This is a genomic window from Anaerotignum propionicum DSM 1682 (assembly GCF_001561955.1).
GTDB classification, from domain to species: Bacteria; Bacillota; Clostridia; order Lachnospirales; family Anaerotignaceae; genus Chakrabartyella; species Chakrabartyella propionicum.
The window spans coordinates 230687-692059 of record NZ_CP014223.1 but is presented as its reverse complement, the minus strand read 5'-3'; the positions used below and the strand labels follow the sequence as shown (position 1 = coordinate 692059).

Annotated in this window: 427 protein-coding genes, 18 tRNA genes, 3 rRNA genes, 1 other RNA gene, 5 pseudogenes, 3 riboswitches and 5 other annotated features (1 of these 462 running past the window's edge); of the genes and pseudogenes, 96 read left to right on the top strand and 358 right to left on the bottom strand. The window is 39.9% G+C overall.

Translation table 11 applies throughout. The annotated features are described in order from the left end of the window. Window positions 1-197: 197 nt before the first annotated feature. Window positions 198-1496 (bottom strand): cytochrome c biogenesis protein/redoxin, encoded by a 1299-nt coding sequence (locus CPRO_RS03305; RefSeq protein WP_066047828.1) that lies wholly within the window; start codon window positions 1494-1496, stop codon window positions 198-200. 453 nt (window positions 1497-1949) lie between these two features. Next, window positions 1950-5063, bottom strand: a complete 3114-nt coding sequence (gene ileS, locus CPRO_RS03295) for an isoleucine--tRNA ligase (protein ID WP_066047823.1) — start codon at window positions 5061-5063, stop codon at window positions 1950-1952. Window positions 5064-5267: 204 nt separating this feature from the next. Continuing rightward, window positions 5268-5513: a binding site (T-box leader), on the bottom strand. 411 nt (window positions 5514-5924) lie between these two features. On the opposite strand from ileS, the gene CPRO_RS03290 reads away from it, so the two are divergent. After that, window positions 5925-7379, top strand: coding sequence for a nicotinate phosphoribosyltransferase (locus CPRO_RS03290; RefSeq protein ID WP_066047821.1), 1455 nt, complete (start codon window positions 5925-5927; stop codon window positions 7377-7379). Window positions 7380-7540: 161 nt separating this feature from the next. Here the strand turns inward: CPRO_RS03290 and CPRO_RS03285 are convergent, their stop codons facing one another. The 5 genes from CPRO_RS03285 to rpsT all read right to left on the bottom strand — a co-directional run bounded on the left by CPRO_RS03285 (window position 7541) and on the right by rpsT (window position 11940). Further along, window positions 7541-8098, bottom strand: a complete 558-nt coding sequence (locus tag CPRO_RS03285; protein ID WP_066047820.1) for a GNAT family N-acetyltransferase — start codon at window positions 8096-8098, stop codon at window positions 7541-7543. Between the two features lie 168 nt (window positions 8099-8266). Further along, complete coding sequence (locus CPRO_RS03280; RefSeq protein WP_066047818.1) at window positions 8267-9445, bottom strand: phosphopentomutase; 1179 nt, start codon at window positions 9443-9445, stop codon at window positions 8267-8269. A 20-nt stretch (window positions 9446-9465) separates the two neighbouring features. Further along, window positions 9466-10767, bottom strand: coding sequence for a thymidine phosphorylase (locus CPRO_RS03275; RefSeq protein ID WP_066047817.1), 1302 nt, complete (start codon window positions 10765-10767; stop codon window positions 9466-9468). Window positions 10768-11096: 329 nt separating this feature from the next. Then, window positions 11097-11510, bottom strand: a complete 414-nt coding sequence (locus CPRO_RS03270) for a C-GCAxxG-C-C family protein (protein ID WP_066047815.1) — start codon at window positions 11508-11510, stop codon at window positions 11097-11099. Between the two features lie 169 nt (window positions 11511-11679). Then, window positions 11680-11940 carry a 30S ribosomal protein S20 gene (rpsT, locus tag CPRO_RS03265; RefSeq protein WP_066047813.1) on the bottom strand — a complete coding sequence of 87 codons (261 nt, stop codon included), beginning with the start codon at window positions 11938-11940 and terminating at the stop codon, window positions 11680-11682. A gap of 243 nt (window positions 11941-12183) precedes the next feature. Between rpsT and gpr the strand changes: the two genes are divergently transcribed. From gpr to CPRO_RS03250, 3 genes are all read left to right on the top strand, one after another. Next, entirely contained in the window at window positions 12184-13197 is a 1014-nt protein-coding gene (gpr, locus tag CPRO_RS03260; protein WP_236782378.1) for a GPR endopeptidase, read from the top strand. 363 nt (window positions 13198-13560) lie between these two features. Further along, window positions 13561-14124, top strand: coding sequence for a PadR family transcriptional regulator (locus CPRO_RS03255; protein WP_066047812.1), 564 nt, complete (start codon window positions 13561-13563; stop codon window positions 14122-14124). Beyond that, window positions 14121-15701: an NAD(P)H-dependent oxidoreductase gene (locus CPRO_RS03250; protein WP_066047810.1), complete on the top strand. Its 1581-nt coding sequence runs from the start codon at window positions 14121-14123 to the stop codon at window positions 15699-15701. Before CPRO_RS03255 ends, CPRO_RS03250 begins: the two co-directional genes overlap by 4 nt. 120 nt (window positions 15702-15821) lie before the next feature. Here the strand turns inward: CPRO_RS03250 and CPRO_RS03245 are convergent, their stop codons facing one another. From CPRO_RS03245 to CPRO_RS03180, 14 genes are all read right to left on the bottom strand, one after another. Then, a complete protein-coding gene (locus tag CPRO_RS03245; RefSeq protein ID WP_066047808.1) occupies window positions 15822-16118 on the bottom strand; it encodes a phage holin in 297 nt (98 codons plus the stop codon). Window positions 16119-16417: 299 nt separating this feature from the next. Further along, entirely contained in the window at window positions 16418-18115 is a 1698-nt protein-coding gene (gene accD, locus CPRO_RS03240) for an acetyl-CoA carboxylase, carboxyltransferase subunit beta (RefSeq protein WP_072743443.1), read from the bottom strand. A gap of 5 nt (window positions 18116-18120) precedes the next feature. Continuing rightward, a complete protein-coding gene (locus CPRO_RS03235; protein ID WP_066047806.1) occupies window positions 18121-19443 on the bottom strand; it encodes an acetyl-CoA carboxylase biotin carboxylase subunit in 1323 nt (440 codons plus the stop codon). A 4-nt stretch (window positions 19444-19447) separates the two neighbouring features. Then, complete coding sequence (gene fabZ / locus CPRO_RS03230; RefSeq protein ID WP_066047804.1) at window positions 19448-19864, bottom strand: 3-hydroxyacyl-ACP dehydratase FabZ; 417 nt, start codon at window positions 19862-19864, stop codon at window positions 19448-19450. Window position 19865: 1 nt separating this feature from the next. Further along, the gene (accB, locus tag CPRO_RS03225) at window positions 19866-20321 is read right to left on the bottom strand and encodes an acetyl-CoA carboxylase biotin carboxyl carrier protein (RefSeq protein WP_157881623.1); all 456 of its coding nucleotides are present in this window, start codon (window positions 20319-20321) and stop codon (window positions 19866-19868) included. 2 nt (window positions 20322-20323) lie between these two features. Next, entirely contained in the window at window positions 20324-21556 is a 1233-nt protein-coding gene (gene fabF, locus CPRO_RS03220) for a beta-ketoacyl-ACP synthase II (protein ID WP_066047803.1), read from the bottom strand. Between the two features lie 9 nt (window positions 21557-21565). After that, a complete protein-coding gene (gene fabG, locus CPRO_RS03215; protein WP_066047801.1) occupies window positions 21566-22300 on the bottom strand; it encodes a 3-oxoacyl-[acyl-carrier-protein] reductase in 735 nt (244 codons plus the stop codon). Then, window positions 22282-23211, bottom strand: a complete 930-nt coding sequence (locus CPRO_RS03210; protein ID WP_066047799.1) for an ACP S-malonyltransferase — start codon at window positions 23209-23211, stop codon at window positions 22282-22284. Before CPRO_RS03210 ends, fabG begins: the two co-directional genes overlap by 19 nt. Further along, window positions 23199-24149 carry a nitronate monooxygenase gene (locus CPRO_RS03205; protein ID WP_066047797.1) on the bottom strand — a complete coding sequence of 317 codons (951 nt, stop codon included), beginning with the start codon at window positions 24147-24149 and terminating at the stop codon, window positions 23199-23201. The genes CPRO_RS03210 and CPRO_RS03205 overlap by 13 nt, the downstream gene beginning before the upstream one ends. Window positions 24150-24166: 17 nt before the next feature. Next, window positions 24167-24391, bottom strand: coding sequence for an acyl carrier protein (locus CPRO_RS03200; RefSeq protein ID WP_082754207.1), 225 nt, complete (start codon window positions 24389-24391; stop codon window positions 24167-24169). A gap of 63 nt (window positions 24392-24454) precedes the next feature. After that, window positions 24455-25408 carry a beta-ketoacyl-ACP synthase III gene (locus CPRO_RS03195; RefSeq protein ID WP_066047793.1) on the bottom strand — a complete coding sequence of 318 codons (954 nt, stop codon included), beginning with the start codon at window positions 25406-25408 and terminating at the stop codon, window positions 24455-24457. Window positions 25409-25596: 188 nt separating this feature from the next. Beyond that, window positions 25597-25905 (bottom strand): zf-HC2 domain-containing protein, encoded by a 309-nt coding sequence (locus CPRO_RS03190; RefSeq protein ID WP_066047791.1) that lies wholly within the window; start codon window positions 25903-25905, stop codon window positions 25597-25599. Continuing rightward, on the bottom strand, window positions 25889-26395 hold the full coding sequence (locus CPRO_RS03185; RefSeq protein ID WP_066047789.1) for an RNA polymerase sigma factor: 507 nt from the start codon (window positions 26393-26395) through the stop codon (window positions 25889-25891). Before CPRO_RS03185 ends, CPRO_RS03190 begins: the two co-directional genes overlap by 17 nt. 248 nt (window positions 26396-26643) lie before the next feature. Next, window positions 26644-27303 (bottom strand): B3/B4 domain-containing protein, encoded by a 660-nt coding sequence (locus CPRO_RS03180; RefSeq protein ID WP_066047788.1) that lies wholly within the window; start codon window positions 27301-27303, stop codon window positions 26644-26646. 155 nt (window positions 27304-27458) lie between these two features. On the opposite strand from CPRO_RS03180, the gene CPRO_RS03175 reads away from it, so the two are divergent. After that, window positions 27459-28376 (top strand): LysR family transcriptional regulator, encoded by a 918-nt coding sequence (locus CPRO_RS03175; RefSeq protein ID WP_066047787.1) that lies wholly within the window; start codon window positions 27459-27461, stop codon window positions 28374-28376. Window positions 28377-28713: 337 nt separating this feature from the next. Here CPRO_RS03175 and megL read toward each other — a convergent pair whose 3' ends face one another. Next, window positions 28714-29907, bottom strand: coding sequence for a methionine gamma-lyase (gene megL / locus CPRO_RS03170; protein WP_066047785.1), 1194 nt, complete (start codon window positions 29905-29907; stop codon window positions 28714-28716). A gap of 198 nt (window positions 29908-30105) precedes the next feature. Here megL and CPRO_RS03165 point away from each other — a divergent pair, with 198 nt between their 5' ends. After that, window positions 30106-30513, top strand: a complete 408-nt coding sequence (locus CPRO_RS03165) for a hypothetical protein (RefSeq protein WP_066047783.1) — start codon at window positions 30106-30108, stop codon at window positions 30511-30513. Window positions 30514-30817: 304 nt separating this feature from the next. Here the strand turns inward: CPRO_RS03165 and CPRO_RS03160 are convergent, their stop codons facing one another. The 9 genes from CPRO_RS03160 to CPRO_RS03115 form a co-directional block, all read right to left on the bottom strand. Next, window positions 30818-31768 carry a stalk domain-containing protein gene (locus tag CPRO_RS03160; protein ID WP_066047781.1) on the bottom strand — a complete coding sequence of 317 codons (951 nt, stop codon included), beginning with the start codon at window positions 31766-31768 and terminating at the stop codon, window positions 30818-30820. Window positions 31769-31859: 91 nt separating this feature from the next. After that, window positions 31860-31943, bottom strand: a riboswitch (cyclic di-GMP riboswitch). A gap of 299 nt (window positions 31944-32242) precedes the next feature. After that, window positions 32243-32884, bottom strand: coding sequence for a cyclase family protein (locus CPRO_RS03155; protein ID WP_066047779.1), 642 nt, complete (start codon window positions 32882-32884; stop codon window positions 32243-32245). Window positions 32885-32944: 60 nt separating this feature from the next. Further along, on the bottom strand, window positions 32945-33670 hold the full coding sequence (locus tag CPRO_RS03150) for an AAA family ATPase (RefSeq protein ID WP_066047778.1): 726 nt from the start codon (window positions 33668-33670) through the stop codon (window positions 32945-32947). A 108-nt stretch (window positions 33671-33778) separates the two neighbouring features. Further along, window positions 33779-34195: a DUF3788 family protein gene (locus CPRO_RS03145; RefSeq protein ID WP_066047776.1), complete on the bottom strand. Its 417-nt coding sequence runs from the start codon at window positions 34193-34195 to the stop codon at window positions 33779-33781. 495 nt (window positions 34196-34690) lie between these two features. Continuing rightward, window positions 34691-35761 (bottom strand): GNAT family N-acetyltransferase, encoded by a 1071-nt coding sequence (locus tag CPRO_RS03135; RefSeq protein ID WP_066047772.1) that lies wholly within the window; start codon window positions 35759-35761, stop codon window positions 34691-34693. Between the two features lie 228 nt (window positions 35762-35989). Then, the gene (locus CPRO_RS03130) at window positions 35990-36691 is read right to left on the bottom strand and encodes a response regulator (protein WP_066047771.1); all 702 of its coding nucleotides are present in this window, start codon (window positions 36689-36691) and stop codon (window positions 35990-35992) included. After that, complete coding sequence (locus tag CPRO_RS03125) at window positions 36684-38180, bottom strand: ATP-binding protein (RefSeq protein ID WP_257721897.1); 1497 nt, start codon at window positions 38178-38180, stop codon at window positions 36684-36686. The genes CPRO_RS03130 and CPRO_RS03125 overlap by 8 nt, the downstream gene beginning before the upstream one ends. Before the next feature lie 340 nt (window positions 38181-38520). Continuing rightward, window positions 38521-39165, bottom strand: coding sequence for a potassium channel family protein (locus CPRO_RS03120; protein ID WP_066047768.1), 645 nt, complete (start codon window positions 39163-39165; stop codon window positions 38521-38523). Between the two features lie 23 nt (window positions 39166-39188). Further along, window positions 39189-40529, bottom strand: a complete 1341-nt coding sequence (locus CPRO_RS03115) for a TrkH family potassium uptake protein (protein ID WP_072743445.1) — start codon at window positions 40527-40529, stop codon at window positions 39189-39191. 499 nt (window positions 40530-41028) lie between these two features. Here CPRO_RS03115 and CPRO_RS03110 point away from each other — a divergent pair. Next, a tRNA-Pro gene (locus tag CPRO_RS03110) sits at window positions 41029-41102 on the top strand. Window positions 41103-42110: 1008 nt separating this feature from the next. On the opposite strand, the gene CPRO_RS03100 is transcribed toward CPRO_RS03110, so the two are convergent. From CPRO_RS03100 to CPRO_RS03050, 11 genes are all read right to left on the bottom strand, one after another. Next, window positions 42111-42350: a PF20097 family protein gene (locus CPRO_RS03100; protein WP_066047764.1), complete on the bottom strand. Its 240-nt coding sequence runs from the start codon at window positions 42348-42350 to the stop codon at window positions 42111-42113. A 124-nt stretch (window positions 42351-42474) separates the two neighbouring features. Continuing rightward, on the bottom strand, window positions 42475-43296 hold the full coding sequence (locus tag CPRO_RS03095) for a hypothetical protein (protein WP_066047763.1): 822 nt from the start codon (window positions 43294-43296) through the stop codon (window positions 42475-42477). Window positions 43297-43428: 132 nt separating this feature from the next. After that, on the bottom strand, window positions 43429-43731 hold the full coding sequence (locus CPRO_RS03090; RefSeq protein WP_066047761.1) for a hypothetical protein: 303 nt from the start codon (window positions 43729-43731) through the stop codon (window positions 43429-43431). Window positions 43732-43895: 164 nt separating this feature from the next. Then, window positions 43896-44726, bottom strand: a complete 831-nt coding sequence (locus CPRO_RS03085; RefSeq protein WP_066047758.1) for a GIY-YIG nuclease family protein — start codon at window positions 44724-44726, stop codon at window positions 43896-43898. 65 nt (window positions 44727-44791) lie between these two features. After that, the gene (locus CPRO_RS03080) at window positions 44792-45334 is read right to left on the bottom strand and encodes a topoisomerase DNA-binding C4 zinc finger domain-containing protein (RefSeq protein WP_066047756.1); all 543 of its coding nucleotides are present in this window, start codon (window positions 45332-45334) and stop codon (window positions 44792-44794) included. Window positions 45335-45342: 8 nt separating this feature from the next. Continuing rightward, a complete protein-coding gene (locus tag CPRO_RS03075; protein ID WP_066047754.1) occupies window positions 45343-45792 on the bottom strand; it encodes a nuclease-related domain-containing protein in 450 nt (149 codons plus the stop codon). A 381-nt stretch (window positions 45793-46173) separates the two neighbouring features. Next, window positions 46174-46737, bottom strand: a complete 564-nt coding sequence (locus CPRO_RS16005; RefSeq protein ID WP_066047752.1) for a hypothetical protein — start codon at window positions 46735-46737, stop codon at window positions 46174-46176. Beyond that, window positions 46737-47177 carry a BppU family phage baseplate upper protein gene (locus CPRO_RS03065; RefSeq protein ID WP_066047750.1) on the bottom strand — a complete coding sequence of 147 codons (441 nt, stop codon included), beginning with the start codon at window positions 47175-47177 and terminating at the stop codon, window positions 46737-46739. Before CPRO_RS03065 ends, CPRO_RS16005 begins: the two co-directional genes overlap by 1 nt. Continuing rightward, window positions 47177-47884, bottom strand: a complete 708-nt coding sequence (locus CPRO_RS03060) for a distal tail protein Dit (protein ID WP_066047749.1) — start codon at window positions 47882-47884, stop codon at window positions 47177-47179. The genes CPRO_RS03065 and CPRO_RS03060 overlap by 1 nt, the downstream gene beginning before the upstream one ends. A gap of 2 nt (window positions 47885-47886) precedes the next feature. Further along, a complete protein-coding gene (locus CPRO_RS03055) occupies window positions 47887-48369 on the bottom strand; it encodes a hypothetical protein (protein WP_143149018.1) in 483 nt (160 codons plus the stop codon). A gap of 18 nt (window positions 48370-48387) precedes the next feature. Then, on the bottom strand, window positions 48388-49116 hold the full coding sequence (locus CPRO_RS03050; RefSeq protein ID WP_066047744.1) for a hypothetical protein: 729 nt from the start codon (window positions 49114-49116) through the stop codon (window positions 48388-48390). Window positions 49117-49153: 37 nt separating this feature from the next. Between CPRO_RS03050 and CPRO_RS16110 the strand changes: the two are divergent. Both CPRO_RS16110 and CPRO_RS15695 read left to right on the top strand, forming a co-directional pair. Next, a pseudogene (locus CPRO_RS16110) lies at window positions 49154-49411 on the top strand (helix-turn-helix domain-containing protein); the annotation flags it as partial. A gap of 9 nt (window positions 49412-49420) precedes the next feature. Further along, window positions 49421-50275 (top strand): annotated as a pseudogene (locus CPRO_RS15695) (ion transporter). A 164-nt stretch (window positions 50276-50439) separates the two neighbouring features. Here CPRO_RS15695 and CPRO_RS03040 read toward each other — a convergent pair. The 15 genes from CPRO_RS03040 to CPRO_RS02965 all read right to left on the bottom strand — a co-directional run bounded on the left by CPRO_RS03040 (window position 50440) and on the right by CPRO_RS02965 (window position 64953). Further along, window positions 50440-50886: a MarR family winged helix-turn-helix transcriptional regulator gene (locus CPRO_RS03040; protein WP_066047741.1), complete on the bottom strand. Its 447-nt coding sequence runs from the start codon at window positions 50884-50886 to the stop codon at window positions 50440-50442. Window positions 50887-50991: 105 nt separating this feature from the next. Further along, window positions 50992-51537, bottom strand: coding sequence for a glutathione peroxidase (locus CPRO_RS03035; RefSeq protein WP_066047739.1), 546 nt, complete (start codon window positions 51535-51537; stop codon window positions 50992-50994). A 302-nt stretch (window positions 51538-51839) separates the two neighbouring features. After that, window positions 51840-52682 (bottom strand): histidinol-phosphatase, encoded by an 843-nt coding sequence (locus tag CPRO_RS03030; RefSeq protein WP_066047737.1) that lies wholly within the window; start codon window positions 52680-52682, stop codon window positions 51840-51842. Next, window positions 52679-53329 carry a bifunctional phosphoribosyl-AMP cyclohydrolase/phosphoribosyl-ATP diphosphatase HisIE gene (gene hisIE / locus CPRO_RS03025; protein ID WP_066047733.1) on the bottom strand — a complete coding sequence of 217 codons (651 nt, stop codon included), beginning with the start codon at window positions 53327-53329 and terminating at the stop codon, window positions 52679-52681. The genes CPRO_RS03030 and hisIE overlap by 4 nt, the downstream gene beginning before the upstream one ends. 10 nt (window positions 53330-53339) lie before the next feature. Continuing rightward, complete coding sequence (gene hisF, locus CPRO_RS03020; RefSeq protein ID WP_066047731.1) at window positions 53340-54098, bottom strand: imidazole glycerol phosphate synthase subunit HisF; 759 nt, start codon at window positions 54096-54098, stop codon at window positions 53340-53342. Further along, window positions 54095-54820, bottom strand: a complete 726-nt coding sequence (hisA, locus tag CPRO_RS03015; RefSeq protein WP_066047729.1) for a 1-(5-phosphoribosyl)-5-[(5-phosphoribosylamino)methylideneamino]imidazole-4-carboxamide isomerase — start codon at window positions 54818-54820, stop codon at window positions 54095-54097. The genes hisF and hisA overlap by 4 nt, the downstream gene beginning before the upstream one ends. A 645-nt stretch (window positions 54821-55465) precedes the next feature. Beyond that, window positions 55466-56077, bottom strand: coding sequence for an imidazole glycerol phosphate synthase subunit HisH (gene hisH / locus CPRO_RS03005; protein WP_066047725.1), 612 nt, complete (start codon window positions 56075-56077; stop codon window positions 55466-55468). Beyond that, window positions 56078-56665: an imidazoleglycerol-phosphate dehydratase HisB gene (hisB, locus tag CPRO_RS03000; RefSeq protein WP_066047723.1), complete on the bottom strand. Its 588-nt coding sequence runs from the start codon at window positions 56663-56665 to the stop codon at window positions 56078-56080. It abuts the gene before it with no gap. A 10-nt stretch (window positions 56666-56675) separates the two neighbouring features. Continuing rightward, the gene (gene hisC, locus CPRO_RS02995; RefSeq protein ID WP_066047721.1) at window positions 56676-57740 is read right to left on the bottom strand and encodes a histidinol-phosphate transaminase; all 1065 of its coding nucleotides are present in this window, start codon (window positions 57738-57740) and stop codon (window positions 56676-56678) included. After that, complete coding sequence (gene hisD / locus CPRO_RS02990) at window positions 57737-59020, bottom strand: histidinol dehydrogenase (protein WP_066047719.1); 1284 nt, start codon at window positions 59018-59020, stop codon at window positions 57737-57739. The genes hisC and hisD overlap by 4 nt, the downstream gene beginning before the upstream one ends. A gap of 9 nt (window positions 59021-59029) precedes the next feature. After that, a complete protein-coding gene (hisG, locus tag CPRO_RS02985; RefSeq protein WP_066053640.1) occupies window positions 59030-59656 on the bottom strand; it encodes an ATP phosphoribosyltransferase in 627 nt (208 codons plus the stop codon). Then, entirely contained in the window at window positions 59649-60776 is a 1128-nt protein-coding gene (locus CPRO_RS02980; protein ID WP_066047717.1) for an ATP phosphoribosyltransferase regulatory subunit, read from the bottom strand. Before CPRO_RS02980 ends, hisG begins: the two co-directional genes overlap by 8 nt. Window positions 60777-61309: 533 nt before the next feature. Next, on the bottom strand, window positions 61310-62338 hold the full coding sequence (locus CPRO_RS02975; RefSeq protein WP_066047715.1) for an anti-sigma factor family protein: 1029 nt from the start codon (window positions 62336-62338) through the stop codon (window positions 61310-61312). After that, window positions 62335-62976 carry a sigma-70 family RNA polymerase sigma factor gene (locus CPRO_RS02970; protein WP_066047713.1) on the bottom strand — a complete coding sequence of 214 codons (642 nt, stop codon included), beginning with the start codon at window positions 62974-62976 and terminating at the stop codon, window positions 62335-62337. The genes CPRO_RS02975 and CPRO_RS02970 overlap by 4 nt, the downstream gene beginning before the upstream one ends. A gap of 384 nt (window positions 62977-63360) precedes the next feature. Next, window positions 63361-64953, bottom strand: coding sequence for a peptide chain release factor 3 (locus CPRO_RS02965; protein WP_066047711.1), 1593 nt, complete (start codon window positions 64951-64953; stop codon window positions 63361-63363). A 290-nt stretch (window positions 64954-65243) separates the two neighbouring features. Between CPRO_RS02965 and CPRO_RS02960 the strand changes: the two genes are divergently transcribed. Then, window positions 65244-65621 carry a RidA family protein gene (locus CPRO_RS02960; RefSeq protein WP_066047710.1) on the top strand — a complete coding sequence of 126 codons (378 nt, stop codon included), beginning with the start codon at window positions 65244-65246 and terminating at the stop codon, window positions 65619-65621. A gap of 294 nt (window positions 65622-65915) precedes the next feature. Here CPRO_RS02960 and ssrS read toward each other — a convergent pair. Together ssrS and CPRO_RS02950 are read right to left on the bottom strand one after the other, a co-directional pair. Beyond that, window positions 65916-66105, bottom strand: a non-coding RNA gene (gene ssrS, locus CPRO_RS02955) — 6S RNA. A gap of 48 nt (window positions 66106-66153) precedes the next feature. Beyond that, complete coding sequence (locus CPRO_RS02950) at window positions 66154-66612, bottom strand: signal peptidase II (RefSeq protein ID WP_066047707.1); 459 nt, start codon at window positions 66610-66612, stop codon at window positions 66154-66156. A gap of 149 nt (window positions 66613-66761) precedes the next feature. On the opposite strand from CPRO_RS02950, the gene fba reads away from it, so the two are divergent. The 3 genes from fba to CPRO_RS02935 all read left to right on the top strand — a co-directional run bounded on the left by fba (window position 66762) and on the right by CPRO_RS02935 (window position 70380). Then, complete coding sequence (gene fba, locus CPRO_RS02945) at window positions 66762-67709, top strand: class II fructose-1,6-bisphosphate aldolase (RefSeq protein ID WP_066047705.1); 948 nt, start codon at window positions 66762-66764, stop codon at window positions 67707-67709. Window positions 67710-67936: 227 nt separating this feature from the next. Further along, the gene (locus tag CPRO_RS02940; RefSeq protein WP_066047702.1) at window positions 67937-68824 is read left to right on the top strand and encodes an MBL fold metallo-hydrolase; all 888 of its coding nucleotides are present in this window, start codon (window positions 67937-67939) and stop codon (window positions 68822-68824) included. A 197-nt stretch (window positions 68825-69021) separates the two neighbouring features. Then, entirely contained in the window at window positions 69022-70380 is a 1359-nt protein-coding gene (locus tag CPRO_RS02935) for an MATE family efflux transporter (RefSeq protein WP_066047700.1), read from the top strand. Between the two features lie 129 nt (window positions 70381-70509). Here CPRO_RS02935 and CPRO_RS02930 read toward each other — a convergent pair whose 3' ends face one another. The 6 genes from CPRO_RS02930 to CPRO_RS02905 form a co-directional block, all read right to left on the bottom strand. Further along, complete coding sequence (locus tag CPRO_RS02930) at window positions 70510-71685, bottom strand: M20 metallopeptidase family protein (protein WP_066053637.1); 1176 nt, start codon at window positions 71683-71685, stop codon at window positions 70510-70512. A 155-nt stretch (window positions 71686-71840) separates the two neighbouring features. After that, window positions 71841-72713, bottom strand: a complete 873-nt coding sequence (locus tag CPRO_RS02925; RefSeq protein ID WP_066047697.1) for a MetQ/NlpA family ABC transporter substrate-binding protein — start codon at window positions 72711-72713, stop codon at window positions 71841-71843. A gap of 74 nt (window positions 72714-72787) precedes the next feature. Then, entirely contained in the window at window positions 72788-73465 is a 678-nt protein-coding gene (locus tag CPRO_RS02920; protein ID WP_066047695.1) for a methionine ABC transporter permease, read from the bottom strand. Then, window positions 73462-74493 carry a methionine ABC transporter ATP-binding protein gene (locus CPRO_RS02915; RefSeq protein ID WP_066047693.1) on the bottom strand — a complete coding sequence of 344 codons (1032 nt, stop codon included), beginning with the start codon at window positions 74491-74493 and terminating at the stop codon, window positions 73462-73464. Before CPRO_RS02915 ends, CPRO_RS02920 begins: the two co-directional genes overlap by 4 nt. A 62-nt stretch (window positions 74494-74555) precedes the next feature. Further along, window positions 74556-74806 (bottom strand) — a binding site (T-box leader). A 346-nt stretch (window positions 74807-75152) separates the two neighbouring features. Continuing rightward, window positions 75153-75449 (bottom strand): hypothetical protein, encoded by a 297-nt coding sequence (locus CPRO_RS02910; RefSeq protein ID WP_066047691.1) that lies wholly within the window; start codon window positions 75447-75449, stop codon window positions 75153-75155. Window positions 75450-75520: 71 nt separating this feature from the next. After that, window positions 75521-75967 carry a S1 RNA-binding domain-containing protein gene (locus CPRO_RS02905; RefSeq protein ID WP_066047689.1) on the bottom strand — a complete coding sequence of 149 codons (447 nt, stop codon included), beginning with the start codon at window positions 75965-75967 and terminating at the stop codon, window positions 75521-75523. A 102-nt stretch (window positions 75968-76069) separates the two neighbouring features. Between CPRO_RS02905 and rlmD the strand changes: the two genes are divergently transcribed. The 5 genes from rlmD (at window position 76070) to CPRO_RS02875 (ending at window position 83800) form a co-directional block, all read left to right on the top strand. Next, window positions 76070-77431 carry a 23S rRNA (uracil(1939)-C(5))-methyltransferase RlmD gene (rlmD, locus tag CPRO_RS02900; RefSeq protein WP_066047688.1) on the top strand — a complete coding sequence of 454 codons (1362 nt, stop codon included), beginning with the start codon at window positions 76070-76072 and terminating at the stop codon, window positions 77429-77431. A gap of 431 nt (window positions 77432-77862) precedes the next feature. Beyond that, window positions 77863-78234 carry a CPBP family intramembrane glutamic endopeptidase gene (locus CPRO_RS16180; RefSeq protein WP_066047684.1) on the top strand — a complete coding sequence of 124 codons (372 nt, stop codon included), beginning with the start codon at window positions 77863-77865 and terminating at the stop codon, window positions 78232-78234. Between the two features lie 654 nt (window positions 78235-78888). Next, window positions 78889-79593 (top strand): MBL fold metallo-hydrolase, encoded by a 705-nt coding sequence (locus CPRO_RS02885; RefSeq protein WP_066047682.1) that lies wholly within the window; start codon window positions 78889-78891, stop codon window positions 79591-79593. Window positions 79594-79885: 292 nt separating this feature from the next. After that, window positions 79886-80785, top strand: a complete 900-nt coding sequence (locus CPRO_RS02880) for a hypothetical protein (protein ID WP_066047680.1) — start codon at window positions 79886-79888, stop codon at window positions 80783-80785. Window positions 80786-82051: 1266 nt separating this feature from the next. Then, window positions 82052-83800, top strand: coding sequence for a methyl-accepting chemotaxis protein (locus CPRO_RS02875; RefSeq protein WP_066047678.1), 1749 nt, complete (start codon window positions 82052-82054; stop codon window positions 83798-83800). Window positions 83801-84066: 266 nt separating this feature from the next. Here CPRO_RS02875 and CPRO_RS02870 read toward each other — a convergent pair whose 3' ends face one another. The 6 genes from CPRO_RS02870 to yhbY form a co-directional block, all read right to left on the bottom strand. Beyond that, window positions 84067-85551 (bottom strand): glutamate synthase subunit beta, encoded by a 1485-nt coding sequence (locus CPRO_RS02870; RefSeq protein ID WP_066047675.1) that lies wholly within the window; start codon window positions 85549-85551, stop codon window positions 84067-84069. Between the two features lie 17 nt (window positions 85552-85568). Continuing rightward, window positions 85569-90122, bottom strand: a complete 4554-nt coding sequence (gltB, locus tag CPRO_RS02865; RefSeq protein ID WP_096348691.1) for a glutamate synthase large subunit — start codon at window positions 90120-90122, stop codon at window positions 85569-85571. A 608-nt stretch (window positions 90123-90730) separates the two neighbouring features. After that, on the bottom strand, window positions 90731-91066 hold the full coding sequence (rsfS, locus tag CPRO_RS02860; protein WP_066047673.1) for a ribosome silencing factor: 336 nt from the start codon (window positions 91064-91066) through the stop codon (window positions 90731-90733). Window positions 91067-91077: 11 nt separating this feature from the next. Then, the gene (nadD, locus tag CPRO_RS16000; protein WP_066047671.1) at window positions 91078-92310 is read right to left on the bottom strand and encodes a nicotinate-nucleotide adenylyltransferase; all 1233 of its coding nucleotides are present in this window, start codon (window positions 92308-92310) and stop codon (window positions 91078-91080) included. A 12-nt stretch (window positions 92311-92322) separates the two neighbouring features. Further along, window positions 92323-93453 (bottom strand): Mbeg1-like protein, encoded by a 1131-nt coding sequence (locus tag CPRO_RS02850; protein ID WP_066047670.1) that lies wholly within the window; start codon window positions 93451-93453, stop codon window positions 92323-92325. Between the two features lie 22 nt (window positions 93454-93475). Further along, window positions 93476-93775, bottom strand: coding sequence for a ribosome assembly RNA-binding protein YhbY (gene yhbY, locus CPRO_RS02845; protein WP_066047668.1), 300 nt, complete (start codon window positions 93773-93775; stop codon window positions 93476-93478). 426 nt (window positions 93776-94201) lie between these two features. Here yhbY and CPRO_RS02840 point away from each other — a divergent pair, with 426 nt between their 5' ends. Then, complete coding sequence (locus CPRO_RS02840; protein WP_066047664.1) at window positions 94202-94753, top strand: cupin domain-containing protein; 552 nt, start codon at window positions 94202-94204, stop codon at window positions 94751-94753. Between the two features lie 213 nt (window positions 94754-94966). Here CPRO_RS02840 and CPRO_RS02835 read toward each other — a convergent pair whose 3' ends face one another. The 8 genes from CPRO_RS02835 to CPRO_RS02800 form a co-directional block, all read right to left on the bottom strand. Further along, window positions 94967-95938, bottom strand: a complete 972-nt coding sequence (locus CPRO_RS02835) for a dipeptidase (protein WP_066047662.1) — start codon at window positions 95936-95938, stop codon at window positions 94967-94969. A gap of 39 nt (window positions 95939-95977) precedes the next feature. Further along, a complete protein-coding gene (locus CPRO_RS02830) occupies window positions 95978-97195 on the bottom strand; it encodes a DUF819 family protein (protein ID WP_066047660.1) in 1218 nt (405 codons plus the stop codon). Between the two features lie 907 nt (window positions 97196-98102). Continuing rightward, the gene (gene rpsI, locus CPRO_RS02825; protein ID WP_066047658.1) at window positions 98103-98495 is read right to left on the bottom strand and encodes a 30S ribosomal protein S9; all 393 of its coding nucleotides are present in this window, start codon (window positions 98493-98495) and stop codon (window positions 98103-98105) included. An 18-nt stretch (window positions 98496-98513) separates the two neighbouring features. Beyond that, complete coding sequence (gene rplM / locus CPRO_RS02820) at window positions 98514-98951, bottom strand: 50S ribosomal protein L13 (RefSeq protein ID WP_066047656.1); 438 nt, start codon at window positions 98949-98951, stop codon at window positions 98514-98516. Between the two features lie 178 nt (window positions 98952-99129). Further along, window positions 99130-99906, bottom strand: coding sequence for a tRNA pseudouridine(38-40) synthase TruA (gene truA, locus CPRO_RS02815; protein WP_066047654.1), 777 nt, complete (start codon window positions 99904-99906; stop codon window positions 99130-99132). A gap of 206 nt (window positions 99907-100112) precedes the next feature. Further along, on the bottom strand, window positions 100113-100937 hold the full coding sequence (locus CPRO_RS02810; protein WP_066047652.1) for an energy-coupling factor transporter transmembrane component T family protein: 825 nt from the start codon (window positions 100935-100937) through the stop codon (window positions 100113-100115). After that, complete coding sequence (locus CPRO_RS02805; protein WP_066047650.1) at window positions 100934-101791, bottom strand: energy-coupling factor transporter ATPase; 858 nt, start codon at window positions 101789-101791, stop codon at window positions 100934-100936. Before CPRO_RS02805 ends, CPRO_RS02810 begins: the two co-directional genes overlap by 4 nt. Next, window positions 101767-102633: an energy-coupling factor transporter ATPase gene (locus tag CPRO_RS02800; RefSeq protein WP_066047647.1), complete on the bottom strand. Its 867-nt coding sequence runs from the start codon at window positions 102631-102633 to the stop codon at window positions 101767-101769. The genes CPRO_RS02805 and CPRO_RS02800 overlap by 25 nt, the downstream gene beginning before the upstream one ends. Before the next feature lie 363 nt (window positions 102634-102996). Between CPRO_RS02800 and CPRO_RS02795 the strand changes: the two genes are divergently transcribed. Further along, window positions 102997-103176, top strand: coding sequence for a hypothetical protein (locus tag CPRO_RS02795; protein ID WP_066047645.1), 180 nt, complete (start codon window positions 102997-102999; stop codon window positions 103174-103176). Window positions 103177-103327: 151 nt separating this feature from the next. On the opposite strand, the gene CPRO_RS02790 is transcribed toward CPRO_RS02795, so the two are convergent. From CPRO_RS02790 to CPRO_RS02590, 42 genes and pseudogenes are all read right to left on the bottom strand, one after another. Then, window positions 103328-103708: a hypothetical protein gene (locus CPRO_RS02790; RefSeq protein ID WP_066047643.1), complete on the bottom strand. Its 381-nt coding sequence runs from the start codon at window positions 103706-103708 to the stop codon at window positions 103328-103330. 188 nt (window positions 103709-103896) lie between these two features. Continuing rightward, window positions 103897-104439, bottom strand: a complete 543-nt coding sequence (locus CPRO_RS02785; RefSeq protein ID WP_066047640.1) for a bL17 family ribosomal protein — start codon at window positions 104437-104439, stop codon at window positions 103897-103899. Between the two features lie 106 nt (window positions 104440-104545). Further along, on the bottom strand, window positions 104546-105505 hold the full coding sequence (locus tag CPRO_RS02780; protein ID WP_066047638.1) for a DNA-directed RNA polymerase subunit alpha: 960 nt from the start codon (window positions 105503-105505) through the stop codon (window positions 104546-104548). Between the two features lie 90 nt (window positions 105506-105595). Then, window positions 105596-106197 (bottom strand): annotated as a pseudogene (rpsD, locus tag CPRO_RS16105) (30S ribosomal protein S4). Window positions 106198-106217: 20 nt separating this feature from the next. Next, a complete protein-coding gene (gene rpsK, locus CPRO_RS02770; protein ID WP_066047634.1) occupies window positions 106218-106619 on the bottom strand; it encodes a 30S ribosomal protein S11 in 402 nt (133 codons plus the stop codon). A gap of 24 nt (window positions 106620-106643) precedes the next feature. Continuing rightward, on the bottom strand, window positions 106644-107012 hold the full coding sequence (gene rpsM, locus CPRO_RS02765) for a 30S ribosomal protein S13 (RefSeq protein ID WP_066047632.1): 369 nt from the start codon (window positions 107010-107012) through the stop codon (window positions 106644-106646). A 215-nt stretch (window positions 107013-107227) separates the two neighbouring features. Next, window positions 107228-107341, bottom strand: coding sequence for a 50S ribosomal protein L36 (gene rpmJ / locus CPRO_RS02760; RefSeq protein WP_004034721.1), 114 nt, complete (start codon window positions 107339-107341; stop codon window positions 107228-107230). 16 nt (window positions 107342-107357) lie between these two features. Then, window positions 107358-107576: a translation initiation factor IF-1 gene (infA, locus tag CPRO_RS02755; protein WP_066047631.1), complete on the bottom strand. Its 219-nt coding sequence runs from the start codon at window positions 107574-107576 to the stop codon at window positions 107358-107360. A 13-nt stretch (window positions 107577-107589) separates the two neighbouring features. Next, window positions 107590-107874, bottom strand: a complete 285-nt coding sequence (locus CPRO_RS02750; RefSeq protein WP_082754199.1) for a KOW domain-containing RNA-binding protein — start codon at window positions 107872-107874, stop codon at window positions 107590-107592. 19 nt (window positions 107875-107893) lie between these two features. Continuing rightward, window positions 107894-108643: a type I methionyl aminopeptidase gene (gene map, locus CPRO_RS02745; RefSeq protein WP_066047629.1), complete on the bottom strand. Its 750-nt coding sequence runs from the start codon at window positions 108641-108643 to the stop codon at window positions 107894-107896. 1 nt (window position 108644) lies between these two features. Further along, window positions 108645-109283: an adenylate kinase gene (locus tag CPRO_RS02740; RefSeq protein ID WP_236782376.1), complete on the bottom strand. Its 639-nt coding sequence runs from the start codon at window positions 109281-109283 to the stop codon at window positions 108645-108647. 86 nt (window positions 109284-109369) lie between these two features. Beyond that, window positions 109370-110635 (bottom strand): preprotein translocase subunit SecY, encoded by a 1266-nt coding sequence (gene secY, locus CPRO_RS02735; RefSeq protein WP_066047626.1) that lies wholly within the window; start codon window positions 110633-110635, stop codon window positions 109370-109372. Then, entirely contained in the window at window positions 110635-111075 is a 441-nt protein-coding gene (gene rplO, locus CPRO_RS02730) for a 50S ribosomal protein L15 (RefSeq protein ID WP_066047625.1), read from the bottom strand. Before rplO ends, secY begins: the two co-directional genes overlap by 1 nt. A gap of 17 nt (window positions 111076-111092) precedes the next feature. Then, on the bottom strand, window positions 111093-111272 hold the full coding sequence (gene rpmD, locus CPRO_RS02725) for a 50S ribosomal protein L30 (protein WP_066047623.1): 180 nt from the start codon (window positions 111270-111272) through the stop codon (window positions 111093-111095). A gap of 13 nt (window positions 111273-111285) precedes the next feature. Next, entirely contained in the window at window positions 111286-111789 is a 504-nt protein-coding gene (rpsE, locus tag CPRO_RS02720) for a 30S ribosomal protein S5 (RefSeq protein WP_066047622.1), read from the bottom strand. Window positions 111790-111807: 18 nt separating this feature from the next. Next, window positions 111808-112176 carry a 50S ribosomal protein L18 gene (rplR, locus tag CPRO_RS02715; protein WP_066047620.1) on the bottom strand — a complete coding sequence of 123 codons (369 nt, stop codon included), beginning with the start codon at window positions 112174-112176 and terminating at the stop codon, window positions 111808-111810. A 67-nt stretch (window positions 112177-112243) separates the two neighbouring features. Further along, the gene (gene rplF, locus CPRO_RS02710; RefSeq protein WP_066047618.1) at window positions 112244-112786 is read right to left on the bottom strand and encodes a 50S ribosomal protein L6; all 543 of its coding nucleotides are present in this window, start codon (window positions 112784-112786) and stop codon (window positions 112244-112246) included. Between the two features lie 31 nt (window positions 112787-112817). Further along, window positions 112818-113219 carry a 30S ribosomal protein S8 gene (gene rpsH, locus CPRO_RS02705; protein WP_066047617.1) on the bottom strand — a complete coding sequence of 134 codons (402 nt, stop codon included), beginning with the start codon at window positions 113217-113219 and terminating at the stop codon, window positions 112818-112820. Between the two features lie 19 nt (window positions 113220-113238). Next, window positions 113239-113424 (bottom strand): type Z 30S ribosomal protein S14, encoded by a 186-nt coding sequence (locus CPRO_RS02700; protein WP_066047615.1) that lies wholly within the window; start codon window positions 113422-113424, stop codon window positions 113239-113241. Window positions 113425-113438: 14 nt separating this feature from the next. Next, window positions 113439-113978, bottom strand: a complete 540-nt coding sequence (rplE, locus tag CPRO_RS02695) for a 50S ribosomal protein L5 (RefSeq protein WP_066047611.1) — start codon at window positions 113976-113978, stop codon at window positions 113439-113441. A 21-nt stretch (window positions 113979-113999) separates the two neighbouring features. Next, the gene (gene rplX / locus CPRO_RS02690) at window positions 114000-114311 is read right to left on the bottom strand and encodes a 50S ribosomal protein L24 (RefSeq protein ID WP_066047608.1); all 312 of its coding nucleotides are present in this window, start codon (window positions 114309-114311) and stop codon (window positions 114000-114002) included. Window positions 114312-114324: 13 nt separating this feature from the next. Continuing rightward, window positions 114325-114693, bottom strand: a complete 369-nt coding sequence (gene rplN, locus CPRO_RS02685; RefSeq protein WP_066047605.1) for a 50S ribosomal protein L14 — start codon at window positions 114691-114693, stop codon at window positions 114325-114327. A gap of 25 nt (window positions 114694-114718) precedes the next feature. Further along, window positions 114719-114976: a 30S ribosomal protein S17 gene (gene rpsQ / locus CPRO_RS02680; protein WP_066047601.1), complete on the bottom strand. Its 258-nt coding sequence runs from the start codon at window positions 114974-114976 to the stop codon at window positions 114719-114721. A gap of 31 nt (window positions 114977-115007) precedes the next feature. Beyond that, a complete protein-coding gene (gene rpmC / locus CPRO_RS02675) occupies window positions 115008-115217 on the bottom strand; it encodes a 50S ribosomal protein L29 (RefSeq protein ID WP_066047597.1) in 210 nt (69 codons plus the stop codon). Further along, window positions 115214-115651 (bottom strand): 50S ribosomal protein L16, encoded by a 438-nt coding sequence (gene rplP, locus CPRO_RS02670; protein ID WP_066047596.1) that lies wholly within the window; start codon window positions 115649-115651, stop codon window positions 115214-115216. The genes rpmC and rplP overlap by 4 nt, the downstream gene beginning before the upstream one ends. A gap of 2 nt (window positions 115652-115653) precedes the next feature. Continuing rightward, window positions 115654-116313: a 30S ribosomal protein S3 gene (gene rpsC, locus CPRO_RS02665; protein ID WP_066047594.1), complete on the bottom strand. Its 660-nt coding sequence runs from the start codon at window positions 116311-116313 to the stop codon at window positions 115654-115656. Between the two features lie 11 nt (window positions 116314-116324). Then, window positions 116325-116714 carry a 50S ribosomal protein L22 gene (rplV, locus tag CPRO_RS02660; protein WP_066047593.1) on the bottom strand — a complete coding sequence of 130 codons (390 nt, stop codon included), beginning with the start codon at window positions 116712-116714 and terminating at the stop codon, window positions 116325-116327. A gap of 28 nt (window positions 116715-116742) precedes the next feature. Then, window positions 116743-117027 (bottom strand): 30S ribosomal protein S19, encoded by a 285-nt coding sequence (gene rpsS, locus CPRO_RS02655; RefSeq protein WP_066047591.1) that lies wholly within the window; start codon window positions 117025-117027, stop codon window positions 116743-116745. A gap of 64 nt (window positions 117028-117091) precedes the next feature. Continuing rightward, entirely contained in the window at window positions 117092-117922 is an 831-nt protein-coding gene (gene rplB / locus CPRO_RS02650) for a 50S ribosomal protein L2 (RefSeq protein ID WP_066047589.1), read from the bottom strand. 79 nt (window positions 117923-118001) lie between these two features. After that, complete coding sequence (rplW, locus tag CPRO_RS02645) at window positions 118002-118301, bottom strand: 50S ribosomal protein L23 (protein ID WP_066047586.1); 300 nt, start codon at window positions 118299-118301, stop codon at window positions 118002-118004. Continuing rightward, window positions 118301-118921, bottom strand: a complete 621-nt coding sequence (gene rplD, locus CPRO_RS02640; RefSeq protein WP_066047585.1) for a 50S ribosomal protein L4 — start codon at window positions 118919-118921, stop codon at window positions 118301-118303. The genes rplW and rplD overlap by 1 nt, the downstream gene beginning before the upstream one ends. Before the next feature lie 27 nt (window positions 118922-118948). After that, window positions 118949-119578, bottom strand: coding sequence for a 50S ribosomal protein L3 (rplC, locus tag CPRO_RS02635; protein WP_066047583.1), 630 nt, complete (start codon window positions 119576-119578; stop codon window positions 118949-118951). 177 nt (window positions 119579-119755) lie between these two features. Then, the gene (gene rpsJ / locus CPRO_RS02630) at window positions 119756-120070 is read right to left on the bottom strand and encodes a 30S ribosomal protein S10 (RefSeq protein ID WP_066047582.1); all 315 of its coding nucleotides are present in this window, start codon (window positions 120068-120070) and stop codon (window positions 119756-119758) included. 515 nt (window positions 120071-120585) lie between these two features. Beyond that, on the bottom strand, window positions 120586-121977 hold the full coding sequence (locus tag CPRO_RS02625) for a hypothetical protein (RefSeq protein WP_066047580.1): 1392 nt from the start codon (window positions 121975-121977) through the stop codon (window positions 120586-120588). Between the two features lie 303 nt (window positions 121978-122280). Then, the gene (locus CPRO_RS02620; RefSeq protein WP_066047578.1) at window positions 122281-123639 is read right to left on the bottom strand and encodes a PFL family protein; all 1359 of its coding nucleotides are present in this window, start codon (window positions 123637-123639) and stop codon (window positions 122281-122283) included. A gap of 18 nt (window positions 123640-123657) precedes the next feature. Beyond that, window positions 123658-123930 (bottom strand): ACT domain-containing protein, encoded by a 273-nt coding sequence (locus CPRO_RS02615; RefSeq protein WP_066053628.1) that lies wholly within the window; start codon window positions 123928-123930, stop codon window positions 123658-123660. Window positions 123931-124062: 132 nt separating this feature from the next. Further along, a complete protein-coding gene (gene thpR, locus CPRO_RS02610) occupies window positions 124063-124617 on the bottom strand; it encodes an RNA 2',3'-cyclic phosphodiesterase (RefSeq protein WP_066047576.1) in 555 nt (184 codons plus the stop codon). Between the two features lie 93 nt (window positions 124618-124710). Then, window positions 124711-126693, bottom strand: a complete 1983-nt coding sequence (tkt, locus tag CPRO_RS02605; RefSeq protein ID WP_066047574.1) for a transketolase — start codon at window positions 126691-126693, stop codon at window positions 124711-124713. A 38-nt stretch (window positions 126694-126731) separates the two neighbouring features. Continuing rightward, complete coding sequence (fsa, locus tag CPRO_RS02600; RefSeq protein WP_066047572.1) at window positions 126732-127379, bottom strand: fructose-6-phosphate aldolase; 648 nt, start codon at window positions 127377-127379, stop codon at window positions 126732-126734. A 15-nt stretch (window positions 127380-127394) separates the two neighbouring features. Next, entirely contained in the window at window positions 127395-127547 is a 153-nt protein-coding gene (locus CPRO_RS15180; protein ID WP_157881619.1) for a hypothetical protein, read from the bottom strand. Window positions 127548-127714: 167 nt separating this feature from the next. Then, the gene (gene thrC / locus CPRO_RS02595; protein ID WP_066047571.1) at window positions 127715-129181 is read right to left on the bottom strand and encodes a threonine synthase; all 1467 of its coding nucleotides are present in this window, start codon (window positions 129179-129181) and stop codon (window positions 127715-127717) included. A gap of 105 nt (window positions 129182-129286) precedes the next feature. Then, complete coding sequence (locus CPRO_RS02590; protein WP_066047569.1) at window positions 129287-130624, bottom strand: RsmF rRNA methyltransferase first C-terminal domain-containing protein; 1338 nt, start codon at window positions 130622-130624, stop codon at window positions 129287-129289. Between the two features lie 193 nt (window positions 130625-130817). Here CPRO_RS02590 and CPRO_RS02585 point away from each other — a divergent pair, with 193 nt between their 5' ends. Continuing rightward, on the top strand, window positions 130818-131399 hold the full coding sequence (locus CPRO_RS02585; protein WP_066047568.1) for a flavin reductase family protein: 582 nt from the start codon (window positions 130818-130820) through the stop codon (window positions 131397-131399). A gap of 33 nt (window positions 131400-131432) precedes the next feature. After that, on the top strand, window positions 131433-131666 hold the full coding sequence (locus CPRO_RS02580) for a hypothetical protein (RefSeq protein ID WP_066047566.1): 234 nt from the start codon (window positions 131433-131435) through the stop codon (window positions 131664-131666). Between the two features lie 166 nt (window positions 131667-131832). Here the strand turns inward: CPRO_RS02580 and CPRO_RS02575 are convergent, their stop codons facing one another. The 3 genes from CPRO_RS02575 to CPRO_RS02565 form a co-directional block, all read right to left on the bottom strand. Then, window positions 131833-132522 (bottom strand): metallophosphoesterase, encoded by a 690-nt coding sequence (locus tag CPRO_RS02575; RefSeq protein WP_066047564.1) that lies wholly within the window; start codon window positions 132520-132522, stop codon window positions 131833-131835. 15 nt (window positions 132523-132537) lie between these two features. Next, the gene (locus CPRO_RS02570; protein WP_236782375.1) at window positions 132538-133347 is read right to left on the bottom strand and encodes a GTP pyrophosphokinase; all 810 of its coding nucleotides are present in this window, start codon (window positions 133345-133347) and stop codon (window positions 132538-132540) included. Between the two features lie 70 nt (window positions 133348-133417). Further along, window positions 133418-133954, bottom strand: coding sequence for a GNAT family N-acetyltransferase (locus tag CPRO_RS02565; protein ID WP_066047562.1), 537 nt, complete (start codon window positions 133952-133954; stop codon window positions 133418-133420). 358 nt (window positions 133955-134312) lie between these two features. On the opposite strand from CPRO_RS02565, the gene CPRO_RS02560 reads away from it, so the two are divergent. From CPRO_RS02560 to CPRO_RS02550, 3 genes are read left to right on the top strand one after another with little or no spacing between them, the layout of a single operon-like run. Continuing rightward, the gene (locus CPRO_RS02560; RefSeq protein WP_066047560.1) at window positions 134313-134597 is read left to right on the top strand and encodes a DUF2325 domain-containing protein; all 285 of its coding nucleotides are present in this window, start codon (window positions 134313-134315) and stop codon (window positions 134595-134597) included. A gap of 30 nt (window positions 134598-134627) precedes the next feature. Next, on the top strand, window positions 134628-135221 hold the full coding sequence (locus CPRO_RS02555; RefSeq protein ID WP_066047558.1) for a DUF3793 family protein: 594 nt from the start codon (window positions 134628-134630) through the stop codon (window positions 135219-135221). Window positions 135222-135223: 2 nt separating this feature from the next. Next, window positions 135224-135640 (top strand): flavodoxin domain-containing protein, encoded by a 417-nt coding sequence (locus CPRO_RS02550; protein ID WP_066047555.1) that lies wholly within the window; start codon window positions 135224-135226, stop codon window positions 135638-135640. Window positions 135641-136088: 448 nt separating this feature from the next. On the opposite strand, the gene CPRO_RS02545 is transcribed toward CPRO_RS02550, so the two are convergent. From CPRO_RS02545 to CPRO_RS02425, 26 genes are all read right to left on the bottom strand, one after another. Continuing rightward, the gene (locus tag CPRO_RS02545; protein WP_066047553.1) at window positions 136089-138236 is read right to left on the bottom strand and encodes a methyl-accepting chemotaxis protein; all 2148 of its coding nucleotides are present in this window, start codon (window positions 138234-138236) and stop codon (window positions 136089-136091) included. A gap of 372 nt (window positions 138237-138608) precedes the next feature. Further along, on the bottom strand, window positions 138609-139808 hold the full coding sequence (locus CPRO_RS02540; protein ID WP_066047551.1) for an IS110 family RNA-guided transposase: 1200 nt from the start codon (window positions 139806-139808) through the stop codon (window positions 138609-138611). 348 nt (window positions 139809-140156) lie between these two features. Further along, on the bottom strand, window positions 140157-140294 hold the full coding sequence (locus CPRO_RS14790; protein ID WP_082754197.1) for a FeoB-associated Cys-rich membrane protein: 138 nt from the start codon (window positions 140292-140294) through the stop codon (window positions 140157-140159). A gap of 17 nt (window positions 140295-140311) precedes the next feature. Further along, a complete protein-coding gene (gene feoB, locus CPRO_RS02535; RefSeq protein ID WP_066047549.1) occupies window positions 140312-142480 on the bottom strand; it encodes a ferrous iron transport protein B in 2169 nt (722 codons plus the stop codon). Window positions 142481-142558: 78 nt separating this feature from the next. Next, a complete protein-coding gene (locus tag CPRO_RS02530; RefSeq protein ID WP_066047547.1) occupies window positions 142559-142780 on the bottom strand; it encodes a FeoA family protein in 222 nt (73 codons plus the stop codon). An 11-nt stretch (window positions 142781-142791) separates the two neighbouring features. After that, window positions 142792-143001, bottom strand: coding sequence for a FeoA family protein (locus CPRO_RS02525; protein ID WP_066047546.1), 210 nt, complete (start codon window positions 142999-143001; stop codon window positions 142792-142794). Between the two features lie 565 nt (window positions 143002-143566). Continuing rightward, a tRNA-Gly gene (locus tag CPRO_RS02520) sits at window positions 143567-143638 on the bottom strand. A 6-nt stretch (window positions 143639-143644) separates the two neighbouring features. Continuing rightward, window positions 143645-143720: transfer RNA gene (locus CPRO_RS02515), tRNA-Phe, on the bottom strand. Window positions 143721-143743: 23 nt separating this feature from the next. Continuing rightward, a tRNA-Leu gene (locus tag CPRO_RS02510) sits at window positions 143744-143827 on the bottom strand. Between the two features lie 172 nt (window positions 143828-143999). Further along, a complete protein-coding gene (locus CPRO_RS02505; protein ID WP_066047544.1) occupies window positions 144000-144614 on the bottom strand; it encodes a hypothetical protein in 615 nt (204 codons plus the stop codon). Next, a complete protein-coding gene (locus CPRO_RS02500; protein WP_066047542.1) occupies window positions 144604-145329 on the bottom strand; it encodes a permease prefix domain 1-containing protein in 726 nt (241 codons plus the stop codon). The genes CPRO_RS02505 and CPRO_RS02500 overlap by 11 nt, the downstream gene beginning before the upstream one ends. Further along, window positions 145316-145654, bottom strand: a complete 339-nt coding sequence (locus tag CPRO_RS02495) for a PadR family transcriptional regulator (RefSeq protein ID WP_236782374.1) — start codon at window positions 145652-145654, stop codon at window positions 145316-145318. The genes CPRO_RS02500 and CPRO_RS02495 overlap by 14 nt, the downstream gene beginning before the upstream one ends. Before the next feature lie 302 nt (window positions 145655-145956). Then, window positions 145957-146037: transfer RNA gene (locus CPRO_RS02490), tRNA-Tyr, on the bottom strand. A 90-nt stretch (window positions 146038-146127) separates the two neighbouring features. Continuing rightward, window positions 146128-147661, bottom strand: a 16S ribosomal RNA gene (locus CPRO_RS02485). 253 nt (window positions 147662-147914) lie between these two features. Then, entirely contained in the window at window positions 147915-148649 is a 735-nt protein-coding gene (locus CPRO_RS02480; RefSeq protein ID WP_066047540.1) for an NAD-dependent protein deacylase, read from the bottom strand. 111 nt (window positions 148650-148760) lie between these two features. Beyond that, window positions 148761-150071 carry a hemolysin family protein gene (locus tag CPRO_RS02475; protein ID WP_066047539.1) on the bottom strand — a complete coding sequence of 437 codons (1311 nt, stop codon included), beginning with the start codon at window positions 150069-150071 and terminating at the stop codon, window positions 148761-148763. Window positions 150072-150369: 298 nt separating this feature from the next. Continuing rightward, window positions 150370-151539 (bottom strand): aminotransferase class I/II-fold pyridoxal phosphate-dependent enzyme, encoded by a 1170-nt coding sequence (locus CPRO_RS02470; RefSeq protein WP_066047536.1) that lies wholly within the window; start codon window positions 151537-151539, stop codon window positions 150370-150372. Between the two features lie 119 nt (window positions 151540-151658). After that, complete coding sequence (locus tag CPRO_RS02465) at window positions 151659-152666, bottom strand: AIR synthase family protein (RefSeq protein ID WP_066053620.1); 1008 nt, start codon at window positions 152664-152666, stop codon at window positions 151659-151661. Between the two features lie 74 nt (window positions 152667-152740). Beyond that, window positions 152741-154279: a VanW family protein gene (locus CPRO_RS02460; protein ID WP_066047533.1), complete on the bottom strand. Its 1539-nt coding sequence runs from the start codon at window positions 154277-154279 to the stop codon at window positions 152741-152743. Between the two features lie 567 nt (window positions 154280-154846). Then, the gene (locus CPRO_RS02455) at window positions 154847-157594 is read right to left on the bottom strand and encodes a VWA domain-containing protein (RefSeq protein WP_066047530.1); all 2748 of its coding nucleotides are present in this window, start codon (window positions 157592-157594) and stop codon (window positions 154847-154849) included. Beyond that, on the bottom strand, window positions 157584-159380 hold the full coding sequence (locus CPRO_RS02450; RefSeq protein ID WP_066047526.1) for a vWA domain-containing protein: 1797 nt from the start codon (window positions 159378-159380) through the stop codon (window positions 157584-157586). The genes CPRO_RS02455 and CPRO_RS02450 overlap by 11 nt, the downstream gene beginning before the upstream one ends. A 270-nt stretch (window positions 159381-159650) precedes the next feature. Beyond that, entirely contained in the window at window positions 159651-161129 is a 1479-nt protein-coding gene (locus CPRO_RS02445; protein ID WP_066047522.1) for a hypothetical protein, read from the bottom strand. 3 nt (window positions 161130-161132) lie between these two features. Next, complete coding sequence (locus CPRO_RS02440; protein ID WP_066047519.1) at window positions 161133-162038, bottom strand: ABC transporter permease; 906 nt, start codon at window positions 162036-162038, stop codon at window positions 161133-161135. Further along, window positions 162035-162961 carry an ABC transporter ATP-binding protein gene (locus tag CPRO_RS02435; RefSeq protein ID WP_066047516.1) on the bottom strand — a complete coding sequence of 309 codons (927 nt, stop codon included), beginning with the start codon at window positions 162959-162961 and terminating at the stop codon, window positions 162035-162037. Before CPRO_RS02435 ends, CPRO_RS02440 begins: the two co-directional genes overlap by 4 nt. Next, window positions 162948-165470: a hypothetical protein gene (locus CPRO_RS02430; RefSeq protein WP_143148993.1), complete on the bottom strand. Its 2523-nt coding sequence runs from the start codon at window positions 165468-165470 to the stop codon at window positions 162948-162950. Before CPRO_RS02430 ends, CPRO_RS02435 begins: the two co-directional genes overlap by 14 nt. 282 nt (window positions 165471-165752) lie before the next feature. Then, a complete protein-coding gene (locus CPRO_RS02425) occupies window positions 165753-167606 on the bottom strand; it encodes an ATP-dependent helicase (RefSeq protein WP_066047510.1) in 1854 nt (617 codons plus the stop codon). Window positions 167607-167776: 170 nt separating this feature from the next. Here CPRO_RS02425 and CPRO_RS02420 point away from each other — a divergent pair, with 170 nt between their 5' ends. Next, entirely contained in the window at window positions 167777-169000 is a 1224-nt protein-coding gene (locus CPRO_RS02420; protein WP_066047507.1) for a glycosyltransferase family 4 protein, read from the top strand. A gap of 241 nt (window positions 169001-169241) precedes the next feature. Then, window positions 169242-169315 (top strand) — tRNA-Arg (locus CPRO_RS02415). A 116-nt stretch (window positions 169316-169431) separates the two neighbouring features. Here CPRO_RS02415 and CPRO_RS02410 read toward each other — a convergent pair. The 6 genes from CPRO_RS02410 to CPRO_RS02385 all read right to left on the bottom strand — a co-directional run bounded on the left by CPRO_RS02410 (window position 169432) and on the right by CPRO_RS02385 (window position 178765). Further along, entirely contained in the window at window positions 169432-170811 is a 1380-nt protein-coding gene (locus CPRO_RS02410) for an alanine/glycine:cation symporter family protein (RefSeq protein ID WP_066047504.1), read from the bottom strand. 694 nt (window positions 170812-171505) lie between these two features. Next, window positions 171506-172885 carry an alanine/glycine:cation symporter family protein gene (locus CPRO_RS02405; protein ID WP_066047501.1) on the bottom strand — a complete coding sequence of 460 codons (1380 nt, stop codon included), beginning with the start codon at window positions 172883-172885 and terminating at the stop codon, window positions 171506-171508. 684 nt (window positions 172886-173569) lie between these two features. Then, window positions 173570-174949: an alanine/glycine:cation symporter family protein gene (locus CPRO_RS02400; RefSeq protein WP_066047498.1), complete on the bottom strand. Its 1380-nt coding sequence runs from the start codon at window positions 174947-174949 to the stop codon at window positions 173570-173572. A 1001-nt stretch (window positions 174950-175950) separates the two neighbouring features. Then, window positions 175951-176775 (bottom strand): Mrp/NBP35 family ATP-binding protein, encoded by an 825-nt coding sequence (locus tag CPRO_RS02395; protein WP_066047495.1) that lies wholly within the window; start codon window positions 176773-176775, stop codon window positions 175951-175953. Window positions 176776-176777: 2 nt separating this feature from the next. Beyond that, the gene (locus CPRO_RS02390) at window positions 176778-177152 is read right to left on the bottom strand and encodes a DUF134 domain-containing protein (protein ID WP_066047492.1); all 375 of its coding nucleotides are present in this window, start codon (window positions 177150-177152) and stop codon (window positions 176778-176780) included. Window positions 177153-177406: 254 nt separating this feature from the next. After that, window positions 177407-178765: an APC family permease gene (locus CPRO_RS02385; protein ID WP_066047489.1), complete on the bottom strand. Its 1359-nt coding sequence runs from the start codon at window positions 178763-178765 to the stop codon at window positions 177407-177409. Between the two features lie 297 nt (window positions 178766-179062). Between CPRO_RS02385 and CPRO_RS02380 the strand changes: the two genes are divergently transcribed. Continuing rightward, window positions 179063-179395 (top strand): hypothetical protein, encoded by a 333-nt coding sequence (locus tag CPRO_RS02380; RefSeq protein WP_066047486.1) that lies wholly within the window; start codon window positions 179063-179065, stop codon window positions 179393-179395. Window positions 179396-179518: 123 nt separating this feature from the next. On the opposite strand, the gene rnr is transcribed toward CPRO_RS02380, so the two are convergent. The 8 genes from rnr to CPRO_RS02340 form a co-directional block, all read right to left on the bottom strand. Further along, window positions 179519-181660, bottom strand: a complete 2142-nt coding sequence (rnr, locus tag CPRO_RS02375; RefSeq protein WP_066047483.1) for a ribonuclease R — start codon at window positions 181658-181660, stop codon at window positions 179519-179521. Window positions 181661-181730: 70 nt separating this feature from the next. Then, window positions 181731-181973 carry a preprotein translocase subunit SecG gene (secG, locus tag CPRO_RS02370; RefSeq protein WP_066047480.1) on the bottom strand — a complete coding sequence of 81 codons (243 nt, stop codon included), beginning with the start codon at window positions 181971-181973 and terminating at the stop codon, window positions 181731-181733. A gap of 302 nt (window positions 181974-182275) precedes the next feature. Further along, window positions 182276-183451: a LysM peptidoglycan-binding domain-containing protein gene (locus CPRO_RS02365; RefSeq protein ID WP_066047477.1), complete on the bottom strand. Its 1176-nt coding sequence runs from the start codon at window positions 183449-183451 to the stop codon at window positions 182276-182278. 424 nt (window positions 183452-183875) lie between these two features. Continuing rightward, a complete protein-coding gene (locus CPRO_RS02360; protein ID WP_422664670.1) occupies window positions 183876-184547 on the bottom strand; it encodes a GTP pyrophosphokinase in 672 nt (223 codons plus the stop codon). A 538-nt stretch (window positions 184548-185085) separates the two neighbouring features. Next, window positions 185086-186138, bottom strand: a complete 1053-nt coding sequence (locus CPRO_RS02355; RefSeq protein WP_066047471.1) for an electron transfer flavoprotein subunit alpha/FixB family protein — start codon at window positions 186136-186138, stop codon at window positions 185086-185088. A gap of 70 nt (window positions 186139-186208) precedes the next feature. Beyond that, entirely contained in the window at window positions 186209-187000 is a 792-nt protein-coding gene (locus CPRO_RS02350; RefSeq protein WP_066047468.1) for an electron transfer flavoprotein subunit beta/FixA family protein, read from the bottom strand. A gap of 65 nt (window positions 187001-187065) precedes the next feature. Beyond that, window positions 187066-188205, bottom strand: coding sequence for an acyl-CoA dehydrogenase family protein (locus tag CPRO_RS02345; RefSeq protein WP_066047465.1), 1140 nt, complete (start codon window positions 188203-188205; stop codon window positions 187066-187068). Between the two features lie 1104 nt (window positions 188206-189309). Then, window positions 189310-189762 (bottom strand): hypothetical protein, encoded by a 453-nt coding sequence (locus tag CPRO_RS02340; protein ID WP_066047463.1) that lies wholly within the window; start codon window positions 189760-189762, stop codon window positions 189310-189312. Window positions 189763-189929: 167 nt separating this feature from the next. Between CPRO_RS02340 and CPRO_RS02335 the strand changes: the two genes are divergently transcribed. From CPRO_RS02335 to CPRO_RS15985, 4 genes are all read left to right on the top strand, one after another. After that, the gene (locus CPRO_RS02335; protein WP_066047460.1) at window positions 189930-190454 is read left to right on the top strand and encodes a biotin transporter BioY; all 525 of its coding nucleotides are present in this window, start codon (window positions 189930-189932) and stop codon (window positions 190452-190454) included. Between the two features lie 186 nt (window positions 190455-190640). Further along, on the top strand, window positions 190641-190892 hold the full coding sequence (locus CPRO_RS02330; RefSeq protein ID WP_066047457.1) for a spore coat associated protein CotJA: 252 nt from the start codon (window positions 190641-190643) through the stop codon (window positions 190890-190892). 3 nt (window positions 190893-190895) lie between these two features. Next, window positions 190896-191180, top strand: coding sequence for a spore coat protein CotJB (locus tag CPRO_RS02325; RefSeq protein WP_066047453.1), 285 nt, complete (start codon window positions 190896-190898; stop codon window positions 191178-191180). Then, a complete protein-coding gene (locus CPRO_RS15985; RefSeq protein ID WP_066047450.1) occupies window positions 191181-191369 on the top strand; it encodes a manganese catalase family protein in 189 nt (62 codons plus the stop codon). Window positions 191370-191421: 52 nt separating this feature from the next. Here CPRO_RS15985 and CPRO_RS02315 read toward each other — a convergent pair whose 3' ends face one another. Next, the gene (locus tag CPRO_RS02315) at window positions 191422-192114 is read right to left on the bottom strand and encodes a cysteine hydrolase family protein (RefSeq protein WP_236782373.1); all 693 of its coding nucleotides are present in this window, start codon (window positions 192112-192114) and stop codon (window positions 191422-191424) included. Window positions 192115-192490: 376 nt separating this feature from the next. Here CPRO_RS02315 and CPRO_RS15170 point away from each other — a divergent pair, with 376 nt between their 5' ends. The 3 genes from CPRO_RS15170 (at window position 192491) to CPRO_RS15525 (ending at window position 193116) form a co-directional block, all read left to right on the top strand. After that, window positions 192491-192652: a DUF6774 domain-containing protein gene (locus tag CPRO_RS15170; RefSeq protein WP_157881617.1), complete on the top strand. Its 162-nt coding sequence runs from the start codon at window positions 192491-192493 to the stop codon at window positions 192650-192652. Window positions 192653-192785: 133 nt separating this feature from the next. Further along, window positions 192786-192926: a hypothetical protein gene (locus CPRO_RS15530; protein WP_200777671.1), complete on the top strand. Its 141-nt coding sequence runs from the start codon at window positions 192786-192788 to the stop codon at window positions 192924-192926. Between the two features lie 16 nt (window positions 192927-192942). Further along, a complete protein-coding gene (locus tag CPRO_RS15525) occupies window positions 192943-193116 on the top strand; it encodes a hypothetical protein (protein ID WP_200777670.1) in 174 nt (57 codons plus the stop codon). A 241-nt stretch (window positions 193117-193357) separates the two neighbouring features. On the opposite strand, the gene CPRO_RS02310 is transcribed toward CPRO_RS15525, so the two are convergent. Next, entirely contained in the window at window positions 193358-193552 is a 195-nt protein-coding gene (locus CPRO_RS02310; RefSeq protein ID WP_066047447.1) for a hypothetical protein, read from the bottom strand. Between the two features lie 327 nt (window positions 193553-193879). On the opposite strand from CPRO_RS02310, the gene CPRO_RS02305 reads away from it, so the two are divergent. The 3 genes from CPRO_RS02305 to CPRO_RS02295 all read left to right on the top strand — a co-directional run bounded on the left by CPRO_RS02305 (window position 193880) and on the right by CPRO_RS02295 (window position 196619). Further along, on the top strand, window positions 193880-194479 hold the full coding sequence (locus tag CPRO_RS02305) for a DUF4878 domain-containing protein (RefSeq protein ID WP_066047444.1): 600 nt from the start codon (window positions 193880-193882) through the stop codon (window positions 194477-194479). Window positions 194480-194623: 144 nt separating this feature from the next. Next, window positions 194624-196090, top strand: a complete 1467-nt coding sequence (locus tag CPRO_RS02300; RefSeq protein ID WP_066047441.1) for a recombinase family protein — start codon at window positions 194624-194626, stop codon at window positions 196088-196090. Next, entirely contained in the window at window positions 196080-196619 is a 540-nt protein-coding gene (locus tag CPRO_RS02295) for a manganese catalase family protein (protein ID WP_066047438.1), read from the top strand. The genes CPRO_RS02300 and CPRO_RS02295 overlap by 11 nt, the downstream gene beginning before the upstream one ends. 129 nt (window positions 196620-196748) lie before the next feature. Here CPRO_RS02295 and CPRO_RS02290 read toward each other — a convergent pair whose 3' ends face one another. From CPRO_RS02290 to CPRO_RS02280, 3 genes are all read right to left on the bottom strand, one after another. Further along, window positions 196749-197975: an aspartate kinase gene (locus CPRO_RS02290; RefSeq protein WP_066047435.1), complete on the bottom strand. Its 1227-nt coding sequence runs from the start codon at window positions 197973-197975 to the stop codon at window positions 196749-196751. 15 nt (window positions 197976-197990) lie between these two features. Further along, complete coding sequence (thrB, locus tag CPRO_RS02285; RefSeq protein WP_066047432.1) at window positions 197991-198893, bottom strand: homoserine kinase; 903 nt, start codon at window positions 198891-198893, stop codon at window positions 197991-197993. A gap of 272 nt (window positions 198894-199165) precedes the next feature. Further along, the gene (locus tag CPRO_RS02280) at window positions 199166-199609 is read right to left on the bottom strand and encodes an ACT domain-containing protein (RefSeq protein WP_066053614.1); all 444 of its coding nucleotides are present in this window, start codon (window positions 199607-199609) and stop codon (window positions 199166-199168) included. Between the two features lie 670 nt (window positions 199610-200279). Between CPRO_RS02280 and CPRO_RS02275 the strand changes: the two genes are divergently transcribed. The 5 genes from CPRO_RS02275 to CPRO_RS02255 all read left to right on the top strand — a co-directional run bounded on the left by CPRO_RS02275 (window position 200280) and on the right by CPRO_RS02255 (window position 205025). Further along, window positions 200280-201839, top strand: a complete 1560-nt coding sequence (locus CPRO_RS02275; protein WP_066047429.1) for a hypothetical protein — start codon at window positions 200280-200282, stop codon at window positions 201837-201839. A gap of 14 nt (window positions 201840-201853) precedes the next feature. Further along, window positions 201854-202948 carry a pyridoxal phosphate-dependent aminotransferase gene (locus tag CPRO_RS02270; RefSeq protein ID WP_066047427.1) on the top strand — a complete coding sequence of 365 codons (1095 nt, stop codon included), beginning with the start codon at window positions 201854-201856 and terminating at the stop codon, window positions 202946-202948. A gap of 71 nt (window positions 202949-203019) precedes the next feature. Next, entirely contained in the window at window positions 203020-203415 is a 396-nt protein-coding gene (locus tag CPRO_RS02265) for a hypothetical protein (RefSeq protein WP_066047422.1), read from the top strand. A 22-nt stretch (window positions 203416-203437) separates the two neighbouring features. Next, window positions 203438-204352 carry a tRNA modification radical SAM protein MnmL/YtqA gene (gene mnmL / locus CPRO_RS02260; protein ID WP_066047418.1) on the top strand — a complete coding sequence of 305 codons (915 nt, stop codon included), beginning with the start codon at window positions 203438-203440 and terminating at the stop codon, window positions 204350-204352. A gap of 70 nt (window positions 204353-204422) precedes the next feature. Next, a complete protein-coding gene (locus CPRO_RS02255) occupies window positions 204423-205025 on the top strand; it encodes a DUF4364 family protein (protein WP_066047414.1) in 603 nt (200 codons plus the stop codon). A gap of 291 nt (window positions 205026-205316) precedes the next feature. Here CPRO_RS02255 and trmB read toward each other — a convergent pair whose 3' ends face one another. From trmB to CPRO_RS02235, 3 genes are all read right to left on the bottom strand, one after another. Next, entirely contained in the window at window positions 205317-205952 is a 636-nt protein-coding gene (gene trmB, locus CPRO_RS02250; protein WP_066047411.1) for a tRNA (guanosine(46)-N7)-methyltransferase TrmB, read from the bottom strand. A 68-nt stretch (window positions 205953-206020) separates the two neighbouring features. Further along, on the bottom strand, window positions 206021-207619 hold the full coding sequence (locus CPRO_RS15165; protein WP_066047408.1) for a hypothetical protein: 1599 nt from the start codon (window positions 207617-207619) through the stop codon (window positions 206021-206023). 517 nt (window positions 207620-208136) lie between these two features. Next, window positions 208137-208631: a CYTH domain-containing protein gene (locus CPRO_RS02235; RefSeq protein WP_236782372.1), complete on the bottom strand. Its 495-nt coding sequence runs from the start codon at window positions 208629-208631 to the stop codon at window positions 208137-208139. 109 nt (window positions 208632-208740) lie between these two features. Here CPRO_RS02235 and CPRO_RS02230 point away from each other — a divergent pair, with 109 nt between their 5' ends. After that, on the top strand, window positions 208741-209292 hold the full coding sequence (locus tag CPRO_RS02230; RefSeq protein ID WP_066047402.1) for a DJ-1 family glyoxalase III: 552 nt from the start codon (window positions 208741-208743) through the stop codon (window positions 209290-209292). Here CPRO_RS02230 and CPRO_RS02225 read toward each other — a convergent pair. Next, the gene (locus CPRO_RS02225; protein ID WP_066047396.1) at window positions 209264-209683 is read right to left on the bottom strand and encodes a hypothetical protein; all 420 of its coding nucleotides are present in this window, start codon (window positions 209681-209683) and stop codon (window positions 209264-209266) included. The two genes, CPRO_RS02230 and CPRO_RS02225, sit on opposite strands and share 29 nt — an antisense overlap. A gap of 88 nt (window positions 209684-209771) precedes the next feature. Between CPRO_RS02225 and CPRO_RS02220 the strand changes: the two genes are divergently transcribed. Beyond that, window positions 209772-210293, top strand: coding sequence for a DUF6648 family protein (locus CPRO_RS02220; protein ID WP_082754195.1), 522 nt, complete (start codon window positions 209772-209774; stop codon window positions 210291-210293). A 143-nt stretch (window positions 210294-210436) separates the two neighbouring features. Here the strand turns inward: CPRO_RS02220 and CPRO_RS02215 are convergent, their stop codons facing one another. After that, on the bottom strand, window positions 210437-211300 hold the full coding sequence (locus CPRO_RS02215; RefSeq protein WP_082754194.1) for a MurR/RpiR family transcriptional regulator: 864 nt from the start codon (window positions 211298-211300) through the stop codon (window positions 210437-210439). A gap of 287 nt (window positions 211301-211587) precedes the next feature. Here CPRO_RS02215 and CPRO_RS02210 point away from each other — a divergent pair, with 287 nt between their 5' ends. From CPRO_RS02210 to spo0A, 3 genes are all read left to right on the top strand, one after another. Next, complete coding sequence (locus CPRO_RS02210; RefSeq protein WP_066047391.1) at window positions 211588-212094, top strand: COG2426 family protein; 507 nt, start codon at window positions 211588-211590, stop codon at window positions 212092-212094. Window positions 212095-212105: 11 nt separating this feature from the next. Beyond that, complete coding sequence (gene rsmA / locus CPRO_RS02205) at window positions 212106-212981, top strand: 16S rRNA (adenine(1518)-N(6)/adenine(1519)-N(6))-dimethyltransferase RsmA (protein WP_066047388.1); 876 nt, start codon at window positions 212106-212108, stop codon at window positions 212979-212981. Between the two features lie 608 nt (window positions 212982-213589). Beyond that, window positions 213590-214381 carry a sporulation transcription factor Spo0A gene (gene spo0A, locus CPRO_RS02200; RefSeq protein WP_066047385.1) on the top strand — a complete coding sequence of 264 codons (792 nt, stop codon included), beginning with the start codon at window positions 213590-213592 and terminating at the stop codon, window positions 214379-214381. Between the two features lie 385 nt (window positions 214382-214766). On the opposite strand, the gene lepA is transcribed toward spo0A, so the two are convergent. From lepA to CPRO_RS02155, 9 genes are all read right to left on the bottom strand, one after another. After that, the gene (gene lepA, locus CPRO_RS02195; protein WP_066047382.1) at window positions 214767-216578 is read right to left on the bottom strand and encodes a translation elongation factor 4; all 1812 of its coding nucleotides are present in this window, start codon (window positions 216576-216578) and stop codon (window positions 214767-214769) included. Between the two features lie 216 nt (window positions 216579-216794). Next, entirely contained in the window at window positions 216795-217013 is a 219-nt protein-coding gene (locus tag CPRO_RS02190) for a hypothetical protein (protein ID WP_066047379.1), read from the bottom strand. Window positions 217014-217529: 516 nt separating this feature from the next. Next, complete coding sequence (locus CPRO_RS02185; RefSeq protein ID WP_066047375.1) at window positions 217530-218981, bottom strand: TrkH family potassium uptake protein; 1452 nt, start codon at window positions 218979-218981, stop codon at window positions 217530-217532. Between the two features lie 14 nt (window positions 218982-218995). After that, entirely contained in the window at window positions 218996-220354 is a 1359-nt protein-coding gene (gene trkA / locus CPRO_RS02180; RefSeq protein ID WP_066047372.1) for a Trk system potassium transporter TrkA, read from the bottom strand. Window positions 220355-220603: 249 nt separating this feature from the next. Next, window positions 220604-221851 (bottom strand): histidine--tRNA ligase, encoded by a 1248-nt coding sequence (hisS, locus tag CPRO_RS02175; protein ID WP_330383855.1) that lies wholly within the window; start codon window positions 221849-221851, stop codon window positions 220604-220606. Next, complete coding sequence (gene hemZ / locus CPRO_RS02170) at window positions 221848-223296, bottom strand: coproporphyrinogen dehydrogenase HemZ (protein ID WP_066047366.1); 1449 nt, start codon at window positions 223294-223296, stop codon at window positions 221848-221850. Before hemZ ends, hisS begins: the two co-directional genes overlap by 4 nt. A 17-nt stretch (window positions 223297-223313) precedes the next feature. Next, the gene (gene dtd / locus CPRO_RS02165; RefSeq protein WP_066047363.1) at window positions 223314-223766 is read right to left on the bottom strand and encodes a D-aminoacyl-tRNA deacylase; all 453 of its coding nucleotides are present in this window, start codon (window positions 223764-223766) and stop codon (window positions 223314-223316) included. A gap of 15 nt (window positions 223767-223781) precedes the next feature. Beyond that, window positions 223782-226019 (bottom strand): RelA/SpoT family protein, encoded by a 2238-nt coding sequence (locus CPRO_RS02160; protein ID WP_418884299.1) that lies wholly within the window; start codon window positions 226017-226019, stop codon window positions 223782-223784. Between the two features lie 109 nt (window positions 226020-226128). Next, window positions 226129-227277 carry a glycoside hydrolase family 3 protein gene (locus tag CPRO_RS02155; protein ID WP_066047355.1) on the bottom strand — a complete coding sequence of 383 codons (1149 nt, stop codon included), beginning with the start codon at window positions 227275-227277 and terminating at the stop codon, window positions 226129-226131. Window positions 227278-227509: 232 nt separating this feature from the next. On the opposite strand from CPRO_RS02155, the gene recJ reads away from it, so the two are divergent. Further along, a complete protein-coding gene (gene recJ / locus CPRO_RS02150; protein WP_066047352.1) occupies window positions 227510-229285 on the top strand; it encodes a single-stranded-DNA-specific exonuclease RecJ in 1776 nt (591 codons plus the stop codon). Window positions 229286-229298: 13 nt separating this feature from the next. Continuing rightward, window positions 229299-229811 (top strand): adenine phosphoribosyltransferase, encoded by a 513-nt coding sequence (locus tag CPRO_RS02145; RefSeq protein ID WP_066047349.1) that lies wholly within the window; start codon window positions 229299-229301, stop codon window positions 229809-229811. A 170-nt stretch (window positions 229812-229981) separates the two neighbouring features. Here CPRO_RS02145 and CPRO_RS02140 read toward each other — a convergent pair whose 3' ends face one another. The 3 genes from CPRO_RS02140 to CPRO_RS02130 form a co-directional block, all read right to left on the bottom strand. Further along, window positions 229982-231415: a radical SAM/SPASM domain-containing protein gene (locus tag CPRO_RS02140; RefSeq protein WP_066047348.1), complete on the bottom strand. Its 1434-nt coding sequence runs from the start codon at window positions 231413-231415 to the stop codon at window positions 229982-229984. Window positions 231416-231482: 67 nt separating this feature from the next. After that, a complete protein-coding gene (locus CPRO_RS16175; protein ID WP_066053605.1) occupies window positions 231483-232037 on the bottom strand; it encodes a DUF308 domain-containing protein in 555 nt (184 codons plus the stop codon). Window positions 232038-232176: 139 nt separating this feature from the next. Then, the gene (locus CPRO_RS02130; protein ID WP_072743632.1) at window positions 232177-232758 is read right to left on the bottom strand and encodes a TetR-like C-terminal domain-containing protein; all 582 of its coding nucleotides are present in this window, start codon (window positions 232756-232758) and stop codon (window positions 232177-232179) included. A gap of 320 nt (window positions 232759-233078) precedes the next feature. Between CPRO_RS02130 and CPRO_RS02125 the strand changes: the two genes are divergently transcribed. The 5 genes from CPRO_RS02125 to ylqF all read left to right on the top strand — a co-directional run bounded on the left by CPRO_RS02125 (window position 233079) and on the right by ylqF (window position 236236). Next, window positions 233079-234026 carry an AEC family transporter gene (locus CPRO_RS02125; protein WP_066047342.1) on the top strand — a complete coding sequence of 316 codons (948 nt, stop codon included), beginning with the start codon at window positions 233079-233081 and terminating at the stop codon, window positions 234024-234026. A gap of 147 nt (window positions 234027-234173) precedes the next feature. Next, on the top strand, window positions 234174-234518 hold the full coding sequence (rplS, locus tag CPRO_RS02120) for a 50S ribosomal protein L19 (RefSeq protein ID WP_066047339.1): 345 nt from the start codon (window positions 234174-234176) through the stop codon (window positions 234516-234518). 155 nt (window positions 234519-234673) lie between these two features. Continuing rightward, a complete protein-coding gene (locus tag CPRO_RS15675; protein WP_066047337.1) occupies window positions 234674-234874 on the top strand; it encodes a hypothetical protein in 201 nt (66 codons plus the stop codon). Further along, window positions 234783-235271, top strand: a complete 489-nt coding sequence (gene lepB, locus CPRO_RS02110; RefSeq protein WP_236782412.1) for a signal peptidase I — start codon at window positions 234783-234785, stop codon at window positions 235269-235271. The genes CPRO_RS15675 and lepB overlap by 92 nt, the downstream gene beginning before the upstream one ends. A 17-nt stretch (window positions 235272-235288) precedes the next feature. Continuing rightward, window positions 235289-236236: a ribosome biogenesis GTPase YlqF gene (ylqF, locus tag CPRO_RS02105; RefSeq protein WP_082754189.1), complete on the top strand. Its 948-nt coding sequence runs from the start codon at window positions 235289-235291 to the stop codon at window positions 236234-236236. A gap of 61 nt (window positions 236237-236297) precedes the next feature. On the opposite strand, the gene CPRO_RS02100 is transcribed toward ylqF, so the two are convergent. The 6 genes from CPRO_RS02100 to CPRO_RS02075 form a co-directional block, all read right to left on the bottom strand. Then, complete coding sequence (locus tag CPRO_RS02100) at window positions 236298-236927, bottom strand: NUDIX hydrolase (RefSeq protein WP_082754188.1); 630 nt, start codon at window positions 236925-236927, stop codon at window positions 236298-236300. 4 nt (window positions 236928-236931) lie between these two features. Continuing rightward, window positions 236932-237993, bottom strand: coding sequence for a tyrosine-type recombinase/integrase (locus tag CPRO_RS02095; protein WP_066047330.1), 1062 nt, complete (start codon window positions 237991-237993; stop codon window positions 236932-236934). 3 nt (window positions 237994-237996) lie between these two features. Next, window positions 237997-238719 carry a tRNA lysidine(34) synthetase gene (locus CPRO_RS02090; protein ID WP_066047327.1) on the bottom strand — a complete coding sequence of 241 codons (723 nt, stop codon included), beginning with the start codon at window positions 238717-238719 and terminating at the stop codon, window positions 237997-237999. A 300-nt stretch (window positions 238720-239019) separates the two neighbouring features. Further along, window positions 239020-239895: a protein translocase subunit SecF gene (gene secF / locus CPRO_RS02085; protein ID WP_066047325.1), complete on the bottom strand. Its 876-nt coding sequence runs from the start codon at window positions 239893-239895 to the stop codon at window positions 239020-239022. Between the two features lie 13 nt (window positions 239896-239908). Beyond that, a complete protein-coding gene (secD, locus tag CPRO_RS02080) occupies window positions 239909-241147 on the bottom strand; it encodes a protein translocase subunit SecD (protein WP_066047322.1) in 1239 nt (412 codons plus the stop codon). A 194-nt stretch (window positions 241148-241341) separates the two neighbouring features. Further along, entirely contained in the window at window positions 241342-241776 is a 435-nt protein-coding gene (locus tag CPRO_RS02075; RefSeq protein WP_066047319.1) for a TIGR04086 family membrane protein, read from the bottom strand. A gap of 188 nt (window positions 241777-241964) precedes the next feature. Here CPRO_RS02075 and CPRO_RS02070 point away from each other — a divergent pair, with 188 nt between their 5' ends. After that, window positions 241965-242849, top strand: a complete 885-nt coding sequence (locus tag CPRO_RS02070; RefSeq protein WP_066047316.1) for a PHP domain-containing protein — start codon at window positions 241965-241967, stop codon at window positions 242847-242849. A 173-nt stretch (window positions 242850-243022) separates the two neighbouring features. Here CPRO_RS02070 and CPRO_RS02065 read toward each other — a convergent pair whose 3' ends face one another. From CPRO_RS02065 to CPRO_RS02055, 3 genes are all read right to left on the bottom strand, one after another. Further along, window positions 243023-244564 (bottom strand): stalk domain-containing protein, encoded by a 1542-nt coding sequence (locus CPRO_RS02065; RefSeq protein ID WP_066047315.1) that lies wholly within the window; start codon window positions 244562-244564, stop codon window positions 243023-243025. A gap of 282 nt (window positions 244565-244846) precedes the next feature. Next, the gene (locus tag CPRO_RS02060) at window positions 244847-246391 is read right to left on the bottom strand and encodes a sensor histidine kinase (RefSeq protein ID WP_066047312.1); all 1545 of its coding nucleotides are present in this window, start codon (window positions 246389-246391) and stop codon (window positions 244847-244849) included. Next, window positions 246375-247055 carry a response regulator transcription factor gene (locus CPRO_RS02055; RefSeq protein WP_066053600.1) on the bottom strand — a complete coding sequence of 227 codons (681 nt, stop codon included), beginning with the start codon at window positions 247053-247055 and terminating at the stop codon, window positions 246375-246377. The genes CPRO_RS02060 and CPRO_RS02055 overlap by 17 nt, the downstream gene beginning before the upstream one ends. A 691-nt stretch (window positions 247056-247746) precedes the next feature. Here CPRO_RS02055 and CPRO_RS02050 point away from each other — a divergent pair. After that, a complete protein-coding gene (locus CPRO_RS02050) occupies window positions 247747-248790 on the top strand; it encodes a TlpA disulfide reductase family protein (RefSeq protein ID WP_066047308.1) in 1044 nt (347 codons plus the stop codon). 90 nt (window positions 248791-248880) lie between these two features. After that, on the top strand, window positions 248881-250167 hold the full coding sequence (locus tag CPRO_RS02045; RefSeq protein ID WP_066047305.1) for a glycosyl hydrolase family 18 protein: 1287 nt from the start codon (window positions 248881-248883) through the stop codon (window positions 250165-250167). Between the two features lie 139 nt (window positions 250168-250306). Here the strand turns inward: CPRO_RS02045 and CPRO_RS02040 are convergent, their stop codons facing one another. From CPRO_RS02040 to CPRO_RS15950, 22 genes are all read right to left on the bottom strand, one after another. Continuing rightward, window positions 250307-251575: an HlyC/CorC family transporter gene (locus CPRO_RS02040; RefSeq protein ID WP_066047302.1), complete on the bottom strand. Its 1269-nt coding sequence runs from the start codon at window positions 251573-251575 to the stop codon at window positions 250307-250309. A 97-nt stretch (window positions 251576-251672) separates the two neighbouring features. Continuing rightward, window positions 251673-253580: an ABC-F family ATP-binding cassette domain-containing protein gene (locus tag CPRO_RS02035; protein WP_066047299.1), complete on the bottom strand. Its 1908-nt coding sequence runs from the start codon at window positions 253578-253580 to the stop codon at window positions 251673-251675. A 224-nt stretch (window positions 253581-253804) separates the two neighbouring features. Continuing rightward, window positions 253805-254710: a prolipoprotein diacylglyceryl transferase gene (gene lgt, locus CPRO_RS02030; protein WP_066053597.1), complete on the bottom strand. Its 906-nt coding sequence runs from the start codon at window positions 254708-254710 to the stop codon at window positions 253805-253807. Window positions 254711-255127: 417 nt separating this feature from the next. Next, window positions 255128-256375, bottom strand: a complete 1248-nt coding sequence (gene yfmH, locus CPRO_RS02025; protein ID WP_066047296.1) for an EF-P 5-aminopentanol modification-associated protein YfmH — start codon at window positions 256373-256375, stop codon at window positions 255128-255130. Further along, window positions 256362-257621, bottom strand: a complete 1260-nt coding sequence (yfmF, locus tag CPRO_RS02020; protein ID WP_066047293.1) for an EF-P 5-aminopentanol modification-associated protein YfmF — start codon at window positions 257619-257621, stop codon at window positions 256362-256364. Before yfmF ends, yfmH begins: the two co-directional genes overlap by 14 nt. A gap of 392 nt (window positions 257622-258013) precedes the next feature. Next, the gene (locus CPRO_RS02015; RefSeq protein ID WP_066047289.1) at window positions 258014-259711 is read right to left on the bottom strand and encodes a GGDEF domain-containing protein; all 1698 of its coding nucleotides are present in this window, start codon (window positions 259709-259711) and stop codon (window positions 258014-258016) included. Between the two features lie 151 nt (window positions 259712-259862). After that, window positions 259863-261140 carry a GTPase ObgE gene (gene obgE / locus CPRO_RS02010; RefSeq protein WP_066047285.1) on the bottom strand — a complete coding sequence of 426 codons (1278 nt, stop codon included), beginning with the start codon at window positions 261138-261140 and terminating at the stop codon, window positions 259863-259865. Window positions 261141-261222: 82 nt separating this feature from the next. Then, entirely contained in the window at window positions 261223-261387 is a 165-nt protein-coding gene (locus CPRO_RS15160; protein WP_157881615.1) for a hypothetical protein, read from the bottom strand. 18 nt (window positions 261388-261405) lie between these two features. Then, window positions 261406-261696, bottom strand: coding sequence for a 50S ribosomal protein L27 (rpmA, locus tag CPRO_RS02005; protein ID WP_066047280.1), 291 nt, complete (start codon window positions 261694-261696; stop codon window positions 261406-261408). A gap of 3 nt (window positions 261697-261699) precedes the next feature. Next, window positions 261700-262032: a ribosomal-processing cysteine protease Prp gene (locus CPRO_RS02000; RefSeq protein WP_066047277.1), complete on the bottom strand. Its 333-nt coding sequence runs from the start codon at window positions 262030-262032 to the stop codon at window positions 261700-261702. 2 nt (window positions 262033-262034) lie between these two features. After that, on the bottom strand, window positions 262035-262340 hold the full coding sequence (gene rplU, locus CPRO_RS01995; RefSeq protein ID WP_066047275.1) for a 50S ribosomal protein L21: 306 nt from the start codon (window positions 262338-262340) through the stop codon (window positions 262035-262037). Window positions 262341-262468: 128 nt separating this feature from the next. Next, entirely contained in the window at window positions 262469-265240 is a 2772-nt protein-coding gene (locus CPRO_RS01990; RefSeq protein WP_066047271.1) for a tetratricopeptide repeat protein, read from the bottom strand. Window positions 265241-265254: 14 nt separating this feature from the next. Beyond that, window positions 265255-265872 carry a RecX family transcriptional regulator gene (locus tag CPRO_RS01985; RefSeq protein ID WP_066047268.1) on the bottom strand — a complete coding sequence of 206 codons (618 nt, stop codon included), beginning with the start codon at window positions 265870-265872 and terminating at the stop codon, window positions 265255-265257. A gap of 273 nt (window positions 265873-266145) precedes the next feature. Beyond that, a complete protein-coding gene (gene recA / locus CPRO_RS01980; protein WP_066047265.1) occupies window positions 266146-267297 on the bottom strand; it encodes a recombinase RecA in 1152 nt (383 codons plus the stop codon). A 42-nt stretch (window positions 267298-267339) separates the two neighbouring features. Continuing rightward, the gene (locus CPRO_RS01975; RefSeq protein ID WP_066047262.1) at window positions 267340-268218 is read right to left on the bottom strand and encodes a DMT family transporter; all 879 of its coding nucleotides are present in this window, start codon (window positions 268216-268218) and stop codon (window positions 267340-267342) included. Beyond that, the gene (locus CPRO_RS01970) at window positions 268208-269449 is read right to left on the bottom strand and encodes a competence/damage-inducible protein A (protein WP_066047259.1); all 1242 of its coding nucleotides are present in this window, start codon (window positions 269447-269449) and stop codon (window positions 268208-268210) included. The genes CPRO_RS01975 and CPRO_RS01970 overlap by 11 nt, the downstream gene beginning before the upstream one ends. 118 nt (window positions 269450-269567) lie before the next feature. Beyond that, window positions 269568-269804, bottom strand: coding sequence for a hypothetical protein (locus CPRO_RS01965; RefSeq protein ID WP_143148991.1), 237 nt, complete (start codon window positions 269802-269804; stop codon window positions 269568-269570). 93 nt (window positions 269805-269897) lie between these two features. Further along, window positions 269898-270431 carry a CDP-diacylglycerol--glycerol-3-phosphate 3-phosphatidyltransferase gene (gene pgsA / locus CPRO_RS01960; RefSeq protein WP_066053594.1) on the bottom strand — a complete coding sequence of 178 codons (534 nt, stop codon included), beginning with the start codon at window positions 270429-270431 and terminating at the stop codon, window positions 269898-269900. Then, window positions 270415-271773: a 30S ribosomal protein S12 methylthiotransferase RimO gene (gene rimO / locus CPRO_RS01955; protein ID WP_066047253.1), complete on the bottom strand. Its 1359-nt coding sequence runs from the start codon at window positions 271771-271773 to the stop codon at window positions 270415-270417. Before rimO ends, pgsA begins: the two co-directional genes overlap by 17 nt. A gap of 16 nt (window positions 271774-271789) precedes the next feature. Then, complete coding sequence (locus CPRO_RS01950; protein ID WP_066047249.1) at window positions 271790-272647, bottom strand: bifunctional 5,10-methylenetetrahydrofolate dehydrogenase/5,10-methenyltetrahydrofolate cyclohydrolase; 858 nt, start codon at window positions 272645-272647, stop codon at window positions 271790-271792. A 12-nt stretch (window positions 272648-272659) separates the two neighbouring features. Beyond that, window positions 272660-274330: a formate--tetrahydrofolate ligase gene (locus tag CPRO_RS01945; protein WP_066047246.1), complete on the bottom strand. Its 1671-nt coding sequence runs from the start codon at window positions 274328-274330 to the stop codon at window positions 272660-272662. 76 nt (window positions 274331-274406) lie between these two features. Then, window positions 274407-274487, bottom strand: a riboswitch (ZMP/ZTP riboswitch). Between the two features lie 223 nt (window positions 274488-274710). Then, the gene (locus tag CPRO_RS15950) at window positions 274711-277548 is read right to left on the bottom strand and encodes a DNA translocase FtsK (RefSeq protein WP_082754185.1); all 2838 of its coding nucleotides are present in this window, start codon (window positions 277546-277548) and stop codon (window positions 274711-274713) included. Between the two features lie 195 nt (window positions 277549-277743). Between CPRO_RS15950 and CPRO_RS01935 the strand changes: the two genes are divergently transcribed. Next, window positions 277744-278322, top strand: coding sequence for a ferredoxin domain-containing protein (locus CPRO_RS01935; RefSeq protein ID WP_066047243.1), 579 nt, complete (start codon window positions 277744-277746; stop codon window positions 278320-278322). A gap of 145 nt (window positions 278323-278467) precedes the next feature. On the opposite strand, the gene CPRO_RS01930 is transcribed toward CPRO_RS01935, so the two are convergent. The 8 genes from CPRO_RS01930 to CPRO_RS01890 all read right to left on the bottom strand — a co-directional run bounded on the left by CPRO_RS01930 (window position 278468) and on the right by CPRO_RS01890 (window position 286373). Then, window positions 278468-279412 (bottom strand): EamA family transporter, encoded by a 945-nt coding sequence (locus tag CPRO_RS01930; protein WP_066047240.1) that lies wholly within the window; start codon window positions 279410-279412, stop codon window positions 278468-278470. 141 nt (window positions 279413-279553) lie between these two features. Continuing rightward, complete coding sequence (gene ilvA, locus CPRO_RS01925; protein WP_066047236.1) at window positions 279554-280747, bottom strand: threonine ammonia-lyase; 1194 nt, start codon at window positions 280745-280747, stop codon at window positions 279554-279556. A gap of 465 nt (window positions 280748-281212) precedes the next feature. Then, window positions 281213-282508: an ATP-dependent Clp protease ATP-binding subunit ClpX gene (gene clpX, locus CPRO_RS01915; protein ID WP_066047230.1), complete on the bottom strand. Its 1296-nt coding sequence runs from the start codon at window positions 282506-282508 to the stop codon at window positions 281213-281215. A 2-nt stretch (window positions 282509-282510) separates the two neighbouring features. Then, complete coding sequence (clpP, locus tag CPRO_RS01910) at window positions 282511-283110, bottom strand: ATP-dependent Clp endopeptidase proteolytic subunit ClpP (RefSeq protein WP_066047227.1); 600 nt, start codon at window positions 283108-283110, stop codon at window positions 282511-282513. A gap of 91 nt (window positions 283111-283201) precedes the next feature. Further along, window positions 283202-284503: a trigger factor gene (gene tig / locus CPRO_RS01905; RefSeq protein WP_066047224.1), complete on the bottom strand. Its 1302-nt coding sequence runs from the start codon at window positions 284501-284503 to the stop codon at window positions 283202-283204. 178 nt (window positions 284504-284681) lie between these two features. Then, on the bottom strand, window positions 284682-284963 hold the full coding sequence (locus tag CPRO_RS01900; RefSeq protein WP_066047220.1) for a DUF503 domain-containing protein: 282 nt from the start codon (window positions 284961-284963) through the stop codon (window positions 284682-284684). A gap of 274 nt (window positions 284964-285237) precedes the next feature. Continuing rightward, a complete protein-coding gene (locus tag CPRO_RS01895) occupies window positions 285238-286134 on the bottom strand; it encodes an SPL family radical SAM protein (protein ID WP_066047216.1) in 897 nt (298 codons plus the stop codon). Window positions 286135-286301: 167 nt separating this feature from the next. Then, window positions 286302-286373: transfer RNA gene (locus CPRO_RS01890), tRNA-Gly, on the bottom strand. Between the two features lie 322 nt (window positions 286374-286695). On the opposite strand from CPRO_RS01890, the gene CPRO_RS01885 reads away from it, so the two are divergent. From CPRO_RS01885 to CPRO_RS15520, 3 genes are all read left to right on the top strand, one after another. Then, window positions 286696-287379: a TIGR00266 family protein gene (locus CPRO_RS01885; protein WP_066047213.1), complete on the top strand. Its 684-nt coding sequence runs from the start codon at window positions 286696-286698 to the stop codon at window positions 287377-287379. A gap of 251 nt (window positions 287380-287630) precedes the next feature. Beyond that, on the top strand, window positions 287631-288158 hold the full coding sequence (locus CPRO_RS01880) for a hypothetical protein (RefSeq protein WP_066047210.1): 528 nt from the start codon (window positions 287631-287633) through the stop codon (window positions 288156-288158). A gap of 29 nt (window positions 288159-288187) precedes the next feature. Continuing rightward, window positions 288188-289081, top strand: a complete 894-nt coding sequence (locus CPRO_RS15520) for a CAP domain-containing protein (RefSeq protein WP_066047206.1) — start codon at window positions 288188-288190, stop codon at window positions 289079-289081. 264 nt (window positions 289082-289345) lie between these two features. Here the strand turns inward: CPRO_RS15520 and CPRO_RS01870 are convergent, their stop codons facing one another. Then, window positions 289346-289918 carry an HDIG domain-containing metalloprotein gene (locus CPRO_RS01870; protein WP_066047203.1) on the bottom strand — a complete coding sequence of 191 codons (573 nt, stop codon included), beginning with the start codon at window positions 289916-289918 and terminating at the stop codon, window positions 289346-289348. A gap of 234 nt (window positions 289919-290152) precedes the next feature. On the opposite strand from CPRO_RS01870, the gene CPRO_RS01865 reads away from it, so the two are divergent. Next, window positions 290153-290704, top strand: coding sequence for a helix-turn-helix domain-containing protein (locus CPRO_RS01865; RefSeq protein WP_066047201.1), 552 nt, complete (start codon window positions 290153-290155; stop codon window positions 290702-290704). A 160-nt stretch (window positions 290705-290864) separates the two neighbouring features. On the opposite strand, the gene CPRO_RS15150 is transcribed toward CPRO_RS01865, so the two are convergent. The 7 genes and pseudogenes from CPRO_RS15150 to glmS form a co-directional block, all read right to left on the bottom strand. After that, on the bottom strand, window positions 290865-291008 hold the full coding sequence (locus CPRO_RS15150; RefSeq protein WP_143148990.1) for a FeoB-associated Cys-rich membrane protein: 144 nt from the start codon (window positions 291006-291008) through the stop codon (window positions 290865-290867). A gap of 12 nt (window positions 291009-291020) precedes the next feature. Next, window positions 291021-293257, bottom strand: a pseudogene (gene feoB / locus CPRO_RS01860) (ferrous iron transport protein B). 220 nt (window positions 293258-293477) lie between these two features. Then, window positions 293478-294203: an ATP-binding cassette domain-containing protein gene (locus CPRO_RS01850; protein ID WP_066047192.1), complete on the bottom strand. Its 726-nt coding sequence runs from the start codon at window positions 294201-294203 to the stop codon at window positions 293478-293480. Beyond that, a complete protein-coding gene (locus tag CPRO_RS01845; protein ID WP_066047189.1) occupies window positions 294191-295684 on the bottom strand; it encodes a hypothetical protein in 1494 nt (497 codons plus the stop codon). The genes CPRO_RS01850 and CPRO_RS01845 overlap by 13 nt, the downstream gene beginning before the upstream one ends. A 15-nt stretch (window positions 295685-295699) precedes the next feature. Continuing rightward, window positions 295700-296551, bottom strand: coding sequence for a hypothetical protein (locus tag CPRO_RS01840; RefSeq protein ID WP_066047184.1), 852 nt, complete (start codon window positions 296549-296551; stop codon window positions 295700-295702). Beyond that, window positions 296548-296934 carry a GntR family transcriptional regulator gene (locus tag CPRO_RS01835; RefSeq protein WP_066047182.1) on the bottom strand — a complete coding sequence of 129 codons (387 nt, stop codon included), beginning with the start codon at window positions 296932-296934 and terminating at the stop codon, window positions 296548-296550. The genes CPRO_RS01840 and CPRO_RS01835 overlap by 4 nt, the downstream gene beginning before the upstream one ends. A 234-nt stretch (window positions 296935-297168) precedes the next feature. Further along, a complete protein-coding gene (glmS, locus tag CPRO_RS01830) occupies window positions 297169-298992 on the bottom strand; it encodes a glutamine--fructose-6-phosphate transaminase (isomerizing) (RefSeq protein WP_066047179.1) in 1824 nt (607 codons plus the stop codon). A gap of 587 nt (window positions 298993-299579) precedes the next feature. Between glmS and CPRO_RS01825 the strand changes: the two genes are divergently transcribed. Together CPRO_RS01825 and CPRO_RS01820 are read left to right on the top strand one after the other, a co-directional pair. Beyond that, the gene (locus CPRO_RS01825) at window positions 299580-300431 is read left to right on the top strand and encodes a hypothetical protein (protein ID WP_066047176.1); all 852 of its coding nucleotides are present in this window, start codon (window positions 299580-299582) and stop codon (window positions 300429-300431) included. Between the two features lie 42 nt (window positions 300432-300473). After that, window positions 300474-300950, top strand: a complete 477-nt coding sequence (locus CPRO_RS01820; protein WP_082754184.1) for a GNAT family N-acetyltransferase — start codon at window positions 300474-300476, stop codon at window positions 300948-300950. Window positions 300951-301064: 114 nt separating this feature from the next. Here CPRO_RS01820 and CPRO_RS01815 read toward each other — a convergent pair whose 3' ends face one another. The 8 genes from CPRO_RS01815 to CPRO_RS01780 all read right to left on the bottom strand — a co-directional run bounded on the left by CPRO_RS01815 (window position 301065) and on the right by CPRO_RS01780 (window position 308046). Continuing rightward, window positions 301065-302642, bottom strand: a complete 1578-nt coding sequence (locus CPRO_RS01815; RefSeq protein ID WP_066047169.1) for an NAD(P)/FAD-dependent oxidoreductase — start codon at window positions 302640-302642, stop codon at window positions 301065-301067. Continuing rightward, window positions 302626-303396, bottom strand: coding sequence for a tRNA pseudouridine(38-40) synthase TruA (truA, locus tag CPRO_RS01810; RefSeq protein WP_330383853.1), 771 nt, complete (start codon window positions 303394-303396; stop codon window positions 302626-302628). The genes CPRO_RS01815 and truA (CPRO_RS01810) overlap by 17 nt, the downstream gene beginning before the upstream one ends. After that, complete coding sequence (locus tag CPRO_RS01805) at window positions 303396-305039, bottom strand: putative manganese-dependent inorganic diphosphatase (protein ID WP_066047163.1); 1644 nt, start codon at window positions 305037-305039, stop codon at window positions 303396-303398. The genes truA (CPRO_RS01810) and CPRO_RS01805 overlap by 1 nt, the downstream gene beginning before the upstream one ends. A 332-nt stretch (window positions 305040-305371) precedes the next feature. Beyond that, a complete protein-coding gene (locus CPRO_RS01800; RefSeq protein WP_066047160.1) occupies window positions 305372-306022 on the bottom strand; it encodes an SdpI family protein in 651 nt (216 codons plus the stop codon). Next, a complete protein-coding gene (locus tag CPRO_RS01795; RefSeq protein WP_066047156.1) occupies window positions 306015-306290 on the bottom strand; it encodes an autorepressor SdpR family transcription factor in 276 nt (91 codons plus the stop codon). Before CPRO_RS01795 ends, CPRO_RS01800 begins: the two co-directional genes overlap by 8 nt. 316 nt (window positions 306291-306606) lie before the next feature. Further along, window positions 306607-307269: a CatA-like O-acetyltransferase gene (locus tag CPRO_RS01790; protein WP_066047153.1), complete on the bottom strand. Its 663-nt coding sequence runs from the start codon at window positions 307267-307269 to the stop codon at window positions 306607-306609. Further along, a complete protein-coding gene (locus CPRO_RS01785) occupies window positions 307266-307850 on the bottom strand; it encodes a helix-turn-helix domain-containing protein (RefSeq protein ID WP_066047147.1) in 585 nt (194 codons plus the stop codon). Before CPRO_RS01785 ends, CPRO_RS01790 begins: the two co-directional genes overlap by 4 nt. 125 nt (window positions 307851-307975) lie before the next feature. Then, a tRNA-Cys gene (locus tag CPRO_RS01780) sits at window positions 307976-308046 on the bottom strand. Window positions 308047-308636: 590 nt separating this feature from the next. Between CPRO_RS01780 and CPRO_RS01775 the strand changes: the two genes are divergently transcribed. Next, a complete protein-coding gene (locus tag CPRO_RS01775; RefSeq protein WP_066047145.1) occupies window positions 308637-309260 on the top strand; it encodes an acetate uptake transporter in 624 nt (207 codons plus the stop codon). 765 nt (window positions 309261-310025) lie between these two features. Here CPRO_RS01775 and CPRO_RS01765 read toward each other — a convergent pair. The 8 genes from CPRO_RS01765 to glgA form a co-directional block, all read right to left on the bottom strand. Further along, window positions 310026-310096: transfer RNA gene (locus CPRO_RS01765), tRNA-Cys, on the bottom strand. 6 nt (window positions 310097-310102) lie between these two features. Beyond that, window positions 310103-310174, bottom strand: a tRNA-Glu gene (locus CPRO_RS01760). Between the two features lie 7 nt (window positions 310175-310181). Beyond that, window positions 310182-310253 (bottom strand) — tRNA-Asn (locus CPRO_RS01755). An 84-nt stretch (window positions 310254-310337) separates the two neighbouring features. Further along, window positions 310338-310455, bottom strand: a 5S ribosomal RNA gene (gene rrf, locus CPRO_RS01750). 215 nt (window positions 310456-310670) lie between these two features. Beyond that, window positions 310671-313568, bottom strand: a 23S ribosomal RNA gene (locus tag CPRO_RS01745). 294 nt (window positions 313569-313862) lie between these two features. Further along, window positions 313863-314564, bottom strand: a complete 702-nt coding sequence (locus tag CPRO_RS01740; protein WP_066047138.1) for a CvpA family protein — start codon at window positions 314562-314564, stop codon at window positions 313863-313865. A gap of 33 nt (window positions 314565-314597) precedes the next feature. Further along, a complete protein-coding gene (locus tag CPRO_RS01735; RefSeq protein ID WP_066047135.1) occupies window positions 314598-315977 on the bottom strand; it encodes a DUF5711 family protein in 1380 nt (459 codons plus the stop codon). Window positions 315978-316210: 233 nt separating this feature from the next. Then, window positions 316211-317665, bottom strand: coding sequence for a glycogen synthase GlgA (glgA, locus tag CPRO_RS01725; protein WP_066047128.1), 1455 nt, complete (start codon window positions 317663-317665; stop codon window positions 316211-316213). A 163-nt stretch (window positions 317666-317828) separates the two neighbouring features. Here glgA and pepF point away from each other — a divergent pair, with 163 nt between their 5' ends. After that, window positions 317829-319625: an oligoendopeptidase F gene (gene pepF, locus CPRO_RS01720; RefSeq protein ID WP_066047125.1), complete on the top strand. Its 1797-nt coding sequence runs from the start codon at window positions 317829-317831 to the stop codon at window positions 319623-319625. 122 nt (window positions 319626-319747) lie between these two features. On the opposite strand, the gene CPRO_RS01715 is transcribed toward pepF, so the two are convergent. From CPRO_RS01715 to rph, 13 genes are all read right to left on the bottom strand, one after another. Continuing rightward, on the bottom strand, window positions 319748-320371 hold the full coding sequence (locus CPRO_RS01715) for an undecaprenyl diphosphate synthase family protein (RefSeq protein WP_066047123.1): 624 nt from the start codon (window positions 320369-320371) through the stop codon (window positions 319748-319750). Between the two features lie 173 nt (window positions 320372-320544). Then, entirely contained in the window at window positions 320545-320694 is a 150-nt protein-coding gene (locus CPRO_RS15975; protein WP_330383852.1) for a nuclear transport factor 2 family protein, read from the bottom strand. A 10-nt stretch (window positions 320695-320704) separates the two neighbouring features. Beyond that, window positions 320705-320917, bottom strand: a complete 213-nt coding sequence (locus tag CPRO_RS15970; protein ID WP_330383851.1) for a nuclear transport factor 2 family protein — start codon at window positions 320915-320917, stop codon at window positions 320705-320707. A 178-nt stretch (window positions 320918-321095) separates the two neighbouring features. After that, window positions 321096-321566, bottom strand: coding sequence for a pyridoxamine 5'-phosphate oxidase family protein (locus CPRO_RS01705; protein ID WP_066047121.1), 471 nt, complete (start codon window positions 321564-321566; stop codon window positions 321096-321098). Window positions 321567-321689: 123 nt separating this feature from the next. Beyond that, window positions 321690-321771, bottom strand: a tRNA-Leu gene (locus CPRO_RS01700). A gap of 90 nt (window positions 321772-321861) precedes the next feature. Continuing rightward, a tRNA-Arg gene (locus CPRO_RS01695) sits at window positions 321862-321935 on the bottom strand. A 10-nt stretch (window positions 321936-321945) separates the two neighbouring features. Then, a tRNA-Gly gene (locus CPRO_RS01690) sits at window positions 321946-322016 on the bottom strand. A gap of 6 nt (window positions 322017-322022) precedes the next feature. Beyond that, window positions 322023-322096 (bottom strand) — tRNA-Arg (locus tag CPRO_RS01685). Between the two features lie 11 nt (window positions 322097-322107). Then, window positions 322108-322178, bottom strand: a tRNA-Gly gene (locus CPRO_RS01680). Window positions 322179-322184: 6 nt separating this feature from the next. After that, window positions 322185-322258, bottom strand: a tRNA-Arg gene (locus CPRO_RS01675). 392 nt (window positions 322259-322650) lie between these two features. Further along, on the bottom strand, window positions 322651-323166 hold the full coding sequence (locus tag CPRO_RS01670; RefSeq protein ID WP_066047118.1) for a metallophosphoesterase: 516 nt from the start codon (window positions 323164-323166) through the stop codon (window positions 322651-322653). Beyond that, complete coding sequence (locus CPRO_RS01665) at window positions 323163-323762, bottom strand: XTP/dITP diphosphatase (RefSeq protein ID WP_066047115.1); 600 nt, start codon at window positions 323760-323762, stop codon at window positions 323163-323165. Before CPRO_RS01665 ends, CPRO_RS01670 begins: the two co-directional genes overlap by 4 nt. Before the next feature lie 18 nt (window positions 323763-323780). Continuing rightward, complete coding sequence (rph, locus tag CPRO_RS01660; protein ID WP_066047112.1) at window positions 323781-324512, bottom strand: ribonuclease PH; 732 nt, start codon at window positions 324510-324512, stop codon at window positions 323781-323783. A 291-nt stretch (window positions 324513-324803) separates the two neighbouring features. Between rph and CPRO_RS01655 the strand changes: the two genes are divergently transcribed. Next, window positions 324804-325256, top strand: coding sequence for a putative ABC transporter permease (locus CPRO_RS01655; RefSeq protein WP_082754182.1), 453 nt, complete (start codon window positions 324804-324806; stop codon window positions 325254-325256). A 152-nt stretch (window positions 325257-325408) separates the two neighbouring features. Here CPRO_RS01655 and CPRO_RS01650 read toward each other — a convergent pair whose 3' ends face one another. The 7 genes from CPRO_RS01650 to CPRO_RS01620 form a co-directional block, all read right to left on the bottom strand. Beyond that, window positions 325409-327493 (bottom strand): N-acetylmuramoyl-L-alanine amidase family protein, encoded by a 2085-nt coding sequence (locus tag CPRO_RS01650; RefSeq protein ID WP_066047109.1) that lies wholly within the window; start codon window positions 327491-327493, stop codon window positions 325409-325411. A gap of 451 nt (window positions 327494-327944) precedes the next feature. Beyond that, window positions 327945-328232, bottom strand: a complete 288-nt coding sequence (locus CPRO_RS01645; RefSeq protein WP_066047106.1) for a hypothetical protein — start codon at window positions 328230-328232, stop codon at window positions 327945-327947. Window positions 328233-328274: 42 nt separating this feature from the next. Next, window positions 328275-330671: a Lon protease family protein gene (locus CPRO_RS01640; protein WP_066047103.1), complete on the bottom strand. Its 2397-nt coding sequence runs from the start codon at window positions 330669-330671 to the stop codon at window positions 328275-328277. A 74-nt stretch (window positions 330672-330745) separates the two neighbouring features. Continuing rightward, on the bottom strand, window positions 330746-331225 hold the full coding sequence (gene rimI / locus CPRO_RS01635) for a ribosomal protein S18-alanine N-acetyltransferase (protein ID WP_066047101.1): 480 nt from the start codon (window positions 331223-331225) through the stop codon (window positions 330746-330748). After that, window positions 331218-331934 carry a tRNA (adenosine(37)-N6)-threonylcarbamoyltransferase complex dimerization subunit type 1 TsaB gene (gene tsaB / locus CPRO_RS01630; RefSeq protein WP_066047098.1) on the bottom strand — a complete coding sequence of 239 codons (717 nt, stop codon included), beginning with the start codon at window positions 331932-331934 and terminating at the stop codon, window positions 331218-331220. The genes rimI and tsaB overlap by 8 nt, the downstream gene beginning before the upstream one ends. Then, on the bottom strand, window positions 331931-332368 hold the full coding sequence (tsaE, locus tag CPRO_RS01625; RefSeq protein WP_066047095.1) for a tRNA (adenosine(37)-N6)-threonylcarbamoyltransferase complex ATPase subunit type 1 TsaE: 438 nt from the start codon (window positions 332366-332368) through the stop codon (window positions 331931-331933). The genes tsaB and tsaE overlap by 4 nt, the downstream gene beginning before the upstream one ends. A 16-nt stretch (window positions 332369-332384) precedes the next feature. Then, window positions 332385-334418 (bottom strand): hypothetical protein, encoded by a 2034-nt coding sequence (locus CPRO_RS01620; protein ID WP_066047091.1) that lies wholly within the window; start codon window positions 334416-334418, stop codon window positions 332385-332387. 748 nt (window positions 334419-335166) lie between these two features. Between CPRO_RS01620 and CPRO_RS01610 the strand changes: the two genes are divergently transcribed. From CPRO_RS01610 to CPRO_RS14775, 4 genes are all read left to right on the top strand, one after another. Beyond that, window positions 335167-336186, top strand: a complete 1020-nt coding sequence (locus CPRO_RS01610; RefSeq protein ID WP_066047083.1) for a M23 family metallopeptidase — start codon at window positions 335167-335169, stop codon at window positions 336184-336186. A 391-nt stretch (window positions 336187-336577) separates the two neighbouring features. After that, complete coding sequence (locus CPRO_RS01605; protein WP_066047080.1) at window positions 336578-337213, top strand: TetR/AcrR family transcriptional regulator; 636 nt, start codon at window positions 336578-336580, stop codon at window positions 337211-337213. After that, window positions 337210-337578: a hypothetical protein gene (locus CPRO_RS01600; RefSeq protein WP_066047076.1), complete on the top strand. Its 369-nt coding sequence runs from the start codon at window positions 337210-337212 to the stop codon at window positions 337576-337578. Before CPRO_RS01605 ends, CPRO_RS01600 begins: the two co-directional genes overlap by 4 nt. Window positions 337579-337600: 22 nt before the next feature. Beyond that, a complete protein-coding gene (locus tag CPRO_RS14775) occupies window positions 337601-337753 on the top strand; it encodes a hypothetical protein (protein WP_236782369.1) in 153 nt (50 codons plus the stop codon). A 213-nt stretch (window positions 337754-337966) separates the two neighbouring features. Here the strand turns inward: CPRO_RS14775 and CPRO_RS01595 are convergent, their stop codons facing one another. The 7 genes from CPRO_RS01595 to CPRO_RS01570 form a co-directional block, all read right to left on the bottom strand. Then, entirely contained in the window at window positions 337967-338911 is a 945-nt protein-coding gene (locus CPRO_RS01595) for a DMT family transporter (RefSeq protein WP_066047074.1), read from the bottom strand. Between the two features lie 14 nt (window positions 338912-338925). Then, entirely contained in the window at window positions 338926-342597 is a 3672-nt protein-coding gene (gene addA, locus CPRO_RS01590; protein ID WP_066047071.1) for a helicase-exonuclease AddAB subunit AddA, read from the bottom strand. A gap of 19 nt (window positions 342598-342616) precedes the next feature. Further along, window positions 342617-343198, bottom strand: coding sequence for a hypothetical protein (locus tag CPRO_RS01585; protein WP_066047069.1), 582 nt, complete (start codon window positions 343196-343198; stop codon window positions 342617-342619). A 324-nt stretch (window positions 343199-343522) separates the two neighbouring features. After that, complete coding sequence (locus CPRO_RS14770) at window positions 343523-343747, bottom strand: hypothetical protein (RefSeq protein ID WP_072743333.1); 225 nt, start codon at window positions 343745-343747, stop codon at window positions 343523-343525. Between the two features lie 135 nt (window positions 343748-343882). Further along, the gene (locus CPRO_RS01580) at window positions 343883-344155 is read right to left on the bottom strand and encodes a hypothetical protein (RefSeq protein WP_066047066.1); all 273 of its coding nucleotides are present in this window, start codon (window positions 344153-344155) and stop codon (window positions 343883-343885) included. A gap of 99 nt (window positions 344156-344254) precedes the next feature. Continuing rightward, window positions 344255-344719, bottom strand: coding sequence for a transcriptional regulator NrdR (gene nrdR / locus CPRO_RS01575; protein ID WP_066053584.1), 465 nt, complete (start codon window positions 344717-344719; stop codon window positions 344255-344257). A gap of 73 nt (window positions 344720-344792) precedes the next feature. Beyond that, window positions 344793-345059, bottom strand: coding sequence for a YlmC/YmxH family sporulation protein (locus tag CPRO_RS01570; RefSeq protein WP_066047063.1), 267 nt, complete (start codon window positions 345057-345059; stop codon window positions 344793-344795). A gap of 234 nt (window positions 345060-345293) precedes the next feature. Between CPRO_RS01570 and CPRO_RS01565 the strand changes: the two genes are divergently transcribed. Both CPRO_RS01565 and nrdG read left to right on the top strand, forming a co-directional pair. Next, window positions 345294-347645 (top strand): anaerobic ribonucleoside triphosphate reductase, encoded by a 2352-nt coding sequence (locus tag CPRO_RS01565; protein ID WP_066047060.1) that lies wholly within the window; start codon window positions 345294-345296, stop codon window positions 347643-347645. A 1-nt stretch (window position 347646) separates the two neighbouring features. After that, window positions 347647-348150 (top strand): anaerobic ribonucleoside-triphosphate reductase activating protein, encoded by a 504-nt coding sequence (gene nrdG / locus CPRO_RS01560; RefSeq protein ID WP_066047057.1) that lies wholly within the window; start codon window positions 347647-347649, stop codon window positions 348148-348150. A gap of 326 nt (window positions 348151-348476) precedes the next feature. Here the strand turns inward: nrdG and CPRO_RS01555 are convergent, their stop codons facing one another. Further along, on the bottom strand, window positions 348477-350426 hold the full coding sequence (locus CPRO_RS01555; RefSeq protein ID WP_066047054.1) for a sensor histidine kinase: 1950 nt from the start codon (window positions 350424-350426) through the stop codon (window positions 348477-348479). Then, window positions 350423-351121 carry a response regulator transcription factor gene (locus CPRO_RS01550; protein ID WP_066047051.1) on the bottom strand — a complete coding sequence of 233 codons (699 nt, stop codon included), beginning with the start codon at window positions 351119-351121 and terminating at the stop codon, window positions 350423-350425. The genes CPRO_RS01555 and CPRO_RS01550 overlap by 4 nt, the downstream gene beginning before the upstream one ends. Before the next feature lie 196 nt (window positions 351122-351317). Between CPRO_RS01550 and CPRO_RS01545 the strand changes: the two genes are divergently transcribed. After that, on the top strand, window positions 351318-352547 hold the full coding sequence (locus CPRO_RS01545; protein ID WP_066047047.1) for a glycosyltransferase family 2 protein: 1230 nt from the start codon (window positions 351318-351320) through the stop codon (window positions 352545-352547). 73 nt (window positions 352548-352620) lie between these two features. Here CPRO_RS01545 and CPRO_RS01540 read toward each other — a convergent pair whose 3' ends face one another. Both CPRO_RS01540 and perR read right to left on the bottom strand, forming a co-directional pair. Beyond that, complete coding sequence (locus CPRO_RS01540) at window positions 352621-353763, bottom strand: DUF2812 domain-containing protein (RefSeq protein WP_066047044.1); 1143 nt, start codon at window positions 353761-353763, stop codon at window positions 352621-352623. A 235-nt stretch (window positions 353764-353998) separates the two neighbouring features. Next, window positions 353999-354424 (bottom strand): transcriptional regulator PerR, encoded by a 426-nt coding sequence (perR, locus tag CPRO_RS01535; protein WP_066047040.1) that lies wholly within the window; start codon window positions 354422-354424, stop codon window positions 353999-354001. Between the two features lie 164 nt (window positions 354425-354588). Here perR and trmL point away from each other — a divergent pair, with 164 nt between their 5' ends. Next, the gene (gene trmL, locus CPRO_RS01530) at window positions 354589-355077 is read left to right on the top strand and encodes a tRNA (uridine(34)/cytosine(34)/5-carboxymethylaminomethyluridine(34)-2'-O)-methyltransferase TrmL (protein ID WP_066047037.1); all 489 of its coding nucleotides are present in this window, start codon (window positions 354589-354591) and stop codon (window positions 355075-355077) included. 130 nt (window positions 355078-355207) lie between these two features. On the opposite strand, the gene CPRO_RS01525 is transcribed toward trmL, so the two are convergent. From CPRO_RS01525 to CPRO_RS01510, 4 genes are all read right to left on the bottom strand, one after another. Then, window positions 355208-356242, bottom strand: a complete 1035-nt coding sequence (locus CPRO_RS01525; protein ID WP_066047034.1) for a PocR ligand-binding domain-containing protein — start codon at window positions 356240-356242, stop codon at window positions 355208-355210. 351 nt (window positions 356243-356593) lie between these two features. Continuing rightward, window positions 356594-356878 carry a hypothetical protein gene (locus CPRO_RS01520; RefSeq protein WP_066047031.1) on the bottom strand — a complete coding sequence of 95 codons (285 nt, stop codon included), beginning with the start codon at window positions 356876-356878 and terminating at the stop codon, window positions 356594-356596. Between the two features lie 285 nt (window positions 356879-357163). Further along, complete coding sequence (locus tag CPRO_RS01515; RefSeq protein WP_082754391.1) at window positions 357164-358285, bottom strand: aminotransferase class I/II-fold pyridoxal phosphate-dependent enzyme; 1122 nt, start codon at window positions 358283-358285, stop codon at window positions 357164-357166. Window positions 358286-358487: 202 nt separating this feature from the next. Further along, window positions 358488-361145: a calcium-translocating P-type ATPase, PMCA-type gene (locus tag CPRO_RS01510; protein WP_066047024.1), complete on the bottom strand. Its 2658-nt coding sequence runs from the start codon at window positions 361143-361145 to the stop codon at window positions 358488-358490. Between the two features lie 113 nt (window positions 361146-361258). Between CPRO_RS01510 and CPRO_RS01505 the strand changes: the two genes are divergently transcribed. Together CPRO_RS01505 and CPRO_RS01500 are read left to right on the top strand one after the other, a co-directional pair. Further along, a complete protein-coding gene (locus CPRO_RS01505) occupies window positions 361259-361843 on the top strand; it encodes a manganese efflux pump (RefSeq protein ID WP_066047021.1) in 585 nt (194 codons plus the stop codon). 106 nt (window positions 361844-361949) lie between these two features. Continuing rightward, entirely contained in the window at window positions 361950-362216 is a 267-nt protein-coding gene (locus tag CPRO_RS01500; RefSeq protein WP_066047019.1) for a TroA family protein, read from the top strand. Window positions 362217-362524: 308 nt separating this feature from the next. Here CPRO_RS01500 and CPRO_RS01495 read toward each other — a convergent pair whose 3' ends face one another. The 6 genes from CPRO_RS01495 to CPRO_RS01470 form a co-directional block, all read right to left on the bottom strand. Beyond that, window positions 362525-362755, bottom strand: a complete 231-nt coding sequence (locus CPRO_RS01495) for a helix-turn-helix transcriptional regulator (RefSeq protein ID WP_257721882.1) — start codon at window positions 362753-362755, stop codon at window positions 362525-362527. Next, window positions 362756-363097, bottom strand: a complete 342-nt coding sequence (locus tag CPRO_RS01490; RefSeq protein ID WP_066047017.1) for a DUF6442 family protein — start codon at window positions 363095-363097, stop codon at window positions 362756-362758. Between the two features lie 193 nt (window positions 363098-363290). Beyond that, window positions 363291-364055 carry a MerR family transcriptional regulator gene (locus CPRO_RS01485; RefSeq protein WP_066047015.1) on the bottom strand — a complete coding sequence of 255 codons (765 nt, stop codon included), beginning with the start codon at window positions 364053-364055 and terminating at the stop codon, window positions 363291-363293. A 311-nt stretch (window positions 364056-364366) separates the two neighbouring features. Beyond that, window positions 364367-366322 (bottom strand): TRAP transporter permease, encoded by a 1956-nt coding sequence (locus CPRO_RS01480; RefSeq protein WP_236782368.1) that lies wholly within the window; start codon window positions 366320-366322, stop codon window positions 364367-364369. Between the two features lie 97 nt (window positions 366323-366419). Next, a complete protein-coding gene (locus tag CPRO_RS01475; RefSeq protein WP_143148951.1) occupies window positions 366420-366899 on the bottom strand; it encodes a DUF1850 domain-containing protein in 480 nt (159 codons plus the stop codon). A gap of 45 nt (window positions 366900-366944) precedes the next feature. Next, on the bottom strand, window positions 366945-367946 hold the full coding sequence (locus tag CPRO_RS01470) for a TAXI family TRAP transporter solute-binding subunit (protein WP_066047010.1): 1002 nt from the start codon (window positions 367944-367946) through the stop codon (window positions 366945-366947). 423 nt (window positions 367947-368369) lie between these two features. Here CPRO_RS01470 and CPRO_RS01465 point away from each other — a divergent pair, with 423 nt between their 5' ends. Together CPRO_RS01465 and CPRO_RS01460 are read left to right on the top strand one after the other, a co-directional pair. Further along, window positions 368370-369083, top strand: a complete 714-nt coding sequence (locus tag CPRO_RS01465; protein WP_066047008.1) for a M48 family metallopeptidase — start codon at window positions 368370-368372, stop codon at window positions 369081-369083. Between the two features lie 80 nt (window positions 369084-369163). Beyond that, window positions 369164-369237: transfer RNA gene (locus tag CPRO_RS01460), tRNA-Met, on the top strand. Window positions 369238-369969: 732 nt separating this feature from the next. Here CPRO_RS01460 and fliJ read toward each other — a convergent pair. The 28 genes from fliJ to glgB form a co-directional block, all read right to left on the bottom strand. Beyond that, the gene (gene fliJ, locus CPRO_RS01455) at window positions 369970-370401 is read right to left on the bottom strand and encodes a flagellar export protein FliJ (RefSeq protein ID WP_066047006.1); all 432 of its coding nucleotides are present in this window, start codon (window positions 370399-370401) and stop codon (window positions 369970-369972) included. 32 nt (window positions 370402-370433) lie between these two features. Further along, window positions 370434-371741: a flagellar protein export ATPase FliI gene (gene fliI / locus CPRO_RS01450; RefSeq protein WP_200777646.1), complete on the bottom strand. Its 1308-nt coding sequence runs from the start codon at window positions 371739-371741 to the stop codon at window positions 370434-370436. After that, window positions 371728-372606 (bottom strand): FliH/SctL family protein, encoded by an 879-nt coding sequence (locus tag CPRO_RS01445; protein ID WP_066047002.1) that lies wholly within the window; start codon window positions 372604-372606, stop codon window positions 371728-371730. The genes fliI and CPRO_RS01445 overlap by 14 nt, the downstream gene beginning before the upstream one ends. Next, window positions 372590-373600 carry a flagellar motor switch protein FliG gene (gene fliG, locus CPRO_RS01440; protein WP_066047000.1) on the bottom strand — a complete coding sequence of 337 codons (1011 nt, stop codon included), beginning with the start codon at window positions 373598-373600 and terminating at the stop codon, window positions 372590-372592. Before fliG ends, CPRO_RS01445 begins: the two co-directional genes overlap by 17 nt. A 2-nt stretch (window positions 373601-373602) precedes the next feature. Beyond that, complete coding sequence (gene fliF, locus CPRO_RS01435; protein WP_082754179.1) at window positions 373603-375198, bottom strand: flagellar basal-body MS-ring/collar protein FliF; 1596 nt, start codon at window positions 375196-375198, stop codon at window positions 373603-373605. Between the two features lie 72 nt (window positions 375199-375270). Continuing rightward, complete coding sequence (fliE, locus tag CPRO_RS01430) at window positions 375271-375573, bottom strand: flagellar hook-basal body complex protein FliE (protein WP_066046998.1); 303 nt, start codon at window positions 375571-375573, stop codon at window positions 375271-375273. A gap of 17 nt (window positions 375574-375590) precedes the next feature. Beyond that, the gene (flgC, locus tag CPRO_RS01425; RefSeq protein WP_066046996.1) at window positions 375591-376034 is read right to left on the bottom strand and encodes a flagellar basal body rod protein FlgC; all 444 of its coding nucleotides are present in this window, start codon (window positions 376032-376034) and stop codon (window positions 375591-375593) included. Window positions 376035-376053: 19 nt separating this feature from the next. Next, entirely contained in the window at window positions 376054-376422 is a 369-nt protein-coding gene (gene flgB / locus CPRO_RS01420; RefSeq protein ID WP_072743337.1) for a flagellar basal body rod protein FlgB, read from the bottom strand. 796 nt (window positions 376423-377218) lie between these two features. Continuing rightward, a complete protein-coding gene (ppdK, locus tag CPRO_RS01415) occupies window positions 377219-379861 on the bottom strand; it encodes a pyruvate, phosphate dikinase (RefSeq protein ID WP_066046991.1) in 2643 nt (880 codons plus the stop codon). Window positions 379862-380529: 668 nt separating this feature from the next. Further along, a complete protein-coding gene (gene catA / locus CPRO_RS01410; RefSeq protein ID WP_066046989.1) occupies window positions 380530-381180 on the bottom strand; it encodes a type A chloramphenicol O-acetyltransferase in 651 nt (216 codons plus the stop codon). Between the two features lie 182 nt (window positions 381181-381362). After that, on the bottom strand, window positions 381363-382751 hold the full coding sequence (locus CPRO_RS01405) for a glycine--tRNA ligase (protein ID WP_066046987.1): 1389 nt from the start codon (window positions 382749-382751) through the stop codon (window positions 381363-381365). An 80-nt stretch (window positions 382752-382831) separates the two neighbouring features. Next, window positions 382832-383010 (bottom strand) — a binding site (T-box leader). A 58-nt stretch (window positions 383011-383068) separates the two neighbouring features. Continuing rightward, window positions 383069-383797: a DNA repair protein RecO gene (gene recO / locus CPRO_RS01400; RefSeq protein ID WP_066046985.1), complete on the bottom strand. Its 729-nt coding sequence runs from the start codon at window positions 383795-383797 to the stop codon at window positions 383069-383071. Window positions 383798-384080: 283 nt separating this feature from the next. Continuing rightward, window positions 384081-384230 (bottom strand): hypothetical protein, encoded by a 150-nt coding sequence (locus CPRO_RS15145; protein WP_157881614.1) that lies wholly within the window; start codon window positions 384228-384230, stop codon window positions 384081-384083. 101 nt (window positions 384231-384331) lie between these two features. Further along, window positions 384332-385234, bottom strand: a complete 903-nt coding sequence (gene era / locus CPRO_RS01395) for a GTPase Era (RefSeq protein ID WP_066046983.1) — start codon at window positions 385232-385234, stop codon at window positions 384332-384334. Continuing rightward, entirely contained in the window at window positions 385231-385686 is a 456-nt protein-coding gene (locus tag CPRO_RS01390; protein WP_066046981.1) for a hypothetical protein, read from the bottom strand. Before CPRO_RS01390 ends, era begins: the two co-directional genes overlap by 4 nt. A gap of 374 nt (window positions 385687-386060) precedes the next feature. Next, on the bottom strand, window positions 386061-386627 hold the full coding sequence (locus CPRO_RS01385) for a uracil-DNA glycosylase (RefSeq protein WP_066046979.1): 567 nt from the start codon (window positions 386625-386627) through the stop codon (window positions 386061-386063). Between the two features lie 13 nt (window positions 386628-386640). After that, complete coding sequence (cdd, locus tag CPRO_RS01380) at window positions 386641-387033, bottom strand: cytidine deaminase (protein ID WP_066046977.1); 393 nt, start codon at window positions 387031-387033, stop codon at window positions 386641-386643. A 12-nt stretch (window positions 387034-387045) separates the two neighbouring features. Beyond that, window positions 387046-387516, bottom strand: a complete 471-nt coding sequence (gene ybeY / locus CPRO_RS01375; protein ID WP_066046975.1) for an rRNA maturation RNase YbeY — start codon at window positions 387514-387516, stop codon at window positions 387046-387048. Then, window positions 387500-389620, bottom strand: coding sequence for an HD family phosphohydrolase (locus CPRO_RS01370; RefSeq protein WP_066046973.1), 2121 nt, complete (start codon window positions 389618-389620; stop codon window positions 387500-387502). Before CPRO_RS01370 ends, ybeY begins: the two co-directional genes overlap by 17 nt. Further along, complete coding sequence (locus CPRO_RS01365) at window positions 389589-390590, bottom strand: PhoH family protein (protein WP_066046971.1); 1002 nt, start codon at window positions 390588-390590, stop codon at window positions 389589-389591. Before CPRO_RS01365 ends, CPRO_RS01370 begins: the two co-directional genes overlap by 32 nt. Beyond that, window positions 390553-391794 (bottom strand): sporulation protein YqfD, encoded by a 1242-nt coding sequence (locus CPRO_RS01360; RefSeq protein WP_066046969.1) that lies wholly within the window; start codon window positions 391792-391794, stop codon window positions 390553-390555. The genes CPRO_RS01365 and CPRO_RS01360 overlap by 38 nt, the downstream gene beginning before the upstream one ends. 13 nt (window positions 391795-391807) lie before the next feature. Then, the gene (gene yqfC / locus CPRO_RS01355; RefSeq protein ID WP_066046967.1) at window positions 391808-392071 is read right to left on the bottom strand and encodes a sporulation protein YqfC; all 264 of its coding nucleotides are present in this window, start codon (window positions 392069-392071) and stop codon (window positions 391808-391810) included. Window positions 392072-392437: 366 nt separating this feature from the next. After that, window positions 392438-393232, bottom strand: a complete 795-nt coding sequence (locus CPRO_RS01350; RefSeq protein ID WP_066046965.1) for an ABC transporter ATP-binding protein — start codon at window positions 393230-393232, stop codon at window positions 392438-392440. After that, window positions 393225-394133, bottom strand: coding sequence for an ABC transporter permease (locus CPRO_RS01345; protein ID WP_066046963.1), 909 nt, complete (start codon window positions 394131-394133; stop codon window positions 393225-393227). Before CPRO_RS01345 ends, CPRO_RS01350 begins: the two co-directional genes overlap by 8 nt. 109 nt (window positions 394134-394242) lie before the next feature. Beyond that, window positions 394243-395238 carry an ABC transporter substrate-binding protein gene (locus CPRO_RS01340; RefSeq protein WP_066046961.1) on the bottom strand — a complete coding sequence of 332 codons (996 nt, stop codon included), beginning with the start codon at window positions 395236-395238 and terminating at the stop codon, window positions 394243-394245. Between the two features lie 211 nt (window positions 395239-395449). Next, the gene (locus tag CPRO_RS01335; protein ID WP_066046959.1) at window positions 395450-395902 is read right to left on the bottom strand and encodes a GatB/YqeY domain-containing protein; all 453 of its coding nucleotides are present in this window, start codon (window positions 395900-395902) and stop codon (window positions 395450-395452) included. Between the two features lie 27 nt (window positions 395903-395929). Continuing rightward, a complete protein-coding gene (gene rpsU / locus CPRO_RS01330) occupies window positions 395930-396106 on the bottom strand; it encodes a 30S ribosomal protein S21 (protein WP_022255363.1) in 177 nt (58 codons plus the stop codon). 207 nt (window positions 396107-396313) lie between these two features. Next, the gene (gene glgB, locus CPRO_RS01325; protein WP_066046957.1) at window positions 396314-398551 is read right to left on the bottom strand and encodes a 1,4-alpha-glucan branching protein GlgB; all 2238 of its coding nucleotides are present in this window, start codon (window positions 398549-398551) and stop codon (window positions 396314-396316) included. Window positions 398552-398774: 223 nt separating this feature from the next. On the opposite strand from glgB, the gene CPRO_RS01320 reads away from it, so the two are divergent. Beyond that, entirely contained in the window at window positions 398775-400400 is a 1626-nt protein-coding gene (locus tag CPRO_RS01320; protein WP_066046955.1) for an MBL fold metallo-hydrolase RNA specificity domain-containing protein, read from the top strand. Between the two features lie 76 nt (window positions 400401-400476). Here CPRO_RS01320 and CPRO_RS15140 read toward each other — a convergent pair whose 3' ends face one another. The 7 genes from CPRO_RS15140 to CPRO_RS01290 form a co-directional block, all read right to left on the bottom strand. Beyond that, window positions 400477-400629 carry a hypothetical protein gene (locus CPRO_RS15140; RefSeq protein ID WP_157881613.1) on the bottom strand — a complete coding sequence of 51 codons (153 nt, stop codon included), beginning with the start codon at window positions 400627-400629 and terminating at the stop codon, window positions 400477-400479. 303 nt (window positions 400630-400932) lie between these two features. Beyond that, window positions 400933-402273, bottom strand: a complete 1341-nt coding sequence (locus tag CPRO_RS01315) for a TldD/PmbA family protein (RefSeq protein ID WP_066046954.1) — start codon at window positions 402271-402273, stop codon at window positions 400933-400935. Between the two features lie 5 nt (window positions 402274-402278). Then, on the bottom strand, window positions 402279-403661 hold the full coding sequence (locus CPRO_RS01310) for a TldD/PmbA family protein (RefSeq protein WP_066046952.1): 1383 nt from the start codon (window positions 403659-403661) through the stop codon (window positions 402279-402281). Then, window positions 403655-404218: a Holliday junction resolvase RecU gene (locus CPRO_RS01305; protein ID WP_066046950.1), complete on the bottom strand. Its 564-nt coding sequence runs from the start codon at window positions 404216-404218 to the stop codon at window positions 403655-403657. The genes CPRO_RS01310 and CPRO_RS01305 overlap by 7 nt, the downstream gene beginning before the upstream one ends. 216 nt (window positions 404219-404434) lie before the next feature. Beyond that, on the bottom strand, window positions 404435-405223 hold the full coding sequence (locus CPRO_RS01300; protein WP_066046948.1) for a divergent polysaccharide deacetylase family protein: 789 nt from the start codon (window positions 405221-405223) through the stop codon (window positions 404435-404437). A 110-nt stretch (window positions 405224-405333) separates the two neighbouring features. Then, window positions 405334-406731 carry an MATE family efflux transporter gene (locus CPRO_RS01295; protein ID WP_066046946.1) on the bottom strand — a complete coding sequence of 466 codons (1398 nt, stop codon included), beginning with the start codon at window positions 406729-406731 and terminating at the stop codon, window positions 405334-405336. A gap of 189 nt (window positions 406732-406920) precedes the next feature. Further along, window positions 406921-407042: riboswitch (FMN riboswitch) on the bottom strand. A 134-nt stretch (window positions 407043-407176) separates the two neighbouring features. Next, complete coding sequence (locus CPRO_RS01290) at window positions 407177-407665, bottom strand: zinc ribbon domain-containing protein (protein ID WP_143148952.1); 489 nt, start codon at window positions 407663-407665, stop codon at window positions 407177-407179. A gap of 132 nt (window positions 407666-407797) precedes the next feature. Here CPRO_RS01290 and CPRO_RS01285 point away from each other — a divergent pair, with 132 nt between their 5' ends. The 7 genes from CPRO_RS01285 to CPRO_RS01255 all read left to right on the top strand — a co-directional run bounded on the left by CPRO_RS01285 (window position 407798) and on the right by CPRO_RS01255 (window position 415942). Further along, the gene (locus CPRO_RS01285) at window positions 407798-407980 is read left to right on the top strand and encodes a hypothetical protein (RefSeq protein ID WP_066046942.1); all 183 of its coding nucleotides are present in this window, start codon (window positions 407798-407800) and stop codon (window positions 407978-407980) included. A gap of 526 nt (window positions 407981-408506) precedes the next feature. Further along, window positions 408507-409082 carry a xanthine phosphoribosyltransferase gene (locus tag CPRO_RS01280; RefSeq protein ID WP_066046940.1) on the top strand — a complete coding sequence of 192 codons (576 nt, stop codon included), beginning with the start codon at window positions 408507-408509 and terminating at the stop codon, window positions 409080-409082. A gap of 134 nt (window positions 409083-409216) precedes the next feature. Continuing rightward, window positions 409217-410338 (top strand): BMP family ABC transporter substrate-binding protein, encoded by a 1122-nt coding sequence (locus CPRO_RS01275; protein WP_066046938.1) that lies wholly within the window; start codon window positions 409217-409219, stop codon window positions 410336-410338. Between the two features lie 41 nt (window positions 410339-410379). Beyond that, the gene (locus tag CPRO_RS01270; RefSeq protein WP_066046936.1) at window positions 410380-411900 is read left to right on the top strand and encodes an ABC transporter ATP-binding protein; all 1521 of its coding nucleotides are present in this window, start codon (window positions 410380-410382) and stop codon (window positions 411898-411900) included. Then, window positions 411897-412973 (top strand): ABC transporter permease, encoded by a 1077-nt coding sequence (locus tag CPRO_RS01265; RefSeq protein WP_066046934.1) that lies wholly within the window; start codon window positions 411897-411899, stop codon window positions 412971-412973. The genes CPRO_RS01270 and CPRO_RS01265 overlap by 4 nt, the downstream gene beginning before the upstream one ends. A 1-nt stretch (window position 412974) precedes the next feature. Further along, window positions 412975-413904, top strand: a complete 930-nt coding sequence (locus CPRO_RS01260) for an ABC transporter permease (protein WP_066046932.1) — start codon at window positions 412975-412977, stop codon at window positions 413902-413904. A gap of 391 nt (window positions 413905-414295) precedes the next feature. After that, complete coding sequence (locus CPRO_RS01255; protein WP_066046930.1) at window positions 414296-415942, top strand: SulP family inorganic anion transporter; 1647 nt, start codon at window positions 414296-414298, stop codon at window positions 415940-415942. A gap of 281 nt (window positions 415943-416223) precedes the next feature. Here the strand turns inward: CPRO_RS01255 and CPRO_RS01250 are convergent, their stop codons facing one another. From CPRO_RS01250 to CPRO_RS01220, 7 genes are all read right to left on the bottom strand, one after another. Then, window positions 416224-416751, bottom strand: coding sequence for a CDP-alcohol phosphatidyltransferase family protein (locus CPRO_RS01250; RefSeq protein WP_066046928.1), 528 nt, complete (start codon window positions 416749-416751; stop codon window positions 416224-416226). Window positions 416752-417246: 495 nt separating this feature from the next. Next, window positions 417247-418629 carry a TrpB-like pyridoxal phosphate-dependent enzyme gene (locus tag CPRO_RS01245; protein ID WP_066046926.1) on the bottom strand — a complete coding sequence of 461 codons (1383 nt, stop codon included), beginning with the start codon at window positions 418627-418629 and terminating at the stop codon, window positions 417247-417249. 93 nt (window positions 418630-418722) lie between these two features. Next, window positions 418723-418964: a binding site (T-box leader), on the bottom strand. A gap of 438 nt (window positions 418965-419402) precedes the next feature. Further along, window positions 419403-421481, bottom strand: a complete 2079-nt coding sequence (locus CPRO_RS01240; RefSeq protein ID WP_072743341.1) for a methyl-accepting chemotaxis protein — start codon at window positions 421479-421481, stop codon at window positions 419403-419405. Window positions 421482-422032: 551 nt separating this feature from the next. Continuing rightward, a complete protein-coding gene (locus tag CPRO_RS01235; protein ID WP_066046922.1) occupies window positions 422033-422386 on the bottom strand; it encodes a CD1247 N-terminal domain-containing protein in 354 nt (117 codons plus the stop codon). A 123-nt stretch (window positions 422387-422509) separates the two neighbouring features. Continuing rightward, window positions 422510-423073, bottom strand: coding sequence for an elongation factor P (gene efp / locus CPRO_RS01230; RefSeq protein WP_066046920.1), 564 nt, complete (start codon window positions 423071-423073; stop codon window positions 422510-422512). A 270-nt stretch (window positions 423074-423343) separates the two neighbouring features. Further along, window positions 423344-423895, bottom strand: a complete 552-nt coding sequence (locus tag CPRO_RS01225; protein WP_159430653.1) for a YqeG family HAD IIIA-type phosphatase — start codon at window positions 423893-423895, stop codon at window positions 423344-423346. After that, window positions 423852-424199 (bottom strand): NifB/NifX family molybdenum-iron cluster-binding protein, encoded by a 348-nt coding sequence (locus CPRO_RS01220; protein ID WP_066046917.1) that lies wholly within the window; start codon window positions 424197-424199, stop codon window positions 423852-423854. The genes CPRO_RS01225 and CPRO_RS01220 overlap by 44 nt, the downstream gene beginning before the upstream one ends. A 314-nt stretch (window positions 424200-424513) precedes the next feature. Between CPRO_RS01220 and CPRO_RS01215 the strand changes: the two genes are divergently transcribed. The 4 genes from CPRO_RS01215 (at window position 424514) to CPRO_RS15945 (ending at window position 429922) form a co-directional block, all read left to right on the top strand. Further along, window positions 424514-425629, top strand: a complete 1116-nt coding sequence (locus tag CPRO_RS01215; RefSeq protein WP_066046915.1) for an aminopeptidase — start codon at window positions 424514-424516, stop codon at window positions 425627-425629. Between the two features lie 75 nt (window positions 425630-425704). Then, window positions 425705-425962 (top strand) — a binding site (T-box leader). A 136-nt stretch (window positions 425963-426098) separates the two neighbouring features. Beyond that, the gene (metG, locus tag CPRO_RS01210; protein ID WP_066046913.1) at window positions 426099-428093 is read left to right on the top strand and encodes a methionine--tRNA ligase; all 1995 of its coding nucleotides are present in this window, start codon (window positions 426099-426101) and stop codon (window positions 428091-428093) included. Then, window positions 428093-428848 carry a TatD family hydrolase gene (locus CPRO_RS01205; RefSeq protein WP_066046911.1) on the top strand — a complete coding sequence of 252 codons (756 nt, stop codon included), beginning with the start codon at window positions 428093-428095 and terminating at the stop codon, window positions 428846-428848. Before metG ends, CPRO_RS01205 begins: the two co-directional genes overlap by 1 nt. Before the next feature lie 279 nt (window positions 428849-429127). Then, window positions 429128-429922, top strand: coding sequence for a G5 and 3D domain-containing protein (locus tag CPRO_RS15945; RefSeq protein ID WP_066046909.1), 795 nt, complete (start codon window positions 429128-429130; stop codon window positions 429920-429922). Between the two features lie 152 nt (window positions 429923-430074). On the opposite strand, the gene CPRO_RS01195 is transcribed toward CPRO_RS15945, so the two are convergent. The 23 genes from CPRO_RS01195 to CPRO_RS01085 form a co-directional block, all read right to left on the bottom strand. Beyond that, a complete protein-coding gene (locus CPRO_RS01195) occupies window positions 430075-430494 on the bottom strand; it encodes a hypothetical protein (RefSeq protein WP_066046907.1) in 420 nt (139 codons plus the stop codon). Between the two features lie 24 nt (window positions 430495-430518). After that, on the bottom strand, window positions 430519-430941 hold the full coding sequence (locus CPRO_RS01190; protein ID WP_066046905.1) for a hypothetical protein: 423 nt from the start codon (window positions 430939-430941) through the stop codon (window positions 430519-430521). A 142-nt stretch (window positions 430942-431083) separates the two neighbouring features. Continuing rightward, on the bottom strand, window positions 431084-432259 hold the full coding sequence (thiI, locus tag CPRO_RS01185) for a tRNA uracil 4-sulfurtransferase ThiI (RefSeq protein ID WP_066046903.1): 1176 nt from the start codon (window positions 432257-432259) through the stop codon (window positions 431084-431086). 14 nt (window positions 432260-432273) lie between these two features. Continuing rightward, entirely contained in the window at window positions 432274-433422 is a 1149-nt protein-coding gene (locus CPRO_RS01180; protein ID WP_066046901.1) for a cysteine desulfurase family protein, read from the bottom strand. Between the two features lie 11 nt (window positions 433423-433433). Further along, entirely contained in the window at window positions 433434-434159 is a 726-nt protein-coding gene (locus CPRO_RS01175; RefSeq protein ID WP_066046899.1) for a 16S rRNA (uracil(1498)-N(3))-methyltransferase, read from the bottom strand. 3 nt (window positions 434160-434162) lie between these two features. Continuing rightward, on the bottom strand, window positions 434163-435140 hold the full coding sequence (gene prmA, locus CPRO_RS01170) for a 50S ribosomal protein L11 methyltransferase (RefSeq protein WP_066046897.1): 978 nt from the start codon (window positions 435138-435140) through the stop codon (window positions 434163-434165). Window positions 435141-435295: 155 nt separating this feature from the next. Continuing rightward, window positions 435296-436030 carry a nucleotidyltransferase family protein gene (locus tag CPRO_RS01165; protein ID WP_066046895.1) on the bottom strand — a complete coding sequence of 245 codons (735 nt, stop codon included), beginning with the start codon at window positions 436028-436030 and terminating at the stop codon, window positions 435296-435298. Between the two features lie 16 nt (window positions 436031-436046). Next, complete coding sequence (locus CPRO_RS01160; protein ID WP_066046893.1) at window positions 436047-437033, bottom strand: RluA family pseudouridine synthase; 987 nt, start codon at window positions 437031-437033, stop codon at window positions 436047-436049. Window positions 437034-437044: 11 nt separating this feature from the next. After that, window positions 437045-438149, bottom strand: a protein-coding gene (prfB, locus tag CPRO_RS01155) for a peptide chain release factor 2 (RefSeq protein ID WP_096348645.1) whose coding sequence is annotated in 2 segments (ribosomal slippage) — window positions 437045-438073 and window positions 438075-438149 — 1104 coding nt in all. Because the reading frame shifts where the segments join, the coding sequence is not laid out codon by codon here. Between the two features lie 307 nt (window positions 438150-438456). Continuing rightward, window positions 438457-439077 (bottom strand): C39 family peptidase, encoded by a 621-nt coding sequence (locus tag CPRO_RS01150; RefSeq protein ID WP_066046890.1) that lies wholly within the window; start codon window positions 439075-439077, stop codon window positions 438457-438459. 24 nt (window positions 439078-439101) lie between these two features. After that, window positions 439102-441675 (bottom strand): preprotein translocase subunit SecA, encoded by a 2574-nt coding sequence (gene secA / locus CPRO_RS01145; protein WP_066046888.1) that lies wholly within the window; start codon window positions 441673-441675, stop codon window positions 439102-439104. 400 nt (window positions 441676-442075) lie between these two features. Next, window positions 442076-442720 carry a potassium channel family protein gene (locus CPRO_RS01140; RefSeq protein ID WP_066046886.1) on the bottom strand — a complete coding sequence of 215 codons (645 nt, stop codon included), beginning with the start codon at window positions 442718-442720 and terminating at the stop codon, window positions 442076-442078. 11 nt (window positions 442721-442731) lie between these two features. Beyond that, window positions 442732-444078, bottom strand: a complete 1347-nt coding sequence (locus CPRO_RS01135) for a TrkH family potassium uptake protein (protein WP_066046884.1) — start codon at window positions 444076-444078, stop codon at window positions 442732-442734. 24 nt (window positions 444079-444102) lie between these two features. Then, on the bottom strand, window positions 444103-444672 hold the full coding sequence (locus CPRO_RS01130; RefSeq protein WP_066046882.1) for an HD domain-containing protein: 570 nt from the start codon (window positions 444670-444672) through the stop codon (window positions 444103-444105). Continuing rightward, a complete protein-coding gene (locus CPRO_RS01125) occupies window positions 444672-445256 on the bottom strand; it encodes a thymidine kinase (protein WP_066046880.1) in 585 nt (194 codons plus the stop codon). The genes CPRO_RS01130 and CPRO_RS01125 overlap by 1 nt, the downstream gene beginning before the upstream one ends. Before the next feature lie 261 nt (window positions 445257-445517). Next, the gene (gene hpf, locus CPRO_RS01120) at window positions 445518-446063 is read right to left on the bottom strand and encodes a ribosome hibernation-promoting factor, HPF/YfiA family (RefSeq protein ID WP_066046879.1); all 546 of its coding nucleotides are present in this window, start codon (window positions 446061-446063) and stop codon (window positions 445518-445520) included. Window positions 446064-446889: 826 nt separating this feature from the next. Then, the gene (locus CPRO_RS01115) at window positions 446890-447411 is read right to left on the bottom strand and encodes an O-acetyl-ADP-ribose deacetylase (RefSeq protein ID WP_066046877.1); all 522 of its coding nucleotides are present in this window, start codon (window positions 447409-447411) and stop codon (window positions 446890-446892) included. Between the two features lie 125 nt (window positions 447412-447536). Further along, entirely contained in the window at window positions 447537-448229 is a 693-nt protein-coding gene (locus CPRO_RS01110) for a M23 family metallopeptidase (RefSeq protein ID WP_066046875.1), read from the bottom strand. 43 nt (window positions 448230-448272) lie between these two features. Next, window positions 448273-449193 carry a stage II sporulation protein D gene (gene spoIID / locus CPRO_RS01105; protein ID WP_066046873.1) on the bottom strand — a complete coding sequence of 307 codons (921 nt, stop codon included), beginning with the start codon at window positions 449191-449193 and terminating at the stop codon, window positions 448273-448275. A 243-nt stretch (window positions 449194-449436) separates the two neighbouring features. Further along, on the bottom strand, window positions 449437-450243 hold the full coding sequence (locus CPRO_RS01100; protein ID WP_066046870.1) for a hypothetical protein: 807 nt from the start codon (window positions 450241-450243) through the stop codon (window positions 449437-449439). Between the two features lie 24 nt (window positions 450244-450267). Continuing rightward, window positions 450268-451143 (bottom strand): radical SAM protein, encoded by an 876-nt coding sequence (locus CPRO_RS01095; RefSeq protein ID WP_330383850.1) that lies wholly within the window; start codon window positions 451141-451143, stop codon window positions 450268-450270. A gap of 488 nt (window positions 451144-451631) precedes the next feature. Then, window positions 451632-454385, bottom strand: a complete 2754-nt coding sequence (locus CPRO_RS01090) for an S-layer homology domain-containing protein (protein WP_066046865.1) — start codon at window positions 454383-454385, stop codon at window positions 451632-451634. A gap of 313 nt (window positions 454386-454698) precedes the next feature. Continuing rightward, window positions 454699-455091, bottom strand: a complete 393-nt coding sequence (locus tag CPRO_RS01085) for a YhcN/YlaJ family sporulation lipoprotein (protein ID WP_066046863.1) — start codon at window positions 455089-455091, stop codon at window positions 454699-454701. A 136-nt stretch (window positions 455092-455227) separates the two neighbouring features. Between CPRO_RS01085 and CPRO_RS15135 the strand changes: the two genes are divergently transcribed. Both CPRO_RS15135 and ychF read left to right on the top strand, forming a co-directional pair. Next, the gene (locus tag CPRO_RS15135) at window positions 455228-455395 is read left to right on the top strand and encodes a hypothetical protein (RefSeq protein ID WP_157881611.1); all 168 of its coding nucleotides are present in this window, start codon (window positions 455228-455230) and stop codon (window positions 455393-455395) included. Window positions 455396-455482: 87 nt separating this feature from the next. Further along, window positions 455483-456580, top strand: a complete 1098-nt coding sequence (gene ychF / locus CPRO_RS01080; protein WP_066046861.1) for a redox-regulated ATPase YchF — start codon at window positions 455483-455485, stop codon at window positions 456578-456580. A gap of 105 nt (window positions 456581-456685) precedes the next feature. Here ychF and CPRO_RS14765 read toward each other — a convergent pair whose 3' ends face one another. After that, window positions 456686-456946: a CPCC family cysteine-rich protein gene (locus tag CPRO_RS14765; RefSeq protein ID WP_072743351.1), complete on the bottom strand. Its 261-nt coding sequence runs from the start codon at window positions 456944-456946 to the stop codon at window positions 456686-456688. Between the two features lie 140 nt (window positions 456947-457086). After that, the gene (locus tag CPRO_RS01075) at window positions 457087-458256 is read right to left on the bottom strand and encodes an iron-containing alcohol dehydrogenase (RefSeq protein ID WP_066046859.1); all 1170 of its coding nucleotides are present in this window, start codon (window positions 458254-458256) and stop codon (window positions 457087-457089) included. 381 nt (window positions 458257-458637) lie between these two features. Here CPRO_RS01075 and CPRO_RS01070 point away from each other — a divergent pair. Both CPRO_RS01070 and CPRO_RS01065 read left to right on the top strand, forming a co-directional pair. Then, window positions 458638-458993, top strand: a pseudogene (locus tag CPRO_RS01070) (EamA family transporter); the annotation flags it as partial. 6 nt (window positions 458994-458999) lie between these two features. Next, window positions 459000-459608, top strand: coding sequence for a DMT family transporter (locus tag CPRO_RS01065; RefSeq protein ID WP_162264907.1), 609 nt, complete (start codon window positions 459000-459002; stop codon window positions 459606-459608). Between the two features lie 116 nt (window positions 459609-459724). On the opposite strand, the gene asnB is transcribed toward CPRO_RS01065, so the two are convergent. Further along, on the bottom strand, window positions 459725-461373 hold the 3' portion of the coding sequence (asnB, locus tag CPRO_RS01060; RefSeq protein ID WP_066046853.1) for an asparagine synthase (glutamine-hydrolyzing). It continues 181 nt past the right edge of the window; 1649 of the gene's 1830 nt are visible here — the last part of the coding sequence; the start codon falls outside the window, past its right edge; the stop codon is at window positions 459725-459727.

The following is a 461373-nucleotide window of genomic DNA, read 5'->3' as shown; positions in this document are numbered from 1 at the left end:
CACTTTATTTCTCTAGCTCCATATAAATGCACTGACTTTTACTGGTCTTTTTAACCCACGTATGAATGATGCTTTCTTACATACACTTATTTGCCATCTAACACTGTGCTAGCTTTTTCCTTTCTTCAAATCAAAAAAGGATATTCCAATCGTCCTAGACACACGGAATACCCTTTTCTATCAATTTATATCATTTTCTATTCTTTCTGACTGGATTCAGTACTGCTCTGTCCATTCTCCTTCGTTTCTACTATAATACGCTTCATAGTCGCCTTTTCCATGGCACTCTCCACATAACCATAAATTACGCCACTTTCATCAATCATAAAAGTAGTTGGAAATGCCCTGATTCCATATTGATCAAAAACCTCACTGCTTTCATCCATTACAACAGGGAAAGTATATCCGTTTTTATCTAAGAAAGAAATAATATCCTCCTTACTGCCTTCCCTTCCCACATTAGGCGCCGCCACACCAAGAATAATAACATCCTCCTGATTCAGGCCATACTCTTCATACAGTTCTTGAATATGGGGCATTTCTCCACGACATGGAGGGCACCAAGTTGCCCAAAAGTTTAGAAAAACTGTTTTTCCTTTATATTCAGAAAGTGTATGGATATTCCCAAATTGATCTTTCAATGTAAAATCAGGCGCAGTTATTATTTCCTGCTCCTGTTCGGCAGGTTGGGATGGCTTATCAGAGGTTTCACCCTGCTCCACAGGCTGAGAAGACCCATCCGGCGTTGCGCTCTGTTCATTCGTAGCGGCGTTTCCTGATAGATAGCTTGTAAATCCATTCATAAATCCCGTAAAGGTCATAACGCCCATTACAAGCATTAGCACGGCGCCAATTTTCACCGTATAACGAACCACAGACTGATGCTCTTTGAAAAAGCCCAGAACCTTTTGGGTAAATAGTCCCACTGCCAGAAATGGCAAAATAAATCCAATGGTAAACACCCCTATCAGAGCAAATCCTGTCCCAGAGGAACCCGAAGCCGCCATAAGCAAGACGCTGCCTAACACAGGGCCTACGCAAGGCGTCCATGCAAAACTAAAGGTAAAGCCCAAAAGCAAAGCTGACAAAGGCCCCATAGTCCATCGCTCAAGGCGTAAAGGTATTCGATGCTCTTTTTCAATCGTTCCGGAACGACCAAAAAGTCCCAATTGATACAGTCCAAAAAAGACCATGATGACACCGCTGATTTTTGCAAACATTAATCGTTTATCATTAAAAAAATTACCCAGCGAAGTAACCCCAAGGCCCAGTACAAAAAATGCAAAGCTGATGCCCAAAACAAAGAAAATTGTATTTATCATCACCTGCTTTCTGGGGTACTGAATGGTTCCGTCTGCAGAAACCGTCTTTGCTCCTCCGGATAAATAACTGACATACAGAGGAACCAAAGGCAAAACACAAGGGGAGAAAAAGCTAACCAACCCTTGAAAAAATACCGTAAGAATCGGTACACTCATATCCAGTGAAAAGCCCATATTGCAACTCCTTTCCTATTTATGTATACATAATTAACTATATCCGAAAAGAGAGATGCTGTAAAGTGATTTAATCACCCTCTATATTCTGGATTAATCAGGACGACTAGCTCAGCTGGTGGTCTGTCCTACCTTTATAAGGGGCTGGTACTGGCAACACCCGTGGACGTATTGAAAAAATATTTCTTATGCAATATTCGCCCCGCTACCGTTAAAACGGTTTTAAATTATTATATTTTGTATAAGCCCCTTTATTATTGGAAAAACAAAAGTCTTACAGCTAAAGCAAAAACCATTCTTACCACCTGCAGAGCAGGTGGTTTTATCAAGCTAAAGCGAACAATAAAAGAGGCATCCGTAAAAACGGATACCTCTTAAAATCTAAATATAAAAAGTATTCTGTTTATTGTAACATTTCTTTGTCATGCTACAAATATTAAGGGCACAATTTACTTATACTCTGGAAACACCTAAGGTTACAACCTCACCGTTGATATTCCATTCCTTAGACAGCTCCCCGCCTTCTTTTGCAACTACCTCTTCCGCCAAAACGTCAACGGAAACATCGTTATTTTTCAGAATTTCAGCAATTTTATCATTGCCGCTGTGGAATACACGAATACGATCAGTTACATTAAAGTTCGCTTCCTTACGCATGGTCTGAATTTTACTTACAACTTCACGAACAAAGCCTTCCTCAACCAATTCAGGTGTCATGTTTGTATCCAAAACTACTGTCAAATTATTGTCACCGCTGGAAACGAAGCCGCCTTTTTCGGAAGTATCCACCAAAACATCATCCATTTCCAGAATAACTTCTTCCCCTTCTACAGTAAGGGTCGCCTTTCCTTCTGCACGCAGGGTGGCCATAAACTCAGCCCCTTCAACTTCCTTCAAAGCAGTGCTGATTGCAGGTACCAGCTTGCCGTATTTTTTACCCAAAGTTCTTAGCTGAGGCTTGAAGGTATATGCAGTAAAGTCTTCCACATTATCTGTAAAAGTCAATCCTTTTACATTCAATTCTTCTGTGATGATGTTGCGGTAAAGCTCTGGCAATTCTTTTTCAGATTTTACATACATCATAGCCAAAGGCTGACGGTTCTTCATGTTCGCCGTATTTCTTGCCGCACGGCCTTCCACTACAACCTTCAATACAAAATCCATATTGCTTTCCAAATCAGTGTCTACCCAATCTGCATGATATTCTGGCCAATCGCAAAGGTGAACACTTTCAGGTGCTGTAGGATCTGCCTTTTTCACAAGGTTGCCATAGATCTCTTCGGTGATGAAAGGTGTAAATGGTGAAGCAAGCTTACACATGGTTTCAAGTACGGTATACAGGGTCATATATGCATTAATCTTATCCTGCTCCATACCTTCTGCCCAGAAGCGTTCGCGGCTTCTTCTTACATACCAATTGGAAAGGGCATCTACGAATTCAGCCATAGCTCTTGCAGGCTCTGTCAGTTTGTAACCCTCTAAGCTTTCATCCACAAACTTATTTAATGTTTGCAGCTTTGACAAAATCCATTTATCCATAGGAAGCAGTTTGTCATATTCCAACTGATAGTTGGTTGGGTTGAACTGGTCAATATTTGCATAAAGGATATAGAATGCATAGGTATTCCAAAGAGTACCCATGAATTTTCTCTGCATTTCGCTTACCGCTTCATCATAATAACGGCTGGGGAGCCAAGGTGCACTATTTGCATAGAAATACCAGCGAACAGCATCAGCGCCCTGCTTATTCAATGCTTCCCAAGGGTCAACAACATTGCCTTTATGCTTACTCATTTTCTGACCATTCTTATCCTGAACATGTCCAAGCACGATACAGTTTTTAAAGGAAGCACAATCAAACAACAGTGTACTTACTGCTAGCAAAGTATAGAACCAGCCACGGGTCTGGTCAACCGCCTCACTGATAAAGTCAGCAGGGAAATTTTCTTCAAAAACTTCTTTATTTTCAAATGGATAATGCCACTGTGCAAAGGGCATCGCACCACTATCGAACCAACAGTCGATTACTTCGGAAACTCGGGTCATCTGCTTACCACATTCAGGGCAAACAATATGCACTGCGTCAATAAAAGGCTTATGCAACTCTATATTTTCAGGGCAATCGGGGGACATTTCCTTCAATTCAGCAATACTGCCGATGGTGTGTCTATGTCCACATTCACATTCCCAGATGGGCAATGGTGTGCCCCAGTAACGTTCACGAGAAAGACCCCAATCGATTACGTTTTCCAAGAAATTACCAAAACGGCCTTCCTTGATATTATCTGGATACCAATTGATGGTACGGTTATTTGCTACCAATTGATCCTTTAAAGCTGTCATTTTGATAAACCATGTGCTTCTTGCATAGTAGATGAGAGGTGTATCACATCTCCAGCAGAAAGGATAATTATGCTCAAAAGGAATTGCGGCAAACAAAGAGCCGTCCTGCTCCATCTGTTCAATTACCTTTGCATCGGCATCCTTCACAAACAATCCTGCAAAGGGGCCTGTTTCCTCTGTCATAAGGCCTTGGCTGTCAACATACTGACGGAAAGGTACGCCATATTTCTGGCAAACACGAGCATCGTCCTCACCAAATGCACCTGCGGAGTGAACAATACCAGTACCATCTGTTAAGGTTACATAAGGATCGCAGGTTACGATAAACGCCTTGGGATCATTCTCCAAGAAGCTGAATAAAGGCTCATAACGCATATATTCCAATGCCTGACCTTTCATGGTCTCCAAAACTTCATAGTTACCTTCACCCAAAACGTCATTCAGAAGGGCTTCTGCCATGATTGCAATAAAGTCCTGATATTTTACTCTTGCATAGGTTTCCTTCGCATTTACCGTTAATGCAATGTTAGAAGGCAATGTCCAAGGGGTTGTTGTCCAAGCTAAGAAATACTCATTATCCTTACCTTCCACCTTGAATTTTGCGATAGCAGAGGTTTCTTTTACGTCTTTATAGCCCTGAGCAACCTCGTGGGAAGAAAGAGCAGTACCGCAACGAGGGCAATAAGGAACGACCTTATGACCTTTGTAAAGCAAACCTTTATCCCAAATTTTCTTTAACGCCCACCATTCAGACTCGATATATTCATTATGATAGGTTACATATGGATGGTCCATATCTGCCCAGAAGCCAACACGGTCACTCATTGAGCGCCATTCCTTCTCGTATGTCCAAACGCTTTCTTTACATTTTGCAATGAAAGGTTCTACGCCGTATTTTTCAATTTGTGGCTTGCCATCTAAGCCCAAAGCCTTTTCCACTTCCAACTCAACAGGCAGTCCATGGGTATCCCAACCTGCTTTTCTCAAAACCTTGTAGCCCTTCATGGTTTTATAACGAGGAATCAAATCCTTTACCGCTCTGGTGATGATATGGCCGATATGAGGCTTTCCGTTTGCCGTAGGGGGGCCATCATAAAAAGTAAAAACGGGAGCACCCTCTCTAGCTTTGATGCTCTTTCCAAAGATATCATTTTCCTTCCAAAATTTTTCTACTTGAACTTCTCTTTCCACGAAGTTCATATTGGTTGGCACTTTGTCATACATATGAATTCCTCCTTAACTTCATTTATAAATACACTATTTTTCAAATGAAAAGGGTGGTGATTGCATTCAGCATAAAAATACAAATACTCTTCCATTTTTGACTGGTTTCTAAAGGTCCATTCATTTTTTTAGAAAATTTGGAAAAAGTATTGCAAAACCTGTATTTTTGCCATTGCCTGAAACGAAAAAAGACCCTTTCATCCAACACAGGACGAAAGGGTTCGCGGTACCACCTGATTTGACAGCAATTTTGCCATCCACTCTAAGCATCACAATTTAATGACGCCGACCCTTAACGCGGGCAAACGACAGCGCCTACTGGGTAAAAAAACCGTTTGGACTGCCACTCCGGAGTGATTTTCTATATTTTCTATGACGAAGGGATCCCACCAAGCCCCGACTCTCTGTAATCATATTGAAAATATATACTGTCTCCTTCATTGTGTTTTTTCTTATACGTTAGCATTATACATTGTGCCTAAAAAGAAGTAAAGGGTTTTTTGCAGTTTTTTCTTTGTTTTTAGCAAGTATGTTGTGTACATCGGTACAGTATACAACTTTTTAGAAAAGCACATCTTCTCCGAATATGCGTCAAAGCTTGAGTCATAAAAAAATAATAATACTTTCCCTGAAAAATGATACACTGTATTTTATCATAAAAATAATTATGAAAAAACAAATGTATTTAAGCACATTGCATTAAATTAGTGTGTATAATTTGTTCATCATAGACAAATCATTAGAAATATTGTATAAAGAACCGATGTGTGGAAAAATTTGCTTTATTACTTTAAATTGTGTATAATACAAGTGTTTATTAATTGTTCCTGCAGATAGGAAAAAATAAAGGAGAAATCAGCTATGAAAGGACGAGATTTGGCTCTGTTAACTGACCTGTATGAATTGACTATGATGCAGGGATATTTTACAACTGGAGCCTACAACAAAAAAGTAGTGTTCGATCTTTATTACAGAAAAAACCCAAGCGGAAATGGATATGCCGTAACCGCAGGTTTACAGCAGGTTATCGAGTATATCAATGGGCTGCGATTTACAAAGGATGACATTGATTATTTAACAAGCCTTAACTTGTTTTCAGAGGACTTTATTGATTTTTTGAAAGACTTCCGTTTTTCAGGAGAGATTTATGCAATTCCCGAAGGAACGGTTGTGTTTCCCCATGAACCATTATTGCGTGTGAAAGCGCCTATTGTTGAAGCGCAACTTCTTGAAACTGCACTGTTAAATATTATAAACCACCAAAGTCTCATTGCTACAAAGGCCTCTCGTGTTGTTTGGGCTGCCCAAGGCGACCCAGTTATGGAGTTTGGCTTGCGCCGTGCCCAAGGGCCTGATGCCGGTGTTTTAGGCGCCAGAGCGGCTGTCATTGGTGGATGCTGCGGAACGAGCAACGTATTGACTGGAAAACTGTTTGATGTACCCGTAAAGGGCACTCATGCCCATAGCTGGGTTATGAGTTTTCCCAATGAAATCACTGCATTTCGTGCATATGCAAAGCTATTCCCAGATAACTGCCTGCTGTTGGTAGACACTTATAATACCTTAAAAAGCGGCGTTCCCAATGCCATTAAAGTATTTCAGGAAATGAAGGCAGCAGGAATGCTTAAGGGAAAATACGGCATTCGATTAGACAGCGGTGACTTGGCGTACCTTTCAAAATGTGCAAAGGTTATGCTGGAGGAAGCAGGCTTTGGAGATGCAATCATTAGTGCCTCCAGCGATTTGGACGAAAACCTGATTGCCAGTTTAAAATCCCAAGGTGCAAAAATCAACCTTTGGGGCGTAGGAACAAAGCTCATCACCAGTGACGACTGTCCTGCATTTGGAGGGGTGTACAAGCTGGCAGCCGAGGAAGATGAAAATGGTACATTTGTCCCTAAAATTAAGCTGTCCAATAATCCTGGTAAGGTAACCAATCCTGGAATTAAAAAAGTCTTCCGTTTTTACGATAAAAACACAGATAAAATCAAGGCTGATTTAATTGCATTGGAACATGAAACCGTAGATGAGAGTCAAGATATGGTTATTCGTGATAGTAATGCCAAATGGCGTAAAATGGAATTAGAAGCTGGTACTTTTTATGTAAAAGAACTTTTGGTACCAATTTTTATAGATGGTAAGCAAGTATATGAATCACCCCAAACCATGGACATTCAAGCATTCTGCAATAGTGAAAAGAAATCTCTTTGGGACGAGCATTTGCGCTTAAATAATCCCCACATTGTACCTGTTGATTTGTCGGAAAAATTATCACAATTAAAGAATCGCTTGATCGATGAAATGAGCACAAATTAATTTCATTAGGAAGCTCTTTATTTTTATGTATAGAATCGTTATAAAATTTAAACGTCCTGTAAATTGCAGGACGTTTCGTTTATGTATGCTGTTTCTATTTTAAACTGAGAAGAGAAACATTGCTTTTATTTTTTTATAAATACATCATTCAAAGAAAAATTTTATTTATTATTACCCAAGATTGAAAAAGGGGTGACTGGTGAAGGAATTGTATCATGTTCTCCTATATGTTTCTCCAGCCAAACAATGTCTACCCATTGACCCAGTTTATAACCACTCTGGGAAAAATGCCCCACCTTGCGAAAGCCCATTTTTTCGTGAAACGCATTGCTGGGAGGATTTGGATAAGCAATACAGGAAATCATAGTCAAAACACCTTGGGTTTTCAGAGTCGCCTCCAGTGCAGAATAAAGCATAGAGCCAATGCCGTAGCCACGAAAATCCTGTTTAATATAAATCGTTGTTTCTACTGACCAATCATATGCTGCACGTCCACGAAAAGGAGCAGCATAACAATACCCAGCGATTACGCCATCCACTAAAGCTACATAATAAGGGTATTTTTGCAGTATATTAACAATGCGAAAAGCAAATTCCTGCACCGACGGTACTTCATACTCAAAGGTAACTGTCGTATCAGTAACATAAGGGGCATATATAGCTAAAATCCTTTCTGCATCTGATGCAGAAGCCAGTCGAAGAGTGATTTTTTTATCCATTTTTGTCATCCTTCCGTTGTTTTTTTGATTGTACACCCATATGAACCAATTGTCACCAAATTTTTATCGTCATAATTAAAAAAGATTAATATTAGTTATTACAATTATAAATAAAGCATACAAAAAAATAAGGCGGTTCCTAAGACCCGCCCTTTTCATCCAATGCATTTACATCAAAATCTCATTTAAAAAGCTCTCTGCTTCAAATCTTGCATTAAGCCCTAAATAATCAGAAATTGTCTGACCTAAATCAGCAAAGGATTTACGTACGCCTAAATCCACACCCGCTTTAACCTTTTTCCCATAAACCAGCAAGGGCACATACTCTCTGGAATGGTCTGTGCTGGGGGTAGTGGGATCACATCCATGGTCAGCTGTTATAAAGAGAATATCCTCATCCTTCATTTGTGCAATAATTTCTGGCAGTTTGCTGTCAAAATACTCCAAAGCACCTGCATACCCTTCCACATCATTGCGGTGGCCATATATCATATCGGTATCCACCAAATTAGTAAAGAGAATTCCTTCAAATTCTTCTTTCGCATAGAAAATAGTCTTTTCAATACCCTCATTATTATTTGTGGTATGGTCAGCACGAGTAATGCCTCTGTGCTCAAAAATATCCTCTATTTTTCCAACAGCAGTTACATTTAAACCCTTTTCCTTGGCCAAGTCCAAAATTGTAGTCCCTGTAGGAGGCAAAGAAAAGTCTCTTCTGTTTTTGGTTCTCGTATAGTTGCCGTTCTCTCCCACAAAAGGACGGGCAATCACACGGGCAACGCCATACTCTCCTGTCAAGATTTCCCTTGCTTTTTGGCACATCTCATAAAGCTTTTCAATGGAAATTACTGCCTCATGAGCCGCAATTTGAAAAACACTGTCCGCAGAGGTATAAACAATAGGATAGCCCGTCTTTACATGCTCAGCACCTAAATCCTGAATAATTTGAGTACCGGATGCCGCTATGTTCCCCAGTGTTTTTGTTCCGATGGCCTGCTCAAAAGCATCCATTACCTCTTTAGGGAAACCAGTTTTTGTAAATGTAGGGAATGGCTTTGCTGTAATGATTCCCGCCATTTCCCAATGCCCTGTAGTGGTATCTTTCCCGATAGATTTTTCAGCCATTTTGCCAAATGCCCCTTGAGGTGCATCCGTTTTACCTAAAAGGTAAATGTCCTCTCCTTGAATATTGCCCAAACCCAGAGCACTCATATTTTTCAATTCTGTTTGTGGGCGTACTTTCTTAATATTAACCAATGTATTACTGCCAACATCACCAAAATCCTTGGCATCAGGTAATTCACCAATTCCCACACTATCTAACACAACAATAATCGCTCTCTTCATAAGCATCGTCCTTTCCATACTCAAATTGTTTTCAAAATCAATGGAGGCAAAGGTTGCCTTTGTATCCCAATTGTAATTGCCTGTTGTAAATATTTCGCTGCATTTTCACACTTTTCATCACTAGCTGCAAAAATCTCCGCCAAGGGGTCTCCCTCTTTTACCGTATCCCCTAAGCGCTTCTTCATAACAATCCCTGCACCAAAATCCAAAGGCTGCTCCTTATAGGCACGCCCTGCCCCTGTCTCTAAGGAAGCTCTTCCAATTAATGCAGTGTTCATATGATTTAAATAGCCCTCTTTTTGTGCAAAAACAGTCACTTTACATGGCGCTAAAGGTAATAATGAATAGTCATCAATGATAACAGGATTTCCGCCTTGCTGTACCAAAAGCTCACGAAACTTATCCAGTCCCATGCCATTTTTAATGTGGTGTTGTAATAAATATTTCCCTTGTTCTAAGCTATTTACTCGCCCTGCCATCAGAATCATATAAGCGCCCAAAGTAAGGGATACCTCTAACAAATCACCGCCAACATTTCCTTTTAAAACCTCAATTGCTTCTATTACTTCCAAGCTATTGCCAATATTCATCCCCAACGGCTGATCCATACCGCTAATGACAGCAGTAACCTTTCTCCCAACATGACGCCCCATCTCAACCATAATGGAGGCAAGGGTTTCTGCGGATTCCAATTCCTGCATAAAGGCACCACTGCCGCATTTCACGTCTAAAACAATGCCATCGGCCCCTGCCGCAATTTTTTTGGACATAATGCTCGCCGCAATCAAAGGAATGCTGTCTACCGTTCCCGTTACATCCCGCAAAGCATATAACTTTTTATCCGCCGGAGTCAAATCATCCGTTTGGCTCATTAAAACGATATTACTTTCTTCTGCAAAGGCGATGGCCTCTTCTTCATTCACGTTTACTCGAAACCCCGGAATAGATTCCAGCTTGTCTATGGTGCCTCCTGAGAAGCCAAGACCCCGTCCACTCATTTTTATCACAGGAACGCCAACTGAAGCCACCAAGGGTGCTAAAATCAGAGTCGTCGTATCGGCAACCCCTCCTGTGCTGTGTTTATCAGCCTTGAAACCTTCCACTTGGGAAAAATCAAACATACCGCCGGATTGGGCCATTTCCATGGTCAGGCAGGCAGTCTCTTCTGCATCCATTTTTTTAAGAAACGCAGCCATCAAAAAAGCTGCTATTTGATAATCAGGCAAACTGCCATCTGTCACACCCTTTACAAAATACGAAATTTCTTCATTCGATAATCGATTACCATCTCTTTTTTTTATAATTATATCCACAATATTCATGAAAAGCCCTCCTTAGATGCAGTTCTATTCTTACAAAATGAACACTGTTTTAGAATCTTTCGTATTAGATCAAAGAACAGATAACAAAATTTATCTTCTTTAACCCAATACACCATCATTATAACCGTAGAAGAATAAAATAAAAAATAGACTTGCTTCAAAATAACGAAAATCTCTAAAATTCTAGTAGAAAACCAAACAATTGACCAGAATTAACCATAGATTTATTATACCACAACTCCTGAAAAAAATCATTATGAAAGAAAAAACCCACTGCATATGCTTTTCACACACCAGTGGATCAGTTCTTACCTATGATTTTTTAGTTCTTATTTTTTCTCATTTAAAAGGTATGACTCAATTATTTCTGCTGCATCCTGCATACATCCCGGGCAGCTACGCAAAACAACCCCGGTGTCCATGCCTTTCAGCGTCCTGCATTCCAAGGTTTGATTTTTATCAACAAAAGCTTGGGTCATTGGCTTTAATGTGTTATAGCTGTTAATTTTACTCCGTGGGTTTTCCAAATTGACATCAGAAACCTTTAGCCCTACTAAATATGCCATAGCGGAAACAGCCCCGCAAGGACCCATAATCCCCATGCCTCGGCCAAAACACTCAACGGCACGGAAAGCTTCCTTTTCCTCCACTCCAAACAAATCACAATAGGCACACGCCACTGCCTGAGAACAATTGTAACCCTTGTGGTGGTTCTCCATTACTTTTTCAATTCTACTATCCATAAGACACCTCCAGATTCTTAAGTTTTGTGATGTTACAACGAATTCCATACCAAATGCAAGCAACTTCCTCAAAACTTTGTACATACTAAAAATGATTTATTAGAAATTAAGTTTCAATAAAAAAGGGATACCCAATCATACGTAGGGTATCCCTTCAGGACATAAAAAATTACAGGCTGTTAACCAATTTTGTTAAAGAAGATTTTTTTCTAGCAACTGCATTCTTGTGATAGATGCCCTTCATATATGCTCTGTCAATTACAGAGGTAGCGTTCTTCAAAGCTGCGGAAGCTATGTCTTTATCGCCTGCATTCACTGCAACGATTACTTTTTTCATAGCTGTTTTAACCTGAGATTTAATCATTTTATTTCTCAAAGTTTTTTTGCTGATTACTTTAATTCTTTTCTTAGCGGATTTAATATTTGCCACTGTGTTTTCCTCCTAGTTCAATCATTCATTTTCTGTGGTTTCCGATATTGGGGAATATCGCTTTTTATTACTACAATATTAACCACCTTTAAGGAGCTTTATCTCCTACGACACGGCTTGGGATATTTTTGTCTCAAATCCCTTGGTTAATTCAACACCATATATTCTACCCGATGAATGAAAATAAGTCAATGAATATATTTCAAATGGAGGGAAAAAATAAGGCAAAAAGCAGGAAGGACGGTGGGAAAATTGAAGGAAGTGGATGTAAAAAATACATTTCAAATCAGAACTGACTTAGCCATTGAGGCAAGAGAACTGATTCAGGAGTCCCAAGAAAAAAAAGAAGACGAACCCAACGGTGTTAAAGTGGAAACCCAAGAAGGGGATTGCTACACGTTAACAAGGGTAAGTATTATAAATGACGAAGGCAGTAAGGCAATGGGAAAACCAAAAGGAGAATATATCACCATTGAATCTCAAAAACTAAAAGAAAATGCAGTTGATTGCCATGAGGAAATTATCAAGCTTTTGGCTGAACAACTGCGTAAGCTGGCCAAAACCAAGGAAGATGATTGTATACTTGTAGCCGGGCTTGGCAACTGGAATATTACCCCTGATGCCTTAGGACCAAAGGTTATTTCCCGAATCTTGGTTACACGCCATTTGCAAGGCTCCCTCCCTGTGGAGATTGAGGGGACAGTGCGTCCTGTGGCCGCAATCAGCCCCGGTGTTATGGGCCTTACCGGCATTGAAACAGGAGAAATTATAAAAGGATTGGTGGAAAAAGTAAAGCCTACCCTATTAATTGCCATTGACGCCCTTGCCGCAAGACGTTCCAGTCGTATCAATGCAACCATACAAATGTCAGACACAGGTGTTGCACCCGGTGCTGGTGTGGGCAATAAACGAATGATGCTGAGTCAAGAAACTTTGGGCATTCCTGTTATCGCCATTGGCGTGCCCACAGTTGTGGACGCCGCTACACTGGTGAACGATACAATGGACCGAATCCTAGCCAGTATGATTGAACAAACAAAAAAAGGAACAGACTTTTACCGCATGCTGCAAGATTTAGAGGAAGAAGAAAAGTATACCATGATTACTGAAATTCTTGATCCTTATACAGAAAATATGTTTGTGACTCCAAAAGAAGTAGATGCAGTCATAGACAGGCTTTCTAATATTATTGCCAATGGCATTAATATTGCCCTTCACCCCGGCATCACTATGGAGGATATCAGTAAGTATAGCTAAAATAATAACTATCATTTAAAACACTGCTCCCACCTAAGAAACATTTCAGTTAGTTCGTCAGTTTTTGAAATTTGCCGCAGGCTTTTTATGCTGCGGCTCTTTTTTGTGCTTAATTTGAATTACAATTTTGCATTTCTTATCTACTTGCTAGAAATGCAAAAATTCTTCCCCACGCTAACCTCTTAAAAACATAACTTGAAAATTGCTTTTTTTCTGTAGGTCTTAACAATAACTGCATATTGCAATTGGCAAATCATAAAAATTTAGGGCAAAAGGCTATATTTATAAAATAAACTATATTGACAATAGTTCTATTTTGTTATATATTCAACTTGTTGAATATATAACAAAAGGAGTGTTATTGTGTCGCTAAAACATGGTCTGCTGGGACTTCTCAATTATTCCTCAATGACAGGATATGAACTGGATAAAGCTTTTAAAGCTTCTCTATCTTTTTTCTGGCAAGCAAAAACCAGTCAAATATATCGAGAGCTGGATGCTATGGAAACTAACGGTTGGCTTAGCAGCCAACGTTTCATTCAAAGCGAAAAACCAAATAAGCGAATATACACCATCACAGAAAGGGGAAAAAAGGAACTTTCAAACTGGTTATCTTTAGGGGAAGCCCATATTGACGATGCTATGCGGGTAAAAAGCGCATTTTTGATGCGTATATTCTTTGCCGGAGAAACCAGCCTCCAACAATCGCTGGATTTGCTACATAAATATCGAGAAAGTTGTTTACAGGCTATCCAAGGGCTTGGGGAAGCCCATAACGCAATCTCTGAATATGGCAAAATGGTTTGCGATGAAAGAAAATCAATTTACTGGGAAATTACAGTACTTTATGGAGAGTCCTATTACGAGGCAGGGCTAAACTGGGCAGACAAAGCCATTACAATATTGGAAAAGGAGGCACAGAAATGAAGGTTCTCGTATTAAATGGTTCACCAAAGATAGAGCAAAGCAATACAATGTGCCTCACTCATGCTTTTTTAGAAGGAGCCCAGTGGGCAGATGCAGAAATTATTGATGTGGCAAAAGCCCACATCAATAGTTGCCTTGGTTGTTTTGCCTGTTGGAATAAAACACCGGGAAAATGTGTTATTTCAGATGATATGGAACACATCCTTCCCAAAATCATTGCCGCTGATGTGATTATTTGGTCTTTTCCGTTATATTATTTTAGTGTTCCCGGTGGATTAAAAAATCTCATCGATCGACAGCTTCCTATGAATCTACCTTTCATGGCAGAGGATAGCAAAAGCGGAGGGCATCCCCAACGCTATGATCTGTCCCATCAAAGGCATCTTATTATTTCGACCTGCGGCTTTTGGACATCTGAACATAATTATGATTCTGTTCTTTCCATGTTTGACCATTTTCTTGGGAAAGATAACTATGCAAACATCCTTTGCGGGCAAGGAGAATTGTTTCATATCCCTGAGCTAAAAAATCGTACAGACGATTATTTGGAAATAGTACACCGTGCTGGAAGGGAATATGCCATAGGAGGGATTCAATCACAAACAAAAACAGCACTAGCAAAGCCATTATTTCCAAAAGATGTATTTGAAAAAATGGCAGATGCCTCCTGGGGAATTGCAAAAGGCAAAAATATTGAAACCCTTCCGGATGAAAGCCTTTCCTTTACAACTCAAATGGCCGCCTTGTACAAACCCGATGGGAAAGAACGGGTCTTGGAGTTTCATTATACCGACATTGATAAAACCTATCAAATATTGTTATCCAAGCATGGCTCCGAGGTCATCACCCATGGATTTAGACCATTTACCACAAAAATAGAAACACCTTTCTCCCTCTGGAGGGCCATCTCCCGTAATGAGATTTCAGGGCAAGATGCTCTATTTCAAAGACTTTATCAAGTCCATGGAGATTTTAATGTTATGCTTAAATGGGATGATTTGTTTGGTATTTCTGTCCCTAAAGAACAAACAGCACAGCCTTGCAAAACCAATATGCTGCTTCTTCTAGCACCATGGATTGTCATCTGGGCAGGTATGCCAATACATTCCACTATCGGGGGTAGCATAGCCGTTTTCATCGGAGCATTGATTCCAATATTCTGGCTAAAATACAAGCCTGTTATTTTTGAGCAAATCGGCATTCCTATGGCTATAGGAATCTCCTTGGCAGGTCTATTGGGCTTAAATATAAGATTTATCGTCTCTGCCAGCTACTTATTATTTGGATTGTTGTGGTTGATTGGCTCCATCACCAAAATCCCCCTTACAGCCTATTATAGTGCCACCGATTACGGGGAAGAAAGTGCTTTTTCCAATCCCCTCTTTATCCGAACAAACCGCATATTAACTGCCGCATGGGGTATAGTTTTTCTTCACTCAGCTGTCTGGGCTTATTTCTTAATGAATACTGCCCTCTCACCCTACATCGGTATCATCAATAATATCATTCCTGCACTGATGGGTATTTTTACGGCATGGTTCCAGAGGTGGTATCCAGCAAGGTACGCAAGAGGATAATCAAGAAAATTAACGAAAAAAGTTTTATATCATTCCAAACAAATGTGTATTGGATGCTTTTATGTCCTTCAACCTCCTAGCTCAAAGCTTAGGGGGTTTTATTTGTCAGAAGCCTGCCTCTTACACCTTATTATTTAAATCAGACTGGTTTGCAGTATCATCTCTAGGTTTAGAATAACTTAACGCCTGACTGCTGTCACAAATTCCTTTTGTTGTAGGGTCTGACACCACACCAATCACAGCCAAAATCACACTAAACAATAAAAAGGGATTGCCTAATACATTTTTTATTTCTTCTAAAACCAAAGCCCAGCTGGTAAAATCCTCCGGTTTTGCTCCTATGGCTGCCATGATTACCCCAAATAGACCAATCCAAAAATAGGGATTTTTGAAACGTACCTTCCAGTTTATTTTCATTTTTCACACCTCTCTTTTATAATTAGCTTGTAATCCATAAATCTGTATGTTTTAAAACCAATCCCTTTAAACAAAAACATATGAAACATTTTTACGCTGGGTACAGAAAAGATGCAGTCAAAAGGGCAAAGATACCCATTTGGGAGTATTTTGTTTTTGAGGACATCGACTTAATAATAATATATAATCATTTAAGCCGTAGTATTTCAAATAATTAATAGAGTGGGATATGATTTGAAAAAAGCAGTTTCGCTTCCATAAAAAAACCGCCTCTCCAAATAGAAAAGCGGTTCCATACTTTATTTATTTTCGTTCCAACTGCCCAGTTTGCGAAATCTTTCATATCTTTTTTCACTGATATTCGGAGAATCCTTATAAATCTCCTTAAAATCACCCATCAGTGTGCCTTTCAAGTCATGGCACATTTCTTCAAAACACACAAAATCTTCATATATAATACGCTCAGCAACGCCAAAGCGTTTCATATCTTCGGCAGTAATACAAAGACATTTTGCCGCCTCTGCCGAAGCTTCCGGGGAAGATGCCCCCCATAAAATGCTGGCACATCCTTCGGGAGAAATGACAGAGAATACTGCATTTTCCAACATATACAGCTTATTGGCAACAGATAGACCCAAAGCGCCGCCACTGCCACCTTCACCGATAACAATAGTAATCACAGGCGTTGTTAAAGCCATCATCTCCATCAAATTATCGGCAATGGCCTGCCCCTGACCTCGTTCTTCCGCTTCTTCACCACAAAAGGCCCCTGCGGTATCCACCAAACAAATAATGGGTCTTTGAAACTTCTCCGCCTGCTTCATTAAGCGCAACGCCTTGCGATAGCCTTCGGGCATAGGACTGCCAAAATTGCACTGAATGCGTTCTTCCAGGTTTCTGCCTCGCTCAATGCCAATAAAGGTTACAGGCATTTCACCCAGCATACCGATGCCTCCTACAATGGCTTGGTCATCGGCATACTTTCTATCTCCGTGAAGCTCTGTTCTATCGGTAAACATCTGTTCAATGTACGCCCTTGCCGTTGGACGATCTTGTGCTCTTGCTGTCAGCACTCTTTCGTAAGGTGACAACGTATTGAATTTATACTTTTCAGCCTCTTGACGATATAAAGCATCCTCCAAAGCAGTATGATGATCTTTCATTTCATGCTGACGAAGAAGGGTGGCAATGGTTTTTCTCATCTCAGTTCTTGGCACAATGGCATCCACAAATCCGTGTTCCAACAAAAATTCCGCCTTCTGAAAACCATCAGGTAATTTTTTCTTTGTGGTCTGCTCAATGACCCTGCGTCCCGCAAAACCAATGGTAGCATTGGGTTCGGAAAGGATGATGTCTCCCAGCATGGCAAAGCTGGCAGTCACTCCGCCTGTAGTAGGATCAGTTAAAACAGTAATATACAATCCACCCCGCTTGCTGTGATAGTCCACGGCTCCACTCACCTTAGCCATCTGCATTAAAGAGAGAATTCCTTCCTGCATTCGTGCACCACCGGAGCAAGTAAATCCAACCACAGGAAGTTTTTCTGCCGCAGCATATTCAAAAAGCCTTGCCAACTTTTCCCCTACAACAGAACCCATACTCCCCATCATAAATTGGGGCTCCATGACAAATAACGCACAAGGCTGACCTTTGAAGGAAGCACGGCCGCATAAAACCGCCTCATCCTCTCCTGAACCCATCTTACCGCTTTCCATCTTTACATCATAGCCGGGAAAATCCAACGGATCAATGGTTGTCAGCTCTGTCAATATTTCTTGGAAACTACCTTTGTCACAAAGGGCTTTTACTCTTATTCTTGCTCCAATGCGAAAATGATGACCGCATGAAGGGCAAACCATTTTATTTTTCGCCACATTCCGCTTTGTATCAAAGGACTTACAAACGGGACAGCGCATTTTCTCATCCACAATAGGGGTGATGCCCCCTTCTTCCAAATTGTTCTTCGATTTGCGGAATAATCCCACGATATCATGCAAATGAATCACTTCCCTTCCGCTAAGATTTCAGGCAAAATCAGCGTATCATACGCACCCTGCCAAAAGGTTTTGCTTCGTACCAGCCTTAGCTGATCCTCAATATTTGTTTCAACACCTTGAATGATCATTTCACACAAGGCCGCCTCCATTTTGCGGATGGCATCCTCTCTGGTGTTAGCGAAAACAATCAGCTTCCCCAGCATGGAATCATAAAAAGGCACAACCTCACATTCCTGAATTAAGGCAGTATCAAAGTGTACCCTTGCACCACCTGGAATATGAAGAAAATCAATTTTTCCGGTAGACCTTGCATTAATACGGCATTCGATGGAATGTCCTTTTAAATGCACATCCTCCTGCTTAAAATCCAAAGGAATCTGGCAGGCAATGCGAATCTGCCATTTTACAATATCAACACCGCTGATTTCCTCGGTAATGGGATGCTCTACCTGTAAACGGGTATTCATTTCGATGAAATAAAATTCTCCATTGGGCGCCAGCAAAAATTCCACCGTTCCTGCATTGGTGTAGTTTGCAGCCTTTGCCGCCTTGATTGCAGCTTCCATCATTTTGGAGCGAATCTCCTGTGTCATCACAGGGCTGGGGGTCTCCTCTAAAACCTTTTGCTTGTTCAGTTGTAGAGAGCAATCTCTTTCTCCCAAACACACCATATTTCCAAAGGTATCAGCAAGAATTTGCATTTCCACATGGCGCACATGAGTTAAATATTTTTCCAAAAAGACTTCTCCGTTGCCAAAGGCACTTTTTGCTTCTGCTGATGCGGTATGAAATGCATTTTCCAGCTCTTCTTTGGAATTAACCACTCGAATGCCTTTGCCGCCGCCGCCGGCTGTAGCCTTCACCAATAAAGGAAAGCCGATTTCCTCCGCCAAAGCTTTTGCTTCCGAAACATCCTTTAAAATTTCTGTTCCGGGAACAACAGGCACACCAATTTCCTTCATTAGCCTGCGGGAATTATCTTTGTCACCCATGCTCTCCATGACTTGGCTTTTGGGCCCGATAAAAACAATATCATTTGCTTCACAAAGGGCGGCAAACTCAGCGTTTTCCGAAAGAAATCCGTATCCGGGATGAATGGCGCCGGCATTGCAAGCCAAAGCAGCACTGATGATATTTTTTTGATTTAAGTAGCTCTCCGTGGCACTTTTTCCGCCAATACAGATTCTCTCATCTGCCAACGCCACAGGCAAAGAATTGCGGTCTGCCTCAGAATACACCGCTACTGTTTCAATTCCCATTTCCTTGCAGGCACGAATGATGCGCACTGCGATTTCTCCACGATTTGCCACGAGAATTTTTGTAAACATATACTCAAGTCTCCTTTATTAATGCAAACGAAAATTCTGCGCTCACACATAGTTTTCCGTTTACATAGCCTTTTCCTTCGGCCCAGTAAAACACACCTTTATTCTTGATCAGTTTACACTGCGTTTCAATCACATCGCCGGGACGCACACTGTTTTTAAAGCGTACCTTATCAAGGCCCGTAAAAAAAGGTGTTGCCCCTGCACTTTTCTCAGATAGAAGCACACAGGCAGACTGACCCAAAATTTCGCAAAGAATTACGCCGGGTACCACAGGTTTATCAGGAAAATGTCCCTGCAAAAACCACTCATCACCTGTAATGGCTTTTTTACCATAAGCAACACCCTCGGAAAGTTCTGCCTCGTCAATCAAAAGCATTGCATCTCTGTGAGGCAGAATTTTTTTAATTTCCTCTTGATTCATGTCAAGCCTCCTCACGAATGCAAACCAATACCTGACCGTATTCTACAATCTGCCCATTGTCCACAGGAACTGCAACAACCTCGCCGTCTTTTTCTGCTTCAATGGTATTAAACATTTTCATGGATTCCACAATACAAACAGGGTCACCCTTTTTCACCTTATCCCCAACCTTTACGTAAGGTGCGGAGCCTGCTTGAGGTGCTAAATAAACAGTACCTACCAAAGGAGATTTCTGTTCATAAGCCGATGTGGATTCCACTACCAGCTTCTTTTCTTCCATGGTGATCGTTGTTTCTTCCTGGAAAATTTCAATTTCCTTTGGCATTTCCTGCAAAACAACCTTGCCACCGGCAGATTCTAAAACCAGACGGACATCACCCTCTGTTAAATCCAGCTTTGTCAGCTGATTTTGTTTTAATATTTTAGCCAATTCTGATATCTTTTTGAGTTCCATCATCATCAATCCTCTATTTTTCTAAATGCCACGCAGGCGTTATGTCCACCAAAACCCAAGGAAGTGGAAAGTGCACCTTCCAAAGCCGCTTTCACTGCAACATTGGGTGTATAATTCAAATCACACTGTGAATCCTGCTCCTTTAAGTTAATGGTAGGAGGCACCATGCCGTTTTTCACTGCCAGAATAGCAGCAATGGCTTCCACCGCACCAGCGGCACCCAGCATATGCCCTGTCATAGACTTAGTAGAGCTGATATGAAGCTTACCTGCATCTTCGCCAAAAGCGTTGTGAATGGCATGGGTTTCTACAGTATCATTCATGGGTGTTCCAGTTCCATGAGCATTATAATAAATCTGTTCCGCCCCAAGGCCTTCCAGTCCTTTCGCCGCATCACGAATAGCCTTTGCACTTGCCTTTGCCTCAGGGGATGGTGCTGTCACATGGTGTGCATCACAGGTAGAACCATAGCCTACCACCTCAGCATAAATCTTTGCACCTCTTGCCTTGGCATGCTCATAATCCTCTAAAATCAAAGTTCCTGCACCCTCGCCCATAACAAATCCGCCTCTTCTGCTATCAAAGGGCAGAGAAGCTCCATCGGGATCTTCAGAAGGGCTTAACGCCATACAACTGCCAAAACCTGCAATCGCCAAAGGTACAATTGCCGCTTCACTACCTCCACAGATTGCCGCTATGGCATATCCATGTAAAATAGCACGATATCCCTCACCAATTGCAGTGGTCCCTGTGGCGCAAGCAGTGGTAACAGAAACACAAGCACCCTCCGCACCATAGCGAATGGCAATATTTCCTGCCGCAATGTTACTAATCATTTTAGGGATAAACAAAGGAGATACTTTTCTTGCCCCTTTTTCAGCCAAGGTTGTGCTACTCTCGCAAAAAGTCTCAAAACCGCCAATACCGGAACCGAAGTATACATCCAGTTCATCTTTTTCCACTTTCCCTTCCAAACCACTGTCTTCCATCGCCTGGGCAGTAGCCGCCAATGCATAAATTGAAAATCGGTCTAATTTTTTAGCCGCCAATTTTTCCATATATAAGGTAGGGTCAAAATCTTTTAATTCCCCCGCCAAGCGGTATTTACTGTCAGAAGTATCAAAACGAGTAATAAAAGAGATTCCGTTTTTTCCTTCCATCAAGCCTTGCCAAAAGCTTTCCACTGTATTTCCAATAGGGGTTACTGCCCCTAAACCTGTCACAACAACTCTTCTCATACAAACCTCCTACATTGCCATGCCGCCGTCGATGCGGATTACTTCGCCGGTAATATAATTTGATGCATCGCTAGCAAGGAATAGCGCCAATTTTGCCACATCCTCCGCCTGCCCAAAGCGTTTCATGGGAATCGCGTTTTTAATCTCATCATTTGAAGTAAATGTCTCTGTCATATCCGTTGCAATAAAACCCGGTGCAATGGCATTACAGCAAACCCCACGGGATGCCAATTCTTTTGCTACAGATTTTGTCAAACCAATCAAGCCCGCCTTGGAAGCAGAATAATTGGACTGACCTGCATTTCCCATTAAGCCGGATACTGAGCTGACATTAATAATTTTTCCGCTTTTTTGTTTCAGAAACAGTGGGTACACCTGCTTAATCATGTAAAAAGCACCCTTTAAATTAGTGTCTACCACACTGTCAAAATTCTCAACCTTCATCATCGGAATCAAACTGTCCTTTGTAATTCCTGCGTTATTCACCAAAATGTGAATTCCGCCAAAATCAGCCACAATTTCCTTCACCTTAGCTGAAACCTGCTCCGCATCGGCAACATTACATTGATAGCCTTTGGCCTTTACCCCAAGTGCCTCCAATTCCTTTTGTGTTTCTTCAGCCTTTTGGGTATTTCCTGCATATAAAAAAGCAATATCTGCTCCATTTGTCGCGTATAATTTGCAAATAGCGGCGCCAATTCCTCTGGAACCACCCGTCACCACTGCTACTTTTCCTTTGAGCATATCAAATCCTCCTCTTTCAGCTTTTGTATCTCCTCCATGGAAGAAACAGCATAGACCTTGCTATCAGGCAAGATACGAGAAATTAACTTCTTAAGGGTATCCCCTATGCCTACTTCAATAAAGGTATCAAAACCATCTGCCGCCATTTGCTCTATGCTTTCCTGCCAACGCAGAGCATGATCAATTTGGGGTGCCATCCAAGCTCTCACATCTTCCTCGTAAGGCTTTGCCATATAATTGGAATATACGGGAATTTGGGGCTTTTGAATCTGATATTCTGTTAGAACCTGGGCAAAATCCTTTGCCGCTTCTTTCATAAATGGAGAATGAAAACCACCGCCAACCTTAATGGGCAACCCTCTGCCGCCAGCTTCTCTCACTGCCTTAGAAAAGGCATCCATTTCCTCTTTTTGCCCTGCAACCACTAATTGCCCGGGGCCATTGTAGTTTACAGGATAAACCTGTTCAAAGCTTTTGCATATTTCCTCAACCTTGCTGTTTTCAAGCTTCATGATGGCAAGCATGGAACCGGGGTTTTTCACGGCTTCTCTTGCCATAACCTTTCCTCTGTAAGAGGCTAGTCGAAAACCATCTAAGGGAGTATAAGCTCCTGCAAAGGCCAGCGCTGGTATTTCCCCTAAGGAAAAGCCCGCCACACCATCAGGCATAATGCCTTCTTCTTTCAATGCCAATGCCGCTGCTAAATCTGTTAAATATAAGCAGGGCTGCGTATTTTCCGTATTTTTCAGTTCTTCCTCTGTTCCAAAAAAGCACTGGTTCAAGGTATTGGGGCGAATTTCTTCCGCCCCATCAAATAAGTTTCGAATACTTTCCTTTGCATCATAAAAGCTTTTGCCCATGCCCGCTTTCTGCGCGCCTTGACCAGAGAAAACAAATGCTATTTTACCCATTTTGTGCCTCCTTTTAACAAAAGCTCTGCCTCTATGGCAATTTCCTTTAAAATTTCTGCGGCAGGCTGTTCTTTTTTCACCAAACCTGAAATCTGCCCAGCTAAAAAGCAGCCATCCTTGGTGTCACCTTCCACAGCCGCCTTTCTCAAAGCGCCTACACCTAATTCCGCCACCATCTCCGGTGTGGTTTCAGGCGCATACTCTTTTTTCAAGAATTCTCTTGTAAAATTATTTTTCAAACTACGACATGTATTTCCGCCAAATCTTCTGCCAGTGGCTGTGGTAGAAATATCACTTGCCTTTAAAACCATTTCTTTATAGTTGGAATGAACGGAACACTCCTCTGCCAAAAGGAATCTGGTACCCATTTGTACCCCAACAGCTCCCAACATAAAGGCCGCCGCAATTCCTCTGCCATCACCAATACCACCTGCCGCCAATACAGGAATTTTCACAGCGTCGCAAACCTGAGGGATTAAAGGCATAGTACTCATATCGCCGATATGACCGCCGGATTCGCCGCCTTCGGCAATAACCGCCGTTGCCCCTGCTTTTTCCATCATCTTTGCCGCCGCTACAGATGCCGCAACAGGAATTACTTTAATTCCCGCCTCATTCCACATAGGAATGAATTTTGTAGGGATTCCGGCGCCCGTGGTTACCACAGGAACCTTTTCCTCCACAACAATTTTAGCGACCTCCTCCACATGGGGGCTCATCAGCATAATATTTACGCCAAAGGGTTTATCAGTTAAACCTCGTGCAATTTGAATTTGCTCACGAAGATAATCTCCCCCGGCATTCATTGCAGAGATAATGCCTAAGCCGCCGCCGTTTGAAACCGCCGCCGCAAGCTTGCCATCGGCAATCCATGCCATGCCGCCCTGAAAAATGGGGTATTCAATTCCCAACATAGAACAGATCGGTGAAAGGATCATTCTGTCCTCCTCCTCTCTTACTTCAATTTGTTTTCGATAAGTGTAACTAAGTCGCCTACTGCGTTTACTTTGTTTTCACCCAATTCGATTTCAGTGCCAAATTCTTCTTCCACGTTCATAAGCAATTCCATAACATCCAAAGAATCAATGCCCAAAGCTTCAAACTTTGTGTCCATTTTAATTTCGCTAACTTCACATTCCAATTTTTCTGCCAACATTGCTGCAACTTTTTCAAATACCATGATTATAATCTCCTTTTAAATACAATTATTTTTTAGTTTATATATGAAGCCTATAGGCGTTCATTACCATCTTAAAATACAAGTCGCACTTGCCAAACCGCCGCCAAAAGCAGGCAGCAAAAGCAAATCGCCTTTTTTCAGCATTCCCTGACGATTCAATTCATCCAATGCAATGGGAATGCTTGCTGAGGAGGTATTACCAAATCGTTCAATATTTACATAAAACTTTTCATTTGGCACCTTCAGCTTTACACTGGCAAAATCTATAATTCGTTTGTTGGCTTGATGGGGAACAATATATTTTATATCGTCCATGGTCAGCCCTTGCCGTTTCAAAAGGGTAGTGCAATCATTACATATTGCATTTACTGCAAATTTAAAAGTTTCCTGCCCTGCCATATGAATATAAGGCTTTTTCTGGGTTCCTTTATAAAAGGGGGATTTGCCGATAAACTGAGGAATATCCATTACATCAGAACCACCTTTTACATCAAAGACAGCATCCATATAAGAATCACCCTCGCCAAGCACCATGGCACCGGCACCATCCGCAAAAATAACACAGGTTCCTCTATCTTCCCAATCAACAATACGGCTCAAACGTTCCGCGCCAATCACCAAAACCTTCTTTGCACGGCCTCGCGCAAAAAAACCCGCCGCTGTTTCTAACATAAAAACAAAGGCTGAGCAAGCAGCACTAATGTCTAAAGCCATACAGGAAACACCCAAAAGATTTTGAATCATGCAGGAAACAGAAGGAGAAATTGACTCACCACTCACACTGGCTGCTAAGATCAAATCAATTTCCTCTTTCTTAACACCACTATTTTCCAGAGCTGCCAAGGCTGCCTTGTATCCCATGTCCGCCGCAGTTTCATCCTCGCTGATATGTCTTTGCTTTACGCCCACTCTCTGCATAATCCACTCATCGTTGGTATCCACAAATTTTGAAATATCTTCATTGGTTACAATCCTCGGGGGTACATACATCCCCGTTCCAAGCACATTAAAAGTCATTTTACAATCCTCCGAGCCGCATTCTTTTGTGTTATGCATACTTAGTACCTAAAAATTTGAAAAAGGTTACAAGAAAAATAAAAAAATTTTCGACTTATCTCTCCAAAAAAAGAAAAGACAGGCTATAAAGCCTATCTTTCCAACTTTTTATCATTTTATTATAATTTTCTAATTTTTGAAAATTTTATTCATTTTTTCCTAATTCGCATAAAAAGCATGATAAATGCACACAAAGAAGCACTTACATATGCTAATGCGGAAACTAACATCCATAACCTGCGGATTCGCATATGCTTTGCCAATTCCCCATAATCTCCAGAGGCATTCACATCAAACTTTAAAGAAGCAGGCTGAGTATTTCCATACTGTTTATAATAATTTCGACAGCTTTTACATTCTTTTAAATGAGTCTCTACAGCAGATTCACTGGCTTCGCTTGCCACGCCGTCGTGGTATAATGCCACAAGATCCTTAACAATATCACAGTTCAAACTCATGTTTTAACACCTCCACCAGCATTTTTTTTGCCCTAAAATAAATAACCTTTGCAGAATTTTCACTAATTTTTAAAACCAAGGCAATCTGAGAAAAAGATAATTCGGCATAAATACGTAGTAATATAACATCCCGATACTTTTTCGGAATACCCTCAATAATTGCCCGTACCGCCTTCTCTACATCTTTTCTTCTCATATGCTCTTCCGGATCAACACATCCATCACAATATGTGTTTACAACCAATTCCAGATTGGCCGAATCCAAATCCAATTTATTTTTTTTTAAATATTTAAAATACACATGTTTTCCAATGGAAGCCAACCAAGTAAAAAGTTCACACTCTCCACGGAATCTGTGAAAGGAAGTATACGCCTGTAAAAACGTTTCCTGGGTCATATCCTCTGCCAAATCTCCATCGGCACAAAGCCGATATAAAAAACAATATACCCTGTCGTAATACTCTGTATAAAGGGCTTCGAAGGATTTCAATCCATCACCTTCTTTCAATAAAATCTAGTGACATCATACCATAGATTTTTTAAAAAATCCACACGAAAGACTTTAGTAAGCATGGTCATCGGTTTTTATCATCCCAATTAAATATAAAAACTCATTGTCTTGCTTTGGAGTCTGCACTGAATAAAATGAAGTCGACCTTTCTTTTTAAATGAGCCCAAGCCTTTCGAGTGTTGCCTACTTATCAAAAGTCTTCCATTTTCTTTAAAGCACTGCAACCATTACTCAACAATTTCCCCTTTAAACTCATACCCTCCAGCAAACTCTTGGAGCAGTGTTTCTGCTTCTTTCAGAAGCTCTAAAAGCCCTTCACCTCCGTCAAAGACATAAAAAACCATAACAATCTCCTTGGTTTTTTCTGTAATCATCGCCCTAGTATTATCGCTGGTGGGGTTTCCAAATGGCCCTTTTTCATCAAACAATGCAGGCAAAAATTCAATATTCAATACATTCTTGCCAATCCCTTGATACGCTGTGCCCTCGGGGGCACGAGCCCATAAAATATCTCCCTGCACCTGCTCTAAATCATAAGTCCCCATGGAATAACCTGTTTTTATGGACAGATAATTATTAATATCTACCACATTATTAATATAATACAGTCCTCTTTCCTTAGAAATCCTACGGCACATTGCCTCGGCAGAGCAACGATAGCGATTTGCATCCTTACCCAAAGCCTTATAAGCTTTTCGTGTGGATTGAATTTTTTCTCTCTTATTTGCTTGAGAAAGTTCAATCTCAGCCAACTCTGCAATTTTATCATTTAATAATTCCAAGAAAAGGGCATCATCTTCTTTCACTGCAACCTTACACTGTAATACCCCCAAAACCGCTTCAGGACATCTCTCTTTTATACTGCTATCTATTGAAATATTTTTCATAATATGTTACTCCCTTCTAAAATTCTCATTCTTCCAGCTTACGACAAAAAAACATCTTGTCAAGGAAAATCATGTGTTTTTTAAAAATTTGCTCCTACACTTACTTTTTCATGAAATCTTATGTTATGATAAAAAGAAAAAGGAGCGCGTCCTCTATGACCCTAATGCAGTTGGAATATATCATGGAAATTTATCATTGCGGTTCTATGAATAAAGCAGCTCAAAACTTATTTGTTTCTCAATCTGCAATTTCCTCCGCCATTAAAGAATTGGAAGAGGAATTGGGTATTTCCATTTTTGTTCGCAGCAATAGGGGCATTTCTTTAACAGAGGAAGGTCAGGAATTTATTGCAAAGATCCATCCTCTTTTGCTACAAGCAAAAGAAGTATCTCTTTTCTATACCGGAAAAAATGGCCCAATCAATAACCATCTCTATATTTCAACCCAGCGCTACCCCTTCTGTGCCAAGGCCTTTGTGGAATTTTTGAAAAAACAAAATGATCCATTCTTTCGATATGGCTTTAAGGAATGTCCCATGGGTAAGGTTATAGAAGAAGTACATAATGGAAAAAGCGATTTAGGAATTATTTTCCTTTCAGATATTACAGAAGTTTTTCTAAGTAAGCTATTTGACTCTAAAAACTTAGTTTTCCACGAAATGAAACGTCTGCGACCTCATGTTTTTATGAATAAAGTACATCCCTTGGCACAAAAAGAAGAAATCTCTCTAGATGAGCTAAAAAATTATCCCTTTGTCATATTCTCAAAAAAGGAAGAAAGCTCTCTGAATTTTTCAGAAGAAGCAGTGCTCAGTCAAAATATAGAATATAGCCAAATTATTTACGTGAATGATCGGGCAACTGCCTATAATATTATTGCCCATACCACTGCAATTTCAACAGGAAGCGGCGTTTTACCCGAAGGGTATTATGATCCACGCATCTCAGCAATCCCCTTGGCTTCTCCTGTTTGTGATATGTGCATTGGGTGGATTTCCAGAAAAGGAGAACTTCTTTCCCAAAAAGCAAAGGAGTTCGTTGAAATTTTGGAAGAGCAAATAAAAAAATACTGATTCTTACTGATAAAATAAACAAGGCCGCCGTTAATTAACGGCGGCCTTAAACCTGAAAAAGCATATTTAGAACAAAAGGGTTCTTACTTTAATTCATATTTTCTCTTTCTCTCTCATAAATGGGATTTTTATACTTCCTTATAATATAATCTCTCTTTATACCCACCATGTGCTTTGGCAGTTTACATTGCTATCATCAAAAAATCTCAGACAATCAATTTATTTACAGTCAGCTAAATACTCGAAAACAAGCTTTTCAGCTTTTCATAGTGTGTTCTCTCACAGCAGATATATCATCATTTTTGTGCAAGTAAATAGAAAAGATCACTTCTTTTTATTAAATTTTTTCCAATCCCATTCTCAAATCTTCAATGATATCCTCAACATTCTCCAACCCTACAGATAAACGAATGAGTCCGGCAGAAATGCCTGCGGCTTTCAAATCTTCCTCTCCATAGGTTGAGTGGGTCATAGATGCGGGATGCTCGATTAAAGTTTCAGCATCTCCTAAGGAAACAGCAATGGTTGCCAGTGACAGACTGTTTACAAATTTCATGCCTGCTTCTTTGCCACCCTTCACCTCAAAAGAAATCATGCCACCAAAATCGTCCATTTGTTTCTTGGCAATTTCATGCCCGAGATGGTTTACTAGGCCGGGGAAGTAGACTTTTTCCACTTTTTCATGTCCGTCCAAAAACTCGGCGATTGCCTTCGCACTTGCACAATGTCTTTGCATACGAATTTCCAAGGTTTTTAAGCCTCTTAAAATTAAGAAGGACTCAAAAGGCCCAAGCACAGCTCCTGTCATATCTTTAAGACCAAACATTCTTACTTCCTGCATAAAGTCCGCCTTGCCAATTACAAATCCTGCAATCACATCTCCATGACCATTCAAATATTTTGTTGCAGAGTGAACAACAACATCCGCACCCAATTCTAAAGGTCTTTGCAGATAGGGTGATGCAAAGGTGTTATCACATACAACCTTGATAGCAGGATTAAATTCATGAGCGATTCTTGATATCTCAGAAATATCGGCAATTTTTAAATTAGGGTTCGCAGGTGTTTCCAAATAAACACAAACAGTATTTTCTTTTAAATTTGCCTTTACTTCTTCTAAATTGGAAGTGTCCACAAAGGTAACATCAACGCCATAGCGTGTCATTCCATGCTGTAATAACGCAAAAGTACAACCATAAAGGGTCTCGTCCGCCAAAATGTGTTTTCCGGCACCTGCAATACTCCAAAGGCAGGAAGAAATTGCACCCATACCGCTGGATGCAGCAACACAGGCTTCACCATTTTCTAAAGCCGCAACCTTGCTTTCCAAAACAGAGGTGGTAGGATTGCCTAAACGGGTATAAATATAGCCATTCTCTTGTCCTGCAAAACGATGTCCCCCTTGTTCGCAGTTTTCAAAAAAGAATGTAGATGTTTGATAAATGGGCATTGTCAGTGAACCATATTGTTTATCCCTAAGATTTCCTGCATGAATTGCTTTTGTGCCAAAACCGCTGCTCCCGTGTGCCATGTAAAACACTCCTTTTCCGAATATAATTTATAATGTACTTATTATTATATCATAGAGAAAATTTATCCAGTTATTAGCGGTTTTTTATACTCAGTTATCTAAAAAACTGATAACTGACTTTACTTGTCCCATCCCCTTGAAATTCACCTTAAAAACAGGTATCATACTCAGTGATGAATTGTAAAGGAGAGAACAAAAATGGAGCAAAAAGTATTGATTGTATCATGCGTTGAATATTACAGTTTTCTAAAGAATATTCCCGCTGATAAAGTGTTTCTTTCATTTCGACAAACCTCTATTCTTGACATGATTTTAGAGAGCCAAAAAAACTTCCCAGAAATGGATTTGGAGTTTTATGCCGGAATGATAGATGGAATTGTGGCAATGGAAAGCGACGCTGAGGAAAACGACTACGCCCACTACAAAGAGCGTACCGCCTTGGTTTCTGAGGTTGTGGCTTTGCTTGCAAAGAAGCATGGTTTTGACGCCTTGGAAGCATGCGGAAAGTATTATGAATCCCAAACAGCGAAACTGGTTTCCGAAGATAAAACAGGGTATTATCAAAAAATGGCGGCAGAAATCTACGCCATAATTGAAACGGAATAAAAATAATATGCCTTGGAATGCTGTAATTATGGCATTTCCAAGGCTCTTTTCTATCAATTCGTACTAAAATGTACTATTCATCTACATGATATATCTTCTGGAATCCTTCTACTAAGACCTCTTGCTATTTGGTCACAGGTGAGAATAAGTCCAAAGAGTAGTTTCACTACCGTTTATTAATCATAAATATTTAAAAATGTTACCTTCAGTTTTTCTATTTTTCTAGGCACAGTAAAACCTCCTATATTTTTGCAACATAGGAGGCTGTTTTTACTGCGCACACTTTTTAGTAGTACTATTATAATTATCCCTGAACAGATGCCACCTCATCGCTGGTACTCACACTGTCATTTGTAGATTCTTCTTGTACAGGTGTTTCTACATCATCACTGATAGCAATCTGTTCATTTTCACTATCCCATTCTGTATTAAAACCTAATGCTTCAGCTAAGAAACGGAGAGGGACATATGTCCTGCCACAATTTTTAGTGGGTGGAGCACTTATTTTAACAGTTTCACCGTTAACTGTAGCTGTTGTGCTGTTTGCAGTGATTTGAACTACCGTATCACCATTCTTTATTACTACAGTCTGTGTTTCTGCATCCCATGACACTTCCCCGCCCAACGCTTCTGATATGGCTCTGAGTGGTACTAATGTCACGCCATTTTTAATATATGCAGGTGTATCAAACTTAATTAGGTTATTATTTATAGTCACGCTGCCAGCTGATAATACTTCAGCATCAGCGTACATCTTAGAAATTAATTCTTTCGCATTGGAAAATTCAGCAAGCTCTTCATTAGTATACATTGTTTTCACAAGCATATAACGCTCATTTATTGTTTGTTTAATCTGAGCATTCATATCCTGAATCTGCTGATTCAGTGCAGTTATGTTTTCTAAAACAGATTTTGCACCTTCTGCATCTCCCGATGCAATCAAATTCTCATATTTTAATTTAAGGTCATCTAACTGTTGGTTTAAAGAAATTTTTTCTTGTTGTAGATCCTTCTTTTGCTCATTCAGTTCATTTCTAAAAGTTTTTTTATTTGCTTGGCTATTTACTTCTGTTTTCTGGCTTGAAGCTTTTGCGTCATCAGTTTCATTTATAGCACTTGAGATTTCTTTTTCCTTAGTTTCTTTTTGTGAGGCTGAAACATTGGACTTTCCTTCAGCAGGCTTAGCTGCAACTGGAGTAACTGACACCGACATGGCCACAGTAATTGCAAAAAATAATTTCAAATTTTTTTTCATTTTGTTACACTCCCCTTCTTTTAGATAGAATAAAATGTATTAAAAAACTGCGTGCCGAAATTGACACACAGTCTATTAACCCTGTGACCTCTTCGGTAACCCGGCTATCATAGCAGAATGCTTTAGACCCGTGGCTTTGCGTCCTTGGCTTTCGCCGAGTTTGCCATTATCTGAGATATTTATTAATTATAATAATTTCGACATATTATGTCAATATTTTCGGGAATAATGTTATGTTTTATTTTAAGTTTACACAAGCGTGCTAAAAACGTAGTATAAACCCTAAAACCCCTATTTACCTAAAAAGCATTTGATAAACAATTTCGCGCGCGCCTATAAGATAATAAAGTACATGAATTTAAACAGCGGCAAAGCAGCCTGCTGTTACAAATGGGGGTTCCCTAATTATTTTTTTTGCATTTTAATGTTCTTATATCCCGTGAATCGCCAAGCAATATGGTTCCTTCACCCTTATCACAAAATAGCAACCGCCCTAATGGGAGCCCCATCAGAGTTCTCAAACTTCAAAGGAAGCGCCGCCAGCAAAAAATCCTCTTCACCTATCAAATCTAGATTACAAAGATTTTCAATGATTACCATCGTTTCTTTCTCCAAAATAATATGATGCAATGTAAGGGCAGTATCGGATATGGGATCTAAACCGATATTATCCAAACCAATACCTTTTTTATTATGCTCTACCAGATATCTGGCAACTTCTTTTGAAATCACAGGATACTCACCAAAATAAGCATCTTGCCCCCAATATTTTTCCCAACCCGTTCGGAAAAGTATAAATTCGGCTCTCTCCACACGCTCTTTGTTTCGTTCAATATAGGAAATATCGATCATTCCTCCTTCTGGAACGTCGGTGGCATCAATGACACAGGCTTTCCCCACAAATCCTGATGCATCCTTTTTATCTAAAGAAATACCCTTGGGGAAAATATGATGGGGCGCATCCATATGGGTTCCTGTATGAGAAAACATCTTCAGTAGGGTTTCTTTGAAACCATCTTCTTCATATGTATTGGAAATAGAGAGGTTGGGACCCTCCGTACCAGGATAAACAGGGATTGTATTTGAAATGGTGTGTGTCAAATCAATAATCTTCATATAATTCCTCCTCGCTTTACATAATTGCATAGTTCATGTTTAAAATCCTCAGATAAAAAATCATCTGGATAGCAGGTGCTTTAATATTTTCTCGGGATTCTCTAAAAAACTTCTTGTAATCCGGTAATGTTCCGTTTGCTTGTAAGAAACAGACTTTATTCCTTTCTCCGAAAATTCTAAAATTTCCGCATTCGGAAACATCATAAGCATAGGTGAATGTGTGGCAATCAAAAATTGTGAATTATTTTTCACAAGAATATCAATTTCCCCCATTAAAGTAAGCAACCTCAATGGCGAGAGTGCCGCTTCCGGTTCATCTAAAATATATAAACCATTTCCACTAAATCTATTCTGAACCAATGCCAAAAAACTTTCACCATGGGATTGACAGTGTAAAGAAGTCCCTCCATAGCTATCAACAGCATTCACTTCATCCACATAACTAGCCACATTGTAAAAGCTCTCAGCCCGAAGAAAAAATCCATCCTTGGCATAAGCAGCTTTTAGTAGTGACAAATGTTTATACAGTTCCGAGTGTGAGCTATTTGTGGAAAACTGAAAGTTTTTGGTTCCACCCTCGGCGTTGAAACCGTATGCAACTGCAATTGCTTCAAGCAGCGTGGATTTGCCCGTACCATTTTCGCCAACAAAGAAAGTAACTGGACTCGTGAGTAATAGCCTTTTATTTGTCATTAAGTGTTGAACTGCAGGAATCTGGGACAGATATGATTCCTTGGAAACAGGCAAAGTTAATGTTACATCTCGAATATATCGGGGAGAGCTCATGCTAGTCCCTCCTTTCCTATTATAATGTACTTCAGCAAGCTTAAAATAAATGATAATTTATCTGTTTTATCCGTCAATAACTTATATTGATTTTTTCATGTCACTGATTTATTTACAGCTTTGTCTATAAGACATCAATGTATAGATATCGTCAAGATGTGCTTTGTCTGAAACTTTAATTGCAACACTTACTAACTTTCCTTTAATAGGTGCATTTTCTATTTCCCTTTTTATATCAACTGCGATAGGCAGATTCATTATGTCCAAGTGGGTTTTTCCGGCAAAGTGAAAACTCACTTTAAAAAAGCCTTGCCAAATTGACAGCCAAAAAACAGTTCTCTTTTTTGAAACAGCTTTTCCAAGCCACGATTTGCTATCATTATAATAGTGCCATTCCAGATCAATCTGATATTTTGAAAGATTACTTACGAACGCTTGATAAACTTCCATGCTGTTGCCCAACACAGAAGCTAAAATGATATCCGTAGGATACTGATTTCCATCGTTTAATAATGGCCTCTCCAACCTATTTCTCCCCTTCCATATATTTATCTCATGTTTATATGGCTTGCATATTTTATTATACCACAGTATTTTCCAAAAAAAAACAACCCTCCAACTTAGGTTAAACTCCAGTGAATGATATATGTAAAATAATTCTAACATAAGGAATACGAGGAGGAAGGAAAACCGGAAGCTCGGGTCGAGTCATATGACGGAATATCTAAAGACTGTATAATGCAGTCTTGTCCGGCGAACCAACATCAAGTGTGGAAAATATCCACGCTCTTCATGATGACCCAATTGAGAACGTTCATATTAATATCTTAGCTGAAAGTCCACAAGAAAACTTCTAGCACATCGTTCATATTGGATTTCCTATACCAGAAATTTTTTCTACCCTCTCCATTTTTTAGAGACATAAAAATGACGCCAACTTGTTTTTCATCAAATTGGCGCCATTTCATTTTTTCACTATCTATCGAATAGTTGTACTCCTTTTCAGAAGTTCTAAATGTTTTACTTATTTCCCAAAGCCAGTTTTTTTTCAACCCTGATGATTCCTGAAGAATAAGGAGAAACTACCCCAGCTTCACTAATAAATACCACCAGCTGATTTTCAGCTGTCAAATAGAAGCCAATATCTGCCTGGCTTTCCTCCAACATTTTATCTGCACCCTCGAAATATTTGGAAGGATTTTGTTTGATATCGTCTTTTATGATATTCTTCAAAAATGCCCTCTCAGGATTTGTATCTTTCAATGCCACAAAATTTGACAAGGATTTCTCTATTCCAGCTTTTAAATCATATGTAAAACCCTTTGCGTAGGAATTACCATGAGCACCGCCTGTATAGGTATATTGATTGCTATAAAAAGAGAATATATTGTCCTTAAAATAAGGTGTTTCAAAATCAATAATAAAATCATGGGTTTTAAAATCACTGCCTAAATCTCCAGCTTCTTTTGTTACCAACTCCTTGTTTTCAGATAAGTAGGATTCTAAGCTTCCCTTTGCCCATGAGGCTATTTTATCATTGATTGCTCTTGCCTCTACACCTAACGTCTCAGTATTAAGCTGAGGATATTTCACAGTACCCGTAATTAAGACTGTGCCATTTGCTGCCTTTAAATCCTTTTTATATGTAACAGCAGAATATGCATCTTCTTTCTTGTCAATGGTAATTGAAACAGTCTTACTCTTTCCATCCCAAGCTACATGTCCGTTAAAATATTCTGCAACTGCTCTTAAAGGAATCATAGTTGAGCCACCTATAATCTGTGCAGGAGTTTCCAACTGAACCTTGCCGCCCTCAAAAGATTTTTTGCCAATCACAAGCTTTGCCTCCTGTTTGTCCTTCGTCAGCAAAACTGATTTTTCTTTTTCATTCCAAACCACCTGAACACCCATAGCCTCCAAGGCTCCCCTTACCGGAATTAAGGTGTAACCGTCGGCAATCACAGGCTGTTGCCCTTGAAAAACCACCTCGTAATTATTTACAAAAACCTTAATGCCATCCGCCGCACGTGCAGGCACCGAAGATGCCAGCATTGTTACTGCACAAGCGATAGCCAAACCTTTTTTCTTCATCTTTTAATACCCCCTGCGTATAAATTACTTATACTTTTAAGTATACACGTCTTTTATTTTTATTCTATTAGGAATTTCTGTCAACTTTCTTACACTTTGTTTCAAATATGTTTAAAAATTATTTATAAATTTGAACTTTGAATTATATTATTCTTTAAAAAAAGCACCGAAATAGGATGTCGCCGGCCAACTTCTTTCGTCAGCTAACTTCAAACTATCGGTGCATTTTTATTCCTCAATACGCAGCATCCTGTATCCAACACCAACGTGGGTTTGAATATATTGTGGTTGTGCTGGGTTTTCTTCAATCTTCTTTCGTAAAGTTGCCATAAATACCCTTAGAGAAGCAATGTCATTGTCCCATGTACTACCCCAAATTTCTTTGGTAATATAGGTATGTGTCAGAACCTTTCCTACATTTTTACTTAGCAGGCATAATAACTTATATTCTATCGGGGTCAAGTGCAACTCTTCCCCTGCAAAATATCCACAGCCGGAAGCATAATCCACACGTAAATCACCATTCACAAACTCAACCTGCTCCCTACCCATACGCTGTGTATAGCTTATCCTTCTTAATGCCACCCTCAAACGAGCCAATAACTCCTCCACAGAAAAGGGTTTTGTCAAATAATCGTCTGCCCCTGCGTCCAACGCTTCAATTTTATCTTGATCCTCAGCCCTTGCGCTGATTACAATAATAGGCATATTTGACCATGAACGAATCTTTTTAATAATTTCCACGCCATCCATATCCGGCAGTCCCAAGTCTAATAAAACCACATCCGGATTTTGAGAAACGGCTGCAATTAAGGCTTCACCACCTGAAGCCGCAGTATGATACTTATAATCTTGGGTTTCCATCGTAGTTGAAATCAGATTGCGCACTGCGCTGTCGTCCTCAACAATTAAAATAAAAGGCTTATTCATGTGTAGGTACCTCCTCTGCCTGTAATGTGAAGGTAAAAACTGCTCCGTGGGGAATATTATCTGTTATGGTAATCGTTCCGCCATGGGCTAAAATGATACTTTTACAAAGAGGCAGTCCTAATCCCAAGCCCCTGCCTTTATCTGAAATCGTATATCCTGCGGTATAAAACAACTCAAAAAGCTTTTTCTTTAGAGTATGGGGAATCCCCTCTCCGTTATCCGCTACAGAAACCTGAATTTGATCACCGACACGCTTCATGCTGATTTTAATTTCCGAACCCACCTTTGTGTATTTAATTGCATTATTTACCAGATTTATCACCACCAGCATAATCAAGCGGGCATCTATTTTTGCTAGGAGCATTTCGTCACTTTCCTCAATGGTAATCACATGCTCCGTCCTTTTACGATCAATATGACGCATTGCCTCGGTAATTACCTCTTCCATAAGCTCCGACTGCAAATACAGCTTCATGGTTCCATTTTCAATTCGCGTAACCGAAAGTAGGTTTTCCACCAGATTTATCAGCCACATAGAATCATCATAAATATCCAGATATAAATTTTTCCTACGTTCTTCATCAATGGTATCTCCATTATTTAATAGCACCGCCGCATTTCCTGAAATACTGGTTAATGGCGTTCTAAGGTCATGGGAAATGCCTCTTAGAAGATTTGTCCGTAGCTTCTCGTTTTTCGCCTGAGCCGCCGCTTCTTCTCTTTGGCGGCTTATGAGCTCCTTTTCAAGAGCCAAGGCACACTCCCCTAAAATTGATAACAGTAAATTTGTTTCAAAAGTATCAAAAGGCTTTCCGTGAATGGCTATTCCATATACCCCAAAAACAGTTCCTTTGCTTCTTATAGCTAGATACCTGCAAAGGGCATCACCAAATTCAGCCGTACCCGCACCTGCCTGTTGGTTATGATAAAATGTCCAGAGGGCTGCATCCATCTCCTTTTGGGTGAGATATGCCAAACCATTAGATTCATTCGTCCCCTGAAATAAAATCCCTTTTGATAATTGATTACCGCCTTCTTTTCTGTAGAATATTACCGTTCGATCCAATAATTTTACCAGCTGCTTTGCCGTTTCCTCCAAAATGCCATCCATATCCTTGGCCTGCTGTAATAGCTGATTTGTTTCCAACAGGATTTTGGTTCTAAAGGCCATTGCCTCGGATTGTTCTGCCTGCAACTTAATTTTTACAGCCAGGCTGCCAGCAAAAATAGCAACAACAAACATTATGAGAATTGTTATGGTATCCCCCGTATCATAGGAAGTAAACGTAAAAACAGGCTCTGTAAAGAAAAAGTTGAAAGTTAAAACACTGATCATGGCAGAAATCATAGTATATACACGATTTGATGTTAAAACCGCTGTGCACAGAACCCCCAGAATATAAACCATGATAATATTAGAAGACTCAAAACCCATTGAATAGAATCCTCCTCCTAATAAGGAAGTTCCTATCAATACTAAAATTGTCAAAAAAATATTCAGCCATTTTATTTTACCGGTTTTTCTCAAGCACGGTTCCCCTTTCCGTTTGAAATGCTGGTGTATTTAAAAACGAAAATATTAGGGACGCATTTCTGCTTGACTCTTCATTATGTACAGAAAGTTCCCCAAAATCACCTTTGCTTAAGCATGCAACGTATTTCTATCAATATTGTAAGTTTCTAAGGAATACTATGCCATAAGCCCACACTTCATTCCCTTTACTGGCTGGCTTTTCCTAAACTAGATTCCTTTTATCTGAAACCAGCCCCAGCTCTAAACAATTCTTTCCTAGATTCTTTGAAAGCAGGAAGAATTTTATCTAAAAATCTTACTTTAATAAATCTCGTGCCGCAGTTTTTCCACCAAACACAATCAAGGTTTCATCCGAAGTGAAAACATGTTCTGGTTGAGGAAGGGGTATAATTTGGCCCTTTTTCTTAGTTGCTAAAATACTAATGTGGTATCTGGTGCGAACGGACTTTTCCAATATTGTTTTACCATACCAGCTTTCAGGAACTCTCATTTCATAGATTGCCGCCTCCGGTGTCAACTCAATATAATCAAACAAGTTTTTTGAACCATATTTTATAGCTAAGCGTTCCGCCATCTCCCGTTCTGCATAAACCACATGATCGGCACCATTGCGAAGCAGCAGTTTTCGGTGCACTTCACGACTGGCACGAGCTAAGATGAATTTCGCTCCCAAATCTTTAAATAAAACAGTGATTTCCAATGATATTTGAAAATCATCCCCAATGGCAATCACACAAAGGTCAAAATTGCTAACTCCTAAAGATTGGGCAAAAACCTCATTTGCGGCATCCCCAATTTGAATATTCGGTACAATATTAATGGCGTTATCCGCACGCTCTTCACTTTTTTCCACCGCCAAAACAGAATTCCCCTGCTCCACCAGTTTGTGAGCCATATGTCTGCCAAATCTTCCAAGTCCAACAATTAATATTGATTTCATTTTACAGCCTTCCTTTCAAACAATCAACCAATTTGAATTTTCTCCAGCGGAAGTGTAGATACCGCAGGATTTTTTCTGGATGAAAAAGCCAATAGCATCGTAAGCGAACCGGCTCTGCCAATAATCATTAAAACAATTAATAAAATCAAAGATGTATTTCCCAAAATGGGTGTAATCCCTGTAGTTAAACCTACAGTGGCAATTGCCGAGACACTCTCAAATAAAGCAGAAAGCAGTGGAATCCCTTCTATTCGAGAAATAACCATAGCAGCAAAGCAAACCAAAAATAGATAAATCATAAAAACACAAGATGCCAATCGGGTAATGCCCTCTTCCATTCTGCGTCCAAAAACCTCAATAGATTTTCTATGCCAGAAGGTGGTAAGCACACTTAGCGTAAGCACAGCAAAAGTTGTTGTTTTTATACCACCCGCTGTTGAGCCTGGGGAACCGCCAATGAACATAAGACATATTATTAAAAACTGACCTGTTTGTGTCATGGAACCTATATCAATGGTGTTAAATCCTGCCGTTCTTGCACTGACAGATTGAAAGAACGAAGCGATAATCCGTTCCGAAAAATTGAGCATTTGAAATTCAGCTCCACCTTTTTCACTGGTATATAACAATACCGCACCACCAATAACCAAAATACTGCTTAAAAAAATAACAAGCTTCGTATGCAGATGCATTCGAGAAAAATGCAATTTGCTTTCTAATAAATCTTGCCAGACAAAAAAGCCAAGTCCGCCCACAATAATAAGAAGCATTAATATTAAATTGACATATAAATTACCTACCTGCGCTGTAAAAGAAATAAACTCCGTTTTCTCCCCCATCAAGTCAAAACCAGCATTACAAAAGGCAGAAATACTATGAAATATGGAATACCAAATCCCCTTGCTTAAACCATAACGAGGAATGTAAAAATTTGAAAGAAACAGCACCCCACTTCCTTCTACCAAAAGAGTCCCATATATTACAAATTTTGTCATACGCACAATTCCCGCAAGCTGAGGTGCGGAAATTGAATTCTGCATTAACGAGCGAGAAATATAACCAATTTTTTTCTTCGTTAGTGAAATAGCAGCAATGCAAAAAGTCATAAACCCAATACCGCCAATTTGAATTAAACAAAGTATAATAAGCTGTCCAAAAAAGGACCAATGGGTATATGTATTTACCACAATCAATCCCGTTACACACGTTGCAGAAGTCGCCGTAAAAATAGCCGTCAGAAAATCCGTGTATTTTCCATCCTGACTGGCAAACGGCATAATCAGCAATAACGCTCCAATTAAAATAATAAAACAATATCCAAAAAGAATTACCTTCATTGGTGAGATATCCGCAAAATGCTTCATAAGTTTATCCTTTATTTCAAACGCCCCCTACTAATCCAATCTGCATAATTCCTTTTGTATTCCCCAAATAAATATCATGATAACGAATGCACTTACATTCTGCAAAACAAGATTTTAATGCATCTCACAACATCTCACAGCATACTCCATACTTAGTTAAAACGGAATTAAAATATTCTCCAGAGCATTAAGATTGTATAAAGATACCTTTATTCTCCCCGTTTTGCTTGAAAATAATATAAATCTTATATAATTTTATGAATCTACTCTTTTTACAAGGTTTGTTTTGTGAAAGAGGTGTTTCATAAGATAAAAGAATCCAAAAAAATCCCTTGCAAAAAATGCTTCAAAAGTCTTGTTTTTCGTTTTTGTATTTGGGCTAAATCTCTAAAAGTTTAACTATTATTAAATGAATAAAAACAATATTTATTTCTCAGGCACAAAATAAAAAAAGTGTTGACATTTGGTTTTTCCTGTTGTAATATATAGAAGTCGTCGGCGAGGCGTGGCTCAGCTTGGTAGAGCGCTACATTAGGGATGTAGAGGTCGCAAGTTCAAATCTTGTCGCCTCGATGACTTATAAAAGGTGTTGAAAACGTTGATTTTACAGGGTTTTTAACGCTTTTTTGTTTTTGTTTTGTAGAGGTGATTTTGCGGTAAATCACGTTAAAAAACACTAAAAAATGTTACCTATGCATGGTTTTATGCATGGCTTTTTTCATCAAAAAGCAAGTACGCTATAAAAAAATCCGACAAAATGTATTTTTGACGGATTTTTTTATTTACATTATTCGACATTATATGAATATTCTTTTAATTCTATGTCTAAACATACTGTGCACCCATCAACTGGTTACGTTTACATATGTCCACTTTCCTACTGGATCAAAACATATGTGTCCACCTTACCTCATACTACTATCAAAATCTAGGTCTTTTGCTTTAAGCAATGAAGCATTCCTCAAAAAATACAATTTTAATGCATACTGAAAAAAATTCTTTTTAATATATTTTTTCGTTTCACCACAATGAGATAACTAGCCTTACATCAAAAAAATACAATAGATACATATACCAAGAATAAATAATAATATTATATTTATAATTATTCTGTAATATTTTATTATTTGAATATATATTTTATAGTTTTTATGATTCACGTCTGATATCATAAGAAGTTTATGACAAAACATGTTATTAGACACAGCAAATAAAAACAAAATTAAAATTATAATGATTTCCTGTTGATCAATCATTTTTTATCCTCTTTTTATTAGATCTCAGGCCGTCTTATTTCAGACATTATATAAAAATAAAACTCATAACACGTCTTATATTAATCATATTTCTATCTGGATAGGATATTGCTCATTATGGTACAACTGCACACCCCTCAAACTGGTTATGCTGTGAGTGTTTTAGCTTTTAAACATAACAGAATTTTTAAATTATCCACTTTATGAGCTACTATGTAAACGTCCGATTATGATACTAATCTATCATTTTAGGAATTTTCGAGCTAACTTGTTACTCACAATCCCAAAGGATATCCCTGATATAAACATAATGAAAACTCATTTACTACAGGGTAAACTCATTTTGGTTGTCCACATTAATAATAATTTTTTTACAGTTAGGGCAATAAAATGCATCAACCGCAGATCCCGAAAGAAGAGAGCAGTTGGCTAAAACGATGCTGTTTGGACTCTTTGACCACCGACTTACTCCCGTTGAAGACTCTCCCTCAGGAGTCCATGATAAGAGATTACCGGATTGAATATGACCACGTTTCATAACATGATTACAATATGGACACTTCACCTCCACCCCTCCTCCAAATCAAATATAAATATTTTTTCTCATACCTTATATACTATCAGTACATTTTAAACATAACCTGAAGTTTCCTAAAGGTTATGCTCATATTGTTCAAATAAGATTTTATTCAAAAATCACCAGTTGAGATTTGTCTAGGCCATGAAAGTAATAAGTGCTTAGCAATTTTTAAATCTGTTTCCAGGGGGAAGTACAAATCACAGAAAAAATTATGATAATTTGCAGTCCAAACATACTTATCCCAAACAAATATATTTTCCTTATGTTTCATTAACATTTCCTCAAGTTTTTCTTTATGTTTTTCTAATAGCTTAATTTTAACTAATCCAAACTCGTAGTCGTTATTGCATTCTTTATAATATTTAAAAATAGTGTTTAAATACCCTATAAACCATTTACCATCGGTGTCAATTAGAATGTTCTGGTTTTCTGGCATCTTATTGTAGTTCTGTATATGTATTTGTATTTGCCCTACAGTTTTATCATCTAAAACAATTCTTGGATAACAGGCTACTTGGCTTTCTTGATAATGAGCATCTAACAAAGCTGGCCCAAAAACAATATCTTCATTAATATAAAATTCGCCAATGCTTATTCCACCTCGAACAAAAAGGCCTTCTAACGCTAAATTGAATTGATACTCTGCAACATTATCCAATATCTCATTTAATTCAGATTCCCCATCATTATCTATTGGATATGCAACAACCATATTGTCCGTAAATATTTTAATTTTTCCTTGACTATACTTGTCAGGAATAATACACTTTTTGTTTTTCTCAATAAGGTAATTTATTTCACCCAGCAAATTATTTCCTAATCCATTATTACAAGAATCTAGTATCATATCGGAAAACCCTAGTATATCTATTGCACAAACAATGGAATTGAGTAATTTAGGAAATTTTTCATCATATTTGTTTTTTTTCATATCTTTATTTCCTCTCAAGGGTTCTTTTTATCTATTAAATAATTAGTATTTGCTACAATCAATATAATTACTGCTTATAAAGTTGGGTTTGCTACGGGACATGTCCTTAATCTTACCCTATTTTTTATCAGATCAAAAGTTAAACCAAGGACAGTTTTCATATTCTTTCGGCAACGGATTATCAAATTCAATCCAACCGAGATTTTTTATAGGTTTCGACGGCTTGTCTGGGAAAACCCATTTATTTAAGTAATCGATGAAATCAGCCTCGTTGTAACAAACTACGTCTTCAACCCTATATTTTTTCGCATTAGGGCTTGTATGTAGCCATTCATTACAGAATTGGTTACAATACCTATCCAAGTTGTCAGCAACATCGTCAGGAACAGAGTAAACAACTCTATCTCCATCTGCACTTAATATAACATTTTTCATATTCAATTACCTCTCAAATTATAAAAATAGTCTTTAGTATCTCAACTTATTTTAATTAAGTACACTTTAAACATAATGAGAAACTAACTTTAATAAGAATTATGCTCATAAAAAAATCACTTGTGATATTCTACTATTCATCCAGTCTTCGCCCACTATAAAATTTATTTACCTCTTATCTCCTCTAACTCTTTAAAAAACTTCCATCCATTCTCAGATAATCCAGTTATCATATCAGCCGGTGCCGAAGGTGCTTTGAACGCCAAATTAACTTGAGTTATTAGCTTCCCATCTATTTCTTTAACTTTTTCATTTGCTATATAACTATTTATTATTGCATTCCCTCTTTTGTAATGATTCTTGTCTTTCCAATCTTTTGTTGATTCTAGCGGCCTTTTAATTTCGCTTCCTGCTGCCAATATAAACCTTCCATCTTTTACAAACAATTTAGCATTGTGTTTTGTCGGTGGATAATAGTATTTTATTAATTCGTTCCTATCCTGCTGTTCATCAATATCAATGCCCTCAGCACTTAACAAAAATTTAATTTGAGAAATGAAGGTCTCAATATTAGGAATATCGTAAACACTAATATTGGGCTTATTAAGTCTCAGATCTTTATTTGTTAATACATAGCTACTTTTCTTAAACTTCTGTATAAATTCGTACTCCAAATAATCAATTGAAAGTTTATCGAAGCTATTGTTGTCCGTGACAAACAATATACCATATGTCCAAAAATCTTTACGCCTAACATGCTCTTCAATCCTCTGTATTCCGTTCACAGATTGTCCAATATACACAACGCTCTCATCTTCACTATCATTAAATAGAAAGTAAATTGCATAGTTTAACGAACAAGGTAATTCATATACCTTTTTGTAACTTTCACGAGTAAAATAAAACGCCTTGATTTGGTTTGTGCGGTCCTGGTACATTTTTAAATTGGCTGCGTTCTTTTCATCTGGATACAGATATGTAATTGTTTTTTGCATAAATCCTCCTTGACATTAGGGTTATACCCCTATGTAAATTCGCCTTATTTTATTTTCATATTATCCTATGCAAGTTGCTTATGAACATCCTCAATTTCCACAGCTTCTTTCGCTACATCATTATTGTGACTTTCTTCAACCTGCTCAATTGCTCTGCACTTAGGAAATTTGGAACAACCCCAAAATTCTGCCCCTTTATTCGCACCTTTTTGCGCAATCCTCAAAACCATGGGTGCACCACATTTAGGGCAAATTTTACTATCATCTTCAGAAGGTAATCTTTTTTCTTCCCCGAATGCTTCTTTTTCAATCTCCTTCTTAACTTCAAAAGAAGCCTGCTTAGGACGTTCTATGTCATTTTTTATATCTTCTATATGCTTCTGTTTTAGTTCTTCATCTATTTTTGTGTGAGCTGATAGAACATTGTAAATTTCAGAAATATCGTTCTCCGTTAATACAGGAGTACGGCTTAGACTTTGAACAATTTTCCTTATATTATTTCGTTTTATAACATAAACGTCAGGTGTCTGCACCGTAACATTTTTTAATTCACAACGCTCACTAAAAACAATTATGCTTTTATATGTAGTGTCAAAACTAAATCCCAACGTGGCTTTTAATGCCAGAAATTATGTCCAGCATTTTGAAAAACGGGGTTATAAAATTTATTCTTAACTCTTTTATTCAAACTCTGTGTCCAATACTTTGCTTTATCATTTCCGAAAATCCAACCACTATAGTTTTTGCTCTCCAAGACAAAAATACCATATTCATTAATATACACAACGTCAATCTCCGTTGTTTGTCCTTCTTTTGCAGCTTTATTTAAATACACATTAGCCAGGAACTTTTCTTTTTCAGAAATGCCCTCTAAGCATCTGACAGTCAAATACTCCCCATAGTACCCTTTATCGAAAAACACCTTTGACCTGGGAATATCCACAATGGTTTTATAAACTGATTTATCATATTGGTTATCAAATGTTAAGAATTTATAAATAATAACAACGAATAGCAGTAAAAATGGGCTGAGTATAAAGAGTAAAAGCAAATAAATATATAACATGTTTTTCCCCCTAACAAGAATTATTTATTAATTATATATTATAAACCATTATATGTAATTTTGCAAAATATTCCCACAAATACAAAAAAATGCTACAATCGGCTTTCATATCACCAATTGTAGCATTTTTCGCATCACTATTCGTATTTTATTAAGACATATATTTAATGTAGCTCTCCGTGAGACTGTTTTCCTTAGTTCACCTTAAGCATATATTAAATCAGAAATTTCTGATAATTAATTCTTTGTATGTTGTATGTACTACCCAAATCACCCATAACCATTTTTAAATTATGAGACCGCTCAACTTCTTCAATTACAAAATCCTTTTAAAGCTCTCTGATAAATTCATCATCATTATATGATAAAACAAAATTCCCTTTAATACCTCTTAGTGTATCCCTCAAAAAATATGCATTTCTTCTCCAAAACCATCCTCTCCTGTATCATAATATTTTTCCGTATTATGATAGGGTGGATCACAATAAAAAGTAAGCCTGATATTCCCTGTAATCCCAGACCTGTCACCATACCACTAGGAACACTTAAGATATTTATTTTTATATAATCCAATGGAACAGGCGTATCAAACTCAATACCAAAACTTACCGTTCCTTGGGTGCCGCTGGCTACCGGTGCTGGAATTGTTGTAACAGCACTGCTTTTTACCCTCTGAACCATCTGATAATTCCAGTTAAAATCTGTTAATGCATTTAGCTTCCCCATTACCGTACCTGCCGTTGCCGTTCCGCCTATGTCCGCAGTATTTCCCAACCTCTGCACAACCCCATCCACAGAGTTGTTATTGATTGCATTCTGTAGCAATGTGGTTAAATCCTCGGAAACATAATTGCAAAGGTATTCCCAAGCATCCCACATGGTATCGATGGTAAGCTGCTGTGCAATCTCCCCGGGAACACCGATATTTTGCACCATAGTAGTCATTAAATCATAGGCTTCGTATAGGTTTGATATAGCACCACCAATGCGCCGTATTCGTTACTACTTTGTACAGCATTTTTGGAGAACAAACTTTTTACTACATGAATTTTAAACTCCATGGTTTGCAAAATTTGTACGTTTTGGTAGTAAATCATAATCTGCACTTCCACATATCCCACTTTTGCAAGGGTTTGATCTGTTAGAGGGAATTGACACCTGCCGTTAGCCGCCTCCGTAATCACACCGTTATTGTAAATCTCGCCACCGTCCTCGGGCTTCCTACAATAAATTCGCACCTCATGACCTGCAAGATCAATGGGCAACCCATTGTCCTTCAAATAAACATCTAAAAAACGGCTGTTAGAGTCGTTCTGCACAGCCGTAATAATGCTATCTCTCTTTACTTTCACATCAACAACAAACTTATCATAAACTTGGGCCATTATAACCACCTCCATTTCGGTTCCACTTCTATTTTTGTGACACTTCCTGTCCAACTGATACTATTTTCCCCTACCTGAAACCGAGGAAAATCCAAAGCAGAGTATTTGTTGTTTGCATTAGTGACGTCTTTATAAACTTCCATCATCTCACTATTAATGGTTACACTGCCACTTATACCATTCAATCCATAATTCGTGCCGTTTACGGTTAAAATAATGTTGCCATTCCCATAAACCGTGATAGTTGGTTCTGCATAAACATTTCCATTGTTGGTAATGGTCTTGGGTGTAGTCAGAATAAAATGATCCGCAAAAGCATTTACAGCATATTTAAAAGGGAAGGTATCAAATTGTATCAGGAACTTCGAGAAACTATTCAAAACTCCATTCATATCCATTTGATTTTTTACCAATACACGATAACTCTTATCCGGTTCATTGGAAAAAGTAATTTCTCCATACCCATCCAACCATGCATTAATCTTTTCCGCATACTGAGGTACATCTTTCCCCTTATTTTTAATGGCGCACTCTACTTCTTTTGTATAATTCAGATAGGTCCCTTCATCGTTATGTAATACACCGTTTCTTCCGGAAATCTTGATTTCTAAAACCGTTCGCTCCGGCTTCGTGATAGGAGGGACTTTTGTCACGATAATACCCATGTCAGTGCTTCTTATTCCTTTAAATGTGAAATAAGGCTGCATGATTATTTCCCCCCTCTTGCTGAACTGCGCTGTTTTCTCATGAACTCACCCACTCGCAAGAAGTCTGACACATCCCGATCACTCCCATTATTTACGTTTGCAATCTGTAATACTAAATCGCCCTCGTTGATTGTAGTGGCACTTGAGGTATTGGTAATCTGTTGCCTTGCAATATCCACCCCAGCCCTGAGGGTATCACGTATGGATTGCTCTACATCTGCAGCACGGCCTTTCCATGGTTTGATATATCCATCTACGGAATAATCACCAATCTCTTCAAATTCACGGGAAGGTGAATGGATATCCAACTCATCCCTAGCCGCTTCGATAGCAGCTCTCACAGTTCTTGTAATAGCCTTTACAACTTCTGATTCCCCCTGCTCAATGCCCTTTGCCATGCCTAACATACTTTGATAGCCTATTTCAATGGATTCATTCTCTAATACACTAATTTTTTCAATCAACATATCCGTGTAGGTTTGCATCTGCTCCTGAATCAAAGCCTAGTCAGCTTCCCATTTTGCAAGGACTGCTTTCATGCCATCGCTGCTTCCCCCATCGCTCTTTCCTTTTGGGGCTTTTTCTTCTCCTTGTCCTTGGCTTTGATAACCTCCGCCATCCACAATACCTTTGGTTACGTTTTCCGCAATATTCTTACCGGCATCATATGCCTCTGTTTCCAAACCATTTAGATCAGATATCAACTCATCTATATAGTTAGTTTTCAACTCATCTTTCTGATCTTTATAAAACTTATCTGCAATCTCCTGAGCCTTTAGTTGCTTTTTCTCCCAATCCTCAATCGTCTTTTGGAAGGAGGCCTCACTTTTCGCAAGAAGCTTTTGTGCAACGTCCGTCCCATCCTCAACCCCCATTCCAGCAATTTCATTGAGTAACCCATCGGAAATGCCCTTTCCTTTTAAATCGTCCAGAGCTTTTTCATACTTTTCTAATGCATCAATTTGCTTTTCAATATTCTCAAGTTGAACCTTGCCATCGTCATCACGGGAGAATAAATCTCCGTAATCCGCCAAACTGTCAGCCATTTTCTGTTGCTCTGCAACAATATCATTGTAAATGGATATTACCTCGTCAAACATTTCCTGAGTGGAACCCACCCAAGCTTCTTTATTTCCCTGTAAATACTTATCCCGCTCTTTTTTCGTATTGGTAATATAGGTTTTTAAGTCAATGAACCCATTTTCATATTTTTTAGATATTGCTTCGCTCATTGATTTGTAGGCGTCCTCTAGAACTGCGACATTAACTAGCTGGAAGCAAGGCAAGTACACACCAAAGCAAGATAAACTTCAAAAAATTTCCGACTATTTCGGTGTATCACTTGAATACTTGATGACAGGAGAAACTAAGACAGAAGAAACACCGTATTACATTAACGATGACGCACGAGAAATTGCAGAGGAATTAGCACAGAATCCTAACTTGCATATACTATTTGATACTGCACGCGGGGTATCGGCGGAAGATTTGCAATTTGTAATAGACATGGTAAAACGATTAAAATAAGACAGTGATATGAAATCTATAAAACATGAACTTAGTCATACAAAAAAAGGTTATTTCTGTGCTTGTAAAGGAATTGATTTTATGAAAAAATTAGACATGGCATCAAGTGAACCTGATAGAGATGTGATTAAATGGTGTATCTACGATGTAATAGAATCTAGCACACCTGGTAATAAAGTAAGTTGTCTCTACAATAAACTAATGTTCATTTTAATTTTAGTTAGTATAATTCCCCTTTTCTTTAAAGGTAGTAACAGTATCTTTCTTTTCATTGATAAAATTACAGTTGCAGCTTTTACTGTGGATTATATCTTAAGGTGGATTACATGTGGATTAAAATCACAAAAGTCTACGGTCACAGCCATTTTGCAGTATCCATTTACATTCTTCGCAATCATTGATTTGTTTTCAATCCTTCCATCATTTATTGGGATCAATGCTAGTTTTAAACTTTTAAAACTCTTACGACTAGGTAGAGCATTCAGAACTTTAAAACTTCTTAGATACTCTAAAAATTTTGAAACAATGATTGCTGTAATAAAAAAAGAGCGTAGACCGCTCCTAGCTGTTTGCATACTCGCAAGTACATATGTGTGTTAGTTTCTGCATTAGTTATGTTCTCTGTTGTGCCCAGATACATTCAATAATTTTTTTAATGCTTTCTATTGGGCAGTTATTACACTCACTACTGTTGGTTATGGTGATGTATATCCTAACAGTGATTTAGGCCGAGTAGTAAGCATGATTTCTTCTATTGTCGGAATTGTTATGATTATTTTGAGTAGTTTTGCAGTTAGAATGTATGTCACAATTATTTCTAATCAAAGCAAGAAATTAAACTATAGCCCCTTTTCAGGGGCATAAACATACAATCTATTATGATTCATTAGTTCTCCCTATATTACTAACAAAAGCAATCCTAGTACCTACTTTAGCAATAAAATAATAAAATTAACCAATCCCCTCTTTTTAAAAGGAAGTGGTTTTCTTTTGTAAATCACCATGCCTGACAAAGTAAATCTTACCACTTAAGGTAAATTAATCTCCAAACCAGAAAGCACCTGATGCAAGAGTTTTTGCAACTGTTGGAACTCCTCAGGCAAAAGTTTCACGCAAGCACCTAGCTTAATGGGTATTTCCGCTGCAGCCGCCTTCAGTTTCTGTCCCTTTTCCGTAATTGTAACAAATACATTTCTCTCATCTTCCTGTGATCGTTCACGGCTAATATAACCCTTTGTCTCCAGTTTTTTTAATACAGGGGTCAAAGTCCCGGAATCAAGATAGAGAATTTTCCCCAAGCCCTTGATTGTAATTTCACTTTTTTCCCACATAACCATCATCGTTATATACTGGGTATAAGTCAAATCCAAAGGATCAAGATAGGGTTTATATCGACGTATGATCTCCTTAGAGCAAGCGTATAGTGGAAAGCAAAGCTGATTTTCTAACTTTAACAAATCATACTCTTCATTCATAATTAGAACCTCCTAAATTGCATTTTAAACAATTTAGTTTATCATAATCAATCTTTACAAGCAACCCCTCATTAAGCAGTGGTTCTATCAAAAAATTCTAATTAATCATAAAATTTCTTTGATTCTTTCTTCCACTTTTTTCATAGAAGCTGTTGGCTCAAAACGTTCTACAATCTCTCCATTACGATTAATCAAGAATTTAGTAAAATTCCATTTGATGGAGCTGCTCTTTTTATATTCGGAATCCTGCTTTTTCAGCATACCTGATAATAATATTCCCAGGGGATGGAGCTTATCAAACCCTCCAAACTCAGTATTTTGGGTTAGCCACTGATACAAGGGAATTGCCTGATCCCCATTTACATCAACCTTTGAGAACTGTGGAAAGGTAATTCCAAAACGACCTGTACAAAAAGTATGAATTTCTTCATCAGAACCGGGGGCCTGATCTGCAAATTGATTGCAAGGAAAATCTAAGATTTCCAGTCCGTCTTTTTGATAAGCCTCATAAATTTTTTGTAAATCACTATACTGAGGAGTAAAACCACATCCTGTCGCGGTATTTACTACCAAAAGCACCCTGCCTTTATAATCACTAAGTGAAACCTCACTGCCATCTCTTGCTTGAACCTTAAAATCGTAAATACTCATCTTATTACCTCCAATTATATTAATTAAATACTTCTCGTTTTATATTTTTTACAATTTTATTGTACGCAATTAAATTTGTATTGTCAAGTCTTTTATAAATTATTTTTTCATTTGTTTATTAAGAAAAAATATCTTATTATACTCGAGAGAATAAATGTATATGAAAATTAATTCTCATAAAATAATTTTTTTTAGGATAAACAACTGTTATCAAACAACCACCTTAGAAAAAAATCCTCACAATATCGCAAAATTGTGAGGAAAAATGAATTATATAAATATATTAACTTTTGTTTTTTCAATCAAAGATTATCCTTTAGTACTGAATCTTTTAAACCCACTTCCTCAAAACCTTTCCTTGTCCAAATCAGCGTAGATTGAAATCCAATCTCCATGGCTAACTTTATCATATCTTTAAAACAAAAGCCTAAAGAATTGCAATCATGACTGTCACTGGAGAAAATAATTTTCCCACCTCGTTTTTTAATCTCTTTCAAAAAATTGATGGAGGGATAAGCTTGACTCCGCAATCCACGATAAATTGCACCTGTATTGATTTCAAAGGGCTTCCCATATGGAATCAAAGCCTCAATGGCACCAACTCCATATTCACGATATCGCTTATTCTCTGTATCAAAAAAAGTTTGTTTCTCATTAAATTTACTCAGCAAATCAAAGTGCCCAATAATATCTGCTCCTGTCTGTTTCAAAACCTCAGCTACCGTTTCAAAATAAACCTTTGCATATTCATAGGAATCACCGCTAAATAACTCCTGAATATCCTTTTCCATGATATCGGCCCTTTCATCAACAGGCAAATACTGTTCCCCTTTTTTGATATAATGAACAGAACCTATTGCATATTCAAAATCAGAAATAGGTTCTAAAGAATAAAAATCCTGTTCTACACCGCAGTAAACAGCAATTTTGGGGGCATAGGCTTCCTTTAGACGCTGAATTTCTCTTTGATATTCTTTGATGCCTTCTTTGCTCATGCAATATGCCTCGTCAAAATAGGTATAGCTATGTCCGCTGAATCCCAACGCTTTAAATCCTTTCTCAATGGCCGCAAGAACCATTTCCTCAGGCGTATTTTTTCCATCACAAAAGGTTGTATGGGTATGAAAATTCATTTTTGGAATCATTTTGTCATCTTCTCCTGCTTCACTTTATGGTCTATCACATGGCGAGAAGCCAGCTCATCCCGAACATTCTCCAAGGAAATTCCCGCTTCCACCATAAGCACCATCACATGATACGCCAAATCCGCAATTTCATAAACGGTTTCCTGATTGTCTTTATCTTTTGCCGCAATGATAACCTCTGTTGCCTCTTCTCCGATTTTTTTCAGTATTTTATCTATCCCCTTTTCAAATAGATACGTTGTATAGGAACCTTCTTTTTTTTCTGCCTTTCTTCCCTCAATCAACTCCATCAAGCTATCCATAGAAAAACTCTGATAGTTTTCCTGAATAAAAACTTGGTTATGGAAGCAAGAATCCTCACCTAAGTGACAAGCAGGACCATTTTTATCAACCACAACCATCAAGGCATCTTTGTCACAATCAGCAGTAATGGAAACAATTTTTTGAATATTCCCCGATGTTTCACCCTTACGCCACAGCTCCTGTCTTGATCTGGACCAAAAACAGGTTCTACCCTCTTCCAAACTGATTTGAAGGCTTTCTCTGTTCATATATGCCAAAGTCAATACCTTTTTGGTTTTTGCATCCACTACAAGCGCAGGAATCAGTCCTTTTTCATCAAATTTCAATTCCTCGATATTCAGCATATTGTTCTCCTTATCTTCTTACAATAATGTTGTTTTCTGCCAAAGCCTTTTTCAGATTTGGGATGGTAACCTCACCAAAATGAAAAATAGATGCTGCCAACCCTGCATCAACTTTAGGCAAAGCATGAAACAAATCCACAAAATCCTGGATACAACCAGCACCCCCAGATGCAATCACAGGTACAGAAACAAAATCGCAAACCGCCTCAAGCATTTCCAAATCAAAGCCTTTCTTCACGCCATCGGTATCAATGCTGTTTACCACAATTTCTCCTGCGCCCATTTTTTCGCAGCGCTTAATCCAGCTCAGCGCTTCCATGCCAGTATTTTCTCTGCCACCCTTTGCAAAAACCATAAATTTCTCGTCCACCCGCTTCATGTCAACAGATAGAACCACGCACTGATCTCCATATTTTTTTGCCGCCTCTAACACTAGGTTAGGATTTTTGATTGCTCCTGAATTTACACTTACTTTATCCGCACCACATTTTAAAACGCGGTCAAAATCTTCAATGGTATTGATGCCACCGCCAACAGTCAAGGGAATGAAAATCTGGGAGGCCACCTGACGCAAAATATCGGTAAACAACCCTCTGCCTTCCACAGAAGCAGTAATATCATAAAAAACCAACTCATCTGCACCGTTGTCACTATAAAACTTTCCCAAAGCAACCGGAGATGAGACATCGGCAAGCCCTTCAAAATTAACACCCTTTACTACACGCCCATCCCGCACATCCAAGCAAGGGATAATTCTTTTTGTGATCATAGGCGCTCCTCCTTTGTCATGTCAATGGCCTTTTTCAAATCAATATTTCCTGTATATAAGGCTTTCCCTAAAATCGCACCATAGAGACCCATTTTTTGTAATTGCTCTACATCTGCAAGGGTCGTTACTCCGCCTGAAGCAACAATATCCACCCTAAATTTTTCTGATAGATCCCGATACAATGCCAAATTAGTACCAGCAAGTAAACCATCCTTTGAAATATCCGTGCAAATAATAGTTTTCACGCCAATCTTTTCAAGCTTTTCACAAAAATCAAAGCAGCTTTCCTGAGAAAGCTCAGTCCAACCCTTCACGGCTACCATACCGTCCTTAATATCCACACCAACGGCTATTCTCTCACCATATTTTACTACCATATCCTTTAAAAAATCTGGATTCCCCACTGCCGCCGTACCCAAAATGACGCGAAAAACCCCTGCTTCCAGATATGTTTGGATGGTTCCCTCCGAACGGATGCCACCGCCAACCTCAACCAACAGTCCACTTTCTTTCACAATTTTTCGGATTACCTCCAAATTTGGAGTGCCTCCATCCTTAGCACCTTCCAAATCCACCAAATGCAAATAAGTCGCCCCGGCTTTTGCAAATCCTTTCGCAACAGCAACGGGCTGTTTACTATAGACTGTCTTTTGTGCATAATCGCCTTTTACTAGCCTGACGGCGCATCCTTCAATTATATCAATCGCTGGAAAAAGCTTCATAAGTTCCTCTCTTTCTATTCATAAAAAGACTAAGACCTTGGGGCTTTACCCCAATTCCCCACAAGGGACTTCCTCCCTTGACCCTTTGCAAACCGTGTATGCACGGTTTGATATATAAGTTTTTGCTCCGCTTTTTTCAATAAGCGGTTGGTTTAGGTGAAGGTCTACACTTACAATGCAAGACATAGACCCTGGGGCTTTGTCCTAATTCCCCACAAGGGACTTCCCCTCTTGACCCCATTGCAACTATGTTACACAGTTTGTTATAAAAGTCTTTGCTCCTCTTTTTTCAATAAGCGGTTGGGTTTAGGTAAAGGTCTTCACTTACAATGCAAGACATAGACCTTGGGGCTTTGCCCCAATTCCCCACAAGGGACTTCCTCCCTTGACCCTTACAAACCGTGTATACACGGTTTGATATAAAAATTTTTGCTCCTCTTTTTTCAAAAAGCTGATGGGTTTGGGTGAAACCCAAGTTCTTAACTTACAATGCAAAACATAGACCTTGGGGCTTTGCCCCAATTCCCCACAAGGGACTTCCTCCCTTGACCCTTACAAACCGTGTATACACGGTTTGATATAAAAATTTTTGCTCCGCTTTTTTCAAAAAGCGGATGGGTTTGGGTGAACCCAAGGTCTTAAACTCTACAATTCACAAAATGCCTTTAATATCTTTAGCCCTACCTCACCGCTTTTTTCCGGATGAAATTGGGTTCCGTATACATTCTCTTTTTCTACAGATGCAGTAAGCATTGCACCATATTCCGTCGTTGCCGTTACCGCAGAATCGCAATCCATAGCCGCAAAGGAATGTACAAAATAAACGCACTCACCCTCTTCTATGTAGCGGTATAAAACACTTCTTTTCTTTGAAAAGATTAGCCCATTCCAACCAATATGAGGAACCTTTAACCCCTCTCTAATCACAGGGGCAATAGGTTGCACACTGCCTTCAATCAAACCCAAACCCATATGCTCTCCATATTCATAGCTTTTTTCAAATAGCATTTGCATCCCTAGGCAAATACCGAGTAAAGGTTTTCCTTTTCCCGCTTCCTCTAGTATTACCATATCCAAGCCTGTTTCCCTAAGCTTTCCAATGGCATCCTCAAAGGCACCAACACCGGGAAGGATAATCTTTTCACTGTTTCGAATAACGTCCGCATCCCCTGTCACCTGAACCTCAGCACCGATAACCCCCAGAGAGCTTTTCAAGGAAAACAAATTCCCTACGCCGTAATCTATAATTGCTATCATCTACAGCACCCCTTTCGTAGAAGGAATTTCATCCTGATAAGCCTCTTGAATGGTAACCGCCATTCCCAAACAGCGAGCAATCGCCTTAAATGTGCCTTCTATAATATGGTGAGAGTTTTTCCCAGCCATCTGTTGAACATGCAGGGTTATGTTGCTTTTTCTGGTGAAGGCAATCAAGAATTCCTCCACCAGCTGTGTATCAAAGGTGCCCACCTTCTCTGTGGGAACTTGCAAGCCATATTCCAAATGTCCACGACCAGATATATCCACTGCCGCTAAAATCAATGCCTCATCCATAGGCAAAATAATGTGTCCGTATCTAGTAATTCCTGCGCCCTTACCCAATGCTTCTGCAAAAGCCATGCCCAAGCAAATGCCGATATCCTCCACTGAGTGATGATCGTCCACATAAGTATCCCCTATGCATTTTACCGTTAAATCAAACCGTCCGTGCTTTGCAAAAAGGGTAAGCATATGATCCAAAAATCCACAACCTGTAGAGATTTCACTTTTACCTGTGCCATATAATGAAAGAGAAAGGTTAATCTCCGTTTCCGCCGTCTTTCTTGAAATTACGCTGTTTCCCATGGAATTCCTCCTATCTCTCGTTTAAAATTTCTGCGGTTTTCTGTAAAAATATATCCATCTGCCCATCCGTCCCAATGGTAACTCTAACAAAATCCCGAATTTTTTCTTTCTCAAAATGCCGCACCAAAATACCCTTTTTCTTAATCTCTGCATAGAATTCTCCACCAGAGATTTTATCATGTCTAGCAAAAATAAAGTTTGCCTTTGAGTCTAAAACCAGAAAACCCAGATTTTTTAATGCCTTTACCGTGGTTTCTCTTGTCGCTATGATTTTTTTTGCATTTTCCTTATAATAAGTATTGCTGTCCACTGCCGCTTCCCCTGCCACTAAGGTTAGGCGATTAATATTATAGGGGTTTGTGGAAAACTTAATCTTTTCCAAATCTTCTATGATTTCCTTTGATGCTATGGCAAACCCAAGCCTAGCCCCTGCCATTGAACGGGATTTTGAGTAGGTCATGGATACCATCAAGTTAGGATACTTTCCTACAAGCCCAACAGCAGAAGTTCCACCAAAATCCACATAGGCTTCATCAATCAAAACCACATAATTTGGGTTGGATTTCAAAATCTCCTCTATTTCAAACAAACCGATTTCCATTCCCGTAGGTGCATTTGGATTGGCAATGACCACCATCTTGTTGATATTACAATAATCCTTATAATCGATAGAAAAATCCTCCCTAAGGGGAAGTTTCACATGGGTAACATGGTATAAATCAGCATAGACAGGATAAAAGCCATAGCTGATTTCAGGAAAAGCCACCCCTCTTTTCTCATCACAATAAGCCATAAAGGCAAAATTTAAAATATCATCGGAACCGTTGGAAAGAAATATGTTTTCCTTTTCTACACCATACAGCTTTGCAAGCTTTTCCTTCAAAGATTTCCCCGCTGGATCGGGGTATAAATTCAGTCGTTTCACTTCGTCGGCATTGATCCGCTCGATTACCTCTGGAGAAGGGGGGTAGGGTGATTCATTGGTATTGAGCTTAATATATTGCTGATCTCTCGGCTGTTCCCCAGGGGTATATGCCACTAAATTTGCAAATCTGGAACTTAAAAAACGGCTCATTTCTCCCCCTCCTTCTCAAAACGTATCATAGCAGACTTGCCATGGGCAGTTAAGCCCTCTCTTTGGGCGAAGGTATTGATTTTTTCTGCTTCTTTTAATAGGGCATCCTTTGTGTAATAAGTAAAGGAAGATTTCTTGATAAAATCATCCACTGATAACGGACTTGCAAATCTTGCACTTCCTGCCGTTGGTAAGGTATGGTTTGTGCCTGAAAAATAATCCCCCAGTGCTTCGGGAGCATTTCTACCCAAAAAGATAGAGCCTGCATGACGAATTTGTGCCAGATATTCAAAAGGGTTATCAACACATAATTCCAAATGCTCGGGGGCAATTTGATTGGCAATTTCAATGGCTTCCTCAATACTTTCCGACAGGATAATTTTCCCGTTATCATCAATGGATTTTCTTGCGATGTCTTTTCGTGGTAAAAGAGGAATCTGCTCTTCCAAACATACCGAAACCGCTTCTGCTAATTCCTTGCTATCTGTAATCAAAACAGCGCTTGCCATTGCATCATGCTCCGCCTGAGACAATAAATCCGCCGCCACCACTGCCCCTTCTGACTGTCCATCAGCAATTACTAAAATTTCGCTGGGTCCTGCAATCATATCAATGGAAACCCTTCCATAAACCTGTTTTTTCGCTTCCGCAACAAAAGCATTTCCCGGCCCTACAATTTTATCCACCTTAGGAATAGTCTCTGTACCATATGCCAAAGCGGCAATGGCCTGTGCCCCGCCGATTTTAAAAATGCGATCAACCCCTGCAATTTTTGCCGCCGCCAAAACCTCAGTATTAATTTTCCCGCCTTTTGCCGGTGTCACCATGATAATTTCCTTTACTCCTGCAATTTTAGCGGGAATACCGTTCATTAAAACCGTAGAAGGGTAGTTTGCTGTTCCTCCCGGGACATATAAACCGACCTTCTCCAAGGGCGTTATTTTCTGACCTAAAATAACTCCCTCCCTTGGCATATACATGGTATCGGAACGTTTTTGTTTTTCATGATACCCACGAATATGCTCTGCCGCTTCCTCCAGAATGGAGATAAACTCCTTATCTACTGCATCATATGCCTTTTGCATTTCCTCTGGACTCACTTCCATGTCCTCTAATGCAGCTCCATCAAAACGCAAGCTATATTCTCTTAGCGCTATATCCCCTTTTTGCCGCACAGTAGCTATAATTTCTGTAACCACTTCGGCTATTTCATTTTTTTCTTCCGTTCGAGAAAAAATATCTTTAATATGAATCTCATTATAAGTATACTGTTTTATCATGGTATCACCTCAGGATTTCTTAATAGCCTCATTCATCTTTTCACACATTTGGCGAATAGGTTCATTCAAAAATTTATAGCTCGCTTTATTAGCAATGAATCTTGCACTGATTGAAACAATATCCTCCCATGGCTCCAAATCATTTTCCAAAAGGGTTGTTCCAGTTTCCACAATATCCACAATCACATCGGACATTCCCAAAATCGGCGCAATTTCAATGGAACCGTGGAGCTCAATGATTTCTATTTCTAAGCTTTGCTTTCTATAATACTCCCTAGCAATATTGGGAAATTTCGTGGCTACCCGAAGGGTGCGGTCTGTATCTATTCTGCCACCCTTTTTTCCTGCCACCGCCATGCGGCATTTTCCCATGCCAAGGTCTAATAATTCGTAAACATCAGAGGACTGCTCCAACAAAATGTCTTTACCAACGACCCCCACATCGGCAACCCCTCGCTCCACATAGACCGCCACATCCGAGGGCTTTACCCAAAAATAACGAACACCATTTTCTTCGTTTTCAAAAATCAGCTTACGGTTGGTTTCTCGAATAGAAGGACAGCCATAGCCAATTTCTTCAAAAACGCCATAAGCCTTTTCTCCAAGCCTGCCCTTTGGCAAGGCAATATTAATCATTTTCTGCAATGATTTCAAGCCCCCTTTCCTTCATACTCCACAGCTGTCTATATTTAACCGTTTGATTATTCTTCCTTAGTACCATCACACTTTGCCCATTATCTGTCAACATTTCAACGGCCTTGAGCAATGCCCCTGTATCCGTATTTTCTTCATACAACAATAAAATATCTGTGTCATATTCCTTTTGTGGTGTGTCATATCGCTCCAATAAATCCAGATAGACGGCGAAGCCAATGGCATCACTATTTTTTCCTAATTTGTGAACCAAATTATCGTATCTCCCTCCGGAAAGAATCCCACTGGGCACTCCATTGATAAAGCCCTGAAAAATGATACCTGTATAATAATCCATGCCATTGACAACAGAAAAATCCAGCTTCATTTTTTCGCTACCCCCATTTGCCTTAAGAGCCAAAAAGACCCCTTCCAGTTCCTCTAAAGCCAGCTTCATTTTTTCATTTAAGCAAAGAGCCTTGGCTTTTTCCAAACAATCATCCATGGTGCCATATAGAGAAGTCATGGAAACCAGGGCTGATTTCATCTCTTCCTTCACATGGAATTCCTTGCAAAGGGTCTGAATGCTATGTATATTTTTCTCGCTGATTCCTTTGAGCAAGGCTTCATTTTGGCTATTGGTTAGACCAAGCTCTTCAATCATGCCCAATACAAAACCCATGTGGGAAATATCTATAATATAATCGTGGCTTACAATCTCCAAACTTTTTTGAGCCAATCGAATGACTTCAAGGGTTGCATAGCGATCCACCTCACCGATATACTCCAACCCCACCTGCATAATTTCTTTAAATTCTCCCGAACCTTTTCTCACACGATAAACATTCTCATTATAGTAAACCCGTTCAGAAACTTTATCATTACCTTTTGTATTTTTCACAATAGAAAGGGTTACATCGGGCTTAAGCGCCAAAAGCTTTCCATCTAAACCGCTGAATGTCAATATGTTTTCGCAGCTTAAAAAACTTCTGTTCTCCGCATAAAAATCGTATTCTTCAAACTTACTCATCTTAAACTGCTTATATCCAAATTGCTCAAATAAAGCACGCAAACGAAATATAACTTCCTCTTCTTTTTTCAAAAGCATTTTCGGCAATGTCATGTTGCACCTCCGCACGTCAATTTACTTTAATCTTATATCAGTTTACCACTTTAGTCAAGTAGAACACTAAAGTTTATCATCTTTGCTGAAACTCGTTTTTATCTTTCTATTTTTTTATGCAAATTGATATAATGGCTTGTATTTCACAATTCGCAAAAAAATTAGGGTTATACCCTAAAAATAGGCAAACTTTGATGATTCACTATAAATATACTTTTATATTTACCATACTTTAACTTTAACAAAAGTCATGTTTAATATTTTTATGAAGTCTTAATCAAGGCAAGATATTATGATAAACCCCCATCAGAAGAGAATTAAATTGAAGAAATGAAATCCAGATAATACAGCATAAGTGCCCCAAATTTGGAACTCATCATTTATGGTAGATATGTTGATTCGTAAGTGAAACTATACTTCATTGGTTGGTGCACAAAAAATGAAGAGTATTATGCAAGGATAAAAAAATCTAATGTCTGAATTTCTGCAACAAAAAAACGCTTCTTCCTACTTTTAGAAAAAAGCGCTTTTTATCACTTTGACTCAAGGGTGACTTCATAAAGAATGAATTCTGCATTTTGAGAAGGTTCTTCCATAGAACGGGTTTGTCCCAAAGCCTTTAGACCATCCATAAATTCCTTGGTTTTAGTTGATGGTATAAATATTTTTATGCTGTCTGCTAAGGTCTGCTCCCCTTCATACCCGCCAAGGGAGATTGCCAAGTCTCTAATTTTTTCCAACATGCCCTCTTTATTTTCCACAGTGAGGATTATCTGCTGTATTACTTGAGGGGCCTCATCATTTTGGGCAACTAACATTCCTCTTGCCTCAGTCCGAGCTAGCTGAGGGCTAACCTCGTCGGACATCTGATCCATAGAATTCTCTGCCTTCAGAGTACCAGACAGCTTGGGCTGTTCCAGCTGATTGTTTTCCCCACCACTTTGTTTCTCTTTGGTTGGAGGTTCTTGCACAGCCATCTTTTCTTCTACCTGTTGCACATTTTGCGTTTCAGGCACACTGCGCTCTACCTGTTTCGACATCTTCTTTTCAGGCACATTATTTTCTGCTTGCTTCGCCATTTTCATTTCAGGTGCGGTATCTTCTGCTTGCATTATTTTCAAATCAGCTTCTGGTACTCCTGCATCTTGTGCCACAGCAAAGTCCTGATTATCCCATTCACTTTCCACCGTCATTTTCTGAGTTATTTCCTTTTGCCCACGCATATTTAAAATGCCTTGGGTACCACCGAAAACAGCAACTAACAGTACTCCTGCTGCAATCAATCCGAATTGTTTCCATTTATATTCAGGCTTTTTCTGAGGGAATAGCGTTATAACTTTACCCTCTGCCACCAATTTTCCCATCAGTTCCTCATGATACCCTTCAGGCAGTTCCTCCTCAGGAAGGCTTTTTATGGAATCCATAATCTTTTCTAGCTGCTTTGCTTCTTCCTGACAGTTCCCACATTCTTTAAGATGTGCCGTTACAAATTCTGTGTCTTCCGTCGTTAATTCCTGTGCCAAATACTCCCACAACAATTCCCTGCATTTTTCACAGCTCATGGATTGCTTCCCTCCTTTCTATTCTTATGACGAGGTTTCCTGCCGTTTCGTTCCCAAATATTTAAGATTTCTTCTTTTAAATTATTTCTGGCTCGGGAAATTCTAGATTTTACCGTACCCAATGCCAACCCTGTAATTTCGGCAATTTCCTCATAGGAAAGTCCCTGCATATCCCTTAAAACAAATACTGTTTTATAATCTTCCGAAATTGTTTCCAACGCCATTACAATTTCGTTTTCCATTTCTTTGCGCATCAAGCTTTCTTCCGGGGTATCGCCTTTATCAGCAATCTCTTGCTTCCAACTTCCCTCATCATCCTCAAGCTCATTATCTAAAGAGAAACATTGCTTCCCTTTTCGTTTTCTCATTTCATCAATGCAGGTATTCACCGCAATACGATAGATCCAAGTGGAAAATGCCGAGCGTTCATCAAAATTTTCTATACTGCGATATGCCTTTATCCATACCTCCTGAGAGATATCTTTTGCATCCTCGCTATGGTTCATCATTTTTAGCGTAACATTGTAAACAATTTTTTCGTGCTGCTCCACCAGCCGTTCAAATGCAGTCATATCCCCCTGCTTTGCTCTGGAAATGAGCTGTTTCATCCCCTGTTCCGCGGAAGCTTCTATCGCCATTTTGGATCACCCCCATTCTTTTTTTCTATACAACCATCATAATATAGATTGCAAAGAGAATCAAAAGCATTTTTTTGAAATACTCAGGTTTTTTTTATTTTACTAAAAAATTATTTCCAGAGAAAAAATAAAATAAATTGTTTTGACGTATTTGGCTCTCCTTAGTTCCGATAAATTGAATTATTTTTCAAAATCCGATCTCTAAGGCATCTTATGGCCTCCCTTTTAGTCCCCAAAGGATACTCTAGGGGGTTGCTTGAGTGGATTTGCTCACAAGTGCTCTGGAAACTTTCTAGTGGCAAAGAAAACACAGTAGCTGCACTTTTAGGTTTAATAAGCTTACCCATGAAAAAGGCGAACTCCTTTTGAGTCCGCCGTAAAAACTTATCCTTCTTGGTATTCACTGTCATCCAGATGAAAGGCTTCCCAAAGCTCAATATCGGGATTTTTCTGCATAAAATTATTCAATGTGTACTGATTTGCGAAAAGCAAAATCGGTCGTTCAAAACGGTCATAAACCAATGTGCTTCTGGCCACCAAATAATCTCGAATATCTCCAACCGTCGCAGGGTTTACCCAGCGAGCAACACAGTAATCCAAGGATTCCATACGCACTTCAGAGTTGTATTCATTATTTAGACGGTATTCAAAAACTTCAAACTGCAATTGACCAACAGCCCCTAAAATAACATCATTAAAATCGTTATGATACACCTGAATTGCACCTTCTTGCGCCAGCTGCTGCACCCCTTTTTGGAATTGCTTTGCTTTCAGGGAATTTACAGGGTGAACACGCATAAACAATTCTGGAGGGAACGTTGGCAACGGCTCAAAAAACAGCTTTTCCTTGGTATCCGTTAAGGTATCACCGATTTGATAATTTCCGCTGTCATAAATACCAATTATATCACCCACAACGGCAGTTTCTACGGTTTCCCGTTCGTTGGCCATCAGCTGTGTAGACTGGCTCAGCTTCATCTGCTTTCCCGTTCTGGATAAGGTTACTGTCATTCCTCTGGTAAAGGTTCCTGAACAGATACGCAAAAATGCCAACCTATCCCGATGGGCAGGATTCATGTTGGCCTGAATTTTGAAAATAAAGCCGCTGAAAAATTCATCAGTAGGCTTTACTTCGCCTTTCGTTGTCTTTCTAACCCCGGGTGCAGGCGCCCATTGCAAGAAATGCTCCAAAAAGGGCGTAATACCAAAATCGGCTAATGCAGAACCAAAAAATACCGGTGAAAGCTTTCCTTCCATAATCGCCTGCAAATCAAAAGAATTGCCTGCTCCATCCAAAAGCTCCATTTCATCTCGCAATATATCTAAATTTGCTTGAGATATAATGCCATCCAGGGCACTTCCGAAAACCCCCTGTGGTCCAAGGTCAACCACGCCGTTTTGTTTACGATACAGAAAAACCTTATTTTCCAATCTATCATAAATTCCTTCAAAGGTAAGTCCATTCCCGATGGGCCAAGTCACAGCCGTTGAAGGTAAACCTAAAGCATCTTCCAAATCCGCCATGCACTCCAAAGGATCCTTCGATTGACGATCCAACTTATTAATAAACGTAAAAATAGGAATCTGGCGCATACTGCAAACCTTAAACAGTTTCACAGTCTGAGCCTCCACACCTTTCGCCGCATCAATTACCATGACTGCGCTGTCAACAGATGTTAAAATACGATAGGTATCCTCACCAAAATCATTATGGCCCGGTGTATCCATAATAGATACAACCTTTCCATTGTATTCAAACTGCATTACGGAAGAAGTAACGGAAATACCACGCTGTTTTTCAATCTCCATCCAATCGCTTTTTGCAAATTTTGCATTTCTTCTTGCCTTTACAGTACCTGCCTCACGAATTGCTCCGCCGTGAAGCAAAAGCTTTTCCGTTAATGTTGTTTTCCCGGCATCAGGGTGAGAAATAATCCCAAAAATCCGCCTTCTTTGGATTTCTTCCAAAATACTCATTTCTGTAAATTCCTTTCTATCCGTTGTTGATTCATATTCTTTCCAATAAAAATACACATTATTTTTATTTTACCCGAAGTTTTAAAAAAAGGAAACATAAAATTGTACAAATTCAAAAAATGTACAAACTATATGTATGTGATAAAAACACATTGACGAGAAAATGTCTTTGATATAAAATATGGTTATACGTAATAGCGCTTAAGGGAGACATCAATTTTACGGAATCCCGCGGGGCTTTACCAAAGCCCTTTGAACCCATAAAACAAAAAATTTGGAGGTATGAAATTATGATTAAAGTTACAAGCACAGACAAAGCACCCGCAGCAATCGGCCCTTATTCCCAGGCTATTTCTGCAAATGGTTTCCTTTTCACAAGTGGCCAGATTGCCATTGATCCCGCTGTTGGCGATGTAGTTGCAACTACAATTGAAGCACAGACAGAACAGGTTATGAAAAACCTCAGCGCAGTGCTGGAAGCAAACGGGTTAACCTTTGCAGATTCTATTAAAACAACTTGTTTCTTGGCAGATATGGGGGATTTCGCAGCCTTCAACGAAATTTATGGTAAATATTTTACAAGTAAACCAGCTCGTTCTTGTGTTGCAGTGAAAACCCTTCCCAAAAACGTTTTGTGCGAAGTTGAAGTAATTGCATTATTAAAGTAAAATCATCTTTAGCGATTTATTTTTAATGTAAGAAGTGTAAGCTATTTTGCTAATCTACTATATAAAGAGTATTTTAGAAACATAAATCCACCCCGTATTAGAGAGACCTCTCATACGGGGTTTTTATTGCAATAAATTCTACTGAAATGCCATCAATGAATCCACCCTCATCCATCCAATGTTTTTAAAAAAAATTATATCAACTGAAAAATTTCATTATTCTTGACACAAAAAAAGCTAAGTCACTTTTTAGGTAACTTAGCCAAAAATTGATTTTATGAATTATTCGGATAAAAATATCCCGAAGTGCCGTTCTTACCGCTTGACACCTAGCCTAAGCCAGGTGGGTAACCGCAGCCAAAGTCTCTGCCTTCCCCTGCCCAAAGGGAATTATCTTGGGGCCTGACATAACTTCTGCATATAGGAATCCCGAGTCAGTATTGTAGGTTCAAATATAGTAAGCTCTCGAACACTTCAGGATTTTGTATTTACATTATACAACGTAATCTGCCATTCATCAATAGGGAATCTTCTACATATTTGTTTTATCTTTTAAAGACATAATACCCACCAAAATTGCACCAAAGAACAGTGCTGCATCAGCAATATTAAAAATTGGTGGATTTTTACCCTTATCTATAAAAATAAAATCCGTTACACTTCCTTTTTTCCAACGCTCCAAAAAATTACCATAAGCTCCGCCCAGGGTAATTGCCAAAGGAATACCATACCGTTTTGCTTCCTCATTGCTACAGCATGCCCGCAAGAAGAAAAAGCTATAAACGGCGGTTAGACCGCCTGTAATCCAAAGAATTACATTTCTCTTTCCTTCAAGCTTATGATATGCCATTCCGGAATTCTTTATGTGCTGGAAATATAGTAGATTTTTGGCTATTTTTTTTCGCTTGCCAAGGGGCAGCATTGCATCTGCCCATTTTTTAGTTCCCAAATCCAAACCCAAAACACTCAAAAAAACTAAGATATTTTTCAAAACCCATCACCTTTCTTTTGAATTGTTGTGCTTTTTTTCCAAAAGGAGCTGTTGTCAATGAAATTTCCTTGCCACAACACAAGTACCGTATTATAATTTTATTACAGGTTACAATGATTTGCAAATAAAAAGAAAGAGGTGTAAATAAAATGGCGTTGGTTACAACAAAAAAAATGTTTGAAAAAGCTTTTCAGGGCGGCTATGCCATTGGCGCATTTAATATTAATAATATGGAGATTATTCAAGGGGTTGTGGAGGCCGCAAAGGCACAAAATTCAGCCGTTATTCTTCAGGTTTCCAAAAGTGCATTAAAATATGCTCATCCAAAATATTTAAAGGCTATGGTAGATGCAGCTGTTGAAGAAACGGGCTTAGATATCGCATTGCATCTGGATCACGGTTCCGATTTTGAAGTTTGCAAGAACTGTATCGAATATGGTTTCACCTCAGTCATGTTTGACGGTTCTCATTTAGAATATGAAGAAAACGTTGCACAGACAAAAGAAATCGTTGAATATGCCCATGCAAGAGGGGTTGTTGTTGAAGCGGAATTAGGCAAGCTTGCAGGTGTTGAGGATGACGTAAAAGTTGACTCTGCAAATGCTACCTATACAGACCCTGATCAGGCAGTTGATTTTGTAAAGCGTACCGGTGTAGACTCCCTTGCCATTGCAATTGGCACAAGCCATGGTGCTTATAAATTTAAAGGGGACGCTAAATTGGATTTTGACCGTTTGGAATCCATCACAAAGAAATTAGAAGCAGAAGGCATTCATAATTTCCCTATCGTTTTGCATGGTGCTTCCTCTGTTGACGAAACCAGTGTGGAAACCTGCAATAAATATGGTGGAAATATTTCCGGTGCAAAAGGTATTCCTGCGGAAATGCTGAGAAAAGCTTCTGCTATGGCAGTTTGCAAAATTAACATGGATACAGACATCCGTTTGGCAATGACTGCAGCAATCCGTAAATCTTTTGGCGAAAATCCTTCTGCATTTGACCCTCGCGGCTATTTGGGCGATGCAAGAGAATTAATTCAAAAACTGGTAGAAGAAAAAATTAAGAATGTCATTGGCTCTACAAATTCTATGAACTAAAATTTTAACATCATTAAAGAAGCTCAGTTCTTTCAGGTTTCATTCATTGATGCCGAGGAAAAGCAAAGGTCTTGAAGCTTTTTTCCTCCAATAGGCAAAGCCCATCAGCGGATTCCGTTTGAAAAACTCTTGTTGCTCAAGCTTTTGCGCACTATTTAATGACCTTATCTACAATTCAAGCTGTTCCGAAAATCGGAACAGCTTTTTATAAAAAGGAGGCAATTTTTATGTACGAATTAATGCAAGCTGGCGAAAATACATTTTACATTAACTGCCCCTCAAAAATCGGAGTATACCGTACCTCTTCGGAAGAGGTCTGGTTGATTGACAGCGGAAACGATAAAGATGCAGGGCGCAAAATCCAAAAAATCTTAGAACAGCAGGGCTGGAAGCTAAAGGGTATCATCAATACCCACTCCAATGCCGACCATATTGGTGGAAACACCCTATTGCAGGACCGGCTGAGTTGCCCCGTCTACTCTACCCCCATGGAAAACGCTGTTATTGAAAATCCTATTCTTGAACCATCTTTTCTCTATGGCGGCTATCCCTTTCAAAAGCTGCGAAATAAATTTTTGATGGCAACGCCATCAAAAGCACAAGATATTTCTCAAGCGCAGCTCCCCCAGGGAATGGAAATTTTCCCATTAGGTGGTCATTTTTGGCAGATGATTGGTGTAAAAACACCGGATAATGTATATTTTTTGGCCGATTCTATTTTCAGTGAAACTATTTTAGATAAATATCATATCAGCTTTAATTACGATGTAACTGCCTATTTTAAAACTCTTGATTTTTTGGAAACCCTTGACGGAGCCCTTTATATCCCTGCTCATGCAGAACCATTAGAGGATATTCGTCCTTTGGTTGAGGCAAACCGAAAAAAATCCAATGAAATCTTAGAAAAGTTACTTTCTATTTGTCAGACTCCAAAATATTTTGAAAGTATCCTTCACTCCATTTTTGAAGAATACAGCCTAACTATGGACTATGGACAATACGTATTAGTGGGAAGCACCATCCGTTCCTATCTATCCTATCTTTATGATTCAGGTAAAGTAGAGTCTTTTGTGGAAAACAATTATCTCTTATGGAAAACTGTTGTTCCCAAATGAAAAGCAGACTTAATTGATTGTATATGCCTCTCTTCCATCTAAAATTTTTGTTGACAATAAAATTATATGGGCGTATCATAGTTTAATGTTACACGAAGAAGCCAAAAAAAGCTAGGAAGGCGCTGTCTCGGCAGCGCTATACTTTCGCAAATTTTACAACAGATTTAAACTCACGATACGGAAAAGGGGGTAATTTCATGAGTTCCGTTACTACCGAAATAAAAGAAAATAAAATGGGTGCTATGCCCATTAACAGATTGCTTTTTTCAATGTCTGTTCCTATGATTATTTCTATGTTGGTTCAGGCCCTTTATAATATTGTAGATAGTGCGTTCGTTGCACAAATCAGCGAAAATGCATTGTCTTCAGTATCCTTAGCCTTCCCAATGCAAAATTTTATGATTGCTGTGGCAGCCGGCACAGGGGTTGGTACAAATGCTTTGCTTTCAAAAAGCTTAGGGGCAAAAAAGTTCGATACTGCTAACAAGACGGCCAGTGTCAGCATCTTTCTGGCTTTTTTAAATTGGCTCATTTTCGTTATCATCGCCCTTCTCTTTACAACACCATTTTTAAAAGGACAAACAAATGTTTTAGAGATTATCGAGGGTGGCGAAGTTTACCTACATATTGTTCTGGTTGGCTCCTTAGGCATATTTATCCAAGTTGCCATGGAGCGATTACTGCAATCTACAGGCCGAACATTTGAAGCTATGATTAGTCAGGGTGTGGGTGCCGTTGCAAATATCATCTTGGACCCAATTTTTATTTTTGGTTTATTTGGCTTACCGAAAATGGGAGTTGCCGGTGCGGCAATTGCCACTGTAATTGGACAGTTTATCTCCTGCGCAGTAGGTATCTATCTGAATCTAAGAAAAAATCATGAAATACACATTCATATAAAAAATGTTCTACCAAACAGATATATTCTGAAAAGCATTTATATTGTTGCAATTCCTTCCATTTTGATGATTTCCATTGGTTCCATCATGATTTTTTATATGAACCGCATTTTAGATAGCTATACCCCAACAGCAATTGCTGTTTTCGGTGTATACTTTAAATTGCAAAGCTTTATCTTTATGCCGGTATTTGGACTAAACAATGGGATGATACCGATTATTGCCTATAACTATGGAGCAAGGAATAAACAACGTATTCACCAAACAATAAAGCTCAGTGTAATTGCCGCAGTGGTTATTATGCTTGCAGGATTTGCGGCTTTCCAAGTCCTCCCTTATAAGCTTTTAGCACTGTTTAAGGCTTCCGATAATATGATTGCCATCGGCGTGCCTGCGTTAAGAATTATCTCCTTCAGCTTTTTGCTGGCAGGATATAACATTGTTACAAGCTCCGTATTTCAGGCATTGGGCAATGGCATGTACAGCCTCATCATTTCTGTCGTGCGCCAGTTGGTTGTGCTTTTACCCGCCGCTTTTTTGTTGTCCCGTACAGGGGAATTAAATCATGTTTGGCTTGCTTTCCCCATTGCGGAAATTGTAGCCCTTGCCCTTTGTACCGCATATCTTATCAGAATACTGAAAAAACTGGACTTCTAACCTTTGTTTTTTTTAGGACAAAAAGGAATTTTCCTAAAAATTAAAATTTTGTATTCGCTAAACTAAGAAACAAAAGCCCATTCCGCAAGTTATTTTGCAGAATGGGCTTTTCTATTAAAAGGCGTCTTTTTACTGTTCCAAAACCTGCAAAGCATAATCCACATACAAATTGCAAGAAATTAGTAACGCTTCCTCATCAATATCAAATAAACCATGGTGATGAGCCGCTTTCGTGTTGGGTTTCTCTTCATTGGCCGTGCCAATATATGCATACATTCCCTTTGTAACAGCCAAATAGTCGGCAAAATCATCGGCCCCCAAAGACTTCTGATAATCCGAAACAATGTCAGCTGGGTCAATCAGTTGTTGGGCAACCTCCGTCACCTCTCTCACAGCATCTTCATCATTTGCCAATGGAGCGGCGTAATCCAAAAAGATTACCTCTGCCTCTGCGCCATACATTGCCGCTGTCTGCTTTGCAATTTGCACCACTTTATCATTGGTGAACTTGCGCACCTCTGGTAAAAAGCTTCTGGTCGTCCCTTCAATTTCCCCGTGCTCCGCAACGATGTTATACTGGGTGCCTGCTCTGATTACACCAACACCCACCACTACAGTTTCCAAAGGGGCTGTGCTTCTGGCAACAATAGACTGCAAGTTTACAACAATCTGGGCTGCGATATACGCCGCATCTATACCCAAATGGGGCGTGGAAACATGAGCGCCTTTCCCCTTTACAGTTATTTTAAAATAATCACAGCTGGCGGATTGAGGACCTTTGGTCAGCGCAACCTTCCCTTTTCTCAATCTACTTGTTACATGGGCACTGAATACTCTTTCACAGCCTTCTAAAAGCCCTGCCCCCACAAACAACCTAGCCCCTTGACCGATTTCTTCTGCTTGTTGAAAAAACAAACGTACCTGACCTGAAAATTCATTCTCTTTTGATTTTAATATTTTCGCAGCCCCAAGCAAGGTTGCTGTGTGAGCATCATGTCCGCAAGCGTGACAAAAGCCTTTATTTCGAGAACGATAAGATACTGTTTTCAAGTCCTCCATGGCAAGGGCATCCATATCTGACCTTAAGGCAACAATTTTTCCATGAGATGCTTTTTTCCCATCAACCCAAGCATATACCCCCGTTTCTCCTATTTTGCTATGGGGAATACCCAAGGAATCCAGCTCCTCCTCAATTTTCTTACAGGTCTCATATTCCTTTAAGCTAACCTCTGGGTGGGCATGAAAATGCCTTCTCAAAGAAATAATATAGTCTTTTTCTTCTAAGATATAATTCTTTATCGCCATATTTTTACCGCCTTTTCTAAATGCAATGATTTTCCCATAATGCAAACAGATGGGGCATCGTAATGTAACCAATAAACCCATCTGTTTTTGATTGGATGGGGAATCCCCTCCCGAGAATCGCTGTTATCTTAATATTGTTTCGTTAAGTCTAATTCTTATTCCCAAGTGCAAATAAATGCACCTTTATACTGGTCATTTACCGTTGTTTTTACCTCTTCGGTATGGTAAGCGTCAACAATTTTATTGTAAACTTCATTATCTTTATCTGCTGTGCGGCTAACAATGACATTAATCAACTGTGGCACAGCTTCGTTTACCGCAGGATCAACATTCTCTGTAAAGATTGTATCTTTATTGGGGTCTAAGCCTGCTGTAAATGCATTTCCACCGTTGATGATTGCCGCTGCACAGTCGGGCAAGATATTTGCCAGTGTTGCAGATTCAGCTTCTAGGATTTCTATGTTTTTGTTGTACTTTGTAATATCCTGCTTTGTGGGAACATAGCCCTTTGCAGGATCACATTCAATTAAGCCTGCTGCTTCCAGCAATTTCAGTGCACGACCGCCGTTTGTCAAATCACTGGGGATGGCAATGGTATCACCGTCCTTTATTTCATCAATGGAGGAAACCTTATCCTTATTATTATAGATTGATAAAGGTGCAATAATGGTATCACCAATGGCTACAATATCATAACCTTTTTTCTCGATATCATTGGCTAGAAAAGCCTTATGCTGGAAGGCATCTAAGTCAATTTCCCCGTCGTTTAAGGCACGGTTTGGTGCCGCATAATCAGAAAATTTTACGAGCTCCACCTGAATATTGTCATCTTTCAGCAATTCATTAATGGTATCCCATTGGGCATTGTATTCTCCTACCACACCAACCTTTACCACTGTTACCTCGGCCTTATCGCCCTCTGCTTTTGCGGGTTCATCCTTACTTGGTGTAGTGCCACAGCCTACCAATCCTAAAACCAACGTTGTTGCCAATGCAGTCGCAAATAATTTTTTAAAATTGTTTTTCATCATACATCTCTCCTTTTCTATCTTTATCCTTCTTTTTTTATATGCTTAAAATGTTTCCATTCAAGAGCCTATGGTTAGTGGGTTGTTCTTCGAATAATAAAATTTCCAACACCTTGAAATACGGAAATAATAAATAAAATAATAGCTACTGTTATCCAAATCATATCTCGGTAGCCCATTTGGTGTCCATACCGAATGGCAAAATCTCCCAATCCACCGGCACCAATGCTCCCCGCAATGGCAGTGATACCAATTAAGCTGACAAAAGTAATCATGGTTACACGGGTGATGCCCGGGATGCTTTCTTTTAAGTAAACGCTGAAAATGATTTCCAAAGGACTAAAACCCATGGCTTCACTGGCCTCAATTATCCCATGATCCACATCCGCTAAAACAGTTTCGATCTGCCTTGCAAAAAACGGAACTGTTCCTCCAATGAGTGCAACATAGGAGCCCGCAAGACCGGAACCCGTTCCAACAATGGCACGACTTAAGGGGATTAACAGCACCATTAAAATGATAAAGGGAATAGAGCGAATGACATCAATTGCTTTATCTAAAAATTTGTATAAAACCGGCGCTTGCAACAAGCCACCTTTTTTTGTAACAATGAGCAACACTCCTAAAATCAAACCTAAGAGAAAGGCAATGCTTCCCGAAATAAAAAGCATTTGAAAGGTCTGTTTCATACATTTCAATAATTCCCCCTGCAAAGATTGCAAATTTGGTGCAATATCATATAAAAGACTCATCCTCGAATCACCTCCATTTGAACATTTCTGCTTTGAATATAGCCAATTGCCTGTTCCATATTCTCTGCCTCTCCGCTTAATATAACAACCAATTTTCCCAAAGGCTTATTCTTCAATATATCAACGTTCCCAAAAATAATATTAGCCTGCACATGGTATACCTCCGCCAAATGGGAAATAACCGACTCCCCTGCATTTCCCCCTGAATAGGTAAGGAGTATCAGCTTTTCGCCTTTCTTCAACTGAGTTAATGCATGCTTTTCATCCAACAGCTCATAGATTTTATTAATGTTACTAGCGGTATCCATAAAATCTCTAGTCAGTTTTTCCTTGGGATGGGAGAACACCTCCACCGTTTCTCCCTCCTCCACCACACGACCTAGCTCCATAATGGCAACTCTATCACAAATATCCTTTACCACTGCCATTTCATGGGTAATCAAGACGATAGTAATGCCCAGCTCTTGGTTCACCTTTTTTAACAGATTCAAAATAGATTTTGTGGTCTGGGGATCTAGGGCACTGGTTGCCTCGTCACAAAGGAGCACCTTTGGGTCATTGGCTAATGCCCTAGCGATGGCCACCCTTTGCTTCTGGCCTCCGGAAAGCTGAGAGGGATAAACATCCTTTTTATCCGTCAAACCCACTAATTCTAGTAAGGAGAGTATCTTTTGATGCTTTTCTTCCTTTGACAGCTTACTCTTGCGTAAAGGGAAAGCAATATTTTGATAAACGGTGCGGGAGCGCAGTAGATTAAAATGTTGAAATATCATTCCGATTTTTCGCCGTTCCTCTCTCAATCGCACCTCAGGCATACTCATTAAGTCAACACCGTCAATAATCACCTTTCCTCCTGTGGGCCGCTCCAAGAGGTTAATACAGCGAACCAATGTGGATTTTCCTGCCCCCGAAAAGCCAATAATTCCAAAAATTTCGCCCTTTTTAATATCCAAATTCACTTCCTTTACTGCCTGAATTTCATCCCTGCCTTGACGAAAGGTTTTGCTTACCTTTTCCAGTTGAATCATATCCTTCTCCCCCTTACAATTACGCCCCAAAATAAAAAGCTCCCACCCAAAATGATATAAATCATTAGGGCGAGAGCATAGCTTCGCGTTACCACCTAATTTTATTTGTTTTTCACAAAACAAACCTCAACGAGTACGTCCAAATAAATCGGATAATACCCCGGCACTATAACGGGTGCACCCGTCATGATCTAAAAAAATTCGACCATGCAGCTCCAAGACCATCTTCATCAGCCTATCTTTATCCTCTTCCACCAAACGAGGACTCTCTGTAAAAGCATCCGCTCACTACTCTTCTTTTCTATGCCTTTGTTTTCTTAATTGGATTTATCATAATACAACAACTTTTTCTTGTCAACTCTTTTTCCATTGAGCTTTTGGTTTGAAATTATGGGTCATAAAAATAACCTACAAAAAAATATTTTTTTGATGGAAAAATACTAGTTAGATTGTAACTTTTATCAAGAGAAAATGCAAGACAACTTACGAAAAATCGTCATCTATCAGTTACAAACCTTATTTGTTTTTATATTTATTATATAAACCAAGCTTTCCTAAAAAACTTAAGTGTTTCGTTTCATTTTTTTGTTATTTCCCGGGAAACCAACATAAAGCAAACATAAGAAAAGCCTCTTTGCATCTGCAAAAAGGCTAAACCATTACTTTTTAATATACCGTTCATTACAACGGGAAAGAAAATAAACACAAACAGCCAATAACACAAGAAACATAGCCAGAAACACCTTGTTTAAGGGAAACATGATATCAAGTAAAGCCTTTCCAACAAAAATTGTTCCTGCCACCATATGCCAAACGCCTGACTCTTTCAAGTAAGCAGGTAAATTTTCCGGCTCAATCAGCTCTAGTGTTCGTTTGGTATAGAAAATAGTCTGACCAAACAATGCAAATACACCTCGCGCGTAAAAGTATATTCCCACAACAAAAAACAAAGACATAATATCCCTCCCACTGCGCCGTCATTTATTGCATCTAAAACAGTTTCATGGTAAGATGTTTAAGCACTATTTTAAAAAGAGCGCTTATTTGCTCTTTTATTCAAGCTGGTGTGACGCTCGTTAGACTGCTTTGCCCATTCCTTCATTTTTTCTTCAAAATCGGAAGAAGGATTGGCTGCGGATTGAGGACGGAAATATTCCTCAGCAGGGCTTGCGGGCTTTTGTGTCTGATTTGGCTTACGGAAAGGCTTCTCATTTCTAGGTTGACGTTCTTCCTTTGGCAATGCATCCCGAATGGATAAAGCAATTTTATGGGATTCTTCATCAATGGATAATACCTTAACCTTAACAATATCCCCGATTTTAATATGGTCGTTGATATCTTGTACGAAGCTGTTGGCAACCTGAGAGATATGCACTAACCCTTGCACAGAGCCTAAAGAAACAATTGCGCCAAAAGGTTTAATGCGTACAATCTTTCCTTCAACGATACTGCCTACTTCTAATTTTTCAGACATTCCAATATACACTCCCGTTCAGAATTTTAAGATTACTGGAACAGTATACCATAGATTAAACTTGAATACAAACAAAATCTAACCACTTTCGGAGGAGAATTTATGAAGAAAAAAGACATCATTACCATCCAAATTGAGGATGTTTCCTTCCCCAATAAAGCCTTTGGTTTTGTGGATGGGGAGAAGGTTGTCGTAAAAAACGGCATCCCGGGACAAACCATTCAAGCCCAGGTTATCAAAAAAAGGAGCAGTGGCATAGAAGCAAGACAGGAAGAGGTTTTACAGCGCTCCCCTCTGGAAAGACAGGACGGCGTCTGTTCCCATTTTACCCTTTGCGGCGGATGCACCTACCAAACCTTGCAACATGAAGAAGAATTAAAATTGAAGGAGCGCCAAGTAAAACGCCTCTTAGCACAAGAAAACATTCAAATAGAAAGCTGGGAAGGCATTGTTCCTGCCCCATCGGAAAAAGGCTATCGCAATAAATGCGAATTCTCCTTTGGGGATGAAGAAAAAGGTGGGGATTTGGCCTTAGGTATGCGCAAGCGCATGAGTCATTATGAGGTAGTGTCCTTAAAAGATTGCAATATTATCGATGAAGATTATTTAAAAATCATTCAAGCCACTTTGTCTTTCTTTCAAGAAAAAAATGTTCCTTTTTATCATAAATTGCGTCATGAAGGCTCTCTGCGTCATTTAGTGGTCAGAAAAGGAACAGCCACAGGGGAGATTTTGGTCAACCTCGTTACAAGCAACGAAGTACCCTTCTCAACAGAGGAGTTTAAAGAAAAGCTTTTGATATTACCTCTGGATGGATCTCTATGTGGCATCCTGCATTCTGTGAACGACAGTGTTGCTGATGTTGTGCGGAGTGATGAAATGACCGTACTTTACGGCAGAGATTATTTTATAGAAAAACTATTTGATTTAGAATTTAAGGTTTCCGTTTATTCCTTTTTTCAAACCAACACAAAGGGCGCAGAAAAATTATATTCCATAGTTAAAGAATTTGCAGGGGATGTTTCCGATAAAATGGTGTTCGATTTATACTGTGGTACCGGTACCATCGGGCAGATTATGGCAGAAGCAGGCTCCAAAAAGGTGGTAGGGATTGAATTAATCGAGGAGGCAGTTGTCGCCGCCAATGAGAATGCAGCAAGAAACAACTTGTCAAACTGTGAATTTATCGCTGGTGATGTTTTACAGAAAGTGGATGAATTAACGGAGAAGCCTGATTTAATTATTGTGGACCCTCCCCGTGATGGTATCCATCCAAAGGCAATTGGTAAAATTATTGATTTTGACGCCCCTGAAATCGTTTATGTTTCCTGTAAGCCTACCTCTTTGGCCAGAGACTTGGTAGTTTTCCAGCAAGCAGGCTATAAAGTAAAACGGGTGAAGCTGATGGATATGTTCCCAAGAACAGTACATGTGGAGACGGTCGCACTGCTTGTAAAGAAGTAAAGGGACTGAATAAGATAAATAATTATTTAGAGAAATTGAGGTGAGTATCAAGATGAAAATCAAATGTTTGTCATTCATGGAATTAGCTTTCCTTAGTGTATGCTTGATTTTCATTTTTTTGGTTCGTACAAAGTATGTATTATCATTTCTATTCTCTTTAATGATATTAATTGTTTTTGAGAATCAAATAACAAATTACAAAGTCAAATTAAAGAAGGGGAAAAAAATTTTATATGCATTTGCTTTGGTTTTTTTTGTATATATAATTATTCAGTTTTTCTTTAATTCCGTAAATACAGATCATTATACGCTTAATCAATTAAGGCTGTTATTTCAGATGCCATTGACAATGACTATTTTTTTAGGTTATTTATTTCAGGCTAGGCTGAACGATTTTAACTGGGATATTACTCCTAAAAGTTTTTTTATAGTTGTATTGCTATTTTATTTTGATTGAGTCGGCAACAATTCTGGATTTGCAAACGGAGAGTAAAACAATTAGTTTTTATATCAAAAATTTCATACAGAAATTATTTTATCCAAGTATAATAGAGGAAGTACTTTTTAGGGGCTTATTCATAAATGGGTTGCTTGCATTTAATAAAAGAGAAGATAGCGCAAACATAATTCAATCTTTTATTTTTGGTATAGTTCATATTATTGGTTATAAAGAATTATCTATAGTCATCCTTCTATCTACTAGCATTCAAATTTTTATAGGATATATATTTGGAAAAATATATATCAAAACAAAATCACTAACACCATGTATTTTACTACATGCACTTATAGATGCAATTTAGAGAACAGGATGCCAAGGGGTACAGGCTGGGCGGCATCAGAATTACAGCAAAAAGGCACGTGGAAACAGTTTGCTTGTGGTAAAAAAATAATGAGGTGAATCATATGCCACGCACAAAAGTAGGATATTCCTCTTTAATGAGGTTGAGGTAATGGATTTTTGCAGGCACCTATGAGGTTTTTCCATTACAGAAAACGAGGACGGAAGTGGAAAAGCATTCATGGTGCACACCATTTCCAGAACAACACAGTTAGTCAGTGCCCGCAACGGATTAAAAATTCATCTCCTGCCATTGGTTTCTATATATTACTTATCTGGTATGAAAATTTAAGTATGTAAAAAATGCTGTATGATTTTTCCACGACGAATACATTTGAAAAAATAACTTATTAAAAAGACTTATCGAGGAGGGCTCAGAATGGAAAAAGTTATATGGGTTAGAAGTACTGAAAAAACGTTAGGTGCAAAAGAAGATGACGGTTTGGATACCGTGAATAGGTATTTGGAGGAAGGATGAAGCGTAAAGCATATTTCGGCATGTGCTGTAGGTGAAAGTTTTTCCAAAGGCCAAGCATACATCGTAATTGAAAAGAAATAAGAACTGAATTTCATCATTTCAAAATTTTTCACTACAAAGGAAATGGAGTGACACAATTTGGAGCACAGAATTTTAAGCTTTCCCATAACTGCATCATTTGCCAATACTGAGAATACCGTTTATCCCACCTTGCTTATGGATGGACATAATATAATACTGATTGATTGTGGATTTATAGGCTCACTGCCCATCCTTGAAAAGGAACTACAACAATATGGAATATCGACCAAGCTAATTACAGGGCTAGTTTTAACCCATCACGATCATGACCATATGGGCGCAGCCGCTGCATTGAAAAGGCTAAATCCCCATATCAAAATTTATGCATCCGCGGTGGAGGCCCCCTTTATCACTGCCCAAGAGAAACCTTTAAGGCTGTGTCAAGCGGAGGAATTTCAGAAAATACTTCCTCCCCAACAGCAGGAATTCGGAAAAGCATTTTGTGATATGCTTCGTCGGGTTGAGCCTGTTCAGGTAGACGTTCTACTTCAGGATGGTGACTATTTGGATTGTTGTGAGGGATGCAAGGTAATTGCCACTCCTGGGCATACACCAGGGCATATTTCATTATTTATGGAAAAGGATTCTATCATCATAACCGGTGATGCATTTGCACTGGAAAACCACCAACCTGTTATAGCTAACCCACAATTTACACTGGACATTGTTAAGGCAACAGCATCCATGGAGAAATTACTGGCTATGAATGTAAAGTCATATTACTGCTATCATGGCGGACACTTTACTCCCCAAGGGAAATAATCTTAAGACGGAAATATTATTCAAATAAATGTAATCTTCTCATCTAAAAAGCAGTATATGGTGTATTGTAAAATACAACATTTTATGATTAAATGACCTTAAAAATGCTCTAATCTCTTCATAATAACTCTCACCTACCAACTGTCTTGGCGCAACTACAGCGGTGAAAACCTTCAGAAATATGGAACAGGCGTATTTTTTCCAAATTTATTTCTCTTAGTACCGTTCCTATTTAAAAGGAATGATAATATTCTAGACCATCCTTCCACCGAAAAGAAAGAGGTTTAAACAAATGGAACGCAGCATAATCAATTTTCATACTTTCATAAGAAGATATTGTATAGACAGAAGTGATATGCTAAAAAGTATTCGGTTAGACACTCAACTAAAAACTCTGGGAATCTACGAAAAATCAATGTCTATGACAGAAGAACAGGTCGTTCACGCAATTTATCAGAGAATAAAAAGTTTAAGTCGCGAAGAAGCGATAAAGATCGAAAATGACCCTACTTTGCGAAAAAACGAATGCAGTATCAATATTGATATTTTAGAAATCACTTTGGAAAACATTGAGAAAATAGATCCCTTGCAATATAAAAATCTAAATTCCATAAAAAACGCATGCAGCCATATGATTCAGTCTTCGAAATTGAGAGGAAACACTCATTACCATGGTTGGAGCGAGAAAGAAAAAGAAAAGATTATTGATACAGAGAGAAGCCAATTGATAACCTTGATAAACGAAACTGACGAAGATGATCTAACAGATGTACCACCGCTATTTTTTCGTAGAGTTTTATCAGAGGATAAGGAGAAATCTTTATTATTTGCAATCAAAAAGAAATGGCATGAAAAAGTGGAGCAAAAAAGCAGTTTCTCAAATAAAGATTATCTACTTATACATGAAAACGAATTTAAAAAAGTGTTTAATCAAGAAAAAATTATTCAAACCCTGCTCCAGAGAGGAGAAAAAAGAATTTACCAACTCAATCCATGGGAACTTAAAGGGGTCTCTTATCAAATGGATACACATTTGATACTGACAAACCCCAAGACTGAACTTTATTGGTGTTCAGATAAACTGGATTGGGCAATCATAAAAGACCATGAAGATCATTACCATATTTGGGGCGATTGTTTTTTTAACACCACTGAACTATTTCATACAGATTTGAATAAGAATGAAAGATAAGGTTATCGTTTACCAGGAGGTTTATGAAAGGTTGGTTGTATTTATTGAATTTCGTTGAAAATAGCTTTCCGGGATTAGAGAAAGATCTCTATGAACAAGGATTATTTGACAATATTAAAAAAAGGAAGCACTGTTGGCTAAGAAAGGCCAGCCTTATTGTAGAGCATTAATCTATAGTAAGAAGAACTGCACATTCTGGCAGTCCATCCTAATTACCCATACAAAGGAATTGTACAAGAACTTATAAAGAAAAAAATCCTTACCATGTAGTTGCTCTTATTAAAAACAGAGGTACATTTCTACAAACATTTAATCTCATTAAAAGAGGTTTTATTCTTTGTAAATAAATAACAGACTAAGGTCTAAACTTTACAAGAATAAAACCTCTTTTTCATATCACTATATAAAAACACCTTATATTTAGAGACTATTACAACCCGTATAAATAATTTCATTTTTTCCTCTATATCTTCATCTATTCATCACTTCTCAAAATACCCCATGCATTCTATTGTTGTATACAACAACAATAATTTAAATTTAATAATAAATATTATTATTTAATAATTAACAATAAGTATTATTGACAATATACCCAAAAAATGCTAAACTTCTACAATATAAAATATTACTTAAATTTAATGGTTACACTATATCTTTCCTTTTTATAATTTGTTATTTTTATATAGAGTTTGTTTAAAGTAAGTTCGTCCCAAAATATATTTATTTCATATAAAAAGATGACTAGCTTTAATCTTTGTTTTATCACAACAATATAAAATACTTACTTAAAAGGAGGTATTCTAAGCCATAAGAAAATATGCCACTTTAAGATTTCACAGGATAGTTAGCGCCTTAAAACTTAAATTACATAGTTTCGTAATAAAATATAAATCCGTATTATTCCTTATCTCTTCTATTCTTTTATCAATTTATTGTTTTGAGCAGAAACATTATCTCTCATAAAAGGGTATTGAAACGTGAAATACAGTTTATTACGAATAAACATGGCGAACATCACATTTTACTTATAGTTATATGGTATTGCATCAATTATCCATTCTTATGGTTAATTAAAAAATATGAATTAGCTCTTCACACTTCTAGGAATTCTTGTAGAGTGATAGCCATTATCGAATTCTCATAAGTCAAGTTTTCAGCAAGAAAAAATGCAATATCCTAAACAATGCAGCTAACGATTTTTAATGAACACATAGCATAAACCTATTCAAAGAATTTTTCTCAAAAAACAAAGGAGCGTGCAACATGTTAAAAACTGCGAAACTTAAGACAAAGATAGTGCTTTTATTTGGCGCAATAATCCTAACAACAATTTTTATTCAGGGCATGGTATCATTTATACAACTTACTAAATCCCATAATGCCACCATTAACGCTTATAAGGAAAACTTTGACACATTAATCGAAGTGAGCGTTGATAATTTAATCAGTGTCTTAGATGTAAACCATCAACGCTATTTGGATGGGGAAATTACCCATGAAGAAGAAATGAAGGCCGCCGAAAAAATTGTTCGTGATACCCGGTACAATGACGGAGAAGGATACTTTTGGGCAGACTTGGAAAGTGGCGTTTGTGCCGTACATATGAATCCGGAATTTGAAGGTGCACAAAGGTTGCAAGCACAAGATAAGGCTGGAAACCTCTATATTCAAAATTTGATTGCTGCAGGAAAACAGCCAAATGGGGGATTTACAGAATATTACTTCACCAAGCCAAATGAGGAAGGTGTTTTCAAAAAACGAGGATATACAAAAAAATATGAACCTTATGGATGGTATATCAGCACAGGCAATTATTATGACGATATTGATAAAATCATTGAACAATATCAGAAAGACAAATACCTTTCCCTCCTTGGCATTGCAGCCTGTGGTGCCGCCGTTGGTGCCTTCGGTATCTTTTGGATGTTTGTCATTGCGGGAAGAATAACTGGGCATCTGAAGCGTGTCACAGACCGCCTTACCCTTCTTAGCCAAGGAGATTTACATTCTCCTGTAATTGAAGTACACACAGGGGATGAATTTGAAACCTTATCCCTTGCCACAAAGCAAACAGTGGATAACTTAAGCGGAATTATGTATGATATTCATGAAGTGATGAAAAGATTTTCTGCCGGAAACTTTGTTATCAACTCAACGTTAGAATATAGCGGTGATTTGTCGGGAATCAATGATTCCATTCAAAGTTTTTCAGCCAATATTTCTAAAACATTGTCACAAATTAATGCTACCTCTACGGAAGTTGCCCGAGGCTCCAGTCAAGTTTCAGAGGGCGCCCAAGTCCTAGCCCAAGGAGCCACGGAACAAGCCGCCTCCATTCAAGAGTTGGCTGAACTTGCCAATGAAATGACAGAAACGATTCACCGCACCGCAAATGATGCCGCACAAGCAAAGCAAATTGCCATAGACTCCAGTCATTCTTCTGTCCAAGGCCAGCAGCAAATGCAAGAAATGATTGCAGCAATGGAAAAAATTAGTGATGCTTCTAATGAAATCGGCAAAATCATCAAAAATATTGATGACATTGCATTTCAAACAAATATCCTTGCCTTAAATGCAGCCGTTGAAGCGGCACGGGCAGGAGAAGCAGGAAAAGGGTTTGCCGTGGTAGCCGACGAGGTTCGCAATCTTGCAGGGAAATCAGCCGAAAGTGCAAAACTCACCTCACAGTTGATTGAAAATTCTATCACAGCAATTGCAAATGGTTCAAAGATAGTCTCTGAAACAGCAGAGTCCTTAAATCATATTATTTTAAGCTCTGAAAAAACTGCTGACGTCATTCAAAGTATTGCAGACGCAGCCATCCAACAAAAACATTCTATGGATGAGGTAAGCAATAGCCTTGTCCAGGTTTCAAGTGTAATTCAAATAAACAGTGCAACCTCTGAGGAAAGTGCCGCTGCCAGCGAAGAGATATCAGGTCAGGCAGAGATTCTGAAGGATTTAATCAATCATTTTCAGTTTCAAAATCAAGATTCATCCTTTACAGAATAAATTTCCGTTTTCAGAGTCCTTTCATTACATAGGTCAGCGGAAATTTTGTATCCCACCTTTTGGGTTGCGAAAAATACTCTTAAAGTCCATAGTATTGCTGAGAAAATAACCACCTTGATATCAAGGTGGTTATTTGATTTCTGAACCTCCTCTATTTCAACATATCTATAAATTTGTGTTAGTAAAAAAAGCAAAGGGGTGTGCCTATCCCTTTGCTTGTTGCCTCATAAAATTTTTCTAAATTTGCTAAGCAAGATTCCTGCTCATTAAACCAAATTTGTATAGCCCATCAGGGTTTTATCCACTTCCCTTGCCACACTGCGTCCTTCTTTAATTGCCCAAACAACCAGTGACTGCCCTCTGTGCATATCTCCCGTAACAAAAACCTTTGGGACATTTGTATGAAAGCTGTTTTCAGATGTTTTGACATTCGTTCGCTCATTCAGCTCAATTTTAAATGCCTGTGCCACATAGCTTTCGGCACCAACAAAACCTGCCGCAATCAACACCAAATCTACATCAATTGTCTTTTCACTGCCCTTCACATGACCAAAGGACACTACTCCGTTTTTATCCACCTTTTTCTCCAGCTTTACAATTTTCGCTTTTACAACATTACCATCCTTATCTAAAACAAACTCTGTGACCGTTGTTTCGTAAAGTCGAGGGTCTCGCCCAAAAACAGCAATTGCCTCCTGTTGCCCATAATCGGTTTTTAAAACCTTTGGCCATTCCGGCCAGAGGTTATCGTTTGCTCTTTCCACAGGAGGCTTTGGCATCATTTCCAGTTGGACTACACTTTTTGCACCGTGACGGATAGACGTTCCCACGCAGTCGTTCCCTGTATCGCCACCGCCAATCACCAAAACATTTTTTCCTTTTGCAGAAATATACTTGCCGTCTTTTAAATCGCTGTCTAAAAGACTTTTGGTTGTTGCTTTCAAAAAATTCACTGCGAAATAAATGCCTTTTCCATCTCTGCCGGGCACCTTAATATCCCGAGGATTGGATGCACCGCAGGCAAGAATGACGGAATCATAGTCCTTAATCAGTCTTTCTGCCTTTATGGAGTTTCCAATGTCCGCATTGGTAACAAATTCAATGCCTTCTGCCTTCATAATATCTATTTTGCGGTCAATGACGTTTTTCTCAAGCTTCATATTAGGAATACCATACATCAATAAACCGCCGACTCTGTCATTACGTTCAAACACAACAACGCTATGCCCTCTTTTATTCAGCTGATCCGCCGCCGCAAGGCCTGATGGCCCACTGCCAACCACTGCAATTTTCTTACCTGTTCTTACCTTAGGCGGATTTGGTTGAACCAATCCATTGGCATATCCGTTTTCAATAATGCTCCATTCATTCTCTTTGATGGTAACAGGAGTATCATTCAGTCCACAAGTACAAGCCGCTTCGCAAGGAGCAGGACAAACCCTGCTTGTAAATTCAGGAAAGCTGTTAGTTTTTAAAAGTCTGCCTAACGCCCGATCTGGCTTTTCCAAATAGATTAAATCATTCCACTCGGGAATCAAATTATTTAATGGGCAGCCCGAGGTCATTCCTTTTATCATCATTCCACTCTGACAGAAGGGTACGCCACAGTCCATACATCTTGCCGCCTGTTGTTCTTGTTCTCTTTTTAATAAATGCTCGTGAAAATCCTGAAAGTGTTTAATTCTTTCCTTAGGGCTTATTTCGCCCCCGGATTTTCTTTCAAATTCCAAAAATCCTGTTGCTTTTCCCATGCATAATCCCCCCTGTCTTATTTATTTGAATAGAATGCATAGAATGCCTCAATCAATGCCTCATCACCGCTCAGCCCTTTTTCTTCCAAACGAAGGGTGGCCTTATGCATCTTATCGAAATCATGGGGCAGAACCTTTTTGAACTTAGGCAAATAATTAGCAAAATCATCAAGGATCTCTTTTCCCTTTTTGGAACCCGTCAGCTTGACATGGTTTGTAAGCATTTCCTTCAACACGGTAACATCTTGCTTATGCAAAATCTCCTCCAAGGATACCAGCTCCTTGTTTACTCTGGTATAGAAATCTCTGTTTTCATCCAAAACATAGGCAACGCCACCACTCATGCCTGCGGCAAAGTTTTTGCCTGTATTCCCAATAATAACGGCAATTCCCCCCGTCATATATTCACAGCCATGGTCACCAACGCCTTCAACAACGGCTCTGGCACCGGAATTACGAACACAGAAGCGTTCTCCTGCAACACCGTTAATATATGCCTCACCATCCGTTGCGCCATACAGTGCAACATTGCCGATAATAATATTTTCATCCTCTTTCAATTTGCTTTTTCTTGGTGGATACACGACTAATTTCCCTCCGGAAAGACCTTTTCCGAAATAGTCGTTACTGTCCCCTTCCAATTCTAAGGTTAACCCCTTTGGAATAAAAGCACCAAAGCTCTGTCCTCCTGCACCATTGCATTTAACATGTATTGTGTTATCTGCAAGACCCTCAGGATATCTCTTTGTCATTTCGGAGCCTAAAATGGTGCCAACGGTACGGTTCGTATTCTTTACGTCCACCTCAATAAAAGCAGGTGCTTTGCTTTCTATGGAGCCCTTCAGCTTTGGGTATAAAACCTTTAAATCCAAGGTATCTTGCAAATGGTAATCATAAACCTGCTTTGGATCAAAACCAAAGTGCTGCCCCGGTTCTGCAAAAGGATTGTTAATGATTCTTGCCAGCTCTACCTTCGTGGTCCTTGTTCTTGCACCATCACGAATTTTTAACAGGTCACTGCGTCCAACCATTTCTGCAATGGTTCTAAAGCCCAGCTTCGCCATATACTCCCTTAATTCTTGGGCAATGAAGTACATAAAATTCACTACATATTCAGGCTTGCCCTTAAATCTTTTCCTTAACTCGGGGTTTTGGGTGGCAACGCCAACAGGACAAGTATCCAAATTACAAACGCGCATCATCACACACCCCATGGTTACCAATGGTGCCGTTGCAAATCCAAATTCCTCAGCTCCCATCAATGCGGCAAGGGCGACATCACGACCACTCATAAGCTTTCCGTCTGTTTCCAACGTAACCTTATTTCTAAGGCCATTGCGGATTAAGGTTTGATGGGTTTCCGTCAAACCCAGCTCCCACGGAATCCCCGCATGCTGAATAGAAGTTCTTGGTGCCGCTCCCGTGCCGCCGTCATAGCCTGAAATCAGGATAACCTGAGCTCCAGCTTTTGCGACACCTGCGGCAATGGTGCCTACCCCTGCCTCAGCGCAAAGCTTTACGGTTATTCTTGCATCACGGTTGGCATTTTTCAAATCATAAATCAACTGTGCCAAGTCCTCAATGGAGTAAATATCATGGTGGGGCGGAGGAGAAATTAAACCAACACCAGGGGTTGAATGTCTTGTTTTAGCAATCCAAGGGTACACCTTTTCCGCAGGCAAATGACCACCTTCCCCTGGCTTTGCCCCCTGAGCCATTTTAATCTGAATTTCCTTTGCACTCACCAAATATCTGCTGGTTACACCAAAACGACCAGACGCAACTTGCTTAATTGCAGAGCATCGGCTGTCTCCATTGGGGTCAGGGGTCAAACGATCAATGCTTTCTCCCCCCTCCCCACTATTGCTTTTGCCGCCAATACGATTCATGGCAATGGCAAGGGTTTCATGGGCTTCCTGACTGATGGAGCCATAGCTCATTGCTCCCGTTTTGAAACGCTTTACAATAGATTCAACGCTCTCCACCTCTTCAATGGGGATAGGATTATCCAAAAACTTAAAACCAATTAAACCTCGTAATGTCACCTTTGCTTCATCATTCACCATGCGGGTATACTCTTTAAACAGGTAATAATCTCCCGTTCTGGTGGCTTCCTGCAAAAGGTGAATGGTTTGGGGATTATACAAATGCTTTGACTTATTGCTTCTGAACTTGTGGCTTCCAACACTATCTAATGTAAGATCCGTATCCAGACCCAAGGGGTCAAAGGCACTGTTGTGCCACTCGTGGAATTCCTTTTGGATGTCGTCCAAATCAACGCCCTCAATTCTGGTAACGGTATTGGTAAAATACTTATCCACAACCTTTGAATCAATGCCCACAGCCTCAAAAATTTGCGCTCCTTGATAGGATTGAATTGTGGAAATACCCATTTTAGATGCAATTTTTACAATACCATGAAGAATAGCACCATTATAATCATTTACCGCTGCATAATAATCCTTATCCAAAATATCATCATCAATTAAATTTGCAATGGTATCTTGTGCCAAATAAGGATTCACCGCACAAGCACCATAGCCCAGTAATGTGGCAAAATGATGAACCTCTCTTGGTTCTGCGGTTTCCAGAATTAAGGCAATACTGGTTTTCTTTTTGGTTTTCACCAAATATTTGCTGACTGCTGAAACTGCCAATAGGGATGGAATGGGTACATGATTTTCATCCACATCACGGTCGGAAAGAATAATTATATTCACCCCGTCTCTGTAAGCTCTATCAACCTCTACAAACAGCCGTTCAACGGCTCTTTCCAGCTGAGTATTTTTGTAATAGGTAATGGGAATTACCGTGGACTTAAAACCATCAATATCTAAATCCCTGATTTTCATTAAATCTGTATTAGTGAGGATTGGGTTATTCACACGAATAACCTTACAGTTTTCCGGCTTTTCTTCCAAAAGATTGCCTGCCCCACCAATATAAACTGTAGTACTTGTTACAATCTCCTCTCGAATGGCATCAATGGGAGGATTTGTAACCTGAGCAAACATCTGCTTAAAATAGTTAAACAGTGGTTTTTTTGTTTCCGAAAGCACAGCCAAGGGTGTATCTGTACCCATGGAAGCAATGGCTTCCTCACCCGTTTTTGCCATAGGAAGAATGGCTGTCATTACCTCTTCATAAGTATAGCCAAAGGTTTTTTGCAATCTTGCCAGTTCCTCCTTGGTATACTGAGGTGTTTTTTTGTTTGGAATTGAAATATCCTTTAAGTGCACAAGATTTTTATCAATCCATTCACCGTAGGGTTGTCGTGTTGCATATTGTTCTTTCAAATCATCATCATCTATAATGGTTCCCTTTGTTGTGTCCACAAGAAGCATTTTTCCGGGGCGCAAACGGTCTTTTTTAATGATTTTCTCCACAGGAATATCCAAAACACCTACCTCAGAGGATAAAATCAGCCTATCATCATCAGTAATGTAATAACGGGAAGGCCTTAAGCCATTTCTATCTAAAACTGCACCCAATACCTCTCCATCAGAGAATAAAATGGAGGCAGGGCCATCCCAAGGTTCCAGCATTGTGGCATAATATTGGTAAAAATCCTTTTTGGCCTGACTAATGTGCTTATTGTTGCTCCAAGGCTCAGGAATAGTAACCATAACCGCCAAAGGCAAATCCATACCACTCATAGCGAGAAACTCCAACGTATTATCCAGCATGGCACTGTCGGATCCTGATTGGTTAATAATCGGTAAAACCTTATGCATTTCTCCTTTGAAAACATCTGCCGCCATGGTTTCCTCACGGGCAAGCATTAAGTCAGAATTGCCACGGATTGTATTAATTTCTCCGTTATGTAAAATATAACGGTTGGGGTGAGCCCGATCCCAGCTTGGTGTCGTATTCGTGCTAAAACGAGAATGTACCATACCAATGGCAGATTCATAGTCTCTATCCTGTAAATCCAAAAAGAACAATCGCAGCTGATTTACCAAGAACATTCCTTTATATACAATGGTTCGGGTAGATAGAGAAACCACATAAGAATCGTCATTGCTTTGTTCAAAAACCCGCCTTGCCACATACACCTTGCGCTCAAAATCCAGACCTTTTTTTGTATCCCCTTTTCTTTTGATAAAGCACTGTAAAATATAAGGCTTACAGTCTAAGGCTTGCTTTCCTAAAATAGAAGCATTGGTAGGAACCTCTCTCCATCCCACAAACTCTAAATCTTCTTTTTCTACAATGATTTCAAACATTTTTTTCGCACGGTTTCTCTCCAGCTCTCCTTGGGGCAAAAAAAACATGCCCACTGCATAATCGCCTTCTTCACCAATACAGTATCCTAATTTTTTTGCCTCTTTTGAGAAGAATCTGTGAGAAATCTGCAATAAAATTCCTACGCCATCTCCAGTCTTGCCCTCTCCGTCCTTACCTGCTCTGTGTTCCAAGTTTTCTACAATTTTCAAAGCATCCTCTACAGTTTGGTGGCTTCTGATGCCTTTAATATTTACGATTGCACCAATCCCGCAGTTATCATGCTCAAAGCTTGGGTCATACAGACCCATTGCTTCGTTGGGTTGCTGAAACAAATTGTTCCCCATACTCCTCATCCTTTCCAAACTTCTTCTTCGTAGCTGTTCTCCACGTTTTTCCACTCAGTCTCTTGGAACGAAAAACGTTTATCACATATTCCCTTAATTTTTCGGAAAAAAAATTTCCCCATTTGTAATTTGGAGAAAAAAAAAAGTCCTTAAACACGCAGAACTACGCTGTTTAAGAACTCCTTTGATCTTGGGCACAATTATAATACATTTTTTTCATCATTGCAATGATGAAAAAAGGAGCAAAAAAGGATAATTAAAAAAAGTATAAAATTCTAAACATTTCTTACTACACCCTTTGCCCCTTGAAAAAATTTTATTGGATATAATTATTAAAAAAAAACACAGTCTTACATAAAATATATGAGTAATTACATGGGTCATGAAAAAAACGACTGATAGTTTTTTTTACATTCCATTGCAGACGTACAAATGTTTTTAATAAATGAGCAGAAAATACCTTATTTTCCTGCCATTTGCATGCCTTTATGCCAAAAAGATTCCCATTCCATTTTTTCACTTCGCCTTCATCTTATATCAATAAAACAAAAAAGCGTTACCCATTTATTAGATAACGCTTTTTTATGGTTTATTTCATTTCTCAACGATTATTTTACGTCCTTTGCATCGCTCCAAACATGATCCAAACCATAAAAATCTCTTTGTTCTTTATTAAACAAATGAATCAAGAGGTTGCCAAAATCCAGCAAAATCCATGTAGCACCGCTGTATCCTTCGGAGTGATGCAGTTTTACATCTTCCAGAGTCAGCTTACGCACGATTTCATCTGCCATTCCTCTTAAATGATTTACATTATTACCGCTTGCTATTACAAAGCAGTCCGCAATATTGGATAAACCTCTTAAATCCAAAACTCGAATATCCTGTCCTAATTTATCCTCCAATGCCTCTTGGGCAATCTTGGCAGCTTTCATTGCGTCCATGTTATTCCTCCTTAACAATCCTTATAATATTCTATTGCTTCTAACGAAAGAGGGTGTATTTCCCGTCCCTTGGTTTTTACATATTTTATTGTTTCTTCTAAAATATATTTCATAGCCATATTCAGGTCCAGATATGCCAGCCTTCTAGCTTCCTCTAATCCATCAAAAGATTCCCGATTTGGTTCAATATAGTCAGCAATATAGATAATCTTTTCCAGTAAAGACATGCTTGCTTTTCCTGTAGTATGAAAGCGAATTGCTCCCAAAATTTCTTCATCTGCAACCAAATACTCTCTTTTTGCTACCTCCGCCCCTAAAAAAGGATGAATCAAATCAGGTATCTTTTTCATATATTCATCCACAGGCACCTTATATTCCTTACAAAAACGTTCTCTCATTTCCGGAGGAAAATCCTTGGCACAATCGTGTAATAAGCCTGCAACCCGTGCCTTTTGCTTGTCCCTTTGGGTACCGTAAATTTCTGCCAGACGTTCCGCTTCATCGGCTACACCCATGGTATGGATATATCTCTTAATTGACAATGCAGACTGCAATTTTTCCTGCATTACCCCTAAATCCAGCATAAATTTCACCTCATCCTTTTCTTTGTCCTGATACAGGCAGAATTTATGGATATAATCCTCCACAGCCTGAGGCAATAAATATTTAATTGGTTCCCCTCTTTTTTCCCGATTTCTAATATCAGAGGAGGAAATTGCCAGTGCAGGCACTTCCATAAAATGGATTCGGCTGGTAAATTTCTCTTTGATTTCCCGAATATCCCCATATAAACGCTCTCTATCATACCCCGGTCTGGTCACCGCAACAAAATCGCATAACGATAAAAGTCGTTCCGGCTCCTTCCAGTTCATGATTTGGTGAATGGCATCTGCCCCTGTAATAAAATAAAGCCTTACATCAGGTCGACACATTTGCTTCAATGCTTCAATGGTATCAATAGTATATGTCATACCGGGTCGGTCAATTTCAATGCGAGACACTTCAAAATTTTGATTGCGCATGGTTGCTAATACAGTCATCAAATAACGATGCTCATTTGCTGTTATCTGACGCTTTGCCTTGTGTGCCGGTCTGCCGGTAGGAATAAAAATGACCTTGTCCACATTAAAACGATGGCGCACAGCCTCCGCCGTCACCAAATGTCCATTATGAATGGGATCAAAGGTACCACCCATAATGGCTATACTTTTGCATTCCCTAAAACTTGCTATTTCACTTCGCATAGAAACGCCTCTTTATCTTTTCTTCTCCAATAGTTTGACTTCAGCTAGCCTTTGCAACGCCAATCCATAATCTCCCGCTGTTTTTCTTGCAGCAACCCACAATAAATGCAGACCCTCAAAGATAATGTCTCTTGTTTCCTCATCCTCATCCTTTAAAGTTTGCAATGTTCGCAACGTATTTTTGGTTGATAAAACAACCTCTCCTTGTTCATCTGTATGGGTGGCAGACAGCAATTCGAACAATGCATCCACAAACTTTTCTCGTTTCTGGGGGGTTAAGCTTTTCAACCAGCATTTTAGAGTTCTATTCCAAAATTTGCTTTCCACAGAAACTGCCTCTAACCGAACGAAATCTGCCCCCATAACTTCCCAGGAATAAGGATCGTGCTGCATTACGCCCTTCTCTGCGCTTTTCACCACAGTATATTCTCCCTGATGATTCATCAGCATTCCAATAATAGAGGATTGGGGAACAAAGGTATGCAATTTTTCAAGAATATCACGATATCCTTGAAAACGAAGCATCCCTTCCTGAAAGCCGGGCCCATCATGGTTATATATACATACAATTCGTTCTTGTACTTCTTTAGGATTCACTGCCGAGGCAAAAACTGCTAAATTTCCACCTTTTGAATGCCCTCCAACACGAATCTCTCCCGAAAGCTGCTGAGCCACATACAAAAGATAAGCTGCCGCCGCTGTCTGCGCAGGAACGAGATCCAAAAAGCTCATATTAAAATCCTCTTTCCAGCCAATCAAAGATAAGTCCGTTCCTCTGTAGGAAACAAAAAAAGTACCATCCCCAACAAGAACCGTAATAGCAGAGAACTGCGCTTCCTTTTCTATATCAATATGGTCTGCATAAAAGCAAACCGCCATATTTTGAAAGCGTGGGCTTTTCCCCATGAGCTGTAGCAATACAACATCTTGAGGATCTCGAATATGAAGCTTTTCTTGAGGAAGCTCTTTGACTCTTTGCGCCAATTCACAAATAGATACAGGCTGGGCATCGTATTGCATTAAGACCTCTGTTAAAAAATGATAGGATAAGCATGTTATAATAAAGCCATCCACATCCTGAAACGGGAATTGCTTCAACGTTAAATCTCCGCGCCAAAGGAGATAATCTAATACGTTAGCCATGGCATCCTCTCCAAAGTAATTATTATTTTGATTTTGGCAATTCTATCACAGGCTTGGTCTTTGATTGACGAAATAACACAAATTTATTTCCAATCACCTGAACAACGTCTGCCCCTGTTCTGCTGCCAAGCAGTTCTGCCGCTTCCGCAGCCGATAACATATTATTATCCAGGACGCTGACTTTTATTAATTCTCTTGCTTCCAGCGCATTATGCACCGTATCTCTCAGTTCAGGTGTCACACCGTTCTTCCCTACCTGAAAAATAGCATCTATTCCGTTTGACATAGAACGTAAATATGCTCTTTGCTTACTTGTCAACATAAAATCCTCCAATTTTGAAAATACTTTTTACCGATTATAAATGTACTGATAATAAACTCCGAAACTACACTTCTTATGAGTCAAAATACTCCCACAAAACAAGCTTATAAAAGTTTATTAAACACCTATAATATACCTTAAACATCATAGCACACAACCCCTTATTTTGCAATCTCCCCCCAAAAAAGCATCTACTTATCATATTATTTACTTTTTTCAAAAAATCATTGTTCCATGAATGTATTGATGATAAAATGTAGTATAATAAATAAAATCACACAATACGGACTTGTGTTGTTTCATAAGCCATTTGTTTCGTAAGCCATTGTATTCGGTTTATTATACTATTTGCAATTTTGTTTAAAATAAAACACTATCAGCGCAATTGGTCTGGTTTTCATACCTTAAATATAGGAGGAACGCGACATGGATTTTCAAATCGGTTCACGGCTTAAAGAACTGCGGAATAAAAAAAAATTAAGCATTGCCGAGCTTTCTAAAATTTCAGAAGTAAGTACCGGCTTAATCAGCCAAATTGAGCGTGATTTGGTTGTGCCTTCAGTGGTCAGCCTCTGGCGCTTGGCCAGTGCATTGGATACAAATATAAATTATTTTTTTGAAGATAAAGAAAAAGAAGATGGCATCCTCATCCGTCGAGGAGATCATAAAATCATTGTAACCCACCACAATAACAGTTTTTATAAACTATTGTCTCCCACTCGTGCTGGGCATTTGTTGGATATGACAGAAGTTCGTTTGGAAAAAGGATGTACCTATGAAAAGGAGACCCTTTGCCATGAAGGAGAAGAATGTGGATATGTACTAAAAGGTACATTGACCGTCCACTTAAACGGTAACGAGTACGTGCTATATGAAGGTGACAGCATTTATTTTAGCAGTTCCTTACCCCATAAATATATTAATAACACGGATGAAGAATGTATTTCGATTTGGGCAATGACTCCTCCTTTTTTTTAAACAGATACACCACGCTGCGTATTGCAGCGTTTTTTATTTTCAATATACTTCTACAGCAAAAAAAACATGAAAATAGACATATCGCTTATGAACGACATGTCTTTTTCCATGTTCAAGTTCTAAATTTCCATCTCAAGTTCTTTTACGCCATAAAATCTCTTTTTTTATCAGAGTTATTTTACAACCTTTTTTCATCTGTATTATAATGCTTTCTTATCCTAAAACCTTTTGTATTAAGTTGAACCAGTTTCTATATGAAATCATCTCCAACTCTTTTTCTGTAAAACCCGCCGCCTTCATTTTTAAAAGCAAATCGGGAATCCTAGCGCAATCCTCTAAGCCTACAGTATAGGAAGTTTCCTGATCGCTATAGCTTTTCATTGACTCTGATGAAAGAAATTCAAAGAAATCAAAGCCAAAACCAAGGTGCTCCACACCAATTTTATCCGCTATGTAGGATGCATGCTTCACTAAATTATCTACATTTTGCTCGTTCAAATTTTGACTTACAAAAAGATTGAAGGAATTTAACCCAACCAAACCTTTTGTATCTCGTATTGCCAAAAGTTGTTCGTCAGACAGATTCCTTGCGGCAGGCGCCAGTGCCTTTGCATTGGAATGGGATGCCAAAATGGGGCCTTCCGCAATATGCACTACATCCCAAAAGGAACGCTCATTTAGATGAGAAACATCCATAATCATATGTTTTTCCTGTAACATGCGAACTGCTTTTTTCCCCAGTTCAGTAACTCCTCTGGAGGGATCACCTTGAACCCCTGTGGCCAATAGATTTTGCTCGTTCCATGTCAACATGGCATGACGCACACCAAAATCATAAAGCATATGGATTTGATCCAAGTCTTCCCCAATTCCGGAAAGACCTTCCATTCCCAGTAAGATGAAGAACTTTCCTGCCTTTTGCGCCGCTTCGATTTCAGCCATATTATGAACCAAAACCGCAACTTCACACTCTGCCATTTCATCCTTTGTTGCCTTTAATATCTGCTCCAGCCTTCTCGACGGTTCTTTGTCAAAAGGTGGATCAATCCAGATGACGAAGCAACCTCCTTCAACTCCGCCCTTACGCAGTCTTGTTAAATGGTGATTTTTTATAACCTGCGTTTCGCCTAGCAGGCGTTTGATGGTGACATCACTAAAGATGTCAGAATGTCCGTCAAATATCATATTACTCCTCTTTTCGTCTCTTCAAAAAATCTCTTATGCTTATGCGCCTAACAACTGACCAATAATTGTTCCAAAATATGTGCCAATTACATACCCCAATGTACCAACCAGCATGATAGGTCCTACTAATTTAACCCAACCTTTGGAAATTGCCATGGCTGCTGCCGTTGTGGGGCCGCCAATGTTTGCATTGGATGCAAGGATAATATCCTCCAAATTGAACTTAAACAACTTACCAAAGATAAAGCAGAACAGCATATTACCAACAACCATGATTAAGCAGAATACAAACAACATAGGAGCATTGATAAGAATCTGCTTAATGGATGCAGGAACACCGATTACAAATAAGAACAAATAAATTAAGTATGTACCGATTTCCTGAGCACCTGCTGTCTTCGCCACATGCTTAGAGCCAAAGGTAGCAACTGCCATTGCAACTGTTGTCATAATCAAATACTTATTACTCAATATTGCATTTAACACAATTAGTCCTTCATTACTTTTGGGGATAACATTGCCTAAAATCTTCGCAATAGAAAATGAAACCCAAACAATAATAGCACTGATTGCAAAATCAACGGCAATGTCTCTTAAAGAGATAGGTTTTCTTTCCCAGTAAGCAGCCGCCTGTGTCTTTGCAGCTTCATCAACACCAACACTTTCCACCTCATCTAAGTGGGGATGTTTAAAAGCCTTACGGAAGAGTCCAATACTTGGAATTGCAATTAGTACGAAGAAATAGCAAGCCATTAATAGGTTATCTGCCACTGTTGTTGCTGCAACTGTCTCGCCGGGAATTTCAAAGGAGCCAGCCAACGTAGCAAAGTTAACACCGCCACCAATGTAAGAGCCCGTCATCATCGCAGCAACACCTGCTGCATCAGGAACATAGTTCTTCAGTAAACCGAACGCCAAAACAGCTGAACAAGTAGTGCCAATCGAACCAATCAGGAAAATAATCAGCAGCTTTCCCGACTCCTTCCAAATCTTACGAATATCACACTGCAGCAGCAACAGCGGTATCGCAAGTGGAACCACATAGCCCCAAATAATATCATCAAACCAAGGTGCATTTGTGGGGATAATGTTCAGATTCGTTAATAGCAATGCCCCAATCAGTGCAATAATTGCACCGGAAAGTTTGGAGGCCCAAGCCCATGTCTGTTCTGCGTAAATGGAAAACGCAACCCAGCCACAAGTGATAGCCATAAGTGCCCACGTATTGTCAGCACTAATTAAAGTTGTACCCGTCATAATATCTCCTCCTTCAAAAAAATAAATGAGTAAAATTCCAATGCCCATATTTCGTTGCTGCAACACAGAAATCAAGGCCAGATTCATGATGAATCGTTCAATATTTTGAATTAATTCAACATATTGAATCTTTGTTCAAAATATACCACCCTTTTCAGTGCCTGTCAATAACAAAAATAGCAAAATATCACTACCTCCATTATATTTTTTTACATTGAAGTTCATGCTAATACAAAAAATTGCATTATTTATATTCGTTTTGTCTGCAAAAATTGTCGAAAATTTCTAAATAATTATTATTATTTATAACTTTAACAAAAAAATGACTTTTCTTCATTTTTCATTACAACTATTGAAAAAAACATTTGATTCTTTCTGTAAGACAATTCAATTATTAAGCATTCAATCTTAGTTTATCACTGAGGATATTATAAGATTTTAACTTGAATTTTAATAACCTATGAGTATTAACTTTCGGAAATAAAAAATAATAGTAAAAGTAAACGACATAGAAAACTTAAGCAAATATCAGAAATCCGAAAAAAATTTTTACATATAAGCGGTTGTTATGTGAAAACAGTAAAGGTAGGCTTAAAAATCATCGTGATTCTTTGTGTCATTTGCGTATCATATGTATGTCATTCATAATTTTTCACAAAGGATAATAATCTAGCTGATTCTTCTGTTACTATAAAGTGCTACCAGTAAACTTATTAAAAAAATTTATTAAAAACCTTATAGAAATTCTCAAACGTTACTCTTAAACAGTTTTCAAACTTATAAATTTCTTAGAAGTTCTTGCAAAAAACTGCAGATAAGGTTTGATAAGCTAAAAGAAAACAATAAAATAAACCCCGAAAACTTGGTGTTCTCGGGGTTTTGATGTTTCAAATAAATTTTGAAATAATTATCTCTTGCTAAACTGAGGCGCACGTCTCGCTGCCTTGAGACCATATTTCTTTCTTTCTTTCATTCTAGGGTCACGAGTTAAGAAGCCAGCTTTTTTCAAAGCGGGTCTGAAATCGCCATCTGCCTGAAGTAATGCTCTGGAGATACCATGTCTGATTGCACCTGCCTGACCTGTAAATCCACCACCATTTACATTAACCAAAACATCAAACTTTACTGTTGTTTCTGTCAATTCCAAAGGCTGACGAACAATCAGCTTCAATGTTTCAAGACCGAAATATTCGTTGATATCTCTTTTATTTATTGTTATTTTACCGTTGCCGGGTACCAAATATACTCTAGCTACGGAAGATTTTCTTCTGCCTGTACCGTAATATCTAGCTGCTGCCATTATGCTTTCCTCCTCCTATTAAAATTTAATTTCCAATTTTTCGGGTTTCTGTGCTGCATGGGGATGTTCTGCACCTGCATATACATGCAATTTTCCAAACATCTTTCTTCCCAGAGCATTTTTAGGAAGCATACCTTTTACAGCATGTTCAATAACTCTTTCAGGGTGTGTATCCAGCATCTTATCCAGTCTAGTTGTTTTCAAACCACCTGTGTAACCGGAGTGATGATGATATACCTTCTGCTCCAATTTTTTGCCTGTTACAGCAACCTTCTCAGCATTGATAACGACAACATAGTCACCCATATCAACATTTGGTGCATACTGTGGTTTATTTTTGCCTCTTAAAATGTTTGCGATCTCTGTAGAAATACGACCTAAAGTCATATCAGCAGCATCAATTACATACCACTTTTTTACTACATCAGATTCCTTCGCAATGTAAGTTGTTCTCATGGTTTCTACCTCCCTATTCATATTTTGTTTGATCCGTTGACTTTGCCGTTTTGCGGGAACAAAACGGTCAATCTCCATTATGTGGTTTCACATAACTTGTTGGATCCCACCTTGAGAAACATATATTTAAAGCCAAAAGGCTCTAAAGTCAAAATACAGCTTTTTAATTATAGTACATTCAACCTTCGCTGTCAACAGCTTTTCCATGCAAATCATAATAAATTTCCTGCAAAGTCAAACCTTGTGGCTCTGCCGTTATCCCAGCCTTTTCCCGGTTCCCACTTAGTATGATTTGTAAAATCTCATCAGGGGAGACTTTATCCTGCCCAACAGCGATTAAAGTTCCCGCCATAATTCGCACCATATTATACAAAAATCCGTCACCAGTCACATAAATTGAAATTACGTTACCTTCACTTTTTACATAACAATCAAAAATGCTTCTAACCGTAGATGAAACAGTACTTCCAGCTGCACAAAACGCAGCAAAATCGTAGGTACCAATAAAGTTGCTAGCCGCTTTATTCATTTTTTCCAAATCCAGGGGACTATATACAAATGTTGTATAGAGCCGTTCCTTAGGATTTCGCATGGGGCCATTCCAAATACGATATTCGTAGGTTTTTTTGATACAATCATACCTTGGATGAAAATCTGCAGGAACCTCTTCCGCCTTTACCACCACAATATCCGAAGGAAGCAGAGAGCGAACGGCAAGGGGAATTTTTTCAACAGGTATGTTTGTTTCTACATCTATTGTTGCCCTTTGACCCAACGCATGCACCCCTCTGTCCGTTCTGCTTGCGCCGATGCAGATTAAATTGGGGGAACGAAACAGAGCTCTTAGCGCCTTCTCCAATTCACCTTCAACAGTTTTTACTTCCGGTGACAATTGTTTTTGCCATCCGCTATAGTTGGTTCCATCGTAGGCAATGGTCAATAGTATACGCTTCACAAAATGCCTCCTGACATATAGAAAGGGAGATGCAAAACCTCCCCCTAACTATCGTATTATAAGGTTTTACATCTATTTTCGCAAATTCTTTCTAACCTTCCATTTAACCAGTAACCAAAAATTTTTACCTAATAAAGAAATTAAACACTGATTCACTCATTAAATTATTTAAAGTCGGAAGTGTTATTCTAAATACCGCAAAAAGACTAAATCAAAAATCCAAATGTATTTGTTGCATATCTTATGCCAAGAATCGCCACAAGATAAAGTATCCCCATGGCAAATGCACTGTAGTCTCTTTTTTGTATTTGCATACGGTTCATACGGGTTCTATTTTCGTCTCCATGATAACACCTTGCCTCCATGGCCATTGCCAACTCTTCTGCACGACGAAACGCGGATATAAACAGAGGAACTAGAATAGGAATCAAGCTTTTGGCTTTTTGCATCAAGTTTCCTGAATCAAAATCCGCACCTCTGGCCTGTTGAGCTTTCATAATTTTATCTGTCTCATCCAGCAAGGTTGGAATAAAGCGAAGCGCAATTGTCATCATCATTGCAATTTCATGGGCAGGCACCCCAATTTTTTTAAATGGACGAAGCATAAATTCAATGCCATCCGTCAATTGAATGGGGGTAGTGGTCAAAGTCAGCACAGATGACCCTACAATTAAAAGAACCAAACGAATGCACATTTTAGCAGCCAGCACAATTCCTTCCATGGTCAAACTTAAAAAGCCCCATTGCCAAAGTACATGTTCTCCCTTCGTCATGAAAAGATTAATAAAAGCTGTAAATAAAATAATAATAATGATACCTTTAATTCCCTTAAGCATAAACTTTATAGGTACCTTGGATACCTGAATCACCGTTGCTAAAACCAATATTACAAACAAATATCCTGCAAAACTATTAATCATAAACAGCGTTATAATATACAAAAAAGTCAAGGTAAGTTTTACTCTGGCATCTAGGCGATGGATAGGGGAATCCACTGGATAAAACTGCCCTATGGTAATATCCCGAATCATACCCTCACCTGCCTTACCAAATTCATCAACACTTTTTTTGCTTCCTCCACCGTAAAAATATCCAACGGTACATCAAAACCTTTATCTTTCAGTGCCTGAAAAACATAGCTTACCTGAGGTGCTGCCAGCCCCATGGCCTCCAGCTCCTGCACATGGCAAAAAACCTCTTTGGGAGTGCCTTCCATGGCAGCTTTTCCTTCGTGCATTACGATAATTCGATCAACCAATTTCGCAACATCCTCCATGCTATGGCTCACCAAAATAACTGTTATTCCTCGCTCTTCATGAAGATGCTTGATTGCTTGTAGTATTTCGTCCCGACCCTTGGGGTCTAAACCTGCTGTAGGCTCGTCCAATATTAATACCTCAGGATTCATGGCTAAAACACCAGCAATAGCTACACGACGTTTCTGCCCTCCAGATAGCTCAAAGGGAGATTTTTCGTATAGCTCAGGGGCAATACCCACAGTTTCCAATGCCGAAACCACATTGGAATGAATCTCTTCTTTAGATAATTGCATATTGGTAGGGCCAAAAGCAACATCCTTATAGACCGTCATTTCGAAAAGCTGATATTCTGGGTATTGAAATGCCAAACCAATACGCCTACGCACCTCTTTTAATTTTGCTTTATCCCTATGAATATTTTCCCCATCTAACAAAATTTCACCCTTGCTTGGAGTGATAATGCCATTCAAATGTTGTATTAAGGTTGATTTGCCCGAGCCTGTATGTCCGATAAGACCAACAAATTCTCCTTTTTTAATTTCCAGGGAAACATTATCCAACGCTTTTTTCTCAAAAGCAGTTTCAGGATTATAAATATATGTTAAGTGGTTAATTTTAATTGACATAGTGCACCTACCATTTCCTCGACTGTTAAAATATCTGCGGGTATGTCAACGCCTTCTTTGCGTAAAAGATGGGCAACCTCCGTTACTTGCGGTACATCCAAGCCATACTGCTGTAACCGCTCAACCTGAGAAAAAATCTCCTTGGGCTTCCCTTCCATCACTACCTCGCCATCATCAATCACATAAACACGATCCCCTCGGACTGCTTCGTCCATATAGTGGGTAATCAGAATAATGGTAATGCCTTCGTCTTTATTTAAGCGTTCAATGGTCTCCAATACCTCTTTGCGTCCCACAGGGTCCAGCATGGCTGTAGGTTCATCTAAAACAATGCAATCAGGCATCATAGCAAGCACACCTGCAATGGCAATACGCTGTTTCTGACCGCCGGATAGCTTTGATGGTGTATGCTTTGCGTACTTCTCCATATGAACCGTAGCCAAAGCTTCATCCACACGGCGGCGAATTTCTTCCGGGGCAATGCCCATATTCTCAGGGCCAAAGGCTATATCCTCTTCTACAACCGTTGCTACAAGTTGGTTGTCTGGATTTTGGAAAACCATACCTGCGGATTGACGAATATCCCATATCAATTCTCCATTTTTGGTATCCATACCTTTCACCCATAACGTACCTGCTGTGGGTTCCAGCAATGCATTAATGTGCTTTGCAAAGGTAGATTTTCCAGAGCCATTATGACCCAGAACAACAACAAATTCCCCTTTTTCTATCTCTAAATCAACTGCTTTCAAAGCAGAAACTTTTTCTTCCTCAGTGCCGTGGTCTGTTTCAAGTATTTTGGTATATTCATACGTCAAACCTTCGGCCTTCACCATTTTCATAATTTCACCTTTTCTATAAAGATTTTCATCCTCTTAAGTCTATGACAACTAATGTTCACAGCTATGAATAGGATACGTTTTTTCCACAAAAAAGTCAAGAAAAACAGGGCTTTGCTATACTAAAAGTACAGTTTGTTCCCTTAATAAAATCTTCAATTTTTCGTAAACACATCGTAATTCTGCCTTAAGTGTATCTACTGCTTTCTGTGTTATTCTTAGACCATAGAAATCAAGAGCTGTAATCTGTTGGTAACATAGGAGAAAGGTGACTGTAACAACATCGTAAACCCACTGTAACCTACGTAAGCCCCCTTTATGCTACAATAATAAAAACAAAGTTTCTTTTTGAAAGGAGAGACATTTATGAAAAAACAATTATTGAAACTTGCAGGTGCATCCATCTTAGCTTTTTCCCTATCCTTCGTGACATTTATGTCTCTGACAGTAGCAATTCAACACAATCAAGAAAAGAAAGAGGCGGCTACAATTCACGCAGAGCAGACCTATAATAATACTACTACTTTAACATCGATTCTTCACTAATGTAAATCCCTTTCTTATTATAAAAAGTCACGCACAAATCTTTGTGTGTGACTTTTTCAATGAGAATTCAATATTTCTCGTTTTTAAAGATACTACCTTCATAAACAAACCTTTTTTTAACCTTCTATAGGGCACTTAGAATGATTTCAAGTTATTCAGCCAGTTTTTTCACTGTTTCCGTAATCAAAGGAATTTCATATATTTTCTTAAAGCTCAATTCAGTTTCTCCATCTAAAAATCGAAAAGAACGTTCTTTACTGGTAATGCTTTGGGGCGTAATTTTCTTTCCTGACAACGCATAGGTGTCTTTTGCAGATTCTTTAAAAACGCCTTTATAATGAAAAATAGTCTGATTGTAATAATAAAAGTTCCCATCTTTATATACAGTAATATAACACTGGGGATCTGTTTGACAAGCATAAGTACCGATAAATTGGTTGGTCAATCCTATCCCTTTAGGTGGCTCTTGATGCCAAATAAAAATAAGGAAACCTATTACTGCAATTGTAATAAGATATTTTCTTTTCTTCATAATCAACCTCCATAAAGGTATGCCCAATATACAGTTAATCATGCTTCTCTCTGCCTAGCATGAAACTCCAATGGTTCTTTATTTAGCATAATAAACATTATATATCATATGTCATATTTTCACAAATAATAGACAGAGAACCATGCAAAAAGCGGCTCCCCAAATGGAGAACCGCTTTCATTTATCTATTAAACCAATTCAATGAATACTTCCATCGCGCCGTCGCCTTTTCTTGCGCCCAGCTTAACGATTCTTGTATAACCACCGTTACGGTCAACATACTTAGGAGCGATTTCATCAAACAATTTCGCTGCCATGTCAACTTCTTTACTCATTGTTCTAACTTTCTTGCCATCAGCAGGAACTTCAGTTACAGGGTAAAGATAAGCTAACAGTTGACGTCTTGCTGCAAGTCTGGAAGGCTTATCCTTCTTTACTGTTTTCTTTTCTTCATTGTAAACAGTTACTTTCTTGCCATTTACAACTTCTTTAACACGCTTGCCGCTTGCGTCTTTTTTTGCAACTTTCGCTGTTACTTCAACTTCATCAAAGTTGTCTTTTTCTTTCACAGCAATTGTGATGAGCTTTTCAGCAATTCTTCTTACTTCCTTCGCTCTTGTTTCTGTTGTTTTAATTTTGCCGTGGTACAGCAAATTTGTTACTTGGTTTCTTAACAAAGCCTTTCTCTGGGGTGTTGTTTTACCAAGTTTTCTATAACCGGATGCATGCATGGTTTGTATCCTCCTAGTTGATCCCCGTAAGATAGTGCCCGCCACCACTGCTCCTCGGGCTTATGTGGTGGCGTAATCCTACGGTAATAATAGTAACGGGCAGAACTTATTCGTCGCTGGGTCTTAATGCCAAGCCAAGCTCTGCCATTTTGTTTAAAACTTCTTCCAAGGACTTGCGTCCCAAATTTCTAACCTTCATCATTTCTTCTTCTGTCTTATTTGCAAGGTCTTCCACTGTGTTGATGCCCGCTCTCTTCAAGCAGTTGTAAGAACGAACAGAAAGATCCAGCTCTTCAATACTCATTTCAAGAACCTTTTCTTTCTTACCTTCTTCTTTCTCAACCATAATAGAAGCATCCTTTGCGTTATCAGAAAGATCAATAAACAGGTTCAGATGCTCATTTAAAATTTTTGCACCGTAGCTGACTGCATCATCGGGTGCAATAGTACCGTTGGTCCATACTTCCAATGACAATTTATCATAGTCGGTAATTTGGCCAACACGAGTATTTTCCACAAGGAAATTTACTCTGGTAACGGGGGTGAAAATACTGTCAACAGGGAGCATGCCAATTGGTTGGTCATCTTTTTTGTTTTTGTCCGCACCAATATAACCGCGTCCTTTGTTGATGGTAATCTCCATATAAAGCTTGCTGCCAGCGCCGCCGGAAAGTGTTGCAATGTGATGATCGGGATTCAAAACCTCAACATCACTGTCTGTTTTAATATCAGAACCTTTTACTTCCCCCTCACCCTCAACGTCAATATAGGCAATTTTGGGTTCGTTTCCTTCGCTGGTGTTTTTAATTGCAAGTCCCTTTAAGTTCAGGATGATTTCTGTTACATCTTCCTTTACCCCGGGAATTACGCTAAATTCATGAAGCACGCCATCAATTTTTACATTGCTGACAGCTGCCCCAGGAAGAGAAGATAATAATATTCTTCTCAGGGAATTTCCTAATGTTGTGCCATAGCCTCTTTCCAAAGGCTCTACCACGAACTTACCATAAGTTCCGTCCGGTGCCATCTCAGCAATCTCAATACGAGGTTTCTCAAATTCAAACACTCATTCAAACCTCCCTTTTTTATATTAAGGTGCTGCGGGACATTTTGCCCCACAGCTTTTTGATTGACTTTTTTGCACAACCGTTTCAGATTATTTGGAGTACAGCTCGACAATAAATGTTTCTTCAACAGGAATGTCAATCTGTGCTCTTGTAGGTTTTGCTACAACTGTGCCGCTTAACGCATCATGGTTAGCGGTCAGCCATTCAGGAACGATTTTGCCATCAGTAGAAGCCAAAACGTCTTTGTATCTCTGAATGGATTTATATTTTTCTTTTACTTCAATTGTGTCGCCAACCTTTACCTGATAGGAAGGGATATCAACAGGCTTACCGTTTACGGTTACATGTTTATGACGAACAATCTGTCTTGCTTCTTTTCTTGTTCTGCCGTAGCCAAGACGGAACATTACGTTATCCAGTCTCATTTCAAGAAGCATAAGCAGGTTTTCACCGGGAATACCTTCTTTTTTGCAATTTTTTCAGCCTGAGCATAGTAGCCTCTGAACTGTTTTTCTAAAACGCCGTAGATGAATTTAGCTTTCTGCTTTTCTCTCATCTGAAGGCCGTATTCGCTCATTTTTCTGTTTGCTTTTAAGTTTTGCTTTTTGGATTTTTTATCAATACCAAGGTAGATGGGATCCAAGTTCAAGGATCTACATCTCTTCAGTACGGGTACTCTATCTCTTGCCATTTATCTACACCTCCTGATGATTATACTCTTCTGCGCTTAGGTGGTCTACAGCCGTTGTGAGGAACGGGTGTTACGTCTCTAATCATTGTAACATCCAAACCTGCAGCCTGCAATGCACGGATTGCAGCTTCACGACCTGAACCGGGGCCCTTTACAAAAACTTCAATCGTCTTCAGACCGTAGTCAGAAGCAGCCTTTGCAGCTGTATCTGCAGCCATCTGTGCTGCATAAGGTGTGGATTTTTTGGATCCTCTAAAGCCCAGCTGACCAGCACTTGCCCAAGAAAGCGCATTGCCAATAGCATCAGTGATTGTAACGATTGTATTATTAAAAGTAGACTGAATGTGAGCCTGGCCACGTTCTACTTTTCTTTTATCACGGCGTCTGCGAGTTGTTGTCTTTTTCACAGTTTTCTTAGCCATTATTCAAACCTCCTTTGAAATCAATTATTTCTTCTTATTCGCAACGGTCTTTCTAGGACCTTTTCTTGTTCTTGCGTTTGTCTTTGTTTTCTGTCCTCTTACAGGCAAGCCTTTTCTGTGGCGGATGCCTCTGTAACAGCCGATTTCAATCAGACGTTTGATGTTCAGAGCGATTTCTCTTCTCAAGTCACCCTCAACCTTTTGGGATTTATCAATGACTTCACGAATTTTAGCCACTTCATCATCAGTTAAGTCTCTTACTCTAGTATTAAGATCTACACCAGCTTCGTTCAAAATACGAACTGCACTAGGGTGACCGATGCCATAAACATAAGTCAGACCAACTTCAACGCGCTTTTCTCTTGGTAAGTCTACACCAGCAATACGTGCCATGTATATCTTGCACCTCCTATAATTTTCACTCAGTTATTTCATCTTCAAAAATTTTCGCATAAATAATTTGTACCCATTGGGCATTACAAACAGAGCGAACAGCCGTCAGCCTGTACGCTGCCTCTGCTATTAACTGTATGCTCCTCCCGGTACATTGACGGATTTATCAAACGACTCTAAAAGGTATTCCCTTCGGATAAGTCATAAAATATATATCAGCCTTGTTTCTGTTTATGCTTTGGATTTTCACAAATGACCATTACACGACCTTTTCTTTTAATAATTCTGCATTTTTCACACATAGGTTTTACAGATGGTCTTACCTTCATTGTGATCGCTCCTTCCTTATTTCGCTCTCCAAATAATTCTGCCCTTAGACAGATCGTAGGGAGACATTTCAACTAATACTTTGTCGCCCGGCAAAATACGGATGAAGTTCATACGCAATTTCCCGGAAATGTGTGCCAGGATCTGATGGCCGTTTTCCAGCTCTACCTGAAACATGGCATTGGGTAATTTCTCCAGTATGGTTCCTTCTACTTCAATTACGTCATCTTTTGACAAGCCAAGAACCTCCTTAACAGTCTGCTGCTTTTACTTGATACATTTTTATAGCCTTACGAATATCCGCATCCAGAATGTAAGCATTCTGCATTATTTTTTCGGCCATAACTGCGTCCACAAAATTGGTAGGCTGTACATGAATCATTTTCTTGCGCTTGGGCTTCTCAAGCCTACGCGTTTTTCCGTTGGCCAAATATAAATACCTGCCTTCAACGGAAAGAACCATCATTGCCTCACCCTTATCGTGTCCGTCTTTAGAAAAAACGATTTGCCCAATTTGATATTCCAACGCAATCACCTCTATTCTTCCTTATCTATTAGGGTAACGTGAGAATTTCGGGGGTACCGTCAGTAATCAATATGGTATTTTCATAATGCGCTGCATATTTCCCATCTTTGGTAACAGTAGTCCAACCGTCTTTCAACAGGCGAACATTGTAGTCACCTACATTTACCATAGGTTCAATGGCAAGGGTCATACCCTTTTTCAACTGAGCTCCTTTGGATAATGTTCTGAAGTTGGGAATCTCCGGCGCCTCATGCAGTTCCTTGCCTATACCATGGCCAACATAAGCACGAACAACTGAAAATCCATTTTCTTCTACGTATTTCTGGATAGCCGAACCTATATCATTGAGATGATTGCCTTCTTTTGCAAATTTTATGCCTTCAAAGAAGCTTTGTTTGGTCACTTCAATTAATTTTTTTGCTTCAGCTGAAATTTCACCTACCGCATAAGTTCTGGCCATATCTCCATGATAGCCTTCTAAGATACATCCCATGTCAACGCTAAGGATATCACCTTCTTTTAAAATACGCTTTCCGGGTATCCCGTGCACAACCTCCTCATTTACTGAGGTGCAAAGTGTTGCGGGAAATCCGCCATAGCCTTTAAAGGAAGGAATACCGCCTTGACTGCGAATATAATTCTCTGCCAGCTGATCAAGATATGCCGTTGTTACACCAGGTGTAATAGCCTTCGCAATGAGTTCTTCTGTTTTTGCCAGAAGCTGCCCAGCTCTACGCATTTTCGCAATTTGATTTTCTGTTTTGATCGTGATTGCCATGTTATCTCTCCAGACCTTTTATGATTGCCTTGGTGATTTCGTCAATGGGCATGGTACCGTCCACTTCGATTAATATGTTTTCTTTTTCATAAAATGCAACCAAAGGCTCACTTTGTTCGTGGAATGTTTTAATTCTTGCAAGTCCTGCTTCTGTTGTATCGTCTTTACGCTGGGTCAGTGCTTCACCGCACACATCGCAAACACCGGCTACCTTTGCAGGCAAGAATAATTTATTAAAAGTTGCACCGCACTTGGGACAAGTTTCTCTTGCAGTTAATCTAGCGAGCATAATCTCGTCGGGCGCATTAATATAAACAACTTTATCCAGAGCTACCATTTCTTCAAGCTTTTCGGCTTGAATGACAGTACGAGGGAAACCATCCAAAATAAAACCGTTTTTGCAGTCATCCTTCTGAATTCTCTCTTTTACAATAGCAATGATTAATTCGTCAGAAACTAAGCCGCCAGACGCCATAATGCTTTTCGCCTGAATACCCAGCTCTGTACCCTTTGCAACTTCTTCTCTTAGCATGTCACCCGTTGAAATATGAGCGATACCATAATGCTTTACCAAACGTGCAGCCTGTGTACCTTTACCTGCAGCGGGTGCACCAATGAGAACCAATTTCATAACAATCATTACCTCTTTTCTTTAGATAGCCCTTCTCTTTTTGAACTCCCCATTCAACCCCGGGAAATGCCTAAGCATTTCCCAGCAGGTCGAGATTATTCACTCAAAAAACCTTTATAATGGCGCATGAGTAACTGGCTTTCCAAAGACTTTACAATATCCAGCGCAACACCAACCACGATGATTAATGTTGTACCGCCAAAGCCTACGTTAATCTTAAATATCCATTGAAGCACAACAGGTACCATAGCCAAAATTGAGTAGCAAATGGCGCCAACCAAAGTAATTCTGTTTACAACCTTTGTGATATATGTGCTTGTAGGTTGACCTGGTCTGATACCAGGGATAAATCCACCATTCTTCTTCATATTCATTGCGATTTCATTGGGGTTGATCACAATAGAAGTATAGAAATAGGTGAAGAATAAAATAAGCGCAATATACAGACACGCACCAATGGGATGTGTCATATTAAGAATTTCTGTAATCTTTGTAAATGTCGCACCTTTATTGGGAATAAAGTTGCCGATTTGCTGTGGGAACTGCAACAGGGAAATCGCAAAGATAATTGAAATAACACCTGCAGTATTTACCTTAATAGGCATTGTTGTGCTGCTTCCACCCATTTGCTTGTGTCCTGCCATTTTGGAAGAATACTGCACAGGCAGTCTTCTTTCACCTGTATTTACACATACAATAAATGCCAATACAACCAGCAAAATGATTAAAATCGCTGCAACTTTTGCAACACCGGCTACGCCGGAACCAGAAATTGTATAATACATACTTGCAATACCTTGAGGCAAGTTAGAAACGATATTGATAAAAATAATCATGGAAGAACCGTTTCCAATGCCCTTTGCAGTTATCTGCTCAGCCAGCCACATTACGAATGCAGAACCGGTAACCAAACAAATTACAGAAGCTGCATAAATCAGCGTGTTGTTGGTCAGGAACATATTCTGATAAGTATATGTGAGACCTGCACCCTGGATCAGCGCCAACACAACTGTCAGATATCTGCTGTAAGACTGTAACTTTTTACGCCCTTCCGGGCCTTCTTTTGAAAGCTGTTCAAACTTCGGAATAGCAATCGTCAGCAATTGCATAATGATCGATGCATTAATATATGGGCCGATACCCATTGCAAAAAGGGACCAACTTGAGTTTGCGCCACCGGCGATTACACTATACAGTGTACCAACACCAGTCGCTCCCCTCGCTGCGATTACACTTGCCGCGTCAATACCGGGTAAAGCGATTAATGTACCTAATCTAACGATTGCAAAAATCATCAGAGTGTACAATATTTTGTTTCGAATTTCTTTCGTTCTCCAGGAATTAACGAAAATCTTAAACATTAAATCACCTCTGCTTTTCCGCCGGCTGCTTCAATCTTTTCAAGCGCAGTTTTGCTAAACTGATTTACTTTGATTGTAAGTTTTCTTTCAAGCTCACCCTCTCCGAGAATCTTAACGCCGTCTCTGGGATTGCTAACTAAGCCAACAGCTTTTAAAGCATCGATATCTACTACTGCATCGTTTTCAAAAACGTTTAACATGCTAACGTTAATGGAAATGATTTCTTTACTATTTCTGCATGTGAAGCCTCTTTTGGGAAGTCTTCTGTATAAAGGCATCTGACCGCCTTCAAAACCGCACTTACCGCCGGCACCGGAACGCTGACCCTGGCCTTTATGGCCTCTGCCTGCTGTTTTACCGTTACCTGTTGCATGACCTCTGCCGCGTCTCCATGCACTTTCCTTGGAGCCTTCTGCAGGTCTCAAATCGCATAAGTTCATTTTTGCACCTCCTCAAATCAAATTTCTTCAACTTTTACAAGGTGGCTTATCTGATGGATCATTCCTCTGATAGCCGCATTGTCCTGCTGAATGACACTGCTGTTTGTCTTTTTCAGTCCCAAAGCCTGCACTGTTTTTTTATGTTTCGGAACTGCTCCGATTGTAGATTTCACTAATGTGATTTTAATTTCAGCCACTGTCAATTCCTCCTTAACCTAAGAGTTCTTCTACAGTAATGCCACGAAGCTTTGCAACTGCTTCAGGTGTTGTCGCTCTGGACAAACCTTCAATTGTTGCACTTACAACGTTGCGCTTATTGTTGGAACCCAAGGATTTTGTTCTGATGTTACGTACGCCTGCCAATTCCAGTACCGCACGAGCGGGACCACCAGCGATAACGCCAGTACCTTCAGCAGCTGGCATCAATAATACGCTAGCGCTGCCGAATACACCCTGCACATCATGATAGATGCTGTCAACATCGTTTCTTTCTACTTTGATGATGTTTTTGATTGCATCCTCTTTGCCTTTACGGATGGCATCGGGAATTTCAGCCGCTTTGCCCATGCCGCAACCAATGTGGCCATTGCCATCACCAACTACAACCAGAGCTGCGAATCTGAATGTACGACCACCCTTAACAACCTTTGTTACACGGTTGATAGTTACTACTTTATCTTTCAGATCTAAAGTGCTTGGATCGATTCTCTTCAACTTGCTTTCCTCCTTGCCTTAGAAATTTAATCCGGCTTCTCTTGCTGCATCCGCCAAAGCTTTCACTTTACCATGGTAAATGAAACCGCCTCTGTCGAAAACAACCTCTGTAATGCCTTTTTCAACTGCTCTTTTTGCCAGAACTTCACCAACAACAGCTGCTGCAGCAACAGTGGAAGTAAATTCAACTTTGCTTGCAATTTCAGATTCCATTGTGGAAGCTGCAACCAATGTGTGATGTGTAACATCATCGATGATCTGTGCATACATATGCTTATTGGATCTGAACACTGCCAATCTAGGTCTTTGTGCAGTTCCATTCACATGATTGCGGATTCTATAGTGTCTTTTCACACGAGCCGCCGCACGAGATGGCTTTCTAATCATAGTATTTCACTCCGTTTCTAAAAATTAGTCATTTTCCGATATAAATACTCAAGCCGTCAGGCGTTGATTATTTCTTACCGGTCTTACCAACTTTACGTCTAATCTTCTCGTCAGCGTATTTAATACCTTTGCCTTTGTAAGGTTCAGGGGGACGTTTTGTTCTGATTTCAGCTGCAAACTGTCCAACTTTTTCTTTATCAATACCCTTAACAGTAATTTTGTTTGTACCTTCAAGGATTGTTTCAATACCTGCGGGATCTTCCATCTCAACGGGATGAGAATAACCCAAAGTAAGTGTCAACTTCTTGCCGGACTTAGCTGCTCTGTAACCAACACCGTTGATTTCCAAAACCTTTGCATAGCCCTGTGTTACACCAACAACCATATTGAAAATCAATGTTCTTGTTAAACCGTGTAAAGCTTTGTGCTTTTTCAGATCACTAGGTCTTGTAACTACGATCTGACCTTCTTCCATTGCGATATGCATGTCAGCGGATAATTTTCTTTCCAGAGTACCCATGGGGCCCTTCACTGTAAGCAGATTACCTTCGCCGATTTTAACATCAACGCCTGCAGGCACTGCAACAGGGAGTTTACCGATTCTTGACATGGTCTGCACCTCCTATTTTCTTTAACAATTATTACCAGATAAAAGCAATAACTTCGCCGCCTACGCCAACTTTTCTTGCTTCTTTATCTGTCATCAAGCCACGGCTTGTGGAAATGATTGCAATACCCAATCCACCCAAAACCTTAGGCAATTCCTCTTTGTTTGCAAAAACTCTAAGACCTGGTTTGGAAATTCTCTTCAAACCTGTGATTACTTTTTCGTTTTTGTCTGCGCCATATTTCAAGCTAACACGAATTGTGGATTTTACACCATCCTCAATTACTTCATAGCCCTTTACATAACCTTCTGTTGTCAAAATGTCAGCAATTGCTTTCTTCATTTTGGAAGAAGGAACATCTACTGTATCGTGTTTTGCTGTGTTACCGTTTCTGATTCTTGTCAGCATATCTGCGATAGGGTCGCTCATTGACATTATGAATTCCTCCTTTCTTTTACCAGCTTGCTTTCTTTACGCCGGGAATCTGGCCCTTGTACGCCAATTCACGGAAGCAAATACGGCAAATTCCATATTTTCTAAGCACAGAGTGGGGTCTGCCACATACTCTGCAACGTGTGTAAGCTCTAGTGGAGAACTTAGGAGTTCTCTGCTGCTTCACGATCATAGATCTTTTAGCCATTTTTGTCCCTCCCTTTATTTTGCGAATGGCATACCAAATAATTTAAGCAACTCTCTTGCTTCTTCATCTGTCTTTGCTGTAGTAACAAAAACGATGTCCATACCTCTGATTTTGTCTACTTTATCATATTCGATTTCAGGGAAAATCAGCTGTTCTTTGACACCCATTGTATAGTTACCTCTGCCGTCAAAGCTATTTGCCTTCACACCACGGAAGTCACGTACACGAGGAAGGGCAATGTTGATCAATCTGTCAGCGAACTCATACATTCTGCCGCCTCTCAGTGTAGTCTTACAGCCAATATTCATACCTTCACGAAGCTTAAAAGCTGCGATGGATTTTTTCGCCTTTGTTACTACAGGCTTTTGTCCAGTAATGATAGTCATATCTTTTACTGCACCATCTAAAATTTTCGCATTTTCCTTTGCTTCGCCAACTCCCATGTTGATGATGATTTTTTCAAGCTTGGGCACTGCCATCTTGTTTGTATATGAAAATTTCTTAATCATTTCAGGTACTACTTCTGCTTCATAAAAATCTCTTAATCTGCTCATTGTTTACCTCCTTTCCAAGGATCAGTCGATAACTTCGCCTGTCTTTTTTGCAACTCTTACTTTTTTGCCGTCTTTAATCATAGCACCAAGACGTGTTGCCTTGCCATTATGAAGATACATTACGTTGGAAGCGTGAATATAACTTTCCTTCTTAACAATACCACCCTGCTGATTTTTTGCATTGGGCTTTGTATGTTTAGAAATCATGTTAACGCCTTCTACAAGAACTCTGTTATTCTTAATATCAACAGCAAGAATCTTGCCTTGTTTGCCTTTATCTTTACCTGTTGTTACAACGACTTTATCGCCGCTTTTCAATTTCAAGTTAGCCACCTAGCACACCTCCTTATAATACTTCAGGTGCCAGAGAAAGAATCTTCATAAACTGCTTCTCTCTCAGCTCTCTGGCAACGGGTCCAAAAATACGTGTACCCTTGGGGTTTTTGTCATCTTTGATAATAACCGCTGCATTGTCGTCAAATTTAATATAGCTTCCGTCTGCTCTGCCCACGGAGTGCACTGTTCTAACCACAACAGCCTTTACAACATCGCCTTTTTTCACAACGCCGCCGGGTGTTGCATCTTTAACAGCTGCAACAATGATGTCGCCAACGCCTGCATATCTTCTTGTAGAGCCGCCGAGTACTCTAATACAAAGGAGTTCTTTTGCTCCGGAATTATCTGCTACTTTTAATCTGGTTTCCTGTTGAACCATGTGATTGCCTCCTCTCCAAAAAGGATTATTTTGCTTTTTCGATAATACTTACAAGTCTCCATCTCTTGTCCTTAGACAAAGGTCTGGTTTCCATAACCTTTACGCGGTCACCAATGCCACATTCGTTGTTTTCGTCATGTGCCTTGAGTTTGTAAGTTCTATTTACGATTTTACCATACAAAGGGTGTTTTACTTTATCTTCCACAGCAACAACAATTGTCTTGTCCATTTTGTCGCTGACTACTTTACCAATTCTGGTTTTACGAAGATTTCTTTCTTCCACAAAGAGTTCCTCCTTTCAATAGACCGGATTATTATTCTGCGGCTCTAGCCTTTTGTGTAATCACTGTCTGAATTCTTGCAATACTTTTACGAACTTCCTTGATTCTTGCTGTATTATCCAACTGGTTCGTTGCGTTCTGGAATCTCAGGTTGAATAACTCTTTTTTAGCAGAAACAAGGTCTCTCTGTAATTCATCTGCAGTCTTACCTGTCAATTCATTTACAAAACCTTTTGTTTTCACTGCTGATCACCTGCCATTTCTGCCGCCTCTGCCTTGGAAACAATTTTACATTTGATAGGAAGCTTGTGAATAGCCAGTCTCAATGCTTCTCTTGCTGTTTCTTCTGCAACGCCGCCAATTTCAAACATTACTCTGCCGGGTTTTACTACCGCTACCCAGAATTCAGGCGCGCCTTTACCGGAACCCATACGAGTACCGATAGGCTTCGCGGACACGGGTTTATCGGGGAATACTTTAATCCAAACGTCACCGCCACGCTTGATATATCTTGTCATAGCGATACGTGCTGCTTCAATCTGGTTTGCTGTAATCCAGCTTGGCTCCATAGCCATAATACCGAATTCACCGTAAGTTACTTTGTTGCCTCTGTGGGCACGGCCCTTCATGGAACCTCTTTGCTGCTTACGATATTTCACTCTTTTAGGCATTAACATAATTACTTAGCGCCTCCTTCCTTTTTCGCTGCTTTTACAGGAAGTACTTCACCTTTGTAGATCCAAACCTTTACACCCAACTTGCCGTAGGTTGTATCAGCTTCTGCAAAACCGTAGTCAATGTCTGCACGCAGTGTCTGAAGAGGAATGGTACCTTCATGATAGCTTTCTGTACGAGCCATATCAGCGCCGCCCAAACGACCGCTAACAGATGTTTTAATACCCTTTGCACCGAATTTCATGGTTCTACCCATGGACTGTTTCATCGCACGACGGAATGTCACACGGTTTTCCAACTGCAGTGCAATATTTTCAGCTACCAGCTGTGCATCCAACTCAGGTTTTTTGATTTCGTCAATATTTACAGCAACCTTCTGTGTTGTCATCTTCTGAATGTCAGCTTTCAATTCTTCAATTGCCTGACCATTCTTACCAATAACGATACCGGGTTTTGCTGTGCTTACTGTAACCTTTACTCTGCCAGCAGTTCTTTCGATGGCAATTCTGGAAACGCCGGAAGTGTATAATTTAGATTTGATGAACTTTCTTATTTTAACGTCTTCTACAAGGTAGTCAGCGAATTCTTTCTCTGCATACCATTTAGTATCCCAATCTTTGATGATACCGACTCTTAATCCATGAGGATTTACTTTCTGTCCCATTTCGTACCTCCTTATCTCTCATTGAGAATGATGGAAATATGGCAGGATCTTTTCAGGATCCGATATGCTCTGCCTTGTGCTCTAGGGCGGATTCTCTTCATTGTGGGGCCCTGATCAGCACTTACCTCTTCCACATACAATTTGTTTACGTCCATACCCAAGTTGTTTTCTGCATTAGCCATTGCGGATTTCAAAACCTTCGCAATGATTTCGGAAGCATATCTTGGGGAATAATTTAACAATGCCGCTGCAGTAATAACATCCTTGTTTTTGATCTGATCCAAAACGATCTTCGCTTTTGTGGCAGGGATGCCAACATACTTTGCAGAAGCATGGGGTCTTTTTTCTTGTGTTGCAATGTTTCTTTCCTTCTTAATTTGGCTTCTATGACCTTTTGCCATGAACGAAACCTCCTTTCGTTATCAGATATTAGCGAACTCTTGATTTCTTTTCTGCGTCTTTGCCATGACCTCTGTAGCTTCTTGTCAGTGCAAATTCACCAAGTTTGTGACCTACCATATCTTCAGTAATATATACAGGCACGTGTTTCTTGCCGTCGTAAACTGCGATTGTATGACCGATCATATCGGGGAAAATTGTAGAACGACGAGACCATGTTTTGATTACGTTCTTTTCGCCCGCTGCATTCATAGCATCAATCTTCTTTAAAAGATGATCATCAGCGAAGGGTCCCTTTTTGAGTGATCTGCTCATGTTTTAATCCTCCTTGTTTCGTGTTTTTGTGCTTTAGGCGGCCGCCTTTACACAATCCGATCTATTAGCCGTTTCTGCGGCGAACAATATACTTGTTGGAAGCTTTGTGCTTGTTTCTTGTTTTGTAACCCATAGCAGGCTTGCCCCAAGGTGTCATAGGAGATGGACGACCGATAGGTGCTCTACCTTCACCACCACCGTGAGGGTGATCGTTAGGGTTCATTACGGAACCTCTTACAGTAGGTCTGATACCCATGTGACGTTTTCTACCAGCTTTACCAATGTGAATCAGTTCGTGATCCAAGTTACCAACCTGACCAACAGTTGCTCTACATTCGATAGGCAGCAATCTCATTTCGCCGGAGGGAAGTTTTACTGTTGCATACTTACCTTCCTTCGCCATCAACTGTGCAACGTTACCAGCGGAACGAACCAGCTGACCGCCTTTGCCGGGCTTCATCTCAATGTTATGGATGCTTGCACCAACGGGGATTTTGCTCATAGGCATTGCATTGCCGATTTTTACTTCTGCGTCAGGGCCGTTCATCAGCTTGTCGCCAACGTTTAAGCCTACGGGAGCCAAAATATAAGATTTCTGACCATCAGCGTAAACAATGAGTGCGATGTTTGCTGTTCTGTTAGGATCATATTCGATTGCCTGAACTGTTGCAGGAACACCGTCCTTATTACGTTTAAAGTCTACCAATCTGTATTTAATTTTGGAGCCACCGCCGTGATGACGTACTGTCAATTTACCCTGATTATTTCTACCTGAATTTTTCTTAAGGTGTACCACCAAAGATTTTTCAGGAGTTGATTTTGTAATTTCATCAAAAGCGGACACTGTCATGTGTCTTCTAGATGGTGTATATGGTTTATATCTCTTAATTGCCATCTTCTGCACTCCTTTCGAGTTTCTTTCTATCTTCTACACGTTTCCGTGTGTTTTGCATTTTGCGTCTCATCTTAGGAAATTACATTCCCTGGAAGATTTCGATGTCTTTGCTGTCAGCTGTCAACTTAACAACTGCTTTTTTAAACTTAGGTGTAGAACCGAAGTGCACACCTCTTCTTTTGGGCTTGCCGTCGTAGTTCATTGTGTTAACGGCTGCAACCTTTGCGCCTGCGAACATTTTTTCAACTGCATCCTTTACCTGAGCCTTTGTTGCTGCAGGGTGTACAATGAAAGTATATTTCTTTTCATCTAAAACAGACATACTGCTTTCAGTGATAACGGGCTTCAAGATTACGTCATAATATTTCAAATCAGCCATTATGCGTACACCTCCTCGATTTTCGCTACCGCATCTTTTGTTACAACCAATGTGTTGTACTTCAAAAGATCATATACGTTAATTGTATTAACGGAAGCTGTTTTTACTTCAGGAATGTTTCTTGCGGAAAGCATTACATTGCTGTTTGTACCGTCCATAACGATCAAAGCCTTGCCGCATTTGATGTTTTCAAGTACCTTAGCCATTTCCTTTGTCTTTACTTCTGCCAAAGTCAATTCATCCATAACGATAATTTTGCCTTCTGCTGCTTTTACGGAAAGAGCGGACTGAAGTGCCAATCTCTTTACCTTCTTGTTCAGCTTGAAGGAATAATCTCTGGGCTTAGGAGCGAATACAACACCACCGCCAACCCACTGAGGGGAACGGATGGAGCCCTGTCTTGCGCGGCCTGTGCCTTTCTGTCTCCAAGGTTTTCTACCACCACCGCGAACTTCCGCGCGTGTCTTTGTGCTCTGTGTGCCCTGTCTCTGGTTAGCCAGATACTGAACAACTGCCAGATGCATTACATGTTCATTTGCTTCTATACCGAAAATAGCGTCGTTCAGTTCGACTGTGCCAACCTGATCGCCCTTCATGTTTAATACTGCAACATTTGCCATGTTAGTTTCCTCCTTTCGTAAAGTTTATCAAGCCTTTACGCTGTCTCTGATAACCAGAATAGAACCTTTTGCACCGGGAACTGCGCCCTTGATCAAAATTAAGTTCTTTTCTGCATCAGCACGAACGATTTCAAGGTTCTGAATTGTTACATTTTCACTGCCCATGTGACCTGGCATTCTCTTGTTCTTCTTAACACGGCTAGGTGTTGCGGAAGAACCCATGGAACCAGTAACTCTGTGAGATTTGGAACCATGAGCCATAGGCCCTCTGCTTGCATTATATCTCTTAATTGTACTCTGGAACCCTTTACCTTTGGAAACGCCGCTTGCGTCAACTTTGTCGCCTGCTGCGAATACATCAGCTTTGATTTCAGCGCCGATTTCATATGTGGCTGCATCTTCAACCTGGAATTCCTTTACATACTTTTTAGCTGTCACACCAGCTTTTTCAAAGTGACCCTGAACAGGCTTTGTTACGTGTTTTGCTTTTGCATCTACAAAACCAACCTGAATTGCTTCATAGCCGTCGTTTTCAGTTGTTTTCTTCTGAACAACAACGCAAGGGCCTGCCTCAAGAACTGTTACCGGTACTAATGTGCCGTTTTCAGCGAAAACCTGTGTCATACCGATTTTCTTAGCCATAATAGCCTTCTTCATTTCCTGCACCTCCTAATTTTCTACAGCGGATTGCCCCTTTCAGGGAAATCATACTAGATTCATATAAGAGCTGTTGCCGATACAATATTTCGCATTTACTTCTTATATAAACCAGTTTTGGATGTTTTCTTTCCGGAAATACGTTCGGTTCGTTGCAATCCGTTCATACTTCAGATCTTATTTCATTACTTTTAATGTGATATCTACACCAGCGGGCAAATCCAGACGGCTTAAAGCATCTGCTGTTTTTGCTGTAGGGCTGAGAATATCAATCAATCTCTTGTGGGTTCTCATCTCGAACTGCTCTCTGGAGTCTTTGTACTTGTGTACCGCTCTGATAATGGTCACAACTTCCTTCTTTGTGGGAAGAGGGATCGGGCCACTGATCTGTGCTCCTGTTTTCTTCGCTGTTTCGATGATCTGCGCCGCAGACTGGTCGATCAACTTATGATCGTAAGCTTTGAGACTGATTCTGATTTTTGGGTTTGCCATAAAAAAAGTCCCCTCCTTTTCGTACTTTTGATTTCAGCACGACAAGTGGTGACTGCACACTTATCCGGGTGTGTCCTGCAACGTAAGACACGATTAGCTACCCCCAAAAGAGGGCAGTAAATCCCTAATATTCAGTACAGTGACCTTGTCGCCCGGTTTCTTGAACTGGACATCGCTCCACAGAAAAACCCGTAAACCTTTATTTTATAGGCTTTTGGCAACCTTCTGCTTCAACACTCTATGTCACAACAGAAATTAGTATACACGAAAAAGCTTTGAATTGCAAGCCTTTCTTATCATTTTTTTCAAAAAGTTCTTTTAATTTTAATAAAATTTTCTTTTCATATCCCTAGCATTTTTAAACAATATGCACAATAAATTAATAGCACTTCATTTATAACTTTCATAGCCATCTTTTTTGCAATCACACAAACACTAACACTATTTCATTTTTATTGCCGTTTTTTTAAAAAAACTTCCATTTTCTGTTTTTAAATTTTCACTTCAAATCCTAATCAGACGTCAATACAAAAATCCGACAACTGCTTCTCTGTGATTTTTAACATTTCCTCTAGTTCATCTACATACGTGAAATACCATCCTTGTTCAATAATAGCCTTCTCATTTTCAAAGCATCTGTTCATTCGCTGATTTTCCATTGGAATATATCCATCCAGCGCACAAGGAAAATTTCCTGCTCTTCTCCTAAATGCTTTTAGTCTTTTACGCCAGACTACTATTTTTTCCTCTAGTTTTTTGATTTCTACAGGCACCTGTACCTCTTCATCGAAATCCTTTTTGTATTTTCCTAAAAATCGACTACGGCTTCTGTTGAAGATTTTCTGCATTTCATCATGGGTGGACTTCAACTCTGCATTCAGCAAGCCTAACTCATCTAAAAGCCCTTCCCTTTCCTGTTCAAGGTTTTCTTCGTCACAAAATTCCCACTTAACGGCTGCACTATGCTCTATATTAATTTTAATATGCGGATATAACGCATGAACCTTCTCTGACTTTTCAGCTTCTGTTTTATCCATTTCATACCCTAAGTTACCTTCAGCTCTACGTTCTCTTTTCAGCTTTTGCGAATGACGCTCTCCATCCTCCTCCATTGCTGAAAATGTTTCCATCAGTATTTTCTGCAAATTCTCCATTTCATCTTGTATGATATACAGCAGAGCATTTTCTTTGATGTTCTCCATTCCATTCTGTATTGCATATATTTTGGAATTTATATGTATTGTCTCTTTACTATTTCTCTCATCTACCAATACCATGGGTTTTGTATTAATCTGTTTTATGTTATTCCAATTCTCCAGCTTTTCATATTCTTGCCGCAATCTTTTAAAAAAGCTGTTTGCTTTTTCAACTATTTCACATACACCAATTTGTATACTATTGATCTCACTGCCTTGTGCTTTGGCGTTATTACTGCGTTCTATGCATACCAGCAAATCCGTTAAAAAAGATGTAACTCTGTCTGAAATGGAAATAGCCTCTTCCACCAACTCACACCAAACAATTAAACATTTTTCAGTGGTATCAACCTCATTTATCAGGACACAAGAACCTGAGTGAACCATATTGAAGCACATTCCATCCTCCAGTTGCCTTTCCAACTCAGGAATTCTTTTTTTCTCTTCCTCAATATATAATTCTACTTTTTCATAAGCTTTTTTTGCCTCATATGCTTCCCACTTTTCTTTTTCCAACTTTTCTTCAAAATTTCCCCTAAATAGAAAGAAATGTTTTAATACACTTCGTTCCATCCGATCCACAACATCTTGCTTTAGCACATACTCACTTTTTAACGCTATCTTCCGTGCCCCGTAAATACTCCTCCGACCCCTCCAAAGATCCAATTCTGCCCGAATGCACAAACCTTCCACCACTTTTTTGTCTAACATACTTCTCCCCCATTCTATCCTGATCTTACTTGTTTTATTTTCTGCATACACAAGGTTCTTTCCTCCCCCTTGCAATAAATTGTAAGAAATTGTTAAACTTCTTTCATCCTTTCAACAAGCATATAATGATTATTGGAACAAATAAAAAAGTAGTCCCATTGATTCCAAAACCACTCGTAAATTTGTCTCACAAAAATACGAATTACGTTCATAAATATCAATAGAACTACTCTTATTCTTTAGGAAATCAACCATAGTTATAGGAAAATGCCTGATTCACCCAGATTAAGTGATTTTACTATATTAATTTTTAAAACTATGAATTGGCGCAGGTATACGTCCCCCACGGGCAATAAAGTTTTCACAGCTATAGCGGTTCACAGGCATAACGGGCGCATGTCCCAATAAACCACCGAACTCTACGTGCCCGCCTTCTTTTCTGCCGATTACGGGAATCAGTCTCACCGCTGTGGTTTTGTTATTCACCATACCGATGGCCGCTTCATCGGCAATGATACCGGAAATGGTTGATGCAGGGGTATCTCCCGGAATGGCAATCATGTCTAAACCAACGGAACAAACACAAGTCATAGCCTCAAGCTTCTCCAAGGTAAGTGCGCCCTTTTCCGCCGCTTCAATCATACCATGATCTTCACTGACAGGAATAAATGCACCGCTTAAACCACCAACATAGGAAGATGCCATTACGCCGCCTTTTTTCACGTTATCATTCAGCAAAGCCAAGGCTGCTGTTGTTCCCGGTGCACCGGGTTCTGCAAGACCCATCTCTTGAAAAATTTCAGCAATACTATCACCTACAGCAGGGGTAGGTGCCAAGGAAAGGTCGATAATTCCAAAAGGAACATTTAATCTCTCAGAGGCTTCTTTTGCAATCATCTGTCCAACTCGTGTGATTTTAAATGCAGTGCGTTTCACTGTTTCACAAAGAGTTTCAAAATCTGCACCACGCACCTCTTCTAACGCCTTTTTCACAACGCCGGGGCCGCTAACACCAACATTAATGGCACAATCTGCCTCGCCAACGCCATGAAATGCACCTGCCATAAAGGGATTATCCTCAACTGCGTTACAGAATACAACCAGCTTCGCACAGCCAATGCATTCCGCATCTTTGGTCAATTCAGCTGTTTTTAGTATAATTTCTCCCATCTCCTTCACGGCATCCATATTGATACCATTTCTGGAGGTTCCAATGTTAATGGAGGAACAAACTCTGTCGGTAACTGCCATTGCCTCAGGAATAGATGCAATCAGCGTTCTATCGCTTTTGGTATAGCCTTTATGTACCAAAGCGGAAAAACCGCCAATAAAATTTACGCCTACTTCTTTAGCCGCCCGATCTAAGGTCTGGGCAATACTCACATAGGAGTCTGTTTGGCAACCTGCAGCCGCAATTGCAATAGGTGTGATAGAGATTCTTTTATTTACAACAGGAACGCCGTATTTCTTTGCCAACTCATCCCCGACCTTTACCAAATCTTTAGCATAGGTAGTGATTTTGTTATAAATCTTCTCATTGAACTTCTCAACGTCTGCATCGGCGCAGTCCAATAAGCTAATTCCCATTGTAATGGTACGAACATCAAGGTTCATATCGTTAATCATACGGTTGGTTTCTAAAATTTCATTTCTTGTTATCATCGTTCAGCCCTCCCCTGATTATATGCGATGCATAGCATCAAAGATTTTTGTGTGCTGAATTTTGACTTTCAGACCCATCTCGTTACCAAGGGTATTAAGCTTCTCTGAAATTTCGTCGTAACCGAGCTTCATGCTTGTAATATCTACAACCATAACCATATTAAAGTATCCCCCAACAATGGTTTGGGAAATATCTAAAATATTAATGTTGCTTTCCGCCAAAACCGTGCATACCTTAGCGGTAATCCCTACACAATCCTGTCCCAAAACGGTAATCACTGCCTTTTCCATTTCCTGCATTTTCTTTTTCCTCCTTAATAATCCGAAAAACAAAAAGCACCTTTGACCTGCCCTATCTTTCGTTTCGCAATAAAATTTTTTATATTTTATCCCATAAACGCAATCTTATTGGCAAAATTACCCTTATGCACGATAACCCTTTAATTCCTGCCGAAAAATCGGCTTATATATTAAGCGCGGCCCTCGCCGCACACTTTCCATCAAAGTGATTTTTTCCACTGAAAAGCTTTTTCCCTCCATAACAACAGCTTTTTGCACATCGGCAAAGCCTCTTTGGGGCTCAACTTCACGCCCTAAAGTGATGTGGGGACTAAGCCCTTTTTTCTCCCTTGAAAAGCCTTGGCGCTCCAAGCTTTTTTCAAGACCGAAAAATAATCTTTGCAAAGCATCGCTTTTATCAAGTCCCACCCAAAGAATCCCTCTGTCTCCTCTACCGAAGAAACCAATTTGCCCTAATTTCAGATCAAAAACGCGGTTTCTTTGCGCCGCTTCAAACATAGCTTCCTTCACATACTCCACATCAGATGGGTCAATCTCCCCTAAAAAATGCAAAGTAACATGAAAATTATCTTTGGGGGTATAATTCCCACGACGACAATATTTCTGGGTTTCCGTCTGAATCTCAGAAAGATATTCCCCAACCTCAGGGGATAATTCAATGGCAATAAATGTACGCATATGTCCCCTCCTTCCTATGAAAAAAGCCCTTTGGGGATGAGGAACCATAATGGTTCCCCTCTCCCCCCGAGAGCTTCTCGCTTCATCGCAATATTATGCTTTTACCAACGCAAGGGCTTTTTCTACAACGTTTTCAACGGTAAAGCCAAAATCCTTAAATAATAAGCCTGCTGGCGCAGATGCACCAAAGCCATCCATACAAATGGTAGCGCCATCGAGACCTATATACTTATGCCAGCCAAAATCAGCTGCTGCTTCCACAGCAAGTCTCGCTCTAACTGCCTTAGGCATAATGCTTTCTTTATATTCCACGCTCTGCGCTTCAAACAATTCCCAGCTTGGCATACTGATGACTCTTGCTTTTACACCCTTTTCAGCCAAAACATCATAAGCCTTATAAATTAGCTCAACCTCAGAACCACTTGCCATCAATAAAACATCAGGTGTTCCTGTGCAGTCCTTCAAAATATAAGCACCCTTTAATGCATCCTTGCCTGTACCGTCTAAAGCGGGCAGGTTTTGTCTGGATAGAATCAAAGCCGTAGGTGTACTTGTTTTTGTCAATGCCGTATACCAGCCTGCCGCTGTTTCTCTTGTATCGCAAGGACGAAAAGCAATATAATTTGGCATACTGCGCAGCATCGCCAAATGCTCAATAGGCTGATGGGTAGGGCCATCTTCACCAACACCAATACTGTCATGGGTCATAATGCTGATTACAGGCAATCCCATTAAGGATTCCATACGAAGGCCAGCCTTCATATAATCTGCAAATACAAAGAATCCTGCTATATAAGGACGTAATCCCCCATGTACTGCCATACCGTTTACCATAGCTGTCATAGCAAACTCACGTATGCCAAAGTGCACATTGGAGCCTGCGGGATTTTCTTTACTATAGTATTCTCTGTCCTTCATAACGGATTTATTGGAAGGAGCCAAATCGGCGGAACCACCAAATAAGTTAGGCACAGCCTTTGCAACCTTCTGCAATACCTTCTCGGATGCCGCACGGGTGGCAATATCTCCTTCGTTCTTCCAGAAATCTTCATCATTTAATAAATCAACAGACAATTCGTTGCTATGCCAAGCCGCATATTCCTTTGCCAACTGGGGATTTTTTTCAGCATAAGCCTTGAACATTTCGTTCCAAGCAGCTTCTGCTTTTGCTCCATTTGCAATAATATCAGCCATATGTGCCTTAACTTCCTCGGGAACGAAGAATTCGTCGGCATATGTCCAGCTTAAGTTCCCTTTTGCAAGTCCAATTTCATCTGCACCAAGGGGTTCACCATGGGCAGAAGCCTTGCCCTGCTTATTGGGTGCACCGTAACCAATCTGGGTGTTTACTTTCACTAAAGCAGGCTTATTTGAAGCTTTTGCCTCTGCAATGGTTTTATCAAGCACATCTACATCGTTGCCATCTTCCACCTCGAAAACATCCCAGCCGTAAGCAATAAAGCGTGCTTTTACATCTTCTGTAAAGGCAACATCTGTACTGCCTTCAATTGTAATTTTGTTGCAATCATATAGTAAAACCAATTTGGAAAGACCCATTGTTCCAGCTAAAGATGCCGCTTCAGAAGCAACGCCTTCCTGCAAACAACCGTCACCGCAAAGGGCAAAGGTATAATGGTCTACCACTTTAAATTCAGGTGTGTTAAATTTCGCTGCCAAATGGCTTTCAGCCAAAGCCATACCTACTGCATTTGCAATGCCTTGTCCCAAGGGTCCGGTGGTTGTTTCTACACCAAGGGTATGCTTATACTCAGGATGACCGGGTGTCAAAGAATTTCTTTGACGGAAATTTTTCAAATCTTCAATGGTCAAGCCATAGCCGAACAAATGCAATAAAGAATATAACAATGCAGAACCGTGTCCGGCTGAAAGAACGAAACGGTCTCTATCATTCCATGCAGGATTCTTGGGGTTGATCTTCATTTCCTTTGCCCACAAGGTATATGCCATAGGTGCTGCACCCAAAGGCAAACCGGGGTGTCCGCTGTTTGCTTGCTGAATTGCTTCTGCGGAAAGAAAACGCAGGGTGTTAATCGTTAATTGATCCATAGGGTTCATGTTTTTACCTCCAAAAACAATAATAACGTTGTGTCTGATTATTTTTTAGGTACGGTTTCCCAATCCTTCAAGAAACGTTCAATACCAAGGTCTGTCAAAGGATGCTTTGCCATCTGAATTAATACGTTGTAAGGGATGGTTGCAATATGGCAGCCAACTCTTGCCGCATCAATCACGTGTAAAGGATTACGGATGCTTGCCGCAATAATTTCTGTCTGAATACCGTGTACATCAAAAATCTCAACGATTTCTTCGATTAAAGTCATACCTACCGCACCAATATCGTCAACTCTGCCTAAGAAGGGGCTAACATAAGTTGCACCAGCTCTCGCAGCCATTAATGCCTGTGTAGCGGAAAAAATTAAAGTTACGTTTGTCTTGATGCCCTCAGCAGTCAAAATCTTTACAGCCTTTAAGCCTTCCAATGTCATAGGGATTTTAATTACAATATTTTTATGGATTTTAACCAGTTCTCTGGCCTCTGTTACCATGCCTTCATGCTCAAGGCTGATGACCTCCGCGCTGATTGGGCCGTCAACGATTGTTGTTATTTCCTTTACTACCTCAACGAAGTCCCTGCCTTCTTTTGCAATTAAGGAAGGGTTTGTTGTAACGCCGCAAATAACGCCTAAATCATTTGCCTCTTTGATGTGCTCCACATTCGCAGTGTCGATGAACATTTTCATGGTATAATCTCCTTTTTATTCTTTTTTAGATTCCCTGTTTTGATTCCTGCAATTGTTGCCTGATTGAATGGTAGTACAGAAAATCAAATGAATTTCCCGAAGCTCGTCCAAGTGGGAAATAATCAATTCTGATGTACACATACAATGAATCAGTGTTCCAAAATACATTGTAATCCATCCAAACGACAAAATCAACGGCTTTCCGCTTTGCATTCCCACTTTCTAAAAGGCAAGCAAAGGCACTGCCTTATGTGGGACATTTCTTGTACTTTGTGCATAATAGAAAATGGGGGATTTCCAAAAGAATTACATAATCTACCTATAAAAACCATCCTCTATGCTAAATATCCTTTTACAAAATCCTTAATTTTATCCCTGTCACAAACATTTTTGTGTAAAATTACTCTATGTTCAATGCCCCGAATGGGCTCTGGGATAGCTACACCGCTGATTTTTTCTAAAACATCCATTAAAGCAAATGCATCTTCCTGCTCATATTTTTTATCTAACGCCATCATAACATCTTTTGTGAACTTGTACGGACTTGCCGTTGAGACAATCACCATAGGTCTGCTGTCTTTACTCTCATCTTTATATTTCTGATATGCGGCATAGGCAACTGCTGTATGGGTATCCATCACATAGCCTGTTTTTTCAAAGAAGCTTTTAATAGCTCCATATGTTTCCTCTTCCGTTGCATATTCACCGCTAATTTTCTTTTCTGTAATGGTAACGGAATATTTTCCATCCTTACTTAGCTTCAGCATATCTTCCTTTGTGGCGTCCTGCCCAGCCATATGGCTCAGCAAACGTTCCAAATTACTGGAAATCAAAATATCCATGGAAGGAGAAACTGTCACACGGAATTCTCTGTTTCTGTCATAAGTACCGGTACGGAAGAAGTCATACAATACCTTATTATCATTGGAGGCACAAACAAAATGACCAACAGGTAGACCCATTTTCATAGCGTACCAGCCTGCCAAAATATCTCCAAAATTTCCTGTTGGCACAGTAAAGTTTAATTCTTCACCCATTTTTAAAGCCCCTTGTTTCACTGCTTCCAAATAAGCATGGAAATAATAAACAATCTGAGGAACCAAACGTCCAATATTAATAGAATTTGCAGAAGAGAATAAAAATCCCTTTTTCTCCAGCTCTTCTCCCAAAGCCTTATCCGTAAAAATACTCTTCACTGCACTTTGGGCATCGTCAAAATTGCCCAAAATCCCAACAACGCATGTGTTTTCTCCCTCTTGTGTTGTCATTTGCAGCTTTTGCACTGGGCTGACCCCATCCTCAGGGAAGAATACAATGATTTTTGTGCCTTCTACGCCTGCAAAGCCTTCCAGCGCCGCTTTGCCTGTATCTCCTGAAGTGGCTGTTAAAATGACAATCTCCTTATCTATCCCTTCTCTCCTTGCCGCTGTTTTCATAAAGTAAGGCAAAATAGACAAGGCCATATCCTTAAAAGCTAAAGTTTTGCCATGAAATAGCTCCAAAAAGAAAGCGTCTCCCTTTTGAACCACTGGAGCAATCTTTGTTGTATCAAATTTATCATCATAAGCCCCATCAATACAGGCCTTTAATTCCTCTTCGGTAAAATCTAAAAATAGGCTCAGAACTTCGTACGCCAGCTCTTGATAACTTAACTTGCTCAATTCCTCTAATGATTTTTCCATGGTAGGAATTACTTCAGGTATATAAAGTCCCCCATCGGGACAAATTCCTCTTAAAATTGCATGTGAAGCCGTTGCTCGTATAGAAGCATCCCGAGTTCCCATATATGTTAAATTTCCCATAACATTCCCTTCTTCCTTAAGCTTTAATTTACGATAGTTCTATTTTACAAACTTTTCGAAATTTGTCAACCGTAATTATACATATGTCCTCTAATTGCGGACATATCATTCCCATTTCCAACCTACGGCATATTTATTTTTCAGCCTTCCCCCTTGACGTTTTGCCCAGCCCAAAGGAAAGCCATCCACGCAAACTAGGGTCCACCCTTCTTTCCCATCTGCCTCCACAGTTTCCCCTTTTAAATAACGAATGACTCTGTCATCTCCCAAGGGGAAATCCTCCACACTGGTTACTTCTTCCTTGAAAAGTCCCATAGCAAAGGCTTGAGAGGGCTCAAACCGCCCTTTTTTCAGTGTTCCTAATTGCCAACCTGTGCGTAAAGCTCGAAGTCCTTTCATCGTAGGCATTCCTTTTGGTAAAAGATATAGGCTGTCTCCAAAGATTTTAAAGGTTCCGCTAAGCTTTGTTTTTAGCACTTCTTTTTCAAATTCTAAATAAGGTAAAATGTCTTTTTCTTTTTCACAGGCTTCCTCTGAAAATAAAGAATCATGACTGTTTCCTGCCTTTTGCATTAATGCAAGAAAATGACCTTCTCCCTTTATTTTATGGGGGTATAATCTGGCACACGGGGAAAGCTCTCCAATTCCTGCTGAGAAACCATATTTCTTTTCAATGGGAACAAGAGAGAACTCCTGATGTCTTTCTAAAAAATCAGCAATGCTTTTTTCGTTTTCCTCGACAGCGAATGTACAGGTAGAATAAAGCATCATTCCACCGGGACGTAACATCTCTGCGCAAGCTTCCAAAATTTTAGCCTGCTCCTTTTGACAAAAAGCAAGCATTTCCTCATTCCAGCTTTTCACCATATCTGGTTCCTTACGAAACATACCCTCACCTGAGCAAGGAGCATCAATAAGAATTTTATCGAAAAAATTGGGCAATCTCTCTTTTAGACGCTCAGGTGGCTCACTCATTACAACAGCATTGCGAATACCAAATAGTTCAATATTCTTTAATAATGCCTTTGCTCGACCTGCACTGATGTCATTGGCAACCAAAAGCCCTTCCCCTTGAAGCCCGGCACCCAATTGTGTGGACTTACCACCCGGTGCAGCGCAAACATCCAAAACCCGTTCACCGGGCTGAATAGGCAAAATCGCACCTGGGCTCATGGCACTTGGCTCCTGTAAATAATAAAGCCCTGCATGATAATAAGGGTGCTTTGCAGGACGTTCGTCCCCCGCATAATAAAATCCTTCGTTACACCATGGAACCGAGGTAAGGGAAAAAACATTTTGATCAAGAAAAACCTCTGGCATGAGCTTTAAGGGATTTACCCGCAACCCAAAATATCTTGATTCCTCAAAAGATTCCAAGTATCTTGGATATTCCTCCCCCAAAAGCTTTTGCATTTTTTCCGTATATTGAATGGGCAGTTCCATAAGATTCCTCCGTTATTTTATATTCTTTTTAACATCATACTGAAAATCAGCATAGAATACAAGAAATAGGAAAAAAAACATATGAAATCTGAACTCTTTTTTTCTTTACAAAGCGCTGTATCTCGTATAAGATAAATAGCGTCACTTTATATTTTATGAGCACATTTTTCATTTTAAACAAGGAGGTTGTTACATGGGAAAAGCGGTATGGAAGCCCGGCACCGTGCTTTATCCGGTACCCGTTGTTATGGTATCCTGTGGTACAGAGGAAAAAGGAAATATTATTACCGTTGCATGGACGGGAACCATAAACAGCGACCCGGCAATGACCTATGTTTCCATACGTCCTTCACGCCACTCCTTTGAGCTGATTCAAAACAGTGGGGAGTTTGTTATTAATCTGGTCAACAAAGACTTGGCATATGCCTGTGATTTTTGTGGTGTGAAAAGTGGGCGGGATATGGATAAATTTAAGGAACTGAACCTGACTGCAAAAAAAGGGGAAAAAGTAGATGCTCCTATCATTTATGAAAGCCCCGTAAACATTGAGTGCAAAGTAAAGGAAATCATTCCTTTGGGCACCCATCACATGTTTTTAGCAGAGGTAGTTTCCGTTAGCGTCAGTGATGAATATTTAGATGAAACAGGGAAATTTCATTTTAATGATACTGAGCCTGTCTGTTATTCCCACGGCGCATATTTTACCCTAGGCAAGCAGCTGGGTACTTTTGGTTATTCTGTAAAAAAACCTAAAAAGGCTAAAAAAAAGAAATAAGAAGGAAAATGTATTAAAGGGAGGATCTTTGCAATGTTACAAATCACAGAAGTCAATATCTATTCTATCGATAAAGGCGAGGACAGTTGGGCAATCGAAGGGGAAATCTTATTTGAAGATGATTTGACCTCAGCCTTTGAAGCAACCTATCTTGTAGACGAAGATGAATTGGAAAGTTTTTCCTTAGAATTGGACTTAGAAGAGGATTATAACACACGAACATTGAAAAAGCGGATTGTGGAAGCTGCAAATGACTTTGAAGATTAAAAAATAACGGCGATTGAACATCAATCGCCGTTAGGGTTTGCCCGCAAATATAACAAGGGTTTCATCCTTAAACCACCAACCCCCTTATAATGGGGGTTTTAGAATGTTTCTAATGCCCAAGGTTTTCTTAGCTGTTGTGATTGAAACAAATCACCTTCTGCAGAACTTAAATTAACCTTTTCGGACAAAAATCAAGGTAATCGGCGGAAACCAAATGATAAACAATTCCGTCCCTCTCACCCTTTATGCCGCTTTCGTGGCTGGGTTTCCCATGTAAATGTCCATACACCACCTGTCTTATAGGGTATTCCCGAATGATTTCTAAAAAAGCAGAATTTTCTTGCCTATCATTCGTCGGAGGAAAATGCATCATCAGAAGAATTTCCTCCGCCCCCTTTCTCATGGCGCTGTCTAGAGAAAGCCTCAATCTAATCTGTTCCCGTTCATAAAGCTTTTGATCCTGCGCCGTGAAGCGGCTGTCATTTGGGCATAGCCATCCCCTTGAACCACAGATATATAGACTCTCATAAAGGTCGCAGTCATTTTTCAAAAAACGCATCCCTTCAAAAGTTCTTTCTAGCCTAGAGGCAGATTTCCACCAGTAATCATGATTTCCCTCTATAAAGATCTTTCTTCCGGGCAAACCTTGAATCACCTGTAAATCAGCCGCAGCATCTTCTTCTTTCATAGCCCAGGAAATATCCCCGGGGATTAAAACTGTGTCTTCCTTACCAACTTCTTGCTGCCAATTTTCAATAATTCTCTCACTATGACCTTCCCAATTGGCACCAAAAATACTCATTGGTTTATTCACAGAAAACCCAAAGTGGAGATCTGCAATTGCAAATAGCCCCATGCTGCTGCTCCTTTTTTACACCCGATAAACCTCTGCCAATACATTCAACTTTTCATTAAATGCCTTCAGTTCATCTATATCTTCGTTGTTCCAAATATCCACAAATTCTTTATTGATTTCATCCATTTCATCTAAGTCTGCCCCAAAATGCAAACTTTGAATATTGTCTAAAATATTTGTAACCAAATTCCCCTTAATTTCATTGAGTCGTTGGGCATTGGTGATTTCCTCGCGAATGGTAGACATCTCTCGATCCAAATGAAATGCGGCCTCTGCACAAATTCTTAGCCGATGCTGCAAATTTTCTGGAATATTGCCGCTATATTTATACCTAAGGGAATGCTCCGCTGTTGCCCAAAAGTTCATGGCATTGGTACGAATTTGGATTTCAGCCAAAACCTCCTTGGGCCCTAAAGCAGTACTCAATGGATATCGAATAATCATATGATAACTGCGGTATCCACTGGGCTTTGTATTCGTTATGTAATCTCGCTCTTCCAACACAGTCATATCTTTTCTGGACTGAACCATGGTTACAACCTTTTCAATATCCTCAACAAATTGACAAAGAATACGGATACCTACAATATCCTCAATTTTTTCCTCGATTTTTTCCGGGGGTATTTGTTTTTTACCCGCCTTTTCTAAAATACTTGCCGGCTTCTTCAATCGCCCCGTTACCGAGTCAATGGGTGAATATATTCCTAGATGCCTACACTCCTTGTCTAAACAGCGAAATTTTAAAAGCAGTTCATCCACCGCTTGTTCATACGGATATAAAAGCTCTTTCCAGTTGACTATTTCCACAAAAACACCTCTTCTCATCGCACTGACTCCTATTTTACTTCAAAAACCTGCTTTTGTGTTACGAAATTACATACGAAAACCTTTGATTTTATTTTAAATTACGACAAAACTCATCCTTTGTCATTGAATACCATCTTTTATCCTTCATGTCTCCATCATAACGCAATTCTGACTGACGTTGTACTCCTTCAAACTGAAAACCACACTTTTCAATCACTCTCTGGGAACGCAAATTGTCCGTATAATGGGAAACTGAAATCAAATCATAGCCCTTCTCATGAAACGCATAGGAAAGAATAGCACCAACTGCTTCGGTCATGTACCCTCTTCCCCAAAAATTCTTACCAATGGCATAGCCAAGCATTCTTGACCCTTCATTTTCCCTGGTGACGTCAGGTACCAAACCTATGGTACCAAACAACTTGCCACTTTCCTTTTCAACGAGACCAAATATATCTTCCTTTTCTAAAAAAACGACATCCAATATTTCTTTGGTTTCCTCTATGGTTTCATGAGGTTTCCAGCCTGCATTCTCCCCTACTTCCGGCTCTTTGCTATATTCAAAAATATCCGCTGCATCCCTTTTGGTTATACTGCGTAATATCAATCGTTCTGTTTCTATCATTGTTCTTTCTCCTTCTATTCGTTCATAATCAAAGGTTATGAATTATTATTTATGTCAGTTTTCTTATGGTTGCATCGTATCTAAGCTGTAGACAGAAGCTAAGCCTTTAAAAAGCAAACACTTAATCTTTGTTGCCCAAGGCCTTTAATTGATTCTCTAGAACCAAAAATATCTAATTTGTTTTTAACATCAACATCTCTCCTTTTGATTATTATAGCATAATCTAAAACATTAATCCATATTGTTCCATGGTTTATAAATTAAAATAGTAAAAAAAGCCTTGACATTTCTTTCTTCTAATGGTAGCATTAGCACATAGTTAGTAAAGACTAACTAAAAACGATTTAGGAGGTATTCCATGAGCGTTGTCATCGTAGGCGGCCACGATCGTATGGTTCGTCAATATATGGATATTTGTAAAAAATATAATTGCAAAAGCAAAGTTTTCACCCAAATGCCCGGAAACTTCCGCAGCCAGATCGGAAAGGCTGATTTAATTGTGCTTTTTACCAGCACAGTTTCTCATATTATGGTTGCAGGCGCAGTACAAGAGGCAGAACGTAATCAAATTACTATTGCTCGTTCCCACAGCTCCTCTTCTTCTGCTTTAAACAAAATTTTAAGCTCATACTGTCAGGCTTAAGTTAGCCATTACTAATAAAGGAGGTTACTTATGTCTGATTTCGAAATGCAGATGCTTTATCATGGCGCCCCAACTCTGTTTGGGATTAAGCAGGCAAATTTATTTTCATTACCCTTATCCTGCCTTCAATCCCTGAAAGATGAAGTTGCGTCTTATCAAAAACAACTTGAAAAAAGAGGGGTTTCTTTGCAGTATCTTTATTGTTGCAAGAAGCGGGTTTTCTTCTTGGTCTACAGAAAGGAAAGTTTACTGGAATATTTCAGCAATCCTGCCGTAAAAGCTTTTTTGGTTGAGACAGGTTATCCTTTTCATGTAAACCAAGAATCCTCTTTGTTGAATACTTTGGCTTTTCTGCGCCGACGTATTCAACAACGCAATGAATTTCCACATGAAATCGGGTTTTTCTTAGGCTATCCGCCTGAGGATGTCTTTGCCTTCATTGAGGAAAAGGGACAAAATTATAAGCTCTGTGGTTATTGGAAGGTCTACGGTGACGAAAAGTCCGCTGTAGCAACCTTTCGTCAGTATACATATTGCAGAAAAAAATTATTACATCAGGCTTCCAAGGGAATTCCAATTCTCTCTTTATTAGAAGCAAAACAAACATTACAGGAGGTTTTTTAAACATGAAGAAAGCTGTTATTTATTGGAGCGGAACAGGTAATACTGAAGTTATGGCAAAAGAAATCGCTCAGGGCATGGGTGCTGATACAGAAATTTTTACTGTAGATGCTTTCCATGGTAATATCAGTGACTATGATAAGATTGCATTTGGTTGCCCCTCTATGGGTGATGAAGTTTTAGAAGAAGCTGAATTTGAACCATTCTTCTCTTCCATCGAAAGCAAACTGTCTGGCAAAAAAGTTGCTTTATTCGGTTCCTATGGTTGGGGTGATGGTCAGTGGATGCGTGATTGGTGTGCAAGATGCGAAAAGGCAAACGTGAACCTTTTTAATGAAGAAGGTTTAATCCTTTGCGGTTTCCCCGATGCAGACGGTAAAACAAGCTGCACAAAACTAGGTCAGGACTTTGCAGCTTATTAAAAAAGACAAAGTGAATCATTTTCGAACCTTTTCCCTTGAGGCACCTGTGACAACAGGTGCCCCTTCCTTTGGCATTTTACTATGTCTAAACGTTTCATATAGAGAATCTAATAGAACAACTTTAGTTCGTTTCACCAAAACATTGATATAAGCGGCTGAACATTTTATAATTCATTCTCTAAATCGCTGTTTTGTCGACATGATAACGTTAATTCACGTGTTAAATTGCTACCGGAAATAAGTAAGTTCTTTTCTTGTCTATAAGCATGTAAACACCTGATAACACTTGAAATATCCCCAATTCCCCTCCCCTTATTTATTTTTAACTTTTTCATCATTCACGATTCTCTCTACACATCAAAATCTATATTAATTTCAATAGTATCCAATAGTCTTGCTCCTTCATAGAAAAAAAGTGGCTGGGGAACAGCCCAAACCACCTTTCTTGTTAGTATTTATCTCCAAAAGCTTCACTATCAAACACTTCTGCTTCTTCAGAATTTTCATAATCATTTATCGTATTATTCTTTTGGTCCTTAATCTTGAAATTTGAAATTAAATCCTTTAAAATTTCCGCTTGACCTGAAAGCTCCTCACTGGTAGCAGCACTCTCCTCAGCCATTGCTGAGGTGGTATGCACCACATCGGTAATCTGCCCCAAACCCACGTTGACTTGGGTTATTGCCTCTGCTTGCTCTTGGGCATTTTGGGATATATGGTTGATGGAAGTGATGATTTCTCTTGCTTCAACCACCACATTTGACAGTGCATCCGCAGTATCATTTGCTACCCTAAAACCATCATCCACAGAAAGCAGGGTACTTTCAATTAATTTTGTAGTATCCTTTGCCGCCTCTGCACTTTTCGCCGCCAGATTGCGCACCTCATCTGCAACAACTGCAAAGCCTTTTCCCGCAGATCCTGCCCTTGCCGCCTCAATCGCTGCATTTAAAGCAAGTATATTGGTCTGAAATGCTATTTCTTCAATGGCTTTGATGATCTTTCCGATCTCACTGGATTTATTATAAATACTATTCATAGCGTCCAGCATTTGGCTCATTTTTTGATTACTATTTTCCATTGCCATCCCGACTTCTATTGCCTTTTGACTTGCCTCCGCCGCCTTTGCGGCACTGCCATCAATTTGCCTTGCAATATCCATAATGGTTCTAGTAAGGTCTTCTACAGAGCTAGCCTGCTGGGTTGCTCCTTGACTTAGCGCTTGCGCCGCACTGGCAACCTGCTCGGAGCCGGAAGAAACCTGCTCCGCCACAAAGGACATTTCTCCAAAGGTTTGACTTAGGGCAGTCTGAATATGATCGAACGAGCGCTGAATCGCAGTAAAATCTCCCATATATTCTCTTTGGATTTCTTCTGTTAAATTTCCTGCTGCAATTTCCTCTAAAAGATACGAAATTTCATGGATATAACCTGATAATACTTCAGATGTTTCTTTAAAAATATTTGCCAGAATACCTAATTCATCCCTTGATGTAACCATTAAACTATGATCCACCCTTAAGTCTCCGGCACCCATTTTTTCCGCCATAGCCATTACGTCGTTTACCGGTGCCAATGCTCTTTTCAGTGTGTAATAGCTGAAAAGGGAAAGAACAATCAATCCCAACAACCCAATTGCCGCCATAGTATAGGTAATCTGATTCACCACAGCCAAAGCCTCAGATTTACTCACAACATAAGCACTGGACCATAATGAGTCTGTTCCCGCTAAGGATACGGGTATATGTACAATCCAAGCGGCTTCATCATTAAAAGAATCGTTTTTATCCTCAACTAAAATGGATGCACCTCTTGCAGCAGCATCTAAAATTTTTTGATCATTCTCAGTATGCACTTGAAAACTCTGACCAATCACGTTTTTGTCTAAGTTGTCTGCAATCAAAGTTCCCTTTCCTGTCATTACATACGTATGGGCAGTTTTGAATTCTCCATTATCATACTCCAAAGAATTCACACTATCTGTCAAAATATCGCAATTGGCAACACCAATAAATTTACCTGTACTATCTGTTATGGGAGAGCTTAGTGTTACCATCCAAACGGTCTGCCCGTTTGTCAATTGATAAGAGTAAGGCTCTGTGATATGTGTGGACATTTTATCCCTGGCCGGTGCGTAATAGTCAGCCGACCCATAAATGTCATAGTCATCATTTATATCCAACGCGGTACCCGAACCATCCCTGTATAAATAATAAGAACGACCCTTAGGTGTATCAGGGAAGAATTTATTTGGTTCAAAGGCAAAGTATGCAGAAAAAATTTTCTGATCTTTCAGTACATTTTTCAAAGAATCCATTAACATTTTTTCAGAAGTTTCTTTCTCTAAGCTTTGATACCTTGATACCTCCGAAGACAGACTAGTTGAAAAAACATACATTTTTTGTAGGTAAGACCGAGCAACTGCTGCATTTGCATCAGCAATATAAGTGATTTCTTTTTTAACTTGATTCGTTACCACCTTTCTTGTCATTCCGGCCAAAGAAAAACATATTGCCCCAATAATTACAAAAATAATACCTGTGTTCATGAACGAAATTCTAAAAGATAACATGTTTTTGCGGCTTAATTTACTCATACACTCACCTCATTTGCATTTCAATAACATCCTAAATTCCATATCTTTCTATTATGTCTCTATTATATCGGTCTTTTCTGCTAAGTCAAATACTATTCCGTAATCTGTTGTTCAACCAGAAAGATTCGTAACATTGTCACAGAATTTCCATCGATTCTCACGTATTTCCTTACACCTTTCTTAGTGTTTAAAATTAGTATGACGTAATAAAAAAAATAGTGGCACACCCTGGGCTTTCTGCAAAAACCTGCTAAGAAAAGTCAATAGTTAATTTGACTTCTAGCAGGTTTCCTTTTTTATAAACCATCTTTTTTCACACATGACTAAAAAGACTGGATTCATTCAGCCAGTCTTCTAATACTAGATTTGATTTTATTGATATACTTCTTTTACTCGTGCATAGTATATCCGCAGAAATTTATTGAGACCTGCAATTTTTGCCAATTTCTTAGCTTTGCCTTCAGATTCTTTTTTCAAAATATACCAATAAACAGAGCTGTCTGCTGGTGCACTGTGTGTCTTTAAGACCCTCATCACTTCATATCCGATTTTTCTTAGCGTCGAGGAACCTCGCTTGCTTATTTTACGATTCGTTCCTATAAATTGCCCTGATTGGTATGGTGGAGCATCTATTCCTGCAAATGCAATCAAAGCCCTGCTGCTATGAAATCTACGAATATCACCAATTTCTGCTATTAATTTTGGTGCTAATACATCTCCAACTCCCCCCATTGACCTTACTACAGAATATTCTGGCAACTGCTTGGCGAGTTCTTTCATCCGTGTTAAAATAGTCTTCAAGGTAGTATTGACTTGCCTCAATACACCAACTGCCTGCTGAATCATAATCTGAGTTGATTCCATTTCAGCAGGCAATGTAGGGATACCATCTTGTGCCAGGGAATAAATCTTGACGGCTTTATTATGGTTCTGATGGTATCCTTTTTCTTTTGCCCACGCTAAATAATTATTAATGAAATCTATCTCTGACAGTTTTGTTATATTATCGAAATGCCAATACATCTCTACAAAATCTGATAATTTGTCTTTACCAGTTGAATCTTGCCATCCCTTCAACAATTTTTTTATACCAGGCATTGTATAGTCCAACAAATGTGTCAAGGACTGTACACTCTCTATTCTCATTCTCATATAATGTGAATACTGTCTGCCCAATATTTTAAGTTCTTGATAAATACCTTCGGACATTTCGTATTTTTTGAGGCGAAACCAGTAATCAATTCCGTAATTTGCTATTGCAATGGAGTCCTGCTTATCTGTTTTTATTGCCCTAAGTCCTTGACTTCTGTACTGTTTCATTTCAAATGGGTTTATTACAGCTACAAAAATCCCTCGTTCTTGCAGAAAATCAAACACCGGAAGATGATAGATTCCTGTTGCCTCAATTACAACTTTAACGTCTTCATTAAATCTTAAAAGCATAGATGACAATTCAGATAATCCTTGCTCTGTATGTTCTATTTCAAACGGTGAACAAATCAACTCTCCATATGGTTTTAAAATACAAACCGTACTCTTTCCTTTTGAAATATCAATTCCAACACTAATCATTGACTCCATCCCTCCAAATCAAAAAATATTTGTAGTTGTTACCATCCACACTTATTACAATTCATTTTAGTTCGTTACACGAAAGCTCATTTATGAGTTTCAACCTGCTTAATCGAATGCTTATAATAAGGGGTGGTTGACGGTTTTTGTGACGGATGTATAAATCCAAAATAGGCCACGCCAGACCAACTACTCCCTTTATTATAAAGAAATAAGTGCAAATGTTTTAGCACTAATGATGTGTTTAACACTTACACTTTTATGGTACTAAAATAGGCCCTCTATGAAATAAAAGCATTTCATAGAAGACCTATATCAGCTACACTTTATGAAGCTCCATCGAAGCTTTTAGGAATGGTCACAGTGATTGCAGGAAGAACAATCTGTACCACAACTGCATCCACCCTTCTTCTTCCTCAAACTTCTTATAATTGCAACTACGACTCCAAGCAAAATCAGCCCTACAATAATTGTTCCCGGTGTCATAATCCATACCTCCTTTTTTAGCCTGCAACGCTAACAGAAACCTTACTATCTTTTGCTTTTGTATTTGAGCGAATCATTAAATACAGGAAACCAATGATAACCAAAATCCCCATTACTGTTCCGAAGCCGAATGCCAAATCCCCGGTAATCACTGAACCAATTTGATATACGCAGAAAGAAACAGCATAAGCAAAGATCGTCTGATATCCAATTGCAAACCATGTCCATTTTGCACTATTCATTTCTCTGCTGATTGCACCAATTGCTGCAAAGCAAGGGGCACACAGTAAATTGAACACCAAGAAGCTGTATGCAGCAACCTGAGTAAAGCTTGATGCCAATGTACCCCAAATTTCAGCACCATCCTCTGCAACCTCGGCAAATCCATAGAGAACACCAAAGGTGCTTACTACGTTTTCCTTTGCAACCAATCCAAGAAGAGCTGCCACTGCTGCCTTCCAATTTCCCCAGCCCAAAGGTGAGAAAATCCAAGCAACTGTATTACCAATGGATGCAAGGAATCCATTGCTTAAATCATCTACCATGCCAAAAGAGCCATTCACATAACCAAAGTTGGAAAGGAACCATACGCAGATAGCAGAAAGTAAAATGATAGTACCAGCCTTCTTAATGAAGGACCAGCCTCTTTCCCACATACTGCGTAATACATTGGAAACGGTAGGCATATGGTATGCAGGAAGCTCCATAACAAAGGGAACGGGATCTCCTGCAAACATCTTTGTCTTTTTAAGTATAATACCTGAAATAATAATTGCGGCAATTCCCACAAAATATGCACTCGGTGCAACCCATGGCGCCCCGTTAAATAATGCACCTGCAATTAAAGCGATAACAGGCAATTTAGCACCACAGGGGATGAATGTTGTTGTAATAATGGTCATTTTACGGTCTCTATCGCTTTCAATGGTTCTGGATGCCATAATACCAGGAACACCACAGCCGGAGCCGATGAGCATAGGAATAAATGACTTTCCTGATAAACCAAAGCGCCGGAAAATTCTATCCATAATAAATGCGATACGAGCCATATAACCGCAAGCTTCCAAAAATGCCAAGAAAATAAACAAAATAAGCATTTGAGGAACAAATCCCAATACAGCACCAACGCCGCCAATAATACCATCTAAAATCAAGCCTTGTAACCACTCGGCACAGTTAATGCTTGCCAAAAAGTCACCAACTATAACAGGAACACCGGGAATCCATAAGCCAAACAATTCCCAACCCTCGCCAAACACACCGTCATTGGCCCAGTCTGTTGCATAAGTACCTACTGTTGTTACAGAAACATAATAAACCAAAAACATGACTAAAGCAAAAATGGGCAGTGCCAGCCAACGATTTGTAACAACCCTATCGATACGATCAGATAATGACAAATTACCTTTGTTGTGCTTCTTATAACAGCCTTTTATAATTTCACCGATATAAATATATCTCTCATTTGTAATGATGCTTTCGCTATCGTCATCAAATTCAGTTTCAATCTTAGAAATAATATCTTCAAAAGCAGAGGCGGAAACTTTCCCCTCTAAAATCTTCTTGTCTCTTTCAAACAACTTAATCGCATGAAAACGTTTTTGCTTCTCTTCAACTCCCTGGGATAACCGAGCAGAAATGGTAGATAAGGCCTCTTCTACCTGAACCGAGAAACTATGGTATTTAGGAGAACCTCCTTGGGTTGCCGCCTGAACTGCTGCCTGAGCCGCTTCCTTGATTCCTGTTCCTTTTAAGGCGGAGATTTCCATAACTGTACATCCAAGCTTTTCAGCCAACTGTTTAATATGTATGGTATCGCCATTTTTCTTAACCACATCCATCATATTTACGGCAATCACCATAGGGAAACCCAATTCTAACAATTGCGTTGTTAAATATAAATTTCTTTCAATGTTGGTACCGTCTACAATATTTAAAATTGCATCGGGTTTTTCTTGCATTAAATAATTTCTTGCCACAACCTCTTCTAATGTATATGGCGATAAGGAATAAATACCAGGTAAATCCGTAATGGTTACATCCTTGTGCCCCTTCAGCTTACCTTCCTTCTTCTCCACGGTAACACCCGGCCAGTTTCCCACAAACTGATTGGAACCGGTCAAAGCATTGAATAATGTTGTCTTACCACTGTTTGGATTTCCGGCAAGCGCAATTTTTATTGACATAATTATCCTCCTTTTCGTTAGTTTAAACTAACCATTCTGCAAAAAAAATTAGTTTTTACTAACTATTTTATAAATATTTTACTCAATCACAACCATCTGGGCATCTGCTTTTCTTAAAGAAAGCTCATACCCTCTAACCGTAACCTCAACTGGATCACCCAATGGAGCAACCTTTCTTACAAAAATTTCTACACCCTTGGTAATACCCATATCCATAATTCTGCGCTTCACCGGGCCTTCTCCTGTAACTTTAATTACAGAAATCCGTTCACCTATTTTTGCATCCTTTAAAGTTCTCATCATATCCCACCTTATACCATAATTCTATTCGCCATCGACTTACTGATTGCAACTCTGGATTCTTTCACATTTACAATAACATTTCCATCAAATTCGGAAATCACAGTGACTTCACTTCCTGTTACAAATCCAAGGGAAGATAAAAAGCGCTGTGTCTCATCCTTTCCACCAATACGCTTAATAATTTGTGGACTTCCTGCACTTGCTAATGTTAGTGGCATATTCACTCCCCCTTCCGACACATAGTAGCCACAACTAACTTATTTAAAGTTTATCACGCCTAACTCATTCCGTCAAGATTTATATCCATTTTTATAGATAATATCCTTGATTCTATGTCCGTTGTTTTAAAAATTTCAACAGCAAACCTTAAAGGCTATTGGTTATAAATAAAATAAAAAACCTTGTATATACCATTAATACAAGGTTTGACTTGAAATATTTAACAAAACTAATGTTTTCTAAGGCGCTCATTATTATAAAGTACACAATAATCAAGAGTTCCTCCAATTACATTCTGATTAAAATATAGATACAATCAGAAGCACCAGTTCAGCTGGTTTTCCTCAACTTATAGGCAGCTGTTACTTGCAGTGTCTAAAATGGAATTAAAAACCCTATTCATGTAACAATTACGACGATACAAAGTCCTCTTGCTATAAGTAAAAGCAAACGTCTTTCAGCAAATATAAAAACCAAAAATCATTTCCCTCCCAAGCAAAGCAGGTGATTTTCTCCAGATAAAGTATACAAATAAAAAAAGTGTCTATAAAGACACTTTTTTCAAGCGCGAGACGAGATTCGAACTCGCGACCCTCGCCTTGGCAAGGCGATGCTCTACCACTGAGCCACTCGCGCAAAATATGGTGCCCAGAGCCGGAATCGAACCAGCGACACGAGGATTTTCAGTCCTCTGCTCTACCGACTGAGCTATCTGGGCACATATTGATTTTTAAGCGGTTATGCCCGAGACCGGGGTCGAACCGGTACGGGTGTTACCCCGCAGGATTTTAAGTCCTGTGCGTCTGCCAATTCCGCCACTCGGGCAAGTTTCTTGCTCGTTTAAACCGCTCATTTAATATATCAAAGACAAGCTAATTTGTCAATACTTTTTTTCAGGATTTTTTTCTGTAGTATTAATATTTGTACAGCTTCCTTTGCTATGCTTATTCGTTCTTAGCGACATCTCTTTCGTCCTACTTCTTAGGATAATTCCTCTCTATTCTCTCTTTCCTTCTGTGTCATTTAAAACACCATCATTATAGTACGTGCCATCCAGAGACTTGCCATCCCTGTAAACCACTTGTCCCTTGCTGTTTTTACCTTCCAAATAAGAGATATATACATAATAATCTTCTCCTTTTTGTTCCCCCCAAATTCCCGTAAAATAACCATCCTCATCCACTTGCATGGTAATTTCCTTAATGGATGGATGATTACTATCTCCGTACTCAATCCTGCAAGAAATCTCCTTCACTTCTTTAATAGAAGTAAGCCCTATGATTCTATCCTCTCTAACAATATACGTGCTTACTTCTTTATCACAAGGAATTAAACCACTTACGCCTCCGCTTTTCAGCTTCCATAGGACACCAAATTCCGGCTCCACTGGAACTGCTGAAAGATTACCATCCCATTTCCCTACAATCAATTTGCTCCCCTTGGAAAGCTCATATTGAGCTAATATCTTTTCAGAGGGCCCATAGTGAAGCCCCTTCTCACAAGCATAGAAAACCCGCTCAGCTGTTAGATAATACCCTTCCAGCCGCAAAAATGATATATACAGCAACGGAATAATGATAATAAAAAGAAAGATTTGCCTTTTACGATTCATTCGCCATCATCCGCCTCTCTGTTAAATCAATGGAAATTTCCTTATTATTATTATTATAGATCAAAGGAATGATAATTTTTGTTGCATCTAAAGGCACATCTTCTCTAAATTCCTGCCCACGACCGTAGTAGCTTCCGCTTTTCCATCCATTCCCACCTCTGGGTAATTGAGTTTCACCAACATATATCTGTGGATTGATTGATAAACTCCACTTTATGCTATCAGAAAACGGATTCGTCCAAGTAGCATAGCGAATTTCCATTGTATTATCCTCATAATATAAAATTTTATCAATGATATATGTGGTATCATATACTTTTTCTTTGTAGCCTACATCAATGGTATATACCAACGGACTATCTTCTTTATCCTTATAAGTTTCAAAGACTGAAATGAAAGAGGTGGTAATAAGAGAAAACACAGGAAAAAAATTTATAAGTATTAGTATAATGAGTAGATTCCGTAAGCTTAGCCAAATCCAGCCAATCACAGGTGAGTGAACTTTGTTCAATTCCTCCCCAAGGGTATCCGCATCCCCCATACAAGTTAAGACTGCCCTTTTCCCTTGCTCCTCGTCCATTCCATCTGATATAAAATCCTCATACCGATCTTCCATATGGTTGCTTAACTCAACGTATATAGGGTTATGATCATATCTAAATTTCACGTGGGATAAAACTTCCTTCAGGTATTTTTCCCAATCAGGTACATGCATACCCCGCACCCCCTAATACCTTCTGAACGGAGCCTGTAAAGGTGCTCCACTGTTCTTTTTCCTTTGCAAGCTGCTCTTTCCCTTTTGTTGTTATTTGATAATACTTTCGCTCCTTACCCGTCTCTGACTTTGCTTTATAAGATTTTAGGAATCCTTGGGTTTCCATGCGATGTAAAACTGGGTACAACGTTCCCTCTTTAAATTGAAAAACAGAGTTGCTTCTTTGTTCTATTTCTTTAATGATTTCATAGCCATAGTAATCCTTTTCCTGTAACAAGGAAAGCAACATTAAAATAGAGCTGCCACCAATCAATCCTTTATCCACTTAGATAACTCCCTTCATATATGCATAGAACAACTAGGTATAGTTTACCTAGATATTCTATGTATGTCAAGAATATATTTTTACTCCCCCAAATAAAGACTTTCGGAAGACTTTGTGTCTAAAGGAGCAAAGTTAACACTCCATTACAGTGTTTTTAACGGACAGAATTTTGACCTAATTCAGCTAATTAAAGGAAGCATTTAATTTACTTGATTTTCTATTTATCTTATTTATTTCTAAAGTACTTTCAAGCTTAAGGCTTTTCACATAAAAAAAACAAACCCTAAGGTTTGTTTAAAATATGGGCGGAGAAGGATTCGAACCTTCGAAGCTATCGCAACAGATTTACAGTCTGCCCCCTTTGGCCGCTCGGGAATCCACCCAATTAAAATGTGCGCTTACAAAGAAAATGATTACATATCCTGTAAGCTCTCAAAATAGAATAGCGCTGATTAACAACCAATACTCCATAGAAAGGAGGTGATCCAGCCGCACCTTCCGATACGGCTACCTTGTTACGACTTCACCCCAGTCGCTGGCTTCACCTTCGGCGGCTCCTTCCTTACGGTCAGGTCACCGACTTCGGGTGCTTCCAACTCCCATGGTGTGACGGGCGGTGTGTACAAGGCCCGGGAACGTATTCACCGCGACATTCTGATTCGCGATTACTAGCGATTCCAGCTTCATGTAGTCGAGTTGCAGACTACAATCCGAACTGGGACTGGGTTTTTGTGATTTGCTCGACGTCGCCGTTTTGCGTCACTTTGTTACCAGCCATTGTAGCACGTGTGTAGCCCAAGACATAAGGGGCATGATGATTTGACGTCATCCCCACCTTCCTCCGTGTTATCCACGGCAGTCTCCCTAGAGTGCCCAACTGAATGATGGCTACTAAGAATAGGGGTTGCGCTCGTTGCGGGACTTAACCCAACATCTCACGACACGAGCTGACGACAACCATGCACCACCTGTCACCTCTGCTCCGAAGAGAAGGTGTATCTCTACACCGGTCAGAGGGATGTCAAGCCTTGGTAAGGTTCTTCGCGTTGCTTCGAATTAAACCACATGCTCCACCGCTTGTGCGGGCCCCCGTCAATTCCTTTGAGTTTCAATCTTGCGATCGTACTCCCCAGGTGGAGTGCTTATTGCGTTAGCTGCGGCACCGAGGGTTCCCCCCCGACACCTAGCACTCATCGTTTACGGCGTGGACTACCAGGGTATCTAATCCTGTTCGCTCCCCACGCTTTCGAGCCTCAGCGTCAGTTTCAGTCCAGTAAGTCGCCTTCGCCACTGGTGTTCTTCCTAATATCTACGCATTTCACCGCTACACTAGGAATTCCACTTACCTCTCCTGTACTCTAGCTTGATAGTTTTAAATGCAATCCCGAGGTTAAGCCTCGGGCTTTCACATCTAACTTACCATGCCGCCTACTCTCCCTTTACACCCAGTAATTCCGGATAACGCTTGCCCCCTACGTATTACCGCGGCTGCTGGCACGTAGTTAGCCGGGGCTTCTTATTCAGGTACCGTCATTTTTTTCGTCCCTGTTGATAGAAGTTTACGAGCCGAAACCCTTCTTCCTTCACGCGGCGTTGCTGCATCAGGCTTTCGCCCATTGTGCAATATTCCCCACTGCTGCCTCCCGTAGGAGTTTGGGCCGTGTCTCAGTCCCAATGTGGCCGATCACCCTCTCAGGTCGGCTACTGATCGTTGCCTTGGTGGGCTGTTATCTCACCAACTAGCTAATCAGATGCGGGCCCATCCTGTACCGAATAAATCCTTTTCTTGCAAGAGGATGCCCTCTCGCAATGACATGCGGTATTAGTCACCGTTTCCAGTGATTATTCCACAGTACAGGGCAGGTTGCCCACACGTTACTCACCCGTCCGCCGCTAAAATATGTAATCTTCCTGCCGAAGCTCTCCGATTGCATATTTCCGCTCGACTTGCATGTGTTAAGCACGCCGCCAGCGTTCATCCTGAGCCAGGATCAAACTCTTATATTAAAGTTTTGTCCTGCCAGTCTTAATGTCTGGCTTACTTTCCGATTTTTTCGAAATCGGCAAACTCTTTGTCTTTTTCTTTTCCGCAAAGCAGAAAAGTTGAATTGACTATGGGTTGTGTTTTTTCAAACGCTATTCTATTTTCAAAGTTCACAGCACTTTCACAGCGCAGAATTTATTATATCTAAAGCTCGGCTAAAAGTCAAGCATTAATTTTCAATTTTTTCTATTTTTTTTAATTTGTTTTAAAAAACCTTTAGAATTCAACGATTTCTCGAAATACCTCTCCAATACTTTTCGTAATAATAAGGGATGCTTTGTCATCGTAGGGCGTCTCACTCTTATTGATTAGAACCATTTTCTTTCCATCATAATAGCGAATCAGTCCTGCCGCAGGATACACATTTAAACTTGTACCACCAATAATTAAAACATCTGCATTGGCAATAAAGGAGACAGATTTTTCAATTGTTTCTTCATTTAGGCTTTCCTCGTAAAGCACCACATCAGGACGCACCACACCACCACAAAGATTGCATCTAGTAACACCTTCTTCTTTTGTTACATATTCCAGAGGAAATTCTTGCCCACACTTTACACAATAATTACGATAAAGAGTTCCATGAAGCTCGAAAACTTTTTTGCTCCCAGCCTTTTGGTGCAAATCATCAATATTTTGTGTAATCACAGCCCTTAGTTTTCCATCTGCTTCAAGTTTTGCTAAGGCCTTATGGCAATCATTTGGTTTTGCATCGGGGTATAGAAGAGTCTTTTTGTAATATCGAAAAAAGACCTCTGGGTTGCGCTCAAAGAAAGAGTGGCTCAAAATAGTTTCCGGTCTATATCCATACTCGCTCATGGCAGAAAAAATGCCGTTTTCACTACGAAAATCAGGCAAACCACTTTCTGTGGAAACACCTGCACCGCCAAAAAAAACAATGTTGTCACTTTCCTGAATCCATTTTTTTAGTAAAGCTATATTATCCTCCAAAAAAGCCCCTCCTTTATCATTTCCGCAAAATGAGAGAGCCCAATAACGGGCTCCCCTGTTTTCATATAGCTTATCATATTTTTTCCAGTTTTACAACCAACCTGCATCACTTTAATCTTCCTTTTCTGATGTTACAGGCAATATCCTTACAACTGTTTCACCAATTCGATGATTCAGAACTTCCTTAACATGAATCTCCATACCACAGGTAACAATGGTAAACTGGCTTCCATCCTCGGGAATCTTCCCTAGCTCGCTAAAAATAAACCCACCATAGGTTTCATATTCATCTATTGGCAAGGGAATGTTTAGCGCATCACTCACATCCTCCAAGGAAGCACTGCCCATAATACGCCACTCTTCTTCACCAATACTTTTAATTTCTTCCTCCTCTGCATCATTCAGCATATCTCCGATTAAAAGCTGAACCAAATCACGCAGCGTGATGACGCCGCTCAAACCACCATATTCATCTAAAACCATAGCAAAATGCCTTCTGTTTTTTCTCATATTCCGAAGCAACACATCCGCCTTCATGGTTTCCGGCACAAAATACGGCTTTTCCACAGCCTCCTCCATCACCAACTCACGACTTCTCTCCTTCATGCGGAAATAGGACTTGGTGTCAAGGACACCTAAAATATCATCACTGTCCTCACCACAAATGGGGAAATAGGTAAATCTGTTTTCCAGAATTATCTTATCCCATGTTTCCATATCATCCTCAATTTCAAGCATCACCACGTCGACGCGGTGGGTGCACGCCTGCTCCACAGGAATATCATCAAAAGCAAACACATTTCGTATAAATGTACTTTCCTCTAAATCAATCGTACCTTTTTCACTGCCTTGATCCAACATCATAAATATTTCTTCTTCAGAAATGACTTCTTCTTCATCCTCAGGGTCAATCCCAATTAATCTTAACATCCCATTGGTTGAGGCCGACAGGAGCCACACTAAAGGTGCAAATAGCTTAGAAACCAGCTTCAGCATGCCACTCATTCCCAAAGCCAACTTTTCCGCATTTTTCATAGCTACTCGCTTAGGTACCAACTCGCCGAAAACCAAGTTAAAATAGGCCAAAATGAGAGTAATTATAAACACGCAAAGAGAGCGTAAGAAACTTAAGGAAGTGTCTACACCGCTGTTTTTCAGAAATTGCGCCAGCTCACCTGCAAAGTTTTCGGCTGCAAACGCACTACCTAATAAACCTGCAAGGGTAATTGCTACCTGTATCGTTGCCAAAAAACGGGCAGGTTGATCTGTTAAATAAATCAGTCTTTCCGCTCTTTTATCCCCATTCAATGCCATTCGCTTCATTTTAGCATCATTCATTGAAATAACTGCTATTTCAGCGCTGGCAAAAACTGCATTCATTGCAATCAAAACAATTTGTAATATTAACGGACCTATAAACATAAATTCTTCCTCCTGACTTTCCCTTGCAAAAAAACAAAAAAAGGCATACCTTGCCTTAAAAACATTTTGTTTTAGACAAAGTACACCCTTATTATTTCCAACATTTCAATGGAATATAAATTCTTTAAATAAGTATTGACATGATAATCCCCATCTGCGCTCAAACCCATTTCGCTCCTTTTAATTATATACAAATATCATCTCATATTTTTCCAGAATCGTCAACTATCTCATTCTAAATTGAATTATAAAAAAGCAGTGTATGGCGCCTTTCTCCCAAACACTGCCTAAGCTCATTTTATTTTTTAACTAAAAAGCCCTCTATTTTTTGAATGCAAATCTTTAGCTCCTCCATACTGTATGCGTATGAAATACGTATAAACCCTTCGCCGCAATCTCCGAAAGCATTCCCTGGAACAACCGCAACCCCACCCTCAAAAAGCAGCTTTTCACAAAATTCCTCAGAACCAAGCCCTGTTTTTTGAATGGAAGGAAATACATAAAATGCACCCTTCGGTTCAAAGCAGGTCAGTCCAAGTCTATTAAATTCACCAATTAAGTACTTTCTTCTCTCGTCATATGCTTCCCGCATCATTCGGATATCCTCGTCACAAAGGGCATCGTCCCGCAAAGCTTCAATTGCCGCCTGTTGGCTCATTACCGGTGCACTCATTACCACATAAGCGTGAATTTTATTCATTTGTTTGATTAAGTCCTTAGGCCCTGCCGCATATCCCAAACGCCAGCCTGTCATTGCAAAGGACTTGGAAAAACCATTTAAAACTATGGTTCTTTCATACATTCCCTCAATGGATGCAACAGAAACATGGTCTTTTCCGCCATAGGTCAACTCAGCATAAATTTCATCCGAAATAACCAGCAAATCATGCTTAACGATTATGGGGGCGATTTTCTCTAAATCCTCTTTTTCCATGATTGCTCCTGTGGGATTGTTGGGATAAGGCAGAATGATAGCTTTGGTTTTTGGTGTAATCGCTCTTTCCAATTCTGTGGGCATCAATTTAAAATCATTTTCAACCTTCGTTGTCACAACAACAGGCACACCATGCTGTAAAAGAATGGATGGCTTATAAGAAACATAACAAGGCTCAATTACCAGCACCTCGTCCCCCGGCTCTAATATTGTGCGCAGGGCAACATCAATGGCCTCCGATGCACCAATGGTACACATAATTTGGTCTAAAGGATTATACACCGTATGAAAACGACGCTCCAGATAGTGGGCAATTCGCTCCCGTAAAGCAGGCATACCCAAATTCGCCGTATAGCGGGTTCTACCTTCCTCAAGCAAATCAATGGCTGCCTGTCTTACACGTTCAGGTGTTTTAAAATCAGGTTCACCAACCCCCAAAGAAACAACGCCCGACATGGTCGCCACAACATCAAAAAATTTTCTGATTCCCGAGGGGGGCAAATCTGCAACGTTTTTTGCCACAAAATCTCTCATATTCTTCCGCCTTTCTCTTATGTCCCTTTTTCCCACGCTTATCTGATATAATATCCTATCACCAGAAAAAACTAGAAGCAACTCTAAATATGCTATAAAACATTAGTTTAATTGGTATTTTAGTAATTTAAGCTATCAAACTTTACTTGATATAATGCATCACTTTTTGGTTCTTCCAGCAACTCTCTGCACTGATTTGAAATCAAAATGCGATCCTTTTCTGTTATTTTCCCTATGATTGCCCCAGAAATCCCATTCTTAGCCAACTTGTCCACCAGTTCAGCACCATGTTCTGTAGTAATAATCATGGTTCCGCTGGAAATTAGTCTTAGGGGGTCAATCTGCCCTTCTTTACAAATTAATTTCGTTTCTTCTTTAACAGGGATTTTGTCCTGCCAAATTTCTACCCCTGTTTGCGAGCACTCTGCCACCTCCCAAACAGCACCTAAAATGCCGCCCTCCGTGGCATCATGCATCGCCGTTGCCCCATGCTGTGCCGCAATGAAAGACTCCCTTCCCACAGAAAGATACTCCTTCATATTCTGCGCCGAAAAAACCAATTCCATGGGTAAGCGCTGGCACAACACTTTTTCATATTCCTTAGCAATGATAGCCGTTCCTTCCAACCCAGCCCACTTGGTCATAACCACATCCTGACCAACCTTCGCACCACCTGTTTGGATGATTCTTCTTTCCCTGCTGCGCCCGATTACCGCCGCTGAAACAATAGGCTTACACACCGCATTGGTAACCTCGGTATGTCCTCCTAATATCTCAATCCCTAATTCCTGAGCACCCTTTAAGGCCCCCTCCATTATTTCCTCTAAATCCGTCTCATTACTGCCCTCAGGCAATAGAACCGTAAGCAAAATTCCAACAGGTTCCCCTCCGGCAGAAAAAATATCATTACAGTTTATTTGAACCGCCAAATATCCAATATCCTTTGCTGCTCCGGTAATGGGGTCTGTAGACAATACACACAGCTCTCCTTGCAAGTCAATTACGGAACAATCTTCACCGGTTTTTGGCCGAAGCACAACATCTTCACGCTTCACATTATTCTTTCTAATAGGATCCATTACAATATCCTCTAATATTTCCGGAGGAATCTTTCCAATTTTAAACATTCTTTTCAGTCCCTTCGTAGAGAAAGTACCCCTGAACACTGTTGTATCAGAGGTACTTATTTTGCTATGCATTATTATTGTATTCCAAAAGAATTATCCCCTGGGTAACCGGTTTGGAAATCAGTTTGAACATCAGTCTGATTATTGGTTTGGCTGTCATTCCCCTGAGAAATTGGCTTGGTTACAGGCTGACTTGCCGTCACTGCCTTTTTTGTACCTATTGTTACTTCATCGGCTGCGGCACGATAAGATGAGCTGCTAAAACGTTCTCTGCTTACCTGTTTTCCGTTTTGAAAAACTTTTTTGAACACAGAAACCTTAGCGCCTGTTCTGCCTTTGCTTGTAACCTCCCTTTCACCCTCCGGCTTTTCAGGGTCTTCCTTCACAATTTCCTGTGGCTTTTCAATAGTAGCCTCATAAACCGTTTCAAATTCAACTTTTCTACCCGCTTCATGAATCTCATGTCCGTAAAGGTTTATTTGCAAAACACCATTTGAAGCATATGCCTCCAAATAAATAGGGTATCCTGTATCATTCTTAATCTTTAAATCTTTATAGTTTCCTGCTATAGCGGCATCTCTACCCAAAGGAACATATCCCACAGTCATTGAATGAGGCGATCTTTCCACAATGTCCAATTCTGCATAAATGGCAGCATTGTAAAGTGTAGACGTTATCTGGCAAACGCCACCACCCATTCCGGCCTCTACCTTTCCGTTTACATATACCCCTGCGTCACGATATCCACGGGCATAGGTCTGCTCGCCCAATCCTGCCGAAGCTGAAAAAACTTCATCGGGAGCAATGATTGTTCCGTTGATATATTTACAACCAACCACCAAATTGGTGTTTCTGTTTTTATCATAAGCGGTATACTTTGTAGAGAATGAACCAATTAAATCTGTGACATACTGATTCTCCTCATAGGTAATATCAGGCTCTGTGGTATTTGCCACAATTGCAGCCCTCCCATTTTTCATGGTTTGCATAACACCATCTACATTCAGCATGGTGGCGCCCACATCCATTTTTCGTCCTTGCACCTCTTTGGTTATGGTAAATCGTCCATTGCTACGACTTAAGGAGCTGTTTTTTGCCTCTTGATCAAAGGCAGCAGCAACCTCAATGAGAATATCCTGCATTTTTATCTCGTCATAAGAAAATTCCAGAGGGATATCCTTACCTTCTTTTATTAAAGAGGCAACCACCTTCATATTTTCTTTTTCCGTTCCCGATCTACCTAGCTGATATGCTTCTTCAACAGCCTTCTCTACTTGAAATTTCGCACCAATTTCTTGAAAAGTATAATTCCATTCCTCATTTTCATAAAATAATACCAATGTCTGTGTTGAAGCATCTTTCCCATGGGTACCCGTCAACAAATCCGTAGCGGCTTCCTTGCTTAGCCCACTAACATCAACCCCTTCAATGGTAATCCCAGGATAAATCCCACTTTGTGATAAAATTCCTCTTAATTTTTGATTTTGATTATTTGCATAGACAAAATAGCCCCCAGCTATACAAATGCACACTGCAACAAGGCCAATGAAAATACCCGCCCTTGCTTTCTTGGGTCGGCTCCTAAATCGTCTACCTCCACTTTTTTGTTCCATCCTTTAACCCCCTATTTCTACGGCTGCCCCCCAGATTTAACAATAACAGAATCATTCTAATTCAATTATAGTATGCTTTCTTCTAAAACTTGCATTTAAAACCCGCTTTTTTATCAAGGGCCATCACGTTATTCACAAAATCCGTAATTGTAATATTTTGATAAATATTACTTATAACAAAGGGTATTTCACACTTGTAATCTGGTAAAAAACCTTATTATTCTAGTGACTTCATGGATTATTTACAGGCTTTGCCGGCCACAAAAATTGCATGGAATAAATTACTTCTTCCAAGCTTCTCTCCGCATTGCACAAAGCTTTTGTCCTTTTCAACCGTGGATAAAATGCTATTATTTAGTAAAAACTTTTATAATCTTTAGATATACCAGTATTTCTTTCAATTCATTAAATTAGAATATTGCAAAAACCGGAAAAAAATACACCGCTATGTAAATAACTGAATTTGTAAATTCAGTCAATAAATCTATCATAACGGAGTATATTTTAAATTACAATATTTATCGTCAAAAATTACATTACTTTTTTATTACATTACAGGAACTTTTTTCAAATTCCCCTTTTTTTCTTCGACGCCACCAATTTTGCTGCTGTATTCTCTTTCGTAGCCTTCTCTAAGATTTCTTTTTTATCCGCCTTTGCCTTTATAGGAATCTGTTCCGAAACTTTGTTCTTTGCCACATTTTCCAACGGGTTTTTCTTCTCTTTCACAGCTATTTTTTTCACATTTCCCATTGAAAAGCCCATACCTTCCAAGGTCAATAATAAAACGGTAAATCGTCTGAAAGCAATATCCAGTAGAAATAAGAGCATTCCCAGTACCATGAAAAGCATGGATAAGTCCTTTTGGTTCACCTCAGGCAAAGGACGAGATGCAAATACCTCATTGCCTTTAGTCAGCATCCTTCCACCACTTGCAGATACTATCTGCTGTAACAAAGCAGATCCACTTCCTTTTTTTGTCATATCATATTCAGAGGGATAGGAAAGCGCAAAACCCGTTTTATAGTAATCTTTGCTTTCCTTCTTTTCTATTAGAAGATTTGCAACATAGGCACCTTCTTGGGCTGTCTCCAGCTCTCCTTGATAAACCCCCGGAGCAGTCATGTTGAATTGGGTTTTAAATTCCTTCCCTTGAGAATTTAAAACAGTAGCCGTAATTTTACTTATACTTTCGTCAAAGGGCATTTCCAGCCGAAGGCTGCTTTTTTTTGCGCCGCTTTCCGCAGTCAGCTTCATATCCTGCGCCATTTGTGCATTGATTACCCACCCCAGGGTATTTCTTAAAATGCTGCTTCCTTCCTTTGAACTCAGCCATTCCTTTGTCCATCTTCCCCCAACATCAGGGGTCCATGCCACAGTTCTGCCAAGTCCGTATTGCCATGTGGCAAGAATAGGTTCGTCTCTATCGCTGATTAAAACCACGTCTCCACGGCTTTTTGCCGTTGTGCCAATATATCCCCCTAATCTGGGAACAGAGGTGATATCTGATAATATTGCCGATGCATCCTTTTGCTTCGGATAAAAATGGCGGTTGTTTAGATATTCTTTTCCTGCCAACAAGGTTTCCTTGGCAAAAATACTGGGTAAGTCCGTAAATTCATCGGTAAAGTAATATCTCCCATTACCTGCATCTGCCAATTTGCGCAACAGACTGGTATCTGCCCCGCTACCAACGGCTACAGAAGATAGGGTAATTCCATTATTCTTAATTTTAGCCAATACAGGGTCATAGCCCTCCTGCTCCGCCTGCCCATCCGTCAAAAGAATAATATGTTTCTCTTTTGCCTTGGATTCAGACAATGCCCGTACCGCCTCTGTTAAACCGGGTAGAATACTGGTTCCGCCGCCAACTTGAATTTCACCAATTTGCTGTTGAATGGCAGCTTTGTTTCCACTGACCAATGTCATAGGCACTGCCCACTGATACTGGTCGTCAAAAGCAATAATACCTACTTGATCCTTTTCCTTAAAACCATCCAAACTGCGGATTGCCGCTTCTTTTGCCATCTCAAGCTGAGTGATGCCATAGGCTCCCCCTGACATACTTCCTGAACGGTCAATCACCATAATCATTGCCAAATCCGGCTCTTCTCCCTCTGTTTTCAGCTCCATATCAACAGGAAGCATATCAGCAAGCTGGGTATGAAAATATTCCCCCAAAGCATAAGAATCTTCGCCACCACTGACAATCAAACCGCCGCCCAATGTTTTCACATAGGCCTCCAAAACCTCTAAAAATCCTTCCGGTAAATCTTTCGCTGAAACATTAGCCATAACCACACAGTCATACCCTTGCAATCGTTCTGTAGAAACAGGCACACCACCGGCGGAGACCCGCTCTACTTGCAATTTGGAAGCAGAGATAATACCATTCCAGCCTTCTGTGTCTTTTCCATCACCAATTAATAACACTCTTGGAATATCATCAATATAGGTGTAGGCAAAAAATTTATTATTCTTACTCTGGGTATCTTTTTCAGGGGTAATTTCAGCCCGATAAACCACACCGCCGCCCTCAGCAGTCGTATCTGAAAATACAATGCGACTTTCCCCTGATGTAACACTGATTGATTCATTGGCAATCAATGTGTTTCCTTTATAGAGACGCACATTCAAAGGCGTGCCCACATTGGAATCTATACGAACAGCAATATCATAAGCCGTATTCTTATTGATAAGTGCAGGTATCTCCAAATCTGTAATTTGAACTTCCTGCCCTATTTCCTCCGTTAGCCCATAGCCATCAATGGTCACGCCTTGTGCCGCCAAAGCTTTGGCCTGCAAAAGGGCATCGGATGTAGTCTCCTCGCCGTCGGATACCAAAACAATACGTTTCGCCGTTCCTTTAGGAAGAATGCTTCCAGAAAGCTTGAGTGCTGAAGCCAAATCCGATGCGCCTTCATCCACATAAGTTAAAAATCCTTCTGTAGGCAAAGTCCCTTCTAAGGAAGGTAAAAGTTCTACCCCCGCTTCCTTACCAAAGCACACCATACCTACACTGTCCTTGATACCTCGGGCATCGTTTGCTTCCTTCATAAAAGCACTAATATCTATGTTTTTCACACTGGCAGAACGATCTACGGCAAATACTGTAGCAGTAATATCCGATTTTTTTGATATTTGGGGAGTAGCCATTGCCAGCACGATGCAGCTGCAAACAGCAATCCGCATTCCTGTATGCAGTCTGCGACGAAAAGTGGAGGCAAACTGCCCCTTTCTCGCCAAATACCAAATGAATCCAACAAGAATGGGTAAGAGCCATAGCCAGTAAGGCTTCATAAAATCAATGTTCACGGCAATTCACCCGCCATTCTATTATTAATATTGCGCATAAAAGCAGTAGCAATAAATTTCGCATCGACTTTCCTGCATGCACTGTCTTTGCTTGCCCACCTTCTACTGTCTTTTGTTCTCCCTTTAATGTTAAGTCAGACTCGCCCTCGGTCTTGGGGTTTATTCCAAATATTTGAGTTGTCTGAGTTCCGCTTCCATCTTCTTCAACCAAAGAATAAAAACCTGTTTTCGATGTTTGGGTATAGGGCAGTGACGGGAAGGGGGGTGCCACAACCATCTTGCCTCCTTGGGGCGTGATAACCCACGCTTTTTCCGTTTCCGGACGCAATGAAAACGAGATTGTCTCTCCCGCCTGATGTTGGGTTAAGGCACCTTCGCCATCAGGAAAATACCACTCCATTAGGCGATAAAATAAGATAGGGAAACCTGCATTTAAGGGCAAATCCGAATCATGCAAATCAAAACCAAAGACAGCCGTTTTCTTCCCTTGATATTCTCCAAAAACTGCCAAGCTATCCCCTCCACTACGTATGAGAGGCTTGCCCCAATTTGCGTTCAGAGCACGTGCCTTTGATACCTCAAAGGAAATGGTAGAAATATCCGCAAGACCGGTATTATCCAACATACGGGCTGTGGCTGTTATATTCTTTTTTTCGCCCATAGTAACATATGCATTCTCAGGAGGATTCAGCAATAGTATAAACCCGTCGTCAGGCATTTTCTCAGGAAGGCATCCATCAAAAATATATAGCCCATAGCCTGAAATACCCGTCATTTTTTCGGGAGAAGCTTTATATAATTCCACATTGTCTATTAAAGAAAGGGCTTTTTCCAGAAACATATTATTTTCTGTAACCAAAAGCACTCTTTCACTGCTTGACGAGGAAACACCCACATAGCGCATGTTATCCGTCATCAAGTCATCCTCAGGGAACAAGCGAACCATGATAGAGTTGGCGTCCTTGGGTACTCCCCGAAAGGTCACATCCTTGGATTCTCCTCGCTCAAGTAAAAAACTCTTCGTATCGAAAACGGCATTATCCACATAAAGAGTTACCGTTTTCTCCTCTCCGCCAACTCCCCAATTTTCCAAACGGGTCAAAACGGAAAGACCATCCTCTTGCTCAGAATAAGACAATAGAGATAAAGCGCTATTATTTCCGCCTTTATTATAAACCTGTTCTTCTACAGGCAAATCACCCATTGAACCATAATCATCGGTAAAAACAACAATCTGTCCACCAAGAACGTCTCGTTCCGCTTCCAAAATTTCCTTTGCCTTATCCCAAGCTACGCCGCCGTCTGTCACTTGTGTGTCCTGAATACAGCGAAGTATTTCCTGTTTTTCTTGGGTGCCACTTAAAACCAAAGATGGTTCCTCTCCCAGCAACACAAAAGAAAAGGTAGTTTCCGGAGCTGCCTCATCAACCAAACGAAGCATATCCTTTTTTGCGGCGACAAATCTACTTTCTGCCACATCCCGAGCCTGCATACTTATGGAGCAATCCAAAGCAAGGACGTAATCTACCACTTGGGTTTTGCCCATAATATACGGACTGCCCAATGCAAACGCCAAAACCGCAGCCGCTGCAATTTGGAGGAACATAAGGATATTTTTCCTAAGCTTTTGCCATGGTTCCTGTGCTTTTGACTCCGGAATTGCTTTTTTCCATAGATAAAGGCTGGGAACCTTCGTCTCTTTATATTTTTGTTTCAGCAAATACATGAAAATAATTGCAGGTACCGCCAAAAGTCCAAGCAATCCCCATGGTGTGAAAAAGCGCATACGCTCCCCCCTTTCTAAGGTCAAATGTAAGGTTAAAATCTTAAGGTCAGAGTTTAAGGACGCTGTTCCGAACTCTGCAAGCCTTTGTAAAGGTTTGACCCAAACTTTAAACAATCTTATTCTCAAGTTTTTTCTAATTAAATCAAATGCTGACTTAAGCCCAAAGTCTCGTGGCACCACCCCGAAACCAGCAAGCCTTTGAAGGCTTGACCCAAACTTTTAACAAGAACTCTTTTTTTGTGAAGCAAATTCCTGCTCCGAAACCAAGGCCTATCTCTCTAGCGTGGAAAAATAATCAGATACCAGCTGACGCATACCAAAAGGAGTATTTTGTTCATCCAATGCCTTTATTGCATCATTCTGATAGCTATGGAAAACCTGCTCATAAGGCAAACGTTCCCCGTCCTCTCCGATGGTTTTCTGCTGGGTTATGGAACTATCACCACCCTCATTCTTGGTTCCGCTTACTTGGGTGTTATATCCCGCCTTGTCTGCGGCTTTTCTCGTAAATATTTCTTCTCCTTCAATATGTCCGCTACCTCGACCGTTGCCGCCTTGGCCTGCGCCTCCCTGCCCCTGTCCTTGACCTGCACCTTGTCCTTGACCTGCACCTTGTCCTTGGCCTGCGCCTTGCCCTTGACCCTGACCTTGGCCTTGGCCTTGGCCTTGCTGAGGTTTTTCACCCCTTGCATCGCCTAACGCCTGATTGGCATTTTGCAGTGCTTTTCTTAATTCTGCATTTTCTAGGCTTTGGGAAGTCATTTGTTGCTGAAGCTGTTCCAACAACTTGGAAGAGATTTCTCCGTTTTCCAAAGCTTCTGCTAATTGCTCCAGTGCCTTTGCCAAATCCGCATCACTCATTTGCGCCGCCGCTGCGCCCATCTGTTTGCCCAAAGCAGAAAGCTGCTCCTCTGTAAGCTTCTTCATTTGCTCCTGAAGCTTTGCAATTGCCTGTTCAATTGCCTTTGCGTCACCTTTTTCCGCAGCCTCAGATAATGGTGCAGTAAGCTCTTCTTTTGCAAATTCCTGAGCCAACTTCTTTAAATCCTTAGAGACACTGTCCTTCTCCAGCTGTTTCATCTCCTGTTGTGCTTTTTGCACCGCTGTTTCCCCTGCTTCCCTACTGGGAGCACGCTTAAGTTCCTTAGAAAGTGCTTTCATTTCCTTTTGCAAAAGCTTCTTCTCTTCCGCAGAAAGGGCTTCGTCTTTTTCCACATCCTTGATTACCTTTTCAATCTGTACAAGTTTTGCCTTTGCATAAATCTCAGCCTTTTCCTCTCGAGGAGATGGCAAAAAGCCTGTCGCCATGGTAAGAATTAGAAACAATGCTATCCATTGAAGCAATCTCTTTGGAATGCCCACCCGATATGCCTTGGAGAAATTCGTTTGCGAGCCAATTTTCATTCCATCCGCTATTGCCATTTTTTCCATACTGGAGGGCTCCTGCTTTTGCAATAACTCCAAGGTAGTAATCATACGTTCCTGACCGCCTAAAGCATCTGCCGCCGCCGCCGCTTTACGAAAATCCGGGCGCTTTGCAATGGCATATCCTGCCGCTAAAAGAAAAGCAAGCATAAAAATACCAAGAATAATTAAAATTACATCAGGCAGAAAAATAATTTTTGACAGCAAAGTAACGGCAAGTCCAAGTATACTTGCCGCCAGCCAAAAACCAATGAGTTTTTGAAGAAAACCTTCAAAAAACAATTTTCTTTTTAATGGAACCAATAGGGTATGAAACTTGCCCATCGCTTATTCCTCGCTTTTTTTCTTTTTCGTCTTAGTTACTTTATCTCTTTGCTTATGCTCTCGCACAGGATTAATTAAACCTGCCGCCAATACTACAAAAATGGACCCAATGACAACCTGAAATGCCATATGCAGTACCCAAAGGTTTCCTGATGCCCATAAAACAAAGCTTCTTTTTGTGCCATTTATATTATTAAAAAATACATTATCTACAATACTGGTACCAATCTGATGATCAATCAAAGAAAAGAATCCAACCCCTGGATTTGGAATTAATTTTATAAGGGTGGCTGTACTTGAAAGTTGGCCATAACCCCTTGTTGCCATCGGCAATAATACCATAAGCAATGTCCCAAAACATAAAACGCCAGTCACAATATACACCAGCATAATGGAAACCACCGTTCTTTTGTAAATGCACGAAAAGAATACAGAGATTCCACCAAGCATATACGCTGTGGTCAAAGTAAAACCAATCATCATCAAAAGGGAACTAATACCCAAACTTCCAAAATAAAATACAATGGAGAAAACAGGCAGTGTACTAACAATCAAAAGCAGTACAAACGCCATAGAGGATAAAAGCTTTCCAGTTACGATAGAAAAAGGTGAAAGCTTAGTCACCAAGAGCAAATCCAAAGTCTGTCGCTCTCTTTCCCCGCTGATACTGCCCGCAGTCAAGGCAGGAACCGATAACACAATCAATGCCATCTGTATCGCTGCTAAGGTTACGTACAAATAAACAATATTTTGAGGATCAAAGGAGAAACGATACGATTGAAACACGCTGGCGTAAAAGAAAACGCCTGCCCCCAATGTCATCATAAGCAAATAAAACGTCAATACAGCGTAGTTTTTCCATCCACGTAAGGAGGTAATTGCCTCTCTTCTTAATACAGGGTTCATCATATGCTTTCACCTCCTGTTACCTGCATAAACACTTCTTCCAGATTTCCTTCCTTCTCCTTGAAGGAAAGCAGTGGAATATCCGCCAATATCAATTGCTTTAAAACGTCGGAAAGTTCTTCATTGGTGCCTGTAAAATCCAGCTCCACATCTTTCGTGTTTTCCACAATAGATCGAATCATGGGCTGTTCCTTCAAAATTTGAATCATCCTTTCCATTTCTCTGAGAGGTTCAATGTGAATGATTCTCTTTTGACTCAATTTCTGCATGATTTCCTGAACAGAACCTTGCGCCGCCAGCTTTCCATGATTAATAATACATACCTCTGTACACATTTCTGCCAGTTCAGGCAAAATATGAGAGCTGATGATAATGGTCTTTCCCATCTCCTGCAACTGCTTTAAAACCTCTTTCATCTCTACCCTGGCTCTTGGGTCAAGGCCTGACGCAGGTTCATCTAAAATTAAAAGTTCAGGGTCATGGACAAGGCTTCTTGCCAAGCAAAGCCTTTGCTTCATTCCCCTTGAAAGGGAATCAACATAACTATCTTTTTTATGGGATAAGTCTACAATTTCCAAAAGATTATCAATAATTGGCGCTCTATCCTTATACGCAATGCCATAAGCTCCCGCATAAAAATCCATATACTCTGTTACCTTTAGATTATCATATACTCCAAAAAAGTCAGGCATATAACCGATTTTTTCCCGCAAAGCTCTGGGGTTTTTTGTTACGTCAACACCATCTATAATCACATTGCCAGAGGTAGCATTCAATAACCCCGACATAATACGCATGGTGGTAGTCTTCCCCGCACCATTTGGTCCTACAAATCCGCAGATTGCACCTTTTCCCACTGATAATGTCAGGCGGTCCACCGCGGTAAATTTACCATAATTTTTGACTAGATCCTTAATTTCCAGCAAACAGACCACCTCCTTGCATCCATAATTTAGGCAAAACCGTTTCTTTTTCTTTTAAGCAATGCATCATTATTTCCACCATATTGCTATCATCAATATAATTTTCAACAGCAAGTTTCTCTCCCAAATTAACTTCATCCCATTCCTTGGTCTTTCGGTTAAATATAGTCAGCACTTCAGGAAGCGACACATAATCTCTGGCAGTTCCCTGAAGCTCCATCTGATTGACCTTAACCCCTTCCGGCAAAGCATAGGTAATATAAAAATCTGATTCCTCATAAGGATATAGCGTGGAACCAAATTCATCATAATTTTCGTTGAATTTTGCGTTTGAATCAATGGTTCCCTTCAAGCCAATTTCAAACTGTTCCTGTTTGGATAACTCCAGCGGAAAATCTTGTTTATACATAGTCAAACTATCTTCCAGCACCTGCTTTCCATTCAACTTTTTCTCCCCACTCAAAATAGACTTTTGACTATAACCGTAAAAAGTAACTGGGATTAAAGACGTGTTTTGTTGATAATTATAGTAACGCTCACGCAAATCGTGCTCCATGTACCACATGTAGGCTTCTTTCCTCGTTATTTCACCGTTTGTCACTTGTTTTCTGATGGCTTCATCGTTGAATCCCCCATAAAGATTTTCATTCTCTTTTTCCAGATCAGCTTTTTTGAGGTCAACCTTTAGCGTATCTCCGGCCTTCAAAGACTCAAATGCATGAAAATTACCATCCAACATCAAGACTACCCGATAGAAATCAATATTGGTATGATTGATAATTTCACCTACATATTTTCCATCCTTCATCTTAACGGTGCTCTCAACATTACCACCCAAGTCCACACTGCTTTGTGTGCCAAAATACTGAGTACCCCAGCTTTCACTGTCTGAAAAGGTTACCTCTGTTGTATTTCCGCATAAAATGCGATATGCACATTTCTCATTATTGCTTAAGGATTCTCTGTAATAATTTTCATCCATATTGATGCTTATTGGTATTTTTTCATCAGAGCTAAAGGTTACACTCCCTTTGCTTGCATATTTGATTGCCATACCTGTATCTGCCTTTGCAATATGAGAACCTTTCTGCATTTCAACAACCGAAACCGTATGAATCATACCACTTTTGTAGGTACTACTTTGTGCCAAAAGGAATACCAATCCCATAAACACAAGAGAAAAAGCAGGAACAAAAATCCAACCTTTCTCTCTCCTATCCCTTTTCTTTAGAATGAAATAAAGAATTGGTCCTACTATTACAATGTAAACTCCAATTGCACCAAAGATGAATAAGATAGAGTTCATTTCAAAAGGAGGAAAATCAGTAGCAATGTAGCGCAAGCTGTCATAATAACCCTCATCATATAAATTTACAGCGAAAGCCTCAGACGCCACTTGACGTAGAGCCACAGTCAGCATTTCCAATGTTGTATCCTGTCCTGCCATAGGGGCTTGGGATAAAGAAAAATGACTGAGAATCACATGACCTTTACCTGCTTCTAAAACCGAAAGATACTTTATCCCATCACTTCCCCATAAATCAGCTAAGCCTTCTCCGCTTAGTTGCGCCAGAGGAATTTCTCCTGTTACTCCCATTACCTCAGCGGCTGTGGTGGTTCCCTTCACCTGAATGTTTGCTAAAAAATCCAAGCCTTTCAGTGTTTTTTGTGCCGCCGCACCTGTACCTACCACTATAGTTCCGCCACCCAGAACCCACTGATGAAGAGCTTGTCTCTGCTCCTGGGTGAGTGCAGAAAAATCAAAATCATCCACAACGAAAACAGAAAAGCTATTTAATATTTCAATGTTACTGGGAAAAGTACTTTCATTTAAATACACAGGATAGTCATATTTTTTATTCAATTCTGTTTGATAATTTTCTTGGGTAGCTTGATTATCCTCAATAATCTGAGCAAGATGTAAATTGCTCAGATACTTTAAATCCTGAGTACTCTCACTTAGCACGCCAATCACAATTGTTTTGGGGTCCTTAGCCGTTAAAAATAAATAATCCTGATAAACCTTATTTCCTTTTTCATCGACCAAAGATATTTCTAAGTATTTGTGTATACTCCCCATGGTTGCCGCCATATCAATTGCCTTGGAAGCACCTTGTTCCAAATCGAGCTTTTGATAATAGATGGCATATTCCTTATCTCTATTTACAGTTCTTGTATAAGCCTTAATTTGCACCTCTCCATGAAAAGCATTACCATGATTGGTAATCACACCCCGCACAGGCATTGTCTTTTTTACAATATAATTACCATCAAAGCCGGCTTGAAGCTCAACATCGAATTGTTCCTTTCCGAAGGTTTTTAATGACCCGATGGTATCATCCACCGCACTTTCGTCTCCATTGCTTACAATTGCTGCTTTCGCGTTTGTAGTTACTGGTGCGGCAAAAATTGTAAACGGTGCAATCAAACTTAAAACCATTATGCATGCCATAAGCATTGCAATCATTGCCAATATCTTTTTCTTCATTTCTTGCTTCTTTTGATATTTCATAATCCCCTCCGCAATATTAATAATAAAACCGTTCATTGTTATGGTATTACCTATGTGACTGATAGAATTTTTTGTCATTTTCCAGAATGGAATCCAATCTAGTCTCCAGTACAATGAAAACTTTTTAAGTCTTTCAGGAAAAACAACTTTTTATAAAACAAAGCTGTCCTCCCTATTTTGACGTTGAAGAGCCTTAAAAACAAGGTGCTTTGATGCTTTTTTAACTAGATTCTATTATAGCAATCAAAAAGATGTAATGTTTTAACATTTCCTTACGATTTTTTAAGGTTTCTTTATATATAGCCCATCCACATCTAAACCCATCTCCTTCAAAAATCTGGAAGGCTTTGTTTCCTTACCGTAGCGATTTCTGGTGGCAGATAAGCATAGCTTTTCCTTGGTTCTGGTCAAAGCCACATAAAACAAACGTCGTTCTTCCTCCAGACCTTCCATTGCACGCTCATGGGGCACTACCCCTTCTGTCAGCGAAGGTAAAAAAACTGCATAAAACTCTAAGCCCTTTGCACCATGCATGGTGGATAAGGTAACCCCTTTATTTATGACGTTTTTCTCTCGAACTTGTTCCTGCATTTGGCGGCTCATTTCCTCCAGATTTCCACGAAATTCTCTTACGTCCATTGTTTTTTTCGCAATTTCCGTTATTTCATCGGCAATTTCTAGAAATGCCCTTCCGCTGGATTTGCGAAATGCTGCATATTCCTCCAAATATTCATCATAACCGATTACCCGCCGTATATAGTTTATCCCATTATAAGGATTTCTTTTTCCTATCTGTATCAAATCCCGCTGTAGATTCTCAAGGCTCTCTTCCTGCCACTTTTTTAAAGAAGGGCAGACAAAAAAACTTCTGAGCAAGGTATATGGCATCTTTTCCGCATCTTCTAACATTTCTTTACTTATGTAACGTTTTGGCTTATTTATAATGCGCCGCAGAGCACTGTCTGCATCTGCGCTCTCCCCAAGGGTTAGATACGCAAGGATGTCCTTGGCAATCCAATGGTCATAAATGTTCCCCCCGCCCTCTCGCATCACATAAGGAATCCCCCGGCGATACAGCGCCCTGGCAAAGGCACCTCCTTGCAGATTGGTACGATAGATAACAGCAATTTCATTCAGGGCAATACCGTCTTCCAGTAAACTGCCTATTTTCTCCGCAACTTTTTCTGCTTCCGCCGTAGTATCCTCCGCCAGAAAAAAGGAGACCTTTTCCCCTTTTCCATTGGCTCCCTTCAATTCCTTGCCAAAGCGTCGTTCATTCACGTCAATTACTTTTCCTGCCAGAGAGAGAATGCGTTCGCTAGAACGATAGTTTATATCTAAAACTACATTTTGACTCTCAGGATATTGCCTTTCAAATTCCAGAAGAAAATCAGGGCGAGAGCCCCGAAAACCATATATGCTTTGGTCATCATCACCCACCACAAACAGATTATTTCTTGGTGCCGCCAATAAACGCAAGCATTCATATTGCACCCTATTTATATCCTGAAATTCATCCACCATAATATATGGAAACTTTTCTTGCCAAAAAGCTAAGGTCTTTTGATCTTCCATAAGAAGCTCATAGCATTGAATCAGCATATCATCAAAATCAAGCTTTCCATGGCGCTCTTTATAACTCTCATATGCCCGATGCAATTGCCGAAACATGTCCCGTTCCATACCTTCTGGAATAAACTCCATAGGCGTAAGCAGTTCATTGCCCATAAAAGAGGCCTGCATTATAAATTGGGAAATAAACTCCTCAGGGTCGTTTAAGCTCCAATTTTTTTCTGATAGAATTCCTTGCAAAACTTTGGATTTTTCCTCCTCCCCTATGATTTTTTCGGAGGTATATCCATAGGTACGCCGTAAAATACGAAAAAAGAGACTATGGAATGTAGCAAATAAAATTCTGTCACTTCCTCGTTCTCCAAACCTTTCCTTCATTTCCGTTGCGGCTGCCTTTGTAAAAGTCACAACAAGAATTCCTTTATTTTTATTTTCCGACAAAAACCGCCGCAATCTGCATAGGATTACCGTAGTCTTTCCACTGCCCGGCCCAGCCAGAACCAACATGGGTCCTTCCCCATGATTCACTGCAATTCTTTGATTTTCGTTTAGCAATTTACTCATATTTTACGCTCCATTCTATACTTATTACAGTATATCATAAAACAGCAAACGGAGCAGTTTAATAAATTCTTTACAATTTCATAAATATTTCTTAGTTGTAAAAAAATTAGAAGTGTATTAAACTTTCAACAAGGACATGATTTATTATTATGGAGTTAAGGAGCATTTTTATGAATATAGGTATATTTTCAGACACGTATTATCCTCAACTAAACGGTGTCGCCACATCCATTCGCACATTGGCTCACGGACTGGAGAAAAAGGGACATAATGTTTACATTTTCACCCCATGGGATCCACGTACACCGGAAATAGATGAACCAAATGTATATAGAATTCCCAGCATGCCATTCTTATTTTTGAAGAATTTCCGTGCCGGCTTGCTATGCCCACCTCATCTTTCCAAAAAAATTCATTCTATGAATTTGGACATTATTCATACCCAAACAGAATTCTCTTTAGGTTTTTTGGGCAAATACATTTCGACTACGCAGGGAATTCCCTTGGTGCACACGTATCACACAATGTATGAAGACTATGTGCACTACATTGCGGGTGGTCATATCATCACCCAGGAGATGGCTAGAGAGTATAGCAAATTTTTCTGTAATGCAACTACAGATGTGATTGCACCAACAAAAAAAACTGAGGATCTTCTTATCAGTTATGGGGTTACTACCCCAATCTCAATTATACCAACAGGAATTGATACTGCCCATTTTCGTAAAGAGAATTATTCCCCAGAAGAAATTCTTGCCCTGCGCCATTCTGTGGGACTTGAGGCAGATACTCCCGTTGTTCTCTCAATCGGTCGTGTAGCAAAGGAAAAAAGCATCGACGTGGTATTAGGTGCCATGCCAGAACTTTTGGAGAAATTGCCTGATGCGAAGATGGTAATTGTAGGTGAAGGGCCAGAGAAAGAAAATCTGGAGCTTTTGGCGAAAAATTTAGGCATCGGGGATCATCTTATTTTTACCGGAGGAAAACCATGGACTGAAATCGGCAAATACTATCAACTGGGGAATGTTTTTTGCAGTGCATCTGTAACAGAAACACAAGGCCTGACCTTTGCCGAAGCAATGGCGGCAGGTGTACCTGTTGTTGCTAAAGACGACCCTTGTATTCAAAACATTATCAGCCACAACAAAACAGGCTTATTATTTGAAGATGCAGAAGCTTTACCTGACTTACTTTATCAGTTGCTTACCGATGAAGCTTTGCACAACAATCTCTCAAAAGCAGGCATGGAAACGATGAAAAACCTTTCTGCCGAAAACTTTTGCACCTGTGTTGAGAGCCTTTATGAAAAAATACTGCAAAGCGGAAATAAACCGGAAAAGGTATCTCCCCCTGCAATTCCTTTGGTTATCGGTGCAAGGGCTGCAAAAAAATAACTAAGTTACCACGAAAGCTGGTGGAAAATAGATTCTCCTATACAAAACAGCTTGCAAAAATTTTACCTTATATCAATAAACATAAATAATGCCATTATCAACGGACAGCTTATACATTCAGTCGGAGTAAACTCCGACTGAATGTTTTATCATACAACGCCAATTATTTTACAAATATACAAAATATCTCTTGACAAATTTGTCCGAATCAATTATCATATGTAATGTTCCAAAAAGATATGTGAGTGTAGCTCAGCTGGATAGAGCGTCTGACTACGGATCAGAAGGCCGCGTGTTCGAATCATGTCACTCACACTTTAAAACCACGATTTTTAAATCGTGGTTTTTTTTGTGCATTATTCAAAGTTTTTTGCAAACAAAAAGACGGCATCAAATGCCGTCCTTTTGTCGTGGGGTTTTATTGCACAAAGTTATTTGTTAACTGTAGGAATTTCATCTGTAGACCAACCGTCCATATTGTCATCCCAAAGATATTTCTTTGTTTCAGAAACAATAACGCCGCTTAATCCAAGTAAAGCAACTAAGTTAGGGAATGCCATCATCGCATTCAATGTATCCGCAATGTTCCAAACAAGATCAAGAGCTGTTACACAGCCGATGAATACAACGATTACCCATGCAACGCGGAAAGGTTTGATTGCCTTGGTACCAACCAGATAAACCCAAGATCTTTCGCCATAGTAGCTCCAGCCCAAAATGGTAGACCAAGCAAATGTAATCAAACCAACTGTAAGTACGATAGGTCCAACTGTAGGGATTGTATCAAAAGCTGCTGTTGTCAGCATACCACCGTTTAAGCCTGCCATTGCATCCGGATTCTTCAAAATAGAAGTTACCAAAACCAGACCTGTTAATGCGCAAACAACGATTGTATCCCAGAAAACGCCCGAGCTGGAAATCAAAGCCTGACGTACAGGGTTTCTTGTCATTGCAGCAGCATCAGCAATAGGTGCAGAACCCAAACCGGATTCGTTTGTAAATAAACCACGGGCAATACCAAAACGAATTGCCATCATTACTGTTGCACCCACAAATCCGCCACCTGCTGCCGTTGGTGTAAAGGCACTAACTACGATTGTCTTAAACGCAGCACCTATGTAAGGTGCATTAATGATAAGAATGATAATACAACCTAAGATATAAAAACCAGCCATAAAAGGAACCAGCTTTTCACAAGTCTTTGCGATGGAATTAATACCGCCCAAAATAACTAAGGCTGTTGCAATCGTTAAAACAATGCCTGTAATCCATGTGGGAATATGAAAGTTTGCTTCAACCATTGTTGCAATTGAGTTAGCCTGAGTCATATTACCAATACCGAAGCAAGCAATGCCTGCAAATATAGCAAATAATACGCCTAACCATTTTTGTCCCAGACCTCTTTCAAGTGCATACATAGGTCCGCCCACCATAGATCCGGTTTTGTCTTTTACTCTGTATTTGATTGCCAACAGAGCCTCGCCGTATTTTGTAGCAATACCGAAAAGACCAGTCAACCAGCACCACAAAATTGCACCGGGGCCGCCTAAAGCTACGGCAGTTGCAACACCAACAATATTACCGGTACCAATTGTTGCTGCCAAAGCAGTTGCCAAAGCGCCAAAGCCGGATACATCACCCTCAGCCTCATTGTCAGGTGTTACAGAAAGTTTGATTGCTAAGCCAATGTGTCTCTGTACAAATTTTGTTCTAATTGTCAAAAACACATGTGTGCCGAACAACAGAAACAGCATAACAGGGCCCCAAACGAAGCCATTGATGGTGGATACAAAATTATTTATTGCTTCCATGTTATTCCCCCCTAAATTAATTAAGAATGAGTGCGTTCGCCAGAGTCTCTAATTCTAAATGCCTTTGTTACTGTTCACCCCACATTAACTTTGTTAATAGATTATCATTGTCAGCCTCTTTGTTGACAGACCAGAGCCTCTTGCTTGTATCCTATTTTACCGATTTTTCTGCAAATTTCAAGCTATTTTTGTGACTTCAAAACACGTTTTATATTTTTTTTATTATAAAACTATGCATTCATTCTTATTATAATAACAATTTTTTAAAAATATTTGTGTAATATATATTAAAAATACATAGTAAAATTTGAGATTTTTCAAAAAGATTGTAACAAACTTAAATTTTAACTAATATAAATCCATATTTTAAGTCAATTTGCATACAAGACCATTCCTCAATAAGCAGCATTTTGCTTCAATTAGCTTCATTTTCCATAAAAATACGACAACGGCGTCTTTTTTTTAACAAGTTCTTAACATCATTTTTATACTTTGGCTTTTTTCTTGCTTGTAATTTAAGAAAAAAAAGCCATTCAAATTCATCTGCAATTATTCTTTACCCTCTCTCTTTTTTCCACTATTTTGCCTAAATATATATACAGTCCCCTCATTTCTTAAACCGGTTCTTCGTAATTATAAATCGCTACACAAAAAAAACGGCACTACTGCACCGTTTTTAAAAATGAGTCTTCTTTTATCTATCAAGTGATGGAATTTCATCTGCCGACCAGTCATCTAAATTCTCACTCCATAAATACTTCTTTGTTTCTGATACAATGACCCCACTCAAGCCTAATAAAGCAATTAAGTTCGGAAATGCCATCATGGCATTTAACGTATCTGCAATATTCCAGACCAACTTTAAGGACATAACGCAACCAACAAATGATACAATAACCCAAGCAATACGAAAAGGCTTAATGCACTTTGTCCCTACCAAATAAACCCATGCTCTCTCACCGTAATAACTCCAGCCTAAAATAGTAGACCATGCAAATGTAACCAAGCCGATGGTTAATACAATTGGACCAATTACAGGGATATGATTAAACGCAGCTGATGTTAAAGCCCCTCCATCCAAATTTGCCATTCCTTCTGGTGATTTTAATATAGAACTAACCAGCACCAGACCTGTCAAGGCACAAACAATAATTGTATCCCAAAATACAGCTGACATTGCAATTAATGCCTGGCGAACAGGATTTTTTGTCATCGCTGCTGCTGCCGCAATGGGTGCGGAACCTAAGCCTGATTCATTGGTAAATAAACCACGTGCAATACCAAAACGAATTGCCATCATAACCGTAGCACCGGCAAATCCGCCGCCTGCAGCCGTTGGCGTAAACGCACTACTTACAATTAACTTAAATGCTGCTCCAAGATAAGGTGCATTAATCACTAATATCACTACACATCCTAATATGTATAATCCTGCCATTAGCGGAACCAGCTTTTCGCAACACTTAGCAATTGACTTTACGCCTCCTAAAATAACTAAAGCCGTAGCAACAGTCAAAACAATACCCGTAATCCATTGCGGAACATGAAAATTGTTTAGTACCATCGTTGAAATGGAGTTTGCCTGTGTCATATTACCAATGCCAAAACACGCAACACCAGCAAATATAGCAAATATAACGCCTAGCCATTTCTGGCCAAGTCCTCTCTCAAGGGCATACATAGGGCCTCCAACCATGGCTCCTGTTTTATCCTTCACTCTGTATTTAATTGCCAGCAACGCCTCTCCATACTTTGTTGCAATGCCAAACAAACCTGTTAGCCAACACCACATGATGGCACCTGGGCCACCTAATGCAACTGCTGTTGCAACACCCACAATATTACCAGTACCAATTGTCGCTGCCAATGCGGTTGTTAATGCACCAAACCCCGATACATCTCCTTCGGCCTCAGTATCAGGTGTGACAGAAAGTTTAATTGCCTTGAATGTGTACCGTTGTATAAATTTTGTACGAACTGTTAAAAAAATGTGTGTACCAAATAGCAAAACAAGCATGACTGGTCCCCAGACAAAACCATTTACTGCATCTACAAAACTGTTAATTGCCTCCATAATTTTTATTTCCTCCCTAAAATTATATAATGTATATATTAGTTCATTTAGGTCTGATTTATAAAATTACATCTATAATATTTAAAAAACAAACTATTATTTATGCAATAAAAAGTATTTTATTAAGAACTTCAGACCTTGTATTCATTGTACATAACTTTTATGAAAATACAAGTGTTTATTATGGGAGGACATTTTTTGTACAAATTTCAGGACAATTTTTTGAAAATATCCACGAATTATTTGTCATGACTTCTTAATTTTTTCAAAATTAATATAACATCTATTATTTTTTTGCATTTAACATATGAAATTTGTCGTAAAAATTTTATAAATTATCTCGTTTTTTATTTTAGTATACAGTTTTTTTTGAACAATGCAGTTGTATCATCTGTTTTGTTAGCCCAAAAAATATTTTTTATACTATTTGAAGAAATAGCTTCAAATTCATTTAGAAAAGACTCTATCCAACATGATAAAGTCTTTTCAGCAAGTCTCTGAGACTTCCAAAATATAATTCATCTAGCGCCTTTTTTCCTAAACACCATAAGTTAAACTCAGAATGATTTACGTGTAGCTTCTCAGATAACGTTGGATATGGGATAGCTTACTTCGGTTTACATTTATGCATAAAAAAAGACGGCATTTAAGCCGTCTTTCTCGCGTGGGATTTAAAACACTGAATTATCTATTAACTGTAGGGATTTCATCTGTGGACCAACCTTCCATATTGTCATCCCACAGAAATTTCTTTGTTTCAGATACAATTACGCCACTTAATCCAAGTAAAGCAACTAAGTTAGGGAATGCCATCATCGCATTTAATGTATCCGCAATATTCCATACTAAGTCAAGGGCAGTAACGCTACCGATAAATACTACAATAACCCAAGCAAGACGGAAAGGCATAACTGATTTTGTGCCCACTAAGTAAACCCAAGATCTTTCGCCGTAATAGCTCCAACCTAAAATTGTAGACCATGCGAATGTAATCAGACCAATTGTTAATACGATAGGACCAATTACCGGAATATGATTAAATGCAGCAGATGTCAATGCACCGCCGTTTAATCCTGCCATAGCTTCTGGACTCTTCAAAATAGAAGTTACCAAAACCAAGCCTGTTAAAGCACAAACAATAATTGTATCCCAGAAAACACCGGACATAGCAATCAAAGCCTGACGAACAGGGTTTCTTGTCATAGCAGCAGCATCTGCGATAGGTGCGGAACCTAAACCAGCTTCGTTTGTAAACAAACCACGAGCAATACCGAAACGAATTGCCATCATTACTGTTGCTCCGGCAAAACCGCCGCCAGCTGCAGTACCTGTAAACGCACTACCAATAATCATCTTAAACGCAGAACCAATATAAGGAGCGTTGATTACAATAATAATAAGACAACCTAAAATATAAAAACCTGCCATTAAGGGTACTAATTTCTCACAAACCTTAGCGATAGATTTTACGCCACCCAAAATAACCAAACCTGTGGCAACAGTAATAACAATACCTGTAATCCAAGTAGGTAAACCAAAGTTATCGCGTACCATTGTAGAAATGGAGTTTGCCTGAGTCATATTGCCAATACCGAAACATGCAATACCTGCAAACAGTGCAAATAATACGCCCAACCATTTTTGTCCAAGGCCTCTTTCCAATGCATACATAGGACCACCAATCATAGAACCAGTGCTGTCCTTCACTCTGTATTTGATTGCCAACAAAGCTTCGCCGTATTTTGTTGCAATACCGAAAAGACCTGTCAACCAGCACCAGAAAACTGCACCAGGACCACCTAAAGCTACCGCTGTTGCAACACCAACAATATTACCTGTACCAATTGTAGCAGCCAATGCAGTTGCTAATGCACCAAAACCGGAAACATCGCCCTCTGCCTCATTGTCAGCTGTTACAGAAAGCTTAATTGCCTTACCGATGTGTCTCTGAATAAATTTTGTTCTGATTGTCAGGAACACGTGTGTACCAAACAACAAAACCAGCATTACAGGACCCCACACAAAACCATTGATGGTGGACACAAAATTGTTAATTGCTTCCATTTTACTACCTCCCAAATTATTTATAAGATAATTTCACCGGTCAGAACCATCACCCCTACTCTTTGTATGACAGTATTCATCGTCCCCACGATAACGAATGATTTTTATTGTCGAATACAAAATAAAGATGTTCCCTCAGATTCTGTAACCTATTTACTATTTTATATTATTACAGCAAAAAAACAAGTATTTTTTTATAAATGAAAATAACCTTAACAAGCCTTTTTACTTAAAAATGTACAATTTTTATTAAAAAACCCAAAACTTTTTGACTTAATTTATTCATTCAGTCTTAAAAAACGGAAAGTTTTCATTTCGAAGGAATTGATACATTTTAACGAAATTATTTTAAATATAAAGCAAGAAATTGCTATAAAGTACTAAATAATAACTCATTTTCAACATTTTATCGTATTTTTGGCGATACATAGTTAAAACAAAAACCTCATATTTCCCTCGTTGTGCATATTTACAGCAATTATTACGTATTTTCTCTTCCTTTCTTGCCGTATAAACAGACATTGCCGCTTTTTTTGTTCATAGTATCTCTTCTTACTTGTCTAAAGGAAAATGTTAATTTCAAATGATTGCTCATGCATCATAAATAAAGAACCCTTAACTTTATGTTTATATATCTTCTCAATATGAATCATGGATTCCTTCATTATCCATATAATTGAATTCCCTAACCCTGCCTAATTTCATTTTGTCGGAGTCAGGCTAATCCTTTTCACTTGTATCAAGGTTTACCTGCAAGGAAACCACTCAAAAAGATCCTGTTCGTTTTTAGAAAACTTATTCCCTCCCTACCTTGTAGAAATAAAAAGAACAGAGGGCTCTAAAACCAAAAGTTTTAAATACTCTGTTCTTAGTAGAAGTATTTCGTTCTCCATAAGTTCATGAAAAATACTTTAAACGCTTCCGCAAAAAATATTACTGCCTCTGTTTTTTTAAGCTTAACAAATCTATTTTTATCTATTATGCGTAAAAGTAGAGCCCCGTCATTTTTCTTCTAAAAATGAAACCATTGGCAATAACCATTCTCCCTCTAATTCTTCAGTTTCTCCTCTGTCGCAGCGTGCTGCAATACTAGGGTCAATGGGCAATTTGCAAACCGTGGGTATATTGTGTTTCTTAGCAATAGCATCTATATTACTTTCCCCAAAAATCTTATGTACTTCACTGCACTGGGGACAGACAAAATATGAAAGATTTTCTACAATACCCAGTATTGGTACATTCATCATTTCAGCCATCTTGACAGCCTTATCCACAATCATTCCTACCAGTTCCTGTGGAGATGTGACAATAATAATTCCGTCAATGGCTATGGATTGAAATACCGTCAAGGGAACGTCCCCTGTACCCGGAGGCATATCAATAAACATATAATCAACATTGCCCCAAACAACGTCCTTCCAAAACTGCTTTACAGTTTCTGCAATAATTGGCCCACGCCATACCACAGGATCTGTTTCATTGTCCAGCAAAAGGTTCACAGACATTACCTTTATCCCCGTTTTGGTTTCACAAGGAATTATTTCAGTTTTTGTTCCATAAGCCTTCTGTGTCATGCCAAAAGCCTTTGGAATGGATGGACCTGTAATATCTGCATCCAGTATCGCTGTTTTTTTGCCCAACCGATTCATTAAAACAGCCATAGACGAGGTCACCATTGATTTTCCAACGCCACCCTTACCGCTGACAACAGCAATTACCTTTTTAATTTCACTATGCTCGTTGGGCGGCACCAAAAGATCAGCAGGTTTTCTGCTTGAACAGTCGGAAGAACAGCTTCCGCAGTTGTGTGAACAATTCTCGCTCATAATTACATCTCCTTAGAAATATTTTCCATTTTTCTTTTCTTATAACAAAATTTTTCGCATTTTTTCCCACAATGCAAGCTATCCCCCTCGCAAAGGTCGAAATCGCCGCCTTCAATGTGAAGGGATTTCCCATTTACTAAGGCATCTGCCAGCTTTCTTCTTGCTTCGTTATAAATGCCCTGTACAGTTGTTCTGGCAATGTGCATTTGAGCTGCGCATTCTTCCTGGGTGTATCCAACTAAATCAATCAGTCGAATGGTTTCATATTCGTCTACCGCCATAATGACACGATTTTCATCGTTCATCTCTTTCATTGGAGCAAAGCCGCAATTTTCAGGCAATGCACAAACTTTTCTGCACTTTCTTGGTCTCGCCATAAAGTCCCTCCTCATTTTCGACATATGTTACTTATTACAGTATACAACTTAACAATGATATGTCAACATTTTCTTCCCTATTAACACAAGAAAAAAGCCCTATTTCCATTCTCCAGATTTGTTCTTCAAATCCTTTTAAACGGGGGCTTTTTCTTTTTTCGTATCATATAATTTCGCTTGGGGAAAAAGATTTTTCGTTCTTTACCTTAAAGAATGTCTCTATAGTCCCACAAACTTTAACGCAAAATACTCAATTATTTCGCTTTTTCATGACCATAGTTTTTCAATGCGAACCCAATGCACATTATCACAGCAAATAAAATTAAGTAATAAATAATCGCCTTTCCTAAAGAAACAACCGCCGCAACTACCATAAATACACTAGCCACAATTCCTAAAACCGGCGCTATATAACGATTAAATGTTCCCAAGTCCTTCCCTTTTTTCATCTGCAGTAAGAAAATGGGTATATACATAGCATAGATTGTTATAATCGGCAATTCGGAGCTATCAAAGCAAAATCGCCCAAACCATGGTTCCGTTAAATTTGCACCATAAAAATAGGTCAGCCAAATTGCTGCCATTAAAACGCCCATAGCAGATGAATTGGTTGGCATATTTGTTACCTTATCCACCGCATTAAAAACATGAGGCATTGGGCCTTCATTTCTTGCTGCCATGGCGTAAAAACTGCGGGTACATGCTAACATTAAACCATTTAAGGTACCTAAACAGGAAATAACCACAACCACAAAAAGCAACGTTCCACCTGCATTTGTAAATACGGTAGAAAAAGCGATTTTTGCCCCAGCTTCTCCACCTTCCATCATGACACTGTTTTCAACTGCTCCAGCCAAACCAACATAGTAAAGTACATACATCAAAACAGTAAATATGGTACCAATCACCAGCGCCAGAGGTAAATTGCGTTTTGCATCCTTTAGCTCGGCATTAATGCTGGTTGCGCAAATCCAACCCTCATAAGCGAAACTAGTACCCACAACTGCGGTAAACAAAGGATTGCCCTTCACCTCAGTGAGTACTGTGCCATTAAAGTTTTCCACTAAAATACCACTTTTCAGGCCAAAAATGGTGCCCACAACTGCCATTAAGGCTAATGGAATCAGCTTGATAATTGTAGTGGATACTTGCAATTTGCCTGCCAGTCTTGGAGAAATGGCGTTGAGCACATAGCTGCTTACCAAAAATAACCCTGCAATTGTCATTGCTTCAGGTCCAACAATGTTCCAACCCAATAATACACAAAAATATCTGGCAGAAACCCAAGCTAAAACAGAGGTCATTGCCGGAAAATAAATTGTGGCCATGAACCATGCAAAAAAATAACCATATTTGGGTCCTACCATTGTTTCTGCATAGTCAACAATGCCACTTACCTTTTCGTGATGTGTAGCCAAAACCGCAAAATTATACGCACAGGCAACCATAACCAAACCACCTAGGAACCACGCCAAAATACCCTGGCTCAGGTTTCCTCCCGTTGCAACTAAAACCTTTTCTGCCTTAAAAAACACGCCACTGCCAATAACAATACCAACTACCATAGCAATCGCAGTTAAAAGGCCATATCTTTTCTCTAATCCTTGATCCATACTACCTCTCCCCTTATTTCTTTTGCACATAACCGCATCGATACAGCTATGCTTTACTCTATAAAAGTAACATACTTTTCTATAGAATACAACGCTCAAGCTGAAATATGTTATGTTTTTTTATAAATACAAATATTTTTATGTTTATTATGCCATCAACTTTTCCTTCTTCTTTTGTCGATTTAATTTCTTGCCTTATATATTATAAAATGTTACACTACTCTATATGAAATTAAATGATAGTCTTATTTTGTTACTAGTCCAAACATACGCAACAGTTTTAAAATGGAGGCGCTTATGCTTTTTTACACCGTTGTTTTATTCTTAATTTCCATATTTTTTTATAGTGAGACACGGCAAACACGGAAAATGGCCTCCCGCCTTCTGCCTGAATTTAATGCTGATGCTTCAACAGCAGCACTTGCAGCAAAACATTTTTTTACGATTTCAGCCTGTTCCGCAACCAGTGGAATACTTGTGCTTGGCTGTTGGATTTATCAGAAAATAACCCATTTGACATGCCCCAAGCCTTTCCTCGCTTTTTCAATGCTGATTTATGCAGGGGGCTTTATGCTTGGATTGTATCGCTGTTATAAGCTGAAAATCACTTTAAATTCGAAGCAATTATAAGACATTCCTTCCTTATTTACATAAGTTTGCCAAAGCAGTTCGCTTTATTCCATTTATAATGTTATATTTTCATTGCACATAAAAAGCCTGCATTGCGAAACATCTCGCATACAGGCTTTCTTTTTATTCTTCCTCTTCAAATAAAAAATCAATGGTTCCAAGCTCTTTTGAAACCTTGGCAACAACAACTGTTACCTTATCTCCCAAACGGTAACTTTTTCCAGTCCTTTTTCCAAAGACCATCATACTTTTATCATTAAACTCATAATAATCGTCGTCCAGCATTGCCAGCGACACCATTCCTTCAATGGTGTTTGGCAACTCCACATAAATTCCCCAATTGGTTACGCCGGAGATAATGCCCTGAAAAACTTGGCCAATTTTATCCGACATGAATTCAACCTTTTTCAACTGCTCTGTATCTCGTTCAGCTTCGTCTGCAATACGCTCTCTCCTCGAGCAATGTAGAGCCATATCAGGCATCTTTTTATGATACTCTCTTGTTTGAGTCTCTCCCAGCTCCCCATGAAGCATCTTCTTTAAAAGCCTATGAATTTGCAAATCAGGATAACGGCGAATGGGTGAAGTAAAGTGGCAATAATATTTTGCCGCCAGCCCAAAATGCCCGAGATTATCTGCAGCATAGCGAGCCTGCATCATGCTGCGCAAAACCATTCTGGTTATGATTCGCTCCTGCTCTGTTCCTTCTGCTTCTTGCAAAACCCTTTGAATCTCTCTTGGATGGATCTCGCCGTCTTTTTTCTTCAGATGATACCCAAAGCCACGAATGAATTGCTCCATTTTTTTAAGCTTTTCTTCGTCCGGCTCTAAATGAGTACGATACATGAATGGAATCTCTTGCCAAAAAGCATTCTCAGCAACAGTTTCGTTACAAACCAACATAAATTCCTCTATCAAATTTGTTGCAATACTTCTTTCATAAGGTCGAATTTCAATGGGCTTTCCTCGCTCATCTAAAATAATTTTAGACTCTGGCAAGTCAAAGTTTACCGATCCTCGCTTCATTCTCTTTTCACCTAAAATCTGCCTAAGCTCATTCATTAAGGTCAGCATAGGCACAATTTCAGCGTACTTTTCCAAAAGCTCAGGAGTCTTGTCCTCAATAATTTCTCGAACCGCCGTATAAGTCATACGAAAATCAGAATATATCATAGATTCACAAATTTTGTGGGAAACTACATTTCCCTTCGGGTCTATTTCCATCATACAGCTTAATGTTAATCTGTCCGTTTCAGGATTTAAGGAGCAAATGCCATTGCTCAACTTATGGGGTAACATGGGAATCACTCGATCAACCAAATAAACGCTGGTACCTCTGGCGTATGCCTCCTGATCCAAGGCTGTATGCTCACGAACGTAATGAGTTACATCGGCAATATGCACCCCTAACCAATAGTTCCCATTCTCCATTTTTGTTAATGATACAGCATCATCTAAATCCTTGGCATCCTCCCCATCAATGGTAATGGTGAGAAGGCTTCGAAAGTCCTCTCTGCCCTCTTTGTCTTTTTCCAAAACCTCTGTTGCTTGCTTTTCAATTTCCTGATAAACCTTTTCAGGAAACTCTATTGCCAAATCAAAGCGGCGAATGACAGAAAGAATATCCACCCCGGGATCGTTCACGTGGCCTAATATTTCTACAATCTTTCCTTCCGGATTTCTTCTTTCCTCTCCATAGCTAATGATTTCAACAACAACCTTATGGCCGCTCACCGCACCTTTGGCATTTTCCTTAGCAATAAAAATATCCTTGGCAAACTTCTTGTCATCTGCAATAACAAAACCAAAGCCCTTGCTTTGTTCATAAAGGCCAACAACTCGAACAATCCCTCGCTCCAGAACCTTTATAATTACGCCATCTGCTTTTTTGTCTCCCTCACCTTGGTTTATTACCTTATATAAGACCCTGTCCTTTTGCATAGCACTAGCAGTTTCATTTGCAGGAATAAATATATCCGCTCCACCTTCGTCAGGGGTCACAAACCCAAAGCCCTTTGCATGACCTGTAAAAACCCCTGTGGACATATTTAAGGCCTTTGGCGCCATAAGCTTTCCTTTCTTTGTTTCCACTACCTTACCCTCTGCGATGAGCTCCCCTAGCAACCCTTCAAATATCTCTTTATCACCGTCCGGCACAGAAAGCATCTGACGAATCTCTCTGCGCTTTAAGGGAATATACTCTTCACTCGTAATATAACCAAGGAGCTTTTCTTTTCTTTCTTCTAAAATATGATTCAATTCCATAAATACCTCCTATTTTTATCCAATTCATTTGTTTACAAAAAAAGAGATGCACTTCTGCATCTCCCATCGTTTAGCCAACCAAATTAATCACAAAAGCAAGTATCATAAAAAGGGCGCCACCAATCTTTGTGTACTTCTCTAACGCACCTTCTACCGAATGACCTTTGTTCTTACTCCAGTAAGTATCACTGCTGCCACCGCCGCTAATCGCGCCCAAGCCTGCAGAACGCTTAGACTGCATCAAAATAATTATGCTCAATACTACTGCCAAAACAGCTAAAATGCCTGTTAACACCATACCAATTGTTGTCATTTCAAATCCTCCTATATATTTTGCTCATTATTCTGAGTCTTATCCACTTAAAACAGCATTAGTATTGTATCACATTATTTTTGATATCGCAACATTTTTTTGTAATATCCGATCTTTTCGGTGTATAGTAATTTCCCACTCTGGAGCAACTTTAAAAATAAGCTTTGTATTTTAATGAAAAGATTCCTTGGGTATTTACTCGGCAAAAACAATGAAAAAACGAAATATAATTGCTTTTGAAACCTGAATAAAAATTACTCCCCAATTTTTTTCTTATAATAATTAACAAAATAAAAACTTTATTATGGTATCAATAGAGACTGTCCCGCGAAAATCATATCTGCATTTTCCAGTTCATTTGCCTGGATGATTTTATTCACACCGCTATTATCACCATAGTATTTTCTACTGATATAACCTAAGCTATCACCGGCTTCTACTGTGTACCAAGTTTCAACTGCTTCCTTTTCCTTTTTGGGTTCTGCCTTTGGCTCTTCCTCAACCTTGGGCTCTGCCGCAAATGCCGCCTGCACCTTGACGCCTTCAATACTCTCCTCCAGCTTTTGGTAAGAGCTTTGCACCATTAAAATTTCCCCTTCCAAGCTCCTCAAACGGGTCATATTACTCATTAAGGCAAATCCCATACACAAACAAACAACGCAGAGGGCACCGCTTATTCCCGCCAGCATAGTATATTTTCCTTTTTGTACCTCTTCCGCCTCTTTTGCTCTTTTCTGTAAAACTCTGCGAATTTCCTTTGCCGCATCCATCCGCTCTTCCGGTCTTGGCCTGCGCTTTTTACGTTCAAAGCCGTTCTCCATTTCCTCTTCCGGAAAACTTTCCTCCATAGCCATCGCCGATAAATCCTCTTTTGGATATACTGTGCTGTTGTCCAGCATATATTCCTGCATTTCCCTGTTTTTGTCGTAATAAACAAAATAACCCCTTGACTGCCTTAATCCTCTTCCTTCCTCGTTGTATATATAAAATGTATCCATTTTATCCAAGCTGTCAATGACAAATAAAACTTGCCAGTTTTCCTTAAAAAACTCCTCATGAAACAGCTCGTCCTTTGCCATCAGAAAAGAACCAAAGCCAGGCTGCAAATGGGCCCAACCTACCAAGCTCATTCCTTTAAAATAGGTTTCCATCTGACTGCCAATATATTCCCACGTTTCTTCACTAAAACCTTCTGCACCACTTTTCTGTGGTATATCCTTACTTTGAATTGCACCGGAAATAATTACGGATTCCTCACCGTTAATCTCCAAGTGCCGCCCTACTAAGGCTGCTGTTTTTTCCTTACCTCCACCGCTTTTGCCATATTGATATAAATATGTATGCACGTAATCTTCAATGTAGATTCGTATTTGACTTTCCAGTGCACCCATTTGCTTTGTTTTCTCTGGCAAAATTGAGGCTCCCTCATCTACGCCATAGTCATACAAATTCATATCTCCGTCATAATACTGCCGCATTGTGTATCCTCCCTTTTATTCAAAATCCGCTGGCATGTTTCTTTGGCTTTCCTCCAAAGACTTTCTGCTTGTCCAAAATATACCACGGGGGCCCTGCACTTTCTGTCAAACGCTGTCGTGCTATTCCATTTTTCTTCCGCAAAAACATCAGATTCTCCCCAAAATTCGCAAAATAAAAAACAGATATAAACATATATCTGTTTCAATTGTACCTATCTTGGTTTTTTAGAGATAAACATGCAGCTCTCTTAGTAGCACATTCTAAATATATTTTTTGAGCAAAAACATCATTTTGTGAGTTTTTCACAACAAGTCTTGGAAATAATTTTCTCTTTTTTTGACCCAAAATACCTCTTTAGAGAATGCCTATGGAAATAACTTACTCTTAAAACTAGATTCAAAAAGATACACTAGGTTTCATGGCTTATGGGTTTGTATCCTCTCTTTCTTCAATTCGGTTTCGAATTTCTTGCATTCTCAAATCCATATTACTAATAATATCAGCACACTCCTGCAATTCTTCAAAAATCTCTTTTGCATCGGAAATATCCTTCTTATATTTTAACTTATGCTCCAAACTTGCCCAAAAATCCATGGCAATGGTACGAAACTGCACTTCCACTTTCATAGGTTTTTTCTTTTCTGCCAAGAAAACAGGAACCTCCAGAATAAGATGTAAGCTACGGTACCCGTTCTCCTTAGGGCTCTTTATATAATCCTTTGCTTCTAATAATGTAATGTCATCCTGTTGCACCAACAATGCAGCAATGGCATAAATATCATCTACAAAGGAGCAAATTACCCGTATCCCTGCAATATCAAATAGGTTTCTCTCCATACTTTCTACAGTAAGGGGATAACCCTTTCTTTTCAACTTCTCAACAATACTCATAGGGCTTTTTATTCTTGATTTAATGGACTCAAAAGGATTTCTATTGTATTTTAAAGCAAACTCGGCGTTCAAAACATTTAGCTTTGTCTCCACTTCCATCAGAGCACATTTGCACTCCATCATCAATTCCATAAAAGGTTTTGCTTCCCTTATAATTATTTCCGGTTGTATGGATAACATTTTCGCATCATAATCCAGCTCCATCAAATTCATTCCGGCTCAATCCTCTCCTTCAGATTATTTTCAGTATAACATAAGTAAAGAAATATGTCTATTTTTGCAGGATTTTTCGCTTTACTTTGACATTAGAAAATTTTAAGATTCCGATTGAGGTTACTATCCAAGAAAAATAGCTACAAATGTGAGTTGTTTTATACAAATTTGTATTTGATTTTTTTGTTTACTTTACCAATACTTCTTAATCAGGAAATCCTTCTTTTCATTCAATTACAACACAACCAACTCCTTGGATGAAGGCTCTTATATTTTATCTGATTTTATAGATAGAATCATATAGTTTTGCCCCTATGAGGGACCACTAATTGCAGCTTTAAATGGCGTTTTGAAATGCTAAAATCTTCTTGCTACCATTAAGCGTTTTCTAAAAGGCCTTGGGTATTCATAAAAGACCGAAAAAAACCAAGCCTCTATATTCTGAGCAGATAATGATATTAATCTAAAGCAAACAAAAAAAGCTTCCTTTGGAAACCAAAGGAAGCTTCTGGATACATTTATAAAATAATTAGTTGTTAGCCTTTGCTGCTTTGTATTTTCTGACTGCATCAGCCAATTTAGGCAGGATAACCTTAACGTCACCAACGATACCCAAGTCGGAAACTTCGAAAATGGGAGCTGTGTCGTTTTTGTTGATGGAAATAACCAATTCGGAGTTCTCCATACCTGCAACGTGCTGAATTGCACCGGAAATACCACAAGCCATGTACAGGTCAGGGCGTACTGTCTTACCTGTCTGGCCAACCTGACGATCTTTTTCAATCCAACCAGCGTCAACACATGCTCTGGAAGAACCAACTTCTGCGCCCAATGCATCTGCTACGTCTCTGATTAAATCGAAGCCCTGTGCACCACCGATACCACGGCCACCGGATACGATCAATTTTGCTTCTGTCAAGTCAACAGCCTTCTTGTCAGCCTTTACAACTTCAAGAATTTCAACGTTCATATCAGCGTCAGTAAAATCAACGTTGAATTTGATTAATTCGCCTGTTCTTGTTGTGTCTTTTGCAATTCTCTTCATAACACCAGGACGTACTGTTGCCATCTGAGGTTTTGTTCTAGGGCACATCAATGTTGCCATGATGTTACCACCGAATGCAGGACGAGTCATAAGAAGTGCTCTTGTAGGATCTTCACAGCCCATAGCTGCTTCCTTCGCGAATTCTTCTTCTGTCTTTGCCATTCTCAAGCCTGTTGTATCTGCAACCAAACCTGTTTTTACACGGCTAGCTACACGAGGAGCCACGTCACGACCGATGGAAGATGCACCAAACAGCATGATTTCGGGATCATATTCGTTAACGATTGCTGTGATAGCTTTTGTATAAGGCTCTGTTACATACTCTTTCAAATAAGGGCTGTCAACAAGGATAACCTTGTCTGCACCGTAGTGGAAAAGTTTGTCAACCTGACCTTCAATTTCATGACCCAACAGGACTGCAACTACTTCATCCTTGAGGTCTTCTTTCAATCTGGTGGATTCGCCAACAAGTTCCAGACCTACGTTCTGAACTTTACCGCTTCTCTGTTCAATTACTACAAAAATACCTTTACTCATTGTAGGGTTTCCTCCTTATATTCCAAATTTAGTATATAGTTCTTTCTGCTCGATTAAAGTTGTTTGCAAATTAGATGATAAACTTAGCTTCCAACTTGTCGATAATAGCCTGAACTGCCTCTTCTGCGGACAGATCTTTCAGAATTGTACCAGCGCCCTTAACTTCTTTTGTGAAGGACTGATATACGTTTGTAGGGGAACCCTTTAAACCGATCATGTCAAGTTCAAGTTCAGCTTTCAAATCTTCAAAACCTAAAGTTTTAACTTCTTTTTCATAAGCTTCAACGATACCCTTTACGGACATGTATCTAGGGGTAGCCAATTCAGCGATTGCTGTCAATAAGCAAGGAGTTTTGATTTTGATGATGTGGTAACCATCTTCAAACTGTCTCTTAACAACAACATATTCTTCTGTAGCTTCCTGAACTTCTTCAACATAAGAAACCTGAGGAACCTGCAATTTTTCACCAATCTGAGGACCAACCTGAGCTGTGTCACCATCGATAGCCTGACGGCCTGTGATAATCAAGTCATAGCCGATTTTCTTTAAAGCTGCAGCCAAAATACCGGATGTAGCATATGTATCGGAGCCACCGAATTCTCTAGCGGAAACAAGGTAAGCTTCGTCGCAACCCATAGCCAAAGCTTCTCTCAAAGCAACGTCTGCCTGAGGAGGTCCCATGGATACAACTGTTACAGTGCCACCCAATTGTTCTTTCAACTGAAGAGCAGCCTCGATACCTGTTTTGTCATCATGGTTAATGATAGAAGGTACACCATCACGAATCAGGGTGCCTGTTTTAGGATCGATTTTAACTTCAACTGTGTCTGGTACTTGTTTAATACATACAACGATTTTCATTATAGTTGTTCTCCTTCCAAAATATAGTAGTATCTCGCTTCGTATCTAGATTCAGAAACTATTTATCAAACCTTCATTGCGCCGGAGATAATCATCTTCATTGCTTCGGATGTACCTTCGTAAATTTCTGTAATCTTAGCGTCACGCATAGCTCTTTCTACAGGGTATTCGCGGCAGTAACCGTAGCCACCAAGCAGCTGAACACATACTCTAGTTACTTCGTTAGCTACTTCAGAGCCAAACAGCTTGCACATAGCTGCCAAAGGAGCAAAATTTTCATGATTGTCTTTCGCTGTTGCTGCTCTCCAAACCATCAATCTAGCAGCATCAACTTTTGTCTGGCATTCAGCAAGTTTGAACTGTGTGTTCTGGAACTTGTTGATTGTTTTGCCAAACTGCTTTCTTTCTTTAACATACTTCATTGCTTCGTCGATAGCGCCCTGAGCGATACCTACAGACTGAGCACCGATACCGATACGACCGCCAGCAAGAGCTGTCATAGCGATTTTGTAGCCCTGTCCTTCTTTACCAAGCAATCTGCTTGCGGGTACTCTTACGTTTTCGTAAGCAACTTCACAGTTGGAAGCAGCTCTGATACCCATACGTTCAATATTTTCACCTACTGTAATACCAGGCATTGTTCTATCCAAAATAAATGCGGACATACCTTTAGGTCCCAAAGTCTTGTCTGTCAAAGCAAATACAATGAATGTATCAGCAAAGCCGGAGTTTGTTGTAAAGATCTTTGTACCATTGATGATATAGTCATCGCCATCTTTGAGTGCTTCTGTACGAACACCGGAAGCATCTGTACCAGCGCCGGGCTCTGTCAAACCAAAGCAACCAACTTTATGACCATCAACCAATGGTCTTAAGAATTCCTGCTTCTGAGCTTCGGTGCCGAATTCATTGATACAAGGGCAGCAAAGAGATGTATGAACGGAAAGAGTGATACCTGTGGATGCGTCAACTTTAGATACTTCTTCCATAGCCAATGTGTATGTAAGAACATCTGCGCCCTGGCCGCCGTATTCTCTGGAGTAAGGAATACCGAACATACCAGCCTTCTGCAGCTTTGCAACGAGGCCCTGATCATATTCTTCAGACTCGTCCATATCCTTTGCTATGGGTTTGATTTCTGTTTCAGCAAATTTTCTGAACAACTCTTGCTGAAGCACTTGAGTTTTTGTTAATTTGAAATCCATTTAATATTCCTCCTATTTTTAAAAAATTTTAAAACAATCGATGCGGGCCATCAATCATTTTATTTAATAACCTACAACTTCACTTGCTACTTCTTAACGTTGTCGCATTAACGTTGTTACAAGACGTTCAAATACATTTCAAGATCGCTTGCACAATAAGAAAATGCCTTTCGCACGTCCATCATGAATATAACATTTTTGTTTAAAAATTGTCAACTCATTTGTTAATAAATATTCCATAAAAAACGACCACGTTTTATGGTAATACCGCCGTATTTTTCAGCGAAATTAGCATAAAAAAAACCACAAAAAGCCATTTTGCAAATTGTACTTCTATAAGCACATATACCTTGTTTTCTTCCTTGTTGCCGATATTTTCTCATATTTATTTGCCCAAATAAACATAATAAAATGAAAACTGACTAATATTTAGTATGCAAGATATATACTCTAAAAAAGTACACAATACCCCAAAGGTATGTGCAACTCTAGCTTTTTTGTCCTTCTTTACTTTACACTATTGTCTTTTCTATGTCAATATATTTCGCATGGAAGCAAAAATTTTCTCCCTCCTATTGTCATACAACTCATAGTCAATACTACTAAAAAGATTCGCATCCGAAATAATAGCTTTTTTCCCATAAAACTTATTTTTAATTAGCTATTTCTCTTTTAAAGCATTTATTATTTTTTGATGCTTTTACACCTTCTCCGTCTGCCTTCAAACCAATCTAAAAAAATAATAAGAAAGTCTAAAATTAAGTAAATCTTTAACAGCTTAGAACGGTAACGCTCTATTTTCTTTTCGCTGTTTGGTTGTAAATATTTAAAAAAGAAGAACCTGAAAATAATCCGAGCCTTTCCTCTGCACCGATTCACTCAAATCAAATCTTCTACCCAATCTTAGCATTGTTCCCTCCACATAAAGATCATAATTAGCTATTCTTTCATTAATATATAATAAAATTAACTAAATCCTTTTTTGTACCTTTATTTTTCTATAATCAACTCATGATCTTCCGCTATACGAGAGATATCTGTCTATATAAATTGATAACTGCAAAATCATATTATTTTTCGGGAAATACACGAGGAATCATACACTTAGGTTTCCTTTGCGTCAAACGGGAGCTGCGTCCAGTCATCGAAATCAGGGAATTCCCTGTCATATTCATAATATCTTTCTTCAGGATAAAATTGCTGGTCCAATTGCACTGCACGAAACATGCCAACCCCCAAAATGGTAAGTAAAGCAACGCAGATGCCGAGATAAATCAGTCCTGCTTTCGCCAAATTTCTTCGATTTACATTACTATATTTATCAAAAGCCCATATGAAAAAAACAATTATGTTGATGATAGGAATCATTAAAATGAAACCAATAAACAGATAATCTCCTACTGATAGGGGCGCATAGATGTCATCCCTAGGCAAAGCTTCTTGCACTTGGGTCTTTTCCCCTTTTTTTTCAGTCTTGTTTAGTATATTTCCGCAGTTTATGCAATAAACATCTACTTCACCAACATTCTGACCACAATGTATACATTTTCTGCTCATCAAAATCATCCTTTCGCAAAAAGCCTATTTCAAGTTTATCATAGATTTTTATATTCGTCATAAAACTTTTTCTTAAATTTTAATTGTAAACCTTTTTCATCATTAAAGTTGACAAATCTCCCCTTAAAGGTTTACAATCCTTTTAAAAACTGCAAAAGGAGTTTACAATGAGAACAAAAGAATTAGCAACAATCTCACTTATGACCGCAATCATTTGTATTTTAGCCCCTATCAGCATTCCAATCCCTTTTAGTCCAGTGGCGCTAACGCTATGTACCTTTGCTCTTTATTTGTCTGCCTATGTTTTGAAGCCAAAACAGGCAATTGCAGCAACTGCCTTGTATTTATTTATTGGTTCCATTGGCATTCCGGTATTTTCCGGATACACCGCTGGTTTTGCTAAATTTGCAGGCCCCGGCGGCGGCTATTTGGTGGGATATCTTTTTTTAGTTGCCATCAGCGCCTATTTTGTAAGAAAGTTTCCCGACTCCCCTACACTGCAAATGATGGGGGCTTTGCTGGGCACCCTAGCTACCTATTCCATCGGAACTTTTTGGTTATCAAAAGTAACAAACGCCTCTTTTCTTTCAACATTACCCATGGGAGCCTTTGTTTTCATCCCTTTGGATATTGTTAAGATTTTCCTTTCTTGTATTCTGGGGCGGAAAATACAATACTATCTTAAATCATAAGGCTTCATTCACTACATATCAAAAAACACTTCTGTTAAGTGAAACACTTCAATAGAAGTGTTTTTTATTTAGGAACCTTCTGATTTTTCCCCATAAGCCAAGGTAATTTCATCATTTTAGTCCTTGCACTATATCAATATTCCCCCATATCATAATATTGTAAATTGAAGAAGGAGGCATTTCATTATGAAGGAAATGTGTAAGAATTTCGTTCCCAGCGACTGTACCTCTGTTGGTCAAAAACCCAAAAACATGGTTTCCGATTATAGTGTTATCATTGAAGAATCCATGGAATTGGCACAGGCATACGTACCTTTTCAGCCTTATATGGAGCCCATGGATAAAGCTCAAAGCCTTGTATGCGGAACAGCTTTCTATGATTTAGTAGTACCATATTGTTCAGGTTGGCATCTATATCGCTTTGCAAAGGAGGTTTAAACAATGACACAAGATGATATGTTGACAAAATTGATGGAGTTAGATTTTATCTCTCTTGACCTAGGTCTATTTTTGAACACCCACCCAGATCATACTGAGGCAATTGATACGTATAACCAGGTCATTACCGCTGCAGATGCCCTTCGTCTAAAATATGAAGAAAAATTTGGCCCTCTTTGCTCCTTCCGCAGCTATGCCGTTGATACGAAAAATTGGCAATGGAAAGATAATCCTTGGCCTTGGCAGAAAGAAGCTAACGTTTCTTTTGCAGGAAAGGAGTGTATGTAAATGTGGATTTATGAAAAAAAACTGGAATTTCCAATTAAAATTAAAAAACCAGATGCTCGTTTAGCTAAAATCATGTTGGAACAATATGGTGGCCCATACTCCATGAGGATATATGTCCATACGTTGATACCTTGCCTTGAAACATTTTGCTTTGATCCGCCAAAAATAAAGGGCTTATATCATAAATAACGTGAAGCGAATACTCCGTGCTCTTCATGAAAACCTACTCCATTTGTAGCTATCACCATAAATCTGTCCATGAGTGATTTTCTTTGAAAGGCTCAGGATCTTGATTGTCCCGCAACATCTCTGTGCGCACCTGTAATTGAAGATTAGGAGCATTCTCAGCTCCATATTTCTCAAACTCTGGGCTGTCCATAATCACAGCACCCATTCGCCGAAGATCATCTATATTGGCTCTTTGAATTTCCTCCGTCTGGGAAGAGCAACAATCTTCTAAGATAACTACATTGTACTCCAAAGAGTCTGCATCAAAAGCAGTGGTGCGAATACAATTCGGTGTTGTAGTACCAATCAAAATTACAGTCTTTATATTCAAACGGCGTAGAATTAAATCCAGCTCTGTATGAAAAAAAGCACTCCAGCGGGGCTTGATGATGGTATAATCTCCAGCGATCGGCCTTAGACCCTCAGGGGCCTGGGCACTGCACAATCCTTGTGAGCCGGGTGTCATTGCACGCCCCCCTTCCTTCCATTTCTCAAAACGTGATAACTCTACATCGCTGCCGTCGCCACGGTAAATCCGCTTTACAAAAAATATTGGAATCCCAATCATTCGAGCCTTGGAAATTGCTTTCACACAATTAGGAATTGTTCCCTGCGCTCCATGAATACAATGGGCACTTTGGGGTTCAATGAATCCATTTTCCATATCTATAACAATAAGTGCAGAGTGTGTTGGATTTTCCTTCAAAGCTTCTTCCTCCTAAATCTTCAATTATATTTTTTAATACGTTTTTCAATAGAAACAACCATTATTTGTAATTATATACTAGTCGTATAAATTTTTCTACCTATATAATTTAATATAGCTCCAATATCTAATAGTATCGCCCTAGAAAACTACATCGTGTTTTGACTTTTAAAAATAGCTTGTTCTATATATCACTCTGACCGCCCCATCCATTGCATCAGCTCATTGCTTCGTATAATTCGTATAATTAGATACACTCTTTCAAAATTTTCACAGCCCACCCTTCTTAAAGAAAGCCACCATATAATATCTACTGTTTCCTGAATTTTGTTTTAATTCACTCCACTTTATCATATATTGCATTGAGGTGATTACCATGGAAAACTGTCCTGATATTGTGGCAATTACATTGCTGGCTTGTCAAATATCCGAATGCCTTTCTGATGAGGAATTGGAAATATTAAGTGCAGATTTATCTTTATTAAGTGATGCCATCACTGCTATTTTGGCGCGCAGATCTCAAAATGATATTATATAAGTCATAAAATACATATCTTTTTAAAGTCACTCCTCGGGTGTTTTTTTTAACTAGAGTTTTTCCTCAAAATTTTCATCCTGAGATATAACATAAATGCTACCTTTTTGGTTACCCTAAAGCCGAGGTGAAATAAATGGATGAAAAGAAAAGACAACTGCCGGTAGATGGTGAAGTTGAAAAACCTATCTCTAAATCCTATCCAGTTATTGATACGGACTTAGCTAGAGACAATATTGAAAACAATATGCCTGCGGTAGATTTACAAGATTTATAAGACGAGAGGTGATAAGATGCAAAAATATAACGATATGTATGATCTTTTCCAGAATGATAAAAATGCGAAACAATACTTTGATAAACTCCCGGATTATGTTCGTGAACAAATCAGCACGAGAGCCAATGGTGTTTGCTCCATGGAGAATCTAAAGGATTACGCGGAAAACTTACTCCGCGGAGATGATTAACTAAGGAGCTTCGGCTCCTTTTTTTCTGCAACGAAGCAGACGTCCCCACCTGATTCATTAATCGTTTACTCCTTTTCCTAATTATGAAATAAACTTTCTTCATACGTCCCCCAAAAACAAATTACATCAAATGCCCTATGTATCCCATCCTGAATATAAAAGTTCTATCTTTCTACTGCCGAAAAATTTTTTCATAAAATCATACCAAGTAAATGCCTCTTCCTAAATGAATCTCTTTGGGTTAATCAATATCAGTATCCATCTCTGGTGGGTTAAAAAACTCCAGTTTATACCCATCAACCCTTGCAGCAGCCTGCAACCCCCTACGGCTTAATCGAATTCCCAATGCTTTTTTTTCATCATAGCTTAATGTTTCATAAGGAATTATCTTGTCTTTCATACGAACATATATATCTACTTTCAGCGGTTTCTGCAAATCCAACACCTCCTGTTTTAAGGTATGTTTCCCCAGAATTGTCCTATGCTTTGATTCGTGCCCATCAAAGATGAGTCATTTCTCTTTCTCAGTCTTCAAATCTCTTTTGATCTTTGTATCCACCATTTATTTCGTTATGGAATATTTTGTAATATTATGATATACTGTTTATAAAAAGGAGGTATTTTGTCATTGACTTCATAGGAAATTCCTAAAAATAAAAGTCATTCATACTGAATCTTCATACTCAAAAAAAGCATAAAAAAGATTTACAGTACTACTATATTTAAAGAGAAAAATTTATTCAACTTATCTTGGAGGGAAACTATGTTCAAAAAATCTTTAGCAGTTATTTTTACTTTCGTCATGGCGTTTAGCTGTATTAGTTGTGGAGAAAAAATTGATCCACCAGACAAAGTAGTAGCCAGTTACTTAGATGCTCTCAAAAATGGGGATCTTACATCTGCAAAAGCCTTCGTAAATGAAGAAAATGATGAAATTCTTTCAGAAACAGAGGATGAGTCAGCCAATACTCTAATTAAATCTATTTTAAAAAACCTTACCTATGAAGTAGTCTCTACAGATGCAAAAGATACAACGGCTACTGTCAAAACTTCCATTAAAAATATTGATATGAAAACCGTAATGGGAGAAGTATTCAGCGAACTGCTTTCTTTAGCATTCTCCGGTTTGGATGCAGAAGCACTTGAGGCAAAACAAAATGAAGCTTTTGCAAAAGCCCTTGAAACAAATAAAGAAACAATAAAAGAAACAGAGGTGAATATCCAATTAGAGAAAAAGGAAACAGGATGGATAATCATTCCTACTGAGGATCTTGCAGATGGCATTACCGGTGGACTTCTCTCCTATGCTGATAATCTGAACAGCTCTTTTGGCGGGACGCCCGAAGAAGAGAAAGCAAACTAATTAGTAGAATCAATGAAACATCGTATTTTTGTCATCCACAAAGTGTGGCATTCAACATACATAGCATTTTCATGTGTTTAGGTAAATCAAATTAAGCATAAGACCCCCTTTCTTACCATACAAAAAAAGAAAGGGGGTCTTTTTATGATTCTTGCTGCTGCTTACATACGTGTTTCCACAGATGAACAAATGGATTACTCACCCGCTGTACAGCTGGAAGAGATTCTTTCTTATGCTGAAAAAAATGGATTTCAAATACCAAATGCGTTTATTTTTAAAGATGAAGGAATATCAGGAAGAAGTGCAGAAAAACGACCCGGATTTCAAGAAATGATTCGTCAAACACGAAAAAAACAAAACAAAATCAAGTACATTATTGTACATAAGTATGACCGCTTTGCCAGAAATAAAGAGGATGCAGTCCTATATAAAGCCCTGTTAAAAAAAGACGGCGTAAAGGTAATCTCTGTGAGAGAACCCATCCCGCAAGATGATAAATTTGCAGTTATTTATGAGTCTATGCTAGAAGCAATGGCTGAATATTATTCATTGAATTTATCGGAAGAGGTAAAAAAAACCATGGTAAAAAAGGCCCATCAGGGAGAATACCAAGCACCCCCACCCTTCGGATATACCATGGAAAACAAGGTTTTAACCCCCATTCCCGAAGAAGCAGCTATGATCCGTTTTCTCTTTGAAGCTTACGCTTTGGGAAAAGAAAGTATGTATTCCCTCAGTCGGCATCTGAACCAAATGGGCTTTCGTACCCACCGTGGTGGCCTTTTCGAAAATAGAACAGTGCAATACATTTTAAATAATCCTGTTTATAAGGGTTATTCCCGCTGGACACCAACAGGGCGAACTCGTAGAGATTTTCATAATCCTGATAGCGTGATAGCAAAAGGTACTTGGCAGCCATTGGTTTCGGAAGAACTTTGGGAAGCTGCCGCAATGCGTACAGCAAAAGAAAAAAGAACCCACTATTCTCATAAGCGTCCGGAAACAGAAGGAAAGCATTGGATTAGCAGTATGATTAAATGCTCTGCCTGTGGCTGCAGCCTATCTATCTCGGGAAATTATAAAAAAAAGGATGCTTTCCACTTGCAATGTGGAAGGTATAACCATGGTCAGTGCCATATTTCCCATTCCCTATCTTCAAATCGTCTTTTTCCGGCACTCTTTGAATCACTGCAAGAAGTGACCATTAGAAACGAAGGAAGAGAGAAATATCATGCAACTAGGCATAAACTAGAAATTGATGAGACAGAATTCATTGATCAAATGGTTCGTAAAACAAAAGGAAGATTGGCAAAAGCAAAAGAAGCATACTTGGCAGGTATCGATTCCTTAGAAGAATACAGAAAAGTCAAAATGGAAACCGATACCGCATTGGAACGGCTGAATAAAAAGAGAACTACATTAAGTCAGCGGCAACACCAAACCTTAGGCAATACTTCTACCTACGATAAGCCCTTAGATATAGTCTCCTTGCTACAGGACGAAGAGGTGAGTACAGAGGGCAAAAGAGCGGCATTTAAAGCAGTCGTTGAAAAAGTAGTCTATAATAAACCCAACGACAGCTTATCACTATTTCTCATTGATGAAGAATGATACCCTATTGGAGTATGGTGGACCTGATGGCGAACTAGCTGCAAGTTTACGTTATCTCAGCCAGAAATTCACCATGGTCACTCCCGAGGCAAAAGCTACCTTGAATGACATTGCTACGGAAGAATTTGCTCATGCAGAAATGATGGCAACCATCTTCCATCAATTAACCCAAGGTCTAACTAAGGAACAAATTATCGACTCCGGTCTCGATGCATATTATGTAAATCATGGTTTGGGCATTTATCCTGCATCCGCAGCTGGTGTCCCCTTTAGTGCATGTGTATTGCAATCAAAAGGAGATCCCATCACAGATTTATATGAAGACATGGCAGCAGAACAAAAAGCCCGCAGCACCTATGAATATCTTATTGATTTAACCGATGACCCTGACGTACTGGCACCCCTTCGCTTCTTGCGTGAACGTGAAGTTGTTCACTTCCAGCGTTTTGGCGAAGCTTTGGATATTGCCCGTGATTATTTGAATCAGCAACACTATTTCTTTATGAATAAATATGGCTGTGACGATTAATCTTCCTTTAATTAATTTAGGATGAAATCAAAAATAAAATAGTAGTATACCTGAAAATAACCTCATATTTAAAAAGTCAGATAAAAAGGTACCCTTAACAATACTTAAGGATACCTTTTTATAATGGAATCAGTTCTTTCTCATATTAACTGAAGCATTCTTAAACTTATCGTGCACTGCCACCATTGCAGTATCAATATCTGTTTCAGAAATCAATACAGTTATTTTAATTTCTGATGTAGAAATCATGTGAATGTTCACTCCTGCATCATACATCGCCTCAAAGAACATTGCTGCTACACCAGGGTTAGTCGCCATACCTGCACCAACAATGGATAACTTGGCAACACTATCATCGTGAAGAATGGTTTCAGCAGTTAATCTATCTTTATTATCTTCTAATGCTTTTAAAGCAATATCTAAATCATCCTTGCCAATTGTAAAAGAAATATCTTGTTTACCGTCATGACCCGTTGATTGTAAAATAATATCGACACTCACCTTTTCTCTCGCCATCAAAGCAAAAATTTCAAAAGCCTTGCCAGGTTCATCTTTGATTCCCATAATTGAAATTCTGGATACATTTTTATCTGCCGCCACACCACTAACCAGCATTCTTTCCATCTTACATTCCTCCTTCACTTCTGTACCTTCTGCATCAGTCATACTTGAAAGCACCGATAACTTTACATTGTATTTCTTTGCCACTTCAACCGAACGGCAATGCAGAACTTTTGCCCCCAAAGATGCCAATTCCAACATCTCGTCATAGCTAATTTCATCAAGTTTCTGCGCATCCTTTACCACTCTGGGATCCGCAGTATATACCCCATCGACATCTGTATAAATTTCGCAAACATCCGCATGTAACGCCGCTGCTAAGGCAACAGCAGAGGTATCAGAGCCGCCTCTACCTAAAGTTGTCATATCTCCATGGGTACTTACTCCCTGAAATCCCGTTACAAGAACAATATTTCCTCTCTCCAGCTCGTTTTCAATACGCTCTGTTTGAATCTTACGAATTCTTGCGTTACTGTATGTATTGGTTGTTTCAATCCCAACCTGAACGCCATTTAAAGATACTGCTCTTCCACCCAATGCGCTGATTGCCATTGCCATTAAAGCAACAGATTGTTGCTCACCGGTAACCAGAAGCATATCCATTTCTCTTCTGCTTGCTTTGGGATTGATTTCCTTTGCTTTAGCAATCAACCCATCTGTTGTTTTTCCCTGTGCAGACAAAACAACAACTACGTCATTTCCCGCTTCTTTCGCCTTCAAAATTCTTTTGGCAACATTAAAGACTCTCTCTGCATTGGCAACAGAACTGCCGCCATACTTTTGCACAATTAACATCGTTCTTTCCTCCTGTTATTCTGTCTCAACCTTTGCACCCTCTAAGTCGGCCTTTAAAAGCGTCAATTGCCAATGGTCGGGAAGGGTTTTTAAATAAGCAGACATGTCTTTTTGGAACTGATTTGACTGCTCTTTCTTTACCATAGCCATAAGTGTAGAGCCTGCACCACTCAAATAAGATGCCAGCGCGCCATACGTCTTGGCCCTTTGAAAAATTTCACCCATGTTTGGAATCAGCTGACTTCTATAAGGCTGATGGATTTTATCCTCCATAGCCATAGACAAATTTTCAAGCTTTCCGCTCATAATGGATGCTACCAATAAAGCACCTCGTGATACATTAAAAACAACCTCACCCCGAGAGTATCCATCAGGCAGAACCCCTCTGGCTTTCGCGGTAGAAACAGGGAATGAAGGTACCATCGTGGCAAAAACCAAATCCTCCGGTAACGCAATGCGTACATGCATCATTTTTTCTTCATCCAACGCACCCACAACCATACTGCCAAAAATTGCAGGGTTTGAATTATCAGGGTGTCCCTCAAGCTTTGCAGCCATTTGGGCAAGCTCTTCTTTATCACAAGGTCTTCCTGCTAATTCGTTGGCCGCAATCAAGCCACCAACGATACAAGCCGCACTGCTGCCCAATCCCCTTACCATAGGGATATAATCCTCCTGAATCAAGTGAATACCAGGCAGAACAAGACCCTTTTGATCATAAAAATACTTCATGGTCTGGTAAATTAAATTGCTTTCATCTACAGGAATTTCAATTTCCTGTTTTCGCTTTACTTCGATTTTTAGCCCTTGGGGAATCGCCTCCACCCAAAGGTGGTTATACAATTCCAGTGCGACACCGATCGAGTCAAACCCAGGGCCCATATTTGCCGATGTAGCAGGAATCTTAATATGTATCATAATACTATCCTCCACTTCTTACAACATGAAAATATATGTTTTTTACAAGAAATTACTTATTCACAAGAGTAATTTGGACAAAACAAAGCTCCTACAAGAGGAGCCAGTCATATCATGAATGTTGACACAAAAGTACAGTTGTAACACCAATCCTGAAAGCCTGTTTGAAAACACACTGTTTTCTCCCGTTGTTTCCTATTGAGACTTAAGCATCTCACAAAAAATTCTTCTCAGCCTGCAAAAATACAAGTACCAAAACCAAGCTTTCAAAGTTATTCTCTGCCGATAATCCGCAAAGACTGTACCCCCTGCAGCCCTTCTATACGGTTAATCAGACGGCTGAAATCTCCTTGCATCACATTTGTTTCAATGGTTATCGTAACATTGGCAATTCCATTAATGGGAATTGTTTGATTAATGGTCAGAATATTTGCCCCCTCAGTGGCAATACCGTTTAATACTGCCGATAAAAGACCGGGGGTATTATCTAAATTTGCAGAAAGAGTAACCGTCTTTCCCCTTGTGTTCTCATAAAGAGGATGCACTGCATCCCGATACTTGTAAAAAGCACTGCGGCTAATACCCACCTTACTTACCGCATCCTGAACTGTTTTTTCCTTCTTGCTTTCTAAAAGATTCTTCACTTCCATTACCTTTAAAAATATTTCAGGCAGCACACTTTTATCCACAATAAAAAAATTTTTATCTTCCTTCACTTTTTCTCCTCCTGTTTTTTTACCGAAAACATTTGTTTTCAATACAAGGAATATACCATATTTTATATTCCGTTTCAACATCTTCAAATTAATTTCTTTATAACTTTCTGTAAATCTGTCTTTTGCACAAAAACAAAACCCTCTCTGTATCCATACAGTGCAAATTGCTTAAGTATTTTACCCTTTTTCGTATTTCAATTTACTCTTATTTCTGTTACAATGAAAATCTAAAGAATCGCTAAATTTAAATACTGTGGGCAAATATAAAAGAAACCTTTTTCCATTGTTAAAAAATGTCCCAACAAAAGGCTGGAAAACTATCCTTTAGATGTGCACACTGATTGAATTAGCATTATAAATGTCTTTCTTGATTATATTTACAGTGAAACGGAAAAACAATACTAAAAGAAAAGATTTTTAAGGTAAATGTTGTTGATTCCCAAAATATAAGGGAATTTATTTTTGCAAACAGTCAATGCAACCTCAGGTAAAGGCCAAATATTCATATTTCCGAAACGAAGTAGAGGGTAACGAGGGTTAAAAGATATTCTCAAGCTCTTCTCAAATTCTTACAGCTATCCCTTGTAAACTTATCACTTATGATGAAAATGATGTAACAACAAAACCTGTAGTCTTTGCATTAAAACATATTCCCAAAAGGAGCTTTTTCATGAAATATGAACAAACCACCCAGACTCGGCACAATCAAATGCTGAACCTGTTTTTAAACGGCTACACCGATATGGTTGCCCATATGGATGCCTACTGCCAAAAAGGTTTAAAGGAAGCAGCCCCTTTGGCTTTCACCAAATGGTATTATACCGCCATTGCAGCGGATACCCTTTTATCCCCCGCCAACATTGTGGGACAGGATTTAAATAGCCAAGATGAGGGCAAGGAATATTTATATACCCTTCGTTTAAGCCCAGAGGGACAAGAACTAAAAAAATCTGATTTTACCCTTCTCACCTACTCCGTAGCGGAACATCCTTTCGTGGAGGATTTGCGTAGAATTACAGATTTTTGTATTCCTGATTGTAAAATGGATGAAAATCTATTTTTTTGGGAAGAAGATAGGCCCATTCTTATAAACAAGCTTGCCCATGAAAGTGAGTTTTATTTGGAATATCTGACACGTCTTGCGTGGAGATTAGGGCTTTTTGTTTATATGCCCGCAATTCATACAAAAAAGGTGCAACGTGCACCCTATTGTGATGCCTTTTTTGACCAAACCAATGAAGAAATTTTAAAAATGGCGGCGGAAGCGGCTTGCGAGCTGGCGTCAGAACGTTTTTCCATTTCAATGGACTTGGATCATGGCATTGCAACACCATCTTTTTTTAAAGAATGCCTGACTTCACCCATTGAAACGGATCAAATTTTTATCCAATTTTACAAACAGGTAGATATTGATATCGAAGAAATTTGGAAAACCCAACCTGCTGATTTGACGGAGGATGATAAAGCAATCATTTCTTCTTTCCTTTTTACGGGCATTATGATAGATAAGTGGTTTATTTTTCCTATGAGCGCCTTTTTTGGCATGATTCGCCCAATATCCTTTACTCCCATTCAGTATTTTAATTTGGTTAATAATTTGTCGGCTTTGCTGATTATGGAGCATAATATCGGTGCAGAGCTTTTTACACCGCCCAGTTATTATTCTCTGACTCCTCTTGGAAAAGCACTTTGGGGAGATAATGGTATTGAAGACGAGAAATATAAAATGCCTGAAAAGCTTCCTTATGAGGAAATTCTAGAAGCTTTGGAGCGGGAAACGGAAATCAATCGTTTTGAACAGGTCTTTTATATGGGCCCCGAAAAGGATATTCTCACAATACAGGTTTCTATGAAAGAGGACCCTGATTTTTGGAAAACCATTGAGATAGCCACAACAACACCATTGGATGAGTTTTGCCGCGACTTAGCGGCTGCTTTTGCCGTGGATGAGGTTACGGATTATCTTCTTTCCGTGCCTGATGAAAACCAATTTCCTGTAGATTACACCCCTCAGGGTTCAAAACGAAGCGTAAATAAAACTACAGAAAAAACCCTTGAGGATTTATACTTGGATAAAGGAACCGTTTTTTCCTTAACCTTTGAAAAAACAAACCAAATTTTACTGGAAGTAACGGATATTTTCCCAGGAGACCCTTTTATTCTCTATCCTCGCATTAAGATGCAGAGTTCTAAAGTCACAGAAATAGAAAAAGTAGATGAGATTTTTTAACAAAGGAGCGAAGGATGATGCAACTGATTCATCAGCATGGCGGAGATTTGGACGCCATTGAAAGAAAATATGGTATTTCTAAAAGTGAAATTATAGACTTCAGCGGGAATATTAATCCTCTTGGCTTTCCTAAAACTGCCGAAAAGTCTTTGGCGGAAAACTTAAGTATTATTTCTACTTATCCCGACAAAAAATATACGGCATTAAGACAAGCCATTGCCAAATATACAGGGGCAAGCACAGAACATATTGTAGTGGGAAATGGCTCCACCGAGCTGATTTCTACCTTTATTCAAACTGTTCATGCAAAAAAAAGCATCATCATCGGTCCCTCCTATTCCGAATATGAAAGAGAAGTGACCCTCTGCGGGGGCTCTTTCACCTATTTTCCTTTGGAGGAAAAGAATAATTTTTTTATCGATTTACCCCCATTACTTCAAACATTGACACCAGAAATCGGTATGCTGGTTATTTGTAACCCAAATAATCCAACCGGCTCTGCCTTCACCACTGAACAGCTTGAAGAGGTACTAAAACACTGTAAACAAATTGGTGCATCCGTTATGATTGACGAAACCTATATAGAGTTTTCCGATAATCTAGAAGAAATTTGTGCCATTCCCTTGGTAGAAAAATTTGATAATCTATTTGTGGTTCGTGGTACATCAAAATTTTTTGCCGCTCCCGGTATTCGCTTGGGTTATGGTGTTTCTTCCAGCCAAAGCTTTCTGGATCGCCTAAAAACAAACCAAGATCCATGGAGTGTAAATAGTCTGGCTGCTTTTGCAGGAGAAAAAATTTTCGAGGATACCTTGTTTCATGTAACCACACAAAAACTAATTTCAGAAGAAAGAAAAAAAGCATATGCAGAACTTGCCACTTGGAAAAATGTGAAAGCATTCCCTTCTGCGGCAAACTTTATTTTAGTGAAGCTCTTAACAGATAAAATCACTGTAGCTGAGCTATTTGAAAAATTAATTCAAAAGAAAATGCTCATTCGTGATGCTTCTACATTCACCTTTTTGGACGAGACTTATCTACGCTTTTGTATACTCTCTCCCGAAAACAACGCTGCATTATTGCAGGAATTAAAGCTTTGGATAGAGTAAAAAACTGACATCATTATTTTTCTCAATCAAGCACATATTACTTTAAAACCAAAGGTTTTGAGGTGATTATTTTGAAGCAATCAATCAGCCATAAAGAACTCAATGGCTATTTAGATCTACTGCGAGACACCATGACAGACGGGCGAAATTTCCCGCCGGCTCATGTACTTTTTTTTGACAGCCGCAGCTTTTATTACTACTTTGCCAAGCGTCCCTGCGGAAATAAAACGGTTGAGGAAATCCTTTTGCAAATGGAAAGTTGTATTCCTTTGGCAATTACCGAGGAAAGTCTTCAGCTTTTTTTATCTGCCTACAAGGAGAAGGATTCCAATTATTTTGCCCATTCCTTTTTAGAAAGCAGTAAAGCAGATTTTCTTCTTTTGATTCGCCACACTGCGGAGGATGAAGGCAAATGGCATGCCGTCATCAACCTATGCGACGGCTTACGGCAAAAAAATCTTTGTTAGACCCATGAGAGGAGTACTCCCAATGGCTCAATACCCATATCGAAGCCTGAATGAATATTACAGAAACTTATTTGGCAAAAAAACGGCAAAAATTTCTTTGGATGGTGGCTTTACTTGCCCCAATCGGGATGGCACCCTTTCCACAGGCGGCTGTATTTTTTGTAGTGAAGGCGGCTCGGGGGATTTTGCGGAGGATGCCACCCTTTCTATCCCACTGCAAATTAAAAAAGGCAAAGCCCAAACGCAGAAAAAGTGGCCCGATGCCTGTTATATTGCCTATTTTCAAGCCTTTACCAATACCTATGCTCCCGTCGATGTTTTGAGGGCAAAATATGAACAAGCTTTGGCCCAGCCGGGCATTTCGGGCATTTCCATTGCAACCCGCCCTGACTGCCTGAATGATGATGTCTTAGCGCTATTGCAAGAGCTTTCCAGCAAAACAAGGCTTTGGATAGAATTGGGGCTGCAAACGGCAAATGAGGATAGTGCAAGATTCATTCGTCGTGGTTATACCAATGATGTGTTTGTGGAAGCTGTAAAAAGGCTGCACCAACTGCAAATTCCAGTCGTAACCCATGTTATTCTGGGCCTTCCTGGGGAAACCACGGTGGATATGTTATCAACCATTCATTTTCTAAACCGCCTACCCATTCATGGCATTAAATTACAACTAATGCATGTTCTTGCTAACACAGACATGGCAGTTCTTTATGAAACAGGAGCCTATACTCCCTTAGAAATACAAAACTATCTGGAAATAGTGGGTGAATGCATCGCCCATTTGCGTCCGGATATCGTCATGTATCGATTGACTGGCGATGGGGATAAAAGCATTCTTTTGGCACCATTGTGGAGCTTGCATAAGCGTGATGTTCTAAATCGACTGCATCAATTCCTAAAGGAAAAGCAAATTCATCAGGGGGATGCCTATAATTGATAAAATTTACTCTATCCTTTTTTGAAATTGTATGCTAAAATATAAAATATTTTGAAAGGAGACCTGAACAGTGGCTGATCCCATTCGACAATTAGCGGAACATAAATTGATTATACTGCATCTGGTGCAAAAGATGGGAATCTCCCTTTCAAACAGCGAAATTTGTCAGTTTTTGTTAAATAAAGAATATATGAATTATTTTTCCGTACAGCAATATTTGGCTGAATTGGTAGATGCAGGCTGGCTGGAAAAATCAAAAGAACATAACAACACTCGTTATACCCTTACCGATGATGGTGAAGATGTTATTAACTACTTTCAAAATCATGTTAGCGAAAGTGTAAAGGAAGATATCAGCATTTATGTAAAGGAAAACAGCAAGCGTATTCGTGCTGAATATGCAGTCACCGCCAACTACTTTCCGGAGTTTAACGGTGATTTTCTTGTGAAATGCGGGTTATGCGATGATGATGGAGCGCCTTTAATGGAAATCAGTGTTTCTGTTGTTTCCAAGCAACAAGCACAGCAAATCTGCAGAAATTGGCGTAAAAACGTAAGTCATTTCTATGGTTCCTTTCTAACATCCTTAGTTGTGAGTGATGACCCGATTCCTACCGAGTTTAAAGCAAGGTTAGAAAACTTTCCAGAACCCAATCCTGAAGAACAAAATTAACTGAATTACATATGGTTGAAATCTTTGCGGCTTATCTCTCTAAATAGATATAGCCGCTTTTTGTTTGCCAAAACCATTGGTTTTATCTGCATTCAAGTTTAAAGCACTTATCAATCCTGAGGGTGTGGTAACAAGCTTTGTCTCGAAAACTTTTCGTTTTACATTAATGCTCATCCTTTCACAAAAATAATTCCCAATGCAACTCAAAAACTTCCATCCAATTAAACTATTTTCATGGCATAGAAAAAGGAGTCGCTAACAACGACTCCTAAAGATGCATTTTGTAATCTATTATTTATCATACCTTGCTTCCAAACGGTAAATAGGCATCCCTTGAGCTGAAAATTTCTCCTCATACTCCGTCATGATGTTTCCCTCAAATTCGCTATTGTGCAAATCCAAAGAAATGTTTGAAAGCTTCCAGTTATCGGCACAAAATTCGTTTAATGAAAACTCAAACAGATTCCGATTATCCGTTTTAAAGAATACTTCAGCATGCTCCCCCATTATCTCACGATAACTCTGTAAAAATCCCCGATAGGTTAACCGACGTTTATACATTCTCTTTTTCGGCCATGGATCAGAAAAATTCAGATACAATCTCTGAAATTCCCCCACCTCAAACAAATCTGAAAGGTTTGCGGCATTTTCCCAAATCAAAGCTAAATTAGGTAACTCCGCATCTGTCCTTCTTGCCGCAAGGGCAACCACTGATTGTTGTCTTTCAATACCAATATAATTATTTTCCGGATATGCTTGGGCGTTCTTTGTAATAAATCCTCCTTTTCCACATCCTATTTCCACATAAATCGGATTGTCGTTTCCAAAAAACTCTGCCCACTTTCCCTTTCTAGTAGGTGCATCCTGAATAACTCTGTTGTTATTCTCAAGCTCTGCTTCTGCCCAAGGCTTCTTTCTGATTCTCATAGCGCTCTCCTTTAATTCTATAAAATCTCATAAAGGTATCTTACTATTGAACGCTTGGAAAGGCAAGTCTATTTCTTTGTAAAAATCCAATAGCCTAAAGCGCCATCATCCATCTTTCTAAATTCACCGAAACCTAGCTTTGCAGCTTTTGTGCGATCTGGTATCTCCTCGGTACCTGGTACACCAATAGAATACCCATCATTTTGAGGCTTCCAAATAAGATGATGGTATTTTTTCATTGCTTTGATCACAAAAAAATCTTTCATCCATGATAGAGGAATCCCTTCCAAGAGTACCATCTCTTCAATGGAAATACATTTCCATGGCGTCTCATCCTCCCCAAAGGGATAAATATTGGTATTCTCTTGCAACAGCTTATACCTCTCCAAAAACTCTTGGACAGTTGCATTCCTATCCTCTACCACCTCTTCAAATGAATTCTGAGGCGAATCTTCCACAGATAACTCCAACTTTTCAGGTTCTTGCAGGGTTGTGCTGACAACTACACTCTTGGATACTTCTTTTTCAGCAGAATCTCCTTCCAAAGTTTGTGCAACCTCTACATTTTCAGTCCTTTGAAGGTTTCTCCGTCCTGCCCGCTCAATCCGCTCCATCTCTTTGGAGGTAAAAATTCCCTCCTCCTGCAATTCTTCAAGCTCATTACGGAACTTCTCTAAAAGGCCCCTGAAACTGCCATGATAACTTTCTTTTTTCGTTTCTTTGGCTAACGCAGGCTCCTCTTTTTGGTTTGCAGTTTCGTTTTTTGCACCATCGTTTTTAATCCCATCTCTTTTCCAATTCACTTTCGGCAGCCCAAAGGAAGGTCCACTCATAGCTATTGCCTCCGCTGCGGCTAGGATTGGTTCTTGAGGTACTTCTTTTATTTTTTCCTCTTCTCTTACTTTTTCTGCATCTTTTACTTTTTCTGCCTCTCTAATTCTTTCTGCCTCTCTAATTCTTTCTGCCTCTCTTATTCTTTCTGCCTCTTTTATTCTTTCTGCTTCTCTTGCTTTTTCTGCCTCTCTTACTCTTTCTGCTTCTCTTGCTTTTTCTGCTTCTCTTACTCTTTCTGCTTCTCTTACTCTTTCTGCTTCTCTTACTCTTTCTGCTTCTCTTACTCTTTCTGCTTCTCTTACTCTTTCTGCTTCTCTTACTCTTTCTGCTTCTCTTATTTTATCAATTCCCTTAAATTTTGCCTCTTCTTTTCTAATTTTCGACTCTTGTTGTGCTTCATTTTTTTGATTGGCAGGTTCCTTGAAATATGTACGCCAATCGGTTTTGCTGACAAAATATGCAGTCAATGGTGCAGAAAACCCTCCATCGGTCTCTGCCAAAACTGCAACTGTGTTAAAATCCTCCACGGTGGCATTGTTCTCCCCTAGACGATCCGGATTGAAGTCCCACTTCAATTCACCATGACCCGCAGTATCAGGCACCAAAACACCGCAGAAAAGGTTTGTTTGCTTCTCTTTTTCACCTGCTATGGCATAAACAGCATATCTTCCTCTGTGAATCGGGCGTAAGCCTTGTACAGTCAGGCTGATTCTTCCCGTTCCATTTTTAATCTCCATTACACAGCTTCCCCAAGGTGCTCTTTGACCCAAGCCATAGCCTGCCGTTTCCTGTCTGAGCATCAGAAACACCTTGTCATATCTTCTATTATACATACTCGGCCTCTCCCCTTCGTTTGTCACTTGTCCATCGCTATAATTTATGCATAGCAATAATAAAAAAGACCATGAAATGAAAAAAGCACCCCAAAAGGATGCTGTAAACCAAACATAAATGAGCGTCTTTGTTTATTTCTGACCAAAAAATGCAAAAGGAGAAACCCAATTTTTGAAGCAAAAGAGATACCATCTTAAATATTCTTTGATAAAAGCATCCCCAAAACACTTTACCTCTTTATTTGTATACGAAGTTGAAGTAGCCGAAATGCACTCATAAAGATGTGCTCTGTACCAAGGAAAGTTTAATGTTATTGGATATCTTCAAAACCTTTAAAAACAGAACAACGCACAGTATATTTTAACCTTCTACTCCATCTGATCTAAGTATCATCCGAGTTATTTTTGTATACTGATTTTATCAATTCCTTAAAATTGAGCACTTAAACCTTCACTCTAAAGTAAAGGTAATCAAATCTTTTCCTAATATGAGTAGATACGTTCTAACTCTTTCTATCTAAACTTCCTCCTTTGGCTTTCCATAAAGGGCAAGTGCTGTATTTTTGTAACCCATCTCCAGCGAAATGTCCTTTCCAAACCACCATGGCGCAACAAAAGTCTCCGCTTCCTCCAGTGTTGGAAACTCCACCTCCGTGGTCATTAACCCTTCTAATTCCCCCTCATAAAGGTCTAGCTCTGCTGTATAACCACTCTCAATGGGGATATAATACCGTTTTTTTCTAATACAATTTCCATCGGTTTTTTTTAGAAGGCCCTCAAATTCATGCTGATTTATCTCAATCTCAAATTCTTCCCTTGCCACATGACCCTTTCCTTTAACCGTCAAAAAAAACTGCTCTTGGCTCTTACGAATGCGTATTGTTGGTTGAAAGGACACATAAGCCTGAATGATCTGTTTGCACAAAAATTTGTCCAAGGAAAAGGGAATCTCCTTGGTTAAAAATTTTCTTTCAATTTCCAAATTATCACCCCATATTGTTTTTTCAAGCATAATTCCAACACTTTAACGTGTCAAGGGCATTCTTGATAATTTTTATCTTTTCGAATATAATAAGTTTGATATGCTTATTTCAATAAAAACGAATTAGGAGGTTAAGCCAATGAAAACGGTTTATATTTTTCTTGCAGAAGGGTTTGAAGAAATGGAAGCAGTAACACCCTTAGATTTACTGCGCCGTGTTGGTGTAAATGCAAAATTTGTTTCCATCGGTTCATCCTTGCAAGTTAATGGTGCCCACAATATTTGTTACACTGCGGATATTTTTTTTGATGAGGCAGCAGCCAATAAAGCCCATGGCATCGTTTTGCCCGGTGGCATGCCAGGCACTCTAAATCTTTTGGCTCATCAAGGTCTGTGCAGCTTAATTCAAAGCTACTATGAGGAGCAAAAACCTGTTTGCGCTATTTGTGCAGCACCCCTAATTTTAGGTGAATTAAACCTTTTGAAAGGGAAAGTTGCCACCATATATCCAGGAATGGAAAATAAGCTGATTGGTGCGGTTCCATCCAAAAATCAAGTATGTGTTGATGGAAATATCATTACATCCCGCGGACCAGGTACAGCAATTCCTTTTGCACTGAAACTTGTTGAAATTTTTGCAGGCAAAAAAGCGGCCGATAAGCTTACAGCCGATATTGTTTATCAGATATAACAATTTCTCCAAAAATAAGTGGCAGCTCTGCTGGTAAAAAACAATTTTTACCCAGTTTTTCTGCGGCGGCTTCAACATCCTTCAGTTCTAAGTCATATATGTAAGAAATCTCTTGTGGCGTATAGGAAGCCGACATTCCTCGGGAAAGCTCTCTGCCAAACATTTTGCAGATGAGAGATGGCCCTGTTTGCATTAAGTGTAAAAAAGTGCCTTTTGTTATAATTGCAAGTTTTTCTTGTTCCATTATATTTGAAAGCTCTGTTGCGGACAGACATAACAGCTCTGAAACCTGCTCTTGTGCATAAGGTTGCGTCTCTGTTTTTAAAAAAATATCTATCGCTGCAATTTTGGGCTGAATTTCCCTTTGATAAAAATCTAAAAAAGTCTGCATATGTATCCTCTCCCTAATTGTTCTCTCATCATTGTAACAGGATGAATCAGGAGAAAGCCACAGGGAATGGATGGAAGCGAGGCAAAGCATGAATGCAATCCAAAAATATTTTAAATACCGGCAAAGTCTGATTGACCAATACATTAAAGGGGATATGACAAAAAAAGAATATCTCCAAAAAAACTATGAGGCAGTTGTCTATGGAAACATTGGTCCTTTCACAAATATGGATACTGTGGAAAAGGCATTATTTAACTATCAATATTACAATGCATTGGCAAAAGAACAAAAAACAATCAGCACCACCAAAGATATGGAGTATGAGCTAAAACAAGATTCATTGGAACAAAGCAACTATTATTACCACAAAAAGGACAAAGCCACTCTAGCAGTCTTACGGATGCTTGATTATAGAGGAACTGAAGCTTATTTTGTTAAGGTCCAAAGCAAATATCTTAAGGGAAAGCTTTTTGAAATTGTAATCGAGGAAGAAAATATCATTCTTCATTCAACCAGTTCTTTCATTTTAAAATGCCTGCGAGAAGAAGGTGTTTTCAGCGAAGGCAGCCGGAAATCCTTAATTGATGAATATGTGAACCATAGGTATTAGAGGAACAATTGAAGTTCTATAATCCAACGTGTTGATTATACCACAAAAAAAAGGGCTCTATGATACATAGACCCCTTTTTATGTTAAATCAAATATGTACTTTCTTCTCTAGACAATAATGTTAAAACAATCCCAATTCTCCTTTAAAAGAGACCAACTTTGGAAATATATTTATCAATGAGCTGTAATTTCGCTTCTGTTGAATAGCCCATCTTTCTACTGATAAAAGAACACAAAAGCTCCATAGTGAATAAAACCCCAACATAGGAATTGAAGAATGTATTGCTGTCTACACTCACCGTCAACAACTGGGTAGCATACTGAGCCAAAGGAGAGCTTGCCTTATCCGTAATCAAAATAATCTTAGCCCCTGCATCATATGCCATTTGTGCCGCCAGCAAATCCATTTCAGAATATCTGGGAAAGCTGACTGCAATAATGCAATCATTCTCTGTAATATCGCAAATATGGTCAATGACATTCAAGGCTGGATGGGAAGTTTCATAGACATCGGTCAATAAATGCTTTAGCAACAACAACATCATATCCCCAATGCAGGTGTTTGCTCTGGAAGTAACGATAAATTTTCGCTTACTTCCCGCGATTAGCCCTGCGGCCCGTTCAAATGCAAGTGTATCGTTGTGATTGATAGAATATTTTAAATTCTGCAGCACATTGGAAAAATAGCTTTCCACAATATCGCTTTGTCCTAATTTGCTGATGGATAATTTTAACCTTTCCGAAGGCACCGTAATATTATCTGATACACTATTGATTCTTTCAGTATAAGTTTTTCTGATACTTTTTTGAAAATCCATAAATCCCGAATAGCCCAGCGTCCGTGTAAAACGAATAACCGATGAATCGCTGACATGAAGCCTTTTCGCAATATCAGTAGAAGTAATAAAACAAGACTCCGCAAAATTGTCTAAAATAAATTCGGCAATAAGCTTTTCTTTTTTTGTCAGTTTAACGCCCATCAGTTGTGCTCTTAATTCCTCTGTCAAACCCTTCACCCCTTCAATATATAAAAAATGATATATCTATCTTAATAAAACACCATGTAATAGCATAAAATACTATCGAAAGTAAATATATTCCTATTGCTACATTATAACCTTACCAATACCATAATTTCAATACAAAACTGCAAAAGAACTTGAAAGAAAAGATTAATATTTTTTTCATGACTACCTGTTGTTTCAAATATCATATTAGTATATAATATAGATTCAAAGTATGGTAAAAATCAGCATGGGTCACATTCCCATGCTCTTTTTCAGGAGGAATTCAATTGGCTGAAACAATCGCAAACTGGTTTGTTACAAATTTACAAGGTTCCATCGCAAGGGAATTCATTGTTTTCATCGTATCTATGCTTCCTATTCTGGAACTAAGAGGTGGTATTATTGCAGGTTTTGCCATGCAAATGAATTGGCTGCCTACTTTCATCATCGCGTTGATTGGCAATCTACTGCCAATTCCGTTTATCTTGCTTTTTATTCGCTATATTTTCAAAGTGTTGGAAAAAACACCTCTGCGCAACTTTGTTACATGGTGTGAAAATAAAGCAAATGCAAAAAGCGATCAAATTCGTAAATATGAGTACTGGGGCATATTTCTTTTTGTTGCAGTTCCTCTGCCCGGCACAGGGGCATGGATGGGTGCTTTAATCAGCGCACTTCTTAACTTGGATCCCAAAAAGTCCTTCCCTGTCATTGTATTAGGCGTAATCACTGCAGGAATTATCGTATCTATTTTATCCTTCGGCTTATTGGGCCGCTTAGGCTTTGGCGCATAAAGGAGGCAAACATGACAGAACGAATATCAACCCCTTCAAAAACAAAACAGATTATTGAGGAGAATCATTTTACTTTCAAGAAGAATTTCGGGCAAAATTTTCTTATTGATTCAAATATTTTAGATAATATTTCCGAATGTGCAGACATCACCAAAGAGGATTGTGTGTTAGAAATCGGTCCGGGCATCGGTTCTCTCACTCAAGTTCTGGCAGAAAATGCAAGAGAAGTGGTTGCGGTGGAAATAGACAGAACGCTGATTCCCATTTTAAAGCAAACCCTAACGGGCTATGACAATGTGGAAATTTTAAATCAGGATATTTTGAAAACAGATATTGATGCAATTATCGCTGAAAAAAATAACGGCAAGCCTATAAAGGTGGTTGCTAACCTTCCCTATTACATCACCACCCCAATTATAATGGACTTGCTGGAAAAAAAGCGGCATATTGATTCCATTACGGTCATGGTGCAAAAAGAAGTGGCAGAACGCATGCAAGCAGGCCCCAAGGAAAAGGAATATGGCGCCTTGTCCATTGCAGTGCAATATTATTGCGACGCAAACTTAGATATGATTGTTCAGCCTTCTTGCTTCATGCCCCGCCCAAAGGTTGCCTCTGCGGTAATTACCCTTAAGGTACTTCCACAGCGCAAGGTGATCACCAAAGATGAGAATCTGTTTTTCCACTTGGTGAAATGTGCCTTTGGTCAGCGCAGGAAAACACTGCTAAATAGTTTGAACAATCAAGGGGATTTAAATCTTTCCAAAGAAGAACTTACCGCAATCATTACTTCTTTGGGCTGGGACGAGCGTATTCGTGGAGAAGCTCTGCGTATTCAGGACTTTGCAATTTTAACAGATGCAATCTTTGATAAACTCCATCATTAATTTCGTTGAAGCGGCTAGGGAAACGACTTTTGTCTTTTCTCTAGTCCTTTTCTTTATTTGAACGGGTGCTATTTTCACCCCAAACCCGCAAGTTCGAAGCTTTAAATGCTTTATTTTTCAATTTATGTGCTTTTGCATAAACATTCCACAGGATTCATCAAGTTTCATAATTTTTCGACTTTTTGTATCTTTTTTTCTTAAAAAAAGGATTTGATATATTACGATTCAGTTAATTATTTATCATTTTGAATATTGACGAAGCAATAATATTTTTAACATAATGTCATACTTTTTATAGAAAGTTAATCATTGGGCATATTTTATTAAAGAAAATGAAAAACTCGACAAGAAAAATATACCATTTTCAACCACAAAACTTGTCTTTTTTCTTCATTTCCTCTATTTCCCAATGCCACGAATCCCCAGAAATCAACACGGGCAATATTCCCCAGTGCAAACAGTGGGATTTTTTACAATATTGTTAAATTTTCGGTCTGAATTTGTCTGGCGAAAACACCTTGTCACCAGAATATTCCTGTACTATAATCATTCCAAAAGCAAGTAATATTTGCATATTCATTCATCAAACAACAATCGGAGGGATCATTTTGAATCAAAATAAAATAAAAGTGCTGTTAGCCGATGATAATAAGGATTTTTGTGATTTAATCGCAAATCATCTGAGTAAACAGGATGACATGACTGTTGTCGCAGTTGCCGTGGATGGCATAGACGCCATGAACAAAATCAGAGATACAGAACCAGATGTTGCAATTATCGACGGTATCATGCCTCGTCTGGATGGAATCGGCGTTCTGGAAAGACTGCAAAAAAACAGCGATATACATCAGCCTGTTACAATCATTCTTTCAGCTTTGTCTCAGGACAAGGTGGTTCAAAAAGCTATGGATTTGGGTGTTTCTTACTATATGGTAAAACCCTTTGATATGGATGCATTAACACAGCGCATCAGACAGCTGTTGCAAGAAAGACCCATGATTAAAAGCGGAATCCCCTCCTTTAGTCAAACACAACCAACTTTAGCCTATGATTTGGAAACAAAGGTAACGAACATTCTCCACGAAATTGGTGTTCCTGCTCATATCCGTGGCTATCATTATATGAGAGAAGCCATAATTATGAGCGTAAACGATATGGATGTATTAAATTACATTACAAAAGAGCTGTATCCTTCTATTGCAAAGAAGTGCAACACTACACCTTCCCGTGTAGAGCGTGCGATTCGCCATGCTATAGAAGTGGCTTGGAACCGAGGTAAAGTTGATGCCATTGATGCCCTTTTTGGTTATACCGTAAACAACCATAAAGGCAAGCCTACGAACAGCGAATTCATTGCGTTGATTGCCGACAGATTGCGCCTAGAGCAAAAAGCCGGTTAAATCATAAAACTCCTTTTATCATTTTATCCCCAAATATATTGAAATTTATAGACCCGGATTTGATTCGGGTCTATAAATTTGCCAAAAATCAGCCTTGTCTTATTTGTAAAAGGTCAGAATTTTGCAGTGTGTCATTAGCTTTAAGTAAGAACTGCTACAACATAAGTTTATAATTGAAATAAAAAAACTATCTTTTATAGAAACGAAACCCCCATTGCATCAGCCCATCCCTAATACCAAACTTCCTTCTTAGACTAAAACAAATAGTTCTTTCTTATAGAAAAAAGCAACCTTCATATTATTTTTCATAATCATAGCTTGCCAAGGTGACCAAAAAAAGAGGCACCATTGCAATCTGCAATGACACCTCTATGTGTTAGCAATATTATTCTTCTTCCAGTTTTAATACACTCATAAACGCCTGCTGAGGTACTTCTACGCTGCCAATCTGACGCATACGCTTTTTTCCCTCTTTCTGCTTCTCCAGCAGCTTTTTCTTACGACTGATATCACCACCATAGCATTTTGCCAAAACATCCTTACGTAAAGCACTAATGGTTTCTCTGGCAATAATCTTACTGCCGATTGCCGCCTGAATGGGAATTTCAAACTGATGTCTGGGAATTTCCTTTTTCAGCTTTTCGCACATTCTTCTGCCTCGATCCACAGCAGAATCTTTATGCACAATGAAAGAAAGGGCATCCACCGCTTCTCTGTTTACCATAATATCCAACTTTACCAATTCACTTTCTCGATATCCAATCAATGAATAATCAAAAGAAGCATAGCCACGGCTTCTGGATTTTAAAACATCAAAGAAATCATAAATAATCTCATTCAAAGGCATTTCATAGGTCAGTGTGGCTCTGGTGTCGTCCAAATATTCCATACTGATATATTCGCCACGTCTTTGCTGACAAAGCTCCATAATCGCCCCTATATAATCCTTTGGCAGCATAATTTCTGCCTTTACAATGGGCTCCTCCATTTTCGCGATACGTGCTGGATCTGGCATATTGCTGGGGTTGGAGAGGTCAAAGCTTGTCCCATCTGTAAGGTACACCTTATAAATAACGCTGGGCGCTGTTGTTACCAAGTCCAGATTATACTCTCTTTCCAATCTTTCCTGAACAATTTCCAAATGCAGCAATCCCAAAAAGCCACAACGATAACCAAAACCTAAAGCAATAGAGGTTTCAGGCTCAAAAAATAACGCTGCATCGTTTAGTTGCAATTTTTCCAAGGCATCTCTTAAATCAGGGTATTTTGCACCATCCACAGGGAAAACACCGCAATATACCATGGGATTCACTTTTTTATAGCCATGCAATGCCTCTGACGTAGGACACCTTGCATCTGTAACGGTATCGCCCACGCGAGTATCCGCAACGTTTTTAATGCTGGCAGTAAAATAACCTACCATACCCGCTTTCAGCTCTTCTGTTGGAATATATCGTCCCGGACCAAAAATACCAACCTCGATAACATCAAACTCCTTGCCTGTCGCCATCATACGAACTTTGCTTCCCTTTCGTACAGACCCGTCAAACACACGCATTAAAACAATAACACCTCTGTATTGATCGTAAACCGAGTCAAAAATCAACGCCTTTAAAGGTGCTTCTGGGTCTCCACTTGGCGCAGGGATATCAGTAATAACACGTTCCAAAACAGTTTCAATATTTATTCCGTTTTTTGCAGAAATTTCAGGGGCATCCAGAGCAGGGATACCGATGATGTCCTCAATTTCTTGTTTTGCCCAAGCAGGGTTTGCACTGGGCAAATCTATCTTATTGATAACAGGCAGTATCTCCAAATTGTTATCCAATGCCAAATATACATTTGCCAATGTTTGGGCTTCAATGCCCTGTGCGGCATCCACAATTAAAATAGCACCTTCGCAAGCCGCTAAGCTTCTGGAAACCTCATAGTTAAAGTCAACATGTCCCGGTGTATCAATTAAGTTAAATTCATATTCTTCTCCATCGCTTCCACGATAAACAAGACGCACCGCCTGAGATTTAATGGTAATGCCTCTTTCTCTTTCCAAATCCATATTATCCAAAACCTGTTCCTGCATTTCTCTGTCAGTAAGCAGGCCTGTTTTCTGAATCAGTCTGTCCGCCAAAGTTGATTTACCATGGTCAATATGTGCCACGATACAAAAATTTCGGATATTCTTTTGTCTGTCGGACATGAATTTCCCTCCTAAATTGTAAATTTACATACAGAAAAAATAATCGCCGGTAGAAAATTTTCCTAAAACTTTTTTGTAAAGAACCTAAAGGTTCTGAGTTCCAAAAATTTTCTCATCAACAAATTAATAAATTACACAAAACTCCTCTATTTTTCCGTTAAAATCCTACCGATTATATCATATAAAAGACTGTTAAGTCAAAGAAATTCGAGGAATTCAAGGCGCTTCTTTCTCTGCCTTTTTTTCTTTCTCCTCCTTGACTTTTTCCTTTTGTACAAAAACCACCCAGCACAAAGCGCAAATGCATGCAAATATCCAAAAAACCCAAGATATCTCTTTCATAAATGCCCCTAGCAGTACAAATACAATGAAGCCGATCTGGAAAATAAATTCTGTTTTTAATGTAGTTTTTTTGTTTTCTTCAGAATCTTTCATGTCATCTTTCCTTTCTACTGAAGTTCGCCCCTTGCTCATCAGTATATCATAAACTGTGAAAAACAACTATATAAACGTATTTTTCTGAAAAACTAGTGTAACAACAATACATAATATTCTGCAAACATTGCCTTTGAACAATTCAATTAAAATATCTCATTTTGAAATATTAAACTTCTATTATTCATTAAAATATTGTTTTTCTATAGATATTTTTAAAATTCCTTAAGCGTAGCTTAAGGTTCCATTCATAAATTATACACATTTATATTGTAAACTTTAGGAGAAGTGAAAAGGACGCCCCCTTTTACTTCTGCCCACGGTTGCTTCCCCGAGCAGCCGAGGGCCCCTTCCAAAGAATTGATAAGTTGCCTTTAGAGCGAATAAGCATAAAATTATTTAGCTAATAATCTGACTTCTAAAAAGGCTAGCTACCCTTAATCGGTTTATATAGATAACACACACCCCTTAAAAAGAAAAGCAGCCTGATGGCTGCTTTTCTTTTTACATCACACATTACATATAGCTTCTTCGCCAAAGCGATGGCGCAAATAGCATAATAATCGGAAAAATCTCCAATCTGCCCAACAACATATCAAGACAAAGCACAAGCTTGGAAAAATCCGAAAAGAAGTTGTAATTCTCAATGGGGCCTACCATAGCCAGACCCGGACCTACGTTGCCCACACAGGTTAACACCGAAGTAATGGAAGTTGTAAAGTCATAATTATTTAAGGAAATCAACAAAAATGAACCAAGCGTTATAAACAAATAAACAATAATAAATCCTGTTACTCCCCGCACAATTTCCTCATCCACCTTATGATCATCTAATTTGATGATATTAATTGACCTTGGATGAACAATATGGCGTATTTCCCGCCCTGCCATCTTAAGTAAAATAATTAAACGGGAAACTTTAATTCCACCGCCGGTGGAGCCACCACATGCGCCAACAATAATTAAAATCATAAGCAGAGATTTGGAAAGCTCCGGCCACAAATCATAATTCGCCGTTGCAAACCCTGTTGTGCTGATAATGGATAAAACTTGGAAAGCTGCATGACGAAAAGCACTTTCTACGGTTGGATATAAGCTTAGAATATTTACTGTTATAACTCCTATGGAACCTAAAATAATGAATAGATAATATTTTAGCTCCTCGTTTTTAAAGACATTTCGTGTGTCTTTAATTAAAAGCAGGTGATATAAGTTGAAATTTACGCTAAACAAAAACATAAATATCGTAATGATATACTCAAAATAAGGCCTATTATATGCTGCAATGCTAGCATTTCTTATAGAAAAGCCACCGGTTCCCGCCGTTGAAAATGAATTTACAATGCTGTCAAACAGTGGCATTCCCCCTGCAAACAATAATGTAATCTGTACTAGTGTCAACACAATATAAATACCATATAAGAGCTTTGCCGTAGCCTTCACCTTAGGCACCAGCTTACTTACCACCGGCCCCGGTGCTTCCGCACGCATTAAATGCATGGAACGCTCATCTACCGCTGGCATAATAGCCAGCATAAAAACCAGAATTCCCATACCCCCAATCCAGTGGGTAAAGCTTCTCCAGAATAAAATACTCATGGGCAAGCTTTCAATATCAGTTAATATGGATGCTCCGGTTGTTGTAAACCCTGATACTGTTTCAAAAAAACAATTTACAACGCCATCAATAGCACCGCTAAAATAAAAAGGCATCGCTCCGAAAATAGACATTATAATCCATGCAAGGGCAACAATCACAAAACCTTCCCGCCCATAAATTCTCTTGTCCTTGGGTTCTGCTTTAACAAAAATTGTACCAACGAACAATGCAATGCCAATGGTAAGAAGAAAAGCAATCAGAGCTTTTCTTTCACCATAAAATATGGCAATCAATGCAGGAGCACATAAAAATAAACCCTCAACCCTCAAGATATTGCCTAATATATAGGCCATCATATGATAATTCATACCTATTCTCCGTTTTATTTTTTAATTTCATTTAAATCAGAGAGGTGCCTTTTTGTTGTAACAACAACAACATTATCACCTTTCTCAATCATATCACTTCCGTTGGGGATGATAATTTGTGAACCACGAATGATTGCAGCAACAATAAGTCCATCTCTTCTTTTGAAATTTTTCAAAGGAATTCCGACAATGGCAGAATCCTCTCGTACCTTAAACTCAACCGCTTCAACTTGATCGTTTATCATGGTATGCAAGGTTACAACGTTATTGTCCCTCATTGAATTCTTCATAGCACGTACATATCTCACTATATTTTGTGCAGCAATTGTCTTAGGCGAAATAAAGCTATCTATATTTAAGCTGTCCATGATTTCATAAAATGAAATTTTATTTACCTTTGCAATAACTTTGGAAACCTTTTTTTCTTTTGCATATAAAGCAACAATAATATTCTCTTCATCCATCCCCGTTAAAGTTACAAATGCATCGGTTTTTTCTAATCCCTCTTCATGCAATAACTCCTTTTCTGTACCATCACCGTGAATGATAACAGATTCCGGCAAAACCTCACAAAGATATTCACAGCGTTTCAAATCTCTTTCGATAATCTTTACCTTTACATGGATTGAACTTAATTCCTTAGCCAAATAGTATGCTATTCTCCCGCCACCAATGATCATAACGGATTTGACGCCAGTACGGAAAACACCAATGGCACGGAAAAAGTTGGCTATTTCTAAATGAGAAGCGGTAATATTAATTTTATCTCCTGCCTTTAATACAAACTCTCCCCCGGGAATAATGACCTGATCTTCACGCTGAACAGCGCAAATCAGTATCTTAACCTGAAATTCCTTATAAATTGCCCAAAGGGGCATACCATCTAATGGGCTATGCTCAGGTATTTTTAACTCTACTAATTCAACCTTGCCACGAGCAAAAGGTTCTATTTTAATTGCCGATGGAAACCTAAGCAGTCTGGAAATTTCCGTTGCTGCCGCCAACTCAGGATTTACTGCCATGCTTAAGCCCAATTCTTCTTTAATCAGACTCATTTGCTGAAAATACTCGGGATTACGAACACGGGCAATGGTATTTTTTGCCCCAAGCTTTTTGCCCAAAAGGCAACAAAGCATGTTCACCTCGTCCGCAGAGGTAGCAGCAATCAACACATCTGTTTGCTGAATACCAGCCTCCCTTAAAACTGACGCTGTGGCACCATTTCCTTCAATGCAAAAAATATCCATGGTATTGCCCGAATTCGTCAATACCGCCGCATTATTATCTATTACAATCACATCATGTCCTTCTAGAGAAAGCTGATTGGCAATGGTACTACCCACCTTGCCATCCCCTACAATTACAATCTTCAATTTACTTCCTCCTTGAAATTACCAATTCTAATTCTTGTATCTAATCAGATACATGTCCTGCCATTTATCATATTATGCTAACACTTTCCTATTAGAAATACAAGGCATTTCAATCAAATATAACCAACCATATAATTATTACATAGAAAAGCGCCTCAAAGAAATAAGAGACGCTTTTTTATCTATATATCTGTTTTTGCTACTGTTTTTTACCCATAAAACAACCTCTTATAAAAGCCTGTTTCAATGTTATTTGCACTTCTCTGCCAAAACATGAGACAGTTCTGTAAGGGTTACTGTAGTTTTTTCACCGGTCTCCATCTCTTTCAATTCAACTGCACCATTTTCCAACTCACTGTCACCAATGACCAGGGAATATCTAGCGCCAATCTTATTGGCATATTTCATCTGTGCCTTGACGCTTCTCTCTACCGTATCACAATCCGCAGAAATTCCGTTTTTTCTTAAAGCCAAGGCTATTCCCTGTGCCTTTAAAAAACCTTTTTCTCCCATGGAACCGATAAATACATCTCTCTTTGGTACTTCAGTGATTTCACCCTTCTGCTTTTCCAAAATCATAACCAACCGCTCAATCCCCAGACCAAACCCAACGGCACCCGTAGGTTTTCCGCCGCATTCTTCAATCAGATTATCATAACGACCACCACCGCAAACGGTAAGCCCATCAGAAACAAATTCAAACACTGTTCTGGTGTAGTAGTCTAAACCACGGACTATTTTGGGGTCAATGGTAAAAGCAATGCCCATCTCTGTCAAAATATCTTGTACCTTTTGGAAATGTTCGGTGCACTCCTCATCCAGACATTCTAGAACAGAGGGCGCGTTTGCAATAATTTCTTTACATCTTTCTTCTTTGCAATCCAAAACCCGCAAAGGATTCTTTTCAAAACGCTCCTTGCAAGTAGGACAAAGCTTATCCAAGTTCTGCCCAATAAAATCCCGTAACTTTTTGTTGTAGCGGCTACGGCAATCAGGGCAACCCAAACTGTTCATCCGCAACTCAACACCTTCAATACCCATTTCCTCCAATAAAGCAGCAGCTACCGAAATGGATTCTGCATCCTGAGCAGGACTGTAGGAACCCAGCATTTCTACACCAAATTGGTGAAACTGACGCTGACGACCCGCTTGCGTATTTTCGCAACGGAAGGTAGGGGAAATATAATACAGTTTTGTTGGTTGTGCTTGATTGTGCATGCCATGCTCGATATAAGCACGGGCAACACCCGCTGTGCCCTCAGGACGCAACGTTAAAGAACGATCTCCGTCATCTGTAAAGGTATACATCTCCTTTTGCACAATATCTGTAGTTTCACCTACACCACGCACAAAAAGCTCTGTAAATTCAATAATGGGTGTTCTGATTTCGCCAATACCAAAGGTATGACAAAGCCGTCTCATTTTATTTTCGATTTCCTGCCAAGCAGATACCTCTGCGGCAAAAATATCCTTAGTGCCTTTCACCAACTGAATCATTTCCATCCTCCTTTAGGTAATCCCTGTTCCTTGCGGGCAATCATTTCGTCAATCCTTGCGATATAATCCTCAACGCTCTTGACGTTAAAAACACGCTCAATTTTATCCGTATTTGGATCAACCGTTTTTGTGCTTGCACCTGCTCCCGCCGCCAAAACGGTCTGTTTTTCCTCCATGATTTGGACGTTGTATACACCCTCTTTTCCGGGATGACAGTAACCAACGTTTTCAAAATTCCCCACCATGTTTTTCTGACGATACATATAATAAGGCTCCATGCCCATTTTTTCTGCATATTCCGCCGCAATGGCAAGCATCCTCTCCAGAGACTCCGCCGTTGATAAGGTATGCTGGTCAAACTCCTCCTTCAAACGAGAGGCACGTTTTACTGCTAAGGTATGCACCGTAATATTATCTGGAGCCAGGGCTAAAATTTCCTTCATGGTTTGTTCCACATCTCGGGGTTCTTCCCCCGGTAAGCCTAAAATCAAATCCATATTAATATTCTCATGCCCCAATTCTCTGGCTTCCTGAAAAACATGGCGAATATCTTCCACAGAATGCTTTCTTCCGATTCGCTTTAAGGTTTCCTCATTCATGGTTTGGGGATTAATGGAGATACGGTTTACACCATATTCCTTCATTAACCGCAGTTTTTCCTTGGTGATGGTATCAGGACGTCCTGCTTCCACAGTATATTCCATATCATCTGTATGGAAAAGCTCTGCCACCTTTCTCAAAAGCCGCTCCAATTGCAGTTCCGATAAGGAAGTGGGTGTGCCCCCACCGATGTAAATATTCTTCAGCTCAAAGTCCTTGGCATACTCAGCCAAGAATTCCAATTCTCGAAACATAGCATCCAGATATTCATCTACCCTATCTTTATACTGTGCCAAGGGATATGCCGTAAAGGAGCAGTATAAGCATCTGGTGGGACAAAAAGGAATGCCGATATACAAACTGATATGGTTTGGTTTGTTTTTCTCCAAAAGTTTTTGCTCTGCCTTTGCAACAGTAAGGGCAAGTCTCGCTTTGTGCTCCATCACCAGATAGTCCTTTGTCAGATACTCTAAGGCAAATTCTTCGTTTTTCCCTTCTGCCAAAAGCCCGCTGATTATTTTTGCAGGGCGAACCCCTGTAAGTAAGCCCCATTGGGGACGCAAACCTGTTTCTTCCTTTAGCAGTTCATAAATTGAAAGCTTTACCAGACGCTTTTCTTCCTTTTCTGATGTATCCTTCCCATATGCTATAGACCATTGATTCACTTTTTCCCCATCACGATAAAGCATTGCCGAAGCAATGCCATTTTCCATACAGCTGATTACGGATAATCCCGAAGAAGCAACTTCCTCCGTTCGGATATAATGAAGGTTTGGATAAAAAACCTGAATCATTGTCTGTACATCATTTTGCAGTTCATGTCCCTGAAGAATATAGTGTATCATTCGTATTTCCCTTTGCTTTAAAATAATTTTTCGCTGTCCAAAAGCAATGTAACAGGACCATCGTTTACCAAGGCAACTTTCATGTCTGCCTGAAACTGACCTGTTGCAACCTTTTTTATAGGCATTTCCTTAGCTTTTTCGCATAATCTCTCAAACAGACCTGCCGCTACATCCGGCGCCGCTCCGCTGGAATAACCGGGTCTTCTACCCTTTCTTGAATCACCGTAAAGGGTAAAATTAGGAACAATTAATAGCTCACCGCCAATATCCAAAAGAGAAAGGTTCATTTTCCCGTTCTCATCTTCAAAAATTCGAAGGTTTACCACCTTATCCAGCATATATTCCATGGTCTTTTCATCATCAGTTCCCAGCATACCGAAAAGTACCATAATGCCTTTTCCAATTTCACCGATTACCTGGCCATCCACCGTAACACTGGCACTTGTCACTCTTTGCAATACACCACGCATAAGCTCCTCCTATTTTTATCCTGTCACACGTTCTATATCTATAACATCCTTTACACTCTTAATTCGTTTTGTAATTCGTACCAACTGATCTTTTGTTCTAATCTCCAGCGTAATGTTGAAGATTGCCAACATATCTTTTGTGGTACGAATATTAAAGCCTTTCACAGAAATATCTTCATCCGCTAACAAACGGCTAATTTCAAATAAAAGCCCTGTTCTATCATTGGCAATGACACGAATTTCTGCCAAATAAGATGCACTTAAAACATCTCCATGGGTATAGTGGGAGTCCCACTCCGCATTGATTAAACGGCCTCTTTCGTCATCACTTAAATTCATAATATTGACACAGTCTGTCCGATGGATGGTAACACCACGGCCTCTAGTAACAAAACCGATAATTTCATCCCCGGGCACCGGGCTGCAACATTTTGAAAAACGCACTGCAACATCGCCAACTCCCTCAACCACAATGCCGCTTTTGCTTTTTTTCTTCTTGGGTATGGGCTTTTGGTCAACGGTTTTTTCAAAATCCTGCAAGATTTCCTCTGCCGTTTGTTTTTTTCGCTTCTCTTTTAAATACTCATCAATCAGGCGGTTTACTACCTGCCCTTCCTTAATACCACCATAACCAATAGCAGCCATAATGGAATCCCAGTTTTTGAAGTCGTATTTATCCATAATCAGCTCCATCCACTCGGGACGCAGAAGGTCATTGGATGCATAACCCTTCTTCTTCATATCGCTGAGAAGCATTTCTTTTCCACGAAGAATGTTATCTTCCTTTTCTTCCTTCTTAAACCATTGCTTGATTTTTGATCTGGCTTGAGAGCTTTTCACTAAGGAAAGCCAATCTCGACTAGGCCCCCTTGAATTTTGGGAGGTCATTATCTCTACAATATCGCCATTTTGTATATTATAATCGATTGTAACCATGCGGTTATTCACCCGAGCTCCTACCATTTTGTTCCCTACAGCAGAATGAATCATATAAGCAAAGTCAATGGGTGTGGAATCTTTGGGTAATTGCACCACTCTGCCTTGGGGTGTAAACGCATAAACCTGGGTTGTAAACACATTTAGATCCAGTTTAATGGTATCCAGATATTCCTTATTATCGGACATATCTCTTTGCCACTCCAAAATTTGGCGCAACCAAACAAGCTTTTCTTCCTCTGTCTTCTCGCTGGTGTCTCCTGTTTTACCCTCTTTGTATTTCCAATGGGCGGCAATACCATATTCACTGGTACGATGCATGTCCCATGTACGAATCTGTATCTCAAAAGGCTGTCCGTTTGGTCCAATTAAGGTATTATGCAAGGACTGATACATATTGGGCTTAGGCATGGCGATGTAATCTTTAAACCGCCCCAGCATAGGAGTATACATGGTATGCACAATACCCAAAACCGCATAGCAATCCTTAATACTATCCACAATGGCACGAACGGCAAACAAATCGTAAATTTGATCCAGCGTCTTATTCTGATTCACCATTTTTTTGTAGATACTGAAAAAATGCTTGCTTCTGCCTTCAATCTTACCGGAAATTCCGGCTTCGTCCATTTTAGATTTCACCTCAGTTACAATGTTTTGCACAAAGGCTTCTCTCTCTACTCTTTTTTTCTCAATCTTTGCCGCCAAATCAAAATAAGCTTCCGGGTTCAAATACTTAAAGCAAAGGTCTTCCATTTCCGTACGAATTTTGGAAATACCCAGTCTATGAGCCAAAGGTGCATAAATGTCCAAGGTTTCTTGGGCTTTTTCATGCTGCTTCTCCGGTGTCATATAATTCAGCGTACGCATATTATGGAGTCTGTCTGCCAGCTTAATCAAAATAACACGGATATCCTTGGCCATAGCAAGAAACATTTTACGGTAATTTTCTGCCTGAATTTCTTCCTTGGTTGTATAAGAAAGCTTACCCAGCTTGGTAACGCCGTCAACCAAGGAGGCAACTTCTTCACTAAATAACTTGGCAATATCATCATGGCTGTAATTGGTATCCTCAATCACATCGTGGAGAATTCCCGCCACGATAGATTCCATGTCCAATTCCAGCTCTGCTAAGATATATGCCACTTTTAAGGGATGGATGACATATGGCTCGCCTGATTTTCTTTTTTGTTCCTTGTGGGCATCTGCTGCCAGCGCATACGCCCTTTCTAGCATACTAAAATCCTTAGACGGATGATACTGCTTAATCCGCTCCAGTAGCTCTTGGAATAATTGGTCTGCTGTTGCCATGTCCATCACCTCCTTATTTTCTATGACTATGTCATTTTTTTACATAATTGTCGAAAAAACCTGTAAATTTGATTATAACTTCTCAAGCCTATATTTTCAAGGAATTTCTCTTAATTCACAGTAAGCCCTTGTCATACTTCAAGCTTAAAATTCTCTTGAGACTTTCCTCCACTTGTGCTTCCTGAATACGCCCATCCTGAACCCCATTCAGCAAGGCTTCATATGCTTCACCTAAGTCAGCTGGCATTAACACAATATCTATGCCCGCAGAAATTGCCATTACTGCCGATTCCCCAACACCATAGTAATCAGAAATTGCCTGCATATTCATGGCATCGGTTATGGCAACACCATTATAACCCAAGTCTTTCCTTAAAAATCCCACAGCTTGGGATGAAAGGGTTGCAGGAAGATTATCTGAAGTTACATTCGGTGTTTTAATATGCCCTACCATGACAAAATCAACACCCGATGCAATGGCCTTTGCAAAAGGAACAAACTCAACTTCTTTCAGTCTTTCCAAATCATGGGAAACAAATACCTCACCTTTATGACTATCTGCTGCGGTATCCCCATGACCAGGAAAATGCTTTACCGTACCACTGACCCCTGTACCTTGTAAGCCTATGAGAAATGCGCAAACCATTTCCCCTGCCTGATTGGGCTCATTTGAATAGGCCCGCATCCCAATGACAGGATTATCAGGGTTTGTGTTCACATCTGCCACAGGAGCAAAATCCACATTCACACCTATTTTTGCTAAGGTTTCCCCAATTGATTTTCCTGCCGCTTCCGCCTGTGCCGGTTCTGTCATCTCTCCTGCGGAGGGAATTGTTTCGTGTGGAATATTGCTTTTATTCAGTCGAGAAACAAGACCGCCCTCTTCATCAACGCCAATGAATAAAGGTGTTTCTGCGGCATTTTGCATATCCTTGGTCAGTTTCTGTGTCTGCTCTAGGGTATCAAGATTCTCAGCAAATAAAATTACGCCACCCACATGATATTGTTTTATTTTTTCTGCGGCTGATTGGCTTAAAACCGTCATTCCGCTTCCGTCTTCATTGTTTCTAAAATCAACCATGAATAGCTGACCAATCTTTTCTTCTAAGGTCATTGTATCCATTTTTTCCTGAATTGCCTCTTGTTTGATTTCCTCAGCAGTTTTAACGACTTCTGTCGGTGGCGCCTCTTGTTCTGTTTTATTTCCACAGCCTGTTCCAAGACACATCACTGCAATCAGTATACCTGCTATCCATCGTTTCATTTGCATTCCCCTTTTCTTTGTATGCTAACATTATAGTCTTTTTTATTTAAAAAAAATAGTATTCATTTCATTTTTCTTTTGATTTCGATAAAAAAATAAATGAATTGGTGGTTATGCTATCTTGTTTCCAATCTTACTGTTGGGTTTATCTATTATAAAAACACTTTCTTCTGTCGCTATTCACCTTTTCTCCCCTTTTATGATATACTTACAAAATTGGAGGAATGTTGGGATGAAACGTTGGCTACTCAAAAGATCAAAAATTGACACAACAATCATGTCTAAAGAATTGGGAATAAAAGAGGCTGTTGCCTGTGTATTGGCAAACAGAGGCCTAGCAGAACGACAGCAGTCTAAAAACTTTATTTATGGAACCATAGAAGAACTTCGGAACCCTTTTCTTATGAAGGATTTCGGCTTGGGAATAGAATTAATCGCAAAGAGCATTCGGGAGAATAAAAAAATCGCTGTTTACGGAGACTATGACGTAGATGGTGTAATGAGCACCACAATTCTTTATCGTGCAATTCTAAGATGTGGCGGTACTGCCGTTTATTATGTTCCTCACAGGCAGAAGGAAGGCTATGGCTTGAATTTGGACGCCGTAGAAACCTTGGCGCAAGAAGGAGTTAGTGTACTTTTTACTTGCGATAATGGCATTGCCGCCTTGGCGGAAGTGAAAAGAGCAGAGGAGCTGGGGATGACCATTGTTATTTTGGATCATCACGAGCCGGGCTTTACAAATGAAGATGGCTTAGAAAAAGATATCCTCCCCATTGCGGATGCCATCATCGATCCAAAGCAAAGAGACTGCGACTATCCCTTCCCCATGCTTTGTGCCGGAGGAATTGCCTATAAATTTGCATTGCATTTATTGCAAGCTTTTGATATAAAGGATGAACTGCTGGAAAAGGAGTTCCTTTGCTTCGCTGCAATTGCCACCGTTTGCGATATTGTTGATTTATTGGATGAAAACAGAATTTTGGTTCGCTGTGGTCTTTTTGAACTATCAAAAACAACAAATGTTGGTTTGCAAGCTCTGATTGAGGAAACAGGTATCTCAGGCAAAACAATCAACGAATACCATCTTGGTTTTATGATTGGGCCATGCATTAATGCCACAGGACGACTGGAAAGCGGTAGAAAGGCAGTGGAATTATTTTGCGAAGAGGATGCCAATAAAGCAAAGGAAATAGCCAAAACCTTAATCTCCTTAAATGAGGAACGAAAATCCCTAACTGCCCAAGCAACAGAACGTGCCATGGAACGTATTGTTCAAGATAGTCTAATCAACGAAAAAGTTCTTATTTTATTTGACGAAGAAACCCACGAAAGCATAGCAGGAATTGTGGCAGGCAGACTTAAAGAATGCTATTATCGTCCAGTGGTTTTAATCACCGCAGCAGAAGATGGGGCAAAGGGTTCCGGAAGAAGTATTGAGGGGTATCATTTATTTCAATCCCTCTATCAGTGCAAAGAACTGTTCACCCGGTTTGGTGGCCATGCCATGGCTGCGGGGCTATCCTTACCCAAAGAAAATATCCCTTTGCTTAGAGATAGACTAAATGAAACATGCGCATTAACAGAGGAACAAATGACCCCCGCTTTGCGTTTGGACAAGCAATTGCATTTTTCTGAAATCGACATGGAATTGGCAAAAGAAATTAGAGCTTTGGCACCCTTTGGAAAGGAAAATCCCTCCCCCCTATTCGCCTCTAAAAATATTTCTGTAGACAAGGTGGATCTTATTGGAAAGAAAAAGGATATCCTACGTATGACATTATCAGAAAAGGCAAGTGGTGTGCGCCTTCAAGCCTTATCTTTTGATGGTTATTCCCAAATGCTGTGTTTATTAAAAGAATTGTATCCTGACGAAAATTGTGATAAAATATTGAGTTGTGGGAAAATAGGCCATACACTTGACTTTGCTTATAGCATAGAAATCAATACATATAACGGCAGAAATTCCGTGCAGTTAATGATAAAAGACTTTAGGCTTTCAAAATGAGGAGGAGCATCAAATGGAATTGAAGGATAAAATCAGATCTATTCCCGATTACCCTGAAAAAGGTGTAATGTTTCGGGATATCACCACTCTGCTTAAAGACGCAGAGGGCTTGGTAGATGCAGTAGATCAGATGCAGAAAAAGCTGGAAGGGTTGGAATTCGACTTGGTTTTAGGGCCAGAATCCAGAGGCTTTATTTTCGGTATGCCAATTGCTTATAATTTAAAAAAGGGGTTTATTCCCATCCGAAAAAAAGGCAAACTTCCCGCCGAGGTTGTTAGCAAAGAGTACTCTCTGGAATACGGAACAGCTACCATTGAAATGCATATGGATGCTGTGAAACCCGGACAAAAGGTAGTCATTGTGGATGACCTTTTGGCTACAGGTGGCACAGCCAAAGCAATAGTGGATATGGTTGAAAGTGTTGGCGCCGAAGTGGTTTCTTTGAACTTCCTCATTGAATTGGGCTTTTTAAAAGGTCGTGATGTTTTGGAAGGCTACAAAGTGGAAACAGTAATTCATTATTAATAATAAAAGGGGGTCGATCTGTCGATGCCCTTTCTTTTTTAATAAAAAAAGGAAGTACCATTTTTTTAAGAGACGGTACTTCCAAAAACCTATGAAATGCAGTAAAAGTTTTTCGACCGTTTATAATCGGGGGATTATGCAGTAGATTTTTTAGCCGCACTCCTAGGGGGTTAAGAAACAAACTGATTCTTTTCTGATTGTTCCGTTTTCTCTGTTTTATAGTTTTCATAACTTGGAGCAACATGAGGATTTTCCTCCCAAAGCTGCTCCGCACAAGGCGCCCAGTTTTTTGCATATTCGTGGCATTTTGCACAAAGATGTTCGGGAGATTCAGGAGATTGTAAATCCGTAGACTTTGCACCTGTTTCCCGAATCATTTTTTCCAAAAACTCTGGATTTTCAAGCATGGGACAAGGTTTTAAATGATTTTTATTAAAGGGCTGATTCTCTCTGTAAGCCATAAATAGTGGTTGTTTTAAAATTTCAAGCAAGGTATGCGTGCGAATGTTGGCATTGGAATAATGGATAAAGACGCATGGCTCCGCATCGCCATTGGCATTAATATGAAAATAATTTCTCCCCCCGGCAATACAACCGCCAACATACTCTCCGTCGTTTTGAAAATCCATGGTAAAAATTCCCTTTCCATGGCGCATATTTCTAATCTCCCGCACACGGTGATACATAAACTCTCGTTGTTCCGGGCTAGGCAGTAAGTCTACTGCTGCATCATTTCCCACGGGCATATAGTGGAAATAAAACGCATATCTATTTCCCTTTTTAACCAATAAATCCACAAACTCCTCACTGACTACAGTCTCTACGTTCTTGGATGTGTAGCAGATGGAAGTGCCAAAAATTAAGCCATGCTTCTTAAGCAAATCCATAGCCTTCATTACTTTTTCATAAACACCCGCACCCCTGCGTAAGTCATTTACTTCTCCAAAGCCTTCCAGACTGAGGGCGAGATAAAAATTTCCCACCTTTTGCATTTCCTTACAAAGTGTATCGTCAACCAATGTTCCGTTGGTATACGCTAAAAAAACACAGTCGTGATGCTTTTTGCACAGACGGATAATATCAGCCTTTCTTACCAGAGGTTCTCCCCCCGTCAGCATATAAAAATAAACTCCCAAAGCTTTTCCTTGCTCTATCACACCATCCATTTCCTCAAAGGAAAGATTCAGCTTATTTCCATACTCTGCGGCCCAGCATCCGGTGCAGTGCAAATTACAAGCACTGGTTGGATCCATAAGAATCACCCATGGCACATTGCACTGATGTTTTTCCCTCATTTTCCGTGTAATCTTGGTACTGTAAAAAAATGATTCAAATACCAAATTCAAAGCCGTTGTTTTGAGCACATTCGGATGAACTTCATCAAACAATTTATTTATGTATCCATACAGTGCTGTGCTTTTATCACAAACCAGTTCTCTAAAATCATCAAAATTGACGTCAAATTTCTCCCCAGACATATAATTTTCTGCAAGGTTAAGGAGTTTAAGAATCATTTTTTCCCGTTCCTCCTCTGGACAATTCAATACCTTATGTATGGATGTACTGAACGCCAGCTTTCCCGCTGTGTGTGAAAATGTTCCCATGGTAATTCCTCCCCTTTATGATTTTATTGCCAAACTGACAGATATTTTTGAAAAAACGCCCATACCCTTAAGGTATCTCTTTCACTGTATAAAGTACAACCCAGAGGTTTAAGAAACCCTCTAAAAGAAAGATTAAGCCCATAGCATACATAAAATTAAAGATATAAATTAACCCATATCTTTGCAGCCTTTCCATAGGAGGAACAACAAAAAGGAGTGCCGCCAATGCGGTTAATCCCGCCAGTATAAGAATCGTCCACCACTTATCCATCCCAAACCTTTTTGCTTCCAGAGAGGTCTGAATTTTTAAAACAGCATCTATGAAAACAGTAAAGCCTATAATACTCAGGAAATTATTCTGCACTTCTTGTTGAAAACAATAAAATAGGAAACCTATTACAAGATAAAAAATTCCCATGGCAAAATCAAACTGAAACGCCAGCTGATACATATCTTTGCTAAAATAACAAAAAAATTTGATAACTCCATATAAAATAAAAACAGCACATAAAAAGGTATATACAAAATTCAACGGTATTCTTTGACCAAAAAAGAAATAACAGATCCCAAACAAAAGGAATAAAAGAGCCGGTATGCAAGATATAATTTTTATTTTGCTCATTGTGTTCAAGACTACACCCCCAGTATCCGCTCATTTCAGTTTACCGTTGTATCAATGGGATTAGTATGGATATAAAAAGAGAAGTGCACAGTTTTTAGGCACTTCTCCAACTTTGTCTATACATTATTCCCCTTTTTTGTTATGTAGTGCTTTTCAATGCTGTCTCCACGGTATTTTCAAAAATATCAGACATCTTTTTGATAAAGATTTGAGAATCCTCTTCCATACCACTTTTGATCCAATTGATAATCATGCCCACCACCGAAAAACGGTAAAAATCGCATACAAACTTTTTATTCTCTGGGGTAATTTCCAAATCAACCCTTAACTGCTCAATATAATTTTGCAAAATAATTTCCGAAACCGTATCCAAATGCCCCACAAAAACCTCTCGGCTCTTTGAATGATAAATATGGATAATGGAAGCCCTATACCTTGTAATGAAGGCTGCAATGCGTTGAAACTCCTCATAGCAGCTGCCACCTCTCTCCTGCTCCTCCAAAACCCTATTCGTTTCTGTTTGAAAAATATCTCCCATTAAATCATAAATATCCTTATAGTAATAGTAAAAAGTATTGCGGTTAATTTCACATGCCTCCACAATATCTTTTACCGTAATTTTATCAAAGGATTTTTTCAAAAGAAGATTTAAGAAATTCTCCCGAATTGCCTTTTTTGTAAACTGGGACAAGGTGATCACCTCTATATCATTATTACGCAAACGATGCGCCTTCTCATACAAGCATACGAAAACATCTCCACTCTAATACATATAAAATACCATTATTTTGAATGAATTGAAAGGTATTTTTAAAAACTTGTATTTTTTTTAACAATTATAGATTTATTTTTTATATGCATTTTCGTTTTGATAGAAATGTTTTTATTAATGCCTTAATTTTGTATTCCTTGATATTTAGTAGGATCTTTGTTATGATTAAAATGAATGTAAAATAATCAATAAAGCATTTAAAATTCTTGTAAGCTACATAAAACATATAGGTATCACATTCACACCTATCAAGTACAAAGGAGAAAATTATGTTTGGTCAATTTTTTGTGTTATTTGGTTTAATGGCTGTGGGGTATATTTGCAGCAGCAAAAAGTTCTTAAATGAGGAGATGACCATCGGCATAGGAAACATCGTACTCTTCTTTACCATTCCCGCGATGTTGTTCACCACCTTAGCCAATACCAAGGTAGAAAAAGATATGCTGACAAATTTTGCACTGATGGTTGGGCTGCAATTTATCAGTATGCTCCTGTTTGGTCGAATTCTTCGGCAGTACTACCGCTTTCGTGGATTTCAGGAGGAACTCCTAAATATGTTGGAGGTTACCGGCGCATCAGTAAATAATGCCTTCATCGGCTTTCCCATTGCATTGATGTTTTTCGGAGAAGAAGCTGTTGTATATATGTCTGCCAGCGTTTTAGGGCTGAATCTTTATGTTTGGAGTATTGGGTTATATATTATAAAAGGAATCAAGGGAGAAGGCTTGGGAACAATGCTTCGCACCTTACTCAAAGGTGCAATCAACCCAAATATATCTTCCATTTTGCTGGGTCTTTTCGCCTCGGTTATCGGACTGATGGTGTATATCCCGGATTTTGTTCAAGAATTCATCAAATCTTTGGGAGTCATTTCCACTCCCCTCTCCCTTATTTACATAGGAGCATTAACAGGAAACAGTGGGCTCAAATTATTACTGAAGGATAAAAAATCTCTGGAGGCCAGCCTTTCGAAAATGATTATCATGCCAATTTTGGCCTTTATTTTTATTTATTTCATTCCCCTTCAACCGTTGATGAAGGCTGTGTATTTCCTTTCCTTGGCTTTGCCTTCTGCCGCCATCGTCCCTATGGTTGTGGGGCGTTATGGTGTTGGTGTAGAGACCTCCTCCAAAATGGTTATGCTTACAACAGCCTTTTCCATGGCAACACTGCCTCCTTGTATTGCCATCTGCCGTATTTGGGTACAATATATTTGAAAAATTTTGAAATATGGGATAAAAAGCTTGAAAATGCTTGCACACCCTTTGGGACTATGTTATAATTCTGAATTGTGATTACGGATGGTCCAATGATGCATCAAAGGGATGGCATCAAGAACATCTTTGAAGGAAGGAGGAAATGAAATGGATATTATTAGAGAACTGGAAAAAGAACAGCTGAAAAGCGAAGTAACTCCTTTTAATGTTGGTGATACAATTCGTGTTTTTGCGAAGGTTGTAGAAGGCACCAGAGAAAGACTTCAGATGTTTGAAGGCGTTGTTATTAAAAGACAGGGCGGCGGCATCAGAGAAACTTTTACAGTAAGACGTATTGCTTCCGGCATTGGCGTAGAAAGAACATGGCCTTTGCACTCCCCTAGAATTGACCATATCGAGGTTGTAAGACGCGGTATCGTTAGACGTGCGAAACTTTTCTACTTGAGAGACAAAGTTGGCAAAGCAGCAAAAGTAAAAGAAGTACTCAGATAAAAAATTTACCTCGGTGGAACTGTTTCATCGAGGTTTTTTTCGTAGGCGACAAATATCTTTTTCGCCTACGAAAAAAACTCAGATGGATACTGATCAAACACAGTTTCAAGGTTTGATTTTTGCGTTAAATGCACAATGTCAGGAGGAGACAACAGATGGAACAAGAGGAACAAAGCACCATAGAAGAGCAAGAACAAATAACAGAAAAAGAAAAAAGAGTATCCCTTTTGGATACAATTGCTTTTTTTACTGGCTTTGGTCTTTGTGCTTCGCACCTTTGTACTGGGTACGGTTTACGTAAAGGGTTCTTCTATGGAACCGAACTTTCACCATGGAGATCTGGTATTTGTCAATAAATTAGCTACTTCTATAGCATCCCCAAAAAAGGGAGATATTGTAATATGTCAGTTGAATTCCGATGGTCAAAAGGAAAAGATAATCAAGCGTGTGATTGGTTTGCCCGGAGATGTCATTGATCTTGTTTGGAATGAAGATAGCGAAAATGTAGAATACTATCTTTATATCAATGATGAACTGATTGAAGAACCCTATATCAATGAACCAATTATGACACAAGGCGATATTGATTATCCCTTCACCGTGCCCGACGGAAGCTATTTTGTAATGGGTGATAACCGAAATGCCAGCTCGGACAGTCGAAGGGAATCCATCGGGCCCATTGCAAAAAAGAATTTATACGGAAAGGTTATATTTCGTTTATATCCCTTTGACGGATTCGGACCGATTTCTTAAAGGAAGGAACAAAAATTATGAATATTCAATGGTACCCTGGACATATGACCAAAACACGGCGTATGATGGAAGAAACCATTTCACTGGTAGATATCGTGATTGAGCTGGTGGATGCCCGCATCCCCTATAGCAGCAAAAACCCCGACTTAGACACATTGGCAAAAAATAAGCATCGTATTATTCTTCTGAATAAATGTGACTTAGCCGACGATAGAGCCACTGCAATTTGGACTGATTATTTTGAACAGCAAGGCTTTCGTGTGATTCAAATGAACTCTCTAAAGGGAACAGGAATGAATCAAGTTACCGATGCCGCAAGAAGTCTGATGCAAGAAAAAATAGAAAAACTGAAGGCAAGAGGCCGTATTAATGTACCCATTCGCAGCATGATTGCCGGCATTCCCAATGTTGGAAAATCTACATTCATTAATAAGTATGTTGGAAAAGCAATGACGAAAACGGGAGATAAGCCCGGCGTAACAAGAGGAAAGCAGTGGATTAAGCTGAAAAAGGATTTTGAATTACTGGATACACCTGGTATTTTATGGCCAAAATTCGAGGATCAAGAAGTAGGCTTAAAGCTTGCCTTTACCGGCGCAATTAATGATGATATCTTAGATGCAGAGACATTAGCGGTATCCTTTATTGACCATCTCCTTCTGCGCAATGCAGATGCCATCAGGAAACGCTATCAAATTGCCTTTGATACCGCTGCGGAACCTCATGAGGTACTCAGGCAAATCGCAGAGGCAAGAAGCTTTAAACTTAAGGGTGGCGAGCCTGATTTGGCACGCACCGCAAAAATTTTATTGGATGAATTTAGAGGTGGCAAGCTTGGACGCATCACCTTAGAACTGCCAGAGGACATCACTGAAATGTTGGAATCCAAAGCAGAAAGAGAAGCATCTAAAGCCACAGAAGATAAAGTACGTAAGCAAAAATTCAAGGGGAAAGAAACAAAATAAAAAAGCTCCTATTGTTAGGCTTATTTCGCCAAACAATAGGGCTTTTTTAATTATGAAGCTCTTATTTTTCACTCAAAAGAATAACAATATTCTGAATCACTTGAGCAGTAAAACCCCAAATGGTATGCCCCTTATATTCATAAAAAAGCTCAGGAATGCGGCATTTACTAAAAGGATACTCCTGCCCGCCTTGAATGCGGTGATAAGGAAAGCTATCCAGCTTTACCGATTCCCAAACCATATCATGGATTTCCGGCGGAGTCTCCATAAAAAAGGAAATAGGCACAGTAAAAATTTCAGCCACTTCATCTGGATTTGGTTGAGAGTTTCGCAACACATCATAGCATACATAGCCCAGAAAAGGCTGAATGACGCCACGATACATGGTAAGCATATAATCGCTTTTTCCCAGTATGGAAATCTCCCTTTGTGGGATGCCCAGCTCCTCCTCTGTCTCTCTCAAGGCTGTTTGTTCCAATCTTTCATCCACTTCATGGTGCCCTCCGGGAAAGCATATATCTCCGGGTTGGCGTACACTAGGAGCACGTTTATTTAACACAAAGCATAGTTCCCCATTTTTCTCGGTAATCAAAGCTAAAATGGCAAAACGTTGAAGCTTAAATATGGGTTCTGCCTTATGCTCTTTAAAAATATGTGAAATTTTTTGAATATCCAACTTTTGTTCCGACATAGGGTCAATCCTTTCTTAGCTTAATAAATGACGCAGCTTTACGCCGCCTTTGATCCTCTATTTCCGCATAGTGCTTTTTGGTAGTATTTACATCAGCATGCCCCAACGTGTCAGCCACCAAATAAATATCTCCCGTCTCCTGGTACAGATTGGTACCAAAGGTACTCCGCAGTTTATGTGGAGATATTTTTTTCATAGTAACACCTAAAGCATATTTTTTAACTAAATTTTGTACCGCCCGCACAGTGATGCGCTTACCTTGGGAAGAAAGAAACAATGCATCTTCATTTTCTTCCTTTGTTATTGCATTCTTTCTCTCTTCCAGATATTCCTGCAGTGCCGTTTGTACCTCATCTCCGAAATAGAGGAAAACTTCATTTCCACCTTTGCGAATAATTTTTATGGCATAGTTCTTAAAATCTATATCTTTTATATTTATGCCGACACATTCAGAAACGCGCATCCCCGTTCCTAAAAGTAGGGTTGTAATGGCTAAATCTCTTTTTTTTGTGCGCTCATGATACACCTTTTGATGATCGGATAATTTTCCTCCCGATTCTACAGCATCCAAAAAATCTGCCATTTCATTCACATCCAGACGCACAATTTGTTTGTCGTGAATTTTAGGGGTTTCCACGATGGTAGCGGGATTTGCCGCGACCTTCTTTTTTTTATAAAAAAATTTGAACATGGAACGTATGGCCGCCAATTTCCGAGACTTTCCCTTTTCATCGTTGTGCAGCTCCGCGCCGTTTTCAGGATTTTCATAATCGGGCCTGATATAATAAGAAAGATACTCCATAAAGCAATCAATGTCATCGGAGGTAATTTCATTCAAACTTTCCACCGTAAGCCTTGTTGGTTCTATCCCTCCCAAGGTGCGATGCTCCTCAAAAAGATAGCGAAAGAAAATGCGTAAATCATAGGCATATCCTAATCTTGTTTTTGTAGATGTGGTTTGGGCAATTCCTCGAAAAAACTCCGCCAAAAAAGAAGGAAGCTCCTTTTGAATCTCCCGCAATCTAATGGTTTCAATATTTTTTAAATTCTCATGATATGTCGACATGGATTATATCTCCCCATTCCATCCCTTTAAATTGGAACGCTTGATGGCACCAAATACCTTTTCCTGAAGATTATCATAGTTTTTAGAAAGCTCCGCCAAAAGTTCCTTTGTTTCCTGTCGCTTTGTATTTCCATCTGCCAGACAAGGATTTTTCACTATATTTATCTGGTTTTTCACAACAAAGCTCTTTGCCTCCCCTTCCGGAACATACATCAAAGGACGGATGGAATAAAGCTTCTTTCTATCCAAATAGCTTACAGGGGCAAAACAGTTCACTCTGCCTTCATAAAATAAAGACATAAAAAAAGTCTCAACCACATCATCCTTATTATGCCCTAATGCCACCTTATTACAGCCCAATTTCTCCGCTGCATCATTTAAGGCGCCTTTGCGCATTTTGGCACATAGAGAGCATGGATTGGGCTCTTTTCTTTCATGGAAAACAATTTGACCAATATCCGTATGAACAACGGTATAATGCACACCAATTTCGTCACACAATGCCTGAATATCATCATAAACAGCACCGGGAAGCCCTAAGGAAACGGTAATTGCCTCTATCTCAAAATGCTTGGGATAAAACCGTTGTAAGTGCTTTAAAGCTAACAGCAGGCAGATGCTGTCTTTGCCGCCGGAAACGCCAATGGCAATCTTGTCACCCTCATCAATCATATTGTAATCATCTACGGCACGACGCACGTAGCTAAGTAATTTTTGCAGTTTCATAAAGAAATTCTCCTCTGTTGATTTTTGCTTATTCGTAATTATATCATAAAAGCGTAGAAAATGGGCAATAAACAGAGAAAACTCTAACAAGACTTAGAGGCTTCTCTGTTTGCGCCCTTTTGCGAAGCAAAAGACCAAGAAGTCTATGACTTTGAGATTCTACGCTTTTAAAAAAATTTGGCTATAAACACAGAAAACTCAAAAGGGATACTTAGAAGGTTTTCTCTATTTGGCACCCCTTTTGCGGAGCAAAAGAGACATTAAAAAAGCAGCAGGGATTTCCTCCCTACTGCTTTTAAATTACTTCTCTTTTTTCGGTAATAGCGTGTACCAAACAGAACCAGAAATACAAATGGAAGAGTACGCTCCAACAATGATACCTACCATCATAGGAAGGGCAAATTCTTTGATAGACTGTACACCGATTACATAAATTGCTCCAACGGTAAAGAATGTAGTCACCGAAGTGTTAATGGATCTGGCCAATGTTTGACTAATGCTTTTATTAATTTTCTCAGCATTTTGATGGGAAGAAAATCTATCATGATTTTCTCGAACTCTGTCAAAAATTACAATTGTTGCATTAATGGAATAACCTAAAATAGTTAGGATTACTGCAATAAACGAGTTATTTACCGGAATTCGGAAAATAGCATAGGTGGCAATAACGATTAAAATGTCGTGCAACAAAGCAATGATAGCACTGCCCCCCGCTCTGATATCTCTAAATCGTATGGAAATATAGATTAACATTGCGACACAGGCAATTAATGTTGCCTTTATTGCCGCTTGCTGCATCTCAGAGCTAACTGTACCACTAACATCTGAGGTTGATTTCACATCAGCAGATGGAAATGCAGCCTTGATGGCATTCTCTAAGTCTGTTCTCATTTTACTGTCAATGGACTGCATTTTCAGCCCAACCTCATTGGTTCCAATAATATCCTGAATCTGAGGACTTTTTTGGCCGGTTACAGTAAAAATAACCTCATTCAGCTTATTATGATCATAGGCTTCACCCATATCAATTTCCATGGAAGTACCGCCTGTAAATTCAACGTCCCAATTCAAAATACCATTACCCTTACTGCCTTGATAAAACATTGCCACAAATCCCACTAAAATCAGTACCAAGGAAATGGCAAAAAATCTCTTTCTGTTCTCAACTATCTTCATCTTTGCCGCCTCCTCACTTTACGCGAAACCCATAGTTTTTGGGGTTATGCAATCCTGCTTTTATCATACTGTTTACAATAAATCTTGTCACAAACAACGCAGTAAACATAGAAAGTATAATACCAATCATCAGCGTTGTAGCAAAGCCTTTTATTGTGCCTGAACCCAAGAAGAATAATACCACCGCCGCAATCAGTGTGGTAACATTGCCATCCACAATGGCAGGCAATGCTCTTGAGAAACCAATCTTCACAGCAGAACGCAATGTTTTTCCAAGAATCAGTTCTTCTTTAATACGTTCAAATATAATGACATTGGCATCTACAGCCATACCGATAGAAAGAACAATACCTGCAATACCCGGCAAAGTCAATGTGATACGGAACAAACTCAAAACCAATAAATCCAGCGCAATATAAATAATCAAAGCCCAGTCTGCCGCAAAGCCCAAAAGCCTGTACATAAACAGCATGTACAATAACACCAGTGCAATGCCTACAAAACCTGCCATGACTCCCGAGGAAAGGGCATCCGCACCCAATCTCGCACCAACATTTTTCATTTGAATTACGTTTAGGTTAAATGGTAAAGAACCTGCACGAATTAAGGCAGCCGTATTTTCTGCTTCCTGGCCAGTAAAATTACCTGTTATAATGGCTTTTCCATCTGTAATAGCTGTCTGCACCGTTGGTGCGCTAACCACAGTTTTATCCATTACAATCATAATTTTCTTTCCAATATTTTCTGCAGTTGCCTGAGCAAACCGTTGTGCCCCTTCTTCATTAAATTCCAACGAAACATAAGGAGAAGAAGGCCCATTCTTTGTGGTGGATCCAACCTGCTTTGTTGCATTTTTAATCATATCACCTGTAAGTAATACATTTCCAGCCTCATCCACAAAAAGGAGCTGTGCTGTCTGTCCAATTTCTTGAATTGCTTTTTCTGCATCATCTACACCGGGAATTTGCACACGAATACGATTTGTACCTTCCTGTGCGGCTTCCGCCTCTGCCCAGCCGTTCCAATCCAGACGGCCTTGCAACAAGGAAATTGCCGCAGACATTTCTTCGTCTGAAACACTCTCTTTATCGGCCTCATAGACAATGTCAACGCCGCCGCTTAAGTCTAAGCCCTGTTGAATATCATTTACACTAAACTGCTTGTCCTTGCCAATTCCATAATAGGTTAATGCACTTAACCCTAATGCTACGACAAGCATAAGCAGTAGCATTAATCTTCCTTTTGTTTTCATTATTGAGTCCCTCCTGAAATCTTTGTGTGCCAGTGTGATTTTGCACAAAAGAAAGGCGGCTCTCCTTTTGTTTTCAAAAAGGAGGAACCAGCCTAATTCGCAATTTTTGAGATAATCTCTCAAGAATATGTAAATAAGAGATTTTTGCTCTCAGCAGTCAGTATAACACACTGTACAAATTTTTCAAGTATTTTTTATTTTTTCCCATTAACCCCAAAAATTCCACCAATTCCACCGCCTGCCAAAGCGACAATTAATGTCATTATTTTCGACATACCCATGGTAAACGTATCGCTGGCTAGAGCTGTCACAAGAAAAAGAATCGCTGCATACAAAAGCCCTGCCCCCAGTCCCATCATTAGTCCTTTTTTCTTTCGGCATTTTGCCCAATCATACCCTGCCACTGCTGAGGAAAGAGCCGTACAAACCAATGCAACCATAGGCAAACTTTGTTCGGAAACACTCGTGTAAGTTAAAATAAGCCCATAAGCGATAAAGAAAATACAGGTGATTCCATATGCAACGGCCATGCCTTTAGCCATACAGGTCCAGCTCTGGTCTCCCTGTTTTTCCATAACATCTCTCTTTTTCTGTATTTTTTTCATATTTTCCTTTTTTTTCTTTTTCAAAAATATCCTCTCCCACTTTGCTTTGGTTTATTCTATGGGAGAAGCCTAAAAAATATGATACCATCTTTCATTGGCGTACTTATGGAATAAAGAAAGCCTCCACTTATAATATATAATTCCTATATATCAAATTGTTTTTTATCTCATTCATCCATTTTATGGTATACTGTAGAAAAGGAGGCGAGCTTATGAAAAAAAGCGGCATCATCGATCTACACACCCATTCTTATTTCTCAGATGGTACCTTTTCGCCAGAGGAACTCATTCTTTTGGCAAAAGAACAAGGACTTTGCGCTGTGGCTCTCACTGACCACGATACCATAAAAGGGTTGGAGGAGTTTATTATAGCAGGGAAAAAACATGGTATAGAAACGATACCGGGGATTGAGCTGGCCGCCCAGTGGGGGCGCTTTCATCAACCCGAGCTGCATATTGTAGGTCTTGGATTCGATCCCAAGGCAGCAATTTGGGCAGAGCAAATGGAATCTTTTGTGCAAAATAGAACCATCCGAAATATAAAAATGGTAGAGCAGTTAACCCAAATCGGGTTGCCCATTACCCTAGAGGAAGTAACAGAAAATGCAGGAGGAGAAATCGTAACCCGTGCTCATTTCGCCAATGTCCTTTTAAAAAAAGGTTATATTCGTATACGAGACGAAGCATTTTCAAAATATCTTACCCAAGGTCGCCCTGGCTATGTTGCAAAAGTACTGCCAACCCCCACATCTTGCATCCAAACAATCCACTCCGCCGGAGGAATCAGTATTCTGGCTCACCCTACCCTTTATAATCTTGCTCAGGATCAATTGGACGCTTTGTGTCAAGAATTGGTGCCTCTGGGTTTAGATGGGATAGAATGTTTCTATTCAACCTTCTCACCTTCTCAAAGAAAGAACATGATGAAATTAGCCAAAAAACATCATCTGTACCCGTCGGGAGGCAGTGACTTTCACGGAAAAAACAAACCCCTCATTCGTTTAGGTTCAGGTAGGGGAAACTTAGCCATCCCCTATTCCCTTTGGGAAAATATGCAGACCCATATGAAAGCTTTGAAAGAAAATCCTTTTTTATGATTTCGTCTCATCAATCATATGTAGTTTAAGAAGTCTGTTGTATGAAAGAAACTATTTTAAGGCATAAACACGAAATGTTTCGTTTTTTAACTAGTCAGATTATTTAAACCACTGGCTAAGATGTTTTAATCTTCCAAAAAAAGGCAGTGTCTATTGACACCGCCTTTTTGTTTTTACTTTTTAGTAACTGTTACTTGCTTCAAACTATCAACTTTTTTAAATTCAACACCGTAGCCTAATTTCTCAAAATCACGCACGCTGATGAAAGATTTGCCATTCTGAACAAGGCCTTCCATTGCTGTCTTTCCGTCTGCACGAACGATATAAGCTTTTTTCTCAGCGTTATTCCATTCAACTTTTTCGCCCATCGCTTCACAAATCACGCGCAAAGGCAAATACACACGGCCATCAGCCTCAACATACTCTGCCAAATCAACATCGTTGCCAGCGGAGAAGAAAGATTCATCTTTTCTCACTTTGGTCAGCATTGCCTGAGAATCACCTTCACCGCCCCAAAGAGCAGTTACAGCAGTAACAGGGTTATACTTTTCAACCAAAGCTGTCATTTTTGCTTCAAAATCATCCTTGCTAACACTGCCTGTAGGCATAACAACCTTGCCGCTGCTTGCCTTTACGTCGCCAGTGCTTGTTACCTTCAATACGTTCTTGCTGCCATTTGTAATGCCAAATACTTCTGTTGAATGGAAGCCAGCACCGGATTTTGTAACAGTTGCTTCATAAGCAAAGCTATTCAAAGCTTTAGAAACTTCAGGTTTTGCAATACCCTGTTGAACCATCACCTTAATTGAATCTGTAGCTGCCTTAATAGATGCTGTATCTTTCTTTGCTTCCTCCATGCCTGCTTTAAATGCAGCCATTTCCTCTTCGGAAGAATTCATAGCCTTCATAACATCCATCATATATGTTGATGTTGCACCCAAAACAGTGTCAGGGTTATTGCCAACATAGTCTAACAAGTTAACAAATAATTCAGCAACTGCTTTGCCGTCTGCTTTGATTTTATAACCACCGTTAACTTCACTTACCATATTGGTTGTAAAGCCGGAGAATGCATTTTTGTAGAAATCCATTACAGAAGCATACAATTTGCTGTAGCCACCTTCGGGAACCATCTTTTTAATTTCCTCATCGGTCATGCCCAATTCTTTCATAGACATAACTTTGATATACTTGCTTCCATCTAAAAGTGTTTTTAATTCTTTTGCAAAGTTTTCATCCTGCAAGTAGCTGTCTTTTTCCTTACCTGCTAAGTCCTTTGTCAACTCATACATGCCCCAAACGGTTTTGCCGGAAACATAAACACCATCAGTCATTGCGTAGTACATATCACCCATGTCATATTTCTTTCCATCATAGGTAACATCCATATCTACATAATAAGCTAAGGTATTCATATCCATTTTTAAAGCATAATCAATTACAGCAGACTTTTTGCCTTTTAATGCATCCAAGCCCTGAATAGCGTCTTTCAAATCTTCATCTGCGGAGCCTGAAGCTTTCGCCAACTCTGCAACATACTCCTTCATTGCATCTGCATCTAATTCCACATTCACTTTACCAGATGCTTCACAAACATCCATTTTGGTTAACATGTCTGCGCTCATTTGCAGATATCCCAGCTCTGCGCTGGAACAGCCTGTGAAAGACGCAATGCACATTACCGCGCACAAAAGTGCCGCTAGTTTTTTTCTCATACGTATTTCCCCCTTAAAATAATATAGAAATAATTATCACATATGGGTTTTGGATGTTACAAAAAAAGAAAGAGAGGTAATTTCAGATAAGTTAGAGTGTAAAGCTGAGACCGTCCATTTTTCTGGTTGGCAGCCTTAATCGGGATTATACAAAAGCCCCTATTCTCCTAATTTCTTCCCGTAGGATTCACTTTGCATACAGCCTAAAACACACATGTATCTCTAATAGTATACTCCCTTTTTTTCCCTGAATCAAATAAAAGGGGAAACCTTAAGGAAAACTTAAAACTTACGGCTCTCTTCTCCCTCCTTCTTCATCTTACCGCTCAACGCAAAGACATTGGTAAAGGTCGTCCCTTCTCCCTCCGTGCTTTCAACCAAAATATGGCCAAAATGACTGTCTGCGATCCATTTTGCGATGGAAAGCCCTAGTCCTGTGCCTGAAATCCCTTTGTTTCTGGATTGATCCACACGATAAAAGCGGTCAAATATTTTAGACAAATGCACTTTGGAGATACCTGCTCCATTATCACCAACAGAAACAAATGCATTTTTTTTATCCTTCCAAACACGAAGGGTAATTAAGTCTCCATCCTTTGTATATTTCAGTGCATTCTCAGCATGAATCCACAGTAGTTGCTTTATTAAATCGGGATCGCCCCAAATTTCTGCCTTATCCTTTTCCTCAAATACAATTTTTCGGTTCACCTCAAGAACTTCAAGCTCTTTCACAACCTCCCCTGCAATCTCGTTCAACGATACCAGCTTTTTCTGAACCAGCATTCGATTCTGATCACCCTTTGCTAAAAAAAGAAGCTTGCGTATCAAGGCACTCATATGCTCCGTTTCGCTTAAAATGGAATCTATAGCCTCCTGCAAAATATCAGGATCGCTTTTCCCCCAACGATTGATTAAGTTTGCATAGCCCTGAATAACAGAAATTGGTGTTCTTAATTCATGGGAAGCATCAGAAATGAACTGATTTTGCCGCTGAAAAGAGCTTTCCAAGCGATCAATCATAGAATTAAATGTTACCGTCAATTCCTTCATCTCATCATCGGGTCCATCTGTATTAATACGCTGACTTAAATCTTCAATGGTTATCCGCTCTGCAGCAGCGCGTATTGCCTCTACAGGACGAAGCATCCGCTGGCTGATATACCAACCAATTAAAAAGGCACATAGAATGCCTATCACGTTCACCGTGGCAAGCTTGGCAATAAAGCCTCGAAGAAAGTTGGAATTAATTCCAATCAGCTTATAAGCCTCCACTTGATACTGCCCGCCTTGTGTGGGAATAACCGTTGAAATCAGCATGATTTGCTGCCGGTTATTATTTTCCAAAATGTACTCCGTGCAATTTTCCACTTTTTCTTTTTGGACGCTGATTTTAAACTCATCCTGAGCTAAAGTCTGTTGACCCTGGTCATAGAAATCGTCCTTTTTCGCAAAAATCCCCTCGGAAGGGGGGAAATTTGTTTCTCTCAATTGCATCAGCAGAGGTTCTTCACCAAAATGACTAAAATAATAGGCATTCTCTTTTTTGGAATAAACATTGACCTCCACATATTTATTGTCCAATAAATCCCGAAGGGCGTCGTTGTTCAAACTTTTCCCCTGTTGAAGATAAGCATCAATATTAGATATGGTGATGGTAAGCTCCCGTCTAATAATATGCTGCTGTATTCCGGTAATGTTTATAGTCATAAAAAAACTGATGACTAAAATAGAGAAGGTGAAAATCCCACTGTAGAGCAATGTAATTTTTCTGGCAATTGCCATATGGCGTATACCCCAAAAAAAGGATTGCTTATTCTTCCTTGACATAATACCCTACCCCTCGTATGGTATGAATAAATTTTTTCTGAAAAGCTTCATCTATTTTTGCTCTTAGATAGCGTACATACACATCAACAACATTTGTTTCACCAATATAGCTGTAGCCCCAAACCTCATTTAAAATTTGTTCTCTGGTTAAAACAATATTTTTATTCTGCACCAAATACAAAAGAAGCTCATATTCCTTCTTGGTCAGTTCAACCACATCACCGCCGACGGTCACCAAGCGCTTCTCAGTATCAATTTCCAGATCCTGCACTTGTAAAAGAATTTTTTTGGACATTTTATCTTCGCAGTGCTTAAATGCAACACGCATTCTTGCCAATAATTCTTCAATGGCAAAGGGTTTTGTCAAATAATCGTCCGCACCGCTGTCAAGCCCGGCAACCTTATCAATCACCTCATCCTTCGCTGTAAGCATAATAATGGGCACATTGGAATTCTTACGAACTCTGCGGCAAATTTCTATACCTGTCAGCCCGGGCAGCATAAGATCCAAAAGAATCATATCAAAATTCCCTTCGCTAATCAAAGCTATACCCTCTCGGCCATCATGACATACTGTTACTTCGTAACCCTCATATCTTAACTCTAGCTCAACAAAACGTGCTAGCTTAACCTCATCTTCAATTAATAGGATCTTTTTTTGCATCATGATTCCGTTCTCCTTTACATAATTTTGGTATATTATACCATAAAATACAAGAAATTAGTAAAAAATTGGCAGTAGAAGGTTGTTTTCTTTTTAGAACCTCTTTTCATTATAGCGTTGTAATTTTACTAAAACCAATCAATCCCATCTATTTTTTGTTTTATACAGATAAATTATCCCCTTTAATTCAATTTCAAGGTGAAACCTTTCCATTTCCTATTTACATCATAGGTTCATAACAAAATTGAAGATGTCATCAAAGCTTCTTGGGTAGAATTTGATATAATTAAAATCAGCCCTTTCCGCAATTGCTAAGCTTTGTTTCCCTTTTCCCGTTTTCATACATAAAAAGTATACCTTTATGCAGTTAAAAGGATATTGTCGTATGATTAAAAAGTAATTAAAAAATAAAACCAACTGTTTTTTTCTGTCGATTTTTCCATTGCGACTGAAACAGTTTTTCTGTATAATGGTGTGGCGTGTCCATCTCAGGTGCTTTACTACGAAATCCAATCAGTCACCGTTTAAATTTTATAGATAACGGACAACCTTATGAAAAGGATCATTCGTTTCAAAAGCCTGAACTTATTATAAAATCGGCTTTTTCATTTTAGCTGTGCTCAATAAAAACGCAAACACAAATAAGACAAAGGAAATTCGTTTTATTTTATAACTTTTAGGAGGAATCAAAATGAGAAAACAACTGACACTTTTCCTCGCGCTTATTTTATCCATGGGTATTCTAGGCGGATGCGGGAAAAAAGATTCTGCTCCCTCGGAAAATGGAAGCGAAGAGAAAAAAACAGACTACCGCTTCGAACAATGCGGCTTGGCATACAGCCTTCCTAAGGAATGGCTTGAGCGCAAAAACGTAAATTTAATCCCTGTTACCTTTGTAAAACCAGACGGAGAAATTTACGCCAAAATTGAGTATGACTTTACACCCGATGAAAATATGGATGAATTAAATAACCCGGATTCCAAAATCCCTGTGGATGAGTTGATGATTCCCGTTTTTACCCTTTTGGTTGTGAAAGAAGAAAATATAGAATCTCAAGGTGTAAAAGACGAACTGGCACACTTTAAAAACTGTGAGGAACTGCCAAAGCAAGAGAAGTTTCACTTCTACTATCTTACTGAGTATGTTGGCAGCACTCCCAGATTCTCTAAAGAATCCACCAAAACTTTTGAAACACTAAATTCGGAATTGCCAATGTTGCAAAAAACCATTGAAACCTTTGTGCCGGACGAAGCTTCCGTACAAACCCAAATAGAGGATAGTAAAGCATACCTTAATTTTATGTCTACCACCCTAACAGGTGATCCTATTACCAGCACGGTTTTTTATGATTATGATCTGACTGTTGTAAACTTCTGGGCATCCTATTGCTATCCAGATATCAACGAGTTAGCTACCTTGGAGTCTTTTTATAAGCAGCTTAAAGAAAAATATCCAAATATTAATTTCGTTCAAGTTGTAATCGACTTGCCTGGCGAAAAAGCAGAAAATACGGTCAAACAGGCATATAAAGAGGCTGGCGTAACCTTTACCACAATCATTCCTGACCAAGCTATGGCATCGTGGATTATCGATAATCTAAAAGGATTACCTACTACTTTCTTTGTAGATAACAAAGGTCGTCCTTTGGATACAAAAATCGAAGGTGTAAAAGATTTAGACTATTATTGGGAAACCACAGCAACTGCGTTGGAAAAAGCAAAAGCAGAAAATTAAAGGGCAGTACCTTTCCCTATCAAGAACGCATTTTATGAATGCGTTCTTTTTTTTGAATTTACTGCATAAACTATTAGCGGAGGTGGGCTGATGACAATCCATGTTGTAAGTGCCGGTGACACAATTTATTCTATCGCAGAGCAATATAACGTAAGTGTAAGGCTGATTATGGAGAATAACGGAATAGCCAATCCGAACCTATTAACTTTGGGGCAAGCTCTTCTGATTTTAGAACCGGATGTGACCTATCAGGTGGTACCCGGGGATAGCATATTTATCATTGCTGAAAGGTTTGGTGTTTCACCAAACGTGTTGCTGCAAAACAATCCACAGCTTGCCATAACAGACACGATTTATCCGGGCCAAACCATAATCATCTCTTTTAAGGAACCCCCTCAAGAGGAATATCTGGTGAATGGGTATGCGTATCCCTACATAAATGAGACTCTATTGAACCAAACCGTGCCTTATTTGTCGTTTCTCTCTGTCTTCTCCTATGGTTTTCATGCCGATGGGGAACTGATACCTCCAGATGATATGAACTTAATTTTGGCCGCAAGAGCCTTTGGTGCAGCGCCCATTTTAGTTTTAACACCCTTAGATGAAAACGGAAAATTCAGCAATCAGCTCATATCAGAAATGGTAAATAACCCCGAAGCAAGGGCAAATCTTATCTATAATCTTATGGTTGTAATGGGGCAAAAGTCCTATTTTGGCATAGATGTAGATTTCGAGTTTGTTCTGCCCACAGATAAAGAGGCCTTTATTACCTTTCTTTCTGAATTGCAAACAGCTATGAATGAAGTAGGATTTCGGGTTTTTGTTGCCCTTGCACCAAAAACTTCCTCAACACAGCCTGGGCTTCTTTATGCAGCCCATGATTATAAACGAATCGGAGAAATTGCAAATTATGTATTGCTGATGACCTACGAGTGGGGATATGCCTACGGTCCGCCTATGGCTGTAGCTCCATTAAATAAGGTGAAAGAGGTCTTAGATTATGCCGTTCAGGAAATTCCTCCGGAAAAAATCATCATGGGTATACCCAATTACGGCTATGATTGGACGCTGCCCTTTACTATGGGCGAAGGCAGAGCAGTAACCGTAGGAAATCAAGAGGCCGTACAAATGGCTATGGATATCCGCGCGGAGATTCTCTTTGATGAAATTGCTCAAAGTCCCTATTTCTTTTATACCAGTGAAGACGGTAGTGCCCACGTTGTATGGTTCGAGGATGCAAGAAGCATTGATGCAAAATTGCGTACCGTTACAGAATATGGCTTTAGCGGAGTAGGTTACTGGAATCTTATGCGTCCCTTTATACAAAATTGGATGCTAATCTCAAACGTATATGATATCAACAAATTTGGAATCTAAAGCTGCTTGTTTTATACCACAGCACCCTTGTCCTGAATTCTTTAAGCAAAATTCATCTAATTCTTTAAAAAGAAAAGCGATGACCCAGTGGGTTACCGCTTTTTTATGATTGAAGTTAAACCATTGCTTCTTAAGTTAATTACTCTAATTCAGGGGTTTGGTTTATATAAACACGCAATTTGGAAATTCTGTTTTTATCCATTTCTTCCACAACAAACTTTAAGCCATCGGACTCCAAAATCTCTCCACCTTCTGGGAAATTGCCTAGTATCATCAACACATATCCGGCTATGGTATCCACCTCATCGGACTCTAGGCGGCTACCCACCATTTTGTTGAATTCTTCTAAGCGAGTACCTCCGTCCACCACAAATTCATCCTCTTTAATGACCTCAATTTCATCCTGCTCGTCATCATATTCATCAGCAATTTCGCCCATAATTTCTTCTATAATATCTTCCATGGTTGCTAGGCCGGAGGTCCCGCCGTATTCATCCAAAACAATGGCAACTGCCAGATGATTTTGGCGCATCTCTGCAAAAAGCTCTGCAACAGGTTTCGTTTCATATGTGAAATAAGGCTCTCTCAAATATTTTTCTGCACAAAACTCATTTTTGTCTACAAAAAAAACATCCTTTACATAAAGAATTCCCACAATATCATCAATATCCTCGTCATAAACAGGGAAACGGGAAAAGCCTTCTTCATTTACCAATGCAACAAATTCCTCATAGCTTACATCACAAGAAACACTTACCATATCTGTTCTTGGGGTCATAACGTCTTTTGCCTTAGCATCCCCAAAGTTAAATATGTTGTTAATCATGATTCTTTCCTCTGACTCCAAAACACCCTCTTCGTGGCTGACATTCACAATAGTTTTCAGTTCAGCCTCTGTAATCGTAGGAAGCTTTTCATCAGGATTATGCCCAAACAAACGGGTCAACGAACTGGTTACCGCAGTTAGCACCACAACCACAGGGCGTAAAACGAAAACAACCACAGCAATCACATTAACCACAAGCAAAGCTATCTTTTCGGCCTGCTGCGCCGCAATGGTTTTAGGGGTAATTTCTCCGAAAATCAAAATAACAATCGTAATAAATGCCGTCGCAACAGTGGCACCACTGCCTGCATCTCCGTGAAACACCTGAATTGCCAAAGCAGTTGTCAAGGCAGATGCACCATTGTTTACCAAGTTGTTGCCTACAAGGATAGAGCTAAGCAATCGATTGGGATCATCCAAAAGTCTGCTGATTTTGTCAGCGTTCTTTATTTTTTCCTCCACCATATTACGAAGACGAATCCTGCTCAAAGAGGTTAACGCCGTTTCAGAGGCAGAAAAAAATGCAGAACAGCAAACTAAAAAAATCAAAAGCCCTATCAGGTACGGACTGGCACCGTCCACTAAAATCACACTCCATTTCAAAACAATAAACGAATTATCACATTTTTATAACTCAAAATACCACAAAACCCATCTGGCGTCCAGAGGAAAATATAGTTTAGCCTCGTTCTCCGCGATTTTTCTCTATTTCCTCCGCCAATTCTGTCAGTTCCATCCAGCGCTCCATTCTGCTTTCCAACTTAAGCTCTAACTCTTCTTTTTCCTGAGATAGCCTTTGCAGCTCTGTATAATCTGTGGTACAGCCTTCCATTGCTTTATTCATTAACCAAATTTTCTCTTCTATTTTTGCTATTTCAACCCCTATGGTATCATATTCACGTTGGTCTTTATAGCTCATCTTTGTGACAGGACTTTTTTCTTTCACAGCTTCTACTTTTTGAGGTTTAGCCAACTCCACTGTACTGGGCGCTTCTTTTTCTTTCGCCGCCTTGAAGTCGGAATAACCCCCTTCATATTGCTTAATTCTGCCATCACCAAGGAAAGCAAAAATACGATTCACCGTTTTATCCAAAAAATATCTGTCATGGGATACAGCAATAACTGCTCCCTGAAAATCTTGCAAATATTCCTCTAAAATCATTAGGGTTTCCAAATCCAAGTCATTGGTTGGCTCATCCAAAAAAAGAATGTTGGGTGCACCCATTAAAACCCTTGCAAGATAAAGCCTTCTTTTTTCCCCGCCGGAAAGCATGGAAATGGGTCCTCTTTGCATATCCGCAGGAAATAAGAATTTTTCGAGCATTTGAGACGCACTGATTCTTCCGTCCCCTGTCGGGATATACTCCGCCACCTCACGAATATAATCCAAAACCTTCACGGACTCATCCATACCTTCATTCTCTTGAGAGAAAATACCGATTTTTACAGTCTCCCCTCTCTGAACCATGCCGCTGTCTGGTTTAAGCTTCCCTATCATTATCTTTAATAATGTAGTTTTACCACAACCGTTGTCTCCCGTAATACCAATACGGTCATCCCGAAGGACAATATAGCTGAAGTCCTTAATATAAACTTTCCCATCATATGCCTTAGAGATATTTTCCAGTTCAATAGTCTTTTTTCCTAAGCGACTGCCAATAGAGGATAGAGAAACGTTCTGCTTTTCCTCCGGCGCCTTTATTGCAGATACTTCATCAAAACGCTGTAACCTTGCCTTTTGCTTTGTTGACCTTGCTTGGGCACCTCGGCATACCCATTCCAGCTCACTACGTAAAAAGTTTTGACGCTTTCGCTCCCCTGCAGACTCAAGCTCTTCTCGCTCTGCTTTCAGTTCTAAAAATTTGGTATAATTGCCTTGATAAGAATAAAGCTGTCCTTTATCCAACTCCAGCGTCCGATTGGCAACACGATCTAAAAAATATCTATCATGGGTTACCATCAGCAAAGCTTTTGCGTATTTCTCCAAATGCTTCTCCAGCCACTCCACTGTGTCATGGTCAATATGATTGGTTGGCTCGTCCAATATCAATAGCTCTACCGGTGCAATCAATGCCGCTGCCAACGCCACTCTTTTCTTCTGTCCTCCCGAAAGGGTATCCACTTTTTGCCCAAAATCTAAAATTCCAAGACGGGTCAAAATATTCTTGGCTTCGCTTTCCAAAGACCATGCCTCAGCCTTATCCATTTCCTCTGTCAGCCTTGCAGACAATGTTGCCATGTTTTTATCCTGGGGATTTGCATTCAACTGCTCTAAGGTCTCCTCGTATTCCCTGACCAAGGAAAGCTTTGGATTATCACCCGCAAAAACATGCTGTAAAATAGTAGTTCCCTGCATAAACTCAGGATTTTGAGAAAGATATGCAATTCTCATTCCGTTCATGGTAATCACTTCACCACTATCTGCGTGTCCAACACCTGCCACAATTTTTAACAATGTGGATTTTCCCGCACCATTGACACCAATAACGCCAATCTTATCCCCTTCATGGATACTAAATGAAATGTCATCAAAAATAACCCTTGTTCCGTAGCTTTTACGAATGTGCTCTGCAGTCAATAAAACCATTTTGCTTCCTCCAATATGTAAACCTCTGTCTAAGACTCCAGAGGCAAAAGTCCAACATCTAGCGTATCTAGGATGCTAAAATTCCAAGAGATATTCTCTGAAATTCATATTGTAATGGCTCTGCACCAAAAAGGGACTTTGTCCTCCTTTGTGGTTCCACTTGAAAACCAAGGTTTTCCAGCATTCCTAAAAGTTATTCAATCAATTCAAAGTAAAATAAACGATTAATCCTCTTGCTTTTCCTCATTCTCCACAGAGTTTTCGCCTTCCATAGATTTGAGTACAAGCTTTTCCTGCCGCCCCTTCCATACCAAAAAAGCTGCCGCCGCCACAATAAATATTGCGGATAGCACCTGAGAAACGGCAAACCCACCCCATCTCAACTGATCCGTACGCAACCCTTCAATCCAAACTCTGCCCAGGCCATAGCCAAGGAAGTACAACCCAGCTATTTCACCGTGAAATTTCTTCCTGCGGCTTACAAAAATCAATAGGGCAAGCACCCCTAAATTCCATAAAGACTCATACAAAAAAGTTGGATGCACCTGAATATATTCAACACCATTCACCATTTGTAATTGGCTCAATGTGTTATCTGAAATATCTCCAAGGCGTACCTGAGAAAGCTGATAGCGCATTGCAAATAAATTGTTAGTAAAATCACCGAAGGCCTCGCGGTTGAAAAAATTTCCCCAACGCCCCAATACCTGCCCTAAAACCAAGCTTGGCGCAGCAGTATCCGCTAACTGCCAAAAATTAATTTTTTTAATTTTGGAATACACTAACGCTGTTAATACGCCGCCGATAACCCCACCGTAAATAGCAAGACCGCCCTCCCGTGTGGCAAAAATCTTTATAAGGTTATCCTTGTAGTTATCCCAAGAAAAAGCAACGTAATATAATCTTGCACAAATAATAGCGAAAACCAATGCATATAGGGCAAAATCCAAATAGGTATCGGGGTCCTGACCCGTTCTTTTTGCTTCATGCATGGCTAGTAACAGCCCTAATAAAACTGCTGTGCCAATAAATATTCCGTACCAGTAAACCTCTTTTCCGAAAATTGTAAATGCAACTCTGTTTAGGTGATTTATTTCTATCCCCAAATGAGGGAACCATATTTCAGGCATAAGCCAACCTACCTTTCTCTTTCTACCAATAAAATATATATCATTGTTTGTCAACAAAAACAATACGCCTTTTATATCATTTTAACCATTTCTTCTCATTATTATAGTAGTGATATACAAGGTTTTCTGAAATGAAAACATAACGGTGAATTTTCTACTATATGTATTACTTATTGACCCGTTTAGAAAAAATCATACCACATTGAGCCCCGTAACTCAAGAATTCTTTCATAAAACCATATATCCTGCCTAAAATGCAATCCCACACAAGTACAATAGATTGTATGTAGTTATATATATAATAACCATAAAAAACACAGAAGTCTCAGTGGCTTCTGTGTTTCGGATGATAATAACTTCCTTTGAAAAAAGGGCAGTTCTTTAAGCTTTCTCCCATATTTGAAGTATTTTTCCTTCTTACCGTATTACGGAAAGAACCAACTTGTCTTTTGCAAAGGCCTTACATAGAAGCTGTTCAGCCTCACTCTTTTGCACCGTTTTTAAATAACGGAACACTTGTCCAGCCGAACAATCCGCCATAGCCCACTCAATTTGCCCCAGCACCATGCCAGATACCGACTGGCCTCGACGAATAAAGCGACCAATTTGCTTTTTGCAAATTCTACGGAAATCCTCTTCCGAAATTCCTTCTTGGCAAAGGGTCTCCAAATGCTTCAAAAGAAGTTCACTCACTTCTTTTCCTCTTTCACCCACGCCGGAGAAAGCGCAAAAGGCATAACCTTCACCGTTGAAATATGCATTCCCTAGGGGCTCATCCAAGTATTTTTTATAATATGCCTCCTGATAAAAAGCGCTGCTTTCACCGGCTAAAACCTCCAGCAAAATACTCATTAAAATACGCTGTTTTATCGGTTCCCTCTCTACAGGTGTCATTTTAAAACCAATCTGAAAAATTGGTCGACTAATGCCCAGCTTTCCTTCCACATAACTTTCTTTCACACTCTCCGGTTCTCTCTCAAAGAGCGGTTTCTCTCCCGGGTTTTTCTTTTTCATCATACCGGCAGCTTCAACAATTTTCGGCACCCGAATATTACCGGCGCAAATCAAACTGAAACGTTCCGGCGTATACATAAAATCATAGGCCTGCTGTAACACACGATGGTCAATTTTTTGCATTGCCTTTGCATCTCCGGCGATGGGAATGCGAATGGGATGATGGTGATACATAGCCTGCAATAGCTGATAATATACCCGCCAATCAGGGTTATCGTCATACATGGTAATCTCACTTTGTATGATACTTTTTTCCTGCTCTGTTTCTTCTTCTAAAAAATAAGGGTTTTGTACAAAGCTGAGTAACAACCTTAAGTTTTCGAAGAAGTTCTCCTGGCAACTAAAATAATAAACTGTTTTCTCAGCATCGGTAAAAGCATTGGCAGAAGCACCCTGTTTACTAAAGGTTGAAAAAGCATCTCCCCATTTTTGGCGAAACAACCTATGTTCAATAAAATGTGCCGTTCCTTCAGGAAAATGCAATGGCTTTTCTTGATTTTTTGCATTGCAGGCTAAAAAATTGGAACCCGCTTTCACCACAATTGCCGCCATTTTCTCTTCATAATCCGGCATAGGAAAAAAATAGCAATCCATTCCAGAGGATGTTTTTGCCCAAGCTGTCCCGTTTTTATCTTTATCATTTTCCCTCATCTTTTGCCACCTCCTGACCGCTTAACAAATAAATGGCTTTCAATACGGCTTTGTTTGCCATACGACTTACCTCTTCCGCAGTAACATTTCGAATACGGCGCAAAAACGGTTCAAGTCCCCGCTCTCCTTCACCCAAAACCTGCTCCACAGAAAAATCCGCCATTGCCCAAGGCTGATCCGCAATAGTACGATACTGCCTTAATAATGCAGTCTTTGCCTGCTCTAACTTTTTCTCTTCCACAACATCTTGTCCAAGTTTTTCCAACTCGTGGAGAATTCCCTTTGCAGACTTTTTAGCATCCTGCACATTAATTCCTGTTTGCACAAACAAAAGCCCCGTTAAAGGATAAGAAAAAGATTTAATGTCATAACAAAGGCCATCCCGCTCTCTTAGGTTTTGAAAAAGCAATGAGTCAGGATCCCCGCCAAATAGCTGATTCAGTACCAGCATTGTGCCATAACTTCGCTTGCCCCATTCTGCCTTGGTATCGAAGGCCAATAAAAGTCTTGCCTGCTCCATTGGTGTATTCTCTCTTACAAAAACAGGCTCCTGCCTAGTGGACTGTTCTACCTCTCTTAAGCTTTCCAAAGGCTCTCCACCTTGAAAAATTTTACGAAAAACAGTCAGCTTCCTTTTTTCTCCCTCATCACCGCAAAAGAATATTTTGACTGGTGCATGCTCTATGATTTTGCAATAATAATCATATAGTGTTTTCCCATCAATTTCATCCAAATCTTCTTCATAACCATCAGCAGAGATTTCAAGAGGTGTTCCCTTTGCCGCCTCTTGTAGGCATCGTCTGCGGGCGTAGTCTTGTTTGTCATCTTTTAGTGCTGCCAACTTTCTCGCCATTATTTCCTTCCGCCGATTTACAACGGCTTCGGGGAACCCAAGATGATCCACTAGGGGTTCTGATGAAAGTGCCTTTAAAAATCCAATTGACTCCTCTGTATCAACTGCCTTTGCCGTTTCCAATGAAAAAACCAAAAGCTGTTTTTCCCCTTTTTTCACAATAGAAATATCCCACAGAGCACCATACATTTCTTCTGCAGCAGTAGCAATTCTGCGAGCATCAGGATAAGCCTTGCTGCCCTCTCGTAATACCTCTGCCAACAATGCAGTTTTTGTGGCAGTTTCACGTCTTAAAGGTAACTCAAAAAAAAGTAAAAACAAATTCGTTTTAAACTTTTTGCCATCCAACCAAAAAATTCTGCATCTTGGCGTATTTCTCTCCAAGGAATACATTTTATCACCTCATTTACTTCATTTTGGATTATTGTTTCCCAAAGAAGTAAAAAAAACTCTATGCAAGTTCAGATTTCTTATTCGTGAGATATGAATTTTTACCAATTTATTATTCTAAGATTTTCACATTTTATTTTTTTAAAATTAAACATGCAATCTGTCCAGAAGCAACCTCAAATATCAGACCACTCTTAATAGAAAAGAAGTGTCGACTATGTCGACACTTTTGCTATTAAATAAAGTGAAATCCTTCTGAATTCATAATAACACCATAAAATCTGTTTCATAGAACTTTTTCTTTGCATGCTTACCAAACATGCCTATCAAATGAGCAAGTATCACCGAGGTTTGTATTAAACCAAATGGCTAGCTCTGACGACAACCATTTTCCATCAGAGAATCTCCTGAGAGCTTCTTTTGTTTAACTTCTTTTGATAATATTGAATTTTGTTTTTATACATGATTTGATCTGCTTCCTGCATCAAATGATGAACGATTTCTTTTGTAACCTTGACATCCCGCGCTGTTTGGCTGCCGCAGGAAATAGAAATAGGCCCATGTTCAAAATTCTTCCATTTCTCAGTAGCCTTCTGCATCCTTTGTTGACACTCCTCATTACTCAGCTCTGTCTGAGTCATCAATACAACAAATTCATCTCCACCCAAGCGATACCATGCATCCTTTTCCTCCGGAAATGCCTCCTTGATGCTTTTTGCCGCCTCGCATAGAAGTCTATCTCCCGCACCATGACCACTTTTATCGTTTACAGGCTTAAGCCCATTCACATCCATTAAAATCACCGTTAAATTTTTACAAACAGCGCCTCTCTCTTCTAAGCTCTCAATACATTTCTCCAAGGCTACTCGATTGGGCAAATGGGTTAAAACGTCTCTTAGAGCCAACTCCTTATACACCCGATTTTCAATCTCAACCTCAACATAGCATAGAACCTTTTTCGCGCAAATCCAAACAATAATAATGATAAAAGCCAAAACACCATATCGAAAAAATCTGGCATTGTCCAGAGGTGCAAAAAAGAAAAATCGCAACACATCCATCATATAAAAGCTTAAAAATACAATTGTAGCAATCAAAAATCCGGCAGTATAGTAACATTTTTCCTTTGTATATTCTCCAATAGAAATTCCAATCAAAGCAAAGATTGTGAATAGAAGAAGAATATATGTAATGGACATCATCTGAATATATTGATATTTACCCCAAAAATTCAATATATTTTGAAACAAAAAGTTAAAGGTGGCTACCCCCGCCAATCGATACAAAAATTTTTTATAGCGTACCAGAACATCGCTATAAAAAATAGGTATCATAATGGGTAATAGCATGAAAGAATTAAAAGAAAGATAAGCTAATAAAATATCATTGCCAACGCACAAATGAACTACTTCACAGTTTGCGATTGACCAAATACTGCTTAGTACCATCAGAAGGGAAGTATGTGCTAGTATCTCAACCTTTTCTCCCTTCCCCATTTTTTCTCTAAGAAACATTGCTATACACAGTATGGTAAAAAAAAGCATTATCCCCGAAAAAACCAAAGAGGATAGCCCAGCCCGCAAGGATTCTAACATCAAACCGGACTCTGTCCCCATAAAAAAACTGGGGAGGTGCAGACCCATCGTTTTCATGGGGGATTGAAAAGCGACCTTCATTTCCTGTCCTGCATCCTTTTCCTCTAAATCCACAATGCAAAGAACATTGGTGTTCATCCGCCGCCCCTGATCAGGAAGTAGTCCGTGATAAGTGTAACGTTCTTCACCATTGATTTTGACTTGAACATCTTGAAATCTATTTTCAAAGGCCAAAATAGAATTATCATTTATTTTCTCCGGCAGCTGTCGAAAAATCATTGCAGCGTCAGACGCCATTACAAATTCCTTGGGTAACTCTTCTATGGGATATATAACCTCTCCAAGCTTAAGCGTCCATCCCTCTTTCAGCTCTGACAACTCACCCCGCTTCGATTGGCTTGACCCATAACGAAAAAACCCAACTGCGTCAACGCATACAAAAATAAGCACCGTTATCTCTACCATATAAAGTATGTATAATAATATTTTTTTACACATGAGTAACTCTCCTTATCATCATACCTTCATTATATATGGTTTCCTTATAAAATGCTTAAAAACCGGGTAATTTCCTTTGAAAACATTCCTTTCTTTATCGACAAAAAAACCCCAGAGAAGCCTAAGCTCCTCATAGGGTTTTCAATAAATCTTATTTCCAGAATTCAAACTCTAAATCATAAATACGAACAGTCTCGCCTTGTTCAATTCCCTTTTCCTCCAAGGCTTCGATGATGCCCTTTTCCTTTAAATATTTCTGGAAGAAAGCAAAACCTTTTTCCGTATCAATGTTGGTATAGCCAATCATCTTTTCTACACCAACACCTGTTACCACAAAGTAGCCATCCTCCACCTCCTCGATGGTAAAAGGATCAACATCTACAGCAACCTCATCGTATTCTTCATAATCCTCGGCAAAAATAATATCCTCGGGATAATCCTTTAAAATCATGGCAACAGCTGACAAAAGCTCATCCAATCCTTTGTTCGTTGCCGCAGAGATGGGGTACACCTTGTAACCTTCTTTTTCATAAGTTTCCTTCAAGCGCACCACATTTTCCGCCGCTTCCGGAATATCCGTCTTATTCGCTGCAATCACCTGGGGACGCTTTAATAATTCCGGATTATATTCTTCCAACTCGTGATTGATTTTGCGAATATTTTCAACGGGATCATCCCCTTCTACTCCAGCCGCATCCACAACATGGATAAAGACCTTGGTTCTTTCCACATGGCGCAAAAATTCATGGCCTAAGCCCACACCCTCGCTGGCACCCTCAACCAAACCTGGAATATCTGCCAAAACAAAGCTATCGCCAAATCTGCCCTGCACGACACCCAAATTTGGAGAAAGGGTTGTAAAATGATAGTTAGCAATTTTGGGGTTTGCATTTGTTACCATAGAAAGCAGTGTAGATTTGCCTACGTTGGGGAAACCAATCAGTCCAACATCCGCAATCAATTTTAATTCTAAAATAACGTCGTATTCCTTTGCAATACGACCTCTCTCCGCATATCTTGGTGCTTGTCTGGTGGGGGTTGCAAAATGCTGATTACCCTTTCCACCCTTTCCGCCGAAAATCAGGGTCTTTTCTTCCCCTGCTTTGCTGATATCCGCCATAACCTTACCACTTTCAGCTTCACGGATTACAGTACCCACGGGCACCCGAACAATAATATCCTGACCATCTTTACCGAAGCAGTTTCGTTTTTCACCATCGCCGCCATTTTGGGCTTTAAAAACCCTTTTATAACGAAAATCAACCAGGGTATTCATACCTTCGTCGCCCACAAAAATGACACTGCCGCCTTTACCGCCATCACCACCATCGGGACCACCATGTGTAATGTATTTGGCTCTATAAAAAGAAACCATACCATTGCCGCCGTTTCCACCCTTAATATGAATTTTGACTCTATCTACAAACATTTTTTCACCTCTTTATGAATTACCTCAAACTGTATGTTCCAAGGATTTGTCTCTCCATACTTCATAAATACTAAAATATTTATCAGTAGGAGTTTTTACGATTATTAATTTTACGAAAAGGAATGCCTGCAAAGGCAGCTCTCGGTTCACTAAAAATTTTATTCTCTTCCATTACCTTACAAGCTTCACCTTTTTCCCAAAAAGCAATTATTTTGCTTTTCACGAAAAAAGCTTCAAATGGTATCATTTGAAGCCTTCGCAATTCTTATTCAGCGATTTCGATAGGATAAACAGAAACCTGTTTCTTATCTCTGCCTTTTCTTTCATACTTCACACGGCCATCAACCAAGGCAAATAAAGTGTCATTGCCACCTTTGCCAACGTTTGTACCGGGGTGAATCTTTGTGCCTCTTTGTGTGTATAAGATATTACCAGCCAAAACAAACTGACCATCTGCACGTTTTGCGCCAAGTCTTTTTGCATTAGAGTCACGACCGTTCTTTGTGGAACCGCCGCCCTTATGATGCGCGAAGAACTGAAGGTTTAATCTGAACATCACTTACACCTCCTTATCAATCAAAGTAAAATACCGTTTATATTCCGTTTCTATTGCTGACAAACCCATCTCCAACGTTTGCAATAAAAGCTGGGTATCATGGTCTGCCATACCCTCTAAAGGGAAAAGGACTTTGAGAAAACCGCCGTTTTTTTCATCCGCTTCACAGCGAAATGGAATTTCCGTAAATTGCTCAATGGCATTTATGGTATTCAACGTCAATACAGATACAGCGGAACAGACAATGTCCCTGCCGCTTTTGGCGTACTCTGCATGTCCGGTTAGCTCAACTCCGCAGATTTTTCCGTCTTTACGATAAATAATAGCTCTTATCATAATTAGATAGATTTGATCTGTAATTTTGTGAAAGGCTGTCTATGGCCTCTTTTTTTGTGAAAGCCTTTTTTGGATTTGTACTTATAAATAATAACCTTTTTCTCCTTGCCATCACCAATTACAGAAGCTGTAACAGCAGCACCGTCAACATAAGGAGCACCTACTTTAACGTCACCGTCTTTTGCCAAAACAAGAACCTTGTCGAATGTAAAATCCTGACCAGCCTCAACGCCTAACTTTTCAACTGTGATGACATCACCTTCAGCTACCTTATACTGCTTACCACCTGTTTCAATAATTGCGTACATATGAACACCTCCTCGCAATTTACTCGCCGAATTCGGTAATCAAAGCCTTTCTTCGATTTTAAAACCTCTTCGTGCGGCTGAACATACTTCATAATAGTATCACAGCAAAAAAACCATGTCAATAAAAACTATTCTAATTCATGCCCATTTTTTACGGAAAAATAAGCTTTGCTGTCGCCACTTTTCCACAAAAGCTCACGCAAAAGCTGAATGCCCTCTTTTGTTATGCATTTTTTACCATTTAAATTTTCTCTATAGGCCAATTTCAACGCTTCCAAAGCTTTTTCTTCAATTCCTGCCAATGCATAGAGCCTGCCAACCTTATCACAAACCTTACCAAAACTTTCTGTTGTTATTCCATTTTTCCCTGCCAAAAGTAAAACATGATCCAGCATTGTCTCCCCTTCTTTAATGTTCCCAATTTGAATATGGAGGCTTGCAACCCGCAAAAGCAGTTTGCTGAATCTTTCTGTTTCCCCCTCACGATTTCTGATTGACACAGCCAATACATAATAAAGCTCCATGGCTTCCTTATGTCTTTCAAAGGCAATCAAAATTTTGCCGATTTTTATAATACGATTGTCTCTTGAGGAACACTCGGGCAAATTCAGCTCTTTATAAAGCTGATTCCACGAATGATAAAATCCCAAAGCCGTTGTCATCTCGCCTTTTTTGTAGAAATAATCCCCAATATGACCTAGTACACGGCAATTCTCCCATGAGTGGGTATCACCGTATTCTGCAATAAATTCTTTGGCATTCACAAATTTTTGCAATGCTTTTTCTTCGTCCCCATACAGCATAAGTACCTCTCCCAATCGTATACAAGTCCTTGCATAATACGTAGGATCAGCATACTTTTCAGCTAGAGTATACCAATAAATCGAATCATTTTTTTGACCAAGGCGCTGATACATTTCCCCCAAGGAAAACACTGCGAATGCCATTTTCCCATTTTCCAAATTTCCTTTGACTCTGCTTTTTTCACAAAGCTGTGTCATAAAAGCAATTGCTTCTTCAAGGCTTTTCCGCTCACTGTCCCGCATACGCCTTCTCACCGGCCTATTTATTGAGATACAGCTATTTTTTCCTGCTCCATATATTTCTTTTAGTTGCAGATACCTTTCATTGGGCATTAATCCACTTTGAATCAGTTTCTCTTTTGCCTTAATTGCATATTCCTTTGCCTTTTCTTTATCCCCTAGCCTGAAACAGCAGTTTCCCATTGCCAAAAGGGTACATGCGGCAATTCTTTGCTCCTCAGATGTTTCCTCAAAATTCATATCATTGCGCTCTTTGTAAAGCTGTAATGCATAACTACAATCACCCCTGCAAAAGCAAATTTCCGCAAAAACCTCCAACGTCTCAATATAAATTGGATTGTCTCCATCCAGAGTCTCCCGTTGCAGTCTTAGGGCTTCCTCTAAATATTTTCCAGCTGTAGCCAAATCACCTGATTTTTGATAAGCGATTCCTAAATTTTTAAGCACTTCACCATATTCGGAATGCCGTCTCCCCAGAGCATCTCTTGCAACTTTCTCCATCTCCAGGCAAATTAACACTGCTTTCGTATATTCTTCCTGTTTCTGACGAACTTGCACAAGGGCATTCATCAGTGAAATTACAGGTTTTTTATTTGCACAGGAAAGAGTGTTTCTTATTCTTAGTGCATTTTCATATAGAAATGCCGCCGCTTCATAAGAACCATGATGCTCAAATATACAAGCAAATTCAAACCATAGCTGTGCCAGAATCCATTGATTTTCGGAAGAATCTTTTTCCAAAATATCAAGAGCCTGTTTATAATAGCAAAGCGCCTGCATGCAGTCTTCCATTTTCGCCATGATTTGTCCCATTTGTACATAGCTTTTTACACTTATGTTTTTATGCTGTGTTTCAAAAGCTTCTCTTAATGAGAAAGCCTTTTTTCCCATTTCCAAAGCTTTTAAAAACTCTTTCATTCCACAATAATCTAGCGCTATTTTATCTAGAAAATCAATATACAGTAAGTGATTTTGCCCGAATTTCCTCTCAATGATCTCCATTCCAGTAGTATGTAGCTGAAAGGATTTTTTAAATTGACCGTCCTTATAGCATAAATCAGCCAGATAACTCAAATGATTCACATAATCTAAATGACCTTGCTGAAACACTTGTCTGTGCACCTCAACGGCACGCTCACAATATTCCACGGCAAGGCCTGTAAGTTCCGCCTTTTCACAAACAAAGGCCAGGGCCATGGCATTGTTTAGATAGGCTAGGTTGCGGTTACCCAGCTTTTTTTCCATTATATCCAAAGCAACCTCATAGTTGTAAATTGCCTTTTTATAATTCCCCGTTTTATCATAACAGCGCGCCATAGAGGAATGAATATCCGCCAGATCCATTATTTGCAAGTAACGGCAATCCAAACTTCTCTCCAACGCCCGACCATGGCTTTCCAGAGCCTTTTCATACTCCTTCAGGCTTTCATAACAATTCCCTAAATTGTACAAAGTATGAATATAGTCCTTATGATTTTGTCCCAACTTACGCCCTCGCACTTTTAGAACCTGCATATGGGTATTCAAAGCCTCTTCGTGTCTATCCAAATTGCTGTAGACAATGGCTAAATTGTTTAATGTATCAGCATATCCCCGAGATTCACCTCTATGTGCTTTCTTTAGTTCCGCTCCTCGGCCATAATATTCCGCCGCTTTCTCATAGAAACCCAGCTCGTCAAAAATAACGGCAACATTATGAAAGTCCTCTCCCAAATCAGACTGGGTGTCATCTCCGTTTTTTTTAGAAAGCTCCAATAAATGTTCCCCAAGAAACAACGCCCTTTTATAATCACCTTCTTTATATGACTCCACCAAGTTTTTTCGCAGCTCTCTTATCTCAGCAATATAAGACTTCATGATCCACACCCTGCCTATTGTTGATTCATTTCTTCAAAAGCATCCTTTATCACTCCATAGGAGTAACCTTTCCGTTGCAAAAAACCATATAATTGCTTCTTTTTTTTCTCATCAGGCGGCCACTGACCTCTTGTTTTTTTCTCCAGCCATTTCACCGCATCTTTTGTTTCACAAAAATCCGTTTGCTCTATGACTTCTTCGCAAATTTCCTCAGAGATTCCCCTCTGGATTAGCTCCATGCGCAATGCGTAAGCCCCTCTTGGACTTAAATGCAGGCGATCCTTTATATATCGATTGGCATACTCTCTATCATCGGTATAATGATACTTATTCAGAAAAATCATCACTTCTTCAATGATTTCTTCCGAAAAATCACTTTCCATGAGCTTTTGCCTTACTTCCTTTTCTGTGCGCAACTTGTACCCGATAAAATGTAATGCCTTGTTCTGGGCCTGAATATAAATCAGGCTTCTCTGAATAAAGGCTACCGTTTTTTCGGGTATCTCCCTACCTTCTTTAATATGGAAATATTCCATATCCCCTAAAGAGAGGGCAAAAACATATTCTCCGTCAATAAAAATATTGTATTTAGAGGTATCTCTTTTCTGGGGTATAATTTTTGTCACAAGCATAGGATTTTTCTCCTTATTTCTTCATTATAACACAATTTTTTTCCTTTCACTATCACAATTCAGCATAAAATGATTTCAGTTTTCGACAGTCCACTCTCCTAAAGAGTATTAATTCATCAGGCTTACCCCTATTCATCCATATAAAAAGCCCGGTTGCATGGAAAAGGCTCTACCTTGCAATACGGGCTTTTACATTTTTTTGTTACCTTCCAAAGATGCAATATTGAAATCCCAATTTTGAAAGTTCCTTTAGATATTTTATAATAAATTCAATTACTCCAAATCTAATTCTTCAATTCCAGATTCATTTTCTGCCGTGTCAAAAACACCTTGCACTTCCAGTGTCTTTCCATCCGTTAGATTTCCATCTAGCCCCTGTCCAGACGTTTCCGCCATAGAAAACAGACCGTAATGCTCCCTCACTGCATTTTCAACCTCAAGGCAGATATCTTCATGCTCTTGCAAAAATTGCTTTGCATTCTCCCTGCCTTGACCAATTCTTGTTTCCTTATAGGAGAACCAAGAACCGCTTTTGTTAATAATGCTTACCTCAGAAGCTAAATCCAAAATGTCTCCATACTTGGAAATACCCTGCCCGTATATAATATCAAACTCTGCCGTTTTAAATGGTGGAGCCACTTTGTTTTTTGCTACCTTAACCTTAACTCTGTTTCCTATCAGCTCTGTTCCTTGTTTCAGCACATCCGCCTTTCTGATGTCGATACGAACAGAGGCATAAAATTTAAGGGCACGACCACCTGTAGTTGTTTCAGGGCTGCCATAAATAACGCCGATTTTCTCTCTCAACTGGTTAATAAACACTACGGTACATTTAGATTTATTCGTAATACCCGTCAACTTTCTTAACGCCTGGCTCATCAATCTGGCCTGGAGACCCACATGGGATTCGCCCATTTCACCTTCAATTTCTGCCTTAGGAACCAATGCCGCAACGGAATCCACAATGACAATATCAATGGCGCCACAGCGAACCATGGTTTCTGCAATCTCTAAAGCCTGCTCACCGTTATCAGGCTGGGAGATATACAATTCATCAATATTAACGCCCAGAGCCTTTGCATAAACAGGGTCCATGGCATGTTCGGCATCAATATAACCGGCAATGCCTCCTCTTTTTTGCACCTCTGCAACCATATGAAGGGCAACGGTTGTTTTACCGGAAGATTCAGGGCCATAAATTTCTATAATTCTGCCCTTTGGTATGCCACCAACACCTAAGGCTACATCCAAGCTTAAAGAACCGGTAGGCGTTACCTCCACATTCATCTGGCGACTGCTGTCACCCAGCTTCATCACGGCACCCTTGCCAAATTGTTTTTCAATATAACCCAACGCCGCAGACAGCGCCTTATCCTTATCCTCAAATCTGATGTCATCTTTTTTTGAATCATCTTTTTTTGCCAATTGACCTTCACCCTCCCTAATAAACGAACTAATGTTCTTATATTAACTTATTTTCTCCTCTGTGTCAACTGTTTTTCCTAATGGTTTTTCTGCCAAAAGCATTGCCGCAAAAATAATTCCGCACCCTAAGACGCCACGCCATCCCATTCTCTCACCGTAAAACAAAATGGATATGATTGCGGCAAAGATAGACTCAGAAGTAATAATAATTGCGGTTTTATTGGCTGAGGTATATTTTTGCCCCACAGACTGCAACACAAAATAGATTGCTGTACAAAAGATACCTACATTTAAATAACTTGCTACAGCAAGTCCGTTAAGAGACGGCATGTCCATTCCCGTCATAGCTGTAATCACAAAAGATATTATTGTAACAACTAAATGCTCCACCAAAGCAATGTTCACAGAATCACACTCCAGAACGGCTTTTCCCATAAAAGCCATCTGCATGGAAAAGGCAACCGCCGCTCCAAAGGACAAAACAGCACCAATATCCAATTTAAAATCCTCTGTTACCGAAAGAAGTGCCACACCAAACAATGTTAAAAAGGCTGCCAAAAACCCGCTTGGCAAGGGCTTTTGCCGAAAAGCCACCCAACAGATAAAAGGAACAATAGCAGCCTGGGTGTTACATAAAAAAGCGTTGACAGATGGCGTTGTATATTGAAGCCCCACTGTCAAAAGCACAAAGGTTGCCGCCAGCAGCACACCTAAAATACCGCCCATCTTCCATTCTTTCTTGGTAATCTGAAAATATCTCTTAAAATAAATCAAGCTTAAGCAAACCGTTGCAATTATAAATCTGCCTAACATTACCTGATATGGCGTGTAGCCCCAATCCAAAAGATATTTTACACCAATGAAGCCCCCACCGCCAAGTATGGCGGCAATCAGAAGCATCCAATCCCCTTTATTTCTCATATTGCAATTTTCTCCGCAACCAATCCAAAGCTTGGAAGGTTGCCCGCTCTCTGATTTTATTTCTATTCCCGGCGAAATGGAACCCTCTGGCTTCAACGGCTCCATTGTTGTAAATACCGATATAAACCAAACCCACAGGCTTCTCATCTGTTCCGCCATCCGGCCCTGCCACGCCTGTGGTAGCAATGCCAATTGTTGAGCCTGAGGTTCTGGCAATGCCCTCCGCCATTTCTTTTGCAGTTTCTTCACTGACGGCGCCGAACTTCTCTAAGGTTTGGGCAGAGACACCTAAACGCTTCATTTTTGCATCATTGGTGTAGGTTACACATCCCTCCAAAAACACTTCTGATATACCGGGAAAGCGTACCAATTGGGAAGAAATCTCCCCGCCTGTACAAGATTCCGCAACGGCGATGGTTTTTTTCTGGGCTAACAAAAGCTTGGCAACCTCTGTTTCCATATTTGTTTCGCCTTCAGCATAAACAGATTTCCCAAGACGCTCCTTTAATGCCACCGCAACAGGGTCAATTAATCGGTTTGCTTCCTCTTCATCCTTTGCCTTAGCAGTAATGCGCAAAAGCGCTTCCCCCTCCTTGGCATAGGGAGCAATGGTAGGGTTTGTTTGTGCATCAATCAAATCCTTTACCATTTCCTCCATGGCACTTTCTCCAACACTAGCTACTCGCAAGATTCTGGAAATAAAGGTAAATTCCTGCTTATTTGCCAGATAAGGCTTCGCTTGATTTTCAAACATAGGCACTACCTCTTTTGGTGGGCCGGGTAGCATAATAATAATTTTTCCATCCTTTTCTATGATAATGCCCGGTGCGGTACCGTTGGCGTTGTACATAACGACGCTATTATGTTCAGGAACAAATGCCTGTTTTTTATTGTTTTCTGTCATTGTTCTGCCAATACGGTCAAAAAAAACCTGAATCTGCGCCAGTGCCTTCTCATCCAAAATAAGGGGCTCCCCAAAGTACTTCGCCGCTGTTTCCTTTGTCAGGTCATCCTCTGTGGGGCCTAGGCCGCCGGTGGTTATCACCAAATCTGCTCTGGAAAAAGCGTGATAGAGGGTTTCTTCCAATCTTTTTGGGTTATCCCCCACCACAGTTTGATAATACACCTCAATCCCCAGTGCCGCCAGCTCCTTGGCTAAGTATTGCGCATTGGTATTTAAAATATCTCCAAGCAGTAGTTCTGTGCCTACTGCCAAAATTTCTGCCTTCATGTTACGCCTCCTTATCTTATGTTTGAACATTCTGTTCTTATTGTATTCTTTTTATAAGGAATTTCCAAGTCTTTTTGAAAAGAAAAAAAGAGCAATCCTGCTCTTTTGACGGTGTCGACTAAGTTGCCACCCTTTGAAAAAAGCTCAGTTTCTTCAAGCTTTTTTCAAGTATGTAAAGGAAAAACAGATGAGTTCTGCGACCAAAAGGTCTTAAACTCACTGTTTTCCTCGTATGGGCAAAGCCCATTCTGCGGATTTTATTGGGGAAACGCTCCGTTTCCCAAACCTTTCCGCTACAAAAGCGACTCTTTCGAAAAGCAAGTCTGCTCTTTTCATACTTCCATAACATACTCACATGTTTACCCCCATAATATCGGGTAATATAAAGTTTTTGGCCTTGCTTTTTACAAAAAAGCAAGTAGGTTTGGGCGACGCCCAAGGTCTGTAATCATCCCTTTAAAACCTGCTTGTTTTTTATAATGTAATCCGCCCCAGATAAGATAGTGAAAAATACCGCTAAACCAACCAAAAGCTTTTCAATGATAGAAATACCCGGAAAAGGTAAATTCAACAATACCACAATAATCATAATCATTTGCACTGTGGTTTTTACCTTTCCCCACCAGCTTGCCGCCATGACAATTTTAGCCTCCATGGCAAGGGTGCGAAAGCCTGTAATGGCAAACTCCCGGGCTAAAATAATAATAACTACCCAACTCGCCAAATCTCCCAACTGAACCATGGAAACAAGGGCTGCCATTACCAAAAGCTTATCCGCCAAGGGATCCATAAATTTACCGAAATTACTAACCAAATTCCATTTTCTCGCAAGGTATCCGTCCAAAAAATCCGTTAGAGAGGCAACAATAAAAATTGCAACGGCAATATAACGATTCAAAGGCGCAGGCACCAAAAACAGTACCAATAGGAATACGGGAATTAAAATAACCCGAAGCATTGTCAGTTTATTCGGCAGATTCATCTGCATAAATTACATCTCCCATCAAATCATAGTCTCCGGCTTCTCGGATTCTTGCTGTTACAAAATCTCCGGAATACAGTTCCTCTTCGGCGGTTAAAAACACCAATCCGTCAATATCCGGTGCGTCTCTGCGGGTTCTTCCGCAATAAATATTTTCTTCGGGCAGTTTGCCCTCCACTAAAACCTGTACTACCTTACCAACTTCCTTTTCACAGAGGGAAGCGGCAATATTTTTTTGAATATCCATTATGGTTTCTTTTCTGACTTCTTTCAAATCCTCATCAATTTGATTCTCCATAATTGCTGCCGCCGTACTCTCCTCCTGAGAGTAGGAGAATACACCTAAACGGTCAAAACGCATTTCTTCCACAAAATCAACCAAGTCTTGAAATTCCTCTTCTGTTTCACCAGGGAATCCCACAATCAGTGTCGTACGAATGGCAATATCGGGCATCGCCCCACGCAATGCCGCTACCTTTTCTTTGATTAAAGCTTGGTTACTTTTTCTTCCCATGCGCTTTAACACAGCGTCGTTCCCATGCTGAATGGGCATATCAATATAATGACAGATTTTTTCATTTCTAGCCATTTCATCAATGGTTTCTTGGGTTAACGTTTCTGGATAACAGTATAACAGACGAATCCATTCAATACCATCAACCTTTGATAATTCCTCCAACAAGGCATGAAGTTTGGGCTCACCATATAAATCTCTGCCATAAATGGAGGTATCCTGTGCAACAATGACCAATTCCTTCACACCATTATCCGCCAATACCTTTGCTTCCTCCACAAGGCTTTCCATGGTACGGCTTCTGTGTTTTCCTCTAAGCTTAGGAATAACACAATAGGTGCAATGGTTATCACAGCCCTCAGAGATTTTTAAATATGCAAAATATGGGGCAGTAGAAAGAATCCGCAACTTTCCATTGGTATCTTCCATGGGACGGTCAATATCTTCTAAATATTTCTCCCCCATTTTACCCTTCAAAATATCCGCCGCCACCTCCGCCACGGATTCGTAAGCCGCTGTACCAATGACTGCATCCACCTCAGGCAGTTCATCAAAAAACTCCTTCTCATAGCGCTGACCCAAACAACCGGCTACGATTAAGCCTTTGCATTTGCCTGTTTTTTTATACTCCGCCATCTCCAGAATGGTTTCAATACTTTCGTCTAGGGCATCCTTAATAAAACAGCATGTGTTTATCACGATGATATCTGCCTCTGCTTCATCGGCAATGGTCTGAAAGCCATTTTGCGCCAATATTCCCAGCATAACCTCGCTGTCTACTCTGTTTTTGTCACACCCTAAAGAAGTGAATGCTACGGTTCCTTTCATGTTTACCTCCCTAAATTTACATCAAGTTGTTCTGCATTTTTGCAGCTACAAGACAGTTCTTCATAAGCATTGCAATGGTCATGGGCCCTACGCCTCCCGGCACAGGAGTGATTGCCCCTGCAATCTCTTTCACGGCTTCAAAATCCACATCACCGCAAAGCTTACCTGCCTCATTGCGGTTCATGCCTACGTCAATCACAATGGCACCTGCTTTTACCATTTCTGCCGTAACGGTATTTACCTTTCCCGTGGCACTAACGATAATGTCCGCCCCCCGGCAAACCTCCGCCAGATTACGGGTTTTTGAATGGCAAATAGTCACCGTTCCGTTCTCCTGCATTAACAGCATAGCCACAGGCTTCCCAACGATATTGCTTCTTCCGATAATCACACAATTCTGTCCTTGAATGGTATGCCCACTGCGCTTAATTAACTCAATAATACCTGCGGGTGTACAAGGCAAAAATCCCTTGCCCCCTGAATGCAATAGACCCACGTTCATAGGATGAAAGCAATCCACATCCTTTTTGGCATCAATGGCAAGAATTACTTTTTCCTCGTTGATTTGCTTCGGCAAAGGCATTTGCACCAAAATACCATGAACGGTCTCATCAGCGTTTAACTGTGCCACAAGGCGGAGCAGTTCCTCCTCCGATGTTTCTCCTCCTAATTCATAGGATACAGAGCGAATACCCACTGCCTCACATGCCTTTTTTTTATTATTCACATAAACCTGAGAAGCGGAATCGTTTCCCACCAAAACAACGGCAAGGCAAGGATTCACACCCTGCGCCTTAATTTGAGCCGCTTCTTTCGCCGCTTCCTCTTTGATTTGTGCCGAAATCAACTTGCCATCAATCAATTGTGCTGTCATCATTACAACTCCTTAGAATAATCCCACGATGTTTCCATCTTCATCAATATCAATATCCAAAGCCGCAGGTCTCTTTGGCAAGCCTGGCATTGTCATAATATCTCCAAGCATTGCAACGATAAAGCCTGCCCCTGCTGAAATTCTCAATTCTTTCACATTTACCTCAAATCCCTCAGGACGTCCCAAAAGCTTAGGGTCGTCAGATAGGGAGTATTGTGTTTTTGCAATACAAACAGGGAAATGTCCAAAGCCCAACTGTTCTATTTGAGCCAGAGTCTTTTTCGCTGCTGCTGAGAAGTTGACATTTCCTGCACCGTAAATTTCTTTACAAACACAATTTATTTTTTCCTGAATGGTTAAATTGTCATCATATAAGGTATGGAAATTATTTTCCTTCGTTTCTATGGTCTCTAGTACCTTTTCTGCCAGAGTACGGCCACCTTCACCGCCTTCTGCCCAAACCCTTGCAATGGCAAAAGTAGCACCCATGGCTTCACAGCTTGCCTTCACAAAGGCAACCTCCGCCTCAGTATCTGCCACAAAATGGTTCAAAGTAACCACAACAGGAACACCAAATTTCTGTATATTTTCAATATGCTTTTCTAAATTTACAAAACCTTTTTTCAAAGCATCTAAATTTTCATTGCTCAAATCTGCTTTGGCAACACCACCATTATATTTCATTGCACGGATTGTTGCAACCAAAACAACGGCATCAGGACGAATGCCGGCCTTACGGCACTTAATATCAAAAAACTTCTCTGCCCCCAAATCCGCACCAAAACCTGCTTCCGTGACCACATAATCTGCCATTTTCAAGCCTAATTTTGTGGCACGCACACTGTTACAGCCATGGGCAATATTTGCAAAAGGGCCGCCGTGAATCATTGCAGGCGTATGCTCCAAAGTCTGTACTAAGTTAGGCTGAAGGGCATCCTTCAATAAAACAGTCATTGCACCATCAGCACCGATTTGCTTTGCCGTTACAGGCTCATCATTGTAAGTATAGCCAATAATAATTTTCCCCAACATCTCTTTTAAATGCTTTAAATCGTTTGCCAAGCAGAAAATCGCCATAATCTCGGAAGCAACGGTAATTTGGAAGCCGTCCTCACGGGGTACGCCGTTTACCTTGCCGCCCAAGCCTGAAATGATGCTTCTCAACTGTCTATCATTTAGATCAACTACTCTTTTCCAAGTGATTCTTCTAGTGTCAATATTCAAATCATTTCCTTGTTGAATATGGTTATCCACCATTGACGCCAAAAGGTTATTTGCTGTAGTAATGGCATGCAAATCTCCAGTAAAATGCAGGTTGATTTCCTCCATAGGAACAACCTGCGCATATCCGCCACCGGCTGCTCCCCCTTTTACACCCATGCAAGGGCCAAGGGATGGTTCTCTTAAACAAGTAATGGCATTTTTGCCCAACTTCTGTAATGCCTGTGTTAAGCCAATGGTCACTGTAGTTTTCCCCTCACCTGCAGGGGTAGGATTTACAGCAGTTACCAAAATCAGCTTCCCGTTAGGGTTGTTTTTTATTTGATTATAGTATTTGTCGCTGATTTTCCCTTTGTACCTTCCATAGCATTCCACAAATTCCTCGGGAATCCCTGCTTTTGCGGCAATCGCAGTAATCGGCTCCATTTTGCACTCCTGTGCAATCTGCAAATCTGTTTTCATGATAAACAAACTCCTTTCAGTCCTTCAACGGTTTTCATACGCCATGAACCGCAAATAAAAAAGCCGACAGTCCAAGCGTCATCGCCCAGACGGTCGGCATTTATCCTTGTCATACTCCATGTGGTTAACTCCACTCCCGTCAGTCATATGACCTCTAGGGAAATGGTACTATATGCAGGTTTTTTTGTCAACAGACAAAGAAATATTTTATCCAGTACAAGATTGGTTCAGACTTTTCCTTCGGCTGTATCCTGTCTTTTAGATTCTTAATATTTTAGGAGTCTTTTCGCAAAACCTATTTCTCTTTAAAAAAATCCTTTTGAAAATAATACTCCAACAACTCATCTGTTTATGTAACACAATTTTTCTTTTTTCCTTTATCAAAGTTCTTCTTCCACTGGCTCTTTTATCGTCTCCCATTGGGCACGGGTAATGAGTACCTTTCTGGGCTTGCTACCATCCTCAGGGCCAACCATTCCCTTGCGTTCCAACTCATCCATCAACCTTGCTGCACGGTTATAACCAATTCTAAATTGTCTTTGCAGCATAGAAACCGAAGCTTTTTCCTTTTCAATAATCAAATCTACTGCAGGCTCAAAAAATTCGTCACTGTCCTCATCTGCATCCATACCGGTTTTGGTTACCTTTGTAATTTGGTCTATGGTATCTTGAGTATATCCCGGACGACCACTCTTTTTCAGGAATGAAACAATATCCTCCACCTCTTTATCGGTAACAAAAGCCCCCTGTAAACGGGCAGGCTTACTTTGTCCCGCAGGGTAAAACAGCATATCCCCCTTACCCAAAAGCTTCTCCGCACCAACCATATCCAAAATGGTTCGGGAATCAATGCCAGAGGAAACCGCGAAGGCCAATCGGGACGGAATGTTTGCTTTAATGACACCGGTAATAACATCTACGGATGGTCGCTGGGTTGCAATAATCAAATGCATTCCTGCGGCACGAGCCATCTGTGCCAATCTGCAAATAGAATCCTCTACCTCACCGGGTGCCGCCATCATCAAATCCGCCAACTCGTCAATAACGATGACAATTTGTGCCATCTTCCCTTTTTCATCCCCTTCTTCCTCTTTCATGGCATTAAAGCCCTTTATATCCCTAACACCAAAGGATGCAAAATCATTATATCTTTGCAACATTTCCCGCACCGCCCAATTTAATGCCGCGGACGCTTTTTTCGGGTCGGTAACAACAGGAATCAATAGATGAGGAATACCATTATAAACGCTCAATTCTACTACCTTAGGGTCGACCAGCAAAAGTTTAACGTCCTTGGGGTCAGCCTTATATAAAATGCTGGTAATCAGCGTGTTGATGCAAACACTCTTACCACTGCCCGTTGCACCTGCAATCAAAAGATGGGGCATTTTCCCAATATCCGTAACTACAGGGTTCCCTGCAATGTCCTCTCCCAATGCAAAGGCCAACTTAGAACCATGATTATGGAAGGCATCACTATCTAATACCGTTCTCAAATATACAGATTGGGTCTCCCTGTTGGGCACTTCAATACCCACTGCAGCCTTTCCCGGGATAGGCGCTTCAATACGGATGCCGCTAGCCGCCAGATTTAGGGCAATGTCATCCGCCAAATTTACAATTTTGCTTACTTTTACCCCCTGGCTAGGGGATAATTCATATCGGGTAACTGTGGGTCCTCTGTTGATTTGGATTACCTTTGCATCAACGCCAAAGCTCTTTAATGTTGACTCCAGCTTTTTTGCATTGGCAAGCATCTCCGCCTTAGAATCTCCACCCCCTGATTTCGGGTCTTCTCCCAAAAGCTCAATAGGAGGAAAAACATAGGGGATTTCTTCTTCGATTGGTTCGGCAGGCACTTCCTCTTCTGGGACAGCTTCCGTTTCCTCAGCAGTCTTTTCTTGCTTTTCTCCTTTTTCGGTATCTTCCAAATCATCGGCATCCGCCGTCATTTCTAAATCGTCTGAAATATTGATGCTTTCAGACATATCCAAATTATCTGAAGCATTTAAGCTCTCTGTCTCTTCATCCAAAACAACAATGGGTATTTCCTCTGTATCGCCAAGAGGCTCGTCCTTAGAAAAAACATCTTCCTCTTCAGATAACAAAATTTCCTCTTCTGGGGTCTCTCTGAAAATTTCCTCAATCATTTCCTCCCCTTCATCTTGAACCGCCTTGGAATGAATCATAATTGGAATTTCTTCGTCTTTCTTCTGATTTTCCCCAACGGATTCAATCTCAAAATCTTCAATTTCTTCGTCGGGTGCCCCCTCCTGTCCTTCCTCGAAAATAAAGTTATAAATGGGGTCTGCCTTCTTATATTTTACAGGATCCTTTTTGCGGAAAACAGTTTCCACTATGTCAGGTGCTTCGACCTCACAGCCTTCCTGATCCCTGAGCTCAATATTATAACTGCCCTTCTTTTTCTCTCTTTGTCGGCGGCGTTCCCGCTTTTCCGCCTCCGCCTGCTCCATTAAACGAATTTGTTCCGCTCTGCTTTTTATTTTCTCATATCTTACCTTTTGCATTGCCTTTTGGTGAGCTGAATAGTCAGAAACAGCCTGAAAAAAGGATTTCCCCGTTGTCATAATCAACGAAATAATCAAAAGGGCAATCAACACTAAAGTGCTGCCCAAGGTATCAAAAGCGCCATATAAAAGACCGCCCAGTGCCCCTCCCAGCAAACCGCCGTTGCCCATAGCACCTTCTCCGTAGTAAAAAGCTACTTTCTGGAAAAATTTCAAATTGGCAGTAGCTTCAATGGGATGTATCAAATGTACCCCTGCAGCAACACAAAGAAGAAACAACAGGCCACCAAGTCCACGAACCACAGGCATTTTTCTCTCTTCACTTGCCAAAAGCCATCCACAATAGATAATAATACATAACGGCAATAGCACTCCTGCAAAGCCAAATAGCCCCTTAAATAAACTGCTAAACAAATGCCCAATGACTCCCATTTTTTCAGTAAGCACGCTGATTTCAGCCACTAGGGAAATTAACATAATTATAATTAGGATTACCTCGTCCAGAATGCTGTCCCCAAAACGGCTATCATTCTCTATTACCTTAGCATTGCCCTTATGCTGGCTTTTTGGGGAACCACTTTTCCCTGAACTGGACTTTCCATTTGTATTTTTTTTCACGGCAGTAGATTTTGCGGGGGCCTTTGTTGTACCTGTACCGCTTTTTCTTGCTGTTTTCTTCTGCTCTGCCAAATTACTCACCTCATCTATCTTTGAAACAAAATTTACGAACCACTGTTTGCCTTTAATATAAAATTATACCATAAATATGCAAATCACGCACTCTTTTTATCAATGCAATTTCCTCTACGATATTGCATCTTTTATTAAACATACTGTATAATGAATAGTGAATTCAGTTTACAAAAGGAAAAGGAGGAACATAAGATGAAATACAGTGGTGAAAAGCTTCAACTAAGAGCAATTGAAACCGTAGCTTCCCTCATGATTGCAGCGGCAAAAACAGCGCCCAAGGGTTGTGGCAGAGACAGCATGGAATCCCTCATTATTGATGGAACGGATAAGGATGCCCTTGCGGCAGAAATGAGAAAAATCGGGGAGGAAACCCGTCAACCTTTTTATATAAGAGATGCAGAAAACGTAGAATTATCTGCCTGCGTTGTTCTCTTTGGGGCACAGGAAACCTATAGAGGTTTGCCTTACTGTAATTACTGTGGCGCAGGAGACTGCTTCGGTGCCAATAAAAGCGGCGCCCATTGCGCCTTTGCCGTAGGTGATTTAGGCATTGCCATGGGCTCTGCCGTATCCGTGGCGGCAGCACATCATATCGACAACAGAATTATGTTTTCCGCCGGAAAAGCAGCATTATCTTTAGGACTTTTTTCAGAAAAGGTCTTCTTAGGCTATGGTGTACCCCTTTCCGTATCAGAGAAAAGCCCTTATTACGACCGCCCTGCCGTGGCTCCTGCGTCCTCTGCGGCTGCTCCCGGCTGTAATGCAAAATAAGACATCTATTGATACGAAAGCCCACTGCAGGCGTAGGAATCACCTTGCAATGGGCTTTTTTTACACAACCTCTTCTTTTGTCAGGTTGTTACTAGCCTTTGGAATTTTTTTGAAGCAGATTTTATAGACATTATTTTTAGATTTTTTAATCTACTTCGTAAACCTTCTCCGTCTCACGGGCAATCATTTCCTTTTCTTCTTTCCCGGAATAAAAAGATAATCCGAATACCGTGCCCAAAATCAGTATAAATCCAACCAACTCAACAGGATGAAACACCGAACCAAGGAACAGTACAGATACCACAATTGCCGTCACAGGCTCTATACTGCCCAAAAGGCTCCCCATAAATGGGCCAACCAGGCTAACACCTTTTAAAAATAGAGAAAAAGCTACTGCTGTACCAATCACAACCACCCCTAAAACCCCCAGAATGGTTCCTAAATCCCACAAGATTGGATAATTCCAAGGACGAACAAAAGGCACCATAATAATGCCCGCGAACAACATCCCGTAGCCAACTACAACATAAACACCATACTTTTTCATCAAATCACCAGAAAGCAAACTATAAAGGGCGGCACCCAAAGCGGAGCTTAACCCAAAAAACAGCGCCGTCCCTGTCAAAGACATATTGTGAATATCTCCACGTGTGCTCAGCAAAAAGGTACCTAAAAGAGCCGCCATAATTCCCAAAAGTTCCACCTTGCCTGGCAGCCGCCTCCCCTTTACACAAACCACCGCCAAAATAATTAATGGATTTAGAAACTGTAATACTGTTGCCGTTCCCGCATTGGAATGCTGTATTGCTGCAAAATATGTATATTGACACATGAGCATCCCCAAAAAAGAAAAAATCAAAAGCTGCTTTGTGTCAGCTTTATTTTTAAAAACCTCCCACATTTTCTCCTTTTGTATCACAAACCCCATTATTATTAATAAAACTCCTGCAAAAATAAGGCGTATTGCAACCAGCCATTCTGCCGTAATATTTTTCTCCACAAATAAAAACTGCCCGAAACACCCTGATATCCCCCAGCAAATTCCCCCGCTCAAAGTAATCAGAATACCGGCCTTTTTCTTACCTTCCATAATAATCCTCCACTTTTATTAATCTATCGTATTGTGATTATACCTTAACTCCCATAAAAAAACATCCCTTTATTTTATAAATAAAAGGATGTCTCGCTATTTAGGGGGGCTAAATAGACATATAGAAAAGAAAGGTTTTCCTTACTTTACATCATAACCTTTTGAAACAAGCTTTTCGATCAGCTCTTCGCAATGGTTTTTGTTTCTGGTTTCCACTGTTACATCTACGATGCATTTTCCAACTGCAATATTGCGTACCATACGGTCATGGTTAACATTGAAAATGTTTGCACCGGCTTCTGCAATAATTTGAAGCATCTGTGTAAGCTGACCTGGCTTATCGATCATTGTTACAGAGAATTTTGTCAATCGACCGCTCATCTGCAAACCTTTATCAATAATACGGTCTAAAATATTAATATCTACATTACCACCGGAAATAATACATACGGTCTTTTTGCCCTGAATATCAGCCTTATTATACATTGCTGCCGCAACGGAAACTGCACCGGCACCTTCTGCCACCATTTTATGCTTTTCTAAGAGCATCAGGATTGCAGAAGCAATTTCTTCCTCAGAAACCGTAACAATTCCGTCTACATACTTCTGGCACATTTCAAAAGTCTTGTCTCCCGGCTGTTTTACCGCAATACCATCGGCAACAGTGTTTACTTCAGCCAGTGTTTCAATTTTACCATCACGGAAGGAATTAAACATGGAAGGTGCGCCTTCAGCCTGTACACCATAAACCTTGCATTCGGGTTTTAATTCTTTAATTGCACAAGCAACACCGCTGATTAAGCCGCCACCGCCAATAGGAACCAGCACAACATCAACATCTTCCAAATGCTCCAAAATCTCAAGACCAATGGTTCCCTGTCCTGCCATTACATAGTCATCATTAAAGGGGTGTAAAAAGGTGTATCCCTTTTCGTTTTTAAGCTCTGCCGCTTTTGCTGCAGCATCATCATAAACACCGGGAACTAACACAACCTCTGCGCCATAGCTTCTTGTTGCCTCAACTTTAGCAAGGGGTGCACCGGCAGGCATACAAATAACAGCTTGAATTCCTTTTTTCTTTGCCGCCAGAGCAACGCCCTGGGCATGATTGCCTGCAGAACAAGCCACAACGCCATGCATTGCTTCTTCTTCCGTTAAATTAGCTGTTTTGTAATAAGCACCTCTCAACTTAAAGGAGCCCGTTACCTGCATATTTTCACATTTAATATACACATCAGCGTCAGGATTGATAAACTTAGACTGAAATAAAGGTGTTTCTGTTGCAATACCATTCAGAACCTCTTTTGCATTTTGAATCATTTTTAAAGATAACATTGCACTCTCACTCCTGTGTCTTTAACATATGCACATATGTTTATTTTTGTCTATATCTCGAATACAAAATAATTATATGTTCACTTTTTAACAACGTCAACACATTTTAATCACTTTTTTTCTTATTTTGCAATTTTGTTATTATTGCTATCCATTCCACATTCCATGCACATTATTCCACATTATATAGACGATTATATTTTTTATCTGTAGTAATGCATAAAAACCAATTTGTTTGCACTATGAATAAAAGCCATTTCTGGCCTATCTTTCCCCATTTTGAACAAACTTTGGGATAAATATTCTAATATTACATTCCTTTCTTGAAGGTTATCAAACATAACCCGCTGTTTAATTTTAATAAATTGGTGAAAAATCAAATATATCTTTGGGTTTTTAATCACGTAAAAATCCCCTATGAAATATTCATAGGGGATTTTTGCTTCATATAAATGGTAAGTCCATTTAAGAGGCATTCACTTTTCTTGTATGCTTGCGTCTGCGCATACGCTGTAATGGCTGCCTGTTTTCGTTATAAATATATTTAGGGGCTTCATTCCCTTCCACAACACCTTGGGTAATAATGCATTTTTCCAACGTTGTTTCTGCGGGGATTTCATACATAATAGGATTAATGAATTCCTCCATAATTGCACGCAAGCCTCTGGCACCTGTAGCCCGCTCCATTGCCTTTTTAGCAATTGCAGCCAATGCATCAGGTTCGAATTCCAAAATAACATCGTCTAAAGCAAATAGATATTCATACTGCTTTGTCAATGCATTCTTTGGCTCCGTCAAAATATGGGTAAACGCTTCCTCATCCAAATTGTCCAGAGTTACCACTACAGGCAAACGTCCAATAAATTCAGGAATAAGGCCGTATTTTAACAAATCTTGAGGCATCAAAGAACGAAGAATTTCGTCTGATGTTTTGTTTAATCTGCTATGCACTTCAGCACCAAAACCAATAACCTTATGTCCCATACGGTTTTCAATGATTTTTTCAATGCCGCCGAATGCGCCGCCACAAATAAATAAAATATTTGTTGTATCTATTTGGATAAACTCCTGATGAGGATGTTTTCTGCCGCCCTGAGGAGGTACACTTGCTGTGGTTCCTTCCAGAATTTTCAGCAATGCCTGTTGCACGCCTTCGCCACTGACATCCCTGGTGATTGATACATTTTCCGATTTCTTGGTAATTTTATCAATCTCATCAATATAAATAATGCCTCTCTCCGCGCGTTCAATGTCGTAATCCGCCGCTTGAATGAGCTTCAGCAGGATGTTCTCCACATCCTCACCTACATATCCCGCTTCGGTTAAAGAGGTGGCGTCCGCAATGGCAAAAGGAACGTTTAATACTCTGGCTAAAGTCTGTGCCAGCAAGGTTTTTCCTGTACCTGTGGGGCCTGCCAAAAGAATATTGCTTTTTTGAAGCTCAACATCCTCCGCCTTGGCATCCATATAAACGCGCTTATAGTGGTTATAAACCGCTACTGACAAAGCTTGTTTTGCCTTATCCTGACCAATTACATATTGGTCTAGCGTCTCTTTGATTTCTTTTGGCTTTGGAACATTAAACTTCTCTTCTTTGTTTGCTAAAACATCATATTCTTCATCAATAATCTCGGCGCACAGCTCGATACATTCATCACAAATATATACATTCGGCCCAGCAATCAGCTTCTTTACTTGATCCTGAGTTTTCCCGCAGAAGGAACAACGCAATTTGTTCGTATCTTCTGTTTTTCCTGCCATATTTAGCCTCTCTCCTTTGTCTGAGGTTTTGTAATTATATCATCAATCAGCCCATAGGCCTTTGCTTCCTCAGCCGTCATAAAATGGTCTCTCTCTGTATCTCTTTCGATTTCCTCAATGGTCCTGCCTGTATTATTAGCCATAATTTCATTTAATTTCTTTTTGGTACGCAATATATTTTCAGCATGGATAAAAATATCCGTCGCCTGTCCTCTTGCTCCACCACTAGGCTGATGAATCATAACCTCTGCATTCGGCAATGCGTATCTTTTTCCCTTTGCACCACCTGACAAAAGAAAAGCTCCCATACTGGCTGCCATACCAATGCAGATTGTAGACACATCAGGTTTGATATACTGCATGGTATCGTAAATCGCAAGTCCCGCGGTTACTGAACCGCCTGGGCTGTTGATATAAAGGCTAATGTCTTTATCTGGGTCTTCCGCAGCCAAAAATAATAGCTGTGCTACAATAAGGCTTGATGTAACATCATTTACCTCTTCCCCCAGAAAAATAACTCTGTCCTTTAACAGTCTGGAATAAATATCATAAGAACGCTCTCCCCGGTTTGTCTGTTCCACTACCATAGGCACTAAACTCATATGAACTCCCTCCATTCCCAATTAATTTATACCTTTTGAAATACCTATAAAGCTTAATTAGGCACAGTAAAACTGTGCCTAATCGATGGTCTTATTCAGCCTTAGGATCTGTTAAAACGGCTGTGTCTTCGATCAGCTTCATCGCTGCTCTTACAAGCATATCCTGTTCCAGCGCTTCTTTATCCTCTTCTCTAATCATCTCCAGCATTGTTTTTCCATCAATGCCGTAGCTTTCGCCATATTTGCAAATTTCAGCTTCCAGCTCTTCTTTAGAAACCGCTAAGCCTTCTTCCTTTGCAATGGCTTCCAGCATCAATCTTGCATCCACACTCTTCACGCTGGTGTCCTTAAAGTTCTCTTTCATTTCTTCAGGGGTTGTACCCATATACTGGCAGTAAATGTCTAAGGACAAGCCTTGACGCACGATGTTATCTTCGAAATCCTTCATCATGCTGTTGATTTTATTGTCATACATAACCTGAGGTACTTCCATTTCGCAGTTTGCAACTGCAACATCCAGAAGCTTGTCGCCCTGAACCTGTCTTGCTTTTTCTTCTTTCTCCTTTGCAAGCTTTTCCAGAATGCTTGCTTTGTATTCATCCAAAGTGGAAAATTCGGAAACATCCTCTGCAAAAGCATCATCCAATGCTGGCAGCTCTTTCTTGGTAATCCCTTTGATTTCAATTGCAAAAACTGCATCCTTGCCTGCTAAATCTTGAGAGTGATACTCTTCTGGGAATTTAACGTCAATGTCAAATTTTTCACCCAAAGAGTGACCAACAAGCTTTTCTTCAAAACCGGGGATAAACATACCGCTGCCCAATTCCAAATCATGCTCATCTGCCTTGCCACCATCAAAAGGCACACCGTCAACAGAGCCTTCATAGCTCATCTTTACAACATCGCCCATTTCTGCTGCTCTGTCAGTTACTTCAACGGTTCTTGCATTTTTCGCCTGAGCTTTTTCCAATTCAGCCATAACTTCTTCATCTGTTACTTCAGATTCAACCTTCTCAGCGGAAAGGCCTTTATATTGACCCAACTTAATTTCAGGTTTAATTGTAACATCAACAATAAATTTTGCACCCTTATCGGAACCGATATATTCAACATCCAAAGATGGTGCGGAAACTACGTCCAAATTCAGCTCTTTTACAGCTGCCATGTATTCTTCAGGGAAAATATGGTTTACTGCATCTTCATAGAAAAAGCCTTCGCCATACTGTGCCTCAATCAACTTTCTAGGTACTTTACCCTTTCTAAAACCAGGGAGAGAAATTTGATTTTTATGCTTGTTATAAGCAAAAGCCATACCTTTTTCCAATACTTCTGCGGTTACTTCAAAAGAAAATTTTACTTCTGTTTTTTCTTTGTTCATCAATGTTGCGTTCATGTAGAAGCTCCTCCTTAAAAATCTGTTTCTATGACAACTAAATCTTATATTTATCAAACTGTCGTCATCCAAATGTCAGTCCCTAAAACTGAACAATCAAAGGTTATTATATCACACGGTATTTTGAAAATCTACTGTAAAATATAAAAAAATCCACTGTTTCAGCCAAAAAACCTCCCTAAAACACTTCAAATTCTGCGGAAATCATTTCCGCTTCCGTGTTTTGCTCCATAAAGCGCAGGATATGCTGTATGATGCTGTCTGCCTGTCGTTTTTCGTTGGTTACGCAGACAAAACCGATTACGATGATTTTATGTTGATCCTGACAGTCAACCTCTGCAACGGAAACGTTAAATTTATGTCTTGTTTTTTCTACCAGACTTTTCACTACCATTCGTTTTTCTTTCAAAGATGTTACCCAATCAGCGTGAAAGGTCACTTCGCAGCTACCGATAATCATGACAAGCCTCCTTCTTTCTTTTGTCGCTAAATGATTCAAGTTCACGGACAAGGGCAGAGCCACGGACTCTTACCCCAGCTCTCCAAGGGAGATAAACCCTTTTCCTCCCAAAAGCTGACAAGTTCGCAACGCCCTGTCTAGGTGGTTCAGATTGAAAAGAATTATGCGTAAACATAAATTCATTTTAGCAAACAGATAGTATATTCTAACTGAAAGATAAGTATATTTATTTCTCAAAAACAAAAATGTCAATGAAATTTTGCCAATCAATCGTTTAGTCGAAAAGGCTAATCTGAATAGGCTTATTTTTTCCATTTACCTCTCGTTCAAGCCTACTCTTATAATCAAAGGAAATCTGATATTTATCTCTGATTCTACCTAATCTTTCATACAAAGGTCCTCTGTAATCCTTAAGACCCCCATTCTGATAAAGTATCCTATATTCGCCCAATAAATTCGGATATTCCTTTTTCAAAAAATGATAAAATACCTGCTTTGTTTCTCCTCTTAAATACAGCAGCCCTGCCAGTAGATAATCCGCATGGACGTCCCTAGCCTGAGAAAAAACAGCATTCAAGTTTTCCTCTCCATCCGTAAGGAGCGGTAGCAATGGCATCATATGCACTGCCGTAGAGGCCTTGGTTTTTGCAAATTCCTTTAGCATCAAAAACCGACGCAGGGGGCTAACCCCACCGGGCTCCAGCTTCCTTTGCAAAGTTTCATTTGCAGTGGTTATGGTGGAGGCAATATTGACGTAGGTTTTTCTTGATAATTCATCAATCAAGTCAAAATCCCTCAATATTAAATCAGATTTTGTAGAAATGGTAATGGGATTATTATATTGTATCATCAGACGCAAGATTTCAGGCATATGTTTCTCCATGGCTTCGGCAGCCTGATAATTGTCTGTAACGCCGCCTAAATTAATGACCGCCTTATCCCATTTGGGATTGCGCAATTGCCGTTCCAATGCCTCCACAATATTCGTTTTCACAAAAATGGAGTCTGAAAAATCCCCCTTTTCCCGCAAATACTTATGGGAATAACGAGCATAGCAATATTTACAGTCATGAGTACAGCCTCTATAAACATTCAAATCCCAATGATAGGGGAATCTTCCCTTCACAAAGGTACACGCTGTATTGCAAGAAATAGAAATTGCCCTCTTCATACTGTCCTCCCGTGTTGCAAAATGGAACGATTCTCGAATCTTTTTTCAGATATATTTGCCTCCTTATATGGTAGCACTTCCTGCTCAATTAAGCAAAGCATTCAGACTTATTTTTCCAAAATCGGAACAAAAAAAATCGGTCTTGAATAATCAAAACCGATTAAAACAGCGCGAGACGAGATTCGAACTCGCGACCCTCGCCTTGGCAAGGCGATGCTCTACCACTGAGCCACTCGCGCACACAGTTGCAATAAGAATTTTACATTATTTTCATATACTCTGTCAAGTAGTAATTTTCATTTTTGACAAAAAAATATTCGTATTTTCTAATCTATGGATAAACTTACACCTTTTTTATGATATAATGAAACAAAAGTCTCCATTTGTAAAAACGCTTTTTTGAGAAGCAAAAGGTTCACGGACAATTCCCAAGCTGTCCTTTTGCCCACTGGGCTATTCAGACATCCGGCTTTTTCAAATGGGACTTATAGAAATGAGAACAACGTTTTTGGTGGTTGTATTCATTAATAATGATACTTGATTATTTTAAGGAGGATTTACATGAAATATGAGATAACAGGTGAAACCTTGCCAGTGGTTATATGCAAGCTGGATGCAGAAGAAACAATGATTACCGAAAAGGGCTCTATGGCGTGGATGTCCCCCAATATGGTAATGGAAACAAGCACAAACGGTGGAATTGGAAAGGCCTTTGGGCGAATGTTTTCAGGGGAATCCTTTTTTCAAAATAAATACACCGCTAGTCAAGGCCCTGGGGTGATTGCCTTTGCTTCAAGCTTCCCTGGAAGCATCAAAGCCTTTGAGGTTTCACCCAATCAAGAATATATTTTCCAAAAGAGCGCATTTCTTGCTGGAGAAGCAGGTGTACAGCTTTCTGTCCATTTTCATAAGAAATTTGGCTCTGGTCTTTTTGGCGGGGAAGGCTTTATCTTGCAAAAGGTTTCTGGAAGAGGTACCGTTTTTGCAGAATTTGATGGACACACCGTGGAATACGACCTTCAGGCAGGACAACAGATTATCATTGACAGCGGCTACCTTGCCGCGATGAGCACCACCTGCCAAATGGATATTCAAATGGTTCCCGGCCTTAAAAATATGCTATTTGGCGGTGAAGGCCTTTTTAATACAGTTATAACGGGCCCCGGACATATATGGCTGCAAACAATGCCTATCAGCTCCGTTGCATCTGCTTTAAAACCATTCTTTTCTTTAGATACAAAATAATTTAATTATAAAAAGACCCTTTCCTTTATTAAAATTAAGAAAGGGTTTTTTCCTTTTTATCCCTCAAACCCCTTAAAATACAAGGAAAACGAAGATTTTCACCACTTTTTTCATAGATAATTACCATTTGTTTACGCTTTTATTCTTTTGAATGCTGTGATACTATGTTCTTGTAACAGTTTTGTAACAATTACATAACAATTGAGAAACAACTATTTAAAAACTTTTCTATGAATAAGGAGGAACTTTAAATGAAAAAATTTAGATTAGCCGCTGCTGTTTCCGTTGCAGTTCTTACCATGTCCGTGCAGGCGATGGCCGCACCTCTGAACTGTAATATATCTTCCGGTTCCAGTTGCCCAACAAGCAAAGCGTACACAAGTGCGGTAAAAGGTATCCAGACCTCAAACAGCACACAGAATAATTGTTTTAAATCAACAAACATCGATTCTGTTTTAAGCCAGCTGAACTGCAAAAACAACGGTTCATCTGTAAAGGGTGCTAGCTATGTAAAAGGCACAACAACAGCAAAAGGCTCTAACTGCACCACTTCAACAAAGGGTTCTAACTGCTATACAAATGCTGCAACAAGAGTGAAAGGTGCAAGCACAAACAATTGCACAACAGGCTCCAACTGCAACACAGGCTCAAACTGCGCAACCGGTTCCAACTGCACAACAACATCAAAAGCTGTTAAGGGTGCTAGCACCACAACTGCTTCTAACTGCTTTAACGGTTATAACTGCACCGGTTCTAATTGCAATACCAGCTGTAATTAAAGCGTAGATTGAATAAAGGAGGAACTGAAATGAAAAAATTTAGATTAGCTGCCGCTGTTTCTGTAGCAGTCCTTACCATGTCCGTGCAGGCAATGGCTGCACCTCTTGGATGCAATATACCTTCCGGCTCCAATTGCCCAACACCAAAAGCATTGACAAACGGCACAGTAAAGGGTGCTCAGAACTTGAACAGCACACAAAATAACTGCTTAAACTCCGTTAATTTGGATTCCATTTTAAGCCAGTTAAACTGCAACAACGGATCATCTGTAAAGGGTGCTGCAAACTTAAAAGGTATTGTTATCACAAAAAACGGAATTAACTGCACACCAAACATTAAGTGCACACCCGGTTCCAAGGCTACAGCAGGCACAAAATGTAACACCGGCAACACTTGTACAGGACCCAATTGTACAACCGGCTCCAACAACGGTTCCGGCAACAACGGTTCCGGCAACAATGGTTCCGGCAACAACGGTTCCGGCAACAACGGTTCCAGCAACAACGGTTCCAGCAACAATGGTTCCGGCAACAACAGTTCTACTGATACAACCGCAACTGTATCCGTAAATGCACAGAAAGTAGTTGACCTTGTAAATGCAGAAAGAGCAAAAGCAGGCTTAGGTGCATTGACAATTGATACAAAAGTTACCGCAGCTGCACAAGTTCGTGCAAAAGAAGTTCAGACAAGCTTTTCCCATACAAGACCTGATGGCAGAAGCTGCTTTACAGCCCTTGACGAAGCAAATGCTTCTTACAGAGGTGCCGGCGAAAATATCGCTCTTGGACAAAAAACACCTGAACAGGTTATGAATGACTGGATGAACTCCGAGGGACATAGAGCAAATATTATGAACCCCAACTTTAAGTACATCGGCGTTGGCGTAGATGGCAATGCATGGACACAGTTATTTACTTACTAAGATTAAAAAATGATATGAACTAAAAATAAACAGGTGAATGCTAAAAATGCTATTCCCTATTTAATATGTTTTCATAAGATTTGCCGTAGAATTTAATTCTACGGCAAATCTTTTATGTATTCCATCTAAAACCAACACAATAACCGTATTCCTTTAATGCCCTTTATAAATCGCAAAAATAATTCTTTTCGTACTTTTCTTCTGAGGTCATGATTTCAACATTTTTTTGTTAAATAATGATAAAAACCTCAGAATTACAATTAACTAAAGGGCTCCTTTTAACCCAATTTCCTCTGCCCTTTCTTTCATCCCTTCAATGGTTTCTCGCATGACCTCATCTAAGTCTATCCCCAGCATTTCACAACCCTTGATAATGACTTCTCTATTCACCCCTGCTGCAAAGGACTTGTCCTTAAATTTCTTTTTCACAGACTTTACCTCTAAATCCAACACACTTTTCGATGGTCGCATCAGGCAAAGAGCATTTATCAGCCCCGTCAGCTCGTCAATGGTAAACAATGTCTTTTCCATCTGGCTTTCCGGCTTCACTTCAGTACAAATACCATAACCATGGGTTTTCATGGCACGAATATAAATTTCATCTACTTCCCGTTCACTCATAATTTCTTCAGCTTTGTGACAATGCTCCTCCGGATATTTTTCATAGTCCAAATCATGTAATAATCCCACAACGCCCCATACTTCCTCATCTTCTCCATTGAGACGAGCAAAATGAGCCATTGCTGCCTCTACTGCCAGTGCATGCTTTCGAAGAGCCGGTGTCTTCGTGTATTCACATAATAATTCCCATGCATCTTCTCTTGATAGCTTCTCCATATTAAAAGACCTCCTTTTGATTCATCCTTCTTCCTGGTGCAAGAACAGAGTTTTGACTGGTTCAACAAAGTAAAATAGATAGATATATAAATTACATGCATTCTCTTGCTTTTTGTTTCCATTCTGATTATAATATTATGTATCATATCTTACGTTTGATTGATATATCGAACGAAATTGTTTTTTATATCTTACAATTGTTCATTTTATTTGTCAAGTATAAAAGGAGAATTTATGGAACTGGGCAAAATTATTGCAATCAATCTCAAGGAATTAAGAAACGAACGTAATTTGACACTGGGTCAATTATCAAAAATCTCAGGCATCAGTAAAGCCATGCTTTCAGATATAGAAAAGGGTAGCAGCAATCCTACCATAAACACAATTTGGAAAATTGCCAATGGCTTAAATGTCCCATATACAAAATTGATGGAAGGGGTTGAGAAGGAATCAACTTTTGTCTCAAGAGAGGAGTCTGTAATGCAGATAGGAGAGTCAGAGCATTACAGGGTATATTGCTATTTTAAAAACACTCCTGTGCGGAATTTCGAGCTTTTTTATGTGGAGTTGGATGCACAATCCTCCAATGCTTCCATCGGGCATTCGGAAAAAGCACAAGAATATATTTATATCATTCAGGGTGAACTAACCCTTCATACTGAGGCTGGAGACTATACTTTGGTTGAAGGGGATTCACTGGCTTTCGACTCTTCCATCGGTCACACTTATATCAACCAAAATGATACCATGCTCTCTTTTATTGAAATAAATTTTTACCCCAATTAATAAATACTTTTTTCAAATTCCATCTATAAAAATAGGCTCTGTCCTTTCTGTTTTATCAGAAAGGAAGAGCCTATGAGATAAACTTTACCTAGTATTCTTTCAGTTTTCAATTGCAAATCCGATTTCATTCTAAAAAAAGTAAGTTGTTTTTTGAACTTTCTTACTTTTTCTCTTTTCTTTCTTTTTTACATTGACCGCAGCTTCCCCCGCATCCACAGCAACCGCCGTTTTTTTTCATACGGCGAACAGCCCCTATGAAACCCAAGGCAATCAGTCCTAAAATAATATAATCCAAAATACCCATGTAATCAGCTCCTTATGCAAACAGCTGTAATATTTGATATACACCGAAAGCCACAATCCATGCAATCACACACTGAATCAAAGCAACAACTCCTGCCAAAAAACCTGAATTCAACTCCCTTTTCACCGCTGCTATGGCCGCCACACATGGTGTGTATAAGAGCGTAAAAACCAAAAAGCTAATGGCAGAAATAGGTGTAAATAACATAGACAAGGCATCCTTCAGTTGTGCCACAGTTGTTCCCAACAAAACACTCATAGTACTGATTACCGCTTCCTTCGCAGTGAATCCGGTTATCAATGCCGTTGGAATACGCCAATCCGTAAAACCAAGAGGAACAAATAATGGTGCCAAAATTCGTCCGAACATTGCAAGAAGGCTGTTTGCACTATCTGCTACAATATTCAAGTGACTATCAAAGCTTTGTAAAAACCAAATAATAATTGTAGCTACAAAAATAACAGTAAATGCCTTTTGTAAAAAATCTCTAGCCTTATCCCACATCAACAAAACCACGCTCTTTAATGAAGGGAAACGGTAATTTGGCAATTCCATTACAAAGGGAATGGGGTTACCATGAAAAATGGTTCTACCAAACAAAAGTGCCACAAAAATCCCTATTATAATTCCAAATAGATAGAGACCAAGCATAACCAATGCTCCCTGCTTCGGGAAAAAAGCCGCGGTGAAAACCGCATAAATGGGTATTTTTGCAGAGCAACTCATAAAAGGTGTTAATAGCATGGTCATTTTTCTGTCACGTTCCGAAGAAAGGGTTCTGGTTGCCATAACTGCTGGTACCGTACAGCCAAAGCCAATTAACAGCGGAACAATACTTCGACCGGAAAGACCTATTTTCCGCAGAAGCTTATCCATGACAAAAGCAACTCTGGCCATATATCCCGTATCTTCCAAAATAGAAAGGAAGAAAAACAATACCACAATAATGGGCAAAAAGCTTAAAACACTGCCAACTCCTGCAAAAATACCATCAATAACCAAACTGTGTACCACAGTATTTATGCCATATAAGGTAAGCCCTTGATCTACCCATCCTGTAATCCCATCAATGAGTACTGATAACCCATCGCTTAAGAAAGCACCAATCACATTGAATGTAAGGAAAAAAATCATAAACATAATGCCAACAAATATTGGAATTGAGAAAAATTTATGGGTTAACAGTCCATCAATGCGAACACTGCGAATATGCTCTTTACTCTCCTGACATTTGATTACCGTTGCTTCGCAAACCTTCTCAATAAAGGCATAGCGCATATCAGCTAACGCCGCATTACGATCCAAGGAAAGCTCTGTTTCCATCTCAATAATACTGTGCTCAATCAATTCCAATTCATTTTGGCTGAGCATCAATCTTTTTATTATATCCTCATCATTTTCAATCACCTTTGTGGCGCTAAATCTTAATGGAAGCCCTGCATTTTCAGCATGATCCTCCAGCTGATGACAAACAGAATGGATACACCTGTGCACAGGCCCCTGAGGACAAAAATCCAGCCGTTGTGGTAGTTTCCTTTGCTTGGTTTCCTTCAATGCACTTTGAAGCAGTTCCTCAATCCCTTCATTTTTTGCCGCACTGATGGGGATTACGGGAATGCCCAATTCCTCCGACATCTTTTCAACGTTAATCGTACCGCCGTTATTGCGTACCTCATCCATCATATTTAATGCCAAAACCATAGGAATTCGCATTTCCAACAATTGTAGCGTCAAATATAAATTTCTCTCAATATTGGTAGCGTCTACAATATTAATAATGCCGTCAGGCTTTTCGTTTAAAATAAAATCTCGGCTTACAATCTCTTCGCTGGTATAGGGGCGGATGGAATAAATTCCAGGTAAATCCACCACCTTGCAGTCCTTATGGCCTCTGATTTCACCAATTTTTTGCTCTACCGTCACCCCAGGGAAGTTTCCCACATGCTGATTGGAGCCTGTCAGTTGATTAAACAATGTTGTTTTGCCACAATTTTGATTTCCTGCTAAAGCAAATATCATTTTGCAGCCTCCTCAATCACCTGTATACTTCTGGCGTCCTCCAAACGAATAGTCAGCGTGTACCCTCTCAAACGCAGCTCTATGGGATCGCCCATAGGTGCAACCTTTGTAACCATGATTTTTGTTTTGGGAATCAACCCCATATCTAAAAGGCGATAGCGCAAAACCCCTTCGCCGCCAACCTTCAAAATTACTGCTTCTTTGCCAATGGGCAATTCATCTAACGTCATTATAATCCCTCTATCTAAAGTTAATTCAGTCTAATTCTTGAGAAAGTATAGCATAACCCCCAACCGATGTCAATTTCCCTTGTTTTTTCGGGCTTAATGGGACTTTTTGTTATTTTTTTACCCTAATTTGTTTTTTTAGTCTTCTTCAAAAAAATAAGTCCAAGGGCAATATACCCTTGAACAATTTTTTTGTAACAAATGCTTTTGATTCATAGTACCTCTACTCAATTTTATCTAAATAAGTATAAAAACCATTTTCCTGATATCCAATAATATCCTTCATAAGCTCCTGAATAGTCTTGCCCTCCTGACGAAGGTCATCCATAGTAATATCAACTGCAATTGTATTTTCCTTTAAAATAATCACCCGATCCACAAAATTTTCAATTTCACTTATTTCATGGGTGGTAATAAAAATCGTTTCCTCTCCCGACAGCGTTCCCGATAAGGCCTGCATAAAATCCTGTCGGGTAAACATATCCTTTCCCACAAAGGGTTCATCCATGATGATATAGGGCGTTCTTTTTGCCATACCTGCGGCAATTTCCACCTTGGCCCTCTGCCCCTTTGACATTTTTTTAACGGGTCGTTCCTCTAAATGAAAAAATTCCAAAAGCATGTCAAAGTAAGGCCTGTCAAAGGATAGAAAAAAATCTTGCAAAAAATCACCATACGCCTTGGGCGTCAGGTCGTTAAAATATGTTCCCGCCTCACTGATGTACGAAATTTTCCCTGTCATCTGCTGGGGTGTTTTTTCATCTATTTTAATCTCCAAATTGTTGTCAGGCTTCATCAAACCGGCAATCAGCTTTAAAAGTGTGGTTTTCCCCGCACCATTTGCACCCAAAACCGCTACAATCTGCCCAGTGGGAACACTGAAGGAGACATTTTCCAAAACCCTTTGATAGTTTGCATAGGTAAAATATAAATTCTCTATCTCCACCATGAATTTTCCACCTTTCCGTTTATGGGTAAAACCTCCATAATCTGGCGCTGTCTTTGGGTAATCACTGAATTGCCATAATAATTCTTCATCGCCTCCTCAAGATAAGGAGCACTTTTCGAAATATCATATACAGAAAACATTTTATATATATCTTCATCATAATCCGTTTCCAGCATCCCTCGATAAAGAACTTTTTCTGTATCTCCATTCATTACAGTCAGATACACTTGATATCCGTAATAATAAGGAAGCTTCATTTTTTCATCATTTACCATAGATACATCAAAAATCAGATTATTTCTGCATACAGAAAGTAATCTTCCACCCTCTCCATAGCAATTCATTCGCTTTAAGCCTTTTTCATCAAATTGGTACATCCCGTTTACCACCGTCTCCCAAACCTCAGAATCGTCCTTTTGTTTCACAATTTCATACGTTCTAAAGTAAATGGACGCATCCTGTTCATTCCAAGAAACCACATCTGCCTCAGCTTGGTCTACCTTTCTACCCAGCTCGTTTGTAAGCAAATCCTGTGCCACCAAAGCACCTTCTGTATTATATAATTCAAAAAATAAGCTGTCTTTTTGGGTTCTAAAAATTCCAATCGATTTCTCTCCAACCTTAAACATCCCCAATACATGATTATCCTCATCCAAAGGGAAGGCACAAAGGGCTTTTGCTTCTCCGTATTCCCTTTGGTCATATAGCTCCGCCCTATCAGGTGTTTTAACCATTTCCTCTTTGTTAACACGATATAAGGTAGTTTTTCCCCGGCATTCTTCGTTAGGAATTGCCATACTATAATAGGAATCCCCTAATTTAATACATATTGTATTAATTTGTATGTCATTAAAGGATGAATGGGTGAAGGAAGAATTCGTTTCCGCATAATCCCCCCGGGTATAATAATAAGGCTTATCCTGCAAGGTCATTCCTGTAGGCACCCTCGCCAAATGTCCATTATCCGCATCTAAAAAAGATAAATATACATCAATTTTATCTGCTATAACTGTTTCACCTCCAACAAATTTGGCATTTTGCAAATCATAATCTTCTAATAATTCTTCGTGAAAATTATCCTTATGCTGCATGTTTGCGTCTTTGGAAGGTGCTGAATCGGTGGTAGCGTATACATTTCCGCTGCGGCTAAAATCATAATAATTTTCTTGTTTATAGTAATTATAGCTGTATTTCTTTATGCCTGTGTATCCCTTGCGTTCAGCAAAAATAATACTTTTAATCTGCTCTGTATCAAAGGGATAAAACTTCGTGGTAAGCTCCCCATCCTCTAAACGAAAACTGATTCCTTGGGTGCCATCACCAGCAATCCCTTCTATGGGAAAAAGGTTTAGATATTCTCGTTGTCCCTCCAAATCACTCAAATAAAAAATGCCGTTATCTTGTAATCGATGCATTACACCCAAAAAAACTGAGAAAATCAAAATGCACAAAGCAAACGCCCACATTACTTTATTTTTCATACCCTTCCCCCCTTTTTAAATGTCTTTTCTCCTCTTTAATTTGTTTATGGCAACAATCATTAATACCACTCCGAGAAGCCCTGCCAGTACAAACAGATAAAGACTTTGGGGCATTATGGTTCTCACTGAATAAAATAACTGATTATCGAAAAAGATCCATGCCCGATAAAATGCCACAAAAAACCCCGCTAACACAACCACAAACAGTAACACTCGGGTAAAAACGCTTTCATTATATAACCCTGCAAAAACAATGGCAGTGATAGAGAGAAACATCCCCCCGCTTAATGCCAATACCTGTATCCAAGAAACCGGGAAGCAAGAAGATAAAAATATACTCCTGTGAAATGCCAAAAAAAATCCATTGGAAATAGAGGTATCTATGTCTCTAACGGTTACGCTCTGGGAAATACGCAAAACAGATTGGAATGCTGCTTTCACATACATAGAAGTAATGGGTATGTACAACGCCACCATGGCCACGAGCCACAGGGCAAAATATAAAAATACTACCGCTGATGCTGATAAAAAGAAGGCGTAAAACACCTGGCACCTTTTCATAGGCAACGTCAAGATAGAATACATTCCTTTTCCGTTTGTGTAAAATCCATTCATTTGAATAAAGAGTGTGATAAATAGCGTAACCAAACCCAGAAAAAAAACAATTCCTGTGCCACTATAATCAATCACCATATCAAAGGTGCGAAATTCTTTAGCAATATGCTGATATGTGTTGTTCGGGCTAAGACTGCTGCTAATCAAAAGCAAAAGAGAGGCTATTCCCAAGGAAAAGCTCAGGATATACCGACCACTCTTGCGAAAATACCAATGAAATAAATAATTACTGAGCTTTAATGTATTTTTCATGCCTGCTCCCCCTTTTGCCATTCCTGTTGCAGCAATCCTAATACCTCATCAAGGGATAATTTATTTTCTTTCAACCTTTTTACAAACTCTGCAACCAAATCCCCTGTCATTTCCCGTTGTATCTCCACAAGCATATCCTCGTCAAAATAAAGGATACTGACGGTATTTTTGGGCGTTAGAACCAATCCCGCATCCTCTAAAACACGGAAAGCCTTCTGCGCAGTATTGGGATTGATTTTCAGCTGGGTTGCCAACTCACGCCTGGAAGGCAAAGGGTCTCCCTTCTTTGCTTTTCCCAAAAATATCTGCCGTTTTACAAATTCATTTATTTGCGCATAAACCGGTTCCACCGTATTTAGAACCAGTTCTGTAAAATCTAACATACTACCCCTCCTAAAGTGTACTATATTAATAACACACCTAAGTGTATTATATGACTCATACATATAGCTGTCAATAATAAAATCACCTTTTGTCGAAATATAAAATGAAACCATTCATTGGTCTCTCTATTATAATTTGGGGTAAGGAATCTCTATAAATCATTTGTGCAATAAAAAGGTGCCGACTTTATCGGCACCCTACAAACTTCATGATTCAATGAAGCAATCAACATTTTATTCAACAGTTACTGATTTTGCCAAATTTCTGGGCTTATCTACATCACAGCCTCTTTCCACCGCTGTATAGTAGGCAAACAACTGCATGGGCAAAACATTGTAAGAGCTTGTAAAAATATCTCCTGACTTCGGCAGATAAATCACTTCATCCGCCACTTCTTCCATAGCTAGATTTCCCTCTACAGCAATGGCAATTACTTTAGCGCCCCTTGCCTTTACCTCTTTTGCGTTACTCACCAGTTTTTCAAACAGCCTTTCTTGGGTTGCAATGGCAATCACCAGCGTTCCTTCCTCAATTAAGGAAATGGTACCATGTTTCAACTCACCTGCCGCATAAGCCTCACTGTGGATATAGGAAATTTCTTTCAGTTTCAAAGAGGATTCCATTGCCGCCGCATAATCCAGACCTCGGCCAATGATAAATACGTCCTCACTTTGGGCATATTTTTTCGCAAGCTCAGCCATCTTTGTATCCAACTTTAATACCTCTTCTGTCTTTTGAGGCAATAAGCGTAATTCTTGTAAATACTCATTCAGATGTTCTTCCTCCACAGTCCCCCGTACCTTGGCAAAATACAAGGAAACCAGATATAACAAGGAAAGCTGGGTTGTGTATCCCTTTGTGGTAGCCACTGCAATTTCAGGTCCTGCCCAAGTATAAAGCACATCATCACTTTCTCTTGCAATGGAACTGCCTACCACATTCACAATAGAAAGTACTTTAACCCCCTGTTTTTTCGCTTCCCTTAAAGCTGCCAAAGTATCTGCAGTTTCTCCGGATTGGCTGATGATAATACACAGGTCATTCTGATTCAAAATGGGATTACGATAGCGGAATTCAGAAGCAATATCTACTTCAACAGGAATTCTGCTTACCTCTTCCATAACATATCTACCTACAACACCTGCATGCCACGCACTGCCGCAGGCAACGATGTGGATACGATTAAAATTCTTAATTTCCTCTTCTGTCAAGGAAATATCTTCAAAGCTGATTCTCGTTTCTGTCATTCTGGGGAACACGGTCTTTCTCAACGCTTCAGGCTGTTCCATAATTTCCTTCATCATGAAATAATCGTAACCGCCCTTTTCCGCCGCATCAATGTCCCAAGTCACACGGAATACATCCTTATGAATCTCATTTCCGTCCAAATCGTAAAGGGTTACCCCTTCTTTGGTCAAAAAAACAATTTCATTATCATCCAACAAATAATAGTCTCTGGTATATTCCAACAGTGCGGGAATATCCGAAGCCACATAATTTCCATCACTGCTTAAGCCTGCCAAAAGGGGGCAATCCTTTCTGACTGCAACCAAGCTATCAGGATGGTCAATGCACATAATTGCCAAGGCATATGCGCCACGAACCTTTCTGACTACTTTGCTTAGGGTTTCAACAGGATTTCCCTCATAATAATAATCAAACAACTGGGCAACCACCTCTGTGTCCGTTTCTGACACAAACACATAACCCTTTTCCTGCAAGAAGGCCTTAATTTCCATATAATTTTCAATAATTCCGTTATGAACCACTGAAATTTTTCCGCTTTGGCTATTATGGGGATGGCTGTTGCGGTCACTGGGTGCCCCGTGGGTTGCCCATCTGGTATGACCGATTCCCATATGAGAGGATAAAGTATCCTCTTTGTCAATTTTTTCTGCCAGATTTGCCAATCTGCCTTTTGCCTTAATCGTATATATTCCATCATGATATACAGATATACCTGCTGAATCATAACCACGGTATTCCAACTTGGCAAGGCCATTCAAAAGAACGGGTACCGCCTCGGCGTTCCCGATATATCCAACAATTCCACACATAATTTAAATTTCTCCTTTATTCTTTTATTCGTCCGTTGCCTTTCCCTTTGTCAGGAGAATTTTCTTCTCCTATTTGTAGAAAGACCTGCGTCCCTGAACGAATGGGCGAGAAGCATCCGCCGAAAAATTCGATCACTTCTACCTCGTCAACCGCCCTATCTGCGGTTCTGGCGCTTCAACTGCATAAACCGTCCTTTCCTTCTTTTTCACTGATAGGAAGCCTGGGGTTGCAATCTTTTTCGTCAAAAAGCAACACCGTTTTGATAGTATACCATTTTTTTTTGAATGGGTAAAGAGTTTCCCCCTATCATTATTCTATGACTGAGCAGAAAAGTCTTGCAATAAAAATTTATAAATATGAAAGATTTTTGTTACGTTTCGTTTATAATATTGGATTATACTAGAGTAATACCGTTTCATTCTATATACCCGGCTGTGTTACCGGATTTTCCTTAAACATAACAACAATAAGCGAATACTGGAAGTAATTTCTATTTTTTGCAGGTTGACAGAAAAAATGCATTCAGATTGCGTACAAACATCAACCATGAATAAAGAGATGTGGGATTATCCTTAGGAGGATTAAAATGAAAAAATACATATTATATTTTATTACCGCACTATTTCTATTGGGTACAACGGGTTGCAGTAAAAAAAACAGTGAACCCGATTCAGTGAAGCCCAAAGCGGAGGGCGCATTACCCCAAGATATGGCCACAATGGTAGAACCTATTGACGCACTTATGCGAAATATGCTGGAAAACAACACTGACTATGATGCCACAAATCCTGAATTTTTTTGGAGTGCCCTTTACTATTTCTTAGGTAATTCCGGCGCTGAAAACAGTCTTGTGACAGTGACTGATGATGGAAGGTTAAAGGTACCAAAAAAAGTTGCTCAGGAGTATGCAATTGCCCTTTTCGCAACCTATGATGACTTACTGCCCCTGCCTGAAACCCTTTCCCATTCCATTATCTATGATAAGGATTGGGATGCTTATTTGTTGACACAGGGAGATCGTGGCCTTTCAGAAACAGTGTTATCCAATTATAAGGAAACAGAAAAAGGTTACGTCATTACGGCAAAGCTTGTTTCCACCATGGAGGACAAAGAAGTTTTGGGCAAATGCGAAGTGACAATGCAAAAAAATGCCTTTGCCGATGGCATTGTTGATCCCAGATATTTCTACAGTATAGAGGCTATGACCAAAGAAGAAGGATTTGCTTCACCGACACAAAATGCTTCCTGTGTTTTCAATGGCTTGGCTGACAGTCATACCGTTGAGGTAACCTTGGACGATGGAACCATTCAAGCCTTCCAATTTTATGATGAAACTGTATCAGAAAAGCTTCATACCATGAAAGAAGGAGACGCCTTTTCTTTTATCTATTCTGATGATGATAAAACGGGAACGTTGACCATTCTGGAAATCAAATAAATATGTATAATGAAGTGGCAAACAGAAGAAAAGGAGAAAAAAATGGATTTATCGTTTCGATTTGCAAAAGAAGAAGATACATCGCTGATTTTAGCCTTCATACAAGAATTGGCAAGCTATGAAAAAATGCTGGAGGAAGTCATCGCTACAGAAGAACTTCTCCATGAATGGATTTTCCAACAAAAAAAGGCTGAAGTGCTATTTGCCATAGTGGATGGAAAGGAAATCGGCTTTGCCCTTTTCTTTCACAATTTTTCCACCTTTTTAGGAAGAGCGGGAATTTACCTTGAAGATTTATATGTGAAAGAAGAATGCAGAGGTAAAGGCTATGGAAAAGAAATTTTAAAAGAATTGGCTTGGATTGCCGTAGAACGAAAATGCGGCCGATTGGAATGGTGGTGCTTGGATTGGAATCAGCCCAGCATCGATTTCTATTTATCTTTGGGCGCAGAACCCATGAAGGATTGGACGGTATACCGCCTTGAAGGGGAAACCTTAAAAAATTTAGCCACGGAATAAAATGTTCGTTATTCTGCATCACTCCAACAGATACAAAAAGCGCATGGATAAGTTGATTATCTCATGCGCTTTGTTTTATCTTATGAATACTTCGAAATATATGCTTCTTTATTTTTAGACTAAATTTTTAGAAAATATCTTCTCCGCAGCTAAAATGCCATCCACAGCGGCAGAGATGATGCCCCCCGCATAACCGGCACCCTCCCCCGTGGGATAAAGCCCCTTTGCCCAAGGGCTTGTTCCGTCGTCCCCACGCAGAATCCGAACAGGTGAAGAGCTTCTGCTTTCCACCGCAGTCAATACTGCATCTTCTCTGTCAAATCCCTTTAATCTTTTACCCATTTCAGGGATAGCTTCTTTCATGGCTTCCGTCATAAAGTCGGGGAAAATTTCTGCTAAATTGCATTCCTTTGTATTTGGACGATAGCTGGGAGAAACCGTTGAGCCCTCCTTGGATTTACCAAGAAATGCCCCTACCCGTTGTATAGGTGCAGTATAATTCCCTCCACCCAAAGCGAAGGCTTTTTCCTCCAAATCCCGTTGAAAATACATTCCCCCCAAAGGATGATCGGAGCCAAAATCCTTGGGGAATACCTGCACCAAAAGTGCGGAATTGGCATTTTCTCCGTCTCTGGCATGTTCACTCATGCCGTTAATCGCCAATCTTCCTTCTTCGCTTGCCGCCGCCACCACATATCCACCGGGGCACATACAAAAGGTGTAAACACCTCTGCCTTTTTTCGTGGTATAGGTCAAGCGATAGTCAGCCGGAGGTAGTTCCTTATCCCCTTCCCCATACTGGGCAATATCTATCATCCTTTGGGGATGCTCAATTCTTACGCCCATGGCAAAGGGCTTTTGCTCTAACATGGCACCTTTTTGATATAACATTTCAAAGGTATCCCTTGCACTATGGCCAATGGCCAAAACCACATCGTTGCTCTGAATGGTTTCTCCATCTGAGAGTACAACTCCCTCAACTTGTCCGCCTTCAACCAAAATGTCCGAAACCTTGGCAAAAAAACGAACCTCTCCCCCAAGAGAAAGAATCTTTTCTCGAATCCTCTGTACAACACTTTGCAATAAATCAGTTCCGATATGGGGCTTTGCATCATATAAAATATCCTCCGGTGCTCCTGCCGCCACAAATTCCTCTAAAACCTTACGGCAACGAGGGTCCTTAATGCGAGTGGTCAACTTTCCATCTGAGAAAGTACCCGCACCCCCCTCACCGAACTGTACGTTATTCTCAGAATTAAGCTTCCCTTCTTCCCAAAAAAGAGAAATGGCTTTTTTACGGCTTTCCACATCTCCCCCACGCTCTAAGATAATAGGCTTCAAGCCCATTTCTGCCAAAAGCAAGGCGGCGAACATCCCCCCTGGGCCAAAACCAACCACTACGGGACGATTTATGCATTCAGCCTTTCCTTGAGGAAAAACATAAGATAAATCTGGGGTTACAGATATATTTTTTCCCGTCACCTTGGCGAGTACCTTTTTTTCATTGGCAACCTCCACATCAACAACGAGAACATAATGAATTTGATCCTTTTTTCTGGCATCTAAGGAGCGACGAAAAATCTTAATACTTATTACACCTTCAAAAGGGATGCCCAAAGCTCTTGCAGCTCTTTTTTTCAGCTGCTCCTCACCCCCGTTTACAGGCAGTTTTAAATCAGTAATTCGTATCATATTCCTCCTGCCTCTCTCCATAAAAAACTTCCTTTAAAGCCAACCCCTTTGCAGGGGCGGTGAATCCGGCTTTTTCTCTATCCAACGCCGCAAAAATAGCGGGGATTTCATCGGGCTGTCGTTTCCCCTCTCCTACCTCAATCAGCGTGCCTGTGAGTATTCTTATCATTTGATATAAAAACCCGTTTCCATAATAAGAGATGGTTATTTTATCCTCCGTGCAATGAAAATGAATCTCATATATTTTCCGCACCGTGGATTTTTTCATTCGTTTATTGGCGCAAAAACTCTTAAAATCATGCTCTCCAAGAAACAATTTTGCGGCCTCTTGCATTTTTTCCACATTCAAGGGCTTTTCACACCAAAAAACATACTTTCTTTCAAAAACTGGTGGCCTTTTACTATTCCAAATGGTATACTCATAGGTTTTTGCCTTGGCACTCAAGCGGCTGTGAAACCGTGGAGGCACCTCCTCCAAAGAAAGCACCCCTATGTCCTCAGGAAGCTTTTCATTGATGGCATCCATGAGTCTCTCCTCCGAACCATCCCATTCCATATGAAAATTAGCCACCTGCCCGTAAGCATGGGTTCCGGCATCTGTCCTACCCGAGCCGAAAACCTCAATAGGGCATCCCGCCAAAGCAGAAACGATGCCCTCCAATTTTTCCTGTATGGTGTTGTCTGTGTTGCCTTGTTTCTGCCAACCATTGTATCGCCCGCCATCATAGGCAAGTATCATCTTATAATTTTTCATCATAGCACCTGTTGAATCCCATTTAATATTTTAGGTACAAACTGCTTCTTTCTGGAAACCATGCCGGGGAGGTAAATCCAATTTTCTTCTGCTGTTCCGCAAAATGCTGCATCCACAATATCCTTTGCCTTATCTCCAACGAAAACCAACTCCGAAGACTCCGTCAATATATTGGTTAAAAGGAAAAACAAAACATCACAACTGCCTTTAATCGATTCCATATAGAGGGCTATTTTTGTGCGAAGCTGACTCAGCTCCTCCTGATCCAATGAGGAAATCTGACCAACCCCAAAGGTTAAGCCACTGCCACTGAATTTTTTGAAATCCTGATAAAAAATTTCTTGGGGCGCCTTATCCCCCAAAGAACTGCCTGCCCGAAACATTTTTTCTGCATATTCTTGAATGTCGATTCCTGCAATTTTTGCTACAGCCTCAGCAGCCTCTCTATCCTTTTCCGTGCAAGTGGGAGAGCGAAACATCAGCGTATCGGATAATATAGCGGAGCATAATAAACCTGCAACCTTTGGAGTGATTTCCACGCCGTTTTCCCGATACATTCCATAAATGATGGTAGCGGTGCATCCAACAGGCTGATTGCGGAAATAGACCGGCATCGTGGTTTCCAAACTGCCCAAACGGTGATGGTCTATAATTTCAATAATTTCCGCTTCGTCAATTCCATCTACTGCCTGAGTTTTTTCATTGTGGTCAACCAAGATAATTTTTTTCTTCTCCATATCCAATAAAGAGCGGCGGGAGAGCATTCCACAGTAATTTCCATCCTGATCTAAAACTGGGAAATCTCTATGTCTGATTTTAGATAAAACAGTCTTTATATCAGAAATAAAATCATCCTTATGAAAGGCAATCAGCCCCTCTTTACGCATAAAATAGCCAACCGGGGTGCTTTGGCTCATCAATCTTGCAGTCATATAGGTATCATGGGGGGTGCTGATGATTTTGCAGTTGTTTTCTATTGCCAGCTTTTGAATGGTCTTAGAAATGGGAGCACCCATACAAACAACAATACAGCCCGCCTTCATTTCAATACAGCAAAGCTGACTTTCAAAACGATTCCCCGTGATAACAATATCCCCTTCTTCAATATAGGATTCCAATAAATCAGGATTCGCCGCACCAATCAAAATTTTCCCCTTTGTTACAATATCATCTTCAGCCCCGATAATCATTTTACCATCGATAGTATCCAGAATGTTTGTATACTTGGTGTGCGACATGGCCAAAATATGGGTTTCATAAACATCCATATTGGCTGTGGCAATATCCTTAACGGAGATAATGCCTTCAAGCTTTCCATCCTGCACCACTGGCATGGTGGCATCCCCTAAATCTCGCATGGTGTTCCATGCCTTTTTTAAGGAAAGCTCTCTACTGATAGAAGGGGTTGATTTAATCGTAATATCTCTTACCTGTGTGCCAACGTGACCCAGAAAACCGGGATCCGCCACATCAAAATATTCCAGAACAAATTTTGTTTCATTATTGATTTCCCCTGCTCTTTTTGCCGCAAAATTGCCTTCCTTTAACCTGTTTTTTAACTCTGCATAAGCAATAGCAGAACAAATAGAATCCGTATCAGGGTTCTTATGTCCAATAATATAAACAGTTCTTTCTTTATGCATGTATTTTAACCTCCTAATGAGCCCTCTAACAAAACAATGATAGCCTCTTCCACAAATGGCAATAAGAAATATCCTCATACCATATCATTACCTCAAAAACTTCTTTACCTGTTCAGAGATACTATCTATAACTTCTCTAATCTTTATTGCAGGTTGACCTTATGATCTTATCCTTGCCCGCCAAAGCAACCCAAAAAAACACGTAAAAAATGACGGCAAAAGGCTTTTTGGCTATCGATGAATTCAGTATAGCCGTAAAACCTTGTACCGTCAACATTTTTTGTTTGCATGCTCCCTATTTTGTGCAACCCTCATTAACACCTTTGAATGTGTTATTTCTCTAACACTTTTGTCTCATCCTTATACCAAACAAATGACATTGTCGTTGGGTATAAAACAATGACGCACATTACCAAACCAACTACATAAGGCATTGCAAAGATAGGTACAATAAACGCACACAATGTCATGAGTAATCCACCGAAAAAGAATACTTTGCCACCTAATCTTTGTGTTTTATTCCACACCAATTCACTGCTCAATGCCCAAGGCGTTCTAACACCTGTAAAAAAGTTTGATTTCACTTTGGGCATCATGTTCCCAAGAAAGATAAACAACAGCCCAACACCGCCGCTGACAACTCTGGGTATGGAAATTCTTCCGGGATAAAGACTCTCGGAAAGTGAAATTGCCATGATCGCAGCCATAAATATTACAATCATAAGAACAATATTTTCATAAGCTAAAAAAAACTTTTCATAATTTTTCTTTCTTGGGTCAATTTTGGGCAAAAGGGGCATAAAAATACCCATAATCAAACATAATCCGGCAATGATATATAACTGCCACTTATCACCATAACGTACTCCTCCGCCTGCCTCCCATTGCATAGGTACCAAATCCGGAAGCTTCTGATAAACCAAGCTTACCATTATAATTGGTAATACTGAAAAAATGTATATTGCTATTCTTTTTTTACTCATTTTTATCCCCTCCAGTAAAAGCTGTTATCCAGCTTAAAATCTCTTCAAAAACCGTCATGTTTAACTCATAATAAATATACTTCCCTTTTTTCTCATCCATTATCAAACCTGCATTTTTTAATACAGATAAATGATGAGATATAGTCGCCCCAGTAGCCTCAAAGCGCTCTCCTATTTCCCCTGCAGTTTTCTCTCCCGTTTTTAATAAAAGCAGAATCTCTCGCCGCGTCGGGTCGCCAATGGCTTTTAATGTCTGTTGAAGTCCCATATCATCACCCCATTTCATTTAGATGTTTATCTAAATATAAAATAGCACAAATCCTTGCTTTCGTCAATAACATTTAGATATATGTCTAAATGTACCATGGTCTTATACTGTTCTCATATGATAAACCACATTTTCTCTCCAAAAGTAATATTACACTATAAAAATACCACAGATAATTTCTGTGGTATTTTAGGACCTCACGAAACTTTTGGCATCTCTCTATCCCGTCCAGACATAATCATCAAGAGAGAATTTCATGTGAGCTGGCAGCTGGCGTATAAGCATTAAACTTATCTACAGCTTCATATACCTTCCTTCATAGCCATTCCTCCGGGTGATTCATTGTCCCTTGCAATGATTCAAAGAATAGTTTTAGTTGGTAACCGTCTGCTGTTGCATGATGCACTGTAACCGATAGAGGCATAAATACCTTACCCTCTTCTTCCACAAACTTCCCCGCTTCAAAGCTGGGAAAATAATAGTCCTTTATTCCATGGTTATGGAGAGAAAAGCTTTGGAACGTAAACCATGGGATACAGGAAATAATATAAGCATTGGATAAAGGAATTCCTTTTGAAGACAACACGCCGTGGCTATTACCATGTGCCTTGACATCCCTCTCATAATTCTCATAAAATCCTGAAAAATCCTCCCGAAATTCTGTCCAGAGTAATGATGTTGTTTTGTCATCCTGATGAAACTGAGGATAGGCTGGAGTTAATTGCTTCCACGTACCCAAAACACCATCTCTCATCCCTACTTTTAACTCGTCAATGCCTTGCATTGCTTTGGTTACTAACCACAAATAAGCAGGAAAAAATTTGAACCCACGTTGCTTTAATTTATGTCTCAAAACAGTAACGTCCATTCTTACATCAACAGTATAGCTGGTAGGAGCTATTTGGGTATAATAATAAAATACTTGTGCTCTGGGCCAAGTACCCATATTAATCGGTACGAAACCTTCATCACATATCATACTTTAGTTACCCATAAACCATCTCTGCTGCACCCAAAATAAAGCTCCCCTCTGCGCAGTGTTGGAATACGTACCTCACCACCCTGCTCAGGGTATAGCCTTACAAGAAGAACCTTATCATAAGTTACATATGCAACAAAAGATATAAAATGCTCTTTCTTCATCTCATGGGGAAAGGTAATATAATAGTCATTCTCTATTGCTTCCACATTCAAATAGTGCTCCTCATCTGCGGGCTTAGGAACCAAAGCCGTCATTTTGCGTCCACAGCAGGATATTTCTGCTTCCCCTGTGGCTGTAATCACGTTTCCACAATTAGGACACATATAAAATTTTATCTTTCTCATATTTCCTCCGTCAGTATTGTTGGGCTCCAAATCTCCCAACAGTATCTTTTCAATATTTACATTTAATACCTCTGATAATTCATTGAGCAACGATACGTCAGGGCAACCCAGCCCACGTTCCCATTTCGAAATTGTTTTATCACTTATATTCATGGCATCTGCAAGCTGTTTCTGTGTCATTTTCTTTTCTTTACGCAAATCCAGAATGAGCTTTCCTACCTTATTGCAATCCACTACTGCCACCTCCGTATATGATTATAAATGAATTCTCTTTACAATCCAATCAACGCTCCGTAGAGTTGTAAAATTTGAAATAAAAAAATGACAAGTTCTCTCAAGAAAACTTGCCCTTCCGCTTAAGGCGCCACCCGGATTTGAACCGGGGATAGAGGTGTTGCAGACCTTTGCCTTACCACTTGGCTATGGCGCCCTAAATATAAAATCATTATAGTATTTTCCATTTCAAACGTCAACCCCCTTTTTTGTTACTTTCTGCGCAAAAAACTCAAAATTATTATTCTCAAGGGTATTATTCCCACTCTTTCATGTCATTTTAGCATAAATCCAAGCATTTCACTAAATTCCTGTCTATTAACCCTTTTTTCTGGTTCATAAACTTTTGTTAAGAATACTACATGATCGAAATAATTTAAAAATGAATATATGCATTTATTATTCTAAAAATAAACTAAATAATAAAACTATATTGCATTTCCTCTTATTTTTCAGAAAAGCGATAGAAGCTTTATATATAAGTCTATCTAATTTCCTATATGTAAAAAATTCTATTTTTCATCGTAAAAAATTTTGTTATAAATAATGAATATTTTAGTGGACAGAAAGTAGAACAAATGGTAAAATGAAAAAACGTTCCTTAAAATTTTAACGATTTATTTAACAATCGAACCCCCTGTAGGTTGACGTGATATGTAAGCACTTAAAAATCACGTATTTTATCTCAATCTAAAATAAGAAAAAGGAGGTAGGAATTTTCGTCAATATAGACGGAAAGGTAAAAAAATGAATACTCAAAATGAAAAACTGTATGTAAGTGTGAAAACAGGTGATCCAAGTTCCATAGGACTTCTTGGATTGGCTATGGTAACCCTTGTAGCATCTTCACAAAAACTGGGGTTTACCAATGATTTATCCTTCATTCTGCCTTGGGCAATCTTTCTTGGTGGTATCGCCCAACTATTTGCAAGTGTTCTAGACTTTAAAAAAGAGAATGCTTTTGGAGGAACAGCTTTTGGAGCTTATGGATTTTTCTGGTTAGGCGTGGCCATGAGCTGGATGATGAAGCTTGGTATGTTTGGTGCAGAAGTAACCAGCAAAATTGACGCAAGACAATTAGGTGTTGCGTTTCTGGGCTATTTAATCTTTAGCATCTTCATGACCTTAGGAGCAACCCGTACCAACAAAGTTTTATTTTTTATCTTTGTAGCTGTTGATTTTCTACTCATTGGTCTAACGGGTAGCGCACTTGGATTCATGCCAGAGCCTATGCACCAATTGGCTGCTTGGTCAGAACTTGTTGTCGCAATTTTATCTTTTTACTTATCAGGTGCTCTTATACTTAATATGCAATTTGGCTACGAGTTTTTGTGGATTGGAAAACCTATTCACTGTTTTGAAAAGAAGTAAATATAAGTTTTCTCTATAAGGCCTGAATTCAGGCCTTTTTTAATGAACTCGGTACTATATATTCGATATTATTTATGGTAAAACAACATTACATCCTTATGTCGGAAACAAAAAAAGACGATAGCCAGGACTTGATCATCTTTTGTCACAAAAAAGTACGAATTTATTTATTTTTGCTCACTTTATACTCAAACTCTAGGTATCCTAAATTAAACTCTTGAATGTAACTATTTGTTACTACCACATAGTGGGGCTCCATATGATACTTTTTAAGCACATGCTGCTTTACTATTTTATAGTCATCTTCCAATGTCATTTCTTTCCTCGCAATAACATCGGTTAATCTGTTTCTAATATCGATAAAATATCCGTTATTTGTTCCGAAATACTCCTCTTTAAATCCAAAGAAATACAAATAGAAACGATTCCTTCCTTGGAACTTCCATTACTGATATTGGTTTCGACCTGAAATTACTAATGTCATGTTCCTTTAATCCCATAAATCACGCAGCAAAACGAACCGGAGGATACATCCTTTCATTTTGTACAATGGTTCAATATCCATAATCTTTTTTAACGGACTGCCATTCTGCTTCACTAAAATTCCTACTCATAAGGGAAATGGAAAAGTCTCAAAATCTATATATAAACTATTATTATGAACTAAAATTAATACTATATGTCAGTTTTGAACCTTATGATATATTATGTAAGCAAAAAAACGCCTTGAATTAGCATTTGCTGATTCAAGACGTATCTCTTGCAAGGCGCCACCCGGATTTGAACCGGGGATAGAGGTGTTGCAGACCTTTGCCTTACCACTTGGCTATGGCGCCAAAATATGATCCGTGCGGGATTCGAACCCGCGTTACCGCCGTGAAAGGGCGGTGTCTTAACCCCTTGACCAACGGACCATAAATACTCCCCGTGTTGGATTCGAACCAACGACCCTCCGGTTAACAGCCGGATGCTCTACCGCTGAGCTAACGAGGATCAGTCAATGATCTAGCCTTCGATAAAATATCCTCTTATACTGGGGATGCTCAATCGCAAGCGATCGAATTGTAAAAAATTGAAATCTGGCAACCATCTACTTTCCCAGGCAGCTTCCCACCAAGTATCATCGACCGCTTAGGTCTTAACCGACGTGTTCGGAATGGGAACGGGTGTGTCCCCTAAGCGCATCATCACCAGAAATATCAAGGACTTTGGCAAGCTCTCGCTTCCTCTTTGTCCTATCAGATGTATCTCTACACCTTCAAAACTGAATACAAGAATATTAGTGCTTTCCTAAGCGTTTACCAATCACCGACCAGACACCTAAGGTGTGAAGAGGTGATTGATGCGAAGGAAATATAGCGGTCTTTTCCGTTAGGAAAAGAAATTACCTCGCCTTTATCAATCGATTTATTGGTCAAGCCCTCGGTCTATTAGTATTGGTCAGCTGAACATGTTACCATGCTTACACCTCCAACCTATCTACCTCGTTATCTTCAAGGGACCTTACTTCCGAAGAATGGGAAATCTTATCTTGAGGGCGGCTTCACGCTTAGATGCCTTCAGCGTTTATCCGTTCCATACATAGCTACCCGGCTGTGCAGTTGGTCTGCAACCGGTACACCAGAGGTACGTCCATCCCGGTCCTCTCGTACTAAGGACAGCTCCTCTCAAATTTCCAGCGCCCACAACGGATAGGGACCGAACTGTCTCACGACGTTCTGAACCCAGCTCGCGTACCGCTTTAATGGGCGAACAGCCCAACCCTTGGGACCTACTTCAGCCCCAGGATGCGATGAGCCGACATCGAGGTGCCAAACCTCCCCGTCGATGTGAACTCTTGGGGGAGATAAGCCTGTTATCCCCAGGGTAGCTTTTATCCGTTGAGCGATGGCATTCCCACTTATTACCACCGGATCACTAAGTCCTACTTTCGTACCTGCTCCAGCCGTCGCTGTCGCAGTCAAGCCACCTTTTGCCTTTACACTCTTTGAATGGTTTCCAATCATTCTGAGGTGACCTTCGAGCGCCTCCGTTACCTTTTAGGAGGCGACCGCCCCAGTCAAACTGCCCGCCTGACATTGTCCCCTATCCAGATAATGGACATGGGTTAGAAATCCAATGACATAAGAGAGGTATCCCACCGGCGGCTCCACCAAGACTAGCGTCCTGGCTTCATAGCCTCCCTCCTATCCTGTACATATATCATCGAATCCCAGTATCAGGCTGCAGTAAAGCTCCATGGGGTCTTTCCGTCCTGTTGCGGGTAACCAGTATCTTCACTGGTTCTTCAATTTCACCGGGCGTGTTGTCGAGACAGTGCTCAAATCGTTACACCTTTCGTGCGGGTCAGAACTTACCTGACAAGGAATTTCGCTACCTTAGGACCGTTATAGTTACGGCCGCCGTTTACTGGGGCTTGAATTCAAAGCTTCGCTTACGCTAACCTCTCCTCTTAACCTTCCAGCACCGGGCAGGTGTCAGCCCATATACATCACCTTACGGTTTCGCATAGACCTATGTTTTTGCTAAACAGTCGCTTGAGCCTCTTTTCTGCGGCCACTTTCGTGGCTCCCCTTATCCCTAAGTTACGGGGTTATTTTGCCGAGTTCCTTAACAACACTTCTCCCGTCGGCCTGTGGATTTTCTCCTCATCTACCTGTGTCGGTTTACGGTACGGGTACGTATAATACAATAGCGGCTTTTCTTGGCAGTGTGGATTCGGAAACTTCCCTACTTTTTTTCAGTCCCCATCGCACTTCATCATCAGGAAACGGATTTGCCTATCTCCCTTGACTTTGTGCTTAGCCGGGTATTTCCATTCCCCGGTTTTCCTATCCTCCTGCGTCCCCACAGTTCTGATTATACGTAGTACAGGAATATCAACCTGTTGTCCATCGACTACGACTTTCGTCCTCGCCTTAGGCCCCGACTAACCCTGAGAAGATTAGCTTTACTCAGGAAACCTTAGATATTCGGCCTACATGTTTCTCACATGTATCTCGCTACTCATTCCGGCATTCTCTCTCCTGTTTCGTCCACCATTGTTTTCACTTTGGCTTCGTCCTTGCAGGATGCTCCTCTACCACTTCCTACTCTTCGTAGGAAATCCGTAGCTTCGGTGACGTGTTTTAGCCCCGTTACATTTTCGGCGCAGGTTTTCTCGACTAGTGAGCTATTACGCACTCTTTAAATGAGTGGCTGCTTCTAAGCCAACATCCTAGTTGTCTATGAAATCCCACATCCTTTTCCACTTAACACGTACTTTGGGACCTTAGCTGTCGGTCTGGGCTCTTTCCCTTTTGTCCACGCGACTTATCTCACGCAGACTGACTCCCGAGGGTATCTCTACGGCATTCTTAGTTTGATATGAGTTGGTAACCTTTTTGGGCCCCGCGTCAGTTCAGTGCTTTACCTCCGTTAGACTCCTCTCGAGGCTAGCCCTAAAGCTATTTCGAGGAGAACCAGCTATCTCCGAGTTCGATTGGAATTTCTCCGCTATCCACACCTCATCACCACCTTTTTCAACAGATGTGTGTTCGGTCCTCCAAAGCCTTTTACGGCTCCTTCAACCTGGACATGGATAGGTCACCCGGTTTCGGGTCTACTAATACTAACTATACGCCCTATTCAGACTTGGTTTCCCTTCGGCTCCGTGGCTTCTGACCACTTAACCTTGCTAGCATTAGTAACTCGCCGGACCGTTCTACAAAAAGTACGCCATCAGGCACAAAGCCCTCTGACTGTTTGTAAGCACAAGGTTTCAGGTTCTCTTTCACTCCCCTCCCGGGGTTCTTTTCACCTTTCCTTCACAGTACTGCTTCACTATCGGTCACTAGGGAGTATTTAGGCTTGGGGGGTGGTCCCCCCGGCTTCCCACAGGGTTTCTCGTGTCCCGTGGTACTCTGGATTCTGTCAGCTGGCTCAAAATTTCGTCTACTGGACTTTCACCGTCTTTGGTCTGCTTTCCCAAAACAGTTCGACTATCTCTTGCCAATACCTTATACAGTCCGCAACCCCGAAGAACTAGGTCCTTCGGTTTGGCCTCTTTCCCTTTCGCTCGCCGCTACTTAGGAAATCGAGTTTTCTTTCTCCTCCTGCTGCTACTTAGATGTTTCAGTTCACAGCGTTCCCTTCCATACGCTATGTATTTACGTATGGATACTTGAGGTTTGCTCAAGTAGGTTTCCCCATTCAGAAATCTCCGGATCGATGGCTATTTGCGCCTCCCCGAAGCTTATCGCAGCTTATCACGTCTTTCATCGGCTCCTAGTGCCAAGGCATTCTCCTTGTGCTCTTTCTTGCTTGACCAGTTTTTTGCTTTGAATAAATTCAAAACAATAGCTTGTTCTTTGGAATGTTTCGTAGTAGCGATACTACGGTTTTGTTGGCATCGTCTGCCAACGTTTATTACTTTTATTTCTAAAAAAATTTTACTTTTTCTCGATTGACTCTTTTTTCTTGTATTCAGTTTTCAAGGTGCATTTATTTCATTTACGGCCTTTTTGCGACCGCCTAAACATACTATCATGTATAAACTTCTTTGTCAACGATTTTTTTCGTTTTTTTTACATAATATTTCAAACCCAGAAAACATCAAGTTTTTCAAGTAAAAATCTTCAAAATCAAGAACAATAAAATATTATTTTCATATAGAAATAATGCAATCACCGATTGATTCAACACCTGAAAAAAGGATAGCATTTTATCATTACATTGTAAAAAAGTTATCCCCATAGCAATAAGCCAAATCCAAAAGAGTCCTTTAATTCCGCCTACCAACAACCCGCAAGAACGATTAAAAAAGTTCAAAATCGGTAGCTTGCTCACCAAATTTAATGCCTTCAGCAAAAAACGTGCGAGGAACAAAACAACAACAAAAACAATAATTACGCTGACAATATTAATGCATACATTGGCCAGAAACCCCGCTATATACTCCTTCAATCCCTGTACATCCAACAGATTATAGATAACAGGATTATTATTTTCTAACAATGCATCCTTTAGAAAATCTGGTAGGTGCATATTCTGAATGATTTCTGTTTGTGTATGCATTGCCGCATTGCCAATTACCGTATCCAGTTGCATCGATTTCCCAATAGAATTTGCTAAAGTCCCAAAAAAGGGAGTTTTCCTTAAAAGTACCCCCATCACTGGAGTCAGAAATTTTACTGCAATCATTGCCGCTAGCATGGGTAAAAAGCTCAGTGCCTCCATTACAAAGCCTTTGTGGTAGCCAATGCCTGCGAAAACTAAAATCAAAATAATCACCGCTGCATCCAATAACAATGGCATTTGCTCCATATGTATCACCTTCATTTCCTAAATTCTTTATTTTTATTGTGCCATGCCTTTCTTTACCTGTTTTTGGTCATCGCCTTTTTGCTGATTTCCAGAGGAAGGCGCATTCTCAACGGGTGCTTCATGATTTTTATCTGTGGTTCCCCCAACAACCTCTGGCTCTGTTTCCCCTTCGGGGGATACAATAGGTCTTGCGGTTTGGGTTCCTTTCATCTGAGTAATCAGTGCCTCGCCTTTGGTAACCAGCATAACCTGCTCTAACTGCTCCATTGGCAGAATATCCCTCACATCTGAGGCAGTTCGATAACTCCATGCCAATCTTCCGCTATTTTTTATTCCTGAATATATTTTATCCACACCAATCACAACCCCTTGTTCAGAAGCCTGTAAATAGTCAATCCCTCCGCCGCTTTTGTAGCTTGCGCTCTCCTTACCACTGCTATCAATCCAACAGATTGTGCCTTTTTCCCGCCCATCTTTGTTGGCAATGGAATCACCCATGGCAAGCACAACATAGTTTTTATTTGACAAAGAAACCTGAGCCAATCTGTTTTCAAGGGGATAGCTCCAAGCTTCCTGTCCAACGGAAGAAATCCCGTATATTCCACGGTCTGATACAGCTGCGAGTCCTCCCCCTTGCATAAAACCGATTATGGGAATGACTTCATCATTTTTTTCCACTACAGCAAACATGCTGTCCGTAAGGTTTTCACTATCATCGGGATTTACGTAAAAAAACAAAACCCTCCCTATAGGCTGAATATCGGACGTATCCAGATAGCTAATGGCAAAAGATTTATTGTCGTCGGATACATCGGAGCATAAAGGGAATATTCCGGCGCTTTCCTCGATACGTCCCTTCAACAAAGTGCCTCCTGCATTATATATCTGAACAGAATATGCCGTGTCCCCTTTAGAAATGACAGACAAATACCCATTTTTGTTTAATGCAAATTGTATGAGGGTTCCTTCTGTCTGCACTGTATACATCAGTCCATTTTCCCCATAAACCCGAACTGTCTTCCCATTCATATCCCCCACTGCCGCATAACTTCCTTCAGAAATCAGCTGAGGTATTGTCATATTAAAGGTATCATTCCACTTGCGGTCTCCGATTCCATTGAAATATTTTACGCCATCTTTGGTACTCAACAAAAAACGACTGCCAAACACAGCAAAGGATGAACGACTGCTCTCGTCAAGTTGTATCTTACCCTTCGCCTCTACCATCTCCTCGTTGCCCTGCCCACTTTCCTTCGACTGAAATACATTGGAAAAATAGGATTGAAGCCGCCCCGCTCCATAAAACGTATCTAAATAAATTAGCCCTGCCACTGCGCCCACTAAAGTGAGTATCACTAACAGCGTTACAAGTCCCTTGTCCTTCGCTTTCGGTTTCTGCTGGTTCTTTCCCATAAACTGCTCCTTCCTGCAAAGCATGTTTCTACCATAAATTTCATCATACTATAAATCTTGTTTTTTTGCAATTTACACAGGAGAAAACAATTGACACCTATCGCATTTTCCTCCAAAATTTCAAGCAGCTTGTATCTTTTGAAAATAAAGGAACATAAAAAAAGCCTCCCAAGCAGAAAATCTCCAGCATCCTTCCCTAGAATTTTCCCACTTGCAGAGGCTTTGCTCCTGCATTATTCTGTTGGTAAAGCTTCTTCTTTCAACATTTCATAAAGCTCAATATATTTTTCGGCAGAAATCGCCCAAGAGTAATTGCTGTTCATGGCATTTTTCACAACATGCATCCAATCCTCTTTTCCCTTATGATAAACCTGTAAGGCTTGATCCAATGCCCAGAGGATACCACCTCCATCGTAGGATTCAAACAAGAAACCATTTCCCTCTTTCGTTTTTGCATCATATGGCATTATGGTATCCGCCAAACCTCCCGTTTTTCTTGCAATAGGTACCGTTCCATAACGTAGACTAAACATCTGCCCTAACCCACAGGGCTCAAATCTAGATGGCATTAAAAATAAATCCGCCCCTGCATAAATCTGCTGGGCTAACGTTTCATCAAAGAAAATGTTCAGACTGGCTCTGCCGGGATAGCGATGGGCCATTTCTCTGAAAAAATATTCAAATCTGGTTTCTCCCGTTCCAAGCAACACAAATTGTACATCTCTTTGCATCATATCATGAAATACATGAGATAAAATATCTAGGCCCTTTTGGTCAGCCAAACGGGTAATCATAGAAATAATCGGTACATCCCGACGTTCCAGTCCCAAGCGCTCCTGTAAAACCTGCTTATTTTGTGCTTTTCCCTCTAAATGTTCCACATTATAATGATAAGTAATATGACTGTCCGTTTCCGGATCGTTGCTCAAATAATCAATACCGTTGACAATGCCGCTAAGAACATCCCTTCGACTGCGCAAAATTCCGTCCATTCCATAGCCAAATTCCCAAGTTTGAATTTCCTTGGCATAGGTTTCACTTACCGTAGAAATTCTGTCAGCATAGGTTAATCCCATTTTCATGTAGCTTACGTTATTATAAAACTCAACGTTACCGTTTTCATAACAATAATAAGGTGCACCCAAAATTTCCATGGTGCTCTTATCAAAATTTCCTTGATATTGCAAATTATGAATGGTAAACAAAGTCTTAATTCTAGAATAATAAATCATCTTGCTGTATATCTCTTTTAAGTATAGACATATGGGACCTGTCTGCCAGTCATTACAATGCAAAACATCAGGGTAAAAGTCCAACATCGCCATCATATCCAAAACAGCCTTGCCAAAAAAGGCAAACCGTTCATTGTCATCGCCATAGCCATATAAATTGCCTCGGCCAAAATAAAAGTCATTCTCTATAAAATAAATGGGTACTTCTTGGGGTTTCACCAAAACCTTTGCCCGCTGAATACGCCAAAATAAATGCACATCAAACTCGCCAAGATATTTTACATCTTGCATTTCACTATTTTTCACAGACATATGGCGTGGTATCACAACACGAACATCCACACCCTGTTCCTTTAAAGCTTTTGGCAGCGACCCAACAACATCACCCAAACCACCGCTTTTGATAAAGGGTGCCGCCTCAGAGGCAACGATCAAAACCTTTAGCCCATTTTTCATAATTCTCACCTCGTTGCTATCATACTATGATTTTTTATCAGTAGCAAGAAAATCTTCGCTTTTCCTTCATATCCCAACAAAAAAGTGGTATACTATCACAGAAAAAACCAGTTCAATACCATTATTTTTGTATATGAAAATCTCATTCAGAAAGGATGATATCATGAATCATATTTTGCCCGAAAGAAAAGATGCAAGACCTGAATATAAATGGCATATTGAAGACTATTATTTAAAAGACTCTCAGTGGGAGGAAGTCTTTGCCGACCTTCAAGAGAAGCTTCCCGAAATGGCCCAGTTTTCCGGTCATCTGGAAGATTCCGCCCAAACCCTTTTGGAATGCTTAACAAAAAACAGCGAATTTTCTCTAACTCTGGATCATCTTTATACCTATGCGAATATGCGTCTGCATGAGGAAAGCGCCAATGCTTTTTATCAGGGAATGTCCTCCCGTGCAGAAATGCTCTTAATTCAATATTCTGCCACAGTGTCCTTCCTCTCACCTGAGATTATTGCAATCCCGGAAGAGAAACTGGCAAGCTTTCGCAAAGAGCTTTCTTCGGAATTTAAAATCTATGACCATTATTTTCACTCACTCCTTCGCCAGAAGGAGCATACTCTTTCCCCTGCAGAAGAAGCCCTTTTGGCAAAAAGCTCAGAATTAGGCGGTGCACCTCAAACAATCTTCACCATGCTCAACGATGCTGATATCCATTTTCCCATGGTTACAGATGCTGAAGGGAAAGAAATAGAATTGACAAAGGGGCGTTATGTTACCTTTTTGGAAAGTCCCAACCGCAGAGTGAGGGAGGAAGCATTTAAAGGATTGTATAGCGTATATTTGGATAAGAAAAATACCCTTGCTGCAACCTATAGTGCTTCTGTAAAGAGTGATGTCTTTTTTGCAAAGGCAAGAAACTATCATTCTTCAATGGAGATGGCTCTTGCCGATGATAATATTCCTCTATCGGTATATGACACCCTTATTGAAACAGTGCATGAAAATTTACCCCTTTTGCATCGATATATTGACATTCGTAAAAAAGAACTTGGGGTAGACGAACTTCATATGTATGACCTTTACGTGCCCTTAGTTTCTGAAAATGATGTAAAAATCCCTTATGAAGAAGCAAAAAAAACAGTTACAAAAGCCCTTCATGTCTTAGGGGAAGATTATATCAAAGCATTGAAACTGGGTATGAACAGTGGTTGGATTGATGTTTACGAAAATAAAGGAAAACGAGGTGGTGCTTATTCTTGGGGAAGTTACGGCGTCCATCCCTTCGTTTTGCTCAATCACAATGACACCATTAATAGTATGTTCACCTTAGCTCATGAAATGGGGCATGCATTGCATAGTCACTTCACATGGGAAAAACAGCCTTATCTTTATAGTGGACACAAGATTTTTGTTGCCGAAGTGGCTTCCACTTGTAACGAAGCCTTGCTGATGGAGCATCTCCTTCAGGCAACGGAAGATAAAAAAATGCGGAAATATCTTATAAATTATTTCTTAGAGCAATTCCGCGGCACTTTATTTCGCCAGACCATGTTTGCAGAATTCGAAAAAATCACCCATCAAATGGTGGAGCAAGGAGAACCCTTAACATGGGAAGGTCTGAACACCATTTATCGCGAGTTAAACAGAAATTATTTCGGAGATAATATCACATTGGATGATGAAATAGATATTGAATGGGCAAGAATTCCTCATTTTTATAATGCTTTTTATGTATATCAGTATGCAACGGGCTATAGTGCGGCCATCGCCCTCTCCCGTAAAATTCTCTCCGAAGGAAAGCCTGCCATTGATGCATATCTGGATTTCCTCTCAAAGGGAGACAGAGAATACTCTATTGATTTGCTAAAAGGCGCCGGTGTGGACTTATCCACTGCAGAGCCCATTCAAAAAGCTCTATCCCTCTTCAAAGAGTTATTAGATGAGTTTGAATCTTTATAAAATACAAACTCTCTGTTTTCAAACAACCTTGGCATAAAGAAATAGTAATGTAAAGAAAAAGGCAGTTCCCATTCAGCGGAACCGCCTTTTCTTTTCTCTTGTATCTCCATTTGTAATCTCTATCAACCACCCAAAGAAATTTCCTGCTTGCTGTACCAACCGATGGCTTCTTCCAAATGCTCCTTTTTGAAATCCGGCCAGAAGTCATCAATAAAATAAAAATCAGAATAAACAGACTGTAAGGGCAAAAACCCCGAAAGGCGCTTCCTGCCACCCCATCGAATCACAAGATCCACACGAGAAACTTCTTGAGACTGTAAAGGCCCCATTAAATTGTTTTTTGCAAAGCCCGTGTCCCACTCCCAACTATAGTTTACCAAGAAATTCAGCTTCATGCCCCCCTTGCCAAAGGTTCGCCGCTTGGTGTAGGGCAAAAGCTCCTCAGGAAACATTTTTGAATCAGCATTCCCTAATACCAGCAGTTCTGCATCTTCTCCGGAAAGAAGCTTCACTGCATCTACGCAGGCATTGGTGAAGGAGAGCCTCTGCTCAGTGGGACGTTTTGTGTTATCCACGGTAAAACCGTAATAACTAATTTCCTTTACTCCCATCTCTTTACAGAGCTTGTAAAGCTCAAGTCCCGGATTTAGCCCTCTATCATACCCATCTTTTTTCTCCAGTCCATTTTCCACCGCCCAACGGCGGTTCCCATCCGGTATTATGCCAATATGTTTTGGTATTCTCATGTTTTTTCTCCTTAACGCACTTATTTTTCCGCAATCTATGCATTAAGTATGCCACAGCAGAGAAAAAAAATAACATTAATTGGGACTTTTTTCGAAATAAAAGGAAAGCCCTAAAACATGAATAGAAAAAAGCAAGCTTCTGATAGAATAAGATATAAACTATCCTTTATATTTTATTGATTTTCTCTGGCAGGCTGAATGATCCCCGCTTCAAACAAAGCATCAAATGTATTCGCCGCTCCACCGTGTTCAACAATCTTCCCATCTATAACCTTATCAATATTTACACCGAAAATACTTACACTCTTACCAGAGGGTCTCATCCCCAACCATTCACCAATACTGGTTTAAAATTGTCATCTTTAAATCAGGATATGTTTTTCTTACTTCAATCATATGCTGTTTCACCCCATCCACTCCAACAGGAATACACCTCTCCCCTACTCGAATGATACAGTCTACTGACACATAGTCACAAACCTCATCAAGGCTGTGTTCAGAGGTAATATGCTCATAAAAATATTTCATTCTATCTTTATTCTCCACAAAAAATCCCTCCTTAGGGTTTCATATCAAAAAGATTTTATTGCTATTATATTAGCATACCCCCATTTCATTGAAAAGAAAAAGCCAGATCTCCCTAAGGTCAATCTGACTTATAATGCAAACCTCGTTACAATATGGAAGCCCTTATCTTTAAGATAGCTGTAACAAGCTTCTTCTATTACGACTCATTCACTAGCTTTCCTGTCATATGGTCAATGGATAGTTCTAAAACTTGCACGTATGCCCCCGCCTTATGGATTTCTTCCTCAACACTTTCTGCTGTGGGAAAATACTTCAAGCCAATCTGACGAACAATTTCCACTGTTTCCTGAGCTGTTTCTATTTTTTTCATTTGACCAAATATTATGACACTTTTTATATTTAATGCCCATTCTCCATCCTTGCGATATCCTTCGTCCATTACACAAAAGGACACCCTGCTGTCAGATGCTAGGGCATCCAGCTTGTGCCCTGCTTTTGCACTATGAAAATATATCTTGCCATCCAAATAAATGTAGTTCATGGGAAAAGCATACGGATACCCATCCTCGCCATGCACCGCCAAAACACCTCTTGGTGCTTGGGTTAAAACATCCACACATTCTTGTTCGGTTAATTGCTGTTTGAATCTCCTCATACCTCGAAACATAATAACCCCCTAATTCTTTCTATGAAACCAAACGAATCATAAAAGCACCTTACAAAATAATATCATAAAAAAACAATAAAGTCATGCATGAGACAAATATCTCAAAACATGACTTTATATTACTGCGGATGACAGGACTTGAACCTGCACGGGGTAACCCACTGGAACCTAAATCCAGCGCGTCTGCCAATTTCGCCACATCCGCATGATAGAGTTTATTTTAAACTTCCCTTGAAAGATTGTCAAGGAATAAATTCCGTTTATATGAAAAAAGGCTCTCATATGAGCCAAGTCATGAACCAGGAGGGATTCGAACCCCCGACCCACGGCTTAGAAGGCCGTTGCTCTATCCAACTGAGCTACTGATTCCCACAAAAAAAGCGGGTGATGAGAATCGAACTCACGTGTTCAGCTTGGAAGGCTGACGTTCTACCATTGAACTACACCCGCAAAATCTGAACCAGGAGGGATTCGAACCCCCGACCCACGGCTTAGAAGGCCGTTGCTCTATCCAACTGAGCTACTGATTCACACAAAAAAAAGCGGGTGATGAGAATCGAACTCACGTGTTCAGCTTGGAAGGCTGACGTTCTACCATTGAACTACACCCGCAAAATCTGAACCAGGAGGGATTCGAACCCCCGACCCACGGCTTAGAAGGCCGTTGCTCTATCCAACTGAGCTACTGATTCAAAGCGATTACGCAAAAATTATTATGCCACAACTTTCATGCTTCGTCAACACTTTTTTTTAAAAATGCAGTTTTTTATACTTTTCCCTTCTTTTATAGAAGAATCAGAGAGGGAAATCACAGTTAATCCTTTTTTCATTTCACAACATAGAGCGTCTTTCTCCTCACTCTGTTTTAAGGCAAAGGTGCTACATCTTATACTTACTTTTTATCCTTAAAAACAAGAACAACCACTCCCAGTCTGCCTATTTTTTAAGCCTAGGAGGTATGATTATAATATAATACCTCCTAAGATTCGGCAGCTTTGTATTTATATTGTTTCAAAATTGCCCTAACTCACTTTTATAATATTAAATTGAGGTCACAAAGGGAATGCTCTTCTAATTATTACACCTATAACTCACGTTTTCTCCGTCTGATTGTCCCTTGGTCGAACTCCATAATAGCGCCCTCTATTCTTTCATTTTCAATGGAAATGATTCCAAAGGTGGGCGGAAATCCATCCCTTGGCAGAGAAATACTGCCGGGATTAAACAAATACACACGTCCGTCACCATCTTTGAAAGGTACATGGGTATGCCCAAAAATAACGGCATCCCCCCCCTGTTCTTCTCCCCAATAGGCTACGGTGTTCACATTGAAATGTACCCGCTCTTTATGTCCATGGGTCAGCAAAAAGCGCTTCCCTTGGGCAGTTACCAGCTTATGCGAAGGCGTATCCCACCCATAATCATTATTTCCTTTCACATAATGAAAAGGCAGACCGGAAAACATAGATTGAAGCGCTTTGGCATCCTCGTCATAATCACCTAAATGGAAAACCATGTCCACCTGCTGCTCCAGTCTTTGCAGCACTGCCTTTGCATTTTCAATTCGCCCATGACTATCACTTAATACCAAAATTTTCATTTCTCCAATTCCTTTTTCAGCATCTCCTTCATTTTACGCAAAGCTTTTCCTCTATGGCTAATGGCATTCTTTTCTTCAGGAGAAAGCTCTGCCATGTATTTGCCTTTTTCGGGAACAAAGAAAATAGGGTCATATCCAAAACCATTCTCACCCTTGGCCTCCCAGCCAATGATTCCCTCAACAGTATCATAGCTCACCAGCCTTCTGCCATCAGGAAATGCTGCCGCTATACAACTTACAAATCTGGCAGTTCTCTTTTCCTCGGGAACATTTTCTAGCTTTTCAAAAATGGCCTGAAATCTCTGTGGATAGGGTGTTTCCTCTCCCATAAATCTGGCGGAATAAATTCCCGGAGCCTTGTCCATATAATCAATTTCCAAACCGGAATCGTCGGATAAGGTTATTTTATTGCCAATCTCCATGATCTGTACAGCTTTTTTCATTGCATTTTCCTCAAATGATGTCCCATCCTCAACGACATCAAAGGTAATGCCTGCATCTTCCATAGAGACAACCTCTACATTCATATCTGCTAAAATTGCATTGATTTCTTTGATTTTCCCTTTATTTTTTGTAGCAAAAATAATTGTTTCCATGCTTTTCTCTCTCCCATCTTAGCGCAATTCCAAGCCTTCCAATGCGTCCTTCTGTATTTTCATTAAATCCTGAATTCCTTTTTTACCAAGGCAAAGCATCTCTGCCAATTGCTCCTGAGAAAAAGTACCGTTTTCTCCCGTTCCCTGCAATTCAATAAAGCCTGATGCATTGCTCATAATAATATTCATATCCACCTCAGCAGCGGAATCTTCCTCATAGCATAGATCCAAAACACTCTGTCCCTCCACGATGCCAACACTGACTGCCGTTATATAACTGGTAAGGGGCATTTTTGCCAGAAGTCCCCGTTCCACAAGCCCTTTGCAAGCCAATGCCAGAGCAATAAATCCCCCAGTGATGGAAGCTGTTCTTGTTCCGCCGTCTGCCTGAATCACGTCACAATCTACGGTAATACTTCTTTCTCCCAGAGCCTTCATATCAACAGCACCTCTCAGCGATCTGCCAATGAGCCTTTGAATCTCTGTTGCCCTTGGATTCATTTTCAATTTATGAATATCCCGTTTATTCCTTGATTGTGTAGCACGAGGCAACATGGAATATTCCGCCGTAACCCAGCCTTCACCGCCACCTTTTTTAAAAGAAGGTACACTTTCTTCTACCGTGGCATTACAAATCACTTTTGTATTGCCCCATTCTATCAAAATAGATCCCTCTGCGTATCGGGTAAAATTTTTCGTTATTTTGATTGGTCTTAATTCATCATTCTCTCTGTTGTCAAATCTACTCAATTTTCTTTCCTCCTTTGTGCAATCTATTCTCCATTATATCCTGTCTATCCATCTTTGAACAGAAAATTTTCTATCTCATGTCTAATCAAAAATACATCAGATTTCAGTAGATTTACCTTATCCCTAATGACAAATGCATAATTTCATGGTTCTCTTTCTATTTTTTTTCGTAATAAAATAGAATTCTGCATTTGAATCAGTTTTAAAATAAAAAATTACCATCAATAATTCTAAATATTTTGTAAAAATATAATCATACTATTTTTATGATTGATTGAAAGGAGGCTTTCTATGGATACTTTTATTCGCAGAACAATGATTTTTTTCATTGGAGCCTTTGGTTATTATAGTATTGAAGTGCTTTACCGTGGCTATTCCCATTGGACAATGTTTTTGGCAGGGGGGTTGGCATTTTTATGCCTATATATTTTATTCAACACCAGCTTTTCTTTGCCCTATTGGGCATGCTGTTGTATCGGTGCACTGATTATAACTGCCATAGAATTCTCCGTAGGAATTGTGGTGAATAGATGGCTGGGATGGCACATCTGGGACTATTCAAAGCTACCTTGTAATATACTGGGACAGGTTTGTCTGCTATTCAGCATAATTTGGCTGATACTCTGTATTCCCATCGGCTTCCTGACGCGACTTTTGCATGAAAAAGTAGTTAATAAAATTATGTTCAGCATGTTAAACTCTTTGAAACGCAAAGAAGTTCTGAACAAAAAAATCCACCCCTAGGGTATAATCTATCCGTATACAAATAGTTCGTGGCTTTGCTTTTCTTTATGTGATCCTATGTACCTTAGCCCTACACAAAAAAATATTTTTCTGAACATATAAAAGGCATTACAAAGTAAATTCTCACTTGTAATGCCTTTTTCTATTCTTTATTACCGAACTGTATAATCATCCATCATTTCAGTAATTGCTTTGGCCATGGCCATTGCAACAATGTCCTGATTTGTAGAAGAAGAAATTTTGATAGCGTCACCGGGGTTTGATAAGAAGCAGGTTTCCACCAAAATTGCAGGAACTGAAGTACCATTTAAAATCAATAAATCTGTTCTTCGCTTCACACCACGATTGGTGGTACCAAAAGCTTGAATCAAGTTGCTCTGCATGATCTCTGCCGCCTTCAAGCTGGTCAACTTACTGCCGTTGTCATTGCTATGTACCTGATACAGGGTTTCCGTACCATTTGCAGTCGTGTTCGTTCCTGCCGAATTCATATGAATGGAAACCATCAAATCCGCAATTTGATTTGCTGTTTTTGCCCTCAGGCTATTTTCAGGTCTTGTATCGCTGTCTCGGGTCATATATACCTTTATATCGGAACTCTCCAGATATTTTTGCACCTTCAGCGCCACTGCTAACGCAAGATTCTTTTCCACCAAGCCGTTACCACTGGTGCCCGGATCGTTTCCACCATGGCCTGCATCCAGCAGAACAACTTTATTATAAACTTCCTTTGGATTCTTTACAGCAATCTCATATCCATTCTTTGTTTCCTTCACCACATATTCACTGTAGCGATTTTGGTTAAACCGTATTACGGTGTCACCACCCTTAGTGGAAACTAAAATATTGTTAATAACATCATTTCCAATTTTTAATGTACCATATCCATATACGCTCTCGTAATTCCCCGGCAAGGTCAGCTCATAATAGCCCTCTGTGTGCCGGTCATTTTTTACAATTCTATCAACATCTAAAGATTTTATATTCTCTAGCGTTAGAATATTAGACGCTGAATCATAAGAGAGATTTTCAAGGGTTGATTTTTTCACTTCAAGGGTTAATTCTCCATTTTCCTCTTTCCAGCTAAAGTCTGTCAATTGCCCAATCTCTAAAACAATGCGGAATGTATTGGCATCATACATACCTGTTCTCGCAGCATTAATATAGGATAGACCTTTGGTGCTCAATTCATTTTCCACTTTGGATTGAACATTTGGAATATCCACCACAATTCTCTGGGGGTTTGATAATGTTGATACTTTCGCACCTAAAGAGCCACTGGCACCTACCACCAATTTGTCCGCATCGCCTCGATTGGTAAGGGAAATTTCATCAATCACAGACTGTTCAAAGGTAATAATAATTTTTTTCTTATCTGCACTTTGAGTTATTGTCTTATTCTTTTTACCGGATAAATCAAAAACAACTCTAGTAACAGGTGTACCATTACTATCATGCTGAGCCGTACGTATCGCCGTTACTATATTGCTGTTTGTTGCAGTAATTTTTTCCGAAAGACTGCTGGTTGCATTTTGAATGTCGATAACAACCCTACCGTCATCCACATAAACCTCATCATAGCTGTATATTGCCCGATCTGCTTCAATGGTAAAAACCTGTGAGGCTGTTGCGCTGGTGGGTACAGAAGCTTGAAAAACTTTGATCGCCTGGGTTGTTGGCGTTGTAGGCGTGGTTGGTGTTGTTGGCGTAGTTGGTGTTGTTGGCGTAGTTGGCGTAGTTGGCGTAGTTGGAGTATTGTCAGAGCCAATGTTTACTGTTCTATTGGGGTCATCCCAAGTAATATTCAAATCCAAAGCCTGTGCCAATGCCCTTACAGGGAGCATGGTTCTGTCGTTTACAACCATAGCCGGCACATCCATTGTAAACTCTTTCCCGTTTTTAATGCCCTTTTTACTTCCCAATGTGAATGCCACAGTGGAATCATCATTCATTACAAAGGCCTGCTTTGTATCCTCGTTCCAAAGAACCTCACACCCCAGCGCCTTCGCAATTAAACGCATGGGAAGCACTGTTCTGCCCTCAATAATCACAGGAGGCATATCCTCAGGTACTAATTCCTTCCCATCAATGTTTATTTTAACTTCAGACGCATTATATGGGTGATTCTTTCCATCATAAAATAAATTCATATTTATTTTTTTTGCATATGCCACGTTTGTCATCATCATCCCTATGGCAAAAGCTGAAAGAAACAGCCGCTTAAACCCAACTTTCATAGTTACCTCCTAAAGCATATCCCATCAAAAGGCAAATGCCTTCATTATTTACTTAATCATATTAAGTATATCAAATTTTGTCGCAATTGAAAGGGAAATGTCCCAATTGAAATATAATTTTAATAAATAGAGAAGGGCTTTTTCTTCTTATATCTAAAGGAACACAAAAAGGTCTGAATAAAACTGATATAAGCTTCAAATGGAATTCAAATAATTTCCATTCTTGTTTCACACAAAAAAGAAAAAAGCCCGATTGCATTACAAGGTTTTCCCTGTAGTCTAATGCAATACGGGCTTTTGGGTTTAAAAGACTGACCTCTAATAGGTCGAAATGGTAGGTGGCATAAAGAACTTTCCAGAGCCGTTCATTCCGGCTTCATATTCTGACCTTTGGCAGTATTATATTTCAATAACAAAACTCCATTCCCATAAAGAAAACCCCACAAAAGTATTACATCGGCACTCCCGTGGCTGCAAGAATCAATCCTACAACAAACAACGGATATTCCCACCACCAGACACTGCTTTTCGTTGCATGATTCACTTGGGGATGTTTATATAATCCCATGAGATAGCAAATTACAATGGCAATGGAAAGGCCCACTACCATGGGGGGAGAAAAATTTTCTATTTTAAATAAAATATAACATGCAAATACTGCCAAAAGAAATCCATTCGCCCAAAGATCGCCTTTAAATACATTTTGGGTGGCAAAAGATTCTTTATTTGAAAAATCCACCTGATAAACTCCTATATCTTAAATGGATGCTAAAAACAGTTATTATACTTTTTTACGTGCCAAAATATCAAATTTTTTTAATTTCTTCATTACCAAACCATGAATGCTGTTTTCAGGGTAATTTCCCTCAGCGTCCTTCTCTCCTGCCGGCATTCCCATCAAAAGGGCAATGCCTTCTCCAATCTGGCTGATGGGATAAATGTGGAATTCACCGTTTTTCACAGATTCCACAACCTCATCCTTCAACACCAAATCCTTAATGTTGGATGCAGGAATTATAACCCCTTGGGTTCCTGTTAAGCCACGCTTTTTACAAAGGTCATAAAAGCCCTCAATTTTGTGGGTAACACCGCCAATGGCCTGAATTTCCCCTTTCTGATTTACGGACCCTGTAACCGCCAAATCCTGGCGAATGGGTACCTCGGAAAGAGAAGAGAGGATGCAGTAAAGCTCTGTACTGGAAGCACTGTCCCCATCAATCCCATTATAGTTTTGCTCAAAGCAAATTCTACAAGAAAGAGATAATGGAAATTCCTGTGCATAAGTCTGCCCTAAAAATCCGTTAATAATTTGAACCCCTTTGTCATGAGTCTGACCACTCAATCGCGCTTCTTTTTCAATATTAATAAGCCCGGATTTTCCCACATAAGTGGTTGCTGTAATACGGCTCGGGTTGCCAAAAGCATAACTTCCCATATCCAATACAGCTAAACCGTTAATCTGCCCAATAACACGCCCCTCAGTATCAATCATGATAACATGTTCATCCAGCATTTCACCAAGCTTTTCTTCATAAAGCTTCATTCTTTGCTCTTTCTCATAGATCGTCTTCTTAATATGAGCCGCAGTAACCACCTGGGCATTCTCCATTTTTGCCCAAGTTACCGCCTCACAAAGAATTTCCGCAAGCTGATTAAAGCGTGTAGACAACTTATTTTGTCTCTCAACCAGCCTTGATGAATATTCCAAAATGGCACAAACTGCGCTTGCATCAAACTCCATGGTCTTTTCCTGCTCCACAAATCGTTTAATGAATCCTGCTAATTTCCACATATTTTCACGATTCCTAGGCATCTCATAATCAAAATCAGCCTTAATCTTGAAAAACTTATCAAACTCCTCGTCATATTCGCTTAACAGCTCATAGTAGTAGTTGCTGCCAATCATAATTACCTTAATATCCGCAGGAATGGGTTCCGGTTTTAATGTAGGTGCCACCGTAGTCCCCAATTGGTCTCTGCTGCTGTCCATGTTAATTTCCTTGGTTTTTATCACCCGACGCAGTGCCTCCCAAGCTTGGGGCATAGAAAGAATATCCTGTGCCTGCACAATGAAATATCCCCCGTTGGCTTTATGGAGCAAGCCTCCTTTGATTTTCATAAAATCCGTGGTTAAATTGCCGAACTCACTGTCATACTCCACTTCTCCCATTAAGTTGGAATAGGTGGGGTTAAAGGATACCACCACAGGAGCACCTTCGCTCTTGGAATGATCTACAATTAAGTTCACCTTGTATTTCAGTGTAACATCTTCAGCGGGTTTTTTCCCAAGCATGGGCAATAAAGAGGAAATTCCTTCATCACTGTCTTCTTCATCCTCATAAAACTGTCCCAGGTTTTCTAAAACATCTTCGCGTACCTCGTTGATATACTCGATTACCCGTTTACAATCCTGATATTTCTCCTGAATCCCACTGATATGGTGTCCAATGGCAAACATACCCACTTGATATTCAAGCTGTTCCAATTCTTTTTTAGAGGCCTTATCCAGCTCTCTTATGTCACGCATGATCGCTCCGGCTTTTTCCTGAACAACCTGCGAATTTTTTTCAATTTCATTTTTAATATCTTCGTCTAAAGCATCATATTCCTCTTCACCAATGGCATTCCCGTTTACAACAGGCATAAAATAAATGCCGGAGTTGGTGGTTTTTATCTGGAAGTCAAATTCAGCAGCCATTTTGCTCATATCTTCCATCAAACTGCTTCTTTTTTCATCAAAAGTACGCATCAAATTGCTTTTTTGCTTCTCATATTCCTCTGCGCGAAATACCTTCTGTATTTCTGTTTTCAGAAGCTGAACAAGTTCGCTCATGTCTTCTTTAAATTGCTTCCCCATGCCCTTTTCAAACCGAAGAGCCAAAGGATTTCTTGGATTTTGAAAATTATAAACATAACACCAATCTCTGGGGACAGGCTCAGTTGCCGCCAACTTTTCCGTACTGGCTTTGGCATAGGTGGTTTTCCCTGTACCTGAAGGCCCCGACATATAAATGTTATATCCCTTCATTTTCACCATCAAACCAAAGTCAAACGCCCTTACTGCACGCTCCTGCCCGATAATTCCTTCCAATGGAGAAATTTCGCCTGTTGTGCGAAAGGAAAAATCTTCTGGAAAACAGCCATTTTTCAGCTGTGTATACTCTAATTCTTGCGCCATCTTTACTCTCCTCCTTCCAAAAATGCAGACATATTTCAGCCCAATATTCGAAACATTCTTCTGTCCGCATTTTCTTATCCTTTCTTGCAATGTTCCTCATAGCCCTCAAAAACAGGATAATATTTCCACATAATTACGGCATCCTCATGGGTATCTGAGTAATAATTTTTCCGAATCCCTTCCGGCCGAAAACCATATTTATGATACAATCTCTGTGCCGGCTCGTTATTGATACGAACCTCCAAAGTAATTCCAATCATTTCTCTTTCTTTCGCCACCAGTTCCATGTTTTGCATGAGAAGCTCACCAATGCCTTGCCTGCGATATTCGTGCAAAACCGCCACATTGGTAATATGCCCTTCTGTAACTACGTGCCACATGCCTGCGTAACCAACAATCTTATCTCCATCCATGGCAACGAAATAAATCGCCATTTTGTTTTCCTTGATTTCTCGCTCGAAATCCTTTCTGCTCCAAGGTACCGAAAAAGAAGCTTCCTCTACCGCCAGAACTCCGTCAATATGCTCCTCCTGCATTGGTACAACTTTAATCATTCTGTTTCCCCTCTCCTTGCAGGCGTTCTTCCCGCTCTCGTTCTGCCTGAGACTTTCTTAAATAAATTAAATCAAAAGTACTGCCTTCCACCGCCCCACCTTCTTTTACAAGTTCCATGGCCAATGATGCCACAGAGGCTGCCCTTTGCAAAGAGCAGTGAGCAGGAGCAAAAATAAAATCAGGGAAAAGAGATAAATTTTTTTGATGAACCGGCACTCCGTCTCCTAAAAATATAACCTTTTGTTCATAGTCCCTTGCCATTTGTATTACTTCATCAATGCTGATTGCCATCATTTCCGTCAAACGGCTTAATTTTCCGTTGATCCAACGGTAAAAAGCTGTATAAACCTGACTACGTCTAGCATCCATAATCGGACAAATTATTTTATCTGTTTCAAACACATTATATGCCAGAGCATCCAATGTGGGAACGGGAACGAGCTCCTTCCCAAGGGCTAAGGCCAACCCTTTTGCTGTAGCAGCACCAATGCGCAGACCGGTAAAAGATCCCGGCCCGCTGGCACAGGCAATATAGTCGGCTTCATCTGCCTTTGTTTCCGTTTTTTCACAAATTTCAGCAATCATCGGCATAATTGTCTGACTATGTGTTAATTTATAATTTAAGGTAAACTCCGCAATCAGCTTGTCCTCCTCCACAATAGCAGCACTGGCTGTTTGCCCTGTTGTATCAATGGCTAAAATCTTCATGCTTCTTCCCCCTGACAAACGGTAATTCGTCGATAATCGTCACCTTTTTCAAAATCCTTCTCTATGGTGATATGAATGGCATCTTTGGGTATTAAGTTAGGAATCAGCGTAGCCCATTCCACCAAAGAAACCCCATGACCATAAAAATAATCCTCATAACCGATATCATCCATTTCCTCCTCAGAGGAAATACGGTACACGTCAAAATGGTATAGGGGAATTCTACCCAAGTATTCATTAATAATTGTAAAAGTCGGGCTTGTAACATGCTCTGTTATCCCAAGTCCTCTGGCAAATCCCTTTGTAAAGACAGTTTTCCCTACACCCAAATCCCCATCCAAAGAATATACCTGGGCAGGCTTAGCAGCCTGCCCCATTTTCTCACCAATCGCCTCAGTTTCTTCGGAAGAAAAGGTCTCCCATTGTTTCTTCATAAATCCTACCTCATTCTCAGTAAATATAAATTGCTGTCACACCTGAATCTACCATACGAGAAGTTTTCCCATTATAATAGTACAAATCACCTATCCCTGTTGTAATATCATAGTTTTTCAAGTAAGCAAATTTACCGTTTTCTTTATATTGGAACACAAAAACATCTCGATCAATTTCTGTTTTTCCCTTTCCGTCAAACTTCATCAAGGCACTGTTGCCTGTTTTGGTATCGGTATTTGCCATATAGTATACCTCTCCCTTGTCTTCAGGGAAATATACTCCAACAGCATTTTTCTCTATGTCTTGTGGAGTTCCATCTTTATACATGCCTAAACTGCCCATGCCACCGTTATAATTATAATAATACACCAATGTGTTACTGTCACCCAAAAAGGTCATTTGTTCAACTGATTTTTGAACCTGAACAGGCGCACTCTTGCCATCAAGGGCTTCCACCATCAACACATTACCACCTGTGTTTTCATCCTGCACAAAATAAGCGGCAGTTTTCCCATCAGGAGAAACCTGAATTGTATTAGGCACTGCTTTTTTGTCTTGCAAAAGATAATTCTTGCCTGTTTTATCTGCAATAAATACTTCTCTTTGTCCATACATCAATGCTGCATAATAGGTGTACATTGCTTCATCAAAGGAGGTGACCTTTGAAAGCTTCACAGGCTCCGGTGCTTGCATATAGAAACCACCCACATAACTGCCCTTACCCTGAAGGGATACAGCAGAAATCACAGTTTCACCCAATTTGATTTTATTACCCCCGGCATTTAGCAAATAGCAATCCTGAAAAATAGGATCCATACCTTCTTTGCCATTCATCTTTTCTCTAATCTCTTTAATTTGAGCCTGACGCTTTTCATCATAGGATGAAAGATCTGTAATGTCATCTTCAATCAACTGACTAAAGGAAGCATCTTCCGTTCTCATCGCGCAGTACAAAACATCCTGATTGTTAGGCATCAACTCTGCGTAAGTAACCTGCTCTGCAATCAGCTGGGGCTGTTTTCCCGGAGAAAACTGAAAAAGCTGATATGAATCTTCTTTCTGTCCTAAATAATAAGCAATATTTGTTTTCTTTGATATAAAACTCAAAACAGAGGAATCAGCCAATTTTACAGATTCCTTCTCTCCAATGATGCGAGAGAAAAGAGCTATCTTCTCGCCAATATTCTTTTTGTACAATAGATAGGAACCGTCATCGCTTAATTCATATGCACCGTTTTGAAGTAAGATATCATCGTCTATCTTTTGGCTCTGTCCATTGGCAAAAACATACAAATCCATTTTATCGCCGTTTTTTACAAGATATGCACATTCATTGCCATCAGCGCTTCTAATAAAATGATACACCTTTTCCCCAATCAGAATGGGCTTGGCATTTTTATTTTCGATGTCTTTATAATATAAATCCCCGATACTATCCGCATTCACCCCTGCCATATAGTAAATGTCACCATTATCCTCAGAAACATTTGCACCCCAAGCTGAGTAATAATAATTGCTGACACCACCTTTGGTTACACTATCATTCACCATATAAGGATCATTTTTTAGATCATAAACATATAAACCATTATCCTTTAAGTACGCAATTGCTAAATCTGCAGTTTTCCAAAGGCCACCTCCTGTTGCAAACCAACAGTAACCAATTACCCCTACAAAGGCAAGAACGCCTAAAATGACCTTCCACCAAACACCATTGTCTTTTTTTCTGAAATTTGCTTGATTTTCCACATCCAACGCCGTGTTATCCACATTATCCACAGTTTCTTCCACAGTGTCATCTTTGTCTGCTCCCTTTTCCACAAAGTTCTGCACAACTTCTCTATCCGTATCCACAGAGTTATTCACAGAATCCTCTGGTGTTTCCACAGAATTGCTCACATTTTCCGCAAATTCCTCTGAAAATCCTCCATCTGTCCCCATGTTCTCTACAGTCTTGCCCTGTTCATCCACATTGTTTTCCACTTGATTCACATCTTTATCCACAGCAATACTTTCGTACTCCTGCTCTTCCTTTCTCTGATCATCCAATGTAATAGCCTCCTTGAAATTTTTGTTAAAAATATCGATCCTTTATGATTCTGCACGCCCTAAAGCCTATTTTTCCCCGCTTGCAAATATCTTTATTTGCAACAGTAAAATTCCCCTGGCTCTGATTCTTAATTTTCTCGATTTTATTTTTCTTCTTTTGTGTTTTTTGAATTTTATTATTTCGAAATAGTCGTCGCCAAAGGAATACCATAACACCTTTGCCTGCTTTTAGACAAAAAAGTCCCAATTCTGTGTTACGTATTACTTTTTTTAGCTCCAAATTCATAAAACCATTCCCTTCCACCGCACTAAGGATGATATCCTCGTTTCAGTTTAAAGCGCTGATGAATCGTATGCAGACATACATTTTCTATTGATAAGAAAAAATACAGCAATAGCAGTGCTATTGCCAAATCTTTTGACACCGTCCAACGAAAAATATGATTGGATGTGCACACGGAATAAAACAGCATTTCCTTTATTTCATGAAAACGGATAAGCCTATCAAAACCGAATTAAATATTCTTCTGTAAACACCTGATTTCATCAGGATTATTACAAAAATATTCACTGTGAAATTGCCCCGTCGACCTTTCACATCATACCATATTTTGTTACATAGTGAAAGGAAATCCACAATTATTAACTAATTATTAACAACTTTGAACTTTTAATGAAATTTTTATTTACAATTACAGAAATTTACACTATAATACTATCATATCTTTTGAATAGAAAGGAACATTTGATGGAATCCCGTGAGAATTTACCTTTAAATAATCAATCAGAGCATCACTTTTTATCTCTTCATATTGCCCATAAAGGGAAAGAAAAATCACTTCATGTTAAAAAAACACACGCTTTGGCGTTCTGTGTTGTGGCATGCCTGTTTGTTGGCGGCTCGGCAGTTACCTTAGGCTCCTATTTCAATACGAAAAATGAGCTCATGACCTATGAGCAGCAATTGTTGCAGGTAGAGCGAACAAACCGTAAGCTCACCCAAAACTCAAGGGCATTGGAGAACGAAAATACAGAATATACCCAAAATATTGAAAAATTGCAGAATAAAGCCGTAGAGCTTGAGCAAAAAATCAATGAATTGGAAAATGTGAAAAATAACTTGAATGACCAGTTGAATAGCATCAACACAAACGACAGCGCTTCAACACAACTTCGCAACGCCGTTGCCAGCTGCCTTGTTCAGGAAAAACCCCAAGTTGTAGGAACACAAGACTTTACACCTATTGTAACCACTTCCTTCAATAAAGTTACAGCCTTGGCTGTCCAATTGGATCGTATCAACTCTCGCTTGAATGAGACAGAAACATCCTTTACGAAAGTGGCGACAAATGTTACAGAGACCCTATCCGCTTATAGTGATATTCCTTGCGGTATGCCGGTAGCAAAGGGAATTATTTCCACCGGATTTAATCCTGAGGGATTATCTACCATCAGCGATGGCAGAGTGCATTACGGTCTTGACTTATCCACCCGCAGTAAAATTTTACCTATCGTGGCTACAGCCGCAGGAACAGTTATTGAGGCTGAATACCATAGCGAATATGGAAATTATGTATTAATTGATCATGGAAACGGCTTTGTAACACGCTATGCCCATAACACAGAAAACTTGGTTTCTGCTGGAGATGTAGTCAAAAAAGGTGACACCATTGCAACAACTGGTGCCACAGGTCAATCCACTGGAATTCACTGTCACTATGAAGTAATCTTAAACGGAATTTTTCAAGATCCCATGGATTTTCAGTAATTAAAAAGGATGGCTAAAGGTAGTCCGTCATAAAACAGTATAAGAAAACTATATTGTTTATGGGCTTCTGCCAAGTAAAATGTCTAAAACAAGCGTATCGTTCACAATGAGCGATACGCTTGTTTTTTGTTTCCTGTTCTAATAAGTAGAGCATGTTAAACGTATCTACCAATTGAAAGGCAAATATTATACCAATAAAAGAACAAATTTCTGAGACTTCATGTCATAGTTACCCACGAAGAATTAGCTAACTTCGCCGGATTTGGGGAGACTCGGAATGCTTAAAAATAACAACGTAAAATATAATTTGCTTCCCTTCTTGACAAGTGATCAGTTGTTCACTATAGTAATGGTGAACAATTGATCATTTCATTTATTGATGGAGGTTCTTATGCCAAAAAACGAAACACGTGATACAAAGGAAGTTATTGTGACAGTTGCACTAAAACTGTTTTCTGAAAAAGGTTATGATGGGGTTGGTATCCGTGACATATCAAAAGAAATCGGCATACGCGAGAGCGCTCTTTACAGGCATTATAGCGGAAAGAAAGACATTTTTGACTCTCTTCTTAAAGACATTGATCGTCGTTATCAAGAGGAAGTTTCTACCTTTATCCCCCCTGAAAGCGTGGCCAATATTCTCTCGGAAGAAAGCGATGTCAGGGAAGAATTATTCGGTATCAGCATTACGATGTTCCAATTCTATCTCAAGACAGAGTATGGTTCACAACTGCGCAGAATGTTGACAATGGAACAGTATAGAAACTCCGAGGCAAGCAAGTTTTTTAGGGAATTGATAATAGACAAAGGCTTAGATTATATATCAGGCGTGTTTACTGATTTAATAAACACTGGGATTTATGTTGAAGCTGACCCGATGGTAATGGCCTTGCAGTTTTATTCCCCTTTGTATTTGTTGTTATCCAAATACGACAATCAGCCCGAAAAATATGAAGAAGCATTATCTTTTTTAGAAAAACATATTACAACATTCAATAAAACCTATTTAAGGAGTGATAAACAATGAAAGGGATTGTGGTATTGGTAGCAGAGTGGTTGATTACCTGCCTGATTGCTTATGCAGGACTATCTGGCAAACAAATATCATTCATCAATGGGCCGAGATCGGCTGTTATTACTTTGGGTACAATCGGATTTGCAATGTGCATGATAATGCCAACAATCGGCAAATTCATCAGCAATGCATCTGCGCACCCACTCACCATCATGGGCTACATCTTTGGGACAATCGCATTACTTACAACAGCAACACAAATATTTAAATGGAAAATTCCTATCCTTTGTGACCCCAAAATTGCACTTCTTGTAGTTGCTGGCTGCATTGTCATAAAGTCGATTATTGGTAGGTTTGCGCCATTGATAGTTAAATAAATAGCTGAAAAGAGGGCTTTTTATGAATATTGAAGTACGTTATTATTCAAAATCAGGTAATACAAAGAAAATTGCAGATGCCATCGCTAAACAAGCAGGGATATCCGCGAAGCCAATCCACAAGCCTATGCAACCTACATTTATTCTACCAAGGAGGATTCATGCTTACATCTAAAGAACAAACCTTTCCTACCACCGGCATAGCCGGTGGTTTTGTCAAGCTAAAGCGAACAAGAAATGGCGTAGCTTTTACGCTACGCCATACTTCGTCCAAATACTGTTTTACTAAGGACTGCCTAATCCATCCTTTTTTTGTTATGGAGGATAGCCCTCTTGCGGTACAATCCTCTTATATTCCCTCCACACCACACCTTATCAAAGTGTATCCTTATGATAAGATTGAATGTTCATCCTCTTTTTCTTTCTCTTCATCCTGCCGATTTATTTCCTCAAGCTCTATGGAATTCCCCTTTTTTCCAGTGTTCATCAATACCACAGCACCAACCACCAGTAAAATGCCCCCCATTTTAGCCACCGTTATACCTTCTTTAAATACCAAAATTCCCAGAACTGCCGCCACCACCGGTTCTATGGTTGCCGTTACCGATGCCTTGCTTGCAGGTAGACAACTCAACCCTTTTGTGTAACATAAATAAGGTATCACTGTAGTCATCACTGCAAACAGAATGGAAAGGGGCCATTGCCCTGCCGCCGTAATTTCCTGCACAACATGAATGGGATTTACACAAAAACCCATAAATACAGAGGCCATTAGAAACGTATAAAAGGAAATCGTCAAGGATTGATAGCCCCTGCGTAATGCAAAGGTGCCAAAAATGCTATATAGCGCATACCCAATTCCAGAGCCAAGGCCTGCTAGAAGTCCCAACGGGGACAGCATCAGCTTCCCGTTGAAAAGCCCTGTAATCATCCCACAGCCACATAGTGTCATGAGCAAAACCAATGCTTTTCTTCTTGTCATCTTTTCATGAAACAAAACAATGGACAACAGCATCACTAAGGTGGGGGCTGTATATAACATCACTGCCGCAATACCAACACTGGTCAGATTAATGGCTTTCATATAACACCAGCTGAAAAAAGTAAAACTGACAATTCCGGTGCCAACAAAGTACAGGATGTCCCCTTTCTTTTTCAGTCGAAAACTCTTTTTATCCCGAATCAGAAGAACTATGGTTAAAAATATTACACTAACCACACCTTTGATAAATAAAATTTCTAACTCCATTAAGCCAAAACGAGTAATCGCCTTTGTAAAAAGCCCAATTAAACCCCAGCAAATACCAGCAATCAAAACCCATACATAAGCCATAATGAAACCCCTTCTTATATCAAAATTCCCCGTCCCATGGCAAAGGAATAAATATAAACCTCAGTCACACGTTTTCCCAAAGCCTGCTCCAATGCCCGTCGATACAGCTGCAATTGAATTTCATAGCGCTTGCGCAAGGCTTCCTCATCAAAAATTCTGTCACTTTTGTAGTCCAGAAGAATAAGATTATCCCCCTCCATAAAGTAACAGTCAATAATACCGTTTAACAGCACCATGTCCTCGACATCCGCATATTCTGTTCCCCAAAAAAGCTCTTTCGCCGCCATAAGCATGGCAAAGGGCCGCTCCTTCGCTACCCCATCACAATTTCTGATGCGCTCCGCCAAAGATGAGGTAAAGAAAACCAGCAACTCGTTCTTTCTTAATGCCCCAAACTCTTTTTCGGAAAGCCTGCCCTTTTTCAGCATTTCTTCCAACAAGCTTTCCAATCTTTCTGCATCATATTCTTGATGAAAATCAGCATATTCCATCACTGCATGCATTGCAGTACCTATCTCCGTGGCTGTCAGAGCACCCTCCCTCTCTAACACTTGAGGAAGCTTTATCTCTACAGTAGAGAAAACAGGCTCTCCCGTAATCTCCTCCAGGTTCCTTCTCTTTACCTCAGAAATAGAAAGCTTGGACGGAAGCGACGTTGCCTTAAGATAAGGATATTGCCACTGAAGCAAAGAAAATAATTCATCTCGACTGCCACTAAAATCCGTCTCTGTATCCCAGAGGGCAAAATAGTTCTCCTGTTCTTCTGACTGCGCTTTTTTCTCCTCCATTTGCAAAAGAATATCCCCTCTGGTTTTACGTTGAAAAGACCATACAGAAGGCTCCTCCAGAAATACCTTCACTCCATGGGAAACACCAAATTGTTCACGCAGCCATTTTGCATCAGGATGACGCAACAAGGCAGGCATCATCCAATCCAAATAGCTTTTGCTTCGTCTTAATCGAAATACAGAAAGGCGGTCTTTCTTACCTTCTGCCCCATCAGCCCACTTTTTCACAGCTTTTTCTAAATCCTTCACCGTCCCTGTCAAGATGAGCTTCTCCTTGGCTCTGGTTAGGGCAACATAAAGCACCCGAAGTTCCTCCGCTAGGTTCTCTAATCGAATGACCTCTGCCAATGCTGTTTTAGAAAGGGTACGGTAAACTGCTCTGCGCTGCAAATCCTTATAATCCATGCCAAACCCCCACTCCTGATGGGTAAGCACCGCCGCCCTAACATCCATTTCATTGAATTGCTTGCCACAATCCGCCACAAAAACAACAGGGAATTCTAAGCCCTTGCTCTTATGAATGGTCATGACACGAATCAGGTTTTCCCCTTCACTTTGGAGCTTTGCCGATGCCGATTCCGCTTCCGCCGTTTTCATATCCTCCACATAACGGATAAAGAAAAATAGCCCCTTGTGACTTCCCTGCTCAAATTGCTCCGCTTTTTCCAACAGCAACCGAAGATTGGCCTGACGCAAACTGCCTCCCGCTGTCATTCCCACGTAATCATAGTAGCCACTTTCTTCATAAAGATAATGCAAAAGCTCATGGAGGGTCAACTCCTTCACCCGCCCACGCCATTTTGCTAAATCCCCAATGAAACCTTGGAGCTTTTCTTTTAATTCAGAATCGTCACCTTGATGCAAATACCCCTGTATGCAGTCAAAAAACAACCCATTTCCACCATTCAGGCGCATTTGCATCAATTCATCCCCAGAAAGACCATATAACGGGGAATGAAGCACAGAAATCAGGGGAATATCCTGTCTTGGATTATCCAAAAGGCGAAGGAGATTCAAAACTGTATCCACCTCGGGTACATCATAGTACCCTTCAGCTGTTTCTGCATAATAAGGAAGCCCTGCTTGTCCGAAAACATCGTCAAGGATGCTTCCCCAGTTTTTCATGCTTCTAAGCAATATGGAAATATCTCTGAACTCTAAAGGACGATAGGCTCCGCTTTCCTTATCCACAACACAAAATCCCTCTGCCATCATTGTTTTAATTTTATCGGCAATTGCCATGGCTTCCAATTGGCGTCGGTTTAACTCATCCAATTCCCCCATGCCTTCCTCTTCCAAAAGACTTTGGCTCTCCACCAAAATCACTTCGTTCTCTCCTCCATGAGAAATTTGTGTATCAGGAAAAACAGCTCCTGCATATAAAGCTGCTTCATCATTATATTCCACATCACCAAAATCCTTAGACATAAGCTGGCGAAACAAGAAATTAGCCCCATCCAAAATGTTTTTTCGGCTTCTAAAGTTTTTAGAGAGAATAATCTTTCTGCATTTGCCCCCTTCTTCTAAGGGATATGTATGATATTTTTCATTAAACAGCTGGGGCATAGCCAATCGAAACCGATAAATGCTTTGTTTCACATCCCCCACCATAAAACGGTTGTTTTTACCCCCACTTTCTCCAGAAACCGCCGCCAGTATCATTTCCTGAACCATATTGCTATCTTGATATTCATCTATCATAATTTCATCATAGCGTTTTTGTATTTCCAATGCCGCAGCTGTAGGAATGAGATGCCCCACTGTGCTACCTTTTTCCACTAAAATTTGCAGGCAAAAATGCTCATAATCATGAAAATCGATCACGAGCTTCTCTTTTTTTGAATCTAAAAAGCGCTGTAAGAATCCATCCACCAGCACCGCCAAACCCTTCGCCACAGGATATAAGGCACCCAGAAGCTCTACCTGCATTTCTTCGCTAAAGGAAAAATAGGTCTCACCCAGCTTACTGCGTATGTCCTTTGCTTCGTTACGCAAACTTTTGATATCCTCAGCCAGCTCCTTTTCTTCTCCTCGGTAACCGGGCAGCCTTTGAAATTCCGTTTGCAAGAAAGCCATACGCCACTTGCCGTATCCAAATGGCAAAGCTTCTTCTAATTGCTCTAACCCTTGTGCTTCTTTTTCCATGCATTCCAAATAAGCCTCAAAGCCTGATGTTGAAGCCGCAAGACCCATTGCCCGCTCCAATAGCTCTCTGGCAAAAGCCACACCGCCTTTGATGCTTTCCCGAATGATGGGCATCCACTTACAGGTATCCACCGTTTCCCCATCCTTAAGATGAAATTGTTCTGCCATTTCCAAAAGAAGCTTCACAGGGTCAGGGTACCCTTGGGCAAAATTATAAAGCTGTAATAGTAACTCCTTTAGCCTGCTATCCTTCGTCTCTTCGCCAAAGGTTTCTAACAGCTGAAAAAAAACTTCATCCTGTTTTTCATAAAGTTCCTCAAAATAATCCTCCAGCACTTCCTGCTGTAATAATTTGATTTCCCCAGGGTCTCCTGTTCTGACCGCGGGGTCAATGTCTAAAAGATGATAATACTCACGGATGGTTTGCAGACAGAAGGCATGGATAGTTTTAATATCCGCACGGGCAAGTAAAGTAAGCTGATTTTGCAAATGCAGATTTTTGGGCTCTTGCTCCAGCTTTTTTGCTATAGCCCCTCCAATCCTTTGGCTCATCTCCGATGCCGCTGCCTTTGTAAAGGTTACTACCAATAGTCGGTCAATATCCATCGGTGGTTGATCCACGGTAATCCGTCGGATAATACGTTCAACCAAAACTGCGGTTTTCCCGCTTCCCGCTGCCGCTGAAACCAATAAGTCACAACCCCTTGCTTCAATGGCCTGTAATTGCTCCTCCGTCCATCTGTTTTCCCCCATGGGTCTTCATCCTCCAAAATTATTCTCCCATGGCTCGCTCCATACGCACACGAAAGGGTACATATCCAACAAACGAGCCCATAAAACTACTATAGGAATTATACCAGAAGTTCCCGATAAAAGCGAACGAAAATGCAGAAAGAACCTTGTGTCCGAAAATATATCTTGCCGTTGTTTTTATGAACAGCTCTTGAAAGCCTGTCTGATAAAGAAAGGCACACCTTTGCAGAATGTCAACCATTTCCTTCTCATTCTCTGTCAAATCGTATACCTTAAACAATCCTTCCTTAATATTTTCCCACAGCATCTCCTTTTTCCGCCTTCTGACCATACGAATGGTATGATGTATGGCGGCAAGCTTATAAAAACGCATCATCGCCGTTTCATCCAATTTGGCAAGGTTCGCCCTGAAATAATTATGTTCCATAGGTGTCTCCAAAAAGACCTCATATCCATCAGCAGCGGTACTCTCTGCACATTGTACGTAAAAAGCACTATAAAATTGGTTTTCCAATTGATAGGCACGCTCTATAAAATATGATTTACACTCTTCAATTAATTTCTTACAACGCTCATCTTTTTTTAAATTTCGCTCCAGCACAGCCATAACCCCTTTCAAAAACACGATTTCATATTTCTATTGTAAAGGATTGATGGCCGGGATGCCTTCCTTTTCGTTCGCAAATAAAGAAAGGCTTCCCCAAAAATCGGGAAAGCCAAAGGATGCGGATATTCTCCGCATACTTGTGAAAAAGACTCACTACATTAAGCCTTTTTCGTGAATACAGCGGAATCAACAACTATTTGCGTTTCAAAAAGCAATTATATATTTCCTAAATACCAATTTTCATGCTAATGACTCCGCTGTATCATAAAATCTTGATTCAGTTTCAGTACTTCCTGTAGATCTTATTCGCAGACTAAATTAGCATCCGCAGTTGTTCCCAATCTGATTTCCACAGCCACAACTATTGCCGCCACAGCAGAAAAGAAGAATGAGGATCCATAACCAAGAGGACTCGCCGCCACAGCCGCCGCCACAGCTGCCGCCACAACTACTACCACCAAAACCGTTACCACAGCAGCACAACAAAATTAAGATCCACAAACAAGAACTATCGCCGCCAAAACCACAACCAAATCCACTCATACTATAATACCTCCTTAAGTAAATATGTTTTGCTTACATTTTTATCCTATGAGGTATTTTGTAAAATATTGCCTGTCTATATTTAATCTTTTTTCTTTTTTATTCTTTCATAATTCGGGAAATTTGAAACAAGCTTTAGCAAGGAAGTATTAAATCCTCCACCAAAACCTCCACGGTAAAGCCGCCCATCTCATCTGCAAGACTGATCAAAAGCAGCCTTTCATGGTCTATAAAATATAAAACATGGGTCATATCCTTCTTTTCTCCAAGGAAAATCAGCTCGTCTTTTTGAGCTTCCCCATGAAATGTAACTGCAAGACCTGCTTCTAAATATCTAACGCCAATCAGCTTCGCTGATTCTTCTCCCTGAGCAGTCCATGCAAACAAAGCCTTTATTCTTTGTGTCATAACAAACCTCCAAAAATTCAAATAGAAGAATTACAAAAAAGTACCCTCTGAGCATATACTCAAAGGGGGCTTAACTGCACAAATCATTGATGGGAAACTTTACTCTCCACGCTTTTCACTAAGCATTTTCTCAAGCTCATCGATAAATGTATTAATATCCTTAAATTGACGATAAACGGATGCAAAACGGACATAGGCCACTTCATCTAATTCCTTCAGGCGATCCATAACCATACCACCAATCACCTTGCTGTCCACTTCTCTCTCGCCACTGCCAATCAAAGTGTTTTCCACATCATCAACCAAATTCTCAATCTGTTTTGCCGTAACCGGGCGCTTGTTACAGGATTTCATGATGCCGCCCATTAGTTTTGTCTTATCAAATATCTCCCTTGTGCCATCCCGTTTTATCACAGTAATGGGGATCATATCAATTCTTTCGTAGGTAGTAAAGCGTTTCCCGCAATTTTCACAAAGACGGCGGCGACGAATGACGGCATTGTCATCCTGCGCTCTTGAATCAATCACCTTCGTATCTGCATAGCTGCAAAAAGGACATTTCAAAATGGTCCCCCCCTTTTCAAGATTCTTGCCACTTCCTTCAATTATACGCAAGAAATACCGTGGGGTCAAGGCTTCATTCATCAACAATCAGAACTTCACATGCATCCACCTCTACCAAAATGATATCATCCCCAATGCGCTTAATGCACCGCCAAGGTACGAAATATGCCCGCTCCTTACAGAAAAAATTCCATTTCCCCGCATCCTCAGGAATAATTAATGTACAGATTTTCCCGTTATATGCATCAAATTCTAAATCGCAGACAAATCCCAATCGTTTCCCATCACAAATATTAATGACCTCTTTTTCCCGCAGACACGAAAAACGTTCCCATTTCATGTATTTTTTCCCCCCATTTCACCTGTTTAATATCAGTTTATGCCCCGACTTCATGAAATTCACCAAAATTCATTTCTCAAAAAACCCTTGACGGTGATTTCAGAAAGGTCTACAATATGTACGACTAATATTATTATAGAATCTATATATTGTGTTTTTTGCAATCCAAAAACGGATTCAAACAATTCAGGGAATATGAATAAATGCAATAGAATTTTGAAAGGGGTATTCCTTATGATAACGACCATTAAAAAACGTGATGGCAGAACTGCCTATTTTGACATTAACAAAATTGCCAATGCCTTAGAAAAATCTTTTCAGGCCTCGGTAGGTACAAAAGACTCTAACACTTGCTTGGCTCTTGCTCAAGAGGTATCAGATACTTTTGAACAAAACGGCATCACTTCTCCATCCGTCGAGCAAATTCAAGATATGGCAGAAAAAATTTTGATTGAACATGGCTATGCCCTCACTGCAAAAGCATATATTTTATATCGTGCGGAACGCACCCGGGTGCGCAATATGAACGATAGGTTAATGAAAACCTTTGAGGATATTACTTATAAAGAGGCAAATGATAGCGATATCAAAAGAGAGAATGCCAATATTGACGGAAATACTGCCATGGGTTCTATGCTGAAATATGGTTCTGAGGGAGCAAAGCACTTTTATGAATGCTATGTTTTAAACCCCGCCCATTCCGAAGCTCATAGAAACGGAGATATCCATATTCATGATTTGGACTTTTATACCCTAACCACAACCTGCTGTCAAATTGATTTGGTGAAGCTGTTTGAGGGGGGGTTCTCCACTGGGCACGGCGTTTTGAGAGAGCCCAACGATATTGCCAGCTATGCTTCCTTGGCATGCATTGCCATTCAGTCCAACCAAAACGATCAGCATGGCGGTCAGTCTATTCCCAATTTCGACCGTGGTCTTGCTCCTGGCGTAGCAAAAACCTATAAAAAACGTTACCGCTCTAACTTTACATCATTTGTGGAAATTTTAGCCGGTCCTAAATTGAGTAAAGCAGCATCGGAAGCCTTTGTCCAGTTGGAAGAGAAAGGTCTGTATCCCACATTGGATGAAAATGGGCAATTTGATGCCGCAGAAGAAGCATTGCTTCTAAAAGCAGGAATTACACCTGAAATCTATCATAAAGTTAAAGAATTCGCAGCGCGAAAAGGTACGGAAGAAACAGATAAAGCCACCTATCAGGCCATGGAATCCCTGTTGCATAACCTAAATACCATGCACAGCCGTGCAGGTGCCCAGACGCCGTTTTCCTCTGTAAATTATGGCATGGATACCTCTACTGAGGCACGTATGGTAATGAAAAATATGCTGTTGGTCACAGAAGCAGGTCTTGGTAACGGGGAAACTGCCATCTTCCCCATTCAAATTTTCCGAGTAAAAGAAGGCATTAACTTCAATCCCGGAGAACCTAATTATGATTTATTTCAGCTTGCCTGCCGTGTCAGCGCAAAGCGTTTATTCCCTAATTTTTCCTTTCAGGATGCACCATTTAACCTGAAATACTATAAAGAGGGACATCCCGAAACAGAAATTTCTTATATGGGCTGTAGAACAAGAGTAATGGGCAACGCTTATGACCCCACCCAAGAGGTGACCCCAGGAAGGGGTAATTTAAGCTTCACCAGCATCAACCTGCCTCGCATTGCTTTACTTGCCAATAAAAATATTGATTGGTTTTTTAAAGAACTGGACACTAAAATTGATTTGGTTGCCGCTCAGCTTTTGGAACGATTTGAAATACAAGCAAAGAAAAAAGTACATAATTACCCGTTCCTTATGGGAGAAGGCGTTTGGATTGGCAGTGATAAGCTGAACCCCAATGATGAAGTGCGTGAGGTATTGAAAAATGGAACCCTCTCCTTAGGGTTTATCGGCTTAGCGGAAACCTTAAAAGCTCTCATAGGCGTGCACCATGGGGAAAGCGAAATTGCGCAGAATTTAGGACTTGATATCATCAGCCATATGCGTAGACGGTTGGATGAATATGTAGAAAAAACAGGCATGAACTTCTCCCTGCTGGCGACTCCCGCAGAAGGTCTTTCCGGCAGATTTATCCGCATGGATCGGGAGAGATTTGGTTCTATCGAGGGTATTACGGATAAAGAATATTACACAAACAGCTTCCACATTCCTGTTTACTATCCTATCAGTGCCTTTAAAAAAATCCAGTTGGAAGCACCTTATCATGATCTTACCAATGCAGGGCACATTACTTATGTGGAATTGGATGGTGACCCCAGCAAAAATACAGATGCCTTTGAAAAGGTAATTCGTTACATGAAATCTCAAAATATTGGTTATGGTTCCATCAATCATCCCATTGACCGTGATCCTCTCTGTGGTTATACGGGTATCATTGGAGATACCTGCCCCAAATGCGGCAGAAAAGAAGAGGAAGGCGCTGTTGGGTTCCAGCGTATTCGCCGCATTACAGGTTATTTGGTGGGCACTTTAGACCGCTTCAACAATGCAAAACGTGCCGAAGTTTCTGATAGAGTAAAGCACTCCTTGGTTACTGACGTAAAAATGACTACAAAGAAGGATTCATGATATGGAAATCAGATTAAGCGGTGTGGTAAACGACTCTATTGTGGATGGTCCGGGAATACGATTGACGGTCTTTACCCAAGGCTGCCCCCATTGCTGTCCCGGTTGTCATAATCTAGAAACCCATGATTATCAAGGGGGGTATGTGGGAGATACAGATCTAATTTTATCCGCCCTAACCGAAAACCCCCTGCTAGACGGCGTCACCCTTTCAGGAGGCGAGCCTCTAGATCAACCCCTTGCCTGTAATCATATCTCCCAAGGAGCCAAAAAGCTAGGGTTGAATGTTTGGGCATATACAGGCTACTTGTGGGAAGATATTTTAGAAAAAGGAAACCCTCAAATCCTTGCACTTTTGGAGCAAATTGATGTACTCGTTGATGGACCATACCAAGTAAACCAGCGGTCTTTGGAGCTATTGTTTTGCGGCAGTAAAAATCAACGCATCATAGACGTAAAAAAGTCCCTTAAAACAAAGACTATCGTTCTTTGGAAAAAGGAACAGTAAGTATAGCCTAATAAAAAGGGGGAATTCTTAGAATTTTCCCTTTTTCCACGTCTTTGCTTTCTATGAATAAAACAGCCTGTTTATTCAGCCTCCAAATTTCAAATCTCCGTAGGGATTTTTGAAGCCTTCATTTGCTTTTTGATAGATTTAAACAATTCTTACTTAAAATTGTTATTTACATAAGATCAAGTGGCACAATTTAAATCTTCCAATAGACAAATATCTTACCCACCTTTGTCCCCCACTTTTTAAAACTCTACTCCATAAACACGAAAAAGCCCTCTTTACACATATGCTTAAAGAGGGCTTCTTTTTTATATTTTGTCTTAAATTGTTTTTTCTGCTGTTTGATTTATTGCATTTTCTTCTGCTTCATGAGTTTCTTCTTCCTTCGACCCTTTCTGTTCTGGAGCCTTTGCTAAAGGACACTGCACATAAGCCTTGAATAAATCCCCATCAATGGAAAGGGTAAATTTCCCTTTCTGCAGATCCACCAAACTTTTGGCAATATTTAACCCCAAACCACTCCCCTCCGTGGAACGGGAGCTGTCTCCACGCACAAAACGTTCCATTAATTCATCAGGGGCAACATTCAGTTGATCTCTGGAGGTATTCTTCATAGAAATCAAAGCAAAATTACCTTTTTTCGAAATTTCCACATAAACCCTTGTGCCGGTTTGAGAATACTTACAAGCATTGCTCAAAAGATTGCTCAATACACGCCAAGTCAAATTTCCGTCTACAATACCGAAAACAGGTTCTTTGGCAGTAATGACCACCTCTAAATTTGCTTTTTCCAGTTTTTCTTCATACTCCGCCACTGCCTGATGCACCAATTCACAAAGGTCAGTTGGCAACAACTGCGCAGAAATATTCCCTGTGGATGCTTTTGAAGCCTCCACCAAATCCTCTGTAAGCTTTTTCAGCCTCCTGGACTGACGATCCAGAACTTCTAAATATTCCTGAGCCTGCCCCGAAAGTTTTTCCTTTCTCAATAAATCCACATAATTGATAATGGACGTCAAAGGTGTTTTGATATCGTGGGATACATTGGTTATCAACTCTGTTTTTAAGCGTTCGCTTTTGATTTTTTGCTCCATGGCAATTGCCGCCCCTTTAGATAGGCTGTTTAAATTATTGCCGTGTCTGCGAAAAACGCGAAACATCCTAGAAGTATCAACCTTATAATCCAGATTTCCGTTGGCCAACTGTTCCCCTGCTTTTTTTAACTTTTGCAGCTGATTGGAAACGGAAAGCACCAAAACCAGAATAATGCAGTTCACAATAAAAACTGTTCCACTACTATTCGAATTTGATAAATAAATAAGGGATATAAAAACCCACGCCGCCGCATATTTCCATGTCATAGGCAAAGCAGAGATGCTATCTTTGAATGTAACAAATACAGCACCAATAAATTTCCAGCCAATATGGAAAAACCAATAAGTAATAGAGTTTCTCCACCATTTTCCCATTTTTAGTCGAGTGGCAATGGTCATTAACGCCGCTATTCCCAAAACGAAAAGATAAACCAATGCCCCTAACAGTAGCATAATATCGCTGAATTGATCAAAGGGATAAATAGCGTGAGCTCCCATAATAGGCATTGCCGCCAACAGAGAAATCGTTCCAAAATAAATCTCCAAAGGGATGCGATCCTGAAGGTTTGGTGTAACTTCATCGGTTTTTCCTCTATGTCCCGCCGCACACATTAAATAAATCAGGGTGGCTAAAAAAGTCAATACGCTTGTCAACCCCAAAGCCAGCAGCCCCATGCGAAATTTATAGGTTAAGCCATAAAGCCTGTACGTTAACGAATAATTATCTGAAGCCGTTATAGGCGTTTTCACATAGGCTTCCAGCTTGGCATCCATAGGTTCATCATATGAAATCCACTCTCCGTTGACGGTATATTCATCATAAACGTTAAAATTATAGGTTTGTTTAAATCCAGATTCCCCGGAGATATTTCCTTCGGTTATTTTTTCGCCGCTTGGGGTATAAATTTCAAAACCAAAGTTTGAACTCCTATTTTCCGCCCATTCTTCCAACTGTGTTGGATTATACCGATATAAATCCATGATTTCATCGGCATATTGATTGGTTATCCATTTACACCAAGGTGTGTCATAGTAGGAACGCGGGTTTCCGCTGTAAAAACCGCTTTCTCCCCCAACAAAAATTGCGGCTGCACTGATAAAACTCAAAATCCCTGAAATAACCACAAGAAACAAGGCCAGCACCTTAAACCCAAGATTGTGGGTGACCTTCGTCATTCTTTAGCCTCCTTTTCAATTTTGTAGCCAAGCCCCCAAACCACCTTTAAATAGCGGGGTTCCGAGGGATTGATTTCGATTTTTTCTCGCAGATGACGAATGTGCACCGCAACAACACTGCCGGAGCCATACGCATCCTCATTCCAAATTTGCTCATAAATTTGTGTTGAGGAAAATACTCGTCCGGGGTTTTCCATCAGAAGCTTTAAAATATTATATTCACTGGGGGTTAGGGATACAGGCTCGCCGTCAATGGTAACTGTTTTAGATTCATCGTCTAAATCGATTCCTCCTATGACCAAATGGGACGCTTTTTTTGCCATTCCTCCCAAGGAAGTATATCTCCTTAGCTGAGAACGCACCCTTGCCATTACTTCTATGGGGTTAAACGGCTTTGTGATATAATCGTCTGCTCCAATATTCAATCCCAGAATTTTATCGCTGTCCTCACTTTTTGCAGTTAGCAAAATAATGGGTATATTGGAAGATTCCCGAAGCTTTGCTGTAGCCGAAATACCATCCATCTGAGGCATCATAATGTCCATCAGAATCAGATGGATATCGTTATTTTGTACCACTTGTAAAGCCTCTTTCCCTGTATAAGCAGTAAAAATCTTATAATTTTCTGTGGAAAGATAAATGGATAACGCAGAAACGATGTCTTTTTCATCATCACAAATTAAAATATTGTACATGCCGTACACCTCCGTCATTCTGTAAATTCATTGTATAAAAAAGCCCTTAAGAATCAAACAGGAAATCATTTAATTTTCCTTTAAGATTAGATATTTCGCTTTTATTAAGATTTTTATTAAGTTCTTCTTAAAATATATACCCTATATTAGTATAAGACAATAAGAAGTTGAAAATCCTGAAAGGTGGTACATAAAAGTGGACGAATTATTTTGGGTCGCCTTGGCCCTTGGTGCAGTGCTGAAACTAATCAGCATATATTTTGGAGGGATTGCCTGCTTTGCTTTGAAAAAAGAAGTCAAGTATCCTTCCGCAAAAAAACTGCGACGATTTGCAGTCCTTACTGCGGCTAGAAATGAGGAAGCAGTGATTGGAAACTTCATAGAAAGCATTCAAAAACAAAACTATCCCGTTGAATTATTTGATGTATTTGTGATTCCCAATAATTGTACGGATAATACTGAGCTCATGGCAAAAGCCTACGGTGCAGAAATCATTCACTGTCCCTTCCCCGTAACGTGCAAAGGGGATGCCCTACAGCAAGCCTTGATGCAATTACGAAAAAAGGGATATGATGCTTTTTGTGTCTTTGATTCAGATAATATTGTAAGTCCCGACTTTTTACTCAAAATAAATGATGCATTCGATGCGGGAGCAAAGGTGGCAAAGGGTCGTCTGCTGGCAAGTAATCCTCAAGCTTCTTGGGTTTCCGGTTGCTATAATATCTATTTTAACCTTTTTCATCTGTTTTTCAATAAGGCAAGAGGCGCCTGCGGCCTTTCCGCAAAGCTTGTAGGTACAGGCTTCGCAGTACATAAAGATGTTTTGGAAAGCCTAGGGGGATGGAATACCACAACCATCGCTGAAGATGCGGAATTTTCCGCCCAGTGCGCCCTCTTGGGTGAGCGGGTTTGGTGGGTTCCCGATGCCGTTACCTATGATGAACAACCCGAATCCTTTCGGGTATCCTTGTTACAACGCCGTCGGTGGTGCAGTGGCATCATGCAGGTAGGAAAGCTGCATTTCAAGCATCTCCTGCAACGCCTCATCAAACCTAACGGCGTTTACGCCGCAGATTTCACTATGTTTTTAATGGGAGCATTTGCCCAAGCTCTATCCATACTACCATTGGGGCTTACCCTTTTAGCCGCAATTTTTGATGGGAAAGAAGGGATTTTCAATTTCATTCAAGCCATGGGAATTTATTTCCTGCTCTATTATACCTTAATGTGTCTCATGGCAACAATACTTACTCTGTATCAGGAAAAAAGAGTATTTCCAAAGGAAATGCGATCCGCAATTTTATTATTTCCAATCTTTATGGCATCTTGGATCCCATTACAGGTTATCAGCCTGTTCCGAGAAACAAAAAGCTGGAAAGAAATCCAACATAATGGCAAAAGTAAAGATACAATCCCCACAGCTTAACATAAAAAAACGGCAGATATCAAGTCTGCCGTTAGGATGGCAACTATGTTGCCATCCTTTTTATTCGTTAGAATTATATACTAGGAGATTGCAGAGTCTTGGAAAAGTCCTTTAAATGGGAGGGAATGTCGGCATGCCCCCTATATTTAATGACTAAAATACGATTGTCTTTGAGCAAAAATATTTTTTTGTATTCGCTTTTTTCGTCAAGCCAAGCTTGATCTAATCCTTCTTGTTCTATTTTGATAACATCATCATATTCCATCAATCTTTGCAACAATTGATTTCCTAAAAATCTATATCTGGTTTCATAATATGACAAACTCAAATGTACTTCGTCTCTTTCCCGGATCCCATCACTTTCATAAATGGCGTTACCATCCTGCTCCAGTTCATACTGAACAGGCACTAAAACCGATGTTTTGGTATCTACATATGTAAAATCGTTATAGTATTCTCTGTTTGGGTCTGCCGTTTCCAGCTCCTCTAGGGAAACATAAGAAAACGGAATATCCTTCTCAGCAATTGCAACAGTGTTATCCCGCATCGCCGAAATGAGTGGGGCAAACATAAAAACAAACATAAGCCCAGTAAGTAAAAATTCCACACGAAACCATTTTGTAGTAGGCATAAATGGGGAATCTATTTCTTCCGACAAATCAAAGCTTTCCAATTTTCTTTTTATTAGTATATTAGAGCGATATTCTCGCTTCGCTGCTATGAGATTGGTTAGAAATACCAATATATAAACAACCCCCGAATCATAAGTCTTTCCCAAAGCATAATCGTCCCACTTCAAATACAGAAGAAATAGCTGCATACCCATCAAAAAAAGCAACGCCAACATTGAAAAAATCACACTTCTTTGTTTTTTTCTCCTTAGCTCTTCATAAATAGCCCGTTCTTCCTCCCTTGAGAAAGGAATGGGCTTAGGGTATTCTGAATCATTTGAAAAAACGAAAAGCAATTTTTGATATGTGGCTACATAATGCCATCCTTCATCTTCAAAAAGCTCCTTCATCTCCCGGGGAGGTGCATCCTCATCATACACAGTTGGTATTATTTTATATTTAATTTTCTGGCAATAATCATCCTGAAATACTGCCTTTCTTCCCGAAAAGGATTTCAAGATCAGGCCTTCCTCCCCCATCTGAGTGAACCATTGTTCCATTGTTGTGATATCATACATATTAACAGGTATCAATCGTTTTTCCATGAGAACCTCCTTGGTATTAAAAACAAAATATGCATATTGACTATATCAATTTATCCATTTTTTGTCAAATTAACTGCAAAAATTACACAAGCAAAAATTAATTTCAAAATAAAAAGCAGATAAACCCCAAAAATTTACAATCATTGGAGTTATCTGCCTTATTTGAATAAACTTAAAGAATGGCTTTTTCTGGATTCTATGCCTTTGGTATCTACCCTCAGAACAATTTAGAACCTTAAGCTTCAATCTTATTCTTTCTGCAATCCCCGCATATACCATAAAGAATTAACTGCTCACAATTCACCTGGAAATCCAATTCTTCTTTAACTTTTTTATGAATTTCAGTCAATTCATCCAAGAATAAATCTTGTACTTTTCCGCACTGCATGCAAACTGTATGGGGATGGCATTTTACAACCGCATCATAACGAGAGCTACCCTCTCCAACATTTAGCTCCTGAACCAAACCAAGCTGCTTAAAATAATCTAAGGTTTTGTAAACCGTAGCCAAGCTCATGGTAGGATTTGTAGGCTCCAAAGCTCTGTAGATGGTTTCCGCATTAGGATGCTCTGTGGAATTTAACAGCATATTATAAACCGCAATACGCTGAGGCGTTACCTTTAAACCTTTTTCTCTTAAAATTTGTGCAGTCTCTTTCATAATCAAAACCCCTAAGCGATAACTATTTTTATTTAATAGTAATATACAAGAAGGAATTAGTCAATAGAAATATTTCTCAAATCTAAAATTCCGTCATACCTTCTATTGTTTTCGGTTTTTCTTTATGCTACAATTTGAAACATATGTGAAAGGAGGTACGCAGTATGCACATCGTACTATTAGAGCCTGAAATACCCCAAAATGCAGGAAACATCGCAAGAACCTGTGCAGTAACCAATTCTGTTTTACACTTAATCAAACCCTTAGGGTTCTCTGTTGATGATAAATATTTAAAAAGAGCCGGTCTGGATTATTGGGATCTTCTTGATATTCGCTATTACGAAAATTTTCAAGACTTCATGGACAAGAATCAAGGAATCCGCCTCTGGATGGCTACCACCAAAGCGAAGCATGTCTATACCGAGGTTCAATTTCAAGAGAATGACTATTTTATGTTTGGACGGGAAAGTGCGGGGATTCCCGAAGAAATTCTTATGGCCCACGAAGCAGGAACCATTCGTATTCCTATGCTGGAGGTAGCCAGAAGCCTAAACCTGTCAAACTCTGTGGCAATCATTATATACGAGGCTTTGCGCCAGCAAGGTTTTAAAGGAATGCTTACTCAGGGACAACTTCACCATCATAGCTGGTGAACAAACGCGCAAAAACACCCATCACCGAATGGGTGAGGGGTTTGCGTTACACATGATAAATCCACCGGATATTGAAAAACCCGGTGGATGAACCTTTTCAGCTTATCATTTCAGCTTATATTCCTTAAAATTATTTAAACAGCCCTTCTAAATTCTTTGCAATCACTACAGATCTTTGAACCATTTTTTCTAAATTTATCATATCTGTGCTTTGCCGCTCAGAATTTTGCAGGCTCATATCAGCATCTTGTATGGTGTGATTTATTTTCTCTCGAATTAATCCGTTTAAAACATCAATTTTAACAACAGTTTCATTGGAGCTTTCGGAAAGGGTATGAATTTCCTTTGCAACCACAGCAAATGTCTTTCCATCATTGCCTAATCTAGCCGCCTCAATGGAAGCATTTAAACCTAACAGCTTTGTCTGGCTAATGATTTTCGCAATTGACTTCAAAACATCGGAAACCTCACGGGTTACCTCACTCACCTCAGTAATTTTAGCGGAAAGCTCATTTTGATTCATTGACATTTCCTGTGCAGAGTGGGTTAATGTTTCAATGGTTTTAGATATCTCCATAAAGTTGACAGCAAGTTCTTTAGTCAAAACCTCAATTTCCAATCTGTTGTAACCATTGTCTGCCAATGCATTTACAACAATATATAAAACCTCCGCTGCCGCCTGAATATTTTTCATGGGAACAACGTCGATTCTATGGGATGCAGACCACAGTTCCTGTTCACTTAGGTTTAGTTCTCTGGCTGTTTTCTTTATAACCTCTTCTTTTGGAGGATTATCTAAAATTTGTCCTCCCAAAACGGTACCGATATGCCGTCCTTTGACTACAATTGGACAGGCAAAGTCAATTAAGTTTGCATGGCAAGAACCAACATAAGGCTTGCCAAGTTTTACCGCCTTCATACCCATTTCATCATGACACTTGGCGCATCTGGAATCACCAACGGAAGACATATGTACGTAATTACTGCAAAAATCTCGGTAGTGACTTGGGGTTGTAATTTCTCTTCCCTCTCGATCCACCGCAACTGCAGCACAGTTCATGCCCAATGCAAAATTGTCTAAGAAATTCTGCAAAATGTTAATATTAATAATATCCGTTACTTCAAGCCTGTCCAAACTAACTATACCATTTACCATTTCTACCATACCCAAGCCCCCTAAAATTGCATTCAATTACAATTGCTGTTTATATTTTTATACCTATCCAATTCTATGGTATCACTGCCATTTCTAACTGTCAATGTGGTAATACACCAATTTGCAACATCTTCATCTTTAGAAATAATGTCTTTTTTTATAATAAAAATAGAGATATCAGCAGTTTTTTTCAGAAAAACGCTACATAATCGTTTATTTGTTGTCAAAAATAATTTCAAAATTCATAAATAACAAAAAATTATTTTTTATCTTTAAAACTTTGCTAAAAAACAAAGTTTTTATACAAAAAACCCCATATGATTACAAAAAAGCAAAATCAAATGGGGTAAACCGTATTTCTTATTTTTTTTCCATTCCTTCTATTGATGCAAAAAACTGTTCATACGTATCTCCCCATTTCTTTCTGGGTTCTGTTGCACCAATACAACCATCCTCCAAGTCAGATAAATATCTTGCGCCTTGCTGATAAATCTCCCCAACTGTAACACCACAGCCCAATTCCGTGGATAATTCACAAAGAGCCAACTCAGGATCCCTTGCGTTTCTTGTTTCTAATATCTTTTTCCGCAAATCGCTGTCTGTTCTTGCCTTTTCCAGCAATTCAAATAATCCATCCTTTAACATTTTTTTCGCCTCCTTTTTTCTCAGTATTTCCAGACAAAAACAGGAACATACTGAAAATTCCTGTAAAAATTTATAAATAAAAAAGGATATCCAAAGAATATCCTTTTCGGGTGTCGAAAAACCAAAACTTCACTTTTTTTAACATAAGTTAAAAACTATTTTTTAATGCAACATTAGGCATTTTCATATGCTTTGCAAATCATACCAAACCAACTCTGCAGTAATTCTTTTGCCCACATCTTCAGCTCCAAAATTAAAGATTTCAGCAAAAAACGGATACTTTTTTTACCTTTGAGATAACAATCTATTTTCCTTGGCGCTTTCTTCAATGGCCTCAGCCACCAAATCCAAATCATCTTTGCTATGTCCTGCAGAAATGATAAATCTCAGTCGTGCCGCTCCCTTAGGCACCATAGGAAATTTTATGGCTTGGGCAAAAACGCCCTTTTCAAATATATCCTGACTCATTCTCTCCGCCAGCCCTTCATCCCCCACAATGACGGGAATAACAGGGGTCACCGTCGTTCCTATATTCAATCCCAACTTTGTTATGCGGTTTGCAAAATATTCTCTGTTTTCCCATAATCTATCCACATAGGATTCATCCTGAGAAATGATTTCGATTACCTTTAAGGCTGCCGCCGCAAGACAAGGTGCCATGGGGGAAGCAGTGAAAATAAAGCTTCTCGCCTTAGGGCGCAGAGCCTCAATCAACTCCCTCGAGCCAGCTACAAATCCTCCCGCCGAACCAAAAGCCTTAGACAAAGAGCCCGTTTCCACATACACACGGCTTCGCAATCCAAAATGGTCTACAGTTCCTTTTCCCATAGGCCCCATCACGCCATCACCATGGGCATCGTCTACCATGAGCATCGCTCCATATCTGTCCGCCAAATCAGCAATTTCAGGAAGGGGTGCTAAATCCCCATCCATACTAAATACACCATCCGTAACAATCAGCTTTTTTCCTGCTACAGGTTCTTTTAATATCCTCTCCAGAGAATCCATATCTTTATGTTGATACACCTTAATTTGGGCACCAGAAAGTCTGCACCCATCTATGATGCTACCATGATTCAGTGCATCGCTGTAAATAACATCTCCTTTGCCTACCAGAAAGGGGATTACCCCCGTATTTGCCGAAACACCGCAGTTAAAAACCAGTGTTGCCTCTACATCCTTGAACTCTGCCAAGGCCCTTTCCAAGGCATCATGAACAGGAAAATTTCCCACAATATTTCGGCTGGCAGTGGGCCCCACTCCATATTGATCTAAGGCATCCTTTGCCGCCTGTATCGCTTGGGGGTGGCTGGCAAGGCCTAAATAATTATTTGAAGCCATGTTTATCACTTCTCGCCCATCTAATTGAATGCGTGCCCCTTGGGGACTATTAACCGTTCTGTACATTTTCTTCCCTTCTTTCTTTTTCATTTGTACCGCCGGAATAGTGATGCCCTATCATTAATAAAGGCATGTTTTAATAATATTATAGCAAATCCATCTATAAGAAACAACAAAGACAATAAATGATAACCATTTCCGCCTATAAACACAACCTAACGAAAACAGGCTTGAGAACCACTCCCAAGCCCGTTTTTTTAATTAATTATTATAATATTACATATTCCTTTTTCTGTCTTCTGCGTTCCAATTTCCTGTCCTTCCATTTCTCCAGTTCCACGATAGGCAAAGGCAAACATGCCAAACCTGCCACAATGAGCCATTCCCAAATACCCAAGGGAGCAACCTTAAACACTGTAGCCAAAGGCTGTATCATAATGACACCTACCTGAAGCACTATGCCAATGAGAAAGGCTCCAACCAGCCATGTGTTTTCAAAGGGTCGAATAGAAAGCAAAGAATGCTCCGAGCGCATGTTAAATGCATGAATCAGCTGAGAGATGGAAAGAACTGCGAAAGCCATGGTTCTTCCCGTAACATACATTTTTTCATCATCAAAGTATATATGTCCAATGGCAAAGGCCAATAATGCCAGCATGCCAATCATCATGCCTTCCACCATAATTTTACCCCCCAGTCCACCACCAAACAAGGTACTTTCCCGCTGTCTTGGCGGCCGCTCCATGCAATCTCCTTCCACAGGGTCCATACCTAACGCAATGGCAGGCAGAGAATCTGTCACTAAGTTTACCCAAAGCAACTGTATAGGAAGCAAAGGCGTTGCCCAGCCAAAGCACATGGCGGCAAAAATGGTAATAATCTCACCAATATTGCTGGAAAGCAGAAAATGTACGGCTTTACGAATATTATCGTAAATACCTCTACCCTCTCGCACTGCCTCCACGATGGTGGCAAAATTATCGTCAGTCAAAATCATATCCGCAGCGCCTTTTGCCACTTCTGTGCCGCTTTTGCCCATGGCACAGCCAATATCTGCCGCCTTTAATGCCGGTGCATCGTTTACACCATCTCCAGTCATAGCCACCACACTACCATCCTTTTGGTATGCTTTTACAATGCGCACCTTATGCTCTGGCGCAACCCTAGCGAAAACTGTACAATGGGCGGCAGCTTTTTCTAATTCCTCATCGGAAAGCTTGCTTAATTCCTGGCCGGTGATGCAGGTATCTCCTTTTTCATAAATGCCCAGCTGAGTTGCAATGGCTTGCGCCGTTAAAGCATGGTCCCCCGTAATCATAACAGGACGGATTCCTGCCTTTTTGCAAAGAAGAACTGCTCCTGCCACCTCCGGTCTAGGTGGGTCAATCATCCCTGCCATACCCACAAAAACCATGTCACACTCAATGCTATCCTCCTTTGATAAATCCGGTTTCTTCTTCCATTCTCGAAATGCCACAGCAACCACCCTTAAGGCACCCGCCGCCATCTCGCCATTCTGCATGCGAGCTTTGCTTTTTTTATTGCTGTCAAAATGCACCTGGTTATGACCATCTAAGCATTTATCACAGCGTTCAAACAAAATATCCGGCGCCCCTTTGGTCACAGTCATCCAAGTTCCATCCCCCATGGCATGGAGTGTGGTCATCATTTTGCGCTCCGAGGAAAAAGGGATTTCCCCTTCTCTGGGCATTTCTTGCTGTACATCCTCAATGGCGATACCGCCTTCTTCCGCCGCCTCGGCCAATGCACGTTCTGTGGGTTCCCCCACAAGCTTTTCCTTTTCTCTATGGCAGTCGTTGCAAAGAGAGAACAAAGTGAGAATTAATTGCCTTTTCTCATCATCTTTTTTCTTGCCATAGTCGGCAAGCTTTACAACCTTCATTTTATTCTGGGTTAAGGTTCCTGTCTTGTCAGAGCAAATGACTGATGCACTGCCCAAGGTTTCCACTGCCGGCAAACGACGAATGATTGTGTTCTTCTTAGACATCCGTTGCATTCCAATGGCCAATACAATGGTTACGATTGCAGGCAAACCCTCAGGAATTGCAGCAACTGCCAAGCTGACAGAGGTCATAAACATACTAAATGCAGGTTCTTGACGCAATAAACCCATGGCAAAAATAACTGCACAAATAACCAATGCCCCCATGCCTAAGGTTTTTCCCGTCTCTCCCAGTTTTTTCTGTAACGGTGTTTCCTGATCCTCCTGCTCCGCCAAAAGGTTTGCAATTCTACCGATTTCTGTATCCATACCTGTTGCAACGGCAACAGCTCGTCCGCTCCCCCCTAAAACAAAGCTTCCTGAAAGCACCATATTTTTACGATCACCCAATGCAGTTTCCTTTGGAAAAATACATGTCTCTTTTTCCACCGCTAAGGATTCTCCTGTAATGGCACTTTCCTCCGTCTTTAAGCCACGGCTTTCAATCACCCTGCCATCGGCACATATGTATCCACCTGTCTCAAGAAGCATGATATCACCAACCACAACATCTTCTGCAGGGATTTCCGTGCGCATTCCTCCCCGAAGCACCACCGCTTTTGGCGCAGACATTTTCTTTAAAGCCTCCAACGCCTTCTGTGCTTTGCTCTCTTGAATCACACCCAAAAGAGCATTTAACACAACAATTGCAATAATAATTATGGAGTCAATAAATTCCTTTTCCCCATTTAGATAAGATACTCCAAAGGAAACAGCCGCTGCCACCAACAGCAGCATAATCATAAAGTCATTAAACTGGGCAAAAAACCTTCTGACAATGCCTGCATTTGTTCCCTCCTGATGAAGAAGATTCTTACCGTTCTCCATCAGCCTTTTTTTCGCCTCCTCTAAGGAAAGTCCATTTCCCAAGGATGTCCCCAAAGACTGACCTACTTCCTTTGATTCTTTATTCCACCAATCCATATGCTCACACCCGTCCTTTGTATTTTTATCGGTTTGTCCTCTTTTTCATATCTATGTGGTCATGCCCAAAAAAATTCCTCCTGCATACTATGTAAATCAGGAGGTGTTTCCTTATGTTTTTTAGTTTGCTCCTTGCCTTTTCTCTAAGTATAGATGCTTTGGGCATTGGCATTTCTTATGGATTGCGTCGCATCACATTCCCAGCCGCATCCAAATTTTTATTAGCATTAGAAACTTTTTTGATGATGGAAGTATTTATTATGGCAGGACGCGGGCTTGCACTGTTACTTCCCTCCGCCACGGGTGAGACCTTAGCGCCCTGTTTCTTACTTCTGTTCGGTCTATGGCTTTGCTTACAAGGGTTTCGGAAGGCGAAAGAACCGCCATCACCCTTGGCATCTGTTCATCAGCCTTCTGTTTGCGATAAAGATGCATCCCAAACTTTAGATCCTAAGGAGACCCTCCTCCTTGGTTTTATTCTTTCTCTGGATTCCTTGGGTGTTGGTATCAGTGCGGCAGCTTCCGGTATGGAAATCGGTAAGCTTCCAGTGTTTGCTGCTATTTTCCAAGTTGTTTTCCTCTCCCTTGGAGCTTTCTGTGGCAAAAAGCTTACAAATACTGAAAAGATTCGGGAAAACCTTTGGACTACGATATCCGGTGGTATTCTTATTTTTATCGCAATCCTACGACTGATATAATTTGTGCTTACTTTGATAAGGGCTTCTGTTTTGAGAATAAGTATACACCCGAAAGGTTTTCATCCCCTCCAAATCATGATATACTGATTAAAACGGAGGTGTTGTAATGTTTACGTCTTTTAACAGTCTTGCCATATATTCTGCTCATTCTTTGGAAGAACAGGGGCTTATGCGCCAATTTTTAGAGCAAGCCGGTATTGAATATTCTGTGTCTGCAATGGATACAAATGCACCCAAAGGGTTGTATCCTGCCATCTCTCCTGAGCTTTTGCTGACACAGGAAATTGACTATGTTTTTTATATCCGTAAGAAAGATTTTGATAGAGCAAAAGCACATATCCAATCAAATTGGCACTGGGAGGAAAATATTTAATTCGTCGTAATTTCTTTGCTCAAAATATGAAACTTTCCTATAACCTACACATAATAAAGAAGGGTCTGTTTACTCCCTCACCTTCAACTGCATAATTCTTCAAAGAAAAAAGCCCCTTGCACCGTTGAAGATTCTTCTTCACGTTAATGCAAAGGGCTTTTTTATTAAAAAATTTCAAACTTTTCATTTATGCTTTATATTACTTGCACTTCACGGAATTTAATGATACTTTTTTCTATTTTAACAATCCATTTGAAATTTTCAATTCAAAAGCTAAGACCTGAATAAATCGAAAACTTCAAATTCCATTAAATAAAATAGAATAATTCTTCAAATTTCTTATCCAACGCAATGCAGATAATAAGAGCTAATTTTGCAGTGGGATTAAACTGTCCTGTTTCAATGGAACTGATTGTATTTCTAGAGACTCCAACCAGTTCAGCAAGCTGTGCTTGGGACAGGCTATTCTCCATTCTTGCTTCCTTTAAACGATTATGGAGTATTAATTCTCCGTCCTGACTATCCTTCGTCTTTTTCAATTAGATCCACCCCATGCCACTAGCTATAATTGAAATCAAACAAGCGATGGCACCAATAATTTCCAGAAAAGCCGCAATCAAGATTGATTTTCGCTGGCGGTCATAATAATACGTTGTTACACTCTGACCACTTGAACCTATCAAAAGTGCCAACACAAAAACCCTATAATCGGCAAATGCTGTGTCAAAAATCAGCTTTTGTAAAAACAACACAATACTTAAAAGCGAGAACACAAGGGTTACTGCCACATATGCGTTTTCGTTTGCTGTTTTTCCAATGAATAGGTCACGTTCATCTTTGTTTTCTTTTCGACTTTTTGCTAAAATCTCATCTTTATTCATCGTCAACCACCCTCATATTTTTTGCCAAGTTTTCTTGTCAACTTTATTATATCATGCCAAGTTTTCTTGTCAATACTTTTGCATAATTTTTCTTAATAATGAAGTTGACTGACAAAATATTCTAGTGATTACAACTTTACCTTTTAGCCAAATCTTTTTATTCCATGTTGAACGAATACCCGCATAATAAAAGTTACAGTTTTTCTATCCAGTAAACAGCTGATTTTCTCAAAAATTCAGCACAACCTCTAATCTCTTTGTCATAATAGGCAGTGAAGCGCTCATCCATCACATACATATTGACTATACCTAGATGTTTCTCCTTGGAATAGCTTTTCCAAGTCATACCCAGCCAATCTTTATGCAAAAGTACAATTTGTTTACCTTCTTTGCTTTCAGGGGTTATTCCTTGGGTCACTGCTTCCTTTAATCTTGCAAGGATTTCTTCCTCCAGCGTTTTAAATTTCCCATATTCCCCTTCTGTCATATCTCTCATTTTTTGTGTAGCTTCTTCCATAGAAACATCACCGTATTTCTCTCGCACCTCCTGACCGTACTTCTCCTCATTTTCCTGTATCACTTTTTCCTTCCAGATTTCAAAACGCTCCTTATCACACATTTCTCTCTCTCCTTTTTTTGCTGAAATTGTCTTTTTCACAATGTCGATGAGTCCTTCTAACCTATGTTTTTGGTTTTCCAATTCCTCTAAATGGCTGTGCAGGGCAAAAAGAATATCAAAATCTTTTTCATAAACAATGCTTTTAATTTCCTCTAACCCAAAGCCTCGTTCCTTATAGAAAAGAATTTGCTGTAACAACTCAACTTCCTTTTCTCCGTAAAATCGATATCCCGCCTCATTTGTATGCAGAGGCAAAAGTAAACCAATCTCATCATAATATCGCAAGGTGCGTGCACTAACTCCTGCCATTTCCGATAATTCTTTTATGCTGTATTCCATAAGACCACCTCCTTTTGTAAAAATAGAATACCGCTTGACGCAACGTCAAAGTCAATAATAATCTGAAAAGAAAATAAATTTTTTAACCGCTACTTCCATACAAACCGAAAGGACGCTTCAAAAACCTTAGATCCCTCCGTTTCCTTATTACTCATTTTTATTAAAGAATACCTTTTAAAAAAAGAGAGTTCATTTTATTTCTATTGTTCCCAAATCCCCTTCGACAAAATGGTCTTTTGCAGGGCTAATACCACTAGTTTAGTTACACTAAAAAACGAGTGGCAAAAGCCACCCGTTAAAGTTACAATGTGTTAAACCGCAGTTTTTAGATTCTTTTTATTTTCAAGCAATTGCATTACAACAATAGCACCAATTGCCGAAATCCCAATAACATCTGTAAAAGCACCTGGGTGAATCAGTAATAATCCACATCCGATACAAAGCACACGGATAATAAGCTTTAAATCTCTAAACATATATCCAATCATACCAGCTGCAATAGCAAACATACCAATAAAGGAAGTGATGACCACCTGAACAACCTGTAAAGGTGTTGTATCTATAAACAATAAAGCTTGGTTATATGCAAACACATATGGAATGATAAAAGCTGCAATGGCAAGCATCGTTGCGTTAAAAGCCGTTTTCATAGGATTTGCACCGGCAATTGCCGCACCGGCATATGCCGCTAAAGCAACTGGTGGTGTAATATCTGCAACAATACCAAAATAGAACACAAACATATTTGCAGCAATGATATCCATGTTCATACCCGTAATTAAAATCGGCGCACAAGTTGTAGCCATAATAATGTAGTTTGCCGTGGTTGGAACACCCATACCCAAAATTATACAACAAACCATAGTCAGCATTAGTGCGATAAGCAAATTACTTCCGGCGATCGAAACAATTCCCGAAATGAAAATTTGACCCAAGCCGGTCATACTTACAACGCCGGCAATGATGCCCGCCATACCGCAAGCCGCCGCAACCGATAACGTACCCTTGCCACCGCTTTCCAAAGCATTGAAAAAGCCGTTTACAGTCATGCGATGCTCTTTATTAAACATACTAACTGCAATGGCAACCAATGTTGCAAAAATTGCAGAGCGGGACATGGTATACCCATCAATAATCATATATACCAATATAAGCAAAGGAAGAAGCAAATAGATATTTTTCACTAAGTGACCAAACTTCGGTAATTCATCCTTGGGAACTCCCATTAATTTCAGTTTTTTTGCCTTAAAATGAACCATCAAGAAAATACCTGAAAAATATAGGAAAGCAGGTAATATAGCCTTCTGTATAATGCTGGCATATTCCACACCACACATTTCGGCCATCAAAAACGCTGCTGCCCCCATAATAGGAGGCATAATCTGCCCACCGGTAGATGCTGCTGCCTCAACTGCTCCTGCAAATTCGGGGGGATAGCCTGTTTTCTTCATCATAGGAATTGTAACGCTACCTGTTGTAACCGTATTTCCTACAGAACTGCCGGAAACCATACCACACAAAGCACTGGAAATAACTGCAACCTTTGCGGGGCCACCTGAGCTTGCTCCGGCGATAGAATTTGCACATTGAATGAAGAAATTAGATATTCCTGTCGCCTCCAAAAATGCACCAAAAATGATAAATAACACAATAAATGTGGAGCATACACCAATAGGCACACCAATAACGCCCGTAGTTGTATAAAACAAATTATAAATAATTCTTCTCAGTGGCAGACCGCTGGAAAAAGCATAAATAACAAACCCTGTCGCTACAAGAATAATAGGAATCCCTGTTACACGGCGACAAGCCTCCGTCAATACCAAAATACCAATGATACCCAAAATAACCTCAAGCTGACCAATTCTTGTTGCCTTCTGCAGGATTTCATTGAAATTTACAACATAGTAGAAAAAGCTTCCTGAACCTGCTATCCCTAATATCCAATCATACCAAGGAATATAATTCACCTTTTGTTTTGAACCCTTTTTTCTTGGAAAAATAGTAAATATCAGTAGAATTACCATTCCCAAAAATAAACAACGACGAATCTGTTCACCCCAATTTACAAATAGGTTCATATAAACCATAAATAACGCAAAACCAATGAGCATGCATCTAACAATTATTTTAGGGATCCCCTCAAAATGACGGGTATTCGCTTCTCTATCATACTTTTTCATAACAGCTTCCAAGTCCGCACCTTTTACTTCTTCGTGGAACGCAGCTATTTCTTCCAAAGATATTTTCTCTTTCTTTTTAAACACTTTATAACCTCCTCCTTTTATCCTAGCATGCCCAGAGCACCAAAATGGCTTATTTTAGTCTGCTGTCAAAGTAATTCAGCCTACTTCCATAAATAAATCAGTTCTCTGCACTTTGCTTTTCTGTTCCTTTTTCATAGAAAAAAGAAACAGTTCTTTCTTTGCCACAAAGCTGACGTAGGCTAACCTCTTCCCCATTTATCAGTAAAATGTGGTCATACACAGGGCTAACATTATAGGAAAGATCGGCAATGGGCTTATCAATTCCGGAAATAATCATAGAGCCATCTTTTCCGTAAGTTAATGTTTGCCCTTCTTCCAACTCAGTTTGTACCCCTGCGCCGAAATTATAGTATACCGTTTGATATACAACAATTCCTCCATTTTCAATCCGATACCGGTCTTCTACCGGAGACTTATTCACAGAATGTTTGAATCGCACAGAAAATTCCCCGCCTTCTTCCATGGGGTAACTTGCGAGAATTTTGCCTGTTCTCCCGTTCCGCAATATCAGGCAATCTTCTGTATGGTTCACAAGAAAAATAGCAGTTGCAATAATAATAGCTATTATTGCAACCACTATACCAACAATCTGCTTGAAACTGAATTTGCAGCCCTTTAACAATTAGTTAATACCAATCTCTTTAAAGTATTTTTCAGCACCAGGATGGAATGGAACGGAAATGCCCTGTACTGCTAAAGCTGGATCCAATTCTGCAAATTTTGCATTGCTGCTTGCCAGTGCATCCTTATTTTCAAAGAGCGCTTTTGTCAGTTCATAAATGGTATCTTCTGATGTATCATTTGAAGCAATCAAGGTTGCACGAACACTTAATGTCTGAACATCGTCTTTCACGCCATTATAAGTTCCGCCGGGAATCGTTGTTTTAGTATAGAAAGGATATTGTTCAATTAATGCTGCTGCATGCTCGTCATCAATGGTTAATAAGTTGATGCTCTTAGAAATAGCCAAGTCAACTACAGCTGTAGTAGGTGCACCTGCTGTAATGAATGCAGCGTCAATTTTACCATCTTTAATGGAGTCTGCGGCATCACCAAAGCTGCCGTTAACTTTATTGATATCCTTGTTAATGTCAATACCGTAAGCTGCTAAAATCTGTGTCGCATTAAACTCAACACCGCTGCCTGCGTCACCAACGTTTACTGTTTTTCCCTTTAAATCAGCAATGTTGGTAATATTGGAACCTGCAATAATTTGACAAGTCTCATCATAAATGCCTGCAACTGCGGAAAATGTTTCAAATTTTCCTTCTGCCGCAAAAAGGTCAGTACCATTGTACGCATAGTACATTACATCATTCTGAACGATTGCTACATCAGAAACCTTATCATCAATATCTAAAATATTGGCTTTGGACGCACCTGTGGAAACAACCTTCAGATTAACGTATTCCATGGCATTGTTTAATACCGTAGACATTGTTCCGCCAACTGCATAGTAGGTACCAGTAGTGCCACCGGTGCCTAATGTCAATTCAACCGCACCGCCTGCGGGCTTGTCAGTACCAGTCTCCTCAGCAGGCTTATTGTTGCCGCCGCCACAGCCTGTGAATGCCATCATCGCAGTTACAGCCAAAGCTGTTAAAGTTGCCAATCTCTTTTTCATTTACCCATCTCCTTATCCTTTTTTTCGCTTTATGCAAATTTTTTCATTTATATACAATTAACATTTTATCATATTCGAATGTATTCTTCAATGCAAAATTCATAGTTTTCGTTTATATTTCTTGAGTTCAATTAATTTTTCTAATATTTTTTATAAAAAACTATGAAATTTTATTAAAATAATCAATAATTTTCCATACAAAATTTAATTAATCATACTTAAATTCAATACTTTTCCATAATGTCATCTCCGTTTAAATTATTCTTTATTTCTATAAATTTAATGAATTTTTATTATTTTTTAATCAAAAGGTGCATATATAAGAACAATCCGTATATCTGCCGTCAATTTCCAGGTATAGACAATCTGATTCTATGTGTGTAAAATAGAATTGTAACATCGTTAAACAAAAGGAGAATTCCAATGTCTACACACACAGTGCAATACGGAAGCATAAAAATAGAATTTGAGCTAATTCGCAAGGAAGTGAAATATATTAACCTTCGTGTAAACAAGCATGGAAAGGTTGTTGTTTCTGCTGCAAAAAATGTTCCCCTTGCAATTATAAAAGAATTTGTGGAAACAAAATCTGACTGGATCATTACACATCTTGCGGAAATAGAAAAACTACGTCAAAGTATACCCCCTATCGGTTTTTATGAGGGAAAAACCCTTTATTATCTTGGTAAGGCATACAGTTTGGAATTATCAGAAGGTCCTGCAAAAATAGAGTTACAAGGGGAAACCCTCTCTATGACCTCCCAGCATATCACAGAAAATGCATTGTGGGAGGAATATCTGCATTGGCTGAAGGAACAAGGGAAAATTAAGTTTGAGGAAATTATGTCTGGCATTTATCCTTTGGTTGAGCCCTATGGCATTTCTCGCCCAGTGATCCAAATTAGAAATATGAAGACACTTTGGGGTAGCTGTACCACAACAGGAAAAACCATTCGCCTGAACCTACAGTTAATGAAAGCACCAGAAGAATGCATTGAACAAGTTATCCTCCACGAGCTGATACATTTTCGCTACCGAAATCACGGAAATGATTTTTATGCTTTATTAAACGACCTAATGCCTGATTGGAGAGACAGAAAAATGGCACTCGAGTCGAAATATAAAGATTATGTGTGAAATTTGTTTGAAATGTTTAGTTGACAAACCCTTTCAATAAGCATATAATGAACGAGATGGTTTTAAAACATTATTTCTGCCGCGGAGTGGAGCAGTCCGGTAGCTCGTCGGGCTCATAACCCGAAGGTCGTAGGTTCAAATCCTGCCTCCGCAATGATAACCCCTTAGAACGCAAAGTTCTAGGGGTTTTTTTTCACCAAAGCCAGTCTCCATTTTATACAAAATATGTAAAACTCATTGACATACCTATAGATGCATGCTAATCTAGCGGTAAATGATCTCTTAAGCAATAGTTAAGGTTAGGACAAATATTTTCAAAGAAGATTTCTATTTTTTATTCCTTAACTTATAACTAAACTACGGTTTCAAGGAAAGAGGATTTACTTAGCTTTACCCTCCTCACACTTGTAGAAAACAGTCAATTTATAATACTAGGAGGTTGGTCATTTGGGTTTCTACATATACTTTGTATCATTCTGTCTATTTTCGTTTTTCCCGTATATGCTCACATGCTAAGGCAAATAAAAAACGATAAGCCTGTAGCAAGCCATATCGTTTTCCTTACAGTTTTTCTGTTTTCCTTTGTATCGATTGTGCTTAGGAATATGTATTAACTAATACACTGATACGAAAATTTATTTGAATCATAGCAGAACACCCAAGTAGCATTGAGTTTTTCATTGTAATCTGCTACAGCCATTTATACGACATTGAAGGCTTGGACAAACAAAGTTATGTTCTTTGAAACCTGTTTATTAACAAAACCCCACGTTTAATATCTGGAAACCTATCTTTTCATCCTTCCTCCATCTTAAAAACATATTCTTTCAATAAAAAAAATCCCCTTAAAAACAGCTTTCGCATCTTTTAAAGGGATTCTTTATTTCTATAAATTTCTTGACACAAATTCCTCAATAAATAGTTCTTCACTCTTTTGCACTTCTTTATTATATTGTTCCAGCTTTTTTTCTTTCAGCTTCTCTAACGTAGAGGTCTCAATTTTCACTTCTACAACTTCTGCTCTTTTTTCTTCTTCTCTTTTTTGCAATACCTCAAGGTGGCGTTTTTCCCTCTGTATTTCCACCTCAAGCTTGTACAAAAATCCCGAATACTCCATTGCCTCGATAATAGAAATTCCCGCCATCTTTTTTTGATTAAACTCAAAATTTACACCCTTAAATTTTCCTAAAAGTGAATCTATCTTCACATTTTGTTGATTCACCATTGCAATGATATTGGCATGTTCTGCTTTCTTGTTTTCCAGCCGCTGATTTTTAAAATTCATAACAGACTCAAGCTGAAAACTAAACTTTTTCATTATAATCCCCCATATCATAAAACAGCCTAGGTTTATTTTAAAATTTCTTCCATTTGTTTCACTGTATCCTCTAGCGAAAATTTCTCATTTACTCCCTGTTTTAAAAATGCATTGATTTTATCAATCTTAGAAATCGCAAAATCCAGCTTATGGTTTGTTCCATGCTTATAGGCACCAATAGAAATTAAGTCGCTGTTTTTCTCATAAATGCTGAGAATATCTCTTAATTTCGAAGCCAGTTCCAAATGACCTTGAGCCGCTATAGCACTCATAAGTCTTGAAATGCTTGCATTCACATCAATGGCAGGGAAATGGTTCCCGTTCGCCAGTTTTCTTGACAGAACGATATGCCCGTCAATAATACCTCTTACCGTATCGGCAATGGGGTCATTGGTATCATCCCCTTCCACCAGTACCGTATAAATTCCCGTGATGGAACCTTCCTTAAAATTGCCTGTTCGCTCAAGAAGCTTGGGCATTTCTGCATAAATAGAAGGGGTATATCCCCTTGCAATCGGCGGTTCTCCAATGGCCAAGCCTATTTCTCGCTGAGCCATGGCAAATCTGGTAAGGGAATCCATCATAAGCAATACATCTTTCCCCTGATTTTTGAAGTATTCCGCAATTGCAGTGGCAACCATGGGGCACTTCATGCGAAGCATGGCGGACTGGTCAGAGGTAGCAACAACCAATACAGAACGTTTCAGTCCCTCTTCCCCTAAGTCTCTTTCAATGAATTCTCGAACTTCTCTACCACGCTCTCCAACTAATGCAATCACATTAATATCCGTTTTTACGTTTTTTGCAAGCATTCCCAAAAGGGTGCTTTTTCCCACACCGCTTCCCGCAAAGATACCCATTCTTTGACCCTTGCCAATGGTAAGCAACCCATCAATGGCCCTTACACCAAACTCCATTTTTTCCTGTATGGGAGGTCTGGTCAATGGGTTCGTCACAATGCTGTCCACAGGAAAATACTGATTTGTTTTAATTTCGCCTAAGCCATCCATGGGTCTTCCAAGGGCATCAATAATCCGCCCCTGCAAAAACTCCCCCACGGGTATTTTTAGGCATTCATTTGTATTTTTAACAAAGGTTCCCGCGGAGACCCCTTTCATGCTTTCATAGGGCATCAACAAAATACGATCATCCCGAAAGCCAACCGTTTCAGCCATAATCTGCCTTTTTTCGCTTTCGTTATAAATCATACTGATTTCGCCGATGCTGGCTTTTCTGCCGGAGGCCTCGATTGCCATACCCACAATATTTTCAATTTTTCCAATATGGCTTATGGTATTGGAGCGTTTTATGACATCAACCAATTCATTAAACAATATCATTCCCTCCGAGCCTTCCGGCGCTCTTCATAATCGCCCTGATATTCTCAATTTGGGTACTGGCGCTGGCATCAATAATTTGATCCGGCAACTCAATAATACAAGTTCCAGGGGCAGAGTCCTCCATTACTACAATTTTAATATGCTCTGACAAATGAGAAATGGCATCCAGCAGGTCTGCATTTGACTCTACAATTAAGGCTGAGTCGTTTTTAGAAATATATATCTTAGCCCATTCTTTCAATTTCATTTTGTTCGTTGCGGTTATAATCATCTTTTTAATGATTTCCCCGCTGGTTTTTAAGCTAATCTGTATAACTTTCTCTGCAATGGAAATTGCCAGCTCCTTTAGTTCATCAATATTTTGTGAAATAAGCTGCGTCTTTTCTTCTTCAAAGGCCTGAATCAAATCTCTTAATTGAAGAAGAAAAACTGCTGTTTCCTCATCCATTTTTTCTTTATGCTCTTGATATGCCTTTTGGTAGCCATCCTGATATCCCTCTTGGGAGGCTTGCTCAAAAACATTTTCTTTGATTCTTTCTGCCTCTAGTTGGGCTTGTTTTATCATTTCCTCCACCTGTTGGTTGGCTTCTTCGATGATTCTTTTCTCTTTTTCTAGAAGCTGTGCTTCTCTTTTTTCCAGTTCTTTTAAAAGAATAGAGCTCTCTTCAGATTTGTCGTGGTTCTCGATTTCTGCCTCTTTTATTTCATTGTCTTCAATTGTGTGCTCTATGAGTTCTTTTTCAAAACTCGGTAGTACAATATCAGACCCTGCTTTGTTTGAAGAATCAACCTCTTTAGAATCATTTCCAAACTGGTCAAACTGAAAGGAGTTTATTGTGGATTTCTCATTATGCAATAATATCATCCTTTCCGCCCTTAGAAATTACAATCTGACCTGCATCCTCAAGTTTTCTGACCACAGCAACAATTCTCTGCTGTGCATCCTCAACATCCTTCACACGCACATTGGTTGTAATCTCAAGTTCAGATTTAATGGTTTCTGTCATACGAGCAGACATATTTGCAAACATAACATTTGCAACCTCGCCTTGCGCACCCTTAAGTGCATAAACAAGGTCTTTCTGATCAACCTCACGAATAACTCTTTGAATAGACAGGTTGTCCATGCCAACGATATCTTCAAATACAAACATTTTCTTGCGAATTTCTTCAACAAGCTCAACGTCTTTCTTGCTAAGCTCATCAAAGATATATTTTTCATCGCCTCTGTCCACATAATTCATAACTTCGGCAATATAATCAATACCACCAATTTTGGTATAGTCTGTGGTCATTACGGAAGAAAGCTTTTTCTCAATCTCCCGCTCTACAATCTTCATGGCCTCAGGCGCAGCACTGTCCATTTTTGCAATAGCCTCTACTACGCTGATTTTTCTTTGCTCAGGTAAGCCCGCAATAATATTTGCCGCTCTGCCTGAATCCATATAGGAAAGCACCAAAGCAATGGTTTGAGGCCTTTCATTGTTCAATATGGAAAAAATAGATAAATCATCATATTTACTTAGGAAAGAGAATACCTTGCTTTTCAAGGTTTTCTCCACCTTACCCAATAAAGCATGGGCTACATCCTCACCAAAGGCTTTCTCTAAAACACTTCTGGCATAATCAATACCACCCTCTGTAACAACCTTGTGAAGCATGCAGTTTTTATAAAATTCATCTAAAATACTTTCCGTGGTTTCCGCCGGCAAAAAGCCCAATTTCGCCACTTCGATGGTCAATCTTTGTACTTCGTCCTCTGTTAAATATTTATAAACCTGCGCCGCTTTTTCTGCTCCAAGGGAGATAACTACAGCAGCAGCCTTTTGTTCCGGCGTTATCGCATTATCCTTCGCCACCTTTATTCTCCCCCTTTTAACCAGTTTCTAATAAGCTGAGCCGAAATTTCCGGATTCTCTCCGGCAAGCTCCCGCACCTTATTTTTCAGCTCCAAACCTTTTTCATTGGACAGATTCAGTATTTTATTTTCAGCATCTTCTTGTTGTTTCTGCTTCATCTGTTTCAAATATGCATCAGGAGAAATGCTGGGCTTGACGGGCATATCTGCTTCGCCCATCAATTTCTTCTTCTTTCTTCTTCTGCTCATTATTACAAGAATTGTAACCAAAATAATTAAAAATACACCTGATGCAATTGCTCCAATAATAATCCAATTATTCCGTCCCAAAGTATCAGAAGTTACTGGAGCCTCCTTGCTGCCAAAAAATGGTGCAGCAACAATGGCTATTTTATCATCCTGATTTGCTTTTTCGATACCTGCTGCATTTCCAATCAATCCTTTTAACTCTCTTTGGGAGATATTCCCCAGAGATTCACTGTTAATGGTAATCGATACAGAGATATCCTTAATACTCCCAGAGTCGATCTGAACCTGCTCTTTCAGCTGATTTACTAAATAATCAATATTATTTTCCTGTTTATAATAGGTTTCGGAGCCATCCGCCTTTGCCTGTGAATAGGTAGGCACCTCCGCATTGGAATCGGTTCCGGGAACCCCACCTGCCGCCGTTCCATCCTTCACCATCTCAACTCCGGTGGATTCTTTGCCGGGAATGCCTTTTTCGGCACCCTCTGTTGGTGTAGCATGATTAATGATTTCTTGAATTTTTTTATCAACATCAACGGTTGTTCTTACGGAAACCTTTACATTATCCGAACCATAAATCGGCGCCAAAACATTCAGTATTTTGGCACGAATGGAATCGTCCATGTGCTTTTCAAACTCAAGCTTCAGCTTATTTGCACCGCCGTCAATACTATCTCCCGTTGGTGAAACATCGTTGCCGTTGCCGTCTAATACTACCACATCTGCCATTTCCATGGAAGGAATGCTCTTGGCTACTAATCTTTGAATGCCCTTCACCTGTTCACTGGTGGGAGAACCACCATCGTTCATAATCACAACAACAGACGCCTGTGCTTTTTTCACACTATTTTCATTCAAAACATATTTCTGATCCTCTGCTAAAGCAATGGTTACTTTAGCATCCTTCACCCCTTGGAACAGACGAATGGTGGCGCCCATTCTGTTTTGCAGTTCAAATAATAGATAGCTGTTTTTTTCAAAATCCGTGGTTGTCATCCCAATGTTGTTTTTAAATACATCATATGTAAAACCACTTTTAGGGTAGCCTTCGTATACAAGCTGCGCCTTTAGTTTTTCCTCTTGATCTTTCGGTACATAAATTACGCCATCATTTCCATATTTGTAATCAACGCCCAAGCCTTGCAGCTTCTCCATAATTTCGCTGGCTTCCTGCTGGTTTAACCCGCTGAAAAGGGTCTCGTAAGGCTTATTATTTAGAAATAAAGCAATTCCTACAGAAAAAAGTATTACCAAAACTCCCCCAATCAGTATCCATTTTCTGATTTTGGGGTTTATTTTTCCCAAAAAATACTTGCCCTTTTCAAGCAATTCTTTCACTTTTTCATTCAAAACTGTACCCCTCTTACTATTCTATATTCTTCCCCTCAAGGCAGCATTTTCTCTGCCCCTGTACCATAAATATCAGAGATTAATTCTCATGAGTTCATTATAAGATTCCAGCGCTTTATTTCTCAGGGTTACCAATAAATCCACCGAAATTTGTGCTTTGGTGGACGCAATTCCCAAAGAATGAGTATCCTCAGATTGTCCTGTGGCAAATAAATACTGTTCCCTCGCCAAATCAGTTTCGCTATCAACCACATTTGATACTGCTTCTGAAAAAATACTTCTAAAATCAGATTGGGTGTTCTTTGTTTTATTTTCTGCATTTAATTGGTCCAAAAATTGCATTGGCTCCAATCTATTAATCGGTGTTATAGACATAAATTAACCTCCACTTTTTACTTACCAACCTCAAGTCCCTTAGATGCCATTGCTTTTATTGCATTAAATGCGGTAACATTGGCATCATATACTCTTGATGCTTCCATACCGTCAATGGTTTCCTTTAAAAGATCAACATTAGGCATCATAACATACCCATTCTCATCTGCGTCAGGATGGGTTGGGTCATAAACAGATTTCAGAGGACTTTCATCCTCTTTAATTTCACTCACAATAACACCTCGCTGATTGGAAGCTCCCCCACGGGACGTCCTGCTGAAAATTTCTTGAAAGCTACTTTTGCCCCTTGGCTCGAACACAACCGTTCGTCTACGATAGGGTTCTCCACCCTCGGTTCTTGTTGTATTCACATTTGAGATGTTTTCCGAAATCACATCCAACCTTGCCCTTTGGGCTGTTAAACCGGATGCACTAATATTCATAGCATTTAAGAAAGCCACTTAAAATACCTCCTAATTTTCACTTCATCGCGCTGCGAAGTCTATTAAACTCACTGTTAATATCATTGATTGCCATTTGGAATTGAATATAAGAACTGGCAAGCTCCACCTGCTCAACATCCATATTCACATTATTGCCATCCAATCGACTGGATTCATCCGCCTTTGTATGCACACGATAGGAAGTCCCTTCAATGGCCTCTCTCTTCTTACTTCCACCTGCTTGATTATAAAAATCCAATTTACTTTTTAATTCATCTTGAAAAGTAACATATTGTGCTTTATAACCCGGAGTAGAAACATTGGCAATGTTATTTAATGTGACCTGCTGTTTCTGCCATAAATAATCAGCCATTTTTTGTGTCATTAATACTGAATTATTAAACAATGTTGCACACCTCTCTTTGTGTCATTTTCTTACTAATTAATAAGCAAAAATATCTTTCCTGTTTACATTATCCTTTTCACATAATTCTGTTACTTAGGCCTTTCCCATCTTTTTATTATGTGACTTTTCAATCTTAAAACAAATTATATTGTAGCCTACGCATAACCAAAAGTGAGCTTTAGAGCATTGAATTTTATACATCAATATTTATTAAAGTAAAAATAATACAAAAGTACAAATTTATACCTTTTGAGAAAAGCATTATTTCTAGGTATAGGATTCGTACTTAAACCATAACATCTTAATTTTCATATATTTTATTATAGAGAAGTCCTTCGTAAAAATCAACATTTATCACCCAATTTTTATATTAAATGACAAAATTTAATCTTTCTACCAACAAATTATACCAATAAAATGTATTTTATTACAAAGTTACAAAATGGTTTTTTGATACAAAACTATTTATGCATTTTATTCATGTTTTGTGTTGTTTTTCAAGCTCTTAAAATTCATATATACATACTTCTGTTGGCATCATCTGCCCTCAACTTACAAAAAACTTCGATACGTGAATTGTCAAATTATAATATAAATTTCAGCAAACCCACTCAATTAGATTTTATCACCTTTTTATATTATGCTTTTCAAAGTAATATAAAAAAGGGCAAAAGCCATCAACGCTTTTGCCCTGCATTTTTACATATTTTCCCACAGAAAACCATCTGCGCCTACTACCGCACCAATCTTAAGATAGCATGCTGATATGCGCACAGAATATAATCTCAGCCAATGATTAGTGCTTTCTTGTTTCTCTGGGATAGTTAATCTGCGCCTGAGCCGCCGCCAATCTTGCGATAGGTACACGGAAAGGAGAGCAGGATACATAATCCAGACCAATCAAGTGGCAAAATTCAACGGAAGAAGGGTCACCACCGTGCTCACCGCAGATTCCCAAATGGATGTCAGGGCGAACAGGCAATGCCTTTTCAACCGCCCATTTCATCAACATACCAACACCGGTTCTATCCAATCTTGCAGTGGGATCACATTCGTAAATATTTTTATCAATATAATCCGCCAAAATCTTACCGGCATCATCACGAGATAAACCATAGGTCATCTGTGTCAAGTCATTGGTACCGAAGGAGAAGAACTCTGCCTCTGTGGCAATTTCATCCGCAGTTAATGCTGCTCTGGGAATTTCAATCATCGTACCAACCAGATAATCCAGCTCTTTGCCCTTTGCATCCATAACTGTCTTTGCAGTTTCAACAACAATATTTTTCACATATTTCAGTTCCTTAATTTCACCAATCAAAGGAATCATGATTTCAGGCTTCATATTGATGCCCAATTCAACAGAAACCTCAATTGCAGCTTCAATGATTGCTCTTGTCTGCATTTCGGCAATTTCAGGGTAGCTTACTGCCAAACGGCAACCTCTATGACCCATCATAGGGTTTAATTCATGCAGGCCTTTTGCCTTTACCTTCAGCTCTTCCACAGTTTTACCTGTCTCTTTCGCCAACACTGCAAATTCCTCTTCTGTATTAGGCATAAACTCATGGAGAGGAGGATCCAGCAGACGGATTGTTACGGGTCTTTCCTGCATTGCCTTATAAATACCCTTAAAGTCCTCTTTCTGGAAAGGCTCAATGCCCTTTAATGCGGCTACTCTCTCCTCAACGTTATCAGAAAGAATCATCTTTCTGAACTTCATAATTCTGTCCCCTTCAAAGAACATATGCTCTGTTCTTGTCAAGCCAATGCCTTCTGCACCAAAATCAATGGCTGTTTGTGCATCATGGGGTGTATCTGCATTGGTTCTTACTTTAAGAGATCTCTTTTCATCAGCCCAAGCCATGAATTTTGAGAAATCTCCACTGATTTCAGGATCAACAGTAGGGATATCCTCACCGTAAATGTTACCGGTGGAGCCATCCAAAGAAATATAGTCACCCTCCTTGAATGTTCTGCCACCCAAAGAAAAGGTCTTTGCTTCTTCATTCATTTTGATTTCTTCACAGCCGGATACACAGCAAGTACCCATACCACGGGCTACTACTGCCGCATGAGAGGTCATACCGCCACGTACTGTCAGGATGCCCTGAGCCGCTGCCATACCTTCAATATCCTCGGGAGAGGTTTCCAAACGAACCAGAATGACTCTGTCGCCGCCCTCTGCCTGATTCTTGGCATCTTCTGCAGTAAAGCAAACCTTACCAGCCGCCGCACCGGGGGATGCAGGCAGACCTTTGCCAAGGGGCTTTGCAGCTTTTAATGCCTTTTGATCAAAAGCAGGATGCAAAATCTGATCCAACTGCTTAGGATCAACCTTCATCAACGCCTCTTCCTTGGTGATGAGGCCTTCCTCTACCATATCAACTGCGATACGTAAAGCAGCATTGGCAGTTCTCTTGCCATTTCTTGTTTGCAGGAAGTACAGCTTGCCCTCTTCCACGGTAAACTCCATATCCTGCATATCTTTATAGTGATTTTCTAATTTATTTGCAATTTCCATAAACTGCTTGTAAACTTCCGGCATATCCTCTGCCAGCTTTGCAATGGGGTTGGGTGTACGAACACCAGCAACAACGTCCTCGCCCTGGGCATTTACCAAGTATTCACCCAACATAGCTTTTTCCCCAGTTGCGGCATTTCTTGTAAAAGCAACACCGGTACCGGATGTATCACCCATATTGCCAAATACCATCATCTGTACGTTAACCGCTGTTCCCCAGCTATAAGGAATATCATTCATTCTTCTGTATACAAAGGCACGAGGGTTATCCCAGCTGCGGAATACTGCCATAGCCGCCTCAAGCAACTGCTCCTTTGGATTCTGAGGGAACTCTTTGCCCTGATCATCCAAATAAATCTGTTTGAACATTGCAGTAACCTTTTTCAGGTCTTCTGCTGTCAGCTCTGTATCATAACGCACGCCTGCTTCTTCTTTATATTCATCCAGCTTTCTTTCAAACTTAGATTTGGAAACGCCGATTACAACGTCTGCAAACATCATGATAAATCTTCTGTAAGAATCATAAGCAAATCTGGGATTGCCTGTTTTCTTTGCCAAACTCTCAACGGATACATCATTTAAACCAAGGTTCAAAACCGTATCCATCATGCCAGGCATAGATGCTCTCGCACCGGAACGAACGGAAACCAGAAGGGGGTTTTCAGGATCACCCAGCTTTTTGCCGGCAATCTCTTCAAGCTTGCTCAATGCCACATCAATCTGGGCAATCATTTCTTCAGTCAGTTTCTTACCACCTTCGTTATAATCTGTGCAGGCTTCTGTTGAAATGGTAAAGCCTTGGGGAATCGGCAGACCTAACATTGTCATTTCTGCGAGGTTTGCACCCTTTCCTCCTAAAAGGTTTTTCATGGTTGCGTTGCCTTCGCTGAACATGTAAACATACTTCTTGCTCATACACATTACCTCCTGTTTTCCATCTGGATGTCAGACGTGGAATTTTATATCTGGAATTTTTTGAAAAACTGATCTTAACAGAATTATATCATTTCCCATGAAAAATCACAACGCTATTCCGAGAAGGCAGCTACGCATTCTACGCTATTGCACTAAAATAAAACCATCCCATTGTGATTATGCAATAATTTTTTAAATTTTATAACCATTTTTACTCCATGTTGCCAAAAAAAATATGCTGACCAAGGAAGTTGGTCAGCATATTGCATCATGGGACGTATTATGTCCCAATAAATTTTTTGCTCTTAGAGCTTATCACTTAAGTTCTTTAATATACAAGTGCTAAGTATACAGCACTTTTACTCATTGTGCAACAAAAAATTTCATTCATTTTTGTACGATATCGTTATCAGCGACAAAAAATTATGGTTAATACGTTAGGCAAAAGGAAAAGAAAGGGGGTCCTTTTATTGAATTAGCTGTGTTTAAATAAATAACTATAAAATGGAAACACAACACCAATAGACAAAATAAGAACCCTTCATATTTCCAATACAGCTGCCTGCTTTCACATAGTCTAAAAATGAGTATTGTTTAAGTGTTAAGCTGTATTGCTATCTTTACCTCTTTCTCCATTCAATCATACGGAGATATCATAAAAGTTTTGTCTACAACAACCACTTATCGCAGTTGATTGCCATTTCCCGCAATGTTTCTACGAATTTGCCAACATGATAGCCATCGCAAACCGCATGATGGCATTGGATAGCAAGGGGCATCATGATTTTGCCGTTTTCTTTTTTATATTTTCCAATGGTGAAAATAGGCAAAAGATAATTTCCATCTGAAAAAACATTGATATTAAACGCAGTAAAATCCAGCCACGGAACACTGGAAATATTAAAAGTATTGGGCGGTATATACTCCTGTGGAAAAAGACCTCCACATGTATACTGTGCCGTATCTTGCAAATATGCGCTGTAGAATGTATTGTAACAGCTATCATATTTTGTCCATACGGCTGAAAACGTTTCCGTGATAGGATCGAAAACAGTATACATCGGGTCGATGACCTCCCAATATCCCAAACGCTGGTCGCTATTCATTGTCATTCGAAACTCCGGTAACTGATTCACCACCGATGAAATCATAAAGACTTGTGCAGGGTAGGATTTCATTCCACGCTCTTTTAGCCGAATCAGCAGATTAGTAATATCAATGTCTACCGTTATGCTATAGGAGCATGGAATATTGTTTTTATAATGTTCATAGTGAGCTTTTCTTGTCCATTGTTCCATTTGTATCTCAATAAATTTCATAGTCTTTGCCTCCTAGAAAATAGTATCAATTTTAAGAGGCATTATTTGCTGGTGTTTACCATGCTCATCCACCTTCTTCACCATTGTAACATCTGAAATATATATACTAATGAATGGTTTCATTCAATTTAAGGTTATCGTATCATATCTTTCAAAGAGGATACTCTGGAAGGCTTTGCATCTTAAAACTCCATTTTTTCTTTCAAATAAGCACTCAACTGTGCAATGGGCATTCTAACCTGTTCCATAGTGTCTCTGTCACGCACAGTAACACTCTGATCCTCTTCAGATTCAAAATCATAAGTGATGCAGAATGGTGTACCAATTTCGTCCTGTCTGCGGTAACGCTTACCGATGGAACCAGATTCATCAAATTCGCAGTTAAACTCTTTGGAAAGCAAAGCAAATACTTCTGTCGCCTTTTCGCTCAGCTTTTTGGAAAGCGGGAAAACTGCAGCCTTAACCGGCGCAAGGGCGGGATGGAAACGCAATACTGTTCTTACATCACCTTCGCTAACCTCTTCCTCATCATACGCCTCACATAAAAACGCCAAGGTAACACGGTCAGCACCTAAAGAAGGCTCAATGCAATAAGGGATATATTTTTCATTTTTATCCTGATCGTAATAGGTCATATCCTGACCACTAACCTCTTGATGGCATCTTAAGTCGAAATTGGTTCTGTCGGCAATGCCCCAAAGCTCGCCCCAGCCAAAGGGGAACTTAAACTCTATATCAGTAGTTGCGTTGCTATAATGACTAAGTTCTTCTTGCTCATGGTCACGCAGTCTGATGCTTTCTGCATCCATATTCAATTTCAATAACCAATCCTTACAGAAGCTTCTCCAATACTCAAACCACTGTAAGTCAGTTCCTGGTTCGCAGAAAAACTCTAATTCCATCTGCTCAAATTCTCTGGTACGGAAGGTAAAATTACCTGGTGTTATTTCGTTGCGGAAAGACTTACCAATCTGACCAATACCAAAAGGTAGTTTCTTTCTGCTGGTACGCTGTACATTCTTAAAGTTTACGAAAATTCCCTGGGCTGTTTCAGGACGAAGGTAAACCACGTTTTTCGCATCCTCTGTCACACCCTGAAAGGTTTTAAACATCAAATTAAACTGACGAATATCTGTAAAGTTATGGCTGCCACAGGAAGGGCAGGCAACCTGATGCTCATCAATAAATTGTTTCATTTCATCATTGCTCCAGCCATCCACAGCTGCCTCGGGCATATTGTGCTCTGCAATATATTCCTCAATCAATTTATCTGCACGGAAACGCTCCTTGCATTCCTTACAATCCATCAAAGGGTCACTAAAACCCCCAACGTGACCGGAAGCCACCCAAGTCTGAGGGTTCATCAAGATTGCGCAATCCACACCAACATTAAATGGGCTTTCTTGAATAAATTTCTTCCACCATGCTTTTTTAACATTGTTTTTCAGCTCAACACCAATGGGGCCGTAATCCCATGTGTTCGCTAAGCCACCGTAAATTTCGGAGCCGGGATAAACAAAACCTCTATTTTTTGCCAATGCAACTACTTTTTCCATAGTTTTTTCTGTCATAATAATTCCTCCTTCAAAAAAGTTGATAAGTTTTTTACCGAGGAAAGGCAATAAAAAAACTCCCCTCCCTCGCTGTAAAAGCAAGGGACGAAAGTCTATCTTCCGCGGTTCCACCCTTATTGATCTACGCAAAGCGTAAATCCACTCTTGTGAAGTCCTGCTCCAAAGTGCCCTTCACCGTACTCTGCTGTCTTCTTTTCACCCACCGAAGACTCTCTGAAAACATACTACGGATACTCCTCTTTTTCATTGCAGTTATTCAATTTAGCCATTATGCTAACACTTTCCCGCATTTCTGTCAATACCTATTTTATAAACTACAGTTCTTTGCTGAATTCTCGGCTTTTTAGCCGCACCCCCATATGTATCTCCAAATAGCGCCGCATCATGGTGTCCAACTGGTTCGTGGCTTCCTCGGAAAGGGTAAATGCAAAAACTTGCTTTCCTTCCCTTTCGGTAATAAAAGAAATTGCTTTTTGCACTGCCCCAAGAAGAGAAATCTCTCCGCCGAAGCAATGGTCTTTACAAAGGAACTCCCCTGCAGACTCGTTAAAATAAAGGGGTGCATCATCCCTACTGCAAACCATACAGCCCTCATTGGATAATACGCCGGAAAGCTGCGCATATTTCACCTCAAAAATGCGGGAAATAAGCCTTGGCGGCACTTGGCTTTTCTCAAGCATAGCCAAGGAATACAGCAGAAGTTTTAAGGTTTCATCCTGCTCCATCCCAGCAGGGCAAGTCCGCTCCACCAGCTCGGTCAAATAGACAGCTTCTGCAAGACGATCCATATCCATTCGAATGCCATAAAAGCTTTCAATCAAATCAGCTTGGGTTAAGGAATAAAAACCTTTTCCCTCATACGCTATAAAATCGCAATATGAAAAAAGCTGTGTGCCGGAAAGCAGCTTGCTTTTGGTGTTTTTTGCACCACGGGCATTGAGCATCACCCGACCGATGCCCTTGGCCAAAACCAAAATCCGTTTGCCGCTCTCGCCCACTTGGTTTTCCTGAATTACAACACCTCTAAAATGAACAACGCCCACTTTTCCCCCTCATTTTCTAATAAGACCTCGGGATGCTGTCCCAAACCTTGCAAACAAGTCATGCACCTTTGCTTGGCAAAAGTCGGCTTCGCATCCTGCCCTATCTTGGGCAGTGCAGTATTGAAAAGACTTGACCCAAACTTTCGTAACGCAAAATTTTCATTTCTTGCTATTATATTAATTCACCCCCCATGCAGAGGGGGTGACGAAAGTTTTTGCTCTTGCTTTTTTCAAAAAGCAAGTGGGTGTGGGTTAAAACCCACGGTCTTAAGGTCTTATATTCTTAATAAAAATTTTTATTTTTTGAGCTGTCTGCAATCCTCCGTCGGGGATTTGGTCTATCTCCCAAATCGGATTTGTAACGCAAATAATCTTCAATCTGACCTGTTTGTGCAAACTTTTGCCAGTATGCCTTTTTATTCCGCTCGTCCATAAAACCGTCCCCTTTCTTTCATTATGTTATGGAGCAATAACGAAAGCATACAGGTAAATTAATACCAATACCGCCAAAAACAGAAAGGGTTCTTGATTCTATCAGACATTTCGTCTGTCATATCCAAAATTTTTCAGCAAAAAGTCACTGTCTCGCCAATCCTTTTTCACTTTTACCCAAAGCTCCAAATAAATTGGTGAGCCCAACAATCGCTCCATATCTCTTCTAGCCAAAGAGCCAATTTTTTTCAACATAGCGCCCTGCTTGCCAATAATAATTCCCTTATGGGAATCTTTTTCACAATAAATGGTTGCTTCCACATCCACCATATTTTGACCTTCACGTTTTTTCATAGACATAATTTCCACGGCGATTCCATGGGGTATTTCATCTTGAAGGAGATAAAGAGCCTTCTCACGAACAATTTCGGAAGCTATTTGACGCTCCGGCTGATCTGTAACCATATCCTCTGGAAAATACTGAGGGCCCTCAGGCAAATATTTCTTAATCACATCCATCAATGCATCGGTATTACTGCCCTTCATTGCAGAAATAGGAACAACCTCAGCAAAGGTATACAGCTTACGATAAGCCTCAATCACCTGCAAAAGCTTCTCTCGCTCAATGGTATCAATTTTATTAATGACCAAAACTACTGGTGTCTTTACGTTTTCCAGTCGGTCGATTACATATTGATCCATTTCCACTACTTTTTCCGTAGGTTCGATGAGCATTAAAACTAAGTCCACTTCATTAAAGGTATTCTCCGCAGAACGCACCATAAATTCGCCCAGCTTATGCTTGGGCTTATGGATTCCAGGTGTATCCAAGAATACACATTGAAAATCCTCCTTGGTCAAAATACTGGTGATTTTATTTCGTGTTGTTTGAGGTTTATGGGAAGTAATGGCGATTTTTTCCCCGATTAGGCAATTCATCAATGTGGATTTTCCAACATTGGGTCTGCCAATCAATGTAACAAAGCCGGAATGGAATTTTTTCATGCTTGTCCCTCCGCATTTTCTGCTGCAATGTAAGCTTTATATTCCGCTTCCTTCACATCCCAATCCTTTTGCATGTCCAATAAAATCATGTATTGCAGCCAACGGTCATTTTTGGTGTCAATATCCTCTTGGGTTAAGCCCTTAATCAGAGTTAATGCCTGATAATACTTCATGCCTGCTTCCGCTGTCATATATTCAGATTGCATACCCAGCACAACACAAATCTTATTGGGCAGAGCATATCTTCTGATTTCTTCCTGAACGCCCTCTGTGCTTTTACCCATTTGGCGCATAAATTCCAAAGCATTTTTATAATGAATCACATATTCGCTTTCTTTAATTTTAACACGCTGTGCCTTCCAATTTTCCTCAATATACGCCACCACTTCTTCCATGGTTTTTGCGTTTGGCTTCAATTCCACATGGGCAAATTTTTCTCTTAATGCATCCATTTATATTCCTCCTATTTCTAAAATAAATCAGATATTTCTATTCATCACAACGATTGCTATTGAAAGCTATTTAAGCTGTCAGGAAGCTGTCCAAATTATTTCTTGCAGTTCAAATTTGAATCTTCAAAGCAACAAGTTGCAGCCATGTCTTAGTGAGTTACAGTATTCTGAACAGGCTTTTTCCAACCTTTGTTTTACAAAAACATTTAATTTGTTCCCTTATTTTCGTTTTCTATTATATACGGATAACGCTATTTTCACAAGCAAACATAAGAAACATGCCTCAGCCATGACTATTTTTATATTATGTCCTAAAAAGGCTTTCTCGTCATTGCTTTATTACATGAGCTTCATCTTTTTAAATATTATTATCTCTAGCAATCCCTCAGCTCGTCCCATCTTTTTCGAATTGCCTTCATATCCTCCCATGCAGGGCGTTTTTTCTCCTCATCCCGCAAAAGTGCTGAGGGATGATAGGTCGCAATAAAGTCATAGCCCATCTTAGGGAGCCAAATACCTCTTTGGCGTGTGATGCGAAAGGAAGGGTCGATGATGGTGGTGGCCGCAATTCTACCTAGGCAAACGATGATTTTGGGTTCAATCAATTTTAATTGATACCTTAAATAATTTAAACAAGCATCTTTCTCATCATCATAGGGGTCTCGATTCCCCGGGGGACGGCATTTCACAATGTTTGTAATATACACATCCTCTAAAGAAAGACCAACGCTTACCAGCATTTTGTCCAAAAGCTGTCCAGCAGGGCCAACAAATGGCTGACCCTGCAAATCCTCTTGCTGTCCCGGCCCCTCCCCGATAAACATAATATCCGCCTTAGGGTTACCCTTGCCAATCACCACATGTGTGCGCAGCTCCCACAGCCTGCATTTTTTGCAGTTATAACAAGCGCCCTCTAACGTCTCCCAACTCTTTTGAGCCATAGCTCTCCCTCGCTTACTTTATGTCCTCACCGCGAAAGCCCATTGGCAACAATTCCTTGAGTTTCATTACCTTTATGCCTTCACTGTCGCTATCTAAAATCACTTCACCCTCAGGCAAAAATTCAAACAATACCTGTCTGCAAATGCCACAAGGTGCCGCATAGTCTCCTGAGCTGGCGACTATAGCTATTTTCTCAAATTCCTTCACACCCTCAGAAATCGCTTTTGTTATGGCTGTTCTTTCTGCACAAATGGTAGCACCGTAGGATGCATTTTCCACATTACATCCTAGAAAAATGTCGCCGTTTTTTGCCAATAATGCTGCACCAACTTTAAATTTCGAATAAGGCGCATAAGCCTTTTCCATTGCTTTCTTTGCCAATAAAACCAGTTCCTGATTTTCCATAAAATCATCTCCTTATTCTCTTGGTATTCCTGCCTTATTCAGTATTTCCCTCTGCTTCGCAAACATTTCCTTTTCTTCCTCTTCCTCCATATGGTCGTAACCCAAAAGATGGAGCATGCTATGGGCGGTCAAAAAAGCAATCTCTCTTTTTAAGGAATGACCGTATTCCTCTGCCTGTTCACGGGCACGCTCTAAGGATATAATAATATCCCCCAAAAGCACCTCTTCTTTTTCATTTAAATCAGGGATTTCTCCCTCTTCAAAAGTCAATAAAGGGAAGCTCAAAACATCAGTGGCACGGTCAATGTCCCGAAACTGTCTGTTAATTTGATGAATTTCTTCATTATCCACAATGGATACACTGACCTCGCAAGGCATTTCAAAGCCCTCATAAGCCAAGGAATCTATAATTATTTTTTCAATCGTTTGAGAAAGCTCCAAGGAAAAAGCCTCCTCAGTTCGATTATCAATCAGTATTGTCACTATCTTTCTCCTCTTTTCCCAAATTCACCTTACGGGATGCCGCTTCGATTTCTTCTTTTTTCGGGTAGCTGACCCTCTCATGATACATTCCATGAAAAACTTTCAAAAAAGCTTTTTGTATTTTCTCCAATTCATGAATGGCTAAGCCACTGCGGTTTAATTGTCCATCATCCAGCTTGTCCTTAATCAGACCATAAATGGCTCCTTCAACTTCCTCCAAGGTCTTTCCAGCGCCCAGCATAGCCCGAACTGCCGCCTCTACCGTATCCGCAAGCATTACCACTGCGGATTCTCTGCTTGTAGGAATAGGCCCATCATAACGATAATCTGCCTCATTTACATTCTCAGACCCATAAACCTTTAATGCCTTAAAATAAAAGTATTTTACCACCGTTGTTCCATGGTGTTCCTTCATAATATCTAAAATAACCTTAGGCAGGCCAAATTCCATTCCCATTTCTACCCCTGCCTTTGTATGCTGGGTGATAATACGGGCACTTGATTTTGGTTCAATATCATCATGGGGGTTATGCCCTGTTTGATTTTCCGCAAAAAACAAGGGATATTTCAATTTGCCCGCATCATGATAGTATGCACCGGCTCTGGCCAAAGCCGTATTTCCGCCAATTTCATAAACCGCCGTCTCTGCTAAGTTTGCCACAATCAGGCTATGGTGATATGTACCCGGCGCTTCAATCATCAGCTTTCTCAAAAGTTCATTGTTAGGATTGGTCAATTCCAAAAGACGCAGGGAAGTATTTGCTTCAAACACACTCTCCCAAAAGGGTAAACTGCCCACAGCAACCACTACAGAAATCAACCCTACCAAAGCACCAAAACCGGAAGCCATGACAAGCTGGGTTGTATACCCATCTCTGAAAAATAGACCTACCGCAAACATTGTCACCAGATTCACCACTGCCATACCCACAGCAACAGGCACAACAAAAGTACGCTTTTCTGTTTTTTGAATCAGCAACGCACCGAAGGAGCCACTGATTAAAGCATAGGATAAAAACTCTACATCCCCACTGACAATCATGCAGGCAACGATAGAAAAAAAACAATTCATCAAAAGAGCCATGCGCCGTCCGATTAAAATGCTGATAAGCATAGCAAATAAAGATAATGGAATTAGGGAGTAGTAGGGCAATAACGCCATAGCCTTGCATAGAAGAATCATAATGACGTAAACACTAAACAGCATTCTGGTTTCGTTCTTTTTTAAAATCTCATCACCCTTTTTCCAAAGAAAAAATAACCCCACTGCACCAAAAAGCAATGCCACTATGGCACTGCTCCCCAAAAAGGGAAGAAGCCTGCCATCATTTTGTGTATGTCCAATCAGCTTTAAAGCAATCAATCTATCGTAAATATCTTGGGTAATAATTTCACCCTCATCCACAATCTTCTGATTTTTACGAATGCGGACTTCATTTACTTCCTTGCGCTTTTCATCCTTAATTGCTTCCATTGCCTCTTCATCCAAAACCAAATTTGGATCTAACGCCGTGGAAACAATGGCATATGCCATACCCTTTAAATCCTCACTCCAAGGGGTTGCGCCGACGCCTTCCTTTACCTGCTCCTTGGCCTGCTCAAGCTCATCTGCCGAAAGACCTTCACTATAAATCTGGTTCAGTACTCCAACGCAGTCCTCGGCAAATAAAATTCGGTTTGATAAGGGCATTGCCTGATAGGCAGACAGTTGACGATTGCTTAGCACCACAGGCAACTTTAGGGATGCATCCTTTACCTTATGATAAAAGTCATCCCCATCCTTCATGTCCAGTATTACTTCGTTTAACTCTTGAAAAACATCATTCACTTGCTTCGTGCTATTTGCCTCAACTGTAATGTCATTTTTATAAATTGGCCCAACGCTGTTTGCAGCCGCTGTTTGCAGTTTTTTTGTGGTCACCTCATCCACCGTATCCCGAGGGGCAACGTAGCGTTTTGTTGCCACATCCCCAACCTGAACGATTTCTTCGTAGTTCCCATAGGGACTCATGCCAATGCAAAGCACAGTTAATACAAAAGCAAGCCCCAGCAAAACCCACTGGGGATATCGCTTAATATCTACCTCTTTTGTCCTTTTTACCATCCAGATCACTCCGCTTCTTGGTCTCCAATTTCTCATATGCCAGAATGATTTTTTGTACCAACGGATGCCGCACAACGTCTTTATTGGTCAATGTTATCATACCAATTCCATCAATTCCCGTTAGAATTTTGGTTACTTCCATCAACCCCGAACGCTTCCCTTCGGTTAAGTCTATTTGGGTCAAGTCCCCTGTGATTACCGCTTTAGAGCCATACCCGATACGGGTCAAAAACATCTTCATCTGCTCCGGCGTCGTATTTTGTGCCTCATCCAAAACAATAAAAGCATTATCCAGAGTTCGGCCACGCATATATGCCAAAGGGGCAACCTCAATGAGCCCCCGCTCCATATTTTTTAAGAAGTTTTCAGAACCCATGATTTCGTAAAGGGCATCATAAAGGGGTCTTAAATAGGGGTCAACCTTCTGCTGTAAATCTCCGGGCAAAAAGCCCAGCTTTTCCCCCGCTTCAATGGCAGGACGGGTCAAAATGATTCTGTTGACCTCGTTATTTTTAAATGCTGTAATTGCCATAGCCATGGCAAGATATGTCTTACCCGTTCCCGCAGGTCCCACACCAAATACTACAGTATTATTTTTGATTAAATCTACATATTTTTTCTGTCCTAAGGTTTTTGGTTTTAAAGGTCTTCCATTTGCAGTGATGCAAACCAAATCGTTGTAAACCTTTTCCACCTCTTCTAAATTCATTTCTTCAGCGGCGGTAATAAAATAATTCAGATTTTGATCTGTAATTTCTTCACCCCTTCTGGCCAAAGCCGCAATGGAATTCATAACGCTCCAAGCTTTATGGACGCTGCCTTCTTCCCCGCTGATTTTAATGTCATCTCCGCGGTTTACAATTTTAACGTCCCATTCTTTTTCGATTTTTCTTATATTTGCATCAAACTGTCCAAAAACAGGCAGCATCACCCTATTGTCCATTTGTATCGTTCGTTCCGTCTGTGCCATCTACGGCATCCCGCCCTTTCTCTGCTTTTCGTTTTTCATCAATTCTCTCTGTCAGCTCCGCTTGCCCCTTTGCCCGAACACAATCGGTATACTCATCGTATTGCATATCAATTTTTTCTATTTTACCATATACACTGACACTTTGCTCCGTCTTTTTTCTTAGTTTATCCTCAAGCTCTGCCTTTGCTTCATCAACTGTACGACTTCTTTTTTCAAGGGTGTATAGATTATATTGCTCTTTTTTTAAAGAAATAGGTATTTTAAAATCACCTAAAGCTAAATCTTTTTCAAAAAGCACATCAACATCAGCTTCGGTATCACCCAAAGATGGACGAATAAAATCTGCATCCTGACCAAAAAAGCTTAAAACATGGTTGGTTTTTGTGGCTCCGGTGTAAACCTTTTCATCATATGAAAGAGGAAGTTCATCCGTTAGTTGTTGCCAAATTTTGGCCATAACCATACCTTCAGCAGCAACATATTCCGTATGCTGTGCCTCACCTTCCAACCCGATTAAAACCTCAGAAGAGATTAAAACATCTCCTTTTTTGACCACATCGCCTTCTTTTACCTTTGGCGTCCCTCTTTCTGCTGTGATTTTCAGTATCACGCCATCTGTATTTGCAATCACATCACAAGGTGTTTCCTTATCCACCACTTCTGCTTTTTGAATGGTCTCTGCCACTTTTATTGTAACATCTGTGCCCTTTATACCTACACTAACCCAAGATATATCCGGAAATTGAATTAAAATGTCTTTTGTGATTTTTTCAGTATCAATGCCTCTCTTCCACGCAGCAGGCTTCAAACCCAATTCCTGACAATAAGTCAAAATATCTTCCTTAGCTACTCTTTCATTCCCCTCCACTTGTATAACCCAGATAAAGGACGAAAGAAAATATAACCCTATGGCAAACAGCAGTATCCCTGCTGTCAAAACCTGTCGACCATGAAAGCGCCGAATTTTTGCAGGAAACCCGCCGTATCCTTGCACTTCAAGCCTACAACCGGTTTTCTCCGCACACATGGAAAGGGTATCCATACTTCCCATAGGTGCCTTTATGAGCACCCCAGCGCCTTTGGTTTCCACATCCCATAAATATACTCCACGATAAGAAAGCATATTCATAAACCGCTCAGCGGCAAAACCGTTTACTTTTATGATAACATATCCACGGAAATAATACCATAATGCCAGAAACAAAATCCTCACCCCATCAGGTCAAAAATTCCAAAGCAACCACCTTCCCCGTAATCACCAATACATCTGTGGTTAGCTGCTTCAGGCCCAAATCCTCCCCACGGATGCATAAAGTGCCCGCCTTTGTACCAATGCGGATGCTTTCCTCACCGTAAGTTAAAATTCCTTTATGATTTTCAATCGTGATTTCCTCTCGACCCATTAAGGAAATCAACGGTAAATCCAGCATGATTTCCTTTGGCAAGTCTAAAGCCTCAGACACGCCCCTTCGTAAATCCATAACTTATCACCATCCGAAAAACCGTTTGTTTACATTATGCGAGAAAATGCAAAGAAATACCTTGTCTATCAATGTTACCAGCCATCCTGTATGATCTGTTATAGAAATTATCCTTCTTTGAATACCAGAATCTATATGCCATATTGATTCATTCAAAATAAAATAAGCACGACCCCTTTAAGAAAGAAATCATGCTTATTAAATAGCCTTGTTTAATTTATTCCAAATACTCTTGATACATAAAATGATTGTACCTATAGTTTAAACCACCTATCCCATGGGGATTTCACAAAGTTCTTGGTCTTTCTGTTTTCAAGAAGCTAGTGAGGTTTGGCAAAATCAGGGCTTGCAACCCCTTTTATATGATTAGCCTAACAGCGCCCTATCACTAACAAATTCACTGCCGCTTGCTACGGAGAATTTCTGCAATAAATCCTCCACCGTCAGCTTCTTCTTTTCCTCACCTTTAATATCCAGAATAATGCGCCCATCACTCATCATAATTAAACGATTTCCATGGGCAATGGCATCCTTCATGTTATGGGTAACCATTAAGGCTGTTAAGCCATGCTCCGCAATAATACGGTCGGAAAGCTCCAATACCTTTGCCGCTGTTTTCGGGTCCAACGCCGCCGTATGCTCATCCAATAAAAGCAGCTTAGGTTTTTTCAACGTTGCCATCAACAGCGTAAGCGCCTGTCTTTGCCCACCGGAAAGCAGACCAACCTTTGCTCTGAGACGTGTTTCCAAGCCCAAATCCAAAGTTTTTAAAAGCTCCTTGTATTCGACTCTCTCCTTTTGGGTAATACCCCAACGTAAACCTCTAGATTGACCTCTGCGGTATGCTAAAGCAAGGTTCTCCTCAATCTCCATATCCGCCGCTGTTCCCGTCATGGGGTCTTGAAATACACGGCCCAAATACAACGCCCGCTTATGCTCGGGAAGCTTTGTCACATTCACACCATCGATAATAATTTTGCCTCTGTCAATTGGCCATACACCGGAAATAGCATTCAGCATGGTGGACTTCCCGGCACCGTTGCCACCGATAATTGTCACAAAATCCCCCTGCTCCAACTTAAGATTCAAACCATTTAATGCCTTTTTCTCACTGGGGGAATTGGGATTGAAGGTTTTATAAATCTCCTTTAATTCAAGCATTTGCCTTCCCTCCCTTTTTTCCGTTCTTCATAAAATGCTGCCCTTTCAGATAAGGTACTGCTAGGAATGCCGCTACAATCAAAGCACTCACTAGTTTTAAATCCGTTGTTTCCAAACCAAGCTGCAAGACAATGGTGATAACAACGAAATATAGAATTGCTCCAAAAATAACTCCCACCAAACGGAACGCAAAGTTATGGAATATTCTCCCGAACAAAACGCCGCCAATAATAACTGCCGCCAAACCGATGACAATGGCACCACGACCCATATTCACGTCAGCATTGCCTTGATACTGGGCATATAATGCACCTGCAACACCCACTAAGCCGTTGGAAATCATCAGCCCAATTACCTTCATTACTTTTGTATTAATGCCTTGGGCTCTGGACATGTTTTCGTTATTTCCTGTGGCACGGATGCCACGACCCAGCTCCGTTCCAAAAAACCAGTATAAAATTATGATTACAACGGCACAGCAGATTGCCGATACCATAACCGCCTTAGGAATATCCCGCAAGCTTAAAATCAAGTTATATTTATCCACACTGATTGCCTGATTTGATTTTCCCATAATACGCATATTCACAGAATATAAACCAAGCTGAGTTAAAATACCCGATAAAATAGCAGGAATGCCGAAGGCCACATGAAATATTCCTGTAACTAAGCCCGCCATCATACCGGCCACAGCCGCGCAAAGCAGTGCAACATAAGGATTATATCCTCCAAGCATCATCATTACCGCCACAGCACCACCGGTACATAGACTTCCATCCACGGTCAAATCCGCATAGTCCAACACCTTGTATGTAATATAAACCCCTATGGCCAAAAGTCCCCAAATAAGCCCTTGTGCCACAGAACCAGGTAATGCCTTCATCAAAGCCATCACATTCATCTCAATTCCCCCATTTTCCTTTTTTTCTCTTTAGCATGCTTAAGTAGAAAAAAGGGAGCGGTCAGTAATCTGCCCCGCTCTACCCTTTATAATTTTAAATATATGCTATTTACTGAATTGCCTCGAAGCCTTCAGGCATTGTGATGTTCAAAGCTTTAGCAATTTCTGCATTATATTTTGGTACAATGTTATCGGAAACAAAACCAATGGGCATTGTTGCTGGTTTTGCACCGTTTACCAAAATATCATATGCCATTTCACCGGCCTTTTGTCCTAATTCATAAAAGCTGATACTTAATGTTGCCAAACCGCCGGATTTGCACATACCTTCTTCTCCTGCAAAAACAGGAATTCCCGCAGGTACAGTTACGTTTTTAACAATTTCCATATTGCTGGCCATTGTATTATCTGTAGGAATAAATACAGTATCACATTCGCTGACTGCATTTGTGATAACAGCCTGAATTTCATTGGAATCAGCAGCTGTATATTCTTTAAATGCAATACCCGCTTCAGTCAATGCCTTTTGTGCCAATTCCGATTGGAAAATAGAGTTTGGCTCCGCACTGCAATATACGATTGCAACCTTCTTTGCATCGGGGCAAACCTTCTGCAATAATTTGATTTGTTCGTCAATCGGTGTTAAATCAGAAACACCTGTAACATTTCTGCCCGGTGCATCATTAGAATCAACAACACCTGCTGTTTTAAAGTCTGTGACAGAGGTACCCACAATAGGAATCTCTGATGTAGCCGCTGCTGCCGCCTGAACTGCGCCTGTTGCATTTGCCATAATCAAATCAACATCGTCAGAAACAAATTTTGTTGCAATGGTGGTACAGTTCGTGCTTTCACCCTGTGCATTTTGCACATCAAAGGTCACAGAGTCCCCCAACAGCTCTTTCAGCTTATCCTGAAAGCCTTGGGTAGCTGCATCTAATGCCGGATGCTCAACCAACTGCATAATTCCCACTTTATAGGTCTTTCCTTCTGCACTTTCTTCCGCAGGCTTTTCAGCTTTATTTCCACCACCACAGCCTGTCATAGAGATTACCATTGCGGCCATTGCAGTTGCAGCAACCAAACGCATTTTATTCTTTTTCATTATACCACTCCCCCAGAAATAAACCGCTTGCTTTAATACACATATGCGGTTATGCATTAATTAATTAAAGCAATTATAACACGCATATGTTCAAAGTCAAGTAAAAACGTATTATTTTTGGTACAAAAAACTTATAATTTTTGAAATATTTTTGACAAATGAAAAAGACCTGTCGGTATAAACCCGACAGGTCTTTCAAATTATGCCTTGATTATTGATTGCCCTGGAGCATTTTCTTTACAAAACTGCCAACGATTTTGTTATCGGCCCGCCCAATTATCTTCGGTGTAATCACCGACATAACCTTACCCATTTCTTTAATGGAGGAGGCACCGGTTTCTTTTATGGCTTCTTCAACGATCGTCTGGATTTCGGTTTCGCTCAATTGCTCTGGAAGGTAACCCAACAAAATGTCAATCTCTTGATTGAGTTTTTCAAGTAGATCTGTTCTTCCGCTCTTCTCGAATTCGGGAAGGGAATCTCTTCTACTTTTCAGCTGCTTAGTGATTACTTCAATCACGCCGTCATCATCCAACTCGACTTTATTGTCCTTTTCGATCTGAAGGATGCCCGAACGGATCAGCTGAACTGTATCCTTTCGCACAGAATCCTTTTCTTTCATCGCAGTTTTTAAATCTGCAAAAAGTTGCTCTTTTAATGACATATCATCATCCCTCTTCGCCGTATAGAATTATTTAAATTTACGTTTTCTTGCGGCTTCGGATTTCTTTTTGCGCTTAACGCTGGGCTTGTCATAATGCTCTCTTTTGCGAACTTCGCCCATGATGCCATCTCTGGCACACGTTCTCTTAAAACGACGCAGTGCGCTGTCTAAGGATTCATTTTCTTTAACTTTTACCTCCGACATGAATTTCCCTCCCTCCAGATGCGAGATTCGGTTGTTGCCTATGATAAAAGGGCGCCAGATTCGCCTTTCTACCATACATTTTAGAATTATACACAAAAAAGCAACACCCGTCAATATAAAGACCTTTATTTTTCTAAGAAAATATACAAGCCCTCTATATCTTCCGCAACGGTTTTAGGAAAACCTACTATATATTGATATCCGAAGCTATTTTTTTACTTTATTTGCTGTTTTTTCCTTTTCTGCCTCCAAAGGTGCTAAAACTACCATTCCCAAGGGAGGTACCTGAATTGAGACACTTTGGCTGTAATGATTCCATGGAACATCCTCAGAAAGAATTTCCCCATCATTCACTACGCCGCTGCCGCCAAACGCAAGCTTGTCACTGTTGAAAATTTCTTGAACCTTGCCTTGATTGGGCACACCCAAACGGAACTGGGTATGCAGGTTGGGTGTAAAATTGCAAACACAATATACCTCTTTTTCTTCACTGCGACGTATGAAAGATACAACAGAAGCATCTTTATCATCGCAATCTATCCACTTAAACCCATGGGGGTCAAAATCCTCTTTCCAAAAAACCTCATTCTCTAAATAAAACAGATTCAGCTCTCGAACATAGGCCTGCATATGCTGATGGTCTGCATATTGCAATAAATGCCAATCCAGGCTTTTTGCTTCACACCATTCATGATATTGACCGAATTCCCCGCCCATAAATAGCAGCTTTTTCCCGGGGTGCCCGTACATAAACCCATAGGCAAGACGAAGATTAGCAAACCTCTGCCAATCATCCCCTGGCATTTTCCCAACCATGGAGCTTTTCTCATGCACAACCTCATCATGGGAGAGCACCAGCATAAAATTTTCCGAATAATGGTAAGCCATGCCAAAGGTCAGTCGATTATGGTGATTTTTACGAAATAGGGGGTCATTTTTTATATAAAACAGAAAATCATTCATCCAGCCCATATTCCACTTTAAGGTAAAGCCCAAGCCACCCTCTCTGGGGTCTTTGGTAACGCCGGGCCATGAAGTAGACTCCTCTGCAATCATAAGTGCGCTGGGCTCTTTCTCCTTAATGATGGAATTCATGTGCTTAATAAACTCAATGGCTTCCAAATTTTCAGTTCCACCATATTGATTGGGTGTCCATTCCCCCGGTTCCTTGCCAAAGTCCAAGTAAAGCATAGAAGCCACGGCATCCACCCTTAACCCGTCAATATGATATTCCGTCAGCCAAAACAAGGCATTGCTGATTAAAAAGTTGCTAACCTCTTTTCTTCCGTAGTTGAACATATATGTTCCCCACTGCCTGTGCTCTCCCCGACGGGGGTCTGCATGTTCATACAAAGCTGTTCCATCAAAACGACCCAGTCCGAAGGAATCCTTGGGGAAATGGGCAGGTACCCAGTCTAAAAGCACCCCTATTCCGTTGTTATGGCAAGCATCTACAAAAGATTTAAATTCATCAGGGGTACCGAATCGGCTGGTGGGTGCAAAATATCCTGTAACCTGATATCCCCAGCTGCCATCAAAGGGATGCTCCTGCACAGGCAAAAGCTCAATATGTGTATAACCCATCTCTTTCACATAGCTGATTAATTTATCTGCAAGCTCTGTATAGCTAAGAAAACGGTCACCTTCTTCCGGCACTCTCATCCATGAGCCCAAATGTACTTCATAAACATTCATGGGAATGGCATAAAGATTTTTCTTGCTTCTGGCAGTCAACCATCGTTTGTCATGCCATTTATATTTTTTAGGGTTATAAAGTACAGATGCTGTTTCGGGGCGAACCTGGGCGTATCTTCCATAAGGGTCAGCCTTATCCACAGGAGTTCCATCGCATTGAATCACATGAAACTTATATTGGTCATTTTCCATCAAGCCCGGGATAAAAAGCTCCCAAACCCCTGATACCCCCAAACGACGCATAGGGTGGCGACGATTATCCCATTGATTAAAATTGCCGATGACACTTACACTTTTTGCACTGGGCGCCCAAACAGTAAAGGCGGCACCCCTTGTCCCGCCGTGGGTGATCAGCCGCCCCCCCATTTTATCATAAATTTCATAATGATTTCCCGCTCCAAATAAGTACCTGTCATATTCAGAAATGGTGGGCAAAAAGGAATAGGGGTCGTAGCTTTGCCAAGTAATACCACTGTTATTGGTATACTCCAGCATATAGCGAAACCATTCCTTGCGATCCCAAAGCAACACCTCAAAGAATCCATCCTCATGAATCTTTGTCATTGGGTACTGTTTTTTCTTATTTTTCATATCAATAACGGTAATTTTCTGTGCATCAGGTAAAAAGGCTCTTACGCCAACGGCAGATTCCCCGTCAAGTTCAATTACGTGCATCCCCAGTACTCTATGAGGGTCGTAATGTTCGCCATTTACGATTTGAAATATATCATATAGCTCTGTTATTTCCATACTATCAGCCCCCTTCTTTCTGTGCACTGTCATTTTATCCACCCAATTAGTCCACTTTATTATATACCACTTGTCCATTTGTTTCCATACAAAAATGCAGGCGTTTTCGACAGCCTCAATATAAATTTGACAAAAAAGTACCGTCTTGTCATTGTGAATAAATGGGGATATACTAAAAAGGAAAAAAAGCACTGCAAAAATTGTACGCTTAAGGAGGAATCACATGAAATTAATGTTTTTAGGCGCCGCCCATGAGGTAACAGGCAGTTGCCATTATATCGAAGCCTGCGGGAAAAGCATTCTTTTGGATTGCGGTATGGAGCAAGGACGAGATACTTATGAAAATCAAGAAATTCCCGTGCCCGCCTCTGCCATTGATTACGTTTTTCTTTCCCATGCTCATATTGACCATTCGGGGCTTCTGCCCCTTCTCTACAAAAATGGATTTCGTGGTGAGATTTATGCAACAGAGGCAACCACAGACCTTTGCCGTATTATGCTTTTAGATAGCGCCCATATTCAGGAATTTGAAGCCCAATGGCGAAACCGAAAAGCAAAAAGGGCAGGAACTACACCCTTTGAACCCCTCTACACCACCGAGGAAGCCTCTGCCGTTGCCAGCCTCTTTCATGCCAGCGATTATGAAACAGAAATTCCTGTAACCGAAGGAATTAAAATTCGCTTTACCGATGTGGGTCACCTTTTGGGTTCCTCCAGTATTGAAATTTGGCTCACCGAGGGGGAAATCACCAAAAAAATTGTTTTCTCAGGTGATATCGGTAATCTGAATCAGCCCATTATTCATGACCCTCGCTATACCGCAGAAGCTGACTATGTTATTATGGAAAGCACCTATGGCGACCGATTGCATAATCCTCCCCCTGACTATGTTTTGGAATTGGCAAGGCATATTCAAGAAACCTTTGACCGTGGTGGAAACTTAGTGATTCCCGCCTTTGCCGTTGGTCGAACCCAAGAAATGCTGTATTTTATTCGAGAAATCAAAGAAAGAAGTCTGATTAAGAATCACGAAAATTTTAAGGTCTATGTAGATAGCCCCTTAGCAATAGAAGCAACAAAAATTTTCACAGAGAATAGAATGGACTGTTATGATACCAAGGCCATGGAGCTGGTGAAAAGCGGCATCAATCCTCTGGAATTTAGCGGACTGGTTACCGCAGTAACCCCTGAGGATTCTCAGGCAATTAACTTTGATAAAGCCCCCAAGGTAATCATTTCTGCTTCGGGTATGTGTGAAGCTGGGCGCATTCGTCACCATTTAAAGCATAACTTATGGCGAAAAGAAAGCACCATTCTGTTCGTAGGTTATCAAGCCATGGGAACCCTTGGCAGAATCATCGTGGAAGGTGCAACGGAGGTACGCCTGTTCGGCGAAACCATTACCGTGAATGCCCATATTGAACAGTTGGCTGGGGTCAGCGGTCATGCCGACAAAAAAGGTCTACTCAACTGGATTAACCATTTTGAGCCCAAACCTGAAAAAGTATTTGTTGTTCATGGAGATGATCTTGTTGCGGACGAATTTGCCCGCTGTTTAAAAGAAGACTATCAACTCCAGTCCGTTGGGCCCTATAGCGGCGCCTGCTACGACTTGGCAACAGGAATTCTATTGGCAGAGGGTGTTAAAATCCCTGTGAAACTAAAAGAATATCCTCAGCAAAAAGGTGTATCCTCCGGTGCAAAACGTGCAATGTATTTGGCAGATCGCCTAGACTTGGCAAACCAACGTCTAACCCGTATTATCAATCAAAACAAAGGTGGCGCAAATAAAGATATGGAACAGCTCTTAAAGCAGTTGGAGGAATTTGCAGATAGGCTGGAGCAATAAGCAAGACCCCAAACATTTCCATAAAAAATATAAGGGCATCATCGAAATAAAACGATGATGCCCTTTTAAATACACTTTATGATTTTTGTCCATCATTCAAATACTTCAACATACATTTTATTGCCAATACCGCCAATGTAACCCCTAACACCAGTCGCACAACGGTAAAAATTACCATATACACTGAAAAAAAAGAGTCCATTGTTACAAAAGAGTTCATTGCCTCCATCCCTGTTCCTCCTATGTTTATTGATTACTTATTTTCCCAGTTTAGCATATGCCTCGTGCTTAAACAACCATTCCTTGCTACGATTATCTTATACTAAACATAGAACTCAGTAATCAAACCTTTTATCCACCATATATTGGTCACATTTTTCTAGATCCAAATAACGTTGGATTTTGTTTGAAAAAATGGTTAAATCTTCAAAAAACTTAAAAAGGATGTTTACAACTCCCCATAAAAATATATCAAACTCGGAGATTTTATAAACATCCATTTAAAATTGAATATAGCATCAATATCAAACTATTACTTTCCTGCAACCGACATTCCTTGAATCAAAACCGAAGGTGAACCCTTCCCACCTGCAGCAAAATACAAATCCTCTCCCACTTCCAAAATATCTTTCATAAGGGTATAAAAATTCCCTGCAACGGTAATCTGCTCCACAGGTCTTACGATTTTTCCCAGTTCCACCAAAAACCCTTCTGCTGAAAGGGAAAAATCCCCGGAAACCCCATTGGTTCCCGCATGAAGTCCCATAAAATCGGTAATAAAAAGACCATTCTCCATTTGCAAAAAAAGTTCCTCCAATGTCTTTTCGCCCTTTTGGATATAGAAATTGGTACACGCCGTTTTCACAGGAGCAGTCAGCCCCGTCTTAAAGCCGTTACCGGTGGAGGCAACATCATCTTTTTTTGCTGATTTGCGATTATATAGCAAAGTTTTCAAATATCCCTTTTCTATGACGGCCTTATTTTTTCCTGCAACCCCTTCACTGTCAAAAGGTACAGAGGCATAGCCGCCCTCTAACAATGCATCATCCCGCAGGGTAACACAAGAAGATGCAATCTGCTCACCCACTCTATCCTTAAGTAAGGAAAAGCCCTTTTGCACATTTTCTCCAAAGAAAATACCGCTAAAAGAGGAAAGAAGAGAGGTCATTGCCTTTCCATCCAAAACCACTTTATAGGTGCCGCTGTTAACAGAACTGGCTCCTAAAAGCTCGGCACCCCGCTTCGCTGCTTTTCTGCCTGTCTCCTCAGGATTAAACTCTGCCCAGTCGGTACCCTTCCAAAAGGCAGAGCCTTTCTTTGTTTCATCTCCCGCCCTAGCAATGGCACTGACGTAGCTGGAGGCAAAATTTTTTGTAAAGGAAATATCCAACCCAAGGCTGTTTACAATAGAAACTTCTCTTTTTCCAATACCCAAAACACAATAATCAAGGGAGGCAATAGACTCGGCACCGTTTAACGCCGCTTCCTCCATACGTTTTGCAAGCTGAATCCGTTTTTCCACGCAAACCCGTTCCAATTCCGGGTAGTATCCGCTAAATTCAGGATAAATTTCTCCTGCAAATAATTCCTCATGCTCATCTTCACTCATAAGCATAGCATTTTCTTTGGCTGATTCTATCAAAAAAGGAATACAGTCTTCCTCTAAGCGTTCTGAAAAAGCGTAGCCTGTGCGTCCGTGATAGGTTCCACGAAAGGAAATCCCTGCTTCACTACTGTTTTCATAGTTAGAGACCTCCCCTTCCATCAATAGAACTTCAAAGCTTTCTCCGCCCAAATAAAACACTTCACAATCGGTAAAGCCGCATTTGAGTGCTTCTTGAATCATTTGTTTTTGCAAATCCTGTCTATCCATAGTCCTTACCCCCTTCCGCCAACGGTCATTTCTTTTACCCGAATCATAGGCTGTCCTACATCCGTGGGGATAGAACCGCTGATACTGCCGCACATCCCTTGGGCACGGGCAAGATTATTCCCTACCATGTCAATCTTCATCAAAACCTCCATGCCCTTGCCGATTAGGGTGGCACCCCTTACAGGCTCGGCAATTTTACCATCACGAATCAGGTAACCCTCCAAAACGGCAAAATTAAAAGCACCGGTGGCGGGGTCGACACTGCCGCCGCCCATTTGCTTTGCATACAGTCCGAATTCCGTATTGCCAATAATTTCAGCGGTAGTGCTTTTGCCATTATCAATAAACGTATTTGTCATACGGCTGGTTGGTGCATAACGATAGCTTTCCCGCCTTGAAGAACCTGTAGATTTTGCACCCATTCGCCTACCATTTAATTTATCCACCAAATAGGAATGCAAAACTCCATTTTCAATCAATACATTTCTCTGGGTAGGCGTCCCCTCGTCATCCATTGCCGCAGAACCCCATCCATTTGGAATGGTGCCGTCATCAATGGCAGTCACAACAGAGGAAGCAATTTGCTGACCCATTTTATCTGCAAACACAGAAGCATTTCTTGCCACCGCCGTGGCCTCCAAGCTATGTCCACAGGCCTCATGAAAAATAACACCGCCGAAACCATTATCAATTACTACAGGCATTCTCCCTGCAGGGCAAGGTTTTGCGCCAAGCATGGTTACGGCAATCCTCGCCGCCTCCCTTGCCTTTTCTTCAACTTCAATCATATCATAAAGCTCAAACCCTACAGAACCGCCAGGCCCCAAATGCCCGCTTTGTTTCTCTGTTGCTGAGGATGCAATGGCCTCCACAGTAAATCGACTGCGCACCCGCTGTTCTTCTGCCCATAGTCCGTCAGTATTGGCAATAAAAACATCCTTCACAATATCTAGACAGCCTGTCCTTGTTTGATGAATCAAAGAGCTATAATTCTTTGCCGCTTCTGCCGCCAAAAAAAGCTTTTCTGCCTTCCTATTCTTTTCCACGGTATCAGGCATTACCATTATGGGATTTCTGCAAGCCAAATCCATTCTCTTCCAGCCCTGCAAAGGATATACCCGATCTCCCCTTGCCGCCGCTGCCGCTTCTCTTGCAATGCGGATTAAATTTTTTTCCGAAGTATCGTTGGTAAAGCCGTAAATCGCTTTGTTTTGAAAGAACAACCGAATTCCGGCGCCATAATCCAGACCGCTTTGCACAGACTCCACTTTACCATTTACAACACTTATGGAATTTCGTTTGGTCTGCTCCATATATATTTCTGCAAAATCGGCACCTGAACCTAATGCCGCCGACAGTGTATTTTCCACCACACTTTTGTTTAACATAAGCCACCTTCCTTTCTTTCCTTTTCCTCTGTTTCCTCTAAGTATAGACTTACTGCTTCCAAATAATGCAATAAACCATTGCCTGTTTTCTGGATGCGATATTTTTCCGCAAATGCCTCAACAGGAATGGATTTTCTTCCACCTTTCTCCGCTTCCTCCCAAAATTGTTTCAAAATTTCAAAAGGCAGTAAAAAGTATGCCTCTAACGCAGTAAAATGCACCAGAAGAAAAGCCAATCCCCGCTGGGCACGAAAATCCGCCATGAATTCTATCTGATGCTGATGTATATTCTGCAATGGTAGATGCTTATGGGATGTTTCCTTTGCATCAAAACAAACAGGCACCCCCTGGGCAACCCCAATATAATCAACCGTACTTTGCTTTTCAAAATAAGCTAAAGTAATGGTCTTATTTTCTTGATTGATTTTCACCGGCGTAATGGGCGTAGGCACCTTTTGAAAAAGTGCCAGCCCTCTTTGCCGATACTTCTCGTTGGTAAAATTAATGTTTTCTTCTAATGAGCTTCCCCTTAGTCCCCTCGAATTCCAGTGCGACATTTCTCCTCCTAAAATATGTATATCCTTCTCCGAAAAGAGATATCCTTCCATGCTTTTGTTCTTCTATTATACCATATCCTTGGCAAAAAGAAAAAGTCAAAACCCTTCGCAAAAACCTTTCATATTTGGCAATTTCATGTTTTTTACTTACGCTTTCAATCTCCCTGTGCAGGTAAAATAAATCCGAAGAGTGTCTTGACGCATTTTTTCTAAAAGCTACTCTACCAAGTCTCCTGCTGTAACAAAGGTAATGCCCTCCTTTTCCAATTCGGGGATCAATTCTTCAATGGCACGTTCTGTCACATCCCCACCCTCAGGCCCAACATGGCCGATTGCCAAGGCTTTTCCTTCTTTTAAGGCAATAGCTGCCGCCTTACGCAGGTTTTTCTTTACCGTTTCCACATCATTGGTACCATCTAAAAAAACACTTCTTTTAAAGAACGGTACTCCTTTTTCCGCCGCCAAATCTTTTGCTACACTATTGCAAGTGGTTACGCTATCAATGAAAAATCCATTTTTCTCCTTAACAACATCCAAAACATCCCCCAAGCTTCTGGAGTCCTCTGTAATAGCTGAACCCATATGGTTATTCATACCAACTGCTTCCGGTAAAATAGCATAAGCTTCCTCAACCACAGCCTTAATTTCATCGTCGGTCATGCTCAAAAAAACACCCTTATCCCCAACCCATTCTCGTTTCCCCATCATTGATTCCATGGGCATATGTATAATCACTTCCTTGCCTGCCGCAACTGCTTTTTTCGCATTTTCCCCTGAGTATTCAGAAAAAGGCATTACCGCTGCTGTGAAGGGAATGGACAACGCAAGCATTTTATCTGTACCATTTCCGTTGTATCCAAAATCATCAATTACAATGGCAAGTTTTCCACTTGGCGTCATATTGGCCACCCTGACTGCCTGTCTTTCTGCAGTGATTCTTCCGCCCATAAAACAAAAGGCAAATAGTAATAAATAACATAACCCGCTTTTCCAGCTTTTTTTCATTTTCCTCAGCCTTTCTATGCCGTTTGTTATTTATAAATACACAGGAAATTTGTCCAATATGCCCCATTTTGAGGAACAGAAAGAGAGAAAACCCTTTACATGATCTTCTTTTATGCTTCACCGTTATAATGATCTCTTGCTTCTGCTATATTGCTGATCTTCCTCCAACTGTAAAACTCATAAGAAACCAACGCCATTGCCAATAAAAATGCCAAGGTATCTGCGATAGGTGCGGCATTCAGTGCACCATCCATCCCTCCTCTTTGTGACAGCAGCAGAGCCATGGGAATCAAAAACAGCACTTGTCTGGCCAACGCAACCAAAAGGGCTTTCATGGGCTTGCCTATGGCCTGAAAGAAGGATGCAGTAACCTGGGGTGGACCGTATAAGAAGAAAGCAAGCATATAAGCCCGAAAACAATACTCTGTAAATTCCAAAAACAATGGCTCATCCTGCACAAAAATTTCCGCAATAAATGCACCACCCCAGCGAAAAATTCCAAACCAAACAAAAGAAATAACAAGAGATGCAAAAAAACCAATACGATAGGTTTGACGAACACGGTCAAACTGTTTTGCACCAAAATTAAATCCATGAATGGGCTGTGTCCCCGCTGCAAGTCCTACAAACATTGCATGGGCGATCTGATATAGCTTTGTCATAACTCCATAGGCAGATAGTGCAATTTCACTTCCATAGATAGTGAGCGCCCCATACTTACGCATTAAATTATACATCACAATTTGGGTTGCTGCCGTGGCAGTCTGCATGCAAAAGCTGGGGAAACCCAGTTTAAAAATGCCGAGCACATATTTCCCTTCTAAGGCCATTTTATCTTTGCAAAAACGAATATGCTCCATTCTGGGAATGTACGCTAAAGCAAGGCTTCCCGAAACAAATTGACCAATAATTGTTGCCAAAGCCGCCCCTTTCACTCCCATTTGAAATCCCAAAATGAAAATAGGGTCTAAAATCAAATTAATTGCCGCCCCAAGCATCATGGTGCGCATCATGTAGCGGGGATTACCATCCGCCCGAATCACCGCCGTAAGAGCCATGGTCAAAACAGAAAATGGTATGCCCCATAATAAAATTTTCGTATATTCCGCAGAAATATCCAGAACTGAAGTAGAAGCACCAAAAAATAACAGCAGCGGTTTTAAAAATACCATTCCAACAATAGAAACGCCAATCCCCGCCAAAAAAAGCAAGAGCAGACCATTGGCAAAAAACCGCTCTACCGCTTCTTCTTCCTTACGCCCCAAGGCAAGGCTGATATTTGCTGCACACCCATCACCAATCATCAAGGCCAATGCCGCAGTCAGAATAAACAGGGGAAATGCAACGTTTGTTGCCGCCACACCATCAATCCCCACAGCATGCCCAATAAAAATTTGATCTACAATATTATATAAGCTGTTTACAATTAAAGTCAGTGCTGTGGGAACGGAGAATTGAACCAAAAGCTTCCCAATTTTTTCTGTCCCCAGTTTATTTTCCTGTGCCATACCAACGCCCCCTTGAAAAAACAGCATACAAAACATGCAACCCTAAATAGTATCAAATTGACATCTGTACCATAAATATAAATATTTTCGTTTTAAAAATAAAAAGCATCCTGCCCAATTTGGGGTAGAATGCTTTTTCCCATCAATTTTTTCGCAGAAAAAGGCACCCCACCACCGTGAGTGTTCAGTAACCTTCTTCTCTCATCCAGACTGACTGTCGGCTTCGCATTTCAACGAATCATGCCTTGGCCTTTGCCTTAGCTCGCGGGCTTTTACCGCCGGTATGGTATCTCCCATTTCCGAAGAATTGTTTTATTTATTATAGTATACGATACATCCTAATAAATAATGGCATTTCCTTCTGTCAAGCTGATATTTTTATAAAGAGTCTATACTCTTCCTTCTATACTGATGGTATCACAGGAAAAAAGTCAAGTCAACGAAATCATCCTTTAATCTCGGCACCACAGAACATACAAAACCGTTGCCCTGCTTTTACACCACCGCCGCAATTGGGACAAAATTGAGGCCATTCCGTGGTTTTTTCAAGATTTTCATTTGAAACAGTTTCAGTCTTACCTTGAGTTGTTTCTTCTATAGATTGTTCTGCCTTTTCATCCTGTACTACTTTGGCTTTTGCCCGGTCATCCTGAATAATTTCCCTTTCGCTCTTTACTTTGTCAATATCCAGCATAAACTGACGTATCCGATCCTGACTGGTGACAACCTTATCACAAATCAGCATTGCCTCCTCGTCTAGCTTTTCGCCTACGGCAAATTTTGCCCAATAATACTCACCCAGCTCTCTTTGATAGCACTGAATGTTTCCCTTCTCAATGGCAATTTCACCATTCAAACGATTAATCTCTAGGCTGTCTCCGGCTTTTTCCGTCAAGCTTCTGGCAGCTTCACCTAATTTATCGAAAAAATCCATATTTCTTGCTCCTTCCCCAATATTTAACACGTTGTACTCCTAATTTTTATTATAGGTATTATGAGTCAAAAATCAATTCTCACTGCATCTTTTTTCGTATTTTTTCACATAATGAACTTAGGAGGTGAAAGCATGAAAATTTTTCAGGATATTTCAACCCTTAAGCCCGAACTGGCTAAGGAAATTGCCCATAACGACTCGGATATGAAGCGCTTTTATACCCTAACCACTGAAGAGCGTCAAGATATACTTGGTCGTATCAGCGAGCACAACTCTCTTCGTGAGCTGGAAAAAGCAAATGGGGAAAGAGAATAATGCTTTTTAAGGAAAGGGATTTATTTTCCGTACCGCCTACCTTTGGGTGCCGAAAAATTCGGCACCCTTTCAAAGAAAATGGCTTTTGCCTCTCATTATGTTCCTACTTCTGTTTTCTATTCTTTCCCTCTGTCCTAAAATAGCAATTATAATTTAAAAATAAATTTTAGATTGCCAATTTTAAAATTTCTTCCCAAGTTATCATAATTTTCTATTTTTCCCTACCTATTTCCTTTTCATTTCTTTCGAAAACATTAATATATCTTTACAGAAAATTTACATATCTACAAAAAAATACACACGGCTCAGTTGCTTTATGAAAAAAAAATTTTTTCTTTCATAACTTTTTTCCAAAGGTTTATACATTTCATGTCTCTTTTTCGCTTATTTTCCTACCAAGGCTATGCATCGCAACAAAATATTATACAATTCGGCTTTATCCTATTTACATCGTCAGAGTCCCACCGTATAATTAAAATACCTTTTTAAGCATCGAGTTTTCAGTAATAAGAGGGAGCCATTAATCATGGAATTGTTAAAACGCAGAATTATCAACGACGGAACAGAAATAGGCACGGAGATCGTTAAGGTGGATTCTTTTTTGAATCACCAGTTGGATATTGGCTTATTTATGGCATTAGGCAAAGAGATTTATCGCCGCTTCGGGAACATGGGAATCAACAAAATTCTCACCATTGAAGCCTCCGGTATTGGCATTGCCGCCATAGCAGCCATTTATTTCGATCTAGTGCCTGTTGTTTTTGCAAAAAAAGCTCAACCCAGCACAATGAATGAGGACTTCTACGGTGCACCCGTAAAATCTTTTACAAAGGGCACTGTTTCCATTGCCAAGGTTTCTAAGCAATACTTGAGTAAGGATGACAAAGTTCTTATCATTGATGATTTTCTTGCCCATGGCGAAGCAGCTGCAGGTCTTGCAAACCTTGTTGAGCAAGCAGGCGGAACGGTATGCGGCATCGCAGCAATTGTGGAAAAGGAATTTCAAGGTGGGAGTAAAAAGCTAAGGGATTTGGGTTATTACGTTGACTCCCTAGCTGTCATTACAAACATTGAGGACGGAAAAATCTATTTTAAAGATTAATACGTCCTTCTTTATGTGATTTCAATCAATACGCTTTTTTATTTTCTGGTTATTTCGCCTTCAAAAAAAAGGGGAGGGCGTTTAACATACCTGTCACTATTTTAAAATGATGTTAAAAGAAAAGGAGAGGAACCATGAAAAAGTTAACAAAATTTTTGGCGTTGACGTTGGCAGTAGCAATGTCCATGACAGCTCTGGTTGGCTGTGGTGGTAATACCAAACCCGCAGAGAACGCAGAGGCTCCAGCAGCAGAGGCAACAAAGGTAGGCTTTATCTACATCGGCTCCCAGAATGACGGTGGCTATTCTCAGGCACAGCATAACGGTACAAAGGCTGTACAGGAATACTTTGGCGATAAGGTAGAAACCATTATTGCTGAAAACGTATCTGAAGAAAAGCAAACTGTTAAAACCACAGCAATGAATATGATTGACCAAGGCGCTACCATTATCATTGGTACAAGCTTCGGCTTCATGGATGCTTTGGATGAATTGGCAACAGAATATCCTGATGTAACCTTCTTGCATTTCTCCGGCAACAAAATGAACGACAAAAACTTTGGCAACTACTTCGGTGCCATGGAAGAACCTAGATACCTGACCGGTATGATTGCGGGTATGATGACAAAAACAAATAAGCTGGGCTATGTTGCAGCTTTCCCTTATACAGAAGTACACATTGGTATTGATGCCTTCGCATTGGGCGCACAGAGCGTAAACCCCGACGCAGAGGTTAAGGTTGTTTACACCAATAGCTGGGGCGATCCCGCTGGTGAAAAAGCAGCCGCAGAATCCTTGTTGGCTCAGGATTGCGATATTATCACACAGCATGCTGACTCCGCAGGCCCTCAGCTGGCAGCAGAAGCAGCTGGCAAGCTTGCAATCGGCTATAACTTGGATAACTCTGAAATCGTTCCCGGTGCTTTCTTAACAGCTCCCGTTTGGCACCACGATAAATATTTGGTACCTACTATTGAAAAAATCATTGCTGGTACCTATGTTCCCGAATCTTACTACGGTACAATGAAAGACGGCTATGTTGGCCTTGCACCTATGACAGATTTGGTACCTCCTGAAGTTCAGGCTAAGGTAAACGAAGTTGCAGCAAAAATGGAAGCTGGCGAATACCCAGTATTCGTTGGACCTATCTATGATACAAAGGGAAATGTACTGGTTAAAGAAGGCGAAACTCTTGACAGAGCAGGCATTTGGACAGTAATGCAGAGCTTAGTAAAAGGCGTTTCCGCTGTAAACTAAGAAATCAGTACTTCCTTTAGAAAATACTAGGAGAAAAAAATATGGAACCCGTAAAAGCAATCGAAATGAAAGGCATTTCCAAGGCTTTTGGGTCCGTTAAGGCGAACGAAAACGTGAATCTCACTGTATATAACGGTGAGATTCATGCGCTATTAGGAGAAAACGGTGCCGGAAAAAGTACCCTTATGAGTATGCTTTCCGGCATCTATACTCCCGATAGCGGCTCCATTTCTATTCTGGGTAAAGAAGTGGATTTTTCCTCCCCCAAGGACTCCATCGCTTTGGGCATTGGTATGATTCATCAGCACTTTAAGCTGGTGGAGGTTATGACGGCAAAGGAAAATATGGTCATGGGGAGCAAAGGCATCGCCTTGCGTGGTAAACAGCTCACCAAAGAGATGCAAACCATTTGTGACCAATATGGACTGGATATTAAGCCGGATAAAAAAGTTTATGAAATGTCTGTAGGTGAAAAACAGACGCTGGAAATCATAAAGGTGTTGTACCGTGGTGCAAAAATCCTCATCTTGGACGAGCCTACCGCAGTTCTAACCCCTCAGGAGATCAAGCGTCTTTTTGCCATTTTAAGAAACATGAAGGAACAAGGCTGTGCTGTGGTTATCATAACCCATAAGCTGAACGAAGTTATGGAAATTTCCGATCGTATCACTGTTTTGCGTCGTGGTCAGTCCATCGAAACCGTAGAAACCAAGGATGTGGAAGTAAATCGTCTGATTGAAATGATGGTTGGTAAAAAGGTAGACTTGGAGCTGGAAAAACCCCATTGCACCCAAGAAAATCCCTTGCTTAAGGTAGACGGTCTTCACGTTTCCACCAAGGAAAACAAGCATGCTTTGGAAGATATTACCTTCGACCTATTTGCAGGTGAAATTTTAGGTATTGCAGGCGTAGCCGGTAGTGGTCAAAAGGAAATCTGCGAGACCATTGCAGGGCTTCTTCCTGCAGAAAAGGGACGTATTTTCTTCGAAAACGCCAATATTTTAGGAAAAAGTCCTAGAGACATTATCCGCTTGGGCATCCGCATGGGCTTTATCCCCGAGGATCGTTTGGGTATGGGCTTGGTAGGCTCTATGGATATGGTGCATAACATGATTTTACGTGATTATCCCAATCAGCCAGGCTTCTTCCTTCATAGAAAAGAAAGTACAAAAAAAGCAGAACGATTGGTGGAACAACTGGAAATTTTGACTCCCGGTGTTCACCACCCCATCAAAAAGCTTTCCGGTGGTAATATCCAAAAGATTCTTTTGGGTCGAGAAATTGACTCCAATCCAAAGGTTTTGATTACCGCTTATCCTGCCAGAGGGTTGGATATCGGTGCGTCTTATAAGATTTATGATTTATTGAACGAGCAAAAGAAAAAGGGTGTCGGCGTGCTGTTCATCGGCGAAGATTTAGACGTTTTGATGGCCCTTTGCGATAGAATTATGGTATTTTGCGGTGGTAAAATGACAGGTATCGTTAACCCCGAAGAAATTACGAAAGAAGACATCGGCCTTTTAATGGCAGGCGGCGCATTGGAAAAGGAGGTAAAATCATGATTCCCTTGAAAATCACAAAACGAGATGATTTGCCCCGTAATAAAGCAATACTGATTCGCACCCTGTCTGTGGCTCTTTCCATTGTATTTGCAGGATTTATTATTGCCCTTTTGGGCTATAACCCCATAACAATCTTTACCTCTATGGTAAAAGGTGCCTTGGGTACTCCAATCCGTATTCAGCAAACTACCCTAAAGGCAATTCCTTTGGTCATAACCTCCTTAGGTATTTTGGTTGCCTTCAAAATGAAATTTTGGAATATCGGTGGTGAGGGTCAAATTATGATGGGTGCCTTTGCGGCTTCTGCCGTTGCACTGAATTTTGACCTTCCCAGACCTTTGATGCTTTTATCCATGGGTGTTGCGGCAATGGTGATGGGCGGCCTTTGGGCTTTCATTCCCGCATTCTTTAAGGCTAAAATGGGCACAAACGAAACCATTTTCACTTTAATGCTGAACTATCTGGCAATTAAATTTGTCACCTATTTGCAGTATGGCCCTTGGAAGGATCCTGCTTCTCAAGGCTTTCCCAAAATTGCAACTTTCTCTAATGATGCCATCCTCCCCTCCATTGGCGGGGTGCATATGGGATGGATCATTGCCTTGATATTAGTGGTTTTGGTCTATGTTTTCTTGAACCACACGAAAAAAGGCTATGAAATCTCCGTCGTTGGAGAAAGCATTGAAACTGCCCGCTATGCTGGCATGAATATCTCCTCCGTTATCATTATCTCTATGCTGCTTTCCGGTGGTCTTTGCGGTTTAACAGGTATGATTCAGGCATCAGCAGTTGAGAAAACACTGTCTGCTTCCCTTTCCGCTAATTACGGCTTTACAGCGATCATTACAACTTGGCTTGCTGGCTTAAATGCCATTGCCACACTATTTGTCTGTATCGCCTTTGCCATATTGGTGCAGGGAGGAAACTATATTCAAATCTCCATGCAGGTTCCTGCCTCCGTTGCAGATATGATTCAGGCAATTATTCTGTTCTTCGTATTGGGCAGTGAATTTTTCCTGCAATATAAAGTGCAGTTCCATAAATATATAAAAGTAAAAAAGGAGGCGAAATAAGATGTTAGTTGGTTTTCTTTCCGCTGCAATCATAGCGGGTACCCCTCTTCTTTTCGCCACCTTAGGCGAAATTTTCTCCGAAAAGGCAGGCCATCTAAACCTTGGTGTAGAGGGTATGATGTATATGGGTGCTATCGTCGGGTTTATTGTTGGCTTGAATACCCATAATCCTTTACTTGCCATGATGGGCGCAGTTTTATCCGGGGGAATCGGTGCTTTGCTTTACGCCTTTCTAACCGTATCCCTTCGGGTGAATCAAACGGTTTGCGGCTTGACTCTGACTATTTTCGGTGAAGGCTTTGCCAGTTTCTTAGGACAGAGAGTGATGGGCTCCATCGTTCCCGGGGATATCAAAAGCTTTTTTGCGGCAAGACCAATTCCCGGTCTATCCTCTATTCCTTATATTGGAGAAATTTTATTTAAACAAGATATTTTTGTTTACTTTGGTTACATTACCATCATCGCCGCAACCTACTATCTATTCCGCACCAAAAAAGGCTTAAACCTTCGGGCTGTGGGAGAAAGTGCGGCGGCGGCGGATGCCTCAGGCATTAACGTAACCCTTTATAAATACGTTCACATCCTTTTGGGCGGCGCTTTGTGCGGTTTAGGCGGTGCTTATATGTCTCTGGTGACGGTTCCCGTTTGGCAGGAGCATATTATCTCCGGACGTGGTTGGATTGCTGTTGCGTTGGTAATTTTCGCTTCTTGGAACCCAGTCAAGGCAATGCTTGGCGCATTCTTGTTCGGCGGTTTATCCATTTTGGGTTTCCGCTTGCAGAGCATGGGAATCCAGATTTCTCAATACTTGATTGACATGCTTCCCTATGCGGCAACCATTATCATTGTAATTATCAGTACAAGAAAAAATAAAAAAGAAGATTTGCCTCCTGCTGATTTAACCAATCCCTATTTCAGAGAGGAACGTTAAAAAATAATAAATCTGCCTGTTTCCCTGATTCTGCATCGAGGAAGCAGGCTTTTTTATTCCCCTCACCTAATAAAAAATTTACACGCACATGTAGTAAGTTACTTATTGTCTGACCCCAAAAGATAATAATTTTTTATTGTTCTCCCCCCATAATGAACACCCGTTTCGTCCACCTTCCACAAAAGCAAGCAGTATTTTTATATCAATCAGCCCTTCCTTTTAAACACTGCACAATACAAATAATCTTGCACAAAAAACCCACTATAATTCTACCTAAAATCCCTGTTTTTACTGTTGAGAAAGAGAATCTGCTTTGTTATGATAAGCGGGTGCGACTTTCTAAGTTAATTTTAATAATACAGTTTTTTGTGATTCGAGAGGGGATAATTTCATGCTGGGCAGTTTTGGGGACAGCTTAAAACAAGAGTTCAAAGGATATAACGCATCCAAATTAACACAGGATTTGATGGCGGGTCTTACCGTTGCGGCAGTTGCCTTGCCGTTGGCTCTGGCCTTCGGTGTCAGCAGTGGTGCTGACGCGGCGGCAGGCTTAATCACTGCTATTATTGCAGGCTTGGTTATGAGCGGCTTATCTGGGGGATATTATCAAATTTCAGGGCCTACGGGTGCCATGGCTGCAATCCTTATGTCTTTGGTGGCCACTTATGGCCTAAATGGGGTTTATATTGCAACGCTCATTGCGGGTATTTTATTGCTTCTTTCTGGCATCTTACGCTTGGGTAAGCTAACGGCATTTATCCCCGCCCCTGTGATTACAGGCTTCACCTCGGGTATTGCTGTTATCATTGCCCTAGGACAAATTGATAATTTTTTTGGTACCCATTCACAGGGAACCTCAGCAATTTCAAAACTATTCAGTTACGCCCACTTAGGCTTTTCTCCAAATTTAACCGCAGTGCTTTTGGGCGCTTTTGTTGTGTTGTTTATGGTTTTCTTTCCAAAAAAATGGAGTGCAGTTATTCCTGCCTCCCTTTTGAGCATTATTCTTGCTACAGCAGCCTCTTTGTTCCTACAGCTGGATGTTGCCGTAGTTGGAGAAATCCCAAAAACACTCATCCCTGAAAGTCGTCTGACCTTGTCGGCTTTAAACATAAAAACCTTAGGCGAATTAGTAACCCCAGCCTTTAGTATTGCAATTTTAGGCATGATTGAAAGCCTTTTATGCGGTGCCAGTGCAGGCAGAATGACAGGGGTTCGCCTAAATAGCAATCAAGAGCTGATTGCCCAAGGTGTTGGTAATATACTTTTGCCATTTTTCGGCGGCATCCCTGCCACAGCGGCTATTGCCCGTACCAGTGTCGCAGTAAAATCAGGAGCACAAACCCGCTTAGTGGGTATCTTTCATGCCGTAGGGCTTTTGATTTCCATGTTTCTTCTGGCTCCTATCATGTCTCAAATTCCGCTTGCCGCCTTGGCAGGAGTATTGATGGTTACGGCATGGCGTATGAATGAATGGGAATCTATCCATTATATTTTCTCCCATAAATTTAAAGGAGCTATGCTGGAATTTGTGGCAACCATGGCAGCAACCATTGTGTTTGACCTGACCATTGCAATTTTGGTTGGTGTTGTAATTGGCTTGGTGTTCCTTGTAACACGTCTTTCCTTTATCGAAATTAATTATGAAGATGTTGATATGAGCCGCATGAACGTAACTGACCCCGTTCTTTGTGAACGCTACAGCAACGCGAAAGTGGTTTATATCACAGGCCCCATGATTTTTGCAAATACCCAAGCTATTTCTGATATTGCAGAAAAGGTTAAGGGTGCTGATACCGTGCTGTTCTCCATGCGTGGTGTCTCCAATATTGATATATCCTGCGCTCAAGTTTTGCGAGAGCTGATTGAAGGTCTGCGCAGTCAAGGAGTTGATGTTGCCCTTTGCGGCCTTCCCACCCACACCATGAAGATGATGCAGAGAACAGATTTAAAGGAAATCATCGGTGAAGAGAACTTTTATTGGAGCGTAGAGCGGGTGCTTCTGACAAACCGTGCAAAAGGAAAATTTGCTGCTTGAAACCTGATTACATAAACTCACTAAGTTGAATTTTTCGGACAAAAACGAAAAAACACAACAATTCCAAACCATAAAACGCTTAAAAAAGCCTGGTGCTTAGATTTGCAAAACAAATCCCTAAATAGCAACAGGCTTTTATTATTTTGAATATAGTCCTTTTTGAAACAAGCCATAGATAAACCCAAGTTTATAAGGTTTGATTCAATGATGAAAAAAATTAAGTCCATTCAGGGACAAATTTATCTTCCAATGTTCCTTAAATTAGCAATTTCCTAGTTTATTTAAAAAAACAAACCTTTCCTATCCCGCTGTAACGCTTTTGCAAAGATATTAATACACAACTCCTCCAAGGCCGCAATCGTGGCAAGCCCACAGAGTAAGGATGCAGTAATGGTTATTCCCCAATAAGCATACATTAGCGGGAAACAAAACAATACTCCTCCCGCCGCCTTATTCAGATATGTATGTAAAAATGCCAACCCACGATACCGAAAAACCCCTATCACAAAGGTAATCCCCTTAAGAATAAAAATCCCACAAACCCAAAACAACACCCACCGAGGCACAGCTATTTTAGGAAGCAAGGTAAATAGCGCGACAAAAACAAAAATGCAATCGGCAATACTATCTAACGTAGCTCCTGATGCCGAAGACAAGCCAAGCCTTCGTGCCAAAAATCCGTCTAAGATGTCACTTAAGCCACAAAAAAGATAAAGAGCAAAAAATGAACCTGTAAACGGTTCTGTTATGAGCAGAAAAAATGAAGCAAAAATTCTTGAAACTGTGATACTATTTGGTAAAAACCTCATTTTTCCACCTCGAAACAATTAGAATAGCTTTAGCCTAGCATAAATTTTCTATTACCACAAGAGAAAGGAATTTTCAGAGATAGCGAAAAAATAGAATTCTCCAAATAATAATTTCTTTTCTTAATATTTTAGTTTTCTTATTAGAGAGACCCCTTCTATTTTTACAATTGATACTTTTATTAAAATCACATTTGATTCGAGAACAAAACCCACAGCTTGCTATAGCCAAAGCCCTCTACATACAAGGGAAAGTTCCTGAACAAAGGATTTTCATATGTAATCCCCAATGTGCTCTGCACATAAGAAAAAAGTCTAGTATCTATCCTATTTCATCTCAAAAAACCACCACTTTGTCCTCTGCTGCATATTGATCCTTTGTATATTTAAAATCTTTTTTTTATGGGCTGTCAATTCAATATACACTCTGATTCAATGGCTTTCCAGAAAAAACGTAAGTACCTCCCAAAATAGAAAGTACTTACGAAAACAAACTGCTTATTGATTTTGAGGGATATTAGGAATTCCTGCAAATCCTTGCTCTAAATCCTCATCCGTGGGAATGTAATCATTCATTATGCCATCATTGAATTTTTCATAAGCAAGCATATCAAAATAACCTGTGCCAGTTAGTCCAAAGAGAATTGTTTTTTCTTCTCCTTTCTCTTTGCAATGTAGGGCCTCGTCCATTGCCACACGAATTGCATGGGCACTCTCTGGTGCGGGCAAAATTCCCTCGACTCTGGCGAACATCTCCGCCGCTTCAAACACGGCCGTTTGCTCTACAGAACGGGCTTCCATGAGGCCTTGATGGAATAATTCCGACACAACAGGGCTCATGCCATGATAACGCAGTCCCCCCGCATGGTTTGCAGAGGGAATAAACCCACTACCTAAGGTGTACATCTTTGCTAAGGGTGTTACCATACCTGTATCACAGAAATCATATACATATTTTCCCCTTGTTAAACTGGGGCAAGATGCAGGCTCTACAGCGATAAAGCGATAGTCCCGCTCTCCTCTGAGCATTTCACCCATGAAAGGAGAAATCAATCCACCTAGGTTGGAACCGCCCCCTGCACAGCCAATAATCACATCAGCAATCACGCCGTATTTATCCATAGCGGCCTTTGCTTCAAGCCCAATCACTGACTGATGCAACAAAACCTGATTTAATACACTTCCCAAAACATAGCGATATCCTTCCCTTGACACTGCAGACTCAACGGCTTCGGAAATGGCACAGCCTAAACTACCTGTGGTATCTGGATGCTCTGCCAAAATCTTTTTACCAACCTCCGTAGTCATGGACGGAGAGGGTGTTACCTTTGCACCATATGTACGCATTACCTCTCTGCGGAAGGGCTTTTGCTCATAGGATACCTTAACCATATATACATCACAGTCCAAACCAAAGTATGCACAAGCCATAGATAAAGCTGTGCCCCATTGCCCTGCACCTGTCTCTGTAGTCACACCTGTAAGCCCCTGTTTCTTTGCATAATACGCCTGGGCGATGGCAGAGTTTAGCTTATGACTGCCACTGGTATTATTTCCTTCAAATTTATAATAAATCTTCGCAGGTGTTTGCAGTTTTTCCTCCAAGCGATAAGCACGTACCAAGGGAGATGGACGGTACATTCTATAATAATCTTGAATCTCCTGAGGGATATCAATATAGGCATTGGTGTTATCCAATTCCTGCTCTACCAGCTCTCTACAGAAAACAGGTGCCAGTTCTTCTACTGTCATAGGCTCTAGGGTTGCGGGGTTTAAAAGAGGTGCGGGCTTTTTCTTCATATCCGCCCGCACATTATACCATTGCTTTGGCATCTCCTGCTCATCCAAATAAATTTTGTAAGGAATCTCATTTTTTTTCATTCTGTTTTCTCCTCTCATTTCGGTGATGGTTTTTATTAGTTGGGAGAAGTGGTTTTTCTGCAATAAAAAAGCTCCTGTCCCAACAAATTTCTTTGCAGGGACAAGAGCAACAATTCACTCCTGCGGTGCCACCCGGCTTGGTACTAAAAAGTACCCTCTCTTGACATACGAACATATGCCCTCGTTGGTAACGGAGTATCTGCTCCGGCTTGCATACTTAAGGTTCTGCGCGCCCTCAGGAGTCCATTCCTTTCAAAAATCTACGCTGCCTTTCCACCCACGGCAACTCTCTGTTGTTTCTTTTTGAAAGTACTCTTCTCCCTCATCGGTTTATTGGATACATCTTACGACGAAAATGTATATTTGTCAATACAAAGAAGCTTTTTCTACGGTATTCCTACCATCAACCATTCAATTCTCAAATTCTCTGGTCATATTTCACTATCATTCTGCTTTATGAGAAGCAAAGGACACAACAAATTTTACTTTATAAAACGAAATTATAGTATTCTAAAATTATTATCATGACATTCAAATTCTCATTTTCTTTTGAAATATGAATCCTATTTCATCTATATGTAATACCTCCGAAAACTTGCAGAACTTTCGTGACTGTCTCTTGAGCACAAACTAGCTCTATGCCATTCAAAAGGGCAGACTACAAATTTTTCATCTTCCCTTTCTTGATTGTATGGATTTTCATTCCTATAACACTAGCATCCTTTTTTACCTCAAGCAATCATGGATACTCTAACATGAAAATATCTTTTGACTTAGTATTTTTCAAATCCTGACTGATATCCACTGCCAGAATCATCAAACTCCATTGCCATTCCTTCCATATTCCCATGGGAAGACTGCCAAGAACTTTGTGCATCCGCCAACTTAAATTTACCCACTTCACTCTGCAAGGTTTGCGCCTGGGCTGCTAATTCTTCGCTGGATGCAGAACTTTCTTCTGCCGTTGCGGCATTTGTCTGTACAACGGCAGAAACCTGTGTTAATCCTTGGTTAATTTGTGCAATGGCTGTTGCCTGCTCTGCGGAAGCCGTTTCAATTTCTTGAATGGAGCTTGCAACCATTGCTGATTGATCGGAAACCTCTACAAGACATTTTAAAGTCTCATCCGCAAGCTTTTCACCCTCTGATACCTTTGCTGTTGATTTTTCAATCAGCTGGGCAGTTTGTTTCGCTGCTTCCGCAGACTTTGCCGCAAGATTGCGCACTTCATCAGCTACTACGGCAAAGCCCTTGCCTGCATTTCCTGCCCGCGCTGCTTCCACTGCGGCGTTTAACGCAAGAATATTGGTCTGGAATGCAATGTCCTCTACCAGCTTGGTAATTTTAGAAATTTCTTGGGATGAGTCCCCAATCTCCATCATGGCTGAGCTTAAACGCTGCATATACTCATTGCTATCAGATAATCCTCGCACAGATTGTTCCACATATTCTGTTGCCTTTTGTACGCTGACTGCGTTTCGTTCCGCCTGATGGGCAACACTGGTTACGGATGCCGATAACTGTTCTACTGTTGCCGCCTGTTCAGTCGTACCCGAAGATAGAGCTTGTGCCCCGGCAGACACCTGCTCTGCCCCTATATTAACCTGATCCGCAGTTTCATGAATAAGCATCATCGTTCGATTTAAGCTTCCCACAATATTTTCCATAGACTGCTTGATTGCACTAAACTCACCGGGATACTGACTTTGAGCCTGTGCCGTTAATCTCCCATCCTCAATTTCTTTTAAGAAATGTGAAATATCACTGATAATATCCCTGAAAGCTCTTACCATTTCATTGATTTTCATTGCGATAAGACCCATTTCATCCTGTCGGTGAACTGAAAGGTCAATATTTAAGTCGCCTTCCGACATTTTTTCAATTGCAGTAACCACTTCCTGAATAGGCTTGGTTATCCGTGATGCAATTCTTATCGTTGCCAAAATAGAAATCAAAAGTGCAAAAATTCCTAATCCTACTGTACAAATCGCCGATGTTTTTACGCCGGACATGAATTCCGATTCCAGAGCAGTTACATTGACAGACCATCCATTTGTGCCGTCAATGGGCGTATAGGAACCAAACTTCTTATCGCCCTTCCAAACATAAAAGCCAAAGCCGCTTTTGCCTTGTGTCATTTCGGTTTCCAATGCCGCAACCTCTTTATAAAGCTTAGGGTCTTTTTTCACTTCATCCAGATTATTTTGTTTCTTCTGAACTAACGAAAAATCTTTATGGGCCATTTTCACCCCTTGATTATTTAAAATATAAGTACTGCCTGTTTCTCCAATTTGTACGCCGGCTATGATTTCTTCAAAAACTGAATATGGAATTTTCAGCATGACTACCGAATTTTTGTATGAATGCCCAAATTCAAAGTAAACTTCTTCTCCCTCAACAATTGCATCAGATAAAAAACTTTGTCCCCCCATGGCTTTCTGAAAAACTGCATCTTGAGCATAGTTATTTTTACCATTATAAGAAATACCACTGGAATCGGTAATATCCATATCTTGCAGATTATATTTTGATGAAATCGTCTGTAAGTAGGATGATAAATTCAGCGCGCTTGAATTCTCTTTGTATAAAATTGCCGCTTCTGATACAATCACGTACTGGTCAAGCTGTTCTGTAATTTTATTTGCAATCAACTCAGAAGTTTCCCGCATGGTTTTCTGCAAGGAAACCTCCGTTGACTTACTTGTAAAATATACAGAACTCACAGACAATACTGTAATGAGTAATAAAAGCGTAACTGAAACAAAGGTAACCAACTGTGTCTTAATTCCCCTTTGTCCAACCTCCTTTTTTCTCATTCGATACATCCAACCTTGTTTTTTTAATTTCTCCATACCCTTTCCCTCCGTCATCTTAAGTGTTTAGTTGCTTATATATAGACACTCCTTAAAGTGCTATTTTCAATAAATAAGACAAAACCATAGTTTACAGCTTTTTGACACATTTGTCCCCAATCGGAAACAAAATTGTACCGAAACACCAAAATGCAATAATTTAATCTGTCGAAAATTGTAGAATTTATATAATATATTATACCTTACATTGTAATAATTTGTCAATTAATTGTACAATTTACTTATATGTTACTTTTGGACATTTGACGAAAAACCCAATTTATTTTATTTAAACAGTTTAAAACAAAGGAAACCTAGTAAATTTCGGCGTTTACTGTATTTCATAAGCATAGAAATGACAGCTTTGTTATGAGCGTATTTCTAACCGGCACTCGTAAATCAGAAAAATCATACGGCTTGAACACAAAAATCCAGACTTTCCTGAACAAACAAAACCCCGCAGATTCAAGTAGAATCTGCGGGGTTTTTCATATCCCTATTGATTTGGGGTATGGTTCAGTAAGTTACCCTACTAAACTGTACCTTCTCATCTAAAATTTTAAATCATCCGAATTTTCAGTTCCCATAGGAATTTCACTCCCGCAAACAGGACACTGAATTTCTGTTTCTGTTTCCATGGTTTCCCCGTCCACATCAATTTCTTCTCCGCAACTGGGACAGATAAAGGAATATAGATAAATGGGTTGGTTTTCACCATCTTCATCCTCATATTTTTCCATGTCTTCCATTTCTTCATCATCCATGAAGGTTTCCAGCATAAACGCCATATCATCTAATATTTCCAACATGCCGTGGAATATTTTACCTTCCTTGCTGTTCTCGTCAAAGCCGCTTCCATCACACAGACCCCGAAGATAGGTTATTTTTTTTTCAAAGTATTCCATGTTAAAAAGCCCCCTTTTCCATTCATTCATGATTATTCAAAGAACTGCCCAACCGAAAAATAGTAAGTATGAAACCTACTTCTCCCTTGGAAACAGAAGAATAACATCTAGAGCAGGTCTTTTTTAGGAGTTTGCTCTACCTAAATATTCACCGGTTCTTGTATCAATCTTAACCACTTCATCCTGATTGATGAACAAAGGCACCTGAATTTGTGCACCTGTTTCCAAAATAGCAGGCTTTGTTGCACCCTGTGCTGTATTGCCAGCAAAACCGGGTTCTGTTTCTGTAATCTTTAATTCTACAAACAAAGGAGGCTCGATACCAAATACCTGACCATCGTAAGAAAGAATCTTAACCACTTCATTTTCCTTTACAAACTCTAAAGCGTCGCCAACTTCATCAGCATTAATTGCAATCTGCTCATAGGTTTCGGAATTCATAAAATGGAATAAATCTCCATCATTGTACAGATATTCCATATCCTGTCTTTCAATATGTGCTCTGGGCATTTTTTCAGTAGGTCTGAAGGTTTTTTCCAAAACAGCCCCTGTCTTTAAATTTTTGATTTTTGTACGCACAAACGCCGCACCTTTACCGGGCTTAACGTGCTGGAATTCCAAAATTACATAAGGTGCGCCTTCGTATTCCATTGTTACGCCATTTCTAAATTCACCTGCAGAAATCATTCGTATTTCCTCCTCAAAATCATTTCATTCAAAATTCTTTCTACAATTTTTACATTGTATTTATAACAGACAGCGTCTTTCACGCCCTGAAATCAGCTTGAGCTTGTACTCCTTCTGTTTCCTTCGTAAGCCCGTTTTATTCTACACTTACCTCGTCCGTTAGCCAATCATGCTTGCTTTTATAAAAAATAAGCATATCCTTTTACATTCTAATGGAAAAGCCTTTATATTTCAATAAAAACTTATTGAAATTAAGGTATTTTCTATCTTTTATTTCCCTTCACGCTTAAAATATTCTTTTAATACTAATTTTTCCGCACCTCTTTTTATTTTTGTAACCAGTTGATCCCGATTACAGATTGGTGCCGTCAAAATACAGGTTAGACCAGCCCTGTGACCACACCACATATCCGTAAAAACCTGATCCCCAACAATTGCGGTATTCTCCGGTGCAAGCTTCAGCTTTTTCATGGCTTGTCTCAGCTTTCTCACCCCGGGCTTTCCCGCCTTATGCACCGCCAGGGTACGCAAATTCTTGTTAAACAGTCGCACACGAGCCTTATTGTTATTGGAAAGAATGCAAAGGCGAAATCCCTGCTTTCTTAAATATAGGAATAACTCAATCAAATCATTTTCTGGCTCGGCAATATCAAAAGGCGCCACTGTGTTGTCAATATCAAATACCAATCCCTTAATTCCCCTTGCTTTCAGTTCCTCCAAAGGCAGTTCATAAATAGATTTTACAAAAATATCGGGAAAAAAACGTTCTAAAATCATCTCACTCCAACCCTTCTCCATCGTTGCTCCAAAATGCATTTTCATCCACATTCCCCAAACGCTCTCCGCTTAAATAGCGAATCATAATATCATCTGCATTCCCCGTGACACCGTAAAGCAGTTCCACCCGCTTTACCCGCATAATATTTCGTGTACCGGAGCGAATTTTACCGCATATTACAACATTGATGGCTTCCTCCATTAAAAAGCTGCCCAATTCCCGTCCACCCAAGGGTGCAGTCACTTTAGATTTCACCAGCTCAATTTCCACGTCGTATATGGTAAATTCCTCTGCCCTAGAAAAAACAGATTCAATCCGTCCATCTCTTGTTGGTATTGCTACACGCACCAAAAACCCCCCAATCAAAGCCAACCGCATTTATTTTCCAAAATTTCGACTCAAAAGAATTCATAAGGAAAGGATTTTTATGATTTGTTCTTTCTGCTTCAAAATAGTAATCCATAAATTCCCCTTTATTTCAATATATTTTAACCCTTCCGTCATAAATAAAGATGGCTTTCCCACATTTTTTCTTGTACAAGGTTATTGTATCCGCTTTTTTGGCAATTTGTCAATTTTCAGTACATTTTTTTTGCATATATCTTGAAAAAAGTGTAAAATACTACCTATATATATTATTTCAATGAAGGAGCTGATTTTATATGGACGAAAGAATAAAAACTTTAGCATATAATCTGGTAAACTATTCATGCCGACTGGAAAAGGGAGAAAAATTGCTCATCAATTGCAATGGGATTCATCCCACTCCTTTGGTAAAGCAAATCATTAAGGAAGTTTATAAGGTAGGTGGAACGCCCTTTTTACAGGTCATGACAAATTCTTTAGAGAGAGAACTGCTTTTAGGCGCTACGGAAGAACAGCAAAAGATGATGGCTGAGGTGGACAGCCGCTTGATGGAACAGATGGATGCCTTCATCGGCGTTCGTGGAGAAGATAATATTACGGAGCAAGCGGATGTTCCCAATGAAAAATTGGATTTACAAAATCGTTTTTATACCGACCCTGTGCATCACGGTATTCGCGTTCCCCGCACAAAGTGGGTAGTTTTGCGCTATCCTACAAACTCTATGGCGCAATCAGCCCATACCAGCTTGGAAGATTTTGAGGATTTCTACTTTAACGTTTGCAATCTGGATTATAGCAAAATGAGTAAAGCTATGGATTCCTTGGTTGAACTGATGAATAAAACCGATAGGGTACGCCTCATTGCGAAAGATACAGATATTACTTTCTCCATTAAAGATATCCCTGCTGTGAAGTGCGCAGGCCGTTGCAACATTCCCGATGGCGAGGTTTACACCGCTCCCGTGAAAAATTCTATCAATGGTGTAATTACCTATAATACCCCATCGGAATATAATAGCTTTACTTTCGAACATGTAAAATTAACGTTTCAGGATGGTAAAATTATTGACTGTGATGGAAATGACAAGGAACGTCTTGAAAAAATCTTTAATACAGACGAAGGCGCAAGATATGTTGGGGAGTTTGCCATCGGCGTAAATCCTTATATCACAAAGCCTATGAACAATATTTTGTTCGACGAGAAAATTGCCGGAAGCATACATTTTACCCCCGGTAATTGCTACGATGATGCCTATAACGATAACCACTCCGCAATCCATTGGGATTTGGTATTAATTATGACCCCAGAATATGGCGGTGGTGAAATCTGGTTTGATGATAAGCTCATTCGCAAAGACGGCATTTTTGTTCTGCCGGAGCTGGAAGTTTTGAACCCCGAAAATCTGAAATAATAGGGAAAAAAGTAGAAAACCTGGGCTTTATTGTTGACAGAGTTCTTTGAGTTATAGTAAAATCCTATATATGATAAACTGGCTATGAAAAGAAGAGTAAACAAACACGCTATGTAAAAGAGAGCCTTAAAGGCATATTTTGCCTTCGCTGAAAAAAGGTACAGGAGCAGTTGTTGAATATGGTCTTGGAGCCGCGCACCGAAAAGAATCCGTTTCTTTAGGCTGCGACGGGTGCGCCCGTTAAAGCGCAAAGGTACGATTGTACCTAGTGAGGTCTTTTTCGTGAGGAAAAGGCGAATTAAGGTGGTAACACGGTGAATAGCCGTCCTTTGTAATTTTATGAAGGGCGGTTTTTTGATTGTATACGGGTTACTTCTGAATGAAACAGCGCATTCATGTTTATAACTTACAAATCAAGTAAAAAATCGGACAAGTTCTGCATTTTAGATACTATAAAGGAGAGAGAATTGTGGAAAAAGAAAAGTTTTATATCACCACCCCTATTTACTACCCCAGTGACAAACTGCATATCGGCCATTCCTATTGCACCGTTGCAACGGATACCATGGCACGTTATAAAAGGTTGCGGGGTTATGACGTTATGTTCCTTACAGGAACAGATGAGCATGGTCAAAAAATCGAGCGTATTGCAAATAGTCAAGGCAAAGAGCCAAAGGAATATATCGACAATATTGTAGTAGGCATCAAAGAGCTCTGGAAGACTTTAAACATTTCCTATGATAAATTTATCCGTACTACAGATGATTATCATGTAAAAGCGGTACAGCAAATTTTCAAACAGCTTTATGATCAGGGAGATATTTATAAAAGCTCCTATGAAGGCTGGTATTGCACCCCTTGTGAGTCCTTTTTTACAGAGCATCAGCTGGTAAATGGCAAGTGCCCTGACTGCGGACGTGACGTGGAATTGGTAAAAGAGGAAAGCTATTTCTTCCGTCTTTCCAAATATCAGGATCGTATCTTGAAGTATATGGAAGAAAATACAGAGTTCTTGCAGCCAAACACCCGTCAAAATGAAATGATTAATAACTTCTTAAAGCCCGGCTTGGAAGATTTGGCAGTTTCTCGTACTTCTTTCAAATGGGGCGTTCCTGTGGAATTTGACCCCGGTCATATTGTTTATGTATGGATTGACGCCCTTTCCAACTATATCACTGCTTTAGGCTATGGTTCGGACGATGACAGCCTGTTCCATAAATACTGGCCCGCAGATGTTCACGTGGTTGGCAAGGAAATTGTTCGTTTCCATTCCATTATATGGCCTGCTATGTTGATGGCACTGAATCTTCCTTTGCCAAAGCAAATTTTCGGACACGGCTGGTTGGTTATCAACGGCGGTAAAATGTCGAAATCCGTTGGTAACGTAGTTGACCCTAACGTTTTAGTAGAAAAATATGGCGTGGATGCCATCCGTTACTTCCTATTAAGAGAAGTGGCTTTCGGACAAGACGGTAACTTTAATAATGAAGCATTGATTCAGCGTATCAACTCAGACTTGGCAAACGATTTGGGTAACCTTGTTTCCAGAACCGTTGGTATGATTGAGAAATACTTTGGCGGCAAATTGCCTGATGCTCGTACCGAAACACCTTTTGATAAGGATTTAGAGAAAGTAGCTCTAGGTACAGCAGAAAAAGTAGAAGCGGCTATGGAAAAAATGTTCTTTAGTGACGCTTTAATCGAAATTTGGAACTTAATTCGCAGAACCAATAAATATATTGATGAAACACAGCCTTGGATTCTTTGTAAAGATGAAGCAAAACAAGGTGAACTGGCAAACGCATTATATCACGTTGCCGAAAGCATCAGAATTACTTCTATTCTGATTCAGCCCTTTATTCCCACCACACCTGAAAAAATTTGGGCACAGTATAACATGGAAAGCAACCTTGTGGAATGGGAAATGGCGAAAAAATGGGGATTACTGCCCTTTGAATTAAAGGTAGAAAAAGGCGAAACACTCTTCCCTCGTATTGATATGAAAAAAGAATTGGCAGAATTGGAAGCGGCTATCAAGGCTTCTCAGTCTACCGCTGTAGCTAACCAGGGTAAGGAAGAGAAAAAAGAAGAAAAAAAGGAAGAACCTAAAAAACATGAAGAACCCGAATACCCCGCAGAAATTTCCATTGATGATTTTTGCAAGGTACAGCTTAAGGTGGGCGAGGTTATTGCAAGCTCTGTTGTGGAAAACTCCAAAAAACTTTTGCGTAATGTGATTCGCATTGGCGAAGAAGAAAGAGTTGTTTTCTCCGGCATTAAGGAATGGTACACACCTGAGGAAATGGTTGGCAAACGAGTTGTGGTTGCCTATAATTTAAAACCAAGAAAAATGATGGGCGAAATGTCCTACGGAATGATTCTTTGCGCCGATGACGGAAACGGCAATTTGAGTCTTTTGACCACAGAAAAGAAAGACTTCCCCAGCGGAAGTGGAATTAGCTAATGTATTTTGAATCTCATGCACATTTAGATGATAAGCGGTTCAGAGAGGATCGGGAGGAGCTTTTAGGGCTTCTCCCCTCTTTCGGTATAGACTATGTGGTTAACGTTGGGTGTGATGTAAAAAGCTCAAAACAAAGCATCCGCCTTGCAGAACGTTATGACTACATTTTCGCCTCCGTAGGCATTCATCCCCATGAACTGTACGATATGTCATCCCAAACCATAGAGGAACTCCGTCGCCTCTCCCAGCATAAAAAAGTAGTTGCAATTGGGGAAATAGGTTTGGACTATTATTATGATACACACCCAAGAGAGCTGCAACAATTTTGGTTCCGTCAGCAGCTTCGTCTTGCAGAATCTGTTAACAAACCTGTAATAATTCATTCACGAGATGCATCTCAGGAAACTTTTGACATTATGTCCGCAAGCAACGTGCGCAAGGGTGTTATCCATTGTTATTCGGGTTCAGCGCCAATGGCGGTTGAATACACAAAAATGGGGTTTTATATCGGAATTGGGGGAGTTGTGACATTTCCAAATGCGAAAAAAATGGTGGAAGTGGTGGATGCCATACCCCTAGAGAAAATTTTAATTGAGACAGACAGCCCTTATTTGGCTCCTGCACCTAACCGCGGAAAACGAAATGATCCTAGGAATTTGGAATATATTGTAACAAAAATCGCTGAAATTAAAAATATTTCCCCAGAAAACGTGGCAAATATTACTAGTAAAAATGCACAAAATTTATTTTTTTAAAAAAACGTTGCATAAATGTTACAAATATGTTAATATACTATCTGTAAAGTAAAGGTATATCAATACGATATATCTTTATTTTTGCAGTTGTTCGTAAAAAGTAAAGAAAAAGCATGCGGAAGTGACGACTCCCCATGTAAATACGACTGCGGCTCAGCCCTTCGAAAAGGCATGAGCAAAGGCATAAGAATCTATATGTCTATCATAAATACGAGAGGAGCAACCCCTCTGCTATTACCCACATAATCGGCAGGCAGGGTCGTGTTCAAGGAGGAAAAAATGAAAACGCATCTTAGAGTATTTGCTATCGTGGTATTTATATTGGTGATTGGCTGCGGCTCGGCCTCTGCTTACAGCAAACAAAATACACAGTCTGTATTCGTAAATGTGGATGGTGTACCTCGTATGGTATCCACAGACGCTCAAACCGTTGGTGACCTGCTGGAGGAACTCTCCGCTACCATTGACACAGAATATCTTTTGAGTGATTACAAAAAAACAGACGCTGTAACAGATATGATGACCATTTCTCTCACCTCAGTAACTGAAAAAATTGTTGCCACAACAGATGTTGTACCTTATGAAACAGTGGAAAAATCATCTTCCGATTTGAAACCCGGCGAGCGCCGCGTGGTTCAGGAAGGAAAGGAAGGTCAAACCTCCATTGTAAGCAAAGAAGTATATCATGGCGACAAATTAGTAAGTACAGAGCCTGTGGAAACAAAAGTTATCACAAATGCAGTAAATAAGGTCATTGAGGTTGGTGCATCCAACGTCGTTAACGGCATGACTTATCAAAAAGCAATCAATGCAAAAGTAACCGCATATACGCCTTTCGACGCAGGCTGTAATGGTATCACAGCAACAGGAACCACAGCAACCAAGGGCGTTGTAGCAGTAGACCCTAGGGTAATTCCATTGGGCAGTAAGGTTTATGTTCCCGGCTATGGTGTAGCCATTGCTGCGGATACAGGCGGGGCAATTAAGGGTAACCGTATTGACGTCTGTTATGAAACGAAAAATGAAGCATTTTCTTGGGGTGTACAAAACGTGACCGTTTACGTTTTATCCTAATCAAAGAAAATAAATATAAAAAACCACGATACAAAAGACCAAGTCCATGACTTGGTCTTTTTCCATGTAACCAATATTTTAATACTCTTTCCCCCAACGCTATCAAACAGGGAAGAATTCTGACACAAACATTAACCCATCTCTAAATTTATTTATTGTAGTTCATCGCCCCTCCACCGTCGTAAAATGGGAAAAACAAGAATAGGAATACATACCAAGGAGAAATTGATCCAGTTTAAGAATGTAACACCCTGACCCACACTAACAACATTTTCGTACTTCAATTTCATATAAATCAATACCATCATCGGCCAAAAACAAAGAATAGGGATTGAAATCAACAATAATTCTGTTAAAACGGAAAAACTAATTTTCCATCCCCTCCCTTTTAGCTTGTTGAAACAAAGGAACAGCAAAAGAGCCATCAAAACAGGAAGATATGGAGGAAAGATAATCCACCCAAAAAATCTATCTTCGAATAATTTAGGGAAAATCCATGGATAAAGCAAAGCCGCCCATGAAAAAAGCATAGTGTAGAAAAATCTTTTCCGCCCTGCATTTGATGCAAACATTGTATCTCCCCCATATGTTATATTTTATTGAAACGCTTTCTTCTTCCAACATCTTAAAACAGGATAAGCAAAGATTGGAATAAAAGTAAGGACAAAGGCAATCCAAAATTGAGGATAAGCAGTTCTCAAACCTATGGAAAAGCTAATTTTTCCAGTAACGTATAACGTGTGCCAAGACATTAATTGCCAAATGTAAGCAAGCGGAATGGTAAATAAACAAATTTCAATAAAAACAGGGAAACTGCGTATTAGGAACTCATTCTTGGGTTCTAAATTACAAAACAACCCCAAAAGATACATTTGTATCATTACATACTGAAAGCCGTAAAACCCCCACCAATAGCCTGTCTCCTCTGGACCAAAGGAAAACCAAGGGAATAGTATACCCAGCCAAGAAAACAGCATGATTTTAATAAATGTCTTTTTTCCCCACTCTGAAGCAAACATGCCAACGCCTCCAAGTTTACAGTCTCCCCAATGGAAGGTCCATCCTCAAATCGCTTTTCTACTGTTTTATTCCAAAATTATAAGTTAATTAGCACTTACTATATTCTATAATTTTCCACTTCCTATTTCAATTACAAATTTCTTACAACTCAATGATCTCTGCTTTTTGAACAGATTCTTCCAGCAATCTATCCAATTCTGTCAACCGACGCTCGGACTTTTCAATAAAACTCAATCTTGGCTTTGTTACGGGGTGCTTTGCAACAAATACCGTGCAACAATCTTCATAAGGTCTTGCAGAAATCTCAAAGGTACCAATTTTCTGGGCAAGATTTATAATTTCCTGCTTATCCATTCCCGCTAAAGGGCGCAAAACAGGCATTTCACAAACTGCATTAATGGCATAAATGCCCTGCATAGTCTGGCTGGCAACCTGTCCCACGCTTTCACCTGTAATCAATGCCATAGCTTCATCCTTTTTGGCAATCATCTCTCCTGCACGCATCATGGCACGTTTCAAATGAATGGTGAGCTTATCGTGGGCAACATTATCCAATAAATAGAGCTGTAGCTCTGTAAATGGCACAACATACAGGCGGAATTCTCCCGTAAAATCGGCAATTCTTTTTGCCAGATCAATGACCTTTTCCTTGGCCCATTCGCTGGTATAAGGTGGACTGTGGAAATAAACGCCTTCCACTTCAACACCACGTTTTGCCATCATCCAAGTTGCCACAGGGCTGTCGATGCCGCCGGAAAGGAGGCTGACGCCTTTGCCTGAACTGCCATAAGGCAACCCACCATAGGTTTTAATCCCTTTGGAATGAATATAAACGCTGTTTCTGATTTCAATATTCAACATTACGTCGGGTTTATGCACATCCACCTTTAAATTTGGCATTTGCTCCAGTAAATACTCCCCAACCTTCATATTCATATCCATTGAGGGTATGGTAAAGCCTTGATTCGCCCTTCTGGTCTTTACCTTAAAGGAAATCTGCTGGTCGCCATACTGCTCCTTCATATGGCGATACGCTTCCTCTAAAATGGTTTCATAGGTCATATCTGCCAAACGAACCCCAGGGCACACCTCTACCAAACCAAAAATGGGTACCACCCGAGGAATCAGCAAATCGTAATCCAATTCGCCACTTCTATCCTCCACAATCAATCTGCCCGGATCTCTAACCACATAATAATTCCCCAATGGGTCAATATTTCTACGGATAGCGGAAATCAATCGATTAATAAAGATGTATCGGTTATTGCCTCTCATTGCAATTTCACCGTATTTTATGATTAAAACCTTTTCTGCCATAATGCTCCCCTTTTTTATCTGTTATATTTTCTTAAAAATGGCACTGACTTTTCCAATGCCAATAAACAGGTTCCAATTTCTTCCATGGTATTATATCTTGAAAAGCTAAAGCGAACAGCCCCTTCTATTTCCGAAAAAGGCATACCCATTGCCATTAGAACAGGGCTTCCTACTTTCTTTTTACTATCGCAAGCGGAGCCTGCGGAAACAATGATACCCTTACTTTCCAAGTCGTGGAGTAATACCTCGCTGCGTAAGCCTTCAAAGGTAACATTTAAAACGTAAGGACTAGCACCTTCTAATCCATCTCCATTGATTTTTGTATTGGGCATTGCCAAAATTCCTTCTGCTAAAGTCTTTTTTAGAGCAGATACATGGGCAATACTTTCTTGCATATGGTGAAAGGCTTCCTCCGCTGCAACCCCTAAAGCCGCCACAGCAGGGCCGTTCTCTGTACCCGCTCTTTGCCCTTTTTGCTGACCACCACCAAGAATAAAAGGCTTTACCTTGGTACCCTTTCGCATGTACAACATACCTACACCCTTAGGGCCATGAATTTTATGCCCACTCATAGTAAGGAGGTCTATCTTCATCTTTTCCACATCTATGGGGTATTTTCCAAAGGCTTGGACTGCATCCACATGAAATAATGTTTGAGGATTTTTTTCTTTAATCAGCTTACCAATTGTCACTCCGTCTTGCACAACCCCTGTTTCATTATTCACTAATATGATACTCACCAAAACGGTATCGGGTCGAATTGCAGCAGCCAATTCCTCTAGAGAAATATGTCCCTTGGAATCAACGGTGAGCCAAGTTACTTCACATCCATTTTCCTCCAAAGCCTTCATGGGATTTTTCACCGCAGGATGCTCAATCTGGGTTGTAATGAAATGCCTGCCGTGCCTTTGATAGCCCTCTGCCGTACCAAAAATTGCCCAGTTATCCCCTTCTGTGCCGCCGCTGGTGAAAAACACTTCATCCTCCCTGCAATGAATTCCACGGGCTAAAATCTGAGATGCATGACGTATCTCCTTATCAACCGCCAAGCCCATTACGCTTACGGAGGCTGGGTTTCCGTATTGCTCGGTCAGCATATATGTCATTTTCTCCGCCACAGCAGGCAACGCTCTTGTGGTAGCGGCATTATCCAAATAAATCATCTTACTCCTCCTTAACCTAACTCGTACAGCAAAATAGCAATGGCAGTCATACCCGCCGTTTCTGTACGCAAAATCCGCTTACCAAGGGTAACAGGCAACACTCTTGCATCTATCGCCCCATGAATCTCTTCTTCTGTAAAGCCACCTTCCGGGCCTATAAAAACACCTATTTCATTCCCCGAAAAACCTTCTACAAAGGAGCGTATTCCTCTGTTATCCTCTTTTTCATAGGGAATGATTGCGCCGGATAAAGTCTTTGCTTCTGCTAAAGCCTCCGAAAAGCGCAGAACCTTGGGTGCAATCTCAGGGATTTTACCCCTTCCACTTTGCTTTGCCGCCGCTTCGGCAATCTTTTGCCAGCGTTCCAGCTTTTTCTCCTCTTTTTTATCCAACTTCACGATACAGCGCTCCGTAGAAACAGCAACAATACGATCTACACCTAATTCTACGCATTTTTGGATAATCAGTTCCATTTTATCAGCCTTAGGCAAACCTTGATAAAGGGTAATCTTTGTTTTAGGCTCCGACTGGCATGGCTCACGGGAGAGAATTTCTGCCGTAACGCCTTCCTCCAAAGATGCAATTCGGCAAAAATAATCTGTTCCCAAACCATCGCAAAGGGTAATTTCCTCCCCTTCCCGAGAGCGCAATACAGTTTTAATATGCTTTGCATCCTCCCCAATTACTTGGATGAGGTTATCTTTTATTTGATGAGGTTCTACAAAAAATTTTGGCATCTCTTATCCCTCATAGCGAGCCGCAATGGCCACCCAACCTTTTTTCTCTTTTACTTCCAATACGGAATATCCGCCAACGACCAAGGCAGAAAGCACATCTTCTTTCCGTTCAATGATAATACCACTGCAAAGGAAAATGCCGCCATCCTTAATATAATCAGGCACTTTTTTGGTCAATGCAATGATTACATCAGCAACAATATTTGCCTCAACCATATCGTACTTTTTCCCGCTGTATTTTTCATGAAGGGCTTCGTCCTCCAAAATATTACCGGCACAAACATGATACTTTTCTCTGGGAATATCATTTCGATCGCTATTTTCGTATGCAATTTCCATTGCGTTAGGATCAATATCCACAGCATCTGCTTCCTTTGCTTCCAGCAAAAGTGACGCAATAGATAGGATACCACTGCCACAGCCAATATCCAAAACCATATCGTCTTTCTTCAAATAGGTTTCAATAAGCTCCATACAAAGCTGGGTGGTTTCGTGGGTTCCTGTACCAAAGATATGGCCCGGGTCAATCTTCAATACCACCTTGTCTGTTGCCTCTGTCAGTTCCTCCCAAGAAGGTTTAATCATGATTTTTTCTCCAACAGGAAAAGGCTTAAAATATTTCTTCCAGTTGTTCGCCCAATCCTCTTCCTGCACATTTTTCATGGTCATTTCCAAAGAGCCTAAATCCAGTTCTTTTTCCTGCTCCTGAATTACAGCCAAAGCACTCTTAATTTGTGCCAGCTGTTCTCTACCATAAAGGTTGTCTCTCAAGAAAAAAGTAATCCCTGTTTCCAGCTTTTGTTTTTCCTCCACCAGTTCGTCAGCAACATAGTCCCAATCTCTGTCGGGCGCCTCCAAAAACTCCTGAAAATCCGCCTCATCACTAATCATCAGCCCTGTCAGGCCGCACTCGTACAATAAACCTGCAATTGGCTCCAGCCCTGTTTGGCTTACTGCTACAAAAACTTCAATCCATTCCATGGTATTTCTCCTTTTTAGCGTATTTTCATTTTAAATTTACATTAAAAAACCGCTGGGACGTCCTCTCATAAAGAAGCAATTTGTTTACTTCCTTACGGGAGAGCATCAAGCGGCTCTTTTTGCTGTCAGTCGCCGCAATTGCGTCGGACTCGGACTTAATCCTCAAACATTTCGCAAACCTCACGGTAGCTTTCCGGCGTACCGATATCATAGCATTCCTCCGTGAATGTATAGGCATACACTTCTTTGCGCCGATACAACCAAGCAGGGAAATTCCCCGGTGCATCTGGCTTATTCCCCTCAGCCAAATAGGTGGCAAAAAGAGGTACCGTTTCCTTTTTATATAAGTACGTGGCAAACACGACAGTATTTGATTTTGGTTGTTGTGGTTTCTCTTCAATATCCAGAACCAATCCCTTTTCATTCAAAAGGGCTATTCCAAATTGGGATAAAGACTCTTTGTCCTCCCAAACCTTCACACAAACACAGTCCCGATTTTTTTCATGAAAATAATCCACATAATCCTTCAAGGAATAGGTAAAGAAATTATCCCCCGCAATGACCATCAGCTCGTCGTCAATTTTCATCTCTTGAATGACAAAGGAAATATCTCCAATTGCCCCCCGTTTGTTGCTGTCATCCGTAGTTCCATCATCTAAAATAAAAACGGGCACCTTACTATGAACCGTTTTCGCCCAGTCTAAAAACTGTTCGTAAAAACGGCTGTTAGTAACCACATAAATCTCATCCAAACCTTCTACATGGTTCATTTCATCAATAATATAATCAATAATCGGCTTTTTATTAATCGGGAGCAAAGCCTTAGACTTATGCAAAGTTAAAGGATATAGCCTTGTTGCATAGCCTGCCGCCAATATAATGGCTTTCATATTTGCGCCTCCTTCGTTACTCCAACGCCACACTTTCCCCAAAAATATCTTCTACAATCTGCTGAAATACCTTCGGTAACGGTGCAATGAGGGTTTTGCCCTTCAAATAGCTTAAAAAACCGTCCGTGTTGGAAAATACAAGCCTTGCCCCATGTAAAAACTGGTTTGACAGACCAAAGTTCTGTCTAAATTCTTGATTTACCGCGGTATCTCCATATTTTCGGTCACCCACAACCGGATGCCCCATGGCTTGCATATGGGCACGGATCTGATGGGTTTTTCCTGTAATTAAGTGAATCTCCAAAAGGGTATAGCCATTTTGATAGGCTAAGGGGCGATAACGGGTAATGCTTTCTTTGCCATCAATGCCCGCTTCCTTTGAAATACGCACTTGGTTTTTGCCCTCTTCCTTGGAAAGAAAAGCAGAAATTTCACCGGCTTGCTTTACCTCTCCCTGAACCAACGTAAGGTAGTACTTGTCCACCTGCTTGTTACGAATGGCCTCATTCAGACTCTGCACGCCTTTCAAGGTTTTTCCTGCCAACACAATACCGCTGGTATTACGATCCAAACGGTTGCAAAGAGCAGGGGTAAAGGTACTTTCCATGGAAGGTGCATACTGCCCTTTTTCATAGAGGTAAAACAAAACCTGATCGATTAAAGTATCCTTATCCTCACTCTTTTCCGGGTGAGTCAAAAGACCTGCCGGCTTTGCCACAGCAAGAACATCATCATCCTCAAAAACGATGGCAAAATGACGCTTTGCTTGGGCAACAGCCTTTTCCTCCATGAAAGAACACATGGTTTCCTCGGAAAGATACAGCGAAAGGGAGTCACCCGCTCGGAGTAACTCGCTGCCTTCCGCCTTTTTTCCATTATATTTGATGCGTTTTTTTCTAAGCATCTTATAAATAAAGGCTTTGGAAGCCTTATTCATATATTTCAGCAGGAATTTATCCAGCCTTTGATTCTCTTCATTTTTGGTAATTCTGATCTCTTTCAATACGTTCTCCTTTAGCTATGAATCCAAGCAAGATATGCGCTGATAAATGGATCAATTTCTCCATCCATGACTGCGCCAACGTTGCCTGTTTCCTCGCCTGTACGGTGATCCTTTACCATAGTATAGGGCATGAATACATAAGAGCGAATTTGACTGCCCCAGCCAATTTCCTTGACATCCCCTCTGATTTGGGCAAGCTTTTGCATCTGCTCCTCAATTTTCAAAGCAAGGAGCTTGCTTTTCAGCATTTTAAAGGCTCTATCCTTATTGCTGAACTGACTTCTTTCATCCTGACACTGCACCACAGTTCCTGTAGGGAAATGGGTGATACGGATTGCCGAGGAGGTTTTATTAACGTGCTGACCACCTGCGCCGCTGGCACGGTAAGTATCAATACGGATGTCATCGGGCTTTACTTCAATTTCATTATCGTTTTCGATTTCAGGCATAACATCACAGGATGCAAACGACGTATGACGTCTTCCTGAGCTGTCGAATGGGGAAACACGAACTAGGCGGTGAATGCCCTTTTCCGACTTCAAATAGCCATAAGCATTTTCACCATTTACCTGAATGGTAACGGATTTTATGCCAGCCTCATCTCCATCTAACATATCTAAAATTTCTACTTCATAACCAGCCTTCGCTGCCCATTTGCTATACATACGAAACAGCATATTAGTCCAATCGCAGGCTTCCGTACCACCGGTGCCTGCATGCAGGGTAACAATAGCATTGTTACGGTCATATTCCCCATCCAGCATTGTAGCGATATGCAATTCCTCAAATTCTGTTTCAAAGGTATTGCGCATTGCTTTTACTTCTTCGTAAACGCTATCGTCCTGTTCCTCAATACCCATTTCAATGAGAGTGAGAATATCCTCATAGGTGGTAACCAATGTTTCAAACTTACCCACCTTATTTTTCAGCGCCTTCAATTGTTGCAATGTTTTCTGACTTTTCTCCAAATCCCCCCAAAATTCAGGGTCTGCGGAAAGTTCTTCTAATTCGGTTATCTTCTCCTTTGCGCCAGCGACGTCAAAGTGAAGCCCCCATTTCCTCTAATTTTTCGTCATAAGCTGAAAGGCCCAGACGGATCTGTTCTAACTCGAACATTTAAAAATCAACTCCTTTAAAAATGAAATATATAATCATGTGCAAAATACAATACATGGTCAAGTTCTCAGGACGCTGTCCCGACCCTGCTAGCCCTTTAAAAGGCTTGAGCGAAACTTTTATATGCAAAAATGCATTTTTGCTATGAATATTAACAAACGTATAACCACACCTTGTATCTTTGTCACCTTAAACCTTTAGCCTTTTAAACCTCATATTAATGGGGTTCAATAAAAAATTTTGGGCTTTTTTCAAAAAGCAAGTATGTGGGTGAAACCGGTTCTTTTCTAAATAAAACAACTGTTTTCTAAATCTGGCTTTCGCTCTTTTGGAATGCAATATAATTTCCGGAAAAAGATGCGTCGAATTCCTCTATAGAAACCCAATGCCGTGGCCAATTATACTCCAGAAAGCAAGATGGATGATGTATCAGAAAAGCCACAGGTTTGCTCTCTTCATCCATTTCACAGCCATAGGCAACTACCAAATGGCCGCCTTTGCCATAGGGATTTCCGTTTTCATCAGGTTTACCCCCTGCAAATCTGGGGGAGACAGAAATGATGCAGGGCTTCCCTTGTTGGATTTCTGCGGCAACATCTAAGGCATTCTTTCCTCGATAGGCAACGCCTAAAAGTCCATATTCCCCTGCCATCTCTGCCAGTCCCTGATGAATCCAACCAACACCCTGTTTATAGGCTTCTTTTTTCAGGCCCTTGTGAATCATTGTGCCTTGCTTTTCACAGTATAATCCACCTGATTGCTGTAAAAACCCATCAATGACCATACGCAAGGATGCAATGCCACACCCTCTCATCTCCCAGCTTAAGCCTTCCTGAAAATCCAAAAAACCATCGGCCTTCCAGCTCTCCTCAGTCACTCGCTGGGTATAAAAGGGTATGGAAAAGGGCATTTCTATGATTTTATTCATATCTCTCCCCCCAATTGCAAATCATTATCTACCACAGCAGTGCTTATATTTCTTACCACTACCGCAAGGGCATAAATCATTACGACCAACCTTCTCGTCACTGCGCTTCTTAGGCTGTTTTACTGCGGAATCATCTTTGTTTGTGAACATAGGCTGTTCTACTTCTTCACGCTGCACCTCTGTCTGAATACGAATACGATACAAAATTCTCAGTGTATCCTCCTGAATGTTATTGCTTAAATCCTCAAACATATCGTAAGCAGCAAATTTATACTCTATCAAAGGGTCTCTCTGGGCATAGGCATGCAGACCGATACCCTGACGCATATGGTCCATGGTATCAATATGATCCATCCACTTTTGGTCAATCACACGAAGCATGATGACTCTCTCCAGCTCACGCATACGTTCTGCTTCGCCGATTTCCTTCTCTTTCATTTCATATAACTGCTCGCCAAGCTTTGTCAAATTTTCCTTCAATTTATCTTTATTCATCTGTGCCAAGGCATCTTCTTTTATATTTATCTTGCCCACAGGAATGATTGAAGCAAAATGCTCGCTAAATGCTGCCATATCCCATTCTTCGGGAAGCTGTTCATCAGTCATATGGGTGTCTATGCTGCGTGCAACAACCTGATGAATCATGGCCATGATGCTATCTCGCAAATCCTCGCCGTATAATACACGGCGGCGTTCACCATAAATGATTTCACGCTGTTCATTCATAACCTGATCATACTCAAGCAAATGCTTACGAATGGCAAAGTTGTTACCCTCTACCTTCTTCTGGGCATTTTCAATAGCCTTTGTCAACATACCCGCTTCGATGGGGTCATCCTCACTCATGCCCATGGCATCCACAAGCTTCATGGTCTTTTCGGAGCCAAATAAGCGCATCAATTCATCTTCAAGGGAGATATAGAAACGGGATTCACCAGGGTCACCCTGACGACCGGAACGACCGCGCAGCTGATTATCAATACGTCTGGATTCATGTCTTTCTGTACCAATGATTTTCAGACCGCCAATTTCAGCAACGCCATCACCCAGCTTAATATCCGTACCACGGCCTGCCATATTGGTAGCAATGGTTACTGCGCCCATCTGTCCTGCAAGGGAAACAATTTCTGCCTCTTGGGCGTGGTATTTGGCATTCAAAACCTGATGCTTTATGCCTTCTCTTTTCAAGTATTTGCTCAACTCTTCAGACTTATCAATAGTTATAGTACCTACCAAAACAGGCTGCCCCTTGGCATTTGCCTCCATGATATCCTTAACTACAGCGCGGAATTTTCCTGCCTCTGTGCGATATACAACGTCTTGCAAATCATTTCTTTGAACAGGTCTATTTGTGGGAATTTCCACAACGTCCATGCCATAAATATTACGGAATTCATCTTCCTCTGTTTTGGCAGTACCAGTCATGCCCGCTTTTTTCTTATATTTATTGAAGTAGTTCTGGAAGGTAATGGTAGCAAGGGTTTTGCTTTCCCTTCTAACCTGTACGTTTTCTTTTGCCTCAATGGCCTGATGCAAACCGTCAGAATAGCGTCTGCCGGGCATCATACGCCCTGTAAATTCATCTACAATAACAATTTCACCTTCGGCAATAACATAGTCCTTATCCAGATGCATATTGTAATTAGCTTTCAGTGCGTTGTTAATGTGATGCTGCAATTCCATATTTTCAGGGTCAGAAAGGTTATCCACAGAAAAGAATTTTTCTGCTTTTTCAACACCTTCTTGGGTCAATACAACGGATTTTGCTTTTTCATCCAAAACAAAATCCCCTTCTTCCTGAAGCTCTTCTCTAAGCAGGGGGTTCATTGCTTCATCTTCGTTTATAATACGGCCTTTTTTCAACTGTTTCACAAACAAATCTGCAACGCGATATAAATCCGTAGATTTTGAGCCACTGCCGGAAATAATCAAAGGCGTTCTCGCCTCATCAATCAAAACGGAGTCAACTTCGTCGATGATTGCAAAATGCAGCTCTCTTTGCACCATGCTCTCTTTTTTTACCACCATGTTGTCACGCAGGTAATCAAAACCAAATTCGTTATTGGTTCCATAGGTAATATCGCAGGCATAAGCCTCACGTCTTTCATCGTTATCCATATTATTTAAAATACAGCCTACCGTTAAGCCAAGGAAACGAAAAACCTCGCCCATCCACTGAGAGTCACGCTGTGCCAAATAATCATTGACCGTTACAACATGAACGCCCTTGCCCTCTAAGGCATTCAAATATGCAGATAGGGTTGCCACCAATGTTTTACCTTCACCGGTTCTCATTTCGGCAATACGTCCCTGATGCATAACAATACCACCCATCAGCTGCACGGGGAAATGGCGCATATTCAACACATGAGGGCGAGAAGATGCCTCACGTACAACGGCATATGCTTCCGGCAATATATCGTCCAAGGTTTCGCCCTTTGCCAATCTGTCCTTAAATTCTTGGGTTTTGCATCTCAATTCCTCATCTGTGAGGGTTTCATATTGAGGCGCCAAGCCTTCAATCTTCTTAACAATCGGCGTAATCCGCTTTATTTCCTTTTCGCTGTAATTGCCAAATATCTTTTCAAAAAAACCCATTATGGTCCACCTCATTCTTTTTTTCTGCCCAAACAGGCAGACTATTACATTTTTATAGTTTAACATCAGAATACCCCCATAGGCAAGGATAAATTACCTGTTTGGGGGGTTCTTAACAAAGATTTAAGCTTTCTAACTAATTTTTCCTTAATCGGAGTAAAGTATGGTTCCTCTGGTTAAAACAACCACCCTATCAACAGCGCATCAGAATGAAACCTGTCCTATGTAGACACATTCTTCTGAAAGACATACACAGAATAAATTAAGTATCCAGCCAATCCAAATCCTTTAAAAAAGCTGAAAACCTTATGAATGCTCACAACGGTCTATCCGTCCTCATTTTGCCCGTTTCTTGCTCCTCAAATACTTACAGAACAAAATAAAATGGAGTTTTGTAAAACTATTTTGTTACCTTTCTGATATCATCAATATGACCCAGAACCATGAGGTGCTCTCCTTCAGAAAATTCATAATTTAAACCAGGCATGGGAAAAAGTTCCTTATCTCTTTTTACAGCCATAATATTCAAACGATACTTTTTGCGAAAATTCAATTCTTGAATAGTTTTTCCAAACCATTCCCGACGAGGCTGGATCTCCATAATATAATACCCCTCGGAAATTTCAATGGAATCAAAAATATTGTCCGAGCTGACACGAATGGCAATTCGCTCCGCTCCGTCTTTTTCGGGATAAATCACCTCATCCGCGCCGTTGCGCAGCAAAAACTTTGCTTGTATATCCTCATCAGCCTTGCTGTAAACTTTTTTCGCCCCCAGCTCCTTCAATAAACTGGTAATTTGCAAGCTATTTTGAAAACTGCTACCTACACTAACAAAGCAGGCATCAAAGGACGTAATATCAAAACTGCGCAAAACCTCTGGGTTGGTGCAATCCCCAATTTTTGCACTGGTAACATAAGGAAGCATATCTTCAAGATACTCCTGCCTCTCGTCAACAATCATAATTTCGCAATTTTGCCTTTCCAAGCTTCGGCATAAGTGATGCCCAAAAGAGCCCATGCCAATGATTAAAAATGATTTCATTCCAACTCACCTTACCCAATCATTATTTTTTCTTCGGGTGATGTCACGGGAGGCCTTGCCTTTTTTTCCAGCAATGCTGTGGCTAAGGATACACTGCCCACCCGCCCTAAAAACATCAATATTGTAATTACGTATGCACTGGCAGGCGCCAACTCTCGGGTTATCCCTGTGGTTAAACCCACCGTTCCCAGGGCCGAAAATACCTCAAACAGCACATCAACTCCAGCAAATGGCTGCATTGCACAGATAAACAAGGTAGCCGTTAAAGCCAGTCCCAAGCTAATGGTAAAAATAGAAACCGCCTTTTCAACAGAATCTCTAGGAAGGGTTCTTCCAAAAGCAGTTGCCCGTCCTTCTCTTTTGATGCCGCAAACCGTATACAGAATGAATACTGACAGAGTCGTTGTTTTAATGCCACCTGCCGTTGATCCCGGGCTACCCCCAATAAACATCAAAAGCATAGAAAGCACCTTGCTCCCTTGGCTCATAGCCCCTGTGTCAATGGTATTATACCCTGCTGTTCGACAGGTAACAGATTGAAACAGCGCTGTTAAAATCCGTTCCCCTACACCCATTTCTACCCCTGTTGCTCTGCCTTCCAGAAGAAAAAATAGCAAGCCTCCGCCAATCACCAAAACAACGGAGCAAGTCAGTACAATTTTTGTATGCAGCATATACCGTTTCCAACGAAAACCATGGGTGTTGATATCGTCCCAGACAAAAAAACCAATTCCGCCAATGATAATTAAAAGCATCAACGTACCACTTACCAATACATCGTTGGAATAGGAAACCATGGAATCAAAGGGCTTCTTTATCCCCATCAAATCAAACCCTGCGTTACAAAAAGCAGACACGGCATGAAAGATGCTGTAAAACAATCCCTTTTTCAGTCCAAACTCAGGAATAAAGCGGATTGCCAATAATACTGCACCTATCCCTTCAAACAAAAGTGTCCACTTAAATATTTTACTTGTCAAATTTACTATGCCACCCAATTGAGAGGCATTGATGCTTTCTACCATTACCTCCCGCTCACGCAAGCTAATTTTATGCCGTACCAACAACAAAAACCGTATGCCAATTGTCATAAACCCCATTCCGCCTACCTGAATCAGTAATAAAATAACAAGCTGACCGAACAACGTCCAGTGTATGCTGGTATCTACCAAAACAAGCCCTGTTACGCAGGATGCAGAAACAGCCGTAAACAGAGCCTCTAGGAGAGTGGTTTTTCCCTCAGCAGAAGAAATGGGAAGCAAAAGCAGCACCGTTCCCACAACTGCCACAATAAAATACCCCAATGCAACAATTTGCAGATTTGAGAGGCGCAAATGTATTTTTTGTTCTTTTCCCATAAATACATTCCCCCTTTCATAGGCTTATGCATGTTCTGTCTCAATTTTCTTTTTTGTGCGTTCTATTTCTGCCAAACGCAAACGTAATATAACCTCATCCGCTCTTTCGGCCTCTTCTTTGCCGTAGGTCTGATTTAATTCGTATTCCAAAGGCAGCCAACTGGAAAGGGGTGCCTCATTATGCTGAATGACTGCCTCAAGCTTATCCAACGCTTTATAAATTTTGGCCTCTTTTGTTTCCAAAGCCAGCATTTCCTCAAATAAAACCTTGCATTTATCCCGTTGCGGCTGTGGTAGCGTATCCATCAACCGAAAAACCACCTGATCCTCATGGGCAGAATCTGCCTCGGTTTTTAAAAATGAGGGTATATCCCCTGTAATTGCCTCTCCCAAATCATGGAGTATACACATCCGTATAATTTTATTAAAATCTGCTCCCGCAATCTCATCCTCCAGCAAAAGAGCCATCAGCGATACACGCCAGCTATGCTCTGCCACGCTCTCTGGCCTGCCTTGGCTTGTAACGGAATGGCGGGTATTATTTTTTAAATTTTCTGCCGTATGAATAAAGTTAAAAAACTCCTGCTCTGTCATTATTCAGTCTCCTTATGAATTGCTTTTTTCCAACAACGATAACACATGGGGCGATAGCTTTCGTTCCCACCCAAAAAAACCTGCTCACCTTGGGTAATCACATGACCCTCTTGGTCTAATCTGGCATTTACCGTAGCCTTTTTCCCGCAGGCACAAATTGTTTTCAATTCTGAAATAGAATCCGCCAACTCCAACAATCTTGCGCTTCCAGGAAAAAGCTTTGTACGAAAATCCGTCCTGAGCCCAAAGCACAAAACAGGAACGTTATAGATATCCACAATGTCACGCAGCTGCTCAACCTGACTAGGGGCTAAAAACTGGGCCTCATCGACAATAATTACCTCGTAAAATTCCTTTTCTCGCTCTTGGAATACGCCAAATAAATCAACTTCCTGATCAAAAGCATCTCCTTTTTCCTCCAAACCAATGCGGCTGCGAACGATTTCCAGTCCATCTCTTGTATCTTTTGCAGGCTTAATCAGCCATACCCGCATGCCTTGCTCTTCATAATTGAATTTCGTAATTAAAGCCTGGGCGGATTTTGAACTTCCCATCACACCATATTTAAAATATAATTTTGCCATATCTGTCCTCCATTATGTTTCCCCATTCTTACGTTCTTCATCATAACATAAACCATATATTAATTCGAGATTTTTCTTAGCCTGCCATCAAAAATCAGCAGCAAAACAGCCCATAAAAATAGGGATATAATTATCCCTTTCGACTCGTACAAAGCAACATAAGACAAAAAAATTCTTTTCTATGTTTTCATCTATAAATCTGAGAGAGGGTGTCGACGTTGTCGACACCCTCTATAGGTGAAATATTACCCTAACTTCATATTAAAATTCCGGTTCAATTAATCCATAAGAACCATTTTTTCTTTTATAAACAACATTTAACTCGTCTGTCTCTCCGTTTCTGAAAACAAAGAAGCTATGACCAATCAACTCCATTTCCATAACTGCTTCCTCGGCATCCATGGGTTTTACTTCAAAATGCTTTACTTTTTCAATTTTGAACAATGGTTCCTCGTCCAAACTGGTCTCAGGAACTAGAATTGCACGATATTCCTCCATTTGGCTCTCACCGTTCTGACGTACCCTTGTGCGCATACGTTTTTTATAACGTACAATTTGTGACTCCAGAATATCTACAGCTTTATCCATTGCTGCCAACATATCTGAATCACTCACCTCTGCACGAATCAGTCTTTTGTTCATAGGAATCGTCACTTCTACGGTTGAAACAAGTTTCTCCAGACTTAGGGTAATCGTAGCTGCTACATCTTGGGGAAACAGCTTTTCAATACGATCCATCTTACGCTCTACTGATTCCTTTGTCTTGTCCCATACGTCAATGTTTTTTCCGATGATGTTATATACCATAAAAAACAACTCCCTTCGTGATCCAAAGATAGGATCTTGGTTCTTTCCTCTTTTGAAAGAGGAGCTTATAAAAGGCTACCCTTTTATATGTATTATAATTCGTCCTAAAAAGAAAAAGTCCTTTTTATAAAACTAAAAAAAACAAAATTTTCTAATTTTTTTTATTTTGTTCTAATATTTTTAAAATATCAAAATCTAATGATGTTTTTGTTACTTTTAAATTCTTTTCTCTTAACCATTTTCCTAAATTCATAAAAGATAGTGCACAATCTCCTCGTTCGGTTTACAAAAAAATGTTTTTATGCTGTTATCCTTTCGAATTTTCCAACTTATTGTCAAAATATATATATTTTCTCGTTTTGACAAAACCAGACATAAGTTGGATTTTTCTACAGGTTATACCTGGTTTTGCCTGTGGATAATGTGTATAACTTTGTGTATAACTTAGAATTAAAGGGTTTTTATTGTGGAAAAAACAATATAGATTTCCACATTGTTCACAAATGCAAGGTTTGTCGGTTTGAACATTGACTCTACATAATTCCCTTTCCCTCTGTTCGGGTATCATTTTCTACCTTGTGACCTAGGGAACTTCCAAGGGGCTCTTCTTTATAAAGTCTTTAAATCTTCCTAAGAACATACATTTTCTTGGTAACAAATTCAAAGCCCATGTGTTTCAAAAAATGACAACTTCCTTCATCATTGATTCATGGATCTATGATTTGAACCCTTCATGGTGTTCATTAACAAACCCAGTATTAAAAAAACGGACAGCTCTATCGCTGTCCGCCAAAAATTCCAGTTTAAATATGCTGCGAAGAAAATATCAGCTTTTTTCGCTGTACTCTTTTAGCGCATTTAAATATATCTCTTTGGTACCTTCATCAAAGCAAACCATAAGCACCTGTTGAAAGAAAGTGTCGGTCTTCAAAAAATCGCATATTGTTTTTACCGCAATTTTCGCCGCCCGCTCCGCAGGAAAACAGTACACCCCTGTACTGATGGATGGAAACGCAATAGTCCTCACTCCATTCTCCTTGGCAAGTAGCAACGAGTTTTCATAGCAGCTTTTCAGCAACTGATCCTCGTTCCATTTCCCACCTCTCCAAATAGGCCCCGCCGTATGAATCACATACTTCGCTTTGAGTTTATAGCCTTTTGTAATTTTCGCTTCACCGGTTTTGCATCCGCCTAGGTTTTTACACTCAGCCAAAAGCTCTGCTCCGGCGGCTCGATGAATTGCGCCGTCTACACCACCGCCCCCCAAAAGGGACGTATTTGCCGCATTCACAATCGCATCGGTCTTTGCCTTTACGATATCTCCTTTTAAGATAGAAAAACGTTGCATATCCATACCCCCCTATCTTTGGAAACAGCTTCCTTCCGTTCATTGTAGCTGTTTTCTAAATATTCGTAAAGGCATTTTTGTAAAAAAATGTTTTTTCACATAATTTTCTTTCCAATATGCCAATTTCATTCGTCTTGAACAGCTTTTGCAGGGTCAACGGGTTCCCCATCCTTAGCAACTGCAAATTCAACATGACTGCCTAAAGCAATGGTATATTTTGTAGGTTCGCCAACTGTACCGATTGCTTGTCCCTTATCTACAGCTTCACCGACTTTAACGGAAATATCCTCTGCCAGCTGACTGTATGTAGTCAGCCACCCGTTCTCATGCTCAATAACTAAGCTTGTGCCCTTTTCTTCATCCTTGGTGATTTCTTTTACTGTTCCCTTTTCTGCCGCCTGTACAGGATCCCCTGCCGCTGCCGAAATGCTTACACTGGCATTTGTATGATACTGATTTAGCGTAGGATCATAAATTGCACAGTCCACACTGTATGGCATTACAATTTCACCTTTTAAAGGATAGCCAAAAACAGGTGCGGAAGGTGATGAAGCCTTAGGTGCCGGCTTCTGCTGCTCAGCCGGTGTCTCGCTGGCCTTTTTCTGATTCTTGGTTTCCTGCACCGTAGGGGTTTGTGCCATAGTAACAGGCTGTAATGCATCTTCCGGGCCTGCATTTGCCTGATATTGTGAGGTTGGCGGCACCGCCTCTTTATAATCCATCGCTTGCCAAACTACACCTGCACCAACCGCCAATAAGCACAGGCAACCACAAATTGTTGCGGTCCACATTGCTGTTCTTTTATTCTTATTCTTCATAATATTGCACCTCCAAGGCTATTCTTGCCAGCCTTTTTGGCTTTTATGCAATATTTTCAAAGGAAATGCCCTGATAATAATGACATAATATTTCCCGATAATCCATACCCTCCTGGGCTAAAAAAGATGCCCCATATTGGCTCATCCCAGCGCCGTGTCCGTAGCCATGGGTTACAAAAACAAAGTTATCACCCTTACGCTCCACCTGAAAATTGGCACTGCGCAGTCCCAAAGCTTGACGAACCTGCAAACCCGTTAAGTTCATTCCCCCAACTCTTACATTTTGAATATACCCTGCATCTGATCTTTCTATATTGCTAAAGCTAAGTTCTGCCTCGCTTTGACTAAGCTTTCCAAATGTGGACAATTTCTTCCAAACGTCTTTGGCTGAAATGTTGCTGGTGTATTCATTATTCGGTGCCTTTTTATCCTCTTCACTATCCACGCTTTTTAAATAGGGCAATGCACTGGTCCATACATTTTCCGAAGCCTCCGTTTTTCCCGCGCTCTGGGCATGGAAAACAGCCAAAATCGGCTCTCCGCCGTATACCATGATTTCCCCTTGGGTTTCCTTTACCGCCGTTCTGATTTTATTTGCATTTTCAATATAATTCTCACCCCATTTTTTCTTTTGTTCCGCAACAGAATTATAAGCTTGTCCTACATCGTAAATCACACGATCGGTTCCAACCTCCTGCATCTTGCGCACTTGATATGTACGGGCGGCCACAGCCTGAGCCTTTAAAGCCTCCTCAGGAAAGGATGCAGGCATTTCCGCAGAAACAACACCTACAATGTATTCCTCAAGCTCTGGCGAAAATACATCTTCAATGCGAACCAATTTTTTTGCTTCTTTCACCTCTTCTTTGGAGAAACCTCCCCAAAGTAAAGTAATCAGCAAGGGTAAAAGAATGACTGCCAATATAATATATCCCAATAGGATTCCCAAAATCTTCTTTGCCATACGCTCACTTCCTCCCCTTTCAGCATATGAAAGACAGAGAAAATCCATGCTTTTTCCTTAGAAAGAACGACAAGCAAAAAAAGCTTTTTTTAGCCCTTCCCATAGGTATCTGACGAAAGCACAGAAAAGCCTGAATGCACGGCAACAAGTCTCCTGTCAACCGATGCAATTCAGGCTTTTCTATATCTTCTTTTTTAATTAACCAAATACAAAGGCATTGGGCAAAAATCTAGCAAATCCTCGTTAAATACGAAGCCAAAAAAGCCAAATGCCACATATAGCAACGAGAATGCATCCGGAAATACCAAGTCTTGCATCTCGTCGGTCTATTTTCCCTATTTGCTTTAAATATCGGGCAGAATCCAACGTTGTAACATAATGTCCACCAAAGAGTCCAACCTTTAATTGTAGCTTTAACACCGCCTCATTTTGCAGCATATAATAGGTACGGCGTGTCATTCTAAAATAATAGGTTACGCCATTTTGAATGCCTTCTAAAAAATAGCCCTTTCCAATCCCCTTTTCCACGCCGCTTTCATTGGCAATATAAAATCGGCAGGAAAGGAGTGTCAATTCCTTCTTTTTGCAATAAAGTCTTTCAATTGTGGTAAACACCATTCTGGTAAAAAACCAATTTATGGCAAGCATTGGGGCTATGGTGAGCAGCATCGTCCAAACATTCCCATGGTCACTCTGCCAGCCTTGAACATTCAGCATATAACCGTGAATCTGCGCCTGGGCAAAGGAGTATAAAAACATGGCAAACAATATGCAATATAACAAACCAAAAGATATATTGTGCCGCTTTCTAACCCTTGTATTCCATAGTTTTACATCCAGGAGTCCATGCCTGCAGAACAAGAACATTACAATACAGATTAATACCATCAGCCCATTAATTTCCGCACCGCTGTTATCATGATGAATGGTCATTGCAAAAATGGGCACCAGCCAAATGCAAATCACAAGCCATCTCCACCTACCAGAAACAACGGAAAGAAAAAAACACCAATATATTGTCATCAAGGTGACAAATCCCAGCCACGCCATATTACCTTCTCCTTACCTGCAAGCTCAGATTCCTCTGTAGCTGTCGGGACGGAATGTGCTCCGACGGCGACTGGTTTCAATCTGCGCCAAAATTTTTTCTTTGTCACCATTTAACGTGCCTGCCAATGCAGTATAATTAGAGGCATGATTGGAGCGAAAAACCGTACCCTCAGCATCTACATTGCGAATAAACAACTCTGTTTCATCCAAAACCTCTTGGGGATTTAAAAGGTCAATCTCTCCTCTACCCACCTGATCGTACATTTCTGTCCCCGGCTCTACCATTAATGTCAAGAATCCAACAAACTCAGGTTTGATTGCAGAAATTACTCTTGCACTGCCCAAAGCATGCTCTTTCCAATATTTCTTGCCACCTAAGCCTGAAATGATAGTCATAGAAAGTACTATGCCTGCTTCCTTGACTTTTTTCCCTGCTTCAATCATTTCTGCAGCGGTAACACCTTTTTTTACATCTTTCAAAACTTCATCGGCACCGCTTTCCAGACCCATGTAAACCATATCCAAGCCTGCATCCTTTAAACGGCGTAAATCCTCAGGCGTTTTATTCAAAATATCCATAGGGGCACCATAAACGGAAATACGCTCTACCTCAGGAAAATATTCATGACATTTTCCTATAATGTAGAGTAAGTCATCCGTCTTAACAATCAGTGCATCGCCATCAGCCAAGAAAATGCGGCGCACCTTCACCCTGTTGTAATAATTCCTTGCCATCTCCAAATCTTGGGCTACCTCTTCTAAAGGGCGGATGCGAAATTTTTTATCTTTATACATATTGCAAAACGTACAAGTATTTCTGGCACATCCAATGGTAAACTGAATAATCAAGCTACCTGCTTCACTGGGTGGTCTGTATACTGTTCCTTCATATCTCATCATTATCAACTCCTATTTCCTTACTATTTCATCTATTATACAGGGATTCGTCGGAAATTATCAATACCCATTTCTTACAATTGACAGTTTGCGCAAATTTAGCTATAATAAACCTTGTACTTTTGGTCTTTGTATTTGTTTTACAATAGTTCGACCGAATGACTCCTAATTGAGATTTAGCTTTTTAGCTTTTTTATGCTGGGGTTTTCGTTCTTTCTTTTTTGTAATCCAATGAACATAGATAAAACCGATTTTTATCGGCACACCCATTTTTTATTTATATTTATTGTGGCAGCAATTTACAAAGCAAAAAAGAAGGATTATCTCTGATAATCAAAAAAACAAGGGGGCATATTGCCCCCTTGTTTTTTTCATCTAACACATTAAAAAATTCCCTTGAATAATCTATGTTAGAAATAATCAAGGGAATCCTTCATTACGGGATGCCTAAAGTATTTTTCGTCTACCCTTATTCATTTGACGTGTGAGAATCAACCCTCTACGGATTTCAACAACCCATCGCTGTTGAAGGTTAATTTTACTGATTTGCCCACAGCCAAGTCATTCCATTTACCCGATGCAACACCGCTAATGTTAATGGTTGGCTTCGTAGCAGTGTTGAAAGTAAATCTATTTCCTGAAGCTGTAATAATTCGTACTGTATTTTTATCTTCATTAAATTCTTCGAATTTGCCTTCTGCATCTTGTACATAAACGTTAATTCTGTCAACTTGCTCTTTCTCGGTTAAACGCACCTCTGCATAAACAGTAATGTCCTTGTCATCGATAGCGTCTTTCACACGATCCAGCGAGGAAGAATCCAAGCTGTAATTATGAATTTCTATGTTTGAACGTCCCAGCCATGCATAAACAGTGGACTTGCCCTTAAATTTCAATCCATCTTTTGCAGATTCAGCAATCCCTTTTATGCTTACTTTTCCCTTTTCGTAAGCATTTTCGTCTACTGCAATCTTTATAACAATCCCATCACTATTAAAGGTTAAGGAAAGGATGGAACCTATGTAACCAGAAGTTTCTAAGTCCTCATATGTATAATCATCAGTGCCGGTGCTAGGCTTTCTTGTGGTTATAAAGGTTATCTCTTTCCCATTACAATCAAGCACCAATTCTTTTTTATCCGCATCATAGGAAACCAGCTTTCCTTTAGCCGCAGTAGGTCTTGCTTCAATCGACTGAATAACATTATTTCCATCTGCCTTTATTTCAGCATAAACGGTAACATCATTTGCCTCTACCATCTTTCTGAAAAGAGTCAGGGAGCTTGTTTTGGCACCTAGAATTGTCAAAGGATATTTGACTAAAGTTCCATTAACCGTTCCTGTTATTGCATCAACATCCTTATCAGGGTTGATCTTCACATTATACTGATTCAGTAAGGTGTAGGATACCGTCGAATTTTTGAATTTTAATGTATTATCAGAGATAGAATCTACTTCTGCTTTTCTTTCCGCACTGGATTCACTGCCTGTAGACCATGCTGATTTTTTGGTAGATACATAAATTCTATTAATCTTTCCGCCGCTGTTAAATTCGATCTTGCAGAATACATTTTTACTTGCCCTGTCATTTTTATCAAAATAGCTCTCTGCATTGGAAACTTTAACTGTTACCCAATCCTTATCGTCTTCATCCCATGTATAGAATGTAATATTGGATACCGAATTAGTGGAACCAAATTTATATGTGATTTTATCTCCACCGGAATTTACAACCAGTTGAGATTCCGTTAAGTCCTTTACATCATAAATTTTTGCCGAGGAATTGCTATCGGCAGTAAAGCTTTCCTCTGACAGAACAACTTTAGATGCTTTATCCTCTTTATTTATTGTAATTTTTACGTAAACAGTTCCGCTATTTGCCAGTGACTTAAGATCAGACAGTGAAACAGACTTTTCCCCAATATAATACTTACAGTCGGAAGTAAAGTAAGTCATGTTTGTGGAACTTGAATCTGTGGGTTTATAGGAAATATAATTGGTTTCCATTTTGTCCACAACGCCGGTACGTGTATATTCGTCTGCAAAGGTTACATAAATTTCTGTTACATAGGTTTTTTCCACCTGTGTGGAATTACCTCTACTGTCTTTATCCTTTTCCACCGTTGTTTTTGTATTAATTCCTGCATAAGCATGTTTATCGCTGTTATCCTTCAATTTCTCTTCCAGCTCTGATTTTCTCACACTCTTATTATCTATATAGAATACACAACTACCATCGAAAGTTAAATTTTCAGTTGCTCCTGTATTTTCGTTTTCAATTCTGATTTCTCCGCTTTTTAAAGCTGTAATATAGCCTGTAATATTATATTTTTGCTGGGTGGAAGAACCATTTAAAACACGAATTGATTCCAAAGAACCACCATTATATGCAAAGCTGATTTTATCCCCTGCATTTAAACGGGACATTGCCAACTCTTGATTTCCACTTCCATTATAAACCTTCACAAGGTTTGGTACGGCATGAAAATCTATGCTTGTTCCAGCATCTGTTTTTATCGTTACTTTATAATAACTGCCTGAATCCTCAAACTCGGTAATGGTTCCTGTTGTTTCCACTCCATTTTTCAACAAATTATAAGTTTTGTCCAACATAACTGCCATTTCTGCTCGGTTAATATTGTTTGTTGGGTTAAAATTATTTCCGTTATCTCCACTCACAATGCCAAGGCGGGCCAAAAGGTCAACCAAAATAGCACTGTCATCAGAGATACGATAAAAATCTTTAAACGCAACAGCTACCTTCATGCTTCTGTCAATATCGTAGCGTATCGCAAGGGCATTCCCAAACATTTTTGCAACATCCTGTCTTGTTGCAAAATTACTAGTTTTTCCGCTCATAAACTTAACCATGTCGTTTGTGGTTATAATGTTGTTTTCTAACCCATAAGCAACAGCAGCCTGCGCCCATGTAGGAATATTATACCCTTGCAAAAAGGAAATATATTTGTAGTGATCTGCCGCATCCATCTGCTTTGCAGTACCTGATCTTTGCAACGTTGCATAAAGCATTTGGATTGCTTCACAATATGTAACACTGTTACGAGCGCGGAAGGTATTATCTTCATAACCGCTGAGCAGACCTAAATCCGCAACCGAATTGATAACTGTTTTTGCACCATCCCAAGGCACATCATTAATATCCTTAAAATTTGCGGCATAACCTGTTACACTCATACAGGAAGATGCCATCACCACTGACAAAGCCAGTGCCATTTTCTTCTTCATGAATTTACCCCCTTATTGTTTTATGGCGATTCCATAATTTACTCTTACTGACAAGTTTAGCATATTTTTTTTACATGCCTAGACCTTTCAACCTTAAGGATTTATTAAGTGCTTACAAAATAGAATAAAAAGGAAATTGTTTTTCTATTTTATGTTTAAAATCCCCAAAAACATGGTATTTTTCCAGTTGGTAAAGAAATCATAAATATATTAATTGGAATAAATTACCTTGCATTCTAGGTTTTGAATGAAAAAAGGGCTTGAAAACAAAATGCTTTCATCCCTTTTTCTAACAAAGAACAAGAACTTCTTTTTATTTTCCCCTTTTCCGCTCCATCTCTTCAATCAAAGAAACAATATTTACATTGGTTGTGATGGAAGTATTGTTGATATACTCATCTGCCTCTCTAGCTGCATTATCCGCCTCTTTTCGCAATCTTGTGGCATCGCTCTCCATTCCTTCTTCTAAGCGTAAGCCGATAATTGCCGTATGACCTTCCACGATTACCGCATTTCCCGTAATTCCGTTGATATTATGAAGCAAGGCTTTAATGCTCTGCGCTCGCTCCGCCTGGGTTTTTTCTCCTAATTTTTCATTGGCCTTAACCAAATGGATTCCGGACAAATTGTTTTCTGTGACTGTTGCACGGCAGCCGCTCAAAACAAAAATCGCTAATAACATAATACTGCACAGTTTTTTCCACATTTTTCGCCGCCTCCCTTTTACATTAGTATGTCATGAAAAAAATGAATTATGAAAAGCAAGATATGGCTGTTTTTTTTGAATTTTGCTTTCAAATTGGTTATACTAAATTAAAAATATGGAAAAGGAGACGGTATCAATGGAACCCAGAAAAAGAAGGCATTATCGTATTGCAGTAAAAGATGTTCATCCAACACCAGCAGATGGCATTTATGTGACAAAAACCGAGGCAAGACATTTTTGTATTTTTGGTGCTATGGCATTCCTGTTTTTAGCAATCTTAGCAGTTTTGCCACGAAAAAATTAAGCCATTACCACTTCTTCCTTGCCAACCCTTTGCCTTTTCGCTATAATGTTTTCAGTATGAGTCAAACCCATGGAAAGGAAGAATAACATGAAACTCGGTATTGTAGGTCTGCCCAATGTGGGCAAGAGTACCTTATTTAATTCAATGACATTAGGAAAAGCAGAAGCGGCAAACTACCCCTTTTGCACCATCGATCCCAACGTGGGCATCGTAACCGTTCCCGATGCACGCTTAATAAAATTGGCAGAAATCCATAATTCTGCAAAAATCATCCCCGCAGTCATCGAATTTGTTGATATTGCCGGTTTGGTTCGCGGTGCAAGCAAAGGCGAAGGCTTAGGAAATAAATTTCTCTCTCACATTCGTGAGGTAGATGCCATTGTCCATGTGGTACGCTGTTTTGAAGATACAAACGTGATTCACGTAGATGGCTCTGTTGACCCTATTCGTGATATTGAAACCATCAATTTGGAATTAGTATTCTCAGATTTGGAGATTATAGAACGTCGTATTGCAAAAACAGGTAAAATGGCAAAAGCTGATAAATCCCTTCAGCATGAAATGGATCTTTTGCAAAAAATAAAGGACGGCTTAGAGCAAGGAGTCTCCGCAAGAGCAATCGAAATGGATACCCCTGAGGATAAAGCTTTTGTGGAAACCCTAACATTGCTGACAGCCAAACCAGTATTGTATGCTGCAAATGTTCTTGAAGACCATTTGGCCGACGACGGCGCAACCAATCCTTACGTTGCAAAAGTTAAGGAATACGCTAAAAACGAAGGCAGTGAGGTATTTGTTCTTTGTGCCAAAATTGAAGAAGAAATTTCCGATTTGGACGAGGCAGATAAAAAGGAATTTTTAGCGGAGCTGGGTGTGGAAACCAGTGGTCTTGATCGTTTGATTGCCGCAAGTTATAAGCTTTTGGGCTTAATTAGCTACTTAACTGCAGGTCCACAGGAAACCCGTGCTTGGACCATTGTAAACGGTACAAAGGCACCTCAGGCTGCGGGCAAAATCCACAGTGACTTTGAAAGAGGCTTTATCCGTGCTGAGGTTGTGGCATTTGATGACCTTGTGCGTGCAGGTTCTAACACTGCGGCAAAGGAGTTGGGTTTGGTTCGCTCCGAAGGCAAGGAATATGTTTTCAAAGACGGTGATGTGGTTTTATTCCGTTTTAACGTTTAATTTCATAAAAAAGGGAAGCTTAAAAAGCTTCCCTTTTTTATACGTTTTTTCATATTGGACTTCAAAACCACCATAGCAATCTATGCATAGTCTTTGAAATCCTTTCTATTTATCCTTCTTTTGGCAATATTCCTTTAAACTAGGTAGTACCGCCCCAAAGGTTATAAAATTCTCTCTTGCTTGGTTTAAGGTTAAACCATGATTTTGGTCACTTGATTCATTTTCAGAATGAATAAATAAGTCAATTTCCCAAAAACAAACAGGACAAATAAACGCCATTGCATTTCCCTGATTGGGAATCGTAATACATCCACAACACGGGCAGGGAGAATTCCCGCTGTTGTTTTCCTGTGTCTCAACCTCTATCTCTTTTATATCCTTTTCACATTATGCGTTGCAATGGGAAGAAATAGATTGTCCTCTACCTTCAAATACCCATCTCCCTGTATCAAGGCTTATTGTTTTTTTAGTGAAAATTTTAATTCAATAAGACTCACCACTATTTTTTATTGATAGGACCTCTCATAAATTTTTAAGCAGTCTTCAAAAGTCATTTCTCCGGGATCAGCTTTGAACAAACTACCCATGGTCTCAAAGGCCACTTCTGTATACATCTTCAAGTCCTCTTTCAATATTCCGTAATCGGACATTTTCAAGTCCACTACACCACAGGCAACAATCAGGTCATGCAAAGCCGCAACAAAATCCTCAGCCTTTGTTGCATCCTGCTTTCCTAATGCCTTTGCCATATCAATCATGCGCTGATTTACCAGACTGCTTTCCGCCCAATATGCATAATAAGCCTCACAAATCATAATCAAGCCTGCTCCATGCTCAAGCTTGGGATTGTGTCCACTCAAGGGATGCTCTAAGGCATGCTCAGATATACATCCGCCAATGCTTTCCGACATCCCCGAAAGGGTATTTGCCAAGGCAACTTGCTCGCGAGCTTCTATATTTTGACCATCCTTTACAGCAATGGGAAGATATTTCCCAATCAGCTCAATGGCCTTTAAAGCATACATATCGTTCAACGGATTGGTGTATTTATTCAAATATCCCTCGGTGCTGTGAAATAATGCGTCGAAGCCTTGATATGCTGTGAGCTTTTCGGGAACTGTCAGCATTAACTCTGGATCAACAATGGAAAGCACAGGGAAAGTTTGGTCATATCCAAACCCAATCTTCTCATTTCTATCCTGATGGGTAATCACTGCCCAAGGATCTGCCTCTGTGCCCGTGCCCGCTGTTGTCGTAATGGCAACAATAGGAAGGGGTGCTATTCGGGGCATTTTGCTTCCCCCTGTTCCACCAAAAATATAATCCCAAATATTCCCCTCATTGGTGGCCATAACAGCAATTGCCTTTGCAGAATCTATGATAGAACCACCACCCAAGCCCACAACAAAGTCACAGCCTTCTTCTCGAGCCAATTCTGCCCCTTGGGTAACATGAGTCTCAATGGGATTAGGAAGAATTTTATCAAAAATTACATAGGAAATCCCTGCCTTATCCAGTTGTTCCTGCACCCTTGCCAAATAACCATATTTTTTCACCGACGTGCCACCGGAAATTACAAGAAGTGCCTTTTTCCCAGGCAGCTTCTGTTTATGGAGCTTCTCCAACTGTCCACATCCAAAAAGAATCTTTGTGGGAATAAAATACTGAAATTTCATAAAAAACCCCCTTTTATATTGTTCACTCAATCAAACACACAAAACCCATCGGGAACCAGCTTACAAAATCCCTTTACCTATAGGCAGAGGAAGTACAAACGCAATAGCTTTGTAATAAAGAACTTGTCCTCGTTCAAAAAAAGCCTGTTTGAAACAAGAGGAATCCCATCAGTAAAAACCAATACTCCTAAACATTTCCTACGATTTTAGTATAACACAAAAGTATATTTTCTTCCACAGCCCTACATAAAACAGGTGATTTTATAAACAATATTTTTACCAAAAGTGCTCCTTTTCGTCCTTTTTAGAATAATGATTGCTATTCTATATTCTTGGTGCTATAGTGGTGAGAGTTTGAGATGAAACAGGGGGAAAGAAGAAATGAATGAAAAAAAGAAAGTACTAATGGCAGACTTGGCTCTGCTATTGGCAGCAGTTTGTTGGGGCGGCGGGTTTATTGCCGGAGACATAGCCGTTAAATATTTCAGTACCTTTTACATTTTAACCATACGATTTCTATCTGCGGCCTTGGTCACATTTGTGTTTTTCAGCAGAACCATCCGTCGCAGCACAAAAGCAGAGATCAAATACGGCCTTATCTTGGGTATCTTCTATTTTTTGTCATGCCTTTACAGGTAAATGCCTTAAAATATACTACTCCGTCAAAGCAAGCTTTCATTGTTGCAAGCTATGCAGCCATAACACCATTTATCTCTTGGCTGGTATTAAAAAAGCGCCCTAAAATGAAATCCTTTTTTGCTGGAATATTGGTTATGATTGGAATTGGGTTGATTTCTTTAAATGGCTCTCTTACCATGGAACTTGGCGATAGTTTATCTTTGGGTTTTGCCCTTTCTTATGCAATTTTTGTTGTCATGACAGGGATATTTGCTGTTAAGTGTAATCCTATTGGTATGTCCTTTTTCTCATATCTGGGCACAGGTGTACTTGCCATTATTGCGGCACTGCTTTTTGAGGACATCCCTACGGCATTTCCAAAGTCAGGTTTGTTGTCTCTGCTATATTTGGCAACCATAAGCACAGCTGTGGCCTTTACTTTGCAAAACGTGGCACAAAAATACACCTCAGATACTCATACAGCAATTCTCCTTTCCACGGAGAGTTTGTTCGCCTTTATTTTTGGCGTGTTTTTCTATGGGGATCCTTATACAACTAGAATACTCATCGGCGGTATTGTTGTATTCTCAGCGATTATTCTTTCTGAGGTAAAATTCAAAAAACCATCTGCCAAGAAAGCAGAAAACTCCCAAGAGGTGACCCAACCACCTGACGAAATGGAAGAAATTATCTATGATATGCTTGCAATAGAAGTAAAAGAGCCGAAACTATAAGTTATTATATGTAAAAACCTTGAAAGTTCTGTTTAAGAACACAGAAAAGCCCCAATTGCAAGACTACAGGAAAATTCCTGAGCCTTACAACGGGGCTTTTTATACATCTTTTCTCTTTATGCGGTTTCTTCAAAATATTGCTTATGCCATACTAAAAACATAAAGATGGTCCAAATTTTACGGCTATTATCCGCTTTCCCTTCTCTATGCTCCTCCAAATACTTCACGATTTCCTCTGTTTTAAAGAAATTCTGCGCCGCTTTGGAGGTAAAGGCATCCTTTACAATCTGATAATACTTATCTTCCTTCAACCAAATGCGAATGGGCACAGGGAAACCAAGCTTCTTCTTCTCTGCAACCATATCGGGTAAATATCGGTGAGCCGCCTGTCGCATAGCATATTTGGTATTTTCCTCATTCACCTTATATTTTGTAGGAATGGTGCGGGCAACATCAAAAACGATACGATCCAAGAAGGGCACACGCACCTCTAAGGAATGGGCCATACTCATTTTATCCGCCTTCAGCAGAATATCTCCAATCAGCCAAAAATGAATGTCTATATACTGCATTTGAGTCACTTCATCCTGATCCTTCACTTTATCATAAAAGGGTCTTGTCAAAACAGCATGATGATACTTCCCTGTAGGCTTCTTCAAAATACGCTCCCGTTCTTCCTCCGTTAGCATAAAGGCATTTCCGATAAAACGCTCCTGCAAATCCTTACTGCCACGAATCAAGTAGTTTTTCCCCTTCATCTTTGGCAAGCATTTGGCAATGGCGCCTAATCCCTTACGAATGGGCCTTGGTAAACGGGTCAATGGACGTAAATCATGGGGTTCTCTGTAAATATTATATCCGCCAAAAAATTCATCCGCCCCTTCTCCGCTGAGGGCAACCTTCACGTGTTTCGCCGCTGTCTGGCTCACAAAATATAGGGCAATGGCAGAAGGGTCTGCCAAAGGCTCGTCCATATGATATTGAACCTTTCCCAAGGTATCCCAATATTCCTCAGTGGTAATCAGCTTGCTGTGATTCTCAATACCGATTTTTTCAGACAACGCTTTTGCATAATCAATCTCATTGTATTTTTCATAATCAAAGCCTACGGTAAAGGTCTTGTCCCCATGGAATGATGCAGCAACATAAGAACTGTCTACGCCGCTGGAGAGGAAAGAACCAACCTCAACATCACTAATTTTATGCTTTTTCACAGAATCCTGCATGGCAGCATCAATTTCTTCAATAAATTCATCTAAAGATTTGTTTTCGTTATTTTGGAATTTAGGCTCCCAATAACGTTTGATTTTCAGTTCACCATTTTTAAAGGTAAAGCAATGGGCAGGCATTAGGCGGAATACACCTTTAAAAAAGGTTTCCGGCAAAACACTGAATTGAAAAGTCAAATAATTTTCCAATGCCTCCGTATTTACCTCTTTTTTAAAGCTCGGGTATTCCAGAATACTTTTGATTTCAGAACCGTAAATCATTTGGCCGTCTTGCATTGCATAATAAAATGGTTTGATACCAAAGAAATCCCTTGCGCCAAAAAAGGTTTTATTTTTTGCATCCCAAAGAACGAAAGTAAACATCCCCCGAAGTTTTGGAAGCAAATCCTCGCCATACTCCTCATAGCCATGAAGGAGCACCTCTGTATCGGCGTTGCTTCCCATCACATGGCCTTTGGCGATTAATTCCTCCCTTAGCTCCTGATAGTTATAAATCTCCCCGTTAAAGGTAATAACCATATCCTTTGTTTCATTAT

Excerpts from the sequence above, each read along its gene's own strand:
- CPRO_RS02225 (WP_066047396.1), bottom strand. The coding sequence starts at position 209,683 with ATGCAGACTTTTTTAGATTTTTATCAAAGGGAAATTCAGCCCAAAATT.
- tkt (WP_066047574.1), bottom strand. The coding sequence starts at position 126,693 with ATGAACCCTATGGATCAATTAACGATTAACACCCTGCGTTTTCTTTCC.
- CPRO_RS01310 (WP_066046952.1), bottom strand. The coding sequence starts at position 403,661 with ATGTTAAACAAAAGTGTGGTGGAAAATACACTGTCGGCGGCATTAGGT.
- CPRO_RS01870 (WP_066047203.1), bottom strand. The coding sequence starts at position 289,918 with ATGGAGAAGCTATCAAGAGAAGATGCATGGGAATTATTATGTGAATAC.
- secF (WP_066047325.1), bottom strand. The coding sequence starts at position 239,895 with ATGAAGATAGTTGAGAACAGAAAGAGATTTTTTGCCATTTCCTTGGTA.
- rplB (WP_066047589.1), bottom strand. The coding sequence starts at position 117,922 with ATGGCAATTAAGAGATATAAACCATATACACCATCTAGAAGACACATG.
- CPRO_RS02960 (WP_066047710.1), top strand. The coding sequence starts at position 65,244 with ATGATTAAAGTTACAAGCACAGACAAAGCACCCGCAGCAATCGGCCCT.
- CPRO_RS15675 (WP_066047337.1), top strand. The coding sequence starts at position 234,674 with ATGGAACAAGAGGAACAAAGCACCATAGAAGAGCAAGAACAAATAACA.
- CPRO_RS01125 (WP_066046880.1), bottom strand. The coding sequence starts at position 445,256 with ATGGCAAAATTATATTTTAAATATGGTGTGATGGGAAGTTCAAAATCC.
- CPRO_RS01540 (WP_066047044.1), bottom strand. The coding sequence starts at position 353,763 with ATGGAAAAACGATTGATACCTGTTAATATGTATGATATCACAACAATG.
- CPRO_RS01270 (WP_066046936.1), top strand. The coding sequence starts at position 410,380 with ATGGAACCCGTAAAAGCAATCGAAATGAAAGGCATTTCCAAGGCTTTT.
- CPRO_RS02565 (WP_066047562.1), bottom strand. The coding sequence starts at position 133,954 with ATGATAGAAACAGAACGATTGATATTACGCAGTATAACCAAAAGGGAT.
- yfmF (WP_066047293.1), bottom strand. The coding sequence starts at position 257,621 with ATGTATTCCTTGGAGAGAAATACGCCAAGATGCAGAATTTTTTGGTTG.
- CPRO_RS02270 (WP_066047427.1), top strand. The coding sequence starts at position 201,854 with ATGATGCAACTGATTCATCAGCATGGCGGAGATTTGGACGCCATTGAA.
- CPRO_RS01790 (WP_066047153.1), bottom strand. The coding sequence starts at position 307,269 with ATGATATGTGATGAAGGTTTCGTACCGATTAATATGGGTACTTGGCCC.
- CPRO_RS01555 (WP_066047054.1), bottom strand. The coding sequence starts at position 350,426 with ATGACGAAGGTCACCCACAATCTTGGGTTTAAGGTGCTGGCCTTGTTT.
- CPRO_RS02440 (WP_066047519.1), bottom strand. The coding sequence starts at position 162,038 with ATGATGAACCCTGTATTAAGAAGAGAGGCAATTACCTCCTTACGTGGA.
- rpsH (WP_066047617.1), bottom strand. The coding sequence starts at position 113,219 with ATGTCAATGAGCGACCCTATCGCAGATATGCTGACAAGAATCAGAAAC.
- CPRO_RS02090 (WP_066047327.1), bottom strand. The coding sequence starts at position 238,719 with ATGAAACTGCAAAAATTACTTAGCTACGTGCGTCGTGCCGTAGATGAT.
- CPRO_RS02045 (WP_066047305.1), top strand. The coding sequence starts at position 248,881 with ATGACAATCCATGTTGTAAGTGCCGGTGACACAATTTATTCTATCGCA.
- CPRO_RS03200 (WP_082754207.1), bottom strand. The coding sequence starts at position 24,391 with ATGGTATTTGAAAAAGTTGCAGCAATGTTGGCAGAAAAATTGGAATGT.
- CPRO_RS01775 (WP_066047145.1), top strand. The coding sequence starts at position 308,637 with ATGAATACTCAAAATGAAAAACTGTATGTAAGTGTGAAAACAGGTGAT.
- tsaB (WP_066047098.1), bottom strand. The coding sequence starts at position 331,934 with ATGAAGATTTTAGCCATTGATACAACAGGGCAAACAGCCAGTGCTGCT.
- CPRO_RS02325 (WP_066047453.1), top strand. The coding sequence starts at position 190,896 with ATGACACAAGATGATATGTTGACAAAATTGATGGAGTTAGATTTTATC.
- CPRO_RS02405 (WP_066047501.1), bottom strand. The coding sequence starts at position 172,885 with ATGGAGGCAATTAACAGTTTTGTAGATGCAGTAAATGGTTTTGTCTGG.
- CPRO_RS01285 (WP_066046942.1), top strand. The coding sequence starts at position 407,798 with ATGAAAATTTTTCAGGATATTTCAACCCTTAAGCCCGAACTGGCTAAG.
- CPRO_RS01090 (WP_066046865.1), bottom strand. The coding sequence starts at position 454,385 with ATGAAGAAGAAAATGGCACTGGCTTTGTCAGTGGTGATGGCATCTTCC.
- lgt (WP_066053597.1), bottom strand. The coding sequence starts at position 254,710 with ATGCCTGAAATATGGTTCCCTCATTTGGGGATAGAAATAAATCACCTA.
- CPRO_RS01850 (WP_066047192.1), bottom strand. The coding sequence starts at position 294,203 with ATGGTGGAGATAGAGAATTTATATTTTACCTATGCAAACTATCAAAGG.
- CPRO_RS01820 (WP_082754184.1), top strand. The coding sequence starts at position 300,474 with ATGGATTTATCGTTTCGATTTGCAAAAGAAGAAGATACATCGCTGATT.
- CPRO_RS01845 (WP_066047189.1), bottom strand. The coding sequence starts at position 295,684 with ATGAAAAATAAAGTAATGTGGGCGTTTGCTTTGTGCATTTTGATTTTC.
- ppdK (WP_066046991.1), bottom strand. The coding sequence starts at position 379,861 with ATGAGCAAGAAGTATGTTTACATGTTCAGCGAAGGCAACGCAACCATG.
- CPRO_RS02550 (WP_066047555.1), top strand. The coding sequence starts at position 135,224 with ATGAAGAAAGCTGTTATTTATTGGAGCGGAACAGGTAATACTGAAGTT.
- CPRO_RS01135 (WP_066046884.1), bottom strand. The coding sequence starts at position 444,078 with ATGGGAAAAGAACAAAAAATACATTTGCGCCTCTCAAATCTGCAAATT.
- CPRO_RS01885 (WP_066047213.1), top strand. The coding sequence starts at position 286,696 with ATGAAATATGAGATAACAGGTGAAACCTTGCCAGTGGTTATATGCAAG.
- CPRO_RS01295 (WP_066046946.1), bottom strand. The coding sequence starts at position 406,731 with ATGGCACAGGAAAATAAACTGGGGACAGAAAAAATTGGGAAGCTTTTG.
- CPRO_RS02460 (WP_066047533.1), bottom strand. The coding sequence starts at position 154,279 with ATGGAACAAAAAAGTGGAGGTAGACGATTTAGGAGCCGACCCAAGAAA.
- CPRO_RS02830 (WP_066047660.1), bottom strand. The coding sequence starts at position 97,195 with ATGACGGGTACAACTTTAATTAGTGCTGACAATACGTGGGCACTTATG.
- CPRO_RS02585 (WP_066047568.1), top strand. The coding sequence starts at position 130,818 with ATGGGAAAAGCGGTATGGAAGCCCGGCACCGTGCTTTATCCGGTACCC.
- CPRO_RS02575 (WP_066047564.1), bottom strand. The coding sequence starts at position 132,522 with ATGGGGCTATTTGCAATTGCAGATCTCCACTTTGGGTTTTCTGTGAAT.
- CPRO_RS02160 (WP_418884299.1), bottom strand. The coding sequence starts at position 226,019 with ATGGACATGGCAACAGCAGACCAATTATTCCAAGAGCTACTGGAGCGG.
- CPRO_RS02975 (WP_066047715.1), bottom strand. The coding sequence starts at position 62,338 with ATGAGCTGTGAAAAATGCAGGGAATTGTTGTGGGAGTATTTGGCACAG.
- CPRO_RS01365 (WP_066046971.1), bottom strand. The coding sequence starts at position 390,590 with ATGGCACAGACGGAACGAACGATACAAATGGACAATAGGGTGATGCTG.
- CPRO_RS01825 (WP_066047176.1), top strand. The coding sequence starts at position 299,580 with ATGAAAAAATACATATTATATTTTATTACCGCACTATTTCTATTGGGT.
- CPRO_RS01195 (WP_066046907.1), bottom strand. The coding sequence starts at position 430,494 with ATGTTTGCATCAAATGCAGGGCGGAAAAGATTTTTCTACACTATGCTT.
- CPRO_RS01840 (WP_066047184.1), bottom strand. The coding sequence starts at position 296,551 with ATGAAAAATACATTAAAGCTCAGTAATTATTTATTTCATTGGTATTTT.
- hisF (WP_066047731.1), bottom strand. The coding sequence starts at position 54,098 with ATGATCACAAAAAGAATTATCCCTTGCTTGGATGTGCGGGATGGGCGT.
- CPRO_RS01930 (WP_066047240.1), bottom strand. The coding sequence starts at position 279,412 with ATGGAAGGTAAGAAAAAGGCCGGTATTCTGATTACTTTGAGCGGGGGA.
- rplC (WP_066047583.1), bottom strand. The coding sequence starts at position 119,578 with ATGAAGAAGGCTATTATGGCTAAGAAAATCGGTATGACACAGGTTTTC.
- fabG (WP_066047801.1), bottom strand. The coding sequence starts at position 22,300 with ATGCTCAAAGGAAAAGTAGCAGTGGTGACGGGTGGTTCCAGAGGAATT.
- CPRO_RS01470 (WP_066047010.1), bottom strand. The coding sequence starts at position 367,946 with ATGAAAAAGAGATTGGCAACTTTAACAGCTTTGGCTGTAACTGCGATG.
- CPRO_RS02835 (WP_066047662.1), bottom strand. The coding sequence starts at position 95,938 with ATGATATTTGACGGACATTCTGACATCTTTAGTGATGTCACCATCAAA.
- CPRO_RS01805 (WP_066047163.1), bottom strand. The coding sequence starts at position 305,039 with ATGCATAAAGAAAGAACTGTTTATATTATTGGACATAAGAACCCTGAT.
- CPRO_RS02360 (WP_422664670.1), bottom strand. The coding sequence starts at position 184,547 with ATGGAGCTGGATTATGATGCGAAAATGTTATCCATACAACCGGAAATA.
- CPRO_RS01500 (WP_066047019.1), top strand. The coding sequence starts at position 361,950 with ATGTTTACGTCTTTTAACAGTCTTGCCATATATTCTGCTCATTCTTTG.
- fabZ (WP_066047804.1), bottom strand. The coding sequence starts at position 19,864 with ATGAATCAAGAGGAAATTAAAAAAATTCTGCCTCACAGAGATGCAATG.
- CPRO_RS03195 (WP_066047793.1), bottom strand. The coding sequence starts at position 25,408 with ATGACTTTTAATGTGCTTGGAACGGGGATGTATGTACCCCCGAGGATT.
- CPRO_RS01640 (WP_066047103.1), bottom strand. The coding sequence starts at position 330,671 with ATGGCGCAAGAATTAGAGTATACACAGCTGAAAAATGGCTGTTTTCCA.
- hisB (WP_066047723.1), bottom strand. The coding sequence starts at position 56,665 with ATGGGAAACAGCGTAATTTCAAGAAAGACGGCGGAAACGGAGATTAAC.
- CPRO_RS02070 (WP_066047316.1), top strand. The coding sequence starts at position 241,965 with ATGAAAAAAAGCGGCATCATCGATCTACACACCCATTCTTATTTCTCA.
- fsa (WP_066047572.1), bottom strand. The coding sequence starts at position 127,379 with ATGAAAATGTTCATCGACACTGCGAATGTGGAGCACATCAAAGAGGCA.
- CPRO_RS01650 (WP_066047109.1), bottom strand. The coding sequence starts at position 327,493 with ATGAAAGTTGGGTTTAAGCGGCTGTTTCTTTCAGCTTTTGCCATAGGG.
- CPRO_RS02930 (WP_066053637.1), bottom strand. The coding sequence starts at position 71,685 with ATGGCGATAAAGAATTATATCTTAGAAGAAAAAGACTATATTATTTCT.
- CPRO_RS02925 (WP_066047697.1), bottom strand. The coding sequence starts at position 72,713 with ATGAAAAACAATTTTAAAAAATTATTTGCGACTGCATTGGCAACAACG.
- CPRO_RS02300 (WP_066047441.1), top strand. The coding sequence starts at position 194,624 with ATGATTCTTGCTGCTGCTTACATACGTGTTTCCACAGATGAACAAATG.
- CPRO_RS01260 (WP_066046932.1), top strand. The coding sequence starts at position 412,975 with ATGTTAGTTGGTTTTCTTTCCGCTGCAATCATAGCGGGTACCCCTCTT.
- rsmA (WP_066047388.1), top strand. The coding sequence starts at position 212,106 with ATGACAGAACGAATATCAACCCCTTCAAAAACAAAACAGATTATTGAG.
- CPRO_RS01100 (WP_066046870.1), bottom strand. The coding sequence starts at position 450,243 with ATGGCGTGGCTGGGATTTGTCACCTTGATGACAATATATTGGTGTTTT.
- CPRO_RS01175 (WP_066046899.1), bottom strand. The coding sequence starts at position 434,159 with ATGCCAAAATTTTTTGTAGAACCTCATCAAATAAAAGATAACCTCATC.
- CPRO_RS15520 (WP_066047206.1), top strand. The coding sequence starts at position 288,188 with ATGAAAAAATTTAGATTAGCTGCCGCTGTTTCTGTAGCAGTCCTTACC.
- CPRO_RS01975 (WP_066047262.1), bottom strand. The coding sequence starts at position 268,218 with ATGAGAAATAAAGGGGATTGGATGCTTCTGATTGCCGCCATACTTGGC.
- CPRO_RS02615 (WP_066053628.1), bottom strand. The coding sequence starts at position 123,930 with ATGGAAAAGGCAGTGATTACCGTTTTGGGACAGGATTGTGTAGGGATT.
- CPRO_RS15170 (WP_157881617.1), top strand. The coding sequence starts at position 192,491 with ATGGAAAACTGTCCTGATATTGTGGCAATTACATTGCTGGCTTGTCAA.
- rpmJ (WP_004034721.1), bottom strand. The coding sequence starts at position 107,341 with ATGAAGGTAAGACCATCTGTAAAACCTATGTGTGAAAAATGCAGAATT.
- CPRO_RS02380 (WP_066047486.1), top strand. The coding sequence starts at position 179,063 with ATGCTTTTTTACACCGTTGTTTTATTCTTAATTTCCATATTTTTTTAT.
- CPRO_RS01225 (WP_159430653.1), bottom strand. The coding sequence starts at position 423,895 with ATGAAAATGCATTTTGGAGCAACGATGGAGAAGGGTTGGAGTGAGATG.
- CPRO_RS02385 (WP_066047489.1), bottom strand. The coding sequence starts at position 178,765 with ATGGATCAAGGATTAGAGAAAAGATATGGCCTTTTAACTGCGATTGCT.
- CPRO_RS01565 (WP_066047060.1), top strand. The coding sequence starts at position 345,294 with ATGATAACGACCATTAAAAAACGTGATGGCAGAACTGCCTATTTTGAC.
- clpP (WP_066047227.1), bottom strand. The coding sequence starts at position 283,110 with ATGAGTTTAGTGCCTATGGTAGTGGAACAGACAAACCGGGGAGAGCGT.
- CPRO_RS02035 (WP_066047299.1), bottom strand. The coding sequence starts at position 253,580 with ATGGTTTTATTGACTGCAGAGCACATTCGTAAAAGCTACGGAACAAGG.
- CPRO_RS02940 (WP_066047702.1), top strand. The coding sequence starts at position 67,937 with ATGTACGAATTAATGCAAGCTGGCGAAAATACATTTTACATTAACTGC.
- CPRO_RS01505 (WP_066047021.1), top strand. The coding sequence starts at position 361,259 with ATGTTTTTTAGTTTGCTCCTTGCCTTTTCTCTAAGTATAGATGCTTTG.
- CPRO_RS01315 (WP_066046954.1), bottom strand. The coding sequence starts at position 402,273 with ATGGATAGACAGGATTTGCAAAAACAAATGATTCAAGAAGCACTCAAA.
- CPRO_RS01900 (WP_066047220.1), bottom strand. The coding sequence starts at position 284,963 with ATGATTATCGGTAGCTGCGAAGTGACCTTTCACGCTGATTGGGTAACA.
- CPRO_RS01465 (WP_066047008.1), top strand. The coding sequence starts at position 368,370 with ATGTCTACACACACAGTGCAATACGGAAGCATAAAAATAGAATTTGAG.
- rplF (WP_066047618.1), bottom strand. The coding sequence starts at position 112,786 with ATGTCAAGAATCGGTAAACTCCCTGTTGCAGTGCCTGCAGGCGTTGAT.
- CPRO_RS15140 (WP_157881613.1), bottom strand. The coding sequence starts at position 400,629 with ATGGAGGCAATGAACTCTTTTGTAACAATGGACTCTTTTTTTTCAGTG.
- CPRO_RS01255 (WP_066046930.1), top strand. The coding sequence starts at position 414,296 with ATGCTGGGCAGTTTTGGGGACAGCTTAAAACAAGAGTTCAAAGGATAT.
- CPRO_RS02935 (WP_066047700.1), top strand. The coding sequence starts at position 69,022 with ATGAGTTCCGTTACTACCGAAATAAAAGAAAATAAAATGGGTGCTATG.
- CPRO_RS01595 (WP_066047074.1), bottom strand. The coding sequence starts at position 338,911 with ATGGCTTATGTATGGGTTTTGATTGCTGGTATTTGCTGGGGTTTAATT.
- secY (WP_066047626.1), bottom strand. The coding sequence starts at position 110,635 with ATGTTTAAGATTTTCGTTAATTCCTGGAGAACGAAAGAAATTCGAAAC.
- CPRO_RS02290 (WP_066047435.1), bottom strand. The coding sequence starts at position 197,975 with ATGTTAATTGTGCAAAAGTATGGCGGCAGTTCTGTTGCCAATGCAGAG.
- CPRO_RS01115 (WP_066046877.1), bottom strand. The coding sequence starts at position 447,411 with ATGCAACGTTTTTCTATCTTAAAAGGAGATATCGTAAAGGCAAAGACC.
- CPRO_RS02050 (WP_066047308.1), top strand. The coding sequence starts at position 247,747 with ATGAGAAAACAACTGACACTTTTCCTCGCGCTTATTTTATCCATGGGT.
- CPRO_RS01110 (WP_066046875.1), bottom strand. The coding sequence starts at position 448,229 with ATGAAGAATAAGAATAAAAGAACAGCAATGTGGACCGCAACAATTTGT.
- fliJ (WP_066047006.1), bottom strand. The coding sequence starts at position 370,401 with ATGAAAAAGTTTAGTTTTCAGCTTGAGTCTGTTATGAATTTTAAAAAT.
- CPRO_RS02970 (WP_066047713.1), bottom strand. The coding sequence starts at position 62,976 with ATGGCGATAGAAGCTTCCGCGGAACAGGGGATGAAACAGCTCATTTCC.
- CPRO_RS01340 (WP_066046961.1), bottom strand. The coding sequence starts at position 395,238 with ATGAAAAAGAATAAAATGCGTTTGGTTGCTGCAACTGCAATGGCCGCA.
- rsfS (WP_066047673.1), bottom strand. The coding sequence starts at position 91,066 with ATGGACGCAATGAAAGCTGCCAAGATTGCCCAAGAGGCATTGGAGGAT.
- hisH (WP_066047725.1), bottom strand. The coding sequence starts at position 56,077 with ATGATAGCAATTATAGATTACGGCGTAGGGAATTTGTTTTCCTTGAAA.
- CPRO_RS02340 (WP_066047463.1), bottom strand. The coding sequence starts at position 189,762 with ATGAGCAGAAAATGTATACATTGTGGTCAGAATGTTGGTGAAGTAGAT.
- CPRO_RS01580 (WP_066047066.1), bottom strand. The coding sequence starts at position 344,155 with ATGACACAAAGAATAAAGGCTTTGTTTGCATGGACTGCTCAGGGAGAA.
- CPRO_RS02470 (WP_066047536.1), bottom strand. The coding sequence starts at position 151,539 with ATGAGAGATTTTGTGGCAAAAAACGTTGCAGATTTGCCCCCCTCGGGA.
- prmA (WP_066046897.1), bottom strand. The coding sequence starts at position 435,140 with ATGGAATGGATTGAAGTTTTTGTAGCAGTAAGCCAAACAGGGCTGGAG.
- CPRO_RS01935 (WP_066047243.1), top strand. The coding sequence starts at position 277,744 with ATGAAATACAGTGGTGAAAAGCTTCAACTAAGAGCAATTGAAACCGTA.
- CPRO_RS01215 (WP_066046915.1), top strand. The coding sequence starts at position 424,514 with ATGGACGAAAGAATAAAAACTTTAGCATATAATCTGGTAAACTATTCA.
- CPRO_RS03245 (WP_066047808.1), bottom strand. The coding sequence starts at position 16,118 with ATGAAAATAAACTGGAAGGTACGTTTCAAAAATCCCTATTTTTGGATT.
- CPRO_RS01180 (WP_066046901.1), bottom strand. The coding sequence starts at position 433,422 with ATGATTTATTTGGATAATGCCGCTACCACAAGAGCGTTGCCTGCTGTG.
- CPRO_RS02525 (WP_066047546.1), bottom strand. The coding sequence starts at position 143,001 with ATGCCACTAACATTAGCAAGTGCAGGAAGTCCACAAATTATTAAGCGT.
- CPRO_RS01075 (WP_066046859.1), bottom strand. The coding sequence starts at position 458,256 with ATGAAATTTCAGTATTTTATTCCCACAAAGATTCTTTTTGGATGTGGA.
- CPRO_RS01190 (WP_066046905.1), bottom strand. The coding sequence starts at position 430,941 with ATGTTTGCTTCAGAGTGGGGAAAAAAGACATTTATTAAAATCATGCTG.
- rpsM (WP_066047632.1), bottom strand. The coding sequence starts at position 107,012 with ATGGCACGTATTGCTGGTGTAGACTTACCAAGAGAAAAGCGCGTTGAA.
- CPRO_RS02000 (WP_066047277.1), bottom strand. The coding sequence starts at position 262,032 with ATGATAAGAGCTATTATTTATCGTAAAGACGGAAAAATCTGCGGAGTT.
- CPRO_RS03205 (WP_066047797.1), bottom strand. The coding sequence starts at position 24,149 with ATGATCCTTTCACCGATCTGTTCTATGTTGGGAATTGAATACCCCATT.
- rpsJ (WP_066047582.1), bottom strand. The coding sequence starts at position 120,070 with ATGGCAAACCCAAAAATCAGAATCAGTCTCAAAGCTTACGATCATAAG.
- rplO (WP_066047625.1), bottom strand. The coding sequence starts at position 111,075 with ATGAACTTATGCGATTTGAGACCTGCAGAAGGCTCCAAGGAAAGTGCA.
- CPRO_RS01705 (WP_066047121.1), bottom strand. The coding sequence starts at position 321,566 with ATGTTTCGAGGTATGAGGAGATTCAAACAGCAATTAACCGAACAAGAA.
- CPRO_RS15145 (WP_157881614.1), bottom strand. The coding sequence starts at position 384,230 with ATGGACGAGCGGAATAAAAAGGCATACTGGCAAAAGTTTGCACAAACA.
- CPRO_RS01085 (WP_066046863.1), bottom strand. The coding sequence starts at position 455,091 with ATGTGGAAAAAACTGTGCAGTATTATGTTATTAGCGATTTTTGTTTTG.
- CPRO_RS01510 (WP_066047024.1), bottom strand. The coding sequence starts at position 361,145 with ATGGATTGGTGGAATAAAGAATCAAAGGAAGTAGGTCAGTCTTTGGGG.
- rpmA (WP_066047280.1), bottom strand. The coding sequence starts at position 261,696 with ATGTTCAGATTAAACCTTCAGTTCTTCGCGCATCATAAGGGCGGCGGT.
- secA (WP_066046888.1), bottom strand. The coding sequence starts at position 441,675 with ATGGGTTTTTTTGAAAAGATATTTGGCAATTACAGCGAAAAGGAAATA.
- nrdG (WP_066047057.1), top strand. The coding sequence starts at position 347,647 with ATGGAAATCAGATTAAGCGGTGTGGTAAACGACTCTATTGTGGATGGT.
- clpX (WP_066047230.1), bottom strand. The coding sequence starts at position 282,508 with ATGGCAGGAAAAACAGAAGATACGAACAAATTGCGTTGTTCCTTCTGC.
- CPRO_RS02155 (WP_066047355.1), bottom strand. The coding sequence starts at position 227,277 with ATGAAACGATGGATAGCAGGTATACTGATTGCAGTGATGTGTCTTGGA.
- CPRO_RS15530 (WP_200777671.1), top strand. The coding sequence starts at position 192,786 with ATGGATGAAAAGAAAAGACAACTGCCGGTAGATGGTGAAGTTGAAAAA.
- CPRO_RS01550 (WP_066047051.1), bottom strand. The coding sequence starts at position 351,121 with ATGTACAATATTTTAATTTGTGATGATGAAAAAGACATCGTTTCTGCG.
- CPRO_RS01290 (WP_143148952.1), bottom strand. The coding sequence starts at position 407,665 with ATGGATTTTTTCGATAAATTAGGTGAAGCTGCCAGAAGCTTGACGGAA.
- hemZ (WP_066047366.1), bottom strand. The coding sequence starts at position 223,296 with ATGATACACTATATTCTTCAGGGACATGAACTGCAAAATGATGTACAG.
- CPRO_RS02740 (WP_236782376.1), bottom strand. The coding sequence starts at position 109,283 with ATGATTGTTATGAAATTGGTTCTCATTGGTGCACCCGCTGCAGGTAAA.
- CPRO_RS02145 (WP_066047349.1), top strand. The coding sequence starts at position 229,299 with ATGGAATTGAAGGATAAAATCAGATCTATTCCCGATTACCCTGAAAAA.
- rplN (WP_066047605.1), bottom strand. The coding sequence starts at position 114,693 with ATGGTTCAACAGGAAACCAGATTAAAAGTAGCAGATAATTCCGGAGCA.
- fliI (WP_200777646.1), bottom strand. The coding sequence starts at position 371,741 with ATGATATTGTTTAATGAATTGGTTGATGTCATAAAACGCTCCAATACC.
- CPRO_RS03060 (WP_066047749.1), bottom strand. The coding sequence starts at position 47,884 with ATGCAGCCTTATTTCACATTTAAAGGAATAAGAAGCACTGACATGGGT.
- CPRO_RS02015 (WP_066047289.1), bottom strand. The coding sequence starts at position 259,711 with ATGTGTAAAAAAATATTATTATACATACTTTATATGGTAGAGATAACG.
- CPRO_RS02505 (WP_066047544.1), bottom strand. The coding sequence starts at position 144,614 with ATGAATCGTAAAAGGCAAATCTTTCTTTTTATTATCATTATTCCGTTG.
- CPRO_RS02420 (WP_066047507.1), top strand. The coding sequence starts at position 167,777 with ATGAATATAGGTATATTTTCAGACACGTATTATCCTCAACTAAACGGT.
- CPRO_RS15525 (WP_200777670.1), top strand. The coding sequence starts at position 192,943 with ATGCAAAAATATAACGATATGTATGATCTTTTCCAGAATGATAAAAAT.
- lepA (WP_066047382.1), bottom strand. The coding sequence starts at position 216,578 with ATGTCCGACAGACAAAAGAATATCCGAAATTTTTGTATCGTGGCACAT.
- CPRO_RS02880 (WP_066047680.1), top strand. The coding sequence starts at position 79,886 with ATGGAACGCAGCATAATCAATTTTCATACTTTCATAAGAAGATATTGT.
- obgE (WP_066047285.1), bottom strand. The coding sequence starts at position 261,140 with ATGTTTGTAGATAGAGTCAAAATTCATATTAAGGGTGGAAACGGCGGC.
- secD (WP_066047322.1), bottom strand. The coding sequence starts at position 241,147 with ATGAAAACAAAAGGAAGATTAATGCTACTGCTTATGCTTGTCGTAGCA.
- CPRO_RS01515 (WP_082754391.1), bottom strand. The coding sequence starts at position 358,285 with ATGTACAGAACGGTTAATAGTCCCCAAGGGGCACGCATTCAATTAGAT.
- CPRO_RS02965 (WP_066047711.1), bottom strand. The coding sequence starts at position 64,953 with ATGAGTATTTTGGAAGAAATCCAAAGAAGGCGGATTTTTGGGATTATT.
- CPRO_RS15945 (WP_066046909.1), top strand. The coding sequence starts at position 429,128 with ATGAAAACGCATCTTAGAGTATTTGCTATCGTGGTATTTATATTGGTG.
- CPRO_RS01610 (WP_066047083.1), top strand. The coding sequence starts at position 335,167 with ATGGAATCCCGTGAGAATTTACCTTTAAATAATCAATCAGAGCATCAC.
- CPRO_RS02305 (WP_066047444.1), top strand. The coding sequence starts at position 193,880 with ATGTTCAAAAAATCTTTAGCAGTTATTTTTACTTTCGTCATGGCGTTT.
- CPRO_RS01655 (WP_082754182.1), top strand. The coding sequence starts at position 324,804 with ATGGATACTTTTATTCGCAGAACAATGATTTTTTTCATTGGAGCCTTT.
- rplD (WP_066047585.1), bottom strand. The coding sequence starts at position 118,921 with ATGGCAAATGTTGCAGTATTAAACATGAAGGGCGATCAGGTTGGCACA.
- CPRO_RS03040 (WP_066047741.1), bottom strand. The coding sequence starts at position 50,886 with ATGAATGAAGAGTATGATTTGTTAAAGTTAGAAAATCAGCTTTGCTTT.
- CPRO_RS01490 (WP_066047017.1), bottom strand. The coding sequence starts at position 363,097 with ATGAATAAAGATGAGATTTTAGCAAAAAGTCGAAAAGAAAACAAAGAT.
- glgA (WP_066047128.1), bottom strand. The coding sequence starts at position 317,665 with ATGAAAAATGGGCTAAAGGTTTTGATCGTTGCCTCTGAGGCGGCACCC.
- CPRO_RS14775 (WP_236782369.1), top strand. The coding sequence starts at position 337,601 with ATGAATATTGAAGTACGTTATTATTCAAAATCAGGTAATACAAAGAAA.
- CPRO_RS03270 (WP_066047815.1), bottom strand. The coding sequence starts at position 11,510 with ATGGATAGTAGAATTGAAAAAGTAATGGAGAACCACCACAAGGGTTAC.
- rimI (WP_066047101.1), bottom strand. The coding sequence starts at position 331,225 with ATGATTAAAGTTGTACCAATGCAGGAGGAGCATATTGACGGAGTTCTG.
- hisIE (WP_066047733.1), bottom strand. The coding sequence starts at position 53,329 with ATGCTGAATATCGAGGAATTGAAATTTGATGAAAAAGGACTGATTCCT.
- CPRO_RS01605 (WP_066047080.1), top strand. The coding sequence starts at position 336,578 with ATGCCAAAAAACGAAACACGTGATACAAAGGAAGTTATTGTGACAGTT.
- CPRO_RS01895 (WP_066047216.1), bottom strand. The coding sequence starts at position 286,134 with ATGAAGAGGGCAATTTCTATTTCTTGCAATACAGCGTGTACCTTTGTG.
- CPRO_RS01245 (WP_066046926.1), bottom strand. The coding sequence starts at position 418,629 with ATGAAAAAAAATGAGATTCCTTACAAAATTTATTTGGATGAGCAGGAG.
- CPRO_RS03130 (WP_066047771.1), bottom strand. The coding sequence starts at position 36,691 with ATGAATAAGCCTTTTATTTTAATTGTTGAGGACGACAGCGCAGTGCGC.
- CPRO_RS01985 (WP_066047268.1), bottom strand. The coding sequence starts at position 265,872 with ATGCTTGTGACAAAAATTATACCCCAGAAAAGAGATACCTCTAAATAC.
- rpsS (WP_066047591.1), bottom strand. The coding sequence starts at position 117,027 with ATGAGCAGATCACTCAAAAAGGGACCCTTCGCTGATGATCATCTTTTA.
- CPRO_RS01485 (WP_066047015.1), bottom strand. The coding sequence starts at position 364,055 with ATGGAATACAGCATAAAAGAATTATCGGAAATGGCAGGAGTTAGTGCA.
- CPRO_RS02390 (WP_066047492.1), bottom strand. The coding sequence starts at position 177,152 with ATGGCGAGACCAAGAAAGTGCAGAAAAGTTTGTGCATTGCCTGAAAAT.
- tsaE (WP_066047095.1), bottom strand. The coding sequence starts at position 332,368 with ATGAAGAAACAATGGGAGACCTTTTCTTCCGAAGAAACTGAGGCGATT.
- rplM (WP_066047656.1), bottom strand. The coding sequence starts at position 98,951 with ATGAGAACAACTTACATTGCGAAGGAATCTGATGTAGTAAAAAAGTGG.
- CPRO_RS02625 (WP_066047580.1), bottom strand. The coding sequence starts at position 121,977 with ATGTTAGACAAAAAAGTGGTGGAAGGTTTGTGCATTCGGGCAGAATTG.
- CPRO_RS15165 (WP_066047408.1), bottom strand. The coding sequence starts at position 207,619 with ATGTATAATAGAAGATATGACAAGGTGTTTCTGATGCTCAGACAGGAA.
- hisC (WP_066047721.1), bottom strand. The coding sequence starts at position 57,740 with ATGAGCCGTTTTTTAAGTTCCAGATTTGCAAATTTAGTGGCATATACC.
- CPRO_RS02140 (WP_066047348.1), bottom strand. The coding sequence starts at position 231,415 with ATGGGAACATTTTCACACACAGCGGGAAAGCTGGCGTTCAGTACATCC.
- CPRO_RS01970 (WP_066047259.1), bottom strand. The coding sequence starts at position 269,449 with ATGAAGGCAGAAATTTTGGCAGTAGGCACAGAACTACTGCTTGGAGAT.
- accB (WP_157881623.1), bottom strand. The coding sequence starts at position 20,321 with ATGATGGAACTCAAAAAGATATCAGAATTGGCTAAAATATTAAAACAA.
- CPRO_RS02555 (WP_066047558.1), top strand. The coding sequence starts at position 134,628 with ATGTCTGATTTCGAAATGCAGATGCTTTATCATGGCGCCCCAACTCTG.
- CPRO_RS02330 (WP_066047457.1), top strand. The coding sequence starts at position 190,641 with ATGAAGGAAATGTGTAAGAATTTCGTTCCCAGCGACTGTACCTCTGTT.
- CPRO_RS03090 (WP_066047761.1), bottom strand. The coding sequence starts at position 43,731 with ATGAAAAATGTTATATTAAGTGCAGATGGAGATAGAGTTGTTTACTCT.
- CPRO_RS15160 (WP_157881615.1), bottom strand. The coding sequence starts at position 261,387 with ATGATACCATTTGAAGCTTTTTTCGTGAAAAGCAAAATAATTGCTTTT.
- CPRO_RS01740 (WP_066047138.1), bottom strand. The coding sequence starts at position 314,564 with ATGGAGCAAATGCCATTGTTATTGGATGCAGCGGTGATTATTTTGATT.
- CPRO_RS02095 (WP_066047330.1), bottom strand. The coding sequence starts at position 237,993 with ATGTCGACATATCATGAGAATTTAAAAAATATTGAAACCATTAGATTG.
- CPRO_RS01525 (WP_066047034.1), bottom strand. The coding sequence starts at position 356,242 with ATGGTAGAAATGGTAAATGGTATAGTTAGTTTGGACAGGCTTGAAGTA.
- CPRO_RS03290 (WP_066047821.1), top strand. The coding sequence starts at position 5,925 with ATGAAAGGACGAGATTTGGCTCTGTTAACTGACCTGTATGAATTGACT.
- CPRO_RS02335 (WP_066047460.1), top strand. The coding sequence starts at position 189,930 with ATGAGAACAAAAGAATTAGCAACAATCTCACTTATGACCGCAATCATT.
- rplW (WP_066047586.1), bottom strand. The coding sequence starts at position 118,301 with ATGGCTGATTTGAAATATTATGACGTAATCTTGAAGCCCGTTATCACT.
- CPRO_RS03180 (WP_066047788.1), bottom strand. The coding sequence starts at position 27,303 with ATGAAAAATATTTCAATAGATAGCAGTATAAAAGAGAGATGTCCTGAA.
- CPRO_RS01300 (WP_066046948.1), bottom strand. The coding sequence starts at position 405,223 with ATGAAAAAAAGCTGGAAAAGCGGGTTATGTTATTTATTACTATTTGCC.
- mnmL (WP_066047418.1), top strand. The coding sequence starts at position 203,438 with ATGGCTCAATACCCATATCGAAGCCTGAATGAATATTACAGAAACTTA.
- CPRO_RS02915 (WP_066047693.1), bottom strand. The coding sequence starts at position 74,493 with ATGATTCAACTGGAAAAGGTAAGCAAAACCTTTCGTCAAGGCAGGGAT.
- rplP (WP_066047596.1), bottom strand. The coding sequence starts at position 115,651 with ATGTTAATGCCTAAAAGAGTGAAATATCGTAAGCAGCAAAGAGGTTCC.
- CPRO_RS02790 (WP_066047643.1), bottom strand. The coding sequence starts at position 103,708 with ATGAAGAAAAGAAAATATCTTATTACAATTGCAGTAATAGGTTTCCTT.
- cdd (WP_066046977.1), bottom strand. The coding sequence starts at position 387,033 with ATGGAAAATCAGGAACTGGTTTTATTGGCAAAGAAAGCAATGGAAAAG.
- CPRO_RS15975 (WP_330383852.1), bottom strand. The coding sequence starts at position 320,694 with ATGAGACCCTCTGGTAAGAGTGTAAGTATTTTCGGTGTAAATATTGAT.
- CPRO_RS01265 (WP_066046934.1), top strand. The coding sequence starts at position 411,897 with ATGATTCCCTTGAAAATCACAAAACGAGATGATTTGCCCCGTAATAAA.
- map (WP_066047629.1), bottom strand. The coding sequence starts at position 108,643 with ATGGCAATCACGATCAAAACAGAAAATCAAATTGCGAAAATGCGTAGA.
- fabF (WP_066047803.1), bottom strand. The coding sequence starts at position 21,556 with ATGAGAAGAGTTGTTGTGACAGGTTTAGGGGCAGTAACCCCTATTGGA.
- rplR (WP_066047620.1), bottom strand. The coding sequence starts at position 112,176 with ATGATTAGAAAGCCATCTCGTGCGGCGGCTCGTGTGAAAAGACACTAT.
- CPRO_RS15135 (WP_157881611.1), top strand. The coding sequence starts at position 455,228 with ATGGAACCCAGAAAAAGAAGGCATTATCGTATTGCAGTAAAAGATGTT.
- CPRO_RS02905 (WP_066047689.1), bottom strand. The coding sequence starts at position 75,967 with ATGTCTGAAAAATTAGAAGTAGGCAGTATCGTTGAAGGAAAGATTGTA.
- pgsA (WP_066053594.1), bottom strand. The coding sequence starts at position 270,431 with ATGAATCTGCCGAATAAACTGACAATGCTTCGGGTTATTTTAATTCCC.
- CPRO_RS02590 (WP_066047569.1), bottom strand. The coding sequence starts at position 130,624 with ATGGAACTGCCCATTCAATATACGGAAAAAATGCAAAAGCTTTTGGGG.
- CPRO_RS02545 (WP_066047553.1), bottom strand. The coding sequence starts at position 138,236 with ATGAGTAAATTAAGCCGCAAAAACATGTTATCTTTTAGAATTTCGTTC.
- CPRO_RS03175 (WP_066047787.1), top strand. The coding sequence starts at position 27,459 with ATGACCCTAATGCAGTTGGAATATATCATGGAAATTTATCATTGCGGT.
- CPRO_RS02475 (WP_066047539.1), bottom strand. The coding sequence starts at position 150,071 with ATGTTTATAGGTCCGTTAATATTACAAATTGTTTTGATTGCAATGAAT.
- nadD (WP_066047671.1), bottom strand. The coding sequence starts at position 92,310 with ATGCGAAGTGAAATAGCAAGTTTTAGGGAATGCAAAAGTATAGCCATT.
- CPRO_RS03305 (WP_066047828.1), bottom strand. The coding sequence starts at position 1,496 with ATGGGCTTTTCACTGGATATGAGTGTACCGATTCTTACGGTATTTTTT.
- CPRO_RS02580 (WP_066047566.1), top strand. The coding sequence starts at position 131,433 with ATGTTACAAATCACAGAAGTCAATATCTATTCTATCGATAAAGGCGAG.
- CPRO_RS03085 (WP_066047758.1), bottom strand. The coding sequence starts at position 44,726 with ATGCAAAAAACAATTACATATCTGTATCCAGATGAAAAGAACGCAGCC.
- CPRO_RS02805 (WP_066047650.1), bottom strand. The coding sequence starts at position 101,791 with ATGTCAATTAAAATTAACCACTTAACATATATTTATAATCCTGAAACT.
- yqfC (WP_066046967.1), bottom strand. The coding sequence starts at position 392,071 with ATGGATTTACGAAGGGGCGTGTCTGAGGCTTTAGACTTGCCAAAGGAA.
- CPRO_RS01320 (WP_066046955.1), top strand. The coding sequence starts at position 398,775 with ATGAAATTAATGTTTTTAGGCGCCGCCCATGAGGTAACAGGCAGTTGC.
- CPRO_RS02560 (WP_066047560.1), top strand. The coding sequence starts at position 134,313 with ATGAGCGTTGTCATCGTAGGCGGCCACGATCGTATGGTTCGTCAATAT.
- rpsK (WP_066047634.1), bottom strand. The coding sequence starts at position 106,619 with ATGGCTAAGAAAACTGTGAAAAAGACAACAACTCGCAGACGCCGTGAT.
- CPRO_RS02230 (WP_066047402.1), top strand. The coding sequence starts at position 208,741 with ATGAAAACGGTTTATATTTTTCTTGCAGAAGGGTTTGAAGAAATGGAA.
- CPRO_RS01250 (WP_066046928.1), bottom strand. The coding sequence starts at position 416,751 with ATGAGGTTTTTACCAAATAGTATCACAGTTTCAAGAATTTTTGCTTCA.
- hisD (WP_066047719.1), bottom strand. The coding sequence starts at position 59,020 with ATGATAAAACAGTATACTTATAATGAGATTCATATTAAAGATATTTTT.
- CPRO_RS01350 (WP_066046965.1), bottom strand. The coding sequence starts at position 393,232 with ATGCTTGAATTAAAGGAGATTTATAAAACCTTCAATCCCAATTCCCCC.
- CPRO_RS01945 (WP_066047246.1), bottom strand. The coding sequence starts at position 274,330 with ATGAAAACAGATTTGCAGATTGCACAGGAGTGCAAAATGGAGCCGATT.
- CPRO_RS02910 (WP_066047691.1), bottom strand. The coding sequence starts at position 75,449 with ATGTCTTTGTTTTTTGTTGTGGGAATATACTTTTACGCGCGAGGTGTA.
- thrC (WP_066047571.1), bottom strand. The coding sequence starts at position 129,181 with ATGGGAAATTTAACATATATGGGAACTCGGGATGCTTCTATACGAGCA.
- CPRO_RS01065 (WP_162264907.1), top strand. The coding sequence starts at position 459,000 with ATGAAATCCTTTTTTGCTGGAATATTGGTTATGATTGGAATTGGGTTG.
- CPRO_RS01385 (WP_066046979.1), bottom strand. The coding sequence starts at position 386,627 with ATGGCTCAAAAGAGTTGGGAGACGTTAGAGGGCGCTTGTTATAACTGC.
- CPRO_RS02870 (WP_066047675.1), bottom strand. The coding sequence starts at position 85,551 with ATGGGAAAAGCAACAGGATTTTTGGAATTTGAAAGAAAATCCGGGGGC.
- CPRO_RS02430 (WP_143148993.1), bottom strand. The coding sequence starts at position 165,470 with ATGAAATATCAAAAGAAGCAAGAAATGAAGAAAAAGATATTGGCAATG.
- CPRO_RS01130 (WP_066046882.1), bottom strand. The coding sequence starts at position 444,672 with ATGACAGAGCAGGAGTTTTTTAACTTTATTCATACGGCAGAAAATTTA.
- CPRO_RS01835 (WP_066047182.1), bottom strand. The coding sequence starts at position 296,934 with ATGTTAGATTTTACAGAACTGGTTCTAAATACGGTGGAACCGGTTTAT.
- CPRO_RS03120 (WP_066047768.1), bottom strand. The coding sequence starts at position 39,165 with ATGAAATCAATATTAATTGTTGGACTTGGAAGATTTGGCAGACATATG.
- CPRO_RS03135 (WP_066047772.1), bottom strand. The coding sequence starts at position 35,761 with ATGAAGAAAAAAGGTTTGGCTATCGCTTGTGCAGTAACAATGCTGGCA.
- hisS (WP_330383855.1), bottom strand. The coding sequence starts at position 221,851 with ATGATTCAGTTGGTGAAAGGCACTAAGGATATTTTTGCCGCAGAGGTA.
- CPRO_RS02920 (WP_066047695.1), bottom strand. The coding sequence starts at position 73,465 with ATGAGTCTTTTATATGATATTGCACCAAATTTGCAATCTTTGCAGGGG.
- CPRO_RS02810 (WP_066047652.1), bottom strand. The coding sequence starts at position 100,937 with ATGATTCGGGATATTACCATAGGGCAGTTTTATCCAGTGGATTCCCCT.
- CPRO_RS01950 (WP_066047249.1), bottom strand. The coding sequence starts at position 272,647 with ATGACAGCACAATTGATTGATGGCAAGTTGATTTCGGCACAAATCAAA.
- CPRO_RS03285 (WP_066047820.1), bottom strand. The coding sequence starts at position 8,098 with ATGGATAAAAAAATCACTCTTCGACTGGCTTCTGCATCAGATGCAGAA.
- CPRO_RS02185 (WP_066047375.1), bottom strand. The coding sequence starts at position 218,981 with ATGAATTATCATATGATGGCCTATATATTAGGCAATATCTTGAGGGTT.
- CPRO_RS02055 (WP_066053600.1), bottom strand. The coding sequence starts at position 247,055 with ATGCAAAAAAAGATCCTATTAATTGAAGATGAGGTTAAGCTAGCACGT.
- glgB (WP_066046957.1), bottom strand. The coding sequence starts at position 398,551 with ATGGAAATAACAGAGCTATATGATATATTTCAAATCGTAAATGGCGAA.
- CPRO_RS02410 (WP_066047504.1), bottom strand. The coding sequence starts at position 170,811 with ATGGAAGCAATAAATAATTTTGTATCCACCATCAATGGCTTCGTTTGG.
- CPRO_RS01205 (WP_066046911.1), top strand. The coding sequence starts at position 428,093 with ATGTATTTTGAATCTCATGCACATTTAGATGATAAGCGGTTCAGAGAG.
- CPRO_RS01990 (WP_066047271.1), bottom strand. The coding sequence starts at position 265,240 with ATGAAGTCTTATATTGCTGAGATAAGAGAGCTGCGAAAAAACTTGGTG.
- ileS (WP_066047823.1), bottom strand. The coding sequence starts at position 5,063 with ATGTATGACAAAGTGCCAACCAATATGAACTTCGTGGAAAGAGAAGTT.
- rplU (WP_066047275.1), bottom strand. The coding sequence starts at position 262,340 with ATGTACGCAATTATTGAAACAGGTGGTAAGCAGTATAAGGTAGCTGAA.
- CPRO_RS02540 (WP_066047551.1), bottom strand. The coding sequence starts at position 139,808 with ATGATTAGTGTTGGAATTGATATTTCAAAAGGAAAGAGTACGGTTTGT.
- catA (WP_066046989.1), bottom strand. The coding sequence starts at position 381,180 with ATGAAATTTATTGAGATACAAATGGAACAATGGACAAGAAAAGCTCAC.
- CPRO_RS02530 (WP_066047547.1), bottom strand. The coding sequence starts at position 142,780 with ATGAGAACTTTAAAGGATGCAAAAATAGGTGAACGGATTTCTGTAATT.
- efp (WP_066046920.1), bottom strand. The coding sequence starts at position 423,073 with ATGATTTCTGCAGGTGAATTTAGAAATGGCGTAACAATGGAATACGAA.
- CPRO_RS02100 (WP_082754188.1), bottom strand. The coding sequence starts at position 236,927 with ATGTCGGAACAAAAGTTGGATATTCAAAAAATTTCACATATTTTTAAA.
- CPRO_RS01880 (WP_066047210.1), top strand. The coding sequence starts at position 287,631 with ATGAAAAAATTTAGATTAGCCGCTGCTGTTTCCGTTGCAGTTCTTACC.
- fliE (WP_066046998.1), bottom strand. The coding sequence starts at position 375,573 with ATGTCTATAACACCGATTAATAGATTGGAGCCAATGCAATTTTTGGAC.
- era (WP_066046983.1), bottom strand. The coding sequence starts at position 385,234 with ATGAAAAAATTCCATTCCGGCTTTGTTACATTGATTGGCAGACCCAAT.
- hisG (WP_066053640.1), bottom strand. The coding sequence starts at position 59,656 with ATGATTAATATTGCCTTGCCAAAGGGCAGGCTTGGAGAAAAGGCTTAT.
- CPRO_RS01305 (WP_066046950.1), bottom strand. The coding sequence starts at position 404,218 with ATGTCGCACTGGAATTCGAGGGGACTAAGGGGAAGCTCATTAGAAGAA.
- CPRO_RS03055 (WP_143149018.1), bottom strand. The coding sequence starts at position 48,369 with ATGCAAACCTACACGGATATGTTGATTGAAAAAATTAGTGTATTAGAG.
- rplE (WP_066047611.1), bottom strand. The coding sequence starts at position 113,978 with ATGAGCAGATTAAGAGATTTTTATGAAGCAGAAGTAGTACCTGAAATG.
- CPRO_RS01405 (WP_066046987.1), bottom strand. The coding sequence starts at position 382,751 with ATGACAGAAAAAACTATGGAAAAAGTAGTTGCATTGGCAAAAAATAGA.
- CPRO_RS01600 (WP_066047076.1), top strand. The coding sequence starts at position 337,210 with ATGAAAGGGATTGTGGTATTGGTAGCAGAGTGGTTGATTACCTGCCTG.
- fba (WP_066047705.1), top strand. The coding sequence starts at position 66,762 with ATGGCGTTGGTTACAACAAAAAAAATGTTTGAAAAAGCTTTTCAGGGC.
- CPRO_RS03035 (WP_066047739.1), bottom strand. The coding sequence starts at position 51,537 with ATGAGTATTTACGATTTTAAGGTTCAAGCAAGAGATGGCAGTGAGGTT.
- CPRO_RS15180 (WP_157881619.1), bottom strand. The coding sequence starts at position 127,547 with ATGTATTTTGGAACACTGATTCATTGTATGTGTACATCAGAATTGATT.
- ychF (WP_066046861.1), top strand. The coding sequence starts at position 455,483 with ATGAAACTCGGTATTGTAGGTCTGCCCAATGTGGGCAAGAGTACCTTA.
- CPRO_RS02800 (WP_066047647.1), bottom strand. The coding sequence starts at position 102,633 with ATGAAAATGGTGAAGGCCGAAGGTTTGACGTATGAATATACCAAAATA.
- CPRO_RS03065 (WP_066047750.1), bottom strand. The coding sequence starts at position 47,177 with ATGGCCCAAGTTTATGATAAGTTTGTTGTTGATGTGAAAGTAAAGAGA.
- CPRO_RS02570 (WP_236782375.1), bottom strand. The coding sequence starts at position 133,347 with ATGAGAAGAGGTGTTTTTGTGGAAATAGTCAACTGGAAAGAGCTTTTA.
- addA (WP_066047071.1), bottom strand. The coding sequence starts at position 342,597 with ATGGGGGAAAACAGATGGACGGAGGAGCAATTACAGGCCATTGAAGCA.
- CPRO_RS01865 (WP_066047201.1), top strand. The coding sequence starts at position 290,153 with ATGGAACTGGGCAAAATTATTGCAATCAATCTCAAGGAATTAAGAAAC.
- CPRO_RS16005 (WP_066047752.1), bottom strand. The coding sequence starts at position 46,737 with ATGACTACTATGGTGCAAAATATCGGTGTTCCCGGGGAGATTGCACAG.
- CPRO_RS02795 (WP_066047645.1), top strand. The coding sequence starts at position 102,997 with ATGAAAAAACAATTATTGAAACTTGCAGGTGCATCCATCTTAGCTTTT.
- CPRO_RS03280 (WP_066047818.1), bottom strand. The coding sequence starts at position 9,445 with ATGAAGAGAGCGATTATTGTTGTGTTAGATAGTGTGGGAATTGGTGAA.
- gltB (WP_096348691.1), bottom strand. The coding sequence starts at position 90,122 with ATGGGGAACAATTTGTTTCAGCAACCCAACGAAGCAATGGGTCTGTAT.
- thiI (WP_066046903.1), bottom strand. The coding sequence starts at position 432,259 with ATGGCAGAAAAGGTTTTAATCATAAAATACGGTGAAATTGCAATGAGA.
- rplS (WP_066047339.1), top strand. The coding sequence starts at position 234,174 with ATGGATATTATTAGAGAACTGGAAAAAGAACAGCTGAAAAGCGAAGTA.
- CPRO_RS02395 (WP_066047495.1), bottom strand. The coding sequence starts at position 176,775 with ATGAGCGAGAATTGTTCACACAACTGCGGAAGCTGTTCTTCCGACTGT.
- ilvA (WP_066047236.1), bottom strand. The coding sequence starts at position 280,747 with ATGTTATCTTTAAAAATGATTCAAAATGCAAAAGAGGTTCTGAATGGT.
- trmB (WP_066047411.1), bottom strand. The coding sequence starts at position 205,952 with ATGAGAATCAGAAAGAAGCCTTGGGCAGAAGCAGAGCTTGAGAATAAC.
- CPRO_RS01140 (WP_066046886.1), bottom strand. The coding sequence starts at position 442,720 with ATGAAATCATTTTTAATCATTGGCATGGGCTCTTTTGGGCATCACTTA.
- CPRO_RS02365 (WP_066047477.1), bottom strand. The coding sequence starts at position 183,451 with ATGCGGCAGTATTATGACGGAGATATGAATTTGTATGACTATGGCGTA.
- yfmH (WP_066047296.1), bottom strand. The coding sequence starts at position 256,375 with ATGAGGGAAAATGATAAAGATAAAAACGGGACAGCTTGGGCAAAAACA.
- recJ (WP_066047352.1), top strand. The coding sequence starts at position 227,510 with ATGAAACGTTGGCTACTCAAAAGATCAAAAATTGACACAACAATCATG.
- CPRO_RS02700 (WP_066047615.1), bottom strand. The coding sequence starts at position 113,424 with ATGGCTAAAAGATCTATGATCGTGAAGCAGCAGAGAACTCCTAAGTTC.
- perR (WP_066047040.1), bottom strand. The coding sequence starts at position 354,424 with ATGAAAGAGACTGCACAAATTTTAAGAGAAAAAGGTTTAAAGGTAACG.
- CPRO_RS02275 (WP_066047429.1), top strand. The coding sequence starts at position 200,280 with ATGAAATATGAACAAACCACCCAGACTCGGCACAATCAAATGCTGAAC.
- CPRO_RS03250 (WP_066047810.1), top strand. The coding sequence starts at position 14,121 with ATGAAGGTTCTCGTATTAAATGGTTCACCAAAGATAGAGCAAAGCAAT.
- CPRO_RS15150 (WP_143148990.1), bottom strand. The coding sequence starts at position 291,008 with ATGGGTATTTTGGATTATATTATTTTAGGACTGATTGCCTTGGGTTTC.
- CPRO_RS03275 (WP_066047817.1), bottom strand. The coding sequence starts at position 10,767 with ATGAATATTGTGGATATAATTATAAAAAAAAGAGATGGTAATCGATTA.
- CPRO_RS03165 (WP_066047783.1), top strand. The coding sequence starts at position 30,106 with ATGGAGCAAAAAGTATTGATTGTATCATGCGTTGAATATTACAGTTTT.
- hpf (WP_066046879.1), bottom strand. The coding sequence starts at position 446,063 with ATGGTATATAACATCATCGGAAAAAACATTGACGTATGGGACAAGACA.
- CPRO_RS02400 (WP_066047498.1), bottom strand. The coding sequence starts at position 174,949 with ATGGAAGCAATTAACAATTTTGTGTCCACCATCAATGGTTTTGTGTGG.
- CPRO_RS03160 (WP_066047781.1), bottom strand. The coding sequence starts at position 31,768 with ATGAAAAAAAATTTGAAATTATTTTTTGCAATTACTGTGGCCATGTCG.
- rnr (WP_066047483.1), bottom strand. The coding sequence starts at position 181,660 with ATGGAATTGAATCATATTTTAGAAGAAAGAAAAGAAAAGCTCCTTGGT.
- CPRO_RS02065 (WP_066047315.1), bottom strand. The coding sequence starts at position 244,564 with ATGAGAAAAAAACTAGCGGCACTTTTGTGCGCGGTAATGTGCATTGCG.
- trmL (WP_066047037.1), top strand. The coding sequence starts at position 354,589 with ATGCACATCGTACTATTAGAGCCTGAAATACCCCAAAATGCAGGAAAC.
- thpR (WP_066047576.1), bottom strand. The coding sequence starts at position 124,617 with ATGCGTACATTTATTGCCATTGAATTATCCCCTGAGGTTGGGGAATAT.
- CPRO_RS01665 (WP_066047115.1), bottom strand. The coding sequence starts at position 323,762 with ATGGAAACAATTATTTTTGCTACAAAAAATAAAGGGAAAATCAAAGAA.
- CPRO_RS02500 (WP_066047542.1), bottom strand. The coding sequence starts at position 145,329 with ATGCATGTACCTGATTGGGAAAAATACCTGAAGGAAGTTTTATCCCAC.
- CPRO_RS02465 (WP_066053620.1), bottom strand. The coding sequence starts at position 152,666 with ATGTTTAAAATTGGAAAGATTCCTCCGGAAATATTAGAGGATATTGTA.
- pepF (WP_066047125.1), top strand. The coding sequence starts at position 317,829 with ATGAATCATATTTTGCCCGAAAGAAAAGATGCAAGACCTGAATATAAA.
- CPRO_RS01670 (WP_066047118.1), bottom strand. The coding sequence starts at position 323,166 with ATGAAAATTTTGGTATTAAGTGATAGTCATGGGCGAATTGAAAATGCA.
- CPRO_RS01345 (WP_066046963.1), bottom strand. The coding sequence starts at position 394,133 with ATGAATGTGATGGCTTTGATGAAGGCATTACCTGGTTCTGTGGCACAA.
- rimO (WP_066047253.1), bottom strand. The coding sequence starts at position 271,773 with ATGAAAGGAACCGTAGCATTCACTTCTTTAGGGTGTGACAAAAACAGA.
- megL (WP_066047785.1), bottom strand. The coding sequence starts at position 29,907 with ATGGCACACGGGAGCAGCGGTTTTGGCACAAAAGCAATTCATGCAGGA.
- CPRO_RS02445 (WP_066047522.1), bottom strand. The coding sequence starts at position 161,129 with ATGGGCAAGTTTCATACCCTATTGGTTCCATTAAAAAGAAAATTGTTT.
- rplV (WP_066047593.1), bottom strand. The coding sequence starts at position 116,714 with ATGGCAAAAGGTCATAGAAGCCAAATTAAGAAGGAAAGAAACATTGCA.
- CPRO_RS02060 (WP_066047312.1), bottom strand. The coding sequence starts at position 246,391 with ATGTCAAGGAAGAATAAGCAATCCTTTTTTTGGGGTATACGCCATATG.
- rpsI (WP_066047658.1), bottom strand. The coding sequence starts at position 98,495 with ATGGCAGCAGCTAGATATTACGGTACAGGCAGAAGAAAATCTTCCGTA.
- CPRO_RS01280 (WP_066046940.1), top strand. The coding sequence starts at position 408,507 with ATGGAATTGTTAAAACGCAGAATTATCAACGACGGAACAGAAATAGGC.
- CPRO_RS01095 (WP_330383850.1), bottom strand. The coding sequence starts at position 451,143 with ATGATGAGATATGAAGGAACAGTATACAGACCACCCAGTGAAGCAGGT.
- CPRO_RS03095 (WP_066047763.1), bottom strand. The coding sequence starts at position 43,296 with ATGAAAAAAAACAAATATGATGAAAAATTTCCTAAATTACTCAATTCC.
- truA (WP_330383853.1), bottom strand. The coding sequence starts at position 303,396 with ATGAAAAATTATAAGATGATACTTGCCTATGATGGCGGGCGATACAAT.
- CPRO_RS01370 (WP_066046973.1), bottom strand. The coding sequence starts at position 389,620 with ATGGTAAAAAGGACAAAAGAGGTAGATATTAAGCGATATCCCCAGTGG.
- CPRO_RS15985 (WP_066047450.1), top strand. The coding sequence starts at position 191,181 with ATGTGGATTTATGAAAAAAAACTGGAATTTCCAATTAAAATTAAAAAA.
- ylqF (WP_082754189.1), top strand. The coding sequence starts at position 235,289 with ATGAATATTCAATGGTACCCTGGACATATGACCAAAACACGGCGTATG.
- CPRO_RS02355 (WP_066047471.1), bottom strand. The coding sequence starts at position 186,138 with ATGAGTAAAGGTATTTTTGTAGTAATTGAACAGAGAAGCGGTAAAGTT.
- CPRO_RS03235 (WP_066047806.1), bottom strand. The coding sequence starts at position 19,443 with ATGTTTACAAAAATTCTCGTGGCAAATCGTGGAGAAATCGCAGTGCGC.
- CPRO_RS01735 (WP_066047135.1), bottom strand. The coding sequence starts at position 315,977 with ATGGGAAAGAACCAGCAGAAACCGAAAGCGAAGGACAAGGGACTTGTA.
- rpsC (WP_066047594.1), bottom strand. The coding sequence starts at position 116,313 with ATGGGACAGAAAGTAAATCCTCATGGATTAAGAGTCGGTATCATCAAA.
- tig (WP_066047224.1), bottom strand. The coding sequence starts at position 284,503 with ATGAACGCAACATTGATGAACAAAGAAAAAACAGAAGTAAAATTTTCT.
- yhbY (WP_066047668.1), bottom strand. The coding sequence starts at position 93,775 with ATGTTGACAAGTAAGCAAAGAGCATATTTACGTTCTATGTCAAACGGA.
- spoIID (WP_066046873.1), bottom strand. The coding sequence starts at position 449,193 with ATGGCAAAGAAGATTTTGGGAATCCTATTGGGATATATTATATTGGCA.
- CPRO_RS01445 (WP_066047002.1), bottom strand. The coding sequence starts at position 372,606 with ATGATATTATTGCATAATGAGAAATCCACAATAAACTCCTTTCAGTTT.
- CPRO_RS02840 (WP_066047664.1), top strand. The coding sequence starts at position 94,202 with ATGGATTTTCAAATCGGTTCACGGCTTAAAGAACTGCGGAATAAAAAA.
- CPRO_RS01570 (WP_066047063.1), bottom strand. The coding sequence starts at position 345,059 with ATGAAATGGGAACGTTTTTCGTGTCTGCGGGAAAAAGAGGTCATTAAT.
- CPRO_RS03050 (WP_066047744.1), bottom strand. The coding sequence starts at position 49,116 with ATGAGCGAAGCAATATCTAAAAAATATGAAAATGGGTTCATTGACTTA.
- hisA (WP_066047729.1), bottom strand. The coding sequence starts at position 54,820 with ATGAAGCTTTTTCCAGCGATTGATATAATTGAAGGATGCGCCGTCAGG.
- CPRO_RS01235 (WP_066046922.1), bottom strand. The coding sequence starts at position 422,386 with ATGGAATACTTTGAAAAAAAAATAACCTATCTTCGGGGTCTGTGTGAT.
- CPRO_RS03150 (WP_066047778.1), bottom strand. The coding sequence starts at position 33,670 with ATGAGCTCTCCCCGATATATTCGAGATGTAACATTAACTTTGCCTGTT.
- CPRO_RS01390 (WP_066046981.1), bottom strand. The coding sequence starts at position 385,686 with ATGGATGCATTAAGAGAAAAATTTGCCCATGTGGAATTGAAGCCAAAC.
- CPRO_RS03115 (WP_072743445.1), bottom strand. The coding sequence starts at position 40,529 with ATGAAGCATTTTGCGGATATCTCACCAATGAAGGTAATTCTTTTTGGA.
- dtd (WP_066047363.1), bottom strand. The coding sequence starts at position 223,766 with ATGCGTGGTGTATTGCAAAGAGTGACAAGTGCCAGTGTTACGGTGGAT.
- thrB (WP_066047432.1), bottom strand. The coding sequence starts at position 198,893 with ATGATACATATTAAGATTCCTGCTACATCGGCAAATATGGGCCCTGGG.
- CPRO_RS01815 (WP_066047169.1), bottom strand. The coding sequence starts at position 302,642 with ATGATACGAATTACTGATTTAAAACTGCCTGTAAACGGGGGTGAGGAG.
- CPRO_RS02220 (WP_082754195.1), top strand. The coding sequence starts at position 209,772 with ATGAATGCAATCCAAAAATATTTTAAATACCGGCAAAGTCTGATTGAC.
- CPRO_RS02450 (WP_066047526.1), bottom strand. The coding sequence starts at position 159,380 with ATGCGCTTTTTCACACCATGGGGATTGCTTGGACTTTTGGCGGTACCT.
- CPRO_RS03155 (WP_066047779.1), bottom strand. The coding sequence starts at position 32,884 with ATGAAGATTATTGATTTGACACACACCATTTCAAATACAATCCCTGTT.
- CPRO_RS02190 (WP_066047379.1), bottom strand. The coding sequence starts at position 217,013 with ATGAAAGATTCTGAAGAAAACAAAAAAACTACATTAAAAACAGAATTT.
- CPRO_RS01795 (WP_066047156.1), bottom strand. The coding sequence starts at position 306,290 with ATGGGACTTCAACAGACATTAAAAGCCATTGGCGACCCGACGCGGCGA.
- feoB (WP_066047549.1), bottom strand. The coding sequence starts at position 142,480 with ATGTCAATAAAAATTGCGCTTGCCGGAAATCCAAACAGTGGTAAGACA.
- CPRO_RS01715 (WP_066047123.1), bottom strand. The coding sequence starts at position 320,371 with ATGAGAATACCAAAACATATTGGCATAATACCGGATGGGAACCGCCGT.
- CPRO_RS14790 (WP_082754197.1), bottom strand. The coding sequence starts at position 140,294 with ATGACACCGGGAACAATTATTGTAGGGCTGATTTTGCTTGGAGTCGTA.
- CPRO_RS02345 (WP_066047465.1), bottom strand. The coding sequence starts at position 188,205 with ATGGATTTCAAATTAACAAAAACTCAAGTGCTTCAGCAAGAGTTGTTC.
- CPRO_RS01150 (WP_066046890.1), bottom strand. The coding sequence starts at position 439,077 with ATGAATAAAATCATAGAAATGCCCTTTTCCATACCCTTTTATACCCAG.
- CPRO_RS02875 (WP_066047678.1), top strand. The coding sequence starts at position 82,052 with ATGTTAAAAACTGCGAAACTTAAGACAAAGATAGTGCTTTTATTTGGC.
- CPRO_RS02785 (WP_066047640.1), bottom strand. The coding sequence starts at position 104,439 with ATGCATGCATCCGGTTATAGAAAACTTGGTAAAACAACACCCCAGAGA.
- CPRO_RS03075 (WP_066047754.1), bottom strand. The coding sequence starts at position 45,792 with ATGTTATATATTTATTTGCTTTTACTCTTTATACTCAGCCCATTTTTA.
- CPRO_RS02425 (WP_066047510.1), bottom strand. The coding sequence starts at position 167,606 with ATGAGTAAATTGCTAAACGAAAATCAAAGAATTGCAGTGAATCATGGG.
- CPRO_RS01240 (WP_072743341.1), bottom strand. The coding sequence starts at position 421,481 with ATGGAGAAATTAAAAAAACAAGGTTGGATGTATCGAATGAGAAAAAAG.
- CPRO_RS01800 (WP_066047160.1), bottom strand. The coding sequence starts at position 306,022 with ATGAGTAAAAAAAGAATAGCAATATACATTTTTTCAGTATTACCAATT.
- rlmD (WP_066047688.1), top strand. The coding sequence starts at position 76,070 with ATGAAGAAAAAAGACATCATTACCATCCAAATTGAGGATGTTTCCTTC.
- CPRO_RS01165 (WP_066046895.1), bottom strand. The coding sequence starts at position 436,030 with ATGAAAGCCATTATATTGGCGGCAGGCTATGCAACAAGGCTATATCCT.
- CPRO_RS01335 (WP_066046959.1), bottom strand. The coding sequence starts at position 395,902 with ATGTCATTAAAAGAGCAACTTTTTGCAGATTTAAAAACTGCGATGAAA.
- CPRO_RS14770 (WP_072743333.1), bottom strand. The coding sequence starts at position 343,747 with ATGAGTGGATTTGGTTGTGGTTTTGGCGGCGATAGTTCTTGTTTGTGG.
- CPRO_RS02125 (WP_066047342.1), top strand. The coding sequence starts at position 233,079 with ATGTTTGGTCAATTTTTTGTGTTATTTGGTTTAATGGCTGTGGGGTAT.
- secG (WP_066047480.1), bottom strand. The coding sequence starts at position 181,973 with ATGACAACAATTGGTATGGTGTTAACAGGCATTTTAGCTGTTTTGGCA.
- CPRO_RS03190 (WP_066047791.1), bottom strand. The coding sequence starts at position 25,905 with ATGAGTTTGAACTGTGATATTGTTAAGGATCTTGTGGCATTATACCAC.
- CPRO_RS01520 (WP_066047031.1), bottom strand. The coding sequence starts at position 356,878 with ATGTTAAAGGATGGATTATTTGAATTGCTGGAAAAGGCAAGAACAGAC.
- CPRO_RS02235 (WP_236782372.1), bottom strand. The coding sequence starts at position 208,631 with ATGCTTGAAAAAACAATATGGGGTGATAATTTGGAAATTGAAAGAAAA.
- CPRO_RS02620 (WP_066047578.1), bottom strand. The coding sequence starts at position 123,639 with ATGATAACAAGAAATGAAATTTTAGAAACCAACCGTATGATTAACGAT.
- CPRO_RS02295 (WP_066047438.1), top strand. The coding sequence starts at position 196,080 with ATGAAGAATGATACCCTATTGGAGTATGGTGGACCTGATGGCGAACTA.
- rpsU (WP_022255363.1), bottom strand. The coding sequence starts at position 396,106 with ATGTCGGAGGTAAAAGTTAAAGAAAATGAATCCTTAGACAGCGCACTG.
- CPRO_RS16175 (WP_066053605.1), bottom strand. The coding sequence starts at position 232,037 with ATGAGCAAAATAAAAATTATATCTTGCATACCGGCTCTTTTATTCCTT.
- CPRO_RS03030 (WP_066047737.1), bottom strand. The coding sequence starts at position 52,682 with ATGATTCCAAAAATGAATTTTCATACCCATACAACCTTTTGTGATGGA.
- CPRO_RS03210 (WP_066047799.1), bottom strand. The coding sequence starts at position 23,211 with ATGGGTAAAATAGCATTTGTTTTCTCTGGTCAAGGCGCGCAGAAAGCG.
- CPRO_RS02980 (WP_066047717.1), bottom strand. The coding sequence starts at position 60,776 with ATGACATTGCCGAAAATGCTTTTGAAAAAAGAAGAGGAAGTTATATTT.
- CPRO_RS02350 (WP_066047468.1), bottom strand. The coding sequence starts at position 187,000 with ATGAAAATCGTTGTATGTATTAAACAAGTACCAGACACAGTTGAAGTT.
- CPRO_RS02850 (WP_066047670.1), bottom strand. The coding sequence starts at position 93,453 with ATGGCTAACGTATTAGATTATCTCCTTTGGCGCGGAGATTTAACGTTG.
- CPRO_RS01275 (WP_066046938.1), top strand. The coding sequence starts at position 409,217 with ATGAAAAAGTTAACAAAATTTTTGGCGTTGACGTTGGCAGTAGCAATG.
- glmS (WP_066047179.1), bottom strand. The coding sequence starts at position 298,992 with ATGTGTGGAATTGTTGGATATATCGGGAACGCCGAGGCGGTACCCGTT.